Source organism: Pseudomonas sp. NY5710, assembly GCF_013305665.1.
Taxonomy (GTDB): domain Bacteria; phylum Pseudomonadota; class Gammaproteobacteria; order Pseudomonadales; family Pseudomonadaceae; genus Aquipseudomonas; species Aquipseudomonas juntendi.
Genome location: NZ_CP045554.1, coordinates 2,171,477 through 2,632,849, shown reverse-complemented (window position 1 = coordinate 2,632,849; position 461,373 = coordinate 2,171,477). Strand labels below are relative to the sequence as shown.

Genomic DNA, 461,373 nt, shown 5'->3' with positions numbered 1-461,373 from the left:
GCACCCGACCTGGACGCGGTATTCGTCGCGGTGGGCGGCGGCGGGCTGATTGCCGGTATCGGCGCCGCCCTGCGCGTGCTCAAGCCAGGCACCGAGATCATTGGTTGCTGGCCCGAAAATGACCCCGCACTGGCGCGCTCGCTACAGGCGGGTGAGATCATCGAAGTGCAGGCGCGCGAAACCCTTTCCGACGGCACCGCCGGTGGCATCGAGCCAGGTGCTGTCAGCTTCCCGCTGTGCCAGGCGCTGGTCACCGGGACGGTGCTGGTCAGCGAGGACGAAATCCGTGCGGCCATGCGCGATATTGCCCGCCACGAGCGCTGGATCATCGAAGGCGCTGCGGCAGTTGCCGTCGCCGGGATGCAGAAACTGGCCAGGCAGTACCAAGGCAAGCGGGTTGCGGTGGTCCTGTGTGGCCGCAACATTGTCCTGGACAAGTTCCTCGAAGCGGTCGGGTGACAGCTGACGCAGGGCCCGGCATTGCGCCGGGCCCCAACGTCAACCGCTCAGAGCAGGCGCTGCACCTGGGCTGGGGTACGCTGCATCAGCACCTTGCCATGGCGCACCGAGACCAGCGCATGCCCTTGGCTGCGCACCATCTCGTAGTCATCGGGTGCCGACAGCAGCAACAGGTTGGCTGGGCGCCCCACCTCGATGCCATAGTGCTCGCCAAGGTTCAGGGTGCGGGCGCTGTTGTCCGTGATCAGGTCCAGGCAACGCTGCAAGTCTTCGTAGCCGAGCATGTGGCAGATGTGTAGCCCCGCTTCGAGAATGCGCAGGATGTTGCCGTTGCCCAGCGGGTACCACGGGTCCACGATGGAGTCCTGGCCAAAGCACACGTTCATGCCGGCGCGGTCGATTTCGGCTACCCGGGTAACCCCACGGCGCTTGGGGTAGTTGTCGAAGCGCCCTTGCAAGTGGATGCTTTCGGTTGGGCAGGACACGAAGTTGATGCCCGACAGCTTCAACAGGCGGAACAGCTTGTAGCAGTAAGCGTTGTCATACGACCCCATCGCCACGGTATGGCTGGCGGTGACCCGGGCGCCCATGCCACGTACCCGGGCTTCCTCGGCCAGAACTTCAAGAAAACGTGACTGCGGGTCGTCGGTTTCGTCGCAGTGCACGTCTACCAGGCAGCCGCTGCCCTCGGCCAGGTCCATCAGGAATTTTATCGACGACACGCCCTGGTCGCGGGTGTTCTCGAAATGCGGAATGCCCCCCACCACGTCGGCACCAATGGCCACCGCTTCGGTCATCAATGCCCTGCCGTTGGCATACGACTCGATGCCTTCCTGCGGAAACGCGACGATCTGCAGGTCGACCAGCCCGCGGACTTCGTCGCGTACCTCGACCATGGCCTTGAGCGCGGTAAGCGTCGGGTCGGTGACATCGACATGCGTGCGCACATGCTGGATACCGTGGTCCACCAGCATGCCAATGGTTTTCTTCGCGCGGGCCTTGATGTCATCGTGGGTGGTGAACTGCTTGCGCTCGGCCCAGCACTCGATGCCCTCGAACAGCGTACCGCTCATGTTCCACCTCGGCTCACCGGCCGTCAGGGTGGCGTCAAGGTGGATGTGCGGCTCGACAAAGGGCGCTACCACCAGGTTCTGTGCAGCGTCCAGGTCGCCGGGCGCCTGCGCCACTGCATTGGCCTGCGGCACGATTGCGCTGATGCGCTCGCCAGCAAGTTCAATGCGGAACAAGCCGGGTTTGCCGCGCAGCCGGGCGTTGATGATGTTCATGCGGTTACTCCTTGCCGTGGGCTTCGCTCATGCGCCATACCAACATGGCGACCGAAGCATTCATGCGAAAAAGCGGGTCGTCGATCGACTGTCCGCTCAGTTGTTCGATGCGCTGTACGCGCTGATTGACAGTGTTACGGTGCAGGCCCAGGCGCTGGGCGGCTTTGAGGCTGTTGCCATTTTCCATGAGCAAGGCGTCGAGGGTGTGGACCAATGCAGTGGCTTGCTTACGCCCTGGTGCCAGCAGCGGGCCAAGGGTACGGCTGACGAAATCGTCGATCAGCGAGCGGTCGACGATGCCCTGCAGCAAGCGCAGCACCCCCAGCTCATTGAAATTGCAGTAACCACTGGCCGGGCGCAGGTGCCGGGCCACATCCAGTGCCTGGCGCGCTTCGTTCAAGGCCTGGCGGTAGTGTGCACAGTCTTCGGCAAGGCTGGAAAGCCCCATGTACAAGCTCAACTCGCCGGCTACCCCTTGTAATTGCCGGTACAGCGCGGTCAAACGTTCCGGCAGGTCTTGCGTGTCGGCCAGCAACACGACGAACAGGTCACCGGGCAGGTGCGCCGTGACGCTGCCCGGCTGCTGCCGGCACCAGGCTTGCAGTTGGTCCTCCAGGGCCTGGCGGGTGTGCTGCCAGCGCCGCTCGCCGAGTGTCAGCCCCAACCGCTCGAACAGCTCATCGACCCCGGCCAGGCGCAAGGCCAGCAGCCGGCGCGGCTCATCCAGCGCCATTTGCAGGTGCGCAGCGCGCTGCCGGGCAATCGCCAGGCTTGGGTAATCGCCACTGAGCAGTTGGCCGAGGATGTCGTTGCGCGAGCGGCGAACCTGGGTCATCTGCACCAGCGCAGTACCGATCAAGTGGGTGACCACCACCATTTTCAGGGCGTAAGGCTGTTCGATCAGTGGCAAACCCAGCTGCTCGGCACGGGCAATCACCGCAGGCGCAATGTGCTGGATGAAACTGCCGCCGGTGAGTATCACCAGCCCGGCAATGCCGACGGCTTCGCCGTCTTCGACCAGGGCAAGCAGGTTGGCCTCACCCCGTGGGTGGTTGATGCCGGTGACGAACACCAGCTCGCCGCCCATCACCCATTCGGCGATACCTTCGTTTTCTGCCACGTAAGGCCAGCGTACCCGCCGTTGCAGGTTGCGCGCCCCGGCGCGCACGCTCATCTCGTGCAGGCCGGGCAGCTGCAGGATTTCTTCCAGCGCCAGGCTCACGGTTCGACGCCCGCCTGGGCCGCTGCGCGGCGCCCGCCCAGCTCGAGCACGACGATGTAGCACAGCGCCGAGGCGCCGATACCCACCAGCGGTGCCACCCACGGCGAAGCGTAGGCCAGTACGGCGCCAACGGCGTAGGCGAACAGCCCGACCAGGTTGTAACGGGGCAGCGTTGCAGTGCCCAGCGCCGGGTATTTGCCACGGTGGCGGTACCAGAAATCGGCCATGATCACCCCACCCACCGGCGGAATGATCGAACCCAGCAGCACCAGGAACGGGATCAGCATCTCGTACATCCCACCCATGGCCAACACGATACCCACAGCGGCCGCCAACAGGGTCGCCGTGCGCCGCCGCTCGCTGCGCAGCAGGTGGCACGCGGCAGCCGAAACGTTGTAGATGGTCGGCCCCTGGATGGTCCACAGGTTCAGGCACAGCATGACCACTGCGGCAAAGGACAAGCCCTGCAGCATCATCACTTCGACGATATCGGCCTGCTGGTAGACCATGGCGCACCAGGCGCCTGCCACCACCATCAGGCCGTTGCCCAGCAGGAACGCGACCACACTGGCGCTCACCGCTACCCGCCCGCTGCGCGACAGGCGTGTCCAGTTGGTCGCCTGGGTAGCGCCGCTGGCAAAGGTGCCGAACACCATGGTCACTGCCGCGGAAAACGTCATGGTCTCATGCGGTACCACCGCCGCCAGGCCGGCGAACCCACCGGCATCGCGGGTGGCGATGTACATCGACACCAACAGCAGCACGAACATCAGTGGCACCGAAACCCGGGCCAGCACATCCAGCCCCTTGAAACCGAGGATGGCGGTGACGCTGAAGCCCAGGCCGAAGACCACCATCAACGGCAGGCTGAAACCCTCTGCCAGGCCAAGCAACTTGACCAGCACGATCGCCACCGTGGCGGTGCCCCAGGCGTACCAGCCCAGTTCGGCGAAGCCCAGCAGGAAGTCGGACAGCCGGCTGCCTGCCTCCCCGAAACAGAAACGCCCCATCAACACCGTGTTCAGGCCGCTACGCGAGGCAATGAAGGCCAACGCGGCGGCATACAGCGCAAGCAAGCTGTTACCGAGGGTGGCGACCCATAGCATGTCGGCGAAACTGAACGCCATGCCGAGTTTGCCGCCGGCAAACATGGTGCCGGTGAAGAAGGTGAAACTGAACAGGACCATGGTGATCGGCAGCAGGCCCTTGCGGGCTGATGGCGGCGCTTCGCTGAGTGGAAATTCGCTGGGTGAGCTCATTGCACGGGGCTCCAGGTTGTAGTTGGGAGCAGCTGGAGCAAGATGCGGGCCGCTTTTTGCGGCCGCCAAACAGCGAAAAAAACCGGGCATGCAGCCCATTGCTGCATGTGCACAGTGACCAGTAAAGCTGGGTTTTACCCCGGTGAAAGTGTGCGGCACGACTTCTTTTGAGGCATTCATGCACCAAAGCGGTTCCGGGCTGAGTAGTAACCACTCAGCCCGACACCGCACGCAACGTTATGCCGCCCCGTCCAGCCCCATCTGCCAGAAATCCGCTTCCAGGCTGGAGGCCTGGGCGAAAATGGCTGCCAGTTCGGCAAAACGCTGCTCGGTCATGCTGCGTGCTGCCAGCTCGTCGAGGTGCCGGCGAGCTGCCGCAGCCACCCCCTGGTAGGCTGCACCCGCGTACTCGCCAATCCACTCGCGGTATGGGTGGCCGCTCAAGTCGCCAATCTGCTCGGCCAGGGCGCGGCCGATTTCGGCATAGCCGACCACGCAGGGGGCCAGTGCCACCTGCAGCTCCAGCAGGTCCCCGGCAGCGCCGCAGTCCAGCACGTAACGGGTGTAGGCCACGGTGGCCTGATGCTCTGGCGCCGCTTCAATGTCGGCCTGGCTCAACCCCCAGCGCGCGCACAGCCGCAGGTGCAGCTCGGTTTCATCGAGAATGGCCGCCAGCGTGGTCTGTGCGGCACGAATGTCCGCCGGGCGTCGGCTTTTGTAGGCAGCCAGCGCCCAGGCCCGGGCAAACTGGACCAGGAACAGGTAGTCCTGCACCAGGTAGGTACGAAACGCTTGCTCGCTCAACGTGCCCTCGCCCATCTGCTGCACGAAGTCGTGCGTGACATAGCGGGCCCAGGGGCGATTGGCGGCGGTTTTCAGGCGTTCGAAGATATCCATGCTCACTGGCCCTCCGGGTAGATGGCGTCGAAGAAAGCCAGCTCCAGTGCCACGGTGCGTTGGTAGAAGTCACTGGCCAGCGCCGCGGCCTGCGGGCCTACCCGGTCCAGTTCGGCCTGCAGGAAGGCAACGAAGTCCTGGAAGGCCGGGTTGTCATGCAGCGTGATCCATTCGGCATGGACAAAGTTCTCCGGCAAGGGCTTTGGCGCTTTTAGCGCCCAGTCCAGGTACAGGCCTTCGGCAACGTTGAGCACCGCCAGCGCCGCCGCGTAGGAACGGGTGGCGGCCGCTTCGCGCATGATCGCCTTGAAACCGGCGGTGGGTGCGGTATCGGCGGGTTCACGGCGTTGCGCCGGGCTGACATCCAGCGCCTCGAACGCGCGCAGGAAATAGGTGTTCTCGTCGCTGCAGATCATGCCGGCAAAGCGGCCGAAGCGCAGCCGGGCCTCGAAGGTATCGGCAGTGGCGATGGCGGCACCGAGCAAGGTCAGGAAGCTGTCGAGAAAGCGGTGGTCCTGCACCAGGTAGTCGATAATGATCGGCGCCGGCAGGCTGCCGTCGCACAGTTGGGTCACGAAACGGTGGCCAACGGCGGCCGACCAGGTCGGGTCGCTATGGCGGCGCAGGGTCTGGCTGAAGCGTTCGGTCATGGTGCTGTCCTTGTGGGGGGATGGCAGCGAGACCTTGGCACTGGGCATGAACGAGCCTCGCATGTGAGGCCGGCAAAAAGGCAGGTAACGACACGTATCGAGCCCATCCCTTCGCCGGCATGATCCGGATCAGGTTCGAAGGGTCACCGCGCTGCGATGCTCAGCGGTTTCTCAGCCCGTTGCCGGGCTCCCCTTGGTCGCGCTCAGGTATACCGCAGCGTGCCGCTGCTGTACAGCGCGCCCGATCACGCCCGGGACAGCCGGGTGATTTAGGTTTATCGTGTAGCCGTCCTCCACCGCCGCTTGCACCATGACCGATATCGAACGCTACCTGCGCGCCGCCACCCGCGACAACACTCGGCGTAGCTATCAGGCTGCCGTCGAACACTTCGAAAGCCACTGGGGCGGCTTTCTGCCGGCCACCGCCGAGAGCATCGCCCGCTACCTGGCCGAGCATGCCGACCAGCATGCGGTCAGCACCCTGCGCCAACGGCTGGCCGCGCTTAGCCAGTGGCACGTTGCCCAGGGCTTTCCCGACCCCACCAAGGCCCCCCTGGTGCGCCAGGTGCTGCGCGGCATTCGTAGCTTGCACCCCGCCCCGCCCAAGCAGGCAGCGCCGCTGCTGCTGCAGCACCTGCAAACGGCGGTCGCCTGTTTTGAAGAGGAAGCCCGCCAGGCCCGTGAGCGTCACGACCTGGCCGCCTTGCGCCGCGCTCGGCGCGATAGCGCGCTGCTGTTGCTGGGCTTTTGGCGGGGTTTTCGTGGCGATGAGCTGGCGCGCCTGCGCGTGGAGCATGTCCAGGCCGAAGCGGGTGTCGGCATCACCCTGTTCCTGCCACGCAGCAAGGGTGACCGCGAAGCGCTGGGGGTGCAGCACCGCACCCCCGCGCTCAAGGCCCTGTGCCCGGTCACGGCCTACCTGCAATGGCTGGAGGTTGCCGGCATTGCCCACGGGCCGGTGTTTCGCAAGCTCGACCGTTGGGGCAACCTGGGCGACAGTGCGCTCAACAGCAACAGCCTGGTGGGGCTGCTAAGGCGCATGCTGGCACGCGCCGGTGTGCCGGCAGCCTTGTATACCGGCCACTCGCTGCGGCGCGGTTTCGCCACCTGGGCCACCGCCAATGGTTGGGAGTTGAAAGCGTTGATGAGCTATGTGGGCTGGAAAGACGCCAAGTCAGCGCTGCGCTACATCGATGCGGCACAACGCTTCGGCGAACTGGCCGCCCTACCGGCCGGCCATGAGCAGGTACTCATCCCCTGACGGCTGCGCAGCGCCACAGGCGGGCGATGTCACAGGCCCGCGCCTGCAGCAGCTCAACGGCATCGGCACACGCCTGCTCCAGGCTCATTGGCCCACTGCTCAGGGCAAAGGCCGCATCCACGCCGTGCGCATACAACTGCTGGTAGCCCTCACCCAAGGTCCCGGCCAGTACCACCACCGGTACCCCGTGGCGCTTGGCGACCCGGGCCACGCCCATTGGCGTCTTGCCGCGCAAGGTCTGTGCATCGAAGCGGCCCTCGCCCGTCACCACCAGATCAGCACCTTGCACCAGGGCATCGAGCCCGGCCAGTTCCGCCACCACCTCTACCCCGGGGCGGAACTGCGCGCCCATGAATGCCCGCGCGGCGAAACCCATGCCACCGGCGGCGCCACAACCTGGGTAGTCACGCACATCCTCACCCAGCAACTGCGCACAGTGGTCGGCAAAATGCCCCAGCGCCTGGTCCAGCGCCTGCACCTGCTGCGGGTTGGCGCCCTTCTGTGGGCCGAAGATCGCCGATGCACCGTTGGCCCCGCACAGCGGGTTGTCGACGTCGGCAGCGACCTCGAATTGCACCTCGGCCAGCCGCGGGTCGAGGTCGCTCGCGTCAACACGGGCCAGCTTGGCCAGGGCAAGGCCGCCTTCTTCCAGCGTTTGCCCATTGGCATCCAGCAGGCGCAGGCCCAACGCACGCAACATGCCGCTACCGGCGTCGTTGGTGGCACTGCCGCCAATGGCCAGCACCACGCGCTGTGCGCCGGCAGCCAACGCGGCGGCAATCAGCTCGCCGGTACCCCAGGTGCTGCTGCGGCAGGCATCGCGCTGCCCGGTTGGGACCAGCTGCAGGCCACTGGCCTGGGCCATTTCGATGATTGCCGTGCGGCTGTGCGGCAACCAGCCCCAGCCGGCTTCCACGCTCTGCCCCAGCGGCCCGCGCACGGTCTGGCGGCGCAGCTCGCCGTCACTGGCGGCAAGGATCGCGTCCATGGTGCCTTCGCCACCATCGGCCATCGGGCATTCGACCACCTGCACACCCGGGCAACCCTCACGCAAGCCGGCAGCGATGGCGCGCGCAACCCCGGCAGCATCGAGGCTGTCCTTGAACGAGTCGGGGGCAATGACGATCTTCATGGGGATTCTCCTGTCCTGATGGCGGCATGCTGACAGCTGTACGCCCAGGCGGCCTCGGTCAAATGCACAAAACCCCGGGTGGGTTGTTTGGGCGGATGCCTTTGGCCTGTTGCGCCCTATCGCCGGCAAGCCGGCTCCCACAGGAAATGAGTGCTGCCCTCAGGCCTGTATCTGTGGGAGCCGGCTTGCCGGCGATAGGGCCGCAGCAGAGAAATGTTTCAGTCTGCAGGCAACAGCTGCAACCCCAGGTACAAGCTCAGCATGCCTTCCATCCGCAGCGGGTCGACCTCGCTCAGTTCGGCAATCCGCTCCAGGCGGTAGCGCAGGCTGTTGCGGTGGATGCCCAAGGCATCGGCACAGGCCTGGCTCTGGCCGTCATGGGCACACCATGCCCGCAGCGTGGTCAGCAACTGGCCGCTGCTGTCCTTGACGCGTATACGCTGTAACGGCTCCAGCAGTTCATCCAGTGCGTCATCATTGCGGTGGCGCCACAGCAGCGCCGGCAGCCGGTAGCGCTGCAGGCTGAGTAGGCGTTCGCCAGGCAATACCTCACGGCCATAAGCCAGCAAGTCACGCACCCGACGGTAACCCCGGCGCAACTGCTCCAGGCTCTGCGCGGCGCTGCCCAGGGCTAGCCGTTCCACTTCCCAGCCATGCCGTTGCAGGCGTTCCAGCAGGCGCGGCTCATCCAGTGCGACACCCGCCGGGCGGCACCACAGCAACGACTGCCGCGCTGGGCTGACGCACCAGCTGTCTGGGTAACGGCTGATCAACCACGCTGCCAGTGCCTCGGCGGCCGGCCCCGAGGCCAGTTCGAACAAGCACGGCACGCGCGGCAGCTGTGGCTTCAGGCCCAGTTGCCGGGCTTCGTCGAGCAACCGCGGGGAATCACCGCTGCCGCCAAGCAGCAACGCCAGCAGGTCGTCACAGCGCTGCCGCCGCCACTGCTGGTCGGCCTGCAAATGGCGCTGGGCCAGCAGCATTTCGGCGGTCATGCGCACCAGTTCGGCATACGTGCGCACGTGCTGCGGGTCGCCGGTCAGGCCCAGCACGCCCATCAACCTGCCGTCGAGCATCAACGGCAGGTTGACCCCAGGCTGCACGCCCTTCAGGCATTTGGCCGCGTCAGTGTCCAATTCCACGATCCGGCCGTTGGCAAGTACCAACTGGGCGCCTTCATGGCGGGTGTTGATGCGTTCCGGCTCGCCGCTGCCCAGGATCAACCCCTGGCTGTCCATGACATTGACGTTGCACGGCAGAATGGCCATCGCCCGGTCAACGATATCCTGTGCCAGGTCATGGTCGAGTTCGAACATTGCGCGGTCCTTAGGGTGTTAGGCTTTTGGGCTCGGGCACAGCAGCCCGCGCCGGGCACTGTGCAAAAGCACAAAGACAGGCACGCCGCAGTCCCCGAGACTCGTCAGGGCGAGCGCCGGCACAGGCGACGCGGCGATAACCATAACAACAGAGAATCCGATCATGGCACACAGCTCAGCCCCTGACCAAGGCACGGACACCACCCGCAACGCGCTGTACCGGCGCATTACCCTGCGGCTGATTCCGTTCATTTTCATCTGCTACCTGTTCAACTACCTGGACCGCGTCAACGTCGGCTTTGCCAAGCTGCAGATGCTCGACGCGCTGAAGTTCAGCGAAACCGTGTACGGCCTTGGCGCCGGCATCTTCTTCATCGGCTATGTGTTGTGCGGCCTGCCCAGCAACCTGGCGCTCAACCGCTTCGGCCCTCGGCGCTGGATCGCGCTGATGATGATCGCCTGGGGCAGTTTGTCCACTTGCCTGATGTTCGTCACCACACCGACCGAGTTCTACACCTTGCGCCTGCTCACCGGGGCGGCCGAAGCCGGCTTCTTCCCGGGTGTGGTGTTGTACCTTTCGCGCTGGTTCCCGGCAGCCAGACGCGGGCGCATCATGGCCCTGTTCATGTCGGCTATCCCGGTTTCGGGCCTGCTGGGCGGGCCGTTCTCCGGCTGGATCCTCGAACATTTCGCCGCCGGCCAGCATGGCCTGGCCGGCTGGCAATGGATGTTCCTGATCCAGGGCTTGCCGACCGTGGCCCTGGGCGTTCTGGCAGTGTTCCTGCTTAGTGACGGTTACCACAAGGCTGCCTGGTTGAGCGCGGGCGAACGCCAGCTGATCGCCGCAGACCTGGCGGCCGATGCTGCCAGCAAGCCTGCCACTACCGGCGACAGTGTGCTGGCGGTACTGACCAACCCGCTGATCTGGACCTTTGGTTTCGTCTATTTCTGTATCCAGAGCGGTGTCTACGCCATCAACTTCTGGTTGCCGTCGATCATCAAGGGCATGGGCTTCGACAACCCGCTGTTGATCGGCTGGCTCAGCGCCATTCCGTACTTGCTGGCCGGCGTGTTCATGATTCTCTGCGGGCGCTCGGCCGATTTGCGCAACGAACGCCGCTGGCATCTGGTGGTGCCGATGCTCATGGGCGCCATGGGCTTGCTGATCGCAGTCAACTTCGCCGCCAACCCGGCCATTGCCATCCTTGGCCTGTCCATCGCCACCATGGGCGCGCTCACTGGTCTGCCGATGTTCTGGCCGATGCCCACGGCGCTGCTCAGCGCCAGTGCCGCCGTGGCTGGCCTGGCGATCATCAACTCGGTCGGCCAGATGGCCGGCTTCCTCAGCCCGTACCTGGTGGGGTTCATCAAGGACCAGACCGGGTCCACCGATACCGCCCTGTACGCGTTGGCGGCACTGATCGTGCTCGGTAGCCTGGTGGCGCTGCGCGTGACCAGGGCCGGTGCATTGAGTGCTGCCCGGGCCAATTGAGCCCGCTGCCAGATCACGCCAGCATACTGATGCAACGGGGTGTTCTGGTGGCACCGGGCCTGGCCCGGTACCACCGGAACACCGGTCGTCAGCCCAACGCACCCCCTCCCCACCTCAGGCGTCAAATGGTTCCAAAGGCCCCCTTTGGAGAACCCCCCATGACCCAGTACGCCGTGGCTTGCCTGGCACAACTCGACGAGCACCGCCCGTTGCGCGTTCAGGCCGGCAGCGAAGAGATCATCCTCGTCCGCCAAGGCCAGCAGGTGCACGCCTACCAGGCCAATTGCCCGCACGCCGGCGCCCCGCTCGACGAGGGAGTGGTGTGCGCTGGGCTACTGGTCTGCCTGTGGCACAAAGCCGCGTTTGCCGTCGACCACGGCGCAGTCTGCGAACCGCCGGCACTTGCCGACCTGCGCCGCTACCGGGTGTGGCTCAAGGGCGATCAGGTGTGGGTCGATGACCAGCCCCTGGCCGCCGTCGAGCCGCCCAGGCACAGCGACGCCCGCTGCTTTGTGGTGGTGGGCGCCGGGGCCGCAGGCAGCGCGGCGGTGGCCGCCCTGCTCAGGCAAGGTTTTGCCGGCCGGTTGGTGTGGATAGACCAGGAGCGTCAGCCCGCCTATGACCGGACCTCCCTGAGCAAATTCGTGATCGCCGGGCAGATGCCCCCCGACGAAGTACCCGCCTTGCTCGACGCCGATGCCTTGCGCCAGGGCCAACTTGAGCGCAAGCACGGCAAGGTGCGCAGCGTGAACAGCCAGCTCCGCCAAATCACCTTGGCTGACGGCCAGTCGATCGAGTATGACGCGTGCCTGCTCGCCACCGGCTGCAAGCCCGTGCGCCCGCATTTGGCCGGTATCGATCTGCCTGGGGTGTTCACCCTGCGTTCACGCGACGATGCTGAGCGGGTGCTCGATGCGGCCGAGCCCGGCCAGCCGGTGGTCATCGTGGGCGACGGCTTCATCGGCCTGGAGGCCGCTTCGGCCCTGCACGCTTACGGCGCGCGGGTGCATGTGGTTACCCGCCACGAGCTTCCCCTGGCCCGACAGTTGGGTGAACGCATCGGGCGTTGCCTGCGCACGCTGCATGAGGCTCAAGGGGTGGCTTTTCACGGCCCCACCGAGGTCAAGCTGATCGAAGGCCAGGGGCAGGTCGAGGCAGTGGTACTGGCCAATGGCGAGCGCCTGCAAACAGCCTTGGTCGTGCTGGGAACCGGCGTCAGCCCCGCGACGGCGTTTCTGCACGGAGTGCCCCTGGGGGAAGACAAATCGGTGAGGGTCGACGCCGACATGCGTGCTGCCCCTGGCCTGTGGGCGGCAGGGGACATCGCCACATTCCCGCTTACCGGGCGCCCGGTGCGCATCGAGCACTGGCGTCTGGCGCAGCAACAGGCGGTGATCGCAGCGGCCAACATGCTCGGCGAGCAACGCCGCTACGCCGACGTGCCGTTCTTCTGGACCTACCAGCACGGGGTTACCTTCGAGGTGCTGGGGCACGCGCAGGACTGGAACCGCATCGAATTTGTCGGCGAGCCGGAAACAGGTGACTTCATCGCCCTGCAATGTGTGAACGAGCAGGTCGAGGCGGTGATTGCCAGGGGGTATTCCGACGCCATGGCGGTGCTGTCGCAGCGCATGAAACAGCCATTGACCCTGCAACAGGCCCTGACGCTGATCGGCTGAAGGGGCGTGGGTAGGCCCGCCCTCCGATCACAGGCTCAGGACAGCACCTTTATTACTAGCAGATGCACTGGATAAAACAGATAGCCCCAGCGCCCCACTGCCGGCACCCGCCAATCATCATGGCGCAACAGCGCTAAGCCAAGCGCGAGCGCCGAGGCCGCGCTCAGCAGTGTGAGCAAGGTGATCGGTGCCAGCAAATGCGCCTGCAACCAGCTATTGGTCAGGTTGCCGCCCATGGCCAGCAGGCAAGGCAACACCCAGGCCGCGCCGCCCTGCCGGCGCGCCATCAGGCAGGCGCCTGGCAGCAATACCCCGGGCACCCCATACATCAACTGCCCACTGAACAATAAACCTGCCAGCCCGGCCGCCAAACCCAGCAAACGCAGCGAAAGCAATGGGTAATGCACACCCCAGGCCACCAGCAACCCCAATACCAGCGTCGGCATCACGTTCAATGTCTGCGAGCCGCCGTCCAGCCAGCGATATGCAGGTTCCGACAGCACCGCGAACAGCAGCATCAGCCCCAGGTAGCGCACATTGCCCATGGTATTGAAAGCCGCTGCCCGGGCCCGCTGCACATTCACTGCAATGGCCAGGCAAAACAACGGGAACGCCAGCCTGCCCACCACGAACAGGCCATCGGCTGTGGGCCATATGAAGCGCAGGTGATCGGCGATCATGGTCGCCATGGCGGTCCATTTGACCAGGTCCAGCCCCGCCGAGCGCAACCCTCAGCGCTCGCGTTCGACAGGGCTGACGCCCAGGTAGCGCTCGGTCCACAGGGCCAACGGCAGCGGTGGTTGCTGCTCCAGGACACGCCGCCAGATCAGCACCAGGTCGCGCCTGTTGAACATCGACCCGGGCCCGGTGCTTTGGAAAGCTGCTGGCACATCGACCACCCACTGCCCCTGGCTGTCCCGGTGGGCCATGCGGAAACGGAAGCTGTAGTTGCCCGGGATACCCATGCGCAAGTCCGTGACCACCAGCACGTCGCCGACCTGGTCGTAACGCAACCAGTCATCGGTGAACCAGCGCAGACGTTGGTACAGCTCATCGGTGGCCAACACCTGCGCCAAGTGCATATTGCGCGGCAAGCGCTGCATTTCTGGCGCCTGCCGGTCGAAGGCGCTGCTGATGCCTTCGTAGTAGTCGCCCCCCGGGGTTTTCGCCAACACTCGCCAGACCAGGCTGTTGAAGGCAATGGGCACGGCCCGCAGTTCAGTGGTGATGATACCTTGCTGGTCCAGTGCGGCCTGGAAGCGCTGCTCGGCGGCCATGCGCCCGGCAAGGCCGAAGCCGAGGTACGCCGTGCTGAAAACCAGTGCCAGGGTCAGCAGCCGCGTGGCCCTGGCAGTCACCCCGCGCACGGCCGCGTAGATAACGGCGGCCACCAGGGGCAAGGTATACACCGGGTCAATGATGAATACCGCAGCCCAGCTTTGCGGTGTGACTGGCAGAGGCCAGAACAACTGGGTGCCATAGACCGTGAAGGCATCGAGCAATGGGTGGGTGATCAGCACCAGCCAGAACGCCAGGAACAGCCTGTTCAAGGTATAGCCTTTGTCGGGCCAGCACTTGTTGACCAGCCAGGCCAGCAGCAAGGCCAGCCCGGTGAGCACGAACAGCGAGTGGGAGAAGCCGCGGTGGTAAGTCATCTGCGACACCGGGTCGGCGTAGCGGATGATCACGTCGAGGTCCGGCAGCGTGCCCAACGCCGCGCCGTACAACAGCGCGCGGCGGCCTTGCAGGCGGCCCAGCACGGCACCCTGCAGGGCGGCGCCGAGTACAGCTTGGGTAATCGAGTCCAAGGGAGCATTCCTGGCAGGTGGTGACGGGGAAACTACCCTCAACCAGGGCCGCTAGGCAATTCCCCGCCTTGTTGCCAGATGCAACGCCGCAAGACCAGGCGGTTCAGCCGAGGTCACCGCCACCTACCGGCAGGGTCACGCCGGTGATGTATGACGCTTCATCGCTGGCCAGGAACAGAATTGCCCCGACCTGCTCGTCGATGCTGCCGTAGCGGTGCATCAGGCTGCTGTCGAGGGTCTGGTCGACAATTTGCTGGTACCAGCGCCTCTCCTGCTCGGTTTGTTCGGCGGTGTTGCGCGGCACCCGCCGCGGCGGCGCTTCGGTGCCACCCGGCGCGGTGGCGTTGACGCGGATGCCACGGCCAGCGGTTTCGAAGGCCAGGCAAGCAGTCAGCGCATTGACCCCACCCTTGGCCGCACCATACGGCACCCGGTTCACGCCCCGCGTGGCGACCGACGAAACGTTGACAATGACCCCACTGCCGCGTTCGAGCATGTACGGCAGTGCGGCGTGGCAGCACCACAGAGTGGGGAACAGCGAGCGGCGCACTTCGGCTTCTATCTCTTCGGCTGCGTAGTGCTCGAAAGGCTTGGCCCAAATGGTACCGCCCACATTGTTGACCAGTATGTCGAGGCGGCTGAACGTTGCTACTGCGCTGGCCATGACCCGGGCACAGTCGGCGTGCAGCTCAAGGTCGGCGGTCAGGGTCAGCACCCCCTCGCCGGCCAGTTCGTGGACCAGTTCGGAGCGGTCTACCGCCACCACTTGCGCCCCCTCGGCCTTGAGCCGCCAGCACACGCCACGACCAATGCCTTGGGCGGCGCCGGTGACCAGGGCAACCTTGCCTTGGAATCTGTTGTTCATGTTCAAATCTCCGCTTCCCCGCGGTCCCCGTAGGAGCGGGTTTACCCGCGAATGCGTCCGACCAGGCAACGTTGCTGTACCTGCTGGCCTCTTCGCGGGTAAACCCGCTCCTACAGGGGGGCGGTGTCATGCTCGGGATAAAGGTAATCAGGCCGCCGCCGCGAACTTTTCGTAGTAGAAGTTGGCCGGGGTAATGCCCTGCTCACGCACGTACTGGCTGACCGCTTCGACCATCGGCGGTGGCCCGCACAGGTACACATCCACATCGCCATCGTTGAGGTGGCCCGGCTCGATGTGCTGGGTCACGTAGCCCTTGTGCGGGTATTGGCTGTCCGGGTTGGCCACGCAGGCGCTGTAGGTGAAGTTGGGGATGCGTGCAGCCAGTGCTTGCAGGCGGTCGAGCTCGACCAGGTCGAAGTCGTTGGTCACGCCATAGATCAGGTGCAGCGGGTGTTCACTGCCCTGCTCGGCGATCTTTTCCAGCATCGCGGTGAATGGCGCCAGGCCGGTACCGCCGGCCAGCAGCAACAGCGGGCGCCGAATCGGGCGCAGGTAGAAGCTGCCCAGCGGCCCGGTCAGGCTCATGCTGTCGCCGGCCTTGGCCAGGTTGGTCAGGAAGCTGCTCATCAGGCCGCCCGGCACGTTGCGGATCAGGAAGCTGACTTCGCCGTCCTTCTGCAACGAGCTGAACGAGTAGGCGCGGCTCTGCTCGCTGCCCGGCACCTTCAGGTTCACGTACTGCCCTGGCAGGAACGCCAGGCGGCTCAGCGCTTCGCCCTTGATCGACAGGGCAATGGTGCTGGCCGACAATTGGCGCACATCGCTGATGGCCGCCTCGAAACGGGCCTGTTCGGTCTTGCACAGCTGCGACGACGCCGGAATGCGAATCACGCAGTCGCTTTCGGCGCGCATCTGGCAGGTCAGCACGAAGCCTTCGGCGATTTCGTCTTCGCTCAAGGCCTCATCGATGAAATTGTCGCCCAGGTCGTAACGCCCGGATTCGGCCTTGCACTTGCAGGTGCCGCAGGCGCCGTCGCGACAGTCCAAGGGGATGTTGATGCCTTGGCGGTAAGCCGCATCGGCGACGGTTTCGTGGCCGGTGGCCTCGATGAAGCGGGTGACCCCGTCTTCGAAATTCAGTGCGATCTGGTAGCTCATGTTGCACCTCGCGGGCGAGCCGACCCACGGCGCATCGCAAAACGCACCGGGCAGTGCTCGCAAAAACCTGTATCAGATGTGGTAGATGTCGATGACCTGGCGCACGTAGTCGTTCTTCAGCACGACCTTTTTCGCCTTGATCAGCGGCTGCTCACCGCGCAGGTCGAGGGTGTAGAAACTGGTGCCGAAGTAACTGTCGGTGGTCTTGTAGCGGAAGCTCAGCGTGTGCCAGTTGAAGCGCACCTTGCAGCTGCCCTCGCCCTGCTCCACGATCTCGATGTTGCTGATGTTGTGCGAGGTGCGGGTATCAGGCACGGTCGCACTGGAGCGCTCGGTCTTGATGCGGAATATGCGGTCTTCCAGGCCACCACGGTTGCCGTACCAGATCAGCGAAATTTCGCTTTGTGGGTCTTCGGTCAGGCTGTCGTCATCGTCCCAGCTCGGCATCCAGAAGCTGGCGTCGCTGGCGTACAGTTCCAGCCACTGGTCCCACTGGGCATCGTCCAGGTAGCGCGCCTCGCGGTAAAGGAAATCGCGCACCGTTTCATGCAGGCTCATTGCACGGCCTCCACGGGGATCAGTTGTTGTTCGTCCTTGAGGGCGCGGACCATGGTGGCCTGCCAATACTTGTGCTGCAGCACGAACAGGCCTTCGTCCTCGGTGCACACGCCAGACAGTAGCGGCTGCAGTTCGATCTCTTTGGCCGCCGCATCGGCGCCTTCCACCCAGTGCGCCGCACCGCGGGACATGTCGTTCCAGCCAGTGCCGCCGCCATAGCCAGTCTGGCACGAGCGGAACTCTTCCAGGTCGTCCGGGGTGGCCATGCCGCTGACGTTGAAGAAGTCTTCGTACTGGCGGATACGCTTGGCCCGCGCCTCGGCGCTCTCGCCTTTCGGCGCGATGCAATAGATGGTGATTTCGGTCTTGTTCACCGAAATCGGCCGGGCAACGCGGATCTGCGAGCTGAACTGGTCCATCAGGTACACGTTCGGGTACAGGCACAGGTTGCGCGAGTTCTCGATCATCCAGTCGGCCCGGGCCTGGCCGAAGTCGGCCGCCAGTTGCTCACGGCGCTCGTAGGCTGGGCGGTCCTCGGGGTTGGCCCAGCGGGTCCACAGCAGCAGGTGGCCGTGCTCGAAGGAATAGAAGCCACCGCCCTGCTTGGCCCAGGCAGCAGCGCTCATGGTCTTGATCGCGTCACCGGCCTCGCGCTGCTTGCGCTGGTTCTGGGTGGCGGCGTAGTTCCAGTGCACGGAGCTGACGTGGTAACCGTCGGCACCGTTCTCGGCAGTGAGCTTCCAGTTGCCTTCATAAATGTACGAGCTGGCACCGCGCAGCACTTCCAGGCCTTCGGGCGACTGGTCAACGATCATGTCGATGATCTTCGCCGACTCGCCCAGGTGCTCGACCAGCGGCTTGACATCGGCATTCAGGCTACCGAACAGGAAGCCGCGGTACGACTCGAAGCGCGCCACCTTGGTCAGGTCGTGGGAGCCGTCGCAGTTGAAGCTGTCGGGGTAGCCGGCATTGCTCGGGTCTTTTACCTTGAGCAGCTTGCCGCTGTTGTTGAAGGTCCAGCCGTGGAACGGGCAGGTGTAGCTGGAACGGTTGCCGCGCTTGTGCCGGCAGAGCATGGCACCGCGGTGGCTGCAGGCGTTGAGGAAGGCGTTGAGCTCACCGTCCTTGTTGCGCGCGATGAAGATCGGCTGGCGCCCCATGGTCAGGGTGAGGAAGTCGTTGTTCTCGGGGATCTGGCTTTCGTGGGCCAGGTAGATCCAGTTGCCCTCGAAGATGTGTTTCATCTCCAGCTCGAACAGGCGAGGGTCAGTGAACATCTCGCGCTTGCAGCGATAGATGCCCTTTTCACGGTCGTCCTCGAGCATGGCATCGAGGTAGTCGAATCCCAGGGACATGGCCAGGGTCTCCCTTGTTATTGTTTAGACCTGGTCAGGTTAGGGAGACCGCTGGCGGGGGACTATCCGGATTGTGCAGAGTGTTATCCACTTACGCGGATGTGCTTTCCGGTTTCCCCAAGCTTCCAATGTACTTTTGTAGCCTTTGCTGCTTCTGCGGGCAGATTTGTGGAAATTTTAGCCAGGAGATCAGTGGTTCTACGCAACACTCTCATATCGTTTTCATCTAGAAGTTTGTGGTTTCTATGCATGTTAAGATTGTACACTTCCACCATGTTGTACTCCTGCTGAGACCAGTTGTCGGTCGTGTGCAATCGCTCCATTTCTTCTCCCATATCTCCCGCAGTAAAACGACCTGAACGCTCAAAGTCTTTCACGCGTTGAGACCGAACCAGCTCACGATGTTCTTGCATGCGGGATGACATTATTTTATTAACGGCTAGTTGCTTAGCGGATGGAGTGCGAGTGAAAGGATCGGCTAACTGTACCCGTGGTGGTCGCCGACGAAATAAGGACCGAAAATCGTGCCCGCTCGGGTCAATGTTGTTAACAGGATCCCCGCCACAGTAGGCGTAACAATTCAACCCGCCAGCTCCCATCGGGCTCAAGCTGTCCGGGCTATGGAACCTCATCAAAGCCGGATTCAAAGCACGGTATCCATTCCCCAGCAAGTAGTGCCCTGTGGCTGGCTCCTTTCTCTGCCCGCTGAAGCGCAGCACTGATGCGGATTGCTCGCATCCGTCATGCCCATAAACTGTGTACTGCAGTGCACAAGAAGAATTCTGCGTGTTCGACATGGTTACCACCTTTTAGCCGCAATAAAGCAGATGGTGGGTCGCGCATGAAGGACAAGCAACTAGCATAACTATCAGGTGGCAACGCTGACACGCCTCATCCCCGGCGCTTGAACGTCTGCGAAGGCAGCTCGCCAAACTGCTGCCGGTACACATCCGAAAACCGCCCCAGATGCAGAAAGCCATAGTCCAGGGCTAGCTCCGTCACACTGCGCACGGCACAAGTCGGGTCATTCAGGCATGCATGCACCCGCTCCAGCTTGCGCTGGCGAACGTAATGCTTGGGCGTAGTCCCCAGGTGCTGGTCAAACAACGCATACAGCGACCGTAAGCTCATGCACGCCTGCTTTGCCAGCACTTCAGCCGACAGCTCCAGCTTCAGGTTGCGTTCAATGTAATCGAGTATGCGCTCCAGCCCCGCTTGCGGCGCGCTCAGGCTTTCCCGGCGGATATTGGTGCTCATCAGGGTCAGCAGCTTGCTGGCGACGATCTGGCTGTAATGGCCCTGCACCCTGGGCAGTGAATCGCTCACTTCTGCTTCGTGGCAAACCATGGCCAGCAAGTTGACGAAGCCGTCCAGCTCGTCCAGCCGGTAATGATTACGCAAGAAGCGCACCCCCCCGTCGGGCCGGTGCCAGCGTTGTTCGTCGCAGATCGAGTCCAGCAGCCGGGTCGGCACCTTGAGAATAAATTTTTCGCAGTCTTGCGAATAGGTCAAGTCAACCGGGTCGTCAGGGTTGATCAGCAGCAATTCGCCCGGTACCAGGTGCTGCTCACCCTTGTGCCCGCGCCACAGGCAGTTGCCGTTAAGCAGCACCTGCAGGTGGTAGATGGTCTCCAGTGCGGGCGACGTAACCCGCACACTGCCGCCGTAGCTGATGCGGCACAGGTCGAGTTCGGCGAACTTGCGGTGGCTGAGGCTGGCCTGGGGGTGGGTGGTGCGCGACAGGCCGATGCAATGCTGGCCGACATGCTGGTTGACATAATCGGACACAGCATAAGGGTCGGCGTGGTGAAACACGCTACTGCGTTCGCTCAGCAGGCGGTTTTCCATAGGCAAGGCACTCGGCATCGTTATTGTTCTGGTCGCCGCTTCCTACGCCTTTTTGGGGCTGTGGTTGCGGTCGTCACGGTCATTTTATCGGGGCGGTTGCGGGTCGCGGGGGCAGGCGACAACCGATGGATGGGCACACTACAGCAAAAAGGCGGGGGTTGGGCAATGCGACGGAAGCACTGAATGGGCGGATAGCGAACACCACACCCAGGGAATGAGTGCGATTATCGACCAACTCAGTGAGTGCCTGCCTACGTCGTTACTTCTCTTCTGCGGAGATTTACATAGACAGCGCTCCACGGCCGACAGTCTGCTTGCAAACAGAATTCAAGTCCGGATGCCATAGTTATTCCTAATGTTTTCGGCATAAGTTGCAGTCTCGCCCACTTCTATGTCCATAATATTTCGATAGACAGAACGCAGCGCAGACATTGGATCCCTGGAATTACCAGCCGTCGTCATGTAAATCACCAGTCTGGTCCTGAAAAAAGTCGGGTCAGAGACAATGGGGTCTACAGAAATAGATGTGGCCAAACGCTTTGACTCATCAAATATTTGACGTGGATTGAGCATCCCTTTTGCTTTGAAAAAATCGGGCCAACTGAGTGAGGATGGTGGCAAGTTGTCTAAAAAATTTAGAGATAAGTTGAATTCTTTACTGCTGTATCCCGAAAGCCTACCTGCTGTATCGAGAGACGTGGCAGATCGACTGCTTGAAGGGCTCTTCGGGGATGGCGACCAGCTCGGAGGTGAAAGCCTCGCGATCTTCGAAGGCTTCGGACTTCCTGCATTACCTGGCGGGGTGGATAGGTGTCCCGTGCGGTCCACATGGTTGACAGGATCATTTTTACAATAGCCGTATATATGTTCACCGCCTTTACCAAACGGACTGAGGGTATCGGGTGATAAGAAACGCATCAGGCTGGGGCTGTACAAGCGATAACCCAAGCCCAATGGATAGCAACCGGAACAAGGATCGTAGTACTCCCCATTGAACCCGATGGGTGAGAAAGACTTCTCATCCGCTTGAACACCATAAACGGTATACGGTAAAAAAATCATAGACGTATCTCACCTAACATGGCTACCGTACAGATTGCATGCTCTTCGTCCGGTTGACACCTGGTAGAAATATCAGTTTTTGCTAGTCAACGATAACGACAATCCTACAGCACCGCCACATCCTGCCGCCCTGCCCAGCCCTGGCTGCGTGCCCGGTACTGCCGCGGTGCAATGGCGAACAACTCACGAAAGCGCCGGTAGAAATGCGGGAAGCTGACAAACCCGCTGGCCACCGCCACTTCGGTCAACGACTTGTTGGTGTGTTGCAACAGCTGCCGCGCATGGGTCAGGCGCAGCTCCAGGTAATACCGTGGCGGCGTGGCCTGCACATGGCGGCGGAACAGGCGTTCCAGGTGGCGGCGGGATAACCCCGCGTGTTCAGCGATCTCGTCGATACCGATCGGGTCTTCGATATTTGCATGCATCAGCTCAAGTGCCAGGCGCACGCCGTGAGGCATGCCAGGGTCAATGTCCGCCACGCCGGCCGCAGTGTCATTTGCCACCCGCGAACGGTCGCACGCCAGCATCTGTTCCACGGCCCGCCGCAACGGCACCCCACCCGCCTGCTCAAGCATGGCCAGCATCATGTCCAGCGCACTGCTGGCACCCGCGCAGCTCATGCGCCTGCGGCCCAGCACATGGGCGTGGCGGCTGATCCGCACCTTGGGGTAGAGCTCGCTCATCATCGCCCGGCCATCAGGGTGAAAAGCGCAGTCGTGGTCATCGAGCAAACCCGCCTCGGCCAGGAAGTAGGCACCGTTCCACAAGCCGCCCAACTGGCAGCCCTGCTGGTCGGCTTGGCGCAGTTTGGCACGCAACTGGGGGGCAGCTTGCAGGCACACGCGTAAACCGCCGCAGACCAGCAGGCAATCCAGGCCTTGCACCTGCAAATCGGTTAGTTCGGTGTTGACCGGCAAGGCAATGCCCAGGTCGCTCATCACCTGCGGCCCCTCGCCCACCACCTCAACCTGGAACAACGGCGTGGCGCTCATCAGGTTGGCGGTTACCAGGCTGTCCATCGCGGCAGTGAAGGCCATCATCGAGAAATGCTCGCGCAGGACGAATGCCACCCGCTGGCAGGGCATTGGCAATGAAGTGCGAAAGCCGGGCTCCAGGTGGGCCAGGTTGGTGTTCTTGAGGATGCTTTCGAAGTGGCTCATGGCTATTAACTCAACAGCGAGAATCGCATTGGCTGCTTCGCGGGCTTGCCCGCTCCCACAGGCATTGCACAGTGTTCAGAACCTGTGGCGGACCTGTGGGAGCGGGCGAGCCCGCGAAAAAGCCAACGCTGATGGATCAGGTTACTTACCGGCCTGGGCCGCAGCATCACGCGAGGCTTGCAGCCACTGGTCAAACTGCTGACGGTGGGCGGCAACCCATTCCTTGGCATGGCGGGTAATGTCGGCAGGCTTCTTCTCGCCCTGCTGCATCTTCAGGTTCTGGTTGCTCTCGTCGTCGGTGCTGATCTGCACCAGCGACAGAAACTTCAGCGCCGCCGGGTTCTCCTCGGCAAAGTCCTTGTTCAGCACCGCCACCACCTTGTCGATGGCAAAGCCCAGGTTCTTGCCGTGGTAGGTGGTATCGACGTCGTTGTTGCCATCCGGCAGGTCGGTCTTCGGTACTTCCAGCCAGACGACGTCCTTGCCCTCCACCAGTACGCTGGCAATCCACTGTGGCACCCAGGTGAAGTAGAGGATTGGCTTGCCTTCCTTGAAGCGGGCTATGGTGTCGGCCATCAACGCAAAGTACGAGCCCTGGTTCACGGTTACGGTCTTGTCCAGGTCGTAGGCCTTCATGTGGTGGGAGATCACCAGTTCGCAACCCCAGCCCGGGTTGCAACCCGTCATGTCAGCCTTGCCGTCGCCGTCGGTGTCGAACAGTTTGGCGATTTCGGGTTTTTTCAGGTCGGTGATGTACTTGATGTTGTATTGGTCGGCCGTTTTCTTATCGATCAGGTAACCTTGGGCAACACCGGGCAGGATATTGCCGGTCTTGACCATTACGTCATCGCCACCGGCCTGCTGGTAGAACTTGTCGTGCAGTTTTTCCCACAGGTGCACGGTGAAGTCGGCATCGCCGTTGGCCAAGGCCACCATCATCACGCCGTACTCGGTCTCCTTCGGCTCCTGGACCTTGTAGCCCAGCTCGCGCAGGCCCTCCATCGCCACTTCGCCGCGGAAACGCTCTTCGGCAATGGAGGGGAAGATCGGCGTTACCTTCACGCCGTCGCCGGGTTTGTCCGCCGAAGCGTGTGCGGCCAGCGCGGCGGCGGCCAGGGTCAGCGCGGTCGCGCATTTGAGGATGCTGCGGGAGAACTTGGATGGGTGCATCGTCGCTTACCTTTTCTGTTTTTCTTCAAGTGCGGCAGGTCGAACGGTTCAAAAAATTCTTGCGCGCTTCAGGCAGTCTTGCGCCGCCCTTGCGGTTGCGCGGCACCACACAGGCGCAGCACCACGCCTACGGGGCCGGTGTGGTACCAGCGCACGCCAGGCTCGGCATTGCTGCGCGCGCCGATGGCCTGGGTCAGGCGGTCGAGGAAAATCGCCAGCAGCACCAGCCCTACACCGCCGGCCGTAGCCAGGCCCATGTCCAACCGGCCGATACCGCGCAGCACCATCTGCCCCAGGCCACCCACGGAAATCATCGAGGCGATCACTACCATCGACAGCGACAGCATCAGGGTCTGGTTGAGGCCGGCCATGATCGTCGAGGTGGCCAGCGGCAACTGCACGCGGGTCAGCATCTGCCGTGGCATGCAGCCAAAGGCGCGTGCGGCCTCGATCTTGTCCTCCGGTACCTGGCGGATGCCGAGGTTGGTCAAGCGCACCAGTGGCGGCAAGGCGAACACGATGGTCACCAGCACGCCGGGCACATTGCCGATGCCGAACAGCATCACCACCGGTACCAGGTAGACGAATGCCGGCAGCGTCTGCATGGCGTCGAGCACTGGCCGGATGATGCTTTCCAGGCGGTTGCTGCGGGCGCAGACGATGCCCAGCGGAATGCCGATCACCGCGCAGAAAAACACCGAGGTCAGCACCAGCGCCAGGGTGGTCATCGACTCCGACCACACGCCGATCAGGCCGAGCAAGGTCAGGGTGATGAAGCACAACAGCGCCATGCGCTTGCCGGCCAGCTGCCAGCCCAGCAACGACGAGAGGATGATGCCGATGGTGGGCGGGATGCTCTGCAGGGTGAACTCGATGCCATTGAGCACCTGGTCGATCGGCCAGCGAATGGCGCGAAACACCTCACGTGAGTTGTGCACCAGGAAGTTGAGCGTCGCAGTGACCCAGTCGCCCAGCGGGATGGTGGCCGCCTGGAACGGGTCGAGAAGGCTGAATTCGGACATGAGGGCTTACCTCTTGGTGGCTTAGTTGCGGCTCAGGGTCTGTAGCAGCTCGTTCTTCGACAAGGTGCCTTTGAAGGCACCCTGGCGGTCGAGTACCGGCACCGGGTACGGCAGGTTGGCCGCAATGCCCAGCACTTCATGCAGCGGCGTGTCGGTGTACACCGGACGCTGCTCGTGCAGGCTATAGCGGTCACTGGCGGTGGCGCCGGCCGCATCGGTGTCGACCACACCCAGCAACTGCCCGCGGTCGTCAATCAGGTAGCCAAATGGCACACCGGCCTGGAAGCTTGGTGCCTTGCCGTTGACCTTGCACACCACAGCGGGGTCGAACTTGGCGACATCACCGGCCTTGAGCACCCGCGAGCTGTCGAAATGCTTGAAGAAGGTGCGCACGTAATCGTTCGCCGGCTGGTTGATCAGCTCTTGCGGGGTGCCGATCTGCACCACGCGGCCACCTTCCATGATCGCGATGCGGTGACCGATTCGGATGGCCTCTTCGATGTCGTGGGAAATGAAAATGATGGTGCGCTGCTGCTCGGCCTGCAGGCGGATCAGCTCGCCTTGCATTTCGCTGCGGATCAGCGGGTCGAGGGCCGAGAACGCTTCGTCCATCAGCAGGATGGCCGGGTCGTTGGCCAGCGCCCGGGCCAGGCCCACACGCTGCTGCATGCCGCCCGACAGCTGGTGCGGGTAGCTGTGCTCGTGCCCGGCCAGGCCCACCTGGCTCAAGGCCTCACGGGCACGGCGATGGCGTTCGCTTGGCGCTACGCCGGCAATCTCAAGGCCGAAGGCCGTGTTTTCGAGCACGCTCATGTGCGGCATCAGGGCGAAGGACTGGAACACCATGCCCATTTCCTTGCGCCGCACGTCGAGCAGGGCCTTGTCCGAGAGCCCGGTAATTTCCTTGCCGTTGAGGTGGATGCTGCCGGAGGTGGGTTCGATCAGGCGGTTGAACAACCGCACCATGGTCGATTTACCCGAGCCAGACAGGCCCATGATGACGAAGATCTCGCCACGCTTGACGGAAAAGGTTGCATCGAAAACGCCGACGACGTGGCCGGTTTTGCTGAAGATCTCGTTCTTGTCGGCGCCCTTGCGGAGCATCTCCATGGCCATGTCCGGGTTAGGCCCGAACACCTTGAAGACATTGTTTACCGAAAGAATCTCATCGGCATGGCTCATACGACCCTCTTTATTATGCTTATAACCAATCTTTCAACATCGCACTTTCAATAAGGCGGTAGAGATCAGTGCGAGTACGCTTGGCAGTCCGTTCGAATGCGAACGTGAGTCAAAACCGGCACGCAGGAAATCCTGCTTCAAAAAATTATTCGACATCGATGTCTCGAATGTCGCGCCGTGAGCTCAACGTTAGGGCCTGCACCCCTGGCGGTCCAACGACATTTGTTTGCCGCTAACCATTACCTGAGGTTATCGATCGCCGCTGAGCTGCAGCTCCAGGCGCGGTGCGCACTTACCAGGCAACGTGGAACACGCTAGAGTAGAGCGATTGGCCACCCCCCAAGGACCACGCGCCCGCCCCCATGGTCAGACACCTCGAGCCCGATCAGACGCTGATCAAGATGCCCTCCCTGCGCGCCGTGAAGGTCTTCGTGGCTGCCGCCCGGTACCAGAACTTCACCCGTGCCGCCGAGGCGCTGTGTGTCACCCAGGCTGCTGTCAGCCGGCAGATCCGTGAGTTGGAAACCTACCTGGGGGCCGAACTGTTCAACCGGGTCGGCCGTGCAGTGGAGCTGACCGTGGCCGGCTCGATCTTCTTCGATGCGGTGCAGTTGTCATTCGTCAACATTTCCCAGGCCGCCGAGCGTATCCGCAGTAACACCAATACCAAGCACGTGGTCACCTTGTGCTGTTCGCCGGCGTTCGCGGCGTTGTGGATGGGGCCACGAATGCCAAAATTCTTTGCCGAAAACCCGGACATCGACATCAATCTGGTCACCACGCAGAACTTCCTGTCGATGGAGCCGGGGGTGCGGCCTGACATCTACATCACCAAGCTGGGCAAGGTGCAGGCTGGCTACAGCTCGCACCCGCTCAACCATGACGTGATCTACCCGGTGTGCACCCCACAGTACCTGGCCCGGCACCCCGAAGTGCAGACGCTGCAAGGCTTGCGCGATGGCACCCTGCTGAACCTTAGCCCTTATGGGCGTTCGCAGGTGGCCGAACATGTGGACTGGAACGTCTGGCTGGCCTTCCACGACGTTGACCTGAAAAGCCGCGCCAACACCGCACCGCACTTCTTCAACGCCAACGACTACAACCTGCTGGTGCAACTGGCCCTTGGCAACCAGGGCGTAGCGCTGGGCTGGCACCACCTGGTGGCACAACTGGTGGCCCAGGGGCTGCTGGTGCGCCCGGTGCAAGAGGAGTTGGTGCTCAAGGACACCTTCCACTTCCTGGCCTTCAACGAAGACAAGGAACATGAGCCCAGTTGCCTGCGCTTGCGCGACTGGTTGCTCGAAGAGTTCCAGCCGTTGCTGGATTCACTGGGCAGCAGCTGAGCCGCTGTTTCACAGGCGCGCAACGGCCGGCACTGCTCACCCGCTCACTGCGGTAACAGCTTGCAACCAGTCCAGCCCACCATTGAGGCACTTTCCTCACACGCACGCCCCGGCATCTGTTAAAAAGCCCACATGCCCACCCTCTTCCTCTCCCACCTACGCCGCCGCTGGCTGACCTGGTTGTGTGCCACCTTGCTGGTGATCGGCCTGCCCAGCAGTTGCGCGGTGCTTCAGCACAAAGAGCGCGAACTGGTGTTCCGCATCGAACCTGGCCAGGCCAGCTGGTTCCGTGGCCTGCCCAGCGGTGTGCAGGAGCTTGACCTGCGGCCGCGCAGTTTCGCTGCCAACCAGAGCCTGCACGCCTGGTGGTGGCCTGCCAGGCGCGCCAATGCCCCGGCCATCCTCTACCTGCATGGGGTGCGCTGGAACCTGACCGGGCAGTTGTTCCGCATCGAGCAGTTGCATGCCATGGGCTACTCGGTGCTGGCCGTGGACTACCGCGGCTTTGGCCAGAGCCGCGGCGGGCTGCCCTCCGAGGCCACTGTCTATGAGGACGCGCGCATCGCCTGGGAGCGCTTCGCTCAGTTGCAACCCGACGCGGGCAAACGGCTGATCTTCGGCCATTCGCTGGGCGGTGCGGTGGCCGTGGAACTGGCCCGCGCGCTGGCAGCCGAAGCACGCCAGGGCGGTGCCGCGGCCCCGGCGCGTGGGTTGATACTGGAATCGACATTCACCTCGTTGGGCGATGTCGCCGCTGCGGTAGCCAATACGTCACTGCCGGTGCGTTGGTTGCTGTCGCAGAAGTTCGACTCGCTGGGCAAGATCCAGGACATCGGCTTGCCCGTGCTGCTGGTGCACGGGCTGGATGACCGCTTCGTGCCAGCGCGTTTCAGCCAGCAGTTGTTCGATGCCGCCCAGGAACCCAAGACATTGCTGCTGGTGCCCGGGGCGAGCCATAACAACAGCATGAGCCTGGCCGGGCAGCGTTATCGACGGGCAATACAGGCGCTACTCTGAAAGCGTTACTGGCCCCCTTTGTAGGAGCGGCCTTGCGTCGCGACAGGGCTGCGCAGCAGCCCCGGCAATGTGTCGTCATGGCTAGATGCAACAGCCAAAGTCACTGTACAGGCAGGAAGTTCATCAGCAGCAGGCTTTGTGCATAGTTCAATCCGATCCGCCGATACCGCTCATCCAGCAACTCTGCCAGCAAATCCAGGCGCGCCACGATCTTCCCGAACTCCACGGCAAAGCTCAGGTTGCTGCTCTCTTCGGAGATCTCGTTGGAAAACAGCAGCAACACGCCATTGGCATCTTGCCGCTGGCTCAACATCCAGGTGGCCTTCTCGATATTGCGCGCGGCGTTGTTGATGAACAGTGGGTCGATCGTGTCGGTCATGTAGAACTCGGTGCGCCCGCCGTGAGCGGTGATCAGCATGCTGCCGATGGCATAGATGAAGGCGCCGACGCGGTCACCGCGAAACTCCGGGCTCAACGCGTAACTCAAGGCTGCCAGGTCGCGACGGTTGCCCAGCTGCGCCAGCGGCTGGCGGTGTTCGATGGCCTTGCGGATCTGCCGCTCGGCAGTGGCGGCGTCGACGTACCCCGACATCTTCAACTGGTTGGGGTTGCGCAGGTACAGCTTGTTCATCAGCAGGTACAGGCTTTGCAGGTTGTCGCGCATCGACAGCGTGGCCAGGCGGTCGACACTGGTCTGGAACAGTTCGCTGGGCTTGCCGTCGGCAAACTGGTCGAGCATGTCGCGGCCCTGTTCCTGGGTGCAGGCACACAGGCAGGTGAGCACGCCTGCCAGCAGCACGCGGGGAATCAGATGAGGGTAGCTTGCAACCATCGGCACCGGGTCGATATTCGGCGGCCGCATCGGGGATCGATGTGGCCTGGCCAAGCATAGAGCGCGGAAATGGCAAAAAGTGCAGTGTAAAGGCCGCCGCAGGCCCGGCGGCACACCCTCACATGGCGTGGCGCAACTTCTCCACCATCTGCGCGTGCAGCACTGGGTCACCACAGGCCACTACACAGCCACCGTGCTGCGCCGAACTGCCATCCCAGGCGCTGATCACCCCACCCGCCCCTTCGATGATCGGCATCAGCGCCTGTACGTCATAGGGTTGCAAGCTGGCCTCCACGATCACATCGACGAACCCCGACGCCAGCATGCAGTAGGCATAGCAATCGCCGCCGTAGCGCATCAGCCGCGCCTGGCCGGCTACCTCCTCGAAGGCGGCCTTGCGCTTGGCCGTGTCAAACATGTCGGGGGTGGTGCACATCAGCGTGGCCGTAGCCAGGTCGGCGCAGGCACGGGTACGCAAGGGTGTAGCGTTGCGCCAGGCCCCCTCGGGCGTGCCAATGAACCGCTCGCCGGTAAAGGGCTGGTTCATCACCCCCAGTATTGGGCGGGTACCATCGTTCAGCGCAATCAACGTCCCCCACAGTGGCAGGCCGGTGATGAAGGCACGGGTGCCGTCGATGGGGTCGAGCACCCAGGTCAGCGGGCTGCTGCCCACCGCCACCCCAGCCTCTTCGCCAAGAATGCCGTGCTCCGGGTAACGCGCCTGGATCAACGCGCGCATCGCGTCTTCGGCCGCCTTGTCGGCCACCGTCACCGGGTCGTACAGGCGCCCCCCCTTGTCCTCGACGTCCAGGCTGGCACGGAAGTACGGCTTGATCGCCTGTGCAGCGGCGTCGGCCAGTTGCTCGGCGAATATACGCAATTCACCCATCTGTGGGGCACTCAGGGACATTGGCAACAGGCCTCGTGACAGTTATGAAGGTCGGCATCATACCCTACAACCTGCATTGCACCAGCCGTGAGCAAAAGATGCCACTATAATGCCATTAGGCGCCCTTCATTTAACCGTCACTCATTCGTTGTACTAGGATACCGAACAGGTTCGCCCGCAAGCCGAGGATGCGGCTGGCAGACACGCAACGGCACAACCCTTACTGGCCTTCATGGACGATACGATGAATTCAAAACAGCTTTACCCGCAAATTGGCAAAGTCATCGCCAGCACCGGCAGCCATCAGTTTCCGCGCATGCTGCACGACCTGATCCAGGCTCACCTCGCCATCGACGCCATGCAGATCCGCCACCTGCCTGGCCTGCCTTGCGAATCGAGGCTGTTCGATGAAACGGTATTCTCCCCCCAGGCACAGCCAGGCAGCGACTTCAACGACCCTGCCCGCCTGCACCGTATCTGCCATAAAGGCAATGCGCGCATGGAGATCCAGGTGCTGCGTGCCGACTCCACCTACGGTTTTTCGAGCTTCGAGCGCCGCCACCTGGACGCGATTTCCCCCTTGCTGCTGCCCATGCTGGAAAAGCACATCGACGCCTTGCAGCCTGGCCCCGAGCGCCATGCCCGGGAAAACCTCGAACAGCGCTTCGTCGACCGCCTGGCGCAGTCGGGGCTCAAGCTTTCCGAGCGCGAGCGCCAGGTGTGCCTGGGGTTGCTGGCCGGGCATACCGCCCCACAGCAGGCCGAGCGGCTGGCCTTGAAGGTGAATACGGTTGAAAGCTACCTGCGTCGGGCGGCGATCAAGCTGGGCATCAGTGGGCGGCATTCGCTGATGCGCTGGATGTATGCCGAGGGCTGATTAGTGTTTCCGTGTATCGGCCTCTTCGCGGGCAAGCCCGCTCCTACAGGTACATCACAGGTTCTGAAAACTGTGCAAAACCTGTGGGAGCGGGCGTGCCCGCGAAGCGGCAGGCACAGGTCTGCCTCAATCCCGGGCCAACGCCTCGATCGGATCAAGCCGCGCTGCGTTCCTTGCCGGTACAAACCCGAATACCACACCGATCAGCGTCGAGCAGGCAAACGCCATGACGATCGAGGCTGGCGAAAACACCATTTCCCACTGTTTGACGAACAGCTCGAACAGGTACCCCACGCCATACGACAAGCCGATCCCGACCAGGCCGCCAAACAGGCACACCATCACCGCCTCCACAAGGAACTGTTGGCGAATGTCCGACTGGCGTGCCCCCACCGCCATGCGAATGCCGATCTCGCGGGTACGTTCGGTCACCGACACCAGCATGATGTTCATCACCCCGATGCCGCCCACCACAAGCGAAATCACGGCAATCAGTGACAGCAGCAAGGTTAGCGAGCGGCTGGTCTTCTGCACCGTCTGCATGATGCTGTCGAGGTTGTTGGTGAAGAAGTCCTTGGTCCCATGGCGCTGCAGCATCACCCGGGTCACCTCCTCTTCAACGCGCTTGCTGGGCACGCCATCCTTGATGCGCACACTGATGCTGTCCAAGTGCCGCTGGCCCAGGATGCGCCCGGCAGCGGTTTCGTAGGGTACCCAGATGTTCAACTGGTTGCTGGCGACGAACAGGTTCTTGTTTTCGGCCGTTACCCCGATCACCGTGCACGGCAGGTTGCCGACCAAAATCACCTGCCCTAGCGGGTCAACGTGCGGGCCGAACAGGCGCTTGCGGGTGTTGTGGTCGATCACCACCACTTGTGCCTGGCGCCGTGCATCGTCGGCGCTGAACACGATGCCGGCGGCCAACGGTATGTTGCGCACCTGAAAATAATGCTCGCTCACGCCATTGAGCTGCGCGTCCACGTCCAGGTTGCGGTAGCGCACCAGGGTGCTCTGGCCGATCACTGGGGTGGCGCTGTCGACGTAGTACAGCGCGTTGAGCGCTGCCGCGTCGGCAGGTAGCAAGGTTTCGATGGTCTTGGCCCGGCTGTCACCGAAATTGCTGCCGGAGTAGATGTCGATGGTGTTGCTGCCAATGGCCTGGATATCTTTCAGTACATAGCCCTTGGCACCCTCGCCAATGGCCGAGATAGACACCACCGAGGTGATGCCGATGATGATCCCGAGCATGGTCAGCAGGGTGCGCATGCGGTGCGAGATCAGCGCGAGCCACGCCATCTTGAACGCCTCGCGGAACAGCCCCAGGCTGACCCGCAGGCGGCGCCCAACCGCCACCTGGGCCACAGGTGCCGGTTGGGCTTCAGGTTCAGCGATGGCGATGGCAGGTGCGCTGGTACGTCGGTCGCTGACAATCTGCCCATCACTGACCTCGATGATGCGTTCGGCATGCGCCGCCACCTTGGGGTCATGGGTCACCAGGATCACCGTGTGCCCGGCCGCGTGCAGCTCCAGCAGGATGTTCATCACTTCCTTGCCGCTGGCGGTGTCCAGTGCGCCGGTCGGCTCGTCGGCCAGAATCACCTGGCCGCCGTTCATCAGCGCCCGGCAGATACTCACCCGCTGCTGCTGGCCGCCCGACAGTTGGCTGGGGCGGTGCTCCAGGTGGTGCTTCAGGCCCAGCCGGGTCAGCAGCTCGCACGCCCGGGCATGGCGCTGGCCCTGCGGCGAGCCGGCGTACACCGCCGGTATCTCGACGTTGTGCAGGGCATCCAGGTGCGGCAGCAGGTGGTAGCGCTGGAAGATGAAGCCAAAATGGTCACGGCGCAGCGCCGCCAGGGCATCATCGTCCAGCTCCCGGGTTTCCTGCCCTGCAACCTGGTAGCTACCGCTACTGGCGTGGTCGAGGCAGCCAAGGATGTTCATCAGCGTCGATTTGCCCGAGCCTGAGGCGCCGATGATCGCCAGCAGCTCACCGCTGTGAATCTGCAGGTCGATACCCTTCAGCGCCAGGAAAGCTCGATCGCCAGCCTGAAAACTGCGCGTCACCCCCTGCAAGCGCAGCAATGGCTGTGCCGGGTTGCAGGTCACCGCCGTGCCTGCGCCAGGCTGCACATTCATGTTCATGCTCACGCCCCCGTTTCGCCTGACACCGGCTCGCCAATCACCACCCGGTCACCTTCGGCCAGGCCATCCTCGATCTGCACCTTGACGTTGTTGTTGATGCCCGCCTGCACGTTGCGCAACTGGGCGAACCCCTTGGCATCGAGCACCCGCACCGGGAAGCTGCCATCAGCGTTGCGTGTGCCCAGTGCGGCCACGGGCACGGTGAGTACGCCGCGGGCGGTGTCGAGCACGATATGCACCTGCGCAGTCATGGAAATGCGTAGGCGGTGGTCGGAGTTGGGTACTTCGAACAAGGCGTTGTAGAACACCGCGCCAGTCGGCTTGCCACGGCTGCCTTCCTGTTTGTCGCTGCTTTGTGCGTAGTTCTGTGGTGCGGGTTCGGTGCCGCGTAGCTTGGCGTAGTAGCGTTTGTCCTCGCCAAGGATGGTGAAATACACCTCCTGGCCAGGGGCAATGTGGATCACATCGGCTTCCGACACCTGGGCCTTGACCGTCATGGTGTCGAGGTTGGCCAGCTTGAGCAGTACCGGCGCCAACTGGTTGGCGATCACGGTCTGCCCCTCCTGGGTGACGATGCCCACTACATGGCCGGTGATGGGCGCATTGATGCGGGTATAGCCCAGGTTGACCTTGGCCGTGTCGATTTCCACCCGCGCGCTCTGGATCTGCGCATCCAGCGAGCGCACGGCAGCCTGCTGCACTTCGTATTCCGACTCGGCATTCTCGAAGTCCTGGCGCGACACCGACTCGTCAGCCTGCAGTTCGCGGTAGCGCTGGTACACGCGCCGGGTCTGCTTGAGCTGGGCCAGGGCCGAACGCCGTTCGGCCTGCAATTTTTCCTCGTCGACTTCAGCCTGACGCAGGGTATTGCGCAATACCAGCGGGTCGATCTCGGCCAGCCACTGGCCCTGGGTCACCTTGTCGCCGAGCTTGACCTTCAGCGACTTCAACTGCCCCGACACCTGAGCACCCACATCCACCTGCTTGATGCCTTCGAGCGTGCCACTGGCCAGCACCGCGTTCTCGATATCGCCACGCTCGACCGTGGCGGTGATGTATTGCGGTGGCTTGGCCGGGGCCTGAATGGCGTACAGGCTCATGCCTGCAACCAAGGCCACTGCCAGGCCGAAGCCGTACTTGCGCAATCTGGACTTGTTCATGAACACTCACTTTCCCAAGAAATTCACTCGACCCCGGCAGCGCCTGCCCCTCGCCGAAGGCAGGGGGCAAGCTGCCGTGGTCACGGGCTGACCTTGCCGTGCTGCACGGCCTGGCCGTCGTGCCACCAGGCCGCCAGGCTGAACACGTCCGGCACTTTCAAGATGCTGAAGTGGTCGCCCGGCCCCTGCCACAGCGTCAGTTGCGGCATCAGGTGCTGCCAGCCTTCCTGCATGGCAGCGTGCTCGCGGGCGTTGCCCAGCGCGTCCAGTTGCGGGTCATCGACCAATACCAGGCCCACCGGCCCGGTATACGTCAGCGACGGCCGATAGACGGTGCGCAGGGCCGTGGCGAAGGTACGCACTGTGCCCTCCAGCACCGCTGGCGTGGACCGCGCTGGCAACAGCCCGTTGCGCACCATGCCGGCATGCAACTGCCGCAACTGCTCATCAGCCGTGGCCAGGGCAAACGCTGCCGGGTCGATGGCCAAGGTTTTGCCGGTAGACCGTTGCAGCGCTTCAACCAGCTGCTGCAACGCCTCGCCGAAGGTGTACGGCTGGCCGCAGGTTCCTCCGGCGCCCGGCGCCTCGCTGTCGATCAGGGTCAACGAGCGCACCGGCCGGCCCTTGGCCTGTAACCGGGCGGCGATGGCATGCGCAACCCACCCGCCGAACGAATGCCCGACCAGGTTCAACGGCCCGTGCGGGTACACCGCCTCGATCGCCTGCACATGGCTGTCGGCGGCGGCTTCGACGGTACTGTGCGGTAGGCCGGCACCGTCCAGGCCGCGGGCCTGCAAGCCATGCAATGGCCAGTCCGGCCCCAGGGCTTCGGCAAGGCCAATGAAGCTGGTGACGCTATCCCCGGCCCCCGGTACGCAGAACAGCGGCGCGTGCCCTGCGTGCCCGCTCTGGATCGCCACGTGCGCGACCGGGGCCGGTGCCACGGCGTTCGGGCAACCGGCAAGCGCCTCGCTCATCACCTGCCCAAGGGCAGCGACGTGCGGGGCCTGCATCAGGCTGCGGTGGTCGCCCGGCACCGTCAGGGTCTGCAAGCGCTGGCCGGGCAGTGCCTCGCCCCAACCCAGGGTCGGCAGAGGGTCTGGGCCCTGCTCGGCGCGGAACAGGTGTACCGGTATGGGCAACGGCGCCGGGCGGTAATGCGCCAAGGCATAGCCATGGGCCAGTTCACGGCTGAAATAATGCAGCAGTTGCGCATCGCTCATGCTCCCCCACAGGCCATAGAGCAGGCCCTGCGCTCTACAGGTAGCCAGCAACGTGGGGAAGTCCGCCTGCACGGCCTCCAACTGCTGCAAGTGCGCAACTTTACCGGCAGCTGCCGGCCCTTGCGTGCGCCAGAACGCCGAGCAGTTGAGCAATAGCTGACGCTCCAGCGCATGGTGCCCTGCCCAGCGCGCCTTGCCCTGGTCGGCCAGGCGCGGCGCGTAACTGTCGATCAGCCCGACGAATTCGACGCTTTCGTCAGCCCCCAGCAACTGGTTGGCCATTTCAAAGGCGACGATGCCGCCGAACGACCAGCCAGCCAGGCGGTAGGGCCCGTGCGGCTGAACCTGGCGCATCTGCCCGATGTGGTAGCGGGCCAGGCACTCCAATGTACGCGGTTGCGGCTGCTCGGCAGGTACGCCGGGCAAACCGTAGATCGCGAACGCGCCGCCCAGTTGCTGGCCCAGCACGGGGAAGTAGAAATCCAGCCCGGTGAACTCGTGGACCAGGAACAGCGGCGTGCCTGCCGTACCGGCACGTACCGTGACGGCCCCACCCGCTTGCCTGGTGTTGTCGTCCAGCCGTGCTGCCAGCAAGGCGACGCTGGGCTGCTGGAACACATCGTTCAGGGCTGCCTGCAAGCCCGCTTTGTTGAGCCTGTCGAGCAGACGGATAGCCGCCAGGGAATGTCCGCCCAGCTCGAAGAAGTTGTCGTGCCGCCCTACCCGGTCCACGCCCAGCAGCTCGGCCCACAGGGCCGCCAGCAGGTGTTCGGTGTCGCCTTGCGGGGCTTCGAACGGGCGGTCCTGGAGGGGGCCGGGGGCTGGCAGTGCCTTGCGGTCGAGCTTGCCGTTGGGGCTCAGCGGCAGGGTGTCCAGGTGAATCAGTACCGCCGGGACCATGAACGCCGGCAAGCGGCTGAGCAAAGCGGCGCGCAGCACCTCCAGCGTCTGGGGTTGGCCGGTGTAGTAGGCCAGCAATTGCTGTTCGCGTGCGATCACCACCGCTTCCTGGACACCTTCGATACCGGTGAGGCAAGCCTGGATTTCGCCCAGTTCGATACGCAGGCCATGCAGCTTCACCTGGTCGTCGTTGCGGCCGAGGTATTCGATGTTGCCGTCGGGCAGGTGGCGCGCCAGGTCCCCGGTGCGGTACAGGCGTGCGCCGGGTACGAACGGGTCGTCGATGAAGCGCTCGGCGGTGAGTTCGGCGCGGTTGAGGTAGCCCCGGGCCACCTGCACGCCGCCGATGTACAGCTCCCCGGCTACCCCCTGGGGCACCGGTTGCTGCTGGTCGTCGAGGATGTACAGGGTGGTGTTGGCGATGGGTTTGCCGATCGGGGTGTTGTCCGGAGCGCTGGTGCAGTGCCAGGCGCTGACATCCACCGCGGCCTCTGTCGGGCCGTAGAGGTTGTGCAGCTCGACAGTTGGCAGCTGAGCATGGAAGCGCCGCACCAGATTCCCCGGCAACGCCTCACCCGAGCAGATCACGCGTACCAAGGGTAGGCGCGGCCTTGCGTTGTGATCGGGCTGCGGGGCAGCCCCGGCGACAGGGGCTGTCGAGGACAGGAACACGTCCAGCATCGAGGGAACGAAATGCAGGGTGGTGACGTGCTCGCGGGTGATCACCTCGCGTAGGTATTCCGGAGATCGCGGTGCCCACCGGGGCGGGCCATGACCAGCCGTGCACCGGTCTGCAACGGCCAGAGGAATTCCCACACCGACACGTCAAAACTGAACGGGGTTTTCTGCAGCACCACGTCGGCCGCACCCAGGCCGTAAGCGTCCTGCATCCACAGCAGGCGGTTAACGACCCCGGCATGCTCGTTCATCACGCCTTTCGGCAACCCGGTCGAACCGGAGGTATAGATCACGTAGGCCAGGTGCCGGGCATTGAGCCCTGCTACAACCGGGTCAACCACAGGCTGATCCGTCCAGCTCGGCTGGTCCAGATCAATGAGCAGACCCGCTTCCGGCACATGCCGGGTAGCCGCATGCACCAGCACCGCCACCGGCGCGCTGTCGGTCAGCATGTGCCGCACGCGCTCGGCCGGGTAGTCCGGGTCCACCGGCACATAAGCGCCACCGGCCTTGAGAATGGCCAGCAAACCCCACCACCATCGACAGGCCGCGTTCGACGCAGATGGCCACGCGATCGTCCGGTTTTACCCCCAAGCCGATCAAGTGGTGCGCCAGGCGGTTGGCCTGCTGGTTGAGCTGGCCGTAGCTCAGCTCGCCCTCCTCGGCCCTGACCGCCACAGCTTCGGGGGTGCGCCGAACCTGCGCTTCGATCAGGCCGTGCAAGGTCTGCCCGAGGTCGTAGCCGACGGCCGTGTCGTTGAACCCGACCAGCACCCGCTGGCGTTCCTCGGCCTGCAGCACCGGCAAGCGCTGCAAAGCCAGCCCCGGTTCATGCTCCAGGGCCTGCACCATGGCCTGCAACACTTGCTCCATTTGCCCGCAGATGCGCGCAGCGCCAACGCCGGCAGTGGTCATGGCCACCAGGCGGAAACCACCCCCGGTGTCGTCCACGTTCAGGCTCAGCGGGTAGTTGCTGCGCTCCTGGCTTTCCAGGCTTTCCATCCCTGCTGTCGCCTGCTTCTGGCTGGCGGTGGCCTGGCTGCTGTGCCGGTAGTTGAGCATTGCGCTGAACAATGGCTGGGGCGCCGCCACGCCGCTGCAGCGTTGCGCCAATGCCAGCGGGGCGTGCTCGTGGGCCAGCAGCGCGCTGAGGGACTGGTGGGTAGCATGAGCCGCCTCGCGCAGGCTGACGCCGGCCAGGTCGATGCGCAATGGCAAGGTGTTGATGAACATGCCCAGCGCACGCTCGGCGCCTTCGCCGCCTTGCAGGCGGCCTAGCAGCACCGTGCCGAATACCACGCGCGGTTGGCCGCTGGCGGCGCCCAGCAGGCGCGCCCAGGCCAGGTGGAACAGGCTGGCGACGCTGATGCCCAGCTGCCGCGCCTGCACCCGTAGCCGTTGGCCCAGGCTGTCATGCAGCCACAGCTGCGCTTCTTCGATGTCGCGGCCATCGCCTTGGACATCGCTCAGGCCGAACGGCAGGGTCGGCTCGTCGATCGCCGCCAGTTGCTCACGGAAGAACGCTTCGTGCGCGTCCTGGCTGAGGCCAAGGCGTGCCTGGGCCACATAGTTGCGGTAAGGCACGGGGGCGTGGGCAGGTTCGTCGTTGCCCTGCAAGAAGCCGATCAGCTCCTCGGCCACCACTTCCATGGCGGTATGGTCGAGCACGATATGGTGGAACTGCAGGGTCGCCTCGATCGGGCCGTCGGCATCGGTGTACAGCAGGCGCAGCAGCGGGGCCTGGCGCAGGTCCAGAGCCGCAGAGACCGGTCGGCCCGCTGCAGCACCGCTGCCAAGGGTTTGCGGCACAAGCGACGCCACGTCGCGCAGCACCACTTGCACCGGCTGGGGCAAGCCGTCCCAGAGGATGGCGGTACGCAGCACGTCGTGACGCGCGATGACGTTGTCCAGTGCGCGGGCAAAGCGTGCCAGGTGCTCCCGGCTGGCGAAGGCGAAGCGAGATTGCAGCACATACGGGTCGTGGCCCGCAGCACTCAGGTGGTGGTAGAGAATACCTTCCTGCAACGGCGCCAGTGGGTAGATGTCCTGCACGTTGGCCGCACCGCCCGGCACCTGGGCGACGATACGCTCGATCGCGCCCTGCTCCAGGGCCAGCAGCGGCAGCATAGCCGGGGTGATGTGGGTGCAGCCTGCAGGGATCAGGTTCTCCGGCACCTGCACCTCGCGTGCCTGGCCCAGGGTGGCCGCCAGCGCAGCGATGCTCGGTTGGCCAAACAAGGTCCGCACATCGACCAGCAGGCCCTGGCGGCGCAAACGTGCCGTCAGGTTGACCGCCAACAGGGAATGGCCGCCCAACTCGAAGAAGTTGTCGTGCCGCCCCACCCGCTCGACCTGCAGCATCTCGGCCCACACGGCAGCCAGTGCGCTTTCGACTGCGCCTTGCGGTGCCACGTACTCCTGCCTGGCCAGCAGCGCCGGGTCGGGGTCTGGCAAGGCCTTGCGGTCGAGCTTGCCATGCCGGGTCAGCGGCAAATGGTCCATGCGGGTGAACGCCAACGGCACCAGGTGTGGCGGCAAGCTCGCCTGCATCGCCTCACGCAACGCGTCCGGGGCAACCGGCGCGCTGGCGGTGAACCAGGCCAGCAGGCGCTCACCGCGCACCAGTACCACGGCATCGATCACGCCCGGCTGGGCAGCCAGCACGCTTTCGATTTCGCCCAACTCGACCCGCACACCACGGATCTTCACCTGGTCATCGTTGCGGCCCAGGTAGTCCAGGGTGCCATCGGCATTCCAGCGCACCAGGTCACCGCTGCGGTACATGCGCGCATGGGCCTCGCTGCTGAACGGGTCGGCCAGGAAGCGCTCGGCGCTCAGCGCCTCACGCCTGAAGTAACCGCGTGCCACCCCGGCCCCGCCGATGTACAGCTCACCGGCCGCGCCCACCGGCACCGGCTGGCGCTGTTCATCGAGCACATAGACACGGGTGTTGGCGATGGGCTTGCCGATGTGCGGTACGCTGCCAGGCAGCACCCGGCCAGCGCTGGCCACCACCGTTGTTTCGGTCGGGCCATAGTTGTTCACCACGCTGAAGCCTGGGTCGTGTTCGAACGCCCGCAAGCGGTCGCCACCGACCAGCAAGGTCCGCAAGGTCGGGTGCTGGCGCTCCCGGCGCAAGGCCTGTTCGGCGACCGGCGTTGGCAGGAAGCTGACGGCCAGCGGTTGTTCCAGCCACCAGTCGAGCAGTTCGTCCACGTGTTCACTGGCCACTTGCAGCGGCGGCAGGTGCAACACCGCCCCTGCGCACAGCGTCGGCCAGACTTCCCAGGCCAGCGCATCGAAGCCGAACCCGGCCACGCTGCTGGTATGGCTGCCTGCAGTCACGGCAAAGGCCTCGCGGTGCCAGTGCACCAGGTTGGCCAGCGTCGCATGCTCGACCATCACCCCCTTGGGCTGGCCGGTGGAGCCGGAGGTATAGATCACATAGGCCAGTTGCTGGTGATCCAGGCCAGCCACGTGCGGGTTGCCCTGCGCTGCGCCTTGCCAGGCGTCGCTGTCCAGCACGATGCACGGGGCGTCGCCCACCAGGGCCCGGGTCGCAGACTCGACCACCACCCGCGCAGGCGCGCTGTCGGCCAACAGGTAGGCGATCCGCTCGGCCGGGTAGGTCGGGTCGATCGGCACATAGGCAGCGCCGGCCTTCAGCACGGCCAGCAAGCCGATCTGGCGCTCCAGGCTGCGCGGCAGGCACAGGGCAACCCGGTCACCCACCTGCACGCCCTGGGCAATCAGGTAATGGGCCAGGCGGTTGGCGCTACGGTTCAGCTCGCCATAGCTCAGCACCCGGCCAGCCTGCACCAGCGCCGCGGCCTGTGGCGTGCGTGCGGCCTGGGCTTCGACCAGGGCATGCACGGTGTGCCCGGTCGGGTAGTCGCGCCGGGTTGCATTGAAGGTGTCCAGCAACTGCTGGCGTGCCGCCTGGTCGATAATCGGCAGCGTGCTCACCGCAGCGGTTGCGCCCTGCGCCAGTGCCTGGGCCAATTGCGCGAGTGCCTGGCTCATCCAGCGTGCCACCTGCTCGGCGCCTACGCCCTGCTGGGCCAATACGCTCAAGGCAAAACCTTCGCCCAGGTCGTCGACACTGAGGGTCAGCGGGTAGTTGCTGCGCTCCTCCCCTCCCAGCAGGCGCACGCCTTGGCTGCCGGCAGCACGGCCAGCGGCACTGCTATGGCGGTAGTTGAACAAAGCGCTGAATAGCGGCGAAGACGCCGCCACCGCGCTGCAACGCTGGGCCAGGGCCAGCGTGGCATGCTCGTGTTGCAGCAGCGCAGACAGCCGCTGGTGGGTCAGGCGCACCGCCTGCGCTACCGGCGTCGACAGGTCGATGCGCAGCGGCAAGGTATTGATGAACACACCCAGTGCCCGGTCAGCCCCTGCACCGCCTTGCAGGCGGCCCATCAGCACCGTGCCGAAGACCACGTCGCTGCGGTTGGCCAGCCCCCCCAGTACCCGCGCCCAGGCCAGGTGGGCCAGGCTGGCGACACTGACGCCCAGGCGCCGGGCCTGTTCGCGCAGGTTGCGGGCCAAGGTGGCATCCAGCTGCAGTTGGGCCTCTTCGATGGCATGCCCTTCGCCCTGCACATCGGCCAGTCCGAACGGCAGGGTGGGCTCATTCAGGTCACCCAGCATCTCGCGGAAGAATGCCTCATGGCCGGCATCGTCTGCCGCCAACCGCGCCTGGGCCACGTACGTACGGTACGGCACCGGCGCGGGCAGTTGTGCGCCCTGCCCGTCCATCAATGCCTGCATTTCGCCCGCGATGACCTCCATGGCGGTATGGTCCAGGGCCAGGTGGTGGAACTGCAGTATCGCCACCACCCGCTGGTTGCGCGGGTCGGCCGCATACACCAGGCGCAGCAAAGGTGCGCAGGCCAGGTCCAGGCGCTGGTGGCGGGCATCGTAGCGTGCCTGCAAGGCATCGAGCACCGCTTCGCTGCCTAGCCCCTCGACAGCGGTAACCGCCATGCGGGCCTTGCGCCAAACCACTTGTACCGCCTGCTCAAGGCCTTCGCTGAGCACAGCGGTGCGCAGGATGTCGTGGCGGTCGATCACCTGCTGTAGCGCGCCAGCCCAGCGCTGCAGGTCGGCCAGGCTGTCGAACGCCAGGCGTGACTGCAGCAGGTACGGGTCGCCCTGCTCGGCGCTGAGGTGGTGGTAAAGAATGCCTTCCTGCAGCGGTGCCAGCGGGTAGATTTCCTGCACGTTGGCTGCACCACCCGGCACGCTGGCAACGATACGGTCGATGCTGGCCTGATCCAGCTCGATCAAGCTGAGCATCGCCGGGGTGATCACCTGGGCGTCGACCGGTACCCGGTTGGCCGGTACGTCCACCTCGCGCCCGCTGCCCACGGCAGCGGCCAGTGCCGCCAGGGTCGGCTGGGCGAACAGGACACGCACATCGGCAAGCAGGCCAGCCTTGCGCATGCGCTCGACCAGGGTTACCGCCAGCAGCGAATGGCCACCCAGTTCGAAGAAGTGGTCGTGGCGCCCGACCTGCTCGATCTTCAGCACCTCGGCCCAGATGGCGGCCAGGGCAACTTCCACCGCCCCTTGCGGGGCCTCGAAAGCCCGGCTCACCAGGGCGTCGCTGCCCGGAAGCGGCAGTGCATGGCGGTCAAGCTTGCCGTTGGCGGTCAATGGCAGCTCGGCCAGGCACACATAGGCAGCCGGCACCATGTAGTCCGGCAGCAGGCTTTGCAGGCGGCCGTGCAAGTCGGCGACCAGCGGTGCTGCCGCGTGCGCGGTGAAGTAAGCCACCAGGCGTTTGTCGCCCGGGGCGTCTTCACGCAGGATCACGGCGCTGTCACGCACGCCTTCGCACTGGCCGAGACACGCTTCGATTTCCCCGAGTTCGATACGGAACCCGCGCAGCTTGACCTGCTGGTCGGCACGGCCAAGGTAGCGCAGCGTGCCGTCGGCCTGCCAGCTGACCAGGTCGCCGCTGCGGTACATGCGTGCCCCTGCCTGGCCACTGAAAGGGTCATCGAGGAAGCGTTCGGCGGTCAGCGCGGGCTGGCCGAGGTAGCCCAGCGCCACGCCATCGCCACCGATATACAACTCGCCTACGGCGCCCAGCGGGACCGGCTGCCGACGGGCATCGAGCACGTAGCAGCGGCCATTGCCGATGGGCTTGCCGATCGGAATGCTGCCTTGGCCCACAGCCGCTATTTCATGGGTGGTGCTGAAGGTGGTGGCCTCGGTCGGGCCGTAGCCATTGAGCAAGTGCTGCGGCGCACCGTCGCGCAGCACCCGGGCGACCACTGCCGGGTCCAGCACGTCGCCGCCCACCATCAGGTAGCGCAGCTTGGCGAAGGCTGGCAGCAAGGCATCGGCAAACTGGTGGAACAAGCCTGCGGTCAGCCACAGCACGCTCACCTGCTGGGCTACCAATACATCGCGCAAGGCCTCGCGGCACAGCACCTGCGGCTGGTCGATCACCACCACGCAGGCGCCGTTGAGCAGCGGCGCCCATACCTCCAGGGTACTGGCGTCGAATGCAGGGTTGGAGGCGAAGGCCACCCGGTCGTCACGGTTGAACTCGGCAAAGCCGTTGTTGATGGCCAGCCTAACGATCGCCCGGTGAGGAACCAGCACACCTTTCGGCGTGCCCGTCGAGCCCGAGGTGTACATGACGTAGGCCGCGCTTTGCGCGTTCACCGCCAGGGCCGGTGCATGGTGGGGGCAGGCGGACAGGTCGCAGCGATCCAGCTCTACCCGCACGGCCCCGCCGGTTTGCGCCTGGCTGGCGAGCGTCAGCAGTACGCGGGCCTGGCAGTCCTGGATCATGAACGCCTGGCGTTCAACCGGGGCATTGCTGTCCAGCGGCACGAATACCGCGGCGCATTTGCTCACGGCCAATTGCGCGGCGAGCAGGTCGAAGCTGCGCGGCAGCAGCAGTGCCACCCGCTCACCCGGGTTTACGCCCAGGCTGAGCAGGTGGTGAGCCAGGCGGTTGGCATGCTCATCCAGTTGCTGGTAGGACCACTGGCGCTGCCCGTGCACCACGGCGGTCGCCTGTGGCGTGAGGGCGGCGTGGGTACCGACCAGTTGGTGCAGCGCATGCTCGTGCGGGTAGTCTCGGCGGGTGGCGTTGAAGCCTTGCAGCAGCAGTTCGCGTTCGCCGGGCGCCAGTTGGCTGAGCGTATGCAACGGCGTGGCCGGGGCCTGTTGCAAGGCATCGGCCAGTTGCGCCAGGGCGGTCGCCAGCAGGCGGCAAACCTGCCCGCCGTCTACCTGCGACACCGCCTGCACGGTGAGCACCAGGCCTTCGCCCAGGTCATCGATGTTCACCACCAGTGGGTAGTTGCTGCGCTCGTGGGCGGCGATCTGCTCGATGCCCTGCCATGCCTGGCGCAGTTCGACCTTGGCGGGGGCGCTGTGGCGGTAGTTCAGCAGGCTGGTGAACAGCGCCTGGGTCGCCGGCACGCCGCTGCAGCGCTGGGCCAGGGCCAGCGAGGCCTGTTCGTGTGCCAGCAGCCGCGCCAGGCGCTTGTGGGTAAGGCGCACGCCCTCGGCAGTGCCTGCGGCACCGACGCTGACGCGCAGGGGCAAGGTGTTGATGAACATGCCCAGCGCCCGTTCGGCACCTTCGCCGCCCTGCAGGCGGCCCAGCAGCACCGTACCAAACACCACCTCTTCGCGGCCGGACAGCTGCGCCAGTACTTGCGCCCAGGCCTGGTGCATCAGGCTGGCGACGCTCACGCCCAACTGCCGCGCCTGCTCGCGCAAGCGCCCGCACAGCGCGGCATCCACGCTCAGGCGGCTGTCGTGGACGTCACAGGTGTCACCGTGCGCGTCGTGCAGGCCGTAGACCAGGGTGGGCTCGTCGATGTCGCCCAACAGTTCGCGGAACAATGCTTCATCGGCTTGGGGATCGGCGCCCAGGCGCGCCTGGGCCACATAATTGCGGTAAGGCACGCTGGCCTCGGCGAGCGGGCGGCCCTGCAGCACAGCGGTGATTTCCGCCACCAACAGCTCGACGGCGGCGTGGTCAAGGATGATGTGGTGGATCAGCAACGTGGCTTGCAGGCCCGTGTCGGTCTGCTCGGGCAGTAGCCGCACCAGCGGGGCCTGGCCAAGGCCGATACCGGTGCAGCCGGGTGCGCAGTGCATGCTGGCGGCTAGCGACGGCACCGTACGCCAGACCACTTGCACCGGTTCTTCCACGGTTTGCCAGTGAATGCTGGTGCGCAAGATGTCGTGGCGGGCAATGACCTGGTCGAGCGCGGCGGCAAAAGCGTCCAGTTCGGCTTGGCCAGGGAAGGCGAAGCGCGCTTGCAGCACATACGGGTCGGCGCCGTCGCTGGCCAGGTGGTGGTAGAGAATGCCCTGCTGCAACGGCGCCAGGCCGTAGATGTCCTGAATGTTCTGGATACCGCCGGGCACCTGCGCGACCAGGGTGTCGATGGCCGCCTGCGACAGGTCGGCCAGCGGCAGCATGGCCGGGGTGATCGCCGTGGTCCCCGGGACAATACGGTTGGCCGGCACCGCCCTGCGTGTGTCAGCGCCCAGCGCCGCGGCGAGCGCAGCCAGGGTGGGTTGGCCGAACAACACGCGGATATCGGCGTGCAGGCCTTGGGCACGCAGGCGCGCGGTCAGGCTGACGGCCAACAGCGAGTGCCCGCCCAGTTCGAAGAAGTTGTCATGCCGCCCTACCCGCTCTACGCCCAGCAGCTCGGCCCACAGGGCCGCCAGCAGGTGTTCGGTGTCGCCTTGCGGGGCTTCGAACGGGCGGTCCTGGAGGGGGCCGGGGGCTGGCAGAGCCTTGCGGTCGAGCTTGCCGTTGGGGCTCAGCGGCAGGGCGTCGAGGTGCATGAACTGTGCCGGCACCATGAATTCGGGCAGATGGGTGAGCAATGCGCTGCGCAGGGTGTCCACCGGTTGTGCGTCGCCAGTGTAGTAAGCAACCAGGCGCTGGTCGTGGGCCAGCACCACCGCCTCCTTGACGCCCTCGATGGCCGTGAGGCCGGCCTGGATTTCACCCAGTTCGATACGCAGGCCACGCAGTTTGACCTGGTCGTCGTTGCGGCCGAGGTATTCGATGTTGCCGTCGGGCAGGTGGCGCGCCAGGTCACCGGTGCGGTACAGGCGTGCGCCGGGTACGAACGGGTCGTCGATGAAGCGCTCGGCGGTGAGTTCAGCGCGGTTGAGGTAGCCCCGGGCCACCTGCACGCCGCCGATGTACAGCTCCCCGGCTACCCCCTGGGGCACCGGTTGCTGCTGGTCGTCGAGGATGTACAGGGTGGTGTTGGCGATGGGTTTGCCGATCGGGGTGTTGTCCGGGGCGCTGGTGCAGTGCCAGGCGCTGACATCCACCGCGGCCTCTGTCGGGCCGTAGAGGTTGTGCAGCTCGACAGTTGGCAGCTGAGCATGGAAGCGCCGCACCAGATTCCCCGGCAACGCCTCACCCGAGCAGATCACGCGTACCAAGGGTAGGCGCGGCCTTGCGTTGTGATCGGGCTGCGGGGCAGCCCCGGCGACAGGGGCTGTCGAGGACAGGAACACGTCCAGCATCGAGGGAACGAAATGCAGGGTGGTGACGTGCTCGCGGGCGATCACCTCGCGCAGGTATTCGGGGTCACGGTGCCCACCGGGGCGGGCCATCACCAGCCGTGCACCGGTCTGCAACGGCCAGAGGAACTCCCACACCGATACGTCAAAACTGAACGGGGTTTTCTGCAGCACCACGTCGGCCGCACCCAGGCCGTAAGCGTTCTGCATCCACAGCAGGCGGTTAACGACCCCGGCATGCTCGTTCATCACGCCTTTCGGCAACCCGGTCGAACCGGAGGTGTAGATCACGTAGGCCAGGTGCCGGGCATTCAGCCCTGCCACCACAGGGTTCGTCGCCGGCAAAGAAGCCCAGCTCGGCTGGTCCAGATCAATGAGCAGACCCGCTTCCGGCACGTGCCGGGTAGCCGCATGCACCAGCACCGCCACCGGCGCGCTGTCGCTGAGCATGTGCCGCACGCGCTCGGCCGGGTAGTCCGGGTCCACCGGCACATAAGCGCCACCGGCCTTGAGAATGGCCAGCAGCCCCACCACCATCGACAGGCTTCGTTCGACGCAGATGGCCACGCGATCGTCCGGTTTTACCCCCAAATCGATCAAATGGTGCGCCAGGCGGTTGGCCTGCTGGTTGAGCTGGCCGTAGCTCAGCTCGCCCTCCTCGGCCCTGACCGCCACAGCTTCGGGGGTGCGCCGAACCTGCGCTTCGATCAGGCCGTGCAAGGTCTGCCCGAGGTCGTAGGCGACGGCCGTGTCGTTGAACCCGGCCAGCACCCGCTGGCGTTCCTCGGCCTGCAGCACCGGCAAGCGCTGCAACGCCAGCCCCGGTTCATGCTCCAGGGCCTGCACCATGGCCTGCAACACCTGCTCCATTTGCCCGCAGATACGCGCAGCGCCAACGCCGGCAGTGGTCATGGCCACCAGGCGGAAGCCTTCGCCCAGGTCATCCACGTTCAAGCTCAATGGGTAGTTGGTACGCTCCTGTCCCTGCAGCACCTCGATGCCGTCCCAGCCTTGGCGCTGCGCCGTTTCGGGCTCGGCGCCGTGGCGGTAGTTGAGCATGGCGCTGAACAGCGGCAGCGGCGCGGCGACGCCACTGCAACGTTGCGCCAGGGCCAGCGAGGCATGCTCGTGGGCCAGCAGGCCACTGAGCGACTGGTGGGTGGCATGGGCCGCCTCGCGCAGGCTGACGCCGGCGAGGTCGATGCGCAGTGGCAGGGTGTTGATGAACATCCCAAGCGCGCGCTCGGCACCCTCGCCGCCCTGTAGACGCCCCAGCAACACGGTACCGAACACCACGCTGGGCTTGCCACTGGCCACGGCCAGCAAACGCGCCCAGGCCAGGTGGAACAGGCTGGCAACGCTGATGCCCAACTGCCGCGCCTGGTGGCGCAAGCGGCCGGCCAGGTCGGCAGAAAGGGGCAACTTGGCCTCGTGCATGTCGCGGCCATCGCCTTGCACGTCACTCAGGCCGAACGGCAGGGTTGGCTCGTCGATATCCGCCAGTTGCCCGCGGAAGAACGCCTCGTGCCCGGCCTGGCTGATGCCCAGGCGCGCCTGGGCTACGTAGTTGCGGTACGGCACAGGGGCATGGGCCGGGGCCGCAGCGCCCTGCAGGTGGGCACTGAGCTCTTCGCCAACCACGTCGAGCGCCGTGTGGTCGAGCACGATGTGGTGGAACTGCAAGGTGGCCTCGACCGGGCCGTCGGCGTCGGTGTACAGCAGGCGCAGCAGCGGCGCCTGGCTCAGGTCGAATGCAGTGCTGGATGGGCTGTTGTCGCCGCCTGCCTGCGCAACCGGTGCAACGGCCCGCAAGACCACTTGCACCGGTTGCGGCAGGCCCTCCCAAAGAATGGCCGTGCGCAGCACATCGTGCCGGGCGATGACCGCGTCCAGTGCGCTGGCGAACGCCTGCAAGCGTTCGCGGCTGGCGAAGCGCAGCCTGGAGTACAGCACGTAGGGGTCGTGCTCGGCACTCAGGTGATGATAGAGAATCCCCTCCTGCAACGGCGCCAACGGGTAGATGTCCTGCACATTGGCGGCGCCGCCTGGCACCTTGGCGACGATAGCGTCGATGGCGGGCTGGTCAAGGTCGATCAGGCTGAGCAACTGCGGGGTGATCTGCGTGCAACCCGATGGAATTCGGTTTTCCGGCACTTCCACACCTTGCTCGGCCCCGAGCGTGGAGGCCAGTGCGGCAATGGTCGGCTGGCCGAACAAGGTCCGCACATCGACCTGCAAACCTTCCAGGCGCAAGCGCGCGGTCAGGCTGACGGCCAGCAGCGAGTGCCCACCCAGCTCGAAGAAGTTGTCGTGCCGCCCCACCTGCTCAACCCCCAGCAGTTCGCGCCACAACCGCGCCAGCAAGGCCTCGGTGGAGCCCACAGGGGCCTCGTAAGGTCGCCCGTGCAAGGCCGTATCCGCCGCTGGCAGTGCCTTGCGGTCAAGCTTGCCGTTGGGGGTCAGGGGTAGCTGTTCAAGGTGGATGTACTGGGCAGGCACCATGTACTCGGGCAGCCGGGCCAGCAATGCCTGGCGCAGGTCATCGGCCGGCTGTGCCCTACCTGTGTAGTAGGCGACCAGGCGCACGTCGTCCACCGCGAGCACAACCGCTTCGCGCACGTCGGCGAGCTGTGCAAGGCAGGCTTCGATCTCGCCCGGCTCGATGCGCAACCCACGCAGCTTGATCTGCTCGTCGCAACGGCCAAGGAATACCAGGTTGCCGTCCTGGTTCAGGCGCACCAGATCACCACTGCGGTACAGGCGCTCACCTTCGACGAACGGGCTGGCGATGAAGCGCTGCGCCTGCTGCTCAGGCAGCCCCAGGTAACCCCGCGTTACCCCGGCGCCGCCAATGTGCAGCTGCCCGGCCACACCATACGGCACCAGTTGGTCGTCGCTGTCGAGCACGCAGAGCCAGGTATTGTCGATCGCCTGGCCGATGGGCAGGCTGCCTTGAGGGAGCGCGGCGTCTGGCTGCAAGGTCCAGGCGCTGCAGTCCACCGTGGTTTCGGTAGGGCCGTAGACGTTGTGCAGGCGCACCTGCGGCAAGCGCTGGCGCACCTGGGCCGCCAGCGCTGCGCTCAGCTCACCGCCGCCACACACGATGTCGGTCAGGCTGTTGCAATGGCGGCTCTCGGGCTGCTCGATGAACTGTTGCAGCAAGGCCGGCACGAACTGGACCACCGCCACCGCCTGCGCCTGCACCCACTGCACCAGGTAAGCCGGGTCGCGCTGGCCATCCGGGCGCGCCAGCACCAGGCGCAAGCCGCTGCACAGCGGCCAGAACAGCTCCCAGACCGAAGCATCGAAGCTGACCGGGGTCTTGTGCAGCACACCGCCCTCGCCCACGTGTGGGCACAAGCGGCGGCTCCAGTGCACCAGGTTGACCACGTTGCGGTGCTCGACCATCACCCCCTTGGGCACGCCAGTGGAGCCCGAGGTGTAGATCACATAGGCCAGGTGCCGGGCGCCCAGCCCGGGTATGCGCGGGTTGCTGATCGGTTGCTGCTGCCAGCACGGCTGGTCCAGGTCGACCCATGGCAGGTCCAGGGTGCCGGCGATGTCGCGCGTGGCACCGTGTACCAGCACGGCCAGCGGTGCGCTGTCGGCCAGCATATGGCGAATACGCTCGGCTGGGTAACCTGGGTCGACCGGCACATAGGCAGCGCCGGCTTTGAGAATGGCCAGCAGGCCAACCACCATGTTCAACCCACGCTCGACGCAGATCGCCACCCTGGCATCGGGTTGGGCCCCCAGCCCGATCAGGTGGTGGGCCAGGCGGTTGGCCTGTTCGTCGAGCTGGCGGTAACTGATTTGGCCTTCTTCGGCCACCAGCGCAACGGCATCGGGGGTGCGGCGGACCTGGGCTTCGAACAGGTGGTGCAGCGGCTGCTCAAGGTCATGCGGCCGTGGCGCAGGGCGTTGTAGCAGCTGTGCGCGCTCCGCCGGGCTGAGCACGCCGAGCTGTTGCACCGGCGTGCCCGGCGCGTGCTCCAGCGCGTCCAGCAGGCCGACCAGCACCTGTTGCATCTGTTCGCACAGGCGTTGCGCACCGACCTGCGCGGTGACCTGCGCACTGATGCGCAGGCCGTCACCCAGGTCATCGATGTTCATGCTGATCGGGTAGTTGCCATGACCGCGCGGGGGCAATACCTCCACGCCTTCCAGCGCTTGCTCATGTGCCTGCAGCTCGCTGGCCGTGGCGCCATGGCGGTAGTTGAGCATGGCGCTGAACAGCGGTGTGGGCGCGGCCACGCCGCTGCAACGCTGGGCCAACGCCAGCGCCGCGTGCTCATGCACCAGCAGTGCCGCCAGCCGTTGGTGGGCCTGGCGCACCCCTTCGCGCACATCCAGGCCCTGCAGGTCGAGGCGCAGGGGCAAGGTGTTGATGAACATGCCAAGGCCGCGATCGGCGCCGGCCCCACCTTGCAGGCGGCCGAGCAGGACGGTGCCGAACACCACGCTGGACTTGCCACTGGTGCCCGCCACCAGCCGTGCCCAGGCCAGGTGCAACAGGCTTGCAGCGCTGACACCCAGCTGGCGCGCCTGGCTGCGCAGGCGCTGGTACGCAGCCGGTTGCAGGGCCACGCTGGCCTGTTCGAACTGGCTGGCCTGGAGCTGCATGTCGGTCAGCCCATAGGGCAAGGTAGGTTCGTCGATATCGGCCAGTTGCGCGCGGAAGAACGCCTCGTGGTCAGCCTCGCTGACGGCCAGGCGTGCCTGGGCCACGTAGTTGCGGTAAGGCACCGGGGCCTGCGTGGGTTGCAGGCCGTGCAGGTGGTCGCGAATTTCAGCCAGCACCGCTTTCATGGCGGTGTGGTCGAGGGCGATATGGTGGAACAGCAAGGTGGCTTCGATGGGGCCCTCTGCGCCGTGGTAGCGCAGGCGGATCAGCGGGGCCTGGCTCAGGTCAAAGGCCGTGCGGGTGGCCGCGCCTGTGGCAACTGGGGCGACCGTGCGCAGCACGACCTGGACCGGCTGTGCCAGGCTGTCCCAGAGCACGGCGGTGCGCAGCACATCGTACCGGGCGATGACTTTGTCCAGGGCGCCGGCAAAGGCTTGCAGGCGGGCCAGGCTGTCAAAGCGGATCGGCCATTGCAGCAGGTAGGGGTCTTCGCCGGTCGCACTCAGGTGGTGGTAGAGAATACCTTCCTGCAACGGCGCCAATGGGTAGATGTCCTGCACATTGGCGGCGCCGCCAGGTACCGCTGCCACAATGCGCTCCAGCGACGCCTGGTCCAGGGTCAACAACGGCAGCATGTCCGGGGTGAGCTGTGTGCAGCCAAGCGCAATACGGTTTTCCGGCACGATCACTTGCCGGTTCTGGCCTATGGCGGCTGCCAGCGAGGCGACCGTGGGCTGGCCAAACAGCACCCGCACATCGGTTGGCAGGCCCTGTTGGCGCAAGCGCTCGATCAGGCTGACCGCCAACAGCGAGTGGCCACCTAGCTCGAAGAAGTTATCGTGGCGCCCTACCCGGTCGACACCCAGCACATGCGCCCATATGGCCGCCATGGCGATTTCGGTCTCGCCCACAGGGGCTTCGTAGCCGTGCCCGACCAGGTCGGTAGTGTCCGGGTCGGGCAGCGCGCGGCGGTCGAGCTTGCCATGGGGGGTGAGCGGCAGTGTTTCCAGGCGCATCAGCGCCTGCGGCACCATGTACGCCGGCAGGCAGGCTTGCAAGGCCTGGCGCAGGTGGTCGACCGTCACAGCGGCGCTTGCGGTGAACCAGGCCAGCAGGCGTTCGTCGCGGACCAGCACCACCGCATCACGCACGCCCGGCTGGGCAGCCAGCGCGGCCTCGATCTCGCCCAGTTCCACGCGCACACCGCGGACCTTCACCTGGTCGTCATTGCGGCCCAGGTAGTCCAGCGTCCCGTCGGTATTCCACCGCACCAGGTCACCGCTTCGGTACATCCGCGCGCCCGGCAGGCGGCTGAACGGGTCGGCCAGGAAGCGCTGTTGGGTCAGCTCAGGGCGGTTGAAATAGCCCCGTGCAACCTGCGCGCCGCCGATGTACAGCTCGCCAACCACACCGGCAGGCACCGGCTGCCGGCGCTCATCCAGCACATACACCCGGGTATTGGCGATGGGGTAGCCGATGTGCAGCGCCGCACCGGGCTGCAAGGCCCCCGAAGTCGCGACCACGGTGGTTTCGGTGGGGCCGTAGTTGTTGACCACGGCAAAGCCTGGGTCGCGGTCGAACTGGCGCAGGCGGTCGCCACCCACCAGCAGGGTACGCAGGGTCGGGTGCTGTACCGGGCGACGCAATGCCTGCTCGGCCACAGGGGTGGGCAGGAAGCTCACCGCCAAGGGCTGTTGCTGCCACCAGTCCAGCAGTTCCTCCACGTGCTCATTGCCGACAGCTGCCGGCGGCAGGTGCAGGGTGGCCCCAGCGCACAAGGCCGGCCAGACCTCCCAGGCCATGGCGTCGAAACCGAAGCCAGCCACGCTCGAGGTACGGGTACCGGCCTGCACGGCAAATGCCTGGCAGTGCCAATGCACCAGGTTGAGCAGGGTGTGGTGCTCGACCATCACGCCTTTGGGTTGGCCGGTGGAGCCCGAGGTGTAGACCAGATAGGCCAGTTGCTGGGCACCCAGGCCAGGTACTTGTGGGTTGTCGCTGAGGCTGTGGTAAGCCGCTGGCGAATCCAGGTCGAGCCGAGCAATAGCGGTCGGCAGCCCGGTGGTTTGCGTGTCGGCCAGTACCAACCGTGGGGCACTGTCGGCCATCAGGTAGGCGATGCGCTCGGCCGGGTACCCCGGGTCTACCGGCACGTACGCCGCGCCGGCCTTGAGCACCGCCAACAGGCCGACAATGCGTTCGCAGTGGCGCCCAAGGCACAGTGCAACGCGGTCACCACACTGCACGCCCATGGCGATCAGCTGGTGCGCCAGCTGGTTGGCACGCCGGTTCAGCTCGCCGTAACTGATCGTTTCCTCACCCTGGCTTACTGCGCTGGCGTCTGGCGTGCTGGCGGCCTGGGCCTCGATCAACCCATGCACCGTGGTCGCCGGGGGGAAGGCTTGCGCGGTGGCGTTGAAGCGGCCGAGCAACTGCTGACGGGTGTCTTCGTCGAGGATGGACAGGGCGTTCAGTGGGGTGCCCTGGCTGAGCGCCAGGGCCTGGACCAGTTCGGCGACGGCGTTGCACATCCAGGCCGCCACCCGCGCCGCGCCAATGCCAGGCACAGCCAGAACGCTGAACGTGAACCCTTGGCCCAGGTCGTTGACGCTGAGGGTCAAGGGGTAATTGCTGCGCTCTTCGCCACCCAGCAGCCGCACCCCCTCCCATATGCCCTCGCCTTCACGCGGCGCATCGTCGGCACTGTGCCGATAATTAAGCAAGGCGCTGAACAACGGCGCCGAAGCGGGCACGCCGCTGCAGCGCTGGGCCAGGGCCAGCGGTGCGTGCTCATGGGCCAGCAGCGCTGCCAGGCTGCGGTGGGCGGCGCGCACGGCGCTGGCGACTGGCTGCCGCGTGTCGACCCGCAGCGGCAAGGTATTGATGAACATGCCCAGGGCGCGGTCGGCGCCCTCGCCCCCTTGCAGGCGGCCCATCAGCACGGTGCCGAAGACCACGTCGTCGCGGTTGGCCAGCACGCCGAGCACACGGGCCCAGGCCAGGTGCATCAGGCTTGCGGCGCTGACCCCCAGCTGCCGGGCCTGGCTGCGCAGACGCCCGGCCAGCCCCGCGTCCAGGGCTTGCGTGGCACTCTGCACAGCACGGCCGTCGCCCTGCACGTCGGCATGGCCCAACGGCAAGGTCGGCTCCTCGACGTCGGCCAGCATGTCGCGGAAGAACGCTTCATGCCCGCCCTGGTCGCCCAGGCAGGCCTGGGCCACATAGTTTCGGTACGGCACCGCCGGCGGCAGGCTGTGGCCCTGGCCGAACAGCAGCGCACGCATTTCACGGGCCACCACGTCCATGGCGGTATGGTCGAGGGTGAGGTGATGGAACAGCAGCACCGCCACCACTTGCTGGTTGGCCGGGTCGAGGCTGTAGTACAAGCGGGTCAGCGGGGCCTGGCCCAGGTCCATGCGGTGGTGGCGGGCGTCGAAGCGCGCGTGCAACTGGTCGATACGGGCCACGCCGGGCTGCTCGGGCAGGTCATCGACTTCATGAACACCAAGCAGTGCCTCCCGCCATACCACTTGCAGGGGCTGCGGCAGGGCCTGCCAGAGCACGGCCGTGCGCAGGATGTCGTGGCGGTCGATCACCTGTTGCAACGCCCCGGCCCAGGCCAGCAAGCGCTCCACGCTGTCGAATGCCAGGCGCGTCTGCAGCAGGTAGGGGTCGCCTTGCTCCGCGCTCAGGTGGTGGTACAGCACCCCCTGCTGCAGCGGTGCCAGGGGGTAGATTTCCTGCACGTTGGCGGCGCCGCCCGGCACACTGGCAACCACCTGGTCGATGACCGTCTGCTCCAGCTCGACCAGGCTGAGCATGCCCGGGGTGATGCGCTCGGCGCCCGGCGGGACGCGATTGGCGGGCACGGCGATTTCCGCACCGGCCCCCACTACAGCGGCCAACGCCAGCACGGTCGGTTGGGCAAACAGCACCCGTACATCAATGACCATACCTGCGCTACGCAACCGCTCGACCAGCGTAACGGCCAGCAGCGAATGGCCGCCAAGTTCGAAGAAGTTGTCCTGCCGCCCCACCCGTTCGACACCCAGCACCTCGGCCCAGACCTGCGCCATGGCCGTTTCGGTAGCGCCTTGCGGCGCCTCGTACTGCTGGCCGAACAGTTCGCCAGTGGCCGGTTCCGGGAGCGCGCGGCGGTCGAGCTTGCCGTGGCTGGTCAACGGCAGTTCGGCCAGGCGGGTGAACGCCACCGGCAACATGTGTGCAGGCAGGCAGGCGCGCAGCGCCTCGCGCAGGGTATGCGGGTTCAACGGGGTAGTTTCGGTGTACCAGGCCAGCAGCCGTTCGCCGCGGACCAACACCACGGCCGCGCCGACGCCCGGTTGCGCCGCGAGGGCGGCTTCGACTTCACCCAGTTCGACCCGCACGCCGCGGATCTTCACCTGGTCGTCGTTGCGCCCGAGGTAGTCAAGGGTGCCATCGCTGTTCCAGCGCACCAGGTCGCCGCTGCGGTACATGCGGGCATTGGCCTGGGAGCTGAACGGGTCGGCCAGGAAGCGCTCTTCGGTCAATGCTGGGCGGTTGAAGTAGCCACGCGCCACTTGCGCACCGCCGATGTACAGCTCGCCGGCAACGCCCACGGGTACAGGTTGCAGGCCCTGGTCGAGCACATAGAGCCGAGTGTTGGCAGTCGGTCGGCCGATGTGCAGTGCATTACCTGGGCTGAGCAGCCCCGAGGTGGCCACGACGGTAGTCTCGGTCGGGCCGTAGTTGTTGACCACGGCAAAGCCTGGGTCGCGGTCGAACTGGCGCAGGCGGTCACCACCGACCAGCAGGGTGCGCAAGGTCGGGTGCTGATGCTCACGGCGCAAGGCCTGCTCGGCCACCGGCGTAGGCAGGAAGCTGACCGTCAGCGGCTGCTGCAGCCACCAGTCGAGCAGTTCGTCGACATGCTCGTTGCCGATGTGTGCCGGTGGCAGGTGCAAGGTGGCCCCGGCGCTCAGGCTTGGCCACACTTCCCAGGCCATCGCATCGAAACCGAAACCGGCCAGGCTGGAAGCCTGGCTGGCGTTGTCCACGGCAAACGCCTGGCAATGCCAGTGCACCAGGTTGGCCAGGGCATGGTGCTCGACCATCACCCCTTTGGGTTGCCCGGTGGACCCGGAGGTGTACACCAGGTAGGCCAGCTGCTGGGCATCCAGCCCCGGCACCTGGGGGTTGCTGTTGTCGGTGGCATAGGCCTCGGCCTGGTCCAGGTCCAGCCGCGGCACAGCGCCGGGCAAGCCGTTGACGGTGGTTTCCGCCAGCAACAGCAGCGGCGCGCTGTCGTCGAGCAGGTAGGCAATGCGGGCGGCCGGGTAACCCGGGTCAATCGGAACGTAGGCCGCACCGGCCTTGAGCACGCCAAGCATGCCCACCAGCCGCCTGGCGTTGCGCGGCAGGCACAAGGCGACCCGGTCACCCAGTTGCACACCCCGCGCGCGCAACTGGTGGGCCAGCTGGTTGGCCTGGCGATTGAGTTCACCGTAGCTCAGCGCCTGGCCGGCCTGCAGCAGCGCCGGCGCGTCGGGTATATGGGCAGCCTGGGCCTCGACCAGCGCATGTACGGTGCTGCCCTGCGGGTAGTGCCGGGCGCTGTCGTTGAACCGTTGCAGCACCTGCTCGCGCTCCTCGGCCGGCAACACCGCCAGCGCTTGCAACGGCGTGCCCGGTTCCTGTTCCAAGGCCTCCACCAGGCTGGCCAGCACCTGTTCGAACTGCGCGCACAGGCGCGGCGCATGCCATTGGGGCAGGCTCTGCACCGTCAGGCGCAGGTCCTCACCCAGGTCATCGACACTGACGGTCAGCGGATAATCGGTACGTTCTTCGGCGCCGACAATATCGATGCCGGGGGCAACCGGTATGATCTCGGCCGCGTCGCCCGCGTCACTGTGGCGGTAATTGAGCATGCTGTTGAACAGCGGCGCCGGTGCGGCCACGCCGCTGCAACGCTGGGCCAGCGCCAACGATGCCTGCTCATGGCCGAGCAAGGCGCTGAGCCGGCGATGGGTGGCCAGCAGCCCGTCGCGCACGCTGTGCTGGCCCAGGTCGATGCGCAGCGGCAAGGTATTGATGAACATACCCAGCGCCTGCTCGCCGCCAACTCCGGTGGTCATGCGGCCCAGCAACACGCTGCCGAACACCACGGCCTGGCGTGCCGAGAGCTGGCCGATCAACCGGGCGAAACCCAGGTGCAGTACGCTGGCCGGGCTCACCCCCAACTGCCGGGCCTGGGCACGCAGGCGCTGGCTGAGCGCCGGCGCCAGGGTCAGGCGTGCCTGCTGCAGGGGCTGGTCGACCTTGTCCTGCTGGCCGAAGGCGAGCGTGGGCTCATCGATGTCACCCAGCATTTCACCGAAGAAACGTTCATGGGCCTGTTCGTCGAGGGCCTGGCGCGCTGCCGCCAGCACATTGCGAAACGGCATGGGTGGCGGTAGCTGCGCACAGGTGCCGGCAAGGTGGGCCTGCAGTTCGCGGCGCACGATGTCCAGCGCGGTGTGGTCCATGATCACGTGGTGGAACATCAGCAGCGCGACCCATTGCTCGCCCTCGCCCTGGGCATGCACCAGTTGCATCAACGGCGCCTGGCGCAGGTCGAGCCGGTAGTGACGCGGGTCGAAGCGCTGGCACAGGCTGGCCAGTGCGTGGCTGCCGGCCAGCGGCAAGGCCTCGCGGACCAGTGCAGCTTCACGCCAGACCACCTGTACCGGGTTGTCCAGGTACTCCCAGTGCACGGCGGTACGCAGAATGTCGTGCCGCTGGATGACCCATTGCAGCGCCTGGGCAAAGGCCTCCAGGTGCTCCTTGCTGGCAAAATGCAGTTGCACCTGCGACAGGTACGGGTCGCCCTCGCTGGCGGCCAGGTGGTGGTAAAGCATGCCCTGCTGCAACGGTGCCAGCGGGTAGATGTCCTGCACGTTGGCGGCACCGCCCGGCACCTGCTCGACAATGCGGTCGATGGCGGCCTGGTCCAGGGTTACCAGTGGCAGCATGTCGGGGGTGATGCGAAAGGCCGGGCTGAGCCAGTCGTCATCCTGTTCGGCAAGCATCTCCAGCAAGGCCGGCTTGTGCCGTGACAGCGCCTCCCACAAATGATCGTCCAGGGTTTCGTCGTCACCGAGGACGATCAGGTCCTGGTCTTCACGCTGGAGTCGAATTGCACGGGTGGAAAGAGCTGCCATCAGTTCGCTGAAGTGCATCGGTAAGCATCCTGCTTTGCCTGGAAATAAGGTTGGGGGACACGCTAATGGATCGTGACCGGGCGGTCTGACATGGAGAGTGGGGACAATTCGAGCCTGCGCGGTGCATGGCACCGCCCTGGGCTGATGGCAGGAAGGGTGAAGCAGCCCTGCGCGATGCAAGGCTGCGTTCATGGCAAGCGCCGGTCAGAGGCGCCGGCGCTTGCCCAGGCCAGGGATGGTGGTTTGTGGCACCACCACGGCAAGCTGCTCGCGCTGGGTGCTGGCCGCCAGCCCCGCCAATGTCGGCTGGCTGAACAGGGTTCTGGCGTCCACATGCAACCCGGCCTGGCGCATGCGCGCCACCAGGCTGACCGCCAGCAGCGAATGCCCGCCCAACTCGAAGAAGTTGTCGTCGCGGCCCACCTGTTCGATCTTCAGCACCTCGGTCCAGATCGCGGCCAGCGCTGTTTCCAGTTCGCCCTGCGGGGCCTGGTATGCACGGCTGATCACGGCCTCGGCATCCGGCGCCGGCAGCGCGCTGCGGTCCACTTTGCCATTGCGGCTCAGTGGCAACGCCGCCAGGCGCACGAAGGCCTGCGGCACCATGTATTCGGGCATGCGCGCCAGCAGGTGGCTGCGCAGCGCCTCCAGCGCCGGCGCCGGCTGGCCATCGTTGCAGGTGAAGTACACCACCAGGCGCTCTTCTCGCATCAGGACCACCGCCTGTGCCACCGCCGGGTAGGCGGCCAGCAACGCTTCGATTTCCCCCAGTTCGACGCGCAAACCCCGCAACTTGACCTGGAAGTCGTTGCGCCCCACGAAGTCCAGTTCGCCGTCGGCGCGGTAGCGCACCAGGTCACCCGTGCGGTACAGGCGGTCGCCTTCGACGAACGGGCTGGCAATGAAACGCTCGGCCTGCAAGTGCGGCAAACCCAGGTAACCGCGCGCTACGCCGACACCGCCGATGTGCAACTGGCCCACCGCCCCCAGGGGCACCGGCCGGTCGTGCGCGTCCAGCACATACAGCCGGGTGTTGCTGATCGGCCGACCAATCGGCGGCGCCTGCGTGGGCAAGGGTTGCTGCGCTTGCAAGGTCCACGCGGTGCTGTCCACCGTCGCCTCGGTGGGGCCGTAGACATTGTGCAGGCGCACGCCGGGCAAGCGTTGCCGCACACTGTGCACCAGCGCCAGGGTCAGCTCGCCGCCGCCGCAGAAAATATCGGTCAGGCTGGTGCAGCGCTCCACGCCCGGCTGCTCGAGGAACTGATGCAGCAGGGCCGGTACGAACTTCACGACGCTGACCTGCCGGGCCTGAATCAGCTGCACCATGTACGCCGGGTCACGGTGGCCGTCCGGCCGCGCCAGGACCAGGCGCAGGCCGGCAGTCAAGGGCCAGAACAGCTCCCACACCGAGCCATCGAATGTGAACGGCGCACGTTGCAGCAACGCATCCCCAGGGCGCGGCGGGCAGATTTGCGACCCCCAGTGCATCAGGTTGCACAGCCCACGGTGCTCCACCATGACCCCCTTGGGGGTGCCCGTGGACCCCGAGGTGTACATCACATAGGCCAGTTGTGACGGCCCCAGCCCCTCGACCTGTGGGTTATCGGCCGGGTTGGCCTGCCAGCTGTGCGCGTCCAGGTCGAGCCAGCGACAGGCCAGGCCAGCGAACAGGCCCTGGGTAGCGCCGTGCACCAGCACCAGCGTTGGCGTGCAGTCCTGCAACATGAAGCGCAGGCGTTCCTGCGGGTAGCCGGGGTCCAACGGCACATAGGCACCGCCGGCCTTGAGCACGCCAAGCAAAGCGACCATCAGCGAAATGCCGCGCTCCACGCACACAGCCACCCGGCTGTCCGGGCCGACCCCTTGGGCAATCAACTGGTGCGCCAGGCGGTTGGCCTGGGCATTCAGCGTTTGGTAGTCCAGGCTCTCGTCGCCCGCCTGCAGGGCGATGGCCTGTGGCGTGCGCCGAACCTGGGCCTCGAATAACGCAGGCAGGGTCTGCCAGGTTGGGCTGTGCGGGTTTTCGGTGCGGTTCAAGCCCTGCAACAAACGCTGCAACTCGTTGTGTGGCACTGCACACAGGCCCTGCAGGCCCTCACTGCTGCCGCGGGCAAGCGCATCGGCCAGTTGCTGCAGGGCGTTGAGCACGAAGTCCATGACCCGTTGCGCCCCGATCGCACGCGGCGCACGCACGGCCAGTTGCAGCGTATCTGCCTGCTCATCCACGGTCAGCACCAGCCCGTGGCTCTCGACCTCACTGGCCTCGACCAGCGCTACGCCGGGCAGCACCTGGCCGAACGGCAGGCTGCCCTGGCGGTAATTCACCAGGCTGTCGAACAGTGCGCTGCCTGCGGGCAGGCCGCTGCAACGCTGGGCCAGGATCAGCGGCGCATCCTCATGCGCCAGCAAGGCGGCCAGCCCGGCATGGGTTTCACGCAGCGCCTGGCCGGGTGCACGCTGGGCCAGCGGGACACGCAACGGCAGGCTGTTGATGAACATGCCCATTGCGCTGCCGGCACCGGGGCCAGCCATGCTGCGCCCCAGCAGTACGGTGCCCAGCACCACCTCGTCACGCCCGCCGAGGTTGCCCAGCACCTGTGCCCACGCCAGGTGCAGCAGGCTGGCCAGGCTGGCGCCCTGGTGCCGTGCCTGCTGGCGTAACGCGGCAACCTGTTCGCCGGCCAGGCGCTGGTCGCAGCGCTCCAACTGCTGCTCATCGACTGGCGCCCCGCCATAACCGGGGATCGGTGCTTGCGGCTCGATACCGGCCAGTTGCGCGCTGAAGAAGGCGGCGTGACCGGCCTGGCGCTCGGCCTGGTTGCTGGCGGCGACATAGTCGCGGTAAGCCACTGGCGTGGCCAAGCCCTCGCCCTGCCCGGCCATGCAGGCTGCCAGCTCACCCAGCAGCACCTGCAGCGATACCGCATCGTTGACCAGGTGATGGAAGCGCAACAAGCCCAGCCAACGGCCCTGGTCGGTATCCTCGCTGCACACCAGCGCCATCATCGGCGCCCGGCGCAGGTCCAGGGGCTGGCGTTGCGGGTCGAAGTGGCTGCGCAACTGCGCAGCGGGGCCGTGCCACTGCTCGACCGGCAGGCGCGCCTGGCGCCAGACCACCTGCTGCGGGTGCTCCAGGCCTTCCCAGCACAGGCTGGTGCGCAGAATATCGTGGCGCTCGATCACCTGCTGCAGGGCAGCGGCAAAGACTTGCAGTTGTGCATGGCTGGCGAAGGCGAATAACGCTTGCTGTTGGTAGGGGTCGCGGGCGTCGGCAACATGGTGGTAAAGCAGCCCCTGCTGCAGAGGGGCCAGTGGGTAGATTTCCTGCACATTGGCGGCCCCACCGGGCACCGTGGCCACGATGCGATCGATGGCAGCCTGGTCCAGTTCGGTGAGTGCCAGCATGCCCGGGGTAATGCGCTGGCAACTTGGCGGTACCTGGTTGCCCGGCAGTACTGGCTGTTCGACCCGAGTCACGCTGGCAGCCAGGCTGGCCAGGGTCGATTGCCCGAACAGCACCTGCACGTCCGCCTGCCAGCCCTGCTGGCGCATGCGTTCGATCAATTGCACGGCCAACAGTGAATGGCCACCGAGTTCGAAGAAGTGGTCCTGGCGCCCTACCCGTTCAACCTGCAGCAACTCGCCCCACAGCTGCGCCAGCTGTTGTTCGACTGCGCCTTGCGGCGCTTCGTGCTCACGGCGCACCTGGCTGTTTTCGTCGGCGTGCGGCAACGCCCGGCGGTCGAGCTTGCCATTGGCGGTCAGCGGCCAGCGCTCAAGGCGCACGAAGGCCCCCGGCAACAAGGCGACCGGCAGCCGTTCACGCAGGTGCTCATGCAACGCCCGCGGCGTCACCGGCAGGTCGGCGATGAACCAGGCTTGCAGCTGGCCATCGCGCAACATGACCACGCTTTCGCGCACAGCCGCATGGCGGGTGAGCGCGGCCTCGATCTCGGCCAACTCAACCCGCACGCCACGGACCTTGACCTGATCGTCGTTACGCCCAAGGTACTCCAGCGTACCGTCGGCTAGCCAACGCACCAGGTCCCCGGTGCGGTACAGGCGGGCGCCCGGCTCGCGGCTGAAAGGGTCGGCAATGAAGCGTTCGGCTGTCATCTGCGGGCGGTTCAGGTAGCCACGGGCTACCCCCTGGCCGCCCACATACAGCTCGCCCGCCGCACCGGGCGGCAGCAACTGGCGCTGAGCATCGAGCACATAGAGCCGGGTATTGGCCACCGGCCCGCCGATATGCAGCGGCCTGCCCGGCAGTACTTCGCCCGAGGTGGCCACCACCGTGGTTTCCGTGGGGCCGTAGTTGTTGACCACGCGGTAGCGCTGCTCGCGGGCCAGGCGGCGCAGGCGGTCGCCGCCGACCAGCAGGGTGTGCAAGGTGGGGTGCAGCTCGCCCTGGGCGAAGGCGTGCTCGGCCACGGGGGTGGGCAGAAAGCTGACGTCCAGCGGCTGCGCGCGCCACCAGGCGAGCAAGGCGTCGATGTCCTCGGCCCCGTCGCGCACCGGTGCCAGGTGCAAGGTCGCGCCGCTGCACAGCGCCGGCCAGATCTCCCAGGCCATGGCATCGAAGCCGAAACCTGCCAGGCTCGATTGCTGCCGCCCAGGGCCGAGGCCGAAGTTGCTGCAGTGCCAGTCGACCAGGTTGGCCAGCATGCGCTGCTCGACCATCACCCCTTTGGGCAAGCCGGTAGAGCCGGAGGTATAGATGACGTAGGCAAGGTCTGTGGGCGCTTGCGCGGCGAACTCGAACGCCCCGGCGGGCGCTGCGGCCCAGTCGAAGCGGTCCAGTTCGATCTGCGGCAGGGAGTGAGCCGGCAGCCGATCCATCAGCCGGGACAGAGTCAGCAGCACCTCCGGGGCGCTGTCCTGAAGCAGATAGGCAAGCCGCTCACGGGGGTGCGCAGGGTCTATGGGCACATAGGCAGCGCCGGCCTTGAGCACGGCCAGCAACCCCACCAGGGTATCCAGCCCGCGCTGGGCGATCAGCGCAACCCGGCGTTCGGGCCCAACGTCCAGGCCCGCCAAGTGCTGCGCCAGCAGCTCCGCGCGCCGCTCAAGTTCGCCATAGGTCAGCGCCTGGTCATGGAAGCGCGCCGCCACTGCGGCCGGCCGGGCCTTGGCCTGGGCCTGGATGCGCTGTTGAATCAGGCCCGCAGCCGCCACCGGCATTTGCGTGGCATTCCACCGCTCGAGCGCAGCGTGCTCAGGCGCGGTGAGCAGGTCGAAGTCGCCGGCTGTCGCCAGCGGCTGTTGCAGCCCTTGCTCCAGCACGTGCAGCAGGCGCTGCGCCAGGGCCTGGGCTTCATCATCGGTAAACCAGGCGCGGTCATGCACCACGTGCAGCATGGCGGCGTCGCTGTAGCTGTTGCAGCGCAGGTGGACACTCAGTGGCGTGGGTTCGTGGCCGTTGCAGATCATCACCGTATGGCCAGGCGCGTCGGTGATTTGCAGTGCGTTGCTGTCGTCCTCGAACGAGACCATCAACTCGAACAGCTGCGGCCGTTCTTCGCGCAGTGCGCCAAGGCTGCGGTTGAGCTCACTGAGGGCGAAACGCTGATGGCGAAAATCCTGCTTGAGCGCATCGCGGATGCCCTGCACCAGCGTGGCGAACGAGCACTCGCGGGCAAAACCCAGGCGCAGCGCGCTGACTTGGGTGAACAACCCCAGGGTCGCCTTGAAGCGCGCGTTGCTGCGGTTGCGGACCGGCACTCCGACCACCCACTCATCGCGCTGCCAGGTACGTGTCACGCAGACGTGCAAGGCGGCAAGCAGCACGTGCAGCGGCGAGGCTTGCAGGTCGGCAGCGAAGCCGCGCAGGCGGGCCAGCAGTGGGCGGTCGAACGGCTGGCGCTGCGCGCCACTGGGCGTGGCGGTTGCCGCGCTCGCGCGTTCGCGCGGGGCCAGCAGGGCATCGGGCAACTGCTGGTACTTGGCCAGCCAGTAGTCGCGATCGCGGGTTTGGCGCACGGATGCCTGGTACTGGGCGTCGTCCTCGATAAAGGCTGTGTAGGACGCTGCCCCGTGCGGCAGGGGCAGGCCTTGCAGCAACAGGCGGTAATGGTCTGCAAGCTGCTTGAACCACTGGTCCACACCCCAGCCATCGAGGATCAGATGGTGGGCTTGCAGCGCCAGCAGGTAACGCTGTTCGCCAATGCGGATCAAGGTGGCCGCCCATAGCGGGCTGGCGGCATCCAGCTGATAAGGGGTGCGCATTTGCGCCTCTAGCAAGCCTGATGCAGCTGCGAAAGGCTCGCTGGCCTGGCGCAAGTCATGCCGGGCCAGCGTTACCGCCATCTGCGTGGCGAAGTACTGGCGGGCAAGCCCGCCCTGCGTGACCAGCACCGTTCGCAGCCCATCATGCTCAGCCACCAGGTGCTGCAGCGCTTGCTGCAACAGCCCGGCGTCCACGTTGCCTTGCAACTCCACGTACGCCCCGATGTTGTACAGGGGTGAGTCGCCATGGCTGATTTGGTCCAGCCAGATGTCACGCTGGGCAACGGTCAGGGCGAAAGTGTCTGGGGCAGGCATGATTCGGCAGGTCCTTCTGGTTGATCATCCGCGCATTCAAGCACCGCTGCCGGCAGCTGTATGGCCTGCCAAACCCGGACAACCGCAGCGCGCGGGCGGCCCGCTGAAAAACATGTAGGAGATTTGCCATAGCTGACCACCCCCGATGACCTACGGCACCTTCCACGCGCTGCGATCAGGCCGCATTCGCCGTGCTTATGGCGTCAAATACCCGGCAACGCAGCAGTTGCCACGCGCGCCGCGTGCCGGGGCCGCCACCCAAAGCAGCCGATCGATGGCATTTTCTGTCCCGGTTTTCCATTACAGACGCCTGCCCGCCAGCGGGCTTGAATACGCCTACCCCACCTCCCTTCCACGCTGGAGCACTGGCCCGCCAAACCCCCTGCTGCAATACCCTGAACCAAGGACGACAAGGAAATGATGCTGACCGACAGCCGCGACTACCGCCCCGACCCACAGCTTTACCTGCAATTGGGGGAGCTGATCGCCAGCACCGGCGCCGCAGGCTTCGCTGACCAGATGTTGGCCCTGGTGGCAGCCCAGGTGCCTGTTCACCGGCTCGAACTCAGCGAATGGACGCTTGACCCGCAGCGGACGAATGTCAGCCATATCAAGGTGCTCGGCAGTGCTGGGCTGCAACCCGCCGCCGCTGGCGAAAACCAGCACCAACCGCTGCTGCAGCGCATCATGCAGATGAAGGACCCGCTGCTGATCGAGTTCAAGGCCCCGCCTGGCGCTTTGCAGGCGCGCCAGAGTGCCCATCAGTGCCATCTGGTGTCGTGCAATGGCCGCAAGCGGTGGGTGATCAGCTTTCATCGCCTGCCGTGCCAGCGCGCCTTCGCGCTGAGTGAATTGTCCCAGCTCAAGTGTTTGTCCGACACCCTGCTGCCCTTGGTCGAGCACCACGGGCAACTGCTTGAGCAGGGCACCACGCAACCTGCAGGGGCGGCCCAGGGCGAGCTTGAAGCGGGTTCGCTGCGCCAGGCATTCGGTGAACGGCTGGCGCACGAGGCTGTGCGCCTGTCGACCCGAGAACAGGAGGTATGCCTGGGGCTGCTTACCGGCGGTACCGTGCCAGAGATGGCCCAGCGGTTGAATGTAAAGAACAGCTCGGTGGAAACCTACCTCAAGCGTGCCACGGCCAAACTAGGGGTCAGCGGCCGCCACGGCCTGGCGAAATGGATGGCCGGTGCCTGACTGCGAGAACCTGCAATGCCCCGACATGTGTTGACCTTGTTTGCCGTGCTGTTGTGCGGCTGTTCACTCGCCCCTGCTTACCAACGCCCCGCCCATGCGATACCCGCGCAGTTTCCGCAAGGGCCCGCCTATACCGCCGATACGCCGTCGCCACCACCGGTCGAAGACGGGCAGCAGGTATTCCGCGACCCGGTGCTGCGCCAGTTGATCGAGGCCGCCCTGGCCAACAACCGCGACCTGCGCACCGCCGCACTCAACGTCGCGGCCGCGCAGGCACAATACCGCGTGCAGCGCGCCGAACGGCTACCCAAGGTGGCGGCTGATGGCCACGGCCAGCGTCAGTACCTGCCCAGGGGCATGACCGGTACCGGCAAAGGCATGATCAGTTCCAGCTACGCGGCCACGCTGGGGCTGAGCGCCTACGCAATCGACCTGTTCGGCCGGGTGCGCAGCCTCAGCGACCAGGCATTGCTGAACTACCTGGCCAGTGAACAGGCACGGCGCAGTAGCCGCCTGAGCCTGGTGGCGAGCGTTGCCAGTGTGTACCTGACCTGGCAGGCCGACCAGGCGCTGCTGACCCTGGCCAACGAAACCCTGGCCACTGACCTGCGCAGCCTGCGCCTGGCCCGTAACCAGCGCCGGGCGGGCACGCTGTCGGCACTGGATGAGGTCCAGGCGCGCACCCGCGTGGACAGCACCCGGGCGGCAGTGGCGCGTTACCAGCGGCTGGTCGCGCAAGACCTGAACCAGCTGACGCTGCTGGTGGGTGCCCCCGTTGCTGCGAAGGGGGTCGCACAGCCCCTGGCGGCCGAGCAGATTGCCAGGCTGCCGGCAGGTTTACCGTCTGACTTGCTGCAGCGGCGCCCCGACATACGCCAGGCCGAGTACCAGTTGCGCGCCGCCAACGCCAATATCGGTGCTGCGCGGGCGGCGTTCTTTCCCAGCATCAGCCTCACCGCCAATGCCGGCAGCACCAGCCCCCAGCTCAGTGGCCTGTTCGATGCAGGTTCGGGGACCTGGCTCTTCCAACCGCAGATCAACCTGCCAATCTTCACCGCGGGCAGCCTGCGCGCCAGCCTGGATTATGCGCGCCTGCAGAAGGATATCCAGGTGGCGCAGTACCAACGAGCCGTCCAGCGCGCATTCCAGGAAGTTGCAGATGGCCTGGCCGCACGGGCGACCTACCAGCGCCAACTGCAGGCACAACACGACCTGGTCGCAGCCAGCCGACGCTATTACGACCTGGCCGAGCACCGTTACCGCATTGGCGTGGACAGCAGCCTCACCTTCCTGGACGCGCAGCGCGCGTTGTTCAGTGCCCAGCAAGGGCTGATCAACGACCGCCTGGCGCAGTTGCTGGCAGAGGTGAACCTGTTTGCAGCACTGGGTGGCGGGTGGAACGACCAGGATTGAACGCGGGCCCAGGCGTGCAGCGCATCTGGCACATGCGTGCGATTTAAAATTAATGCATTTGATAATGATTCGTAGTAATTTCGTGGCGCAAATTTCTCTCAGCGCCCTACTTCAGGATCGTCCAGTCGATGCGTCGCACGTTCGTTTCGCTTTGTGTGCTTCATGCTGTCTCCCCATTGGCCCTTGCCGAGCCCGAACCGCTCAGTGACCCGGCCCACATCGAACTCCAGGCCCTGAGCATCACTGGCACAGCCGACAGCGAACGGGCTGATGGCCCGGTGCTCGGCTACAAGGCCAACCGTTCCGCCAGTGCCACCCGCACCGACACCGCGCTGCACGAAACACCGCAGTCGGTCAGCGTGGTGCCCAAGGCGGTGCTGCAAGACACCGCTGCCACGCGCCTGCAAGACGGCCTGGACTATGCCGGTGGCGTCGGCCGGGCCAACAACTTCGGTGGCCAGGGCCTTACCACCTTCACCGTGCGCGGCTTTACCACCGGCGAGTTCTACCGTAACGGTTTCCCGATCAACCGTGGTTACCCCAACGCACCGGACGCCAATACCGTCGAGCGGCTGGAGGTGATCCGCGGCCCGGCCAGCAGCCTGTACGGCCGTGGCGACCCCGGCGGCACCTTCAACGTGGTCAGCAAGCAGCCGCTTTCAGAACCCAAGGTCACCCTGGGCAGCCAGTTCGACGACCAGGGCATGCACCGCGCCACCCTCGACGCCGCCGGCCCGCTGAACCAGGACGGCTCGCTGGCCTACCGCCTGAACCTGCTTGGCGAGGGCGGCGACAGTTTCCGTGATGATGTGCAAAGCGAGCGTTATGACGTGGCGCCCGTGCTCAGCTGGCAGGTCAACGACACCACCAAGGTCGTGTTCGAAGGCGACTTCATGCGCAACAACCACCCGCTGGACCGCGGCCTGACCCGCTACGCCACCCAGCGTGGCAGCGCCTCGCGTGACACATATATCTGGGAAAAAGGCAGCGACAACCTGCTGCACAATGACAACAACATGGCGCAGGTGCGTTTCGAGCACCTGCTCAATGACAACTGGACGCTGGCGGGCGGGTTCCAGTTCCTCGATGGCTCACTCAAGGGCAATGCGGTCGAAGCCAACGGCGCGCCGCTGGATGGGCGAACGCTGGAGCGTAACTTCAACTATCGCAAGCTGGAGTGGACCGATCGCGACTGGCAGCTGAACCTGACGGGTTACTTCGACACTGGCGGTTTCAGCCACACCCTGCTGACGGGTGTGGAGTACGAGAACTACGACTACAACTCGATCATCCAGCGGTCCTCTGCGGCGGCGGGCACGTACCCCATCGACATCTACGACCCGGTGCTTGGCCAGCCACGGCCGGCGCTGACCCGCACCACGACCTGGGACAAGGAGAACCTGCAGACCTGGGCCTTCTTCATCCAGGACCAGGTGGCCCTGACCGAGCGTTTGAAGGCTCTGGCAGGCGTACGCTTCGAGCGCTTCGAGCATGACTACGACAACAAGCTGGACAATGCTGGTGATTTCAGCAAAGGCGAAAACGGTGCTACGCCCCGTATCGGCCTGGTCTATGACCTGACCGACACGGTCGCCGTCTACGCCAACACAGCGCGCTCTTTCAAACCCAATACGGGAACCCCGGCCAGCGGCGGGGGCTTCGACCCGGAAAAGGGCAAATCCTACGAACTGGGCGTGAAATGGGAAGCGCTCGACCGCCAGCTGAGTGTCGACGCAGCGGTCTACCACATCGTCAAGGAAAACGTGTTGACCCGCGACCCGGTGGACCCGAACTACAGCGTGGCGGCCGGCGAAGTGCGCAGCCGGGGCCTGGATATCAACGTTGCTGGCAATGTCACCCCCGAGTGGCGCGTCATTGGCGGCTACGCCTATGTGGATGCCGAAGTGACCAAGGACAACCGCCTGCCAACCGGCACGCGACTGGCCAATATCCCGCGCAACAGTTTCAGCCTGCTCAACACCTATGAGTTCCAGGACGGTGTCGCCAAGGGGCTTGGCTTGGGGCTTGGGGTGAAATACGTGGATGACCGCAACGGCCAGACCGAGGCCACCACGTACACCATGGAGCAATACACGGTGGTTGATCTGCTGACCTTCTACCAGGTCAACGACCATATACGCCTGAACCTGGATGTGAAGAACCTGTTCAACAAGGCGTATGACGAAGGCGCATTCAACCTGTATGCCTACCCGGGTGCGCCGCGTACGGTACAGGCTGGCGTCGCGTACACCTTCTGAACGGCTGGGGCTGCATAAGCAGCCCTACCTGTCAGAAACCTTTGCTGTAGAACAGCGAATACGACTCGATGCCGTCGTTGGGCTGCTTGATCCCGGCGTTGGAATAATGGATCGCACGCAGCCCGACCTTCTGCTCCCCTGGCAGTTTCAGGCCAAGGCCGATACGGTCCTCGAAGTTGAACGACGAACCCAGGCGCTGGTCGCCCACATCGGTCTTGGAGAACGCGGCCAGGCCGATGCCCGCTTCGATGTAAGGGGTGTAGGTGAAACCGCTGAATTCATAGGTGAACACCGGGCTGAACGACAGCGAATGGGCGCCACTGGCGTCGCCGCCCTCCCAGTAGGTGTAGCCGGCGTCCCAGTAACCGCTGACATAGCCGATGTCGCTTTGCAGCCACTTCTTGTCCCAGTCGAACGACATGCCAATGCGGTAGGTCATGTCGCCCTGGCTGGTTACGCCCACGGCGCCGGACACCTGCGCGGCCTGGGCCGTGCCAGCGCCGGCAAGTGCCAGCACGGCAACGGCCAGCGATGCTGCAAGACGGGTTTTCATCTACGACTCTCCTGATGGTCTACACGACAAGCGGGGGCTGTAGCCCCTCGATTAAGCGGTGACCGGTTCATCCCGACCGGTCACACGAGGTAATACTTTTCTGATTATTGTCCAGATAATCAGAAAGTTGGAAGTAAATTGCCATTATTGCTCATACACCGTTGCGGTGTGAGGCGCTACCACACCGCGAGCGCCATACAGACGTGCGGACTAGACGTAGATTAGTAGTTGTAAATCAATGGTTTGTGTTCTTTTCTTCAAGCAGTTTCACGAACATGCTCAAGCTGCGTGATACCGTGCCACGTCGCCACACCAGCCAGGTTTTCAGGTAGCGGAAGTCTTCCGACATGGGCCAGGCGCTGACCGTGCTGCAGCCCGGCATGTTGTCGAGCATGCTGCGCGGCAGCATGGCCAGGCCGGCCCCGGCGCTGACGCAGGCGAGCATGCCGTGGTACGACTCCATTTCATGGATCTTGCCGGGAACCGCCTGGTCCTGGACGAACCAGTTTTCGAAGTGATGCCGGTACGAACAGTTGGCCCGGAACGCGTAGATGTTTTCGCCGTTGACGTCCTGGGCGCGGGTCACCGGGGCATGATTGAGCGGTGCGATGACCATCATCTCTTCCTCGAACACCGGTATGCCCTCCAACGTGGGGTGCAACACCGGGCCATCGACGAACGCAGCCACCAGCCGGCCAGACAACACCCCCTCGAGCATGGTCCCTGAAGGGCCGGTGGACAGGTCCAGGTCCACCTTGGGGTAGCGCTGGTTGTAGGCCGCCAGCAAGGCCGGAATACGCACGGCTGCGGTGCTTTCCAGCGAGCCCAGGGCGAAGGTGCCCTGCGGGTCTTCACCGGCCACGGTCAGGCGGGCCTCGTGCACCAGGTCGAGAATGCGCCGGGTGTATTCCAGGAAGTTCCAACCCGCGGGTGACAGGCGCAAACGGCTTTTCTCGCGGATGAACAGTTCCACACCCAAGTCTTCTTCCAGCTGCTTGATGCGCGTGGTCAGGTTGGAAGGCACCCGGTGGATATGCTGCGCAGCAGCGCTGATGCTGCCCTGCTCTGCCACGGCCTTGAAGATCTCCAATTGCACCAGGTCCACAGCCTTTCTCCAAACGTGAATGTTTCGCTCATTATTATTCAGTTTTCATTAAAGCCATAGCCCACTAGTCTGGCTCCACCGTTCAATAACGACGAGAGTGCCCTACCATGAGTGCGATCAGCAGCCTGACCCACGCCATCTCCCTCGACCCGTACACCGGCGAGCAGATCGGCGCCTACCCGTTCGACACCGACGCCGCACTGGAAGCGGCGCTGCAGCGTGCCAAGGCCGGCTACCGCCAGTGGCGCCAAGTGTCGCTGGGTCAGCGCAGCGAGTACCTGCTCGCCTTGGCCAGCACCCTTGAAGCCAAGGCCGAGGCCTTTGCGCAGATGATCAGCCGTGAAATCGGCAAGCCCATCGCCCAGGCCCGCGGCGAAGTCGCCAAGTGCGTTGGCTTGTGCCGCTGGTATGCCGAGCACGGCCCCGCGATGCTGGCCGCCGAGCCTACCCAGGTCGAAAAGGCCCGCATCGAATACCGCCCGCTGGGCCCTATCCTGGCGGTGATGCCTTGGAACTTCCCGGTCTGGCAGGTACTGCGCGGCGCCGTGCCGGCGATCCTGGCCGGCAATACCTACGTGCTCAAGCACGCGCCGAACGTAATGGGCAGCGCCTACCTGCTGGGCGAACTGTTCAAGGATGCCGGCCTGCCGCAAGGCATTTTCGAAGTGCTGAACGTGACCCCGGAGGGTGTCACCCGCGCCATCAATGACCCGCGCATTGCCGCGGTGACCCTGACCGGTAGCGTGCGTGCCGGCATGGCGATCGGTGCCCAGGCCGGTGCCGCACTGAAAAAATGCGTGCTCGAACTCGGCGGTTCCGACCCGTTCATCGTACTGGCTGACGCCGACCTGGACGCCGCCGTCCAGGCTGCCGTCATCGGTCGCTACCAGAACACCGGCCAGGTCTGCGCAGCGGCTAAGCGCATGATCGTGGAAGCAAGCATTGCCGACGCGTTCACCCGCAAGTTCGTCGAGGCAACCCGGCAGCTGAACATGGGCAACCCGCTGCAGGACGACACCTACATCGGCCCCATGGCCCGCTACGACCTGCGCGACGAGCTGGATGGCCAGGTACAGGCGACGCTGGCCGAGGGTGCCACCCTGCTGCTGGGCGGCCACAAGGTTGAAGGCGTTGCCAACTTCTATGCCCCGACCGTGTTCGCCAATGTGACCCCGGACATGACAGCATTCAAGCAAGAGCTGTTCGGCCCGGTGGCGGCGATCATCACGGCCCGTGACGCCGAGCATGCCGTGGAGCTGGCCAACGACAGCGAATTCGGCCTGGCGGCGACCATCTACACCGCCGATTATGCGCTGGCCGAGCGCATGACTGCCGCGTTGGATACCGGTGGCGTGTTCATCAATGGTTACTGCGCATCCGACCCCCGCGTGGCGTTCGGCGGCGTGAAGAAAAGCGGCTTCGGGCGCGAGCTGTCGCACTTTGGTGTGCGGGAGTTCACCAATGCCCAGACCGTGTGGCTGGACCGTAACTGAGTCCAGTGAAGCAGGGGCTGCATTGCAGCCTCTGCCAACCTCAATCGCGCACCTGGTCCTTGACCCAGTCCAGCATCCCCCCCGGCACGATCAGCTCATGCCGCGCCCGTGAACAGGCGGTGTACAAACCTGCCAGCAGGCGCGCCCGTTCATTGCGGTTACCGGCCACCTGGGGCGTGACCATCAGCTCGGGCGACACCATCACCCGAGCAAACTCCATGTTCTTCACATCCCTTACCCGCCCGAGGAACAGCTTTGGCGCCTTGGTCCAGCGGTAACGGCTCTTGGCCTGGGCAAAGTGCTGCGGGGTGTAGCCCTTGCGCAGCAGGTTGGCCACCGCGACGAATGCCTTGTCCTCACCCTTGTCCTGCTCCAGCGCCTGCCAGCTGGCATAGCGGAACAGCATCGGGTGACGAGGCCGGGTGCCATGGCGGTACAGCTCGATGCAATCCTCCACGAACAGTTCGAAGTCCTTGCGCGCGCTTTGCAGCAGCACGAACGGCACGCCCTGGTGCGTCAGGCGCTGGAACCAGCCGAACAGCCCCCACTCGTCATCGACGATCAACGCGGTGGGCTGTTCCGGCACCGTGACCGCATCGAAGAAGCTGACCCGGGTGTAGTGCTCGGCGCTCCCACTGAAGGCCGCCTGGATCGATGCCGGGTGCGCCTGTATAAGCGGGTTGAGCACGTTGTCCATCGCCGGCCCTGCGCGCAGCGAGTGGTCGATGCAGCGCTGGCGGATGAAGCTGCCATGGTGCGCACTGAGGCCGTTCAGGTTCTGCAGTTCGTCACCGAGGGCGATGACCGCTTGCGGGCTGCGGTCGAGTACGGCAAGCATCGGTGCCGACAACTCGTGCGCCTCATCGACGATGACGTGGGTGTAGCGGCTGTCAATCACCAGGCCGGTCAGCGCCAGCAGCTTGACCCGATGGTAGTCGCGTACCGGCAACTGGATTTCCCGCGCTGACGGGCGAATCAGCTCCTGCCAGTACAGCCGTGCCTTTTCCAGCAACACTTCCTGGTCCAGCGGCGATGTGCCCGGACCGGCCCAGGGCAGGTGGTGCAACTGCACCTGCGCGTCGGCACTGTGGCAAAACGCCCGCACCGCGCGGATGCACAAGGCGACCACGTCGCGCGCGGCAAGCGGGCCAATGTCGGGTATGGCCAGCCAGCGCACCACCTGCGCCTCTTGCGGGCGCCACGAGCGCTTGGTGCGGTAAGGGTCGCGCAGGCGCCAGCCGTTGCTGGTGAGGTCGCGGTTCAACAGCTCGTCGGCCAACTGGCCGAAGGTCAGCGCGGTGTAGGCAGCGGCATCCTTGACCCGGGCCTGCAGCGCGCGCAACTGGCCTTCGGTCAAGGCCAGCAACAAGGTGCGCTGCGGCTCCAGCAACCGGGCGAACTGGTGGATCAGAAAGGTCTTGCCGGTACCGGCAAAGCCCTGCACGGCGACCGATTCGTCGATCCCCCCCAGAAATTCTCGCAACAGCCGGTTCTGCTGGTCGCTGAGCATCAGGTCGCTGGCCAGCGCCGGCAGGTGCACCGGGTGCAACGGCGTAGCGCGCTGGCGATAGCGGTCAGCGAACTGGAAATTCCACTGCCCCTCGTCGTCCTGCAGTTCGTCTGCGCTGTACGCCACTTCGCCACTTAGCAGCGCAATACCGTTTTCGCCGAGCATGCCCAGGCCCATGGCGAAGGCTTCACGGTCGAAGTGCTGCGCCACCTGCCCCTGGAACCGCCCAGGCGCGGCACGTTCAACGTCGTTGGCGATCCGCACGATCTCGGCAAAGCGGCGTTCCTGAGCATCGGCCGAGGCAGTCGCCGGCTGGCGAGGCAGGTTTTGCACGAACAACACCGCAGCGGCCTGGAGCAGGCTGGCGCTGCTGAAGAAGTCGGTAAGGGGAACACTGGCGAGGCTGTCAGCCTGGTCACTGGGCAAAGGCAGGTAGAACATCGGCACCTCGGGTGGAAACAGGCTGGCACGATAGCAATTTTCGGCGCCGGCTGCTGCACTTGCGGGCCGGCGGTTCAGCGCTTGACGCGCTTGAGTGTCTCGCTCGGAAATTCCTTGAACAATTGCCGGTAACTCTCTGAAAACCTTCCCAAATGCCAGAACGACCAACGCATCGCCACTTCCGCCACGGTCACGCCACCGCCCCGCAACAGATCGCGCCGCGCCCCATTGAGCCGGCGCAACCGCAACCAGTGCGCGGGCGGCATGCCGGTGTAGGCCTTGAAGGCCTGCTGCAACTGGCGCAGCGACACGCCCGCCACCGCCGCCAGTTCCACCAGGTTCAAGGTTTCTTCCGGGCAGTCAGCCGCCCACTCGCTGACCCGGTGCATGATCGCCCGCTCCTCGTCCCGCCGGCCCATGGCCATGCCCTGCAAGCGCTGGCAGGCATTGTCGAGGATGAACAGGCAGTCCTCCAGCAACTGCTCCGCCAACGCCTGCCCCTGCAACGGGCACCCAGCCTCGCCCAAGCGGGTCAGGGTGGCACTGAGCCAACTGCCGAACAACGCATTCTGGCCACTGCCCAGCGGCACCATGAACAAACCGTCGAGCCTGCGAGGGTCCAGGCCGTGGCTGGCGAGAAACGCCTGGTCGAACACGACGGCCACTTCCTGGTAATTCTCTGGCGTGATCCAGATGTTGCGGCTCTGCTCGTTGAGCAGGTAAAGGCTGTTTTCGCTCTGGTCGAAGCAGAACGCCAGCGACCCGCTCGGCGCCCGGAAGAATTGCTCGACCCGGGTGTTGAGGCGTTCTTCGTAGACCTGCACGCCGTCAAGCCCCAGGCAGCGCAACTGGCCGCTGAAATGGCCCGGCGACATCTGCCGGTACTGCTGCTGCCAACCGGGGGTGATGCGAACCTGCTCGGACACATCCGAAGTGTGGAAAGCTTGGACCTGCAAGGCGTTGGGCGTTGTCACGCTTTGTCCTGGATGCACTCTTTTGGTGCATTGAATACCGAAGAAAGTGGATAGATGGCGGTGTGGCGCCGAGCTCAAGATAGCCTCCAGCGTGTCACCTGGGAAGCGCGACGCTCTTGAAGCCGTGCAACGGCTTTGGCGGGTGCAGCGGCTCCCACATAAAAAAACCAACCAAGAGGTCTGTATGAACGCCCCCTTCGATCAGCTCTCCACCTGGCTGAAAGAACACCGGATCACCGAAGTAGAATGCGTGATCAGCGACCTGACCGGCATCGCCCGCGGCAAGATCGCACCGACTGCCAAGTTTCTTCACGAACGTGGCATGCGCTTGCCCGAGAGCGTGCTGCTGCAAACGGTCACCGGCGACTACGTTGACGACGATATCTATTACAACCTGCTCGATGCGGCTGACATCGACATGGTCTGCCGCCCCGACCCGAGCGCTGTGTACCAGATCCCGTGGGCCATCGAACCTACCGCGATCGTGATCCACGATACCTTCGACAAGCAAGGCAACCCCATCGAGCTGTCGCCGCGCAACGTGTTGAAGAAAGTGCTCAAGCTTTACGCTGACAAGGGCTGGCAACCCATTGTCGCGCCAGAGATGGAGTTCTACCTGACCAAGCGCTGCGAAGACCCGGACCTGCCGCTGCAAGTGCCGCTGGGGCGTTCCGGCCGGGCCGAAAGCGGCCGGCAGTCGTTCTCGATCGATGCCGCCAACGAATTCGACCCGCTGTTCGAGGACGTGTATGACTGGTGTGAAATCCAGGGCCTGGACCTGGACACGCTGATCCACGAAGACGGCCCGGCGCAGATGGAGATCAACTTCCGCCACGGCGACGCGCTGGACCTGGCCGACCAGATCACCGTGTTCAAGCGCACCATGCGTGAGGCTGCGCTCAAGCACAACGTGGCTGCGACGTTCATGGCCAAGCCGATCACCGACGAGCCGGGCAGTGCCATGCACCTGCACCAGAGCGTGATCGACATCGCCACCGGCAAGCCGATCTTCGCCAACGACGACGGCAGCATGAGCCTGTTGTTCCTGCACCACATCGGTGGGTTGCAAAAGTACATCCCCAAGCTGCTGCCGATGTTCGCCCCCAACGTCAATTCATTCCGCCGCTTCCTGCCGGACACCTCGGCCCCGGTCAACGTCGAGTGGGGTGAAGAAAACCGCACCGCCGGCCTGCGCGTCCCCACCTCCAGCCCGGAAGCGATGCGCGTGGAAAACCGCCTGCCCGGCGCGGATGCCAACCCTTACCTGGCGATCGCTGCCAGCCTGCTGTGCGGCTACCTGGGCATGGTCGAGCAGATCGACCCCAGTGCCCCGGTGCAAGGCCGCGCCTACGAGCGGCGCAACCTGCGCCTGCCCATCACCATCGAAGATGCGCTGCAGCACATGGAAGACTGCGAGACCGTGCAGCAGTACCTGGGCAAGCAATTCGTGCAGGGTTACGTGGCGGTCAAAAGGGCCGAGCACGAGAATTACAAGCGCGTGATCAGCTCGTGGGAGCGCGAGTTCCTGATGCTGAGCGTCTGAGCCGCCCAGGGGGCTGTGCAGCCCCCACCACACCTGAACCCGTAGAACAAAACCAACGAGGTGTTCCCATGCGTCATCTGCAAGCCCTGATCCCCGCGGCATTCACCCTGCTGTTCGCCACCACCAGCCACGCGACGCCCACTGTGAGCGTGTACAACTGGACCGACTACATCGGTGACACCACCCTGGCCGACTTCCAGGCCAGCAGCGGCATCAAGGTGGTTTATGACGTGTTCGACTCCAACGAAACCCTCGAAGGCAAGCTGCTGGCGGGGCGCACCGGCTACGACGTGGTAGTGCCCTCCAACCATTTTCTGGCCCGCCAGGCCCAGGCCGGTGCGTTCTTGCCGCTGGACCGCAGCAAACTGCCGAACTGGAAGCACCTGGACCCCAAGCTGCTCAAGCAGCTTGAGCAGAACGACCCCGGCAACCAGTATGCGGTGCCCTACCTGTGGGGCACCAATGGCATCGGCTACAACGTGGAAAAGGTCAAGGCGGCACTGGGCGTGGATCGCATCGATTCCTGGGCGGTGCTGTTCGAGCCCGAGAACCTGAAAAAGCTCAAGCAGTGCGGCGTGGCCTTCATGGACTCGCCCGATGAACTGTTCCCCGCCGTGCTCAACTACCTGGGCATGGACCCGCGCAGCGAAAAGCCGGCCGACTACGCCAAAGCCGAGGCGCGCATGCTTGAGCTGCGCCCGTACATCACCTATTTCCACTCCTCCAAGTATGTTTCCGACCTTGCCAACGGGAATATCTGCGTGGCGTTCGGTTATTCCGGTGACGTGTTCCAGGCGGCCAACCGCGCCGTTGAGGCGAAGAACGGCGTGAAGGTCGCTTACAGCATTCCCAAGGAAGGCAGCAACCTGTGGTTCGACCTGTTGGCCATTCCGAAGGATGCGAACAACCCGGAGCAGGCGCTGGCCTTCATCAACTACCTGCTCGACCCCAAGGTGATCGCCAAGGTCAGCGCCACGGTCGGCTACGCCAACGCCAACCCGGACGCCAAGGCCTACATGGATGCCGCGCTGGTGGACAACCCCGAGATCTACCCCCCGCAGGAGGTACTGGACAAGCTGTACATTTCCAGCACCCCCAGCCCGAAGATCATGCGCGTCATGACCCGCTCCTGGAGCAAGATCAAGTCCAACCGCTGAGCCGAGACCCTCTATGTCATTCAATACCCAACACAGCGCTTCGTACTATGCAGCCACTGCGCGCGATGCGGCCCCCTACCCCAGCCTCGACGCTGACCTGAGCGCTGATGTGTGTGTGGTCGGGGGTGGGCTGACCGGGGTCAATACGGCGCTGGAGCTGGCCGAGCGTGGTCTGTCGGTGGTGCTGCTGGAGGGGCGGTGCATCGGCTGGGGTGCCAGTGGCCGCAACGGCGGCCAGCTGATTCGCGGCATCGGCCATGATGTCAGCGGTTTTGCCCGACATGTCGGCCAGGATGGCGTGCGCTACCTCCAGCAGGCCGGCATCGACTCGGTGGCGCTGGTCGCCGCGCGCATCGCCCGCTACAACATTGCCTGTGACCTGCGCTGGGGCTTTTGCGAACTGGCCAACACGCCCGCGCAGTTCGACGCCTTCAAGGATGAACTGCAAGACCTGGCAGCGCTAGGTTACCGCCACGAAACACGGCTGGTCGCAAGCGGGCAGTTGCATGAGATCGTCGCCAGCGACCGGTACGCCGGCGGCCTGGTGGACATGGGTTCAGGGCACCTGCACCCGCTCGACCTGGTTCAGGGCGAGGCCCGCGCCGCCCATGCCCTGGGCGTGCGCATTTTCGAGCAAAGCCCGGTGCTGCGTATCGAGCATGGGCCCAGCGTTACCGTGCATACGGCCCACGGCAGCGTGCGCGCGGGCCGCCTGGTGCTGGGCTGCAACGCCCACCTGGACGACCTGGAACCGCGGCTGAGTGGCAAGGTGCTGCCGGCCGGCAGTTACGTGGTGGCCACCGAACCGCTGCCCGAAACACTGGCGAGCCGCTTGATCCCGCAGAACATGGCACTGTGCGACCAGAAAGTCGGCCTGGATTACTACCGCCTCACCGCTGATCGCCGCCTGCTGTTCGGCGGCGCCTGCCACTATTCGGGCCGCGACCCCAAGGACATCGCCGGCTATATGCGGCCGAAGGTGCTGAAGGTATTCCCGCAACTGGCCGATGTGCGCATCGACTACCAGTGGGGTGGCATGATCGGCATCACCGCCAACCGCTTCCCCCAGGTCGGGCGCTTGAGCCAACACCCCAACGTGTATTACGCCCAAGGCTATTCCGGGCACGGGCTGAACGTGACTCACTGGACAGCCAAGCTGCTGGCAGAAAGCATCGCCCTGGGCCACAGCCACGGCCTGGATGTGTTCAGTGCAGTGCCGCATCTGACGTTCCCCGGTGGCAAGGCACTGCGCTCGCCACTGCTGGCGCTGGGGATGTTGTGGTACCGGTTACGTGAGGTGTTGGGCTAGCAATGTGTGGGTGTTATTTGCCAAAAGATATGCATCGCCTGTGAGATCGAGCGCCGCCCGCGCGGCGCTCGATCTCACAGGCGCTGCACATCTTGTGTCAAACACGCGTCAGCCCTCATACGATCCCTACGGGAGCTGGGCTTGAACGGCGATGAACTGCAAAGCAGCCCCCTACCCCCCGCAGTAGCTCAACATTCGACGAATGCAACCGCCAGGCCGCCGCGCGAGGTTTCCTTGTAGTTGGCATGCATGTCGGCACCGGTATCACGCAAGGTGCGGATTACCCGGTCGAGCGAAATGAAATGCTCGCCATCGCCCCGCAATGCCATTTGCACCGCATTGATCGCTTTCACGGCAGCGATGGCATTGCGTTCGATGCACGGCACCTGCACCAGGCCACCGACCGGGTCGCAGGTCAGCCCAAGGTTGTGTTCCAGGGCAATTTCGGCAGCATTTTCCAATTGCGCCGGTGTCGCGCCCAGCACCTGGGCCAGGCCGGCGGCCGCCATCGAGCAGGCAGACCCGACCTCCCCCTGGCAGCCGACCTCGGCGCCGGAAATGGAGGCGTTCTTTTTGCACAGGATGCCAACTGCAGCCGCGGCAAGCAGGAAGTCCACGACATCCGCGTCGCAGGCGCCAGGGTTGAACTTCATGTAGTAGTGCAGCACTGCCGGGATGATACCGGCTGCACCGTTGGTAGGCGCGGTGACCATGCGCCCGCCAGCGGCGTTCTCTTCGTTCACCGCCAGGGCGTACAGGTTGACCCACTCCATGGCGCCGAGCGTCGACCCGATCACATTAGGCTTGCCCAGTTCCTGCAAGCTACGGTGCAGCCGCGCCGCACGGCGTTTGACGTGCAAACCACCGGGCAGAATGCCCTCGTTGCGCAGGCCGTTGTCCACGCACTCGCGCATCGCAGCCCAAATGCGCAGCAGGCCGTCGCGCACCTCGGCTTCCGGGCGCCAGGCGCATTCGTTGGCCATCATCAGTTGCGCCACACTCAGGCCGTGGGCCTGGCACAGCTTCAGCAACTGGGCACCACTGCCGAACTCGTAGGGCAGCACGGCAGCGTTCTCTGCAGCCTTGGGCGCATCGACTTCGGCCTGTTCAACGATGAACCCGCCGCCGACGGAATAATAGGTCTGGCACAACAGGCTGTCCTGCCCGTGCAAGGCTTCCACGCGCATGGCGTTGGGGTGGTACGGCAGGTTCTCGTCGAGCAGCAGCATGTCTTGCGCATACTCGAACGCCACGGGGTGGCTGCCGTCCAGCATCAGGCAGTGTTCCTGCAGCACCTGACCGATGCGCGATTCGATGGTGGCCGGGTCGATACGGTCTGGCCACTGCCCCATCAAGCCCAGCAGGCAGGCACGGTCGGTGGCATGACCAACGCCGGTCGCCGACAACGAGCCATACAGGCGTACTTCAACGCGCGTCACCCGGCCCAGCAAGCCGTGCTCGCGCAGGGCCTGGGCAAAGGTCGCAGCCGCGCGCATCGGGCCGACGGTGTGGGAGCTGGACGGGCCGATGCCGATTTTGAAAAGGTCGAAAACACTGATAGCCATACTAATGCCTGACCATGCGCTGAAAGGTAGCCAGTGCACGGTTATCTGGAGAAAATGGGCGCTGCTGCGATTTTGCGCGATACTGACGCTGCGCGGTTAAAATGACCAACGAAACTTTCTAAGCAAGGCTTTAGCAGGACTAAACGATGCGACGCCAACTCAACGGCCAGATGTTTGTTTGGCTGCACGTCTTTGCCTGCGCCGCCAGGCACCTGTCCTTTACCCGCTGTGCAGAGGAACTGCACATCACCCCCGGGGCGGTCAGCCAACAGATGCGCCAGCTGGAAGAGCGCCTGGGTTACCGCCTGTTTCTGCGCCGGGCACGGGGCGTGGAACTGAGCGCCGAAGGCCAGCGCCTGGCGCAGACCGTGACCGACGCCTACGGCAGCATCGAGGCAGAGCTGCTACGCCTGGATGCCGGTGAGATCCGTGGCACATTGCGGGTGCGCTCCATCCCCTCGTTCCTGGCCAAGTGGCTAACGCCGCGCTTGCCACGTTTCCAGCAGCGCTACCCGGACATCGAACTGCGCCTGGTGGCCGAAGACAGTGCCCAGGCCTTGACCCCGGGCGACTTCGACCTGGCCATCGACCTCAACGACGGCAGCTACCCGGGCATGCTCTCCACGCCGCTGCTGGACGAGCAGATCTTTCCCGTATGCGCGCCCTCACTGCTGCGTGGGCGCCCCCCGCTGCACAGGCCGGCCGACCTGGTGCACTACCCGCTGCTGCACGACATCACCGCCTGGCGTGGCAGTTCGGAATATGCCGAATGGGAGTTCTACCTGGACGGGATCGGCGCCAATGGGTTGGACGTACGCCGTGGGCATACCTTCAACCGTAACCACCTGACCATCGAAGCGGCGATTGCCGGTATCGGCGTGGCCATTGCCCGGCGCACGCTACTCAACGATGAACTGGAACGCGGCGCGCTGATCGTGCCGTTTGGCGTACCCATCGCCAACCACAAACGCTATGTGGTGCATTACCCGCCCGGCGGGTTGACCCAGCCGGGCGCGCGGGCGGTACATGACTGGCTGGTGGAAGAAGCACGAGGGTTCCGCGAACTGCACCCGTTGAACACAGCATGAGGCCTGTTCTGCACCTGTGGCATGACAATCAATAGGCCTGTTTACCGGTGAACGCATTCAACGTGCGTACCAGAATCACGAAATCCAGCCACAACGACCAGTTGTTGATGTACTCGATGTCGGAGTCCACCCGCTGGATCATCTGTTCGATGTCCTTGGTCTCGCCACGGAACCCGCGCACCTGGGCCAGGCCGGTCATGCCCGGCTTGATGTTGTGGCGAGCGAAGTAATCCACGATGTCCTGGGAATACAAAGTGTCGTGCTGCAAGGCATGCGGCCGTGGCCCGACCAGCGACATTTCGCCGGTCAGCACATTGAACAGCTGCGGCAGTTCATCGAGGCTGGTACGGCGGATGAAGGCCCCAACCCGAGTCAACCGCGGGTCGTTTTTCTGGGCTTGCTGCACCACACCGCCTTCGGGCTGGTGCACATGCATGCTTCTGAATTTCCAGATACGAAACGCCTCACCCGTCCAGCCGGTACGTTCCTGGCGGAAAAACACCGGGCCGCGGCTGTCGAGCTTGATGGCCAGGGCAACGGCCAGCAATACCGGCGACGCACACAGCAGGATCAGCGCGGCCAGTACCCGGTCCTCGAGGTTTTTCAGGAACAGGCTCATGCCTGTGAGCGGGGTTTCCGACAAGGTCAGCACCGGAATGCCGGCAATTTCCCGCACGCTGTGGTTGATCAGGCGCAACGAGAAGATATCCGGTACCCAGTTCACCGCGATGCACTTGTCGAGCAGCTTGAAGTACACGTCGTTGATCACTTCCGAGCCGCCCAGCGGGGTCACCAGGTAGACCGTGCGGATGCCGTGGCGGGCGACCAGATCGTCAAGCTCGGCAATATGCCCGAGCACCGGCAGGCGCTGCTTGCCCTCGGCGCCCTCGCCTGCTTGCGGTTCAACCTTGTCGACCAGTACACACCCCAGCACCCGCTCGCCAAACCACGGGTTGCTGCTGATTTTCTGGTAAAGGAAGTTGGCCAGGTCACCATTGCCAATGATCAGGGCATTGTCCAGGCGTGCATGTGCGGTGAAGCGTTTTTGCAGCTCACGCACGGCGAAGTGCAGGAACAATTGGGCGAAGTAACCGATGACGAACAGTTGGCCAACCAGCAGCCGGGAGTAGGTTTCGCTCTGTTTGGTCAGGAACGCCATGACCACCAGAAAGCAGAACGTGGCCGACCAGGCCTTGAACAGGCGGAAGGCCTTGATCGAAAGCCCGACGTTGGTGCGGTAGATCGCGTAATGATCATAAATGACCGCCAGTGCGCCGATCAGCAACAGCAGCATGATCACGTAATCGGAGGTGATGTAGCCGAACTGGTCATAGATCAGGTACCAGGCGATACCCGTCACGGCAATGCCGTCGAGGCCGGCCTGGATGGCGTTGCTGACACTGCTTCGGCGCTGGAGTAAGGAGCGACTGCTTCTGGGTTCGAAAACCATTTCAGACCTCATCAATTGGAGCGTGGCAAGTGCCTTACAGCCAACAACCAGTCTTGAATCACAGCCTTGCAGCGCCGCACGCGGCAAAGCGCGCAGCGTCCAAACCATTGATATCAATGTAGCAGCCAGCTGCCACAGGCGGGCCCGGAATACGTGCTGCCACAGCTTTTGGCCGATTCACAGCGAGCGCCTGGCAGCAGCGCTCGCCCGCCGATGCAGCAACGTGCGCAGCAGAAACAGCGGGTTGCCCACCACGTAGCGCATGAACAGGCGCCTGGGCTCACGGCACAGCCGATACAGCCACTCGGCGCCGACCCCCCGCAGCCAGCCGGGGGCGCGGCTGACCTTGCCGCCGAGAAAGTCCAGGATCGCCCCACCACAGACGATCAGGCAGGGGCCGCTGATGCCGGCCAACTGTGCCGCGACCGCTTCCTGCTTGGGCATGCCCATGCCCAGCACGATCAGTTCCGGTTGATGCTCGTGCGCCAGTTGCAAGTAGGTATCGACAGTGGCAAAGCCATCGTGAACCGACACCGGCGCCACGCCGAAGGTGGCTGCGCAGTGCTGCACTGCTTGGTGCAGGTAGGGTTGCCGCGTACCCCAGAAGGCCACCTTACGCCCCCGGTAGGCCGCCAGCAGCCTGGGAATGAAATCGGTACCGTTCATGTTCAGGCCAGGCTCCAGGCCCAGGCGGCGGTAAAGGATCGCCATGCCGGAGCCATCGCGCAGCAGCACATCGGCCGCCGACAGCGCTTGGCAATAAACCCCGTCGCGCACCACCAGGTTCATTGCGTGGGCGTTGACGAACCCCAACACCGTCGCTTTGTCCGGGGTGGTAAGGTGCTCGAGCAGGCGCTGCACGGCGTTTTCGTCGGCGACCACATGCAGCTGCCCGACCAGGCGCGCCCAGCGTTGCTGCCATTGCCGCTGGCTCATCAGTCGTCATCCCGTTTCGAGCGCACCCATTCAACCTGGCGCTTGATCAGAAAACCCAGGTACAGGGGGATTTTCCGGGCTGCGTAGAACGGTGCGTACAACAACACCGAGAACGGGATCAGCTCCCGACAGAAGCGCGCCCAGGCCACCACCACCGCCACGCCGAGCAACCCCAGCCCCAGCAGGGCGAACCCTGCAGGTGCCGCCAGCCCGGTTACCAGGTAAACCAGCCAGGTCAGCAGGTTGAACCCCAGCAGTGCCAACACCAGCAAGGCCAAGGGTGATACCACCAGGTCAAGGGTCATCGCCGCGAGGGCACCATTGCGCTGGGTGATGGCAGCCAGCGCCCGCTTGGGCCCATCGGCCAGCATCAACCCCAGGTGGCCGTGCTCCCAACGCGTACGCTGGCTGTTGAGGCCTTGCGGGCTGAGCGGGAACTGGCTGGTTACCAAGGCTTCGGGGCAGAACAGCGGCGGCTTGCCTTGCTGGCAAAGATCGAGCCCGAGTTTCACATCCTCGACCAGATGGCCGTTGGCCAGGTTGACCTGGCGCAGGTCGTGCCAGCCGAAGGCCATGCCGGCGCCCATCAGCTGGCAAGGCAAGCCCAACCGCGCCCAGCCACGCGGGCGAACCAGGTTTTTCACCCGCCAGGCAAATTCGGCGACCTGCACTTTCAGCCCGGCACCTGCGGGTGCCCGCATCAGGTACAGCGCCTGCACTGGGCGCGCCGTTTCACGGCAACGCCGAGCCAGGATATCGATGGCGCCCTCGTCAACCTGGCAATCGGCATCCACCACGATCACCACCTCAGGGGGCTGGCGCGCCAGATGGCGCACGCCGAAGTCCAGGGCATAGCCTTTGCCGCGCAACTGGGCGTCATACCGCTCCACCACTTCGGCCCCCGCTTCGCGGGCCAACTGCGCCGTGGTGTCGCAACAGTTGTCGGCCACTACCAGCAAGCGGTCACCCTCCAGCAGTTGCGGCACGATGCTCGCCAGGCTGGCCTGAATGATCGAGGCCTCATTGTGGGCCGGCACCAGCACCGCAAGCGTCGGCCGCGCCGTGTTGCACGGTGCCGGCCTGCGTGCGGGCAGGCAAGCCAGCAATACCTGCAGCGAAAACACCAACACCGGCACCAGGACGATGACCGTTAGCAGGCCCAGCAACCACCCTAATACACTTATCATGCGAATGCCTTGAAGTAGCCGGCCAGCCTGGCCGCCTCGGTGTCGATGTCGTGCCGTTGCAATACCCGCTCGTAGGCCGCCTGGCCCATGCGCTGCAACACCTCGGCAGGTTGCGCCAGGCACTCGGCCATGGCCGCTGCCAGCTCGTCCACTGCGCCCGCGGGGAACAGCCAGCCATTCTCGCCGGGCCGCACCAGCTCAGGGATCCCGGCAACAAACGTGGTCAGCACCGGGCGGCGCAAGGCCATGGCCTCCATGATCACCACCGGCAGGCCCTCGGCGAAGCTGGGCAATACCAGAGCGCGGGCAGCGAGGATTTCCTCGCGCACCTGTGCACTGCTGATCCAGCCAGTAATGCGTACGTGCTGCTGCAGGCCGTGGCGGGCAATCAAGGCCTCGATCTGCTCGCGCATTTCACCGTCACCGGCCAGCACCAGCTCAAAGGCCTGCGACTGGGCCGCCAGCTGGCGCGCGGCCTCCAGCAGCAACAACTGGCCTTTCTGCTCACACAGCCGCCCAACGCACACCAGGCGTGGCGCCGCGGGCGCCTCTACCGCAGGCACCGCATGGAACGCGCGCTCCAGCCCGCAATGCACCACCTTGACCTTGGCCCAGTGCTCGTGCGCCACCCAGCGCAACAGTTGGCTGCGCCCATACGAGCTGACCGCCGCGACAAAAGCGGCGCGCCGAACCTTTTCCCCCAGGTGCAGGAACTGTGGCTTGTCGAACTCTTCGGGGCCGTGCACGGTGAAACTGTAGGCCGGCCCGCCCAATATGTTGGCCAGCATGACCACTTCGGTAGAGTTGGTGCCAAAGTGCGCATGCACATGCTGCGCCTGCCCGGCCTGTAGCCACTGCAGCACCTGGCAGGCTTCGGCCAGATACACCAGGTGGTAGGGCCAGGCCCGGTCCGCTCGGCGGCCAAGCCGCAGTGCCAGCCACAGCGCCCGGCCAAAGCGCCGCGGCTGCGCGCGCAACACCTGCCACATGGGCCGCAACAGCTGCTTCAGCCCGCCTTGCAGCACGTAGCGGGTCTTGCCCCGCTCGGCCACGTCCTCGGCATCCTGCACCTCGGCGTCCCAGCCACGCAGTGCCAGGCGCTGCACCTCTATCCCCTGGCGCTCCAATGCCAGGATCTCGCGGCGGATAAAACTATGGCTGACCTTCGGGTACTGATTGATGAAATAAGCAATACGCATATGAACCCAGATCCAAACCCGCTTGATGACCAACCGCCCCAAGCAACCTTTACTTCAGGCTGTCAACTACCGGCGGCCTGCCTACTGCCGATGCACTCACAGCAAATGCATCCCCCTGTGTTCCTTGTAGTCCAAGGTTGGCACCATTGCTTGGCAAAGCTGCTTGCAAACAGTTGAATACATCGTCGAGCAATGCTTGGCGACGGCGATACATCGCCCGTTTCTTTGCCGGAATGTCGGCCTCGGCACGCTGCGCCGGCGCCAATGGCAGGCTGTAGAAATCGGCATGCTCTGAGGCGCTGGCACCATGCTCCTGCCAGATAGCATCGTAGTTGGCCGCCAGTTCCTGGCCCTTGTCACGGCCAAAATAAGCGTGGCGGTGATGCCGGCTGGCATCGTTCACGGCGTACAACCGGGCGACCCCCAAAGTTCTGGCCAGACACTTCAACGCTTCCAGCAGCAAGCTGCGCGGGCGCAACCCCTCGAAGTCCTTGGTCAGGTCGCGGTAGATGGCCAGCGAGGTGTCGCTGTCGATGCCTTTATGGATGCCTTGCACTGCGCCGATGTACAAACCGATGCCGGCCGGCCCCTGGCACAGGGTGAACGCCAGGGACGCCACACGCAACTCACCCTGGAACAGGTTGAGCACCAGCTCGCCTTCGCGCTTGAACCAGATCGGCCTGTCGAGCACCAGGCAGCAGCCCGGCGAATAGCTTCCCAGGTCACACAGGGTAAGGCTGTCGTCCCGGCCCAACAGCAACAGCCCAGGAAAATGCCGGGCCACCAGCTCGAAGTGCGAGGCGACTGCATCAAGGCGTTGCGGCGCTTGCCAGTGCTGGCTGATATAGGGCCATTGCACGACACCGATGCAATCAACGCCCAACTGCTGCACCCCCGGCTGGCCCAGTGCCGCGGTCAGGCGCTGCAGGAAGGTGTTCAGTTGCGGCCAATGCCTGGCCATCTGCAGGCTCAACTTGTACTTGTTGTGCAATGCCCGCAACGAGTAACCGGGTTGCAGGGTAAACACGCTTTTCACGAGGGTGCCGAGCATCATGGGCCTCTCTCACTTGTACTCGATCAAAGCCGCTTTGCCAGCCGCCAGGCGGTGGCGCAGAAACTTCAGCTGGCCGAGCATTTCGGGGAACTTGCCCAGTACCAGAAACACGGCCTGCAGCCAGTTTTCGCGCGGCGACCTGTTGCCCCGCTGCGCCAGGCGCATGGCCTGCAACGGGTAGATCAACAACAACCCCAAGCCCCAGCCGCCCACCAGCAGGCAGGCCAGCACGATCGACACGGGAATGCCCAGGCCCCACACCCAGGCCCGGCGCGACTCGCGCAACCAGTGCCGCTCGGGCGGCTGACCGTGCAGATAGGCGCCCTCGGCGTAGGCGTGCCCGGCACGCAGGCTGCGCCGCCACCATTGGCTGAACCGGGTCATGTTGGCGTCGTGCAAGGTCATCTCGGCATCCAGGCGCCAGATTTTCCAGCCCTTGGCGCGCAAGCGCACGCACAGCTCCGGTTCTTCCCCAGCGATCAGGTCAGGCCGAAAACCGCTCACAGCGGTGAAAGCGTCTACCCGCATCAACGCGTCACCGCCGCAGGCCTTGGCCTCGCCGATCGGGGTGTCCCATTCCAGGTCGCACAACAGGTTGTACACCGAGCGCTGCGCGAAGCGTTCGCGGCGCCGGCCACACACCACCGCCACCGCGGGGTGCGCGGCCAGAAACGTCTGGGCGGTGGCCAGCCAGCGGGCATCCACTTCGCAGTCGCCATCGACGAACTGCACCCACTGCATGGCTGGCAGCAACCGCTGCAACACGGCAAAGCCTTCGTTACGCGCCCTTGCCGCGGTGAACGGGGTGCTCATGTCCAACGCCAGCACCTCGACGCCCAAGGCGGCGGCCAGCTGTTGCGAACCGTCGCTGGAGCCCGAGTCTACATACACGACCTTGTCAGCCCCATGGGCCAGCGAGCGCAGGCAGCGCGCCAAACGCTGGCCCTCGTTGCGGCCAATGACCACCACGCCGATCTGCATCGCCAAGGGCCTCACTCGACCGCCGCCGAGGCGGCCAAGTGCCGGGCCTTGATGACTGCCGGTACACCGACAGCCAGGGAGTTGTCTGGCACATCCACCAGCACCACGGCATTGGCACCAATAATCACGTTGTTGCCGATGCGAATGCTGCCCAGTATTTTGGCGCCCGTACCAATGTCGACGTTGTTGCCGAACACCGGGGCAATGGGCTCGTCGACATTTTTCAGGCCCACCACCACGCCATTGCGGATGCGGCAGTCGTCGCCAAACCGGGCGTAGCCGCTGACCACGATGCCACCGAAATGGTCGATGACGAAATTGCGGCCGATCACCGCCTCGCAGGGCAGTTCCACCCCGGTGATGATCTGCACGAACTTGAACAGCACCTTGTACACCAGAGAGCACAGCTTGCGCAGCAGCGCTGGGCGCACGCCGTAGCGCCAGCGGCCGAAGCGGTACACCAGCAATACCCAGAAGCCTTGGGCGCCCCAGTCGCCACCATGGGCCCGCAGGTCGGCGCGTATATTCTCGAACATGGCGGTAGCTACCTTGTGGGTTGGCTGGCGTAACGGGTCTGCAACAGCAGTGACCAGGTCGCCCGGCAATGACGCCAGCAGGCCTGTATCGCGCCTCGGCCGCGTCGTTTCAACAGCGCTTTGAGTGCCAGCACCAAGTCGCCCACGGTCACCAGCAGCATATGCAACGCTAGCCCGGCCAAGCCATGGTGCTTGCGGAAATACAGCAGCTCGCTCTCGATCTGGTAAGCGGAAATCTGCCGGCTGGCAGCTTCCAATTCGGTGACTGACTTGGAGCTTTCACCCCCGATGTGGACCACCGTGGTATGTGGGTAGAACACCACTTTCCAGCCGGCCTGCTTGACCCGCTTGCAGTGGTCGACTTCCTCGTAATAAAGAAAGTAGCGCGGATCGAACAGGCCTACCTGGTCCAGCACTTCGCGGCGCACAAGGTAGAAGCAACCGGGCAACCAGTCGCATTCGCGGACCGAAGCGTGGTCCCAGTCCATGTCGTCGACCATTTTCAGCCCGGGGAAAAAGCGCCCCAGGCCAGTACGCCCGACGAAGACGTTCAGCGGCGTGGGAAAATAGCGGCAGCTGGGTTGCAGGTCCCCCTCTCGGCCCTCGAGGCGTACCCCCAGCACGCCGCAGTCCGGGTGGGCATCCATGTAGTCGAGGGTTTTTTGCAGGGAATCGGCGGCCACGAACGCATCGGTGTTGAGCAACAATGCATACTTGCCTTGCAGGTGGGCCAGCAACTGGTTGTTGGCACGGCCAAAACCTACGTTGTGCTTGTTGCTGAGCAACACTGCCTCTGGGCAAACCTCAGCCATACGCTGCAGCGAGTCGTCGACGGAGGCATTGTCCACCACCAGGTAACTGGCCAAGTGTTCGCTGCCTGCGCGGCGCAGCGCATCGAACATTGGCTGCAGCAACCCGGCGGTGTTGAAATTGACCACCATCACGTCCACCGGTTTGCTACCCATTATTGCCATCCCCGAAGAAGTACTGGCGCCTCTGCGCCATCAGTTGCGGCTCAACCGTGGGGTCGTAGGCACCGTCGCGCTGTTTGATCAGGTCGATCCACGGGTAGGCTTCGCAACGTGCCTCGACCCGTTTGACCAGCGCCTCGGTGGTGCAGATGAACACGGCCGGGTTGCCGCCGTAGACGGTGCCCGGTGGCACGTCCTTGGTGACCACCGCCCCTGCCGCGACGATGGACTCGGGACCGATGGTCACCCGCGGCATGATGATCGCACCGTGGCCGATGAAGCAGTTGTCCTTGATGTCGATGAAACCGACCGAATCAAGGTGTTTGCCAAACCGGTGTTCGATCAGCAAGACCACCCCGTCGTGGCCGATCAACGTGCAGTCCGACAACCCCACGCTGTTGCCGATACGCACCAGTGACGGGTCGAGGAACTTGCAGCCGGCATTAACGAAGAAGTTGTCGCCCACCGAATGAAAGTTGCCCCAGCGTTTGAGGTAGGCCCCCCACTCCAGCCCCGACGGCCTGCAGAACCGGCGGTAGAACGTGCCTCCGCGCCCGGTTGCATGTGCGTAATGTGCCACTGCCTTGCGTATCCATCCCATCATCCTTCCTGGCCTCGCGATCAATACGGCTGGAATGCCCTGAGGCGATGCGGTCTCGTTCTTCTAGATGCTGACCACTACGCACTCAACCTGTGTGCAACATGGTTCACGCGGCGGCGCCGCTCTGCGCCCTCATCTTCGCGTCAAGGTGGTCGGCCAGCCGCACGGCGAACTGCAACAGCGGCATGGTCGGATTGGAGGCGCCGCCCTTGGCAAAAATACTGCTGCCGGCGACATACAGGTTTTGCGTGCCGAATACCCTGCAGTTGCCGTCCACGACGCCCGTTTGCGCAGACGCGGCCATGCGCGTGGTGCCCATGTGGTGGGCATGGGGCGCCATTTTCAGCGGTATCGAGGTGTCATAGACAAACTCGTTGAGTTTGACGAAGCCCAGGCCCGTGTCGGCGAACTGCTTGGCCAGCTCCGTACCGATGCACTTGATGGTGTGCCGGTCATCAGCACTGAGCACCCAGTTCACGCTGACCTTCGGCACCCCCAGCGCGTCGTGCTCGTCGAGCAGTGAAATGCGGCTGTGCAGGTTGGGAAACTGCTCGATCATGGTACTGATCACGCCGTCACCGGGGCAGCTGAACTTGGCCACGAACTCGATCTTGCTGGAAATTCCCATGTCGCAGGCCAGGTTCTCGAGAAAATGCTTGACCTCGGCAGTGCGGCCATAGGTTTGCACATCGGCCAACAAGGCTGTGGTGACGTTGCCTTTGCCGGCCTGGTATTCAGCGAGGAAGGCATCGGTGGTGTAGTACTGGCGCGGCTCCGGGTCTTGCCCGGACTTGAGGATGAAGGTGCCCATCTCGATGTTCAGGTGCTCCATGAAGCACGCGCCAACCAGGCCTTCCTTGTTGACCACCCCCGCAGCCACCAGGGACTGGCTGTTGAGCAGCTGTCGGGCATTCTCGATGGCCCCCGTGGCCAGAATGAAGTTGCGGGCCACCAACCGCTGGCGATTGCGCTGGTAGTCCGACAGCACCACCGCCGCCAGGTGGCCGGATGCCTGATCGAACTCCAGGTCCACGCAGTTGCAATTGATGAACAGGTCCAGGCCCGGGGTCTGCTCCAGCGCCGTAGCGTATTTCTGGGCGAAGCGGGTCGGGGTGCTGAGCAGAAAACGGTCAGCTTCGAAGTCGCCACCCTCAAGCCCGGTGTTCAGTGCCCGAAAATCTGCCCCGGCGGGCAGGTCGACGATGTCCATGGCCACCGGCAGGTAGGGCTCAATCTCCGCATAGGCAATGGGCCAACCCGGCAACTCACCCGGTGGGGCCACGGCGAAGTCGGAAGCCGTGAAGGGCCGACACCGGCCGGCCCAATGGTTGGACGTGCCGCCCAGGTAACGCAGGCGGGTTTCCTCGGCATACAGCTCGAGGCCGGTCGAGGGGCAGGCGTACAGGGCTTGCGAATGCGGTGTGTACTCACGCCCCCCACCTTCGGCCAGCAACACGTTCCAGCCGGCTGCCGCCAGGCGCAGGCCAAGGGTGATCCCCGCAGGGCCGGCCCCGATGATGCAGAAATCGTAGTTGTCGCGCAGCGTTTTCTGCTGCTCATAGTCCTGGATCATGCTGGCTGGTTCCGGAAATAGCGGGACGGCAGTACCCAGCCGTTGATCACCACGAACCCTGGTTTTTCAACCGGTTTGCCAGCAAACACCGCCGTGGCGCCGAACGCCGCGCTGCCCACGCCCAGCAGCACGCAACTCTGGAGAAAGCCTCTACGACCCAACTGCGCAGTACAAAAAGTGAGCTTCCCCATGATCCTGTGACCTTTCCCCATGAAAGTTACACCCAGCACGCAGCCCTACAGCCAGTTGAAGAAGGCCGTCAGCAACGCCCCGCACAGCGCTCCCACCAGCAGCATCGGTAGCACCACCAGCTCACGTTTGAGGCTGAAGATGCCCAGCTTGCGATTGACATGAACAACCAGTACCAGCGTCGGCACCGTGTGCAGGGCCACCCCCCAGATCGCCCATTGCACCCCCCCCAGCGCCAGCAACAGCGGCAGTAGCCCCCACAGCGAAACCAGGCGGATGATGTTGTCCATGGCCTGGTACTTGGTGAGGCCCAACGCAATCCATACCTGATGAGCCAAGGTATAGCGCAATACGATGAAGGACAGCGAAAGAATTGCCAGCATTTGGCCAGCTTCCTGGTAGCGATCATCGTACATCCAGCCAATCAGCAGCGGGCTGGCAGTCAGGAAGCCCCCGCAAATGAACAGCACCAGCAGGTCGACCAGCAAACGGAAGCGGTAATACAGGGTCTTCAGCCGCGCTTTGTCGTCGGCCCTGGCCGCCTCGCTGAACGCTGGCAGCGCCACGGCGCCGACGATCTTCATCAGCGCCGTCTGAACCGCGCCAAGGATGAGCACGGCAATGGAGTACACCCCCAATTGCGCCGCCGACATGCTGGCGCCAAACCAGATACGGTCACCGTACATGGCCAGTACGCCGACCATCGACGACAACAGGATCCAGCGGCCGAAGACGATCAGTTCGGTGAGTGCCGTACGGTCCCAGCGCAAGTGGTTGCGTGGCCCTTCCAATGCGGTGTGGCCCAGCACAGTCCAGGCCACCGCCGAGACCAGGCCCGCGATGACCAGGGCCCAGATCGAGTGGGTCAGCACGCCCAGTATCAGCATCACCACCAGCCCGGCCAGTTGCGAGGCCAGGTCGACCAGCACCACGCGCTTCTGCTGGAAGGTCCGCACCGCGACATCGATCTTGGTGGATTGGAAGCCCCATATCAGTGCCGACAGGCCGGTAACCGCCAACACCATCGGCAGCACAGGGGCGGCATAGGTGGAGTCTGCCGGCCACACCTCCTGGTACTGCGCCACCCAGGCCGCCAGGGCCAGCAGCAGCGTCAGGGCGAACAGCACGAAGCCGCGGATGATCTGCACGGTCCACGCCGTATTGAGAAAGTCCGGGTCGTCGCCACGGTGGCTCTGGATGATGTTCTGGCGCAGGCCAACATCGGAGAGCAGATGCAGGAGGACCGAAACGGTGGTGGCGATGACCATCACGCCGAACATTTCCGGCAGCAACAGCCGCGCCATGATCAGGTTGCCGCCGAGGCGCATGACCTGTGAAGCCACCTGCGAGACCAGGTTCCACGACCCGGCCCGCATGGCCCGCTTGCGCAGGCTCGCGGAGGCTGACACATCAATCGACGGCATGAATTCATTCTCTGACTGATTGGCTAAAAGTCACTATAGTTTCAATTAGCCACGATGCTAGTGCCCTGGCCCGGAACTCAGCGCTTCGCTGTCTGGCGGCGTCTTGGGAACCCGGCCGGCGTTGCCACTCGCCCGAAGAGAACGTAGTTCCGCGACAGGGCAGCCGCCGTTTGCCCACCGAAGGAAAGGTGCACATAGCCGATGCCTGAACATTTTCGTGCGTTGATCGTCATTCTGTTTCTGGCGAGCGTGGTCTTCGTGTTGGCGCGGCGGCCGGCCACCGACCTGATTCCGCTCGGTGATTACAAGCGCAGGCGCAATTTGTGGTTCCTGCTTACCGTGCTGGCGTTCGTCTCGCACAGCTTCTGGCTGTACCTGGCCGCAGGTGCGGCCATCCTGTTGCTGGCACGGCGCCGCGAGCACAACCCCATGGCGCTGTTCTACATGCTGTTGTTCCTGATCCCGCCGGCCTCGGTGCAAGTGCCAGGGTTCGGCGTGGTCAATTACCTGGTCGACCTGAACCACATTCGGCTGCTGACCCTGTGCGTGCTGCTGCCGGCTGCGCTGGAGCTGCGCCGGCAACCCGACACTGTGCGCTTTGGGCGCACCTGGGCCGACCGGCTGCTGGCCGCCGGGCTGGTGCTGATGAGCGTGCTGTACCTGCGCGAGACCACCCTGACCGATACCTTGCGCCAGGCCCTGTACCTGTATGTCGACGTATTCCTGCCGTACTACGTGGCCAGCCGTGGCCTGCGCCAGCTCAGCGACTTCAAGGACGCGATGTTGGCGTTCGTGCTCACCTCGTTCGTCATGGCCCTGATCGCGGTTGCCGAATACGTGCGCCACTGGTTGCTGTACAGCGCCTTGGTCGACGCCATGGGCGTGCCTTGGAGCATGTCCGGCTACCTGAGCCGTGGCGGCGCCCTGCGCGCCAGTGTCACCACCGGCCAGGCGATTGCCCTGGGCTATGTGATGAGCGTGGCGATCGGCCTGTTCCTGTTCGTGCAGGGTTACGTGCAGCGGCCCTTGCACAGGGCCATGGGCGCCCTGCTGCTGGCGGCCGGCCTGTTCGCGCCGTTGTCCCGTGGGCCGTGGATAGGCGCAGTGGTCATCGTGGTGGTGTTCATCGCGCTGGGCAAAGGTGCGGTCAGGCGCCTGGCGCTGCTAGGGGCGGCCGGCATGCTCGCGTTGCCGTTGCTGACGGTGGTGCCGGGCGGTGACAAGGTGCTGGACCTGCTGCCCTACATCGGCAATATCGAAAAGGAAAACATCACCTATCGCGAGCGGCTGATGGACAACTCGTGGATCGTCATCCAGCGCAATCCGCTGTTCGGCTCGTTCGACTTCCGCAACACCCCGGAAATGCAGGCGATGATCCAGGGTGAAGGCATCATCGACATCGTCAACACCTACATCAACCTGGCGCTGCGCGTGGGGCTGGTCGGGCTTGGCCTGTTCGTGGCGTTCTTTGCCGTGGTGCTGCACGGTATCCGCAAGGCGATGCGCAGTTTCCCGGACAAGGACGACGAACGACGACAGCTTGGCCGCGTGTTGCTGGCAACGCTGATCGGCATCCTGGTGATCATCTTCACCGTCAGCAGTATCACCTTCATCCCCGTGGTGTACTGGTCGATCGCCGGTCTGGGCGTGGCCTACACCCAGATGGTGCGGCGGCTGCATGCCAGCCCCGCGGTGGCACTGGCCGAACCCGACCTCCAACCCAGGTAATGCTCATGAATGCGCTCGCCCTGCGTGGTTTCATCCGCCTTTCGGCCTTCGCCAGCCTGGTCTTGCTGCCATTGCCGGGCTGGGCGTCTGCCTGGCAGGTCAGTGTCGACGAGCACACTGGCTTGCCCACCGTAAGCCGTGGTGGCGGCCCGGTGATGAAAGCCAAGTTCGATTTCTGGGCCGCCAACTGGAGCTGGACCGGCTTCTACACCGACGTCAAGGTCAATGGGCCGTACCACTACACCCTGCTGGGCAAGAACAAGGAACTGGACTTCGACCTGGCCGCGGATATCCGCAAGGAGCAGGCGCAAACCCTGAGCTGGACCTTCGACCTCGATGCACACAGCCGCAAGGCCGGGGTGATGGGGGGCGGCATGGTGTTCCAGTTCGATCCTGCGCAAATCACCGGCGCCATGGGCGCCCCGCAATTGCTGCCAGGCAACCGCGGCTGGTGGTGGGGCAACGCCGAGCAGGGCCGGCGCATCGAAATGCGCTTCGAGCCGCCCTTGGCCAAGGTGTATTTCGAGCGTGGCAACCCATCTGAGCTGCGCGCGTTTCTGTACCAGGACCCGATCACTGCCGGCAAGCAACAGCTCAAGGCCGTGCTCAACCTGACCGGGGACATCGAGCTCGCACCCACTGCCACCGAACGCTTCGGCCTGGCCGACCCGGCCAGCTGGCCAGACGACCAGTTGGACTGGCGCAGCGCGCCGGTAGACTTTTCGTTCCTCAACGCAGCAGAAAAACCCGCTGGCAAGCGTGGCTTCGTCAAGGCGGTCGGCGAGCAACTGGTGTTTGCCGACAACACCGCCGTGCGGTTCTGGGGCACCAACCTGTCGGCCTATGCGTTGTTCAAAAGCCCCGACGAGGAGATCCGCCAGCAGGCCAAACGCTTGTCGGCCCTGGGTTTCAACCTGGTCCGCCTGCATCATCACGATTCACCCTGGGTCAGCCCCAATGTGTTTGGCGACGGTACCCTGGTGCGCGACACCCAGCAGCTCAGCGCCGAATCGCTGCGCAAGCTGGACCTGTGGATCAAAGCACTCAAGGACGAGGGTATCTACATCTGGCTGGACATGCATGTGCAGCGGGCGCTCACTGCCAACGACAATATCGAAGACTTCGACGAACTGGCCAAAGGCGAAGCGCGCATCGACCTGAAGGGCTACGCCTACGTCAACCGCAGTATTCAGCAGGCAATGAAACGCTTCGCCGAGCAGTACCTGACCCACGTCAACCCATACACGGGGCTGGCCTACAAAGATGACCCGGCCATTGCCGCCGTGCTGATCACCAACGAGAACGACCTGACTCAGCACTACGGCAATGCCCTGATGCCGAACAAGGATGTGCCGCGCCACAGCGAACGCTACATGGCGGCCGCCAAGGCCTTCGCCAAACAGTACGACCTGCCCGCCGACCTGACTTGGCGTGCCTGGGAGCATGGGCCATCGAAGCTGTTCCTCAACGAGCTGGAACAGCGCTTCAATGCCGACATGATCACCCACCTGCGCAGCGTGGGCGTAAAAGTGCCGATCGCCACCACCAGCACCTGGGGCGGCAACGGCCTGAGTGCGCTGCCGGCACTGAGCGTTGGCGATGTGATCGACGCCCATAGCTATGGTGACATGGGGCAACTGGAGAAAAACCCGCTGACCAGCGACGGCATGATCGACTGGATCGGCGCCGCCCAGGTGGTCGGCAAGCCATTGACCGTCACCGAGTGGAACGCCGAGCCGTTCCCGCTGCCAGACCGTCACTCGCTGCCACTGTACGTGGCCGCTACCGCCAGCCACCAAGGCTGGGACGCCCTGATGCAATATGCCTACAGCCAACAGGCGTTCAACCCGGGTTGGCGCACGGCAGACAACTGGCACGCCTACAACGACCCTGGCATGCTCGCCACCCTGCCCGCTGCCGCCCTGCTCTATCGCCGAGGCGACGTGAAGCCGGCCACCACCGACTATGTATTCGCCCCGACGGCCGCCACCCTGTACAACCAGGAAATCACCCCGCGCAATTCGCCACTGCTGCGTACTGCCATGGAAAAGGGCCGCTTGCAGATCGCCCTGCCGCAAACGCCGCAACTGCCCTGGCTGAAACCTGCTGCCATTCCAAGCGGCGCGCACGTGCTGCAAGACCCCGGTGAATCGCTGCTGCCGGCGGATGCCAGCGAATCGACCACCGACACGGGCGAGCTCAGGCGTAACTGGCAACAAGGCCTTTACACCATCGACACGCCGCTCACCCAGGCCGCCACCGGCTGGCTAGGGGGGCGTTCGATCAGCCTGGGCGCTGTGCAGGTGCAGGCGACTACGCCCTATGCCAGTGTCGTGGTGCAGAGCCTGGACGACAAGCCGCTGGGGCAGTCGCGGGACCTGCTGGTGTCGCTGGGCACCCGGGCCATGCCCAAGCCCGATGACAAGACACCGTTCAATGTCGAGCCGCTGGAAGGCCGCCTGACCATCCAGGCCCCTGCCGGCCTGAAGCTGTACGCCCGCGATGCACAGGCGCAGTTGAAGGCGCTGCCTGTGGCCTACGACAACGGGCACTACACCCTGACCTTCGACGGCAGCTACATGTCCAACTGGCTGTTCTTGAAATAGGGCACATGGCCATCTACGCTCGATTCACTGCGTCGCTAAAACAGCAGGTCACAGGGGGTGCGCATGAAATGCCTGGTTGTCGGTGGCGCCGGCTACATTGGCTCACACATGGTCAAGCACCTGCAGGGCGCTGGCCATGAGGTGGTGGTGGCGGACCTGATATCACCTGGCCCCGGGGTTCAATGGGCCAAGCTGGACATTGCCGACGAAGCCGCACTGGATGTGTTGTTCGGTGTTGTGCGGTTCGACGCGGTGTTTCACTTTGCCTCGTTCATTCAGGTGGGTGAGTCGGTCAGCGCGCCAGGTAAGTATTACCAGAACAATGTGGCTGCCACCCTTGCGCTGCTGCAGGCCATGGTCAACGCCGGCATCAAGTACCTGGTGTTTTCGTCGAGCGCTGCGGTGTACGGCAACCCGCTGTATGTGCCCATTGACGAAGCGCATGGCAAGCAGCCAATCAACCCCTATGGCTTGAGCAAATGGATGGTCGAGCAGATTCTCGAGGACTTCGACCGTGCCTACGGTTTGAAGTCGGTCTGCCTGCGCTATTTCAACGCTGCCGGCGCCGACCCGGAGGGCCAGTTGGGTGAGCGGCATGAACCGGAAACCCACCTGATCCCGTTGATCCTGCAGGCGGCATCGGGGCGGCGTGAAGCGGTCACGGTATTTGGCCGCGACTACGACACCCCGGACGGCACCTGTATCCGCGATTATGTGCATGTGTCGGACCTGGCCACGGCGCATGCGTTGGCGGTGGACTACCTGCTGGCGGGTGGGGAGCGTACTGCGTTCAATCTGGGCAACGGCCTGGGGTTTTCGGTGCAGCAGGTGATCGATACGGCGCGTGGGGTAACCGGGCGACAGATCGACACGCTGGACGCCCCCCGCCGCGCCGGCGACCCGCCGCGGTTGGTGGCCGATGCCAGCAGAGCGTTGCAAGTGCTGGGCTGGCGGCCGGAGTTCGCCGCGTTGGAGCAGATCGTGCGGCATGCGTGGCAGTGGGAGTTGCAGTATCCCTGGGCCATGCGCCAAGGGCGGCAGCCGTGAACAGCACGGGCCGCGTTCGTCGTTAGCCACAGCGACACCGCCCGTCGTAGGAGCGGGTTCACCCGCGAAGAGGCCGGACCTGCCGGCATGATTTCCTGGCCATACACCATTGCAGCCGCCACCGCATTCGCGGGTAAACCCGCTCCTACACTGGTCGGTGATGGCCGCCTAACCCGGATCGGCACGGCCCGTTGTGGGCGCGGGTTCACCCGCGAAGAGGCCGGACCTGCCGGCAAGATTTCCTGGCCATTCACCATCGCAGCCGCCACCGCATTCGCGGGTAAACCCGCTCCTACACTGGTCGGTGATGGCTACCTAACCCGGATCGGCACGGCCCGTTGTGGGCGCGGGTTCACGCGCGAAGAGGCCGGACCTGCCGGCAAAATTCCCTGGCCATTCACCGTTGCACCCGCCACCGCATTTGCGGGTCGATGGTGGCGAAATATCTCGGATCAACATCGCCCGTCGTAGGAGCGGGTTCACCCGCGAAGAGGCCGTACCTGCCGACAAAATTCCCTGGCCATTCACCATTGCACCCGCCACCGCATTCGCGGGTCGTTGGTGGCGAAATATCTCGGATCAACATCACCCATCGTAGGAGCGGGTTCACCCGCGGCCGGACCTGCCGGCAAAATTCCCTGGCCATTCATCGTTGCACCCGCTACCCCATTTGCGGGTCGATGGTGGCGAAATATCTCGGATCAACATCGCCCGTCGTAGGAGCGGGTTCACCCGCGAAGAGGCCGGACCTGCCGGCAAAATTCCCTGGCCATTCACCGTTGCACCCGCCACCGCATTTGCGGGTCGATGGTGGCGACATATCTCGGATCGGCACCGCCCGTTGTGGGGGCGGGTTCACCCGCGGTACTTTAGCGTCGCCTCAGTAATAGGTACGCGGCTGTTCGTCAGCCTTGTTCAACACCGTACCAATCAGGTTGACCCCTGCCAGGTGATGCAGGCAGTCCTCGATTTCTTTCTTGTTGTTCATGCCATTGGCCACCACCAGCAATACACAATCGAACTTGGGTATGACGGTGATCGCGTCGTCGGAGCTCAGCAACGGCGGCAGGTCGAAAATGCAGATGCGCGACTCGTAGCGGTTGCGCAACTCGCCAATCAGGTTACTCACCTTGGGCGACGACAACACCTCGGTCGACAACGGCACCGGCACTCGGGTCGGCAGCACCACGAAGCGCGGCAAGGTCGGGTTGACCAGGCAGTCCTGCAGTGGCGACTTGTCGTTCAGGAACTCATTCAGCGCATGCTCCATCGGCAGCCCCAATGTGCTTCCCACCTTGGGCCGGCGCAGGTCGAAGTCCACCAGCAAGGCGGTCTTGGTGGTGTGGTGGGCAATACTCATGGCCAGGTTGACCGCCAACACGGTTTTGCCTGCCTCCGGCGTGGGCGAGGTGATGGCCAGGGTGCGCCAGCCGTTCTCGTCCATCAGCCGCAGCACCTGGGTGCGCAACAGGTCGATCGGCCCGTTCATGTTCGAGTTCTTGTTGAACGCCACAATACGGTTGCGCTCCAGGTGGTCTGGATGCAGCGGCACCACCTTGGTGTTGACGTAATCGAACTGCCCCGGCACCTCCGCCAGCGCCGTGCCAGGGGCCGGCGACAGCGGCTGAGGGGTACCCGGTGTGACCTGATGAATAGTGTTGCCAACAGCCGGCTTGGTCCTGTCCATCACTGCATTCCCTATACGAACCGCGACATGACTTTGTACAGCAGCACATCCAGTGGCATGTAGTACACGTGCACCAGCACTATCATGATAGCCGCCAGCGCCAAGGCCGCCACGAGCAAGCGGTTACGCCAGCGTTTGCGCCTGGCCACATCGGCCCGCGTCTCGATATACGGCAGTGCCACCAACACCCGTTTGCCCAGCAGGCTCTCCAGAGCACCAACGCCCCGAACCCGCTGGTTGAGCATTTCCAGCAACATGACCAGCGCGCCGCCACCGGCCGGCGCCAGCACCAGCCCCAGCGCGGCGATCTTCTTGCGGTTAGGCTTGATCGGCTTCTCGGGCAACAGGGGCGGCTCCAGCAGCACAAAGCGCTCGGCTTTGTTTTCCTGCTCCAGGCTTTCGGTGATTTTCGCGCTCATTTCCTTGGCGCGGATTTCTTCGTATTTCTTGCGTGCGTTGTCGTGGTCACGCATCAGTGTGACCAAGCCACGCTCGACCTGCGGCGCCTCCAGGATCTCGGCTTCGTAGCCTTCCATTTTTCGGGTCAGCTCGCGCTTTTGCTCGGCCAGCGAAGCGATGCGTTCCTGGGCGGCGCTCATTTTGGCACGCACCCGGGCAACATCCAGGCTGACCGAAGACGCAGTGCTGGTGCGACCACCACTGGCTTCCAGCGCCTGAATCTTGCGTTTGACCGCCACCACATCGGGGTGGGCTTCCTTGTAACGGGTCAACAGCCGGGCGTACTCTGCCTTGAGGCTTGGCAGGTCCTGGGCCTGGTCGGCAGCGGCAGGGCGCGCGCCATCGGCTGCCTTGGTCGCCAGGCCGGCATTGGCCGCCGACAGTTCGAGCTCCAGGTAACGCAACTCTTCCTGCGCCGCCTTGTAGTCCCGGTCGACCTCACGGAATTCCAGCTCCGAACGCGACAGCATGTTCATGCGCAGCGTCTGGTGCTCGGGCAGTGCATTGGCATGTGCCTGCTTGAAATCGGCCAGCTGGTTTTCCAGGCTGGCCAGCTCAGCGCCCAGCTTGTTGGCTTCCTGGGTGAGAAACTCGGTGGTTTCGTTGGCCCGCTCGGTACGCTGCTTGAGGTTTTCGTTGAGGAACAGCGATACCAGCTCATCGGCGACCTGCTTGGCCACTTGCGGCTGCTTGTGCTCGAACGACACATTGAAGGCCACGGTCGCCTCGCCCCTGCCGCGCACGAACGTGGTAAGGGTCTCGACCACGATGGCGTTGCGCATCTGGTCGATTTTGTCGCTTTCGCCAAGACGCTTGTCGGCGAACAGGTCGTACTTGTCGATGATGCGCAGCAGGTTCTCGCGGGTCATGACACGCTGGCGGATCACCTCGATGCGTTCATCGGCAAAACTGGTGGTGTTGGTTGATACCAGCTCGGGCGAAATCTGCTGTGACTCCACCAGGATAGTGCCGGTCGACTGGTAGATCGGCGGCACCATCAAGGCCACCGCCACGGTCGCGGCCAGAATGACTACGGCACTCACCCCTAGCACCAGGGCTCGGTCCTTGATTATGGCGATGTAATCTCTGAGGGATAGCTCGTAGTCAGACTTCATGGGGCCACCTGCCTGAAGTTCAGATGTCGGGGTACCTGTACGTCAACGTCAAACCCACGATGGTTGCGGTTGCATCCGGTACGTGGTCCTGCTGGCGTTCCTTGTACATCAGCGACAGGCGCAGGTCCCAATACGGCGAGAACTCTCGGCTGGCCCATACGCTGTACGTTTGCAGTGTGTTCGGTGACTGTCCTTTGCTGTCTTGCCAGGCAGCGTCTGCGCCCACCCGGGTCAGCTCGGTAACGGCATAGCTCCACACCCCGCGTACCTGGTCCAGCTCGGCGAAGCCGCCTTCGGCACTGGCCACCGTGCTGCGTTCGGCGGTGAAGCTGGCATCGGCCCGCACACCGGTATAGAGCAACGCCACCCCACCCTCCCCGCGTCGGCCGCCTTCATCGCCCGACACCTGGTTGACACCAATGTGGGCATCGGCACTCAGGCCATCGGCCAGTTGGTACTTGATGCCCACAGCCGGGGTGTAACTGTTGGAAGCGGTGGCGGTCAGGTCCTGCTCGGGCTCGTAGCGCCGCGCGCCGAAGCGGGTATACACATCGGCGCGCTCGCTCCAGGCATAGGTCCAGGTAAAAACGTTGGCCAGTTCGTTGTAACCCGTCAGCGTGCTGACGTCATACCGGGCGCGGCTGTAGGTGGTTTCGTTGCTCAAGGTACTGCGCTCGGTGACCGCCTGGCTCCAGTTGCCGGTCAATGTGTAGAGCTTCTGCGTGCCATCAGTGGTGATCACCCCGGTATCCAGCACAGTGCCCGACAGCGTCGAGCTTTCGTTGTAGCGTGCCACCAGGCCAAAACGCCCGCGCTCGGTGGTGCGCTGCCAGCCCAGGCTGATGTCGGGGTCCTCGCGGTTATCGACTACGTTGGTGTCGGACGAGCGCAACACATTCATGCCCAGCCCCAATCTCAGTTCGTCACGGTCGAAGGTGCCGATCAGGGTGTAATCGGGCGCGATGATCGTGCGCGTGATGCCCTTCTCGCCCGATGTCAGCAACAACGGGTTGCTGTCGTACTCGACGGATGTCGGCACCACCACCGTAGACTGCCAATTTGCCGCCAGGGCCGATTCCGTAAACGGCAAGACCAAGATTGCCGTTGCAATGCTAGTTGTTCTGAGAAGTGGCATTAAATGTTCTTATTGAAGGCAAGATCAAGGAACGACCAGCGTGTCGCCAGCCTGAAGTTGGATGTTGGTGGACATATCGCGCCCAGACACCAGGTCCTTATATCGCACGGGCAAGATCTTTTGGGAAGCGCCTGCGCCACGAACTACCTTGATCTCGCTTTCGTCGGCAAACTTGTCCAGGCCACCCGACATGCTCAGCGCCTGCAACACGGCGGTCGGCCCGGCCATTTGCACCGGCCCCGGCTTGATCACTTTGCCCTGGACATAGACCAGGTTGCCGGCGATGCTCTTGACGACAACGCTGACATTCGGGTCGGGAAGGTATTTTTCAAGTTTGGCAGCCACTTGCTTTTCGACTGCGGTTACATCGAGCCCGGCAACATTGATGCGCCCGGCCAGTGGGAACGTGATACTGCCATCGGGTAGTACGGTCGCTTCCTGGCGCAAGCTGTCTTCCTGCCAGACCGATACCATCACCACATCGCCAGGGCTGAGCAAATAGGTAGAGTTGCTCGTGTCGGCGTAACTGGCATTCGACCACACCGTCAACAAGCAGAACGCGGCAAACAATGAACGCATCATGAGGGTCCCTCCGGCCAAATGGCCCGACAAAGAGCACTGTATGAGAACAACGCACCAACTCTCGCTCCGCTTCGCGACCCACCACTGCCGCGACGGCCTCGACCTTCCTGGAGGCACTTACCTTGACGCTGTGCAGCCTGGGCTGCGGTGCCTGAAACCATGGACCTTCATGGGCTACAGGGAATATAGCAACGGTTGGTGAATTAACAAGCCAGCGGCGAAACCCCACCCCGCGACTTGCGGCAAAGGGTGTTCAGATTTTCCGGCGGTTGGCCACCGCCACAAAACCGACAACAGCGAACGCAAAGAACCAGCCAGCCGTTGAAACAGGAATGATACTGTTCTGGCTTATATACGAATCGGCTGCGCGCGCAGCGCCACTCAAGAGCACCAGCAAGAACATCGATTTGATTATCAGAGTCGTGCGCATACGCCCTTCCTTTAAACAGGAAAATCAATGAGTTATTGGCGAGGTAGTGCGGGGTTTGTGTCGCTGTTGAATTGAGCTTATGGGCACAGTGACATTACGTCAATGATCCGACACCATAATAAAATTTAATGGGCGGCAGGCAGATTCGTCAAAAAAACGACAGACAAGAAGTGCTGAACTCAGCCAGCTGCCGGGTGCCTGCGTTTCACGGATGAGAAAGTGAAAGGTTCAGGCAGGCCGGCACCAGCGCCCTGCCCGGCTCATTCCTCGGCATGGTGAACGACCACCAGCAATTGCGCCGGCTGCGCGCCAACCGAGCGCAGGCGATGCGGGGTTTGCGCGTTGAAATGCAAGGCATCGCCCTGCTCCAGTAGCACCCGCTCGTTCATGAAGTCCACCTCCACCTGGCCCGCGTGCACGAACAGGAACTCTTCGCCCTGGTGCTCCTTGAACGTCGGGTCGCTGAACTCGGAGGGTGGCTGGATCAGGAACGGTACCAGGCTGCGCTGCCCAACCTGGCTGGTCAACGCCGCATAGCCGGGGCCCTGGCCGTCACCCACCAGCGCCTGGCGCTCGCCGTGGCGCACCAGGCTATAGCGGCTCTGGCCGGCCTGCTCTTCGGCAAACAGTTCCTCGACATTCACGTTCAATGCGCGCGCCAGCTTCAGGGCGGCAGCAATCGACGGCGTGTTGAGGCCACGTTCGACCTTGGACAGGTAGCTTTTGGTCATGCTGGTCTTTTCGGCCAGCATTTCCAGGGTCATTCCCAGTTTCTTGCGCAGCAGTTTCAATCGGATAGACATGTGACGCGTGTTTCCCAGGCCAAGGCAGCCCGGGCATGATACGTGGAGCCGCCGCTCATGGCATCACCGGTGGCACATACTGCAGCGTGGTGCCCAGCGCCCAGAGCAATACCAGCACCAGCGGCACGTGCACCAGCAGTTGCACAAAGGAAAAGCCGATCAGGTCGCGTGCCTTGAGCCCCAGCACGCCCAGCAGTGGCAGCATGTAGAACGGGTTGATCAGGTTCGGCAAGGCCTCTGCCGCGTTGTAGATCTGCACCGCCCACCCCAGGTGGTATTGCAGGTCGTTGGCCACCAGCATCACGTAGGGTGCTTCGATGATCCACTTGCCGCCGCCCGACGGAATGAAGAAGCCCAGCACCGCCGAATACACGCCCATCAGCACGGCATAGGTATCGTGGGTGGCGATCTGGGTGAAGAACAACGATATGTGGTGGGCCAAGGTCTGTTCGTCCACGCCCTTCACCTGGGTGAGAATGGCCGCGATCGAACCGTACAGCGGGAACTGGATCAGCACCCCGGTGGTGGTCGGTACCGCGCGCGCCACGGCGTCGAGGAAACTGCGCGGGCGCCAGTGCAACAGGGCACCGAGCATGATGAACAACAGGTTGTAGGTGTTCAGCCCGGAGATGGCGGTAATCGCCGGTTTGGTAGCGAACTCCTGGTACAGCCAGCCGGCAGCCAGGGCGACCAGCAGCAGAATCAGGATGGGGCTGTGCTCCAGCCATTCACCGGGGCGGGTACGCTGGGGTGCCGCCGGTGCAGTGAAGCTGGGGTCTACGCCACACGCTTCGGCGCTGCGTGCGCTGTTCGGCCCCGGTGCCGTGGCGTAGGCGATGACCAGCGAGACGATGACCAGTGCCGCCAGCATTACCCCGGATTGCCACAGAAAGATGGTTTCGGTGAACGGGATAACGCCGGTGATCGACAGGATCGAAGGCGGCAAGCTGGCCGGGTTGGCCTGCAGCTGCGCCGCCGACGAAGACAGGCCCAGTGCCCACACAGCGCCCAGGCCCAGGTAGGCGGCCGCCCCCGCAGCACGGTAATCCATCTTCAGGTCGGTGCGCCGCGCCAGGGCGCGCACCAGCAAACCACCGAACACCAGCGACAGGCCCCAGTTGAGCAAGGAAGCCAGCATCGAGATCAGTGCCACCCAGCACACGGCCGAGCGGCCATTGCCAGGGATGCGCGCCAGGCGGTCGATCAGGCGTGCCGCCGGTGGCGAACTGGCGACCACATAGCCGCCGATGACCACGAAAGCCATCTGCATGGTGAACGGAATCAGGCTCCAGAAACCATCGCCAAAGGCCTTGGCGGTGTCGGTCGGCTTGGCCCCCATGGCCAGCGCGCCGATGCACACCAGCAGCACCGCCAAGGCGGCGAATACCCAGGAGTCGGGGAACCAGCGTTCGGCCCAGTTGGAACAGCGCAAGGCAAAGCGCGCGCTACGGCTGTCTTGAATTTCAGCGGCCACAATGGCATTCCTTTTATTGGTTTTATGAGGTGAAACAGACAACGCAAAAACCCTGTAGGTACAGGTTCACTCGCGACCATGCCGGTAATGTACCGACACACTCAGCGGTGCAACCTGCGCCTACAGGGTTGGGTGGCGTAACGCCTTAGAAAGTCATTTCCTGCACATCATCCGGCACGATCAGTTTGCCGGCAGTCTTCTCGACGATTTCCTCGATGCTCACCCCTGGCGCGGTTTCGCGCAGGATGAACGCACCGTCTTCGATTTCCAGGTAGGCCAGGTCGGTCAGCACCTTGCGGATGCAACCGGCACCGGTCAGCGGCAGGCTGCACTGCGCCAGCAGCTTGGACTCGCCGTCCTTGGATGCGTGGGTCATGGTCACGATGATGTTCTCGGCGCCCGCTACCAGGTCCATGGCGCCGCCCATGCCCTTGACCAGCTTGCCCGGGATCATCCACGAGGCGATATTGCCCTGCACGTCTACCTCGAACGCCCCCAGCACGGTCAGGTCGACATGGCCGCCACGAATCATGGCGAACGACTGCGCCGAGTCGAAGATCGAGGCACCCCGGCGGGCGGTGACGGTTTGCTTGCCGGCGTTGATCATGTCGGGGTCGAGGGTGCTTTCGGTGGGGAATTCGCCCATGCCGAGCAGGCCGTTTTCCGATTGCAGCATCACATCCATGTCGGCGGGTACATAGTTGGCCACCAGGGTCGGAATGCCGATACCCAGGTTGACGTAGTAGCCGTCCTTCAGTTCACGGGCGACGCGTTGCGCCATCTGTTCGCGGGTCAGTGCCATGGTCAGGATCTCTTTGTTGTTCTGGTGGAGGCCGCTCAGGCCTTGACGGTGCGCTTTTCGATACGCTTTTCGAAGGTGCCGACGATCACCCGGTCCACATAGATGCCTGGGGTGTGGATCTCGCTCGGCAGCAGCACACCCGGCTCGACGATTTCTTCCACTTCGACCACGGTGATCTTGCCGGCAGTGGCCGCCAGCGGGTTGAAGTTCTGCGCGGTGTTGCGGTACACCACGTTGCCGTAATGGTCGGCTTTCCAGCCCTTGACGATGGCGAAGTCACCGGTGATGGACTCTTCGAGGATGTACTTGCGGCCCTTGAATTCGCGAACCTCCTTGCCTTCGGCAACCGGGGTGCCGTAGCCGGTGGCGGTGAAGAACGCCGGGATGCCGGCGCCACCAGCGCGCATTTTTTCGGCCAGGGTGCCTTGGGGTGTCAGTTCCACTTCCAGCTCACCGCTGAGCAACTGGCGCTCGAATTCGGCGTTTTCGCCCACGTAGGAGGCGATCATCTTGCGGATCTGCCGGTCTTCCAGCAACACCCCCAGGCCAAACCCGTCCACTCCGCAGTTGTTGGAGACCACGGTCAGGCCCTTGACGCCACGGCGCTTGATTTCGCTGATAAGGTTTTCCGGAATGCCGCACAGGCCAAAACCACCGGCCAGTACCGTCATGTTGTCGGTCAGCCCGTCGAGGGCCTGTTCGTAGGTTGCAACGCGCTTGTCCAGTCCGGCCATGCTGATCCGCCTTTTGTAGTTGTTGAACCGACGAGGCTGTCGGTGAGCGTGTGTAGCCATCTTCACCGCAAGCGACTGATTTGTTAATTTTGTTTTCATCATCGATTGATAAATTTCGCAAAACAAACGATAGGCCCGTCATGAACGTCAAGCAACTGCGCGCCTTTGTCGCCGTGGCCAAGTACCAGAGCTTCGCCCAGGCCGGTGAACACCTGCATGTATCGCAACCGGCCCTGAGCCTGACCATCAAGGCACTGGAAGAGAACCTGGGCGGCGCCCTGCTCAGCCGCACCACCCGCAGCGTCAGCCTGACGGCCGAAGGCGAAGTGCTGCTGCCGCTGGCGCGGCGGCTGCTGGCCGACTGGGACGATACCGAAGAGATGCTGCGGCAACGCTTCACCCTGCAACTGGGCCGGGTCTCGGTGGCGGCGATGCCGTCGTTCGCCGGTAACCTGCTGCCCCATTCGCTCAAGGTCTTCCGCCAACGCTACCCCAAGGTCAACGTCACCGTGCACGATGTGATCAACGAACAGGTGCAGGAACTGGTGCGCCACCGCCGAGTCGAACTGGGCATTGGTTTCGAGCCGGACAATACCGACGGCCTGCACTTCCACCCGCTGTACATGGACCGTTTTGTCGCAGTGGTGCCCGCTGACTCACCCTTGGCGGTGTTGAACCAGGTCAGTTGGGCGCAACTGATGGCCGAAGATTTCGTGGCCCTGCAGCGGCCGTCGGCGGTACGCCTGTTGATGGAGCAGAATGTTGCAGCCCAGCACGGCAAACTGGCCGTGGCGTTCGAAAGCCACCAACTGGCGACCATCGGCCGCATGGTTGCCAGCGGCCTGGGCGTTAGCGCGGTGCCAGCCCTGTGCATCAACCAGATGCAAGAACTGGGAGCACGCTGCGTGCCCCTGGTCGAACCCACGGTCGAGCGGCGCATTGGGGTAATTGCCCTGAGCGAGCACAAACTGTCCACCGCAGCGCAGGCGTTGCTTGAGGTTCTACTGTCCAATACACAGCCCCCGGAGGTGACATGCGTTACGTGAAACTGGCAGGCGCGAGCGTGCCGGCCATTGGCCAAGGCACCTGGTACATGGGCGAAGACCCTGGGCGCAGGGCGGCAGAGGTAGCGGCCTTGCAACAGGGTATCGAGCTGGGCCTGAGCCTGATCGACACCGCCGAAATGTATGCCGAAGGCGGTGCGGAGACCGTGGTTGGCCAGGCCATTGCCGGGCGCCGCGACCAGGTGTTCCTGGTCAGCAAGGTCTACCCGCACAATGCCGGCCGGCAGGGCATGGCAAGCGCCTGCGAGCGCAGCCTGGCACGCCTGGGTACCGAGTGCATCGATCTGTACCTGCTGCACTGGCGGGGCCAGCACCCGCTAGAAGAAACCGTCGACGCCTTCGAGCGTTTGCGCGAGCAGGGCAAGATCAAGCGTTGGGGCGTTTCCAATTTCGATATCGACGACCTGCGCGAATTGAACAACCCTGCCTGCGCCACCAACCAGGTGCTGTACAACCCGACCCAGCGGGGCATCGAATTCGACTTGCTGCCCTGGTGCCAACAACGCGCGCTACCGACCATGGCCTACTGCCCGCTGGCCCAAGCCGGGCGCTTGTTGCAGCACCCGGTGCTGGCAGGAATAGCCGAGCGCCATGGTGCCACGCCGGCTCAGGTCTGCCTGGCCTGGGTTACCCGTGATGATGGCATCATTGCCATTCCCAAAGCCGTGGCGCCCGGGCATGTTCGGCTGAATGCAGCAGCGGGTGCATTGGCCTTGACCCGCGAAGACCTGCGCGCAATCGACCTGGCCTTCCCGGCGCCTACCCGCAAGCAGCGCTTGGCGATGGTGTAGTCCGCCAGGGCATTTTCGTGAATGCGTGGCCGCGCCGCCGCGGGGTAGCCCGCGAAGTTAATGAAAGTCGCGGCTACGCACGTCCAACCCCTGCAACAGCGCGGTCACATCTTCCAGGCGCCGTGCTATCAGGTGGCGCACGCCATTTTGCTGCTCCAGCCGCCCGCTGACCTTGAGCAACTGCGCCCCGACCAGCGCCCGCCTTTGCCGTTCGGCCAGCGCCCGCCATACCACCACGTTGACCATACCGTGTTCGTCCTCGAGGGTGACGAACGTCACCCCGCTGGCGGTCTGCGGCCGCTGCCGCCCTACCACCAGCCCCGTCACGGCGATGTTGTCGCCTTGCTCCAGGCCTTGCAGTTCTGCAGAACTGCGGCAGCCCAGTGCCCGCAGACGCGCACGCAGCAAGGTCAACGGGTGCGGCCCCAACGTGGTACCCAAGGCCTGGTAATCGGCCACCAGGTCCTGCGCCACTGTCGGGGCCGGCAAATGCACCGCCACCTCCGGCTCGGCCTGTACATCGGCAAACAGCGGCAGTTGCGCCTGCACGGCCGCCACCTGCCAGCGCGCCTGATGCCGGTCGCTGGCCAAGGCGCGAAGCGCGCCGGCATCCGCCAGGCAGGCCAGCGCGCGGGTGGCCAGCCCGGCACGCAGGCACAGGTCTTCCACGTCGCGCCATGGCTGCTGCGCCCGGGCCTGCTCCAGGCGCCTGGCATCGGCTTCGGCCAGGCCCCGGACCAAGCGCAAGCCCATGCGCAAGGCCAAGGTGCCCTGGGCATCCGGCTCCAGCGTGCAGTCCCATTCACTGTGGCAGACATCCACCGGCCGTACCTCGATGCCCTGGCGACGCGCCTCCTGCAGCAGTTGGTCAGGGCTGTAGAAACCCATAGGCCAACTGTTGACCAGGGCGCAGGTGAAAATGGCCGGTTCATGGCACTTGAGCCAGCTGCTGGCATAGCACAGCAAGGCAAAGCTGGCGGCATGCGACTCTGGAAAACCATAGCTGCCGAAGCCTTTGATCTGTTCGAAGATGCGCTCGGCGAATGCCAGCTCGTAGCCATTGCGCAACATGCCTTGCAGCAAGCGCTGGCGGTGCGGTTCAAGACCACCGTGGCGTTTCCAGGCGGCCATGCTGCGCCGCAACTGATCGGCCTCGCCTGGTGAATAGTCGGCTGCGACCATGGCCAGCTCCATCACCTGTTCCTGGAACAGCGGCACACCCAAGGTGCGCTCGAACACCTCCTTCAGTTTTGGCGACGGGTAGGTCACCGGCTCTTGCTTGAGCCGCCTGCGCAGGTAGGGGTGCACCATGTCCCCCTGGATTGGCCCCGGGCGCACGATGGCCACCTCGATCACAAGGTCGTAGAAGGTGCTGGGGCGCAGCCGCGGCAACATGGCCATTTGCGCGCGCGACTCGATCTGGAACACCCCCATGGTCTCCGCGCGGCTGATCATGGCGTAGGTGGCGGGGTCTTCGCTGGGGATGGTCGCCAGGCTCAGTTCACGGCCACGGTGCCGCTGCAGCAGGTCGAAGCAACGGCGCAAGGCACTGAGCATGCCCAGCGCCAGCACGTCGACCTTGAGCAGGCCGACCATGTCGAGGTCGTCTTTGTCCCACTGGATGACGGTACGTTCGGCCATGGCGGCGTTTTCCACCGGCACCAGCTGGTCCAGCGGCTGCTGCGAGATGACAAACCCGCCCGGGTGCTGCGACAGGTGCCTGGGGAAGCCGATCAACTCGCCGGCCAGCACCAGTACCCGCCGCAACAACGGGCTGCCAGCTTCGAACCCGGCCTCGGCCAGGCGTTGTTCGTCAGGTATGCGGTCGCTCCAGCGGCCACAGCATTTGGCCAGGGCATCGACCTGGTCCATGGGCAAACCCAGCACACGCGCGACATCGCGCACGGCACCTGCAGCATGGTACGTATTGACCACCGCCGTGAGCGCAGCACGGTGCCGCCCATAACGGCGGAACACGTACTGGATCACTTCTTCACGGCGGTCGTGTTCAAAATCCACGTCGATATCGGGCGGCTCGTTGCGCTCGCGTGATAGAAAACGCTCGAACAGCAGGCGGTGCTGCATGGGATTGAGCTCGGTGATACCCAGCACGAAGCACACCACCGAATTGGCCGCCGAGCCCCGGCCCTGGCAGAGGATACCCTGGCGCCGGGCGAAGGCGACAATGTCGTGCACGGTCAGAAAGTAGCTTTCGTACCCCAGCTCTTCGATCAGCGCCAGCTCCGTGTCCAGCACCTGCCGCACCTTGGCGCTTGGCCCTTGTGGCCAACGCACCGGCAACCCCTGCTCGCACAGTGTTCGCAGCCAACTGGCCGGGGTATGTGCTTCAGGCACCAGTTCGCGTGGATACTGGTAGTGCAGTTGGCCGAGGTCGAACTGGCAACGCTGGGCAATGGCCAGGGTCTCGGCCAGCATCTCGGGCGGGTAGAGTTCTGCCAGTTGTGCCGGGCTGCGCAAGTGCCGTTCGCCATTGGCAAACAGAAAACGCCCGGCTTCGGCCACCTGGCAATGCTGACGAATCGCAGTCATGCAGTCCTGCAACGCCCGGCGGCCGCGCACATGCATATGCACATCGCCACAGGCCACCGCGCGAATACCCAGCTCGGCCGCCAGGGCTTGCTGGCCCTGAAGGTGCCGGGCATCGTCACTGCCACGGTGCAGGTGCACGGCCAACCACAGGCGCTGGGCAAACAGCCCGCGCAACCATTGGCCGGTGGCCGTATCGCCCCTGTCGCCCGCCACCCACAAGGCCAGCAAGCCGTGATGGTGCTGCTGAAGGTCATCCCGAAAAAGCTGGTACTGGCCCTTTTCCGCCCGCCGTCGGGCGCGGGTAATCAGTGCGCACAGGTTCTGGTAGCCCGCCAGGTCGGCAACCAGCAGCACCAGTTTGGGGCCGTCGTGCAACTGCACTTCGCTGCCGACGATCAGCGGCACCTGGTGCACCTTGGCAGCCTGCCAGGCGCGCACGATACCGGCCAGCGTACATTCGTCAGTGATCGCCAGGGCCTGGTAACCCTGCTCTTTGGCCCGCCGGAACAGTTCGTCGGCGCTCGACGCGCCGCGCTGGAAACTGAAATTGGACAGGCAATGCAGCTCGGCATACGGGGCGGGGTTCATGCAAACCAGCCCTGCAACCAAAGCGGGCCGGCCTGACCCAGGTCACGGTAGGCCCAGCCACGCAAGCCGTCGCGGGTTTCGATGCGGTAGTAATCGCGGCGTACATCGCCGCCATCCCACCAGCCCGACTCGATGCGCTCGGCAGGGCTCTGCAGGCGGTAGCCAGCTTCATCCAGCGCCAACGGCGCGGGCAGCAACCAACCAGGGCGGCTGCCCGGGGCAACCGGCATGCCCCCGAGCGCCCCCTGCTCTGCCAGTTGCCAGGCACATTCGGGCCGGTGATCGGCGGCCGCGCTCAGGCCTTGGACGGCCTCATCGCCCAGCCGCGCGCGCAAGCGCTCGCGCAATTGTTCCCAAGGTTGCGCCTGTTGCGCCCGTGGGTCGAACAACGCCTGGTGCTGTGGCACAAAGGCTGGCAGGTCTTCGGCGACCAACCGCAGGTTGCGCACCGGGGCCGGAATACGCAGCGGCTCCAGGCGCCCACGGGCCAGTTCGAACAGCATCGCGGCGTCGCGCTCGGCGGCCAGCAAGCCGACCTTCAGCAGCGTGTCCGGGCCTTCGACATGCTCCAGGTGCAGGCAAAAGCGCTGCACGCCACAATCGCGACCGGCCAGGAATGCGGCCAGGTCGTTGAGCATGCGCCGCAGCGGGAACAACAGCGCCTGGTGCGATTCAACATCGAAGTTCAGCTCCAGCCGGCTCTCGAAACGATCGGGCGGCTGGTAGAAGTCCAACCCCAGGGTGCGCAGGCCGAGCAACTGATCCAGGTGCAGTTGCACCTGGGCGGGAAAGCGTTTGGCCAAGGTGTCGCGCGGCAACGCCAGCACCTGGCCGAGTTGCCGCAAGCCCATGCGGGTAAAGGCTTCGGCAGCCTCTGGCGGCAAGCCGATGCGCTGGATGGGCATGTTCAGCAACGCGTTACGGGTGGCTTCGGCATCGGCGACCACCAGGCCATCGTGGGCATTGGCCAGCATGCGCGCTGCCACCGGGTTGCTGGCCACCACGATGCGCTGGCGCAAGCCCAGTTCAGCCAGTTCCTGGCGCAGGCGTGCTTCCATCACGGGCCATGGGCCGAACAGCTGCAGGCTTGAGCCCACCTCCAGCAACAGCGCACGCGGGTAATGCAGGCTGACCTGGGCACTGAAACGGTAGGCCCAGGCGGCCAGCAGTTGCTGCATGCGCTCGATGCGCCTGGGGTCTGTTTCGATACAGGTGAAACCATCGGCCAGCGCACGTGCAGCGGTCAGGGTTTGCCCGGCCCGCATGCCGAGCGCCGCCGCTGCCGGGTTGACTGCCTGCAGTACCCGCCGCTGGCTGGGCCCGCCAATGATGACCAGGGGGTTGGCTGAGTCTTCGCGCTCGCGCAGGACGGTGTCCAACGCCAGTTGCGGAAGCAGGATGCAGGCCCAGAGCATGTTGCATCAGCCCTGCCACGGGCTGGCAATGGGCAGGGCCGGCGGCATGCCGCCGCGGCTTTTCAGCACCCGCCATTGGGCGGGGCGGGTATCCACGGCGATGCGCAATGCTGCCGGTGACGGGTTGTGGGCGGCCTGCTGCGGCCGGCAGGCAAAGGCCAGCGCCTGGCCGGTTTCCGCCGCCACTTGCAGGCGCCGCAGGGCACGGTCATCGGCACGCTCGGGCCAGCACAGCACTGCCGCGCAACTGCCCGAGCGCAGGCACTGCTCGGCGGCCCACAGGGCGTCAGCGGGTTCGGCGTTTACCTGCACCAGCCAGCGCAGGTCTACCCCCGCGGCCTGCCAGGCCGGCGCATAGGGAATGAAAGGCGGCGCCACCAACACCACGCGGCTGGCGTCTGCGCTCAGGCGTGCCAGGGTTGGCCACAGCAACTGCAATTCGCCACAACCCGGGTACGCCAACAGCAGTTCGCTCAATGCGGCTGCCGGCCAACCGCCTTCCGGCAAACGTTCGTCCAGCACGGCATGGCCGGTTGGCTGCAGGCCCAGCGGTCGCGCCTGGGCCTGCCGGCCGCGCCATACCCGGCGCTGGTCCAACAACCGGTCGAGGTCGACCACCGCGCCCATCAGTCACGCCTCAGCAAGCCACAGAACACGCCTTCGATGAAGAACTCCTGTGTGGGGAGCACATCGATAGGCGCATAGGCTGGGTTACGTGGCAACAACCGGTAGTGCTTGCCCACGCGTTGCAGGCGCTTGATGGTGACTTCGCCGTCGAGCCGGGCTACCACGATCTGGCCATCACGGGCATCGGCCTGTTGCAGGATGCCGACCAGGTCACCGTCGAAGATGCCGTCATCGATCATCGAATCGCCACGCACCTTGAGCAGGTAGTCGGGGGTGCGCCTGAACAGGCTGGGGTCGAGCAGCAACTGCTCGTGGATGCCCAGGTCCGGGCCGATCGGGGCGCCTGCCGCCACTTGGCCGAGCACCGGGACTTCGAGCATCTCTGGCCGGCGCAGGGGGTCGGCCAGGCGAATGCCCCGCGCCTGGTTGGGGGTGACATCGATATAACCCGCCTGACACAGGGCGGTGATGTGTTTGCGCGCGACGCTGCGCGAGGCAAAACCGAAGCGCGTGGCGATGTCCGCCAGGCTCGGCGGCTGCCCGTGGTCGCTGATGCGCTCGCGGATGAAGTCGAAAATGGCGCGGCGTTTGGGGGTAAGGTTGTTCATGGAGCACATTTGTACTCCTTTCGCCGCGTGCTGAACAGACCCCTTCGTCGTCTGCATTGGTTATGATCCCCCGGCTTGTGTTTTTCTGAACGGGATACCCCATGCTCACCGCCCTGCTGTTCGACCTCGACGGAACCCTTACCGACACTGACAGCCTGCACTTGCAGGCTTTTCGCCAACTGCTGCGTGACCATGACGGCCGCGAGCTGAGCCAGGCCCAGTTCGAGGCCCAGGTCAGCGGCAGGGCCAATGGCGAGCTGTTCGCCGAACTGTTTCCCGGCGCCAGTACCGAACAGTGCGCGAGGCTGGCCGACCGCAAGGAAGCCTTGTTCCGGGAGATGTCGCCGGCGTTGCAGCCCATGCCAGGCCTGCTGCGCCTGCTGGAACATGCCCAGGCCCACACCATGAGCATGTGCGTGGTCACCAACGCGCCGCGCCTCAATGCCGAGCACATGCTCGCTGCCATGGGCTTGGCCCAGCGCTTCGAGCATGTGGTCGTGGCCGACGAGCTGGCCCGGCCCAAACCCGACCCGCTGCCCTACCTTACCGGGCTGCAGCGGCTGGGCGCCGCGGCCGGGCAGGCGCTGGCTTTCGAGGACTCCTTGCCGGGGGTGGCTGCAGCCACTGCGGCCGGTATCTTTACCGTCGGCGTAGCCACCACGCAAACACCTGAGCGGTTGCGGGCAGCGGGCGCACAGTTGGTCATCGCTGATTTCAACGATACCCAGTTGTGGGCATTGGTCGAGCAACGCCAGCGCGCTTGATCCTCGACAGCACCATTGAAGCCCTAGCCATCCCAACCAGCGCGCTGCCCAGGCCACCCCATGCTGATCGACGAAGAACTCACCCTGAAAAAGCTGGAAACCTTCCTCGCCTTCATGCGCAGCGGCAACCTCAGCCGCGCTGCCGCCGAATTGTGCACCAGTTCGGTCAGCGTGCACCGTGCCATCCACTCGCTGGAAAGCGCCCTGCGCTGCGCCCTTTTCAAGCACGAAGGCCGGCAGCTGATTCCGCTGGAAAGCGCCTACGTACTGGAAAAGAAAGCCCGCCTGCTGATCCAGGACGCCGAGCAGATGGTGCGCCAGACCCGCGAAGCTGCCGGCTTCTATGCCGAGCGCTTTCGCCTGGGCGCGCTGTACTCGCTAACGGTAAAAACCGTGCCCAAGCTGGTGATGGGGCTTAAGCTGCGGCGCAGCGAACTGAACATCGACCTGACCCTGGGCTCCAACCTCGACCTGCTGCAGCGCCTGAAAAACCATGAACTGGAGGCCATTCTCGTCTCCCTGGACGAGAGCGTGATCGACCCGGCCTGCGAACAACTGCCGCTGTTTTCCGACGACATCTTCCTCTCCGTACCCACCGATTCCCCCTTCGCCGAGCAGGCCGAGGTGGACCTGGCCGACCTCGCCGACTCCACCTTCATCACCCTGACCCAAGGGTTTGCCACACACCGCGATGGCGCCCGGGTCTTCCAGCAAGCCGGCTTCGAGCCAAAGGTGGCCATGCAGGTCAACGACATCTTCACCCTACTGAGCATGGTCAGTTCGGGCGTGGGCTTTGCCCTGCTGCCGGGGCGCATCGCGGCTGTCTACGAAAACCGCGTCAGGCTGATAGCCCTGCAGCCGCAGTACCGTTTGCAGCAGCATATCGGCGTGGTGTTTCTGAAGGCGCGGGAGCGGGAGCCGAACCTGCTGGCCTTGCTGGCGGAATGCCGGATGTACAGCCTGGAGCGCTAGGCAGTTGCACAGGCACCGATGAAGGGCTACCCCAGCTATCCACTTGAGCAGTTGGGGCCGCTCTGCGACCCATCGCAGGCAAGCCAGCTCCCACAGGGATCGCATCAGGGCTGACAGGTGTTTGTCAGAAGATATGCAGCGCCTGTGAGATCGAGCGCCGCCCGCGCGGCGCTTCGCGGGTAAACCCGCTCCTACGTTTGTTTCGGGCCAATTATGCCTGGGGGATTTGCGCGCGAACGCCTTGGCGCCCACCACGATATCGCGTCGTACGAACAAGGCGATCGCGCGCGCCTGTCACAGGCAATACTGGCCCAAAAAAACGTAGGAGCGGGTTTACCCGCGAAGCGCCGCGCGGGCGGCGCTCGATCTCACAGGCGCTGAAGATGCTGCGGCTACCCTTGCCAGAAACCATAGAATCTCCCGCAGGACGGTGCAATGCTTGAAGTGTGCGCTGTACCTGTGGGAGCTGGCTTGCCTGCGATGGGCTGCGCAGCAGCCCCAATCAGTGTGGCATCACCGTCAAGTAAACAGCATCAGGCATCAAGAGCGGCCTTAGGCTGCGATAGCACCACCGCCAGCCTCAGGCCAACGCCCGCTGCACCTCGCCAACCGTGCTCGCCAGGCTGCTCAGGTGCAGGCTCAGTACCCGCTCGACAGGCGCCTGGTCCAATGGCCAGTGCAAGGCGATGCTCCCGGCCAGGCGGCCTTCGGCATGCACGGGCAAGGCAATGGCGCGAATCAGGTGCGGCAGGCGTACCGGGTACTCCCAGTGGCCCTCGGTGCGCTGGCCGAAACCTTTGTGTGCCTCTTTCTCGATATCGCGCAGCAACGCATCGTCCCCCAGCCGCGCATCGGCTGCCAGGCGTTGTACCTCCTCCAGCCCCAGCTCACCCAGGCAGGCACGGCCCATCGCCGAATGGAACAGGCTGGCATGATGGCCGACGATCTGGCAGGTATGCGGGTAACGCTTGCGCAGGGTCTGCGGAATGGCGCTTTCCATGACCTCCAGCCGCTGACCATCGAAACACGACAGGTCCACCACCAACCCGGTACGTTCGCTCAACTCCAGCAGCATCGGCGCGGCGCTTTCCACCAGGCGCCGCTTGAAGCGCAACTGGCGGTCACCGTACAAGCGCCGCGAGCACAGCCGATAGCGCCGGTCGCTGAGGCCGCGATAAACCCAGCCTTGCACCTGCAAGGTAGCAAGCATGCGCGACACCGTGGCCTTGGGCAGTGTGGTCAGGTAATGCAGCTCTTCAAGGCCCAGTGCCTGGTGCTCGCCCAGCAGGTCGACGATGGCCAGCGCCCGCTCCACCGAACGCACGCCGCCACCTTCTGCCGTGATGCCCATGGGGATGACCTCCTGGTTGCCAGATGGTCAGCATAGCCAGCAAAAAGCGCGCCTGGCCAGCACCTCATGGCGCCTGCACGCTGGGCGGCGGGCAACGTTGCACCCAGCCGGTGAGTTGTTCATGGGCATAGGCCAACTGCAACACGGCATGGTCTGCCTGGGCCGGGCCAATGATCTGCAAGCCCATGGGCAAGCCGCCAGGGTTGAAACCGATCGGCACGCTCATGCTCGGCAAGCCGGCCAGGGTCGGCCCGATCACCACTTCCATCCAGCGGTGGTAGGTATCCATGGGCCGCCCGCCTACCACCTGCGGCCATGGCAGGCCTGCATCGAAAGGGAACACCTGGGCCGATGGCAGCAGCAGGAAATCGTAATGCTCGAACAGCTCAGCCATGGCGCGGTACCAGTCACTGCGGTCCAGCGAAGCCTGGTACAGCGCTGCGGCACTCAACTGCAAGCCGCCTTCCACCTCCCACTGTGCTTCGGGCTTGAGCAGTGTGCGCCGGGCCGGGTCGGCATAGGCTGCGCTGAGGTTGCCATGCACCAGGAAGTGGCGGTGCGTGAGCCAGCACTGCCACAAGCGAGCCAGGTCGAATGCCGGTTGGCAGGCCTCGACCCGGCAGCCCAGCTCGGCGAAGTCGGCCAAGGCCGATTCGCACAGGCTCATCACCCCATCATCCATCGGCAAGTAGCCGTTGTAGTCCCCCAGCCAGCCCACCCGTACCCCGCGCAGATCGCGCTGCAAGCCGGCGGCGAAATCGCGCCGGCCTTCGCTCAGCGCCAGCGGTGCCCGCGCATCTGCCCCGGCCTGAACCGACAACAGCCGGGCCACATCGGTCACGCTGCGGCCCATCGGCCCCTCGGTGGCCAACTGCTGCACGAACAATTCCGGCGCCGGGCCGTGGGGCACCCGCCCCTGGGATGGGCGCAGGCCGAACACGTTGTTGAACGCCGCTGGGTTGCGCAACGAGCCCATCATGTCGCTGCCGTCGGCCACCGGCAGCAGGCGCATGGCCAGTGCCGCCGCCGCGCCACCGCTGCTGCCCCCCGCCACCCGTGTCGGGTCGTAGGCATTGGTGGTAGTGCCGAACAAGGTGTTGTAGCTCTGCGACCCCAGGCCGAACTCGGGCACGTTGCTTTTGCCCACGATCAAGGCGCCACTTGCCCGCACCCGCGCCACACTGATCGCGTCGTGCTGGGGAACCTGGTCGGCGAACAGCGGCGAACCCAGTGTGGTACGCAGCCCGGCCGTGGCGGCCAGGTCCTTGATGGCCTGGGGCATGCCATGCATCCAGCCGCGTGAATGGCCGCGGGCCAGTTCGCGGTCACGTTGGTCGGCCTCGGCCAGCAGCGCCGCGGCCGGGCGTAGCGAGACCAGCGCATTGACCCGTGGGTTGCACCGCTCGATGTGCACCAGGTAGGCCTGCATCACCTCGCGACAGGACAGCTGGCGGGCGTGTATGGCCTGGGACAAGGCTTCGGCGCCGAGTGCGACAATGGGGTCTATGACAAGCGGCTTCACGGTTTCACTCCAAGGTTGAAGGCGGCCCGGTTGCGCGCCCGGGGTAGGTCTTTCAGGCAGTAGGTAGCCAACAAGGTCAGCAGGCAGGCAAACAGTACATAGAACGATGGCGCCACCGGGGTTCCCAGCGCCTGGGTCAGCCAGGTCACGATCAACGGGGCAAAGCCACCGAATACCATGACCGCCACGTTATAGGCCACCGACACGCCGGTGGAACGCACCTCGACCGGGAACTGCTCGGCCAGGGCAGTCGGCGCCGGGCCGAAGAAGCCGCCGATGGCCGTGCACAGCAGCAATTGCATGACCAGCAGGCGGTCCAGGGATGGCGCCGCGGCGACCCAGACATACAGCGGGTAGACCATCACGAAGAATGCCAGGGTGAAGGCCATCAGCACCGACCGCCGCCCAAAACGGTCCGACAGCGCCCCGGCCAGTGGAATGACCACCGTCATCAGGCCCACCGCGAGCATCTGCACCAGCAGCACCTGGTCCAACGGCAGGCCCAGGCTTTTGTGGGCAAACGTCGGCATGTTCACCAGCACCACATAGAAGGACACTGTGGCGCCAGAAGCCAGGCCCATGGCCACCAGCAGGCTGCGCCGGTGTTCACGCAGCACCTGCGGCAGGCTGGGCGAGCGACCCTTGGCCTGGCGGCGGGCCTCGATGAACGCCTCGGGCTCTTCCATGTGCTTGCGAATCCACAGCCCTACCGGGCCGATCAACAGGCCCAGCACGAACGGGATACGCCAGCCCCAGCTGTCCAGCGCCGCAGGCGAGCACAGATGGGTCACCAGTGCCACCATCGCCGCACCGCCGAACACCGCCAGGCATTGCCCCACCAGTTGCCAGGAGCCGTACAGGCCCTTGCGGTGGGCCGGGGCACTCTCCACCAGGAATGCCGTGGCGCTGGCGTACTCACCGCCCGTGGCAAAGCCCTGCAGCATGCGCGCCACCACGATCAACAGCGGCGCGGCCATGCCAATGGCCAGGTAGTCGGGGGCAAAGGCGATCATGGCGATCGACACGGTCATCAGGCGGATGATCAGCTGCATCGCCGCCTTGCGCCCCTTGCGGTCGGCGTACATGCCCAGCAACACACCGCCCACCGGGCGCATGAAAAAGCCGACACCGAAGGTGGCCAGGGCCATCAGCAGCGAGGCGTATTCATCGTCGGAGGGGAAGAATTGCCGGGCGATGATGCTGGCCAGAAAGCCATACACGATAAAGTCATACCATTCCAGGGCGTTGCCGATGACGGCAGCCACCACTTGGCGGGTGCGTGACACGCCATTACTCGAAGTCTGCATAGGGGACACTCCACACGGTGATTGGGTGATCGCCCGGGCACGGTCGCACCCGGGTTCCAGCGGCAGTCGGTAAAAACGGCAGGATCAGGCAGGTGCTAGCCAGCGCTCTGCCAGCGCGCCCCAGTAGGCAGCGCCGGTCAGCAGGATGTCGTCGTTGAAGTCGTAGCCGGGGTTGTGCACCATCGGCCCCGCGACGCCGTTGCCGATGAACAGGTAGGCACCCGGGCAGCGTTGCAGCATCCAGGCAAAATCCTCGCTGCCCATTAGCTTGCGGGTGTTGGCATCCACCGCGTCGGCGCCCAGCAACTCCACGGCTACCTGGGTAGCGAAGGCGTTTTCTGCCGGGTGGTTCACCAGCACCGGGTACGCCGGGCGGTGTTCGATGCTGGCGCGGCAGCCGAAGCTTTCAGCCTGATGGGTGATGATCGCCCGCACCCGCTGCAGGGTCTGCGTCCGTACTTCAGCATCCAGCGCCCGCAGGCTCAGGCGCAGCAGTGCCTGTTGCGGGATCACGTTGGCCGCTTCGCCGGCCTGCAGGGCCCCCACCGTCACCACCGCTGCCTCCTGGGCATCGATATTGCGCGCCACCACGGTTTGCAATGCCAGCACCACACTGGCGGCGGCGACCAGCGGGTCAACCGTCAGGTGCGGCATGGAGCCGTGGCCCCCCACCCCATCCAGGGTCACGGTGAGCAGATCTTGCGAAGCCATCATCGGCCCTTCACGCAAGCCCAACTGCCCCGCGGGCAACCCTGGCATGTTGTGCATGCCGAACAATGCATCGCAGGGAAAACGCGTCAGCAAGCCATCGGCCAGCATCGCCTCGGCACCACCCTGCCCCTCTTCTGCCGGCTGGAATATCAGCGTCAGTGTGCCGTCGAACTGCCGGGTGGCGGCCAGGTAGCGGGCGGCACCGAGCAGCATGGTGGTATGCCCATCGTGGCCGCAGGCGTGCATGCAACCCTGGTGCTGGCTGCTGTAGGCGGCACCGGTGGTCTCATGAATGGGCAACGCGTCCATGTCGGCACGCAAGCCCAGGCGGCGCTGGCTGCTGCCATTGCGCAGCACGCCCACCACGCCCGTCTTGCCAATGCCGGTGTACACCTCGTAGCCCCATTGTTCCAGGTGGCGGGCGACCAGCGCTGAGGTGCGGTTTTCTTCGAAGCCCAGTTCCGGGTGGGCGTGAATATCATGGCGGATCGCGTGCAGGTCGCTGGCCACATCGTTCAGCCAGGCCAGGATGTGCTGATGTCGGGACATGTGCAGTCTCCTTGTGCGGGTGGTTTCCCGTTCTTGTTGTTCGCCTTGAGGTCACGACGGGTGAGGCAGGTCGTGCTGGCTGCCAGCTAAACCCGGCCTGCCGTGGCACACAACCGAAACTGGTTTCATGCTGCGGAACAAAAGCCTGGTGCTGGTAGTGCTCCATCCCGAGGCCACGCATAGAAAACCTTCGCTGGCGCATAGGATTACAGACGCGAATGATTCTCGATCAGAGGCTACAATGCCGGCCGTTGCGTGCCCGTGCGGGGTGCGCGTTGCCGATATCGAGGAACGGGCATGGCCAGAACAACGCTGGTGGGGGTTTTCACAGGGCTTGTGGTCGCAGGCGGTATCACGCCGACGAGTGCGAGCGAACGGCTGGTGCTGGAAGACACTGTGGTGGCCAGCGACAAGCTTGAACAAGCCCGCGACCAGTTGCCTGCCAGCCTCTCGGTGATCGACGCCAGGACCCTGCAGGCCACGCCAGTGGACTCGCTGGAACAACTGGTGCGGCGCACCCCGGGGTTCACCTTCCAGCCCTTTGGCCAGTCAGGCACGCAACTGCCAGTGGTGCGCGGCCTGACCTCCAATGCCACGGCCTTCTCCAACTCGCTTCTGATGCTGGTCGACGGCGTGCCGGTGTTGCGCGGCCAAGGCTTCGACAATGACCTGGTGGGCGTCGAGCGCGTGGAGATCCTGCGCGGTCCGCAATCGGCACTGTACGGTCGCAACGCCGAGGCTGGCGTGCTCAGCGTGTTCACGCGCCAGCCGGGCGAGGCCGACTACGCCCGGGTGGAAACCGGGCTGGGCAGCCGTGACAAGCGCCTGGTCAGCGCCGACCTGAGCACCGCGCTGATAGAAGGCACCCTGTATGCAGGCGCCGCCGGCCAATGGACAAGCCAGGACGGCTACCTGGACGATGACTTCGCCGGTGGCAAAGCCGACGACCGCGAGCGCCAGAGCGGCCGCCTGACCCTGCGCTGGACGCCGGACGCGCTCACCGACGCGACCCTGCGCTACAGCACCCTGAAATACCGCGACCAGGCCGCGCAATGGGGCAGCCGCACGGGCCGCGACCGGGCAGTGAATTCCGGGCTGGCCGGGCGTAACCACTCCAGCGGCGACACCTGGTCGCTGGACCTGCGCCGGCAACTGGGCGGCGACCTGGAACTGCGCTCGATCACCGCACGCAGCGTGTTCGACGACCGTCTACGCCAGGACACCGACTTCCAGCCAAGCGACCTCATGCACCTGGCCCGCGACTACCACTTCGAAACCCTGAGCCAGGAACTGCGCCTGAGTGGCAGCCACGGGCAAAGCCGCTGGCTGCTGGGCGCGTATGCCGACCGTGAAGACCACGACCTGGATTACCAGCAGAAACTGCCGATGGGGCTCAGCCGCACCCAGGCCGGCCTGGGTGGCAATACCGCCGCGCTGTTCGGCCAATGGCTGCAGCCGCTGTCCGGGGCCTGGTCGTTGACCTTGGGTGGCCGCTATGAGTACGCACGTGCCTGGATCGACCCGGCAGGCAACCGCAACCAGTCAGACAGTTGGCAGCACTTCACCCCCAAGGTGGCATTGCAGTATGCGCTGGGCGACGATGCCCAGGCCTATGTCAGCTACAGCCAGGGCATGCGTGCGGGCGGCTTCAATGCCTTCGCCAGCAGCGCCGGCAACCCCGCGTACGACCCGGAGCAGGTGCGCAGCGTTGAGGTGGGCCTGAAGGGCCTGACCGCGGACCAGCGCCTGCGCTACTCGGCGGCGCTGTACCGCATGCAGGTGCGTGACATGCAGGTGCAGCAACTGGTGCAGCAGGGGCTGGTGTACATCACCAATGCGGCGGCGGCGACCTCCACCGGCCTGGACCTGGACCTGGAATACCTGCTGGGCGAACGCTGGACCCTCACTGCGGCGCTGAGGCTGAACCGCACCCGCTTCGAGCGGTTCCGCGAACGGAGCAACGACTACGAGGATAACCGCAACCCGTTCGCCCCGGACTTCACCGGCCACCTGGGCCTGCGTTACGACGCCGATGCCGGCTGGTACGTACAGGGCGCGCTGAGTGCGGTGGGCAAGGTGTATCTGGACGCTGCCAATACCTATCGGCGCCCCGGCTACGGCCTGGTGGACCTGAGCGCTGGCTACCGCTTCGGGCAGTACACCGTCAGCACCTATGTCGACAACCTGCTGGACAAGCGCTACGACGCCCAGGGGCTGCTCAATGGCGCTGTGACCGTGTACAGCCCGCCACGCGAGGTGGGGATGAGGATCAGCTTCGAGCTATAGCGGGTGGCGCGCCGCTGCGACCCACGCCATGGCCTGCAGCGGCGCCCTGACCGGGCTCAGCGCTTGCGCCCGAAGATCGACTTTGGTGACCGCCCAAAATAGCGGGTGAACGCCACGGTGAAGTTGTTCGGGTATTTGTACCCCACCTGCCACGCCGCCTGCGCCACCTGTTGCCCGGCCTCCAGCAAGGTCATGGCCTTGCGCATGCGCAACTCCAGCAGCATGCGTGCCGGTGTGGTGTCGAACAGGTAACGGAACCCCTCCTTGAGCTTGTGTTCGTTCATGCCCACCGCCGTGGCCAGGTAATCCACGGTCAACGGCTTGTCCAGTTGCTCGCACAACAGGTTGCGCGCCCGCTCGACACGCTGCACGTCGCTGGTACTCAAGGCCGCGGCGGTGCTGGGCGGCGGCGCCAGCAGGTTGAACTGCTCGGCCAGCAGGCTGAGGGTGTGGATATGCAGGTCCAGCCGGTGGGCCGGGTCCAGACCGCCCGGTTGCAGGTAGCGCACCAGTGCGGCGGCATGGGCTTGGGCGGCCTGGGAGCTGGGCCGGTAATCCAGGCGGTGCAACCGGCCGCTGCCCAGCACTTCAGTGGCCCGTGCCTCGCCCACGTACTTGCACAGCGTCGCGTGGTCGATCACCACGCGCAGTTGCGAAGCGGTTTCATTGGCCTGGTAACGGCGCTCGCCAGGCGTGGCACGGAAGGCGGTGATGGTGGTGTGCCCCGCCTCGAACGCCAGGGTGCTGCCGTCCTGGCCGATGAAGCCGGATTTTCCCTGCAGCCCCACCGTCACCACCATCACGTGGCCGTCATGCGGCCCGCAGGTCTCCTCTACCAGCGGGCGTGTGGGGTGGTAATGCAGGCGCCCCAGCGACAGGCCTTGCTCCAGTTGCAGCAGGTCGGTGTGGCACTGCCCGTAGGCTTCGTCCAGTTGCAGGCGCAGGCGCCCGTCGGCGCTCAGCGAACGGTGCCGGGGCTGGTCCAGGCCCAGGCGGCAGGTGGCGTTGCTCGTGTTCATGAAGACATCCCTGAGGATCTGCGGCCTTCGCACCGCATAGAAACGGCTCCGGCTCGCATATTTTATGTGAATGATTCTTATTTAATATATACCACCCTTTGAGCTGATTCGGCCATGCCCCGTTTCGTTCCTTATCCGTGGGCCCGCAACGGCCACACACGCGACAACTACAGGAAGTTACCGTGACCCGACTTGCACCCCGCCCCCGCAACCTGCACCCCACCGCCACCCACCCCTTGCAAGCCTGTTGGGACCTGCAACTGGGAGGGCTGGCGGCCGACGCCTTGCAGCTGGCGCTGGCACACGGCCTGTTCGATCACCTGCAGCAATACCTCGCCCCCGCCCAGGTGGCGCAGGCCCTGGACTGGCATGCCGAGAGCGCCGACTACTTCCTCGAACTGCTGTGGAGCCTGGACCTGCTCGAACGCCATGCTCAGCACCCAACGCGCTACCGCAATAGCCCGCTGGCCGACCGCCACCTGCGCAGCGACGCGGTCCAGTACTGCGGCGATGCCCTGATGTTCCGCCACCGCGTGCTGCGGGAAACCGGCGCACAACTGGCCGGCTACCTGCGCACGGGCATGCCGCGCCAGGCGCCGAGTACCGCCCAGCTCGACCAGGGGTGGGCCAATGCCGCCCGCTTGCAGATCGCCCAGGAACAACGAGCGGTCACCTGCGACAGCGCCTGTGCCTTGCTGGCCAGCCTGCCGGAGTACCCACGCCTGCGACGCCTGCTCGACCTCGGCGGCGGGCCGGGCCTGGTGGCCATCGCCCTGGCCCGGCAACTGCCGGCGCTCAGCGGCGTGGTGCTCGAATACCCCGAGACGGCACAGGTGGCCGCCGACAATATCGCCGCCGCCGGCCTGGGCGCCCGGCTGAGCGCGCGCGGCGCAGACCTGAACAGCGAAGACATCGGCAGCGGCTACGACCTGATCTGGTGTTCGTCGGTGCTGCACTTCGTCGACGACCTGACGGCCACCTTGCAGCGCCTGCATGCGGCGCTCGCGCCCGATGGCCTGCTGGTGTGCTGCCAGGCTGAAGTGCCCCGGGCCCGTCAGGTCGCGGCCCAGGTGCTGCCCTACTACCTGCACATGCGCCTGCAAGGCCGCCACGTACTGGCCGAGGGCGAGCTGGCGCAACTGCTGCGCGACAGCGGCTGGCGTGGTGTAGAGCAGGTCGATGGCGTGCGCTACCCACTAACGCCGGTAACAGCCGTGATCGCCCGCAAGGCCAAGGAGTGACACCATGACCCGCCCCCCTGTCATCGCCCTACAACTGCTGTTCGGCTGGCTCAACCTGGCCTTGGCCGTGCCGAGCATCTACCTGATGTTCGGCCTGCCGCTGGTCATGCGCCAATACGGCTGGAGCGGGACCGAGATTGGTCTGTTCCAGCTGGCCGGGCTGCCGGCGGTATTCAAGTTCCTCATGGCCGTGCCGGTGCAGCGGGTGCGCCTGGGGCGCTCGCCGTTGCCGCGCTGGCTGGCGTTGCTCGGTGGCGTGCTGATCGTGCTGTACGCGCTGATCGCCCGCGACAACCTCATCGAACAACGCCTGGCGCTGTTCGCCATGACCTTCGCCATCAGCATCGTTGCCACCTGGATGGATATCCCGCTCAATGCCCTGGCGGTGCAATGGCTGCCGCGCCACGAACAGGTGCGTGCCGGCAGCATCCGCGGCGCGGCCTTGTTCGTGGGTGCGATCGTGGGCGGCGGCGCGATGTTGCTGGTGCAGTCGCGCCTGGGCTGGCAGGCGCCGTTCGTGATCATGGGCGCGGCATTGGCACTGGGGGTGCTGGCGCTGCTGCTCGTAGCCAGGCGCCTGCCGAGTGTGCCCACACCGGCAGCCATGGCACCGGGCCTGGTGGCCGATTGGGCCGGCTTTTTCGGCCAGCCGGCGGCACGCCAGTGGACCTGGTTGCTGCTCAGCGCCTTCCCGTTCATCGGGGCGGCCTGGCTGTACCTGAAACCACTGCTGCTCGACCAGGGCATGGCCCTGGAGCAGGTGGCCTGGCTGGTGGGCATTGCCGGGGGCACGCTGGGCGCACTTGCCAGCCTGGTGGGCGGGCGCCTGATTCCGCTGCTGGGCACGGCACGGGCGATTGTCCTGTACCTGCTGGCGGCGCTGCTGGCTTTGCTGGTGCTGGGCCTGGCGGTGTGGCTGCGGCTGGGCCAGCCCTGGCTGATCGCCGGTGCATTACTGCTGGCCTTGGCCATGGGGGCGGTGTCGGCGCTGATGTTCGGCCTGACCCTGTTCTTCAGCCGGCAGCAACGCAGCGCCAGCGACTATGGCCTGCAGTCGAGCCTGTTCGTAGTCACCCGTCTGGCCGCACCGGTGCTCGCCGGCCTGCTGCTCGACCGCCTGGGCTATGGCGGCCTGTTGGCCAGCCTTGGCGCTGGCCTGGCGCTGGCGCTGGTGCTGGCGTGGCGGGTGCGCCACAGCATCGCCCGTAGCACCGACGCCTTGTTGCGCACCCCCGGCGACGCCGCCCCAGGCACCGCTTCCATCACCTTTGAGGGTAAACCATGAAGCCACACCGCTACGGCATCTGCCTGATCAGCCGCGATCCGGCGCTACGGGCCGACGTCAGCGCCGTGCTCGACCGGCTCAACCACTGGCTGGGGCATGAGACCCCGCACGCCAGCCAGCACTGGCCCGACGCCCAGTTGCAGAGCCTGTACCGCCAGGTCGCCGGCCAGGCCGAAGCCTACCTGCGCCAACAGGCCAAGCCAGGTGCGCTGGCCCTGCAACTGCTGGCCTTCGACGACCTTGCCCAGGCCCAGGCGGCGCTGGCCACCGCCTGCCCCTGCGACCACGTGCTGCTGGACACCCGTGACCTGCAAGCGCAACCCGAGCACGACCCCTTGGGCGCCCTGCTCGACACCCAGCCCGAAGCCCGCCGCTCGCCCAGCAGCGCCGTGCTGCTGTGCCATGCGCAGCACCTGCAGCACTGGCTGACCCGCCTGGGCGGCAACCGCCTGCTGCGCGTGCCCCACGAAGACCGGGCGCTGCGCCGCGCCGACCTGCTGCGCCTGTTCGTCGACCACCTGGAGCACGCCTACTGCAACCGCTTGCTGGCACGCACCACCCTGCAATCGGCTGAGCCGGTGAGCCTGGCCCGCGACATCCAGCAGCGCATGACCCAACGCTGGGGCCAGGCCTGGGATTGCCATTTCTTCACCGGCTCCATGGTCGCCGGCCTGCTCGACTCGCTGGGCGAGCTGCTGCGGCCAACCGCCTGCGGTTTCCACAGCGCCTGCAACGAGCACGCCCTGGCGGTCAGCGCCCTGGCCGGCTGGCAGCTGTACCAACGGGCCTACGTGATCGTGATGACCTCGGGCATGCTTGACGAGATGCGCGGCACCCTGGCCAACCTCAAGCGCGCCGGTGCGCCGGGCCTGGTGGTCTGCGCCGACTCCCCGGAGTCGGTCTGGTTCGCCTTCCAGGGCACCCTGGACGCCGACAACGATGGCCATCAGGTCATCGCCGCCCGCGGCCTGTGGCAGCGCTTCGTGCGCCGCCCGGATGAAGCCGCGGCCTGTGTCGAACAGGCCTTCGCTGCCCTTGACCAACGCCCGGCGCCGACTTTCCTGTTCGCCACCCAGGCGGTGCTCGAATCCCGCGCGCAGCTGGAAGGCCCGCCCCCGCCCATGCCCGCCACAGCCATGCAGCAGGCGCTTACGGCACCGGAGTTGGCGGCGCTGGAGCAGTTGCTGGAGGTAATCAACCACACGCCTTCACGCCTGCTCTGGCAATGCGGGCGGCTGGCTGCCGACGAGCGCCAGCGGGTGGTCGAACTGGCGCGCCGCGCTGGCATCGCGCTGGCCGACAGCATTGTCGCGCCCGGTAGCGTATGCGCCTATCAGGACCAGGAGCCGGTGCCCAATTACCTCGGGCCGCTGTCGATGTACGGATTCAGCCGCCGCGTGCACGCGTTTCTCGAAGGCACCGACAACGAGCCGGGCAAACCCTGGCTGATGTTCGTCAAAAGCAAGATCGACCAGTCCGCCACGCCCTATTCGGAAGGTCGCCTGCCGAGGCTGTTCCACATTGCCCAGGTCAACCACCAGCCCGGCCATATCGCGCCGTTTTGCGAGCTGCCAGTGCCGCTGGCCCTGAACAGGGTGCTCGACTACCTGGAGCCGCGCCTGGCCGTACCGGCCGCGCTGCTGCGCACCCGCCGCGAGCGGCTGCAAAGGTTGCAGCGCACCCGCGAGGCGCTGCCCAGCGACCAGATCGAAACCCTGCCGATGACGCCGAATTACTTCTTTCATCGCCTCGGCCAGTTGCTTGGCGAGCTGATCGAGCGCGACGGCTACCGCTACACCGGTGTCTACGACGTGGGCCGTTGCAGCCTGTCGGCCCTGCGTAACCTGCCCCGTACCGACGCCGGCTTCTCCGGTTGGTACGGCCGGGCGCTGATGGGCGATGCACTGATGTCGCTGCCCTACATAGCCCTGAACGACGAACGCCATGTGCTGGCGTTCATTGGCGACGGTGCCCGCGCCCTGGTGCCGGACATCGAGCAGCGCCTGGCGATGAGCCTGGCCAGCAGCGCCGATGCCGGCCAGCGCAACGTCACGGTGATGTACCTGGCCAACGGCGTGCTGTCGATGATCCAGACCTACCTGGACAAACGCTATGCCTGCCACGGCGCCAGCCAGGTCAACGTGCCGCTGGCCGAGGGGCCGCTGTGGGAAGAGCGCGCGTTCGGCCCGCTGCGTGTCTGCCGCGCCCGCCTGCTGCAGTTCTGCCCCGACACCCTGCGCCAGGCGCTGACTGCGCCGGGGCGCCTGAACTTCTTCGACGTATGGCTGGGCCACAACTCCGAGGGCGATGGCTTGAGCCTGGTCTCGGAAACCGCCTGGAGCCGCCTGAACATGGAAAACTGCTGATGAAATTCGGATTCATTGCCCACCCCACCTCCATTGGCCTGCTGCATCAGGTCAAGCTGGTGGACATGCTCGACCGCACCCTGGAAGAACAGGCCTGGGGTTACCAGGCCGAGCGCTGGCAGCAGCGCAACCTGGTGCCGTTCATCGATTTCGGGCGCATCGTCAGCGCCTGTGGCGCCGAGTGCTCGGGAATGCTGCAGTTCATGCCGCTGACCGCCGAGCAGATGCTGCGCCAGCCGCGCGCGATTGCCGAACGGGTGCTGCAGGGCGTGGCCGCGCTCAAGGCCGAAGGCGCCGAACTGGTGGGCCTGGGCGGTTTTACCGCGATCGTCGGCAACCGCGGCGTGGCGACCATGCAGCAGGCTGAGGTGGCCGTTACCACCGGCAACTCGCTGACCGCCTTCGCCGCCTACGCCAACCTGATGGACAGCCTGCGCCTGCTGGGCATCGCTGCAGCGGACGCCGAGGTGGCGGTACTCGGCTACCCCGGGTCGATCGCCCTGGCCGTGGCGCGGTTGCTGGCCGAACAGGGCTGCCGGCTGCGCCTGGTGCACCGGGGCAACGCCCAGCAGGCCCAGGCGCACCTGGAATACCTGCCCAGCCAGTACCACGCCCAGGTCACCCTGCACGACAACCTTGAAGACTGTTACGCCCAGGTGCGCTTCTATGTAGCCGCCACCTCCAGCGGCGGCCTGATCGACCCACGCCGGCTGCTGCCAGGCTCAGTGGTGCTGGATGCCGCCTTGCCCAAGGACGTGATGGACGTGCCCCACCAGCGCCGCGACATCCTGCTGGTGGACGCCGGCCTGGTCTCCGCCAGCCCCGCCGTGCACCTGGGGCTGCGCAGCCTGGGCCTGGAGCCCAAGCGCAGCCTCAATGGCTGCTTGGCCGAAACCATGATCCTGGCGCTGGAGGGCCGCGCCGAGCCATTCTCCCTGGGCCGTGAGTTGCCGGTGCACAAGGTGCTGGAGATCGGCCGCATCGCCGAGCGTCACGGCTTCAGCCCTTCGCCCATGAGCCATGACGGCGAAGTGCTCGCCAGCGAGGCCTTCGACCGCCTGCACCGCCACCACCACCCGCGCCGTGCGCTACGCGCCAGCGACGCCACCGACGAGCCCCTGGCCTTGCGCCGCGAAGTGCTCAACAGCTTCGCCGAGCACATCAACCCGGTGCTGCGCGAGTTCTACCGGTTCAACCACATCGAGCGGGTGTTCAGCCAGGGCCAGGGCTGCTGGCTCACCGACCTGGACGGCCGGCGCTTTCTCGACTTCGTTGCCGGCTACGGCTGCCTCAACACCGGCCACAATCACCCGGCCATCAGCCAGGCCTTGCAAGGCTACCTGCAAGCGCAATTTCCCACCTTCATCCAGTACCTCTCGGCGCCATTGCACGCCAGCCTGCTGGCCCAGCGCCTGGCGGCACTGGCACCCGGTGGGCTGAACCGGGTGTTCTTCAGCAACTCCGGAACCGAGGCGGTGGAGGCGGCACTGAAACTGGCCCTGGCCGCCAGCGACAAGCGCAGCGTGGTCTACTGCGACAACGGCTACCACGGCAAGACCCTGGGCGCACTGTCGGTGACCGGCCGGGCCAAGCACCGCACCCCCTTCGAGCCCCTGCTGCCGCGCTGCGACAGCCTGCCCTTCGGCGACCTGCACGCGTTGCGCAGGCGCCTGGAGCAAGGCGACGTGGCTGCCTTCATCGTCGAGCCGATCCAGGGCGAAGGCGGCGTGATCCTGCCACCGCCTGGCTACCTGGCTGGGGTTCGTGCGCTGTGCGATGAGTTCGACTGCCTGTGGATACTCGACGAGATCCAAACCGGCCTGGGCCGCACCGGCAAGCTGTTCGCTTGTGAGTGGGACAATACCGCGCCGGACATCATGGTGCTTTCCAAGTCGCTGTCCGGCGGCCTGGTGCCAATCGGTGCCACGTTGTCGCGCGACGCCGTGTGGGAACGTGCCTATGGCGATATCGACAGCTTCGCCCTGCACACCTCTACCTTCGGTGGCGGTAACTTCGCTGCCGCCGCAGCCCTGGCGGCGCTGGATGTGCTGGAGCAGGACGGCCTGTGTGCCAATGCAGCCGAAGTGGGAGCGTTTCTGCAGGCCGGCTTGCAGCGCCTGGTGGACCGCTACCCGTTCCTGGTGGCGGTGCGCGGCCGCGGGCTGATGCTGGCGATCGAGTTTCACCAGGACATGCGCGGCGGCGTGCAGGCGTTGGTCAAGGAACTGGCAGGGCGCATACCGGGCCAGGCCATGGCCACCTACCGCATGCTGTCGGGCGCTGCCCGCGCGCACCTGGAGGCCGCCGCCCAGGCATTGGAGCAGAACCTGGAAGACATGTTCGTGCTGCGCTTCATGACCAAGCTGTCCGAGGAACATGGCGTGCTCACTTTCGTTACCGCCAATAACAACCGGGTGATGCGTATCCAGCCGCCGCTGGTGCTCACGCGCGAGGAAGCCGAACGCTTTCTGAGCGCCTTCGCCAGCGTCTGCGAGGACTTGGCCACGTTCCAGTCGTGAACCACGGGGGCTGCCACGCAGCCCCTTTGCGCCCTGCCACCGCCCCGCCGACAAAACCCATAGTTTTACCGCGCTTTGCCATACGAATCGGGCCGCTCGGCGGATTGAACCGGCGGCTCACACAATTGAAAATGGTTCCAGTTCGTATCTACTGAATGGAAGAAAGCGATATGACCTTACCGCCTCTGGTCGAGCCCGCAGCCGAGCTCAGCCGCGAAGAAGTGAACCGCTACAGCCGCCACCTGTTGATTCCCGACATCGGCGTACTCGGCCAGCGCCGCCTGAAGAACGCCAGGGTGCTGGTGATCGGCGCCGGCGGGCTGGGTTCGCCGACCCTGCTGTACCTCGCCGCAGCCGGCATCGGCACCCTGGGCGTGATCGACTTCGACCGGGTCGACGAGTCCAACCTGCAACGCCAGGTGATTCACAGCGTCGACACCCTCGGCGAACTCAAGGCCGAAAGCGCTCGCCAGGCCATCGCCCGCCTCAACCCCCTGGTCAAGGTGCACACCCATACCGAACGCCTGGAAGCGGACATGGCCGTGGAGCTGTTCAGCGGCTACGACCTGATCCTCGACGGCACCGACAACTTCGCCACCCGCTACCTGGTCAACGACGCCTGCATCCTGGCCGACAAGCCCTACGTATGGGGCTCGATCTTCCGCTTCGAAGGCCAGGCGTCGGTGTTCTGGGAGAATGCCCCGGGCAGTCGCGGCCTGAACTACCGCGACCTCTACCCGGAGCCACCGCCCCCGGAGCTGGCGCCTTCCTGCGCCGAAGGTGGCGTGCTGGGCGTACTGTGCGCGGCCATCGCCTCGATCATGGCGACCGAGGCGATCAAGCTGCTGACCGGCATCGGCGAACCACTGCTGGGCCGCCTGATGGTCTACGACGCGTTGCAGATGAGCTACCGCGAGCTGCCCTTGCGCCGTTTGCCGCAGCGCCAGCCGGTCACCGCCCTGGGCGACTACCAGGCGTTGTGCGGGCTGGACCGACCCGCTGCCAGTGATGTTGCGCCCGTGCCGCAGATCAGCGCGGTGCAGCTCAAGTCGCTGCAGGATGCCGGACGCGCGCCGGTGATCATCGACGTGCGCGAGCCGACCGAATGGGACATCGTGCACATCGACGGCGCGGTGCTCATGCCCAAGTCTGCGCAGGTGGCGACGCAAATCGTCGAGCGCTACGGCCACGACACCGATCTGGTGATCACCTGCAAGTCGGGCATGCGCTCCAAAGCCGTGGCCGGCGACCTGCAACGGCTCGGCCACGGCAGGGTGCGTGACCTGCAAGGCGGCGTGCTGGCGTGGGTGCGCGAAGTGGAACCGGCCCTGCCGAGCTATTGAGGGCGCCCGCATGGTTCTGCGCATCACCGCTCAGGCCCTGGAACAGGTAAGGCACCTGGCCCAGGCCGCGCATCCCATCGAGGCCTGTGGGCTGATTGCCGCCGCCAGCGGCGAGCCGCTTGCACACAGGGTGGTACCGATGCGCAACCAGGCCGCCAGCCCCACCTGGTTCAGCTTCGATCCGCGCGAGCAGTTGCAGGTCTGGCGTGAGCTGGATCAGCGCGAGGAAGACTGCCGGGTGATCTACCACTCGCACACCGCCAGCGAAGCCTGGCCAAGCCGCGAGGATATCGCCCTGGCCAGCGACCCCCAGGTGCATTACCTGATCGTCTCGACCTGGGGCGAGGTGCGGCACGCCGCGCGCAGTTTTCGCATCATCGACGGACGGGTGTTCGAAGAGCCCCTGTGCGTCCAGCCCTGACCCTCGCCGGCACCCCCGGCACAACATGTACCACAAGGAGAAAAGCATGTCGGTTTCCGTGATCGTCCCCACCCTGCTGCGCCCACTCACCGACGGCCAGAAGCAGGTCCAGGCCCAGGGCGGTACCGTGCGCCACATCATCGAGCACCTGGACAGCCGCTACCCCGGCATCAAGGCCCGCTTGGTGAAAGACGACCAGGTGCACCGTTTCGTCAACATCTACGTCAACGACGACGACATCCGCTTCGCCGACGGCCTGGCCACGCCTATCCGCCCCGGTGACCAGCTGACCGTACTGCCCGCCGTGGCCGGCGGCTGACCCACCGTTCACCGCTTCGCGGGCCCGCCCGCGAAGCCTGCTCGCCCGTAACCTGTCCGCGAGATCCGCCATGTCCCGTATGCTAGATGACGCCAGCCTCGGCTGGCGCAGCGGCCCCTCCCTGCCCGGCTGGCAGGGCCTGAGCCGCGCCCTGCAACACCACGGCCAGTGCCTTGGCCTGCGTGCCCTCGACGGCCTGGCCGAAGGGGCCGCGCTGCAGTTGGCCCACCCTGATCTGCACCCCGTTCACATGCGGTTCGTTGCACCGCCAGGTTTGCCCCTGGAGAGCACCAGCGAGTTCATACAGCAAGCGGCCTGCGGCCTGATGTCGGTGCACGGCCGTGCCAGCGGGCGCCCGCAAGCACTGGGCGTGGATTACCTGGCCGCCCTCAACGCCGCCCTCGCCTGGCAGGCCAGCCTGGCTGCTGCCGTCGGCCAGCTGCGCGGCGGGCAGTTCACCCAGGTAAGCCTGGACCCGCTGCGCGGCGGCCTGTTGAGTATCGGCCAGTACCTGGCGGGCGCAACCGCACCGGAAGACGCCGAACGGCTGCTGCCGGGGCAGGACGACGCCCTTGCCCGCCCGCCGTTCGTTTCCCTGGAAGGCACGGCCTTCGAACTGGAAACCCTCGACAGCCAGCCCTGGCGCCACTTCTGGCACGCCCTCGGCTTGCCCGACAGCCTGGCCGGCAAAGCCTGGCAGCACTTTCTGCTGCGCTATGCCAAGGCCGTGGCGCCGATGCCGGCCGAATGCCTGGACGCACTGGCGCGCCTGCCGCTGGCGCAGATCCGGCAGCAGGCGCGGGCCAGCGGGGTAGCGCTGGTGGTACTGCGCAGCCCGGCGCAGCGCCAGGCCGATGCCGACTACCCGGCCAGCCTGCACACCCCCTGGCGGCTGACACCCGGCCCGCAGGCACCGCTGCGGCCAGCCCCGCGCCCAGCCGCGCTACCGCTGCAAGGCCTGCGCGTGCTGGAGTCATGCCGCCGTATCCAGGGGCCGCTGGCCGGGCACCTGCTGGCCCTGCTAGGTGCCGAGGTGATCCGCCTGGAGCCGCCAGGCGGCGACCCCCTGCGGCACATGCCGCCCTGCGCCGATGGCTGCTCGGTGCGCTTCGACGCGCTCAATCACCTGAAGACGGTACGCGAAGTGGATATCAAGTCCGCTGCAGGTCGCGCCGAGATCCACGCCCTGTGCGCCGACGCCGACGTGTTCCTGCACAACTGGGCGCCTGGCAAGGCCGCCGAGCTGGGTCTGGATGCCGCCGACCTGCAGCTTGCCCGGCCGGGCCTGGTGCATGCCTACGCCGGTGGCTGGGGCGATGCCCCGGTATCGGCGCCCGGCACCGACTTCACCGTGCAGGCGTGGTCCGGCGTCGCCGAGCGCATCGCCCGCGCCAGTGGCACACGTGGCGGCACGCTGTTCACCGCGCTCGATGTCCTGGGTGGTGTGATCAGCGCGCAAGGCATCTGCGCCGCGCTGCTCGACCGCAGCCTGCACGGGCGCGGCAACCAGGTACACAGCTCGCTGCTGGGCGCCGCCGACCTGCTGCTGGCCACCCCCTGCAACAGCACCCCGCCCAGCCTGCTGCAAGGGGTTTTCGAGACCGGCGACGGCCTGCTCGCGCTGGACTGCCAGACACGCCAGCAGTGGCAAGCGCTGGGGCAACTGCTGGGCGGCACCTGCACCCCCGCAGAGCTGCCCCGGCGCCTGGCCAGCGCCGACGCCCGGCACTGGCAGACGCGCTGCCAGCAGGCTGGCATTGCCGCCAGCCAGGTGCATCAGGACCTGGCGTGCCTGGCCAACGACCCGCGCCTGGCCGACTGCTTCGGTCAGCGCGCCTACCGATCCGTTCAATCACCCTGGAGTTTCACATGAACACTGCCGGCATCATCGACCTGGTACCCCAGGCTGCCCGTCGCCGCTGGCGCGAAGACGGCAGCTACCCTAATCGCGACGTGTTCGACCTGTTCCGCGAACGCGCCCGGGAAACGCCGGCCAAGCCGGCGGTGCTGTCCCCCGAGGGCGACGTGAGCTATGCCGAACTGCTTGGCGCAGCCCTGCGCCTGGCCGGCAGCCTGCGCCAGTCGGGCATCGTTGCCGGCGACGTGGTGGCCTACCAACTGAGCAACAGCTGGCGCTGCTGCGCCATCGACCTGGCCGTGGCGGCCCTAGGCGCCATTGTCGCACCTTTCCCGCCGGGGCGCGGCAAGCTCGACATCCAGGCGCTGGTGTGCCGCTGCGATGCCCGGGCGGTCATCGTACCGGCCACGTATGCCGACATCGACCTGTGCGAGGTCATCGAATCGCTACGCCCCACCCTGCTCTCGTTGCGCGTGCTGATCGTCGACGGCGCACCGCGTGCAGGCTGGTCGACCCTCGACGCCCTGTTCGAGCATGCGCCGATCGACAGCACCAGCCTGCCGCGCGTGTGCCCGGACTCGCCAGTACGCCTGCTGGTGTCTTCCGGTACCGAGTCCGAGCCCAAGCTGGTGGCGTATTCGCACAACGCACTGATCGGTGGCCGGGGGCGCTTCCTGCAGCGCATCAGCGATGACGGCGCCGAATTCCGCGGCCTGTACCTGGTCCCGCTGGGGTCCTCGTTCGGCTCTACCGCCACCTTCGGCGTGCTCAGTTGGCTGGGCGGCTCGCTGGTGGTACTGCCGCGCTTCGAGGTGGGCGAGGCGATCAAGGCCATCGCGCGCCTGCGCCCGACCTTCATCCTTGGCGTGCCGACCATGCTGCAACGCATCGCCGCCGACCCGGCCCTGGCGCAGATCGACACCTCCAGCCTGCGCGGGCTGATCTGCGGCGGTTCGGTGATCGACCAGGCCACCGTGCTGCGCTGCAGCGAAGCGTTCGGCTGTGGTTTCATCAGCCTGTATGGCTCGGCCGACGGGGTGAACTGCCACACCACCCTGGACGACCCGCTGGAAGCGGTGCTGGGCAGCGTGGGCAAGCCCAACCCGGCGGTCTGCGAGATACGTATCGTCGACGACCTGGGCCGCGAAGTGCCCCAGGGCAGCGTGGGTGAAATCACGGCACGCGGGCCGCTGAGCCCGATGCAGTACGTCAATGCGCCTGAGCTGGACGAGCGCTATCGCGACGCCGAGGGTTGGGTGCGCACCGGCGATCTGGGGTTCATCGACGCGGCCGGCTACCTCAAGCTCGCCGGGCGCAAGAAGGACATCATCATCCGCGGCGGCGCCAACATCAGCCCGGTGCAGATCGAAGGCCTGGCCATGGCCCACCCGGACGTGGTGAGCGTGGCCTGCGTGCCGGTGCCCGACCCGGACCTGGGGCAGCGCGTATGCCTGTGCGTGACCCTGCGCGACGGCGCCCCGCGCTTCGCCCTGCAGGACATAACCGGGTTCCTGCGCGAACAGGGGCTGGAAGTGAACAAGCTGCCGGAATACCTGCGCTTTTATCGCCACCTGCCACTGACACCGGCCGGCAAGGTCGACAAGCGTGCCTTGGCCGCCGACGCAGCCGGGCTGGGCGAGCCCGTGCGGCAGGTGGGCTGAGCCATGGCCAACGAGCACGTCACTGAACTGGCGCAACGGGTACGCCACTTCGTCGAGCGGCAGATTTTGCCCCGTGAGGCCGAGCTGGGCCGCTGCGACGCGGCGGCGGCGCGGCTAAGCGCCGAACTGCAGGCGCAGGCCAAGGCCGCCGGGGTATTCGGCAATTTCTACCCCGTGGCCGACGGCGGTCGCCTCGCGCGCCTGATCGACTACCTGGAGGTGGCCGCCGAAGAAGGCCGCAGCGAGTTCGCGCCGGCAATTCTCGGCTGCGACGCCACGCTGGACTGCCACATGCTGGCACGCCACGCCAACCCAAGCCTGCGCGAGCGCGTGTACCTGCCGCTGGTGCGCGGCGAGCAAGTGCCCTGCTATGCCATGTCCGAGCCCGACAGCTGTTCCGGCATCGGCGCCGCCCTCCGACACATGCCGCGCCCGGTACAGGCTGCGGCATAGCCCGGCGCCCAGGCACAAGGCGATCATCAGCAGTGTCCAGCCCGCGGTGAAGCCGCCGGGCTGGCGCAGCAGCACGGCGAACAGCGGTGGGCCCAGTGCGATACCGCCAAAGAACCCCAGCGACAGCAGCCCGGCGCTACTGGCAACTCCGCCGAAGCGCGGTTCGCGCAGCAGCATGCTCATGGCTACCGCGTTGCTGGCGACTAGGCTCAGGCCCATTCCGACCACCGCCGCCCACAGGGGCCAGTGGCGCGCGGGCGTGGCCAGTTGCATCAACACGATCGTCGCCAGGGCGATCAGGAACAGGCCGCCCAGCAACACGGTTTCATCCCTGAAAGCCGCGCCCAACGGCGTGAGCAGCAGCCGTGAAAGCACACCGGTGACGCCGAACGCACTGATCATCAGGCCGATGCTCGCGGGCGTCACACCGAGGCTGCTGGCATGCACGCCAAAAAAGGTGATGAAGGCCGACAGGCACAGCCCGGCGCAGCCCTGGATGGCCATCAGCCGCAGCAGCCAGCCGTTGGGCCGCTGTACGCGTACGGGCGGTCGATGCGCCTGGGGCGCCGGGGCGATCTGCCGAGCGACCAGCAGCGCCAGCAGCAGCGCCAATGGCGCTAAACGCGGGGCGATCATCGAAGCCCTGCTGGCGCCCCTGCCGCGCATCTCGCAGCAGTGCGATGGCCATTTCCCGTTGTACCGCGTAGATCGGGACTCGCCCTGGAAACTGTCGCGCCGCGGCTCCTGGCTGGGCGGCTTCTGGGCCGCGCTTTGGTGGCGGCGCGCCCAGGCCAGTGGCGACGCGGTGGATCTGGCCGAAGCACGGACATGGAGCGCCCGGCTGGCCGCACAGCTTGGCGAACCGAGTGTCAACCGCAGCTTCGTGTTCTGGTACGGCGCCGGCCTTGCTGCCCGCCAGTCGTGCGACGAGCAGGCCCGTGGCCTGGCCACCCAGGCGGCCGCGGCACTGGCCGCGGACTACGATCCGCAGTTGGGCGGTTGGTGGTTGGGCACAGGGCTTGGGGCTGGCGAGCCTGGCGCCAGGACCTTGGACATCGACGCACTGGCCCCGACCCTCGCCCTGCTGCATGCCAGCCCGGACGCCGGCCATTGGGCCCTGGCACGCCAACACCTGCGCCTTTGCCTGAACAGCTTGTCCGAGCCCTCGGGCGCCTGGGCCAATCAGGCCCTGTTGCTGCCAGGCGGTAACTGGCAGCGTACCGCGCCAGGCCAATGGGCACGGGGGCAGGCCTGGGCGATGCTGGGGCTGGCCGAGGCCGTAGGTCGCTATGGTGGTGAATACGCCGAGGCCGCAGGCCGGGCCTGCGAGTACTGGACCCAGCGCTGGGGCGCTGCCGCCGCCAGCGGCCGCCCAGGCGCCGACGAGGCCGACCCCTGCGCCATCGCCATCGCCTCGGTGGCCTTGCTGCGCCTATGGCAATGCCTGCCGGGGCGTAATGCCTGGTGCGAGCTGGCCTGCCGGCAGATAGCCGGGCTGCTGACAACGTCGGTGCGGCACGGCTGCTTCATCGGCCACCGCTATCGCCTTGATGCGCAGCGTACCAGCCTGGTGGAAACGCCCTGCGCGACCTTTTTCCTGGTCGAGGCGCTGCGCGCCCAGGGTCAGGTACTGGCTGGCGACGGCGGCGTGGCGGAGTGGTGAGCGGCGGGCGGATTTCAGGCTCAAGCGGACTTATGGTGGGAGGTTAACCGCGCTGTGAAAGCGGATCTGCGGTTGCTCGGGGATGTCGACCAGCGTGCTGGAGTCATCGCAGATTCATGGTGTGCCTGCGGCGGTGTGCTCGAAGTAGTAGAACGGGACTGTAATACGCGCCGGTTCTGCAGCGACAGCAGCGCGGAGGCCAGGTCCATGATTATCGGGGGATGCATTCGCCCGTCTCGCTTCTTGGCGCCCCCGCCTCACTCGCCGAAAAATGCTTCATAGCGTGGATTGGTTCAAATTTTCCGCCACTTGCAACTCTGGCAGATGGCCACTGCCAGTGCGGCCGTACCGGCACTTGCGGCATGCGGCAAGGCTCGAAGCAGGCCATGATGCTCAATTGCCATTATTGCCGCGCACGCCTGTCATGAGAACAATGAACGCCTGTCAGACCTTTGTACTCATCTTGGTGTCTGAAACGAAATGCTGCGCTCGCCGCCGAAGCGTCGCCTATTTCCATGGACAGTGAAGCGAAAATGGATCTTTTAGCCAACATCCCCAGCTGGGGAGACATCGAACGCAACCTCGAACAGTAATTCAGCGAGCTCAACCAGAGCGTCGATAGCGGCCTGAACAGCGCCCAGGAGGCGTGGGACGGTTTCAGTCGACGGGTCAATAATGGCGCCAACCAGGCTTATGGCTACCTGGGTGGGCAGCGCATCGACAACGTGCGCCAGGCCATGGCCCTGTCCTACCCGATCATCCAGGACAACCTGAAGCGCAAGTGGTCCTCGATCGGTATCGAGCAGATCCTGCCGGTGCTGCTGCAACTGGTCAAAGAAGTGTCGATGATCCTCGGTGGCAGCGTGGCGGTTGGCTCGCTCGCGGGTGGCGTGGCCGGGGCGTTCGCCTTTGGCGTCGGCGCGGCACCAGGCGCGGTGGCCGGCGCCGGTATTGGCCTGCAGGTCGGCAACCTGATCCTCATGGGTCTGGGGCTGTCGGCCATCGCCGAGTATTTTTACCAGGGCCTGCCGGCCTGCCTGTCGACCCTTCAGCAAGGTATGGCCACGGCCTGGTTTGCCGAGGATGGCCTCAAGCCCGCCGGGCTGGACCCAAGCGGTGGCTCGTCGGCGCAGGCTCAGGAGCGCGTCGAGCGCGCGGCACGTCAGCTTGCTCGCGGGCAGGAGCAGTTGGTACTGCTTCTACTGACAGCCATCGTCACCTACCTTACTCGGGGGCAAATGAAGGCCGGCGTCATGAGCAGCATGGAAAGCATTGCCGCCCGGAGCGCTCGGCTGCAGGCTCAGATCTCCAACAAGCAGCTGGCGGCCTGGTTGGCGAAGAATGAGCAGAAGCTGTTGGCGCAGCCGGAGTTGCAAGTTAAAGAATCATCTCCCATCAGCCAGGGCGAGCCAAGGAACTTGCGAGAATTTTATGCGAAGCAGGACCCTGACTTCGTAGCGCACGATCAACAACTAAAAGTAGCGCGGGCCGCCTTCGGACAACTCGATTTCGATGCTGACGTGCTGGCCCAGCATCGACTTCAGCGGCACGCCGGAGTCTTCGCAGAAGCGCCGCCTTCCTCCATGGACGGTGAAGCGGAATGGATCTTTTGACCAACATTCGCAGCTGGGGAGATATCGAACGCAATCTCGAACAAAAATTCAACGAGCTCAACCAGAGCGTCGATAGCGGCTTGAACAGCGCCCATGAGGCCAGGGACGGTTTCAGTCGGCGGGTGAACAATGGCACCACCGCTACCTCGGTGGGTACTCGGTCATCTGGCTCAGGGCCTCGACTTCCGCGAGCAGCCGAGCGAATTCGTCGTACTTGAAGGGGAGGCGATTGCCGTCCGGCAGGACCAGGCTGACCATGTTGCCATCTTCGTCGATGGCGTAGTGTTCGCCACTTGGGAATTACACGATGCGTCGGCGTTGTTCGCCATACGTTAGATATCAGTCGGGCGGCCCAACGACGTGGCACAGGTGCAGTCGGATGCCGCTGAGGAACCTCGTATATCTACTAGTAGACTAACTATTGAGCTGTCGCTCCACCTCATAATCGGCCGCACTCAATATACCCTCTACGAGATTTGAATCAATTTTCCATAGAGATAGCTGTGAGTTTCCTGCATATTGCTGACCATAGGGTATTTCGTAGTAAGACGCATCTACTTTTTCCGTATTCAGCACAGCACACACTGACCGAATCAGTCTTGCACGCTCTTGGTAGTCCCCGTCAAAAATCTCCAATTCTAAAATAGGTTCGTGCGCCAGAACCGCTGATTTCAACTGCAGCAATGGGATACCAAGTACACGATGGAGTTTCATAAGGGCTGAAGCTGAAACCCCAGTTCCCTCAATGACAATTGCAATTACAGACATCAGAATTCCTCAGGATAATTTAGATTGACCGGTTTCCCAAAGTCTTCACATAACCGAACTGACGCTCGATCGCCCGAAACGGATGCTCGACCTTCGCACGTACCTGGGCTTTGGCCTTCTCGATCTTGCGCCTGGCCTTGTACAGCGCACTGCGTTTGCTCAAATGCTTGTAGGTGCTGCGTCGCGCAGCGATCTGCCAGATCACTTATGCCGAAGAAATACTGGTTTCCTTTCTTCGTCTGGTGCATTTCCGGATCGCGTTTGCCTTCCTTGTTCTTGGTCGAACTGGGTGCGTGGATGATTGTGCCCTGGCGCAGCGACAAGCCTTTGTCTCGCAGGTACGCGTTGATGGTTTCCAGAATACCTGCCGCCAACTGGTGCTTCTCCAGCAGGTGCCGGAAGTTCATGATCGTCGTGTCTTCGGGGATCGGGGCGCTGAGCGTCAGTCGAGCGAACCGGCGCATCGAGGTGATCTCGTACAACGCTTCTTCCATGGCCGGGTCACTCAGTGAAAACCAGTTGTGCAGCAGATGAATGCGCAGAATGGTTTCCAATGGATAGGGTTTGCTACCGCCACCTGCCTTTGGGTAATGCGGCTCGATCAACGCGATCAGTCCGCTCCACGGTACGACCTGTTCCATCTCGGCCAGGAAACGCTCACGACGGGTTTGCTTGCGCTTACCGGCATATTCGAAATCGGAGAAGCTCATCTGACTCATGGGCAAGACTTGTTGGCGTGGATGAACGGAGCGCTATTTCAGCACAGGTCAGGCTGCCTATGCTGACTTGATCGGAGAATCCCTAGAGTCATTACCCTAAGAAATATTACTCACTCCGCATGAACAAAGCCATTCAAAGCCTCAACCAGTTGAGGACGAGTCAGGACCTTTTCATCTTTCCGATTGCGAATCAGCGTAAACATTTCAACTTGTGGGGAGAGGATTTCAATCACACCTCCTTTGTAATTTGTAATCTCAATAAACCCATTAACCACACCACTGAGATTGTCTATCTCTGTTAACAGAGTAGGGTATTTCATCAGAACACCAGCCTCATCGGTACCGGCTTCAGTACTAGGATTATCAAAGTACACTCGAATTTTTGGGCACCCCCCCTATCCCAGCGAAACACAGGAATCAAACGCTGAATCATTTCTTTGAATTCACGCTCAGATTCGGTTCCTGAAAACTCACATCGGTGTATCGGAATGCAAAGGTATAAATTTTCTCGCTTACTTTCGAGTCGCCCCTTCAAGCTGCCATGGTACGTGTTAGGTACCACCAAAGCGTGCGTAAAACCATACTTATTTGGAAAAAGCCCGAACAAACATGGTTCATCCTGAGTTAAGGAGTCTGGGGCCTGCCCGGCAACCTTTACAGCGAAATCCCTATCACTCACGCCCTCAGAAATAACTAACAAGTCTTTTTTTTGCGTACTGTGCAGGCAGTATTCATACGTCACTTTTGGAAGTGTGTGCTGAAAAAAATAACAACCCAAGTATTCATCTACACTAGCAAAGGATTGCAGCAGGTCATCTTTAGAAAACATACAAACCTCATCATTTATAATCGGGATCAACGTCCTGCCTGTACCTCACGCCCTCAGCCGCCATTTTCGCGCCATCAGAACTATTGGCAGAGCGCAACCGAATACTCGTGTTATCTGTTTCATTGTAAAAATCATTTCGTGCTGCACGAGTGGAATTGTACCCCTGTTCGTTCTAGTGTTCAACGACAGGCTTGTTGTGCTCGATTGTAATTCGAGGATCATTCCTATGGACAACATCCATATCAGCTGTAAGAACTTCCCCCGCATCTGGACCGTCTTGAATAGTATTAGCATCTAGAACCTTGTGAGATTTTCGGTTGTATTGAACAGGAGCTTCGCTGCTCTTAACAAATCTACCATTTGCACCGCGCAGCGGCGGCCTAGCTTCTGGAGCGTCTATCTTCTTAGGGACTATTTTGACATTTCCAAGATTAGAACCAAAACCTTGGACTTTGATATCATAGCGCGCATCGAAAGCTTTCCCGCCTTTGGCACCAATTCCCCCTCCAAGCAGGGCACCACCAAACGCTGTTAGCTTCTGGCCGTCGGAACCCTCACCGAAGAGCTCTCCTCCAGCCCAGTGCCCGGCCATACCACCCGCAATACCACCAACCAACCCTGCCATGACCAAAACTGGACTTGCCAATACAAAAGCACTGGCCAGCCCCAGCGCCATTATCGCACGCTCAAGCCAAACAGGGACTTCTGGGTCAATTGCATCAGTTGTCGCTGTGCCCCCACCTATACAGACATTGGGAGCACCAGCACTTATTTTTGCATCACAAACTGTTCGGTCTCCTACCCGAGCAGCAGGCTGACCGTTGATATAAACCGTATCACTACCCTGCGCTAATATCTTCACACTCCCTGGATGATCCGAGCACTCGACATTATCCAGATGAGCCCTCGCAGCTGGCTTCCCATTTATATGTACGTTGCTTGAGCCTGATCGTATCTGCCCTGTTTCACTACAAGCGAAAGATAAGCTACCAATCAGTTGACCAATTCCAGCGCCTGTAGCTGCTCCCGCCCCCACCATCGCGGCTAGGGCAACAGCCCCGAGCCCGCCTGTTGCGACAACGGCAATCCCTATGAGTACCGCCCCTGCGCCTATCGCTAAACCAGCAAGCAGCCCACCTAAAGCGCTAGAGTGCTCGATTGGATCGTCTACTCTCGCGGCCGCCGCAGTCATGCTGACTTGACCTGTTCCGCATCCCCCTCGTTCTCAGGCTGATACCGCAGTTGAAGGCTTTCAACCAAAGTATCGAAAGCATTACGCTCATCCGCAGTCATACCTTTGGGATTGTTGCTCGTACCTGTAATTTGCATTAGTAATGGCCGCTTGTATTCATCCTGATACAGAAAAATCAGCTGTACCTGATGAATCGGTTGGCCTTGTTGCCGCCAACGGAACTCTAGGCGTCGGGCCTCCAAGCCAGCCGCCTCCACCGGGGAAACAGGCTCAATCCACTGAACATGGGACAACGTCTTTTTCAACTCACCAAGTAGTTGTTGCGCAAGCGTCTCTAAATTCGCGTCCGGCTCCGCTGACGAACGTCCCACGACAAGCGAAAACGGGCTGGGCCCAAGGTCCGTAAGAGTAAATACGTGAAATGTCTTATCTATTAAATTTTTTGGGCGAATAAAACTTAACTCATTTGTAAGAAAACGTTGCGGCGGCGGAGGCTCTGCATTGCGAGCTGCCTCTTCTAGACGCTCACGCTCAAGGCGTTCTTCGCGCGCACGGCGCTCAGCGACCACTACCCGATCGACCGCCCATTGCCCAGGCACCAGATAAGCCAGGCTTAACGGAAGTTTCCCGTAGGGAGTACCTGAACAAGAAGTTCGCTTGAACGGGTAACTTGGCACAGGACATCAACATACGAGGCAACCAGGAAACTGCTGTCAACTTCTTCAAGTTACAGGGCTATAAGCCTGCCGACTACGAAGGCTACATGAACGGCTTGGACTTCACTCAACCGGTCTTCACGGAAACAATCAACCGGGGCAAGACACTTTGGCAATTCCAGGTGCCCGGCGGCCGGCAAGGCATGTGGTACTCTCCTACCCCAGACGTGGTGCCAGGGCAACTGGGGATCAACCCGCTTGGCCAAATCTACAAAACCGAAACCATCGTGCCCAAGATCGTGAACGTCTACCAGAGCACTGAGAAGGTCACGCTGCTGAGGAGCACCTCGGCACCGGTACTGGATACCTGGTCCGTCCCCTCCCAACCCTATGACGCCATTGGCGGTGCTCGGCAAATGACCTCTTGCCAACGCGAGCTCTTCAAACTGTTAACACCAGGTGCATTATGAAACCCACAACCCCCCTCGGCTATGTACAGAAGGCTATCGATATCACCGCGCAGCGGAACAAGGCCTGTCCCGCTTACCCCATTTATGGGATGCTACTTAATCAACTCGACTATGTGAAAGCCGTGTTCGAAGGGCGCGAGCAAGATAAATCGAAACTCCACCAACTCAGTATCGGTGCCATTGCCTCGAAAGAATTCGAAGAAAATGACCCCGAGTTGGCCAGAGCACTGAAAGACGCCTATTACGTAGCCATCCAGTCGGCTCGTGGCCTCAAAATTCAACTGCCCGATTGATTGCCGACGATCGATCAGGCCAGCCACTGAACATCGAGCGCAGTCACTGACGAAAGCTATAGACCCTACACTCAGCAGGCTGAGCCACGATGGACATTTACGCACTCCGGCAAAAATCGAAAGCGCTGCGTGTCATCATTGACCGGCTGAAGTCACACGACCCGGCCGCCATGAAGTTGAGTGTAGAGCTGAAGCTCTTGTTGAACGCGGCAAAGCAGCAGCGGATCCGCACCCCGATGGAATGGCGCGACATCCCCGGAAGCTATCTGTTCACCGAAGAAGGGCTGCAGCAGTATGCCGATCTCGAGCACGCCTTCGCCGAGTTTCGCATCGAGCTGTCCGGGGGCGAGTCCCCTACCCTGCGCAAGCTCAAGGCGCGCATGGGGGAGAAGCCCTCCCAGGGATGATCGACGGGCAGCCTTGCCATCTTTTCATGAGTTCAATCCATTTGATCAATCAGACGCAGAGCGCCAATCGTGCCTAATCTGAGCGTCTTGACCAGAAAGCACATAATCAACATGCAGAAACTTTCACTGCCGATCATAAGTAAGCGCATCTAAGGATGCTCCGATCAACTTGCCGTGCGGGGCGGTAAGTTGATATTTCCCCATCCCACAGGTTCGACAGGGCGAACAGTGTGGTCAACTGAGCCTTGTTTTTCATCGTATGAGATCCACAAACACCACATACCCTGATATGGCGCTCAAGATAGACACGGAGCATCTATTTGTGGGGGCGAATACCCACGACCTTCCCCGACACTACGTTTTTGATCAGAGCCAATAAATGTGGCGAGACATTCCAGCGGCGCCCTGCATCGGTTACCACCGTCACGGTCTTGCGGTTGAGCTTCATAACCGTTCCCACAATCCGTTCACCGGCAGGGGACTCGGAGCTGACCCGTGCTCCTGAATGGAGTTGCATCATTGATTTATGTGTTTCCAACGTCTCCAGCATCTTCAGACGCTCGATAATTTGATGGTTCAGTTCGACCAACTCATCAGCCGTCAGATGGGTGATATCAACACTCATGATGCTCTCCAATTCCACGGTAATAGTGCTTCATAGTCGGCAACCGACCGCGCATGCGGCAACCGCTCCAGTATGTGGCGCAGCCACATATAGGGCTCCTGGCCGTTGGCCTTCGCGGTCTCGACCAGGCTGTAGATCTGCGCACTGGCAGTCGCACCCTTGGGCGTTTCACTGAACAGCCACGCCTTGCGCCCGATCACAAACGGCTTTATCGCACGTTCTGCCAGGTTATTGTCGATCGGCAAATGGCCTGCCTCGACGTAGCGCTCCAGCCGGCTCCAGGTGTTCGCCAAATAGTGCACCGCCTTACCCAGCACGCTTTGCGGTGTGACTTGGGGCTGCGTCTTGTCCAGCCAGCTTTTCAACTGCCCGAGGATCGGCAGGCTTCTTTCCTGGCGACCGATGAACCGCTGCCCATCGCTGACATCCTTCAATTCACGCTCGATGCCATACAGCTTGTTGATCATCGCTAGCGCCACATCGGCACGACCGCTCTTGCCTTTGGGCTGCACTTTCTGCGCTTCGACGAACTGGCGCCGGGCATGCGCCATGCACGCCAATCGCTCGACACCGGGCTGTATGTCAGGGCGTTGTAACCGCCGTAATCATCAGCCCTCCAGCAGGCGCAATGGCACTTCCTGCGCACGGCTGGTGGTGTAGTCGAACAACACGACTTTTCGATCAGGTGGCCCACTGGCCTGCACCCACATCCAGGACTGGCTGGTCGGGTCACGATCCGGTTCCTTGAGCACCTGCACCCGCGTTTCATCGCAGTGAATCACGGGGCTTTCCAACAACCGCTAACGCATCAGGTTCAATAATGGCTGGAAGTGCTCGCTGCACTGGATCACCCAATGCGCCAGAGTTTGCCGTGGAACCTGGATGCCGTGGCGGGACAGCACACTTTCAAACCTGCGTAGTGGCAAGCCATCGACGTACTTAGTAGTCAGCAGCATGGCCAGCACGCTGGGGCTGGCCATGCTTTTTCGATCAACTGGGTGGGCTTGTCAGCAGTGACTGGAGCGGTCTCGCAACCACGACATCCGTAGACCTTGCGCACATGTTTGAGCACACGGATCTGCATCGGCACGATATCAAGCTGCTCGCTGGTTTCCTCGCCAATCACATGCTTGCGGCAAACCGCATTCGCAGGTTTGCTCGTGCTCGGGCAAGTCGTGGATGATTTCGACACGTGGCAGGTCAGCCGCCAACGGTTTGCGTTTGCCGCGCCGATTGGTCGGCGCAACGACTTCTTCGTCGGCCTCATCAGCGGCAGGCATCCACTGACTTTCGGGCTCGTTGAACAACGCCAGTTGCGGCGTGTTGGGCTTGACCGTCTGCTCGGATTTGCGGTTGAACAGCCGATCACGCAGCAGCTTGATCCGTTCTTTCAGATCGACGATGTGGCCCTTGTCGACCGTGCGCTCAGCCAGCAACTGCGCAAGCAGTTGCCTGAGCACGGCAGGGTCATCAGGAAGGTCATCGGGCGCTGGAATCATGGCCTGGATTATACCGGGTCAGGCGACGAAGCGGGGCGTCAGAACCTGATGCGGGCGATTGCGCCAGAGGTCGAAGCCGTCGATTAACCAGTTAAGTTCCTGGACGGTCAGGACGATGGCTTCGTCGGTGGCGTCGGGGGAAGTTTTGAAACGCTCAGCTTCGAGGCGCTTGAGCCAAAGGCAGAAGCCGTTGCGCTCCCAATACATGACCTTGATGCGGTTACGGGCTTTATTGAGAAAGACGAAAAGCACGGGGTCGAACACGGCGACTTTGATGTCCAGCTCGACCAGGGCGGTGAGGCCGTCGATGGATTTTCGAAAATCCACAGGCTTGGGGTAGAGGTGGACTTTTTCGACTTTGCCGTCGGGGCGCATCATGGTGGGCTGGCTCCAGAAAGAAATCGGAGCGCAGCATCGGGCATCAGGTGGACGCTTGGAATGTGGGGATGATGGATCCCTTACAAAAAACAGCACAGCAAGGTGGATTAAAAACCGCCAATACTGTGGCACTTTATAAATATTGCGAGCCAATAAACCGAGCTTGCCTTAATCCATCCCAAACTAAAAATCAAGCCTACAAATCTTTAAAAATGACTACTGAGACCAGTCAATTTTCAATTGACCTGAGCTCATACTCTTCAGAAAATCAACTTGACTCTCAAACTCAGCCTCAACTAGATCCTCATTTGTTTCGCATTCATTAAAACTCATTAGATAATCCAATCTATTTATGACGTTCTCAGAGCAAGCATAGATATCTTCTTCTCTGCCCGTTAGCACTCCCTTGACGGCAAAAGCTGCCGCCGCAAGATAGTCCGTCAGCCCTTGAGACACATCAATATCTGACTCAGAAACAGCATCAACATCCCAATCCAATACCTCTAAAAAACTAAGATCACTCTGCGATATATCGGCACTACCATCATATGACCATAACCTCCTAGCCAGACTGGCCACCCGATTTTTTGCCTGACCGCCTAATACTTTTTCAAAGAAAGTAATTATGCCGGGGTCGGTCTCAAAATAGTACAGACACCAAGCACTAAATTTTGCACGCTCAGTTGGTGTTAAAACCCTCAGTGCGCCTAGCAAGATTTGCTTTCTCTCCGACGGAAATGTCATTTCTATCTCCTTATTAATCAAAAATTCCGCCAGCGATGTCTACATGAGGCTGACAGCTTGGGCATGAAGCGTTTCTTTGCAGTCCTCCCCATGACACTCCCCATCGCAACACCCCAGCGTCTTCTGGCAGATTTCTTAAAATTATACGCTCAGCATGATTTTCCAATTTTTCGAAATCTTTCACAAAGGCTCTGCCGTTGAAAATATTTTCTTTAGGCACTCCAAGCTCTTGAAGCAACTCGCGCTGCGCGGGTGATAGACGGCCCCCGCTACCAGCCGCAAACAATTGTGGTTTCCCGTTCACGTTTGCCTCCACGATTGAAACGGTGGAATTCCGTATAGCTCTCGCATCCCCCCACCAGCTAAGTCGTGAACTTGCCTAGCCTTCCCACTTAATTCACCACACCACCCCCAAGGATCCATCCAGATGAAAGGATTTGGTGCATATTGATATAAATTGAATCCACCCAAAACACCAATAGGATCTTGACTGTTAAATCTCCCCGGCTCGGGGTCGTAAAAGCGAAATGTGTTGTAGTGAAGGCCTGTTTCGCCATCAAAATACTGCCCGGGGAACCGCAGGTGCTGCTCGACATCATTAATCGCAAGCCTTTCCACCGCCCCCCAGGAGCGATAAATAGCCTGCCAAACGACCTTGCCGTCGCTATTCGTCAGCTCCAGCGGCGTACCAATCTGGTCTGTATGGAAATAGTAGAGCTTCTGCCCTTCCCCTTCCGCCTGGTCAACTCGCGCCAATGGCGCATAGCTACCCGGCTCATACACGTAAAGAGTGCTGTTCCCGGGGGTCTCCTCTCGCAGCATCCGCAGCCCTTGCCAGAGGAAGCGCTTCTGCTCGATTTCACCGTTGATCTCAGCCTGCTTGGCCACTCGCCGCCCCAGGCTGTCATAGCGATACTCGCCTTTACTTTCGAGCTTTCCATTGACCAGTGTCTCAGCACGTACCAGGCGATTTTCGCAGTCGTAACTGAAGCTCTGCAGCTTGCTGTGCCCCGAGCGCTTCTCGATCAGGTTGCCCCATGGGTCGTAGCGGTACTCCTGATCCCGCCCACTGTTTGATCCGGTTGTCCTTGACCTTGTCGAACTGCCGCGCATTGAAGTCCAGGCGGTTGGCTGCCGTTCCGTAGCGGAATTCCTCGCTGCCGATCAAGGAGCCAGTATCACGACTGCGCAACTGGCCGTTGGCTTCGTATTCGTACTTGATCTCACCGCGTAGCTTGTCCAGCGTACGTACCAGTTCACCGGCCGGGTCGTACTGGTAGCGGCGGTGGATCGGGTTGTAGCCGTGCTCGACCAGCAACGACGTGTTGATGCCGGCGTTGTGCACCTGCGAGAGCTTGTCTGCCGGCAAGGTCGAGGCAAACTGCCAGGCTTTGCGCCCCACGGCGTCATAACCGAAGCAACTGGTGAGCTTGCCCTGGGTGCGGTACACCTCGCGGTGCAGGTCATCGCGTTCCATGTCGCTGATCACCTGGCCGTCCAGGTTCAACTGGTGCAAATGACCGCTGCCGTAGTACAGGTGGTTGACCTTGCGGCCATCCGGCAGGGTCAGCGTGGTTAGGTTGCTGAGTGGGTCGTACTCGTAGGCTAGCGTCCCATCGGGGGTGATTTCTTTCGATAGCCGGCCGAGCAGATCGTAGGCGTACTCAAGCTTTTCTTGCGTTATCCCAAGCTGCTTGCCGATCCCGGTTGTAGGTGGCGTTGTTTTCGTTGAACAGCGCGGTCAGGTACTGCGCTTTGTCATGCTAGCAGCGAATCCACTGGCTCTCGGCGTGCTGGCGGCTGTTCACGCGAACTACACTGAACCGTGAGGCTTGAACCTTGCATTTACGTCAAGGAAATCGCTGCTCTTCATAACCATTAGGGAAGACATTTTTTATACTCACCAACTCGCCGGAATCATATTCAAAGCTCACTTCAAAGTCACTAAATGCAGATTCAGTATGCTCTTTTTGCCGAACATGTATTTTTTCTAGGCGTTTATCAGCGTAGACATAATTTGACTCACTGCATCCGTACTGCCCCCAGTTTATATCTTTCACCACCGCTCCCTCTTCAAGCAATGAAATCGAAATATTTCTAAGCTTTCCAGCACTGGTAAAATGGACCCGCTCAATACATCCGCCGCTATAGGAGTAGAATTCCTTATTGATGATGCTTTCAGACTGTCCATAAATCTCCAAAAAGATTACTTTATCATGCTCATCCAAATGATACACATGAGTATTTTTTGTATGAGATGGAATTTTTCTCAAAGCTTTCCCTTTTTTAAATCCGGCGCGCTCGATTTCATATGGACTGACGTTATATAGCGGCCCCTTGCTTATCACTATTCGTCTCGACCTGCATAAAGCCTCAGACAAGAAAGAAGACAGGACCTCCTCAGTTCGCGGTTCAATTTCTAGATATTTTCGTTCAAGATATTTTAAATCATGCATGCTTTTTATCCTGCCTAGAATATTCCACGGGCAATTTCAGAGTTGATCTTGGTCAACTCAGTCAAGAAGTCACTACTGTTATTTATATCGACCAATCGATCAAAGACCTTCTGCTTATAAGCATTGTTGTGAATACTTGCATGATTGGGCAAGGTGCTGCCTGGAGGAAGCTTAACTTTACTATTCGAGGGTAAGAAAATGCCATTTTCCGCAGCATTGATATCTATCCTCAAGCGCTCCATTTTAGTTTGAAGCGCCACCATTCTAACATCGTTCGAGTTAGACATGACAATATGGTGCGCCGAGTTCTTAAACGCGGGCTCGGACTTACCCGCTGCCACCATATTAGCCCTAAGTGCTTTAGCATCAGTCGAGCATGTCAATCCCCAAGGATCAATCCATATCATAGGATTCACTGCGTACTGATATAGATTCAAACTACCCGCTAGCCCGATCGGGTCTTGAGTAATAAAGCGGCCTGATTCAGAATCATAATATCGGTAGGTGTTGTAGTTAAGCCCCGTTTCGCCATCGAAGTACTGACCCTGAAAGCGTAAGTTCTGCGTAACCTCACTAGCAGGCAGTTGCTCTAGCGCCCCCCAAGAACGATACGTGGCCTGCCAAACGATCCTGCCGTCACTGTCCGTCAACTCCAACGGCGTGCCAATCTGGTCAGTATGGAAGTAATAGACCTTCTGCCCTTCCCCTTCAACCTGATCAACCCGCGCCAACGGCGCATAGCTCCCCGGCTCGTACAGGTACAGGATGTTCTGCCCAGGCGTTTCCTCCCGCAGCATCCGCAAGCCTTGCCACAGGAAGCGCTTCTGTTCGACCTCGCCGTTGATTTCAGCCCGCTTGGCCACCCGCCGCCCAAGGCTGTCGTAACGGTACTCGCCTCGGCTTGCCAGCTTGCCATTGACCAACGTCTCCGCCCGCACCAGCCGGTTCTCGCAGTCATAGCTGAAGTGCTGCAGCTTGCTGTGCCCCGAGCGCTTCTCGATCAGGTTGCCCCACGGGTCGTAGCGGTACTCCTGATCCCGCCACTGTTTGATGCGGTTGTCCTTGACCTTGTCGAACTGCCGCGCATTGAAGTCCAACCGGTTGGCTGCCGGGTCATAACGAAACTCTTCGCTGCCCACCAGCGAGCCGGTATCACGGCTGCGCAACTGGCCATTGGCTTCATACTCGTACTTGATCTCGCCACGCAGCTTGTCCAGCGTACGCACCAGTTCACCGGCCGGGTCGTACTGGTAACGGCGGTGGATCGGGTTGTAGGCGTGCTCGACCAGCAAAGAGGTATTGATGCCGGTGTTGTGCACCTGCGAGAGCTTGTCGGCCGGCAAGGTCGAGGCAAACTGCCAGGCCTTGCGCCCCATGGCGTCATAACCGAAGCAACTGGTGAGCTTGCCCTGGGTGCGGTACACCTCGCGGTGCAGGTCATCGCGCTCCATGTCGCTGATGACCTGGCCGTCCAGGTTCAACTGGTGCAGGTGACCGCTGCCGTAGTACAGGTGGTTGACCTTGCGGCCATCTGGCAGAGTCAGCGTGGTCAGGTTGCTGAGCGGGTCGTACTCGTAGGCTAGCGTCCCATCGGGGGTGATTTCTTTCGTTAGCCGGCCTAGCAGATCGTAGGCGTACTCAAGCTTTTCTTCCGTGATTCCATGCTGCTTGGCGATCCCGGTTGGTTGCCGCTCAATGCTCAGCAGCCGGTCGCCGGTGTCGTATTCGAAATCCTGTCGGACATCGCGGTTGGTCGAGGACGTTCTCGATACGCTGCAGCGGTACTTCGGTGTTAGTGTCTGGTACTTCGCCTTAGTAGAGGAACAATTTATCGAGGGTCTGCAGAATGTAGTGGCCGGCCTCGGTGCACACCAGGTAGACCTGCTCGGGCGGGTTGTCGATACATCCAACAATACATGCATTAGAAGAAAACATTGGCTCTATCTATATTGCGAGAGAGCCAACGAGCCCATTAGTTATTAAAGATCAGATCTTTAGCATCTAACACTTGCAATAGGGCTTAAAATTAAAAACACATGACCGCACATCCGAAATTAGATCCGATCATTAAAAAAGCTGACACAGAACGCCATCCGCGAGCTTTCCGAGACCTATGCCGAGCTTATCATTCACCCTCATATAACCCCACATACTTCAAGCCATTATAATTCGCCTTTAGAGGCTTGGAAATATCCGTACCACCATCGGAATACCAAAAAATTGCATTAGCCTTTGTAATACCAAGCCTGAAACACTCCGCCTTTAAATCTTCTATACAACTAGAATCAACCGCAGACTCAATCAAGATTTCATCTAGACTCACCTCCTCCGCTTTCCTTGGTATAATCCCTATGAAATCCTCGTCGTACCATCTCACGCCAATATCTCTGCAAAATCCACAAACCTTGTATGCTGGATCATCCAAATCCACAGAATAGTCCAACTCAAAATACTGCAGATAGTCATCCTCCGAAGAGAAATTTGTACCTATCCAAACATGAACTTTTTCATACCGTTCAATATCATAAGAATCCATTTAGCATGCTCCTAGTTTCATGTGTTTGCCGTGATGTGAATCGATCACACTAAGCGCTTGAGCTTTACTTTGCGCGCCACTCAAATCTTTAATTAAATTATTATGGAACAGCCTTCCCGCTCTACTACCATGGTGCGGACCGTCCGGCACAGGATTACCATGTTTGTCTGTTACACCCACAAAAGTAATATCTTTAGTGGGTACCGTCATTTCTTTAAGTTCCTGAGCGGTAAAGCCAAGTTCTTTTGCCTTCGCCGCTATAGAGACAGGAAACATTTCATGCTTACCTCCCGGGCTCCGAAGAGCAGCTTCTACAGATTTTTTGTTATCAACAATATCTTGAACCGAGGCGCTATTGAACCAGCTATCAAAACCATTTTTTTCCCAAGGCACCCAACCCAAAGGGTCAACCCACATAGTCGGCGCCAGCACATAGACATATAAATTAGCACCGCCTCTGACACCAATTGGATCCTGGGTGATAAATCGCCCAGTTCCTGGGTCGTAAAACCTAAAGGTATTGTAATTTAGGCTCGATTCGCAATCAAAATACTGACCTTGGAATCGTATGTTCTGCTCTACTCCATTGATGGTTAGCTGCTCTATCTCGCCCCAAGAACGATATGTCGCCTGCCAAACGACCTTGCCGTCGCTATCCGTCAGCTCCAGCGGCGTGCCAATTTGGTCTGTATGGAAATAGTAGAGCTTCTGCCCTTCCCCTTCCGCCTGGTCAACCCGCGCCAACGGCGCATAGCTCCCCGGCTCGTACAGGTACAGGATGTTCTGCCCAGGCGTTTCCTCCCGCAGCATCCGCAAGCCTTGCCACAGGAAGCGCTTCTGTTCGACCTCGCCGTTGATTTCAGCCCGCTTGGCCACCCGCCGCCCAAGGCTGTCGTAACGGTACTCGCCTCGGCTTGCCAGCTTGCCATTGACCAACGTCTCCGCCCGCACCAGCCGGTTCTCGCAGTCATAGCTGAAGTGCTGCAGCTTGCTGTGCCCCGAGCGCTTCTCGATCAGGTTGCCCCATGGGTCGTAGCGGTACTCCTGATCCCGCCACTGTTTGATCCGGTTGTCCTTGACCTTGTCGAACTGCCGCGCATTGAAGTCCAGGCGGTTGGCTGCCGGGTCGTAGCGGAATTCCTCGCTGCCGATCAAGGAGCCAGTATCACGACTGCGCAACTGGCCGTTGGCTTCGTATTCGTACTTGATCTCACCGCGTAGCTTGTCGAGGGTACGCACCAGTTCACCGGCCGGGTCGTACTGGTAACGGCGGTGGATCGGGTTGTAGGCGTGCTCGACCAGCAACGACGTATTGATGCCGGCGTTGTGCACCTGCGACAGCTTGTCAGCCGGCAAGGTCGAGGCAAACTGCCAGGCCTTGCGCCCCATGGCGTCATAACCGAAGCAACTGGTGAGCTTGCCCTGGGTGCGGTACACCTCGCGGTGCAGGTCATCGCGCTCCATGTCGCTGATCACCTGGCCGTCCAGGTTCAACTGGTGCAGGTGACCGCTGCCGTAGTACAGGTGATTCACCTTGCGGCCATCCGGAAGGGTCAGCGTGGTCAGGTTACTGAGCGGGTCGTACTCGTAGGCTAGCGTCCCATCGGGGGTGATTTCTTTCGTTAGCCGGCCTAGCAGATCGTAGGCGTACTCAAGCTTTTCTTCCGTGATCCCAAGCTGCTTGCCGATCCCGGTTGGTTGCCGCTCAATGCTCAGCAAGCGGTCACCGTCGTCATAGGTGAATCGCTGTTGTGCGTCGCTATTCAGTTTGGCGATCAGGCGACCAATGGCATCACGCTCGAACAGCGTATGGCGCTCTGGCCGTTCGGCATTCTCGCCATAGCCAATCTCATCCAGTCGTGTGAGATGGCCACCGACGTTGTAGCTGAAACGTCGGGTCAGGTTATCTACCCGCACTTCTTCGCTCAGCCGGTCCGAAGCGTCGTAGCCAAAGCTGTACGTGGCGTTGTTTTCGTTGACCAGCGCGGTCAGGCGAATGGCCTTGTCGTACTCGTAGCGAACCCGCTGGCCCTTGGCATCCTGACGGCTGCTCGGCAGACCACGGGCCGTGCGCATCAGGCGGGTGGTCTGGCCCTTGCCGTCGGTGTGGCTGAGTACCTGGCCGTAGACGTTGTAGGTGAAGGTTTCGGTGGTGCCGTCCGGGTGGCTGATGCGCTGCACTTCGCCATCGGGCTTGCGTTCCAGCGTGGTGGTCTGATTGAGCGCGTCCGTTACCGCGACCAGGTGCTGGCGCTCGTCATAGCGGTACCAGGTGCTCTTGCCCGAGCAGTCCTGATAACGCTCGACTTGGGCCAGGGTGTTCCACCACAGGTACTTGGACTTGTAGGTCGCGTCGATGATGGTGTGCGGCAGGCCGTCATCGCTGTTCAGGTACTCGGTCATCTGGCCGAGGGCATCGATTTCGGCGAGCAGGTTGCCCTTGTCGTCGTAGCGCGCCTGCCAGGTGCTGCCATCCGGGTAGCTGACTTTGGTCACCAGCGTGGTCAGGTGGTGGTACTCGTACTGGATCTTGCGCCCCAGTGGATCGGTTTCTTCCAGCAGGCGGGCGTATTCATCGTACTTGAAGGCGAGCCGGTTGCCGTCTGGCAGGCCCAGGCCGACCATGTTGCCGTGCTCGTCCAGCTCGATGACGTAACGTTCGCCGCCATAATCACGGCTGGCGACCACGCGGTGGTCCGCGTTGTACTGCACTTCCAGCTCGCGGCCGAGCACGTCGGTGGCCCAGCTGGTGCGGCTATCGAGGTCGTAGCGGAAGTGGTAGTGCTCGCCGTCGCTAGTCCAGTGTTCGACCACACGTGGCTTGTCGCCCAGGGTTTGCCAACGGTAGTGGCAGCCCAGCCCCAGCGCGTTGCTGTGGGTCACCATCAGGCCGTCGGCGTAGCTGAAGTTGCGAACGGTGTCGCCGTTGCGGTTGATCACCGCGCTCAGCTGGCCGTGTTCGTCGTAGCGGTACTGTGTAAGCGTTTCCACCGCTTCGTTGTTCACCACACGCTTGATGTCGGTCAGGCGGCCCAGCGGGTGGTCGTAGTGCAGGTGCACGCGCGTGCCGCCGGTGGCGCTGATGTCGGTGAGGGTGCCGTCAGGCGTGCGGGTGAAGTGCAGGAAGTGGCCGAGGACGTTCTCGATACGCTGCAGCGGCACTTCGGTGTTGGTGTCTGGCACTTCACCGAAGTAGAAGAACAGGTTGTCGAGGGTCTGCAGGATGTAGTGGCCGCCCTCGGTGCACACCAGGTACACCTGCTCGTGCGGGTTGTAGATGCGCTGCCCCGGTTGCAGGGTCACGAACGGGACTTCGCGGCCCTGGTTGTCGGTGAGGTAGATGAATGCCCCCTGGCGGCGCAGGCTCTGCTCCCAGGGCAGCACCCAGCCGCGGCCGAGTACGCTGTCGACCGTCAGGTCGCTGGCGTAGAAGCGCGACCACTCGATTGGCATCAGGCCCGGCAGGCTGAAGTCGATTTCATCGGGGATCAGCTTGCGCCCGGTAGTGAGGTCGACCGGGTTGCCGACCAGGCCACCGATGGCTCTGCGCGCCACGGGCTCGACCACATAGCGGCTGGCCACCTCGCCGGCGACGAAGCCGGCCGTGAACTTCAGAGCGCAAGGCATGATGGCTTTCATGCCGGCCTGGGTACCCGCCTTGATCAGCTGGGCGATACCGCCTGCGGCACCGGCGATGGCCATCAGCACATCCACGGTGGTACGCAGCCACTCCGGGACCTCATCGTCAACGGGCAGGTAACGGTAGGTGCCGCCGCCAATGATGACGTTGTCCGAACCACCGGAAATGGTGGCGCCACAGGTCAGCTTGTCGCCCTTGCGCGCGGCGGCGACGCTGTTGATGAAGACGTTGGTCGAGCCTTCGGCAATCTGCACCGGCCCCGGGTGCTTGTCGCAGGCACCGATGCTTTTTTCGACGCGGGCGGCCTTGCGGCTATTGATGAACACGTTGGGTGAGGCAGTGGTTATCGTCCCTGAGGGGGACGAGAACATACTGCCTATCGCCTCTCCGGCGGCGGTCAGCAAGCTGCCCCCGATGCCGGCTGCGAGGCCGGCCAGCAAGGCCACACCGAACCCGCAGGTGAACGTGGCGATGGCCACCGTGGCCACCAGCGCAATCCCAAGGGCAGCCCCGATCAGGAAGCCCCCAAGCGCGCTGGTGTGCGATATCTCGTCGCCAAACCTGGCCGCTTCGAACATGAGGGGTTACTCCTGTTCGCCGGACTCGGCGCTGGTTTCGGACGGCGCACGCGGGGTGAAGCTGGCCAGCAGGTTGTCCCAGTCCTGGTTCTGCTGGGCACTGAAATCAGCCTGTGCAGTGGTGGAGAAGATCAGGGCACGCCCAGGGCTGATGATGAAGGCGGCCTGGCGCTGGTACAGCGGACGGCCCTGGTTCATGTAATAGGCGTCGATCTGGATACCGGGAATGGGTGCGGTAACCGAGAGCGTGACAGCCTTGTTACCCATGCGGGTGTAGCCGCGCAGCTTGGAGGTGAGCAGCTTGACCTGGCGATCGACATAGGCCTGCAGCGCTTCGTCCGGCAGCAGGGTGTCACGCGAGATGGTGATGCTCAAGGGTGCTGGGACACTGGCACCCAGGACAAACATGTTGACCGTGCGGTCCTCGAAACCTGCCGGCAGCGCAATGCCGCCTTCCTGTAACTCGTAATCCATGTGATGAAAATTCCTGATAGCGAAAAAATCGAGGTCAGCCCTGCGCGAAGCCATCGAGCATGCGGTCGAACTCTGCCAACCACTGGCTCAGGCCGGGCTTGCTGGGGTCGATCACGCTGGAGATATCCAGCCATTGCAAAGAATCGCTGCCGGCGATGGGCACCAGTGCGCCGACCAGGCGACCGTGCCGAGGCTCGTGGCCGGCATTGAAGTGAAAGTCCACGACCTTGGCCGGGCTCCCAGCCAGGAGGCAGTCACGTTGGCGAATCACGCGCAGTTGCGGGTTCAATTCACGCAAAGCCTCGACTGCGCTCTGGAACAGTTGCTCCAGCGGCTGCCTGGCGAGTGCATCACGGCGGCGGATGCTGAGGCTGACCGGCTCGCCTTCATGTTCGAGGGTGGTCTGGATGTCGCGAAAACGAAAGCCGAGCGGAAACTGCAAGGCGAAACCTGCAAAGGTGAAAGCGCTGGCTACATCCTGCAACACGGCTGGCACCGGTTCCGGTTCCGGTTCGGCTTCCGGTTCCGGCAAAAGCTCGGGCACATGAGCAGGTTCACTGGCCAGCCGCACGGTCTCCTCTTGCGCTGCGCGCCTGGCGGAAATACGGTCGTAGATCGAAGGCTTGTACATGAACCTTGCCTCAGTCGTTGATCCGCACTGCGGCGCCGGTAATCTGGGTGGTGTCGGTACTGGTGGTCACGATGACCTTGCCTTTGATCTCGATGCCTTCCGGGGTCAACGTGATGCTGCTGTCACCCACCTGGAGGATGATGTGCTGCTTGGCAGCCACCTGTATGAACTGGTTGTCGACCTGCAGGGTGTAGGAGCCTTCAGTCACTTGCACCACGGTGTCTTTCTTGACCGTTTCGGTGTGCGTACCGCCAACCGTAATTGTCCGGTTGTTCCCCACATCATGGGTCTCATCCAGCTCGATCTCGGTATCCATGTTGCGCTCGGCATGCATGATGATCTGCTCGGCGCCGGCCTTGTCCTCGAAGCGGAAGAAGTTGGCGGTACCGCCGTCACCCTTCATCGACCGCGTCAGGAAACCACTTTGGGTCTTGTTCGCCGGCAGCGACCATGGCGGAGTGTTGGTGCTGTTGTACAGGCTGCCCATGATCAGCGGCCGGTCCGGGTTGCCGTCAAGGAACACCACCACCACCTCGTCGCCTACGCGTGGGATCTGGATGCTGCCGAAGCCACCGCTGGCACCGGACTGGGCGACACGTACCCAGCAGGAGCTGTGATCGTTGAACTGCCCCTGGCGATCCCAGTGAAACTGAAGCTTTACCCGGCCCAGTTCGTCGGTGAAGATTTCCTCGCCTGGGGGGCCGACAACGATGGCGGTCTGCGGGCCGTTGATCAAAGGCTTGCGGGTGTTTAACTGCGGGCGGTATGCGATTTTTTTACGCACGCACACGAATCGGTTGACGTAACCGGCCTGGTCGCCAGTCATGTAGTTGTTGCTGCCGCGATGCTCCACGCTCAGCAACAAAAACTTACGGTTCTCGGCGTCACCGGTGTCGTGCAGATAATGCTGGATCAACTCAAAAGTGTAACCCGGCTTCATGGCCCGGCAATTGCTCTCGCCGTAGAAGGTCTTGCCCATCAACTCGAGCGCTTCGATACGGTTCGTACGATGGCTTCGCCATCTTCGTAGCTGCCATGGGTGTACTGGCCCGGGAAATCATAAATCTCGAACCTGTCCACATCGCCCTGTTGATTCAAGCTTTGCATGGTCACAGGTAGGAAGTTGCGCGGTTGGCGATAGTCGAACGTGCGAACGGCAATTTGACCGGATTGCAGCTGCCGCGTTGACTGCCACTGAGTAATGGAATCAGCGGTTTCGGTAACCGACGCGGAGTGGTAGCGAATCTGCGGCTGTTCGGGCAGCGGCAACAAGGTGCTGGAGTCATCGGTGATGACCATCAGGTGGGAGTCGGCCGTGTGCTCGAAGTAGTAGAAAAGCCCTTCGCTCTCAAGCAAGCGCTGCACAAAGTTGAAATCGCTCTCGCGGTACTGGGTAATGTAGCTGTGCGATTTGAGCGACTTGCTTACACGAAATTCGTACTTGGCCAGCGTGCCAAATCCGGCGAACACTTCACTGACAACAGCCTGGACCGATTTTTCTTGAAAAATGCGTGTATCGAAGCGGCAAGTCAGCATCCACAGCCACGGCCCTAGCACGGCTGCATAACGCACATAGCCGCCGTCGCTGCCTTGGGTGCTAAACCGCTGAACATAGCCGTTAATGTAGCGGAAAGAGCCGTTGGATAACTCGATTTCTATCGTGGCCTGGCTGCCAATCAGTGACTTGAGCTTTACATCGCTCTGTTGGCTGAGCAAGGCCAGATCGAATTCATAGAGTTTGGAAAGCTCTTCAGTGCCGGAAAAGTGCTCCAGCAAAAACTCATCGTTGGCTGTTTGTGTCAGGATATTCAGCTTGAACAATCGCCTGTTTTGCGGCGCGAGCATGGAAAGAACGTCAGTTAGCATAATTTACTCCCTGTAACGGTGAACATCAGCGCGCCCGTACGGCGAAAAGCCTGCCCAACCACGAGGCAGCACGCATGCTCTGAATAGTTTCAATATCCATGAATGTGTATTGACGGTTTTCCTTCGCTTCGCGCACTTTCAGCTCTCTGAGTGCACTGATCTTGTCACGATTGTAAAACACCATGAACACGGACATTAGCGCAAAGAAGTAGATCAACCCGGTGGCCGGCACGTCATGGCTTTTCATCAGCGGATAGATCACGCTGCTCAAGCCCGCCGCCAAACCCGCCTGCCACCACTGAACTTTCTGGGGCGGCTCGATGGATTCCACGCGCTGCCCTTTAAAGTGGAGAATATCACTTTTACTGCGCCAGTAATAAGCCATTGCATAGGTCAACAACACCAGCACGACGGGTGCGAGCCCTAACATCAAAGAAGTCGCCGCTCCCAACTTCATTTTTTTGTAGGTAACACCCAGTGTCAGCAGCGATGCGAACATTGGTGCAACTGACATATTGAAGAACATGCGCAAATTCGCGAAACTTACAAAGTGCTCACTGCGGTAAGCACAATTGATGCACCACAGCGTCATAACGATAATGATCAGGATCGCCGGCACCGCCATGAATGGCGGCGCCACTCCGGTCATCATCAGGGCCAATATCACGACCAGCAGCCACACCGACCAGATTTTTTTAAAAAAACGTTCTGTGGTAAACATTTAATCCTTCCCCGTCAAGAAATTACCCAGGGTAGTGCCCAGCCCCGAAAAATCATCACTCATGACAAACTGAACTGCCAAACCCGCACCCAAAGACAAGGCAATCACGACTATAGCCGGCCCTGTTAGCCCGCCGACCAATACACCGACACCAAAGGCCAATGCATTGGTCGGCTGGGTGTAAGCTGACTTCTGGAAGAACTCCGAGACGCTTTTTGCCTCCGTCGCATCTAGGTAAGCCTGGGGGCCGAACGCCAATGCGCCGCCTAATTTGGCACCCGTCAGTACTTTGCCTACGCCACGGCTGCTGTACCCGGCCGAGTCAATATGGGCAGTTGCACGCATCGCCTTGGCGGTATTGAAAGCAGCCACATGCAGGTTACTGCCCCGACCGGGCAGCCTGTACAAACTTGCCTGGCTATTGGCGGGTATTTCGAAGTAGGGGTTTCCGCCCATGCGCACCAGTTTCAGGCGCCCTTTCATGGCCCTGGCGGCAGATACACTGCCCTTCGGCTTCGTCAGCACTCAACTGCGTTTCGGACGACTGTAGTTCAGCAACAAGAAACTCGGCGGCACTCATGTCATCAGCCGAATAAAGGCCGCCTACATCCATCTTGGCGTAGGTTCTGGCTGCTACAACACTTGGCCATGGCAGGTCACCCTGCCCGAGAAGGCCGTCTTGCCCGCCGAGGCCCATGGGGTCGGCTGCGGTACAGGGATAGATTCTGTTCACGATTCTGTTCACGCCTTGTCAAAAATCCTGCTTGCGCGACCTGCGCAGTATCGGCCCACGTCTCAGGCGCTGCGACCTATGCAGGCAAGCAAAGTTCCCAACAACACCTGAATATGCCAACCAGATCACAAATGGATTTGCCGGCCGAGTGTAGAGGGCGCAGGAAACACTGGAATGCGCAACTCTGTCAACTATGAATATCGCTCATCCTTCGCATTAGCCGTTATGAATGAGATGGCATTGCGCCATCTTTTGCCCATACACCAGCATTACCAAGAACGTTCACAGGACACTGTGGTCAATGTTCTACATAGCGCCTACGCTTGGGATACTTGTGACGCTGGGCTTGTGGGCGAAGGGGTACACACCCTGCCAGAAGCTGTTGACTTCAGGATCTGCCTGGCAGGTGTGCTGGATCAATGATGAGCGGTATTGTTTCAAGTCTGATTCCTATACCCGTGACGGCTGGCCTTGCAAGCGCATGAGTGATAAAAATGCCTGCATCCAGGTTGACGGGCGCCAGTAATTCTAATACCCACACCCACGTCGCTACTTGTAGGAAGTCATGACAAATACAGAAATCATCAAACAATTGGAAGCGCTCAAATGAGCCATTTCACTCCAATCTCCATCAAATTCAGGCTGCTCGCCGCCCCCACCCCGCTGACTTGCGTAAGCCATCCGGGCTTCAGCCTCACCCCTGACAGCTACACAGAAAACAACTGAGTTAATAAATCCGCGAGCCTTGAAACATTCCTCGAATCAGGCCATCAATAGCTGTCGTAAGTCAGCTCTTCCATCTCGTGTCACCTTGGGATGCTCCGTCAACTTGCCGCGCGGAGACGGTGAGTTGATATTTCCCCGTCACGCAGGCTATCTATCGAAAAAGCGCTCAATGCGTCATGTTTTCAGAGGCTTTTCGCCCAGATTTCTCTTTTAAGCGCGCAGTTCACCCATACCCATCAGCTGTTTTCGAGCCATCCTCAGGTTCCACAGGGCGATCAGTGTGGTGGCCGGGGCGTTCGCCTTTGGCGTCGGCGCGGCGCCGGGCGCGCTGGCCGGCGCCGGCATTGGCCTGCAGGTCGGCAACCTGATCCTCATGGGCCTGGGGCTGTCCGCCATCGCCGAGTATTTTTATCAGGGCCTGCCTGTCGACCCTTCAGCAAGGCATGACCACGGCCTGGTTCGCCGAGGATGGCCTCAAGCCCGCTGGCCTGGACCCGAGCGGCGGTTCCGCGGCGCAGGCCCAGGAGCGTGTCGAGCGTGCTGCACGCCAGCTTGCTCGCGGGCAGGAGCAGTGGGTGTTGCTGTTACTGACAGCCATCGTCACCTAGCTTACTCGGGGCCAGATGAAGGCCGGCGTCATGAGCAGCATGGAAAGCATTGCCGCCCGGAGCGCTCGGCTGCAGGCCGAGATCTCCAACAAGCAGCTGGCAGCCTGGTTGGCGAAGAATGAGCAGAAACTGTTGGCGCAGCCGGAGTTGCAGCCCAAAGAGGCCACACCGATCTCTCGTGCACAAGCGCAACCGGAGCCATTGCGACCACTACCCGATCGACCACCCATTGCTCAGGCACCGGATAAGCCAGGCTTAACGGAAGTTTCCCGTAGGGAGTACCTGAACAAGAAGTTCGCTCGAACGGGTAACTTGGCACAGGACATCAACATACGAGGCAACCAGGAAACTGCTGTAAACTTCTGCAAGTCACAGGGCTATAAGCCTGCCGACTACGAAGGCTACATGAACGGCTTGGACTTCACTCAACCAGTCTTCACGGAAACAATCAACCGGGGCAAGACACTTTGGCAATTCCAGGTGCCCGGCGGCCGGCAAGGCATGTGGTACTCTCCTACCCCTGACGTGGTGCCAGGGCAACTGGGGATCAACCCGCTTGGCCAGATCTACAAAACGGAAACCATCGTGCCCAAGATCGTGAACGTCTATCAGAGCACTGAGAAGGTCACGCTGCTGAGGAGTACCTCGGCACCGGTACTGGATACCCCTTGTCTCGCAGGTAATTGTTGATGGTTTCCAGAATGCCCGCCGCCAACCGATGCTTCTCCAGCAGGTGCCGGAAATTCATGATCGTTGTGTCTTCGGGGATCGGAGCGCTGAGCGTCAGACGAGCAAACTGGCGCATCGAAGTAATCTCGTACAGCGCCTCTTCCGTGGCTGGATCGCGCAACGAGAACCAGTTCTGCAGCAGGTGAATGCGCAGCATGGTTTCCAGTGGATACGGCTTGCGGCCACCGCCAGCCCTTGGGTAGTGAGGCTCGATCAACGTTACCAACCCGCTCCACGGAACCACCTGCTCCATCTCGGCCAGGAAACGCTCGCGACGGGTTTGCTTGCGCTTACCGGCGTACTCGAAATCGGAAAAGCTCATCTGACTCATGGGATGGCGGGCTTGTAGAGGGCGGTTGGACGGAGGGCTATTTCAGCACAGGTCAGATGGCGTGTGCTGACTTGATCGGAGAATCCCTAGCCGGGAGATACTCTTCGAATCATCACCAGGCCTGAGAGTTTCGCACAAAGCCAATTCCCTTGGACGCGCCTGCTTACGGCAGGCACTGCCTGTATTCAATTTTCTCGCAAAAAACCAAACCTAACAATACTCGTTAGAATCTGAGTTCTCCAAAAAAATTGACATCCATGAGTCCATCACACTCCACAAATCGACTCCATGAGTGGGACTGTCTGGCTTTTCATGCCACCAGATAAAAGCTTCGCCTTTGAATGGGCCATCACCCAAAGCCAAATAATCACCAGCCCCACTAGAAAATACCCCTAACATATCAGGAAGCGTCGGATAATCTTCGTCGCACAAATCCTTGATTGGAACAAAATCTTCCACTCTAGATGGCCCCATAGTACAACCAATATAAAACCCAAACCCATTATGCAATTTTGAATAAAACTGCCTGAAGCTCGCAGGAAGGCTGGGATAACTATCGAGATCTGACCCTTCAACGCCTAGCGGAGCCCCCCCCATATAGAAATACAAATCACCACTCTCGCCATATACATACATGAGATACGGCCTATCACTCACTGCCAAGACAGTTCCTAACACACATTTGTCGAGCCAATCGCTTACCCAAGGCAAAAACTCAGAAAAATCAGCCCACTCCGCAGGAACATGTTTTTTTTCACTATTTAGAAAACCAAAACCAAGCCACTGCTTGGGTAAGTCTACTTCAAGAGGAATATCGTCAGCTGAAAAATACACATCATAACCCTTCAGCTCGCTTATAATACGCAGCTTTAAAGAATCAGACCAAGTCATATTCATACCACCTCAATACCCCAAAAGCAAACCATTGATATATTGCTGTAATTCCGGCTCCAATTTAGCGGCCTTTTCTATCATGGCAGAACGAAACGCCGGATCAACAGGAATACCACCTTTCTTATACAGCTCCCACTCAGCGAAAGATTTTGCTCCTTTTGAAGTATTTGCTACTTCACTCAACCCTTGGAAGTTCGGCTCGTAGTTTAGCACCTTTACCTGATCCTCGAAAGCCAATCGGGAGAAGCCATCCATTTCTGTAATTTTCTTCATGGGCACAATGTGATCCGCATGGAGAGGCTTCGTAACCTCAAGCCCGGGAAGCGCGGGGTCTTTCATGGGAAGAGTAACATCTTGATTCACAGCCTTTCTAATTGCAGCACTGGGAGTCTTACTCCTTAGCTCACCATATAGCTCTGGTGAAATTTTATCAGATTTCGGAGGGAGAACCGGTTTTTTTATCAGCTTGACGTTACCAAGGTTCGAGCCAAATCCCTGAGACTTAAACTCATATCGCGCATCGAAAGCTTTACCACCTTTAGCACCAATACCGCCCCCCAGTAGAGCACCACCAAATGCCAGCAGTTTCTGACCATCAGAACCTTCACCAAAAAGCTCGCCGCCAGCCCAATGCCCAGCCATTCCGCCAGCAATACCACCTGCCAACCCTGCCATCACCAACACTGGACTTGCCAGTACAAAAGCACTAGCCAGCCCCAACGCCATCACCGAACGCTCAAGCCAAATAGGAACTTCCGGGTCAATTGCATCAGTCGTCGCTGTCCCCCCTCCCACACACACATTAGGGGAGCCAGCACTTATTTTTGCATCACAAACTGTCCGGTCACCGACTCGAGCCGCAGGCTGACCATTGATATAAACCGAGTCACTACCCTGGGCTAATGTCTTAGCCCCCCCTGGATGATCCGAACACTCGGCATTATCCAGATGAGCCCTCGCAGCAGGCTTACCATTTATATAAACGTTACTTGAGCCTGATCGTATGCGTCCTGTTTCACTACAAGCGAAAGATAGGCTACCAATCAGTTGACCGATTCCAGCGCCGGTAGCTGCTCCCGCGCCAACCATCGCGGCTAGCGCTACAGCCCCAAGCCCGCCGGTCCCGATAACGGCAATACCTATGAGTACCGCGCCTGCTCCAATTGCTAAGCCAGCAAGCAATCCACCTAAAGCGCTGGAGTGCTCAATTGGATCATCTAATCTCGCAGCAGCCGCCGTCATGCTGATTCGGCCTGTTCAGCATCCCCCTCGTTCGCGGGCAGATAGCGCAGTTGAAGACTTTCAACCAACGAATCGAAAGCACTACGCTCCTCCGCCGTCATGCCTTTGGGACTGTTGCTCGTGCCGGTAATTTGCATGAGCAAAGGCCGCATGTACTCATCCTGATGCAGAAAAATCAGCTGTACTTGATGAACAGGTTGGCCTTGTTGTCGCCAACGAAACTCGACACGTCGGGCCTCCAATCCAGCTACCTCTACCGGGGCAACCGGCTCGATCCACTGAACATGGGATAACGTCTTTTTCAACTCACCAAGCAGTTGTTGCGCAAGCGTCTCCAAGTCCGCATCCGGCTCCACTGACGAACGCCCCACGACGAACGAGAACGGGCTAGGTCCAATGTCCGTCAGCGTAAAGACGTGAAACGTCTTGTCTTTTAAATTTTCTGGACGAATGAAACTCAATTCATTTGTAAGAAAACGCTCTGGTTGAGGGGGCTCTGCATTGCGAACCTCTTCTTCTAGACGCTCACGCTCAAGGGGCTCTTCGCGTTCGCGCCGTTCAGATAATCTGTCGTAGATATTTCTACGCATGGGACTTGTCCTTGTCGCTTATCAAGACTTGTTCAAATTGATTATTTTGCTGCCTGCAACGTCCACGGAGATGCCTGATAGCGTGATCGTGCCATCCGATTTCATTTCCAGCTTGCTGCTTCCGACCTCCAACGTGATGGAAGTTGCAGCCTTAATTTTCACTGCCCCTTGATCAACCGTCACAAAATACGAACCCTCCTCCACCGCAATACTGGTTTCCAGCTTGATCGTTTCGGAATGTTTGCCTTCGACATTGATCGTTCGATTCCCGCCCACCTTGAGACTGTCATCTGCCTCAACCTCAGTATCCAGATTGCGCTCGGCGTGCATGATGATCTGCTCAGCACCAGCCTTGTCTTCGAAGCGGAAGAAGTTGGCATTCGACCCTTTGCCCTTCATCGACCGGGTCAGGAACCCACTCTGGGTCTTGTTCGCCGGCAGCGCCCAAGGCGGGGTGTTGGTGCTGTTGTACAGGCTGCCCATGATCAGCGGGCGGTCCGGGTTGCCGTCGAGGAACACCACCACCACTTCGTCGCCGACGCGTGGGATCTGGATGCTGCCGAAGCCGCCGCTGGCGCCGGATTGGGCGACCCGCACCCAGCACGAACTGTGGTCGTTGTACTTGCCGTTGCGGTCCCAGTGGAACTGGATCTTCACCCGGCCCAGTTCGTCGGTGAAGATCTCCTCCCCCGGCGGGCCGACGATAATCGCAGTCTGCGGGCCGGCAATGGTCGGCTTGGGCGTGCTCAGCTGCGGGCGGAACGGGATCTTCTTGCGCACACAACTGAAGGTGTTGAAGTAGCTGGCCTGCTGGCCGGTAAGGTAGTTGTTGTGGCCTTCGCTTTCCACGCTCATCAGCAGGAACTGGCGGTCTTCTACTGGCCCTTGGTCGTGGATGTAGTGCTGCAGCAGTTCGAAGGTGTAGCCCGGCTTCATGGCCCGGCAGTTGCTGGCGCCTTCAAACTTTTTGCCGCGCAGCTCCAGCGCCTCTATTCGCAGGCGCAGCAGGGTTTCGCCTTCGTCGTAGGTGCCGTGGGTGTACTGGCCTGGAAAGTCGTAGATTTCGAAGGTTTCCACGTCGCCTTGCTTGTTCACGCTGTTCATCGCCACCGGCAGGCGATTGCTGGGCTGGCGGTAGTCGAAGGTCTGCGTGGCCATCTTGCCGGACTGCAGCTGGCGGTTGCCGCTCCACTGGGTGATGGAGTCGGCGGTCTCAGTGACTGAGGCGCTGTGGAAGCGGATCTGCGGTTGCTCGGGAATGTCCACCAGCGTGCTGGAGTCATCGCAGATGATCATCGTGTGGCCTTCGGCAGTGTGCTCGAAGTAGTAGAACATCCCCTCTTCCTCCAGCAGGCGCTGGACGAAGTTGAAGTCGGTCTCGCGGTACTGGGTGATGTAGGTGTAGCGCTTCTGCGGCCGGGTCAGGCGGAACTCGTGACGGGAGAACGCCGGGCACAGGGCGAACACTTCGGTGACCACTTCCTCGACGGTGTTGCCCTGGAAGATCCGCGTGTCGAAGCGGTTCTTGAGCATCGAGAACCACGGGTTGAGGGTGGCGGTGTAGCGCGCCATGCCACCGTCGCTGCCGATGCTGGCAAAGCGCGTGAGGTAACCGGTGATATAGCGCGGGCCGCCTTCGGCAAGCTCGATCTCGATGCTGACGTGCTGGCCCATCATCGACTTCAGCGGCACGCCAGAATCTTCGCAGACCAGCAGCAGTTCGTAGTTGAATGCCCGCGACAAAGCCTCGACGCCCTTGAAGGTTTCCAGCAGCAGTTCCTGCTCGGGGTTGGCGAGGTTGTGGAACTTGAACAGGCGGCGGTTCTGCGGCGACAGCAGCGCGGAGGCCAGGTCCATGATCATGCGAAATCTCCTTGAAAACACGGCCAGCACGCGCTTGCGATGCTCAGCGACAACTCTGTTCATGCGGGGTACGAGGCGCACGCTTCGCGCGTGCGCGTCCCGCGGGTTCATGCGACCGCAAGCACCCGAAAAAGTGCCTTGTCGCGTTGCCATGAACGTGACACTGGTCACATTCGGGCGGGTCAGCGGCCAGAAAGGCCCAAAGAAAACACCGTCAAAAGCTACCCTGTCAACTTGCTGCAAGCCGCGAAAACCGTGGCTCACATGCAATCAAGGCAATGCCATATAGCCATCATTCAGGCAATTTGCTCCATCACCTGCACACCTGCTGTGTCGCGTGAAGCTCCCGCGTGCGCGGCTTTGCGCGGTTCTCAGCGGGGCCAGCGCCAAGCGCTCTGTCAATCGTGCTCCGCAACTGTTGCAGCCATCGCAACCGCCACAAAAAAATGTATCGATTCGTGGCGCAGTTCACATTTGCTCCCCGTACCTTCAACGCTGGCCGTAAAGCAACGCATCCAGTTCATCCACTTGCGGTGCCAGCTCGAACAACTTCCCTGCCAGCGCCTGGATATGTTCCGACCAGGCAACCTTCGCCACCCACTCCGGGGGCATGCCAGAGACGCCGTACAGCGCCCCCGCCAGTTGGCCGGCAGTGGCCGCGACGCTGTCGGCATCATCGGCAAGGTTGGCAGCCAGCAGAATCGCGTCCTTGAAGTTGTCGGTGTTCCAAACTGCCCACAGCGCAGCTTCCAGGGTGTCGATCACATAACCGGAAGAGCGAATCTGGTCGCGGGACTTTTGCTTGTATTCGCCAGCGTTGATGATCATCGGGCGGGGGCGCAACGAACGCACGGCAGGTGCCAGGGTTTCTTCCTTATCGGCGCCATTGAGTGCCAGATGCAGTTGAGCGGCCAACAACTGGCAGCTGTTCACTGCCTCGTCGGCGTTGTGCGTCACGCTGCTCTGGGTGACGCTTTCCCACCAGCTCGCGGACAACGAATGCCGGCGATAGATCGCCGTAGGTGCGAGGCGGATGATCGATCCATTGCCTGCACTGGACGGGTCGTAGTTGCCTTGCCAGGTGATGCCTTCGCGCAGCCAGCCTTCGAGCGCGTTGCGCGTGGCATTGCCAATATCAAAGCAACGGCCATTGGCACTGTTTTCACCCTTGCGGTACCAGCGCACGAGAGCATTCGCATAGGTGGCGTAATCGAACTTGCCCTGGCTCACATAGGTATCTGCCAGGCACAGCGCCATGCTGGTGTCATCGGTCCACTCGCCCGTAGTGAGCTTGAAGGGGCCACCGCCGACCATGTCGCTCACCTGTTCCCGGTCACGCGGCAGGAACTCGAGCGTGGTGCCGACCGCATCGCCAATGGCCAGCCCTAGCAGCGCGCCTTTGGCACGGTCCAGCGCCTGCTCTGGCGTCAAGGTGCAGGCCCTGGACTGCAGCCATTGGGGTTTGACTGCGGGCGCCGCCGGCGCATCCGGCTGCAAGGTGTAGTCCATCCGCTGTTGCAACGGCCGGGAGGGTTCCGGTGACAGGTGCGCATAACGCTGCACGTAATCGGCCAGCAATGCGTTCGAGCTTCTTAGATCGATCATGGGATTTCTTTGAGAATGAATTGGGTAAAGGCGCCATTGTCGACCCTGTCGACAACATCGAAGCGCGTGCCAGGCGCAAACAATACCTCAGCTTCCCTGTGGCCCGAGAGAAAGCTGATATCTCTGCCAGTGATGCCCTGCACCGTCATCTTCACATTGCCGTTGAAAGCAAGGGCCGAGTCTGCAGATGTGCTCATGAACGCCGCATCACTGGTTGGCAGGCCGACCTGCATCCTCGACAGGACATCGGACGGCAATGTGGTGCCGCGGAAGGTGTCACCTAAAGCGTAGGACGGCAGTTTGGCCAGACCGTCGTTCGCATGCGCGACGAAAGCCTCCATCTGCGGGCTGAACGGGGTTTGCCCGCGCAGTGCCGGGTTGATCCACTGATAGCCCTCGTTAGTGGTGTAACCATGCAGCGCGCCGATCTGGTCGTCGGTCAGCAATGCAGAGCGTTTGGGGTCGGTGAAGTCGGCAATACGCCTGCCCGTTGATATCCAGCGGTCTGCGGTCTGATTGCCCACGGCATCGCGCAAGGACATGACCGGCGGCTTAGCCACGGGTTTGGCTGCAGGTGCTGGTTCAGGGCGACGAACCGGCTCTGGCAGCTCAGGTTTCTTGAGGGGCGTCGGGTCTTTGACCTGCAGGTCTGGATGGGCCAGCAGCTTGGCTTCGTTCTTGGCCAGCCAGGCGCCAAACTGCTTGTTGGCGATATCGGCCTGCAGCTTGGCACTGCGGCTGGCGATATTCTCCATGCTGCCCATGATGCCGGCTTTCATCTGCCCACGCAGCAGGTAGGTGACGATGCCCACCAGCAGTAGCAGCACCAGTTGCTCCTGGCCGCGAGCCAGTTGCCGGGCGGCACGCTCGGTGCGCTCCTGGATCACCGCCGCCGAGCCTCCGGTCGGGTCCAGCCCGGCGGGCTTGACACCTTCTTCGGCATTCCAGGCGGTGGCGATGCCTTCCTGGAGCGTACTCAGGCAAGCCGGCAAACCCTTGATGAAATACTCGGCAATGGCCGAAAGCCCCAACGCCAGGAGGATCAGGTTGCCGACTTCCAGGCCGATGCCCGCCCCCGCCACCGCACCCGGAGCTGCGCCAAAACCAAAGGCCAAGGCGCCGATCGCGCCGCCTGCGGCAGAGCCCACGGCGATGCTGCCACCGAGAATCATCGACACTTCCTTCACCAGTTGCAGCAGCACTGGCAGGATCTGTTCGATACCGATGGAGGCCCACTTGCGCTTGAGGTCTTCCTGGAAGATCGGATACGACATCGCCAGCGCCTGCTGCACGTTGTCGATGCGGTGGCCCCCCATGTAGCCATAGGCCTGGCTGGCGCCATCGCTGACGCGTCGACTAAAGCCGTCCCAACTGTCGTGGGCGCTCTGCAACCCGTGGCGGATGCTCTGGTTCGCCGCGCTGAACTTCTGGTCGAGGTTGCGCTCGATGTCACTCCAGCTGGGGACGTTGGCTAAAAGGTCCATTTTCTACATCACAGTCCGTTGAAAATTGGCGCGCCTGCCTTGTACCTCGGCAAGCACGGTGGAGGCCGCCAGTGGAGCAACTGATAGCGCATGGCCGCTACGCAGATGTGTGACCACCGTTCGTGAAATAAATTTCCCGGCGGCAGCATTTTCCTCAGGGAATCGCACGGCGGCAATGATGGCAAATAGTCAGCACCGCTTTGATGCCATTGCCCCTCCCTCACGAAAACAGGCACCCTGTCGCCCAGCACGGAATGCTGAGGCATGCATGAAAAACCATCCCGAACTGCACGTCAGGTCCCCGGTCCTTTTCAGGTTCACGGCCATAGGCCTGTGCCTGTTCATGTTAGCCATGGGCACATTTGCAGCCTACATCCTATGGGTGGATATCGTGCCACTCTATGGCCGCCTTTACCGAAATGCGCCCGTCGTGGAAACGTCGCTCAAAGGCTTTTTCATGATTGGCTTCATTCCCCTGACACCCTGCCTGATCGTCGCCTGCACGATCGCCGCATGGACCGGTCGCAAATTCGACCCACCTGGAAAATCCTGGCTATATCGATTCCAGACGCGCTCACTACAACTGACAGTCCTGCTGATGGTTATCGTCGCCCCGGCAATGATCGCACTGACGATCGCCACGCTTTCGGCGCAAGGCTACTGGTCGTGCCCCAAGCTGCGCATTTCAGGTTCTGGCTGGCAAATGTTCTGGGTGAACGATGAGCGCGTGTGCTTCAAGCCGGACTTCTACATCAACGACCACTGGCCATGCAAAACGATCGGCAGGAAGGACATCTGCATTCAGGTGGATGGCCGCTAGATGCATGTCTCGAAGGCGCAACCCAGCATGAAATTCAATGACACCTACACCAGCCAAGCGCACCGTTTTTCGCTTGGGATAGAACTGGCTTCATGGCAGTTCTACCTGTCGATCCCGGTCAGCAACGCCCTGGTCGATTACGAAGAGTATTACCGCATCGACCAGGCCCGGTACACGGCCTGGCTACAGGATCCATCAGCAGCGCTGCCCATGGTCGTTCGATGCCGCCGCCGCGAACTGGACCATGCCCTGATGATGCAACCTGGCACCCAGCGCGGCACAGCTGAGCCGTGCACTTGGGATCTGACGGAAATCTCCGCGGTACTGGCGCGTGCAGCAACCTTGCTGCTGCGCGATGGCGGTTACTCAAGCTGGGCCAACACGCTCCTGGGCTACCACTCACGGCTGCACAGCGACCCCGAACAGGTTCGCTTGAGCGTGTTCGCAATGCCCTGCGGGATGGGCACGCTCAGCGTTGCCGTCCTGTACGAAAACGGCACGCTGTCGGTCGAGGCCACTGATGAATTACACGCCTTGCTCGGGTGGTTACGGGAGTGGGCAATCGAGGGTCGCATGGTGGGCGCAAAGCCGCTCTGACAACCCTCACGAAACCGCTTCGGCACGCCATATTCCGTCGCATTGCCATCATTGAAACGCGCCGCGACGGAAGTCGAATGCCAATGGCATGACGCAAAAAAATGAGACCCGCTTCACTTTTTGAAAAAAACTTTTTACGGCAATTTTTACCGTTCTCTTAGCACTTCAGCCCCCTGACTTTAGGGGTAAAACCCCCATTTCCCGCACTCGAAACCCACCGTCAATGGCATGGCGCTATCATTGCGCGGCATCGCAAAACAGGGAAAAAATCGCGCCCCTCGCCGGAACTTCTTCCGCAGCGGGGTGCCCTACTCGGCATTGCTGGCAACACGATATTCATGTGCCAGCACTCAAATTGCCGCAGCCGAGAGGCGCGATTTTCAGGTCCTCGCCATTGGCGTTTCAGGACGATCAAGCAGGCTCATGGACGATGTACCGATGACACAGACTTTTGATGTCGAAGCACTGATCAAGCTGCGTAGCCAGACGCGGGCGATCTCCGATGCGCTGAAGGCGCAGGCGGCGGATTACCTTGCCACCGTGGCACCGCTGATCCGTCCGCAAACCCTGTTTGGCGAATACCTGCAAGGCGCCCAGCGCAGCAGCGGGCGCGAAACCCAGGGCCATTTCCAGTCGTTGATCGAACTCTACGAGCGCATCGGCTCGGCCGCGCCGTTCCAGCTGGTCAGCGAGCTGGAAGTGCCGCTGAACCTGATCAGCACCACCCCCGAACTGTTCCCGCTGGAATACGACAAGGTCCTCGAACAGAGCGGCCAGGTCATCCGCATCACCAGCCCGACGCGCTGGGTGGTGGGCTTCCACGCGTTCGACCTGGCGCAGTTTCGCAACGTCATCAAAGACCCCAACCGCAGCAGCGCCGAACTGTACCGCTTCGTGGTGCACTACCTGGTGCTGTTCTACTGCCTGAGCAAGTCGCCTGGCCTTGGCCGGCTGTTCGAAGGCTTGCGCTACGGGCTGAGCTTCGAGCGCCTGAAGGGCTTTGGCGACCTGCCGTTCTGCGTCATCAGTTCGCCGGTACGCTCGGAACTTCCCGACGATTCGGTTATCCGTAGCAGCACGCAAATTGCCGGCAACACCAGCTTCGAAGAGCTGGTGGGGCGCGACAACATCCTGGAAATGAACGACGACATCCGTCAGCGCCTGCTGCTGACGATCGAAGGACTGTAACGCGCAGGGCCCGCTGGCGGGCCGCGCAATGATTCGCAGCGAATTGCTCGCACTGGAGAACACGATGGCGAAGAAGGAAAGCACCCAGCACAAACTCGACCGCGTTCGCGCGCCTCGGGTCCATATCACCTACGACGTGGACATCGGTGATGCCATCGAGAAAAAGGAGCTGCCCTTTGTCGTTGGCGTGCTGGGCGATTTCTCCGGCAACCCGCTGGAGCCGCTGCCCAAGCTCAAGGACCGCAAGTTCGTGTTCATCGACCGCGACAACTTCAACGGCGTGCTCAAGGGCATCAAGCCGCGCCTGACCTACCGCGTCGACAACACCCTGGCCAAGAACGGCACCCAGCTCGGCGTCGAGCTGAACTTCAACAGCCTCGAAGACTTCGAGCCACAGAACGTGGTCAAGCAGGTCGAGCCGCTGCGCAAGCTGCTGGAAGTGCGTAACAAGCTGGCCGATCTGCGCAACAAGATGGGCGGCAACGACAAGCTCGAAGAGCTGCTGATGGACGTGCTGCAGAACACCGAAAAGCTCAAGACCCTGGGCAAGGAATTCGGCCGTGAAGCCGAAGTGAAAGACCCGTCCAGCGACGATCGCGCCTGAGCAGGAGCCCGAACATGACCGACAAGCAAACCGCACCGCAACAGGCCGGCGACCTGGTCGAAGTGGAAAACTTCGCACCGCAGCCATCGCTGCTCGACAGCATCATCTCGCAAAGCCGCGTGGCCCGCTCCGACACCGAGCGCAACCGCACCCGCGACCTGATCGGCGAACTGGTGAACCAGGTGCTCGAGGGCGAGATGACCCCGAGCAAGGACCTGATCGCCGTGCTCGACGCACGCATCGCCGAAATCGATTCGATGCTCTCCGAGCAGATGAACGAGATCATGCACGCCCGTGAATTCCAGCAGCTGGAGGCCTCCTGGCGCGGTCTGAAGTACCAGGTCGACCAGACCGAGACCAGCACCACGCTGAAGATCCACCTGCTCAACGCCTCGAAGAAAGACCTGGTGCGCGACCTCAAGGCCGCCAGCGAATTCGACCAGAGCGCGCTGTTCAAGAAGGTCTACGAAGAAGAGTACGGCACCTTCGGTGGCGCCCCGTTCGGCATGCTGATCGGCGACTACGAGTTCAAGCGCAGCCCCGAAGACATGTACCTGCTCGAAGAAATCTCGCACGTCGCCGCTGCGGCCCACGCGCCGTTCATTTCGGCGGCGTCGCCCGAGCTGTTCGGCTGGGACTCGTTCACCGAGATGTCCGGCCCGCGTGACCTGGCGAAGATCTTCGACACCGTCGAATACGCCAAGTGGAAGTCGTTCCGCGCTTCGGAAGATTCGCGCTACGTCGGCCTCACCCTGCCCCACGTGCTCGGCCGCCTGCCATACGGCCCGGATACCACGCCAGTGGAGGAATTCAACTTCGTCGAGAGCGTTGACGGCCGCGACCACAACAAGTACCTGTGGATGAACGCCGCCTACGCCCTGGGCACCCGCGTCACCGATGCCTTCTCCCGCTACGGCTGGTGCGTGGCGATCCGCGGCGTTGAAGGCGGCGGCCTGGTCGAAGGCCTGCCGACCCACACCTTCAAGACCGACGACGGCGAAATCGCCCTCAAGTGCCCGACCGAAATCGCCATCACCGACCGCCGCGAAAAAGAGCTGTCGGACCTCGGCTTCATCCCGCTGGTGCATTGCAAGGGCACCGACTACGCGGCGTTCTTCGGCACCCAGTCGGCGCAGAAGCAGAAGCAGTACAACACCGACATTGCCAACGCCAACGCACGCCTGTCGGCACAGCTGCAGTACATCTTCGCCACGTCGCGCATCGCCCATTACATGAAGGCGATCATGCGCGACAAAATCGGCAGCTTCGCCTCGCGCATGGACGTGGAGCGCTTCCTCAACCAGTGGCTGGCCAGCTACGTGCTGCTCGACGATACCGCCAGCCAGGAAGCCAAGGCCAAGTTCCCGCTGCGCGAAGCCCGCGCCGAGGTTTTCGAAGTGCCCGGCAAGCCAGGTGTGTACAAAGCCGTGACCTACCTGCGCCCGCACTACCAGCTGGACGAACTGACCGCTTCGCTGCGCCTGGTGGCCGAGTTGCCGCAGGGCGCCCGCGGCTGATCAGCCGCTGTGTACAGGGATGACACATGAGTAACCAAGCCCGGCTGCTGCCCTCGCTGCTCGACCGCCTGCTGGACGACCGCCCTCACCAGTCGGCCGAGCCGGCCGCGCAGCGTACCTGCTCTCTGGCCGAATACAAGGCCAGCATCGTGCGCGACCTTGAAGTGCTGGTTAACACGCGCCAGTCGCTGGTCGCCGAAGAGCTGGAGGGCTTCAGTCAGCTTGAGGGCTCCATCCTTGAATACGGCATGCCTGACTTCATCAGCCGCAGCGTACTCGACCCGCACGATCGCCGCCTGATCCAGCAGCAGCTGGAGCGGGCGATCAGCACCGGCGACCGGCGTTTTCGCCGGGTGCGGGTTCAGCTGTTGGCCCAGCAGAACGGCCACCGCATGTTGACCTTCCGGGTAGACGCTGTATTGCGTCTGCAGGATATCAGCCGCCAGGTGTCATTCGACGCCGTGCTGCAGGTCAACACCCAGGAATACAAAGTACAGAACCTCAACTGATGCTCGACGAACTGCTGCCCTACTACGAAAAGGAACTGTCGCACCTGCGCTTCCTCGGCCAGGAGTTTGCCGCGCAGTACCCGAAAATTGCTTCGCGGCTACTGATCGAGGGCGACAACTGCGAAGACCCGCATACCGAGCGCCTGATCGAGGCGTTTTCGTTCCTTTCCGCGCGGGTGCATAAAAAACTCGATGACGAGTTTCCGGAAATCGTCGAGTCCTTCCTTGAGGTGCTGTACCCGCACTACCTGCGCCCAACTCCGTCGATGTCGATCGCCGAGCTGAGCCTGGGCAAGCACGAGAAGGTGACCGAAGCCTACCGCGTGGCGCGCCATACCGAGATGCATGCCAACGCCGTTGAGGGCGTGGTGTGTAAATTCCGCACTTGCTACCCGGTTGAGTTATGGCCGATTGCGGTGCAGAAGGCCACGTTCGCCGAAATGGAGCGCTCCGCTTTCAACGGCCACAGCGCCGACCTGGTCGCCCGCCTGAGCATCGACCTGGCCGCCACCGGCGACGCCCTGTTCGGGCAAATGCAAATCGACCGCCTCCGCTTCTTCCTCGACGGTGAAGCAACGCTGATGCTGCATTTGTACGAGCTGCTGTTCAACAACCTCGCCAAGGCGACCCTGAGCTTCCACGACCAAGGCCGCAGGCGCGAAATCGTGCTGCCAGCAGGTGCCCTGAGCGCTGTAGGTTATGGGCGTGACGAAGGCCTGGTGGACTATTCCGAACGCTCGTTCCTGGGCTACCGGCTGTTGCACGAGTATTTCACCTTCCCAGACAAGTTCATGTTCTTCGACCTCGGCGGGTTCGCCCGCCCTCTGAATGGTCAGGCCGTGGAACAGGTACAGGTCAATTTCTATTTCAGCGACTACGACCTGGGCGACCGCCTGGCGCGGCTGAGCCAGAACATCGGGCGCAACAACTTCAAGCTCAACTGCACGCCAATCATCAACTTGTTCCGGCAACAGGCCGAGCCGATCAAGCTTACCCATACGCGGCACGAATACCCGGTCACCCCCGACACCCGCCTGCACAATGCCGCAGAAGTGGTGTCGATCGATCGGGTACGGCGCGTGCGCAAACTGGGTGGCATCGACCAGGTCGCCACCTGCCAGGCATTCTTCGAGCCGCGTGGCGAGCAAGACCCGCACACCAGCTTCTGGATCGCCCGCCGGCGCAACCAAGGCGATGCCACAGCGATGAGCATCCGCGTGGTCGACCGCGACCTGGAGCTGATAGACGCCAGCAGCGATACCCTCAGCATCAGCCTTACCTGCAGCAACCGCGATGTGCCGCTGATGCTGCCTTTCGGTGGTGAACGCGGTGATTTCAACATCCCGGCCAACTCGGTGATCAAGGACATCCGCTGCCTGCGCAAGCCCACCGCCACCATGCGTGTGCCACTGGGCAAAGGCCTTATCTGGCGGCTTATTGCGCACCTGTCGCTCAACCACCTGTCGCTGGTAAGCCAGGGCCGCGAAGTACTGCTCGAGTTGCTGTCGCTCTACAACTACCGCAACGTCTCGGCCATTCGTAAACAAATCAACGGCATCAAGGCTATCGCCAGCGAACCGGTGGTTGCGCGTATCGGCCACCCGCGGCCGAACTTCGTGCGCGGTGTGGGTATCACCCTGACGCTGGACGAAAGCCAGTTCACCGGCAGCGGTGTGTTCCTGTTCGGCATGGTGCTGGACCATTTCTTCGGCCAGTACTGTTCGATGAACAGCTTCACCCAACTGACGCTGCGTACCCAACAACGAGAAAAGAGAGTCGTCCAATGGCCAGCACGCACTGGCGATCAGCCCCTGGTCTGATCGATCAGGCCCGAGCCGAGCCGCACCGATTCGAATTTTTTCAATTGGTGCGCCTGCTTCGCCTGCACTACAGCCGCACCGGGCGCATGGACCTGGCAACGCGCCCGCACGAAGACCCGCTGCGTTTTCGCACCCAGCTGTCCCTGGCGTTCCCGGCGAGCGAAGTCAGCGACTTGCATTTCGAACGCGAGGGCAAGGTTTCGCCTGCCGGCCGGCCGTTGTCGGAGGTCCAGGTGACCTTCATGGGCCTGGTAGGGCCGTCTGGTGTGCTGCCACGCCCGTACACCGAGCTGCTGCTGGAGCGGCACGTACAGTATCGCGACGATGCTGCGCATGCGTTCCTCGACATGTTTTCGCACCGCATGACCACGCTGTTCTACGAAGCCTGGCAAAAGTACAAGTTTCATATCGAACACGAGCGCAACGGCACATCGCGCTTCGACGGCTACCTGCTCAACATGGTGGGGTTCGGGCCCATGGCCCAGCGGCTCAAGTTCGAGCAGCAGCCCACGGCGCTGCGCCGCGAGCTGTTCAGCTACTTTGCCGGCCTGCTCAGCCAGAAGCCGCGCAACGCCCTGAACCTGGAGCGCATGCTCGGCTTCTACTTCGCGCTGCCGATCAAAGTCCGCCAGTTCGCCGGGCGCTGGCTGCGCCTGCAGCCGGAACAATGTACTCAGCTGGGGCGGCGCAATGCTCAGCTGGGCCACAGTGCCGTGGCCGGTAACCGGGTCTGGGACTACCAGTCGTGCATCCGCATCGAGCTCGGCCCGCTTGGCCTGGCCGATTACCAACGGTTCCAGCCCGGCACCGCGTGCTACCGCAAGCTGGTCGAGCTGGTGCGCTTCTACCTGGGTGCCGAGCTGGATTTCGAAATTGCCCCGCGGCTCAAGCCCGAGGCTGTACCACCCGCCCAGCTCGGTCGCACAGGCAACCTTGCCCTGGGCTGGCTGGGCTGGCTCAAACGCCCTGGCCGTGACGCGGAGCCATCGCGTTGCGCCGTCTTCCACATTCCTTACGATGGGGTCGCCTTGTGAACCTGAAGTCTTTGTTCGCCAAGCTCAACGAAACCAGCCGCACGGCGACAGAAAGCGCTGCAGCCCTGTGCCTCTCGGAGCAACACTACGACGTGGAAGTCGAGCACCTGCTGTTGCAGCTGCTCGATGCCGGCGACACTGACCTGGCGCCAATCCTGCGCCACTACGATGTGGTCGCCGAGCGCCTGCAGGCGCAACTGGTAACGGCCCTGGGCACATTCAAGAAAGGCAACACCCGCACCCCGGCGCTGTCGCCACATATCACCCGCATGATCGAACAGGCCTGGCTGCTGGCATCGATCGAGTACGGCGTCGCGCAAGTACGCAGTGCCCATCTGCTGCAAGCCCTGCTGGACGATGCCGAACTGCATCGCGTAGTGGTCGCCTCGGCCCCTGAGCTGGAGAAGATCAACCCAGACGACCTTCGCCTGAACCTTGCCGCTCTGGTCGAGGGCAGCGCCGAATCGCGCCACGCCAGCGCCTTGGCTGGCCCAGCGGCACCGGCCCCTGCCACGGGCAAGGCTGGCGGCAAGACCCCGGCGCTGGACCAATACACGGTCAACCTTACCCAAAGTGCCCGCGAAGGCCGCATCGACCCCGTGCTTGGGCGCGAATTCGAGGTGCGGCAGATGGTCGACATTCTCACGCGCCGCCGGCAGAACAACCCGATCCTCACCGGTGAGGCCGGGGTTGGCAAAACAGCCGTAGTCGAAGGGCTGGCCCTGCGCATTGCCCAAGGCGACGTGCCGGCCGTGCTCAAGGATGTGGCACTGCATACCCTCGACCTGGGGTTGCTGCAGGCGGGCGCCGGGGTCAAAGGGGAGTTCGAGAACCGCCTCAAGGCAGTGATCGAAGAGGTCAAGCGCAGCCTGCACCCGATCATCCTGTTCATCGATGAAGCCCACACCCTGATCGGCTCCGGTGGCCAGGCGGGGCAAAATGACGCCGCCAACCTGCTCAAGCCTGCGCTGGCACGTGGCGAGCTGCGCACCATCGCCGCCACCACCTGGGCCGAGTACAAGAAGTACTTCGAAAAGGACGCAGCCCTCGCCCGCCGCTTCCAGGTGGTCAAGGTGGAAGAGCCGGATGAAGACAAAGCCATCCACATGCTGCGCGGCCTGCTAGGCAAAATGCGCGAACACCACAAGGTGGCGGTCATGGACGAAGCGCTGGTGCAGGCAGTGCGCCTGTCCAACCGCTACATCACCGGCCGCCAGCTGCCAGACAAAGCTGTCAGCGTGCTCGACACCGCCTGCGCGCGCATCGCCCTGGCGCAAACCTCGCAGCCTGGCGCACTGGAAGACTGCCGTCGGCAGATCGACAACCTGCAAGCCGAAATCAGCGTGCTGGGCGACGAAGCCGGCAAAGGCCACGATCATGCCCGCCGCCTCGGCGAACTGCAGGCTGCCTTGCAAGCCGCGCAGTTGCAGGAACAGCAACTGAACACCCAGTGGCAACAGGAACTGGCACTGGTCGAACAGCTCAAGGCCCTGAGCGCCGCCAGTGAAGCCGACCCCGCGCAGCTCAATGCCCTGCGCAGCGAACTGGCCCGGGTGCAAGGCGACCAGCCACTGGTGCATGCCTTGGTCGACAGCGGCGCCATCGCCCAGGTCATCAGCGGCTGGACCGGTATCCCGCTGGGCAAGATGCTGCGCGACGAGATCGATACCGTTCAGCGCTTGCCTGAACTGCTGAGCCAGCGCGTATTGGGCCAGGACCATGCCCTGCATGAAATCGGCAAACGCATCAAGATTTCCCGTGCGCGCATGGAAGACCCGAACAAACCGATCGGCGTATTCCTGCTGCTTGGCCCCAGCGGCGTCGGCAAGACCGAAACCGCCCTGGCCCTTGCCGACACCCTGTATGGCGGTGAACGCAACCTGATCACCATCAACATGTCCGAGTACCAGGAAGCGCATACGGTATCCAGCCTCAAAGGCTCACCACCGGGCTATGTCGGCTACGGCGAAGGCGGCGTGCTGACAGAGGCGGTGCGCCGCAAACCGTACAGCGTGGTACTGCTGGACGAGGTGGAAAAGGCTCACCCCGATGTACTTGAACTGTTCTTCCAGGTGTTCGACAAAGGGGTGCTGGACGACGGTGAAGGCCGCGAGATCAATTTCCGCAACACGGTGATCATCCTTACCTCCAACACCGGCACCGAGCACATTATGCACACCTGCCTGAATGCCGAGCAGCAGCCCACCCCCGCAGCCATCATCGAAGGCCTGCGCGGTGAGCTGAACCAGGTATTCAAGCCAGCTTTCCTTGGCCGCCTGAGCATCGTGCCGTTCTACCCGGTGCAGGACCAGGTGTTGGAGCGCATCGTCGCGCTCAAGCTCGAGCGCATCGCCAAGCGCTTCGCGCGCAACCACCAGGCCGAACTGAGCTACGAACCGGCGTTGGTGAAGGCCATCGCCGCACGCTGCACCGAAGTCGATAGCGGTGCGCGCAACATCGACAACATTCTGTCCCAGACCCTGATGCCAGAGCTCGCACAGCGCGTGCTAGAGCGCATGGCCCAGGGCACGCCCATCGAGCGCCTGGTCATCGAGCTGGGCAGCGATGGCGATTTCGCCTATCGCCTGGCCTGACCCGCACCCGGAGGTTTTTGCCGTCATGTACCACAAGCACACTGCCCTCAAACGCTTGACTGCCGTTGCCCTGCTGTTGGCAATGGCCGGCTGCGGGGTTACCGACCGCATCGGCAAGCGCATGGAAGACAGCTGGGCGGCCGACATGCTGGCCGACAGCGAAAAAGTCATTCTGACTTCTGATGGCGGCAACCAGCTCAACCCGGATGCCGACGGCAAACCGCTGTCGGTGGTGATGCGCGTGTACCAGCTGACCGACCTCGAGCGCTTCGCCGCCAGCGATGCCGAAACCCTATGGGCTACCCCGCAGAAAGCCCTGGGCAACACCCTGGTGGAGGCACGCGAGATCACCCTGCTACCGGGCATTGGCCAGATCGACCAATGGCCGCTGGCCAAGAGCGCCCGGTATGTCGGCGTGGCAGCGTTTTTCCGCGACGAGCAGGATGCCCGCTGGAAAGTCGCCTTCGACGCCGACTCGCTGCGCAAGGACGGGATCTGGTTCTCATCGGACGGCCTGCGCGTGCTGGTAGACAAGACCGAGATCCATGCCATGCGCGGTGTGGACGTATTGAACAAGCCGCCGACCGCCGAGCAGCAGGCCGCCGCCGAGCGCGCCAGGCAAGCCGCGCCTGGCTTCACCGACAAGGTGCAGGACGCCGCGCTCGACAAGGCCAGTGATATGGCTGGCAAATCAGCACAGAACGCCGTCGACAATTCCTTCAACTCTTTCGTGGATAGCGTCAAATGAGCAAGCAGAGCCGGGTGATGTGGTCGGAAGGCATGTTCCTGCTGCCCCAGCACTTTCAGTATCAGGACGAGTTTCACCAACATCAGTTGGCCGAAGCGACCCTGCGCAGCACCCCCTTCCATTGGGGTGTACAGGCGCTGCAAGTGGACGAGGACGCCCTGAGCAACGGTTCGCTGCAACTCAAGCGCCTTAAGCTGGTATTCCCCGATGGCAGCCTGTACGACGCGCCGCAGCACGACCCACTGCCGGCCGCGCGTGACCTCAAAGACCTGCTCAAGGCCAACGACCTCAAGGTGTACGCTGCCCTGAAGCTGCCTGAGCCGTTCGGCCTCAACTACGTCGAAGACGGCCAGGAACACAAGGCAGCGCGGCGCTATCGCAAACAGTTCGACACCCTGCCCGACCTCAACGAAGGCGAACTGGAGAACGAGATCACCAGCCTGCGCCTGAACGTCGTGCTGCTGGTCGACGGCGATAGCCTCGATGGCTATAGCTACTGCCCACTGGCCAAGCTGACCCGCAACAGCATGGGCGGTTTCAATCTGGACCCGCATTTCGTCCACCCTACCCTGCACCTGGGTTGCCACGAAACCCTGGCCGGCATTGGCAAGCGCCTGCTCGGCGCCTTGCAGGCCAAAAGCAAGGCACTGTCTGGCCGGCGCCGCGAACGCGCCGACCAGATCGCCGAATTCGGCTCTAGCGACGTCACCTTGTTCTGGCTGCTGAACACCGTCAACCGGGCGCACCCGCAACTGGCCCACCTGCTGGCCCACCCACGCCTGCACCCAGAGCGCCTGTACCTGTTCCTTGCCGACCTTGCCGGTGGCCTGCTGACCTTCACCCTCGACACTCAACTGGCCGACATCCCCGAGTACGACCACCACGACCCCGCCGCATCGCTGGTCAAGCTGGACGAGATGATCAGGGTGATGCTGGACAACGTCGTGCCCAACCAGTGCATCGTCATCAACCTCACCCAGACCAAACCGTCGTATTGGCAAGGGCAGTTGCACGACCCGCGCCTGGTCGAGGCCGACTTCTACGTGTCGGTCCATGCCGACATGCCCGGTGCCAGCTTGCTGGAACTGGTGCCGCGGGCCTTCAAGATCGGCTCGCCCGAAGACATCGAGGTGGTGGTCAACAGTGCCATGCCCGGCGTTACCCTCAACCACGCCGCGCGGCTCCCCAACGCGATCCCGGTGCGCCTGGACAACCAGTACTTCGCCATCGAGCCGCATGGCCAGGTGTATGAGCGAATGATGAACGCCCAGACCATCTGCTTCTACGCGCCCAGCGCCTTTACCAACCTCAAGCTTGAACTGATGGCGGTGCTCAAATGACCGAAGCCGTACTGCAACAGGGCGCTACCATGCCCACCCCTGCCAAACCGTCGCTCAAGGACCTGGTGCAAGACTTCATCAGCATGGCGCTGATCGTGCGCCGTGGCCGCCAGGTCACTTCGGTGCAGGCCTTCGAGGGCAGCGTCGAACGCTTCTTCGCCAACCTGGAACGTGACGCCCGTGCCGCCAACTACAGCGCCGAACAGGTGAAGGACACCCAGTACGCGCTGTGCGCCTTCCTGGATGAAAGCGTGTTGCGCGCTGGCGACAACGCGTTGCGCCAGCACTTCGAGCTGCAACCCTTGCAGTTCCGCTATTTCGGCGTGCACCTGGCGGGTGAAGGCTTTTTCGAAAAGGTCGAGGCTCTGCGGGGCGATGTCAAACAGAACCTCGATGTGCTCGAGGTTTATCACCTGTGCCTGGCGCTTGGCTTCGAGGGCAAGTTCAGCCTTGGCCAGAAAGACCAGCTGCGTTACCTGGCCAACACCCTCGGCCAGGACATCGCCCGCTACCGCAAGGCACCCAAGGCCTTGTCACCGGACTGGGCACTGCCGGACCAGGTGTCGCAGATGCTGCGCCACGAAGTGCCGCTGTGGGTGTACCTGGCGCTGATCGCGCTGGTTTGCGTCGCCGTGTACCTGACCCTTGACTGGTTGCTGGACAAGGACGTCGCCGCCCTCTCCGAACAAATCCGCCAGCTGTTCAATGCCTGAGTGCACCTCAGGTAGCCGAGTCAGGAAGACATGAAAACATTACTGCGCCTCTTGAAAAGTTTCTGGGTTCTGCTGCTACTGCTGTGGCTGGGGAGCCTGTTGGTCTGTTGGCTGGTGTCGCCGCTGCTGCCGTGGCTGCAGCAGCACCTGCCCGAAGCCCTGGCCATCATCAGCGCCTGCTTCCTGCTGGCCGTCGTGCTGCGCCAATACCAGCGTATTCGTGCCGAGCACAACCTGGAGAACCTGCTGCAGATCGAAGTCGACCGCTCGTGGAATGCCACCGGCGAGTTCCGTGACCAGCAGGTACTGCGCGAGCGCCTCAAGCATGCCATCAGCATGCTGCGCACCGACCGCTCCGCCGGCGGCGGTGGCAAGTCGGCGCTGTCCGACCTGCCCTGGTACCTGGTGGTCGGCATGTCGGCGGCAGGCAAGACTTCGCTGCTGACCCACTCCGGCCTGTCAGCCAGTATCGCCACCGCCAACGACAGCGAAAGTGGCACCCAGCACTGCGACTGGTATTTCAGCCCCGACGCGGTGATGATCGACACCGCCGGCCGTTACCTGCGGGACGACCAGTCGGCAAGCGAGTTTTCGGCGTTCCTGCGCATGCTGCGCAAGCAGCGCGGCAAGGCAGCCATCAACGGCCTGGTGCTGGTGGTCAGCCTGCCCGAACTGCTGGCCGCCAACAGCGAAGAGCGTGATGCCCTGGCAGCGCAGCTGGTAGCCCGGGTGGAAGAATACGCCCAGTGCCTCGACACCAACCCACCGCTCTACCTGATGCTCAGCAAGACCGACCAGTTGCCGGGCTTCAGCCAGGCTTTTGATGGCCTGGATCTGCACCAACGCCAGCAACCGCTGGGCATGACCTTCGCGTTGTCGGAAATCCGCAACCAAGGCCTGCAGGCCGTGCTGCAAGCGCGCCTGGGCAACCTGCACAGCCACATTCGCCAGCACGTCGACGCACAAGTGATCGCCTTGGGCGCTGCAGCCGACAGCACGCTGCTGAACTTCCCGCAATACTTCGCCGCGCTGGGCGGTGTGCTCGAGCAGTTCCTCGGGCACTTCACCCACGGCCAGCGCAGCGGCGCACCATTGATGCTGCGAGGCCTGTACTTCACCAGCGCCCTGCAGACCGGGCAACAACTGGGGCACGTGTACGAAGACGCCATCGCCGACGAATTCGCCTTGCAGGCGGCCGAGGATGGCCAGGCCGAACAGGCTGGCACGGCAGCGGGCAACCGCAGCTACTTCATTACCGACACCTTCCGCCGGGTCATTTTCCCCGACCGTGACCTGAGCCTGTATCACTCGCGCCAAGGCCGCCAGGCGGGGCTCAGCCCGCTGCTGCTGGGCCTGGCCGTTGCCGCCGGCGTGCTGCTTGTCAGCTGGCAGGCAGTGTCGTTCGTCAACAACCGCCAATGGCTGGACAATCTGCGCCTGCAGCTGGCGCAGATAGGCCAGGCCGAAGACAGCCAGCAGCAGTTGGCCGCAGGCAAAGGCCTGCAAGTGCTGCGCGAGCAGATGGCCACTGTCGAGTCGCATCGCACACAAGGCGTGCCGCTGCGCCTCAGCGCCGGCCTGTACCACGGTGAGGCGGTTGACCAGGTGACCCGCAGCGCGTATTTGGCGCAATTGCGCAGCCAGGCCCTGGAACCGATCGCCCGTAGCCTGCAAGTGCAAATGCGCGCGTTCAATACCTTCGCCGCGGGTATCAACCAATCACTGGAGTTCACCCCGGCCCCGCCGAAAAAGCGCAACGCCAAGCCATTGGCCCCAGCGGTTGCAGCCAAAGCGCAGGCCGCGCTGGCCAACACCCGCGCAGGCGCCCATGCGGCCAAGGTCAACCTGGCCACAGCCAGCGATGCCGCCGAGCTGTCCGCGACCACCGGTGGCCTGTCGTTGTCCGAAGAGATGCTGGGGCGCCTCGACGAGCAGCAAGTCGCCTCGATCATCGATGCCTACAACACGCTCAAACTGTACCTGCTGCTGACGGCACCCGACGCCCATCCAGACCCGGCCTTCATTGCCGCAAGCCTGCCACAGGCCTGGGCCGCGGCGGCCGGCGAAGGCACCCCCGCCAGCGCCGACGTGATCGGCGCAAACACTCCGCTGTACGTGCAGTTGCTGGAACAGGGCCAGGCGCCCTCACTGCCACGCAACGATCAACTGATCAACGAAACCCGGCAGAACCTCAAGTCGTTCATGATTTCCAGTTCGCTGGTCGATCGCGAATACCTGCGCCTGCAACTCGAATCCAGCCGCCAATTCCCGGCACTGAGCCTCAACGACCTTGTACCTCAACCTGGGCGCGCACTGCTGTACGGGTCGGCCGGGGTACCTGCGATCTATACCCGCCAAGGCTGGGATACGTTCGTCAAGCCTGAACTGATCAAGCTGGTATCGAGCAACTTGCGCAACGAGTCCGACTGGGTACTGGACGGCGACGGCGGCGATGCCCTGGTGCAGAAGGCCAACTTCGTGCGCGAATTCATGAGCCGCTACAAGCGCGACTACACCCAAGCCTGGTACAAGATGGTCAGCAGCGTGGGCGTGCGCCATTTCGCCGACCTGGCATCGGCGACCCAGCAGTTGGGGCTTTTGAGCGACGTTCAGCACTCCCCCGTGAAGAACCTGCTGCAGGCTGTCAACGACAATACCCAGTGGGACCTGCCGGTCAAACGCGAAGCACCCTCGGCCGGCACTGGCCGTGATGACGGTTTCTGGAGCAAGGTTACCGGGCTGTTCGACGCCAACGACAGCCTGCCTGCCAACGTAGCCCCGGCCCTGCCGGCGGTGGACGACGGCAGCCTCGCCAAGCGCTTCGAACCGGTTGCCCGGGTATTCGCCCAGAACAACGCCGAAGGCGCCGACAGCACCATCATGGACCGCTACCTGGCGGCGCTGCGCAAGCTCAAGGTCCGCATGAACAACATCCAGCGGTCGCAGGATGTCGGCAAAAGCAGCAAGCAGTTGATCAGCGAAACCCTGGAAGGCCAGCCAAGCGAAGTCACCACGGTACGCAATTACGTGGAAACCAGCGTCGACACCAGCCAGGACAGCCTCTCGCGTTCGCTGCAAGGCTTGTTCAACCTGCCGATCCAGTACGCCTGGGCGACCTTGCGTGACCCGGCCGGCCAGCAGATCGCCAAAGCCTGGGCGCAGCAGATCGCCAAGCCCTGGCAGCAGGTCATGGCACACCGCTACCCGATTGCCGGTGGTAGCCGCAACGAAGCCTCGGTCAAAGACCTGCAACGTTTCGTAGACCCGGACTCGGGGCTGCTGCCAGCCTTCAAACGCAACGAAATCGGCAACCTCGCCGGCGGCGAAGGCCTGGGCGTGGGTGATGGCAAGGCACCAGCGTTGGTCAACCCTGGCATGCTCAACAGCATCGACCGGGCCAGTTCGGTAGGCCAGGTGATCGCCAGCCTGTCAGACCGCGACAACGGCTTTGAAATCATGCTGGAGCCCTCGGCCAACTTCACCGACATCGTGTTCACCCTCGATGGGCAGGAACAGCACTACCGCAACGGCCGCAGCAGCTGGAGCCGCTTCGCCTGGCCAGGTACCAGCAACGCCCCGGGCGCTCGCCTGGATGTGGTCACGCTCAGTGGCGCACGGGTAACGGTGTTCGACTTCCCCGGGCGTTGGGGCCTGCTGCGCATGAACGAAAGCGCCCGCGTCGACGACCTCGACGGCATCCAGCAGCGCTTCAGCTGGAACACCGCCAATGGCCGTGTGAGCCTGGTGGTGCGCAACTTCGGTGGGGTAAAACTGACCGACCTGAGCCAGGTCAAGGCCCTAAGCGCACTCAACGACAGGAGTGCCCCATGATCGGCTGCTTCGGCAAACTGCCATCGAGCGCAGACTTCGTCAGCCTGCATGGCGCGGCGGAGGAAGTCTGCGAATTCGACAGTTGGCTGCAGACCTCGCTGGCGGCTATGCGCCACCGCGAAGACTGGCAGGCACTGTTCGATGGGTTGCCGATGTGCTTCTTCACGTACCGCGCACGCAATGGCAACTGGCTGCTGGGCGGGCTGTTGAGCTCGCGTGACGCCAGTAACCGGCGCTATCCGTTCTTCATCTACCAACTGCTCAAGGGCAAGGAAGGCATGGCCCTGAGCAACCCATTCACCTTGGGCGAGCTGTTCTGCGCGCAGATAAAACCTTTGCTGCACCAGGCCGTGCAAGGCGCCGACGGCACCCGCCTGTTCGAACAGGTCAAGGCCTTGCGCCCCCTGCAAGCCCAGGACCTGGACCTGTTCCGCCGGGTGCACGCCAAGTTCCTGCGTGACTTCAGTTTCACCGATATCGCGCGTGCACTGCACGGCTCCTGGCCAGGTTTCGACAGCGCCGCCGCTTTGACACGGCTGCGCGCATGCCGGCCGGCGCTGCACAGTGACTTCGAGGGTGGCATTGAGTTGCCCCTCCCCGCTGAGCGCGGCTTGAAAAACCCTACAGCCGATCTGTGGCTGACTTGGCTGTGCCACATGAACGGGCAGCCAGATACGCCAGCCGTGAGCCTGCTGGCAGACGATTTCATGCACCCGCGCCTGTTCTGCTTCCCGTCACGCCACGCCAGCAGTGCCTATCGCCTGCTCTGCGGCTGTGCCGAGGCCCAGCAGCATCTGGCGCTACTGGGCCCTGCGGCATCGGCCCGCGGCCAACACGACTTCGATCTACCCCTTGAACGCGTTATCGAGCAATTCGTCGATGCGCTGGATGCGACGCCCGTATGAACAAGATCAAGTACTACTGCCTGCGTTACCAACCCTATCTGCTGGGGGTGGCGTTTTTCCTGGTGATCTTCCTGGTATGGGCGATCGGCAGCGCGTTGGGCTTTGCTTCGCTGCACAGCCTGTTGGCTGGCATCGGGGTTTTCCTGCTGCTGTCGGCGGGCTACGTCCTGCTGCTGTACCGTGGCGCCGGCCAGCATCACAACCTCGAAGGCTTGCTGCGCGACGACGCCGACCAGGCTGTACTCAATGCCACGCCGGCCGACCGCGAGGAGGTCAGCCTGTTGCGCGAGCGCCTGCTGCAGGGCATCGAGCGCCTGCACAAGAACACGCCACGCGGCACCTCTGCCAAAGACGCCCTGTACGCGCTGCCTTGGTACCTGGTGATCGGCCAGCCCGCCGCTGGCAAGAGCACCATGATCCTGCAGTCCGGCCTCAACTTCCCTTACGCCGAGCGCGAAGGTGCACGCGTCGCAGGGTTGGGTGGCACGCGCAACTGTGACTGGTTTTTCAGCTCTGAAGCGGTACTGCTGGACACTGCCGGGCGCTACATGAACAGCCCGGAAGAGGCCGGCAAATGGCGAGGGTTCCTGCAGTTGCTGCGCCAGCACCGGCAACGCCGCCCGCTCAACGGCTTGATCGTCAGTGTCAGCATCGCCGACGTTGTACACGGCACGGCCGAAGACCAGCAGCGGGTGGCCAAGCGTTTGCGCGAACGCATCCAGGAAAGCTGCGCCTTGCTGGAAGTGCGCCTGCCGATCTACCTGGTATTCACCAAGTGCGACCTGATACCCGGCTTCACCCCCTTCTATCGCCAGCTGGATGAGGCCGCGCGCGGCGAAGTGATGGGCAAGACCTTCGCGCACAAAGGCTACGAACAGGCGGACTGGGGCCAGCGTTTTGGCCAGGCCATGGACGACCTGACCCGCTACTGGCAGCAGGTTGCCAGCCAGCAACTGGTGCAGCAGGACATTCAGGTAACGCGGCAAAACGACGCCGCTTACCGCTTCCCGCTGGAGCTGGCCGCAATCAAGCCACGGCTGCAGGCGTTCGTCGACAGCCTGCTGCGGGCCAACCCCTACCAGAATGCCGAAATGCTGCGTGGCTTCTACTTCACTGCCGCCTTGCAGGCCGATGAAGCGCTGTGGGGCAGCCATGGCCAGCATGTTGCCGAGCGTTTTGCCCTGGAACACGGCGAGGGGGCGGTCAGCGCAGGCAGCCAGCCTGCGCCGCTGTTCATCAACAGCCTGTTCCGCAAGGTCATCATCCCCGACCAGCACCTGGTGGCGCTGTACACCAGCAACCACCGCGAGCGCCGGCGCAAGGCCGCCTGGGTGGCCTGTGCCAGCCTCGCCGGGTTGGTGCTGTGCAGCCTGTGGGGCTGGTCGTACCTGAACAACCGTGCGGTGCTGGGCAGCATCGCGGGCGAGCTGGCCGAGGCCAAGCGCCAGGACCAGGCTGCCGATGGCCAGTACGCCGCCTGGCGCAGCCTGGACCGCCTGCGCTTCTGGGCCGCTCATTACTACCGGCAGCACCGTGAGCAGGGTGTACCGTTCAGCCTGCGTCTGGGCCTGTACCAGGGCCATCAGGTTGAGCCGCTGCTGCGCGACCGTTACTTCACCACTCTGCAGCAGGTGATGCTCAAGCCCACCGCAGACAACCTCACCCGCACGCTCTACCTGCTGACCACGCTCAAGGTCTACCAACGCAATACCCGCGAATTGCAACCGGTGAGCGGCGTGGACAGTGTCGAGGCCGAAGCCCTGCCACATGACAACCGCGCCCAGTCGATCGCCGATTTCGGCAAGGCGACACTGGACACCTACGTGATGCTTTCGCCCGCTCAGCGGGAGAAGGCCGACCCAGCGTTTCTCAAGGCGCACCTGCCCGACTACTGGTACCCGGCCATCGCCCGGCACACCGGCCACAGCCTGTCCGAGGCCAACCAGGGCAAGGGCGACCAGGACTACCTGTACGCCAGCCGGCAGATCACATTCTATGCCGACCAGATCCGCGAAACGGACGTGCCGCGCATTCTCGACAACGCCTTCCTGATTTCTAGCTCGCGCAACTACATCGACAGCCTGCGTGCCCAGTCGCTACGCGCGATCGAGACCATCACGCTGGAATCGGACACCTTGTTCGCCTTTGGCCGGGCGGATTTCCAGAGCCTGAAAAGCGAGGGCCAGAACCAACTCAGTGCCATCGCCAGCAAACTGCTGAACACGCCCAATATCGGCAAGATCGTCATCTCCGGCCACGCCGACCAGCTCGGTGACAGCCAGAGCAACCTGCAGGTATCGAAACAACGGGCGCAAACCATTCGGACTTATCTGGTCGGCAAGGGCGTCCCGGCCGAACTGGTGGTGGCCCAGGGCGAAGGCAGCCGTAAACCGTTGGTCAACTGTGACATGCAACAGGCACGGGCCCAGTTAATCAAGTGCCTGGAGCCCAACCGCCGGGTAGAAATCGAAGTGCGCGGGCTCAACTGAGCGCGCGCCGCACCAACCGGCCACCCGGGCTCACAGGAGGAGCACCGGGTGGCGGCACGCTACCTCTGCCGCCCTGTCGGCGAGGTGAAAAACCAAGGGTCGCATGAGCAACCCTTTACCAGTTGTTAATGGAGAGTTTCACAATGGCATTTGACGCGTATATCCAAATCGACGGCATCCCAGGCGAAGTACTGGACGAAAAGCACAAGGACTGGATCGAAGTGCTGGGCTACGAGTACGGCGCCACCCAGGCGACCTCGGCGACTGCCAGCTCCTCGGGCGGTGCGTCGTCCGAGCGTGTTGCCCTGAGCGACTTCAAGATCCGCAAATCGGTCGACAAGGCATCGGCCAAACTGTTCGAGCACTGCTGCACCGGCAAACACATTGCCAAGCTGAAGCTCAACGTCAACCGCGCCGGTGGTGACAAGGTCACCTACCTGACCATCGACATGGAAGAAGTCGTGGTGTCGTCGGTCAAGTTCGTTGCCGGTGGCAACCAGGCCGGTGAAGACAAGGCGGTCAGCGACCTGCCGATCGAAGAAATCACCTTCAACTTCGCCCGCATCAAAACCACCTACACCCAGCAGAACCGTACCGACGGCCAAGCCGGCGGCAACATCGTAGGTGGCTGGGACCGCACCGCGAACAAAGTCTTCGCCTGATCACCTGCATGCCCAGGGCCGCTTCAGCGGCCCATCCCTCACAGCGTGCCAGCCCAGCCTGGCACGCTGTTCACTAGCCAGAACCTGAGTGCTTTATGCCTGACATTCTCAATGACCTCTCGCTGGCCGCACTGGTCGCCCCCATCGAAGGTGGCAGTGGCGAAGACTTGAGCTTCTCTGCGTTGTTCGACCAGATCAAGGAGGCGCGCCGGGCCGACCCCGACTACCTGACCCAGGGCGACTGGCAAACCGATTTGAAAACCGCCGACTGGGAGCAGGTGATCAACTTGTCTGCCCAGGGCCTCGCCCAACACAGCAAGGACCTGATGCTGGCAGCCTGGCTCAGCGAAGGCCTGGCCCAGCGCGAGCACTTCGAAGGCATCACCTTTGGCCTGGAACTGACCGAACAGTTGCTACAGGCGTTCTGGGAAAACTTGTACCCAACCCTCGAAGAGGGCCTTGACGAGCGGGCGGCCCGGCTGTCCTGGCTCAAGAGCACACTCACCGACATCGCCGGTGGTTTGCCCATCACCCAAGGGCAGAATTTTGGCGTATTGCGTTACGACGAATCACGCCTTGTGGAAAACCTGGCCCTGCGCGACCCCAAGGCCATGCAGACCGCATTGAACGAAGGCAAGATCAACGCCGAGATATTCCAGCGCTCGGTGGCGCTGTCCGACACCGATTACCTGCGCAACAAGGCGCTGCAGATCAACGACAGCCTGCAAGCCTGCAAACGCCTGCAGGCCACTGCGGAGCAACTGTTCGGCCACGAGGCACCGAGCTTTGCCAGCCTCGCCGACATGCTGACCCGGGCCAGCCAGCTGGCTGAAAAACTGCTGAAAGACCGTGGTGTCGAGCTGCAGCCGCCAGCCCCCGTGGTCGCCGAACCCGAAACCAGCGTCGCCCCCGTCGAACAGGCAGGTGAAGCCATGAACACTCCCGCCCAGCCCACTGCACCTGCGCCCATGCGTACCACCCCGCTGACCCGGGACGAAGCCTTCAGCATGCTGGCGGGCATCGCCCAGTTTTTCAAACAGACGGAACCGCAAAGCCCGGTGCCGTATCTGATAGAACGTGCCATCAAGTGGGGCAACATGCCGCTGGAAGGCTGGCTGAGCGATGTGATCAAAGACAGCAATGTGGTGGACAACATTCGCGACGTACTTGGCACCCGCGAACCGAAACCCTGACCCACGTCAGCGACTATGCTGCTACCGTGAGCTTCCCGTACCGCCAAGGAAAGCGCCATGCCGCCACGTTCCACTCCCCCCACCGGTTTCGTTCGTGTCCGTGGTGCCCGCGAGCACAACCTGAAAAACATCGACGTGGATATTCCGCGCGATGCGCTGGTGGTGTTCACCGGGGTGTCCGGCTCGGGGAAATCCTCACTGGCGTTCTCCACCCTGTACGCCGAAGCCCAGCGCCGCTATTTCGAATCGGTGGCACCCTACGCGCGGCGCCTGATCGACCAGGTGGGTGTGCCGGATGTGGATGCCATCGAAGGCTTGCCCCCGGCAGTCGCCTTGCAACAGCAACGGGGCACGCCAAGCGCTCGCTCTTCGGTGGGCAGCGTGACCACTTTGTCCAGCTCCATCCGCATGCTCTATTCACGCGCCGGGCATTATCCGGCAGGCCAGGCCATGCTGTACGCCGAGGACTTTTCGCCGAACACCCCACAGGGTGCGTGCCCGCAGTGCCACGGCCTGGGCCGCGTCTACGAGGTGAGCGAGGCGACCATGGTGCCCGACCCGTCACTGACCATCCGCGAACGCGCGATTGCGGCCTGGCCAATGGCCTGGCAAGGGCAGAACCTGCGCGACATCCTGGTCACGTTGGGGTATGACGTGGACATACCCTGGCGCGACCTGCCCCAGGCCCAGCGCGACTGGATCCTGTTCACTGAAGAAACGCCCACTGCACCGGTCTACGCCGGCCTGACCCCGGCACAAACCCGCCAAGCCCTCAAGCGCAAGCTGGAGCCCAGCTACCAGGGCACTTTCACGGGTGCCCGGCGCTATGTCATGCATACCTTCATGCATTCGCAAAGTGCACAGATGCGCAAGCGCGTCGCCCAGTACATGCGCCCCAGCGCCTGCCCGCTGTGCCACGGCAAACGCCTGAAGCGTGAAGCGCTGGGCGTGACCTTTGCCGGGCTGGACATCGCCGAGCTGTCGCAGTTGCCGCTGCAAGCGCTGGCCGAGGTGCTGCGCAAGGTCGCGGCAGCGGACTACCTGGAGCCAAAGCAAAGCCAACTGACCCTGGAAAAGCGCCTGGCCGCGCAGCGCATCGCCCATGAACTGCTGGAGCGCATCGACACCCTGCTCGAACTGGGCCTGGGCTACCTGGCCCTGGAGCGCAGCACGCCCACCTTGTCATCGGGCGAACTGCAACGCCTGCGCCTGGCCACCCAGATGAATTCGCAGCTTTTCGGCGTGATCTACGTACTCGACGAACCCTCGGCCGGCCTGCACCCGGCCGACAGTGAAGCGCTGTTCCAGGCGCTGCAACGCCTGAAGCAGGCGGGCAACTCGGTGTATGTGGTGGAGCACGACCTGGACACCATGCGCCGGGCCGACTGGCTGGTGGATGTAGGCCCCGCCGCCGGCGAGCACGGGGGCAGCATCCTGTACAGCGGGCCACCGGCGGGCCTGGCCAAGGTCGAGCAGTCCTGCACGCGCGCCTACCTGTTCGGCGCCCAGGCGCAGGCCCCGCGTACGCCACGTCAGCCCCGTGGCTGGCTGAAGCTGGAAGGCATCAGCCGCAACAACCTCGACAACCTCAGCGCAGCATTTGCGCTGGGCTGCTTCACGGCTGTAACGGGTATTTCCGGTTCGGGCAAGTCGAGCCTGGTCAGCCAGGCCCTGCTGGAGCTGGTGGGCGCGCACCTGGGCCATGCCGGGCAAGGCGACGAGCCTGAAGAGCAGAGCCTGGAAGACGAACCGCAACAGACCAGCAGCGGCCACGTCAGCGCCGGCCTCGAGGCTATCAAGCGCCTGGTGCAGGTAGACCAGAAGCCGATCGGGCGCACGCCGCGCTCCAACCTGGCGACCTACACCGGGTTGTTCGACCATGTGCGCAAGCTGTATGCCGCGACCGAACAAGCCAAGGCGCAAGGCTTCGACGCCGGCCGCTTTTCCTTCAACGTGGCCAAGGGCCGCTGCGCCAATTGCGAGGGCGAGGGTTTCGTCAGCGTCGAGTTGCTGTTCATGCCCAGCGTGTATGCACCCTGCCCGACCTGCCACGGTGCGCGCTACAACCCCGAAACCCTGGCGGTCAGCTGGCAAGGCATGAACATTGCGCAAGTGCTGCAACTGACCGTCGACCAGGCCCTGCAGGTGTTTGCCGAACAGCCGCCGGCCCGGCGGTGCCTGCAGGTGCTGCAAGACATCGGCCTGGGTTACCTGCGCCTGGGCCAGCCGGCCACCGAGCTGTCCGGGGGTGAGGCGCAACGCATCAAGCTGGCGACCGAACTGCAACGCATGGCCCGGGGCGCGACGCTGTACGTGCTGGATGAGCCGACCAATGGCCTGCACCCACAAGACATCGACCGGCTGCTGGTGCAACTGAACCGCTTGGTCGAAGCTGGGCACAGCGTGGTGGTGGTGGAACATGACATGCGGGTGGTGGCCCAGAGTGACTGGGTGATCGATATTGGGCCAGGTGCCGGGGCTGCCGGGGGCAAGGTGGTGGTCAGCGGTACACCGCAAGTGGTGGCCAACTGCAAGGAAAGCCGCACGGCGGCGTTTCTGGCCAAGGCATTGTAAGGGCCCGTACCCGCACGTGTGCCTCCGCCAGCATAGATTTCTGACGCACCCGTCAGCCAGCAGGCCCGGCCCTTCCTCGGATAAACCCGCTCCCTTGTGGGAGCGGGCGTGCCCGCGAACACCGGCGCAGCCGGTGCCAGCCACCGCGCTGGGTTAGGTGCCACCCGCGAATACGGTGCTACCGGCAACGCACACTATGTTCAAAACCAAAGCCTGCACCTAGCAGCAACAAGCGCCGCTCAAGTACAGTCTGCCCCATGAACAAATACGCCCCACACGCGTGGCTACCCCACGAAAAGCCCACCCTGCCAGGTTCCCCCTCCACGCCTTTGCATTCGCCAGCCAAACGCCTGGCGTATGGCGTGGTCGGCCTGCTGGTAGCCATTACCGGTGGTTTGGGCAACGCGCTGGTCACCGCCAACCTGGTATTCCTGCAAGGCGCGCTAGGTGCCACCACCGCGGAAATGGCCTGGCTGCCAGCGGCCTACGTGATGACCAACGTGTCCATGAACCTGCTGTTGGTGAAATTCCGCCAGCAATTCGGCTTGCGCGCCTTCACCGAGGTGTTCCTGGTCCTTTACGTTCTGGTCACCTTCGCCCACCTGCTGGTCAACGACCTCAACTCGGCCATCGCCGTACGCGCTGCCCACGGCATGGTGGGCGCCGCGCTCAGCTCACTGGGGCTGTACTACATGATCCAGGCCTTCCCCGCACAATGGCGGTTGAAGGCCATGGTACTGGGCCTGGGCGCTTCGCAGCTGGCATTACCCCTGGCGCGGATCTTTTCCGAAGACTTGCTGCAAATAGCCGAATGGCGCGGGCTGTACCTGTTCGAACTCGGGCTGGCCCTGGCGGCACTGGGATGTGTCCTGCTGCTCAAACTGCCACCCGGCGACCGCTTCAAAACCTTCGAGCCACTGGACTTCCTGACCTTCACCCTGATGGCCAGCGGTACCGCCCTGCTTTGTGCCGTGCTGTCGCTGGGGCGCATAGACTGGTGGCTGGAGGCCCCGTGGCTCGGCGTGGCGCTGGCGGCATCGATTGCGCTGATGCTCAGCGGCCTGGCCATCGAACACAACCGCCGCAACCCGTTGCTGATGACCCGCTGGCTTGGCAGTGGCGCCATCATCCGCCTGGCCCTGTGCGTGGTGCTGATCCGCATGGTCACCTCGGAGCAATCCACAGGGGCGGTAGGCTTTCTGCAGGCCTTGAACATGAGCAGCGAGCAGATGCGCAGCCTGTACTGGATCATGCTGCTGGGTGCCGTGGCGGGCCTGGCCAGCAGTGCCCTGACCATAAACCCCAACCACCTGATCATCCCGCTGTTCGTGTCCTTGCTGGCCATGGCCGTCGGTGCATTCATCGACAGCGGTTCCAGCAACCTCACGCGCCCGGCACAAATGTACTTCAGCCAGTTCCTGCTGGCCTTTGGCAGTACCTTCTTCCTGGGGCCGTCGATGGCCCTGGGCATCAGCCATGTGCGCGCCAACCCCCGTAACCTGGTCAGCTTTTCGGTGCTGTTCGGCATCTGCAACAACGTTGGCGGCCTGGTTGGCGCGGCCTTGCTCGGCACCTTCCAGACCTGGCGGGAGAAGTTCCACTCCAGCCACCTGATGGACCACCTCAGTTATTTGGAACCACTGGTCAATGCCCGCGTACAAAGCGGTGCAGCAGCCTACAGTGGCATCCTCGCCGACCCGGCCCTGCGCACTGAAGCCGGCATGCGCCTGCTGGCCACGGCCGCCAGCCGCGAAGCCAATGTCATGGCCTACAACGATGTGTTCGTCCTGATCGGCAGCATCGCCATACTGACCATGATCTGGATCTGCATACGTAGCGCCTGGCTCTGGTACTCGAAACGCCAGGCCACCACCACCGACTCCACCCCCGGCGTGCCCACCCGATGACCGACGACACCCGTACCACGACCACCACCGCCATCGCCGAAACCCCGGAAGGCGCCACGCCCCCCAGCGAACCGGGTAGCCCGGTAAGCACGCGGCGGGTGCGCTTGCTGTCCTCGATCTGCTTCGCCGCCGTGGCCCTGGCAGGTGTTCTGCTGGTGCTGTATGCCTGGCGCCTGCCGCCCTTCAGCAGTGCCATCGAAAGCACCGAAAATGCCCTGGTGCGCGGGCAGGTCACCCTGATCGGCCCCCAGCTCAGTGGTTACATCGTCGACGTGCCCGTGCACGACTTCCAGTTCGTCAAGGCCGGCGACCTGCTGGTGCAACTGGACGACCGTATCTACAAGCAGCGCCTGGCCCAGGCCCTCGCCCAATTGCAGCAGCAACAGGCAGCCCTGGCCAACAACCTGCAACAGCGCAAGAGCGCCGAAGCCACCATTGCCCAGCGCCAGGCCGCCATTGGCGATGCCCAGGCCCAGACGGCCAAAGCCAAGGCCGACCTGCGCCGTAATCAGGCGCTGGTCAGCGACGGCTCGGTTTCCCGCAGTGAACTGGACGTGACCCGCGCCAACGAGGCAGCTGCCGTCGCCAGCCTGGCCCAGGCCAAGGCCGCGCTGGAAATCGCCCGCCAGGAGCGGGAGACCGTGGTGGTCAACCGGACTGCGCTCGAAGCGGCCGTGGAAAACGCCAAGGCCGCCGTGGCGCTGGCGCGCATCGACCTCGACAACACCCGGGTTACCGCGCCGCGTGACGGCCAACTGGGGCAGATCGGCACGCGCCTGGGTGCTTATGTCAATTCAGGTGCACAGTTGATGGCGCTGGTGCCCGACAGCCTGTGGGTCATCGCCAACATGAAGGAAACCCAGATGGCCAATGTGCGCATCGGCCAACCCGTGAGCTTTACCGTGGACGCGCTGAACCACCTGAAGCTGTACGGGCACGTGCAGCAGATTTCGCCAGCCACCGGTTCGGAGTTCGCCTTGCTGCAGGCCGACAATGCCACCGGCAACTTCGTCAAGATCGCCCAGCGGATACCGGTACGGATCACCGTGGATGCCGACCAGCCACCCGCCCGGCAGTTGCGGCCGGGGATGTCGGTCGTGGTCAGTATCGATACCCGGGTGCAGCCTTAGCTGCCGGGCGCAGTTGCCTGGCTGCCTGCGGCGTCTCGTCGCAGGGCCAGGCCCCTTGGGCAAACCCTCGCAACCCCGTAGAATCGCGCTTCCTTTTCGCCCGTCGCCGTCAACGGTGGCAACCAGCAGCAATGACAGAGTCCGTGCCTGAACACATGCCCACCATGTGAAATAGGCTCAACCCTCCCCGCCCGGCCCCATCCCCTACGGCCCAGCGGTTGAGTCTTGCCCAGGTCGCATCCGTGCAGCTACTCGCCCTTTGCGGGGTCGAGCCGGTGTGCGCGTCCGAAAAGGCGCTCATTCCGCTCATCCAACCAGAGGTACCTATGTCTCCGCGTTTGCTGGCCATGGCGCTGGCGCCCCTGCTCGGGCTGTTCATCATCGCCCTGGGCAACGGCTTCATGTCTTCCCTCACCACCCTGCGCCTGGGCGCCGCCGGTGAGTCTGCCACCACCATTGGCATCGTTTCGTCGACCTACTTCATCGGCCTCACACTGGGCGCCATCTTCAACGACCGGTTGATCCTGCGCATCGGCCACATTCGCGCCTATACCAGCTTCGCCTCGCTGATTGCCGTGACCATCTTGCTGCAGGGCTTGTTCTACGACGTGACCTGGTGGTCGGTGCTGCGCCTGATCAACGGTTGGGCCGCCGTGGGCGTGTTCCTGGTGATCGAAAGCTGGCTGCTGCTGGCCGGCGACGCGAAAATCCGCGGCCGCCTGCTGGCGCTGTACATGATCGCCTTCTATGGCGCCGGGGTCATCGCCCAGGCCGGCCTGGGGGAGATCACCCAGTTGGGCGATACCGCGCCGTTCATGCTGGCCGGCGTGCTGGCCGCGCTGTCGGTGCTGCCCATCGTGATCCTGCCGCGGGTATCGCCCTTGCTGGAGCAGGTCGAACCCCTCAAGCCCCGGCAGTTGCTGGGCGTGGCCCCCTCGGGCCTGGTGGGTTGCTTCGGCTCTGGCGTCGCCATCGCCGGCATCTATGCCCTGCTGCCGCTGTACCTGCAACGCATCGGCCTGGAGGTGGGCGAAGTCGGCAACATGATGGCCTGGGTCATCCTTGGCGCCATGCTGTTGCAGTACCCGGTCGGGCGCTGGTCGGACCGCAAAGACCGCCTGGACGTACTGCTGGCGCTGGCCGCCTTGTGCGTTGTGCTGTCACTGGTCACGGTCTTCCTGCCATCGGACTCGTTCCTGCTGCCGGCCATGCTGTTCCTGTTGGGCGGTGGCGTGTTCACCCTGTACCCGGTCGCCGTCAGCCATGCTGCCGACCGCGCGCCGTCCGATGCGCTGGTGCCGATGATCCAGGGTTTGCTGCTGATCAACTCACTGGGCTCGGCCATGGCACCGGTAGCCATTTCGCCGATGATGACCGAGTTTGGCGAGGCCGGACTTTTCTGGGCGTTTGCCGTGGTCAACCTGGCCATGCTGTGCTTCTTCATGTGGCGCCGTGGCAAGCGCCCGGCGGCAGAGCACCCGGCGCCGTTCGCCGCCTCTACCACGTTCTCGCCCACCGGTGCCGAACTGCGGGTAACCGAAGACCTGATGCATGCCGCGCAAGAGCATCCGCCGCTGGAGCCCGCCGACCCTGCACCGGCTGCCCAGAGCCAGGCCCACTGAGCCAACGGGCTGCCGTAACCCCGGCGGTCCCACCGTGCTGCCTGCCCCGGCCCCGTGCGTGCGTACCCGCGCCTACGGCATGTGGGGTTGGGCAGGCAGCGCCTGCACGGTCAGGTTATCAAGGACCAGCAGGTTATCGTCCTCTTCGGAATCTACGGTCACCCGAATTATCTCAGGTCCATCAATGATGAACTCCTTGGTGCCATAACGCATGGCTCCCGGGCCGTCGGAGGAAAGCTCCTCGTAAACTTCAGCGATCTCGGCCTGCATCCCGCAATAGCTGTTACAGCCCCAGGAAAATCGCACCAGCCGCCGCCCGGCCCCCTCGAGCACTAACTGGATGGTGGCACTCACCGCGAGGTGCTTGCCGGCGATGCGTCCGCCGCTGCCCGGGTGTGCGGTGTCGCTGACGCCACGCTGGCTACCGCTCAACTGGAACTCGACGCCGTCGGCGGTGATCTGGGTGTATGGCCCCACCGCTAACGCCTCGAAGTCGACAGACGGTGTGGGTATAGGTCGTCCTACTGCCTGGTCTTGAGCCTCGTAGGCAAACGCAGCAATGCCTGCCTTGTTTTCGGGAAACGTTACACGCACCACCGGGATCAGCTGTTGGTAATGCTGGTTGTAGCGAATCTGGTCATATTGTGCTTTGGCCAATGCCTGGCGCTCGCCCTGGACGTAAAAGAACGAGTGCACCGGGAGCACCCCGCCCTCACCCTTTGACCACGCGCGTAGCAGCACTTCGTTGTTGATGCTCCAGAGGTCGTCAGCCAAGCCGGCCCGAGCGGCGATTGCCGTGTGGAAGCCTTCAGCGCTGGAACCTTCAAGTGCCCGCATGTCCCACCCGCAAACTCGATAATTGCCGGCTTGTGGGTAACGCTCCAGCCACTGCTGAGCTGTGATTATGCCGAGCGCCTGGCAGGTGTCGGTGGTTGACTCATAACCGGTGATCGGCCCGCAGCCTTGCAAGGTAGGGCGCTGGTTGGTGTTAGCGTTGATCGGGAAGGCGCACAGCACGTGCAGGTCGGCGACTTTGTCTTTTGGGACGGCTTGGTTCGGATACAGGATCAAGCCGTTCTGGTTACCGAATGGCTTGCCGAAATTGCTGTCCTGGCGGAGCCAGGAGAAGGCCACACTGCCTTTTCTAATCTGACTATCGGTGGGGTCCCAGGGCAAGAAGTTCGAGCTGCTGCCAGTGGTGCGCAAAGCGATGCCGCTGCATAAGTAGCCAGGCTTGTCCGGGCCGCCGCAGTCGTCGGTAATGCTCTGGTACCACCGTTTCAGCTCGATGACTGCCAGGCTGCCGCGCTCATCGAGTGAGGCTAGGGTGGAGGACGGTGCAGGCGCTACAGCGGTACAACCGCTGATGAACAGCCATACCAGACACATGATAGTTCGCATGATAATGGACCTCAGCCTTGATCGTGATTGCGGATTGGCCGAGGCATTTATGCATTGGCAAAGGGAGGCAGCTACTGGCAGAAATGACAGGTACCCCCCGATGTATGGGTATCCACCCCCAAACCAGGGCGGGCTAGCCTGCTTCTACCCCACCAACCCTCGCACACAGAAGTACAGGATCGACGGCCCCATCAGGCACCCCAAGCCGGTATGGAACGTGGCGGTCAGCGCCCCATAAGGCACCAGCCGCCGGTCCGTCGCCGCCAACCCGGCGGTCACCCCCGACACAGTCCCCGCCAAACCGCCGAACACCATTGCCGAGCGTGGGTTGTCCAGCGCCAGCAAACGGGCCGATACCGGGGTGAAGACCATCACCAGAATCGCCTTGATCAAACCGGTGGCGATCGACAGGGCCATCACGTCCGAACTGGCACCCAGCGCGGCGCCGGTCACCGGGCCGACGATGTACGTCACGGCGCCGGCACCAATGGTGGTCATGCTCACCGCGTCGCGGTAACCGAAGGCGTACGCCACGCCCGCCCCGACAATGAACGGCAAGACCGTGCCGAGCAGCAGCGCCACCGCGCCGATCATCCCGGCACGGCGAGCCTCGGTGGCCTGCACCTCGAACGCCGTGGCAACGATGGCGAAGTCGCGCAGCATGGCCCCGCCCATCAGGCCGATACCGGAAAACAGCGCCATGTCGGCCAGGCCTTTCTGGCCGCCTGTGAGGGTACCGCCCACCCAGGCCAACACCAGCCCGATGACAATGGCGATGGCCGAGCCGTGCACGCGGCCGAAGGTCAGGTACCTGGACAACAACACCGACAGCCACATGATGCCGCCCACCACCGCGAAGGCAGTGATCAGGCCGTTATGTTCCAGGGCATTATCAATGATCGGCCACATGTTCAGCGCCCCCCTGCAGGGGCAGCATGCCCATTGGCCTGGGGTGGCGCCTCGACCGCGGGTAGCGGTTCGCCGCGGTGGCTACGGCTGATCAGCGCAATGGTCGCACCGCACACCAGCACCGCACCTATCGCAGCCAGCAGCGCCACCGGCCCGCCGTGCAGGGCAGTGACCACGTTCTGTTGCGCCGCCATGGCCACCACGACCGGAATGTACATGGCCCCCCAGAAGCCCACACCGAACTCGCACTCCTTGCTCATGCCACCGTGACGGTGCATGTAAAGGCGTGCGCAGATCAGCAGGATCATGGCGATGCCGACCCCGCCTACATTGGATTTGACGCCCAGCAGTACGCCCAGGAAGTCGCCGACGATAACCCCAGCCAGCGTACAGACCGCCAGCAGTGCCACACCATAGATGATCATTGTTGTTGTCCTCAGGTAGTGTCGAAGTTGCTTGTTGTTGTTCTTCGCCATCGGTAAACCCGCAAGCGCCGCACTGGCTTCATTAACGGGCGTAGCCCGTGCCAGCCGGCGCGCTGCCCGCCATCATCGCCGGTCCGCCACCTCCTGGCGCAGCAGCGCATCCAGGCTGTCCCATCGGGTGCCTTCCACCGCCAGCACCCTGCCCTGTTCGAACACCGGCCTGGCCAGGCCGCTGAGCGTGCTGCCAGGCGGCATTTCCAGGTGCAGGCGCACGCCGCGTTCATAGGCATTGCGCAACGCTGCCCGCCAGTCCACCCGGCGCGCCATGTTGCCGGCCAGATCGTCGCGCAGGCGCTGCGGGTCGACTATCACCCGTGCGCTGCTGCCACTGAGGTAAGTGATACGTGGCCGCTGCAGTTCGACCGCAGCGAAGGCCGCAGCCAGCTCTGCTGCCGGGCCAGCCAGCAACGGGCAATGCGATGGCACGCTCACTGCCAGCCGGCGCGCGATGCCCCTGCCCAGGCTGCGCGCGCGGGCCGCCACCGCCGCCATCGCCGTTTCGCTGCCGGCAATGACGATCTGCTGCTCGCTGTTGAGGTTGGCGACATACACCTCGCCGCCCACCTCGCCCAGCAAGCGCTCGACACTGGCCAGCTCCAGGCCACTGAGCGCAGTCATGCCATAACCGCGCGGATAGGCCCGTTGCATCAGTTCGCCGCGCAGGGCAACCAGGCGCACAGCGTCGGCAAAGCCCAAAGCACCGGCCACCACTGCCGCCGGGTAGGCGCCGACCGACAAGCCCGCCACGCAATCCGGCCCTGGGCTGCGCTGCATCAACCAGCGCGCCCAGGCCACGCCACTGAGCAGCAGGCACAGCTGCACGGCGCGGGTCGACTGCAGGGCGTGCGCGTTGTCCAACGCCAGTGCGGCCTGGCCGAGGGCATCGCTGGCCTCCTCCAGCACCGGCCCGCTGCCTTCGGGCAGGCGCTGCAACATGCCCACCTGCTGGGCACCCTGGCCCGGGAACGCGAACAGAGTGCTCATGCGGCACGCTCCCGTACAGCCCACGGGTCTTCGCACAGGCATGGCCCCATGGGCGACTTGAGCAATACACGCTGGGCGAAACCGGCCCATTCACGCAACGCCACAGCCCCGGCCGGGGTTTCCAGCTGCGCATCGATACGGCATGGCGCGCCGTCCAGCATCGCCAACAGCGTGCGGGCCTGCGCGCGCGCCAGCGGTTGCGGCGTGCGCACCAGTATGTCCAGGTCGCTGTCGGCGTGCAGCACGTCGATACCCGTTGCAATCTGGTAACCCACGCCACCTGTCGGCCCCCAGGCCAGGCCGCAGGCATCGAGCATTGGCGCTACCGAGGCCAGAGCCTGCAATGCTGGCCAGGCGCGCTGTGTTGGCCGGTGCAAGGCTTCGGGGGCCTGCTGGCGTTGAATGTCGCCAACGCGCATCAACGCTGCCAGGCGCTGCGCCCGCCCTTGGCCACGCACGCCCACGGCGACCCAGCCGGCGTCACACACCGCGCGGCGCACGACCACCGGCTGGCCGCCGGCCAACACTTCCCGTGCCCACAGCGGCGCGTCGGCCGGCAGGGCCGAAGTGGGCATACCCCACAGCAGGTCATGGGGGCGTGGCGCGCTCACCTCAGGCACCCTGCCATTGGCGGCGCAGTTGCTCACGCACTTGCCGCGAGGCACTGCGGTGTTCGCCCGCCAGCCGCGACGACAGGTCAGTCGAGCTGCCAATATCCCGGACCGCGTCGGCAAGGCAGGCACGCACCAGGGCAATGTCGGCGCTGCCAGGCGCTTGGGCGTTGGCCACCGTCAACCGACGCCACAGCAGGCCCAGTGAGGCATAGCTGGCCAGGTCATAGGCCATGGGCGGCACCTCGGCGGCCAACGCTTCCAGTTGCTCGACACTGCGCAGGGTAATGCGCGCGGCTGCCGCCTTGCCCATGGCATGCACCATTACCCCGGCGTCGTCCAGGGCGATCAGGCGCTGGGCCTGGTAGCCGTGGGCAAGAAAAGCGCCAGACATGGCCTTGCCGACCAGCAGCCCGATGACCGGGTGGCCGGCCAGCCGGGCCTGGGCATAAGCCTGCACAGCGCCAGCCAAGGCCTGATGGATACCCAAGGCCTCCTCACGGCGACCGTAGGCCTGGCTGGGCACATCGATTACCGCGACAATTGCGCGCTTGTGCCCCTGGCGGTCAGCTTCGACCGCGTCGCTCACGGCCTTGGCCAGGCCCCAACCCTCCAGCAGACCGACTTCGCCCCCGCGGGCCCGGGGGAACGGATTGGCGGGGTCCGGTACCACGGCGATAAAGCGCGCCAGGCGGTTGTCCAGTTCGCCATCGATAACCTGCAACGACGCCGGGTAGCCCGGCAAGGGTTGGCCGCCTGCCAGGCCCGGCAGCCAGTTCAGGGCACGGTTCATTGGGCTTCTCCTTGGTAAAGGGCACGCACGGCGGCAGCGTCCAGTTGCGGGCAGTCGGCGCCCAGCCGGGCCAGGCGCTCGAGGAACCAGGCGTGTTGCCGGGCGCGGTCAGCGCCAGGCGAGTCGAGCAATTGCAGCAGGCAGTCGCGCAGCGCCTGGATGTCATCGGCCACATAGCCATCGACCAGCCCGCTGGCATGGCGCTGTTCGCCGCCGCTCAGGCTCCAGATGAACGGCCGGTCCTTGGCGTCATACTCGGCAATGCCGGCTTCCTGTTCGATGACCTGCGGCCCGTTGAGGCCCAGGCGGGCCTCGCGGGTGACCAGTAAATGGCTGCACAAGCCAGCGGCGATCGACATGCCCCCGAAGCACCCCACGGAACCGGCAATCACCCCGATCACCGGCTGCCAGGCCCGCAGTTCGACGATCGCCGCCTGGATTTCGGCAATCGCTGCCAGGCCAAGGTTGGCTTCCTGCAACCGCACACCGCCGGTTTCCAGCAGCAGCACTGCACACGTGGGGATGCCATTGCGGTTGTCTTCGATGGCCAGCTCCAACGCCCCGGCAATCTTGGCGCCGCCCACCTCGCCCATGCTGCCGCCCTGGAAGCCGCCCTCGATAGCGGCGACCACCGCATTGCGCCCGTTCAGCGTGCCTTTGGTGATGACCACGCCGTCGTCAGCCTGCGGCACGATGCCCTGCAAGGGCAGCCAGGGCGACATCAGCCGGTCGAAGGGGCCGAGCAGTTCGCGGAAACTGCCCGGGTCGAGCACGGCGCGGGCGCGCTGCCGGGCACCCAGTTCTACGAAGCTGCGGCTGCGCAGCAAGCGTGCGGTGTCAGTCATGGGCGATCTCCTCGAAGCCTTGTTCCAGGCGCAGGCGGACCACCCCTGGGGTGGCGCCGAAGTCATGAATGTCGATGTTCACGGCCGGCCAGGCGCGGCCCTCGAACAGGCGCTGGAACAGTTGCGCCCAGCGCGCGGCGCTGCCATCGACCGAAGTCACCACCTGGATCTGCAGGTGGCCGGCGGTGCCGGGTTCGATCAGTACTTCAAGGTCGCCGGAGCTGACACAGCCCACCAGCGTGCGGCCACGCCCCGGTTCGGCGGCGGGGAAATCGAAGGTCAGGGTTTCCATGTCACAGGCTCCCGGCTTTGTCGAGGAACAGGCAGGCGGCCAGTAGATCGGCGGCGCCGCCCGGTGAGGCGTTCAGTTGCAGCAGTTGCTGGTCCAGCGCACGCAAGTGGCGGCGCCCGGCCAGGGTGGCACTGCCCCCGGCACCCAGTACCGCGCGGGCGCCCTGCTGCACGGCGGCCAGTCCGGCAGGGCCGCTGCGCCACAGCACACAGGTATCGCTGAGCACGGCCATGATGGCGAGCAAGGCATCGAGCCGTGCGTTGGCCTCATTGGCACCGTTGGCACGGCTGCATTGCAGGTGGGGCAAGCCGTGGCCGATAACCGCAGGGAAGCCTTGCTGCGCCTGTTCGCGGGCCCCGCTGCTGCCATAGCGCTGGCGCACCTGCAGGCCGTGGCTGTGCTGCTGCGGCATGGCCGGGTCGTCGAACAGGGCGATGCGCCCCGCCCGCGCGGCCACCGTGCTGGCGTCGGCATCGGGGTCAAGGGCCTTGGCGGCGACTAGCAGGCCCAGGGCCCAGATTGCGCCGCGGTGAGTGTTGACCCCATGGGTCGCGGCCAGCATCGCGGCTTCGCCTTCACGGCCGAGCTCGCCCAAGCCGGCTCGCAGGGGTTGGCCGATGGTGCCGATGGTTTGCGCGGCTGCGGCCATGTTGCGCAGGCAGGGCCACAGGGCCAGGGCCGAGGCGTGCATCAGGGCCAAGGTCATGTCGGTGTGAGCGCCGTTGCTGCGGCGGTCGACCAGGCCGGGTTTGGGGGACAGCTCGGCTTCGTCGATCAGGGCTTCCACGGCCAGGTCGGCCAGGTGGTCTGGCAGTAGGATCCGGGTTGTGTGGGCTGGCCTCTTCGCGGGTAAACCCGCGCCCACAGGGACCGTAACGGGTTCAAGGCGCAAGTCGTGTGCTTTCATCACCAGCTCCTGAACCGTGCCGGCGGGTTGTACAGGCCGCCGGACCATTCAACCAGGTCGGCAACGCTGCGCGCTGCCAGCAGCTCGCGGCTGGCGTCGGTGCGGCGGATGCCCAGGTCTTCGGGCAATGCGACCAGGCCTTGCTGGCGCAGGCGCTCAGTGGCCTTCGGGTCATGCCGCAGGCCGATGGCGGTAACCCCGGCAACGGCGGCGATCATCTGCTGGCGTTCTTCCAGGCTGCGGGCCTTGTACAGGTAAGCAATGCCCTCTTCGGTCAACAGGTGGGTAACGTCGTCACCGTAGATCATCACAGGGGCCAGCGGCATGCCGGCCTTTTTCGCCACGGCCACCGCATCCAGGGTTTCCACGAAGGTCGGTTTGCCGCCTTCCTGGTAGGTTTCGACCATCTGCACCACCAGCTTGCGGCCGCGCTCCAGCAGGGTTTGCGGCACGGTCATATCGAGCCAGGCCGGCGTTGCATGGCGCCGGCCCCGGGGGTCGTGGCCCATGTTAGGCGCCCCGCCAAAGCCGGCCAGGCGGCCACGGGTCACTGTCGACGAATGGCCATCGCCGTCTACCTGCAGGGTCGCGCCAATGAACAGGTCCACGGCGTACTGCCCGGCCAGCTGGCACATCATGCGGTTGGAGCGCAGCGAACCGTCACGGCCGGTGAAGAACACATCGGGCCGCTGGGCGATGTAGTCCTCCATGCCCAGCTCGGTGCCAAAGCAATGCACGCTTTGCACCCAGCCGCTTTCGATAGCGGGGATCAGCGTAGGGTGCGGGTTGAGGGTCCAGTTGCGGCAGATCTTGCCCTTGAGCCCCAGCGACTCGCCGTAGGTGGGCAGGATCAGCTCGATGGCAGCGGTATTGAAGCCGATGCCATGGTTCAACGACTGCACCTGGTGTTTTTCGTAAATGCCGCGGATGGCCATCATCGCCATCAGCACATGCACCGGCTTGATATGACGCGGGTCGCGGGTGAACAGCGGTTCGATGTAGAAAGGCTGGTCGGCAACTACCACGAAATCGACCCATGACGCCGGGATATCGACCCGCGGCAGGTCATCCACACGGTCGACCAGCTGGTTGACCTGGGCGATGACGATACCGTCGCTGAATGCGGCCGGCTCCACCAGCGCTGGGGTGTCTTCGGTGCTGGGCCCGGTGTACAGGTTGCCCTCACGGTCGGCCATGAAGCCTGCCACCAAAGTCACGTTGGGGATCAGGTCGACCAGCAGCCGCGAGTACAGCTCGATATAAGTGTGGATCGCGCCGACTTCGAGCAAGCCGTCTTCAAGCAACTGGCCAATGCGCAGGCTTTGTGGCCCGGCGAAGGAGAAATCCAGCTTGCGGGCGATGCCGCGCTCGAACAAGTCCAGGTGCTCTGCACGGCTGACGCTGGGCATGATCATGTGCAGGTCGTGCAGGCGCCCAGGGTCGACCTTGGCCAGCGAACGCGAGAGGAAGTCAGCCTGCTTCTGGTTGTTGCCTTCCAGCACCACCCGGTCGCCGGGGGCCAGCAACAGTTCCAGTGCTTCGACGATACGCTCGCTGGGCAGCACCGCACCGTCGGCAAGGTGGCGGACCTGATCGAGGCGACGTTGCTTCTCGGCACGCCGTCGCGACCATTGCGGCGGTGGATTCTGTGTTGTTGTCATGGTGACTCCACGGGTTCGCTGTCGTGGGGTCACCTTAGGGCGGGGGCCAGCCGGGCATCAATCAAGCTCGGCGCTGGATCGTTACGCTAAGGTTAATGATCGGGGTTCTGGTGGACCAAAACACCAAGAACATCGGCGCCCGCCCACCGAGCCAGCCCGGTAAACCTCAAACCTTGCTAGAGTGGCAACACTGCCAAGCACGCAAAAATGCAGGTTGCCCCTGCAGATTTGTCGATTGTACAAGGCAAATTCGCATGCAAGGATCGCCAGATCCTCCAGCGGAATCCAGACTTCACTTGGAAAATCAATAACAAAGCAGGGAGAAGGCAATGACTGCGCACGCTTACACCTCGGCCACCGACCATGTACTGGCCGAGGTCCGCAACCAGGTCGGCCACCTGACACTGAACCGCCCCGCCGGCCTCAATGCCCTTACCCTGGACATGGTCCGTAGCCTGCGCCACCACCTGGAGCAGTGGGCTCGGGACCCGCACGTACGGGCGGTGGTGCTGCGCGGTGCAGGCCCCAAGGGTTTTTGCGCCGGTGGCGATATCCGTTCGCTGCACGACAGCTTCAAGGCCGGCGATACGCTGCATGAGACCTTTTTCGTCGAGGAGTATGCCCTCGACCTGGCCATCCACCGTTACCGCAAACCGGTGCTGGTGCTGATGGACGGCTTCACCCTCGGCGGTGGCATGGGCCTGGCTCAGGGCTGTGATCTGCGTGTGGTGACCGAGCGCAGCCGCCTGGGCATGCCTGAAGTCGGCATTGGCTATTTTCCCGACGTGGGCGGCAGTTATTTTCTGTCGCGCCTCCCTGGCGAGCTGGGCATCTACCTGGGTGTGAGCGGCGCACAGGTGCAGGCCGCCGATGCGCTGTACTGCGGCCTGGCCGACTGGTACCTGGCCAGCGACCAGCTCGCCGCACTGGATCAGGGCCTGGACCAGCTGAATTTCGGCGACCACCCGCTCAAAGACCTGCAGGGCCTGCTGGCCAGGCTCGGTAGCCAGGTGCTGGAGGATGCCCCGCTGGAAAAACTGCGCCCGGTCATCGACCACTTCTTTGCCCTGCCCGACCTGCCGGCCATCGTCGAGCAATTGCGCGAGGTCAGCATTGGCGACAGCCACGCCTGGGCCATGGCCACCGCCGATCAGCTGGAAAGCCGCTCGCCGCTGGCCATGGCCGTTACGCTGGAGATGCTGCGCCGGGGGCGCCAACGGGACCTGGAGGCATGCTTTGCCATGGAACTGCACCTGGACCGCCAGTGGTTCCAGCATGGCGACATCATCGAAGGCGTACGCGCCCTGATCATCGACAAGGACAAGCAACCGCGCTGGAACCCACCCACACTGGCTGCACTGCAACGCCAGCGGGTCGACCAATTCTTCGAAGGCCTGTGAGCCCGGGAGTACACCGATGCAAGACCTGGAACTGAGCGAAGAACAGATCATGATCCGCGACATGGCGCGCGATTTTGCCCGTGGCGAAATCGCCCCGTACGCCCAGGCCTGGGAAAAGGCCGGCTGGATCGATGACGACGTGGTACGCAAGATGGGCGAACTGGGCCTGCTGGGCATGGTCGTGCCCGAAGCCTTTGGCGGCAGCTACACCGACTACGTTGCCTATGCCCTGGCGGTAGAGGAAATTTCCGCCGGTTGTGGCGCCACCGGGGCGATGATGAGCATTCACAACTCCGTGGGTTGCGGCCCGCTGCTGGCATATGGCACGGCCGACCAACAGCAGCAATGGCTGCCGCGCCTGGCCACGGGTGAAGTGATTGGCTGCTTCTGCCTGACCGAGCCGCAAGCTGGCTCCGAGGCGCATAACCTGCGGACCCGCGCAGAGTTGATAGACGGCCAGTGGGTAATCAATGGCGCCAAGCAGTTCGTCAGCAATGCCCGGCGTGCCGGCCTGGCGATCGTGTTTGCGGTTACCGACCCGGACCTGGGCAAAAAGGGCCTGTCGGCCTTTCTGGTGCCCACCGACAACCCGGGTTTCAAAGTCGACCGCAGCGAACATAAGATGGGCATCCGCGCCTCTGACACCTGCGCGGTCACGTTCGACAACTGCCGGGTGCCGGCCGCCAACCTGCTGGGTGAGCGCGGCAAGGGCCTGGCCATCGCCTTGTCCAACCTCGAGGGTGGCCGGATCGGTATCGCCGCGCAAGCGCTGGGCATCGCCCGTGCGGCGTTCGAAGCAGCGCTGGGTTATTCCCGGGACCGAGTGCAATTCGGCAAGCCAATCAACGAGCACCAGAGCATCGCCAACCTGTTGGCCGACATGCAGGTGCAGGTCAACGCCGCGCGGCTGCTGATCCTGCATGCTGCGCGCCTGCGCAGCGCCGGCAGGCCGTGCCTGTCAGAGGCATCCCAGGCCAAGCTGTTCGCCTCGGAAATGGCCGAACGGGTGTGCTCGATGGCGATCCAGGTACATGGCGGCTACGGCTACCTGGAAGACTACCCGGTAGAGCGTTACTACCGCGATGCGCGGATCACCCAGATCTACGAAGGCTCAAGCGAAATCCAGCGCATGCTGATTGCGCGGGAATTGAAGCACTACACGCTTTAGTAGGTCGACGACCGCACCCTGGCGCCAGGCTCTGCCAGCTAGCGCCAGTAGCGGGCGTCGTCCACCACCTCGGCGTGCCTTTCGAACAGCGCTGGCAACTGCTCCTTGAGGTAGTCGATCCAGGTACGCACCTTGGCATCCAGGTAGTGCCGTGACGGGTAGATCGCATACAGCGCACTCTCGCGCAGCCGATACGGCGCCAACAGGCGGCACAGCCGCCCCTGCCCGATCGCCTGGCTGGCGGTGTAGAACGGCAACAGGCCAATACCCATGCCCAGCTCGCTGGCTACCAGCATGGCATCGGCAACATTGGTGGAGAAACCGTCCTTCGGTACGATCACACACTGGTCGACCCCCTGCGGGAACACCCAGTCGCCTTCGTACAGGGGGTAAGACATGCGCAGGCAACGGTGGCCGTGCAAGTCTTCGGGGCTTTCCGGTACGCCATTGGCTTCCAGGTACGCCGGGGCCGCGCAGGGGATACTGAAGATATTGCCCAGCGGCACGGCGATCAGCTGCGAATCGGGCAACGCGCCGTCAACGGTAATCACCACATCATGCCCTTCGGCCAGCGGGTCGGGGTTGCGCTGTGACAGGGTCAGCTCGATCACCACCTCCGGGCACAACGCGTTGTAACCAGCCACCAGTGGCATCAGCAACAGCCCCAGGCCATGGGGACAGTGCAGGCGCAACCGCCCACGCGGCGTCAGGTGCGCACCACGGGCCTCGCCCACCGCTTCTTCGGTCAGCAGCATGATCTGCCGCGCCCGCTCTAGAAACCGCTCACCGGCCTCGCTCATGCGCAAGCGCCGGGTGGTGCGGTGCAACAGGCGGGTCTGCAACTGGTTTTCCAGCTCCGCCACGATGCGCGAAACCTGTGCCGCAGAGATGTCCAGGGCGTTGGCGGCCGCCGCGAAGCTGCCGCATTCCACCACACGGGCGAAGGTACGCATGGCATGCAGCATGTCCATGAAAGTGAGCTCCTTAGCGGGTGTTATTATTGCGTTAAAGGCAGGAATCTATCACGACTTAGCCCATTTATTGTGTACGGCCTTTGAATACATCATTAGTCATACATTGTAAAAGGAGCCAGTCATGAAACCCTCCCTCGCTGTAATCGCCCTTTCCGCTGCCTTGGCTTCGTGCGCAGCCCTCGCCGCCACGGGCAACGATCAGCCAACCAGTAGCAACTATGCATATGGCATGCACCTGGATGTGGCCAAAGTGATTTCCATCACCCCGCCCAGCAACGTCGGCGACTGCCAGATCGGCACCGCTCACATGGTGTACCTCGACCACCATGACCAGAAGCACGAAATCAGTTACCGCGAGCTGAGCCACTGCTCGCAACAGTAACTCAGGCCAGCAGCTGCGTTATCCAGCCTACCTGCTGGTTGAAGTCGTCTATCTTCGCCTGTGGCACTGCGCCCCGGGCCCGCTGGAAATTGGCCAGGGTGTGCTGTTTCTGGCGCAGCATGCGCTGCCATTTACCCATAAAAGCCGCGCTCTTTTCCTGCATCAGCAACGGCCCGAAGTACAGCTGTTGAGCGGTGTACACCGTCCTGCCCGGCTCGGCAACGATGATTTCGTAGTCGAAACGGTTTTCCCGCAGCAGTTCCTCGTGGACGATCCGGTAGCCATTGCCGGCCAGCCACTGGCGTAGTTCGCGCTCACCGCCGTTGGGCTGCAGTACCAGGCGGGTGACGCCGGCCAGGCGCTGCGGGCCTGCCTGCAAGATGGCGCACATGGTGTCGCCGCCCATGCCGCACAGGCTGACCACCGTGATACGGTCCTGTGGCTCGATGGCGGCCAGGCCATCGGCCAGGCGCACGGCCACAGCGGCCTCCAGGCCGTTGCGGCTCACCGTGCGCTGGGCCGAGGCGAACGGCACCTGCGCCACCTCACCGGCCACCCCGGCCTCGATCACCCCGCGCAACATCAACGCCACCGGCAGGAAGCCATGGTCCGAGCCAATGTCGGCCAGGCGCGCGCCCTGCGGCACATAGGCAGCGACGCGCTCCAGGCGCCGGGACAAAGTCTGTTCGTTCAACGTAAACCTCTGGTCTGGCAATCGGCCGCGATTTTGCCGGTGAACGCCGCGCTTTACAAACGCCGGGGTGCGCTCGACCGGTGCGCTGCGCTCGCGTAGGCTTGCCGTTTTCCTTCCGTTGCAAGGCGAACCACACCATGGCTCAAGCAGACATCATCTATACCCCCGACCCGGACGCCGACTCGATTTCTTCCGACGTCGCCGAGTACAACGGCGTGCTGGTCACCACCCAGATCCCGACCCGTGCCGACGGCAGCCTGGAGCTGGGTGACATCGTCGCGCAAAGCGAGTGCACTCTGCAGGCCTTGAAAGTGGCGCTGGAAAAAGCCGGCAGCGGCATGGACCGCGTGCTGCATCTGACCATCTACCTCACCGACATGGCCGACCGCGCTGCATTCAACGAGGTGTACCAGCGCTTCTTCAGCAAGCCCTGGCCGGTACGTGCCGCCGTTGGGGTGGCCGCCCTGGCGTTCGACGGCATGCGCGTCGAAGTGACGGCGATGGCCGCCAAGCGCTGACCGACCGTCGTTGCCGCCCCCTCGCACCCTGGCTGCACACCTTCGGGCAGCCCACGGGTGCCGCCAGACCGTTTCGCCGCTACAATGCGCGCCTAACCCGTGACAGCCCGAAAATACAACGACATGTCCCTGCCAAAGAACCACCTGGAACTGCTCAGCCCTGCCCGTGACGTGGCCATCGCCCGTGAGGCGATCCTGCACGGCGCTGATGCCATCTACATCGGCGGCCCAAGCTTCGGCGCGCGCCACAATGCCTGCAACGAAGTCAGCGACATTGCCGAACTGGTCGAGTTCGCCCATCGGTACCATGCGCGCGTGTTCACCACCATCAACACCATCCTGCACGACAACGAGCTGGAGCCGGCGCGCAAGCTGATCCACCAGTTGCATGACGCCGGTGTCGATGCACTGATCGTGCAGGACCTGGGGGTGATGGAGCTGGACATCCCGCCGATCGAACTGCACGCCAGCACCCAGACCGACATCCGTACCCTGGAGCGGGCGAAGTTCCTCGACCAGGCCGGTTTCTCGCAACTGGTGCTGGCCCGCGAGCTGAATTTGCAGCAAATTCGCAGCATCGCCGCCGAAACCGACGCGGCCATCGAGTTCTTCATCCATGGTGCACTGTGCGTGGCATTTTCCGGCCAGTGCAACATCTCCCACGCGCAAACCGGGCGCAGCGCCAACCGAGGCGACTGCTCGCAGGCCTGCCGCCTGCCCTATACCCTGAAGGATGACCAGGGCCGCGTGGTCGCGTTCGAGAAACACCTGCTGTCGATGAAAGACAACAACCAGACCGCCAACCTGGCCGACCTGGTCGATGCCGGCGTGCGCTCGTTCAAGATCGAAGGGCGCTACAAGGACATGGGCTATGTGAAGAACATCACGGCCCACTACCGCAAGGAACTGGACGCCATTCTGGAGGGCCGCCCACACTATGCCCGCGCTTCCAGCGGGCGCACCGAGCACTTCTTCCTGCCCGACCCGGACAAGACCTTCCACCGCGGCAGCACCGACTACTTCGTCACCGACCGCAAGGTCGATATCGGCGCGTTCGACTCGCCAACCTTCACCGGCCTGCCGGTGGGCGTGGTGGAAAAGGTCGGCAAGCGCGACCTTCACGTGGTGACCGACGTGCCGTTGACCAACGGCGACGGCCTGAATGTGCTGGTCAAGCGCGAAGTGCTGGGTTTTCGCGCCAATATCGCCGAGCCCCGCGGCGAGTTTGAAGAAGACGGCCAAAAACGCTACCGCTACCGCGTCGAGCCCAATGAAATGCCCGAAGGGCTGCACAAGCTGCGCCCCAACCACCCGTTGTCGCGCAACCTGGACCACAACTGGCAACAGGCCCTGCAGCGCACGTCCTCCGAACGCCGGGTGGGCGTGGAGTGGCACGCGGTGCTGCGCGAGCAACGCCTGCTGCTGACCCTGAGCAGCGAGGAAGGGGTCAGTGTGCAGGTAGCCCTGGAAGGCCCGTTCGGCGTCGCCAACAAGCCCCAGCAGGCACTGGAGCAACTGCACGACCTGCTCGGCCAGCTGGGTACCACCCTGTACCACGCCGACCGTATCGAGCTGGACGCCCCGCAGGCGTACTTCATCCCCAACTCGCAGCTCAAGGCCCTGCGCCGCGAGGCCATCGAGGCGCTGACCGCCGCGCGGGTACAGGCCCACCCACGCGGGGCGCGCAAGGCCGAGACCACGCCGCCGCCGGTATACCCCGAGTCGCACCTGTCGTTCCTGGCCAACGTGTACAACCAGAAGGCTCGCGACTTCTACCACCGCCATGGCGTGCAACTGATCGACGCCGCCTACGAGGCCCATGAAGAGCACGGCGAGGTGCCGGTGATGATCACCAAGCACTGCCTGCGTTTCAGCTTCAACCTGTGCCCCAAGCAGGCCAAGGGTGTCACCGGCGTACGCACCAAGGTCGCGCCCATGCAGCTGATTCAGGGCGACGAGGTACTGACGCTGAAGTTCGACTGCAAGCCGTGCGAGATGCATGTGATCGGCAAGATGAAGAGCCATATCATCGACCTGCCGACACCGGGCAGCGCAGTTGCACAAGTGGTTGGGCACATCAGCCCCGAAGACCTGCTCAAGACCATCCCGCGCGGGCCGCATTGAGGGCTTCGGCCCTGGGTGATGTTCGCCCAGGTGCCGTGGCGTAACGCTCAGCGTATCTGGTGCTTGTGCAACAAGCGGTAGAACGTCGGCCGCGAAACCCCCAGCACCTTGGCAGCCATGCTCAGGTTGTCACTGTGCCGGTTGAGCACATCGCACAAGGCCTGACGCTCGGCGCGGTGCTTGTATTCTTCCAGGGTGCCTAACGGCTGCTGCTCCTGGTCGTGCAACTGCAAGCCCAGGTCCTGCGCCTCGATCTGCCGCCCTTCGGCCAGCACCAGGCCGCGGCGTACGCGGTTGGCCAGCTCACGAACGTTCCCCGGCCAGTCATGGTGGCCCATGGCTGCCAAGGCGTGTTCACTGAAGGAACGGGGCCGGCGCCCGGTTTCCAGGCTGTAGAAATGGGCAAAATGGTTGGCCAGCATGGACAAGTCGCCGTGCCGGTCGCGCAGCGGTGCTGTCACCACCTGCAACACGTTCAGGCGGTAATACAGGTCTTCGCGAAACCGCCCCTGCTCGATGGCCCGTTCCAGGTCCACGTGGGTCGCCGCCAGCACCCGCACATCCACCGGTATTGGCTGGCTGCCGCCTACCCGCTCGATGTGCTTCTCCTGCAGAAAGCGCAGCAGGTTGGCCTGCAGTTCCAGCGGCAAGTCGCCAATTTCGTCCAGGAACAAGGTGCCGCCGTGAGCCGCTTCGATACGCCCGACCTTGCGCTGGTGCGCCCCGGTAAAAGCGCCTTTCTCGTGGCCGAACAACTCGGATTGGATCAAATGCTCAGGGATGGCGCCACAGTTGATGGCGATGAACGGCTGATCGCTGCGCTGCGACTGGCGGTGCAACGTGCGCGCCACCAGCTCCTTGCCAGTGCCGCTTTCACCGCGTATGAGCACAGGTGACTCGGTCGGCGCCAGTTTGCCCAGCAGCTTGCGCAGTTCGCGAATCGGCCGGCTGTCACCGAGCAATTCGTCGTTCGCGTCATCGACCTTGACTGCCCCCTTGCCGCGCAGGCGCGCCATACCGAACGCCCGGCCCAGGGTGACCTGTACCCGCGAAACGTCGAACGGCAAGGTGTGGAAGTCGAAAAACCACTCACACACAAAGTCACCGAAGGCTGGCATGCGCAGTTGGTCGGCGCTCAGCACGGCGATCCACTCGGTGTTGCTGCGCTTGATCATGTCCTTGACCGCGTCCGGGTGCCGCAGGTGCGCGGCCTGCAAGCGCAGCAGGCCCACATCGCAGGGGTGGTCCAGTGCAGCGGCGAGCATGCAGCTGTCGACGTCCCAGCCGGCGTTGCGCAGGCCCGGCAATAGGCGGTGGCAATCGTCGCAGGGGTCGACGATCAGCAAACGGCGTTGCGCGGCAGGCTGTTGCATGACCGATCCTTGGCGCCAAGGTTTGAATTTTTTAAAGTAAAACAGCAAGTTGTGGCGCCCGTTTAACAGTAGCAACGAAGTTGACGGTGCCCAGTACCGTCCGTCTGCCGACGCCTTTTTTTACAAATGCCCACGGGAATTTTCGCACTTTAACGACATCACATGGCGGCGCAGGGAATAACGGAGATTGCCCTGGCAAAAAATTTATTCGCAATGTGTGACTTGCCACCGGACAACGAGCATCAGTACACATAACCCCGCGCTGCACTTCGCGAACCTGAGGCGACTTTGAAGCAACGCGGACTTACTTCGCTGTTTGGGACCATAGAGAGACCGAACCATGAATGCCCCGCTCCGTGTCAACGAAGCACTGCTGATTGCCGACCACGCCTTCGAACCCTTCCAGTGCGTAGCCTGGGATGCCCCTAACGGGACTGGTGAACTCAGCCTGGCAGTGATCGACCGGACCAACACCCGCATTGGCGCCAAGCAGGTGTCTTCGCGCATCTATTCCGACCCCGCGCAGTGGGCCAGCCTGATCGAGGAAGTGCGCGCCGAATTGTGCGAAAAAGGTTACGACCTGCGACCGTGGTCGATGCCGAAATAATACCGGCGTTTATAACAAGTGCGTGCAGCGTCACGCACTTGTGCAACTTTCATCGCGCCGGCCTGACAACTTTGGCACTTGCGACACTGTGCCGCAGCGCCCCTGTTCAATGCGCGAGCTTGAAGTGTTGCAAGTGCTGATAATCCGCCTGCAATTGCTCGGCCAGGCGCTGGGCACGCCCTAGCCGTACCGGCGCCAGTTCCATGTCGACCAACAGCGTGGCACAAGGCATGGGTTGGACCGTGTTGCTGTGCTGCACGCGCCCATCGGTAAACACCAGGCAGCGCAGCACTTCTTGCGGGTGTGCCCGCTGGCGTGCCTGCAGCCAATGCCGGGCCTGCTCCAGGGCTGCGAACAGTGGCGTGCCCCCGCCAGCCCCCAACGCCTGTAGCCATGGCTGCAAGGCCGCCGACGCCTTGAGGCCATGGCGCTGCCACTGCGGCATGCGCCCGCTGGCCGTGAGCAGCGCCAGGCGAGCCCGCTGGCGATAAGCCTGATCGAACAGTGCTGCCAACACCCCCTTGGTCTGCGCCAGGGCCTGGTGGCGGCGGGTTGAAGCCGACGCATCGACGACCACCAACCACAGTTCGGCAGGCCTGGCCTGGCGTTGCTGCCAGCACAGGTCCTGGCGCTGGCGTGGGCGCCCCTTGAGCAAAGTCGCCAGCCAGGCGACCTTACCTGCCAGCGCGTCGCGTGCGCGGCCCCGGCTGGCACCGTGCTGCTTGCCTGCCCCCGCCTTGGCATCCCCCCCTGTGGCGTGTGGCTGGGGGGGGCTCAGGGCTTTTTTGCCCAGTTTGGCACCTCGCGACGGGCGCCACTGGCCACCGGCTGCGCGGGCAATGCACCCCAGTCGCCCTGCCCGCCTTGTTCACCAGGGTTGCTGCCGGCCGGCTGTTCGGCCTGTTGCGGGGGGGCTGGCGGATTGGCCTGTGGCGCCACCCGGCGGCGATGGCGCAAGGCGAATTCGGCCACGGCCTCCACGTCGGTTTCTTCAATGGCTGAAGCACCGCGCCAGGCACAGTGGGCGCGCGCCGCGCGTAGCCAGACCAGGTCGGCGCGCAAGCCATCCACGCCAGCAGCAAAACAGCGCTCGGTGATCCAGGCCAGTGCCTGGTCGTCCAGCGCAATGCCCGCCAGCACATGACGCGCCGCCTGGCAGCGCTCGCGCAACTGCGCCTGCGCCTGCGCCCATTGCGCGCAAAAAGCCTGCGGGTCATGGTCGAAGGCCAGGCGCCGACGGATGATCTGCTGCCGGGCCGCAGGTTCGGGCAAACCTTCCAGGGCCACATTCAGGCCGAACCGGTCGAGCAACTGCGGGCGCAGTTCGCCTTCTTCCGGGTTCATGGTGCCGATCAGCACGAAGCGGGCACTGTGGCGGTGCGAGATGCCGTCGCGCTCCACGCGGTTGGTACCGCTGGCGGCCACGTCAAGTAACAGGTCGACCAGGGTGTCTGGCAGCAGGTTGACTTCATCCACATACAGCACGCCGCCATCTGCCTGGGCCAGCACCCCTGGGGAGAACTGAGCCTTGCCCTGGCCAAGCGCGGCGTCAAGGTCCAGGGTACCGACCAGCCGTTCCTCACTGGCACCCAGCGGCAGGGTCACGAACGGGCCCTCACCCAGCAGGTCGGCCAGGCCACGGGCCAAGGTGCTCTTGGCCATGCCGCGCGGGCCTTCGATCAGCACGCCGCCGATTTTCGGGTCGATGGCCGTCAGGCACAGGGCCAGCTTCAGGTCGTCGGCACCCACCACGGCCGCCAGCGGAAATTGTACGGGTTCACTCATGTCAAGCCTGTTCCTCGCCGTCGAGCAGTTGCTCCTCGAGCGCTTCGCGGTAGTCGCCAGGCGCCTGCCACAGGCCACGTTGCTGGGCCTCCAGCAGGCGCTCGGTAAGGTCACGCAACGCCTCGGGGTTGTGCTCGCGCATGAAGTCGCGGGTGGCTGGGTCGAGCACATAGGCGTCGGCCAGCCCCTGGTAATGATGGTCGTCGATCAGGTGCGTGGTGGCGTCGAAGGCGAACAGGTTGTCCACCGTCGCCGCCATCTCGAAGGCGCCTTTGTAGCCATGTCGCTTGACCCCATCGATCCATTTGGGGTTCAGCGCACGGGCGCGGATCACCCGGTTCAGCTCTTCTTTCAAGGTACGGATGCGCGGCCGGTCCACCTGGCTGTGGTCACCGTGGTAACTGGCCACGCCGGCCCCGCCCAGGGTTTCCGAAGCCGCCAGCATGCCACCCTGGAACTGGTAGTAGTCGTTGGAATCGAGCAGGTCGTGCTCGTGGTTGTCCTGGTTTTGCAACACCGCCTGGACCTTGGCCAGGCGCTGGGCGAACTGGGCGCGGGCTGGGGTGCCGTCATCGCTGCCGCCGTAGGCATAGCCGCCATGGTTGAGGTAGACCTCGGCCAGGTCTTCGCGGCTGTGCCACAAGCGGCCGTCGATGGCATTCTGCACCCCGGCACCGTAGGCGCCGGGTTTGGCCCCGAAGACCCGCCAGCCAGCCTGCCGAGCGGCCTGTTCGGCGCTTGCGCCTTGGGCCTGCAGCGCAGCGCGCTCAGTGCGTACACGGGCAGCCAAGGGGTTGAGGTCGTCGGGCTCGTCCAGCGCGGCCACCGCCTGCACCGCGGCATCGAACAGCCGGATCAGGTTGCCGAAGGCATCGCGGAAGAACCCGGACACCCGCAAGGTCACGTCCACCCGTGGGCGGTCGAGCAAGCTCAGCGGCAAGATCTCGAAGTCATCGACCCGTTGGCTACCGCTGGCCCACACCGGCCGTACGCCCATCAACGCCATGGCCTGGGCGATGTCGTCGCCGCCAGTACGCATGGTAGCGGTACCCCACACTGAAAGACCCAGCTGGCGCAGATGGTCGCCATGGTCCTGCAGGTGGCGTTCAAGGATCAGGTTGGCCGAGGCGAAGCCCAGGCGCCAGGCCGTGGTGGTAGGCAGGTTGCGCACGTCCACGGTGTAGAAGTTACGGCCGGTAGGCAGCACATCGAGGCGGCCACGGCTGGGCGCACCACTGGGCCCGGCCGGCACGAAGCGCCCGGCCAGCGCCGCCAGCAAGCCCTGCATTTCTGCGCTGCCGCAGGCATCCAGGCTCGGCGCCACCTCCATGCACAGGGCTTGCAGCACAGCATGCACGGGGTGCCATGCGGCACTGTCAGGTAGCTGGGCAATGCCGCCCAGCGCCTGCTTGATCAGTTGCAGCGCCAATAGCTCCAGGCGCTCCCGTGTATCGCCACAGGTGCGCCATGCCTCGCAGCTTACCGCTTGCAACGGCTCGGGGCGGGCGCCCTGCCACGGCTGACCGAGTTCGCAATCCAGCGGGTCGAAGCCGGGCACCAGCGCCTTGGCCAAGGTGCGTAGCAGGCTGGCATTGCCGCCTCGGCCATCGCCGCGCTCGACCCTGAGCAACGCCAGCAGCGTATCCAGCCGCAGGCGCCCGGCAGGCGATTGGCCAAACACGTGCAGGCCGTCGCGGATCTGCGACTCCTTGAGGTCGCACAGGTAAGTGTCCAGGCGCGGCAGCCACACGGCAGCATCGTCCAGCTGCCCCTCCAGCTGCAGCTCGCGGTCGATATGGTTGGCCTTGACCAGTTCGAGGATGTCTCGCTGCAACTCGCGCGCCCGCCGAGGGTCGAGCAGTTGCGCTTCATAGAACTCGTCGGCCAGTTGCTCCAGGTGGCGCAACGGCCCGTAAGTCTCGGCACGGGTCAGCGGCGGCATGAGGTGGTCGATGATCACCGCCTGGGTACGGCGCTTGGCCTGGGCGCCCTCACCGGGGTCGTTGACGATGAACGGGTAGATGTTCGGCAGCGGGCCGAGCAAGGCGTCCGGCCAGCACTGCGCCGACAGCCCTACGCCCTTGCCTGGTAGCCATTCGAGGTTGCCGTGCTTGCCGACGTGTATGACCACGTCGGCAGCGAAGGCATGGCGCAGCCAGAAGTGGAATGCCAGGTAACCATGTGGCGGCACCAGGTCGGGGTCATGGTAGACCGCGCTGGGGTCCACCTGGTAGCCACGCGCCGGCTGGATGCCGACAAAGGTCAGCCCAAACCGCAGGCCGGCGACCATCAGCCGGCCACTGCGGAACATCGGGTCCTGCTGGGGCGGCCCCCACCGTTCCAGCACCGCCTGGCGGTTGGCTTCGGGCAGGCGCGCGAACGCCGCCTGGTAGTCGGCCAGGCTCAAGCTCTGGGCGCAAGGGCGCTGGTCGAGGTGGTCGAGGTCGTTGGTCACGCCACCGAGCAACTGCTGGATCAGTTGCGTGCCACTGCCCGGCAGGTCGGCCACCGGGTAGCCTTCGGCTTGCAAGGCCTTGAGGATGTTCAGGGCCGCAGCGGGCGTATCCAGGCCAACGCCGTTGCCAATCCGGCCATCCCGGGTTGGGTAGTTGGCCAGTATCAGGGCGACGCGCTTCTGCCCATTGGGCAGGCGGGCCAGCTCGACCCAGCGGCGCGCCAGCTCGGCGACGAAGTCCATGCGCTCAGGGTGGGCGCGGTAGCACACCACATCCGACTGGCTGCGTTCGCTGCGCCAGGCCATGTCCTTGAAACTGACCGGCCGGGTGATGATGCGCCCGTCCAGTTCGGGCAAGGCAATGTGCATGGCCAGGTCGCGCGCACCCAGGCCTTGTTCGCTGGCTTCCCAGCCGGGCTGGTTGTCCTGTGCGCAAATGGCCTGCAACACCGGGATATCACGGCGGAACGGGCGCAGGTTGGGGCGTTCGGGGCTGGACAGGGCAAAACCGGTGGTGTTGACCAGCACCTCGGCGCCAACCTCGTCCAGCCAGGCTTCGACCTGCTCCAGGCAGGCGCTTTCCTTCAGGCTGGCCACGGCGATCGGCAATGGATTCAGACCGGCCGCCTGCAGGCGCTGGCAGAACACGTCGATGAACGCGGTGTTGGCCGCTTGCAGGTGCGAGCGGTAGAACAGCAGCGGCGCTACCGGGTGATCGGGGTGCCACTGCGGGTACCAGTCTTCCAGCGCCGCGCTGCCCTTTTGCGGGTGGTACACCGCCGTGCGCGGCAACGGCTGCGGCTCGTCCCAGGCATAGTCGCGGCCCAGCCACTGGCTGGCCAGGCAGTTGAACAGGTTGATGGCATTGGCCTTGCCGCCCTGGCGCAGGTAGTGCCAGAGGCGTTCGGCCTGCGCGCCGGTGACGTTGCCCAGACTGGTCAGTTCCGGGTCCGGGCGGTCGTCGCCCGGCACCAGGATCAGCTGCACGCCACGGGCCGCCAGTTCGACCAGTTGTTCTACGCCATAGCGCCAATAACCGACGCCACCGTGCAGCGACACCAGGATGACCTTGGCGTGGCGCAGCACCTCGTCAATGTACAGGTCGACCGAGGCATGGTTCTGCACCTGCATCGGGTTGGCCAGGCGCAGGCTGGGGAAGTCTTCGGGCAATTGCTCGGCGGTGTCGGCGAGCAATGCCAGGTGGGAATCGCCGCTGCAGAGAATCACCAGTTCGGCGGGTGTCTGGCCAAGGTCGGCGATGCTGTCATCCGGCACGAAGCCGCCGGGCTGGGTCCGCAGCAGGTGCATGGGTCAGGCGCCCAGGGCCTGGCGCAGGCGCGCTTCCAGCTGGGCCGCATCAAGGTCCTGGCCGATCAGCACCAGGCGGGTGATGCGCGGCTCGTCGGCGCGCCAGGCACGGTCGAAGTGCTTGTCGAAACGGGTACCCACGCCTTGCACCAGCAGGCGCATCGGCTTGCCCGGGATAGCAGCGAAGCCTTTGGCACGCAGGATGCCGAACTCCACCACCAGCTGGGTCAGGGCGTCGAGCAGCAGGCTTTCGTCGGCTTCCGGCAGGTCGATGGAGATGGAGTCGAAGGCGTCGTGGTCATGATCGTCATGGTCGTCGCCGTCGTGGTGCGCATCGTGATGGGTACGGCGGCCATCGATATGCACTTCGGACTCGGCACCCAGGCCCAGCAGCACTTCCAGCGGCAGCTTGCCGCTGCTGGCTTCAACCACTTTCACTGCGGCGGGCAGTTCTTCGGCAACTTCGGCACGCACCTTGGCCAGGTCTTCGGCGCCGATCAGGTCAGCCTTGTTCAATACCACCAGGTCAGCGCTGGCGAGTTGGTCGGCGAACAGCTCATGCAGGGGCGACTCGTGGTCCAGGTTGGGGTCTAGCTTGCGCTGCGCATCGACCTGGTCCGGGTAGGCGGCAAAGGTGCCGGCAGCCACCGCCGGGCTGTCGACCACGGTGATCACGGCGTCGACGGTGCAGGCGTTGCGGATTTCCGGCCACTGGAAGGCCTGCACCAACGGCTTGGGCAGGGCCAGGCCGCTGGTCTCGATCAGGATGTGGTCCAGGTCGCCACGGCGTGCCACCAGCTCGCGCATCACCGGGAAGAATTCTTCCTGCACGGTGCAGCACAAGCAGCCGTTGGCCAGCTCGTAAACGCGGCCGTTGGCCTCTTCTTCAGTGCAACCGATGCTGCATTGCTTGAGGATTTCGCCATCGATGCCCAGTTCGCCGAACTCGTTGACGATGACCGCGATGCGGCGGCCCTGGGCGTTGTCGAGCATGTGGCGCAGCAACGTGGTCTTGCCCGAGCCGAGAAAGCCGGTAACGATGGTAACGGGGAGCTTGGCCAGTGTTTTCATGTCGCAGTGCCCTTGGCAGTATGGCGCGGGCATGCAGGACGACAGCCACCGGCCAGGCCGGCCGGGCTTGTTCGCCACCGGATCACCCCGCCCGGTTGAAAGTCGAAAACGTGACGAGGCAGGTCTCCTGGCTTGCACCGTTCCAGTTGCCTGCCACGGCAGCAGTCTGGCGGGATGACGCCTTCCCGCGCGTTGGCGCAGTGGCTGTGTCGATCCGTTGTCGGTGCTTACAGTTGCGGGGGCAGCCGCGGCTTGTACCGCGTTCCCGTCTTAGCTTCGGCCTGGCCGAAGAACCTCGAAGTGGCAAGGCTACGCAGTGGTTGGCGGGTGGTCAACCGTTGCGGGTTGGCCGGGCGGCGGTGGGCAGTGCAAATGGGTTAAAGTGGCAGCCCGACCCACGTTCAAGGCCACCTCATGTCTCACGCCCCCTACCCGCCCGGCCCTGTGCAGTGTACCGGTGAACACCGCCTGCCCATGCAAGCCAATGACGAGGTCAACCCGTGAAAGCGCTGAGCAAACGTGAACTGGCCCAGCTGGAGCGCGAGCTGGTGGCGTGCCTGACCGAAGCCTGCGAAACCGCCAAGGCGGAAATTCTCGGGTTCAGTTGGCTAACCCACCGTCTTGACCCGCATGAGTTTCCCGCCAGCCTGCGGATAACCTGGGTGTTCGAGCAGGAGGCGGACAAGTTGGCGGCCCTGGCGGGTGACGCGAAGGGGCGCATGCTGGCATTGACCCGCCTGGCGCTCGAGGAAGCAGGCATAGCGCTGGACCACCCCGCCTGGCATGTGCGCTTCGACAGTGAGCAGGCCTGTCAGGAACGCCACGGCGGCGACTGGGCCAAACGCTTGCAGGGGCGCTGAACGCTCGCGACAAAACCGGTAGGCCTGGGTTTTCTCCCCGGCCTGGCCTTGCCCGCTGGCGGGCTGCTCGACGAAACCTGCGACCGGCCGTTCCCGATCCGCCACGGATGTATTAAGGTGGCGTGGTGCGCATATAACAGCAGCCCGAGCGATCGGGCACTAGCAAGACAATGAGGGTGTCATGAGCAACGAAAGCATTAATTGGGACAAGCTGGGTTTCGACTACATCAAGACCGACAAACGCTACCTGTCCGTATGGCGCAATGGCGAGTGGGACAAGGGCACCCTGACCGAAGACAACGTGCTGCACATCAGTGAAGGCTCCACCGCGCTGCACTATGGCCAGCAATGTTTCGAGGGCCTGAAGGCCTACCGCTGCAAGGATGGCTCCATCAACCTGTTCCGCCCGGACCAGAACGCCGCCCGTATGCAGCGCAGCTGCGTCCGCCTGCTGATGCCGCAGGTGCCGACCGACGTGTTCATCGAGGCGTGCAAGCAAGTGGTCAAGGCCAACGAAAAGTTCGTGCCACCGCACGGTAAGGGCGCCTTGTACCTGCGCCCGTTCGTGATCGGCACCGGCGACAACATTGGCGTGCGCACCGCCCCCGAGTTCATCTTCTCGGTTTTCGCCATTCCGGTTGGCTCGTACTTCAAGGGCGGCATGAAACCGCACAACTTCCAGATCTCCAGCTTCGACCGTGCAGCACCGCAGGGCACCGGTGCCGCCAAGGTCGGCGGCAACTACGCTGCCAGCCTGCAGCCAGGTGCCGAAGCGAAGAAAGCCAACTTCGCCGACGCCATCTACCTCGACCCGCTGACCCACACCAAGATTGAAGAAGTCGGCTCGGCCAACTTCTTCGGCATTACCGCCAACAATGAGTTCGTCACGCCTAAATCGGCCTCGGTGCTGCCAGGCATCACCCGCCTGTCGCTGATGGAGCTGGCGCAATCGCGCCTGGGCCTGACCGTGGTCGAAGGTGACGTGGAAATCAGCAAGCTGGAGCGCTTCGTCGAAGCCGGCGCTTGCGGTACTGCTGCGGTGATCACCCCGATTGGCGGCATCGAGTACAACGGCAAGCTGCACGTGTTCCACGACCTGGAGAAGGTCGGCCCGGTCACGCAGAAGCTCTACAACGAGCTGACCGGCATCCAGAGCGGTGATGTGGAAGCACCGGCTGGCTGGATCGTCAAAGTCGCCTGAAGCGCTTTTGCGTTGTAAAGACGGGGCATGCCATCGCTGGCATGCCCCGTTTTTTTCATGGACCAAGCCATCAGGCAGCGCCTTAAAGGTTTGAGCCTCTGCGCGTCAACGGCCAGGGCGGCGTGCATCAATAGTCACTATCGAGAGGGGCAATTTCTACCACGCGCGCCAACCACATAACCTAGCTCCATCGCCTCGCCACTTACGCCCTTGGCCCTTGGAGCTACCTGATGAACACCCTGGCCCGCTTGCTGACCGCCACTTTTGCCCTGCTTGCCCTCGCCATCAGCAGCGGCTGTGCCAGCCACCCTGAACTGCGCCCGTACAGCGCCGACGAAACCCGCCAATTACAGCTGGAGGCCTTGCAGCGCCGCGGTCTGTCGCTGGACGACTATGAGCAGCAACGCCGGGTGATCCAGCGTGCCGGCAACCTGCCGGTGGTGACCGAGGCAGCCGATGCCGACCGTTCGACCAAAGGCTGAACCCGCCGCTACAAGGTTTTCAGAGGCCGCTCGGGCAGGTATCCTTGAACGCTCTACCGTAAGCCCTCCAGGACGGTGACCATGTTCAGGCCCCTGCTGTTGCTGAGCATTGCCCTGCTGTTCAGCCCCCCTCTGCTGGCCCAGCAGATGAAGCGCCAACTGGGCGATTTCGACTTTACACTCGGCACCACCCCTTCCCGCAGCATGGCCCAAGGGTTGATTTCACCCACAGCGGTCGGCGCGTTTCATGGCGGCATGGATTTCAGCCACCCCAGTGGGCTGTACGTCGGCCAATACGCCCCAAGCATGGGGGTGGCGGCCAACTCGACCCTGCGCCTGGACAGCTACATGGGCTACAAGCACCACTTCGACAGCACCTTGGGCTATGAGGTGGGGTTGATCCACTACAGCCAGCCAAACATCGCCGGCGCCGACAGCGTAGCCCTGTATGGGGGAGTGTCGGTACTTGGCAGCCGGTTCGGCGGCGCACTGCGCGACAACCCCGACAACCGCACCGGTACGCTGTTCGCCGACTTTGGCCAACTGCCATTGTTCGATGTCGACCTCACCGTCAAACTCGCCCATCACCGCCTGGGCACACCCTTCACCATCGGCGATGGCAGCCAGGTGAATGCCTTTTCCGACTGGTCGCTGGAACTGTCGCGCCCTTGGCTAGGCATCGACCTGAACCTGATCTACAGCAACTCGAGCCTCAGTGGCACCAGCTGCGACGCCTATTCAGGCATGAACACCTATTGCGACAGCGTGGTCACCCTCAAGGCCCAGCGCAGCTTCTTCTAGGCTTTTCATACAGGGCCTGGCGGCGCGGTACCAGCGCCAGGGCAATGCCGCCCAGCACCACCACACTGGCGAGCAACAAACGCAGCGATAACGGCTCGCCTATCAGCGCAACCCCGCCCAACCCTGCCAGCACCGGCACACTCAGCTGCAGGGTCGCCGCCTGTTGCGCACTGACCTGGCGCACCACGCTATACCACACGGCGTAACCGGCCCCGGAAGCCAGCACACCGGAGCCCAGGGCGAACAGCAAGCCACCGGCGCTGAGGTGTGGCCCGCCCCCCAGCAACAGCAGCGGTGCCAGCACCACCAGCCAGGGCAGGCTGCGGGTAAAGTTGCCGGCCGTGTCGGCCAGCGGCCTGGGCGACCCTCTGCCGAGCAAGGTGTACGCCCCCCAGGCGATGCCAGACATAACCATCAGCAAGGCCCCGCTGAACGGTGGCGCCGAAGCGCCTGGCAACAACAGCACCAGCAAGCCGGCGAAGGCGATCAGCATCCCCAGCACGCCCCGTGCGCTGATGCGTTCGCCCTTGCACCAGGCAAAGCCGAACATCGTGATCTGCACAGCACCGAACAGCAGCAAGGCGCCCGCCCCGGCGCTCAGTTGCAGGTAGGCCGCTGAAAACAGGAAGGCATACAGGCACAAGGCCAGGCCTGCTCGCCAGGTGCCGCCCATGCCCTCTGCCGGCCGGCGCAAGCGAATCAGCACCAACAGGAACACTGCACCACTGGCCAGGCGCACCACCGTGAACGAGGCTGGGTCGATCGCCCCGTCTTTAAGGGCCAGCCGGCAGAACACCGAGTTGGCGGCAAATGCCACCAGGCTGAACAGCGCTGGCCAGAGCCAGGCCCGAGCCTTGTGTTCGGCAAGCGAGGTAGTGCCAGTGCTCATGGTGAGGTCACCTCTGAGTGAATTTTGTTGTTGTAACGGCACTGTAGTTGGGTCCGGCCCTGCCAGACAAGCAGCGAACCACCCTGGCGAGGTGGGGATAGGCATTGCTGCCGGGGTGGAACAGCCCCTCGGCACCGAACCTTAAGTTAATTCGAGGTCAAGTAGGCCATTTCCTACAAGCAGCTGAGTGATTGAACATCGCGTTCGTTTGCTCAGCCGGCGCATGCCGGTATGGTGCAAGGTACGGCACGGAGGCCTAACCACAATCAAGGACAAAACCATGAGCAAATTTGAATTTCAGTTGGCTTACACCGTCGAAGGGGATGAGGCGGATGCAGCGAAGGCACGTACGTACCTGCGCGAGAAAACCGGCCTGGAGACCGTGCAGCACATCGAGACCACATTGCTTGGCGTGGTCACGCTCGAAGCCACGACGCTTGCTGACCGCCAGAAGGATGCCGAGCGCGTGTTCCACGCATTCATACACGATGCGTTGAAGACGCTGGGCGTGCTGTCCACCGTGAAGTTCTACGGCTGCCTGATGGTGAACGGCCTCGGCCCCGCCATTCGCTTCAGCGTGCTGCCCAAGTGACCGCTGAAAAGTGACCGCTGACGGTATCAGGCGCGCGGGCGCCTGATACCTGTGCCGGTCATTTTTCTTCGAGTACGGACCGGCCTTTGACGGCGCGCGGGCCACGCCAGGCCCAGAACAACAAGCCGGGGATTGGCGCGTAGACCACGAACACCACCCACAACATCTTGCGTTCGGCGCGCCGCTCACTGCCGATGATGTTCCAGATGGCCCAGATTTCCATGAGGATGACCAAGGCTGCGACAATGATCCAGATCGTTCCGACTTCCATAAGCGCTCTCTCTTTGCCGTGTAATGGCTTGGGTTGTTATTGACGCTGAGGGTTCAGATTGTTTTGACCACTCCTGCAGGTAACGCACCTCACTGCTGCGGCGCACGCTCCAGCGCCGCCTTCAATTTCGCGGCATCGGTGAACGCCTGCTGGCTCACCAATCTGCCTTCTTGCAACTGCAACCACTGCACCTGCCCTGGCTGCCCGGGGTACCGGCTGGCTACCCGCCCTTCCCGGTCGAGCAGCACCCTATAGCTGTAACCGCGCATGGCCGGGATGGCGAACAGCTTGCTGATCAACGCGGGCATGCGCTGGATGTCGGCGACGAATACGGCCTTGCGTGCTTCCAGGTAGCCTTTGTGCGCGTTGGCCAGTGCAGCCTTGACCAACTTGGCGCCGTCCATGTCGCGCGCCACCAGTAGTACCTGGGTGTCCGCGCTCAGGGTGTAGGCCTTGTCATACTGGTCAAGCAACGTGAAGGGCGCGAGCGGTTCGCCCGGCTCCATGGCCGTGGCCAGCAATGGCAACAAGCTGAGCAACAAGGCAGCGGCGTATTTCATCGAAAGGTTCCTCAAGGGCCAGGCGTTTGATGCAAACGCCTATGGCAAAGCATAGTGGCAAAGTCTGCAGCCATACAGGTTGCCTGAACACGACCTGTAATACGACACCGCCACCGGGGAGATTGTCTTTCCTCCAGCCACCGGCCACACTCTGCGAGCCAGCCAGCAAGCGGAGTTCAGAGTGCCCACGCCACGCCAGTTCAGCAAGAAGACCAGTACCAGCAACATGCTGCGGCTCAAGGCCAGCAGTGCCGATGCAAAGGCCCCTTATCGAGTCGATTTCGTGCTGCTCGAACACTTCTCCATGGCCAGTTTCACCGTGGCCATGGACGTGCTGGTCACGGCCAACCTGCTGCGTACCGACAGCTTCAGTTTCACCCCGCTGTCGCTGGACGGCGACCGCGTGCTCAGCGACCTGGGGCTGGAACTGGTGGCCACCGAATTGTCGACGCAGGCGTTGCAGTCACCGGACCTGCTGGTCATCTGCGGTGGCTTGCGTACGCCACTCAAATACCCGGTACTCGACCGCTTGCTCAGTGATTGCGCGGCCCATGGCATGGCCTTGGGTGGTTTGTGGAACGGCGCCTGGTTCCTGGGGCGCGCCGGGGTGCTGGATGACTATGGCTGCAGCGTTCACCCCGAGCAGCGTGCCAGTTTGTCCGAGCGCAGCCCGCAAACCCGTATTACGCCGGCCAGCTTCACCCTGGACCGCGACCGGCTCAGTGCCGCCAGCCCGAACGGCGCCATGGAACTGATGCTCGGGCTGGTGAGGCGCTTGTATGGTGACGGCCTGGCCGAAGGCGTGGAGGAAATTCTGTCGTTCTCAGGCGCCCGTTACCGCCAGGTCGGGCCGGGGGCCAAGAAGTCCATGAGCCTGCACCTGCGTACCATCGTCGAACTGATGGAAAACAACCTCGAGGAAACCCTCAGCCTCGACCAGTTGGCCGCCTACAGCGGGCGCTCACGGCGGCAGATCGACCGGCTGTTCCAGGCCCAACTGGGCACATCGCCGCGGCGTTACTACATGGAGCTGCGCATTACCAAAAGCCGCAGGCTGCTGCAGTATTCCGACCTGTCGGTGATGGAAGTGGCGGTGGCTTGCGGCTTTGTCTCGGTGTCACATTTCAGCAAATGCTATGCGGCGTATTTTGGCTACCCGCCCTCGCGTGAGCAGCGGTTGGGCGACTGAGCAGGTTGGCGCAGCGTCAGGGGCGCTGCTCGACCTGGATGTAGCGCAGCACCGCATCACAGATCATCGCCTTGTGCCGCAGCTTGACCTGGTCATCCGACAGGTCTATCTGGAAGATCTCGCCAAAGGTATGCCGGTTGGACACCCGGTAGAAGCAGAAAGAGCTCATCAGCATGTGCAGGTCGATCACCTCGATACCGCTACGGAACACCCCTTCTTCTACCCCGCGGCGCAGCGTATTGCCCAAGGCTTCGAGCACCAGGCTGCTCATTTCGCGAATAGCCGGGGACTGCTTGACGTATTCGCCGTAGTGGATGTTTTCGGTGCAGATAATCCGCACGAAGTCGACATTGCGGTCGTGGTGGTCGAAAGTGAACTCCACCAGCCTGCGGATCGCCTGGTCGGCCGGCAGTGACTCCAGGTCGAGGCTTTGCTCGGTCTTGCGAATATCGCCGTATAGCTTGACCAGGCACTCGCAATACAACTGCTCCTTGCTGCCGAAGTAGTAGTAGATCATGCGCTTGGACGTAGCCGTGCGTTCAGCGATGGCGTCTACGCGAGCCCCGGCCAGCCCTTGCTGAACGAATTCGTGGATGGCGGCCTGGAGGATATCCTCGCGGGTTTTCTCGGGGTTGTTCTTGCGCGTTCTGCGCCCCCCTTCGGTTTCAGGCTGGCCAAGGCCGACTACGGAATCACTCATACCCACTCACAGGCTGTTTATTGGAATGTGGGGGATTATCCGTGAGCACGGCCGTGCAGGGAAGCACGCTGTTGCGGCTAGCGCTGGGCCGTGACCGGCTCTGCTGGCGGCGTCAGGTGCAATACACGGTCGCGTCCGCCCTCGGCCAGCAGGTAACCGCCCTTGCCGTCGGCGATGATGGCCTGGGGCGCCTTGAGAAACGTCAGCACCGTGTGCTGGCTGCCGTCGGCAGCGATACGCAGCAGCCGGGCGCGGTGCGTGTTGTCCTCGCTGATCCACAGGCCACGCTGGTCGCAGTACAGGAACGTGGGGTTGCGCAAACCGTCGACTACCACCGGGTCGCTGCCATCGTCGGCCAGGGCGCGCACGGTGCCCTTGGCTTTTTCGGTGTACAACAGGTCGCCCCGACAGCGTGTCAGCCCTTCGGTTTCTGTCAGGCCGGAACGCAGTACGTCCAGTTGCCCGCTCTGCCAGTCGTAGCGCATGAGGCGGCCGTTACCTTTTCGGTCTTCGATGGCATACAGGTGCTTGCCGTCGTTCCACAGCCCTTGCACGCTGTCGCCATCGAACAAGGGCGTGACCTTGCCATCGCGGGCCAGGCTGACCGGGGCGGCTCCGCCCTCCTGGCTGAATACCCAACCGCCCTGGGCCGCGACCATGCCGTCGGGCTTGGACAGGTTGTCGACAACTACCACCCGGGCACCGTCGGCGGCGATCTTGAGAATGCTGCCGCGGCCGTCGTCCAGCTCGCGGCTGACCAGCAGGCTGCCATCGGCTTGCGGCAGCAGTGACGCGGCCTTGGTCACGTCACGGTGCAGCACACCGACTGTCCAACCTGCCGCGGCCTGCACCGGATAGAAACTTTGCCAGGCGAAAAAGCCCAATGTGGCCACGAACAGGCCAGTGGTGGCGCTGAAGACGATTCGGGTGCTGCGCTTGCGCAGGATAGGCGGCATAGGGGGCTCCTCGGAAATGCCGGGGGATCCTAACAAGTGAATGTGAAAAATATGTCGGAAATATCTGATCGGTAGCCCACGACCTGATGTCAGTCCGTCAATCGGTTGGGGCCGCTTTGCGGACCAATGGGTCCCATCCTCCCCCCCCCTGCGTGCGAACGCGCATTCAGCGATCGAATCCTGGGTATTCCAACATTTAATTTGTGCATGGCGCGCGATCGACCCTATTCTGTCGCCACATCCCCTGCGCCGCACCGGCCGGTGCGGTTCACGGCATGGGGAGAGAACAACAAGTCGAGATTGTCCATGTCGAACCATTCGTACTTCGCCCCCCACGGTGGGCACCCGGCTCAAACCGAGCTGCTGACTGACCGTGCCATGTTCACCGAAGCCTACGCCGTCATCCCCAAAGGCGTGATGCGTGACATCGTCACCAGCCACTTGCCATTCTGGGACAAGATGCGCATGTGGGTCATCGCCCGCCCACTGACCGGTTTTGCAGAGACTTTCTCGCAGTACATCGTCGAAGTGGCCCCGGAAGGCGGCAGCGAACGCCCTGAGCTGGACCCTGATGCCGAAGCCGTGGTGTTCATCGTCGAAGGTGAACTCGACATCACCGTCGAAGGCAAGCACCACACCCTGGTGCCAGGCGGCTATGCGTTCCTGGCGCCAGGCGCCGAGTGGAGCCTGCGCAACAACAGCAAAGCCAATGTCACCTTCCACTGGCTGCGCAAGCACTACCAGAAAGTCGAGGGCCTGGACGCACCTGAGTCGTTCGTGACCCACCGTGACAACGCCACCGTCATTGAAATGCCGGGCACCGAAGGCCGCTGGGTCACTACCCGCTTCGTCGACATGGCCGACATGCGTCACGACATGCATGTGAACATCGTCACCTTCCAGCCCGGCGGCGTGATCCCGTTCGCGGAAACCCACGTGATGGAGCATGGCCTGTACGTGCTGGAAGGCAAGGCGGTGTACCGCCTGAACCAGGACTGGGTCGAAGTGGAAGCCGGCGACTTCATGTGGCTGCGCGCCTTCTGCCCGCAAGCCTGCTACGCAGGTGGCCCAGGCAAGTTCAGCTACCTGCTGTACAAGGACGTAAACCGTCACGTGCACCTGACGCTGAACCCCAAGCGCTGAGGCACCGGGGCGCATGGCGCCCTGCTCCCGACACAAGGCCGCCCCCGCAGGTTTGCGTGAACCTGCAGCGGCGGCCTTGTTTCAGGCGCGCGAGCAAGCGTTTACTGCACGACCCCGCAGGCAACCCGGGCTCCACCGCCACCCAGCTTCTCGGGGTGGTCGCTGTGGTTGTCACCGCCGGCGTGCACCATCAATGCATGGCCTTTGAAATCGGTGGCCTTCAGCCGCGGCGCGAGGACCGGATAGGTGGCCTTGCCATCAGCCCCCACATACAGCGCCGGCAAGTCGCCGCGATGACCGCTGTCATCATAAGGGCCTTTGTGGGCGTTGCTGGAATCCGGGTCCCAGTGCCCGCCCGCAGCGCCCGCTGGTACAGGCTTGCCGCCCTCTTGCGCCGGTGCGCACGAGGCGTTCTGGTGGAGATGGAAGCCGTGCACGCCTGGCGGCAGGTCCTTAAGGGCGGGGGTGAGCAACGTGCCATATTTGTTCTGCTCGATGCTGATAGTGCCAATGGACTTGCCAGGGCCGTCGGGGCCGGCCAGCTTGAGTTCGACCGTTTCGGCCGCCTGGGCCAACCCGGCGCCGGCCAGTAAAGCGACAAATGCAGCTGTTTTCATAGTGCGTCTCCATGGCTTGGGTTGCTGGGCGTATTGCCCACGTTAACGGTGGGACTGCACGGCCCTGCCAGACATTCCATCGCGCCACAGCCTGAAACACTTTCCTCGCTGGGCTAGATGCTGCCCCCGGCCAGCAATTGAGTCATCACCTCGGCCAAGGCCTTGACCATGATGTCGGCGGTCGGCCGGTGCACAATGACGATTTCATAGCTATCGATCTCCGGCAGCCCCTGCCCCTCGCCCAGCACCCGGTGCTCGCCTGTCGCCGCGCGCGGCGGGAGCAAACTGATGCCCATGCCATCGGCCACGGCCGCCTGGATGCCACTGAGGCTGGAACTGGTGAAGCTGATACGCCAGCGCCGGCCCATGCCTTCGATGGCATTGATCATGTCTTCGCGGTACAGGCCGCGGGGCGGAAAGGTCACCAGCGGAATCGGGTCCAGCTCGAAAGCGGGCGCGCGGGCACTGTCGATCCACTGCAGGCGCTCTGGCCAGCATGCCACGCCCTCGCGGGTGTTGCGCCGCTGCTTGAGCAGCACCAGGTCGAGCTCACCGTTGTCGTAGGCCTGGCTGAGGTCGCGGCACAGGCCGCTGGTCACCTCCAGCTTTACCTGCGGGTGCAGGCGGCTGAACGCCGCCAGCGCATTGGTGGTCCGCCCGCCGACGAAGTCTTCCGGCACACCCAGGCGCACGGTGGTGCCGACCATGGCCCCGGCCAAGGCTTCGAGCATCTGGTCGTTCAGCGCCAGCATATGCCGGGCATAGCCCAGCAGGGTCTGCCCGGCGTCGGTTGGCAGCACGTCGCGGTTGCCGCGTACCAGTAACCGGTGGCCAACCATATCCTCCAGGCGGCGAACCTTCTGGCTGATGGTCGACTGGGTGGAATGCAGGCGCGCGGCTGCGGTGGTGAAACTGCCGCAATCGGCCACCACCACCGTGGCGCGCAACAGGTCAAGGTCGAACAGGGCCCTATTCGATTTCACGCTACTGGGCATCTTGGTATTCAACTAATGAATGGCAAGATTGATTTCTACCACGCTACCCCAGGCACTGCAACGCCCTGCTCAGTCGCCGAGGGCGACCCCTTCGCGCCGCGGATCGGCCCCTCCGGCCCAGCCGTCAGCCGTGCGCTGGATGATCTGCATGCCGCTGGTCATGGTCATTGGCGTGACTTCGTGGCCCCAGGCCGCCAACCGGCGGACCAGTGCCGGGCTGGCCAGCCCTGCTTCCACTTCCGTGCCGGCATTGCGGCTGCCGAAGTTGGGCAGGCCCGCAGCCTGCTGCGGATCCAGTTGCCAATCCAGCAGGCCGAGCAGTGCCTTGTTCACGTAACCGATGATCTGTGAGCCCCCCGGTGACCCCAAGCTGGCCACCAGCTCGCCGCCAGCGCGGGAAAACACCAGGGTCGGCGCCATGGCCGACAGCGGCCGCTTGCCGGGTTGTACCCGGTTGGCCACAGGCCGGCCACGCTCCTGCGCGATGAACGAAAAGTCGGTCAGGGTGTTGTTGAGCAGGAAGCCCCTGACCATCACGTGCGCGCCGAACGCGGCCTCGACCGAGGTGGTCATGGCCAGGGCATGACCGCTGTCATCCACTGCGCTCAGGTGCGAGGTAGAAATGCGCAGGGGCGAGCGGTCCGGCGCCAGGGCCAGGTCGACACCAGGCGGCTGGCCTGGGCGCGCACGCTTCATGCTGTGCGCCCCGATCAAGGCGGCGCGGCTGGCCAGGTAGGCCGGGTGGGTGAGCGCCTTGACCGGCACGCGCACGTAATCGCTGTCTGCCAGGTACTGGGCGCGGTCGGCATACGCCAGGCGCTCGGCCTCGGCGACCAGGTGCACGGCCATTGGCACTGCTTCAAGGCCGGCCGGGGATGAAGTGGGCTGCGGCCGCAACCCAGCCAGGTCATGCGCAGGGACGGCACGTTGAGCGGCTTCAAGGATGCCCAGGGTCTGCAACACCGTTACCCCGCCGGAAGACGGCGGCGGCACGCCGCAAATTTGCCAGGCCTTGTAGGGGCCGCATACCGGCTCGCGCTGCCTGGCCTGGTACAGCTGCAAGTCCTGCAGCGACAGGTAACCGGGATTGGCATGGCTGCGCACCTGGGCCACCATGGCCTGGGCAATCTCGCCGCTGTAGAACACATCGGCGCCGTGCGCAGCGATCAGCTCCAGGGTTTGGGCAAGCGCCGGGTTGCGCAGGGTAGCCCCCACTGGCAAGGGCCTGCCCTGTTCATTCAGAAAATAACGCGCCATGGCCGGTGACTGGGCAATGAACGGGTCACCCGCTATCAACGTGTGCAAGCGCGGGGAAACCGCAAAGCCGCTGCGGGCCAAGGCGATGGCCGGTGCAAACAGGTCGCGCCAGGGCAGCTTGCCATAGCGCTGGTGGGCCATCTGCAACGCCCGCAGCACACCCGGCACCCCCACCGAGCGGCCACCGATCTGCGCCTGGCGGAACGGCATCGGCTCACCATCGGCCTGCAGGAACAGGTGTTCCGTGACCCCCGCTGGTGCTGCCTCGCGGCCGTCGAACGCCTGCACGCGCTCGCCATCCCAATACAGGATGAAAGCCCCACCGCCAATGCCACTGGACTGCGGCTCGACCAGGGTCAGCACCATTTGCATGGCGATGGCAGCGTCGATGGCGCTGCCACCGGCCCGCAGTATCGCCCGCCCCGCTTCGCTGGCCAGGGGGTTGGCAGCGGCCACCATATGCCGGCTGGCATGCACCGGCTGCAGGCCAGTGCGGTACCCGGAAGCAAGCTCCGGTGCTACGGGCAGCGCCTGGTCGGCCTTCGCCGCCCCGCTGGCAGCCAGCAGCCACAGGGCCACGAGCAGTGGCTTGGAAAATGTCATCGCGTGCTTCCTGCTTCACCCATTCAGCCCGCCACTGTGGGTCATGGCTTAGCCCCAGTTCAAGCTTTTGCGCGATTTTCCTGGCTCCCGGCCTCGTCAGCGGGAGGCGGCAGCCTCAAACCACCTCTTCGAACGGCAGGCCCACATAGTTTTCGGCAATGTTCAGCAAGCCTGCCGGCGAGGTCAGGAAGTACTCGCGATCAGCCTCTTGCATCTTCTGGTCCCAGGCATCCTTATGGCTGCCGAAGTCGTGCAGCAGTTGGGTCATGAACCAGCTGAACCGCTCGCCCTTCCATACCCGGCGCAGGGCCAGGGGCGAATACTGCTGCAACAGCTCGGTACGCCCCTCGCGGTACACCTTGAGCAGAATCCGGTACAGGTAGTTGACGTCCGAGGCTGCCAGGTTCAACCCCTTGGCCCCGGTTGGCGGAACGATATGCGCGGCATCGCCGACCAGGAACAGGTGGCCATACTGCATGGGTTCCACCACCAGGCTGCGCAGCGGCGCGATGCTCTTTTCCAGGGCCGGGCCTGTGACCAGGTCCGCTGCCACCTCGGCAGGCAAACGCGCTTTCAGTTCGCCCCAGAAGCGCTCGTCGGGCCAGTCCTCGACACGGTCTTGCAGCGGCACTTGCAGGTAGTAACGGCTGCGGGTTTGCGAACGTTGGCTGCACAGCGCGAAACCGCGGGCATGGTGGGCATAGATCAGTTCATGGTTGACCGGCGGTGTGTCCGACAGCAGGCCCAGCCAGCCGAAGGGATATACCCGTTCGTACTGTTTGAGCACGCCCTCGGGAATGCTCTGCCGAGAAACCCCATGGAAGCCGTCACACCCAGCAATGTAATCGCAATCCAGGCGATGGAGCTGACCATCTTTTTCAAAGGTCAGGTAGGGCTTGTCGCCCTTGAGCTCATGCGGCTGAACATTGCTGGCCGAATAGAGGGTGGCTGCCCCGCTGGCTTCACGGGCCTGCATCAGGTCACGGGTCACTTCAGTCTGGCCATAGACCATCACCGTCTTGCCGCCGGTGAGGGCCTTGAGATCCAGGCGCTGGCAGCGCCCGCCCACCAGCAGCTCGACACCTTCGTGCACCAGGCCTTCGCGGTCCATGCGTTCGGCCACACCGGCCTCGCGCAGCAGGTCGACCGTGCCCTGCTCCAGCACCCCGGCGCGTATGCGGCCCAGCACGTACTCGGCGGTCTGGCGCTCGACGATCACCGTGTCGATACCGGCGTTATGCAGCAGTTGACCCAGCAGCAGGCCCGACGGGCCCGCGCCAATGATTGCAACCTGAGTTTTCATTGTTGTTGTCTCTGTTGGAACGATACCGGCCCAGCACTGGCGGTGGCGCGGCATCTGCTGTTAGGGTTTGCCTTTGCATTTTTACGGGCAAAAACCGCAGCTGAGCTGTGCTATTCAATGCAAAACCTGCACTTTTACAAAAAACGTTCGATTAACGGACAGGCCAAAGCTGATGAAATCCACCCTTCCCGGCGTTCCACTGTTCAAGTTGTATGGGGAAAACCAGGCCTGGCCTGGCACCGACCTGCTGCACTGTGAATCAATCCCGGCACGCAGCCGCCTGCACCACTGGGAGATCAAGCCCCACCAACATGCCGAGCTGTTTCAACTGCTGTACGTGCAACGCGGGCAGGCCCAGGTGGAAATCGAGGGCACACGCTTTGCCATAAGCGAAGCCGCGATCCAGGTGGTGCCCCCCCTGACCGTGCATGGCTTTCGCTTCAGTGCCGACATCCAGGGCCACGTGCTCACGTTTGGAGACGCGCTGGTGGCCAACCTTGAGCAGCGCCTGGGCGCACCGCTGGCGGTGTTGTCCAAGCCGGTAAGCTACCCGCTGGGCCGGGACCGCGCGCACCTGCGCAGCCTGATCGAGACCTTGCAGCAGGAATACCAGGGCAACGCCCCCTCGCGCGCGGCCATGCTGGAGGCGTTGGTGACCGCCCTGATGGTGTGGATCAGCCGCCGTCAGCAGCTTGGGCAGGCCCCGCGCACGCGCGATGAACGCGACCGCCAGTTGCTGGGGCAATATTTGCGCCTGGTCGAAGCGCACTACCGCGAGCACTTGTCGATAGAGGCATTCGCCGCACGGCTGAATGTGCAGAGCCTGCAGTTGAACCAGCTGTGCCGGGCGCTGAGCGGGCAGACGGCGTTGCAGGTGGTGCACCAGCGCCTGTTGCTCGAGGCGCGGCGCAGCCTGGTTTACACACGCATGAGCATCGGCCAGTTGTCCGATAGCCTGGGGTTCAGCGACCCCACCTACTTTGCCCGCTGGTTCAAGCGCCTGAGCGGGCAAACGCCCAATGCGTATCGGCGGGCAGTGCAGCCTGAATGATCGGCCTGCCTGGCCCCAGGTCCGCAGGCCATGCCCACGCTCGCGCTTGCTTGACGTTTACGTCAAGCTGGCCTCAGGATACCCGGATACTTCCGCCCGAGCCCCAGCATGAGCACGCAGACCTACAGCATCTCCGACCTGTCCCGCGAACTGGACATCACCACCCGCGCCATCCGCTTCTACGAGGAACAGGGCCTGTTGAGCCCAGAGCGCCGGGGCCTGGAACGTATCTATTCGGCGCGCGACAAGGTCAGCCTGAAGCTCATCCTGCGTGGCAAGCGTATCGGCTTTTCCCTGGCCGAGTGCCGCGAGCTGATTGAGCTGTACGACCCCACCAGCGGCAACCTCAAACAGCTCAACAGCATGCTGGCGAAAATCGCCGAACGCCGCGCCCAGCTGGAACAGCAACTGCTCGACATTCACCAGATGCAACTGGAGCTGGACACGGCCCAAGAACGCTGCGAGCAAGCACTGGCCGCCACCCTCAACAACACCGACAACCGCTGAACGCCACAGGAAAACCACCATGTCCCTGCCCAACCACGTGCGCCTGGTCGAAGTCGGCCCCCGCGACGGCCTGCAGAACGAAGCCCAACCCATCAGCGTCAGCGCCAAGGTGCGCCTGGTAGACGACCTCACCGAAGCGGGCCTGGCCTACATTGAAGTGGGCAGTTTCGTGTCGCCCAAGTGGGTCCCGCAAATGGCCGGCTCGGCCGAAGTGTTTGCCGGCATCCAGCAGCGCCCAGGCGTTACCTATGCAGCGCTGGCACCGAACCTGCGCGGTTTTGAAGACGCACTGGCCGCAGGGGTAAAGGAAGTGGCAGTGTTCGCCGCGGCCACCGAAGCGTTCTCGCAGCGCAACATCAACTGCTCGGTCAGCGACAGCCTCAAGCGCTTCGAACCGATCATGGTAGCTGCCCGCAGCCACGGTGTGCGGGTACGTGGCTATGTCTCGTGCGTGCTGGGCTGCCCCTACGAGGGCAAGGTCAGCGCCGAGCAGGTGGCACCGATTGCCCGCGAGCTGCGCGACATGGGCTGCTACGAGGTATCGCTGGGCGACACCATCGGCACTGGCACCGCCGGCGACACCCGGCGCCTGTTCGAGGTGGTGTCGGCGCAGGTGCCACGCGAGCAATTGGCCGGTCACTTCCATGACACGTATGGCCAGGCCCTGGCCAATGTCTACGCCAGCCTGCTCGAAGGCATCAATGTGTTCGACAGCTCGGTCGCCGGCCTGGGCGGTTGCCCGTATGCCAAGGGCGCCACCGGCAATATCGCCAGCGAGGATGTGCTTTACCTGTTACAGGGGCTGGGCATCGAGACCGGCATCGACCTGGACCGGCTGATTGCCGCTGGGCAGCGCATCAGCGAGGTACTGGGCCGCAGCAACGGGTCACGGGTGGCGCGGGCGCGCACGGCGCAGTGAGTCATGAAGGTGTCACAGAGGTGTGGGTGAGTGTTACCGCTCCCCATTCCGCAGCGAAAAATCGGGTAACAGGGAAACAAATCGACAAAAATTCGGGCCATGCATTTTTGTCAGATTTCCATAACTGCTTGATTTTAAACGATATTCAAAAGTTGGCACGCTGCCTGCTATATCTTTCGTACAACAACAAAAAAAATGCGACACCCAATAAAAACAACAGATAACGGCTCTGACATAACAAGAACAACACGGCAGAGGCGCAGCAAGCAGATTTTTTTGGAGTAGACACGCTTTTCAGGGGCCCGCCCCGCGGTCTGGCACAGAACAACAAAACTACCTCAAGGTAGCGGCAGCCAGGTTCGGATCAGCAATGATGAAAGCAGGTCAGCGCTCAAAAAAATACGTTTGCTCTTGACCCCGCATGGGGGTCGCCCGCAACACCAGGACACGCCGACAAAAACAACAACAGGCCAGTCCCAATAATAAAAAAAGAGCAGGCAACAACGCTTTGAGGGGAGCTACGGCTCCCCTCAGTGCTTCCTGCCCTCCTCCTCCTTCTGTTTATCCTCGTTTTCCCCCTCGAATTTGCCCACCAGCACCGGCATCGTGGCCAGCACCATCAGGGCCAGCACCGTGCTGATCAGCGCCGTGGCTTCGCGGCCCATGCCAGCGGCCGTGCCAATGGCAGCGGTCATCCACAAACCTGCGGCCGTGGTCAGCCCCTTCACATGGCTGGTGTCCTTGCCGTTGCCTTTGAGGATGGTGCCCGCACCCAGAAAACCGATACCGGCGACGATACCCTGTATCACCCGGCTCAGGGCTTGTGCATCGGCCCCGGCCATGCTCGGTGCCAGCACGAACAGCGCGGCCCCCAGCGACACCAGCATGTGCGTGCGTACGCCCGCCGACTTACCCCTGTGTTCACGCTCGAACCCCAGTACTGCACCGAGTACCGCAGCCATCAATAACCGCAAAAGGATGCGCGTAACCTCGCTCGCGTCGGCGACATCGGCGAATTCGGCCTGGATTACCTGCCAGATCAGCTCCATTGCCTGGTTCCCATGCTGAGCATTGTCTTACTCCGCCCGGCGGCTCGCGAGCTTGCATGCGAGCAGCCGGGCCTGCTGTGTATAGACACTGACCTCCAGCCGCCGTGCAAAGTGCCACTGAGCCCGATGCAACGACCCACCCCCCATCGCGGTCCACCCTGTAACCCACCCAGGAGGCCTGACCCATGTCCGTTGAAATCGATGAAGCCACCCGCCGCTGCACCTTGAGTGGCCAAGACCTGCGTATCGAGTGTGCTGGCCCGGATATCGAAATCATTACCGACGAACAGTTGCGCATGTCGGTGGCGCTGCACGGCGGTCAACGCGTGCCCATCACCGAAGCCGAGGCCGACGCCTTGACCGTAGCAGGTGCGGTGGATAGCCGCAGGCACCTGAAGGCCAGCACTCCAGGCTCGGTAATCTAGGGGCCGGCGACTCCTGCGCAGTATCTGATATGGTTTTTGGCGCTAAATCTGAACCTGTGCTGCAAACAGTTTCGGCGCCATAGTGCTCAGGCCTGATCGAGGCCTGATGAGCACCCACCCATGAATGACAGAATCCTTTGCACAGAGATCGACAGCGCCCCGGCCAGCGTCAAACCGCGCCGCACGGACAGCGGCATTCACACCCGCAGCTTCACCGGGCTGTACCGTAACCTGCGCATGGGTTTCGCTGGCGCGCTTTTCTTGCTGTTCTTCGGCACCGCCTGGCTCGACTGGAACGGCCGCCAGGCCGTGCTGTGGGACCTGGCCAACAGCAAGTTCCACATCTTCGGCGCGACCTTCTGGCCCCAGGATTTCATTCTGCTATCGGCGTTGCTGATCATCTGTGCCTTCGGCCTGTTCGCGGTGACCGTGTACGCCGGCCGAGTGTGGTGCGGCTACAGCTGCCCACAAAGTACCTGGACGTGGCTGTTCATGTGGTGCGAGAAAGTCATCGAGGGCGACCGCAATAAGCGCATCAGGCTGGCCGCCGCCCCCTGGAGCCTGAACAAACTGGCCCGGCGCACGGCCAAGCACTGCCTGTGGCTGGCCATTGGCGTGGCCACTGGGCTGACCTTCGTCGGCTATTTCACCCCGATCCGCCCGCTGGCTGCAGAACTGCTGACCTTGCAATTGGGCGGCGTGGCGCTGTTCTGGGTACTGTTCTTCACCGCGGCCACCTACATCAATGCCGGCCTGCTGCGCGAGGCCGTGTGCCTGCACATGTGCCCGTATGCGCGGTTCCAGAGCGTGATGTTCGACAAGGATACCCTGGCGGTTGCTTATGACCCACGGCGTGGCGAGACACGTGGGCCACGTAGAAAAGGCAGCGATGCCCGCACCCAAGGCTTGGGCGACTGTATCGACTGTACCCTGTGTGTGCAGGTCTGCCCCACCGGTATCGACATCCGCGACGGTTTGCAGATGGCCTGCATCGGTTGCGCGGCGTGCATCGACGCCTGTGACGGGGTCATGGACAAAATGGGCTATGCCCGGGGGCTGATCGGCTACAAGTCCGAACACAGCCTGCAAGGCGGCTCCACCCACTGGCTGCGGCCACGCCTGCTGGGCTATGCCACTGCGCTGGTGGTCATGCTGGCAGCGCTGGTGCTGGCCGTGCATCTGCGCCCGATGGTGTCGCTGGATGTGATCAAGGACCGCGGCCTGTTCCGCGAAAACGCCCAGGGCCAGATCGAGAACGTCTACCTGCTCAAGGTCATCAACAAAACCGAGCGCACCCAACACTACGTGCTACGCCTGCAGGATGCCGACGGCTTCACCTTGCAGGGCGACACGGCACTGGTCATCCCCGCAGGCGAAATGAGCGAACTGCCGGTGTCGGTGGCAATGCTCGCCGAGCGGCCGACCAGCAGTTCGCAGACACTCAGTTTCGTCATCAGCGAACGCGATGACCCCGCCGTCCGCAGCGTGGCCCACAGCCGCTTCGTCGCACCGATGAACCGCTGATCCCTTACACTGCAACCACCTTGCCTGCCAGGCTTCGACAGAAGGCCAGAATGAAACGTTACGAACGCTTCGCCGACGATATTGCCGAACTGATCCGCTCCGGGGTGCTCGGCCCCGGCCAGCGGGTGCCCTCGGTGCGCTACGCCAGCCAGACCCACGGGGTCAGCCCGTCCACGGTGTTCCAGGCCTATTACCTGCTGGAACGGCGCGGGCTGATTCGCGCCAGGCCCCGCTCAGGCTATTTCGTCAACGCCCATGCGCCGCGCCAGTTCTGCGAGCCGCAGCCGCTGCAGCCGGTCAGCGAGTCCACCGCTGTCGACGTCAGTGCCCTGGTGTTCTCCATCCTCGACTCGATCAAGGACCCCAACACCGTGGCGTTCGGCTCCGCCTTCCCCAGCCCCGAGCTGTTCCCGCTGCAACGCCTGGCGCGCTCGCTGGCCAGCGCCAGCCGCAGCATGGACCCGCGCATGGTGGTGACCGACCTGTCACCCGGCAACCCGCAACTGCGCCGGCAGATCGCGCTGCGCTACATGGTCGGCGGGCTGATGCTGCCCATGGAGGAACTGCTGATCACCAACGGCGCACTGGAGGCGCTGAACCTGTGCCTGCAGGCGGTCACCCAGCCGGGCGACCTGGTTGCCATCGAGGCGCCGGCGTTCTATGCCTGCCTGCAGGTGCTGGAGCGGCTCAAGCTCAAGGCAGTGGAAATCCCGGTGCACCCGCGCCAGGGCATGGACTTGGAGGTGCTTGCGCAAACCCTGGACAAGCACCCGGTCAAAGCCGTGTGGTGCATGACCAACTTCCAGAACCCGGTCGGCGCCAGCATGCCAGAGGCGAACAAGCAGGCACTGGTACAACTGCTGGCACGGCACCAGGTGCCCCTGATCGAGGACGACGTTTACGCCGAGCTGTACTACGCGCAGCAGGCGCCCAAGCCGGCCAAGGCATTCGACACCCAGGGGCTGGTGATGCACTGCGGCTCGTTCGCCAAGAGCCTGGCCCCTGGCTACCGCATAGGCTGGGTTGCGGCCGGGCGTTACGCGCAGAAAATCGAGCGGCTGAAGTTGATGACCTCCCTGTGTGCCTCGATGCCTGCCCAGGCCGCCATCGCCGACTACCTGCAGCACGGCGGCTACGACCGCCACCTGCGCAAGCTGCGCTACGCACTGGAAGGGCAACAGGCCAACATGCTCGCCGCTATCGCTCGGTATTTCCCGGCCCAGACGCGGGTCAGCCAGCCCTCCGGGGGTTACTTCCTGTGGCTGGAGCTGCCCGAGCAAATGGACGCCCTCAAACTGTTCCACATGGCCCTGGCTCAAGGCATCAGCATCGCACCCGGGCCGATCTTTTCGCCCACCCGACGTTTCGGCAACTGCATTCGCCTGAACTATGGCAGCCCCTGGAACGCCGCCGCCGAACAAGCCATGGAAACCCTGGGGCGGATCATTCGGTCATTTTGAAGGCAAATGGCAATCAGGGTAACTATAGTAGTGCGATCCATTACCGAGGGAGCTCAGCATGGTTCAGGACGATGCCGCTTCTCGCACACAGGCACTTCACGACAAGGTGCTCGAACTGGAGGCCCAGGTTGCTGAACTGCACCTGAAAGCGGCCTGCCAGGATGTCCTGCTCCAGCACATGGACGAAGGGTTTTGTGTACTGCAGCTGCTGGAAGACGATAACGGGCAGGTCCATGACTACCGCTACATCCTCAGCAATGAGGCCTGCCTTCGTCACACTGCCCATGCCAAACAGCTGGGCCAGACCGCCCGTGAACTGATCCCGAACGAAGTCGATACCTGGCTGCCCCGCTTCGCCGAAGTGGCGCGCACCGGCCGTGTGTTGCAATTCGAAGAACGGCTGGCCGCGACCGATCGCTGGTTGAGCCTGTCGGTGCACCGGCTGGAGCCTGCCAGCGATAAACGTGTGGCCGTGATCTTTACCGGCATGCCAGCCGCGCAAGTCAGCGTGCACCGGCTGCAGGCAATCAATCAGCAACTGGCTGAGCGTGTCGACCAGGCAGACGCAAACAACAAACTGCTGGGGGAATTGGTCGACCACAGCCTGGCCAATGTATTTGCTGCCGACTGCAACCTCAGGCTGCTGGCCATCAATCGCACAGCGCAGGAAACGTTCCTGCGCCTGCGCGGGTTTGTCCCCCAGGTCGGCGACCACATTCCGCAGTTGCTGGCGCGCCAGCCCGATATCATGAGCCAGCTGGCACCGGTCTGGCCGCGCATTGTGGCGGGCGAGGCCTTCGTCGACAACATTGCCGTGGGGCCGCCTGAAGCACTACGGCACTACGAAATCCGCTACAACCCGTTGCGTGATAACCGCTTGATGATTCAGGGTGGCTACCTGTTCGCCTACGACATCACCGAGCGCATCAACGAACAGCAGCGCCTGCGCAAGATTGAAGGTGCCCTGGTCCAGTCGCAGAAGATGGAAGCGGTCGGTCAGTTGACCGGCGGTATTGCCCACGACTTCAACAATTTCCTGGGCAGCATCCTGGCTGCCCTGGAAAGCGCCATTCAACGCCAGGATGAACAGCGCTACCCCGAAGCTGCGCGGTGGCTTGGCGCGGCCCGCCAGGACGCCCAGCGGGCCGCGGCGGTGGTACAGCGGCTATTGGCATTTGCCCGCCAACAGGTGCTGACGCCCCAAGCGGTGGATGTGCATCAGCTGCTGGCTGGCATGCGCGAACTGATCATCAACTCGCTGCATGCGGGCATTCATTTCAACGACCAGACCCAGCCCGGTGGGTGGCCGGTACGCGTCGACCTCTCGCAACTGGAGAGCTCCCTGCTCAACCTGTGCATCAATGCCCGCGATGCCATGCCCTCAGGTGGCACGCTGTGCATTGGCAGTGCCAACCAGACATTGACCCACGAGCAGGCCCTCAGCCTGGACCTGCCTTGTGGCGACTATGTCCGGATCAGCGTCAGCGACTCGGGCATCGGCATGCCGGCCAACGTGATGCAGCGGGCATCGGAACCGTTTTTCACCACCAAGCCGCTTGGCCAGGGTTCTGGGCTGGGGCTGTCAATCGTCTACGGCTTCATCCGGCAATCCAGGGGCCAGCTGCAAATCGACAGTGTGCCGGGTAAAGGAACCTGCATCGATATCTACCTGCCCAAGGACGACGCCCAGGTGGCAGCGCCGGGCGCGTTGCAACACCCCCCGCCGCCCATGCCTGCCAGAACGGCCAACCTGATCATGCTGGTGGAGAACCAGGAAACCATGCGCCTGGTCATCAGTGAAATTCTGCAAGAACAAGGCTACGACGTGCATGCATTCGTCGATGGCCAACACGCCGTGGCCGCGCTGCAGGGCGGCCTGCAGCCGGACTTGTTGATCACCGATATCGGCCTGTCTAGGGGGCTGGTTGGTCAACCCCTGGGCAACCGCCTGCCCGAAACCACGCCGGTGGTGTTCATCACCGGCTATACCAGCAAGCAACTCGAGCTGCCCACTGCACACCGTTTCGCGGTCCTGCACAAGCCCTTCGAGCTGGCACAGCTCAGCGACCTGGTCACGCGGATGCTGGCCGGCACGCCGCCCAGGTCGATGAACCTGCCCGTGGCATAAGAGGGAGGCGCAAGCGACAGCCGCCACCCCGTGCCAACCTGCAGAACGGCATCAATGCCCCGCCGACGCCGGCCCCGCCTTGGCGGTGAACGGTGGCTTGGCGAACCACACCAACAGGATCAACCCGGCGAACACCCAGGTCATCAGGGTGAAGTAGTCCACCGTGGACATCATGTAGGCCTGCCCGTTGAGTATCTGCTCAAGCTGCGCATAACTCTGCGGGTTGGCCCCGCCCAGCTGTTCGAGGGTATGCCGCGTGGTCGGGTCGAACTGGCTGATGTTCTCGCTCAGGTAAGCATGATGCTGGTCCGCCCGGCGAATCCAGATCCAGGTGGTCAACGACGCCGCAAAGCTGCCGCCCAAGGTCCGCAGGAAGGTGGCAAGCCCCGAGCCGTCGGCGATCTGCTGCGGCGGCAGGTCGGACAGCAGGATGCTCAAGGTCGGCATGAAGAACAACGCGACCCCGATACCCATGAACAACTGCACCAGTGCCACATGCTGGAAATCCACCTCGCTGGTGAACCCGGCGCGCATGTAGCAGCTGCCGCCGATTGCCAGGAACGCCAGCCCCGCCAGCACGCGCAGGTCGAAACGGTGCGCGTACTTGCCCACGAACGGTGACATGATCACCGGCAGCAAGCCGATCGGCGCCACCGCCAGGCCCGCCCAGGTGGCGGTGTAGCCCATTTGCGTCTGCAACCACTGCGGCAGGATCAGGTTGATACCGAAGAACCCGGCATACCCCCCGACCAGCACCAGGGTGCCCACGCGAAAATTGCGGTGCACGAACAGCCGCAGGTTGACCACCGGGTGGCGGTCGGTCAGCTCCCAGATCACGAACACCGCCAGGAACACCACCGATATCAGGCTGCCGACGATGATGAACGACGACTCGAACCAGTCCAGGTCGTTGCCCTTGTCCAGCACCACCTGCAACGCACCCACGCCGATGATCAGTGTCAGCAGCCCGATGTAGTCCATCGGCTGGCGGCTGGTCACCACCGGCCGGGTGCGCATTTGCTGGCGCACCACTGCAGCAGCGAACAGGCCGATCGGCACGTTGATGAAGAAGATCCATGGCCAGCTGTAGCTGTCGGTGATCCAGCCGCCCAGAATCGGCCCGGCAATCGGCGCCACCACTGTGACCATCGCCAGCAGCGCCAGGGCCATCCCCCGTTTCGCCGGGGGGTAGACGGCAATCAGCAGGGTCTGGGTCATGGGATACAGCGGCCCGGCCACCACGCCCTGCAGCACGCGGAAGCCGACCAGCTCCGGCATGGACTGGGCGATACCACAGAGGAACGAGGCCAGCACGAACAGCAACGTGGCCCAGATGAACAGCTTCACCTCACCAAAACGCCGGCTCAGCCAGCCGGTGAGCGGCAAGGCAATGGCATTGCTCACCGCAAACGACGTGATGACCCAGGTGCCCTGCTCGTAGCTGACGCCCAGGTTGCCGGAGATGGTCGGCAAGGCCACGTTGGCAATGGTGGTGTCGAGCACCTGCATGAACGTGGCCAGCGACAGGCCGATGGTGGTCAGCAGCAGGCTCGGCGGGGTGAACTGCGCTGCGGCGTTATCGCTCATCGCTGCGCCGTCTTGCCAGGGGCGCTGTTTTCGTGGATCAGCTTGGCAATCAGGGTATCGGCTTCGCCCAGCTGGCGGTCATAAACCTCGGTGGTATAGCTGGCCTTCTGCGGCGGTTGCTGGGCAAGGGTCGGGCCGCTCTGGTCGTGCAGGTTGACCTCGACCACGGTGGACAGGCCGATACGCAGCGGGTGGTCCTTGAGTTGCTCGGGGTTCAGGTGAATACGCACGGGCACCCGCTGCACGATCTTGATCCAGTTGCCCGTGGCGTTCTGCGCCGGTAGCAGGGCGAAGGCGCTGCCGGTGCCTGCACCGAGGCTGTCGACCGTACCGCTGTACGTCACCGCGCTGCCGTACAGGTCGGCACTGATCTCTACCGGCTGGCCAATACGCATGTCGCGCAACTGGGTTTCCTTGAAGTTGGCGTCGATCCATACCTGGTCCAGCGGGATCACCGCCATGGTCGCGGTGCCCGGCTGCAGGCGCTGGCCCAGCTGCACGGTCCGCTTGGCAACATACCCGGTGACCGGCGCCACCAAGGTAGTGCGCGCGTGGTCGAGGTAAGCCTGGCGCAGGTCGGCTGCAGCCGCCATGACCTCAGGGTGCGAAGACACCACGGTGTCGTCGACCAGGGCGCTGCTGGTGCTCAGTTGCTGGCGGGCGCTGTTGACCGCGGCTTGGGCCACGCTCAGGTCATCGCGGGCGTGGGACAGCTCTTCGGCAGCGATGGCACCGCTGTCGGCCAGCACCTTGCGCCGGTTGAAGTCCTGCTGCGCCTTGCGCAGTTCGGCCTGGCGGGTCGCCAGCTGGGCCTTGAGCGAGTCGACATTGCTGTACAGCCCGCGCACCTGGCGCACGGTGCGCGCCAAATTGGCTTCGGCCGACTGCAGGGCCACCTGGCTGTCGGCCGGGTCGAACTGCAGCAGCACCTGGCCGGCATGCACCAGGTCGCCGTCATCGGCGCCAATGCTGGTCACAGTGCCGGTGATCAAGGGGGTGATCTCCACCACGTTGCCATTGACGTAGGCATCGTCGGTGCTTTCATACCAGCGGCCGACCAGGCTGTACCAGGCCCAGGTGCCGATGCCGGCAAGCACCAGCAGCAACAGCAGGCCAAGCAGCCAGGCCTTGCGCTTGCGCGACGGCTTGGGCGCTGCGGAGGGTGTCGGGGTGTCTGTGGAAGTGGCCATGACAATACCTTGATAATTCGTGACAGGGTTCAACGGTCGCCGAAGCGGCGAACCGTCAAGGGGTCGCCGGCATTGAGCAGGACCTTGGCCAACAGGCCTTCCAGGGTCTGCAACTCTTCTGGGGCCAGCACGCCGCACAGTTCGTTCATGGCGGCAGCGCCGATTTCCGGCAGGCGGTCGGCCAGGCGCTGGCCGTCGGCCGTCAGCGCCAGGCGCACCTGGCGCCGGTCACCGGCGCAGCGGTTACGCACGATCAGCTCCTTCTGCTCGAGGCGGTCGAGCATGCGGGTCATCGAACCGCTGTCCAGCCCAAGGTAGCGACACAGTTCGGCCGGCGTGTCCACCTGGTACTGGGTGACGATGATCAACACCTTGAACTGAGCGGCGGTGACGCCCTCGGGCTCCAGGTGCCAATCGAGGATGCGGTCCTTGAGGATCGCCGCGCGCCCCAGCAGCATGCCAATGGCGCAGCTCTGGAAATTTTCGGGGGAAAAATGGGCCATCGATAACCGCTCGGGGAGTTGTGTGAAAATATTACTGCCTAGGCAGTGAATGTCAAAGCTTTGATTAGCTCGCTATGTAAAATTTCATCATTCAGCCCGCTTGGTACCCACGGTCGTGGCCCACGCAAAGCCCGGCGCATTGCCGAGGCGCCACCCGCGGTGCTATTGCCGAGCCCGCAGCCCCAACGCTTCGACCGCCCCGCAGGCTATGGCCATGCCCACCAGCTCTGCCAGGCTGGCCGCCTGAAGCCGCTTCATCACCCGGCCGCGGTAAAGGTCGACAGTTTTCACACTGATGCCCAGGCGCTCGGCGATTTCACGGTTGCTCAGCCCCTGGGCCAACGGCACGAACACGTCACGCTCTCGCGGTGTGAGGCTGTCGATCCGCGCCTGCACCTGCGCCAGCGCCTGATCGCCCTGGCGTAACCGCCCCGCGCGCTCCAGTGCGGCCTGCACACTGTCGAGCAGCAACTGATCGTTGTAGGGCTTTTCGATGAAGTCACAGGCGCCTGCCTTGAACGCCCGTACCACGATGGGCACGTCGGCATGCCCACTGACGAACACCACCGGCAGTGCCAGCCCACGCGCGTGCATGGCTTGCTGCACGGCAAGGCCACCGAGCCCCGGCATGCGCACATCCAGAAGCACGCAGGCAGGCCCGTCGTCGACGCACGCCTCCAGAAACGCCTGCCCGGTGGCAAATGGCAGCGCCTGCAGGCCTACCGACTGCAGCAACCAGACGGTCGACTCACGCATCCCTTGGTCGTCATCGACCACATAGACTTTTGCTTGCACTGCAGCTTCCCCTTAGCGCCTGCTGACCACCAGCCGGCAGCACAATACCAGACCACCGTTGGCTCCCGCCCGCGCCCACAGGCTGCCGCCGAAGCCTTCGATCAGGCTGCGGCTCATGCTCAACCCCAGGCCCAGGCCATCCGCCTTGCTGGTGGTGAACGGGGTAAAAATCGCGTCCAGGCGCTCAGGCGCGACCCCTGCGCCCTGGTCGGCGACTTCGACCAGCACGCCGTCGCCATCCCGGGTTGCGCCAAGCAGGATATGCGATGGCCGCTCGCCGTGGTGTTCACGGTTGGCATCTATGGCGTTGCGCAGCAAGTTGAGCAGCACCTGCTCCAACAGCACCCGGTCGGCATAGACCAAAGGCAGCTGCGCGCTGACGCGTAGCTCGATCTGCACCTGGTCACGGGCAGCCTCCCAGGCGCACAGGCGCATGGCTTCGCCTGCCACTTCAGCCACGTCCAACGCCTGCAGACGCCGCGGCCCCTTGCGCAGGAACGCGCGCAGGCGGCGGATCACTTCGGCGGCATGGGTAGCCTGCTCGCTGATACGCTGCAGGCCCTGCCCCACCCGCTCCAGGGCCTGCGGGTCACGCCCCAGGCTGTGCAGGTAACGCTGACTGGCGTTGGCATAGTTGACCACAGCAGCCAGCGGCTGGTTGAGCTCATGGGCAATGCCCGAAGCCAGTTCACCCAGGGTGGCCAGGCGCGCGCTGTGCGCCAGGTTCTCCTGGGCTTCGATTCGCAAGGTGATGTCGCGAGACACGCTGACCACCTCCACAACCGCGCCCGTGTAGGTATCGCGGATCGCCCGGCTGGCGATCTCGAACCAACGGTAGCCACCGCTGGCCTGGCGCACCCGGCAGGTCATGGTGTGGTAGCCGTCCTGGTCCAGTGCAGCGGCGGCCTGGCGCAGCACCTGGCGGCGCTCCCGCGGGTGCAGCAGGCCATGCACCAGCCTGCCACGCAGTTGCTCAGGCCAAAGGCCCAACAGACGGTAGGCGGCCGGTGAGGCATCGAGAAAACGGCCGTCGGGGCTGTGCCGCGAAATCAGGTCAGTGGTGTTTTCGATGATCAACCGGTACAGGCGCCTGGCGCGGCTGGCTTCGCGTGCGCCCTGGCGCTCTTCGCTGGCGTCACGGCAACGGCCCAGCACCTGCTGGCCCTGATCGTCCGGCATGAAGGTCCAGAGCACGGTGCGCGCGCCGACCTGTACCTCCACGTCGCTGATTGCGCGGTGCTGGCGCAGGCAGGCGCGGACCAGCGCCGAACAGTTGGCCGGCAACCAATCAACCAACCTCGGCCCCTCGGCAACCCAGGCCTGCAAGGCCGGGTTTAGCGCCACCACGCTGGCATCGCCGGCCAGCAGCAGGCTCGGTTGTGGGTCCATGGCCAGCAAGCAGGCGGCAAGGTGATCCACGTTGAACGGCTCCTATCTAGTATTTTTACTATATTGCTATAGTCGATATTCCTATTACCATAGCCATTCGCGTAAAACTGCGACAGAGGGAGCGCCCCACCGTGCGCCTCCCTGTGCACCCTGAACAGAGCTAACAATCAGCCATCGGGGGCCAGGCAGCAGCCGCTGCGCCTGCCTCCCTAACAGGACTACCGCATGTCGATCTATGCCCAGGGCCTGCAGCCCGCTGCCGTCAACCATGTCGCCCTCACCCCGCTGAGTTTCATCGAGCGCACCGCCGCCGTATACGGTAACTACCCCGCGGTCATTCACGGTGCCATCCGCCGTAGCTGGCAGGAAACCTACCAACGCTGCCGACGCCTGGCCAGTGCCCTGGTCGGCCGCGGCATTGGCCGTGGCGACACGGTAGCGGTCATGCTGCCGAATATCCCGGCCATGCTCGAAGCGCATTTCGGCGTGCCGATGACCGGTGCCGTACTCAATACCCTGAATGTGCGCCTGGATGCCGAGGCCATTGCCTTCATGCTGCAGCATGGCGAAGCCAAGGTGCTGATCACCGACCGCGAATTCCACACGGTCATCGCGGCCGCCCTGGCCCTGCTCGAACACCCGCCGCTGGTGGTGGATGTGGATGACCCGGAATACGGCGAGGGCCGCGCAGTCAGCACGTTGGACTATGAAGCCCTGCTTGCCGAGGGCGACCCGGCGTTTGCCTGGGACTGGCCGGATGACGAGTGGCAGGCCATTTCGCTGAACTACACCTCCGGCACTACCGGCAACCCCAAGGGCGTGGTCTACCACCACCGTGGCGCGTACCTTAACGCCATTGGCAACCAGATGACCTGGGCCATGGGCCATCGCCCGGTGTACCTGTGGACCTTGCCGATGTTCCACTGCAACGGCTGGTGCTACCCCTGGACCATCACCGCCCTGGCCGGCACCCACGTGTTCCTGCGCCGGGTCGACCCGCAAAAGGTCCTGAACCTGATACGCGAACACCGGGTCAGCCACCTGTGCGGTGCGCCGATCGTGCTCAATGCCCTGGTCAACATGCCCGAGGCAGCCAAGGCTGCCATCGAGCACCCGGTGCAGGCGATGGTCGCCGGCGCAGCGCCCCCGGCCAAGGTCATTGGCGCCGTCGAGCAAATGGGCATCAAGGTGACCCACACCTATGGCCTGACCGAGGTCTACGGCCCGGTGACGGTGTGCGCCTGGCACGAGGAATGGGATGCGCTGACGCTGGAAGAGCGTGCGCGGATCAAGGCCCGCCAGGGGGTGCGCTACCCCACCCTCGACGGGCTGATGGTCGCGGACCCGCAAAGCCTCGAACCCGTGCCGCGCGATGGCAACACCCTGGGCGAGATCTTCATGCGCGGCAATACCGTGATGAAGGGCTACCTGAAAAACCCGGAAGCTACCGCTGAAGCCTTCCGTGGGGGCTGGTTCCATACCGGCGACCTGGCCGTGTGGCATGCCGATGGCTATGTGGAAATCAAGGACCGGCTCAAGGACATCATCATTTCCGGCGGCGAGAACATCTCCACCATCGAAGTCGAGGACGCACTGTACAAGCACCCGGCAGTGCTGGAGGCCGCCGTGGTGGCCCGCCCGGACGAAAAGTGGGGCGAAACCCCGTGCGCCTTCGTCGCCCTCAAGCCCGGCCGCGAAGACACGCGCGAAGCCGACATCAGCAGTTGGTGCCGCGAGCACCTGGCCGGGTTCAAGGTGCCGAAGACAGTGGTGTTCGGTGAACTGCCCAAGACCTCCACCGGCAAGATCCAGAAGTACTTGCTGCGCGACCGCGCCAGATCCCTCTGACCCCATGGGGCCTGTTCGCGGCTTGACCCACCTGCACCCGCTGTTGCGCAAGCGGGATCAGCCGCGAAGGGCCAACCCTGATAAGCATTTCTCAAGAGCCGCCGATGACCACCTACTCTGCCCCCCTGCGCGACATGCGCTTCGTTCTGCACGATGTATTCAACGCCCCGGCCGTGTGGGCGCGCCTGCCAGCCCTGGCCGAGCACATAGACGCCGACACCGCCGACGCCATTCTGGAAGAGGCGGCCAAGGTCAGCAGCCAGCTGATCGCGCCGCTCAGCCGCCAGGGTGACGAGCAAGGGGTGCGCTTCGACGCCGGCAGCGTCACCACGCCCGATGGCTTCCGCGAAGCGTGGAACACCTACCGCGAGGGTGGCTGGGTCGGCCTGGGCGGCAACCCGGCCTATGGCGGCATGGGCATGCCGAAGATGCTGGGGGTGCTGTTCGAAGAAATGCTCTACGCGGCCGACTGCAGCTTCAGTTTGTATTCCGCGCTAAGCGCTGGCAGTTGCCTGGCGATCGATGCGCACGCCAGCGAGGCGCTCAAGGCCACTTACCTGCCGCCCCTCTACCAAGGGCGCTGGGCCGGCACCATGTGCCTGACCGAGCCGCATGCCGGCACCGACCTGGGGTTGATCCGCAGCCGCGCCGAAGCCCAGGCCGACGGCAGCTACCGCATCACCGGCAGCAAGATCTTCATCACCGGCGGCGAGCAGGACCTGACCGAGAACATCATCCACCTGGTGCTGGCCAAGCTGCCCGATGCCCCCGCCGGTGCCAAGGGCATCTCGCTGTTTCTGGTGCCCAAGTACCTGGTTGACGCCGATGGCCGGCTGGGCGAGCGCAATGCTGCCCACTGCGGCTCGATCGAACACAAAATGGGTATCAAGGCGTCGGCTACCTGCGTGATGAATTTTGACGCAGCCACGGGTTATCTGGTGGGCGACCCGAACAAGGGCCTGGCGGCCATGTTCACCATGATGAACTATGAACGCCTGTCGATCGGCATCCAGGGCATCGGCTGTGCCGAGGCGTCGTACCAGGCTGCTGCCCGCTACGCCAACGAACGTCTGCAGAGCCGCGCCGCCGTGGGCCCGCAGCTGCGGGACAAGGTCGCCGACCCGATCATCCACCACGGCGATGTGCGGCGCATGCTGCTGACCATGCGCACCCTCACCGAAGGGGGCCGGGCGTTCGCCGCCTATGTGGGCCAGCAGCTCGACCTGGCGCGCTATGCCGAAGCTGCCAGTGAACGCGAGCAGGCCCAGCGCATGGTGGCGCTGTTGACCCCGGTGGCCAAGGCGTTCTTCACCGACAACGGCCTGGAAAGCTGCGTGCTCGGCCAGCAGGTGTACGGTGGCCACGGCTACATTCGCGAATGGGGCCAGGAGCAACGGGTACGTGATGTGCGCATCGCGCAGATCTATGAAGGCACCAATGGCATCCAGGCCCTCGACTTGCTGGGGCGCAAGGTGCTGGCGGATGGCGGCCAGGCACTGGCCAGCTTCGCCGCCGAGGTACGGGCATTCAGCCTGGACGCCCCGTTACACCGGGCAGCCTTGCAGGCGAGCCTCACGCGGCTGGAGGCCACCAGCGCGTGGCTGCAGGAACGCGCCGCTGAAGACGCGAACCTGGTCAGTGCGGTGGCGGTGGAGTACCTGCAGCTGTTCGGGCTCACCGCGTATGCCTATATGTGGGCACGCATGGCGGCGGCGGCGTTGGCCAAGCAGCCTGAGGACAGCGGGTTTTACGGCGCCAAGCTGGCCTGTGCGGACTTTTTCTTCCAGCGCGTGTTACCACGCGAGTTGGCACTGCAAGCAAGCATTCGCGCAGGCAGTGCCAGCCTGTACGGGCTGGCACCAGCGCAGTTCTGACGGCGCCGGCGCGAAAGGTTCTCAAACGCTCAAAACCGTTGCAATTGCAGCGTAAAACCGGGAGTCATTCGCCATTACCCAGGTGCTCCGGGCCCATGCGCAAGGGTAGAATGCGCAAAACCCGGAGCCGCAATGAACCACGACCGCCTCAAGCCCAACCCTGACGACGCTATCACCGACGCCGCCGCGCATTGGTGCATGCGCTTGCATGCAGACGATTGCACGGCGGCCGAGCGCGAGGCATTCCTGCGTTGGCAGGCGGCCGACCCCAGGCATGCCGATGAATACCGGGCCATGCTGGAAATCTGGCAAACCGCCGACCTGCTGCCGCGCACCGCCACGATCATGGACGTCAACCCAGCGGCCATCGCCGTCAGGCGCCGGCGTAACTGGCGGCCGCTGGCTTCTGCCGCCGCCATCGCCCTGGCCGTGCTGCCATTGGCAGGCTGGCTCGGCTGGGAACAGGGTTGGTTGCCTAATCACTACCAGCACTTCGAGGCGACTGACCGCATGCAAAGCGTGGTCCTGAGCGACGGCAGCCAGGTGCAACTCAACCTGCACAGCGAGCTGACCTTCCTCAATTACAAAGACCAGCGCCAGGTCACCCTCAAGCGTGGCGAGGCGTTCTTCAAGGTCTGGCACGACAGCAGCCACCCGTTCGTCGTACGCGCCGGCCGCGGCCAGACGCGCGTGACCGGCACCCAGTTCAACGTGTGGAAATATCGCGATCAGGTCAAGGTCACCTTGCTGGAAGGTTCGGTGCTGGTCTCCAGCGACGGCAGCGCCGGCGGCTACCGCCTTGGCCCTGGCATGCAGGCCAGCTACCACAAGGGCGACTTCGAACCGCAACTGGAACAGAGCGGCGACGTTGACAATAGCCTGGCCTGGCGCAGCGGCAGGCTGGTGCTCGACAACCTCAGCCTGGAACAGGCACTACCGGTGATCAACCGCTACCTCGACGCGCCGTTGCGGCTGGCCGATGCCAGCACCGGGCGCATCCGCATCAGCGGTGTCTACAATACCCGCGAGGTGGCAGGCCTGGTCAACAACCTGCCCAAGGTGCTGCCGGTGTACCTGACCCGCAGCAAGGACGGCAGCACCGTGCTCAACCGCATTTCGCCGCCGCCTGGCAAAGGCTGACGCCTGCCCCGCCTTACAACGTCATGGCCGCCAGCCAGCCGAACGCCAGCAATGGCAGGTTGTAATGGATAAAGGTAGGGACCACGGTGTCCCAGATGTGGTGGTGCTGGCCATCCACGTTCAGCCCGGAGGTCGGGCCCAGGGTAGAGTCCGACGCCGGCGAGCCGGCGTCACCCAGGGCACCGGCAGTGCCGACGATGCATACCGTGGCCAGCGGATCGAAGCCCAGTTGGACGCACAGTGGCACGAAGATCGCAGCCAGGATCGGCACGGTGGAAAACGACGAACCGATGCCCATGGTCACCAACAGCCCCACCAGCAGCATCAGCAAGGCACCTACGCCCTTGCTGTGGTCGATCCACTGTGCCGAAGCCTGCACCAGGCTGTTCACCTCGCCCGTGGCCTTCATCACTTCGGCAAAGCCCGAGGCGGCGATCATGATGAAGCCGATCATGGCCATCATCTTCATGCCTTCGGTGAACAGGTCGTCGGTGTCGCGCCACTTGACGATGCCCGACAACGAGAAGATCAGAAAGCCGACCATGGCGCCAATGATCATCGAATCGAGCAGCAGTTGCACGATGAACGCGGCGGCAATCGCCAGCCCGGCCACCAGCAGCGTCACTGGGTTGTACTGCACGCCTACCTGCTCCACCTGGGCAATGCGTGCCAGATCGTAGTCGCGTTTCTTGCGGTAGCTGATGAACACCGCCAGCAACAGGCCGACAAGCATGCCGGCAGCCGGGATCGCCATGGCGTGGGTGACATTGACGCCACTCACATCGACACCGGCGCGGGCAACGTTGGCCAACAGGATTTCGTTGAGGAAAATGTTGCCAAAGCCCACCGGCAGGAACATGTAGGGGGTAATCAGACCGAAGGTGATGACGCAGGCGATGAGCCGCCGATCGATGCGCAGGCGGGTCAGTACATACAGCAGCGGCGGCACCAGCAGCGGGATGAAGGCGATGTGAATGGGCAGGATGTTCTGCGACGACACCGCCACCGCCAGCATCAGGCCGATCATCAGCCACTTGAGCTTGCCAGCATTGGCATGGCCCTGGCGGTCGATCATGGCCAGGGCGCGGTCGGCCAGGGCATGGGCCAGGCCGGACTTGGCGATCGCCACGGCAAAAGCGCCCAGCAATGCATAGGACAAGGCCACCGTCGCCCCGCCACCGAGGCCGCCGTTGAAGGCCTTGAGCGTGCCTTCCATACCCAGGCCACCGGTCAGGCCACCGACGAGGGCGCCAATGATCAGGGCGATGACCACGTGCACGCGGGACAGGCTGAGTATCAGCATGATGCCGACCGCGGCGATCACTGCATTCATGGTGGGCTTACCTCTTTACGACAGAAAAAAGCGCGAACTCTGAAGCAGTGGGCGGCAGATGTCAAAAATGCCAGGTTGCGGCGGATGTCACCGGCGACAAATTTAAATTGAATGTTTGAATAAAGAAAAATCCTACAGCGCCGATACGTTGATGTTGGGGCCACTTGCCTGCCCCTACGACCTGCACACCCTGCCCAAAGCCATAACCCTTACTGCATCAAAAAGGGAACCGCCCCATGCCTTTGCGACAACTCTCCATCCAGTGGAAGATCACCCTGCTCGCCGGTCTCTGCCTGGCCAGCATCGTCACCCTGCTCGTCGGCCTGTCGCTGTACCGCATGGACCACAGCTCGGACCTGGTCAAGGCCAGCAGCATGCAGATGTTGACCGAAGCGGCGCAGTCGCGCATCGAGTCGCAAGGTGAAGTGCAGGCGCTGAACATTCGCCGCCAGTTCATGGACGCCTACCAGTACGGTGCCGGTTTCGCCCGCCAGGTGCTGTTCCTGCGCGAACAGGCCGAAAAGCGCTTTCTCGATGCCTTCGACCTGCGCGAGGACATGACGCGCCAGGTCCGCGCCGCCTTGCAGGCCAACCCCGACCTGCTTGGCCTGTCACTGGTGTTCGAGCCCAATGCGCTGGACAACAAGGACAACCTGTTCGCCGACAAACCGGAACTGGGCAGCAACGAGACCGGGCGCTTCGCCCTGTACTGGTCGCAGCCGCGTGCCGGCCAGCTGACGGCCATGGCACTGCCTGAACATGACATGGCCAACACCGAGATCGGCCCCAGTGGCCAGCCGGCCAACACCTGGTGGGTATGCCCGCGCACTACCGGCAAGGTGTGCGTGGTGGAGCCGTACTTCTATGCCATCGACGGCCAGCAAGTGCTGATGACCAGTATCGTTTTCCCGCTGACGGTCAATGGCAAGATCATCGCCACGCTGTCCATCGACATCAACCTCAACAGCCTGCAGGCACTCAGCGAAGAGGCCAGCCGCAACCTGTACGAGGGCCGCACCCGGGTCGGCATTCTCAGCCCGGTCGGCCTGCTGGCCGGCTACAGCGCCGACGCCAGCAAGCTGGCCCAGCGCGTCGACCAGGTCGAGCCGGCCCATGGCGCCGAACTGGTGCGCAGGCTGGCCGCTGGCAAGCTGAGCATCCTGCATGACCAACAGCGCCTGAAAGTGCTGGCAGCGTTCCGGCCAATCCCTGATGCCCAGCCTTGGGGCGTGTTGCTGGATGTGCCGGAAAATGCCCTGACCGGCCCCGCGCAAGCGCTGAAGCAGGAACTGGACACCCTGAACACCAGCGCCACCTTGCTGGAGCTCGGCCTGGGCCTGGCTGCCGCGATCGCCGGCCTGCTGCTGGTATGGCTGATGGCGCGCGGGGTGACCCGGCCGATTCTTGGCGTGGCCGCCATGCTCAAGGATATCGCCAGCGGCGAAGGTGACCTCACCCGGCGCCTGGCCTACCAGAAGCAGGACGAGCTCGGTGAACTGGCCGGCTGGTTCAACCGTTTTCTCGACAAGCTGCAACCGACCATCGCCGAGGTGAAACGCTCGGTGCAGGCCGCCCGTGGTACCGCCGACCAGTCTTCGGCGATCGCGAGCGAAACCAGCGCCGGCATGGAGCAGCAGTACCGCCAGGTCGACCAGGTAGCCACCGCTTCGCACGAAATGAGCGCCACCGCCCAGGATGTGGCACGCAGCGCCGCCCAGGCCGCCCAGGCGGCACGTGATGCCGACCAGGCCACCCGGGAAGGCCTGGCGGTGATCGATCGGACCACCAGCAGCATCGACGCCCTGGCCGCCAACATGAGCGATGCCATGGCCGAGGTCGAGGGCCTGGCACAGAACAGCGAGAAGATCGGTTCGGTGCTGGAAGTGATCCGTTCGATTGCCGAACAGACCAACCTGCTGGCGCTCAACGCCGCCATCGAGGCGGCGCGCGCCGGCGAGGCCGGCCGGGGCTTTGCGGTGGTCGCGGATGAGGTGCGCAACCTCGCCCAACGCACCCAGGAGTCGGTGGAAGAAACCCGCCAGGTGATCGAGGCGCTGCAGAACGGCACCCGCGAAGTGGTCGGCGCCATGGACCAGAGCCACCGCCAGGCGCAGGGCGGTGTCGAGCAGGTCGGCCAGGCGGTGACCGCGCTGCAGCGCATCGGCCAGGCGGTAACGGTGATCACCGACATGAACCTGCAGATTGCCTCGGCCGCCGAGGAACAAAGCGCAGTGGCCGAGGAAATCAACAGCAACGTGGCCACCATACGTGACGTGACCGAATCGCTGTCAGGCCAGGCCAATGAGTCAGCCCGGGTCAGCCAGTCGCTCAATAGCCTGGCCAACCAGCAGCAGGCGCTGATGGACCAGTTCCGCGTCTGAACCGTCGGGGGCGCCAATGGCCCACCGGAGCCGCCCAACCTCGTCGTCTACACTTGCCGCACTGTCGACGACGAGGTGTACATGAAAACAATCCCCGCGCTCCTGGCCGGGCTGCTGCTGACGGTTGGCCTGGCCAGCACCGATAGCGCAGCAGCGGCCGAACAGCCAGCCCCCATTCACTTCGGCGCCATCGGCTGGGAAAGTGGCGCACTCACCACCGAGATATTGCGGCTGATTGTCGAGCGCGGCTACGGCTACCCCACCGACACCCTGCCCGGCAGCACGGTCAGCATGGAGGTGGCGCTGGCACGTAACGACCTGCAGGTCATCGCCGAGGAGTGGGCCGGGCGCAGCCCCGCCTGGGTCAAGGCCGAGCAGGCCGGCCAAGTGTTCGCCCTGGGTGACACGGTAAAAAATGCCGAAGAAGGCTGGTGGGTGCCGGCCTATGTGATCGAGGGCGACCCTGCCCTTGGCATCAAGCCCAGTGCCCCCGAGCTGCGACAAGTCGAGGACCTCACGCGCTACCCGCAGGTGTTTCGCGACCCCGAGTCGCCCGGCAAAGGCCGCTTCCTCAACAGCCCCAGCGGCTGGACCTCCGAAACCGTGAACAGCCAGAAGCTCAAGGCCTACGGTTTGAATGAGCTGTACACCAACTTCCGCAGTGGCTCCGGTGCCGCCATGGATGCTGAAATTACCTCGGCCATCCGCCGTGGCCAGCCCGTGCTGTTTTACTACTGGAACCCTACCCCACTCATGGGCCGTTACAAGCTCGTACGCCTGCAAGAACCACCATTCGATGCCAACGCCTGGGCCACCCTCACCGATGCGAGCAACCCCAACCCGCAAGGCAGCCAGTCGCTACCGGCGAAATTGTCGATCGGGGTGTCCAAGGCTTTTCGCGATGGCTACCCGGACCTTGTGCGCGCCTTCGAGCAGGTCGACTTGCCAATCCAGCGCCTGAACCAGGCGCTGGCGAACATGAGCGAAAAGCGCACCGCACCGCGCGAGGCCGCGCTGGCCTTCCTGCGCGATAACCGCGAAGTATGGAAGGCCTGGCTGCCCGCCGATATCGCGGCCAAGGTCGAGGCCAGCCTGTGAGCGGCGGTTTTCCTCAAGCCTTGCAGTTTTCCATCGCTGACGGCGTCAACCGCGTGGTCGACTGGCTGGTGTTGCACTACGGCGACCACTTGCGCAGCGTGTCCGACCAGTTGCTGCAGGTGCTGGTCGGGCTGGAGAACCTGCTGCGCCTCGTGCCTTGGTGGCTGCTGCTGGCGATGGTCGGCCTGCTGGCCTGGCACGCCAGCCGCAGCCTGCTGCGCAGCGTGGTGCTGGTAGCCCTGCTGGCGCTGATCGGCATGCTCGGGCTGTGGGACAAACTGCTGCAGACCCTGGCCTTGGTGCTGGTGAGTACGGGTTTGTGTGTACTGGTTGGCGTGCCGCTGGGCATCCTGCTGGCCGCCCGGCCACTGGCCAGGCGGTTGTTGCTGCCGGTTCTGGATGTGATGCAGACACTGCCGGCGTTCGTGTACCTGATCCCGGTGCTGATGCTGTTTGGGCTGGGCAAGGTGCCGGCAGTATTCGCCACCCTGATCTACGCCCTGCCACCCTTGGTGCGCCTGACCCAGCTGGGCCTGAGCCAGATCGACCCGTCGTTGCTCAAGGCCGCCCACGGGCTGGGCGCCAGCCGCTGGCAGCGGTTGCGGCGCATAGCCCTGCCGCTGGCGCTGCCCAGCATCATGGCCGGGCTGAACCAGTCGGTGATGATGGCCTTGTCGATGGTGGTGGTCGCGTCGATGATAGGCGCCCGCGGCTTGGGTGAGGATGTGCTGGCCGGTATCCAGACCTTGAACGTGGGCCAGGGTGTGGAAGCCGGGCTGGCGATCGTTGCCCTGGCCATGGTCATCGACCGCATCAGCCAGGCCTACGGGCGCGGTGCACGCTGAACGGCGCGGCGGGGCCGCTTGACCGCGTACCCGCCGGCCCCGGCTCAGCCCAGGAACAGTGTGTAGGCCGGGTTGTCGGTCTCATCCCAGTACTGGTAGCCCATGGCATCCAGCGCCATTGGCAAGCCCGCCAGCTCTTGCGCCGGCACTTCCAGGGCGGCGAGCACCCGGGCCTGGGCCGCGCCATGGTTGCGGTAATGGAACAGGCTGATGTTCCAGTGCTTGCCCAAGCGCTCCAGAAAGCCCAGCAACGCCCCTGGCCGTTCCGGGAACTCGAAGCGCAGCACCCGCTCAGTAGCCCCCGGGGCGGCATGACCGCCCACGGTATGGCGCACATGCAACTTGGCCAACTCGTTGTCGGTCAGGTCCTGTACGCTGTAACCCTGCCCAGCCAGGCTGGCCAGCAGTTGTTTGCGCGGGTCGTGCACCGGGTGGGTCTGCACCCCGACGAACAGGCGCGCCTGCTGGCCGGGGTAGTAGCGGTAGTTGAACTCGGTGATCTGGCGTTTGCCCAGGGCCTGGCAGAATGCCCGGAAGCTGCCGGGTTGTTCCGGGATGGTCACTGCAATGATTGCCTCGCGCTGCTCGCCGAGTTCGGCGCGCTCGGCCACATGGCGCAAACGGTCGAAGTTGACGTTGGCGCCGGAATCGATCGCCACCAGGGTCTGCCCTTGTGCACCGTGCAGCGCCACATACTGCTTGATCCCGGCCACCGCCAATGCCCCGGAAGGCTCGGTGATGGAACGGGTGTCATCGTAGATATCCTTGATCGCCGCGCACAGCTCGTCACTGCTCACCGTCAGCACCTCGTCGACGAAGTGCCGGCACAGCTCGAAACAATGCGCGCCGACCTGCGCCACCGCCACCCCATCGGCAAAGCTGCCCACCTGCGGCAGGACCACCCGCTCCCCCGCTGCCATGGCCGCTTGCAGGCAATTGGAGTCGTCCGGCTCGACGCCAATTACTTTAACCTCGGGGCGCAGGTACTTCACGTAGGCGGCGATACCGGCGATCAGGCCACCGCCGCCCACCGGCACGAAGATGGCGTCCAGCGCACCCGGGTGCTGGCGCAGTATTTCCATGGCCACCGTACCCTGGCCAGCGATGACATCGGGATCATCGAACGGCGGCACGAAGGTGGCGCCGGCCTGGTCGGCCAGTTTCAGGGCATGGGCCAGGGCATGCGGGAAGCTCTCGCCGTGCAACACCACATGGCCACCCCGTGAGCGCACCCCCTCCACCTTCAACGACGGTGTGGTGGTGGGCATGACGATGGTGGCCTTCATGCCCAGGTGCGCAGCGGCCAGGGCCACGCCTTGGGCATGGTTGCCCGCCGACGCCGTGATGACCCCGCGCTCGCGTTGCGCGGTGCCAAGCCGCGAAAGGCGGGTGTAGGCACCGCGGATCTTGAACGAGAAAGTCGGCTGCAGGTCTTCACGCTTGAGCAACACCTGGTTACCCAGGCGGGCAGACAAGGCCGGGGCAGCTTGCAGCGGCGTTTCGATAGCCAGGTCGTACACCGGCGCGGCAAGAATGCGCCGCACATGCTCCGACAGCAGTTGCTGGGGGGTTGCTGGGGTACGGGGGGTGCTGAAGCTGGTCATCGATGACTCCTTGGCGTTTTTACGTTGCCCAGGAGTCAGAGAGAAAAAACCCGCCTCCAGGGCGGGTTCGGTGCACGTACGCGCTAGCCCGCCAAGCTGATAATGGCGGTAATAATAATGGCGTTCACGTGCGGACAGGTGTTCATAGGCCAGGAACTTAGCCTGCCGCGCAGGCCCACGTCAACACTTGGCTTGCTGCGCCGACAGCGGCACATCGAACACTTTGTCGAAGCCCCACTGGAACACGAAGGCGTAGACGAAGAAGAACACGAACAGTGCCAGGTTGGTGAGCAGCGCCGCCCAGAGACTGACGTTCAGCCAGTAGGCCACCAGCGGCAGCAGGATCAGCACCAACCCCCCCTCGAAGCCCAGGGCGTGCAGCAGGCGCCGGGTGAATGTACGTTCACGCTGCTGCTGGCGCGCCTCCCAGCGCTCGAACACCCAGTTGTAACCCATGTTCCAGCTCATGGCGATGCCTGACATCAGCACCGACAGCACCGTGGATTGCGCCATGCCGGCGCCGAACGCCAACTCCAGCGCCGGGGCCACGCAGGCGACGGCGATGGCCTCGTAAAGAATGGCCTGGACGATCTTGCGTGCCTTGCCTTGCATGTTCTGCTCCCTGGCTATAAGAGCTGTAAACCTACAAGAACTGGCCAAGAAGAAAAAGCCTGTACGCGCCTGCCGCCTGCTAACGGGCAGGCAAGCGGATGCGCAACTGCGCACCGCCCAGCGCCGACTGTGCGACAGTCAACGTTCCGCCCTGGCCCTCGATCGCCCGCCGGCTGATCGCCAAGCCCAGGCCAAACCCCCCGGTGTTCCGGTCACGGCTGCGGTCCAGCCGGTAGAACGGCTGGAAGATCCGCTCCCGCTCCGCCACCGGAATGCCGATACCGTCGTCTTCCACCGTCAGCAGGCACGCGCCGTCCTGGTCCAGGCACAAGCGCAGCAACAGGCTCTGGTCACAGTAGCGCATGGCATTGCGCACCAGGTTCTGCACAGCCCGGGCGGTGAGCCGCGGGTCGAGCACAAAGCGGGGTAGCTCGCCTTCGGCGCGAACTTCCCACTGGATGCCGCGGCCATCGAGCTCCTCGGCGAAGCCCCCCAGCACGCTGTCGACCAGTTCCAGCAACGACACCTCGACCCGCTCGCGGGCCTGGTCGGCGTTGTACAGCCGGCTGTACGACAACAATTCCAGCACCAGCTCATCCAGCTCGCGCACATGGCCAACCAGTTCCAGCAAGCGCTTGCGGCTGGCTGGCGGCACTTCGTCGAACAACAGCACCAGGCCGAAGTCGAGCCGGGTCAACGGCGTACGCAGCTCGTGCGACACCGCATTGAGCAGCTCGCGTTGCTGGTTGACGTGCCGCTCAAGGTCGCTGGCCATGGTATCGAACACCCCGGCCAGCTCGCCGATGTTGGAGTGCGGCGAGATGTGCGTACGCTCGGCCATGTGCCCCTGGCCCAGGCGCCGTGCGGTTTCCTTCAGGCGCTCCAGGTCACGCCAGTGCGGCCACACCCACAGCAGCAGGCAGCCGAGCATGGCGGCACCGATCAAGACGGTCACCCCCCAGGACAATACGTTGATGTCGAGCGGGTCCGGTGGCGAATGCAGCTCTACCAGCCACTGCTTGTCCAAAGGGGCCAGCACGGTTTTGTAATAGCCCCACTCGCCAATGCGTACCGCGTGCAGCCCCTGCGCCAGGCGCGCCTGCTCCTGGTCGCTCAGGCCCGCGCGGTCCATGGGCAACAGCTGCAATTGCAGCGGTGCGAAATCACCGGCCAGTTCCTGCGCCACCGTTGGCCACTGCTCGCGCGGCGCCTGGCGGAACTGGCGCACGACCATCGACTGCACACCCTTGGCCTGGTCCAGGTTGTAGGCCATGAACCGGTCATGGAACAGGCCGACGATACTGTCGGGAATAAGCAGCAGCGCACCGGCATAGGCAATGATGATCACCAGGTACAGCCGCACCAGGATCTTGAGCATGGCCGGTCAGCACTCCCACTCGACGCGGCTGAACAGATAGCCCTTGCCCCAGACGGTCTTGATCTTGCGCGCTTCACCGGCGTTGTCGTCGAACTTGCGCCGCAGCTTGGAAATGGCCACGTCCACCGAGCGGTCAGTACCATTGAATTCGATGCCCCGCAGTTGCTGCAGGATGCGGTCGCGGTTCAGCACTTCGCCGGCATTGCGCGCCAGCACCACCAACAGGTTGTACTCGCCGCTGGACAGCTCCACTTCGTCGCCGCGCCAGCTGACCGTGCGTTCGGCCAGGTCGATGCGCAGGCCGCCGATCACGATCAGGTCGTGGTCCAGCCGTGGCTCGTTGACACTGCTGCGGCGCAGCAAGGTACGCACCCGCGCCAGCAGCACACGAGGCTCGCAGGGTTTGCTCACATAGTCGTCGGCACCCATTTCCAGGCCCAGTACCTGGTCGTGGCTGTCGTCACGGGCGGTCAGCATCAGGATCGGCAAGCCTTGCGATTCCTGGCGCAACAGGCGGCAGACCTGCAGGCCATCGAGGCCTGGCAGCATCAGGTCAAGAATGACCAGATCGGGCTTTTGCCGGCGGTACTCGTCCAGCACATGATCGCCGCGGGCGATCACCTGCACATGAAAATCGTTGCGTTGCAGGTAGCTGGCAATCAGCTCGGACAGGGCACTGTCGTCTTCGACCAGGAATAGGTTCGGCATAGGCGGATCTGGTTGTGGGTTGAGTGGGGCTGGGCGGCACGTTAGCAGGCAGGATATAGAACAGCGCGGCAGCATCGGCTTTTTCTTCACACTTTTTCACACTCGCCCTACAGCTGTTAACAGCCGCGCAGCCCGCGCCTGCCGTAGCATACACAGGCTAACCCTCGGAAGATCCGTATGCCTACTACCCTCCCCCGGCGCCTGCCCATTCTGGCGCTGCTGGCGCTGCTGAGCCTGCCATTGGCCGGCTGTGACGGCAGCACCGAGCAAGACCAACAGGCGCCCACCCCGCAAGTACGGGTGGAAACCCTGCAACTGCAGCCCTTGGCCATCAGCAGCGAACTCAGTGGCCGCATCCTGGCCCCGCGTACCGCAGAAGTCCGCGCGCGGGTCGCCGGCGTGGTCCTCAAGCGGGTGTACCGCGAAGGCAGTGACGTCAAGCAAGGCGATGTGCTGTTCCTGATCGACCCGGCGCCGTTCAAAGCCGACCACGACAGTGCCCGCGCAACCTTGGCCAAGGCCGAAGCCACACACTACCAGAGTCGCCTGCAAGAGCAGCGCTACCGCCAGCTGGTCGACGTCAAGGCGGTCAGCCGCCAGGAATACGACAATGCCAAGGCCAGCCTGCTGCAGGCCGATGCCGCCGTAGCCGAAGCCAAGGCAGCACTGGCGCGCGCGCGCCTCAACCTCGGCTATGCCACGGTCACCGCGCCCATCTCCGGCCGCATCGGCCGTGCCCAGGTCACAGAAGGCGCGCTGGTCGGGCAAAACGAGAGCACCCCGCTGGCGACCATTGAGCAACTGGACCCGATCCACGCCGATGTCACCCAGTCCACCCGCGAGCTCAATGCCCTGCGCCGCGCCTTGCGCGCGGGCGAGCTGCAGCAGGTGGGCGACGGTCGGGCCCGGGCGACGCTGATCCAGGACGACGGCAGCGCCTACCCACTGCCGGGCAAATTGCTGTTCTCCGACATCAGCGTCGACCCCAGCACCAACCAGATCACCCTGCGCAGCGAGTTCCCCAACCCGGACCTGGACCTGTTGCCCGGCAGCTATGTGCGCGTGCGCCTCGAGCAGGCCGTGCAACCCAATGGCCTGAGTGTGCCGCAGCGCGCCATCCTGCGTGACAGCGCCGGGGTGCCCAAGGTACTGGTGGTCGACCAGCAGGCACGGGTGAGCGAGCGCGAGGTGGTGCTGGGCAATACCCAGGGCGACCGCTGGATCGTCAGCGCCGGCCTGGCCGCTGGCGAGCGCGTGGTCATCGAGGGCCTGCAGCACGTCAAGGCCGGCGACCAGGTGCAGGTCGCCCCCAGCCCACAAACGCCGCCCATCGCACAGCACAACGGCCAGTGAGGGCCTGACCCATGCCGCAATTCTTCATCGACCGCCCGGTATTCGCCTGGGTGGTCGCGCTGTTCATCCTGCTGGCCGGTGCGCTGGCCATCCCGCAACTGCCGGTGGCCCAATACCCTAACGTGGCACCGCCGCAGGTCGAGATCTACGCCGTGTACCCGGGTGCCTCGGCAGCCACCATGGACGAAAGCGTGGTCAGCCTGATCGAACAGGAGCTCAACAGCGCCGACAACCTGCTGTACTTCGAATCGCAGAGCAGCCTGGGTAGCGCCACCATCACCGCCACCTTCGCCCCGGGCACCCACCCGGACCTGGCCCAGGTCGACGTGCAGAACCGCCTGAAGGTGGTCGAGTCCCGCCTGCCGCGCCCGGTCACCCAGCAGGGCCTGCAGGTCGAGAAGGTGTCCACTGGCTTTCTGCTGCTGGCCACTCTCACCTCCACAGACGGCAAACTCGACGAAACCGCCCTGTCGGACATTCTGGCGCGTAACGTCATGGATGAAATACGCCGCCTCAAAGGCGTCGGCAAGGCCCAGCTGTATGGCTCGGAACGGGCCATGCGCATCTGGATCGACCCGCGCAAGCTGGTCGGTTTCAACCTCACGCCCAACGACGTGGCCGACGCCATCGCCGGCCAGAACGCCCAGGTAGCCCCTGGCAGCATTGGCGACCTGCCCAGCCGCAGCACCCAGGAAATCACCGCCAACGTGGTGGTCCAAGGCCAACTGAGCACGCCGCAAGCGTTCGCCGCCATTGTGCTGCGCGCCAACCCCGACGGCTCCGTGGTCACCCTTGGCGATGTCGCCAGGGTGGAAGTCGGCGCACAGGAATATCAGTACGGCACTCGCTTGAACGGCAAGCCTGCCACGGCCTTCAGCGTGCAGCTGGCACCAGGCGCCAATGCCATGCAAACCGCCACCCTGGTGCGGGCGAAACTGCAGGACCTGGCGCGCTACTTCCCCGAGGGGGTCAGGTACGACATCCCCTACGACACCTCGCCGTTCGTCAAGGTGTCGATCGAGCAGGTCATCAGTACCCTGTTCGAAGCCATGCTGCTGGTGTTCGCGGTGATGTTCCTGTTCCTGCAGAACCTGCGCTGCACGCTGATCCCGACCCTGGTGGTACCGGTGGCACTGATGGGCACCTTCGCCGTGATGCTGGCGCTGGGCTTCTCGATCAACGTGCTGACCCTGTTCGGCATGGTGCTGGCCATCGGCATCCTGGTCGATGACGCCATCGTGGTGGTGGAAAACGTCGAGCGCATCATGGCCGAAGAAGGCTTGCCGCCCCGGCAAGCCACGCGCAAGGCCATGAGCCAGATCAGCGGCGCGATCATCGGCATCACCCTGGTACTGGTGGCGGTGTTCCTGCCCATGGCCTTCATGCAAGGGTCGGTGGGTGTGATCTACCAACAGTTTTCGGTCGCCATGGCGGTATCGATTCTGTTCTCGGCCTTCCTCGCCCTCAGCCTGACCCCGGCACTGTGCGCCACGCTGCTCAAGCCTGTGGCCAAGGGCGAACAGCATGCACGCAAGGGTTTCTTCGGCTGGTTCAACCGCCGTTTCGAGGGCATGAGCAATGGCTACCAGCGCTGGGTCATGCAAGCGCTGCAACGCAGCGGGCGCTACCTGTTGCTGTATGCGCTGCTGCTGGGGGTATTGGGCTATGGCTTGAGCCAGCTGCCCACGGCGTTCCTGCCCACCGAAGACCAGGGCTACACCATAACGGACATCCAGCTGCCGCCGGGCGCCAGCCGCATGCGCACCGAACAGGTGGCCGCCCAGATCGAGGCGCACAACAGTGAAGAACCGGGGGTCGGCAACACCACACTGATCCTGGGTTTCAGCTTCTCGGGCAGTGGGCAGAACGCTGCGCTGGCCTTCACCACCCTCAAGGACTGGTCCGAGCGCGGTGCCCAACACACTGCCCAGTCGATTGCCGAGCGCGCCAACCAGGCCTTCACGCAACTCAAGGATGCGGTGGCCTACGCCGTACTGCCGCCGCCCATCGACGGGCTTGGCGAGTCGACCGGCTTCGAGTTCCGCCTGCAGGACCGGGGTGGCATGGGCCACCGCGCGCTGATGGCGGCGCGTGACCAGCTTCTCGAGCAGGCCGCCAAGAGCAAGGTGCTGAGCAACGTGCGCGAAGCCTCGCTGGCGGAAAGCCCGCAGGTGCAGCTGGAGATCGACCGCCGCCAGGCCAATGCCCTAGGCGTGACGTTTGCCGATATTGGCTCGGTACTCGACGTGGCAGTGGGCTCCAGCTACGTCAACGACTTCCCGAACCAGGGCCGCATGCAGCGCGTGGTGGTGCAGGCCGAAGGCGACCAGCGCAGCCAGGTGCAAGACCTGCTGAACATGCATGTGCGCAACAGCAGCGGCAAGATGGTGCCGCTGGCCGCGTTCGTCCAGGCCAAATGGGTCAGCGGCCCGGTGCAGCTGACGCGCTACAACGGCTACCCGGCAGTGTCGATTTCAGGCGAACCGGCCGCCGGCTACAGCTCGGGCGAAGCCATGGCCGAAATCGAGCGCCTGGTCGCGCAACTGCCCGCCGGTACCGGCCTGGAATGGACCGGTCTGTCACTGCAAGAACGCCTGTCCGGCAGCCAGGCGCCGATGTTGATGGCGCTGTCGCTGCTGGTGGTGTTCCTGTGCCTGGCTGCGCTGTACGAGAGCTGGTCGATACCCACCGCAGTGCTGCTGGTGGTGCCACTCGGCGTGCTGGGTGCGGTACTGGCGGTAACCCTGCGCGGCATGCCCAACGACGTGTTCTTCAAGGTCGGCCTGATCACCTTGATCGGCCTGTCGGCGAAGAACGCCATTCTGATCATCGAGTTCGCCAAGCACCTGGTCGACCAGGGCATGGACGCCGCCGATGCCGCCGTACAGGCCGCCCGCCTGCGCCTGCGGCCGATCGTGATGACATCGCTGGCGTTCATCCTCGGCGTGGTGCCCTTGGCGATCGCCAGCGGTGCCAGCTCGGCGAGCCAACAGGCGATCGGCACCGGGGTTATCGGCGGCATGCTGAGCGCAACGCTGGCGGTGGTATTCGTGCCGGTGTTCTTCGTCAGCGTGATGCGGCTGGCTGGCACGCGCAAAACCGCAACGGCGGGCGAGGCGCTGCACGGCAGCCACTGAATGAGGGTCCCCAGGGACCCTCTGCGTTCACTTGCGGGGGCTGGTCTTGGCCTCGGACTCCCCGCGGAATCTGACGGCATCCTTCGGATCCTTGCCAGCTCGAAACTTGACCGTCATCGCCGCAGGTATGTTCAACGGCTTGCCAGATAGCGGGTCCCTGCCGACCCGCGCTGACCTTCGGACGGTCTCGAACTTGCCGAAACCCACCAAAGTGACAGGCGTGTGTGTGCTCAGCGACGCCTTGATCCCATCGATGAAGGCATCGACGGCCTTTTTGGCCATCGCCTGGCTGAGTACGGCGCGCGCTGCTACCTGTTCAATAAGTTGCGCTTTGTTCAATTGCCTTCTCCTTGGAATCTTGCTTGCCCTCATTGCGAGCGCAAGGCTGCTGCCCTATTCAAGGGAGAAGCAGCGGCGGGCACAACTGGCAAAAATGTCAGTGCCCTGGCCCCGCGTTCACGTCTGCTGGACATCCGCTGTCGTGCGTGTGAGGGTTGCCTGCGTACCTGCCTCGGACTTTAGCCAATGACTGAACAATTGCTCACCTGCTCCGCCCTGATCCTCGCGGGAGGCCGCGGGCAGCGTATGGGCGGCCGTGACAAGGGCCTGATCAGCTGGCAGGGCGAACCACTGGTGGCCGCTATCCACCGCGTGCTACGGCCCCTGACTGACGACCTGGTGATTTCCTGCAACCGCAACCAGCAGGCATACCGGGTGTATGCCGACCAGTTGGTGAGCGATGCCGACCATGACTTCCCCGGGCCGCTGGCGGGGGTGATTGCCGGGCTGAAGGTGGCGCGGCATGCATGGGTGGTGGTGCTGGCCTGCGATGCGCCACTGGTTGACCGCGCATTAATCGAAGACCTGCTGCGGGTTGCTGCGGCCAATGACAGTGCCGCGATGGCGCACCAGGGCGGCTACTGGCAGCCGATGTTCAGCGTACTGCCGCGCCGGTTGCTGCCGATGCTGGAGCAGGCCTGGGCCGAGGGTGAGCGGAGCTTGCAGAAGGCCCTGTTGCGCGCCAAGGTGCAAGCGCTTGAGTGCAGCGAAGACGATCGCCGCTTGAGCAACTTCAACAGCCCCGAGCTGCTGCAAGAACACGCACAATCTCGCTGATCGCCGGCCCGGCGCAGCGGCCCCCATCGCTTGTTGCGCTTACCGCTCGTCGCCCGAACGGCACCCAGCCCAGCTCACCAGGCCAAACGAATGACAGATCATCCGCACGATGGAGATATCCCATGATCCGCATTCGCCCGCTCTCTCTGTGCCTGGCACTGGCGCTGACCCCACTCGCTGGCACCAGCTTCGCCGCCACGGCCACCAACACCGACAGCCACCCACAAACCGACCAGTCAGGTGGCAAGACTGCTGGTGAGGGCAGCAGCGTCAACACCCCTGGCAGCGGCAAAAGCAATGACAGCAGTGACACCGGCAGCAGCACCGGTGCCGCCGATGGCGCCACGGGCGGCTCCAACAGCACCGGCGAGGCCACTGGCTCGGGTGCCGGCGCCAGCGGTGGCACCGCTGAAGATCAGGACAGCCGTTGACAGGGCCGTTTAACCATTCAGTACACAAATAAATGATTGAACACATAGTATTTATCCATTGAATGGCCCAGCCGAACTGCAGTAAGCTCGGGCTCATTCACTGGAGTGCCACATGCCAACACACATCCGCCATCTCGCCAACCACACCGGTCGCCAGCCGCGCCCTGTGCTGGCCGTTGCCGGCTGCGTAGCTCCAGCAAGCTATTACTTCGGGTATTGGTTTAGCCATTAGGCGCCGATACCTGCACGGCGCCCACCTTCGAGGGGCCGCCGAACATGAGAATACTCAAACCCCCGGTCGGCTCCCCGACCGGGGGTTTTGCGTTTCAGGCCTTTGAAAACCATCGATTCACATTGAGGACCGCTTCATGAACTACGCCACCTATTACTACGCCGACACCTACACCTGGCGATTTAGCCAATCCCGCTCGGGCCAGCCAGCCGCCTCCGATCGGTCTTGCACAGGTGGCAATGCAGCAGCCAACAGTAATTCAACGATCTGTCGAACACCTCGATAGGGCCGACCGCGCGGGCCAGCCCCCGCCGTCCGCCCAGGGAAAAATGCCATGCACGCCTCCAGCCTCGCCCTGCCCCTGACCCAGCCGCAAGCGGCCAACACCGCAGTCAGCAAACGCCTTCCCAGTGCGCACCTGCTCAAGCAGCAAATGCCGCTTGCCACTGACCTGGCCCAGCAAGTCCATGCCCACCGCCAGGCTATTCGCAACATCCTCGAAGGCCACGATCAGCGCCTGCTGGTGATCGTCGGCCCTTGCTCGATCCACGACCCGCGGGCCGCGCTGGAATACGCCGACCGCCTGGCCGCCCTCAGCCGCGAAGTCGATGACAAGCTGCTGTTGGTGATGCGCGCCTACGTCGAAAAACCACGTACCACGGTGGGCTGGAAAGGCCTGGCGTATGACCCGCACCTGGATGGCAGCGACGACATGCATGCCGGCATTGCCCTGTCTCGCGGGCTGATGCTGAGCATGATCGAGCGCGGCCTGCCCATCGCCACCGAGCTGCTGCAACCGCTGGCCGCGGGCTACTTCGACGACCTGCTGGCCTGGGCTGCGGTAGGCGCGCGCACCACCGAATCGCAGATCCACCGCGAAATGGTCAGTGGCTTGGCGCTGCCAGTGGGCTTCAAGAACGGCACCGACGGCGGTATTGCCGTAGCCAGCGACGCCATGCGCAGCGCTGCGCACCCGCACCGCCACTTCGGCCTGGACGCGCAAGGCCACCCGGCGATCATCGAAACCCTGGGCAACCCCGACACCCACCTGGTGCTGCGCGGCGGCCACAAGGGGCCTAACTACGATGCCCCTAGCATTGCCCTCGCCCGCCAGGCGCTGGCCAAGGCTGGCTTGCAGCCGCGGATCATGGTCGATTGCAGCCATGCCAACAGTGGCAAGGACCCAGCGCGCCAGCCTGCGGTGTTCAACGAGGTGCTGGCCCAACGCCTGAGCGGCGACCGCTCGCTGGTGGGCGTAATGATCGAAGGCCACCTGTTCGACGGTTGCCAGGCGCTGGGCAAGGGCGCCCTGAAATACGGCGTGTCGATCACCGACGGCTGCCTGGGTTGGGCCTCGACCGAAACACTGTTGCGCGAAGCCGCACAACAACTGTGAGCCGATGGTTGCAAGCCTGGCGAGACATACCCCGGACAAGTGCGCTAGGCTTGCACTTTTTACCCCAAGGAGCAGTACCCATGGCCCGTGCAACCGCCCGTCACATCCTCGTTGCCAGCGAAGACAAGTGCAACGAACTGAAAGCCCAGATCGAAGCCGGTGCCGATTTCGCTGAAATCGCCAAAGCCAACTCCACCTGCCCGTCCAGCCGCCAGGGCGGTGACCTGGGTTCGTTCGGCCCAGGCCAGATGGTCAAGGAATTCGACACCGTGGTCTTCAGCGCACCTGTCAATACCGTGCAAGGCCCGGTAAAGACCCAGTTCGGCTACCACCTGCTGGAAGTCACCAGCCGTCAGGACTAAGCAGCCAACAGCTGTTGATGCCCCCGGTGGCAGCGGGTTCACACGCGAATACGTCAGCTCAGGCAACGAGGCTGCATGCTCGGGCGTATTCGCGGGGTAACCCGCTTTTGCACGGGTTGTGGTGCCTGTTGCTGCTTTGTTTCGCCCCCGATGCCCTGGCCGCCCCCACCCATGCCCTCACGGTGTACGGCGAAGCCCCCCGCTACGGCGCCAGTTTCCAGCATTTCGACTATGTGAACCCCAGTGCCCCCAAGGGCGGCATGCTGCGCCGCTCGGCCATCGAAATTGGCCAGTTCGACCATATCCTGCCGTACATCGACAAAGGCATTGGCGTCAGCCAGGTCGATGGCCTGTTGTTCGCACCCTTGGCCGTGCGCTCATTCGACGAGCCCTACACCGTCTATGGGCTGATCGCCAGGCGCATGGAACGTGGCCCGGAGGACGCCTGGCTGCGTTTCGATATCGACCCACGGGCGACCTTCGCCGACGGCAAGCCGGTACGCGCCGAAGACGTGCGCTTCACCTACGAATTGCTGATGAGCAAAGGCAGCCTGACCTACCGCACCCAGTTCGCCGACGTCAGCGCGGTGACCGTGGAAGGCCCGCGCAGCATCCGCTTCGACTTCAAACCCGGGCACGGCCGTACCCTGGCGCTGGACCTGGCCAGCTTGCCCGTGCTACCCGAACACGACTGGCAGCAACGCGATTTCGCCAACGGGGCCGGCTTCGACAAACCGGTCGGCAGTGGGCCCTACCGCATCGGCCAGATCGACAATGGCCGCAGCATCACCTTCGAGCGTGACCCCACCTGGTGGGCCCGTGACCTGCCGGCCAACCGTGGCCGGTACAATTTCGCCAAACTGCGCATCGAGTACTTCGGCGACACTGAGGTGGCGCGCCAGGTGCTCAAGGGCGGGGGCTACGATTACAACCGCGAGTTCTCCGCAACCGCCTACACCCTGGGTTACAACGGCGCCACACTGGACGACGGCCGCCTGCAGCGGGCCCACCTGGGCCCAGGCAAACCGCAGGTCGCCCAGGGCTTCGTGTTCAACCTGGACCGGCCGCAGTTCAAGGACCGCCGTGTACGTCAGGCACTGGGCATGCTCTGGGACTTCGAGTGGAGCAACCGGCAGATGATGCGCAACCTGTACATCCGCCAGCAGAGCGTGTTCTCCAATACCCCGCTGGCCGCCCGCCAGCTACCCGATGCCGGCGAGCTGAAACTGCTCGAACCGCTGCGTGGCCAGGTGCCGCAGGAAGTCTTCGACCACGTGTTCACGGCGCCGGTCACTGACGGCTCGGGAATCATCCGCGCCCAGCAGTTGCAAGCCCTGGCCCTGCTGCAGCAGGCCGGCTGGCATGCCGATGGCGACCGCCTGGTCAACCGCGAAGGTGAGCCACTGGCGTTCACCTTCCTCAACGGCCAGGCCGGCATGGAGCGCCTGTTGTTGCCCTGGAAGCGCAACCTGGCACAGATCGGCGTTACCCTCAACATCCGTAACGTCGACTCGGCGCAGTACGTCAACCGGCTGATGGCCCGTGACTACGATATGGTCGTGACCGGCTACCCGGTGACGCTTTCACCGGGTGCCGAGCTGTACAACTACTTCGGCTCGGCCGCTGCCCACGACCCCGGTTCGAACAACCTGATGGTGCTGCAGGACCCGGCCGTCGACCACCTGATCGACGGCCTGGTACGCGCTGCCAGCGAGGCCGACATGCTGCGCCACGCGCACGCCCTGGACCGGGTGCTGCAGTGGAATTACTACTGGATCCCCAACTACTACCCGCCAGGCAGCTCCACCGTCTGGTGGAACCGCTTCGGCTTGCCCAAGGTTCAGGCCACCTACGATGAAGGCCTGGACACCTGGTGGGAGATCAGCCCAACCGCGCTGACCAATGAACAGATGGCCATACGCCGGAACGCCGCCCCATGACCCGCTACCTGTTACGCCGCCTGCTGCTGATCATTCCGACCTTGCTGGCGATCCTGCTGGTCAACTTCGTCATCGTACAGGCCGCGCCAGGCGGCCCGGTGGAACAAGCCGTGGCGCGCCTGCAAGGGATAGGCGGTGGCGCCCCCGGTGCGCGCTCGGAGGTTGTGCACGGTGAATCACGCGCCACCCGCGGGCTCGACCCCAAACTGATCGAAGAGATCAAGCGCCAGTACGGCTTCGACAAGTCTGCGCCCGAGCGCCTTTGGCTGATGCTGGGCCAGTATGCCCGGCTGGACTTCGGCAACAGCTTCTTCCGCGGTGCCAAGGTTACCGACCTGATCCTCGACAAACTGCCGGTCACCCTGTCGCTGGGCTTCTGGGCCACGCTGATCACCTACCTGGTGTCCATCCCTCTGGGCATTCGCAAGGCGGTGCGCCACGGTAGCCACTTCGATGCCTGGAGCAGCGCACTGATCGTGGTCGGCTACGCCCTGCCCTCGTTCCTGTTCGCCCTGTTGCTGATCGTGGTGTTTGCCGGCGGCACTTCAATGAACTGGTTTCCGGTGCGTGGCCTGGTTTCCGACAACTTCGACGAGCTGAGCCTGCTCGGCAAGGTGGCCGATTACTTCTGGCACCTGGTACTGCCCGTCTGCGCCTTGGTGATCGGCGGGTTCGCCACCCTCACCTTGCTGACCAAAAATGCCTTCCTCGACGAAATTTCGCGCCAGTACGTAGTCACCGCCCGGGCCAAGGGCCTGAGCGAGCGGCGGGTGCTCTACGGCCATGTATTGCGCAACGCCATGCTGCTGGTGGTGGCCGGGTTGCCACAGGCACTGATCAGCGTGTTCTTCGCCGGCTCGCTGCTGATCGAGGTGATTTTCTCACTGGATGGCCTGGGCCGCATGAGCTACGACGCCGCCGTGTCCCGCGACTACCCCATCGTCTTCGGCACGTTGTTCATCTTCACCTTGGCAGGGCTGCTGATCCGCCTGATCGGCGACCTGGCCTACACCTTGCTGGACCCGCGCATCGACTTCGACACGAGGGCACACTGATGTTGTCGCCTGTGGCGCGCCGGCGCCTGCAACGTTTTCGCCGCAACCGCCTGGGCTGGGTATCGCTGTGGGTATTCGCCGCCGTGCTGTCGCTGAGCCTGGGCGCCGAGCTGGTGGCCAATGACAAGCCGTTGCTGCTGGGCTACCAAGGCGAACTGTACGTACCGGCGCTCAAGCGTTATACCGAGCAGCAATTCGGCGGCCAGTTGCCGTTCCAGCCCGACTACCGCAGCGCCTACGTGCGCAAGCTGATCGAGGACCAGGGCGGCTGGATGCTGTTCGCACCGATCCCGTTCAGCGCCGACACCCCGAACTACGACTTGCAGGTCCCCACGCCCAGCCCACCGAGCAGCAGCAACTGGCTGGGTACCGATGACCAGGGCCGTGATGTGCTGGCCCGTGTGTTGTATGGCACGCGGGTGTCTTTGCTGTTTGCCTTTGCCCTGACCGTGATCAGCGTTGTCATCGGGGTGACGGCAGGCGCCCTGCAGGGCTACCACGGGGGCTGGGTCGACCTGTTCGGCCAGCGTCTGCTGGAGGTATGGTCCGGGCTGCCGGTGTTGTACCTGCTGATCATCCTCAGCGGGTTCGTCGAGCCGGATTTCTGGTGGCTGTTGGGGATCATGGCGCTGTTTTCATGGCTGACCCTGGTCGACGTGGTGCGGGCCGAGTTCCTGCGGGGGCGCAACCTGGAATACGTCAAAGCAGCCCGGGCGCTGGGTTTGCCAGACAGCCAGGTCATGCTGCGGCATATCTTGCCCAATGCCTTGAATGCCACACTGACCTACGTGCCGTTCATGCTCACCGGGGCCATCACCACGCTGACCGCGCTGGACTTCCTCGGTTTCGGCATGCCCGCGGGCAGCGCCTCGCTGGGGGAGTTGGTGACCCAGGGCAAGCAACATCTGGAGGCACCGTGGCTGGGCTTTACCGCGTTCTTTGCCCTGGCGCTGATCTTGTCGTTGCTGGTGTTCATCGGCGATGCCTTGCGGCAGGCGTTTGACCCGAAGGGCTGACGTTTCAGGCGAGGTGCCCGCGCGGGCAAACAACGTATTCAGGACTTTCTCCATGCACGACAGCGACAGCCTCAAGGACTACCCCCACGTTCGGCAACTGGCGATTCGCTCGCTGTTCGAGATCATCGAACAGTCCAGCGAAGGTACAGTGATCGTCGACCGCCAGGCGCGTATCGCCTGGATGAACGAACGCTACGCCCGGCGCTTTGGCCTGGCCGACGCGGCCAGCGCGATTGGCCAGCCCTGCGAAGCAGTGATCCCCGGTAGCCTGATGCGCGAGGTGGTGAGCAATGGCCGGCCTATCCTGCTGGACATGCTGGACACGCCGAACGAGCCGTTGGTGGTCATGCGCCTGCCTATCCACGACGACCAGGGCGCGCTGATCGGCGCCATCGGTTTTGCCCTGTTCGATCAATTGCGCAGCCTGTCGCCGTTGCTCAAGCGTTATTCGAGTATGCAGCAGGAGCTTGCCTCGACCCGCTCGCAACTGCGCGCCCGCCAGGCCAAGTACAGCTTTGCGCAGTTCGTTGGCAGCAGCGCTGCCAGCCTGGAAGCCAAGCGCCGTGCGCGGCGCGGTGCAGGCAGTGACTCACCGGTGCTGTTGCTGGGCGAGACGGGCACGGGCAAGGAGTTGCTGGCGCACGCCATCCACGCCGCCTCGGCCCGCGCGCACAAAGCGTTCGTCAGCATCAACAGCGCCGCCATCCCGGAAACACTGCTGGAGGCCGAGTTCTTCGGCACAGCGCCCGGTGCCTTTACCGGGGCGGACCGCAAAGGCCGCAGCGGCAAGCTGCAACTGGCCGAAGGCGGCACATTGTTCCTCGATGAGATCGGCGACATGCCGCTGGCCTTGCAAAGCAAGCTGCTGCGGGTGCTGCAGGAAAAGGAATACGAGCCGGTGGGGTCGAACCAGATGCTGCGCAGCGACGTGCGCATCATTGCGGCCACGTCCATCGACCTGCAGGCGGCCATGGCCCGCGGCGCATTCCGCGCCGACCTGTACTACCGGCTGAACGTGTTACCGATCGAAGTGCCCCCGCTGCGGCAGCGGCTGGAGGACCTGCCGGCGTTGTGCGAGGCCGTGCTGGCAGAGCTGGGCAGCCAGTACGAGCTGGAAACCGAAGCGCAGCAACTGCTGGCACGCCATGCCTGGCCGGGGAATATCCGTGAACTGCGCAACGTGCTGGAGCGGGCGACCTTGCTGGCCGATCAACCGCGCCTGGGGGTGGCAGACTTGCGTGCAGCGTTGGGGCCGTTGAGTCCGCTGTCGGCGGCACCGGTGCGCCAGACCTACCGCGAGGCGTGCGAGGCATTCGAGCGCTCACTGATCGCCGGGGCGTTGGCGGACCATGCGGGCAACGTGCCGCAGGCGGCAAAGGCGCTGGGGCTGGGGCGCTCTACCCTGTACAAGAAGATGGTGGCGCTTGGTCTCTGAGCAGAGACTTTTGTCTCTTTTTAGAGATAGCGGGACAAGCTCGGTTGTGCAGGCAGGCAGCGTGCAAATCTGGGAGGAGATGGTGCGTGCGCTTGAACAACAAAATCTCAAAACAGAGACTGAAACACTGCAAAAAATAAAAACTCTATGTAAATCAATAAGTTAAAAATTGGCACGATATCCGCTTTCTCCTGCAAACCGATAACAACAAGACTCACCCAGGAGACACCCGATGACCGTGCTCATCGCCCTTGCCGCGCTGGCCCTGCTGATGCTGGCCGCCTACCGCGGCTACAGCGTCATACTGTTCGCCCCTATCGCCGCCCTCGGCGCCGTTCTGCTCACTGACCCGTCCGCCGTTGCCCCCGCCTTCACCGGGGTGTTCATGGAAAAGATGGTGGGCTTCATCAAGCTGTATTTCCCGGTGTTCCTGCTGGGTGCAGTGTTCGGCAAGCTGATCGAGCTGTCCGGCTTTTCCCGCTCGATCGTGGCCGCTGCCATCCGCCTGCTCGGCACCCGCCAGGCCATGCTGGTGATCGTGCTGGTCTGTGCGTTGCTGACCTACGGCGGCGTCTCGCTGTTCGTGGTGGTGTTTGCGGTATACCCGTTTGCGGCCGAGATGTTCCGCCAGAGCAACATCCCCAAACGGCTGATCCCGGCCACCATTGCCTTGGGGGCGTTTTCGTTCACCATGGACGCCCTGCCCGGTACCCCGCAGATCCAGAACATCATCCCCAGCACCTTTTTCAACACCACCGCCTGGGCCGCACCCTGGCTGGGCCTGATCGGCACACTGTTCGTGTTCTGCACCGGCATGGCTTACCTGCAGCGCCAGCGCAACAAAGCCCAGCGTGCCGGTGAAGGGTATGGCACCGACTTGCGCAACGAACCGGAAACCGCTGCCGACCTGAGGTTGCCCAACCCCTGGTTGGCGATATCCCCGTTGATGCTGGTGGGGGTGATGAACCTGCTGTTCACCCACTGGATCCCGCAGTGGTACGGCGCCAGCCACAGCTTGCAACTGCCCGGCATGAGTGCCCCAGTGAACAGCGACGTGGCCAAGCTGACCGCCATCTGGGCGGTACAGGCGGCGTTGCTGGTCGGCATCCTGATGGTGCTGGCATGTGCCTTCGGCGCCATCCGCAGCCGTTTGGCCGAAGGTACCAAAAGTGCTGTCGGCGGCGCCTTGCTAGCAGCCATGAACACCGCTTCGGAGTATGGCTTTGGCGCAGTGATCGCCTCGCTGCCTGGCTTCCTGGTGCTGGCCGATGCCCTGCGCGGCATCCCCAACCCCCTGGTCAATGAAGCCATCACCGTAACCTTGTTGGCCGGCATCACCGGCTCTGCCTCAGGCGGCATGAGCATTGCGCTGGCGGCCATGGGTGACACCTTCATCGCCGCCGCCCATGCCGCCAACATTCCGCTCGAGGTGCTGCACCGGGTAGCGGCCATGGCTAGCGGCGGCATGGACACCCTGCCGCACAACGGCGCGGTGATCACCCTGCTGGCAGTCACCGGCCTGACCCACCGGGAAGCCTACAAGGACATTTTCGGTATTACCTTGATCAAGACCCTGGCAGTGTTCGTGGTGATTGCCACGTTCTACGCCACTGGCATTGTCTAAGGAGCATTGCATGACCCTCAACGGCAAGACTGCACTCGTGACCGGCTCGACCAGCGGCATCGGCCTGGGTATCGCCCAGGTACTGGCCCGGGCCGGTGCCAACATCGTACTCAACGGTTTTGGCGACCCGGCCCCCGCCCTGGCGGAAATTGCCCGGCATGGAGTAAAAGCCATCCATCACCCGGCCGACCTGGCCGAGGTCGCCCAGATCGAGGCATTGTTCGTCGCGGCCGAGCGCGAGTTCGGCGGCGTCGACATCCTGGTCAACAACGCCGGTATCCAGCATGTGGCCCCGGTCGAACGGTTCCCGGTGCAAAGCTGGGACAAGATCATCGCGCTCAACCTGTCGGCGGTCTTCCATGGCACACGCCTGGCGCTGCCGGGCATGCGCGCGCGCAATTGGGGGCGCATCATCAACATTGCCTCTGTGCATGGCCTGGTCGGTTCGACCGGCAAGGCGGCGTACGTGGCCGCCAAGCATGGCGTGGTGGGCCTGACCAAGGTCGTGGGCCTGGAAACCGCCACCAGCCCTGTGACCTGCAACGCCATTTGCCCGGGCTGGGTGCTGACCCCGCTGGTGCAGCAACAGATCGATGACCGTGCCGCCAGCGGTGGCGATGCGCTGCAGGCGCAGCATGACCTGCTGGCGGAAAAGCAACCTTCGCTGGCCTTCGTCACTCCGCAGCACCTGGGCGAGCTTGTGCTGTTCCTGTGCAGCGAGGCTGGTAGCCAGGTGCGTGGCGCTGCCTGGAACGTTGACGGGGGCTGGTTGGCCCAGTGACGCAGGCTCCCGTGTTGGTTGGCACCGGTTTTTGCCGGTGTTTGCCGCTAACGCGGCTGCTCGCTCATGCGCTATCAGCGGTGCGAGAGCACCGCCCACGGGGCTGGGTGAATGGCCACAAACGCGCAGCAATCAGGCATAATGCGCGCTTTTCGCCCCCCCCCCGAAGCACAGGTAATCCATGAAAGCTCAAGCCCGCCATATTCTGGTCAAGACCGCTGACGAAGCCGAAAAGCTCAAGCAGCGTATCGCCAATGGCGAGGCGTTCGACGTGCTGGCGAAAAAGTTCTCGACCTGCCCGTCCGGCAAACGGGGCGGCGACCTGGGTGAAGTCCGCCCAGGGCAAATGGTCGGCGCCATCGACCAGGTCATCTTCAAGAAGCCCCTGCGCGTGGTACACGGCCCGATCAAGAGCAAGTTCGGCTACCACCTGGTGCAAACCTTCTACCGCGACTAACGCACTGGCCCTGTGCCACCTGACATTTTTGCCAGTTGTGCCCAGCACGCACACCTCTATAAAAACCGCGGTAACCCTGCACGCCATGCGTGACCTGCAGGGCCCCCTGGTCAATGGAGGTTTCCCTGATGCGTCTGCGCCTGATGCTGGCTCTTGGCTCACTGCCGTTACTGAGCATTACCCTGCCCGCTGCACATGCCGCGTGCACCTTCACGCCCACCGCCGGTAACGACAATTACAGCTGCGACAGTGGCAGCGCCCCTTCGCTGGTGGATACCAGCGGCGATAACCGCCTGGTGCTGCCAGCATCGGGCAGTGGCGCGATCACCGGCGACGTGACGTTCGGCGCTGGCAAGGACAGTATCGACATGGCTTCCGGCACCATCGGTGGCAACGTCAACCAAGGCGCAGGCATCGACTACTTTTTGATGAAGGCCGGGGTCATCGCCGGTAACCTCAACCAAGGCGATGGCCTGGATATCTTCCGCATGATAGGGGGCTGGATCAAAGGTACGTTCGACAGCGGCGACTTCGCCGAAATGGACGGTGGACGCATCGGCAACGTCAATATGCGCCTGGACGAAAACACCTTCATCATGCGCGGCGGTGTTGTAGACCGGAACGTGATCACCGCCTTCGACAAGGACTATGTCGAAATCTTCGGTGGCAGCATCGGCGGCAACATCAGCGTCAGTGGGGGTGATGACCAGGTACTGGTGCATGGTGGCGAGGTGGGCGGCGATGTGCTGCTCAGCAGCGGCAATGACCGTTTCACCTGGGATGGCGGCCGCATTGGCGGGCGGGTCGATGCCGGGCCAGGTGATGACCTGGCGCTGCTCAAAGGGCTGAACCCCGAGGTGCTGAACATCACCCTCGACGGCGGTGATGGCAACGACAGCCTGACCTTCGACGCCAGCCAGGCCATTGGCGGTGCACACTACGTGAACTGGGAACAGCTGGCGCTCAACAATGCCAGCCAGCTGGCACTGGATGACACACTGGTGCTGGGAGACAGCAACAGCGGCACAGGCAGCATCGCTATCGACACCAGCAGTACCCTCACCTCGCGCCAAGGTGCGATCACCCCGTTCACCACCGGCCAGCGCGTCTCGGTCAACAACTCAGGTACGCTCGACCTGAGCGCAGGTAACGATGCCAAGGGCCGCCTGACCATCGAGGGCGACTACACCGGCAGCAACGGTAGCCTGCGCCTGAACAGTGTGCTGGCCGGCGACGGTGCTGCGTCTGACCGGCTGGTGGTCAGCGGCGGTGCCATTGGCGGCTCTACCCAATTGAGCATCAACAACCTCGATGGCGCCGGCGCCGCCACCACGCAGAACGGCATACAAGTGGTGGAAGCACGTGACGGCGCAACCAGTACTGCGTCGGCCTTCGTCCAGACCCAGACGCTTTCGGCAGGCGCTTATGACTACCGGCTGTTCAAGGGCGGGGTAACGGCAGGCAGCGAGAACAGCTGGTACCTGCGCTCGACCTTGGTGGCAGCACCCGCGGTCGTCGCCGAACCGGAACCCGGCGAGCCCCCAGCGCCTGCCCCGGCCGTAACCCCGCCGGTGGCTGCACCGTCACCCGGCCAGGTCGACCTGCCGGCACCGGTGCAGGGCGAAAGCCTGCCCCTGTATCGCCCGGAAGTGCCGGTGTATGCCGCAGCGCCAAGGGGCGCCGCGATCATAGCTCGCCAGGCCTTGGGCAGCTTCCACCAGCGCCAGGGTGACCAGCAGCTGCTTCAGGGTGAAGGTGGCTTGCCCGCCAGTTGGGGCCAGGCCTATGGCGGTACGCTGCGCCAGCAATGGACCGGCACGGTCAGCCCAAGCCTGGACGGGGACCTGTACGGTTTCAAGGTTGGCCAGGACCTGTACGCCACCGTCAACGACAGTGGCTATCGCCAGCACATGGGCTTTTACGTCAGCCACAGCCGCCTGGAAGCCGACGTCAAAGGCTTCGCCCTGGCCATGCAGGACCGCAGTGTCGGCGACCTGCAACTCGATGGCGACAGCGTGGGCGGCTATTGGACGCTGGTCGGGCCGCAGGGTGGCTACCTGGATGCCGTGCTGCAGTACACCCGCCTGGACGGGCGCGCCCGCTCCGAGCGGGGTGACAAGCTGAACATCGATGGCCATGCCTGGACGGCGTCGCTGGAGGCCGGCTACCCGATCGCCCTGTCCGACCGCTGGACGGTGGAACCGCAAGCCCAGTTGATTGCGCAGAAGGTCAAGCTCGACAGCGCCAGTGACAGTGTCTCGCGCGTCAGCCATGACGCCCAGGTCGAAATGACCGGCCGCCTGGGCGTGCGCCTGGAGGGTGCCTTCAAGGGCAGCAGCGGGCGCCTGTTGCAGCCCTACGCGCAGGTCAACCTGTGGCACGGCGACGGTGGCCGCGACACCCTGACCTTCGACCACACCGACAAGATCAAGACCGACTACCGCTACACCTCGGTGCAAGTGGAAAGCGGCGTGGTGGCGCAGGTCAGCGATGCACTGAGCGTGCACGGTGGCGTGCAGTACACCACCAACCTTGACAGCCGCCAGCAGGAAGCCAGCGGGGTGAACCTGGGCATACGCTGGGCGTTCTAGGGCCCTGTGTTGGCAATACATTCTCTTTTGGCGAGTGGCTTGGCCGTTTGGCCAAGCCACCGGCAAAAGTGATCAGCGTATTAACCGGGTTGAACCCTAGCGACGCGCCGCCAGTAGGCCGAGGCCAGCGCAGCCCAGCAGCGAGGCGCTGACCCGATTGAACAGGCGCCGCGGACCTGGCTGGCTGAACCAGCGCTGCAGGTAGGCACCAAGGCCTGCATAGAGGGCGATCGCTGCCCATTCCAGCACCAGGAACAGCGCTCCCAGCCAGAGGAACTGCTCACTGACCGGCATACGACTGTCGACGGTTACGAACTGCGGCAGGAACGCGGTGAATATAAGGACCGCCTTCGGGTTACCGGCCGCTACGAAGCATTCCTGCCGCGCCAGGTGCCACATGCCCCGCAACTCACCGCCGGTGCTCGCAGCCACGCCCACCGGTGCCCGCCACAGTTGCCAGGCAATGTAGAACAGGTAACCCGCGCCCACCACTTTGATGGCCAGAAACAGGTATTCACTGGTATGCAGCACCACCGCCAGGCCCATGGCCGCCAGCGCGATCATGCCACTGAACGCCAGGATGCGCCCGGCACCGGCCACGCAGGCGGTGCGCAGCCCGTAGCGGCTGGCGTTGTGCAGCGACAGCAGGTTGTTCGGCCCCGGGGCCATGTTCAGGGCGAAGCAGGCGGGGATGAAGAGCAGCAGGCTCGATAAGTCCATTGTTGTTTTCCTTTGGCAGCAGGCGCCTATTTCGGCGGGCCCGGGGCCATTCGGTCAAGTAACAGCCAGCGATAAAAACTGTACAGGTGCCTTGCAGCTGTTACCCTGCCGACAACCCCGAGGAGCGCATAATGCCCCGTACCCACGCCGCACTGTGGCGCGACCCGAACCTGCCGCACGTGGAAAGCCGGCGCGCCTGCCATAGCCGCGCCTGCTACAAAGCCCACAGCCACCCGACATTCTCCATCGGCGCAGTGGATGCTGGCCTCAGCCTGTTCAGCGGAGCTGCCGGCGGGCAGGCGCGGTTGACACCTGGAACCCTGGTGCTGGTCCCGCCCCGGCGCGTACATGCCTGCAACCCCGCACCCGGCTATGCCTGGAGCTACCAGATGCTGCATGTGGATGCCCACTGGCTGTCGCAACTGCGCCTGGAGTCGGAACTGGGTGACGGCGGGGCTGGCGCACCTGCGCGTATCTGCCGGGAGACACTGCTGTACCAACAGTTCTGCGAGCTGAACGGCCTGCTGTTCTCCACCGCCAGCAATGCAGAGAAAGACGCGGCGCTGGTCGCCTTTCTCGGTGACCTGGACTTTGCCGCACAGCCGCCTCTGGCACCGGCACCGGCATTGGCGACGACGGCCTTGAGCGGCTTGATCGCACGGATCGAAGCCCAGGATCCGGCACAGTTGAGCCTGGCAGTACTGGCGCGGGAGGCCGGGCTTGGGCGCTATCAGTTGATTCGGGCGTTTCGTGCAGCCACCGGTTTCACACCCCATGCTTACCTGCTCAACGCCAGGGTCAACCTTGGGCGGCAGCTGCTGGGCAAAGGGCAGGCACTTGCAGAGGTGGCCTACCGGTTGGGGTTTGCCGACCAGAGCCATTTCCAGCGGGTGTTCAAGGCTCATGTGGGGGTGACACCGGGGCAGTTTCGCGGCGATTGAAGGTGCAGGGCCGTAAGACGAGCCTTGGCCCCTGCAATATTCTTCAATACGCCCGGCCGGCCCGGCAGCAGACTGCGGCTTTTCCCGCAGAGCAGCCCGGCCCATGCAAATATTCCTGATCGTCGCCCTCGCCCATTTCCTTGCACTGCTATCGCCAGGCCCGGACTTCTTTCTGGTCGCACGCACGTCGGTCAGCAGCGGCTGGCGTAGCGCCAGCGGCGTTTGCCTGGGGATCGCCCTGGCCAATGGTGCGTTCATCACCGTGGCCTTCACCGGCCTGTCGGTGCTTCAGGAAGGCAGCCCACTGTTCACCGGCCTGCAACTGGTCGGTGCCCTGTACCTGGCGTACATCGGTACGCTGTTCCTGCGCCATGCAGGGCATACCCGCCTGACGGCGGCCGTTGGCGAGCACACTGGGCAAGGGTGGTGGCAGGGTCTGGGCATGGGTTTGCTGTGTGCCCTTCTCAACCCCAAGAACGCACTGTTCTACGCGAGCCTGGCCAGTATGGTCGGCAGCGCCAGTGCCGGCTGGAAAGCCGCTTGCGCGCTGTGGATGTTCGGGGTGGTGCTGCTGTGGGACCTGATGGTTGCCATGGCCATCGGCAACCAACGGGTACTGAGGCGCTTCGCGCGCTGGCTGCCGTGGCTGGAACGCAGCTCCGGGATCATGCTGGTGCTCTTGGGCGCGGCTGTACTGTTACACCTGGCCTGGGGCTGACCAGCTTCAGGCTGCGCATGTCCACCAAGGTGAAGTGGCCGCTGGCCCAGCCGCCGGTGTCCAGGTGCCAGACATTGCCCAGCAGCGTGGCCTGCGGCACCGGCGTGTGGCCCACCAGCAAGGCACGCAGCCCTCGCACCGGCTCGGTATCGCCAGCCCTGAGCCGCCGCCGCGACCACTGGCACACCTGCCTGACTTTGGGGTCATCCAGCAGCTCCAGCCACGTTCTCAATTGCAGCCAATCGGCAGTCGGGCTGTCGGCATGCAGCAGGCCGACCAGGCCTGCCGCACTTTCAACCTCGATCGCAATCGGCAGTTGCTCGAAGCGCTCGACGAAGCGCAGTTGCTCGGCACGCGGCAGGTCGATGAACCAACCGCCGCCGGCTTCGCGATACATGGCCAGGTCCAGCTTCCCACCCCGCACGCGGGTAATGGCCAAGGCCTCATGATTGCCTTGCACGGCATGAAACCAAGGCTTGGCCAGCCACTCCAGAGCCGCTTCGTTGTCTGGCCCGCGGTCGACCAGGTCGCCCACGCTGAACAGGCGGTCCACGGCGGGGTCGAACCCCACCGCATCCAGGCATTGCTGCAGGCGCTGGAAGTGGCCGTGAATATCGCCCACTGCCAGGTCGCGGCCCCGCAGGTTGGCGATCATGCGCCGTAACCGTCCCATCTCACTGTTCCTCTGCTGGCGCTGCTCAGGCAGGGATGAAAGGCTGACGGACCCGCCCTCCCCCGCGCGCATGGCGCCCTTGATGAACAGCATGGCACAACCTGCCCCAACCGCGCAGGTCGTGGGACACTTTCGCCCCTTGTGCTCCCTGAGGGCCCCTTCACTGGTGCAGGCGTCGTGGCCGATAGTATGCTGGCGGCATCAACCTTTACCAGGGAAGGGTTTACATGAAGCTGTGCGCCGTACAACTGGCATCGCTCAAAGGCGAAGTCTCAGCCAACCTGCAGCGCCATCTGGCCTGCATCGAACAGGCTGCAGCGCTTGGCGCCGAACCGGTGGTGTTTCCCGAGTTGTCGCTGACCGGCTATGAGCCCACTGTGGCACGCCAGGCGGCCATGTCGGCGCTGCTGGCAAACTGCATCGGCGAAGGCTTCATCGTCGATACCCGCCAGGCCAATGCCAGCGCCCTGCCGCTGGGCCCGGTATGACCTATTTCGTACTGGCCGTGCTCAGCTATGCCTGCGCCTACTACCTGACCGGCCTGATCATTCGGGGGCAATTGGCCGACGTGGCCGAGCATTTGCGTCACCGGCCCGACGCGCCGACACCCGGCGCCTACCTGCGTGAAGTGCAACAGGCTGCGCGGCGGGCCCACCGGCACTACACCCTGATGGCAGGATCGGGACTGGCGGTACTGGCTTGCCTGATCGCCAGCTGGTTCGGCTGAACCGCTAAAGGTCCAGCGCCAGGCTCTGCCGCCCTTCCAGCGCCAGCAGGTATTGCTTGGCGGCCAGCCCGCCGGCAAACCCGGTCAAGTTGCCTGATGCACCGATGACCCGGTGGCAAGGCGCAATGATCGAGATGGGGTTGCGGCCATTGGCCGCGCCCACGGCACGCACCGCACTGGGGTTGCCGACCTGCCGGGCAATCTCGGCGTAGCTGCGGGTTTCACCGAAGGGTATGGCCAGCAACGCGGCCCACACCTGGCGCTGGAACCCGGTACCGGCAAAATCCAGCGGCAGCTCGAACTGGCGGCGCTTGCCGCTGAAGTACTCACCCAGTTGGCGAGCGGTTTCCAGCAGCACCGGGCACTGGTCGTCCCGGTACAGTGCGCCCAGGCGCACGCGGTTTTCGCGCTCGTTCTCCCACAGCACGGCTGCCAGGCGATCGCAGCGCGCTACCAGGGTAAGCGTGCCGACGGGCGATTGCATGATGGTGAATGCGCTGGACATCAGCGGGCTCCTGCAGATTGCGATGCCGCCACTGTAAGTATCTACCGTCTGTGGCGCATCCGCTTTCTTGCTCGGGTAACTGCCCAGCCGGCACTGATCCGCACCGGACGGGGGACTGAGGCGTTCACACTATCACTTTGTAATTAACCCTAATCGAACTGAATCACGCGTTGTTCTGATGGGTCGAGAATTATGAATGCAGTCAATTCATGAGGTGAACCATGACCATCGTGGCAGAAACGCTCGCCCAGCTCGCCCAGGCACTCAAGGCTCAGGGAGCGCGGCGCATCGCTGACCTTACCTTCATCCGTGCGCCCTATCGCTGCGGCAAGCGCTGGATATGCAGTGTGGTACGCCGAGGGGCCAGGCGCAAATTGATCAAGCAGTCGTGAGCCCGGTTGAAACCTGGCGCGGTCTGAAAGGACCCAGCCGCGCTCGGCGCTGTTTCAGTCCAGGCATTCCTTGGCCGCCTGGCGCAACTTGTCCCCGGACAAGAAACTGCCTTTGTAGAACGTAGCACGGCTGCCTTCGCCTGAATCGATCACCTCCAGTACATCGTCACTGGCCACGGCACTGGATGCCGTCAGCCGATAGCCATGGGCAATCGATTTCTGCGTGGCTTGCGGGGCCACAGCCTGCCATTTAGGCAACACGCAGGCCGCATATTCCTGGGGTGTTTTCGAAGTGAGTTTGCTGGCCGTCGGCTTGCCAGGCGTGGCACAACCGGCGAGGCCGGCGATTAACAATGAACTCATAAAAATACGAAAAGTATGCATTTGCAATTGACTCGTATGGATATGCTGCATTCTAACGAGACCGATACCGACAGACCAATCAACCAAGGTCTTGCCTTGAGAAGCCTGTTGTTCAACGCCAGCGCGTTACAGCGACTATTTGCTTCTAATGACGGAACGAATTGAATCCGCTCCGCTTCTGATGAGCAACAGGCAGCGCAGATTCGGGCTGGCCCTGTTCACTTACCTTGACTCAGTGCTCGCTTCGTTCAGGAGATTGCCATGCTCTGGTGGCTGGAACTACTCACCCAATATGCAACCGCCACTGGCTTGGCTGTCCTCTGTATCCTGGTGTTCTGGGCTTTTGGGCTGGCGTTCGGACGCGCCTATCTGAAGTTGCTTTCTGGCTTGCTAGCCACCATGCTGCTGATGATCGCCGCGTTCCCGCACGGCGTAGACTTCGCCCTGAGGAATCACCTCACTCCGGGTGACGCCAGCGCCCTGCTATTGTTCATCGCCGACGCATCGGGCGTAATCACCGCGGTGCTGCTAGCCTCGTTCTTCTTCGATCCGGAATTGTTGCTGGATGAGGCCTGATCACTCAGGCCCGCCTTGCCTGACCACAGGCGCAACAGCATCAGACAATCAGGCCCCCGCATATGGAAACGCTTCGCACCATCAAGTCAGATCTGGTCAGGACAGCAGAGCACCTGGACCAGCTTAGCCAGGCCATGAGCGGCCATGCGCGATTCATGACGGGCCGCGGCAGTTCGCCAGGCGACATCGATGTTACTGCGCACGTGCTTGCTATTGATGGGGTTGCGGAGCAACTGCGCGCCGTCGCTGCGAGAATGGACGCCGGTGAGCGCGCAGATGAAAGCTTACTGCAGCGCAGGCCTAGCGAAATTTGAGCTTAACCACTTTACTCAGTGCCCAGCCGCTGAAAACGTAGAACGCGTCCAGATAAAAGCGGCCTGCGTAATTGGGCAACGGCGCGTTGTTCAGCAGCACATCAGGATCAGGCGTGGGCGGAAACAGCGCATAAATGCCATTGGGCAGCACTGCTAGTGCCAGCAATAACAGGTAAGTCGAGACTTGCAACAGGGTGGCCCGGCTGCCGAACCGGACCGACCATTTCAAACCGTAATAGGCTACCAGGCCGGCAACCGGCAATACCCAGAAATGCGTCGGGATCCCAATGAACATTTCGGCGACAACGCTTCTTGCTTCCACCCGCTGCTCTCCATTCAAACTGCTTGAATATTGCGTAGTGCTGTATCACCCGTTTTGGATACCGCGCAGACACCCACGAGGAACGCAGCGCCATCATACTACTGAGCATCACGCGGCAAAACTGACAGCTCAGGAGTGACTACGCTGCGGTGGCCGGGGGCTCCCTGTACAACTGGACCATGAAGGTGGTGCCGTAGACGGCATGGGAGGTCATGGAGACTTGCCCGCCGTGGGCGTGAGCGACTTCCTTGACAATGAACAGACCAAGGCCGATGGACCGCAGCCCTTCCTGGCGGTCACTGCCGCGCGTCATTGGCTCGTATAAGGTGGGTATCACTGCTTCGGCGATGGCGGGGCCGTGGTTGTGCACACTGATCAGCACGCTGTCCGCGAAACAGTCAGTGGTCACCGTAATCGGCTGGCGCAAGTCACCGTAGGCAACGCTATTGGCGACCAGGTTGCCTATCATTTGCTGCAGCCTGTCCTGATCCACTTCGAACATGGCTTGCCCGCGGGAAAGATGGCGGATGCTGGCGTGGCAGAAGATGATCCTCAGCTCGCTGACACATTGATCCACCACCCGCAACAGGTCGACTCGCTGACGCTTGACGCTGATACCCTGGCCTAGCCTGACCGAGGCGAAATCCAGCAGGTCAACGATCATGCGCTGCGCGCGTTCGGCCGATGTGTTGATGCTGCTCAACAGGCGCCGGGCCCGCTCGCCTTGCGCATCACGCCCCAGCAGTTCGGTCGCCATCCTGATAGCCGTCATGGGGTTTTTCAGGTCATGGCTGGCAACCGCCACCATCTGCTCGGCCAGCAGCGCACGCCGCTGGGCGTCGGCGTAGGCCAAGGCCAGGTCGTCCTGTGCGCGCTGCAGGGCCCGCTCGGCACTGATTTTTTGCGCCAGCAGCTCCTCGGCCCGCTGCATGGCCTGAAACACCGTGTGCTCGTTGCGATCGCGCTCGCCGGTACTGAACAAGGCCAGCTGAAAACGAACCCCTTCAACGGTTTCCCGGCGCACGGCATTGAGCAGCATGGCCACCACGTGACCATCACGGTGACACAGGCCGACCTTCACCTCTGAAATCGAGCCCTGCAAGTTCAGCAAAGGCCCCCAGTGGGTCAGCTGGAAGGTACGGCCCACGGTGGTCAGCAACTGATCGAAACTGCGCTGTTTCAACTGCTCTACGTCATACCCCAGCCAGTTGCCAAAGGTGGCGTTGCAGCGCAGCAAGGTGCCGTCCGCCTCCATGACGACCAGGCCACAAGGCGCATGCTCGAAGTAAGACGCGTCGAACATCACGGTCGGATCATTCACGGCCTAGCCCCAGGCGCGTGAAAAACTCGTCCATGGCCGCGGCGCAGGCGCTTGAGGCGCTGAGCTGCGGGTAATGGCCCATGTTGTCCACCAGCACAAGCTGGCTGCTGGGCATCACCCTTTCCAGGTACTCGCCCACGGCCACTGGAACTACCGGGTCCGCTCTGCTTTGCAGGATCAGCGTCGGCACATTCAAGCCTTTCACATCCTCGCGGTGGTCGGACAAGAAGATCACGCGGGCGAAATGCCGGGCGATCTCCGCGTTGGTGCGACGGAAACTGCTGACCAACTCTTCCTGCATCGCAGGCTCACCCGACGCGCCCATCAACACAGGCGCCATGGTGCTGGACCAACCCAGGTAATTCTCATCGATCATCGACAGCAGCCCCAGCACGTCCTCCTGGCTGAAGCCGCCGTTGTAACCGTTCGCGTCGATGTAGCAAGGCGACCCACCGATCAGCACCAGCCCCGCGATTCTGCCAGGCCGCCGTCGCTCGGCCAGCACACTGATCATGGCACTGACCGAATGCCCCGCAATAATGACCGGGCCTTGGGCGAATTCATCGATGATTTCGTTCAAGTCATCGGCATAGCCCCATAGGGTCGAGTATTTTTCTCTGTTGTGGGCAGCGAGGTCGGACTGCCCGGCACCGACCAAGTCATAGGTGATGACACGCATGTGTGACGTGAAATGGGGCCACAACGCTTTCCACATTGACTGGTCGCAGCCAAACCCGTGAGACAGAATCAGGGTGGCCGGCCCGACACCCTCGATATGTACATAGTTACGCTGCTGTACAGTCATACATATCCCGATTCGGTCGCCATTGCGCTGATAAAACCAGCCAGTCCATGCTGCCCGAGAGCATACTGGACTGCAGATCAAGCTGCCGGTGGTGGTTGCTGAATGACATTGAGCGCGAAGCCAACCCACTTTCGAAGCCTTAAACCGGCACCATACAGGATGCAGATGGATAGTTCCGAAAAAACAACCGATCTCCCAGCATTTGTGTGCTCTAGCGCTCGGTCAGGTGAACGCCGATAGCAAAAGCTGCCACGACCAGCACTACCTCGACCACGACATAAGCAACCAGGAATTCATCGGAAAACATGACAGGGTCTCTGAGACGCCGCAGCGCACAATGCGCTGCGGGAATGGCTCAGAGCCATCAACGCCGGCAAAAGTTCAGCCACGGTACGGCGCTGCCCAGCAGGGGGCTGGGGGCGGCCGAAACCGTGCACCGTTTTCGGGAAAGGCTCGGCTGCGACAGGCAGGTTTTCAAATCGCATTTGCCCGGTTCGCGCAATAATCTGTGCGCTCTAATCGCCTATTTCCGCGCATACCAATCGAATAGTCTGGCGCCATCACATTCAAGGAGCTTGATGATGGCCGCTATGAAATTGCACTTTCTGTTCGACCCGCTCTGTGGTTGGTGCTATGCCAGCGCCGACACGCTGAGGCACCTGGCAGAGCGCTTCGCCGATGAGCTGGAGATGCACCCGGCGGGGCTTTTCGCAGGGCCAGGTGCACGGCAGATCACAGCTGAGTTTGCCCACTTCGCCCGGGCCAACGACTTGCGAATCGCTTCACTCACCGGCCAGCACTTCAGCGAGTTGTATTTCAAGCAGATTCTCGGTGACCGCTTGCTGCGGTTCGACTCACTGCCGGTCAGCCGCGCACTCACCCTGACCCGAGGGTACGGCAAGGCGCTGGAGCCAAAGCTGTACGCGGCCCTGCAAACAGCGCGCTACGTGGATGGCCTTGATACCTCGTCGCCCGACGTAGTGGCGGCCTGCACTGCCGACTTCCTGGGCCAGGAGGGTTTAACGGCCGATGGGCAGGCACTGCTCACGGCGCTTACCCAGCAAGAGCAACTGGCCAACCAAACCTCGGCCCGCTTCACCGAAGCGCAGGCACTGATGCGCAAAGCGGGCGCAACTGGTGTGCCGCTGTTGCTGATCGAGCTCGACCAGCGCATGCATGCCTTCAGCGGGCCAGACCTCTACAACCAGCCACACCGCCTGATCGCTACGATCGAGCAGCTCAGGCAGGCCGCAGTCTGAAGCCGTCCAGCACGGTGTTTGCCGCCAGGCTGCGCTAGAAGTTGGCGCCCACGCTGAACGCCACATAATCGCGGTCGCCGCGGGTGCCATAATCGCCGTCGAGGTAAGCGGTATAGGCCAGGCTGGCCCAGTACTGGCTAGCCAGGCTGACGTCCACGCCCACGCTGATCGAGCGTGAGCCTTCGTTGAAAGCCGAACTGTCGGCCGGCGAAAAGCCCCTGACATCGTGGGCCCAGGCCAGACCTGGGCGAATGTCCAGACCCTGGATCAGGTTGGGGTAGCTCCAGGTCGCTCGCAGGCGGTATCCCCAGGCAAAGGCGGTGACAAAGCCCTCGTTGTTGCAGTCGCCCGGGCTCTTTGAAATCGCCAGGCACAGGCTGTTGTCAGCCAGCTCGCCGTTACCGTAGGCACCCGAACGGCCATAACGCGGCCCGAACCGCCCTTCCAGCCCGCCGACATAGGTCGCCCCAACCTCGCCCATCAGCAGCAACTGGTTCGCGCCCATGACCTGGCTGAATGCCTGCACCACCGATACCTGAGCCTGGGTCACCTCCTTGCGCCGGTAACCGTCGAACGGGGTGTCGCCCGTCGCCGGGCGCAGGCCGTCGGCGTTGAGCGGGCTGCGGCCAGGGGCATTGAGCAATGACTGCAGCACATCATTGCCGTTGAGCTGCACCGGCATGTTCGGCCGGTAGCTCAGTTCCCCCTGCACGGCGGCGCCGTTGCGCAAGGTGGTGGCGAAGGTCAGACCGTACAGGCGGATGTCCTCGGGGTACTGCGCCTGGTACTGCGAGGTACCCATGCGCAGCGCGCCAGCCAGGGTCTGCCCGTTGCCGGACGCCATGAACGCGCCGCAACTGGCCAGCGCCACGCCGATGTTGCCGCACAGTTCACGGGCAAAGCCCGTATTGGCGTAATAGCGGCTGCTGACCGTGCCCAGGTAGGGCGAGCGGCTGTGGTAATTGGCCGCGAACAGGCCGAACTCGGTATCCAGAGGTTCCACGTACCAGTGCAACGACACCCCCCATTGGCCACCGTCGCGCGCATCCTGGTCGGCGCCTCGCGGCACGCGTACGCCCTCCTCCGTCAGCGTCACACCGAACGGCGCCAGGGCCTGCGACACGGCCGGGTTGGTCAGCGCCTGCCCGCCGACATCCAGGCCCTGGCAGCCTTCGGGCATGAAGTCGTTGCCGGAAAAGAATGTTGCGCAGTTTTCCAGCCGGGTCTGCTCCCAGTCCAACTGATAAAAGGCGTCGAAAGACACCGCCTGGTTGAGGTTCTGCGTGACATACAGCAGGTTGACCGGTGCCAGGGCGTCCTTCACTTCCGCGCCCGGCCGGCGCAGCGCCGCCTGGTTGAAGGGGTTGATCACGTTCAGCCCGCCCTGGATGAACAAGCTTTCCCCCCAGTTGACCACCTGCTTGCCCACACGCAGCGAACCGGGCTCACCCGCAATGTCATAAAGGCCGTAGGCGAAGGCATCAAGCAGCTCCGCCCCTGCGGTTTTCGCCGAGACCAGGCGGTTGCGGTCGTCGATGTCGACAGCCCGCTGGCTGTGGTCGCGCTGCGCAGTGTCGTACCAATAGGTGCCCCGCAGGAATACACCCAGGTTACCGCGACGCAGCTCCAGGTCATGGGTGCCTTTGAACAGCAGCGAAAAAACGTCGCCTGACCGGTAGTTGCGTCGCCCGTCATTGCCATTGGCAGCCTGCAGCTGCTGGGTATCGGGGTTGGCAGTGCTGACGGCGGTGCTCAATGACAGGGCCGAATCGAAACGCCCTTGCAGCGGCCCAACGTCGAATTGCCCCCCCACAACCGGGGTTGCGAGCAGGCAGCACAGGGCCGCCAACGGCGCCTGGCGCCGGCAGGTTGAAAAGATTGCGCTCACTCTTGACCTCTTGTTGTTCTAGTAGTGAGGAAAATGACGGGTTCAGCGCGCTCGCGCCGGCCGCCCAGGCCGGCGCTGTCGGTGACGAGCAGTATCAGGGTGGGCTGACTACGCTCACAAATAGCGTGTTCGGATCACTGCCATGCCGCTTCGTTATGGCCCAAGGGCAACGGCGCGCAACTAAACCGGCAGCAGGCTGGCGAAGGCACTGCGCAATCTGGCGGGAATCGCGACCGGGCGGTTGTTGCGGCGATCGACGAACACATGGGTGAAGCGGCCAGCGGCGCAGGCCTGGGGCTCGCCCTTGACGAACACCGCCAGGGCGTAATGCACCGAACTGTTGCCCAACCGCTCGACGGCAATCCCCACCTCAATGCGTTGCGGGAACGCGACGGCGGCGAAGTAGTCGCAGGCAGACCCTGCCACGTAAGCCACCACCGGGTCGTGGTGAATATCCAGGCCGGCGTGTTCGATCAGCCAGGTGTTCACGGCACTGTCGAAAAAACCGTAATACACCACGTTGTTCACATGCCCATACAGGTCGTTGTCGTGCCAGCGCGTGGTGATTGGCTGGAAGTGGCGGTAGGCGCCACGCCGCGGGCGTTCCCTGGCCATGGTCAGAACGCCGCCTCATAGAGGGCCAAGGCATCGTCGAGCGTGACCTTGCGCGGGTTGTTGACCAACAACCGTTGCTGTTGCAGGGCATCCTCGGCCAGCAATGGCAGGCTGTGCCGCGGCACCCCAACATCCCGCAGCCGGCTGGGCAGGCCGCAGCGTGGCGCCAGTTGCTCCAGCTCATCGATGAACTGGTTGCACAGCTCATGGGGGTCGCCGGGCACCAGCCGCCCGCCCAGCAATGCCGGGGCCAGCGCAGCATAGTCGGCGAACGCTGCCAGCCGGTTGAAGCGCATCACGTGCGGCAGCACCAGTGCATTGGCCAACCCATGCGGCACGTGGTAGCGCGCCCCCAACGGGTAGGCAAGCGCATGCACCGCTGCCACCGGCGCGTTGGCAAATGCCTGCCCGGCCAGGCAGGCACCCAGCAGCATGGCCTGGCGCGCCGCCAGGTTGCCACCGTTGTGGACCGCCTGGTCGAGGTTGCCTGCCAGCAGCGTCAGCGCCTCCCGGGCCAACAAGCTGGACATCGGGTTGCGCTTGAACTGGCTGGTGGTGGCCTCGATGGCATGGACCATGGCATCTATCCCCGTGGCCGCGGTTATCGCCGGTGGCAGGCCCAGGGTGCGCTCGGCGTCGAGCAGCGCCAGGTCAGGCAACAACAGCGGCGAGATCACCGCCAGCTTGGCGGCCTCGCCGGTGGTGATCACGGCGACGGGGGTGACCTCCGAGCCGGTCCCGGCGGTGGTCGGTACCTGAATCAGCGGCAGGCGCTGGCCTTTGGCCTGGTCGATGCCGTAGACCGCCTCCAAGGTCTGCTCGCAGGCCGGGTGTGCCAGCAGCGCAACCAGCTTGGCGACATCCATCGAGCTGCCGCCGCCGAAACCGACGATCAGCTCGGCGCCGATATGCCGCGCCCGGCCCACGGCCGACAGCACACAGGCATGGCTGGGGTCGGCGCTGACCTCGCTGAAGATGGCCACGCTCAGGTGCGCCTGGGTAAACCCTGGCAGCAAGTCATCGAGCATGCCCAGGTTGACGATGCCGGGGTCGGTCACGATCAGCACGCGGCGCACGCCACGGCGTTGGCATAGCTGCGCCAGGCGCCCGGCGGCACCGGTTTCGCATAGCAGGTGGGGGGTGGTGGCAAAACTGAAAGGCTGCATGCTCATGTTCCTTGTTCTTGTGGGTGAACAGCGGGGCCAGGTCAAAAGGCAAAGTGCGCTTCATCCAGGCTCATCAGGCACTGTGCGCCGCCGCGCAAGGCATCGCAGTGGGCAGTGGCGCGCGGCAATACCCGCTGCCAGTAGAAGGCAGCCGCGTGCAACTTGGCCTGGTAGAAGGCGCGGTCCTGACTGCCTGTGGCCAAGGCCGCACTGGCGGTTTCGGCCGCCCGGAGCCACAGTGCGGCCAGCAGCACGTAGCCTGAATAGGCGAGGAAATCCACCGCCACCGCGCCGATTTCCTGGGGGTCGCAGCGGCAGGCATCCAGCACTTCGGCGCTCAGGTTGCGCCATTCCAGCAGGCGCTGGGCGACCGCCTGGGCCATCCCGGCCAGCGCCTCAACGCGGCAGTTGCGTGCCGCTGCAAGTAGCTCATCGATCAGCAGGCGCAGCTGCTCGCCGCCATCGCCCAGCAGCTTGCGGCGAATCAGGTCCAGCGCCTGAATGCCGTTGGTGCCCTCGTACAACTGGGTGATGCGGCTGTCACGCATCAGCTGCTCCATGCCCCATTCACGGATGTAGCCATGCCCGCCGTACAGCTGCACGCCCAGGCTGGCAGTCTCCTGGCCAACATCGGTGAGGAAGGCCTTGACGATCGGAATCAGCAATGCAGCCCGGCGCCCGGCGGCCGCCTGCAACTCGGGTTGCAAGGCACCGTGCTCCAGGTCCAGCGCTTGGGCGGCAAAGACCGCCAGCATGCGGCAGCCCTCGCTGAGGGTTTTCTGGGTCAACAGCATGCGCCGTACATCAGGGTGGCAGATGATCGGGTCGGCACTGCGCTCGGGCGCCACCGGCCCTGCCAGGGCGCGCGACTGCAGACGCTCGCGCGCATAGGCCAAACCACCCTGGAAGGCTGCTTCGGCAATGCCCAGCCCCTGCAGCCCGACCTGGAAGCGCGCGTCGTTCATCATGGTGAACATGCACGCCAGACCCTGGTTGGCCTCCCCCACCAGCCAGCCGCGCGCGCCATCGAAGTTCATCACGCAGGTCGCCGCGCCCTTGATGCCCATCTTGTGCTCCAGTGCGCCGCATTCGAGCGCATTGCGCAGGCCCAACCCACCGCCGGCGGTGCATTCGAACTTGGGCACCAGGAACAGGCTGATGCCACGCACACCGGCCGGCGCATCCGGCAAGCGTGCCAGCACCAGGTGGACGATGTTGTCGGTGAGGTCCTGGTCGCCGCCGCTGATGAAGATCTTGCTGCCGCTGATGCGGTAGCTGCCATCGCCCTGCGGCTCGGCACGGGTACGCAGCAGCGCCAGGTCGGTGCCGGCTTGCGGCTCGGTCAGGCACATGGTGCCGGCCCATTCGCCGCTGACCAGCTTGCCCAGGTAGTCGCGCTTGAGTGCTGCACTGCCATGCCGGTGCACGGCCAGCACGGCGCCCTCGGTCAGGCCGGAATAGATCCGGAACGACAGCGACGCGCCCATCAGCATTTCATGGAAGCAGGCCGCGACCATTTGCGGCAGGCCCTGCCCGCCATGCTCCAGCGGGCCGGTCATGCCACCCCAGCCCTGCTCCACATAGTGCCGGTAGGCTTGGCGAAAGCCCTCGGGCGTGCGCACGCTGCCTTGCTCCAGGCGGCAGCCCTGCTCATCGCCCTGGCGGTTGAGCGGCGCAACCACCTCGCCGGCGAAACGTGCACCCTGCTCAAGTATGCCGTCAATGGTTTCACGGTCCAGTTCAGTGCCCAGGCGGGCACAGTGCGCCGTCACATCGAACAGTTCGTGCAGCACGAAGTGCATGTCACGCAGGGGGGCTCGGTAGTTCATGCGCGGCCCCCTCGGACGTCGGCCAGGCGTTTGCCCTCGGCCACCAGGCGCATCAACAACCCGGCCGGGCGCCAATGCTCGCCGAACAGCCCCTGCAGGCGTTCCAGCCGCGCTAGCAGCAAGCTCAGGCCCTGCTGGTCGGCCCAATGCATTGGCCCGCCGGCCTGGTGCGGGAAACCATAGCCATGCAGGTACACCCGGTCGATGTCAGCGCTGCAACCCGCCACCGTTTCCTCAAGAATTTTCGCGCCTTCGTTGACCAGCGCCAGCAGGCAGCGTTCGCGGATTTCCTCGTCGTCGATCGGGCGCCGGTGCACGCCAAGGTCCTGGGCGACCTTGAGCACCAGCGCGTCGACTTCTGGGTCGTGCCCGGCTTCACGGCTGCCGGGGGCATAACGGTAGTAGCCCTGGCCGCTTTTCTGGCCGAACCGCCCCAGTGCGCACAGGGCATTGTCGACCTGTACCAGCGGTGCATCCATGCCGTGTCCAGCCAGCTGGCGCGCTCGCCACTCCAGGTCGAGGCCGACCACGTCGTACATGCGAAACGGGCCCATGGCCATGCCGAACGTCTGCAGCGCCCCGTCCACCTGCCACGGCGTGGCGCCTTCGAGCAGCAGCTTGCGCGCTTCGGCCACATAGCTGGCGAGCATGCGGTTGCCGATGAAACCCGGGCAGTTGCCGGCCACCACCACTTCCTTGCCCATGCGCTGGCCGAGGTCCTGGGCCGCGTCGAGCACCGCCGGCGACGTGCGCTCCCCGCGCACCACCTCCAGCAGCTTCATCACATGGGCCGGGCTGAAGAAATGCAGCCCCAGCACCTGTTCGGGCCGGCGGGTCACCGCCGCGATGGCGTCGATGTCCAGCGCCGAGGTATTGCTGGCCAGGATGGCATCGGCCTTGAGCGTGCTGTCCAGGGTACGGAAGATCGCCTGTTTGAGCGCCAGGCTCTCGTACACCGCTTCGATCACCAAGTCGGCTGCGGCGAGGTCGTCATAGGCCATGACCGGGTGCACGCGCGCCAGGCAAGCATCAGCTTCGGCCTGATCGATGCGGCCTTTGGCAACCTGTTGTGCCCAGGTTTGCGCGATCATGGCCAGGCCTGCTTCGGTGGCGCTGGGGTCGTTGTCCAGCCACTGCACTGCAAGGCCTGCACCGGCCAGGCTGATGACGATGCCACGGCCCATGGTGCCGGCGCCGATCACCGCCACCTGCTGAACGTTGTAGAGGGTACTCACGGGTGACGCTCCTGATTCGAGGTGTGAAGGCATTGCCCTCACCCTAGTCAGGCGCCTACTATTTTTGAAATTCTCATTTTCCATCCCATGTATTTTTTGCATGAATATTGCCAACTTCGACCTCAACCTGCTGCGCGTGCTGGACATGCTGCTGCGCGAACAGAACGTGTCGCGCGCCGCCGAGCGCCTGGCGTTGACCCAGCCGACGGTCAGCAATGCGCTGGCACGCTTGCGCGACCTGTTGGGCGACCCGCTGCTGGTGCGCGTCGGCCGGCGCATGCGCCCCACCCCGCGCGCGCTGGCCCTGGAAGGCCCGATTCGCGCGGCCTTGCTGCAGATCGAACAGACCCTTGGCGCTGGTGACCGCTTCGACCCCAGGCTTAGCCACCGGCAACTGCGCATCGCCCTGACTGACTTCGCCGAACAGCTGTGCATGCCAAAGTTGCTGGCCACCCTGCAAACCCAGGCCCCGCACTTGCGCGTGGATGTGCTGCACCTGGCGCCCAACCTGCCTGCCGAAGCCCTCGACCGGGGCGAACTCGACCTGGTGCTGGGGCGCTTCGATGACGTGCCCGCCCGCTACGAACGGCGCCACTGGCGCAGCGAAACCCTGCACGTGGCCGTGCGCCAGGGCCACCCCGACGTGCAGGGCACGCTCGACCTTCAGGCGTTTCTCGCCCTGCGCCACTTGTGGGTGCACGGCGGCCAGACCCGTGGCATGGTCGACCAATGGCTGGGGGAACAGGGTCTGGCCCGGCGCATCGTCTACACCACGCCCAATTACCTGCAGGCCGCGCACCTGGCCGCCAGCTCCGACCTGTGCGTGGTGCTGCCTACCGCCTTGGCCCGCCATTTCGCCAGGCTGCTGCCGTTGCAGGTGTTCGAGCTGCCGTTCGCCCTTCAACCGTTCCAACTGGAGCTGGTGTACCTTGCCCATCGTCAGCACGACCCGGCTTTGGCCTGGCTGGTGGCGCGCATCATGGACATCGGTGCTGGCTGAGCCATCGCAATTGGGCATGGGGAGCCATGCAAGAGTGGTATTGGTTCGCCAGCGAGCTCTGTCCTTAGAGTGTTTGCCCTCAGAACAGAACAATAAGGACCACCCCATGCACCTGCGCACCCTGCCCTGCCTGCTGGCCCTGGCGTTGCCCCACGCAACGCTGGCCGTAGAGCCGGCCAAGCAAGCCAGCGAGTTCACCCGCCAAAGCAACCAGCAATGGTTGCAGCGCCTGCCCTTCGACGACCGCAGCGACTTCGACAATGCCCGCCGCGGCCTGCTCGAAGCCGTCGACCAGCCCGTGGTCAATGCCGCCGGCAAAACCGTCTGGGACCTGCAGCGCTACGCCTTCCTGGCAGGCAATGCACCGGCCACGGTCAACCCAAGCCTGTGGCGCATGGCCCAACTGAACACCCTTGCCGGGTTGTACAAGGTCAGCGAGGGCATCTACCAGGTGCGCGGCCTGGACCTGGCCAACATGACCCTGATCGAAGGCGAGCACGGCCTGATCGTGATGGACCCGCTGCTGTCGGTGGAAACCGCCCGGGCCGGGCTGGCCATGTACATGCGCCATCGCCCGCAGCGGCCGGTGGTGGCGGTGATCTACACCCACCCGCACGTCGATCACTTCGGCGGGGTGCGTGGGGTGGTCGACGAGGCGGACGTCAAGGCCGGCAAGGTACAGGTCATCGCCCCGCAAGGTTTCTTCGAACATGCCGTGAGCGAAAATGTGCTGGCCGGCCCGGCAATGAAGCGCCGTGCGCAGTACATGTACGGCGCGCCACTGCCCCGCGGGCCACGCGGCCAGGTGGATGCCGGCCTTGGCAAAGGCGTGCCGGCCAATGCCACGGTCAGCCTGATCGCCCCGACCCGGCTGATCGAACAGCCCTTCGAGACCCTGCGCATCGACGGTGTCGACATCGAGTTCCAGCTCACCCCTGGCACCGAGGCGCCAGCTGAAATGAACCTGTGGTTCCCACAGTTCAAAGCCCTGTGCATGGCCGAGAACGCCACCCACGTGCAGCACAACGTGCTGACCCTGCGCGGTGCCCAAGTGCGCGATGCCAAGGTGTGGGCGCACTACCTCGACCAGTCGCTGGTGCGCTATGGCGAGCAGGCCGAGGTGGTGTTTGCCCAGCACCACTGGCCCACCTGGGGCAGCGCGGCGATACGCGACTACCTGGCCGATCAGCGCGACATGTACGCCTTCATCGACAGCCAGACCCTGCGCCTGATCAACCGCGGCCTGGGCCCTACCGAAATCGCCGCCGAGCTGACCAGCTTGCCGCCCCGGCTGGCCAGCAAATGGTACAGCCGCGACTACTACGGCTCGCTCAGCCATAACGTGCGGGCGGTGTACCAGCGCTATATGGGCTTTTACGACGGCAACCCGGCAACCCTGGACCCTTTGCCGCCTGGCGAAGCCGGTACGCATTACGTAAAGGCCCTGGGTGGCGCCGAGCGGGTGCTGACCCTGGCCCGTGAGGCCTATAGCAGCGGTGATTACCGCTGGGTTGCCGAGCTGACGCGGCACCTGGTGTTCGCTCAGCCCGACAACCGCGCCGCGCGCGAGCTGCAGGCCGACGCCCTGGAGCAACTGGGCTACCAGAGCGAGAACGCCACCTGGCGCAACGCGTACCTGACCGGTGCGCAAGAGCTGCGCAACGGCGTGGCACCTGCCGCCAGCAAAGGCGGCAGCGCGGACGACCTGATACGCGCCCTGACCCCGACGCTGTTCTTCGACTACCTGGGTGTGCGCGTGGATGCCGCCAAGGCCGCCGAGCAGGACCTGACCATCAACTGGCACTTCACCGACCTGAACGACGACTACGCCTTGACCCTGCGTAACGGGGTGCTCACCCACCGCGACCACACCCGCCATGGGCAGGCAGATGTCGAAGTGAACATGAGCAAGGCGACCCTGGACCGCATCGCCCTGAAGCAGACCGGCTTTCTCAAGGAAGCAACCGTGGGTGATATCGCGATCAGGGGGGAGCGCGTCAAGTTCATGCGTTTCATGGCAGGGCTGGACGAGCCTGACGGGCGCTTCAATATCGTCACCCCTTGAATCACCAACAGCGCCGCCCTGAAACGAGCGGCGCTAAACCTGGCGCTTGCAAAGGGTATGAGGGTGCTCGGAAGCGATAAGGGGCCTGTTTCAACGCAACCCTTGGCTGCGCAATGCGCCAGGGGAAAAGTAGGAAGCATGGGTGCGTACGTCGAAGACGTATGGCCTGGGCTGCTCGTTGGTCAGGCCAGACAGCTGGTAGCGGCCAGTGCGCAGGTCATAGATCGCCTCCATGGCATTGACCAGCGCCTGGCCCGTGACGTGGTAGTAACTGTGCGCCTGGGCGGTGCGCCACAGCCGGCCCTCATGGTCGAAGAAATCCGCCTCGAGGATGGCCCAGCTGTCCTCGTCCAGGTAATAGCGGCGGCTGGCGTACAGGTGCTTCGCCCCAGGCTTGAGGGTGCCCAGCACTTCCCACACCCGGTGCAGTTCGTAGCGTGTGGGTTGCGGGTTGACATGGCCAGGCCCGATCAGTGCGGCATAACCGAGCAGCGGCGAAGCCAGGCGGTAGCTGTTATACGGTACGTGCAGGGCCTTCTTGCCCACCAGGGTCCAGTGGTAGAGGTCCGGGGCGCCGTTGAACATGTCGCGGCTGTCGGCGGTGCGCAGGCCGGCCGTACCCGGGGTGATGCTGTCATAGGCCAGCGCCGGGGCGCGACGCACCCGCCGCTGGCTGCTGCTGTACAGCCACGAGAGGCGCGGTTGGGCAACCTGGTCGAGGGTTTCGTGCAGCACCACGGCATCGCCCGCCAAGCGCGACGGCGCGGTCATGCGGTAACTCAGGTAATACAGCACGTTGCCCGCCTGGCCGCCTTCCAGCACGTCGGGGCGGGCGAAGTTCTGCTGCAGGCTGATGGTCGCGAAACGACCATCGCCACGCGGGGTAATGCTGTCCGAGGCCAGGCTGTAACTGCCGTTGCGCGGCCGGGTGAGGTGGTTCCACAGCACCTGCAGGCCGTTGCCCGGCCTGGGGAATGCCACCACGCCGGCGAAGCCCGCCACGCCGTTGCCGTGATTGACCAGGCGCGCGCTGGCGGCATTGTGCCGGGCCCAGTCGCTGACACGTGGCGGCACCGCGACACTGCGATGCGAGGGGTACACCGGCAGGCGAAACGACTTGGGATAACGCTGCATCAAGGCCACCTGCCCCGCCGTCAACTGTTCGCGGTACTGGGTGTAGTTGCTGGCGCTGATCACATACAGCGGCCGCTCATCGGCATAGGGGTCCAGTGGCGTGCCGTTGACCGCCAGCGACACTTGCCCCGCGTGCAGGCCGCCGTTCCAGGCCGGTATGCGGCCGTCACTACTGGGCCCGCGTTCGGCCCCCACCGGCGTCAAGTCTGCGGGCAATGGCGTGGCCGCCATGCACAGGCTCAGCAGGCTGGCGTTGATGCACAGGGCGCTGCGCAGCAGGGCAAATGGTTTCATCGGGCTTGGCCTCTTGTTGTTGTATGGTCCTGGCCGGCTTGCCTTGGCAAGCGCTTTCGGGGTGATACTAGGAGCCGCGCTCCGAACCCCACAAATAACGTGTTCGGATACGTGCCATATCAGTTCGGCATACCCTTGGAACCGCTCCGATGACCTTGAAACAGCTCCGCTATCTGATCGCCATCGTCGACGCCGGCAGCTTCTCTTCGGCTGCACGTCGCGCCTACATTGCCCAGCCGGCGCTGAGCCGGCAGATCAGCCTGCTGGAAAGTGAACTGGAAATGCAGTTGCTCGACCGCCAGCACGATGGCATAGCCCTGACCGATGCCGGGCGCCAGCTCTACGAGGTGGCCCGGCAAGTGGTACAGAAACTGGACTCGGTGAAGGATGAGCTGAAATCCAGCCGCGGCGACCCCAAGGGCCATGTGGCCATCTCCATTCCGGCCACGGCCGCCGACCTGCTGCTGCCGGAAATTCTCAGGCGCGCCGAACAGCGCTTCCCCGGCGTGACGCTGACCGTGTGGGATGGCCTCAGCCGTGAAGGCGGCCAGGCCATCGAGCTGGGCAAGGTGGACTTCGGCGTGGTACCCAATGCCGAAGAACTCGAGCATGTCGAGGCCGAGCCGATCTTCACCGAGGCGCTGTACTGGGTCGGTGCATCAGCCCCTGGCACCCCCGACACCATCAGCCTCGCCGAAGCCGCCGCCACCCGGCTGGTGCTGCCGCCCAGAACACTGCACCTGCGCCGGCGCATCGAGCAAGCGGCGATGCAGGCCGCCGTGCCCCTGGCCGCCGCCTACGAACAGCAATCGGCGCCCGGCATCGCCAGCCTGGTGCGCGCGGGCCTGGCAGCGACCATCAGCAACTGGCCGCCACTGAGCACATTGCTGGAACCCACGGCGGCGCGGCGTATCGTTGAACCGGCCATCAGCCGCACCATTGCCTTGGCGCATTCCCAGCACAAGCCCCTGTCGTTCGCCGCCGGTTGCCTGCGCGACCTGGTGCGCAGCGTGCTGATCGACCTGGTCAACAGCGGCCGCTGGCGAGGCGAACTGATCGGCAAAGAAGCACAGCCGCTGGAGGCCATGCCCGGCGCTCAGCTAGCGGTCTGAGCGCGCGCTTTCCCGCCAGCGGCCACCGGCACGCGCAGGCGCTGCTGGGTCAGCTGCGGGTTCAGCGTGGCCAGCCCCACCAGCCCGGCCACCACCAGCACCGCGCCACATACCAGAAAGCCTTGGGCATACCCCGCCGGGTGTGCGCTGCCTGCGCCTTGAACCAGCAAGCCCGTCACCAGCGGTGCTGCCAGCCCGGCCAACGAGGCAATGCCATTGCCCATGGCGAGGATGCCGCCGCGCTGGGCCGCCGGGGTGAACTCGGCGAGCATCGCCGGGCCCACGGAATACATCACCAGCGCCAGGCCCCCACTGAGCGTCAGCGCGGCAACCCTTGCTACCGTGCTGAGGCCAGGCAGCATCAGCGACGCCGACAACAGGCCAGCCAGTATCAGGCACACTGAAACGAACACGCCGCGGGCCACACGTGACGGCACGCGGCGGCGCATCAGGCGCTGGGAGAACCAGGCCAGCAGCAAGCTCAGCGGCGTGGTCACGACCACGAACATGACGAACAGGCGCCCGGTCTGCAGCGGGTCGATACCCAGGCCAACCTGGAGGTAGCTGGGCACCCAGGTCAGCGTGAGCGCCAACGACCAGTTGGCGGCGAAGTGGCACAGGTAGTTGCCCAGCACGCTGGGGTCCCCCAGCAGCCGGCGGTAGGCAATAGCCGGTTCATCGGCCTTGAGCTGGCTGGCGCGCAGGCGCTCGAGGGTGCCCTCCTGGCCCAGCCGCCACCACAGCAGGCACCACAGCAGGCCGATCAGCGCCAGGATGATGAAATTGGTCCGCCAGCCGTAATGCAGGCTGACCCAGGGGATCATCGCCCCTGCCACCAGCAGCCCCATGGCACTGCCGGCATGCAGCAGGGCCACTGGCAGGTTGCGCCGGTCGTTGGGGAACCACTTGTACAGTGCATGGGTGGCCACCGGCGATGCCGGCCCCTCACCGATGCCCAGCAGCACCCGGCAGGCAACGATGGCCCACAGTGAGGTGGCGAACAGCATGGGCAGCTGGATCAGCGCCCAGAACAGACCCATGCCCAGCAGCAAGGTGCGGGTGGGGCGCCGGTTGGCCATGAAGCCACCGACCACGGCGGAGATCGCGAAGAACCAGTGCAAGGCGCCCCCGATCAGGCCGAACTCGGTAGCCGTCAGGCCCAGTTCGGCGCTCATCGGCACCGCTACCAGGCCGATCACCACCTTGTCGAGAAAGTTGACCAGCATCAGCAGGGCCAGCAGCGCGGCCACTAGCCAGGCGGTACGGGGGTTGGGCAGGGAAGAATCCGCAGTCATGGGGAGTACTCTTGTTATTGTTGTGGGGCGGTGCAAAAAGGCCGCCGCCAGGGCGGCCCATCGGTCAGGCAGGCATCAGCACCCCTTTGGCGATGGTGTTGCGCTGGATCTCGCTGGTGCCGGTGAGGATCCGCATCATCCGCGTGGCGCGGAATATCCACTCCACTGGGTGGCCCTGCAACAGCCCCGCGCCGCCGTGCACCTGCACCGCCTTGTCGGCGATGCGGAACGCCGCCTCGGAGACGAACAATTTGCACATCGGCGCCTGGGTGCGGATATCGCCCCCGGCATCGTTCATCTGGGCCGTGGCGTACACCATGCTGCGCGCAGCGTGCAGCTCGGTGGCCATGTCGGCGATCATGTGGTTGACCGCCTGGAACATGGCGATGGGCTGGCCGAACTGCTTGCGGCTGCGCGCATGCTCGATCGACAGGTTCAGGGCGAGGCCGGCCATCCCCAGCAGGGTCGGGCAATGCAACAGGCGGTTGAGGGTGATGCGCCCCATGGCCAGTTTGAACCCCTGCCCTTCCTCGCCGATCAGGTTGGCCGCCGGCACACGCACCTGGTCGAGCAGGATGTCGCCATGGGCACCGCCACCAGACATCACCGCATAATCGCTGTTGATGCGCACCCCTGGGGCGTCAAGGTCGACGAAGAATGCCGAAATACCCTGGGCGCCCTTGCCTGGCCCGGTCACCGCCAGCAACACGGCCAGGTCGGCGTACGTGGCTCCGGAGATGTACCGCTTGCTGCCGCTGAGCACATAGTGGTCGCCGTCGCGACGTGCCTGGGTGCTGATGGCGGTCGCGTCGGAGCCAGCCTCGGCTTCGGTCAGGGCAAAGCACACGGCCTTTTCAGCACGGCACACCGGCTTGAGAAAGCGCTCGACCTGGTAGGGGCTTGCCACCTTGAACAGGTGGCCGACCCGCGGCGGCCCCGACAGCTCGCCCAACACGTGTGAGGCCAACATGGAACCGGTCAGCACCGTGGCCTCCTTGACCGCGCACAGGTCGGCCACGTTCAGGCCGGCACCGCCCATGCTTTCAGGCAGCATGACGGTGTAAAGGCCCTGCTCGCTGGCGAGCTTCCACACCTGGCGCAGCACCGGTTGCGGATGCGGGCGCGCCCAGTCCAGCTGGGCTTGCTGCTCCAGCGGGCGAACCTGGTCACGGACGAAACCTTCGATTGCTTCGATAATCTGCGCAGCTTTGGCACTGGGTTGGTACATGGTCATGCTCCTGGTCAGATGCGACGTTCGCTGTGTTGCCAGTAGGTGTCCCGGACCAGGCGGCGCACCACCTTGCCATTAGGGTTTTTTGGCAGTTCGCTGACAAAATCGACGCCGCGCGGCTTCTTGAAACCGGCCAGCGCCCGGCCGCAACGCTCGATCAGCTCGTCGGCCTGCAGCTGTGCGCCCGCCTTGAGCACTACCACCGCGCGCACCGCTTCGCCCCACTGCGGGTCCGGCACGCCGACCACCGCCACCTCGAACACCTCGGGGAAGCCGTAAATCACCTGCTCCACCTCGCTGGGGTACACGTTGAACCCGCCGGAAATGATCATTTCCTTCTTGCGGTCGACAATGAACACGTACCCCTGTGCATCGACCGTGGCCAGGTCGCCCGTGAGGTAATAACCGTCGCGCATCACTTCGGCGGTGAGCGCCGGGGCGCGCCAATAGCCCTGCATCACGTCCGGGCCCTTGACCACGATCTCGCCGACTTCACCGGGTGCTACATCCTCGAAGGCTTCGTTGACTACCCGCAGGTCGGTCTCGAAGTAGCACCGCCCGCAAGAGGCCAGGCGCTGGTAATTGCCGTCTTCCACCAAATGGTCCTGCTCGGTCAGCACAGTGACCAGCGAGCAGGTTTCCCCGGCGCCGTAGCCTTGTACGAGGATTGGCCCGAACAGTTCGATGGCCTTTTTCACCAGGGCCGGCGCCATGGGTGCGGCGCCATACATGACCAGCTTCAGGCTGGACAGGTCGAAGTGTTCGACGCCGGGGTAGTTGACCAGGCGGTTGATCATTGCCGGTACCAGGAACAGCCGCGTAACCCGCTCGCGCTGGATGGTTTCCAGCAACAGGCGGTCGTCATACCGATCGAGCAACAGGTTGCAGGCGCCCACCGCCAGTAGCGGCATGATCTGCATGCCGCTGGCATGGGTGATGGGCCCCACGTGGGCCATGACGTCGCCCGGCCCGGAGCGGCGTATGGGGCTGGCAATGCTTTTGCGCACCAGGGCCTTGCGGTTGCCGAACGACAGCATCGCGGCCTTGAGCACGCCCGAGCTGCCAGAGGTGTAATGCAGCACGGCCAGCGCATCGTCGGCCGGGTCCAGCCCCAGCGGTGCCTCGCTGCCGCGCTCCAGCAACGCGCAATAGCCCAGGTCGCCCCCTTGGCCGTCCAGCACGATCAGCTGGCGCAGCAGCGGCAACTCCGCGCGTCGGGCTGCCAGCAACTCGGCAAAGCGCGCGTCGGTGATCAGTGCGACCGTGCAGGAGTCTTCCAGTACCCGCACCACTTCATCCACCGAAAGCCGCGCATTGATCGGCACCTTGACCATCGCCGCCTTGTACAGCGCCACTTCCGCTTCGACCAGTTCCACACGGTTGGCGGCAAGAATCGCCACATGCTCGCCAACGCCCACGCCAAGCGTACCCAGCGCGGACGCCAGGCGGTTGCTGCGCCGTTCCAACTGCGCGTAGGTCAGGCGCGTCTGGCTGTCCGCCACGGCGATGTGGTCCGCCCAGTAGCGGGCACTTCGGGTAATGATCGATCCAAGGTTCACGTTATTGTTCTCGTCGACAGAAAGACATCGACGATGCTAATCAGCTGTGCGCGTGCAGATGAAATACCAGATTCAGATGTGGGCCATACCTTTATTGGCTGGCGTACCGCGAGTGGCCGCCGGCAGCTCGGTGATCGTTCGGGGAAGGCACATTGCGGGGCGCTCAGCTGTAATACTTAAAAGGAGGTGTCAGCGCTGATGAAAAGCTTTGTCAGCAAAAACAACGCCCCGCACAAGTCGGGGCGAGTAAGGCCGGTCAATAGGCTTTCACACAGTCTGACTAGCTCTGCGCCAGACGGGCTGATTTCTCCATGATGCTGCTGCCGGATCCGATTTCACTCGCAGGCCCAGGCAACGGTACCAGACGGAAAATGAATGCAATTCGTGCGAACTGGCCCAACAGTAGATGCTGGGCCAGAAGAGTGAGTTAAAGCAATACAGTGGCCAGCATCCCCAAGGCCCCTAGGATGAAGCCAATGAGCGCTCCCCGCCCTGGGGATTCATGAAAAAGAGACCACACGATCACGGGCTCGAGAAGCAACAACGAGGTGACCGATACTACGGTGACGATCCAGATGTCACCGACTGCAACGTATCCAAGCCAGTATGCCGCCAGTAGGCAAATCCCTGCAAAACACATCAGCACCAAGGGAAAGCTGATAGCGCCCCATGAAGCACTTCCTGATGGCGATCGGAGGCCTCGGTTTGCAGTGCTCCTTTGCGTGAGTGTCTGCAATGGGTCGCAAGCTTCCGGTCGTGGATGACCGCTACCGACCCAATGCAGACACTTGATACCGGCGCCGCTTAGCAACCCATCGGTCATCCAGATACGATGCCGGCATGCACTAGTGCCGCGATAATAAACGGAGACTTTTTCTCCAGATACTCAGCCATCCCACCTGTAGTGCTCGACTCAAGTTGGAGCTTCAGTGCTTCATACTGCTGGCGCATAGAGGCATCGCATCTAAGCAAATCTCTGAACCCCACCATCTGGGTGATCGCAAGGTGGCCACGGACACAAGCGTGGAGCTTGTGCGTGCGAATCCCATCCACATTACGCCGATAGAAATGATGCCCTTCCGACAAGTCGCTTCCTCGCACATATCCCAAGCCCATCAACACCTCGTCCCGCGCCGAGGCGTTGCTATGATCGTGAACCTCGATGAGCACATCGATCTCAGGCTTCGCCGCGAGCCCTGGAACGGAGGTACTTCCAACATGCTGTATGGCGATCAGTTCATCGCCAAAGGCCGAAGCGATGAGTGGCTTGTCTGCCAGAAAGCGGGCGGGCCAAGTGGGGTCATAGGGAGTGATTTTGCTGGTCAGTGCCATTTCCGTTCCTTGGTGGCTAGTACCTGATACTCCGAATGTTCCCTCAATACTTGTGAATTCGCCAGCCACTGATAACGATACCCCGGCCATGCGACAATTCAGTAGATCAAATTCGAATCTGATCGAGTTTGGATAGCTGTCCTGTCTACCGTGTACTTCTGGCCGACTGCCCCCCATGCGGAGGGCAGCAATGGGTCGAGAGCAGCCGCGCACCATTACCCTTAACGAGGTTGTCGTGCGCTGCTCCGTGATTCCGATCAAACCTGATCGAGTATCTGGGCGATCTCCTGCGCAAATGCCTGTGGCTGCTCAAGCATTATCAGATGGCCCACCTCACGCATGATGGTGATACTGGCCGACTGGGCTATCGCCCAGTCAGGCACATCCCATTCGGCCCGGGAGCGCTCTCCGGCCAGCAGATGCACAGGTATAGAAGAAAATACCGCCTTCAAGGCATCGTGGTAATCATCACCTCCGGTCTCGACCAGCACTGATCGGGCCATGGCTTGCACTGTGCTGGAGGGTTGATGAGCCAACCAGGCCATAGCAACCTCAAGGCGTTGCTGGCTAGAAGCAACCCCTGCGCGCTCCATCCAAGCTTTCGAATTTGCACGATAGTCGGCTAGCAGAGCCTCTGTTTCTTGCGCAGACATTTTTGCCACACTATGAAGACCAGAACGCATCTTTCAGTGAAAAATTGCCCTCTACGCTTGTGATGCTGGCTACTTGATCTCGATAACGCCTCGCATAGAGCATGGCTACAACCCCACCCACGGAGTGGCCGACCGGGTGTACTCGCCCACCTGAGGCGTGCTTGCCGATCTCTCGGTGCAGGTGCTCGATCTGAGAAGGGATATTCACGTTGCATGGCGTAACACCACTCAGACGGCCATATCCGAGCAGGTCAGGCACGATGACCGGAAGTGGACACAGGCGCTTATGCAGGGAGCTGTGACCAAGGCAGCCGATGAGGCAGTTGATGAACACGACGGGCGTTTGCTTGAGCATGAATGCACCCGATGGCATGAAGAATGATCGATCTTGCACGCTTGAGTTGAGCTCTCGCCAGATTCTGTTTATTGCATTGACGCATGTACTGACGGTGAGCAAGCAATGAGCTTGCCCGTGAACCCGTTTGAAGACAGCACACCTCAGGTGAGAGCAGAAAGCTACTCAGCCGCCTGCATCAGCTCCAGCGTAATGTTATCTGGCCCGGTCACATACACCACCAGCGTACCCTTGCGTGGGCCTGCGGGAATCGGTTGAGGCGTCCCCCTGGCCTGCCAGCCCGCTTGCTCGATGCGACCAAGTACGGCGTGCATGTCTTGCTCCCTCAGTGCCAGATGCGCTGAGCCAATCGCAGATGCCGTAGGCGGGGTGACACCGTGGCGGGCACCCTGCGAATATTCCAGCAATTCTACTCGGCTGCCATCCGGCCTTTTCACTATCGCCGTTCGCACCTTCGGATCGGCGGTGCCGGTTACATCGAGAATGAATGGTCTTCCCATTCAGACTGGCGTTCGAGCGTGAACCCAAGCCCGATTGTCCAGAAGCGAATGGCTTCTTCCAGTGAGCCGACGGCACAGCCAATATGATCGGCGGCATATACGCTGTGGTTGGAATTCGTCAACTCATCCTTCAAGGGGGTGACGGCCACGTCGGACCTGCATCATCAATGCCGGCCGAACCTCGCAGGTTTGGGGATCAGGTACCGCCCCCGTATAACTGCCGCCACACCTATGCGACAATACGCTCAATGTCTGGTCTCAACCCCGCATTTATCGCCCAACAGCTCGGGCATGGCGTGCAGATGCTCTTATCGACTTATGCGCGCTGGATTGACTCGTCCAACCACTGGTCAGAACTGGAAAAGCGCCAGACTGGTCCCAAATGGGTCCGCAGCTGCGAAGAAGCCACGTAAGTTATTGATAGGTAAGCTCCTTGATCTCCACCGCCAACATCACCATGCAGTTCGGCTCCAAGCCGCTGTTCGAAAACGTTTCTGTCAAATTCAACAACGGCAACCGCTACGGCCTGATCGGCGCCAACGGCTGCGGCAAGTCGACTTTCATGAAGATCCTCGGCGGTGACCTGGAGCCTTCGGGTGGCCAGGTCATGCTCGAACCCAACACCCGCCTGGGCAAGCTGCGCCAGGACCAGTTCGCCTACGAGGAATTCACCGTCATCGACACGGTGATCATGGGCCACGGCCAGCTGTGGAAGGTCAAGGCTGAGCGCGACCGTATCTACTCGCTGCCGGAAATGTCCGAGGAAGACGGCATGGCCGTCGCCGAGCTGGAAACCGAATTTGCCGAAATGGACGGCTACACCGCCGAGTCGCGCGCCGGCGAACTGCTGCTGGGCCTGGGTATTCCGCTGGAGCAGCACTTCGGCCCGATGAGCGAAGTGGCCCCTGGCTGGAAGCTGCGTGTGCTGCTGGCCCAGGCGCTGTTCTCGGACCCGGACGTGCTGCTGCTCGACGAACCGACCAACCACCTGGACATCAACACCATCCGCTGGCTCGAAACGGTCCTCACGGCGCGTAACAGCACCATGATCATCATTTCCCACGACCGCCACTTCCTCAACAGCGTGTGCACCCACATGGCTGACCTGGACTACGGCGAGCTGCGCCTGTTCCCGGGCAACTACGACGAGTACATGACGGCGGCCACCCAGTCGCGCGAGCAATTGCTGGCGGACAACGCCAAGAAGAAAGCACAGATCGCCGAACTGCAAACCTTCGTCAGCCGCTTCTCGGCCAACGCCTCGAAAGCCAAGCAGGCCACTTCGCGTGCCAAGCAGATCGACAAGATCCAGCTGGCCGAGGTGAAACCGTCCAGCCGCGTCAGCCCGTTCATTCGCTTCGAGCAGACCAAAAAGCTGCACCGCCAGGCCGTGGTCGTCGAGAAAATGGCCAAAGCCTTCGATGACAAGGTGCTGTTCAAGAACTTCGACCTTACCGTGGAAGCGGGTGAGCGCGTGGCGATCATCGGCCCCAACGGTATCGGCAAGACCACCCTGCTGCGCACCCTGGTCGGCGAAATGACCCCGGATGCCGGTTCGGTGAAGTGGACCGACAGCGCCGAAGTCGGCTACTACGCGCAAGACCACGCCCACGACTTCGAAGACGACATGACCCTGTTCGACTGGATGGGCCAGTGGACATCCGGCGAGCAAGTGATCCGCGGCACCCTGGGGCGCATGCTGTTCTCCAACGACGAGATCCTCAAGTCGGTGAAGGTGATTTCCGGTGGTGAACAAGGCCGCATGCTGTTCGGCAAGCTGATCCTGCAAAAACCCAACGTGCTGGTGATGGACGAACCGACCAACCACCTGGACATGGAGTCGATCGAAGCACTCAACCTGGCGCTGGAAAACTACCCAGGCACCCTGCTGTTCGTCAGCCACGACCGCGAATTCGTTTCGTCGCTGGCTACCCGCATCATCGAGCTCTCGGCCGATGGCGTGGTGGACTTCAGCGGTACCTACGACGACTACCTGCGTAGCCAGGGTGTGTTGGTCTGATTGAGCCGTGAGGCCTGGCTGCCTTGGGCGGCTGGGCCTTGCGCCACAGTGCGAGGCCTCTCGACGAAAAATTCGTTAGCCTGCTTTCATTTCCTTCGCGCAACGGCCATGATGGGTTCACGCCCAACCGCCCGCCCGCGAACAAGCCCATGACCGCGCAACAACCTGCCCCCCCCAGCGATAGCTTGCACATAACCCTGCAAATCCTGTCGATCGTCTTCTACACCTTCATTGCCTTCCTCTGCATCGGCCTGCCGATCGCGGTACTGCCCAGCCATGTGCACGATCAGCTGGGCTTCGGCGCCGTGATCGCGGGCGTGACCATCGCCTTGCAATACCTGGCCACCCTGCTCAGCCGGCCATTAGCCGGCAAGGTAGCCGATAGCTTGGGCGGCAAGCGGGCAATACGCTATGGCCTGCTGGGTATCGCCGGCTGCGGTGTGCTGACCCTGCTTTCCGCCTGGGCGCTGAACCTGCCAACCCTCAGCCTGGGCCTACTGCTTGCCGGGCGCCTGCTGCTGGGCATAGCCCAGGGGTTGATCGGCGTAGCGACCCTGAGCTGGGGAATCAGCCAGGTCGGCCCTGAGCACACCGCCCGGGTCATTTCATGGAACGGCATCGCCTCTTACGGTGCCATCGCCATCGGCGCGCCCGTGGGTGTGCTGGCCGTGGACGGGCTGGGCTTCAGCGTACTGGGCCCGGCGTTGCTGGGGTTGGCAGCCATTGCCCTGCTGGTGCTGCGCAAACGCCCCGACGTGGCTGTGACGCGCGGTGAGCGCCTGCCCTTCTGGTCGGCGTTCGGCCGGGTGGCGCCGTGTGGTGTTGGCCTGACCCTGGCTTCCATCGGGTACGGCACCCTGACCACCTTTGTCACCCTGTATTACCTTGAGCGTGGCTGGGCCGGAGCAGCCTGGTGCCTGAGCGCGTTTGGCGTGTGCTTCATCATCTCCCGGCTGCTGTTCGTCAACGCGGTAAACCGCTTTGGTGGCTACAACGTCGCGGTCGCCTGCATGGCCACCGAAGTGCTCGGCCTTGGCCTGCTGTGGCTGGCGCCCTCACCGCCGTGGGCGTTGCTGGGCGCCGGGCTGACCGGCTTTGGGCTGTCGCTGGTGTACCCGGCACTGGGCGTCGAAGCCATCAGGCAGGTACCCAGCAGCAGCCGGGGTGCCGGGCTGAGCGCCTACGCGGTGTTCTTCGACATGGCCCTGGCCCTCGCCGGGCCGGTAATGGGGGCGGTTGCCGCGCACCTGGGCTATGCCTCGATCTTCTGCGTGGCCGCCCTGCTGGCACTGGCTGGCGTCGGGCTGACGCTGCTACTGGCGCGGCGTGGCCGTGGCCGCTGACCGCTCGGCCGATTGCGGCGCCCCCAGCGCCTCGCTGAAGAACGCTGCGGTTTCACGTTGCAGTGAGCGATGAATATGCCGACGGTCAACACCTTCGGCATCCTTGCACAGCACCGGCATGCGCTGGTATTGCTCGGCATCGCAATGGGCCATGAACACGAAATGCCCGGCACCGGCCAACAGCCGGTAATCCGGTGTGACTGGCAGCTTGCGGGCCAGCGCTGCGGCGTTGCGGTCCACCGCCACCAACTGGTCACTGTCGCCGCTGTAGATCAGTGCCGGCACCTGCACCCCGGCCAGCGCATGCCGCCCGAACAGCAGGCTGAGCGGCGCCATCAACATCACCGCGCCGACACGCGGGTCGGCCTTGGGGCCAAGCTCACTGCGGTCGGCTATCAATATGCCGTGGGTCTTGCAGGCGTCGGCGTCGCTCGGACGTTCCAGGCAGTACTGGCGCAAACGCTCCAGGTCCGGGTGCGCGCCAGACAAGATCAACGCCGTTTCACCACCCGCCGAGTAGCCGATCACACCCACCTTGCCGTCCGTCAGGTACGGGCCCACCACGCTGTCTGCCCGCGCCGCGGTGATTGCGGCGCTGAGCTGCAACGGCCGGCCATACAGATTGCTCAAGGTGCCCAGGCGGCTGTGGTCGCGGGTGTTGTCCCCGGGGTGGACCACGGCCACCACCACGAACCCTGCGCGCGCCAACGCCGTAGCCAGGTAATGCAACGCCAGCGGGCTGCCGGTATTGCCGTGCGACAGCACCAACAGCGGGAAGCGCCCCATGGCGATGGGGGCCTCTTCGGCCACGTCGAGCGGGTAGCCATCGATACGGCTACTGCGGGCCGGGCCCAGCGCTGGGTAGAACGCCAGCGCCTGCATGGGCCGGTTATCGACCGGGTCGGTCAGAGTCATGTGGTGCAGGCCTGCTGCCCATTGCGCAGCCTCGGCATGGGCCAGCAGGCAGGCGCACAGCGCCAGCGCCAACACGCAACGGGGGAGAGTCATCGGCCAGCGGCTCCTTGCGTGGCAATGCGATAACCCAGCATAAGCCTGGGCCCGCAGGCGCCGCATGAAAACTGGATGAAACCGACGTCATGCCAGGCCTGCACGCGCCGCCTGCATTTGCACCTGGCGGCGAACCCGTGGCATAGATGACGGTCAACGTTTTTATCTGACCGCTTCAGCGCCCTTGAAGGAGTTTCATGCATGAGCAAACCTGACTACGTGCCACCCAAGGTCTGGCGCCGTGACGCTGCATCCGGGGGCCAGTTCGCCAGTATCAACCGCCCCGTCGCCGGCCCTACCCACGACAAGGACCTGCCCAAGGGCAAGCAACCGCTGCAGCTGTATTCGCTGGCCACACCCAACGGCGTGAAAGTCACCATTGCCCTGGAAGAGCTGCTTGAACTCGGCCACGCTGGCGCGGAGTACGATGCCTGGCTGATCCGCATCGGCGAAGGCGACCAGTTTTCCAGCGGCTTCGTCAAGGTCAACCCCAACTCCAAGATCCCCGCGCTGCTCGACTGCAGCCAGAAACCACCGGTGCGTGTATTCGAGTCCGGCTCGATCCTGTTGTACCTGGCAGAAAAGTTCGGCGCCCTGCTGCCGACAGCGCCTGCTGCCCGCACCGAGTGCCTGAACTGGCTGTTCTGGCAGATGGGGGCGGCGCCGTACCTGGGTGGCGGCTTTGGTCATTTCTATGTGTACGCGCCGGAGAAGTTCGAGTACGCCATCAACCGCTTCACCATGGAAGCCAAGCGTCAGCTGGATGTGCTTGACCGGCGGCTGGCCGAAAGCCGCTACCTGGGCGGTGAGGCATACAGCATCGCCGATATTGCCGTGTGGCCCTGGTACGGCCAGCTGGTACTGGGCAACCTGTATGGCGCAGCAGAGTTCCTGGCGGTGCACGAGTACCCGAATGTGCAGCGCTGGGCGCAAGAGATTGCCCAGCGCAAGGCAGTGCAACGCGGCACCCGGGTGAACCGCACCTGGGGCGACGAAGCCAGCCAGGTGCCTGAACGGCATTCGGCTGCGGATCTGGACAACTGATACAACGCGCGCCGAAGGTGGCCCTGTGGTGATACAGGGCCGCCCCTGCCAATGCCTGCCGCGTACTCGGGCATGACAATGCCCACCTGCACAAAACCATTTGCCCCTGCGCAAACCTGCGTCGGCGTAGCCCTTCTTGTACACTTCCCGCAATAGCCCCCACCTGTACATTGTTTGGTGAACGCATGATCGAGGTAACCGAGGTTTCCATTGCCGAGCTGCGCGACGCGCTCGAATCGGGCCGCACGACGGCGGTCGAGCTGGTCAAGGCCTACCTGGCCCGCATTGATGCCTACGACGGCGCCGACACGGCCACCGCCCTGAACGCCGTAGTAGTGCGCAACCCGCAGGCGCTGCAAGAAGCCGAGGCCTCCGATGCCCGCCGCGCCAAAGGCCAGTTGCTGAGCCCGCTGGACGGCATTCCCTACACCGCCAAGGACAGCTACCTGGTCAAAGGCCTGACTGCGGCATCGGGCAGCCCGGCCTTCAAAGACCTGGTGGCCCAGCGCGACGCTTTCACCATCGAGCGCCTGCGCGCCGCCGGGGCCATATGCCTGGGCAAGACCAACATGCCGCCCATGGCCAACGGGGGCATGCAGCGCGGTGTGTATGGCCGCGCCGAAAGCCCGTACAACGCCAATTACCTGACCGCGCCGTTCGCCTCGGGCTCGTCCAACGGCGCCGGCACGGCTACCGCCGCCAGCTTCAGCGCCTTCGGCCTGGCCGAAGAAACCTGGTCCAGTGGCCGCGGCCCCGCCTCGAACAATGGCCTGTGCGCCTACACGCCCTCGCGTGGGGTGATTTCGGTGCGCGGCAACTGGCCGCTGACCCCGACCATGGATGTGGTGGTGCCCTATGCGCGCACCATGGCCGACCTGCTGGAGGTACTCGACGTGGTGGTCGCCGATGACCCCGACAAGCGTGGCGACCTGTGGCGCCTGCAGCCCTGGGTGCCGATCCCTGCGGCCTCGGCGGTGCGCCCGGCGTCGTATCTGGACCTGGCCGCCGATGCCGGCGCCCTGAAGGGCAAGCGCTTCGGCGTGCCGCGCATGTACATCAATGCCGACGACGCAGCCGGCACTTCGCAAAAGCCCGGTATCGGCGGCCCTACCGGCCAGCGCATCCACACCCGCGCGAGCGTTATCGCCCTGTGGCAACAGGCCCGTCAGGCCCTGGAAGCGGCCGGCGCGCAAGTGGAGGAAGTCGATTTCCCGCTGGTGTCCAACTGCGAAGGAGACCGCCCCGGCGCCCCCACGGTGTACAACCGCGGCATCGTCAGCAAGGAATTCCTGCACGACGAGCTGTGGGAGCTGTCGGGCTGGGGTTTCGATGATTTCCTGCGCGCCAATGGCGACCCCAAGCTCAACCGCCTGGCGGATGTCGATGGCCCTCAGATTTTCCCGCATGACCCGGGCACCCTGCCCAACCGCGAGGACGACCTGGCAGCCGGCATGGACGAATACGTCAACATGGCCAAGCGTGGCCTGAAGACCTGGGACCAGATCGAGACCTTGCCCGATGGACTGCGCGGCCTGGAGCGGACCCGCAAGCTGGACCTGGAAGACTGGATGGACGCGCAGGGCCTGGACGCCGTGCTGTTCCCCACCGTGGCCGATGTCGGCCCGGCCGATGCCGACGTCAACCCGGTATCGGCAGACATCGCCTGGAGCAACGGCGTCTGGGTGGCCAATGGCAACCTGGCGATCCGCCACCTTGGCGTACCGACCGTGACCGTACCGATGGGCGTCATGGCCGACATCGGCATGCCGGTGGGCCTGACCTTCGCTGGGCGGGCCTATAGCGACAATGCCCTGCTGACCTTTGCGGCCGCCTTTGAAGCGACCGGTTCGCGCCGCATTGTGCCGCCGCGCACCCCTGCCCTGGGCTGAGCCCGGCACGGCACCGCACTTCAGGCAACCTTCGCCAAAATCAACGATTCGTGTAAATATACACAAATCGTTGATTTTAGCGGTTCATTGCCCATGACACCCACTGCCGAGCGCCAGCTCACCCTCACCGTGCTCAAGGCCGCCATCCAGGCCTTGGGCAGCGTTGCCGCGCGCAACATGGAAATCCTCCTGCACGACCTCGACCACCCCGAGCACTCGGTGGTGGCTATCGTCAATGGCCACCTTTCCGGTCGCAGCATCGGCAGCCCGATCCTTGCCGCCCCGGAACAGGATCAGGGTTTCAAGGCACTGATGCAGGCCTCGGCCGACCAGCAGGGTTGTGAGCCGGTGGTGCTGCCCGACTACCCCACTACGCTCAAAGGCCGCACGCTGCGCAGCGCCACCGCGATCTTCCGCGACAGCAGTGGCCACCCGTTTGCCAGCCTGTGCGTGAACACCGATGTCACCGGCCTGGACGCGGCCATGCAGTTCCTCCAGCACTTCCAGCCCCTGGGCGCTACGCCAACCGCCACCGAGCCTGCCGACATGGCGCTGCTGATGAGCGAGATCATCCAGAGCGCACTGCAGCGCAACGGCCACGGGCGAATGAACAAGCAAGCCAAGCTCGAAGCTGTGCGCGTGATGCAGGAGCGTGGCCTGTTCATCGTCAAGGGCGGCGTCGAGAAGGCGGCCAGCGCGCTCGGCGTGACCCGCTACACCATCTACAACTACCTCGAACAACTGCGCGGAGCCAGCCTATGACCTTGCACATCCCTACACCCCTGATCGAATCACGCCCGCTGTCGCTGGCTGCCGGGCGCAACATCTGGCTCAAGCTTGATGCCCTGCAGCCTTGTGGCTCGTTCAAGCTGCGCGGGGTGGGTCACGCCTGCGAGGTTCACTACGCGCGGGGGGCCAGGCACCTGGTGTCGTCCTCGGGGGGCAATGCCGGCCTGGCGGTGGCCTACGCCGGGCGCAAGCTGGGGGTGCCGGTGACCGTGGTGGTGCCCGAGACCACTACTGAACGGGCCAAGGAACTGCTGCGCCTGGAAAATGCCAAGGTACTGGTGCACGGCAGCTCGTGGCAGGAAGCCAACGAACTGGCACTGACTCTGGTAGGCGCTGGCGATGCCTTCATTCACCCCTTCGACGACCCGCTGCTGTGGGCCGGGCATGCCAGCCTGGTCGACGAAGTGGTTGCAGCCGGCTTCAAGCCCGATGCGGTGGTGCTGTCGGTGGGGGGTGGCGGGCTGCTCAGCGGCGTGGTCGAGGGGCTGCAACGCAATGGCTGGGCGGACGTGCCGGTGCTGGCCGTGGAGACGACCGGCGCTGCCTCGCTGCACGCGGCCATGCAAGCCGGGCACACCGTGGAGTTGCCACGCATTGCCTCGATCGCCGGCTCGCTGGGAGCCAAGCGGGTGGCCGAACAGGCGCTGGCCTGTACGCATCGGCAACCGGTACACAGCCACCTGGTCAGCGACCGTGCCGCGCTGCAGGCTTGCGAGCGCTTTCTGCTAGACCACCGGCTACTGGTGGAGCCCGCCTGTGGCGCCGCGTTGGCGCTGGCCTATGACGCCAGCGCCATGGCGCGTTACCCGAACGTGCTGGTGGTGGTGTGCGGGGGTGCTACTGCCACCTTGGAACAGATACAGGCATGGTTGCGACAGGTCGACTGATACGGGTTGTCATCTGTCTGTTTCCTTTGCCGTGTATCACTGAACCCCACACTGCTGGCGAATCTGGCCGGCAGTGGCAGCCACGCAAAGGAAAAATGCCCTGCGCCCTTTCGATCTGCGGCAAGGGAAGGCACAATGCGTGTCCTTTTTTTGGCCGGCCTGGCCGGGGGCCTCTAAATGATCAAGACGCCGTACTACCTCATCGATAAAACCAAGCTGCTCAGCAACATGGAGAAGATCGCCTACGTGCGCGAACACTCCGGTGCCAAGGCACTGCTCGCCCTCAAGTGCTTTGCCACCTGGTCGGTATTCGACCTGATGCAGCAGTACATGGACGGTACCACCTCGTCGTCCCTGTTCGAGCTCAAGCTCGGCCGCCAGAAGTTCGCCGGCGAAACCCACGCCTACAGCGTGGCCTGGGCCGACGACGAGGTCGAGGAAATGCTCGAGAATTGCGACAAGATCATCTTCAACTCGATCGGCCAGCTGCAACGCTTTGCCGACCAGTCCGAAGGCAAGGTGCGTGGCCTGCGCGTCAACCCGCAGGTCAGCAGCTCCGACTACCTGCTGGCCGACCCGGCCCGGCCGTTCAGCCGCCTGGGCGAATGGGACCCGGCCAAGATCGAGCAGGTGATCGGCCAGATCTCTGGCTTCATGTTCCACAACAACTGCGAGAACGGTGACTTCGGCCTGTTCGACAAGATGCTCACGCACATCGAAGAGCGCTTCGGCCACCTGCTGCACCAGGTCGAGTGGGTCAGCCTGGGCGGTGGCATCCACTTCACCGGTGAAGACTACGCAGTAGACGCCTTCTGCGCGCGCCTCAAGGCCTTCGCGCAAACCTACGGGGTGCAGGTGTACCTGGAGCCTGGCGAAGCCGCCATCACCAACAGCGCCTCGCTGGAAGTGACCGTGCTCGACACCTTGTACAACGGCAAGCACCTGGCCGTGGTCGACAGCTCGATCGAAGCGCACCTGCTCGACCTGCTGATCTACCGCCTGAACGCCAAGATGGCCCCCAACGACGGCGAGCACACCTACATGGTCTGCGGCAAATCGTGCCTGGCCGGTGACATCTTCGGTGAGTACCAGTTCGACCGCCCATTGGCCATTGGCGATCGCCTGTCATTCGTAGACACGGCCGGTTACACCATGGTCAAGAAAAACTGGTTCAACGGTTTGAAAATGCCGTCCATCGCGGTCAAGCAACTCGACGGCAGCGTCGAGGTCGTCCGTGAGTTCGGTTTTGAAGACTACGTTTCCAGCCTGTCGTAAGGCCGGCTTCCCAAGTAAGGAGCAACAGGTAAATTGAAGAAGAACGTTCTTATCATTGGTGCAGGAGGTGTCGCCAAGGTGGTGGCCCACAAGTGCGCGCAGCATAACGACGAACTGGGTCGTATCGCTATCGCGTCACGGAACATCTCCAAATGCCAGGCCATCATCGACAGCGTCAAGGCCAAGGGCAGCCTCAAGGTTCCCGCCGACATCCAGGCCTTCTCGCTCAACGCCCTCGATGTCGAGGCGACCAAGGCGCTGATCCGCGAGACCGAGTCGCAGATCGTGATCAACGTCGGTTCCGCCTTCCTCAACATGTCGGTGCTGCGTGCCTGCATCGATACCGGTGTCGCCTACCTGGACACCGCCATCCACGAAGAGCCGGGCAAGATCTGCGAGACCCCGCCGTGGTATGGCAACTACGAGTGGAAACACCTCGAAGAGTGCCAACAAAAGAACATTACCGCCATTCTCGGGGTCGGCTTTGACCCGGGTGTGGTCAACAGCTACGCAAAACTTGCGCAGCAGCAGTATTTCGACAGCATTGATTCGATCGACATTCTCGACGTCAACGCCGGCTCGCATGGCAAGTACTTCGCCACCAACTTCGACCCGGAAATCAACTTCCGCGAGTTCACCGGGCAAGTGTGGAGCTGGCAGAACAGCCAGTGGACCAGCAACACCATGTTCGAAGTCAAGCGTACCGACGACCTGCCGGTGGTTGGCTCGCAAAACCTGTACCTCACCGGCCATGACGAAGTTCACTCGATTTCGAAGAACCTCAACGTGCCGAACGTGCGCTTCTGGATGAGCTTCGGCGAGCACTACATCAATGTGTTCACGGTGCTGAAAAACCTTGGCCTGCTCAGCGAGCAGCCGGTGAAAACGGCCGAAGGCCTGGAAGTGGTGCCGCTGAAAGTGGTCAAGGCCGTGCTGCCAGACCCGGCCTCGCTGGCCCCGGGCTACACCGGCAAGACCTGCATCGGCGACCTGGTCAAAGGCACCAAGAACGGTCAACCGCGCGAAGTGTTCATCTACAACGTGGCCGACCACGAAGAGGCCTACGCCGAAACCGATAGCCAGGGCATCTCCTACACCGCAGGCGTACCGCCAGTGGCTGCCGCCCTGCTGGTTGCCCGTGGCGAGTGGGATGCCAAACGCATGGTCAACGTCGAGGAGCTGCCAGCCGAGCCGTTCCTCAAGGCGCTGGGCGTGATGGGCCTGCCGACCCGCGTCAAGGATGAAAAAGGTGATCGTCCTTGGGACGCTGAAGCCTAAGCGGTAAGCAAGAAGGGGCGCCACTGTGGCGCCCCTTCTGCTTTGGCTGGCTGCTTGCGCTTCAGTTGGTCTCGGCCGTGAGGCTCGCGCGCTCATCGAGTTTTTCCAGCAACGCCTTGGCCAGGGCCTTGTCCGAGAACGGGTTTTGCCCGGTAATCAACTCGCGATCCACCACCACATTCGGTTGCCAGGCCTTGGCATAACCCATGTGGCCGCCGGCCATCGCCATCGCGTTCGCCGGGTAGAACAACAAGCGCTGGTCCTTGAGCGAACGCTCGAACACCTGCTCCTCCGGGTCAGAGAAGATAGTCATCTTGTAGCCCTGGTACACCCAGTCTCTGGCTGCCGCCCGCTCCCCGCGGGCCAGCGCGGCCTGGTAGCCGACCGTATCCTGCTGCGCCGACAGCAAAGCGATCGGGCCGTGGCAGATAGCCGCTGTGGGTTTGCCTGCCTGGTGGAAATGCCGCAACAAGGTGCCGACGTCCGAGTTATTGGCCAAGTCGATCAAAGGCGCGTGGCCGCCGGGGATGAACAGCCCGGCATAGCGGTCGAGGTCGCCCGCCAGCACTTCTTTCACCGACAGGGTATCGCCGATGTCTGGCAGCCCCTGCACCACCTGTTCAATCCGGCGCATCTCTGTTGCATCACCGGCGAAATACTGTGGGTCGACCGAGCGCGGGTCCACACGCGGGGCATTACCCTTGGGTGTCACCAGCACCAAGCGGTAGCCGGCCTTGAGCAATTGGTCGGCGGGCACCCCGAACTCATTGAGGTAATAGCCGGTGGCGTAGTGTTCGCCGTTCTGCAACGGCAGCTGGTGTTCGCTGGACAGCAGCACCAGTACTTCGCCTTTGGGCGCCGATTGGGCACCACCGGCAAGCAAAGCGCCGGTGACTGCCAGCGCCAGTGTGGTCAGCTTCTTCATGCGTCAACTCCTGATCAGGCAAGCGCCTGCAATACCAAAGTGGCGGAGCGCAAGGTGTAATTGGCAGCTCCGGGTCAGTCATCATTGGGGGAATGCTACCGCTGCAGCTATGATTCGATAATTCTAAAGTGATCATGGCTGCCATTCGAAATATGAATATCGCCAACAAGGATTTGAACCTGCTCTATCTGTTCCATGTGCTTTACCAGGAGCGCAGCGCCACGCTCGCCGCCCAACGCATGGCGCTTAGCCAACCTGCACTCAGCCACAAGCTCAGCAAATTGCGAGACCAGCTTGGCGACCCCCTGTTCGTGCGTGCGCCCAGAGGGCTTACCCCCACACCGCGGGCCCATGAGCTGGCGCCGGAGGTAGAACGCCTGGTAGCGGGCCTGGAAGGCTTCTATGAACGCTGCGAGGGGCAAGACTTTCTCGCCCGCCCTGCCCGCGTACACCTGTACAGCACCGATTATGTGGAGCAGACACTGCTGCCCAGGCTGTTACCGATACTGCGCAGCCAAGCGCCCAACCTGACGCTGGTTACACACAACACCCGGGGCGCGTTACCCCGAGAAGCGCTGGAAAAAGGCACCTGTGACCTGGCTGTCGCCGGCTTCTACACCGACCTGCCCGACACCTTCCACCAGCAGCGGCTGCTCAGGGAGCAGTTCGTAGTGCTTGCCTCGCGCAGCCATCCAGGCCTGGATAGCGGCCTGGACCTGGACACCTTTCTGGCCAGTGACCATCTGCTCACCACCCTGACCGGTGACCTTGATGGGCTGGTTGATCGCGCCCTGCACAGCCAGGGCAAGCAACGCCGGGTGGTGGCTGGCCTGTCCAGCTTCATCGCACCCATGCGCTTGCTGCGGGGTACCGACCTGCTTTTGACCTGCCTGCGCTCGCTGGCCCTCGAAGCTACCGACCGTGACGAGGACCTGCGCATGTTCCCGCTACCGCTGGAGCTGCCGCCGGTGGAGGTGATGCAGATCTGGCATGCGCGTACCCATGCCGACCCCTTGCGGCGCTGGCTTCGCCAGCAGCTGTGGGCCGTGGCCCAGCAATAGGGATGTTTCTGACGAATGTAGTCGGGTATGGCGCACAACCTCTTGCAATCCGTAAGATCTCAAAATACTGTATGAATATTCAGTACAGCGAGACGCCCTCATGCAACTCATCGCCAAACTCGGTATTCTGGCCGACGCTGCCAAGTACGACGCATCCTGCGCCAGCAGCGGCGCGCCCAAGCGCAATTCGCGCGGTGGCGATGGCCTGGGTGCTACCAATGGCATGGGTATTTGTCACAGCTATACGCCCGACGGCCGCTGCGTGTCGCTGCTGAAGGTGCTGCTGACCAATTTTTGCCTGTACGACTGCCAGTACTGTGTCAACCGCCGCTCCAGCAACGTGCCTCGGGCACGTTTCAGCCCGGAAGAGGTAGTGCGCCTGACCTTGGATTTCTATCGGCGCAACTGCATCAGCGGCCTGTTCCTCAGCTCTGGCATCATCCGTTCGGCGGACTACACCATGGAGCAGCTGATCCGGGTGGCCCGGCTGTTGCGCGAAGAACACAACTTCCGCGGCTACATCCACCTGAAGACCATCCCCGACGCCGACCCGCTGCTGATCGAAGAAGCCGGGCGCCTGGCCGACCGGCTCAGCGTCAACATCGAGCTGCCGACCGACGACAGCCTCAAGCGCCTGGCGCCTGAAAAGCAGGCACACACCATTCGCCAGGCCATGGGCGTCATTCACCAAGGGCAGCAGGCCGTAGCCAATGAGCCCAGGGCACCGCGCTTTACCCCGGCGGGGCAAAGTACCCAGGTCATCGTCGGTGCCGACAGCACCGATGACAGCACCTTGTTGCGCAATGCCGAATCGCTTTACCAGGGTTACGGCCTCAAGCGGGTGTACTATTCCGCGTTCAGCCCGATCCCCGACAGCCCGGGCAGCGTGCCGTTGGCCGCCCCCCCACTGTTGCGCGAGCACCGCTTGTACCAGGCTGACTTCCTGCTCCGGGGCTATGGCTACAAGGCGGGTGAGCTGCTGGGTCAGCACGGTAACCTGGCACTGGACATCGACCCCAAGCTGGCCTGGGCGCTGGCCAACCGCGAGGTATTCCCATTGGACGTGAACCGCGCAGAGCCGGCACTGCTGGCACGCATCCCCGGCATTGGCCTGCGCAGCGTGCAGCGCCTGGTGGCGTTGCGCCGGGAACGGCGTATCCGCTATGACGACCTGATTCAGCTGCGCTGCGTACTGGACAAGGCGCGCCCGTTCATCGTCACCAGCGATTACCGCCCGGCACAGGCCGAACTGCGCAGCGGGTTGCTGCGTGCACGCCTGCGCGAACCGCAGGCGCCGGTGCAGATGGGGTTGTGGGGGTGATTGCGCTCGACTGCGACGATCTGTTCGCCACATGGCGTGAACAGGCGCGGGTGTTACTGGGGCATGGCATCGACCCTTCGGAAATCACCTGGAACCAGGGCCCCATGGCGGATTTGCTGGCTGTACCCGCAGCGCTGCCTGCCGGCCCTGGCCCCTTCCGGGCCAAAGTCCCGGCCCAGTTGTTGGGGCAGTTGGAACTAGCCTCTCGCTACCGTGGCGAGCAACGCTGGAACCTGCTGTACGAAGTGCTGTGGCGTGTCGCCCACGGCGACCGCACCGCAATGCTGGCGGGCGACCGCCTAGGCAGTGAGTTGCAACGGCGCATCAAGCAGGTAACGCGCGAAGCCCATCATTTGCATGCTTTTGTGCGCTTCGTGCCGCTGCCCGAAGCGGTGGCTGGGCAGTTGCAACTGGATCTGGTGGCTTACCACGAGCCGGCACATGACGTTCTGCAGAGCGCCAGCGCGCACTTCGCCGACCGCCTGGGCAAGTTGCGCTGGCTGATCGCTACGCCTCAGGATGGCATTCGCTTCGACGGTGCCGGGTTCGACTATCAACGGCGCTGCCCGGCGCAATGGCGGCAGTGGGCGCGCAGTGCCGAGGACCCAGGGGCCGAGCTGTGGCGCACCTATTACCGCCATACGTTCAACCCTGCCCGCCTCAACCCTGATGCCCTGCGCCTGCACATGCCGGGGCGGTTCTGGCGGCACTTGCCGGAAGGCATGCTGATACCCCAGCTCGAGGGCCTGGCACGCCAAGGCAAGCAGCGGGACGGCCAGGCGCTGGAAGTGGCTGCGCAGGCCGGCAAAAAGATCAGCAAGACTGGGCGGTGATGCACGCCAGCCATGCAGTGCGCGCAAATCGCCTCACTCCAGCAACCAGCCTGCATCGCCTTCATCCAGCACGCCGCCATGATCAGTCCTGTCCCCCTTGCGCGCGACAGCAGCCCCCTCGATCAGGAAGTGCTCGGCCCCGCTTTCGATTACCGCACCGCAGGTAGTCCGGTCCCCCACCCTGGCCACTGCGCTGCCGTTGAATGTATACCCAGCACTCCCGCTCTCGACCTGGTTAGCGCCATGCAATGGGCAGAGATGTCGATGACCGACAAGCACAACAGGTTTCATCGCGCTTCGCCTGCGTGCGGTGCGGTACGTGATTCGCGATCAATCGCCACTGGCCAGTAAACCTTCGGCGCCAGGCAGTGCATGTGGCTCAGGCCATCATCATCATTCCAGTCGCGCGCGGGGTGCACGAACTTCGGGAGGGCCTGGGGGCCTTGCTGCATGAACAGTCTGGCGATGGCCCAGTAGGCTTCGCCGTGGTAGAGGTCGTGGCTGAAAAACACGCGGTCAATGACTTCGTTGGTTTCCGGGTTACGGACCGATAGCATGACGTTTTCGATCAGACCGCCGTGGCCGGGTGCGTAGATCCGGTAAACCTCGGCGGTAACGTCATCCCAGTTGTAGGCAACGGGTTTCACGCCCCAATACTTTCGGCTGAAAACAAAGAATCGATTGAACCTGTACTGGTAAAGATAAATTCTTCGGCGCAGTCTATTGAAACGAATAGGCTCGTCTCTTGGAAGCACAAAATCAAGCTTGATGTAGGGCGATAGCACCCACGCCACGAGTAGCGGCGCAAGCAAGATAACAATATTCGTTATCCAGTCCCCCTGCCAATTATCGAAAACCAGCCAATACGTAAATAACGTCATCCCACCACCCGCAACAAGAGCGGCAGAGCCTATCAGCGCACCTAGCCCCCGCAGGCGAATAGTAGCCCTTGGCAACTCCAAATAGACATCATCGTAATAATTGGGCGAGGGGTTAATGTTTTGTGGTTCATGTTTGAACGTTGGCCTTTCTTCGATATCGGGTAAATCATGACTCCAACCCAATTGCCGATGTGCTAACGGCCTGGACTTGACGTTCATACGTTCTCCGCCTGAACACGACATCCAAGGCGTGTGCTTGAAATATTTTTATCTGGCCAATACGCAACCGTCAGCGTGGCCGATTTAATGGTGTGCGCACCAGCGGTCGGCATGAGCGCTATCACACCAGTCAATTCTAATGACGGCGCGCTTGCTGGATGCGCATGCACACTTTCCATCAATGAAACATCGGGGCGATAGTCCGGAAAACGTGGAGCGGCGAAATTTGAAAACTTTTTTGTTTGGGTGAGAAACTCCGGACAATCAGAATTACGGCTGCCGGATGCTACCAACTCTCCACTATGGCAGTCAGGAAACTCACCATCACCTGCGCGATGTACTAGTAACGCCCAATCGTACCCTGAATTGACCTCGTCATACCGGGGCAAACTAATTTGAAATTTTATTTTTTGCTCAACAACCAAGCCGGCCATCCCACCGACTTTGCGCATTGCGATATCGCTGACCAGAACCGACTCGAAATTCACTCCAATTTGAAGTCCAAGCGTTGCAGCATTAAGCTCCGCCATGGCTATATCTGCCCACTCCACCGAATCCCAACGAACGCTAGGAATTTCGCCACCCTTGCCAAACAAACTACGACTGAGCCATAACTCAAGAGGGTTGAGCTCGTTGTTTTCCGCCATCCTTCTATAAGTGTAAGCGGAGAGTGTCAGTACTATGGCAACGCCCAAAGGCCCTGCAATCAAAGGTGACGCGACCGACAGTGCAAACGCTGCAGAGCCACCCAGATAAAGCACGCCTGATAGAGCGTATTGTTTGCTCGACAGAATGCTACCCGACTTGACGGCGCGTTTTGATGCGGCAAACGCTTGGGCAACGTCAAACACCCCAGCCACAGAACTTATCAATGCGCCGAAACTTATGAGGAAACCTCCTACAACGGCGGCCCCCCTCGCCCAGGGCGCTTGCAGATGACGAATGCTCGTTCGCAGAACAAGCCCCACCAATTCGATTTGCCCCCCAAGCACACCCAGTTGCGAACCCTGCAGCGCCAATTTGGCCTCGTACGCCTTGGGCCCAATCTCTGCCTCGGCCTTTTCCTGATTTCTGGTCAGGCTGTCATACTGCAAATACAGCCCACCGATCCCGAGTAGCACCTCCCAACTGCCTGCAGCCCCGCGCAGGCCTGAGAAACCGCCACGCACCAGCTGGCTGGCCTGGTGCGCAGTTATCTTCATCCCGTCAAGCAACTTGCGGGCATTGCTGTCGAGTGTACCTGCCGCGACCGAGATATCCACCATGGCCGCGTGCGCCGCACTGCTCGCCTGAGTCAGCTTGATGCTGGCCGCTTCGACTAACCGGCCATGCACTTGCGCAGCCGTGCCCTCGACCCAGACCGTGACACTGATCACGGTGTTGGTCAGCCGAGGGTCGAGCAGCGCAAGGCTCATCAACCCGTGCTGCAGGATCGGCCGGACCTTGCGCATCGCCTTGAACGAACCGACTTCAAAGTCATCGACACTGCGATACATACGGTCTCTCGCCTCAGCGAGGGAGGCATTTGCGCGGTGCTGCAACTGGCGCAAGTGCGCACTCTGCAAGGCGTAGTACTCGCCCAGCTTCATCTTCACTTCAAGCTCGATCAGTTGCACCCCGTTGTAAAGAAACTGGGTTGCGCTGTTCAGGTGCCGAACAGCGTTGTGGATGCCAGGCCCGAGGCTAGGCGCCAGGCGTTGACTGGCGGCATTCACCGCGCTCTGCGTTTCGGCGATGGCCTGCTTCAAGCTATTTCGCATGCGTAAACCGGCATCGTCGCTGGCGATGACCTTGCTCAACATGCCGAAGAGCTTGTCGCTGTCGTTCCAATTGATTGCCTGGTCGCCTGAAAAACTGGGTAACAGCGCGGCCAGCAAAGCGTTGTCACGCATCAGCAGCGCGCGGTAGGGAGGGCTATCGGGGTTTTGTAGCCAGACCTGCCACTGCCATTCGCTGGTACCAGCCGCAGGCTGACGGGGTTCAAGGCTGGCGATCACGGCCTCTGTGACCCCACCGCCCAAGCACAGCCCCATGGTCTTGGTATAGGCCACACCGGACTCGCGATCACGGCCGTCATAGTCGTGGCGCTCGGCCACCTTGAACATCGGGGTATCGAATAATGCAACGTAGGCCTGCGCGTCCTGATCAATGTAGCGCTGGAACTCGGCATCCTGCGCCTCGTACTCAGCTTGGAAAGCAGCCCGCTGCGGCTCGTGGTAGCGCTCTTCTAGACGGGCATCACTTTCTCGCTGCGCACGCTCGACCAGACGCTGTCGCTCGACTGCCGGGTCCACGAAAATTGGTGGCCCGTCGCCGGTCACCGGCTGCAGCGACGGCACCCCTTGTGCCGCCCACTCCCGGTGCGTGGCGCGGATCACCTGTACGATCTGCGACGTCTGCAACTGGTACGCGCGTAGTGGGTCCTCACGCCAGGCCTGGCGCTTCACTACCCAGCTCAGCCGCTGGTGGTTGTATTCCTGAATGAGACCGACGGTGTCGTCCAGCACCAACGCCAACACACCGTTTGCCAACTGGTGGCGGTCCAATGCATTGACCACATAACCACGCAGGGCAAACCTGCGCAGCCAGCGGCTGTGGAAACCATGCACGCTGTCGAACGGTGCACACGCCTGCTGGCTGTATTCGAACACCTGGTTGTCAACTTGCAACTGGTCGGCCGTCATCGCCAGGCCCAGCAATTGCGGATGGGTACGCGCCTGGGTCAGATCAATCCCTACGAAGCGGTGGCTTGGTGCCACGCCTTGCTTGTAGGCGTTCAGCACACTCACCGGCCAGGCATCACTGGAAAAGGCCAGCCAGGCACTGTTGTATTTGTCGGTGTCGATCGTGACGAAGGCCGCCGGAATATCGTGGTTTTCCTGCGCACATTTTTCCGGCAGTGGCCCAGGTGGGCCGGCTGGAGGCGCATAGGGGTCAAAGCGTCGCAGATGGCCCTGTGCGCTGACGGCGTAGGCTTGCCAGACCTGCTGGTCAAGCAAGACATACAGGTAGCCCATGCGTAACGTGCGCAGGCCAGGCTTGGCGCAGATGTGCAAATGCCCCGCCACGGTAGTGATGCACTCCGGTCGGGTATCCGGGACCAGCGCACGGCGCAGGGGCAGAATGGGCAGCCCCTGGCGCTGACAAGACATGCAGTGGTCATGCGGCAGGCCGGCTTCAGCGACAGCAAGGGCGATGCGTTGACTGATGGTCATGCAAGGCGCTCCGCTTCCGTCAGGGATTGGGTCAGGTGCCGCCAATGCGCCTCGGAGTAGCGGGCAAGCAACGGCGCCAGCGCGCGCTGCTCTTGGCGGGCTGCATCTATCAGGCCGCGCACGGCGGCAAGGGAGGTTAGCTGGGGATGAATGCACAGCTGGTGGAGGGCCAGCACCACGATATCTTCCGGGTCGGTCAAGCCCAAGGCGCGTGCTTCCTGGATATGGTTGCCGGCTCGTACAGCCGCAAACGACGGTATCTGACACTGCAAGGTATTGTTCACGCCTGCTCGTAGAGCGCTCAAGCTTCGCAGCACGCGCTCGACCAATGCTCCATCCGCTTGCATGCGCCAGGCAGACGCGGGGAGCAGACAGCGTTGCCCGCTCTGCCCCTTGAGGTTCAGCAACTGCCCACTGCTATTGAGGAACAACCAGCGGCTGATGGGCCACCACGGTGCACGCTCCCCTTGCTTGAACGTTGCCGCAAGCAGCTCCAGGCGTATCGGCTCGTAGACCGGATAGAAGCTCAGTGCCTGAGCTGTGTCGGGTAACCGGCACAAGCGACTGAGGTGAGCTGCGATGTTGGCCGCTGGCTGTTCACTGAACACCCAGCCGCATAGGTAGCGCCTTGGCTGAAACAGCCCACGCACAGCTGCTCGGGCGGTCAATTCCAATATTGCGCGGCTGGGCAGCGCCCCGGGTATAGCCAGGCATACCAGTACAGGATGCAAGTGCGGCACATGCGCCAGGTCGAACCTGGGTACACGCATCATAGCGCTCTCCCCCAATGCCTCGCGAAGCTGGGCGAGCAAGGCTGAATCGCCTTTGTCCTCGGGGGCAAGGGGGTCCACCAACACATAGCTGTACAGGTCAGGCGCATGCTGCTGTTCGATCACGCTGGCCAGGTCATCAGCCGTCATCAGAGCTTACCCTCACAGGTGCTGGCAGCGTTCGGCGTCAATGTCAGCGACGTAGCGCTGCCTGCCCCCTGCGCAGTCGCCTGGGTTTGCCCCAACAGGTTCAAGGTCTGGCCATTGAGGGTGATACCGCGCCGGTCCAGCACGATGCAGCCACCTGGGGTTTTCAACTCTATGCGCTCACTGGCATGCAGCTGATACACCGTAGTGCGCTGCTGCATGCCATTGCCGACTTCGACCCGTTGAGCACCTTTGACTACCAAGGCGCTGTCCTTGCCGACGAGAACCTGCTGACAGCCCAGGGTCGCTTCACTGCGGTTGTTACCGACCTGGTGCGTCAGGTCATGCTTGATTTCGACCTGGCAGTTCTGCCCGATGAACTGGTTGTGGTTGCCCCCGGTTTCCTGGCGATAGTGGTTACCGATGCTAAGTTGCTGATCATTGCCCACCTGCTCCAGCCGATTGCGCCCGACACGCGTGGTTTCGTCGTTGCCGACCACCGTGTTGTAGTCGCGCTGGGCATGAATGAACACCTCCTCCCTGCCCAGTTCGTCCTCGAAGCGCAGCTCATTGAAGCCATTGCCCTTGTGGGTCTGGCTCTTGATGGTCATGCGGGTTTTGTGCTCCGGCAGGTCATACGGCGGAAGCTGATCACCGCAGTAGGTACGCCCGATGATCATCGGTTGGTCGGGGTCGGCATTGACGTACTGTATGACCACGTCCTGGCCAATGCGCGGGATGGCCATCGAGCCCCAACTGCCGCCTGCCCAGCTTTGCGAAACCCGGACCCAGCAAGAGCTGAACTCATTGCCCTTGCTCTCCCGATCCCAGGGAAAACTGACCTTGACCCGCCCCCACTCGTCACAGTAGATCTCTTCGCCGGGCGGGCCGACCACGGTGGCCATGTGCGGGCCATCGATACGGGGTTTGGCCAGGGGGGCCGGGCGCCATTCGCGGGTGCCCGGCACCAGCATGGCACGCTGCACGTAGCGGGTGCCCTGGTCGGCGCTGGCTGCCTCTTCCTGCAGGCTGGTGAACTGCACGCCTTCATGGTGCACGCTGATCGGCCGCCAATGCACGTTCAGGTCTGCGCGCGGGTGCCCGACCAGCGTGAAGCTCAGCCCTGGTTGCAGGCGCACATCATCGCCCTGCACCTCGGCAACGTGCGCGTCGTGGCGCAGCGCCGCGAGGCGCGTGGCCGTGAACGGTACGCCAACCGCGTCCCGCTTGTAGCGCCCAGGGTAGTCGAAACGCTCGTAGGCCCGCGTTTGATGGGGGGTACTGCTGTCAGCGGCCCGATGCTCCTGGCGGTAGCGCGGGTGGGTGAAGGTGTAGTCCCGCTGCACCTGCCGGGTGCTGCGGACCTGCTCGCTGTAACGCAGGCGCCGCAGGCACGGCACGGCCTGATCACCACCGCTGTTGGCGTGATACAGCACGTGGTCGGGACCAATATCACCCTCATCTACCGCTTGCGGGTCATCGGCCCGGACCGCGCCGCGGCTGATAGTGCCAAACGCCAGCAGCCGATCGGTAATGACCAGGTGGTGCTGTTGTGGCGTGTGCTCGAAGCGGTAGACAAGGCCTTCTTCGGCTGCCAGCCGGGCGATGAAATCGAGGTCGGTTTCACCGGCCTGAACGCAGAATTCGCGGACGTGATGCTCGCCGAGGCTCTTGATTCCAAAGCGGTTGATGCCCTGGCGCTGCAACACCAGTTCAATAATCTGCGGCACAGTCTTGTGCTGGAAGATGCGCCAGTTCGAACGCAGCCTGGCGCGGGCCAGCTGCGGCTCTACCAACGCGTGGTAGTGGGTACGAAACCTGCCGGTTTCGCCTTGGCTGAAACTGCTGACCAGGCCGTGCACATGGCGTAGCGGCTGCTCGCCACGCCAGACCGTGAACAGCCCGGGCTTGTCGAGCAGCAGGCCGAAGTCGACATCTGCGTCGAAACTGATCAGTTCCAAGTGCAGTTGGAACGGCGCGCTGATGGCCTCGTCGAGTTCGAACGAAACCACTTCGAACTCAACCCGGCCGGCCAGGGCCTCGAAGCTGAACCGCAGATCGGACTGGCTAGGCATGCGGACTCCCGGCTACCACCTTGAGACAAGGCTGTCGAGCGACTGCAGCACTCCGGCGCTGCTCAGCGTTCAGGCGAAATCGGTAGCTACAAAAGGCCCTGTGGCCTTCAGGTGGGCGGTGCATGAAGAGGTCCTTGTCTTCCGGCAAACTGAAGACACGAACGCTAGCGGGGAACCGATTCTGCGAGAAGTCCAGCACTTCCCGGCGCAACGTAGGAAATGTCGACTGAGTTTTTGATGACCGGCGCGTGCCGAGAGACCGAGCGCTGCGCGAGGGGCGCTCGATCTCTGCGAGGCTCATAAATGTTCTGGGCCGAAGACGTTCAAACCTTGAACTGCCCGACCAAGGCCGTCATCTCCCCCACCAGGCCCGACAGTGCCTTGCTCGCAGCGCTGGTCTGCTGCGCCCCGGCCGCCGAATGGTTGGACAGTTCACGGATGTTCAGCAGGTTGAGATCCACTTCGCGCGCGACCTGCGCCTGCTCTTCGGCGGCGCTGGCGATGACCAGGTTGCGTTCGTTGATTTCGCCAATCGCGCTGTAGATACCTTCCAGCACCTGCCCCGAGGCCAGGGTCACGTCCAGGGTCGACTGCGCACGGTGGGTGCTGGCCTGCATCGACGCCACTGCCGCTTCGGTGCCGGCCTGCACGCGGCCGATCATTTGCTCGATTTCCTGGGTCGACTGTTGCGTGCGGTAGGCCAGCGTACGCACTTCATCGGCCACCACGGCAAAGCCCCGCCCCGCCTCCCCGGCACGCGCCGCTTCGATGGCGGCGTTCAGCGCCAGCAGGTTGGTTTGCTCGGAGACCGAGCGGATCACTTCCAGCACCTTGCCGATATCACGCACCTGCCCCACCAACTGCTCCAGGTGGGTACTGCTGGTCTGGATCTCGCGGGTCATGGCCTCGGTGCCGTCGATATTGTCGCTGACCTGGCGGCGGCTTTGCGTGGCTAGCTGGTTGGACTCGCTGGTGGTTTGCGAGGTGCTGATCGCATTGCGTGCAACCTCCTCCACGGCGGTGGTCATTTCGGTCACGGCAGTGGCTGCCTGTTCCAGCTCCAACCCTTGTTGGCGCAGGTTGTTGGCGCTTTGCTCGGTTACCGCGTCCAGCGCAGTGGCGGCTTCGTCCAGTTGTCGGGCACAACGCCCGATCTGGCCCAGGGTGTCGCGCTGGCTTTGCTGCATACGCTGCAACTCGTGGAACAGCTGGCCGATCTCGTTACTGCCTTGTGCCTGCACCGGCACGCTCAGGTCGCCCCCGGCAATACGCTGGAAGTGCTGACCGGCCTCACGCAGGGGGTGAAGCACTCGCTGGGCGATGAAGCCCCAGCACAGGGCTGCCAGGGCCAAGGTCAGCGCCAGCAGGCCGAGGCTGAGCAACTGCGCACGGGCCAGGCGGCGATCGGATTCGAGCATGATCTGCTGGCCACGCTGGCCCAATTCGCCAACCAGTTGCTGGCGTAGCGCCTGCAACCGGCCCATGGCGTTACCGGCGTCGACATTGACCTTGAAGTATTGCTCCAGCGAGCGCTGGCGGGTGGCCTCACGCTGCCCGGCCACCGCGGCGGCGTATTCGGCGAAGGTCGCCTGCAACTCGGTCGCCAAAGTGCGCAGGGCCGGCTCGCGGCTGTTTTCGACGAATTCGTCGACCAGCTTCTGGCTTTTTTCGTTCAACTCGAGCGACAGTGCCATGCGCTTGGCAGCACTGTCATCGTGGCCGCCGAGTTGCTCGATGAAGCCCGACGACACGTTGGCGCTGGAACGGATGGCCATCAGCAAGGCATTGTTCAAGCGGTCCGACTGGTGCGCAGTCTGGTCCAGTTCGGTGATCTGCTGGTCACTGCCAACCGCCGCTCGCCAGGCACTGAGGGTGGAAAACAGCAGGGTCAGGCTGAACAGCGACAATACCCAGAACATTCCGGTGCGGATTTTCAAGTTGGCAAGCATGCGGGCAGTACTCCTGGTTGGCACCACTTCTGGTCGATGATTCGACGGTGGGTGTGCTGCTATCGGAGCGGCGCGGCGCCGGCTTGAGGTGCTCAGGTATGCTTGTGGGCGGTAACCGAACAGATGTTGCCTGCATGCGGGGCCTCGCCAAGCAACCCGCGCGGTGCATGGCAGCGCATGCGTTGGCGGGCTCGGCAGGGAAAGCCTGGGTTTGCCAGCCAAGCCGCGATGCGGGTAAAGTCGGGCCCTGGCGCTGGCTGCGCCTGCGGTCCGCGCAAAGGGGTTGCCCGAGCCATGCGATAACCTGTTTCCATACCAGCTCCAGGCTTGTCGGCGGACCGAGCCTCAAAGGAGTTGGCATGCCCACCATCCATGCATCCCGCCACCATGGCCTGCTCGATCTTGCCGCTTTGCGCAAACGCGCCAAGCGTTTGCTCAACGCCCTGAAGCACCACCAGGCCGACGACGCCCGGGAACAGTTGCGCACCCTTGGCCTGCCTGGCCCCCATTATCTCCTTGCCGATACCCAATGGCTGGTGGCCCGCGAAGCCGGCTTCGCCAGCTGGCCCAAGCTCAAGGCGCATGCCGATGCCGTGGCGTTCGCCGCACGCCAGCCTGGCTTCGCTGCCGATGACGAAGCCGCTGTGCAGCATTGGCGCTGCGGTAACGATATTGCCCACAGCTTGCGGGTTGCGGGGTTTGCCGGCGCTTTCCAGATGTTCGACGACCCCATGGTGATGGGGCCGGTGCCGGCCCTGCCGGAAGATCAGTACTGGCCGGTGCGCGGCGCGTACATACAGCAAGCGTTCAACCTCAGCGCCGAGGCTGTCGCCCCGCGCCAGGCTGCACAACAGGCCGCATTGGCCGGTTTGAACGGCGACAGTCAGCTGGTGCTGTGGTGCGAAGCCGACGCTTACGACCAGTTGTTCCTGATCCGCGTGCTCGCCAGCCTGCCCTGTTTGCCGCGACGCCTGGAGCTGATCGAAATCGACCAGGTCCCTGGCGTAGAGCGCTTCATCGGTATCGGCCAACTGGCCCCGGATCTGCTGGCCTGGCTATGGCCACAACGTCGCGCGCTGGGTGAGGATGCACTGACCTTGGCGCGCCAAACCTGGGCTGCCTACACCGCCGCTGAACCCCAAGCCTGGGCCGCCCTCGCTGGCCGCCAGCACCGGCCTATGCCGCTGTTGCGCCGGGCACTGGCGCGCCAGCTGCAAGAACTGCCTGGCGCCAGCGACGGCTTGAGCCTGACCGAACGCCTGCTGCTGCGCGCTCTGGCATCGCATGGGGAGCTGCCAGCCGGACGCGTGTTTACCCAACTGATGCAGCAGGATGAGCCGCTCCCTTATCTGGGCGACATGATGTTCCATGCACTGCTGCAGCCGTTGCTCCATGCACCCCACCCGCTGCTGCGCGAAGGCCCGGGCGACGCCTGGGCCCATCGGCCATTACGGCTGACCGCACTCGCCGAACAGGTGCTGGCCGGCCAGCGCCACTGGCTCGACCAGCACCCTGCCCGGCGTTGGGTAGGCGGGGTGTGCATCGACGCGGCTGACAAGCCTTGGGTGGTTAGCGAGCAAGGCGAGGTCTGGCGACGACAATAGCGAAGCGGCTTGGCTGCAAGGGTGGGCGGGAACCCTTATTCCGCCAGCACCTCCTCCAGCGCCTGCTCCAGCGTGCTGACGGTGCGCTCGATATGCTGCAGTTTTTCCAGCCCGAACAGGCCAATGCGGAAGGTCTGGAAATCTGCCGGCTCATCGCACTGCAGCGGCACCCCAGCGGCGATTTGCAGCCCGTGGTCGGCAAATTTGCTGCCGTTCTTGATGCCGGCGTCATCGGTGTAGCTCACCACTACACCCGGGGCCTGGAAACCGCTGGCGGCCACGCTCTTGATACCTTTGCCGGTCAACAGGGCGCGCACCCGCTTGCCGAGGGCCTGTTGCTCGGCGCGCAGTGTGTCGAAGCCGTAGGCGCGCATCTCGTTCATCACGCCGTTGAACCGTGCCAGTGCATCGCTGGGCATGGTCGCGTGGTAGGCATGCCCGCCCTGCTCATAGGCCTGCATGATCTGCAGCCACTTTTTCAGGTCGCAGGCAAAACTGCTGCTCTGTGTCTGCTCGATGCGTTGCAGGGCCAGGGCACTGAACATCACCAGGGCGCAGCATGGGGAAGCACTCCAGCCCTTCTGCGGCGCGCTGAGCAGCAGGTCGACGGCGCATGTGTGCATATCGACCCACACCGCGCCGGAGGCGATGCAGTCCAGCACGAACAAGCCGCCCACTGCATGCACGGCCTCGCCCACCGCGCGCAGGTAGTCGTCGGGCAGCATGATCCCGGATGACGTTTCGACATGCGGGGCAAAGACCACCTGCGGTTTGTGCGCCGCAATCGCCGCCAGCACTTCATCCAGCGGCGGTGGCGCATAGGCCGCCTGGCGCCCGGTTTCCACCGGCCTGGCTTTCAGCACCGTGGTAGCCGCCGGAATGTTGCCCATCTCAAGAATCTGGCTCCAGCGATAACTGAACCAGCCGTTGCGGATCACCAGGCACTGCTGGCCAGTGGCGAACTGCCGCGCCACCGCTTCCATGCCAAACGTGCCACTGCCCGGCACCACAGCCACGCCCTGGGCGTTGTAGACCTGTTTCAAGGTGGCGGAGATGTTCTTCATCACGCCCTGAAATGCCTGTGACATATGGTTGAGAGAGCGGTCGGTGTACACCACCGAGTACTCGATCAAACCCTCGGGGTCGACACTGGGATAAAGCTTTGACATGGGCAGGCTCCTTTGGCAGAGACGTCATTGCCATCGACCCTGCCTCAAGCCCCGGCAAATGACAAGGTGCGGCCGCGCGGCAGATCACAAAGCCGCTTGGACAAAACATATGGAAATACGTATATTCGGATTTCCATATGTACAGACGCTGCCATGATTACCCCACCTGAAGTGTTCAAATGCCTGGCCGACGAAACCCGTGCTCGCGCCACCCTGCTGATCGCCAGCCTGGGTGAACTTTGCGTTTGCGAGTTGATGTGCGCGCTGAACGACAGCCAGCCGAAGATAAGCCGCCACCTGGCCCAGCTACGCAGCAGTGGCCTGTTGCTGGACCGACGCCAGGGGCAATGGGTGTATTACCGCCTCAACCCGGACCTGCCCACTTGGGTCGCCGCGGTTCTGCAGGCGACGCTACAGGCTAACGAGCAATGGTTGGCACACAACACCCAACGCCTGCAGAACATGGATGGCCGCCCTGTTCGGGGCTCTGCCTGCTGCTGATCAACAACGAGAAAGAACCCTATGCTGGTCGCCATTGCAGTCTTCGTTTTCACCCTTACCCTGGTCATCTGGCAGCCCAAAGGGCTTGGCGTTGGCTGGAGCGCCGCGCTCGGCGCGGTCATCGCCCTTGCCACAGGTGCCGTGTCGCTGCACGACATCCCGGCGGTCTGGGGCATCGTCTGGAACGCCACGTTCACGTTCATCGCCGTCATCATCATCAGCCTGCTGCTGGATGAAGCCGGTTTTTTCGAATGGGCAGCCCTGCATGTGGCGCGCTGGGCCAATGGCAGCGGCTACCGCCTGTTCGCCTTTTGCGTACTCCTCGGCGCTGCCGTGTCGGCATTGTTCGCCAACGACGGTGCGGCGCTGATCCTCACCCCCATCGTCATGTCGATGCTGCTGGCGCTGCGTTTCTCGCCAGCTGCCACGCTGGCTTTCGTCATGGCCGCCGGCTTTATCGCCGATACCGCCAGCCTGCCGCTGGTTGTCTCCAACCTGGTGAACATCGTTTCGGCCGATTACTTCGGGTTGGGTTTCGCCGAGTACGCTTCGGTGATGGTGCCGGTGAACCTGGCCAGCGTCGCCGCGACGCTGGTGGTACTGTCGCTGTACTTTCGCCGTGACATACCGCAGCACTACACCGTTGCAGCGCTGAAAACGCCCGGCGAGGCGATCCAAGACCACGCCACCTTCACGGTCGGAGGGTGGGTGTTGCTGGCGCTGCTGGTGGGCCTGTTCGCCCTCGAACCACTGGGCATTCCGATCAGTGCAGTGGCAGCCGTGTGTGCCGCCATACTGTTCGCGGTCGCCGCGCGCGGGCAGCGCATTGCGACCCGCCGCGTGCTGCGCGAGGCCCCTTGGCAGGTGGTGATTTTCTCGCTCGGCATGTACCTGGTGGTGTACGGGCTGAAAAATGCCGGCCTGACCGACATGCTCACCCAACTGCTCGACCGCCTGGCGCAACAAGGGCTGTGGAGTGCCACCCTGGGCACCGGCGTGATCGCCGCCCTGCTGTCTTCGGTCATGAACAACATGCCCAGCGTGCTGGTCGGCGCGTTGTCGATCCAGGCCAGCGAAGCGCAAGGCCTGGTGCGCGAGGCGATGATCTACGCCAATGTGATTGGCTGCGACCTGGGCCCGAAAATCACCCCTATCGGCAGCCTGGCGACACTGCTCTGGCTGCATGTGCTGGCGCGCAAAGGCGTGCGTATAACCTGGGGTTATTACTTCAAGGTTGGCATTTTGCTGACCCTGCCCGTGCTGTTGATCACCCTTTCGGCTTTGGCACTGCGCCTTAGCCTCTGATAGTCCGCCAACAAGCGGAGGAGCCCCCATGCGAGTTCTGTTCATGTGCACGGCCAACAGCTGCCGCAGCATCCTTTCCGAGGCCGTGTTCAATCACCTGGCGCCTGACGGCTTTGAAGCCGTCAGTTCCGGCAGTTTTCCCAAGGGCCAGGTGTTGCCTCGCAGCCTGACCACCCTGCAGCAGGCCGGCATTTCGACCCAGGACCTGAGCAGCAAGGGTAACGAGGCATTCGAGGGTTGCCCGCCAGACATCGTGGTCACCGTGTGCGACAAGGCCGCCGGCGAAGCCTGCCCGGTGTACTTCGGCCCGGCACTGAAGGCGCACTGGGGGCTGGAGGATCCGTCCGATGTAGAGGGCGATGAAGCGGCCGTCGACGCGGCTTTCAACGCCACGCTGGCGCGCATAACAGCCCGTTGCCAAGCATTCTTCGCCCTGCCCTTCGACACGCTGCAACGCGAACAGCTCCAGCAAGCGCTGGATCACATTGACGCGCTCTAAGCGGGAGGCCAAATAGCCGAGCAATTACCTCATCTTGATCTTTCTCTGTTCGATACGCCCAACAGCCAGGCCCGCCAGCTGATACAAGCAGCACATCGTGGTGCTGGAAAAGCGCGGAACATCTCGCTGCCCGGATAAACCAGCGCGCGCCTTGCCGGTAATGCCCCCCTGCTTTTTAAGCTCTTGCGTACACGTGCTCAACGAATGCCCAGAACATGATCCAGCGACCAACTGCCGGCTCCTCGACCAAGCAGCAACAACAATAGGCCCGCCCAGACCAGATGGCTAGGCCAGGCGTCCGGGTAGACGAACACTTCGATCACCGTGGTCATGCCCAACAGCGCCAAGGCTGATAGCCGGGTGCACAGGCCCAGCACGAGCAGCACGGGAAAAAAGTGCTCCGTGTAGGTCGCCAGATGCGCCGCGATGTACGGTGATAGCAGCGGCAGCATGTACTCGGTACGGAACAGCTCGTAGGTACTTGGGGTGACATCCAGGAGCCCCTCGACCTTGGTCCGCCCTGAGAGAAAGAACGTCGCTGCGATAGCAGCGCGCGCTACCAGGTAAAGAAAGGCGTCGCCGAGCAAGTGCTGCAGGCGTTCGGCCAGTCTATTCCACCGCAGTCTCAAGCCAGAGCGGTTGGCAGGTTTGCGGGCGATGTCCATAAAAGCTTCCTCAAGTGAGACTGACGGGACGAAAAACCCCGGCCCCAAGCAACTGGCCGAGCACAACGTGGAAGTCAAGATCGGGCTGGACAGCAAGCGCTACGGTGGAAGCTCGGTCCAGGTCGCATCCCGCTGCGCAGGCATCGAGAAAAGCGCACCCGCCAGTCCCAAGCTCGTACCAAATGACGCCCTCGGTCTGCCCGACGACCAATGCGCCCTCGCCCTGCCAGGGCAAGGCCTGTGGCACGGGCAAGGCCTCGCGGTTATAACGCCAGATGCTGAATATCGGGAGCTCGCTGAACCAGCACCAGCGCACGCTGGTGCGGGGCTGCAACTGGCAGGTGGCGAGCTTGGCGACGGACACACCGCCGAGGCTGCCTGGGTCCAACTGCGGCTGCACAAGGGCGGTGAAAGCCTCGATCCACATTCTGTCCAGGCGCGCCACGGGGCCAAGGTAGGGTAGTTCGCGCGCGGGCTCAAACCTTTCCAGAAAGTCTGCGAACCCCTCCCCGTAAAAGATCAGCCGGGGATCGTCGGGCGGTGTTTCGCGAGCGTAGATTACGGCCGCTGCACGAAGCCAGTCAGTTCCGACCAGGCGTTCGACGGTGGGGAAGTTGGCGCACAGCGCATCGACGCTGCCCTTGAGCACAGTATTGCGATACACCTCGAAGGCGGCCTGTGCGGTGACACTGCGCATTGCCGGGGGGGTGTGCCCGTAAATGGCTGCGGCGAAGGCGTCCTGGAAGGCTTCGAGTGGCGTTTTCATGAGGCCACCTGCGCCTGGTCGAGAATAACCTGGGCAAGCTCGCGCTCGCCTTGAAGAACGTCGAAGGCTGGCAATTGGTCATCGCGCTCGATCAAAGTGGGCCTAGAGCCAATACGTCGAATCAAATGCTCGTACAGCGCCCACACCGGCGCGGCGACTGGCGCGTCGTGAGAGTCGATCAACAGTTTCCCGCCTTCGTCGACACCGTGTCCTGCCAGGTGTATTTCGAGGATGGCCGCCGCTGGAAAACGGCCAAGATAGTCTCTGGCGTCGAAGCCGAGGTTGTGTGCGCTGACGTACACGTTGTTGATGTCCAGCAGCAAACCGCAACCAGTACGCTGCGACAGTTCCGTGAGGAAGTCTATTTCATCCCAGTCGTGGCCCTGTAGCTGGAGGTAATGGCTTGGGTTCTCGACGGCGATGCGCCGGCCTAGCGCTTCCTGGGTGCGTTGAATATTCTCGGTAATACGCGCCAGGGCAGCGTGGCTGCGCGGGAAAGGCAGGAGGTCCGGAAAGTACTGGCCGCGCCAGCTGGACCACGCCAAGTGCTCGGAAACCAGCGAAGGTTGGACCCGCTCGGTCAGCGCGCGAAAACGTCGAAGGTGCTCGGTATCCGGGGCGACATCGGCCGCCAGAGACAGCGAAACGCCATGCAAAGATAGCGGATGCCGTTCGGCGATTCGCTCCAACCACTCAACGCGAGCACCGCCGACCATATAGTTCTCCGGATGCACTTCGAACCACACACCGTGGGCGGAACAGGCCAAGGCTTGGGCGTAATGTTCGCCCTTGAGCCCGACCCCAGCGCCCAGTTTGGGGAATATGCTCATGGTCGGCGGCCTTGGCTCAGGCTTTGCTCGGGGTCAATGAGCCCGAGCCATTGGGGGTCTTGATGGAGGTGCAGGTGCCTGCCGGAACGCTTTTCCAGTGCATACCGTCGTAGTCCTTCTTGGCGCTGCCCGCACACGTGGTACCAGCGCCGGCCTTGCAATCGTTCTTACCGGCCTGGGCGATGCCGTAGCACTTTTCCATGGCTGTGTCATTGCCGGCCTTGGTGGTCATGTCGGCAGCCAGAACGCTGCCGGCAATGGCGGCCAGAGCGATGGCAGCGGTGGCGAGGTTGAGGGTTTTCATGATGCTTTCTCCGGTAAAGTGAGGATGCTGCGGAACGTTTTCAGCAGCTCATCCACAAGTTCGCCAATACAGGCGAGGCGGTTACAGCCTCGAAAAATTTTTTGAGATTTTTCGCTTTGGTCCTACCGTATTGAACGGATAATTGTTATTTCACAGGCCAAGCACAAAGCGGCTGGCTGGGGATCAGCGGGATACATTCATTGACGGTGTAACCAGGACGGCCAATGCAACGAACTAACAGCCAGGAAGTGCTGATCGCGCGGGAGGCTCAGTTGCAGGCGTTGCTGCTGCGTGGCCTGGAGGGCGACCGCATGGCGTACCGGGCGTTTCTCAGCACGCTCGGCCCGCACCTGCGGGCGTTCCTGCGCCGTAGGCTGAGTCAACACCCTGCCGAGGTCGAGGATCTGCTGCAGGAAGTACTGGTGGCCGTCCACAATGCCCGCCACACCTATCGCGCGGATCAGCCGGTGACTGCTTGGGTACATGCGATTGCGCGCTACAAGCTGGCTGATTATTTCCGCGCCTTCGGGCGTCGAGAGGCCCTGCATGAACCGCTTGGGAATGACGAAACGGAACTTTGCGCCTACGAGGATGGCGAGCCCGCTCAGGCCAGCCGCGACTTGGGCAAGCTGCTGCTGCAGCTCCCTGACAAACAGCGCCTGCCGATCGTTCATGTCAAGCTGACGGGCCTTTCGGTGGAGGAAGCGGCAAGTCTGACCGGGCTTTCAAGCTCGGCAGTGAAAGTGGGCATCCACCGAGGGCTCAAAGCGCTGGCGACCATGATCCGAGGATTGCGAAACGATGAAGACCAATGAATTGATTGATCTGCTGAGTGCAGGTGAGACCGCGGTGGACCGTCACCTCGCTGGCAAGCGTTTCGCCATCGCGTTGCTGGCCGGTGGCTTAGGCGCATCCCTGTTGATGGCGGTTATTTTCGGTGTGCGGCCTGACCTGGCTGAGGTAGCCAGCTCCCCGCTGTTGTGGGCCAAGATCGCCCTGCCCGCGAGCCTTGCCACGCTTGCGTTGTGGCTAAGCAGCCGGCTGGCCCGCCCAGGCGTGCATGGCGGCGTGGCCTGGGGGCTGCTGGTAATGCCTGTGTTGCTGGTGTGGGTAGGCGCAGCAGTGGAACTGGCCAGCGTAGCTCCAGACGCCCGCGCCGAGCTGATTCTAGGCAAAACCTGGCGGACCTGCGCACTGAACATTGCGCTGCTATCGGTGCCGACCTTTGCAGGTGTTGTATGGGCGTTGCGCGGCCTTGCACCAACCCGCCTGCGTGTCACCGGCGCAGTGGGCGGACTGCTGGCGGGAGCTACCGCGACATTGGCCTACTGCCTGCACTGCCCGGAGATGGGCATTCCATTTTGGGGCGTCTGGTATCTGCTCGGCATGATGCTGCCAACCATCATGGGTGCACTGCTCGGACCTAGACTATTGCGCTGGTAGCTTGGCAGTGCAGATTCGGATGATACCGCTTCAGTTCCACGCCCCTGCCACCAACGCTCATGCTTTCGCGGCCGGCCGCAAGCGGAAGCTGACACCCATGCGGTTGAAAGCGTTCATCGCGGCAATGGCCGCGGTGAGCTCGACCAGGTCTTTTTCTGTGAACGCGGCCGACGCGGCCGCGTAGGCCTCGTCCGATACGTGCGTCTCACCGACCCGGGTCACTTCCTCTGCCCAGGCCAGGGCCGAGCGCTCCTGCGCCGAGAACAGGTAGTGCGCTTCATGCCAGACCGGCACCAACAGCAGTTTATCCACCGACATGCCCGTCTTGAGCAGATCACGCGAATGCAGATCAATGCAGTGCGCACAGCCGTTGAGTTGAGACACCCGCAGAAAAACCAGATGAATCAAGGGCGCCGGTAGATCGGTCTGCGTTGTCACGAATTGATGGAGCCCGGTGAGGGCCTTGGCGGCCCCAGGCGATGCGGTAAACCAGTTCAGGCGACTCATGCGTGTTGCCCCTGCGGTAGCGGCTTGGAAGAAGCGGCGAAGAACGCCTGCACTTCAGCCTGTGCAGTTGCCCTGGCCGCTTGCAGAAACTCCGCCCCTCTGGCGGTGCCCTCGAGGGTGAAGTAATTCACCTGCTTGAGGCCAATCGTGGCAAGCACGGCGGACAGGTATGGCCGGAGAAAGTCGGGTTGGCGGGCATTCGGCCCGCTGATGTAGCCCCCGGAGGCTACAGCCACATACACTGGCCGATCCACCACCGCGCCCACCTTCCCTGCCGCGGTGCTCAGGAACGTGATGCCGACCCGTACCACGTGATCGATCCAGGCCTTGAGCGGTGCTGGCACACTGTAGTTATGCATTGGTGTGGCAATCAGCAGCAGGTCGCAGGCCTGCAACTGGCCAATCAGTTCGTCGGAACGGTGCAATGTGCCGTCTTGCGCTACGGCTTGAGGCCCTCCCGGGTTGGCCAGGGCCTGGGCATACCCGGCGTCGACGGGCGCCAGGTCATTGAGGTCGAAATCGGTAACCTGGATACCGCGCCTGCCAGCCTGCACGGCCAAGCCGAGCAAAATGTGCTGGGACAGTTTGAAGCTTTCTGATGCCTGACCGTTCGGGCTGGCGATCAGGCGAAGAATGCGCAAAGGCGCCCTGGGCTGCTCTGACGACGTCATGAAGTTACCTCGATGAGAGACGTGCTGCCGCTCAAGGCGCAGCGAACTGTTTTTGGAAGCGCGTGGCGCTGTTGTGCAGGCCTTCACGGGAATAGAAGTGTTGCGCGCGGGTGTTGGCCAACCCGGTATCGAGCACCAGGCGCGCACACCCCGTGGCCTGGGCCAACCGCTGCAAGGCAGCCAGCAATCGTGCGCCCCACTGCTGGCCACGCTGCGTTTCGGCGGTGACCAGGTCGTCCACATACAGGAACCGCCCGTAGACCAGGTTTTCCTGAAGGCGGTAACCTGCCAGCGCCACAAGCTGGCCTGAGCCGAAGCCCCCGAGCAGCCGATAGCCTTCAGCGCGCATACGCTGGACGCGGCCGATGAAGTCGGCCTCGCCAGCCAGATGCGGGCGCAGTTGCTGCATGACCGGGAACGCGAGATGCAGGTCATTCTCGCCGTCCAGATGGCGCAGGCCCGAATCAGCCAGGTCAGGCTCGCGCAGTACTGAAGGGGTCGGGGTGAACGTCATGGTGGCAAAGCTCATTCGATGAGTGACGGGGCTATGATGAACAACGTTCAACCCATTTGAATGAGCCAAGAAAGGGTATATGAACTAGGCCATGATGACGTTTTCTTCCCGATCCTTCGCACAGCTCGATGAGCGCTCCGCCGCGCCGCTCTACCGGCAACTCTACAACCGTGTGCTCGCCGCGATAGCAGCAGGCACCTTGGCGCCGGGTGACCGCTTGCCATCTGCGCGGGCCATGGCCAAGGAGCTGGGGGTGGCACGTGGCACCGTCGAGCTTGCCTATTCGTTGCTCACCAGTGAGGGCTACCTGCTGGCCCTGAAGCAGAAAGGCACCGTGGTCAACCCTGAGCTGCGCCCGCCCGCAGCCGCGGCGACAGCGCAGCCCCCGGCCAGTGATGGTCCCGAGGACCCGGACGCCCTGCGGCGCCCGCCACAGCTTTTGCCATTTCAACTGGGCTTGCCGGCGATGGATGCCTTCCCGCGCAAGATCTGGGCGCGCCTGGGTGCTCGCTACCTGCGCGGGATGCAGCCGGGTGACCTGGACTACCCGCCGCCCCTCGGGCTGCCAGCACTGCGCAGCGCGATTGCCTCGTACCTGCAGATGTCGCGGGGCATCGCTTGCACGGCCCAGCAGGTGTTCATCACCAGCGGTTGGCGCAGCAGCCTGTCGCTGGTGGCGCAGACGTTGTTGCGCAACGGCGAGCGCGCCTGGGTTGAAGACCCGGGTTATCCCGTCACGCGCCAGGTACTGCGCCAATTCGGGCTTGAACTGGAGGGGGTGGCAGTGGATGCCGAGGGCATGAACGTCGAACAGGCTATCGCCAACGCCAGCGCGGCGCAGGTCGCCATGGTCACACCGGGCCATCAGAGCCCCCTGTCCATGGCCTTGTCGCTGCCGCGACGGCAACTACTGCTGGACTGGGCCGCCAGCACCGGGGCCTGGATCGTGGAGGACGACTACGACAGCGAGTACCGCTATGTCAGCCGCCCGCTCCCGCCGCTTGCCAGCCTGGATCGCAATGGGCGGGTGCTGTATGCGGGCACCTTCAGCAAAATGCTGTTCCCCGGTATCCGCCTGGCCTACCTGGTGGTGCCACTGGCTCAGGTTGCAGCGTTCGAGCGGGTCACCCACGCACTGTTTTCCGGCGGTTCACCCTCGATGACCCAGGCCATGGTGGCGCAGTTCATTGCCGAGGGCCATTTCACCCGTCATATCCAACGCATGCGCCGGCTCTACAACGAACGCCGGGCCTTGACCCTCGGCGCACTGGAGCGGAGCTTGCCCAAAGGTTGGCATGTCGAGCGGTCCCCAGGCGGCATGCATTTGCTGCTGCGCCTGCCGCAGAGGGTAAGCGACACGTTCCTGGCGGAGCAATTGCTGGCCAAGGGGATCGCGGTACAGGCCCTGTCGCGCTGGCATCTGGCGCTTCCCCGCCGTTCAGGGCTGCTGCTGAGCTTCACCAATTGCGCCAGCGCTGCCCAGGGCGAGCAACTCGGCGCATTGATCAGCGAGATCCTCGGTTAGATGCTGTGGGTCAGTTGTTTGAACAGCCATTGCCCATGATGCGGTACTCCATGATATGCCGCTGGCCATTGGAGTCGTCGTAAGTCAGCTGCATCGGCACAACCTCACACACGTTGGGCACCGGCGTAACAGCCACAACGTGCGCGATATCCAGGTGCTGAGCGTAGCGATAGGGTTCGACCGTTGCCGGTACAGTTCGAATGCCTTGGTCATCGGCCATGGCAGCAGCGCCCAGGCTGCTCAGGAACAGAACGTGTAAAAGTTTCATGGTAATCACCTGTACTGAAGGCGCAACAAGGCCTGAGCGCCCAGTCGACGCTCAGTTGTCATGAATGTCGGGGGTTGACCCGGCGCAGGGATGCCCCGGGCTAAGCTGGTTCAGAAGGGCTTGGTAGGCAGGTACTTGCCGTCCAGGGTGATTACCGCTCGGTGGCCACCGTCCGGATCTTCAACCTTCTTGATGTCCAGCTTGAAGTTGATGGCGCTGATGATGCCGTCGCCGAACTTCTCGTGCACCAGCGCTTTGAGGGTGGTGCCATACACCGACATCATTTCGTAGAAGCGGTAGATGGTAGGGTCGCTCGGCACGCCGTCGAAAAAGCTGCCGCGGATCGGCATCGATTGCAGCAGTGCGACCTGTTCAGCATCAAGGTCGAGCTTCTCGCCTACGACCTTGGCGGCGCTTTCAGGCAGCGGATGCTGGCCAAGCAGCGCAGCAGTGACAAAGGCTTCGGACAGACCGGTACCGTCCACGATCTGCGCGAAGGACAGGTCCTTGCGGGCCTTGGCCTGGATGATGAGCTCGGTCAGTTCCTGGCGAGCGGTACGGGTGGCTTGAGTCTGGATCATGGTGAATCTCCTGGGTAGGTAAAGGTGCTGGTGGTTCAGGCAACATGCCTGCCGTGGTGGGAAATGGCGTGGACTTCAGGGTTTTGCGCGAGCGACACGAACGTGCCGGTATTGCCATCAAAGGCGTCGATGCGCCCGGTCTCGATGTCATAGACCCAGCCGTGCAAGGTGACACGGCCCTCTTCCAGCGCCAGGCGAACGGATGGGTGGGTCTGGATATTGGCCAACTGCGCGATAACGTTCTCGCGCACCATGGAAGCGACTTTGCTGGGCCCGTCTGCGTGAGGACGGGCCTCGTTAACCACCTTGGCCGAGTCGGCGTAGCGCAACCAGCCGGCGACGGCGGGCATGTGATCGAGGCATTTGCAGGTGGCGATGGCGGTCATCGCGCCGCAGTCGGAGTGGCCGCAGATCACGATGTCTGCGACGCCAAGCCCGGCCACCGCGTATTCGACCGAGGCCGAAACGCCACCTGGCTCAGGCCCATACGACGGCACGATGTTGCCGGCGTTACGGATGACAAACAGATCGCCCGGCTCGCGTTGGGTGACCAGCTCAGGCACCAGTCGGCTATCAGAGCAGGAAATGAAGAGCGCCTTTGGCGCTTGCTGGTTGGCAAGGTGCTTGAACAGGTTCACCCGCTCAGGAAATGCGTTCTTTTGAAACTTCAGAAAACCGTCGATGATCGCTTTCATGGCTGCTGTCTCAATGTCGCTGTGTGTGAGACAAAGATTAAGCAGCGCATGGCATAAGGTAAAAGTCTCATTTATTATGCAGTGGATCAGATTACCTTATGGATCCAGGCATGCTCGCTCGCCATATTCAGTACTTCCTGGCCGTTGCCGAACACCTCAGTTTCACCAAGGCTGCGGCGGCCCTGCATGTCTCCCAGCCGGCCCTTTCCCAGCAAGTCAGGCAACTGGAGGAAAGCCTGGGAGCCCAGTTGTTTGACCGGTCCGGCCGCACGACGCGTTTGACGGATGCGGGGGATGTCTATCTTCTTTATGCACGCCGTGCTTATCAGGAGCTGCAGGAGGCCAAGAGGGCGATACATGATGTCAGCGACCTGAGCCGCGGCTCATTGCGTGTTGCCGTAACGCCGACGTTCACCACTTATCTGGTCGGGCCGCTGATCGAAGCATTTCACTGCAAGCACCCCAAGATCTTCGTCACCCTCAAAGAGGTCTCTCAGGAGCGTATCGAGGAACTGCTGTTGGCGGGGGAGCTGGATGTCGGGATCGCATTCGATGAAATCCATGCACCGGATATCCAGGCCATCCCCTTGCTGAACGAAACGCTCGCGCTGGTCATGAACAGCAAGCACCCCTTGGCCGGGCGACGCTCCATCACCTCGCAAGGCCTGAGCGCCGAGTCGTTGGTACTGCTCAGCACAGCGTTCGCCACGCGCGAGCAAATCGACCGCTACTGCCGCACCTATGGCATTCGCCCTAAGGTCCAGATGGAAGCCAATGCTTTGGGTGCAGTGATCGAGATCGTTCGCCGGACCAACCTGTCGACGTTGTTGCCTGCCAGAATAGCTTTAGCCCACGACGACCTGGTGGCCATCACGCTGGAGCCGGAGCGCTTGCAGCGGCGAGCAGTCCTGATGCGGCGCAGGGACGCGTTTCTGAGCGCGGCGGTGCGCGCTTTCATTGAATTGGCCAGGGAGGTGTCACGCAATCTGGATGACTGAGGTCGGGCCTGATCGCCTGCGCGCAGCCCGGTATGGCAGGAAGGAAAAACTTGAACAAAAACCTGACCCTTCAAGTGGAAGGATCAGGTGGAAGATCACTTACAGCCCGAGCTCGCTCAGCCCAGGGTGGTCATCCGGACGGCGGCCCAACGGCCAGTGGAACTTGCGCTCGCTTTCCTTGATAGGCATATCGTTAACGCAGGCGAAGCGACGGTGCATCAGGCCATCCGCTTCGAATTCCCAGTTCTCATTACCGTAGGAGCGGAACCAGTTACCGGAATCGTCATGCCACTCGTAGGCGTAACGCACGGCGATACGGTTATCAGTAAACGCCCAGAGCTCTTTGATCAGGCGATAATCCAGCTCTTTTTTCCACTTGCGGGTCAGGAAACCTTTCGCTTCTTCGCGGTTGGTGGCGAACTCAACGCGGTTACGCCATTGGGTATCCAGCGTATAGGCGTGCGAGACTTTTTCCGCGTCGCGGCTGTTCCAGCCATCTTCAGCAAGTCGAACTTTCTCGATGGCTGTTTCACGTGTAAAAGGTGGAAGTGGCGGGCGAGTTTGGGCATTGGACATGGTAATGACTCCAGTCGAGTTGGGCAGCAAAGTGTGATTACAACTTCAGGCATTCAAACGTCAGGCGCAAACTCTTTCAGCAAAAGTTGCGCAACTTCCTTGGCATCATCAGCAGCGTGATAATCCCCCATGACACGCGCCGTGGTGATAGCGCCTTCGATCAGGACAAACAACTGCCGGGCCAAGACCGGCGGTTGCCGAACATTCAATTGCTCAGCCAGTTCAAGCGTGTAGTCCAAGAGTTTCTGCTTGTGCAACTTGGCGATCTGGCGAATGGGATCTTCAGGGTCGCCGACCTCGCCTGCCGTGTTGATGAATGCACAACCGCGAAAACCCTCCGACTCGAACCAGCCTTTCAACACAGTGAACATGTTCAGTATGCGAGCGTATGGCGTGGCTGCTTTATCGCATTCAGTCCTGAACCACTGCATCCAGCGTACGTCGCGGGCCCCCAAGGCCGCAGCGGCAATATCATCTTTGGTAGCGAAGTGGTTGTAGATGCCCTTTCTCGACACGCCTGAAGTTTTCACCAGTAAATCCATACCCGTGGCATGAATCCCGTTTTCGTAGATGAGTTTCTCGGCGGTGGCCAGGATCTGGTCTCTGTGATCTATCGTTGGTCTGCTCATGGGGCGAATGTAGAACGATCGTTCTCTCCGGTCAAGCACCTTTTGGTGATTTATGTTTTCAGGGCTGCGGGGGCAGTGACGCAACGCTCCGGGCAATCCACCCCGCGATTGCAGACATCAGTAATTAGCCTGTAAGGGCGATATCCAACAGCCAGCCCAGGCCGCCGCTGCAGAGTACAACCAGCCACGGCGGCAATTTCCAGAACATCAAGGCAACCAGCGCCACAAGGGCCAGGCCAACGTCATGTGGGGCGCGAATCGCACTCGTCCATACGGGCTGATACAAGGCGGCAAGCAATAACCCCACCACTGCCGCATTGATGCCCAGCAGTGCCGCGTGGGTGCGGCTGTTGCGCAGCAGCCGCTGCCAGAACGGCAAAACACCCACAACCAGCAGAAACGCAGGCGCGAAAATCGCCACCAGGCAGATCAGGCCCCCCAGCCAGCCGCTGGGCGCCTGGTTCATCGAGGCGCCGAGGTAGGCTGCGAAGGTGAAAAGCGGCCCTGGGACGGCTTGAGCCGCGCCATAGCCAGCCAGGAATGCGTCTTTGTCGACCCACCCAGATGGCACGACTTGCGCCTCCAATAGCGGCAGCACCACATGCCCACCACCGAAGACCAGCGAGCCGGAACGGTAGAACGCGTCCAGCATCGACAGCATCTGGCCGGGGAATAACGTTGCCAGCAGCGGCAGCCCCAGCAGCAAGGTCAAGAACAAGGCCAGCCAACATAAGCCTGCGCGACGGCGAATGCTGATGGGCAGTGAATCATGGCATGCCCCCGGCTGGGGCTTGAACAGCAATAGACCGATGAGTGCGGCAACGCCAATGACGCCCACTTGCCCTAAGGCCGAAGGCAGCAGCAGCACGAAACAGGTCGCTGCCGCCATGATGGCCATGCGCGGTGTATCGGTGCACGCATTACGCGCCATACCCCATACCGCCTGTGCGACTACCGCCACCGCCACCACCTTCAAACCGTGCAACACGCCAGTGGGCACCGCATCGCCATAGCAGGCCAGGCCTTGAGCGAAGAGGATCAAGGCAATCGCCGACGGTAGGGTGAAGCCCAGCCAGGCAACCAGTGCACCGCCATAGCCCAAGCGGCTCAGCCCAAGCGCGATGCCGACCTGACTGCTTGCAGGCCCGGGCAGAAACTGGCAAAGGGCGACCAAATCCGCATAACTGCGCGCGCTTAGCCACTGTCGACGCACAACGAATTCATCCCGGAAATAAGCCAAGTGTGCGACGGGGCCGCCAAACGAAGTCAGGCCCAATCGCAAAAAAATCAAGAAAACTGCCCAGTAACTACGGTTGGCCTGGGGGGTATCGCTCATATTCGTTTGATCCATGACTGGTGATTGCGCCAAACGATAATCCAAAATCCGAACGCCACAGCATGAACCTGGCATTGCCACCTGCTGAAGCAGATGCCACTGAACCTTACGGGTCACCGCCCTGCCGGGCAACGGGGATGGCGCCGGGCACTAGACCTCTCAACCGCTCAACGCCTGCGCCAACACTTCCCAGATTCTGTCATCTGCACATTGGGCCACGTTGAAACGCAGGAAATCACCGGCAGCCCCAGCCTGGCTGAATGCATTGCCAGGGGCCAGCACCACGCCTTCACTCAAGCAGGCCTTGGCCAGCGTGGCGGCATCTTTACCGTGGGGCAACTGGCACCACACGTACATGCCTGCCTGGGGCGTTATCCAAGGCTCTATGCCCAGGGCGCGCAGCCTGGCGACCGTTGTGGTCATTGCCTCGGCCAGGCGCTGGCGCACACCCTCCATGTGTTTGCGGTAGCCACTGTCGGTAATGGCCTGGTAAATGATGTCTGCACCAAGGCGGCCACCGCCGAAGGTGGTGGCAATCTTCAGATCGACCAGGCTCTCGATCCATTCACCACGCGCAGCGATGTAGCCGCAGCGAATGGAGGCGGAGATGGTCTTGGAAAAGCTACCGATCTGGATGACCCGCGAAAGCCCGTCGAAGGCCGCCAGGCGAGGTGCCGGCGTGGCCTCGAAATCCGCGAAAATCTCGTCCTCCACGATCACCAGGCTCGAGCTGTCGGCCAACTTCAGCAACCGGTGTGCCGTGACCGGCGACAGGCTGGCGCCGGTCGGGTTGTGAATGCCGGCATTGGTGATGTACAGCCGTGGCGCATGCTCACGCAAGGCAGCACCAAACGCCTCGATGTCCGGGCCTGCCGCCGTGTAAGGCACACTGACGATGTTCACCCTGTGCGCCTTGAGCAGGGCGTGGAAATTGAAATAGCACGGGTCGTCGACCAGCACCGTGTCACCCGGCTGCAGCAGAAAGCGGCAAATCAAGTCAATGGCGTGGGTGCCGGACTCGGTGAGCATGATGTGGTCTGCCGGGGCTTCGATCCCGGTCCCCGCCAAACGCCGCGACAAGAACTGCCTGAGCGGCGGATGCCCCAGCGGTGAGGCGTAGTCGGTGAGCTTCACGGTGTCGGAACGCGCCAGGGTGCGCAACGCCTTGCGCATGCCCGCCTCGTACATCCAGGCGGCAGGCAGCCAGCCACACCCAGGTTTCATCGCGTCGCTGGCAGTTTCCAAGGACTGGCGCGAGATCCACAGCGGGTCCACTTCACGGTCGAGCCTGGGCGCCAGTTCGGTCAGCACCAATGGCGCGACCGGCCCGGCGACGTAAAAGCCAGAGCCCGGGCGAGAATTGAGCAGCCCCTCGGCCATCAATCGTTCATAGGCTTCCAGCACGGTAGACACCGACACCTGCAGGGCCCGCGCCATGGCCCGCACCGAAGGGATTCTGGCACCAGGGGTATAGGTTCGCGAGGCTATCCGCGATTTGATTTCGCCCATCACCGCATCAATCCGCGTTCCGTTCCGGCTCATCCCACCCTCGACTGTACTGGTTTCATAGGCATAACAGTTCGGCTCAACTGTACTGGATTGTACATGGCCTTCCTCGTGCTGTCGGTGCTGTACTGGGGCCTGAATGAACAAAGGGTATGGCCATGGAAAAAGCAACAAGCGGGTGGATCAACGGGTTTATCGGCGTCGCCATCTTTGCCGGCTCGTTACCGGCTACACGGGTGGCTGTGGCGGCTTTCGAGCCCACTTTCCTGACCTGTGCCAGAGCGTCCATCGCCGGCCTGCTGGGTGCCCTCGTACTGATCTTGCTGCGGCAGCCTCGCCCGCAACGCGCTGACTTGCTGCCGTTGGCCGTGACTGCACTGGGCGTGGTGATCGGGTTTCCGCTACTGACGGCATTGGCCCTGCAGCACATCAGTTCTGCCCATTCCATCGTGTTCGTGGGGCTTTTACCCCTGTGCACCGCCGGGTTTGCGGTACTGCGTGGCGGGGAGCGGCCGCGGCCGTTGTTCTGGCTGTTCTCGTTTGCAGGTGCCGGGTTGGTCGCAGGCTACGCATTGCTCAATGGCGCCGAAGCGTCGGCAAGCGGTGACCTGCTGATGTTGGCGGCGGTGCTGGTTTGCGGGTTGGGTTATGCCGAGGGCGCGCGCCTCTCAAGAAGGCTGGGGGGCTGGCAGGTGATCAGCTGGGCCTTGATCGTGGCGCTGCCGCTGATGCTGCTGCTGACCATCACCAACCTGCCAACCGCGGATGTGTTGGCCAGGGCAGGCGCCCCTGCATGGTTCAGCTTCGGCTACGTGTCCCTGTTCAGCATGCTGATCGGCTTCGTGTTCTGGTACCGGGGCCTGGTGCAGGGTGGCATTGCGGCCGTGGGCCAACTGCAATTGTTGCAGCCCTTCATGGGGCTTGGCCTGGCAGCCGTGTTGCTGCATGAACACGTCAGCTGGATGATGCTGGTGGTCACGCTGGGGGCGGTGATGTGTGTGGCCGGGGCAAGGAAATACGCCCACTAGCCGAACCGGCTCAGCGAGGGCCGGCCTGGTCCTTGAGCCATTGCAGCACGGTACCAAGCGCTTTGGGTTGCTGCAGCTTGCGTGGCCATACCAGGTAGAACGACTTGTCGAGCCGCAACGCATGGTCGAACACCTGGCTCAGCCTGCCAGCGGCGATGTCCTCGTTGACAAAGGCCAGGCTGGCCAAGGCAATGCCCTGCCCGCTGATGGCGGCGTCGATAGCCAGCGAGGTCTGGTTGAAGCGCAGATTCCGGGCGCTGGGTTGACCGTGCTGGGGGAACAACTCGGCCAGGAACCTGGGCCAGAAATCGTGGGCGTCGTGCAGCATGACGAACGCTTGCAATTGCGCGAAGCTAGTGGGCGCGTGGCCTCCCTCGAACAGGGCCGGGCTGGCTACAGCGACAATCCGCTGCTCCATCAACCGCTCACAGTTCAGCCCCGCGCCGACGTCCGGGTTGCCATAGCGCACGGCAACATCCACGCTGTCAGTGCCGAAGTGCGACAACCGATCGGTCGCCAACACCCGCAAATCGATGTCTGGGTGGCGCTCGGCAAACGCGCCGAGCCGGGGTATCAGCCATTTCGAGGCAAAGGTCGGGGTCACGCTGACCGTCAGGTGGGCAGCCTGTGGCCGGAGCAGGCGCGTCGCCTCATCGATCATGGCCAGGGCGTTGCGGATGCTGGCACTGTAGCCAAGGCCCGCATCGGTCAGCGCCAGGCCGCGGGGCAGGCGCTCGAACAGGCGCAGGCCAAGGCTCGCTTCCAGCCCGCGTACCTGTTGTGCGACAGCTGCCTGGGTCACGCCCAGCTCCTCGGCCGCCAGCCGGAAGTTCAGGTGGCGGGCGACCACTTCAAAAACACGTAGCGCGTTAAGCGAGGGCAACGCTGGGAAACCGTCTGGCATGGCTGTGGCATGGCTACCGAATCAAGGGGGCGGATGCCTTCTTACACTGGCACCCGGTGGAAACCTGGACGCGGTGAAGGCGCATGGGGCTGATGCTACTCCCCGTGCCCCCGTGAAGATACCTTGGCTCAAGCGCCGAGTGCGGCCAGCACCTCTTGCAGCTTACCCCGGGTCGCCGCCGTGCACGCCTGCATAGGGGCGCGCAACTCATCGCCAATCAGGCACTGCAGCATCAATGCCGCCTTGACCACAGCGGGGTTGGGCTCGGCAAAGGCCATTTTCAGCCATGGCAGCAGTTGGTAGAAAGTACCGCGTGCCGCCGCCCAGTCACCTGCGTCCACCTGGCGCAGCATGCGCACGTAAAGGTCCGCCCGCACATGCGCCGAAGCCGAAATGGCCCCCGCGCCCCCCAGGCACAGGTTGTTGAAGATCTGCAGGTCTTCACCGGCCAGCACCTGGGCGTTGCCGTCCTGGATCAGCGCCAGGGTGGTTTGCAGGTCGCCACTGCAGTCCTTGACCGCAGCAATGCGCGGGTGGCGCACGATACGCAGCAGGGTTTCCTGCTCGATGCGTACGCCGGTACGGTAAGGTATGTCGTAGACGATCACCGGCACGCGGGCCGCATCGGCGACGCTGCGGAAGAAGGCTTCGATACCCGCTTGCGAAGGGCGGATATAGCACGGTGCGGGAACCAGCAGTCCGCCCAGCGGCCGCTGCTGGACCTGCGCCTGGAAGGCCAGCAGTTCATCCAGGTTGTAACCCGACAACCCCATCACCACCCTCCCCGGCTCCACCCAGCCCAGCACGGCATCCAGCACCGCCAGTTGCTCGGCCTTGGACAGCGCCGCAGCCTCGCCCGTAGTACCGCACACCACAAAACCGGCCACGCCCTCTTCGAGCAAATGCTTCACCAGCTTTTCCAGCCCGGCGAAGTCGATTTCATTCGCGCGCATGGGCGTGACGAGGGCGATCCAGATACCACGGAAATTCGACATGCAAAAACTCCTGATGTTGACCGAAAGTCAGCGTCAGCAGGCGAAGAGTGGAGGAAGTCGGGCGGGGTTGCCTGGAGCCTTCTGTCTCGTCAGCCCACCTGACGAGACAGCGCGCCTCGGTCAGATGAGCGGCTGTTTCTTGGATTTCTTGGCAACGGCAACGCACGCACCAGCCTGGGCGAAGCCCGAAGCGAAGATGGCGTGGTTGGTCATGGACATACTGGCAAGCCCGTTGCGTGGAGATGGCTGGATAATGGTAGGGGAAGCAGATACCTGTCAAGCCTGCCGGTTTGATCGAATGTGCGCCGCAGGTGTCTATTGGCAGGCGCATTGCGCCCAGTGCTGTATGGTTACCGGTTACGCAAAATCAGATGCCCGGAGACAAGCATGCTTCGTATTTTTGAGCGCAGGCTCGACCCCTTCCCGCCCGACGAGGTGCCACCGCCGCCCATGGGGCTGTTGCGCTTCATGTGGGCCTGTACGCGCGGCGCCCGTGGTTACATCCTGGTGCTGGCATTGCTCAGTGCCGGGGTATCGGTCTATGAGGCCTGGCTGTTCGCCTTCCTTGGCCAGGTAGTGGACCTGCTGGCCGCCTGGCAGGCGGGCAGCACGGTCAGCCCCGAGGAAAGCCGCGTGCTGTGGGGCATCGGTATCGTGCTGGTGGTCAGCGTCGGGCTGGTGGCCTTGCGCACCATGGTGCAACACCAGGTGCTGGCAATCAATTTGCCGCTACGGTTGCGCTGGGACTTCCATCGGCTGATGCTGCGCCAGAGCTTGTCGTTCTTCTCCGACGAATTTTCTGGCCGGGTCACCACCAAGGTGATGCAGACAGCACTGGCAGTACGCGACGTGTTGTTCACCCTTATCGAGATCCTGCCCGGGATCGGCGTGTACTTCATCGCGATCATCGCCCTGGCCGGTGGTTTTGCCCTGAAACTGATGCTGCCCTTCATTGCCTGGGTGCTGTTGTTCGGCCTGGCCATGCTGTATTTCGTCCCCCGCCTGGGCAAGGTCGGGCAGGAACAGGCCAATGCCCGCTCGTCGATGACTGGGCGGGTTTCCGACGCCTATACCAACATCACCACGGTGAAACTGTTCTCCCACTCAAACCGTGAAGCGCATTTCGCGCGTGCCGCCATGGAGGATTTCAAGCAGACCGGCTTTCGCCAAATGCGCCTGGTCAGCCTGTTCGAAATCGTCAACCAGGCGCTGGTCGTGGCCTTGATCATGGGCGCTGGCGGTTATGCACTGTGGCTGTGGCACCAGGGCCAGGTCGGCGCCGGTGCGGTAGCCGCGATCACCGCCATGGCCCTGCGGATCAACGGCATGTCGCACTGGATCATGTGGGAGATCACTTCGCTGTTCGAGAACATCGGTATTGTACAGGACGGCATGGGCACCCTGACCCGCGGCCCCAAGGTGCAGGATGCAGCGGATGCGACCACGCTGGTGAGCAAAGGTGGCGCAGTCAGTTTTGACCAGGTCAGTTTCAACTACAACGGCGAGCGCCAGGTGCTCAACGACTTGACCCTGCACATACGCCCCGGCGAGAAAGTCGGCCTGGTGGGGCGCTCGGGTGCCGGTAAGTCCACCTTGATCAACCTGTTGCTGCGCTTCTATGACGTGGACCAAGGTGAAATCCGCATCGACGGGCAGAACATTGCCAAGGTCACCCAAGACAGCCTGCGCAGTGCCATCGGCATGGTCACCCAGGACACCTCACTGCTGCACCGCTCGATTCGCGACAACATTGCCTATGGCCGCCCGGATGCGACCGACGCGCAGATTCGTGCCGCCGCCGCCAATGCCCAGGCCGCCGGGTTCATCGACCAGCTCAGCGACCGCCAGGGCAACAGTGGTTACGACACGCTGGTGGGCGAGCGCGGTATCAAGCTGTCTGGGGGTCAGCGCCAGCGCATTGCCATTGCCCGGGTGATGTTGAAGAACGCACCGATCCTGCTGCTGGACGAAGCCACCAGTGCGCTGGACTCGGAAGTGGAAGTGGCGATTCAGGAGAGCCTGGATGAAATGATGCAGGGCAAGACGGTCATCGCCATTGCCCACCGCTTGTCGACGATCGCGGCCATGGACCGGCTGATCGTGATGGACGAGGGGCGCATCATCGAGCAAGGCACGCATGCCGAACTGCTGGCCAAACAAGGGACTTACGCCCGGCTGTGGCAGCACCAGAGTGGCGGCTTCCTGGGCGAAGACCAAGGTATGGCCGACGCTCTGTAGACCCGGCGGCCTGCGGTGCTGGGCTCAACCCAGCACCGGCCGCAACAATGCCTGGGCCTCGTACAATGCCGGTAGATAGCGCAAGCGGATTTCATCCATGCTCAAGCGTGAGGCATGGGTGGTAATGGTCAGCGTCGCCTGCAACTGGCCGGTGCGGTCCAGCAACGGCACACCCAGCACGCGCATGCCGATTTCATATTCCTGGTCGACGATGCAAAACCCTTGCGCCTTCACCCGCTGCAACTCGGCCTGCAGCAGCACAGGGTCAGTCTGCGTATATGGCGTCAAGGCCTGCAGCGCAATGCGCGCAAAGTATTCAGCCTGCGCGCCCTCCCCCAGCCAGGCCAGCCACACCCGCCCCCCGGCCGTGCAATACATCGGCACCCGCGAACCTGGCCGGATCGATAACGACGTCACATGGCTGTAGCGGCTGCGCACCAGGTGAATGATTTCGTCCCCATCGCGGGTGCCCACCGACACATGCTCCTGAGTCTGCCGCGCCACCTGCTCGATGATCGGCCGCAGCATGCGCGGCAATTGCGCCGAGTCGACATAGGCCTGCCCAAGGCGCAAGGCCTTGGGTGTAAGCCAGTACTCACGGCTGTCGGTCTGGGCGAAGCCCTCATGCACCAAGGTCAGCAGAAAACGCCGTGCAGCGCTGGGGGTGAGGCCTGACAGGCGGGCGGCTTGCGGCACACTGAGGCGCGGCTGCTCGGCACTGAACACCTGCATCAGCGCCAGGCCCTTTTGCAGGCCGGCGATAAGGTCGCGGGGATGAATGACGGGGGTGGGCATGCCTTACCTCAGTGCGGGAAGCTAATCGGGCCGATCAATGCGATAAACGGAGCATGGTTGCGATTATCGCATCAACTCACCGCCAAGCGCATTGTTGTCTGCGTTGTACTGCCTCAACCTTGGTGCCACAACAACGCCAATAATGAGGTCAGCATGATTCGTGGTTCCACTGAACTGGTCGCCATCGTCGGTGCCCCCATCGCCCAGGTGAAGTCCCCGGAAAACTTCAACACCTGGTTCGCCAACCACCACCGCGATGTCGCCATGCTGCCCATCGACTTGCACGAGGCAGCGCTGGACAGCTTTGTCGGTGCCCTGCGCGGTTGGCAAAACCTGCGCGGTTGCGTGGTCACCGTGCCGTACAAGCAGGCCTTGGCCAAGCGCCTGGATGCCCTGAGCGAACGCGCTGCGGCCCTGGGCTCGGTCAATGTGGTGCGCCGCGAGCGTGACGGCCGTTTGCTGGGTGACAACGTTGACGGCGCCGGCTTCCTCGGCGCTGCGCGCAAGCACGGCTTCCTGCCTGCGGGCAAGCGTGCACTGGTGATGGGCTGTGGTGGTGTCGGCAGCGCCATCGCCTATGCCTTGGGCGAGGCCGGCATCGCCAGTATTACCCTCAGCGACCCCAGCAGCGAGCGCCTGGGCGCACTGTGCGACCTGCTTGGCACTGCCTTCCCCGGGCTCACGGTCCACACCGCGTTCAATGGGCTCGAAGGCTTCGACCTGCTGGCCAATGCCTCTGCGGTAGGCATGGGCAGCCGTGCCGAGTTGCCGTTGTCCGCCGCCGTGCTGGCCACCTTGCTGCCCGAAACCCTGGTAGCCGACGTGGTCACTGCGCCCGAGATGACTCCGCTGCTCAACCGCGCCCGGCAGGTTGGCTGCAAGATCCAGACAGGGCCGGAAATGGCCTTTGCCCAACTCGGCCATCTGGGCGCCTTCATGGGCGTGACGCCGCTGGAGATCTGAAGCCATGCCAACTCATGAAGCAACACCACACAGCTACGATCTGGTTGTGCTGGGCAGTGGCGCCGGCGGCTTAGCCACCGCTGCTACGGCCGCCTGCCGTGGGCTGAAAGTGCTGGTAGTGGAGAAGGCCGGGCACTTCGGTGGCACTTCGGCCATTTCTGGCGGCGCCGTGTGGCTGTACGGCACCGACCAGGCGCGCGCGGCGGGGGCCGAAGACTCCCCCGAGGCCATGCGCACCTACCTCAGACACGTGATTGGTGACGGCTACGACGCAGCCCTGGCCGACGCCTTCATCGAGCAAGGTCACCAGGCGCTGCGTTGGCTGGAGCAACACACCGAATTGCGCTATACCCTGCGCCCGCACTCGCCGGATTACTACCCGCACGCCCCCGGCGCCACCGAGTTTGGGCGCGCGCTGGAAATGGTCGAATACGACGGCAGGCGACTCGGTGTGCATTTCAAAGCGCTGCAGATGCCACCGCCCGGCATGCTGCTGTTCGGCGGCATGATGGTCAACCGCGTGGACATCCAGCACTTTCTCAGCATACGCCGCTCAGCCCGGTCACTGTGGCACTGCCTGAAGCTGTTGGCCCGCTATGGGCGGGACAGGCTGCAGCACCCGCGCGGCACGCGGCTGACGACCGGTAACGCACTGGTCGCCCGGCTCGCCACCAGCGCTTTCGCCCGTGGCACGCAACTGTGGTTGAACAGCGCAGCCGTGGAGCTTATCACCGAGCGCGGCAGGGTCACCGGCGTGGTAATACAGCGTGACGGGCGCCATGAACGGGTAATGGCCCGAGGCGGCATGGTGTGCGCCATGGGTGGGTTCGCCGCTGGCGCGCTGGCCGCCAGCTACCGCCCAGCGCAAGCGGGCGCGCACCTGAGCATGTCACCGCCGAGCAACGACGGTGCCGCACTGCGCCTTGGCCAGGCAGTGGCCGCCGCGGTTGGCGACGGCCTGGCGGCGAACTTCTTCTGGGCACCGGTTTCCGAACTGCGCCATGCCGACGGTCGCCACGAACGTTTCCCGCACCTGGTGACCGACCGCGCCAAACCGGGCGTGATTGCGGTAGACGCCAGCGGCCGGCGCTTCGTCAACGAATCCGACTCGTACCACCATTTCGTGCAGACCATGTTCGCCAAAGGCATCAGCAGTTGCTGGCTGGTGTGTGATGGCCAGGCGATGCACCGCTATGGCCTGGGCCTGGCGCGGCCCAGCCCCGTGAACAACCAGGCGCTTGTCGATGCCGGCTACCTGTACCGGGCCACCACAGCGCAAGCCCTGGCCCAGGCCATCGGCGTGGACCCGGAGGGGCTTGCCCGCACCCTCGAGCAGTTCAACCGTGATGCCGCCACGGGCACAGACCGTGCATTCGGCAAAGGCGGCAACAGCTACAACCGCTACATGGGCGACCCGCAGCACCAACCCAACCCCTGCCTGGCGCCGCTTACCCGCGCGCCGTTCTACGCCATCCGCCTCCACACCGGCGACCTCGGTTCGGCCTGCGGCCTGGTCACCAACACCGATGCCAATGTACTGAACCGCGACGGTCAGCCCATCGCCGGGTTGTACGCGGTTGGCAACGACATGAACTCACTGATGAAAGGCACCTACCCCGGGCCCGGCATCACCCTGGGCCCGGCCCTGACGTTCGGCTGGCTCGCTGCCAACCACATCGCTGCGCGCCTGCAGGCGCCCACCATCCCCACAGAGACCCCAGCATGTACTACGAACTGAGAACCTACACCCTCGACCCCCTGAAAATGGCCGACTGGCTCGCGCTGTACCAGAGCCACGCGCTGGAGGTGCAGAGCGAACATTTGGGCAACCTGGTGGGCTTTTTCACCAGCGAGTTCGGCGACGTCAACCAGGTGGTGCATATCTGGGGCTATACCAGCCTGGACGAGCGCATGGCGCGCCGAGCGGCCATGGCGGCGGACCCACGCTGGGCGGAGTTCTCGCGGCGCAACCGGGAGCTGGGGGCAGTCGTGCGCCTGCACTCACGGCTGATGCGGCCGACCGGTTTTTCGCCCTTGCAGTAAACCCTGCACACCCCTTCTGACCGCCCTTACGGAACAACGCCATGCAACCTCTGCAATGCGACGTATTGGTCATCGGCGCTGGTGCCGCTGGCCTGGCAGCCGCCGTCACCGCAGCACACCATGGCCAGCAGGTCATCATCGCCGAAAAGGCCACCCACCTGGGTGGCACCAGCGCCTGGTCGGGCGGCTGGCTGTGGATACCCCGCAACCCGCTGGCTGTTGCCGAGGGCATCGTCGAGGCAGGCGACGCCCCGGAGCGCTACCTGCGCGCGCAAGCCCATGTCAGTGAACTGGATGCGCGCCAACAGGCGTTTCTGCACCACGGCCCGGAAATGGTGGCGTTTTTCCAGCGGCACACTGCCGTGCAGTTTCAAAGCGGCAGCCGCATGCCCGACATGCACGCAGGTGACGGCAGTGCGCACGGCGGCCGCTCGCTGTGCGCACTGCCCTACGACGGGCGCCGGCTGGGGCCTTGGCTGCACAAGCTGCGCCCGCCGCTGGACATTGTCAGCCTGGCCGGCATGGGCATTGCCGGGGGCGCCGACATGGCCGCCTTCTTCAACGCCACCCGCTCGCCCAAGGCGGCCATGCATGTCGGCAGGCGGCTGCTGCGCCATGGCCGCGATCTGCTGCTGCACCGTCGCGGCCAGCAGCTGGTCAATGGCAACGCGCTGGTGGCACGCCTGCTGCGCAGTGCGCTCGATCTGGGCGTGACCGTGCTGACCGGCAAAGCGGCCACGCGCCTGCTGGGCTCAGGCCGGGTCGGCGGCGCACAGTTTGCCGACGGCCAGGTGATTCATGCGCGCCGTGGCGTGGTGCTGGCTTGCGGGGGCTTCCCGCATGATCGTCAGCGTATTGCGCAACTGGTGCCGCATGCGCCGCAGGGTCACCAGCATTATTCTGCCGCGCCCCGGGAAAACACCGGGGACGGCCTGCGCCTGGGCGAACAGGCCGGTGGCCAGGTAGATACCTGCGGTGCCCATGCCGGGGCCTGGGCGCCCGTGTCGCAGGTGCCACGCCGCGATGGCAGTCATGGCCACTTTCCACACCTGATCGACCGCGCCAAACCCGGTTTCATTGCTGTACGCAGCGATGGCCGGCGCTTCGCCAACGAGGCCGATTGCTACCACGACTTCATGAATGCATTGTTCGCCGCCACCCCGCAGGGCGAGCCGGCGCAGGCCTGGCTGATCTGCGACCATGCCGCGCAACGGCGCTATGGCATTGGCTGGGCCAAACCCTTTCCGTTCCCCACCCGCATCTACCAACGCTGTGGCTACTTGCACAAGGGCGACAGCCTGGCCCAGCTGGCACAGCGCTGTGGCATCGATGCGGCGCAGTTGCAGTGCACGGTGGCGGCGTTCAACCAGCATGCGGCGCAGGGCCTGGACCCCGTTTACGGCCGCGGCGCGTCAGCCTATAACCGCGCCCAAGGGGAACCCTTGCACGGGCCCAACCCCTCGCTACGGCCCCTGCTGAACGGGCCGTTCTACGCGGTCAGGCTGTTGCCTGGCAGCCTTGGCACTTTTGCCGGCCTGGCAACAGACGCGGCCGCCCGGGTGCTGAACGAGCAGGCGCAGCCCATTCCCGGGCTGTATGCGGTGGGCAACGATATGCACAGCGTGATGGGCGGGCACTACCCGAGCGGCGGTATTACCCTGGGGCCGGGGATGACCTTTGGCTATATCGCTGGCATGGCGTTGAGCAGTTCCGGGGCGGGTTTGCCCGACCTGCTGCATCCCTTGCCAGCGCCATTCAACGCTGTCTAAAGCCGCTATCAGGCGAAGCGGGCGCGCGCCGCATGCAGCTTCTTGTAGCTCTCGATCAACCGCAGGTGCCGGTCAAGGCCTTCGAGCTTCATGCTGGTCGGGGTCAGGCCATGGAAGCGGATGCTACCGTCAACCGAGCCCAGCACCGCGTCCATGCGCGCATTGCCGAACATGCGGCGGAAGTTGGCCTCGTAGTCGCCCAGCTCCAGTTCGTCATCCAGTTGCACCTCCAGCACCACATTCAGCGCCTGGTAAAACAGGCCACGCTCGACGGTGTTGTCGTTGAACTGCAAGAACGCCTCGACCAGCTCCTTGGCCTCCTCGAAGCGCTGTACGGCCAGGCAGATCAGCAGTTTGAGCTCAAGAATGGTCAGTTGGCCCCAGGCAGTGTTCTCGTCGAACTCCACGCCGATCAGCGTGGTGATGGTGGTGTAGTCATCGACATCGCAGTTGTCCAGGCGCTTGAGCAGCAGTTTCAGCGAGCGGCTGTCGAGGCTGTGCAGGTTGAGGATGTCGGCACGGAACGCCAGGGCGCGGTTGGTGTTGTCCCAGATCAGGTCCTCGACCGGGTAGATCTCGGAATAACCTGGCACCAGGATACGGCAGGCTGTGGCGCCCAGGTTGTCGTACACCGCCATGTACACTTCCTTGCCCATGTCTTGCAGAATGCCGAACAGCGTGGCGGCCTCCTGCTGGTTGGAGTCCCCGCCGTGGCCAGAGAAGTCCCACTCGACGAACTCGAAGTCGGCCTTGGCGCTGAAGAAACGCCACGACACCACCCCGCTGGAATCAATGAAGTGTTCGACGAAGTTGTTCGGTTCGGTCAGCGCATGGCTTTCGAAGGTAGGTTGCGGCAGGTCGTTCAGGCCCTCGAAGCTGCGCCCCTGCAGCAGTTCGGTAAGGCTGCGCTCCAGCGCCACTTCCAGGCTTGGGTGGGCGCCGAACGAGGCGAAAACGCCACCGGTGCGCGGGTTCATCAGGGTCACGCACATGACCGGGAACTCACCCCCCAGCGAGGCATCCTTGACCAGTACCGGGAAGCCCTGCGCTTCCAGGCCCTGGATACCCGCAAGGATGGCCGGGTACTTGGCCAGGACTTCGTGCGGCACATCCGGCAGGCACAATTCGCCTTCGAGGATTTCACGCTTCACCGCCCGTTCGAAGATTTCCGACAGGCACTGCACCTGCGCCTCGGCCAGGGTGTTGCCAGCGCTCATGCCGTTGCTGAGGAACAGGTTTTCGATCAGGTTGGACGGGAAGTAGACCACTTGCTGGTCAGACTGGCGCACGAACGGCAGCGAGCAGATCCCGCGCGCCGTGTTGCCCGAGTTGGTGTCGTACAGGTGAGAGCCACGCAGCTCGCCATCGGGGTTGTAGATTTCCAGGCAATGCGCATCGAGAATCTCGGCCGGCAGCGCGTCGCGCGGGCCGGGCTTGAACCACTGCTCGTCGGGGTAATGCACGAACGCGGCATTGGCCAGGTCTTCGCCCCAGAACTGGTCGTTGTAGAAGAAGTTGCAGTTCAGGCGTTCGATGAACTCGCCCAGCGCCGAGGCCAGTGCGGCCTCCTTGGTAGCGCCCTTGCCGTTGGTGAAGCACATGGGCGACTGCGCGTCGCGAACGTGCAGCGACCACACATTGGGGACGATATTGCGCCATGAGGCGATCTCGATCTTCATCCCCAGCCCGGCGAGAATGCCCGACATGTTGGCGATGGTCTGCTCCAGCGGCAGGTCCTTGCCAGGGATGCAGGTGCTGGTATCGGACACCGGCATCAGCAAGCCCTGCGCATCGGCGTCGAGGTTGTCGACCACCTCGATGACGAACTCCGGGCCGGTCTGCACCACTTTCTTCACCGTGCAGCGGTCGATGGAACGCAGGATACCCTGACGGTCCTTTTCGGAAATGTCCTCGGGCAGTTCCACCTGGATCTTGAAGATCTGGTTGTAGCGGTTTTCCGGGTCGACAATGTTGTTCTGCGACAGGCGGATGTTTTCTGTCGGTATGTCGCGGGTCTGGCAGTAAAGCTTGACGAAGTAAGCCGCACACAAGGCCGAAGACGCCAGGAAGTAGTCGAACGGGCCCGGGGCCGAACCATCGCCTTTGTAGCGGATCGGCTGGTCGGCGATCACCGTGAAGTCGTCGAACTTCGCTTCGAGGCGCAGATTGTCGAGAAAGTTAACCTTGATTTCCATGCGGGATTACCGTGATTTAAGCGTGCAAGACGAAATTGGCCGGCATTATCCGGGTTTTTACCGCGTACGTCCTGCCTGGCTGCCCAGTTGCGCATTCCAACGAATTACTTGCCTGATTCTCTGAACCTTCGACCCGCTTCAAACCGGTGGCCGCTGGCCTGTGCTAGCGTTTCCCCACCGGGGAACAATGTATTCCCCACCCGACATGACCCCGCGACAACAACCGATGACTGGCAGGTGAACCATGGAACTACGCATCAACCAGAAGACCTACCAGGTCGAGGCGGACGCCGACACGCCCCTGTTGTGGGTGATCCGCGATGACCTGGGGCTGACCGGCACCAAGTATGGCTGCGGCCTGGCCCAGTGCGGCGCGTGTTCGGTACTGGTCGACGGCAACGTGGTCCGTGCCTGCGTCACCCCGGTGGCCGGCGTGGTCGGCCGCGAGGTCACCACCATCGAAGCGATCGAAGCCGACCCGGTCGGCCAACGGGTGGTCACGGCGTGGGTCGACCACCAGGTGGCTCAGTGCGGCTACTGCCAGTCCGGCCAGGTGATGGCGGCCACCGCGCTGCTCAAGCACACGCCCAAACCCAGCGCCGAGCAGATCGAGGCAGCCATGGTCAACCTGTGTCGCTGCGGCACCTACAACGCCATCCATGCCGCCATGCACGACTTGGCCCAAGGGGAGCAGGCCTGATGAACACACCCGTCGATACCCCTGCCGAACTGCTCGCCCTGCAGCGCGGCGAAACGGTCAACCTGTCACGCCGTCGCTTCCTCGCCGGCACTGCCGTGGGCGCCCTGGTGCTGGGCTTCGGCCTGCCGGTGGGCGTGCCGCGGGTACAAGCCGCGGCCGCGGCCACAGCAGAACGCGGCACCCAAGTGCCGGCGTTTCTGGAAATTCGTCCAGACGGTACGGTGCGCCTGCTCAGCCCGTTCATGGAAGGCGGCCAGGGCCCGTTCACCGCCATGGCCCAGATCGTCGGTGAAGAGCTGGACGTGGACCCCGCGCACTTCGTGGTCGAAAGCGCGCCACCCGGCGAAGCCTATGTGGTGATGGAAAACGGCATGCGGATTACCGGCGGCAGCATGTCGGTACGCATGAGCTACCCCACCATGCGCCGCCTGGGCGCCCTCGCCCGGGCCATGTTGCTGCAGGCTGGCGCCGAAAAACTGGGGGTGCCGGTGGCCGAACTGTCGAGCACCCCGGGTAACGTGGTACATACCACGAGCGGCCGCTCGGTGCCTTACGGCGAACTGGCCGGGCGGGCCATGGACCTGCCGGTACCCGACCCGGCCAGCGTCAAGCTGCGCGACCCTGGCCAGTTCCGCTGGATCGGCAAGCCGGTTCGGCGCCTGGATGCCTACGACAAATCCACCGGCAAAGCCCAATACTGCATCGACATCAAGGTGGACGGCATGCTCCAAGCCGCCGTGCAGCATGCGCCGCGCCTGGGCATGACCGTTGGCAGCCTGCGTAACGAAGGCCAGGTCAAGGCCATGAACGGCGTGCACTCGGTGCATCAGTTGCCAGGGGCGGTAGCGGTGGTCGCTGAACGCTGGTGGCACGCCAAGCGCGCCGTCGAAGCCCTTCAAGTCGACTGGCAAGAGCCCGCCGCCGACAGCACCCTGCGGGCGATGCCGGCTGATTTTTCCAGCGACGGCTGGCGCGAGCACCTGGCCACGGTCGATGGCCCGGCGCGCGATGAAGAAAACGAAGGCGATGTAGCGGGTGCCTTGGCCAATGCCAAGACCCGGGTCGAGGCCAGCTACCACAACCAGTACCTGAACCATGCCCAGCTGGAGCCACCGTCGGCCCTTGCCCGCTTCAATGCCGATGGCACGCTGGATGTCTGGCTGCCCAACCAGGCGCCGGACATGTTCCGCGACGACATCGCCCAACGCACCGGCCTGCAAACCAGCCAGATCAACCTGCACTCGCCACTGTTGGGCGGCTTCTTCGGCCGCCACTTCCTGTACGAATCGGCCAACCCCTACCCGCAGGCCATTGCCCTGGCCAAGGCGGTGGGCCGGCCAGTCAAACTGATCTGGAGCCGCGAAGAAGAGTTTCTGCGTGATGTACTGCGCCCGGTCGCCGTGGTGAAGTTCCGCGCAGGGCTCGATGCCGACGGCCTGCCGGTGGCCATCGAAGCGGTCAGCGCCACCGAAGGCCCTACCGAGGCCCTGGCGGGCAAGCAGGGCGACAAGGTCGACCCCACCGCGCTTGAGGGGCTGTCGGGCAAGGCCTATGCCATCGCCAACAAACGCATTGCCCAGATCTATGTCAAAGGCCCGGCCATGCTCGGCTACTGGCGCTCGGTGGGCAACTCGCTGAACGACTTCTTCTATGAGTCGTTTCTAGACGAACTGGCCGACAAAGGTGGCAAGGACCCGTTCGAACTGCGCTTGCACCTGCTGCGCGACAACCCCAGGCTGACCACCCTGCTGAACGCGGTCGCCGACTTGTCCGGGGGCTGGAAGCGCGGGCCATTCACCGCCGAAGATGGCAGCAAGCGGGCCCGTGGCGTGGCCATGGCCTCGCCCTTCGGCTCGCACGCAGCCGTCATCGCCGAAGTGTCGGTGGAGAACGGACAGGTCAAGGTGCACGATATCTGGCAGGCCATCGACCCCGGCAGTATCGTCAACCCGGCCATCATCGAGCACCAGGTCAATGGGGCGGTGGCGTTGGGCCTGTCGCAGACGCTGGTGGAAGAAGCAGTCTACGTGGATGGCAAGCCGCGCGCGCGCAATTACGACCTGTACCCGATCCTGCCGCCTTCGCGCATGGCACGGGTACATGTACGCATTGTCGAAAGCGGGGCGAAGATGGGCGGCATTGGCGAACCGCCACTGCCCGCAGTCGCACCGGCAGTGGCCAACGCGGTGGCGCAACTGACCGGCCAGCGCGTACGCAGCCTGCCAATGAGCCGCCACACCTTCAGCTGACGCACAAGGATTGCCCCATGACCCATCGTTTCGCAAGAACCGCTGGTTGGCTGGCGCTGCCGTGCCTGATCGCGGCGGGCCTGCTGACCTGGTATGTCACCCGCGAGCCCGCTTCGCCGTTCACCGACGCGCAGGCCGACACCGCCGCCGCAGCGCTGGTCAGCCGTGGCGAATACGTGGCCCGGCTCAGCGACTGCGTCGCCTGCCATAGCCTGCCAGAGGGCCAACCGTTCGCCGGCGGGCTACAAATGGCCACCCCGCTGGGGGCCATTCATGCCACCAACATCACCCCCGATCGCGACACTGGCATCGGCGCCTACAGCCTGGCGGACTTCGACCGCGCCGTGCGCCACGGCGTGGCACCCGGTGGCCGGCGCCTGTACCCGGCCATGCCCTACCCCTCGTACGCCAAACTCAGCGATGACGATGTAAAGGCCCTGTATGCGTTCTTCATGCACGGCGTGCAGCCGGCCAAGCAAGCCAACCTGCCCAGCGATATCCCTTGGCCGCTGAACCTGCGCTGGCCCATTGCGCTGTGGAACGGCCTGTTTGCCCCGACCGCGCCGTACACCGCCCAGGCGGGGCAGGACGCGCAGTGGAACCGAGGTGCCTACATCGTCCAGGGCCCTGGCCACTGCGGCAGTTGCCACACGCCGCGTGGTTTGGCGTTCAACGAAAAGGCCCTGGACGACAGCGGCACAGCGTACCTGGCCGGGGCATTGCTCGATGGTTGGTATGCACCGAGCCTGCGTGCGGACCACAACACGGGGCTGGGGCGCTGGAGCGAAGCTGAAATCGCCCAGTTCCTCAAGACCGGCCGCAACCGCCATGCCGTGGTATTCGGTTCGATGACCGAGGCATTCAACAACTCCACCCAGTTCATGACTGACGACGACCTGGCCGCCATCGCCCATTACCTGAAGTCGCTGCCCGGTGACCCTCAGCGCGATGGCGCGCCCTGGCAGTACCAGGCGGTGTCGGCTGCCGAGCGGCTGGACACCCCCGGGGCGCACACCTACGTGACCCGCTGCGCGTCGTGCCATGGCCTGGACGGCAAGGGCCAGGCGCAGTGGATGCCACCACTGGCCGGGGCTACGTCGGCTTTAGCCAAAGAAGACGCGTCGGCGATCAATATCACCTTGAACGGTTCACAGCGGGTAGTGTCTGCTGGAGTGCCTGATGCTTACCGTATGCCGGCCTTCCGCGAGCAACTGGGGGACAAGGAGGTCGCCGAGGTGCTGACGTTCGTGCGCTCGGCCTGGGGCAACCAGGGCGGCGCGGTCGACGCGCAGGCGGTAAGCAAGTTGCGCGGGCACACCGACCCGGCCAGCAGTAGCCCCATCATCTTGCATATGCGCTGAAGGGGGCATGCCTGAGCCAACCTTCTCGACAGTGTTGTAACGGAGTTTCCATGGAAAGCATCGACCTGCTGGTGCTGCGCACCACCCGCGACTGGCTTGCCGGCGGCCACCGCGCCCTGCTTGCCACGGTCGCCCGTACGTGGGGTTCTTCACCGCGCCCGGTCGGCTCGATGATGGCGCTGCGCAGCGATGGCCGGGTGGTTGGCAGCGTATCCGGTGGCTGTATCGAGGACGACCTCATCCACCGCTACACCAGCGCCTATGGCGGCCCCGGCATGCCCAGCAGCCAGCCGCAGGTGGTGCGCTACGGCGTCAGCGCCGACGAAGCCCACCGTTTCGGCCTGCCCTGCGGTGGCACCCTTGAACTGGTGCTGGAGTTCGCACCCGCGTTGTCGCACCTGGAACAACTGCTGGCCAGCCTGGACAGCGGCAACCTGATGTGTCGCGAACTCGACTTGCACACGGGTGCTGCCAGCCTGGTTGCCACCGCTACCCCACAACTGTTCAGGTTTGATGGCCAGCGCCTGTTCAGTACCCTTGGGCCTGGTTACCGCCTGCTGCTGATCGGTGCCGGCGCCCTGGCCGAGTACCTTGCAACCATGGCCCTGTTCAACGGCTTCAGTGTCTCGTTGTGCGACCCGCGCCCGGAATACACGGCAGGCTGGAGCATCCCCGGCGTTACCCTGCTGCCAGGCATGCCGGACGATGTTGTCCGGGCCTTCAAGGCAGATGTGCGCAGCGCCATCGTTGCCGTCAGCCATGACCCAAAGCTGGACGACCTGGCCTTGCTCGAAGCCTTGCACAGCCCGGCCTTCTACATTGGCGCCATCGGCTCGCGGCGCAACAGCCAGCTGCGCCGTGAGCGGCTGATCGAGCATTTCGGCGAAAGCGAAGCGTCGCTGCAGCGTTTGCATGGGCCGATAGGCATCTATATCGGCAGCAAGACCCCGGCGGAAATTGCCGTCAGCGTGATGGCCGAGCTGCTCGCGGCGAAGAATGACGTCCGTTTGCCTGGCGCGGTCAACGTCAGTAACGCCAAGGAAGCCGAGCAGCTGGCCCGGGCGCTGTAGCACCGGCCAGCGCAGGGCCTGTCATTGCCATTGCTCCATGTTCTGCTTCAACAACTGCTGCGGCAGGGCGCCGCCCACGATCTTGGCCATTTCCCGGGCCAGTGCCGCGCGCAGCTGTGGCTGGTTGCAGGCTGAATTACGCGAAATGGCCAAGTACAACCCTTCACTGGAGACCGGTGGCTGCAGTACCTGCACGGCACCACCAATACCCAGCGTGCGCGCCAGGGCCATGCCTGGGTACTGCTCGTAAACCACGTAGGCACTGCGCTTGTGCACCAGTTTCTCGAACGCCTGGCGAGCAGTGGGTACCGCTTCGAGCGTGAGATGAGCCTGCGCATACTCGTCGAACTGCTGGCCATGGCTGTTGTTCACCAGCGTACCGCCCTTGCGGCCCTTCAGGTCCGCCCATTGCCGGTAGGCAAAGGCGTCACCCTGGCGCACCCAGACCACGCTGGGGGTGGCCAGGAACGGTGGCTCGATGAAGTCCATCTGCTGTTGCCTTGCCTCGGTGCGAAAGTACCCGGCCAGAAGGTCGATCCGCCCAGTGCGCACTTCTTCCTGCGCCCGTGACCACGGCCCCGCGTAAACCACGTCGATCTCCAGCCCGAGCTGCTTGCCCAGGTGCTTGAGCAAATCGGCATTGGCACCCATCAACTGCTGCGGATTGCGTGGATCGCGCCACAGGTAAGGCGGGTATTCCGGGTTACCGGTGGCGGTCAGCCGCCGGCATGTTTCATCGGCTACCGCCGCCAGGGGCAGCAGCATCAGGCACAACAAGGGCAAGGCGTGGCGCAGGCGACGCTTGATCATCAACGACCCTCGGCAGTTGTAACTTCGCCGCCCCGCTGGGTGACCAATGGCTTGAGCAATGCTGGTCAGCTGCATCAGGTGTGGGGCTGTATACAGTCTGGACCATCAGAGGCCGACTAGCGGTCCTTTTATGGGCATAAAAAGTAGTGCGGCCCAACGCCGACAAGCCGGGCTCCCACAGGAGCAGTGCAGACCTCTAGCTGTGCGCGCCCCTGTGGGGGCTGATGGGCTGCCAGTAGGGCTTAACTGGCCTGCCGCTTGGCGGCCTTCTTGGCGATGGCCTTCATGCGCGTGGCCGCCCGCTGCACCGTCGCCATCTTCTCGGGGCGCTTCATGCCCCGCCATTTGCGGATTTCCTCGCGGGTACGGCCGCAGCTCACGCACAACTCACTGTTGAGCTGGCACAGCGAAACGCAGGGGTTGTCGATGTCTTTGGCCATATGCCGTTCAGCCGGGTAATTCAGCCCGCGCGCGCTCGCCGGCATCATTGAACACTTTGCGCACTTCATCGGCCTTGGCCTTGTTACCCGAGTGGGCGGCCAACAGTTCTTCGACTACGCGCAGGCCCTGTTCCAGGGCCGTCGCCAATTGCTCAGCGTCGCAAGCGTCAGCGATATCCCCGAGGTAAGGCGCGATGAGGTAAACGTACCGGTCTTGCAGCTTGAGCGCTTCCAGCGCATCGAGAGCATGCTGGAACCGCTCGGCTGCGGCAGGGCTCATGCTCAGTTTATCGAAATGAATCAGGCTCACACGGTCAGTGGCCATTATTACGAATCTCCGTTTCCTGGTACGGCCGGGCCCGCACGCGACAGCGCTTCTACGGTGCTTGATGTGCGGCCCCGGGTAATGCCCACCAGCGTACCAGAAGCCGAGACAGAAAGGGCCATTGCCCCCAGAACTAAAAGTATCTGCCAAGTCGCGCAAGGGCAGCCCCAGGACGCTATCGGGACAGGCGCCGGCGCCGGCCGCGCAGGATAATCCGCCAGCACTTCACCCCGCCGAGGCCGGCAACGGCCTCGGTAGCCCACACAACTACAAGCCTGTACGAACAGGTAAGCCAAACAGGGGCGTCAGCATTCATGGTAAAGGAACACATCAACGAAACACTCGACCTTGGCGTTACAGACCCCTCGAAAACCGCAGAAGCCCGCCAGGACCGGCGTTTCGAGGGCAAGCTGGACTGGGTAGTCTTCGGTTTCACCAGCATCCTGGCCATCGCTTTCGTGCTCTGGGGCTTCATCAACCAGGCCAGCCTGGCGCGCAGCGCGTCCACTGCGCAATCGTGGGTCATTCTCAATTTTGGCTGGTTTTTCGTACTGACCTCCACCCTGTTCGTGGTGTTCGTGCTGTGGCTGGCCGCCAGCCGCTACGGGCGGGTACCGCTTGGCCGCGATGGCGAACAGCCTGAGTTTCGCACGGTGTCCTGGGTGGCGATGATGTTCAGTGCCGGCATGGGTATCGGCCTGATGTTCTTCGGCGTGGCCGAGCCGCTGTCGCACTACGTGTCACCGCCGCCCGGCTCGGCCAGCGGGCAGACCAGCGAAGCGATGCAGGTTGCCATGGCGACCACCCTGTTCCACTGGACCTTGCACCCTTGGGCCATGTACGCCATCGTCGGCCTGGTCATCGCCTACGGTACCTTCCGCCGGGGCCGCTCACAGTTGATTTCTGCGGCCTTCAGGCCGTTGATCGGCAAGCACGCCAACGGGCCGCTTGGCCGCCTGATCGACATGATGGCAATCTTCGCCACGCTGTTCGGCTCGGCGGCCTCGCTGGGCCTGGGCGCCCTGCAGATCGCCGGCGGGTTGGAATACAACGGCTGGATCGAGAGCCCCGGCAAGCTGTTCTACATCTCCATCATCACCCTGCTGACCATCGCCTTCGTCTCGTCGGCGGTATCGGGCATCGGCAAGGGCATCCAGTGGTTGTCCAACATCAACATGGTGCTAGCCCTGGTGCTGGCGCTGTTCGTGTTCATGGTCGGCCCGACCCTGCTCATGCTGAACCTGCTGCCGACCTCGCTCGGCATCTATATCAAGATGCTGCCGGAAATGATGGCCCGTACCAACGCCAGCGGTGGCGAGCAGATGAACAGCTGGCTGGCCGGCTGGACAGTGTTCTATTGGGCCTGGTGGATTTCCTGGACGCCGTTCGTGGGCATGTTCATTGCCCGCATCAGCCGTGGCCGCACCATCCGCCAGTTCGTTACCGGCGTGCTGCTGGTGCCGAGCCTGGTCAGCCTGGTGTGGTTCACCATCTTCGGCGGCGCGGCCGTCGATGCCCTGCGCGAAGGTGCTTTCCAGCTGGCCAACGGGGCAGTCAACAGCAACCATGCGTTGTACCAGTTGCTGGACAGCTACCCACTGGCCTCGGCGACGTCAGTGCTGGTGATGGTGCTGGTGGGTATCTTCTTCGTCTCCGGCGCCGACGCAGCGTCGTTGGTGATGGGCACCCTGTCGGAGCACGGGACCACCGCGCCTTCGCGGCGCACGGTGATCTTCTGGGGCGCATTGACCGGGACGGTCGCGGCCATCATGTTGGCGATCGGCGACCCACGGGACCCTGGCGAAGCGCTGACCGGGCTACAGAACCTCACGATCGTGGTGGCCCTGCCGTTTGTGGTAGTGATGGTGCTGCTTTGCCTGGCGCTGTACCGCGACCTGCGCAAGGACCCGATGATGCTGCGCCAGCTGCGCGGCAACGAGTTGATCGAAAAAGCCGTGCTGTATGGGGCGGTGAAGCATGGCGAAGAGTTCTATATCGTGGTGCAGGAGAAAAAGGCGTCGGTCAAGACGGCTGAGGCTGCGAGCGAAACCGCAAACACCTGAACCCGCGCAGCGGTAACGGCTACTAAGCGTTATTGGGGCTGCTTTGCAGCCCTTCGCGGGCGCGCCCGCTCCTACACGTTTGGCGCTGAACTCAAGAAATGCGCGATCCCCTGTGGGAGCGGGCGTGCCCGCGAATGGGCGCGGGTGGTGGCCTGGCGTACGCGCAGCGCCAAGTCCTTGGCCGCACCGCTCTGCACCACGTACTTGACCTCGATATCGCGCTCCCAGCGTTTCTGGTCGGTCTACGGGTTGCCCTCGGCACCCCGGCGCACGATTGCGTCATCGGCAGCGCCCGGGCACGGCCTGGGCGCTGCAACATCCTGCAGATATTTCCGACGCCAGGCAGTGAACCTGCCGACAAAAAAAAGGTCATTCGCTGACGGTCAACCCACCGACCGGTTCATCGGCCCAGTCACCGGCCTACTTTTTCCCCGTTGCAGCGAAGACCAACATGCCCGATTCCCGCCCAACCGCCTCCGCCCTCCCTGCCCTGCGCGGCAGCCTGATCGCCGCCCTGCTGGCGCTTGCCGCACCCGTGCATGCCGAAGAACCCGCCAGCGACGCACGCTGGGTCAGCGACAGCCTGAGCACCTATGTGCGTAGCGGGCCGACCGACGGCCATCGCATTGTCGGCACACTCAAATCCGGGCAAAAGCTGACACTGCTTGGCAGCCAGGGCAAGTACAGCCAGGTGCGCGGCCAGAATGGCGACGTGGTGTGGATCCTCAGCGATGACCTGCAGTCTGTTCCCGGCCAGAACGAACGGCTGCCGTTGCTGGATGCGCAGGTGGCAGAGCTCACCGGCCAGTTGAAGACCATCGACGACAGCTGGAAGAACCGCGTGCAAGGCATGCAGGAAACCCTGGATTCGCGCAAGAAGCTGATCGACGAGCTGGAGGCACGCAATAAGGCACTCAACGAGCAATACGACCAGAGCCAGTCGGAGCTGCGCGATACCCAGGCGCGCCTGGGCGATGAGAACAAACAGGTGATGATGCGCTACATGGTCTACGGTGGCAGCATCGCCGGCGCGGGCCTGCTGGCCGGGCTGATCCTGCCGGCGCTGACCCGCGGGCGCAAGAAGAACGACCGCTGGTTCTGAACGGCGTCATGCACCGCGGCGCGGCTACAGGTCTTGGAACTTGGCCAGTTCTTCGCGGCAGAACGCCACGAACAACTGCGCCGGCTTGGTCAGCTGTACACGCTTCAACCAAGCCGCGGCCAACCCCGACAGCGCCACCGGCTCGGTGATGTCCAGCATGACCAGGCGCTGGCCGTCGTAGGTGTAGGGCGAATGCGGCCGGGTGACCAACAGCGAGAAACCGAACCCCTGCCCGACCATGCCGCGCACCATCTCGATCGAGGGCGAACTGAAGACGATGTTCGGCGTGAGGCCCAGTTCGTTGAACAGGCTGACGAAGTAGGTACGGCTGGGCGCCACGTCGAGCAAGATCATCGGCTCCGGGCACAGGTCGCGCAGCGAGACCTGGCCCTGGCTGGCAAAACGATGGTTCTCCGGCAGCAATACGTAAGGCTTTTGCGGCGGCATCAGCGGCTCGGCCTCGATGGTGCCATCGAGGTCGTGATCATAGAGAAACGCCAGGTCGAAGCTGCCTGCCGTCAGGCCCTGGATCAGGTCCTGCTGCTCGCCGTCGCGCAGGCGGATATCCACGCCAGGGTAGCGCTGGCGGAAACCGGCAATCAGCCGTGGCAGGTACAACGGCGCCACGGTTTCGAAACAACCGATATCAATCTGCCCGGCAACGGTGTCATTGTCGGCCAGGGCGTTTTGTTCGAACTCATGGGCCATCTGCAGCAGCGACTTGGCCTTGGCGTAAAAGCGCTTGCCGCTGGGCGTCAACGACACACCCTGAGCATGGTGGCGGATGAACAACTGCACCCCGAAGCTTTCCTCCAGGCCTTTGATGGCCGTGGAGATCGACGGCTGGGCGATGTAAAGCTGGCGCGAAGCCTCCGCCACGCTACCGGCTTCCACCGTAGTGACGAAGTACTTGAGTTGTCGCAGGGTATAGGCAGCCACGCTTACCTCTCTGGCGCCGGCCTGGGCGCACGGAAATTGGGATCATGGCTGACACTTTACCCCCGCAGGCGCCCGGGCGGTGGCTGGCGGATCAAGCATTTGCCTATGGCTTGAGCAGGTTTTCCCTGGGTAGGCTCAAGCGCACTGGTCAAATGGCCCTGAGCGTCTTTACTGATGCTTATCGACCCTAGGCATACGGTGTGCACTCATGAAGATCGTCGTCACCAGCATCCTCGTCGACAATCAAGCCAAAGCCCTTGCTTTCTACCATTACGTACTCGGTTTCGAGCCCAAGCAGGACATCCCCATGGGCGACCACCGCTGGCTGACCCTCACCTCGCCCAACGACCCCAACGGCGTTGAGTTGCTGCTGGAGGCAGATGACCACCCGGCGTCCAAAACCTACAAAGCTGCACTCAAGCAAGCGGGTATCCCCGCCACCTCCTTCGCCGTGCGTGACATTCAGGCAGAGTATGCCCGGCTCTGCGCCGCCGGCGTCCAGTTCACCCAGCCCCCTACCGACAAGGGTGCGGTTACCCTCGCGGTGTTCGATGACACCTGCGGCAACCTGATCCAGATCGCACAGAAGCACTAACCCCATGCCGCTATGGCAATGCGCAACAATAAGGAAAACCGATGCGCCACGAATTCAGCGAAGTGCTCAATGACGGCGTCGACTACTTTCTGCTTGGCGATATCCAGTTGCTTGAACAGTTCAAGCAGCAACAGCAACTGCCCGATGACCTGGCCTACGCCTTCACCCATGGCGACAGCGGCGACCACGCGGTGAGTGAAGGTGTGGTGCTGCCACTGGCCGGGGTCGATAACCTGCCGTACCGCATTCTGTTCACCCTGGACAGCCACACACCGGCGCTGCGCGAAGCTGGCAGCCGCCTGAAGCACCAGCGCAATGGCTATGTGCTGCGCGTCGAGCACGGGGCGCTGATGCTATATACCTGGCGGATGCTTCAGCACTTCACGCCCAAGACGCTGGGTGACTTCTTGGCGCGTTACCAGGTCCCGGGGCGGCCGATCATCGAGCTGGACAATGGCTGGTATGACGTGGAGGTGCTGGCCGGCGCACTGGTGCGCGACGCCTTGTACGAGCCGGCGTTCGAGTTCGTGTTGAAAAAGCGCTGGAGCCGGGGCCGGCCGGCCACCGTGGACACCGGCTACGCGTTCGGGCTGCGTGGCTATTTCGACTGATGGTTGCCCGCCCCAGTGTGCGGCGCCGCCAGGGTTAAACCCCGAGGGGGTGCACCGCTGCCACTGGCGCTATCGGCCCTTTAAGCTCGACCTGGTTGCCATCCGGATCGTAGCAGTACAGCGACGGCCCTTCGCCCTCGGCACCGTAGCGTTTCTCGGCAGGTTCTACCTGCACCCCCGCCGCCTGCAGGTAGGCCAGCAAGGCGGGCTCATCGAATGGCTCGATACGCAGGCAGAAATGATGCAGGTTGCGCCCCTCGGCGCCCGGCGCCGCACCACCGGTTCGCCCCAGTGGCCCGTCCAGCGTAACCAGGTCGATCATCGCCGTGCCCGTGGCCAGGTGCACCATGCCCAGATCCTCACGCACGCGGCTGACCGAACAGCCAAGCAGGTCGGTATAGAACGCCACGCTGCGCGGCAGGTCACTGACCCGCAGTACCAGGTGGTCGATGTGCTGGATGGCGAAGGGTCGCATGGCGGGCTCCGGCTGGCCTGGGGGTGTACCACCATAGCGCAGGCGCCCAGGCCATCACCAGCACCCGCTACTCATTCACCAGGCGTTGCAACATGCCCCCTTCGTGCCGCGCGATGATGCGCAGCAGTTGGTCGACCAGCGCCCGGTCCGGCGCGTCCAGGTGGAAGTGATGACCGCCCGGGTGCCAGGACACCTTCGCATGGTCGGGCAAAGCCGCCTGGCGCTGGCTGAACGCATCGCCGGCAAATGCCCCCTGGCGGCCGAACATCAGGTACAACGGGCAGCGGATCTGGCTGAGCAGGTCGCACGCTTCGCGCTCGGTCAGCGGCATGGGTTCGGGCAGCACCAGCCGCGGGTCGTGGCGCCAGCAATAGCCCTCGCCCAGTTGCAACAGGTCACGCATGGCCAACAAGCGGGCGGCGCCTTCGGACAGCTCGGTGTCCAGCCGCTCGCGGCGTTGCGCCAAGGCGGTGTCGAGGTCATCGAAGCGGGCGTCGCCCGGCTCGCCGAAGCCCGGTAGCTGGCTGCGCTGCACCATGCGTTTGAGCCGATAGGCCCGCGCCAGGTGCTGCACGCGGTCATCCTCGGCGACGGTGAACGGTGCCCCCATGCCGTCGAGGAACGTCATGCTGGCGATGCCGCTGGTCATGGCCGCGAGCAGCGACGCCACGCCCGTACCCATGCCGTGGGCCAGCACATGGAATTGGCTCAGGCCGAGGCTGTCGGCAACCGCCAGCATGTCCTCTGCGTGTTCCCATAGGTAATAGCCACTGTCGTGCCGACGATGGTCGGAACGCCCATGGCCGACCAGGTCGGGGGCAACGACGAAACAGTGTTCGAGCAGCGGTGCCAAGCGGTCGAACGAGGCTGCATTGTCCAGCCAGCCATGAAAGGCCAAGACCGGCATCCCGTCCTCCCGGCCCCAGCAGCGCACCGCGATTTCGATGCCATTGTTGTCCAGCAAGTAGTCCTTGGGTGTCGACGATGAACGCATGGGTAGCTTCCTGACTATGGCCTGGCAAGGCCGCGACACCCCCTACCTTGGCGCGATGCCGGCAGCCGCGTTGGTGCCGGGCCGACACTTGCATAGGCCAGACCGACACCCCTCAGCTGAACGGCACCCCTTGCTCGCCGGCCACAGCGCCCTTCACTGCCCGCGCAGATCCTCGAAGAATGCCTGCCGGCCATCGACCCGTGCAGACGCCCTTGGCGCTACAGCCGCTTCGCCGCTGGCTGCCTCGACGTGCCAATAGCAGTGCTGCACGGCACGGGTCACTGCCACGTAGGCCAGGCGCTGCACTTCTTCCTTCTGCGCGGTATCGAACGGCTGGGCGTCTGCGGCCTTGCCCAACCCGGCCTGGCGGTAGACCTGGTTCTTGTAAGGGGAGCTGGTCAGGTACTGGCAGTCGCCGAGCATGAACACCGCGTCGGCTTGCAGCCCCTTGGCACTGTGGTAGGTCAGCTGGCGCAGCCGGCGTTGCTCGGCCGGCAGCGCCGCCTCGGCTTGCACCACGCTTTGCAGGTGCTCGCTCATCAGTACCCGGTCGCTGCCCTTGCGGTACAGCATCATCACCGTCTCGCCGCGCTGGTAGTGCTCCATCAGTGTCTGGCCCAAGGCTGCCTCATCCCGGTCGAAGACCTTGACCGGCGAGCCTGGCAATTGCGCGGCGGGGCCGCTGGCGCGGGCCTTCTTGCCGGCAATTGCCGGGGTGCCCTTGACCAGGTGCTCGGCGGCATCGATCACCTGTTGCTGGCAACGGTAGTTATCGACCAGCATCACGCGGGTGTTGGCCGGCGCAGCAAAGGCCTTGGTGAATTCCATGAAGTACTTGGGTGAACTGCCGCGCCAGCCATAGATCGACTGCCAGTCGTCGCCCACGCACAGCAGTGACGAATGCTGGGCATGCCGTCCGGTATGCATGGCCGGGCCGCGTCGGCGTATTTCGCGCAAACTCGCACGCAGCCAGCTGACGATCTGTGGCGACACGTCCTGGAACTCGTCGATCATCAGGTGCGCCAATGGCCGCAACAGCGGGTCGGGTAGCAGGCGCAGGTTTTCCGGGTTGTTTTCGCCGAACAGCGCGAACATGCGGTTGTAGCTCATCACCGGTGGCGACAGGCCCAGCAGGTGCGCTTCCAGGGCTTTCCAGTACAAGGCCAGGGCCTCGAAGAACAGCGCGTCGCTGTCACCGCTGGGGAAACTCATCGACGCCACGGCCGTGTTCACCTCAAGGCCAAGGTTCTCGATGAAATTGGCAGCCCCCACGAACGCATCCAGCAGTGGCACCGCCGCCAGCTCGCCCTTGACCTTGTACTCGAAGCCAGGGCCCGCCACGGCATCACCGGCCAGCGACGCTGCCAGGCGCCGGGCCATGGCGTAGTTGTCGAGCCAGATCAGCGGCCGGTCGCAGAACGCCTGCAACAAAGTGCGTTTGACCGCCCACTCACCGCGTACCGCCAGCTTGGCGCCAGGGCGCTGGTACTGCGCGCTTTCCGTCGGGTCGAAGCCGAGCACCACCAACGGCCCGCCCCCCGCCAGGCGCCCATGCACATGAAACCGGCTGCCACGGATCTCGACGGTATCGCGGCACGGTTCGATACCTGTGATCGGCCAGGCGCCGGCAGCGAACCAGAGGTCCTCGATCACATCACACAGCTCTTCGTCGCGCTGCGCAGCCAATTGCGTAACCTGGGCGCGTTTTTGCACCTCGGGGTTGTTCGGGTCCAGGGGTTTGAGCTGCAAGGCTTCGCTTCGCAGCAAGCCGACCAGCTCGGCAAAGCGTGGGCTTTCATGCAGCACGCGGCTGTAGCACTGGTTCAGTTGCTGGCGTTGGGCGTCATTCAAACGCAGGTCGAACGGGTTGCTGTCGGCCTCGGCTTCGCGCCCGGCTGGCATGTCGCTGCCCAGCGTTTCGAAAGCACGCAGCTGGTCAAAACCCGGCAGGCTGCGCACCAGCGGCAGAATGCGTGAATGGAAGGTCCGCACCAGCTCGCGCGCCTGCGCCGGTTGCAGGTTGATCTGCCAAAGGGCGAACACCTGCAACAGGCGCTTGATGAAGTCTTTGCGCGACTCGCGGGTAAAGGTGACCACGGTCATCGCGTCCAGCTCGTAGCCCAGGTAATGGCGCAACAGCAGGATGCGCAGTACCAGCGACGTCGATTTGCCCGCGCCCGCCCCGGCCACCACGCAGGTAGACGGGGTGTCGCTGAAAATCAGCTTCCATTGCGCAGCGCTGGGTTGCGCTTCGGCGGGCAGGCGCAGGGCCACATCGGCCTTGAAGCGTTTTTTCAGTTCAGCCGTCAGCGGCAGGCGCCAGTCGTCGAAGAGGTTGTCGTCGCAGCCAGGCACGGCAGCATCCTCGGGGCGGCTGTCGCGGATCACCAGCACCTGGCGCCCGGCCTCGTAGCCGGCTTCCCGGCCACGCTCGAAACCATCGCGCACACCCTCGGCATGGCCCCTGCGTTGCCCGGTGGCATGGCCCAGGAACCATGAGTCCCGATGCTGCGCCTGCAGGCGGGTCAGGCAGCGCCCCAGCAGGCGCGCCGCCACACGGCGAAACCAGGGCAACTGGGCGGGCGGGGTAAGGTCGGCGGGGGCCTGGGGTAGCTCTTGGGCCACGGTCACTCCTTGCTGAACAGAAACAATGGGCATGTTCGCCGCATCGACCAAAAATGGCCAGCGAATGCTTGCAGATCAGGGGATTAGGCGATGAAGCGGATAAGTACTTGCAGGTTATAGAACCACTAATTCGATTGTTTTAAGCCGATATTTACGCTTATTTTCGATGCTTCTTTGGCGCATCATGGCCTCATCCACTGATTCAAGGAGCGCGACCATGCTGCAACTTCGTTCGTTCGATAGCCTCGGCCATGCCAACCACGGCTGGCTCGACGCCCACCATCATTTTTCCTTTGCCGAGTACTACGACCCAGCGCGCATGCACTGGGGCAACCTGCGGGTCTGGAACGATGACCTGATCGCGGCCGGCAGCGGCTTCCCTCCGCACCCACACCGTGACATGGAAATCATCACTTATGTGCGCGAAGGCGCGATCACCCACCAGGACAGCCTTGGCAATAAAGGCCGGACCGAGGCCGGTGACGTCCAGGTGATGAGTGCCGGTACCGGCATCGTGCACAGCGAGTACAACCTGGAAGACGTCGATACCCGTATCTTCCAGATCTGGATCGTGCCGGAACGCACCGGTGAAGCACCGCAATGGGGTAGCCGACCATTCCCCAAAGGTGAACGTGGCGAAGGCTTCGTGACCCTGGCCAGCGGCCGCGCCGGCGATGAAGACAGCCTGCAGATCCGCACCGATGCACGCCTGGTGGCTGCCACCCTGAAAGCGGGTGAGACCGCCGAATACCGTTTCGACGCCGATCGCCGGGGCTACCTGGTACCCGCCAAGGGCCGGGTGGAAGTCAACGGCCTGCGGGTCGAGGCGCGTGATGGTGTGGCCATCGAGCAGGAGCAGCTTCTGCGCGTGACCGCCATCGAAGACAGCGAGATCGTGCTGGTGGACGTGGCCTGACCTTCACCCGGCAGGCTTGGTGGTCAGCCGGGCTGTCGTTTTCAGCAGCGAGTGCAGTCAATACCGTTTCACAAATCGTTGCGTAGCCGTAGTCTGTGCCGGTACCCGACCACGGAACGTTGACATGCTGCAGTTGCTGCTGACCACCCTGCTCCCGATCATTCTGCTGATTGCCCTGGGTACTTTCCTGCGCCTGCGGGGGTTTCTGGCCGAAACCTTCTGGCCTGGCGCTGAACGCCTTAGCTACTACGTACTGCTGCCAGCGCTGTTCCTGCATGGCCTGGCCACCGCCAACCTGGAGGGTGTGCCGGTGCTGGGCATGGTCGGCGCGCTGATGCTTTCCACCTTGGCGGGCGCGGTGATGCTGGTGCTCTACCAAGGCATGGCAGACCACGAGGGTGCCGATTTCACCTCGGTGTTCCAGGGCGGTATCCGCTTCAACAACTACATTGGTGCCACCCTGGCTGCCGGCCTCTACGGCAGCGCCGGCATAGCCCTGGCCGCGGTTGCCAACGCGGCCATCGTGCCCCTGGTCAACCTGCTCTGCGTGCTGGTGTTCGCCCGCTTCAGCGCCCGCCACAGTTCGCCAGCAACCGTGCTGAAGGCAATCTTCGCCAACCCGCTGATTGTCGGCTGCGCGGGTGGCCTGCTGCTGCGCGTGACCGGGCTGGGCCTGCCGCCGGGTATCGAGCCCACGGTCAAGGCCCTGGGCCAGGCTGCCCTGCCGCTGGGGCTGCTGTGCGTGGGGGCAGCGCTGGGCGGCGCCCGCCTCGGCCAGCAGGCGCGGCCATTAATGGCGGCTTCGGCGTTCAAGTTCCTGGTCATGCCCGTGACCACCTGGGGCCTGTGCCGGCTGCTGGGCCTGGGCGGCCAGGCCGCAGTGGTGGCGGTGCTGTTCCAGGCACTGCCGACAGCCTCGTCCTCCTACGTAATGGCGCGGCAAATGGGCGGCAATGCACCGTTGATGGCCACCATCATCGCCCTGCAAACCGTGGCCGCCGCCGCCACCCTGCCTTTGGTATTAATGCTTACGCTTGGCTAGACTGGCATCAGCCCACCGTTCGGAGTTCGACCATGCGCTTTTCGTGGATGCTGATCGGCCTGACCACCGCCCTGCTTGCCGCCCCCTTGCACGCTGCCGACCCCGCCAAAGCCGCCGTGGCCGAGGGCAAGGCCGAGGCCCTTGAAGAAAAAGTGGTCGAGGCAGCGCCCCCGCCCAAGCCCGCCGAAAAGTTGACCCCGAGCGAAGCGCAGGCCGTGGACCCGGCTGGCAAGGCACCGCTGGATGACAGCCTTACCTGCCTGGCGCGCACCCTTTACTGGGAAGCCAAGGGGGCCGATGCCAAAGACATGGCCGCCGTGGCCAGCGTGGTGCTGAACCGCCTGGGCCAGGATGGCTTTCCGGATACCATCTGTGGTGTGGTCAAGCAGGGCGTTGAAAGCAAAGCCTGCCAGTTTTCCTGGTGGTGCGACGGGCGCCCCGACCAGGTCGAGGAGCCGCAGCGCTACGACGTTGCCAAGGAAATTGCGCGCAAAGCCCTCAACCAGCAGTTGCAGGACTCCACTGGCGGCGCGCTCTACTTCCATGACCGCAGTGTGCATCCAGCCTGGGCCAAGGCTTATCGCCGAACGGCCAAGACCACGCACTTTTTGTTCTACAAACCCAACCAGGCGTTGGCCCGCTGACAAGGCACGTGTTAGCGCACACTGCCCTGTCACCCGACTTGTCGCCGGCTTTTAGGTTTGTTTGCCCAAGCTTCGCACTTTTGCGGCGGGCAATGGTCTACCTCCCTTCGTGTACCGCCGGCACTGTTTGCCGGCGTTTTATTTGCCTTGCACCCGCCTGGGCCAAAAGCCCCGAGCTTGTGTAGGATGAGCAGCGCCTACCACGCCGCTGCCAGTCATAGGGAGATACACATGCGCGTGCTGTCATCCGTTGCCGCCTTGTCGCTTGGCCTGTTGATTTCGACCGGGGCATTGGCCGTTACCGGCGAAGAAGCGCAACTGATCGCGTCGATCAATGCCTACCGCAGCCAGGCCCAACCTTGCGGTGGCGAGGCATCGCTGGAACTGCCACCGCTGAACAGCGATACCCGCCTGGCGCTGTCGCCGGAGGGCACCCGCGATCTGCAGCAGGCCATGACCCGGGCGGCCTACCCTATGGTCAATGTGCAGGCCATCAGCCTGTCGGGGCCGCGCGATGCGCCTGCGGCCATGCATGCCATCGAGGAAAGTTTCTGCCAGGTGGTGCTGGACCCGCAGTTCGTCGACATCGGCGTCAGCCAGGAAGGCCGCGATTGGCGTATCGTGCTGGCCCGGCCACTGCTCAGTGGCCGCCTCGGTGACTGGCAAGCCGAAGGGCAGAAGGTGGTGGAGGAAATCAACGCGGCCCGCAAGGTGGCCCGGCAGTGTGGCGGGCAACCCTTCGCTGCCGCCCCGCCGTTAAGCTGGAACACGGTGCTGGCGGGGGCTGCCGCCAACCACACGCGGGCCATGGCCAACCAGAATTTCTTCGACCACATCGACAAGGATGGCCGCACCCCCGGCGACCGGGCGGAGCTGGCCGGCTACCTGTATCAGCAGATCGGCGAGAACATTGCTGCTGGGCGTGACACTGCGCACAAGGTGGTCGAAGGCTGGCTGGACAGCCCCGGGCACTGTGCCACGTTGATGAACCCCGAGTTCCGCGACCTGGGGGCTGCCTACGCAGTGGACCCGAAGAGCGATGCGGGCATCTACTGGACCGCACTGTTCGGCACACCACAGTGAATTCGAGCCCCCTTGCAACCCTGTCAGGCGCGCTTCAGCCCTGGTGTGTAGCTGCTCGCAGCTCGAGCGCGGTACAGCCAAACCGCGTCCGCAGGCATTTGCCCAGGTAACTGGCATCGCCCAGGCCGACTTCATCGGCAATCTGCGCCAGGCTGTGGGTGGAGTTGAGCAAGCGCCAGCGTGCTTGCTGCAGGCGCATTTCGCGCCACCAGGCCTTGGCACTCAGGCCATGACTGGCATGAAACTGCCGGTCCAGCTGGCGCCGGCTGATGCCCAACGCTGCCGCCAGTTGCTCCACCGCCAGCGGCGCCCCCAGGTGATGGCGCATCAGTGCCTGCGCCTTCTGCACCTGGCGCCCCGGCCCGCTGCCCGGCTCCAGGGAGCGCAAGGCATGGCGGCTGTCGCGGGTTTCATCCACCAGCATGTCGGCCAAGCCCTTGAGTGCCCGCGTGCGACCGCAGGCACGTGACAGCAGCGCGACAGCCAGGTCGATGGCCGCCGTGCCACCGGCGCAGGTAATACGGTTGCCATCGATGCAGTACAGTTGCTCAGGCAGTAGCTGCACATGCGGGAACGCCGCCCGGAATTCGGCTTCGTGGCGCCAGTGCACCACCACCTTGTGCCCACGCAACAAGCCGCACGCCGCCAGCAGGAAAACACCATTGTCGACCCCGACCAATTTGACGCCCGCCTTGCTGGCGCGCTTGAGCAAAGCCTGGTAGCGCGGTGCAAGTGCGGCGGTGGCCATGGCATTGCGCCCGCCGAACAGCACCAGGTAGTCGAAACTGGCCAGCTCGAGGTCGCCGGCCACGGCCTCGACCTGCAGCACTGCACCGCTGCTGGAAGGCACCGGTTCACCACCCAGCCCCGCCACCGTCCAGCTGCAATAACGCTGCTGGCTGTAGTCCTCGTCATCGGCGCTGAAGCGCAACTTGTCGAGGAAGGCGCCAAACGGCAGCAAGGCAAAATCCGGTAGCGGCAAGATCAGCAAGCGAATATCGGGATACACGGTATTCACGTCCAGAAAGTACCATCGAATGTCCGGATATTACCCTGCCAGCGCCACCATTGCGCCCTAGACTGGCGCCCTGTTCATCACATGGCGTTACCCGGCATGAACCTCGACACATGGCTCATCTACCTGCTGGCGAGCATCGGTTTGTCGCTCACCCCAGGCCCTAACAGCCTGCTGGCCTTGACCCACGGCGCCCTGTATGGGGCCCGGCGAACCCTGTTCACCATTGTCGGCGGCGTGTTCGGCTTCAGCGCGCTCATCGCCCTGGCGATGTTCGGGCTTGGTGCATTGCTGCAGGCCTCGGCGTCGGTGCTTGGCGTACTGAAATGGCTAGGGGGTGCCTACCTGGTCTGGCTAGGTGTTCAGCTGTGGCGCAGCCCAGGCCTGCAGTTGGAACTCAATGCGGGCAACGCTGGGCTGAACAACGCAGGGTTGTTTCGCCAAGGGCTGCTGTCGGCCATGGCCAACCCCAAGGTGCTGCTGTTCTACGGCGCGTTCCTGCCACAGTTCATCGACCCACAGCGCGGGCTGCTGTTGCAGTTCGTGGTCATGGCGGCCACCTTCGCCAGCGTCGAGTTTCTGGTCGAATACCTGCTGGCGCGGCTGGCGTACCGAGTTCGGCCCTGGCTGAGCAAAGCAGGCAAAGGCTTCAATCGCTGCTGCGGGAGCTTGTTCGCCCTGATTGGCGTGGCCTTGCCCTTGAGCCGCTAGCCCCTGGCACAGGCAGGCCACTGCCACTGGCGTTGCAGCGCCTATCGAGCCTGGCGTGCCTGGAAAACGAAGACCAGCAGCGCCACCCCCGGCAAGGCGGCGCCCACCAATGCCACCCCTGCCCAACCAAACTGGCTGAACAGCGCACTGGCCACTGCCGAACCCAGCGCCCCGCCAAGGAAGATGCTGGTCATGTACACCGCATTCAAACGCCCACGGCTGGCCGGGTCCAGTGCGTACACTTCACGCTGGCCGATCACCATGTTCATCTGCACCGCAAAATCCAGCAGCACACCCGTCAGGCCCAGGCCGATCACGCTGTAGCCGGGCACCGTCAAACCCAGCAGCAAGGCGGCCGGCGCCAGTAACAGCGCCAGGAACGACCCCGCCCGGGCATGCCCGGCATCGGCCAGGCGGCCGGCAATGGGTGCCGCAACCGCACCCACTGCGCCGACCAACGCGAACAAGGCAATCTGGCTTTGCGACAGGCCATGCCCTGCAGCCAGGGCCAGCGGCACCGCCGTCCAGTAAAGGCTGAATGCGGCGAACATCAAGGCCTGGTACAGCGAGCGCTGGCGCAGCAGCGGGTAATGGCGCAGCAAGGTGAGCAGCGACAGCATCAGCCCTGCGTAACTGGCCTTGTGCTCGGGCCGACGCTGCGGCAGGGTCGACGCCAGCAGCAGGATGATCGCCATCATCACCCCGGCAGCGCCGATGAATACCGCACGCCAGCCGAAGTGGTCGGCCACCAGGCTGGACAACGGCCGGGCCAGCAGGATGCCCAGCAGCAACCCACCCATGATGTTGCCCACTACCCGACCGCGCTGGTGCTCGGGCGCCAGGTGCGCCGCCAGCGGAATCAGCATCTGCACCGCCACTGAACTGAAGCCGATCAGCAGGGCGTAACCCAGGAACAACTGCCCCTGGCCACTGCCACTGGTACCTGCCAACAGCAGGCTGATGCAGGCCAGAACGGCGGTGGCCACCATTAGACGACGGTTTTCCAGCAAGTCGGCCAACGGTACCAGCAACAACAGGCCCAAGGCATAGCCGAGCTGGGTGAGGGAAACGATCAGGCTGGCATGTTCGGTAGACAGCCCCAGGTCCGGGGCTATCAGCCCCACGATGGGTTGGGCGTAGTAGATGTTGGCGACGATAGCGCCGCAGCAGAACGCCAGGAGTACGACCAGGGCCCGGCTCAGGCCGGCAGTGGCCGGTTGCGCTGACGCGACGGAAGGGTTCATGCGAGGTTCCTCGACAAGGTATGGGGGATGACGGCCACCTTACCTGCGGGCAGCGGCGCCGAGAATTGGGCAGCTACGCAACGCGCCTTTGCGTATAGCGCAACGCTAGCGGCCAGTATTCAGCACATTTTCGCAAAACCCGATGAAAGCGCTGACCCGCCGCGAACCCCGGTGGTTGGGCAGGTACAGGGCGTTGATACAGTCGTTGGCGGTGCCAGGGTTGGCTTGCCATTCAGGGAACAGGCGCTGCAGCCGACCGCCTTCAACGTCTTCGCGTACCAGCCAGTCGGCCAGCAATGCAATACCGCTGCCCGCCAGCGCCGTTTCGCGCAACATGTCGGCGTTGGCACTGCGCAGCGGCCCGCTTACGTCCAGCTCCAGGCTTTCCTGGCCACAGGTCAGGCGCCAGGGCCGTGCTTTTTGCCCGTAGCGAAAACGCAGGCAGGCGTGTTCAAGCAGCTGCCGGGGATGCAGGAGCGGCCCGCGCTCGGCCAGGTAGCCCGGGCTGGCGACCAGCCAGCGTTGGAAGCGGCCCAGTGGGCGGCACACCATTTCATCGCTGGGCGCTGGGTCACCCAGGCGGATCGACAGGTCATAACGCCCGTCGAGCAGGTCGTCGATGCGGTCGCTAAGGTCGATGTCCAGCTCCAGCGCCGGGTGGCGCGCCAGAAACGGCCCCAGGTGCGGGGCGATGACCCGCCTGCCGAACTCCACCGGCAAGCACAGGCGCAGCACACCGACCGGTTCCTCACCGCGGTCCGAGATGCTGGCATCGGCCTCGTCCAGCGCCTCGAAGATGCCCCGGGCGCGCTGGTAGTAGCGCGCGCCTGCCTCGGTCAGACTGACCTGGCGCGTCGAACGATTGAGCAAGGTGGCGCCCAGCGCCGACTCAAGGGCATCGACCAGGCGCGTCACCGACGAGGTCGCCACCCCCAGCCGGCGTGCAGCCGCTGAAAAACCCTGGGCATCGACGGTGGCCACGAACATTTTCATCGCCAAAAGTTTGTCCATGTCAGGCCGTCCTCGAAAACTCGCAAAGGTCTTACAAACCGTCAGCCCGGTCAAGAAGCGTGGCGCCGAGCAAACCGGGCCATGGCGGGCGTACGCCCAACCCGCGTAAAGCCTACAACCGACCGTAGCTGGATAATAAAACCTTGCCCGCCATACCCGGTGGTTTCATGCATTTTTCCAGACACGATCTAGAATTTTAGTCACACCGCGTTAAGTTCAGCCCTGCGACAATCAGTCTCACAAAATTATGTACCAACTTGTTAATTAGCAAGCTAAGGGCTTAAACTGCGCGCATTCCACCTGCTGAGATCCCTGGCATGAACGAAACACCGCGCGCCTCTGGCGCCTCTAAAATCATCCTGATTGGCCTGGGCGTGATCATCGCCCTGCTTGGCCTGCTCCTGGCTGCCGGCGGCGTCAAACTCGCCGGCCTGGGCGGTTCCTGGTACTTCCTGATCGGCGGCCTGGCCATGGCCATCGCCGGTGTGCTCATTGCCCGCCGTAAAAAAGTGGGCGCCTGGCTGTACGCGCTGTTCCTGGTTGGCACTGCCCTCTGGGCGCTGGTCGACGCCGGCCTGGTGTTCTGGCCGCTGTTCTCGCGCCTGTTCATGTTCGGTGTCATCGGCATGGTGGTAGCGCTGGTGTACCCACTGCTGGCCCGCGCCAATGGCGCCAGCGCCGGGCGCGGTGCCTACGGCGTTGCCGCGGTGATGGCCGTGGTGCTGGCGGTTGCCGCCGGCAACATGTTCGTCGCCCACCCAAGCGTAGCCCCTACTGGCAAAGGCCCGGGCATGACCGCGGTCGAGGCCGGCAAGGAACAGAAGGACTGGGCCCACTACGGTAATACCGAAGGTGGCAGCCGCTTCGCCGCGCTGGACCAGATCAACCGTGACAACGTGAACAAGCTGAAGGTGGCCTGGACCTACCACACCGGCGACGTCGCCATCAGCGACGGCAACGGTGCCGAAGACCAGCTGACACCCCTGCAGATCGGCAACAAGGTGTTCATCTGCACCCCGCACAACAACCTGATCGCGCTGGATGCCGACACCGGCAAAGAGCTGTGGAAGAACGCCATCAATGCCCAGTCCAAGGTCTGGCAGCGTTGCCGCGGCCTGGCCTATTTCGATGCCACTGCGGCCATCGCCCAGCCGACCCAGCCCAACAGCTCGCCGGTCACCGGCGGTAGCGTGCCGGCCGGCGCCAACTGCCAGCGTCGCCTGCTGACCAACACCATCGATGGCCGCCTGATTGCCGTCGATGCCGACACCGGCGAGTTCTGCCAGGGCTTCGGCAACAACGGCCAGGTCAACCTGATGGCCGGCCTGGGCGATGTGCCTGACTCTTACTACCAGCTGTCCTCGGCACCGCTGATGGCCGGCACCACCGTGGTGGTCGGCGGCCGCGTTGCCGACAACGTCCAGACCGACATGCCAGGCGGCGTGATTCGTGGCTTCGACGTGATCACCGGGGCAATGCGCTGGGCCTTCGACCCGGGCAACCCGGAAGACCGCCAGGCCCCGCAGGGCGACAACACCTACGTGCGCAGCACCCCGAACAGCTGGGCACCGATGTCCTACGACCCGGCGATGAACACCGTGTTCCTGCCGATGGGCTCGTCGTCCACCGACATCTACGGTGTTGAACGCAGCAAGCTGGACCACACCTACGGCGCTTCGGTGCTGGCCCTGGACGCCACCACCGGCAACCAGAAGTGGGTGTACCAGACCGTGCACAACGACCTCTGGGACTTCGACCTGCCGATGCAGCCGAGCTTGATCGACTTCACCAAGGACGACGGCCAGACCGTACCTGCGGTAGTGATCGGTACCAAAGCCGGGCAGATCTACGTGCTCGACCGCGCCACCGGCAAACCGCTGACCCAGGTCGACGAAGTTCCGGTCAAGCCAAGTAACATTCCAAACGAGCCGTACTCGCCAACCCAGCCCAAGTCGGTGGGCATGCCGCAGATCGGCGCGCAGACCCTGACCGAGTCGGACATGTGGGGTGCTACCCCGTATGACCAGCTGCTGTGCCGCATCGACTTCAAGAAGATGCGCTATGACGGCTTGTACACAGCGCCCGGCACCGACCTGTCGCTGAGCTTCCCGGGTTCGCTGGGCGGCATGAACTGGGGCAGCCTTTCCACCGACCCGGTGCACGGTTTCATCTTCGTCAACGACATGCGCCTGGGCCTGTGGATCCAGATGATTCCGTCGCAGAACAAAGGCAATGCAGCGTCCGGCGGCGAAGCCCTGAACACCGGCATGGGTGCAGTACCGCTCAAGGGCACCCCGTATGCGGTGAACAAGAACCGCTTCCTGTCGGTAGCCGGTATTCCATGCCAGGCGCCGCCGTTCGGCACCCTCACCGCGATCGACATGAAGACCCGCCAGGTGGCCTGGCAGGTACCGGTGGGCACCGTTGAAGACACCGGCCCGCTGGGTATCCGCATGCACCTGCCGATCAAGATCGGCCTGCCCACCCTGGGCGGCACCCTGTCGACCCAAGGCGGCCTGGTGTTCATTGCCGGCACCCAGGACTTCTACCTGCGCGCCTACAACAGCGGCAACGGTGACGAAATCTGGAAGGCGCGCCTGCCAGTGGGCAGCCAGGGTGGCCCCATGACCTATGTTTCGCCGAAAACCGGCAAGCAGTACGTGGTCGTGACAGCGGGCGGAGCGCGCCAGTCGACCGACCGCGGCGACTACGTGATCGCTTACGCCTTGCCGTAACACAGCGTCGCCCCGTTCGCGGGTGAACCCGCCGCCACAGGAGGATCACTGCCCTGGCAAATGGTGCAGTCCCTGTGGCAGCGGGTTCACCCGCGAAGAGGCCCGAACAGACAACCCGAGACACAGCAATGCCATCCGTAATTCGCTTCACCCCCACCCTGCTGCTGGCGCTGGCCAGCAGCACCGCACTTGCCAACGACGACCTCCTAACCCGCAGCACCCTCACCGGTGACTGGGGCGGCCTGCGCCACCAGCTGGAACAGGATGGGGTGAAAATCACCGGCGACTACAGCGGTGAAACCGCCTACAACGCGCATGGCGGCCTGCACCGCTCGGCGCGTTACTCGCAGAACGTCAAGCTGGGCGTGCAGTTCGACCTGTCGAAGCTGTACGGCCTGGACAACGGCGGCAAAGTCCAGCTGACCATCAACGACCGTCGCGGCAACAGCGCGTCGGACGATCTGGTCGGCAACCGCCTGCCGATCCAGGAAAACTACGGCGGTCTGTACACCCGCCTGACCGAGCTGAGCTACGAACGCACCCTGTTCACCCCTGCGCTCAACGTCAAGCTGGGCTACATGGCCATGGGCAACGACGTCGGCGGCCTGGACAGCGGCATCCTGTGCAATTTCATGAACGCCGGCTTCTGTGGCCACCCGCTGAACATGTCGGGGGGCAGCGGCTGGACCAACTACCCCAACGCCCACCTCGGCGTGCGCGTGAAGTACGACCTGTCGCCCGCCTGGCAACTGCGTGTGGCAGCGTTCAATGTGGACCCCGAGAGCAATGGCAATTCCAGCCGTGCCTGGCACCTGGGGCCCAAGCACACCACTGGCACCGTGGTCCCGGTGGAGCTGGTGTACAAGCTGCAGGGCGAGCTGCCGGGCGAGTACAAGCTCGGCTACTACTACGACAGCTCCGACGTGAAGCGCATCGGCAGCGACGACGAAGTGTCGGGGCGCGGTGGGCACTACCTGCTGGTCGACCAGGCGCTGTGGAACGATCAGGCCTCGCCAGGCCGCAGCCTGCACGCCTTCGGCCAGTATTCGGCGTCGAGCAAGGCCGCTTCGCCGTTCACCAAGTGGTATGGCGCCGGGGTGGTGCTGTACAAGCCGTTCGAAGGCCGCCCGAGAGATACCGTGGCACTGGGTTACGGCCGCGCCGTACCCAACCCGCGTAGCCGCGATGTGCTGGAAGATGCTGCATTCAACGCCGGCCAGCCGTTCCCCGATATCGACAGCGCCGAGCAGTTGATCGAGCTGAGCTACGGCTACCAGGCCACGCCATGGCTGAACCTGCGCCCGGATGTGCAGTACATCATCGAGCCAGGGGCGTTCACTGGCAAGGACATCGACAACGCGCTGGTGGTGGGCCTGCAGGTAAAAGCAACCTTCTGAGTCGCCGGGGGCCGCACTGCGGCCCATTCGCGAGTGCACCCGCGCCCACAGAGCCCCGGCAGCTCAACCGTCAAGCCTGCCTGAGGTGATCCACCAGCCTGAGCAGCATGGCATCACAGCCCTGCAGCTGTTCGACACTGACGAATTCATCCGGCTTGTGCCCCTGCTCCATGCTCCCGGGCCCGCACACCACGGTCGGGATGCCCGCCTGGTCGAACAGCCCGCCTTCAGTACCAAACGCCACGGTGCCGAATTTATCCGAACCACTGAGCAGCGCCACCACCTGCGCAGCTTCACTGTTCTGCGGTGTAGCCAACCCCGGATAGGCACTCAGCGGCTGCAGGCGAATGGCGCTGTCGGCGTGGACCTTGCGCATGCGCGGCAGCAACTCAGCCTCGGCATAGGCCTGCAGTTGGTCCGCCACCGCCTGTGCCTCGAACCCCGGCAAGGCACGCACCTCGAAATCGAATTCGCACTCGGCCGGCACGATGTTCAGCGCCCTGCCCCCGTTGATCACCCCGGTCTGCACCGTGGAGAACGGTGGGTCGAAACGCTCGTCGTGATGCTGCGGCAAGGCCAGCGCGTCGCCGATATCACCCAGCTTGCCGATAAGCCTGGCGGCATACTCGATGGCATTCACGCCATACGGTGCATAAGCTGAATGGCAAGCAGCGCCATGCACCTGGCAGCGCATCGCCAGTTTGCCCTTGTGCCCCAACACGGGTTTGAGTTCAGTGGGCTCACCGATCAGGCACAGCCGCGGTTTGTGCGGGCGCTGTTCGAGCGCTGCGAGCATCGAACGTACACCCAGGCAGCCGACCTCTTCGTCATACGAAAATGCCAGGTGCACCGGCATGCGCAGCGGTTGGGCGAGAAATGCGGGTACCGCTGCCAGCACTGACGCGATGAAGCCTTTCATGTCGGCTGTGCCACGGCCATACAAGCGGCCATCGTGTTCGCTGAGGACGAACGGTTCGGCCGTCCAGGCCTGGCCGTCTACCGGCACCACGTCGGTATGCCCGGACAGCACCACGCCGCCAACATCCTTGGGGCCGATGGTGGCAAACAGGTTGGCCTTGGTGCCCTCCGGGTTGTGGAACAGCTCGCATTCCACGCCCAACCCGGCCAGGTAATCGCGAATGAAGCCGATCAGCGCCAGGTTGGAATCACGGCTGACCGTGGCAAAGCCGACCAGCCTGGCCAGCAGCGTCCGGCTGGCAAACTCACTCATCGCCCGGCACCCCGCAGCTCGGCGCAGAGGTCGGGTTGAGGGCGCGGGTGACGTAGTCCTGCATTTGTGGGCGGTAGGCTTGCCACAGGCCATCGAGCGCTCCGATGGGGTCGTTGTCGGCCCAGTCGACGCGCAGGTCCACCAGTGGCCAGGTCAGCTCGCCCGCAATTTTCAGCGCCGCCGAGTGCACCGGCCCCGCCTCACCCCCCGCAGCCATCGCCGCGTGCATGGCCGCCAGCAGGCGGTCGGCCAGGTGCCCACCGGCCTGTTTGAAGGCCAGCACCATCGCTTCGATCACCTGGGTGGAAGACAGCAGGTTGCCCGCCGCCGCGCATTGCTCGCCGGCCACGGCATGGTGTGTGCCAAGCGCCTCGCGCCCCGTGAAAAAGGCTACCTGGCCGGTGCTGTCGATCACCGTCACCTGGCGGTACTCGCTCCAGCCATTGGCGCTCAACACCCGGTCCAGCGCTGCGGCGGGTGCCAACTGGCCCTGCTCCATGGCGTCGAGAATCTGCGGGCCCAGCGCCGGCAAGGTGATGTTCTGGGTAGCGACCGCGCCCACGCCGGCACGCACCCACGGGCAACGGGCCCCCACGGCGATGCTCGACGAACTGATGGCGATACCGATCTGGCCGGTTTCCTGGCAGCGACCAATGATGGAGAACGTCATGTCTAGGTTCCTGTTGTGCTGTGCGATACACGGCATTCTGGGTGGAACCTTCGGGCAGGCGAAACCACCTTTTTCCGAGGGGCTAGGCAGGAAAAAACTAGGGTCTGCAAAGGCGCAGGCCCTGTGGGAGCGGGCGAGCCCGCGAACCAGGCGACGCAGTGGCTGGCACCGGCTTTGCCGGTGTTCGCGGGCATGCCCGCTCCCACAGCGAGTGCGCAAGCTTTCAACGTTTCAACAAGGCAGTTGCGTTCACAAGATCCGGGGCCTTCGCCGTTTTATCGGCAAGCCCCAGCTAAATACTATTTTCGCCATTTGCGCAGCGTCCCTAGTCTGGCCCCAGGCAACGGCGGTCCCCAAACCGACCTGACAAAAACCGCCTGAACAAGGGCTCGGACATGACACTGAACAACTTCGAAATCGACACCCTCGTGGTCGGCGCCGGCCAGGCTGGCGTGGCCATGAGCGAACACCTGAGCAAGCTGGGCGTGCCTCACCTGGTGCTGGAGCGCAACCGTATTGCCGAGGCCTGGCGCAGCGGCCGCTGGGATTCGCTGGTGGCCAATGGGCCGGCCTGGCACGACCGCTTCCCGGGGCTGGAATTCAACCTCGATGCCGACGCCTTCGCCGGCAAAGACCAGGTAGCCGACTACTTCGAGCAGTACGTACGCAAGTTCAACCTGCCGGTGCGCACCGGCATCGAAGTGAAGAAAGTACAGCGCAACAGCGACCGCCCTGGCTTCACCATCGAAACCAATGAAGGCGTGATCCGCGCCAACCGCGTGGTGGCGGCGACCGGCCCGTTCCAGAAGCCGGTGATACCGGCGATTGCGCCAAAAGACGCTAACCTGCACCAGATCCACTCGGCCGCCTACTTCAACCCCGAACAACTGCCCGAAGGCGCCGTGCTGGTGGTGGGTGCAGGCTCGTCCGGCGTGCAGATCGCCGAAGAGCTGATGCGTGCCGGCCGCCAGGTGTACCTGTCGGTCGGCGCTCATGATCGCCCGCCACGGGCTTACCGCAACCGCGACTTCTGCTGGTGGCTGGGCGTGTTGGGTGAATGGGACGCAGAAATTGCCAAGCCTGGCCGCGAGCACGTGACCATTGCCGTGAGCGGCGCCCGTGGGGGCCATACGGTCGACTTCCGTGCCCTCGCCCACCAGGGCATGACCCTGGTTGGCCTGACCCGGTCGTTCGAAAACGGCGTGGCGCACTTCCAGGACAACCTGGTCGAGAACATCACGCGGGGCGATGAGAACTACCTGGCCTTGCTGGACGCCGCCGATGCCTATGTGGAGCGCAACGGCCTCGACCTGCCGCAAGAGCCTGAAGCGCGCCGGCGCCTGGCCGACCCGGCCTGCATGCTTGACCCACTGCAGCAGCTGGACCTGGCCAAGGCCGGTGTCCGCAGCATCATCTGGGCCACCGGCTACGGCGTGGACTTCAGCTGGCTGCAGGTGGACACCTTCGACGCCAATGGCAAGCCCCAGCATCAGCGCGGTGTCGCTCGCGAACCAGGTGTGTATTTCCTTGGCCTGCCGTGGCTGTCGCGCCGTGGCTCGTCGTTCATCTGGGGCGTATGGCACGACGCCAAACACGTCGCCGGCCACATTGCCACGCAACGCACCTACAGCGCCTACCGCGACCGCAACCAGCGCGCGGCCGACCGGCAGCAACCCGCCTCATTCAGCAACGTCAGCACCCTCGGAGCCCACTGATGCCTACCCATACCCGCATCCGCATGTTCAACACCAAGGTCACCTACCCCAACCAGACCCTGGACAACGACCTGTGCCAGGCGGTGCGGGCCGGTAACACCATTTATGTGCGCGGCCAGGTCGGCACCGATTTCGAAGGCAGGCTGGTGGGCCTGGGTGACCCGCGGGCGCAGGCCGAACAGGCGATGAAGAACGTCAAGCAACTGCTCGAAGAAGCCGGCTCGGACCTGTCGCATATCGTCAAGACCACCACCTACATCACCGACCCACGTTTCCGCGAGCCGGTGTACAAGGAAGTGGGCAAATGGCTCAAGGGCGTGTTCCCGATTTCCACCGGCCTGGTAGTGGCCGGCCTAGCCCAGGCCGAATGGCTGATGGAGATCGACGTGATCGCCGTGGTGCCGGACCAGGCATGACCGGCAGTTGCCAGGCGCTTGCCCTGTAGGAGCGGCCTTGCGTCGCGATGGGGCGCGAAGCGGCCCCGTTTTTTTGCGGCGAAGCTGAAGTTGCGGCGAAGCTGAAAATTTAGGGCCGCTTCGCGCCCCATCGCGACGCAAGGCCGCTCCTACAGGGGACCGTGCAAGGCTTAGAAGCCGACCGTGGCAGACAGCAGATAGGTGCGTGGGGTCGACAGGGTCAAGCCCGGCTCGCTGTCATCCGAGGCCCCTGCCGAGCTCCAGTAGCGGTCATCCAGCACGTTCTCGACACTGGCACGCAACGTGACCTCGGTCTCATCCACCTTGAACGCGTAGCGCGCCCCCAGGTCATAGCGCTCCCAGCCATCGATCTTCTTGCTGTTGTTCTGGTCCAGGTATTGCGAGCTGGAGTGGATACCGCGTGCTGTCAAGGTCAAGCCGTTGACCCCCGGCACGTCCCACTCGCCTCCCAGATTCACGTTGTACTCCGGCGTGGCCGGGGCGCGGTTGCCGTCGTAGGCGCCATCGACCGTGTCGGTCAGCTCGCTGTCGATGTACATCACCCCACCCAGTACCCGCACACCCTGCACAGGCTCACCGAACACACTCAGCTCGATGCCGCGGTTGTCACGCTTGCCATTGGGACCGAACACCCGCGAAGCCGGGTTGGTTTCGTAGGCCGGCTGGCGAATGCGGAACGCGCTGGCGGTGAAGGCCACCTGGCCAAAGTCATACTTGGCCCCAACCTCGACCTGGCGGCTGGTGAATGGCGGAAATATCTGGTCTTCGTTGACCGAGGTCGACGGGGCGATCTTGCCTTGGCTCAGGCCTTCCATGTAATTGGCGTACAGCGACAACTGCTCGGTGACCTTGAGCAGCACCCCGCCAGAGGGCGAGACCTTTTCTTCGTCATAGGCGGTGTCGCCTTTGACGCCATCACTCCAGTCATCCACTTGCACCCGCTGCCAGCGCGCGCCCAGGGTCAGCAGAAGGCGGTCGTCGAAAAAGCCCAGGGTGTCGGCCAGGGCCACGCCGGAGAAGCGGTTTTCCGTGTAGACCTTCGAATCGAAGCGGGTGGGTGTGCCCGGCGTGGGTGTGGCCACCGGGTGGTAGAGGTTGCTGGGTGCGGCGGCATAACGGGCGCCGCCGTTGGTGAAGTCCATGTAGTAATAGCTGGCGGCCAGGTTCAGTTCGTGGCTGACCGGCCCGGTCTGCAACCACTTGCGCAGGCCAGCCATGGCGGTACGCACAGATTCATCGCGGGTAAAGTCGCGGGGCTGCACACTGAAATCGCCGGCGTCATTGATGATCGACACGTTGTGGCGCAGGAAGTCATGGTTGCTCTTGCGCGCGCCGACCGCACCGTAGGCCAGCAGCGAATCACTGATATCGTATTCGGCATTCAGTGCGCCAAAGGTGTCATTGGTGCGCGCCTTGCTCCAGGCCTGGGCATAGTTGTGGCGCACGTCATCGGCGTCCGGCACCTTGGCGTTGGCGCCGATCAGCACACGCTCCTGCGGCGCATCGGTATCGCGCTCGGTGTGGCCCAGGTCGGCCGACAGGCGCAGGCGCTCGCCGCGAAAATCCAGGCCCAGCACCGCCATCTGGCGATCGACAGACTGGTGGTCCCATGCAGTATCGCCGGCTTGCTTGACGCCGTTGAAGCGCACACCGAACTGGTCACCTTCGCCGAAGCGCCGGCCGATATCCACGGCCCCCCCTACCTGGCTGTCGGAGGCATAGCTGCCGGTGAACGTGGTAATCGGCTTGTCGCCAGCGCGCTTGGGTTGCACGTTGATGCCACCGCCTACGCTGCCCCGGGGCGATATGCCGTTGAGCAACTGGCTGGGGCCTTTGATGATATCGACCCGCTCGGCCATTTCCATGTCGATCGAATAGGTCGGCAAGATCCCGTACAGGCCGTTGTAGGCGACATCGCTGTTGAACAGGCTGAAGCCGCGAATGGTGAATTGTTCGAAGCGCCCGCCGGCGGGGTTGGTGGCGCGTACCGAGGGGTCGCTGGCAATCAGCTCGCCCAGGGTGCGGGCCTGCTGGTTCTTGACCACCTCGCTGGTGTAACTGGTGATGCTGAAGGGGGTTTCCATGAAGTCCCGCGAGCCGAGCAGGCCTTGTGCGCCCTGGCGTGCCACCTGGCCGCCCGCGTAGGGCTGCGATTGGCCAGGGGCGACCAGCCCGCCGACGATACGGGTAGGGGCGATTTCCAGGGCGCTACCGGCCTGGGGGGCCGGCACCAGGGTGAAGGCCCCTTCACCCACCGGGAGCCATTGCAGGCCGCTGCCACGCAGCAATTGGGCAAACCCTTCGTCAACACTGTAGGCGCCAGACAGGCCAGCGCTCTGCCGGCCTTGCACCAGTGCCGGGTCCAGCGAAAGGCTGACGCCCGCCTGGTCGGCGAAGCGGGTCAACGCGGCCCCCAGGCTGGCGGGCGCTACTTGGTATGTGCGGCGCACGGGCTCATCGGCCCAGGCCGGTGAACACAGCAACAGGCTCATGGCGAACAACGGATGCGCGGCGCGCGCCAGTGGGCGCAGGCGGCAAGACTTTACTGCTGGCATTGAACAAGGCTCCCCTTTATTTTCTCCTACCGGTAATGACCGGCGAGTGAAAAAAAGGGGACAGCCTCATGCACGATTTTCTCGCGCAGACAAACTGATCCAGTAACGGGTGCGTGACTGCACCTGCAACGGCAGGCTTGCAGCCAGCAAGGCCAGCACCCGGTCGGTGTCGTCAAGGCGGAAGGTGCCGGTGACGCGCAGCCGCTCCAGCGCGGGCGCCCAGCGCAGCACCCCGGGGCGGTAGCGACGCAGCTCGTGCAACAGTTGGCCCAGCGGCCGGTCGTCCAGCCGCAGCACCCCTTCGCGCCAGCCCAGCCGCCAAGGGTCCAGCCCGCTGACCGGGCCGATGCCAGCGACCTGCAAGCTGGCCTGCTGCCCTGCCAGCAACGTGCGTGACGGGCCGCGGGCCGGCTGAAGCTGGGCCATGCCGTTGAGCACCGACACCCGGCAGGCGTCGCCCAACAGGCGCAAGCACACCTCGGCATCGCCCAGCAGCACCCGGCCCTCGGGCACGTGCATGGTCAGTTGCAGATGCGCGGGCACCTTTACGGCAACCTCCCCGCGCAGCAAGGTCAGGCGCCGTGCACCCAGGTCGAGATCGACCGCGCTGTCGGTATTCAACTGCAGGAACGTCCCGTCGCTCAACAGCACTTGGCGCTGCTCCCCCACGGCGGTTCGCAGGTCGGCAGCCCAGCCTTCCAGGGGCAGCTCACGGCTTGCCAGCCACGCCGCCGGCAGCACCGCCGCCACGCCCAGGGCGCGCTTGAGCAGCGCTCGCCGCCCGGCATCCGGGCGGTCCAGCGTGGCCATTGCCAACGCCCCTGGCAGCCCGGAGAAGCGCGCGCGCAACAAGGTTGCCTTGTGCCATGCCTGCTCATGCAGGCTGCTGCTGGCGCGCCATTGCGCGAGCCTCTGCAGGTCCTTGTCGCTGGCGCCGCCGGAGTCCAGCAACGCCAGCCAACGGGCAGCGGCACGCACGGCATCGCGGGTTTCGGCGCTAGGTTGGGTCATTGCAGGTCGGCCAACAGGCAATGCTCGTAAGCCTGCGCCATGTAACGTTTGACCGAGCGCTCGCACACACCCAGCCGCTTGCCGATTTCGGCATAGCCCAGTCCTTCCAGCTGGCTCCAGAGAAACGCCTTGCGCACCGGCGGCTTCAGGCCGTCGAGCAGTTCATCCAGTGCTTGCAGGGTTTCCAGCACGATCCAGCGCGGCTCGGGCGACGGTACATGCTGTTCAGGCAACTGCGCCAAGGCATCCAGGTAGGCCTGCTCCAGGCTGCGGCGCTGGTGGAAGTTGCTGAGCAGGCGCTTGCCCACGGTAAGCAGGTAGGCGCGTGGCTCGCGGATGTCTGCCAGCGGCTGGGCACTGGCCAGCACCCGCAGGAAGGTATCCTGGCTGAGGTCGGCGGCATCCCAGGCATTGCCCATGCGCCGGCGCAGCCAGCTTTCCAGCCAGCTGCGATGCTCCCGGTACAGGGCAGGCAGGCTAGGCTCTTGTGGCGGCGCGGCGTCGATCATGGGAAGGCCCTGAGGCGGCGTAAATAGGATTAATTCTAATTTACATCGCGCCGCAGTTCCAAGTGCTTTGTTGCCGCTCAGGCGATGGCAGCGTCCACCAGCACCTGCGCTTCCTGCACCAGGCGCTGCAGGTGCGCCTCGTCGATGAAGCTTTCGGCGTAGATCTTGTAGATGTCTTCGGTGCCTGAAGGGCGTGCGGCGAACCAACCGTTGGCAGTCATCACCTTCAGCCCGCCAATCGCCTGGCCATTACCCGGGGCGTGGCTGAGGATCTGCACGATCGGCTCACCCGCCAGCTCGGTGGACTTCACCTGCTCCGGTGCCAGCTTGCTCAGCAGCGCCTTCTGCCGCGCATCGGCCTTGGCCTCGACGCGGGTGGCATAGGGTTTGCCCAGTGCCTCGGTCAGGTCAGCATAGGCCTGGCTCGGGTTGCGCCCGGTACGGGCGGTCATCTCGGCGGCCAGCAGGGCGGGGATCAGGCCGTCCTTGTCGGTGGCCCACACGGAGCCATCGCGGCGCAGGAACGATGCCCCTGCACTTTCTTCGCCACCAAAACCGAGCGTGCCGTCGAACAGGCCTTGGGCGAAGAACTTGAAACCCACCGGCACTTCATACAGCTCGCGGCCCAGGCGCTGGGTAACCCGATCGATCAGGCCGCTGGACACCACGGTCTTGCCCACGGCGGCATCGCTGCGCCATTGCGGGCGATGGCGGTACAGGTAATCGATGGCCACGGCCAGGTAGTTGTTCGGCTGCAGCAGGCCATCGGCCGTGACGATGCCATGGCGATCGTGGTCCGGGTCGCAGGCGAACGCCACGTCGAAGCGGTCGCGCAGGCCGATCAGGCCCTGCATCGCATACGGCGAGGACGGGTCCATGCGGATCTGGCCATCCCAGTCGACGGTCATGAAGCGGAAGGTCGGGTCGACCTCGGTATTCACCACTTCCAGGTCGAGTTGGTAATGCTCGGCGATCGCCGACCAGTAACGCACCCCTGCCCCACCCAGGGGGTCTACGCCCAGGCGCAGCTTGGCAGCACGGATGACGTCGAAGTCGATGACGTTTTCCAGGTCGGCCACATAGTGGCTGACGTAGTCATGGCGCTGGGTGGTGGCCGCCTGCAGGGCCTGGGCATGGTCCATGCGCTTGACGCCGGCCAGGTTGGCCGCCAGCAATTCGTTGGCCTTGGCTTCGATCCACTTGGTCACGTCGCTGTCGGCGGGGCCGCCGTTGGGCGGGTTGTACTTGAAGCCACCGCTTTGCGGCGGGTTGTGCGACGGGGTGATGACGATGCCGTCGGCCAGGCCTTGGGTACGGCCCCGGTTATGGCAGAGGATGGCGTGCGACACGGCCGGGGTTGGCGTGTATTCGTCATCCTTGGACAGCATGACCTGCACGCCGTTGGCGGCCAGCACTTCCAGGGCGCTGGCGGCGGCGGGTGCCGACAGGGCGTGAGTGTCGGCGCCGATGAACAGCGGGCCATCGATGCCCTTTTCCTGGCGGTACAGGCAGATCGCCTGGGTGATGGCCAGGACGTGGTACTCGTTGAAACTCAATTCAAGCGAAGTGCCGCGGTGCCCCGAGGTGCCGAAGGCCACCCGCTGGGCCGCCACGGCGGCGTCTGGGCGGCCGGTGTAGTAGGCGGTGAGCAGCCGGGGAATATCGACCAGCACGCTGGCCGGTGCCGGCTTGCCTGCCAAAGGACTGAGCTTCATGCAAAAACCTCGAGATCAACGGATGTTGGTGTTGGAACGTGCAGTGTACTGAGAGTTGCAAGGCTGTGCGATGGGCGCCAGCAAACAACACCGGCTTTGCGCTAGACCACCCTGCAAGCGCCGGTCTGGCAGGCCGGGGGACCTTCCACCGGGTTGGCCACGACAGGCTAGAGTGATAGCCATATCGACCGAAAAAGAGGCCCCATGGCTTTCCACCGCCTGACCCGTACACACCCCCGCCTGAGCATCGCCGCCGTGGTCGGCCTGCTCGGCGGCTGGCTGATACCCGCTGACGACAGCGTGCAGCACATCCTCGCTGGCTGGAACCTGGGGGTCTGGTTGTATCTGCTGCTGGTGCTGTACCTGAGCTGCAGCGCCAACCCGGCGAAAGTCCGCCAGGTGGCCCGCGTCGAAGACGAAAATGCCGGCCTGGTGCTGCTGACGGTGTGCATTGCCGCCATCGCCAGCCTGGCCGCAGTGACGCTGCAACTGGTGTCCAGCCGGGGCCTGCAAGGCAGCGCGCAGGCCCTGCACTATCTGTACACCGGCCTGACGGTTGCGGGGTCCTGGTTGATGATCGGCTGTGTCTTCAGCCTGCACTATGCGCGGTTGTTCTACACCGGGCGGCAGCATGAGCCACCCCTGCGTTTCGCCGATGGCGAACGCAACCCGGACTACTGGGACTTCCACTACTTCTCGTTCACCATCAGCGTAGCCGTGCAGACCTCCGACGTAGGGGTGGCCGGGCGTGGATTACGCCGGGTAGTGCTGGCGCATTCATTGGTGGGATTCGTGTTCAACACGGCAATCCTGGGATTCACCATCAACATTGCGGCCGGCTTGCTGGGTTGAGCTCGCCGTTCGTCTGAAAGCCAGGGGCCAGGGCCGACAGCGCAACCTGCAGTTAGCCTGCGCCAGGGCGCACATCCAGCAGGCGAAAACGTTTGCACCGAGGCCTTCGGCACTGCGCCGGCGGGGCCGCAGATGTGACCGTTGTCATGCAACAGTACATTTGTCATGTTCGCCGCTGAGAATCGCGCATTGCAGGTGCTATGTTTACTTACCCGGCGGCCGCATCGATGTGGCCACCGGCCCACTACGTCCAGGCACGGACCAGGAGGCTGGCATGAACAAGATGACGTTCCCCAACGCCTGCCAGGTGATGCGCTGGCATTTCCACCCGCTGGGCTTCGAGGCCAGCATGGATGCGCCACGCAGCATGGTCGCGCGGTTGTTCGACCGGGCCACCGGAGAAACCGTGCTGGCGATTGCCGGCATCCCCTGTGCGGCAATCATGGCCGCCGCCGATGTCGAACGCATCATCGAGGCCGTCGAGGCCGAGATGGATGCCTTCGCCCCCGCCTTTACCTTGCGCGACGCCGGTTAACCGGCAGACTTGGCCCCCGGGCCCATCGCTTGCAGCTTGCTCAGAAATTGCTCGGCCGGTACGGGTTGCCCCAACAGGTAGCCCTGTAGCGAGTCACAGCCCAAGCGGGTCAGAAACGCCTGCTGCCGATCGGTTTCTACCCCTTCGGCGACGATGCGCAGCCCCAGTGCCTGGCCTAGCGCGACAATGGCTGAAACGATCGCTGCATCATCGCTGTCCTGTTCCAGTTCACGCACAAAGCCCCGGTCGATCTTCAATTCGTTGGCGGGCAGGCGCTTGAGGTACATCAGGCTGGAATAACCGGTACCGAAATCATCAATGGACAGGTCCACGCCCATGTCGGACAAGCGCTGCAGCACTGTGAGGCTGGCATCGGCGTCATGCATGGCGGTGGTTTCGGTAATTTCCAGGGTCAGGCAGTTGGCTGGCAAGCCATTGTGTTGCAAGGCCCGGGCCACGCTGTCGACCAGCCCGCTATGGCAGAACTGGATAGCCGACAGGTTGACCGCCATGCGCCAGTGATGATGGCCTTGGTCCAGCCAGAGACGCATCTGGCGGCAGGCTTCATTGAGCACCCATTCGCCAATCGGGATGATCAGACCGGTTTTTTCTGCCAGCGCGATGAAGCGGTCTGGCATCAGCAAACCCTGCTGCGGGTGCTCCCAGCGCAACAAGGCTTCGGCACCGATGGGCTGGCAAGCCTGGGCGTCGAACTTGGGCTGGTAGTGCAAGCGGAACTGGCGCTGCGCCACGGCCTGGCGCAAGTCCTGCAGCAGCTGCAACTGCTGGCGGGCGTTGCTGTTCATCGACACGTCGAAGAACCTGTAGCCATTCTTGCCGGCGCTCTTGGCGTGGTACATGGCCGCGTCGGCATTGCGCAGCAGCTCGTGCTGATCCTGGCCATTGCCTGGGTAAAGGACAATCCCCAGGCTCGCCGACAACTGCAGGTCGTGCTCGGCCACCCGGAATGGCCGTGACACCAGGTTGACCTGCTTGACCGCCACGTCCATGGCATCGTCGGGTTCCTGCAACTGCACCAGCAGCACGAACTCATCGCCACCGATCCGTGCCAGGGTGTCCTGGCTGTGCAGGTGGCCGCGCAGGCGGGCGGCCACGGCCTTGAGCAGCAGGTCGCCAATGTGGTGGCCAAACGCATCGTTGACCGGTTTGAAACCGTCCAGGTCGATGAACATCAGGGCAAAACAGCCGCCCTGCTCCGCCACCCTGGCAATCGCCTGCTCGATGCGGTCGGCCAGCAAGGTGCGGTTGGGCAGGTCTGTCAGGGTGTCGTGCAGGGCCAGCTGGGTCAGTTCCTGGTTGGCCAAGGTCAGCGAACGGGCCAGCTCTGCGGTGCGCACCTCCAGGCGCGCGTCCAGCACCGAGGTCAACAAGGCTACCGCCAACACGGACAAGGTGGTGATAAGCACCAGGTAGGCCAGGCCATCGCCTTGCAGGCCACCGCCCGCCAGCGCCCCACAGAAGCTGCCATCCGGGAAGTTCGCCGCTGCCATGCCGGTGTAGTGCATACCCACGATGGCCAAGCCCATGAGCACTGCTGCCAGGCCGCGAATCTGCCGCACATAGGGTGTGTGCGCACGCAGGCGGAAGGCGATCCACAATGCCGCCGCCGAGGCACCGACAGCAATCAGCAGCGAGGCGCCGAACAGTGTCGGGTCATAATCGATGCCTGGCAGCATGCGCATCGCCGCCATGCCGGTGTAGTGCATGCAGGCAATGCCTGCACCCATGATCAGCGCGCCAAACGCCAATTGCAGACCTGGCAGGCTTGGCTGGCTGACCAGCCACAAGGCAAAGCCCGATGAAAGCACGGCGATCAACAGCGAGAACGCGGTCAGGCCCAGGTCATACCCCAGGTCGATGGGCAGGCTGAAGGCGAGCATGCCCACGAAGTGCATGGACCAGACGCCCATCCCCATGGCCAGTGCGCCACCGAACATCCACAAGTGGGCAGCCCGGCCCTTGGCCGTGGCGATGCGGCCGGCCAGGTCAAGGGCGGTATAGGACGCCAGGATCGCCACGCACAGCGAAATCAACACCAGCGAAGAGGAGTAGCTACCGGTCAGCATGGGGGTTTCCAGCACTGGGACGGAAGTCCCGGAAAAAGCTGACGATTGTACTCAAGCTTTGGCGAAACGCACGGGGTTTTTGCGAATGGGAATGGATCCAAAAAAGCCTGTGGCGGGTTTGCTAACGGGGCCGGTGCCGCGGCGGATCGCACCGGCTTTGCGGGTGTGTGCGGCTAACCTTGCAAGGCCCGCGGGCGGTGGCTGCGTTCCTCGGCTTGCGGCGCCGTGGCCGCCTGCAGATGGAAGTCGAAGGCCAGCTCGGCAAAGCGTCCACCCTGCACGCCACGGTCATGGGCTACCGCGGCATCCTCGACAAAGCGCAGCTCGCCAATCAATCCGTCGCGGGTGGCATAGGCGAAGTCATCCCACAGGTACCGGTCGCCAGCAAAATTGATCTGGGTGGTCAGGTGCCGGTGCCCAGGTGCCGAAATGAAGAAGTGCACGTGCGCCGGGCGCTGGCCGTGACGACCGAGCTGGTCCAGGCACTCCTGGGTAGGCCCCTGTGGGTCGCAGCCGTAGCCCGACGGCACGATCGAGCGCGCCCGGTAGCGGCCCTCGGCATCGGTGACGATGCGGCGGCGCAAGTTGTACGCGGACTGGCTCGAATCGAAGTACGAGTAGGTGCCTTGGGTGTTGGCGTGCCACAGGTCGACGGTCGCGCCCGCCAACGGCTGGCCGTCGGCAGCAAAGACCTGGCCGTGCAGGAACATCACCACCCCAGGGTCGGTGCCGTCATCCATGCGCGCCTCCCCTTCTGCCAGCGGGGCACCGGCAACGTACAGCGGCCCTTCGATGGTGCGCGGGGTGCCCCCGCCCAGGCCGGCCTCGGCATCCTTGGCATCCTGCAGCAAGTCGAGGAAGTGCTCGATGCCCAGGCCGGCGGCCAACAGCCCTGCCTCGTTACGGCCGCCCAAGCGGTTGAGGTAGTCGATGGCGTGCCAGAACTCATCCTCGCTGACCTCCAGGTCTTCGATCAGGCGTGCAGTGTCCTGCAGCACACGGCGGATGATCTTCTTGAAACGCGGGTTGCCTTCGGCATGGTCCAGCCCGGCGACCTTGTCGAAGAACGCCTGGATGTCAGCAGTGTGGGAAATGTTCACGGTCATCGTACTCACCTCGTATTGTTCTTGTTCAGCAGCAATCAGCGGTCGTCGCTGTGGATCGACGAGGGGTGCCGGCACAGGCCGTCGACCTCGATGTCCATGTACGGGAACAGCGGCAACTGCATCAGGGTGTCGTGCAGGGCCTCGACGCTAGGCACATCGAACACGCTGTAGTTGGCGTAGTGCCCGGCAATGCGCCACAAATGGCGCCAGGTGCCTTCGCGCTGCAGCCGCTGGGCCAGTGCCTTTTCATCGGCCTTGAGCTGGGCAGCGGTGGCCGGGTTCATGTCGACCGGCAGTTTCACCGTCATCTTCACGTGGAACAGCATGCGGGTTTCTCCTTTCTTGCGTCATCTTCAAAAGCTGGCAGGGGTTTGCCCGGGTGGGCTCCCCGCCGCGGTATGGGCGTGTTCCAGCAGCCTGCAGCTCAGCGCCTGGCGAAGCGCGCCAGGCGCGTTTCGTCCAGGGTCAGCCCCAGCCCGGGGGTGCGCGCAATGTGCAAGTGGAAATCGCGATACTGCGGCGGCTCGTTGACGATTTCCTCGGTCAGCAGCAATGGCCCGAACAATTCGGTACCCCAGGTCAGCTGGCGCAGGGTGAGGAAGGCATGGGCCGAGGCCAGTGTGCCTATCGAGCCTTCCAGCATGGTGCCGCCGTACAGGGCGATGCCGGCAGCCTCGGCGATCTGCGCGGTACGCAGGACGGCCCGCGGCCCACCGTTCTTGGCGGTTTTCAAGGCGAAGATGCTGGCGGCGCCGTCGGCGGCCAGGCTGAAGGCGTCTTCGACGCTTTCGATCGACTCATCGGCCATGATCGGTGCCGGGCTGCGCTGGTTCAGGCGCACCTGGCCACTGCGGTTGATGCGCGAAATAGGCTGTTCGATCAGGTCGATGCCGTTGTCGCCCAGTACCTGGCACGCCCGCAGCGCCTGGGACTCGTCCCAGTACTGGTTGACGTCGACCCGCACGCTGGCGCTGTCGCCCAGTTCGCGCTTGATCGCCACCACATGCCTGAGGTCCTGGTCCACCGGGTTGGCGCCGATCTTCAGCTTGAACATCCGATGGCGGCGTATTTCCAGCATGTGCTGGGCTTCGGCGATATCACGCGCGGTGTCGCCGCTGGCCAGGGTCCAGGCCACCTCCAGGCTGTCGCGTACACGGCCACCCAGCAGTTCGCTGACCGGCAGGCCCAGGCGCTTGCCCTGGGCGTCGAGCAACGCGCTTTCGAGCCCGGACTTGGCAAAAGTGTTGCCTTTGGCCAATTTGTCCAGCTTGAGCATGGCCGCGTTGATGTTGTCTGCCGGCAGGCCGAGCAGCGCCGGGGCCAGGTACGCGTCGATGTTGGCCTTGATGCCCTCCGGGCTTTCGTAGCCATAGGCCAGGCCGCCAATGGTGGTGGCCTCGCCAAGGCCTTCCACGCCATCGCTGCAGCGCACGCGCAATACCACCAGGGTCTGCTGCTGCAGGGTGTGCATCGCCAGCTTGTGCGGGCGAATGGTGGGCAGGTCGACGATGACTGCCTCGATACGTTCAATCAGCGCGCTTGTCATTGTTGCCAGGTCTCGTCAAGTCGGGCGGTCGAAGGCCACCCCGAATGGTGCATGTGCTTGCTTGTGCGAAGATTGCGCGAGACCCTGCGCAGCGTCCAATATCATATGAATCTCTCACCATACCCTGGAGGTCTGATGGAGCTACGCCACCTGCGCTACTTCAAGGTTCTGGCAGAAACCTTGAACTTCACCCGCGCCGCTGAGCTGTTGCACATTGCCCAGCCACCGCTGAGCCGGCAGATCAGCCAGCTCGAAGACGAGCTCGGCACCCTGTTGGTCGCGCGCGAACGCCCGCTGCGGCTGACCGATGCAGGCCGTTTTTTCTATGAGCAAACCTGCACCGTGCTGCAGCAGTTGCAGAGCATCAACGACAACACCCGGCGTATCGGCCAGGGCCAGCGCCAGTGGCTGGGCATCGGTTTTGCCCCCTCCACCCTGTACACCGTGCTGCCCGACTTGATCCGCGAGCTGCGCCAGGACAGCGACCTGGAGCTGGGCCTGAGCGAAATGACCACGCTGCAGCAGGTGCAAGCCCTGAAAAGCGGGCGTATCGACATTGCCTTTGGCCGCATCCGCATCGACGATCCGGCCATTGAGCAGCAGGTACTGTGCGAGGACCCGCTGGTAGCGGTGCTACCCAAGGGCCACCCGCTGTCTGCCAGCCCATTGAGCCTGGCGCAACTGGCGGCGGAGGCGTTCATCCTCTACCCGGCCAACCCCCGGCCCAGTTATGCCGACCATGTGCTGGCGCTGTTTGCCCAGCACGGCATGAGCATCCGGGTCAGCCAGTGGGCCAATGAATTGCAGACAGCGATCGGCCTGGTGGCAGTAGGTGTCGGTATCACCCTGGTACCGGCATCGGTGCAGCAGCAGCACCGCACCGACATTGAATACGTGGGCCTGCTGGACAGCAGCGCGGTCAGCCCGATCATTCTCAGCCGCCGCCAGGGGGATATCAGCCCGATGGTGCAGCGTTGCCTGGCCTTGCTGGCACGGCAGGCTGGCTGAGCCCCACTGCGTGCAGCCCGCCCCCGTATACCCATCGGTATATGGATGTTCCCGTTGATCTGTTTCATGCTCGGCCACGCGAATCGCGAAACGCCCGGGCAACAAACACTTCAACAAAGATCTTCGGGAGTCGAACATGGCGGGACGTCTAAACGGCAAGGTAGCGCTGATCACGGGTGGCGCGGGTGGCTGCGGGCTGGCCGCCTCGCAACTGTTCGCGGCAGAGGGGGCGCGGGTCGGCATTGTCGACCTGCCCGGCAGCGACGGCGCAGCGGTTGCGCGACAACTGCGCGAAGCCGGCCACCAAGCGGTTTTCGCCGCAGCCGATGTGTCGGACGCGCAGCAAGTCAAGGCCGCTGTCGCCACCGTGGAGGCAGCCTTCGGCCACATCACCGTACTGCTGAACCACGCCGGCATCCTTTCGGCTGTCCCCTTCCTCGACACCAGCGAAGAAGAATGGGACCGGATCATGGCCGTGAACGTGAAAAGCATGTTCCTGGTCACCCGTGCGGTGCTGCCGGGCATGCTCGCAGCCGGCGGCGGCAGCATCGTGTGTACCTCCTCCATATCGGCCGTGGTGGGCACGCCAATGGAGGTCCTGTATTGCACCAGCAAGGGCGCCACCCATATGTTCGCCCGGGCCATTGCCGTGGAGTTCCGTGACCGCGGTATCCGCGCCAATGCCATTTGCCCGGGTTTCATTGCCACAGCCCACGGCCTGCGGGAAATCGACATGCTGCGCAAGCACGGTGTGGACGTCAGCGAACAGGCCATCGCGGCCGCCCAAGGGCGCCTGTGCCAACCCGCCGAGGTGGCCAGCGCCGCCTTGTTCCTGGCCAGTGACGACGCCAGTTTCGTCAACGGCGCGCACCTGTTCGCGGATAACGGCTACACCGCGGTCTGACCTCAAGCACGCCAAGCAGGAGAATGACGTGAGCACTTCCTCCAATAACATGCACATCAACGAATTCGGCCTGGACCACGCGCACTGGCGCAACTGGGCCGGTAACCAGTCCTGCATTCGCGCGGCACGCGGGGCGCCGGCCAGCGAAGACGAACTGTGCACGCTGGTCAACCAGGCCAGCCGCAACGGCATGAACGTTCGGGTGGCCGGGTCCGGGCATTCGTTCACCCCGGTAGCGCTGACCAATGGCCTGCACCTGACGCTGGCCAACATGAGCGGCATACGCCATGTCGACCACGCCAGAAAGCGCGTCACCGCCGCAGCCGGCACCACCATCAATGCCTTCGGCAAGGCCCTGCGGGCAGCTGGCCTGTCGATGGTCAACCAGGGCGACATCGACAGCCAGTCGATTGCCGGGGCACTCACCACCGGTACTCACGGCACAGGCCTTACCCTGGGCAACCTGGCCTCGTCGATAGTGGGCATGAAGCTGGTGCAGCCCAACGGCGACATTCTCGTCGTCGATGAAAGCACCCCTGACCTGCTGCAGGCGGGCCGCGTTTCCCTGGGTGTACTGGGCATCGTCAGCGAACTGACCTTGCAGGTGACCGACAGCTTCAACCTGCACGAGCGCATTTGGCGCGAAGACTTCGAGAGCGTGATGGACAGGCACGACGAACTGGCACGCAAGCATCGCCATTTCAGTTTCTTCTGGTGCCCCACCGAGCAGAGCCGGCACTGCTATTGCCTGCCCGACACCGCGGCCACCAGTAGCAGCGGGCGCACCACCGACGTGTGCGAAGTCAAGGTCATGGACATTACGGATCGCCCCGCCTGGGAAAGCGCATTCGAGAAGGTCGCGTACAGCTCGGATGTGTACCCGATCGAGTACCTGCCCAATTTCCATGAACTGGAGTACGCCGTGCCGCTGCGCCACAGCAAGGAAGCCCTGCGGGCAGTGCGCAAGCTGATGCTGGAAGACTTCCCGCAAGCCATCTACCCCATCGAGTACCGGTTCACGGCAGGTGACGGCGCCTGGATGAGCCCGTTCTTCGAACAGGACAGCGTGACCATTTCGGTTTCCGGCGAGCCGGGCACCGATTACTGGGACTACTTGCGCGCGGTGGACCAGATCCTGCGATCGTATGGCGCCCGGCCGCATTGGGGCAAGTTGCATTTCCTGACGGGCGAGGATGTTAGCGCCATCTACCCGCGTGCCGAAGACTTCCGCAAGCTGCGCCGGCAGTTGGACCCGCAGGGCACCTACCTGAGCGAACACCTCAGCCCGCTGTTCAAATAAGCACCCCGCTCCTGGCGCACCTGGCAACGTGCCGGGGCGGGCTTGCACCGCGTACGGGCCGCGCAGCGGCCCACTGCCGGCAACGCGGTGCTATGCCTTGGCCAGATAATCGATGAACAGGCGAAACAGTTCGGCGTTGGTGGAAATGTCCAGCCGCTGGTAGATGTTGTGCTTGTGCACCTTCACCGTCCCCTCCGAGATATTCAACTGCCGGGCAATCGAGGCGTTGCTGTGCCCCTGCAGCAACAGCTTGGCGATCAAACGCTGGGTCTCGGTCAACTGCCCCTGCAGGATTTCCACGAAGGCATCCTCCAGCACGGCGCCTTCCGGCGATGCCCGCAGGCACTCGGCAAAGCGCAGCCGACAGTGCTGGCCGAACAGCGCGGCCAGCAATGGCGCCAGGTCCGCCAGCAGCGCCATTTCCGCCGCGCTGAAGTCCCCACTGCGCTGATGGCGCATCAGCGAATAGACCATGGCCACCTGGGGCTGCAACGGCATGATGAACCCCACCTCTTCCACTGCCGTGCCGTAGCCGGAGGCCACGCAAGGGTGGATATCACGGGAGATGGCGAAACCTGAAGAGAAGAAGCAGTCAGGCGCCAGTTCACTCATGCGCCACAGCCCGGCTGGGTGCTCGTTGACGCAGGCCACATAAAACGGGTCCAGCAAGTAACCGCCGCGCACATAGGCGTTCAGGGTGCGCTCGCTGACGCTGTGGTTGTAGCCGTTATGCACCAGCACGGCCGGCTGGTTGAACTGGAACAGGTACGCGCAGCTCATGTCGAACGCCAGCTTGTCGCCTATCACCTTGTCCAGCGCCGGCCCGAAGTGTTCGCTGCCGATCGCTTCGATCAGCGCAGCCAGCCCGTTCGCTTCGTCTTTTGTCATTGTTCACCACGCTCTCATGCACCAAAGCCTCATGACCTTACCGCCTTGGCCAGCCAAAAGCACAAAATCCGGGGCGCCCTGGACGCTCCGGATCAAATGCACGACGCTTTACGCTCAGGACGGCTCGGGCGCCACCGCGAAGGCGCCTGCGGCGTCGTCCTGGCGCCCCATTTCCTGCGCCTTGGGCACGGCCAGCCAACTGGCCAGCAACATGGCGATCAGGCCGCCACTGAGCTTGCCAATCATCAGTGGCAGGATCAGCGAGGGCTGAAAGTTTGCCGAGAAGGCCATGTGGTCGCCGAAGGTGAAGGCCGCGCACACCGAAAAGGCAATCACCAACACCTTGTCCTTGGGCGGCATCTCGCTGACCAGGCGGAACATGGCGAGGATATTGGCCGAAGCCGCCAGCACACCCGCAGCCCCGACCCCAGACATGCCGAAGCGCGATGCCACGCGCTCGATCGGCCGCGCCAGAAAGCGCTTGAGCAAATGCACCATGGGGAATGCCCCGCACAGCATCAGGCCGACGTAGCCGGCAATCTCCAGGGCGCGGAACTGGTCATCGGCATCGGCGATGATCGGCGCGAAGCCCCAACTGCCGAATACATGGCTGAACAGCCCGGTGAAGTACTGCACGATCGACGCCACCAGTACCAGCACCACGGCGATGTACATGAACTGCCCGAGCTTGAGGAACAGGTACACCATCAGTGCCGGGCAGTAACGCAGCGCCGCCGCCAGGGCAATGCAGAACAGGATCAAGGGCATCAGGTTGCGCAGCAGCATCGCCCAGGAAAAATGCAAGGCCTGGGTGGCGGCACCGGTGGTTGCGATATCCGGGCGCACCCCCAGGTCCAGTCCCTGCATGGCCATGGCGATGATCATGATGCTCAAGGGAATGGCCAGCAGCCCAGCCATGATGCCCAGTGCCATGTACTTGTGATCGACCTTGCGCAGCATGGCCAACCCGACCGGGATGACGAAAATGATCGTCGAACCACTCTGGAACCCGGTGATCAGGCCGAGGATCCAGCCTTCCGGGCTTTGCGCCAAAGCCTTGGCCAACTGGTAGCCGCCCATGTCCGAGGCGATGAAGATAGGCCCCGCGGTGCCAGGGTCGGCGCCCATCAACTGGAACAGCGGCGCGATCACCTGGCTGATGCCGGCTGAAATGTACGGGATCGCGGCCATGATGCCAGCGACCGGGATGAAGATCGGGCCGATGCTGTGCAGCCCGGCGATGAACTCCTGGCCCAGCTCGCCTTCGGGGTTATAGATGGATGCCAATGCACCCAGTACCGCACACACCATGATCACGTAGATGACATAGGTACCGATGCTTTCCATTTGCCGCCTCATTTTTAGAGTTGTGGGGTTGGCAGGTCTGAAAGGTCACAGGGGCATCGTTGTTTTTATGCTGAGCAAGGCGTGCCCCGTCGAGCATTCAAGCTAAGCGGCGGGGGGTGGGCTGTCCATATACCGGGAGGTATATGCCCCTGCAAAAGAGAGTGCCGTGCCCGGTTCGAAATGCTTAATACCCGGTCATTTCCAGGTACCCACGGCCACCGGCACTGCCGCTCAAGCGCACCGGCCCTTCCCAATACGGGAAGCGCGTCTGCATCCACGCCTGCGGCTGAACAGCATCGACCTGCACATCCAACCCGTGCTCAGGCACCTGCACCCGCCAGCGGGTCGGCAGCTGCTTGCCATTGCCCTGTGGGGCCCAGGCCAGCGGCTGCAAGCGGATCTGTGCCGGCAACAGCGCTACCCCCTGGCCCTGCGGGTCGATCCAGGTGCCGGCGCGATACGCCTCCCCGTGCGCTTCGCGCACCTGGAACAGCATCAGCTTGGCGCCGCTGTCCAAGTGCAGCGAGAACCAGTCCCAGCCCGTTTGCCCGGCGGCCAGCGGCTGGCTGCTCCATTCCCGGTCCAGCCAGGCCTGGCCAGTCACCGCGATGCACAGGCCGTCGCGCTCGACCTCGCCGCGCACCCGGTAGAACGGCTGGCTGTAGTAGTAAGAAGCCTGGCCCTTGCCCGACTTTTCGCTGTAGCCCTGCTGGCCGTGCAGCACCAGAGGCCGCTCGCTGCGCAACTGCAGGTCGTAGCGAAAACCTTTGCCAGCGGCCGTCATACGCAGGTTGTCGATACCGCCCGGCCCCTGCAGCAACCAATCGTCGATCCACGCCCGAAACGGCTGGGCCTGCACACCCGCCTGGCCAATCCCGCCACGGGCCAGGGTCTCAGCTGACCGATGGCCGCCGGGGCCGGTCAACGCGGCGTGGCCCATCCACAGGTTCGGGCTCTGCCAATCGCCGGTCTCCGGGCCGGTGCGTAGGGCTGAGCGGAACAGCGTCCACTGCGCGCCCCAGTCACGCCCTTGGGTGTCTTTGAGGTTGGCGGTGACGTACCACCACTCGATGCGGAAACCATCGTGGGCCGCATGGTCCCGGGGGAATTCCAGGCGATGGCCGCGGGTGACCTGGCTGAACCCGCCTGCCGGCTGGCCGAGGCCGGCATAGCTTTGCGGTGCCGGCTGATCACAGCCGCACAACAGGCTGCAGAGCAACAGCCAGGCTTTACGTTTCATCGGCAAACGGCCTCAACAGTTCGCGCGGCTGACGCCGGGCCAGTTGCCAGAGTGGCCAGGCGCTGGCCAACAGGCTGGTGAGCAGGCCCAGCAGGGCCAGTTGCAGCAACTGGGCGGGGAACACATGCAGCGGCAAACGCCAGCCGAATGCCTGAACATTTACCACCGCGACCAGGCACCAGGCCAGCAACAGGCCCAACGGCAGCGCCAACAGCACGGTGAGGCTGCTGAGCAGCAGTGCCTGGCCAAGGCTCAGCCACACCAGCTGGGTACGCCGTACCCCCAGGGCCCATAGCGGCGCAAGCTGGCGCAGACGGGACTGGCCCAAGGTCAGCAGGTTGATGAACAGCGCCACGCCGGCCACGCCCAGGGTCAGGCTGTTGAGCGCGGCGGTGGCGGCGAAGGTGCGGTTGAATACCTCGGTCGACCACCGCTTCAACTGCGCCTGCTCCACGACCCGACTATCGTCGAGGTGAAAGCGCTGTTGCAACGCGGCTTTCAAGGCGGCCCCCTGGGGGTCGAGCAGGTCGACGCTCAAGCCCGTCAACGCAGCATCCGGCCAATGCGCACGCAGCGATTGGGCATTCACCAGCATTTGGCCCTTGGGGTTGCCATAGTCGGCGTACAGGCCAACGACGAGCAAGCCGCGAGACGGGTCCGCGGGCAGTGTCAGGTGGTCCCCCAAGTGCAAACGCAACCGCCGCGCCAGCTGCTCACTGAGCATCACGGCCTGCCCATCGGCCAATAGCTGCCAGGCCCGCGGCTGCTGTTCCAGCAACGGCCACCGGCTGTGATAAACGGGGTGGTCGACAATGCCCTGCACCTGGACCGGCCAGCCTTGCACCTGCGTTTCGACGCGCCAGCCAGGCAGAACTACCCGCACGGCAGGTTGCTGCCCCAACCACTGGGCTACCTGCAGGCCTTGCGCGGTATCGCTTGGGGTCACGTACAGGTCGGCGGACAAGCGCTGGTCCAACCAGCCGACAAAGGTCTTGCGAAAACCCTCGGTCATGCTGCCCACACCCACGCTGGCGGCCAGCGCCAGCAGCAAGGCCATCAGCGCCAGGCTCAAGGCAGGCAATTGCTGGCGGCTGTCGGCGACGAACCACTGGGCCAACGGCCGCTGACAACGGCGCGCCAACCAGGCCAGCAACCTGTCGAGCCAGGCTGGCAACGCTAATGCCGCCCCCAGCAACAGCGCCGCCAGCATACCGAAGGCACTGGGCAGGCTGTCGCCGAACACCCCGCAAGCTGACGCCAGCACCAGCAACAGGCCCGCTACCCCAGCCTGACGCTTCAGCCACGGCCCCTGTGCCAGGCGCCATGCTTGCGGCTGCGCCAACGCCAGCAAGGGCAAGCGTGCGGCGCGCAGGACGCTGCCCAGCCCGGCCAGCAGTGCACCGATCACGCTCACCAGCACGCCCCACAACCACCACTGCGCAGGCAGGTTCAGCGTGCCTGCGACCTGCGCGCCATACAGGCCGCGCAGGCTGGCGGCGACATCGGGCAGCAACCAGGCCGCCACCGCGTAGCCACTGGCAACCCCAGCCAGCCCGCCAAGCACTGCGAACAGCCCCAGCTCCAGGCCCAGGGCACACAGCAGGGTAGCCAGGCTGACACCACAGGCGCGCAGGTTGCGAATCAGCCCGCGCCGCTGTTCCAATGCCAGGCCAATCGCGGCATGGGCGATGAACAGGCCGACGACGAAGGCCAACAGGCCTAGCGCAGTGAGGTTGAGGTGGAAGCTGTCGGTCAGGCGCTGCAAACCGCCATCATCCTGCCGGGGTTGCACGACAAGGTCCGCCGCAATGTCGGCAGGCAAAGGCCCCGGGCTTGCCGCTACCAGCAGGCGTGACAACTGCCGAGGTGCCTGCAGCAAGGCCTGCGCATGGCCGATATCGACCACGATCACCCCGGGGGCCAGCTCAGCTTGCACCAGCAACGGTGGCAGCGGTTGCCCATCGCGGTCGTGGGCCACCTGCCCTGCGGTCATGGCCAACAGGCGCAAGGTGTCTGGGCCGACCCAGGCCTGCCCGGGCACGCCGATGAACGCCTGCAGGTCGAACGCCTGGGGCTGCACCCCGGCGATACTGCTGGCCGCCGGCAGGCTCAATGGCTCGATGCCGATCAGCCGCACACTGCGCCCGGGCTCGCCTGGCAGGCGCAGGCGCCCCTCCAGCACCGGCGACACCGCCCAACCCAGCCTGCGCAGTTGCACGTACAGCGCCTGGTCAAAGCGTTCGCCGTGGCGTGGCAGCAGTTGCGTCTGTAGCGGCCCGGCCAGCACCGCACTGGCCCTGGCGTAGTCGCTGCGTGCCTGGCTGTTCAAGGCCTGCACCCCGGTCCATAGCGCCGTAGCCAGCCACAGCCCGGTGAAGATGCTGAAAAACTGCACGCGGTGGCGCCGCCAGTGGCTGAGCAAAGCCAGCAGTGCCAGCGACAGCAGCCTCATGCGCCCTGCCCGCTGCGCACACGGCCACCCTGCAGGTAGCAACGTTGCTGCAGCCGCGCCGCCAGCCGGGGGCTGTGGGTGACCATCAGCAGGCCACTGCCAGCCTCGCTGACCAGTTGCAGCAACAGGCTCAGCACTTCATCGCTGGTGGCTTCGTCAAGGCTGCCGGTGGGTTCGTCAGCCAATAACCAGGCCGGGCGGCCAGCCAATGCGCGGCCGATGGCCACGCGTTGCTGCTGGCCGCCCGACAGTTGTTCAGGGTAACGCCCGAGCAGGTCAGCCAGGCCCAGGCGTTGAGCCAGGTGGGCGCCCCATTCGGGGTCGTGCCGGTTGGCCAGCCGGGCCTGGAATGCCAGGTTGCTGCCCACATCCAGGCTGCTGATCAGGTTGTACTGCTGGAACACCAGGCCAATTCCCTGCCGCCGCCAGCGTGCCAGAGACGCCTCCGAGCGGCTGTCCAGGGCACTGCCGTCAAGCATGATGCGCCCGCTGTCAGCACGGTCCAGGCCGGCTACCAGGTGCAGCAAGGTGCTCTTGCCACTGCCAGACTCGCCCATCAAGGCCAGGCTGCTGCCGCGCGCCAGGCACAGGTCGACGCCCTGCAACACCGGCAACGGCCCTTGGGGGGTGGTAAATGATTTGTGCAGATTTTCGATGGCCAGCATCAGGGGGCCTTGGGGTATCGGGTGACTATCCATTAATAGCAGGTCACGGACACATAGGAGAGAGCGCCCAACAATGGATCCACACAAGATTCGATAATCGCACAAATAGCGCTATTCATTGCCTAATGCAGATTGACCGCGCACGCACATATGGCTCTAATGGATCCATTAAATAAAAACAAAACCTGGAGAGCCTTCATGTACCCGAAAAACACCTGGTACGTTGCCTGCACCCCTGACGAAATTGCCGACAAGCCCTTGGGCCGACAGATCTGCGGCGAAAAAATCGTGTTTTACCGTGGCCAGCACAACCGCGTAGCCGCTGTCGAGGACTTCTGCCCGCACCGAGGGGCGCCGTTATCCCTGGGCTACGTGGAGGACGGCAACCTGGTCTGCGGCTATCACGGCCTGGTCATGGGCTGCGACGGCAAGACGGTGTCGATGCCTGGCCAGCGCGTTCGCGGCTTTCCGTGCAACAAGGCGTATGCGGTCGTGGAGCGCCATGGCTTCATCTGGGTCTGGCCTGGCGACCAGGCGCAGGCCGACCCAGGGCTTATCCCGCACCTGGAATGGGCAGACAATGAAGAGTGGGCCTACGGCGGAGGGCTGTTCCACATTGGCTGCGACTATCGCCTGATGATCGACAACCTCATGGACCTGACCCACGAAACCTACGTGCATGCCTCCAGCATCGGCCAGAAGGAAATCGACGACGCCCCGCCCGTCACCACCGTCACCGGCGACGAAGTGGTCACCGCCCGGCACATGGAAAACATCATGGCCCCGCCCTTCTGGCGCATGGCACTGCGCGGCAACGGCCTGGCCGACGATGTACCGGTGGACCGCTGGCAAATCTGCCGCTTCACCCCACCCAGCCACGTTTTGATCGAAGTGGGTGTGGCACATGCCGGCAAGGGTGGCTACCACGCTGCAGCGCAGCACAAGGCCGCGAGCATCGTGGTCGACTTCATCACCCCGGAAAGCGACACCTCGATCTGGTACTTCTGGGGCATGACGCGCAATTTTGCCGCGCACGACCAGAACCTGACCGCCGACATCCGCGAGGGCCAGGGCAGGATTTTCAGCGAGGACCTGGAAATGCTCGAGCGCCAGCAACAAAACCTGCTGGCCAACCCTGGGCGCAATCTGCTGAAGCTGAACATCGATGCCGGTGGCGTGCAATCGCGCAAGGTGCTGGAGCGGATCATCGCCAAAGAGCGTGCAGCACAGCCGCAATTGATCGCCACCAGCGCCACCCCTGCCTGAGGAGCCAACGACATGATCGATGCCATCGTGGTATCCCGTAGCGATGAAGCGCAGGGTATCTGCAGTTTCGAACTGGCCTCGGCAGATGGCAGCCTGCTGCCTGCATTCAGCGCCGGGGCCCACATTGACGTGCACCTGCCCGATGGCCTGGTGCGCCAGTATTCGCTGTGCAACCACCCGCATGAGCGCCACCGGTACCTGATCGGCGTACTCCATGACCCGGCTTCGCGGGGCGGCTCACGCAGCCTGCACGAGCAGGTGCAGGTCGGCGCACGGCTGCAAATCAGTGCGCCGCGCAACCTGTTCCCGCTGGCCGATGGGGCGCGGCGCAGCCTGCTGTTTGCCGGCGGCATCGGCATTACCCCGATCCTGTGCATGGCCGAGCAGTTGGCCCACAGTGGCCATGATTTCGAGTTGCATTACTGCGCCCGCTCCAGTGAGCGTGCCGCGTTCGTCGAGCGTATCCGCAACGCGCCCTTTGCCGACCGCTTGTTCATGCATTTTGACCAGCAGCCGGAAACGGCGCTTGACGCTCGCCAGGTGCTGGGCAACCCGCAAGCTGACGTGCACCTGTATGTGTGCGGGCCGGGCGGGTTCATGCAGCATGTGCTGGGCAGCGCCAGGGAGCTGGGCTGGCAGGAGGCCAACCTGCACCGCGAGTATTTCGCAGCCGCACCCGTGGACGCCAGCAACGACGGCAGTTTCTCGGTACAGGTCAACAGCACCGGCCAGGTGTTCGAGGTGCCAGCCGACCAGACCGTGGTACAGGTACTGGAGCAAAACGGCATCGAGATCGCCATGTCGTGCGAGCAAGGTATTTGCGGCACGTGCCTGACCCGCGTACTGCAGGGCACGCCAGACCACCGCGACCTGTTCCTGACCGAAGAGGAACAAGCCCTCAACGATCAGTTCACGCCTTGCTGCTCGCGCGCGAAAACACCGTTACTGGTGCTGGATATCTGAAGCGGCCAGCGCGCTGGGGAGGATCACCTGCATGCCGGTGCCCGAGGCGTTTGCGCCGAAGGTTTCGGCATAGCGCAAGGTTGCGTTGGCATGCTCGCGCATGATCGCTTCGGCGCGGGCACCCTGGCGGTTGACCAGGGCATCGAACACGGCATGGTGCTGCATGTGGGCGAAGTTGAAGCGCCGGTATTCACGGGCCAGGTCGTGGCGGTCTACCGCCAGCGCCGTGACCGAGGCGAATGGCAGGTGGTCGTTGCGCGCCAGCGCCACGGTAATGGCCGGGTTGTGGCTGGCTTCGATGATCACCTGGTGAAAGCGCATGTTCAGATCGTGGTAGGCCTGCAGGTCTTCTTCGGTCACGAAGCCCTTGTCGAACAGCTGGTCGCCCTCTATCAGGCACTGCTGTAGTGCCGCACGGGCCGGCGCGGCCAAGCCGCGCTCGGCAGCCTGGCGGGCGGCCAGGCCTTCGAGCACACCGCGCACCTCGACTGCACCGGCAATGTCATCGGCGCTCACCGAACGCACTTGAAAGCCCCGGCCGCCGAAGCGGACCAGCAGGCCTTCCTGTTCGAGCGTGCGAAAGGCCATGCGCACCGGCATGCGTGAAACGCCGAACAGTTCGGCAGTGGGAACTTCCATCAGACGCTCGCCGGCCGCCAGCTCGCCTGAGGCGATCATCTTGCGCAACGCGACCAGCACCATTTGACCGGGCTTGCTCATCCAGGCAACTTCCAGGGAAACGAGCCGGCATCTTAGCGCAAGCCAGGCTCGAGTAGTCAGTGGCTCAGCGCATCGCTGACCGCCACTGGGGCCGGCCTGGGTGCGCGTAGCAGTAGCAGGCACCCCGCCGCCAGCACGAACACACTGGCAAACACCCCATACAAGTGCAGCGGCTGCCAGCCGCCATCGAGCAGCACACCCGCCACGGTGGGCGACACAATGGCGCCCATACGCCCGATGCCGATGCCCCACCCCACGCCGGTGGCGCGCACCGATGCGTCGTAGACCACCGGCGACAAGGCATACAAGCCGGCCACGCAGCCGTTGGCGAACAGCCCGATCAACAGGCCCAGGGCCAATGCCGCGCTGGCCGAGGCCCCGTTGGCCACGAACAGCACCAGCAGCGCCGCAGTGGTCAGCATGAACAGCGCCAGCACGCGGGTAAGCGGCCAGCGCGAGGCCAGCCCGCCGATCAGCGCCGCGCCGAGGATGCCGCCCACGCTCAACAGAACACCGCCCGTAATGCCTTGCTGCGCGGACAGCCCGGCCGCCACCAGCAGCTTCGGGGTCCAGCTCATGACGAAGTAGAAACCGAACATGACCAGGAAGAACAGCAACCAGATCACCAGCGTGGTCCGGCGCATGGCCGGCGCCAACAGTTGCCGGAAACCGCTGGCACTGCCCGGCACCCTGGCCGCAAGCGCTGGCAGTTGCGCCAGTGCCGGGTGGCCTAGCCTTACCGCCAAGCGATTGACCCGCACCAGGGCGTTGGCTGGCCGGCGTGCCAGCAGAAAGTCCAGCGACTCCGGCAACCACAACCAGACCAGCGGTAACACGCAGACGGTGACGATACCGCCGAACAGAAACACCGACCGCCACCCCCACTGCCCCAGCAGCCACACCGCCAGCAAACCGCCCAGGGTTGCCCCCAGGGCATAGCCGGTGGACTGCAGGCTGACCGCCAGGCCGCGCCAGCGTTTGCTGGCATATTCGCTGGCAATGACGTTGCTGCTGGCCAGGATGCCGCCAATGCCCAGGCCCGTCAGCCCACGCAACAGGGCCAGTTGCATCGGGCTCTGGCTCAACGCCGAGAGCAGCATGCCGACCCCCGACAGCACCAAGCACAGCAGGATCAGCGGGCGCCGCCCGAAGCGGTCAGCCCAGGGTGCGATGAACAGTGAGCCCGCCGCCATGCCGAACAGGCCGGCACTGAGCAGCAAGCCCACCTGCGCCCCGTTGAGGTTCCACTCGGCAGACACCGAGGCAGCGGTAAAGGCCATGACCAGCACGTCGAAGCCGTCGATCATGTTGAGCAGGATGCATATGCCGATGGCCAGGCACTGAAAGCGCCCCATCGGGTCGTTGTCCAGGCACTGCTTGAGGTCGGTATTCATAGCGCCACCTGCCGCTTTGCAGGTGGCACAACGGCAACGCACGCGCAGGCAAAGCGCAAGGAACCCTGACGGTTCCATACCCTGGAAAAGCCATTCATGACTGAACCCTTCTTGTAGTTGTCGGCGCATCAGGCTGGAGGCCTCCAGCCGATGTCAGGCGCTAATCAAACAAATAATGGATCCACAAACAATCCATGGGGCTAACCCAAGCACGGCTCAGGCCGGTGATGACATTCTGATCAGCCAAAAATCAAAATTTAAATCATAATTATCAATACTTTACATATTCATGATTACCGTTAATTCGCGTTCGTTTATCGAACAGATTCAGTACATGGATCCATATCGATCACGGCATTACCGCATAGGCCTGTCATCGCACCCGGCGCTATGAACAAATCTTCATATAGCGCCCCAGCGCCCTGACCATGCGGCGCACAGCGCAAGCCAGGCTACCGCCAGCCACCACCCGGCTTGAGGCTGCCGGGTGGGTTGCGTAGCATCCCCCGCCCGTTCGCGCGCCTGCACATTGGCGCGTAACCCGCATAAAAGAGCCCCGAATGCCGCAACCTATCCCCCTCAAGGACCACGAAAAGGAAAAGCACCTGGTCAACCGCCGGCTTCTGGCCTGCGCCGCCCTGGTCTTCAGCCTGTGTGCCGTGCTGGTGGGTCGGCTCTATGTGCTGCAGGTGCTGCAGCACGACCAGCAGAGTGCCGTGTCGGAAAACAACCGCGTGCATGTGCTGCCCATCGCCCCAGAGCGCGGGCTTATCTACGACCGCAACGGCGTGGTGCTGGCCGACAACAAGCCCAGCTTCGACCTGACCATCACCCGCGAGCGGACCGGCGGCAATTCGGCCAAGGTGCTCGATACCCTGACCCAGGTACTGGGGCTGAACGAGGACGACCGCAAGCAGTTCGACAAGGACCTGCGTCGGGGCCGCAAGCCGTTCGAGCCGGTCACTTTGATAGTGGGGCTGAGCGAAGAGCAGATCGCCCTGTTGGCGGTCAACCAGTTCCGGCTGCCGGGCCTGGAGGTCGAACCACAGTTCATCCGCGAATACCCGCTGGGCGCGCATTTTGCCCATTCGGTTGGTTACGTGGGGCGCATCAACGAGAAGGAAGCCAAGGTGCTCGACAGCACCGAATACCGGGGCACCCAGTCGATTGGCAAGACCGGCATCGAGCGCTTCTACGAAAGCCAGCTGCATGGCCATGTGGGCTATGAGGAAGTCGAGACCAACGCCCAGGGCCGGGTGATGCGCGTGCTCAACCACAAGGCCCCGACACCCGGGCAGGACATCATGCTGACGCTGGACGCCCGCCTGCAAGTCGCTGCAGAAAAGGCCCTGGGCGACCGCCGTGGCTCGGTGGTGGTGCTGGACCCGGCCAATGGTGATGTGCTGGCCATGGTCAGCAACCCCAGCTTCGACCCCAACCTCTTCGTCAAGGGCATCAGCTTCAAGCAGTACGCACAATTGCGCGATTCGATCGACCGCCCACTGTTCAACCGCGTGCTGCGCGGCCTGTACGCGCCCGGCTCGACGGTGAAGCCGGAAGTGGCCATCGCCGGCCTCGACAGCGGCGTGATCACCCCCGGCAGCCGGGTGTTCGACCCGGGCTACTACGAGCTGCCCAACTATGCCCACAAATACCGCAACTGGAACCGCAGCGGTGACGGCTGGGTAGACATGTACACAGCCATCATGCGCTCCAACGACACCTACTTCTACGACCTGGCGCACAAACTGGGCATTGATCGCCTGCACGACTACATGGCGGAGTTCGGTCTGGGCCAGAAGGTGTCGCTGGACATGTTCGAAGAAGCCGCCGGCCTGATGCCTTCGGCCCAATGGAAACGGGCCACCCGGCGCCAGGCCTGGTTCCCTGGCGAAACACTGATCCTTGGCATCGGCCAGGGCTACATGCAGGTCACCCCGTTGCAGCTGGCACAGGCCACCAGCCTGCTGGCCAGCAAGGGCGTGTGGCACCGCCCGCACCTGGCCATGACCGTAGGCGGCGATGCACCGGTCGACCCCCACCCAATGCCCGACATCGTGCTGCATGACAAGCACGCCTGGGACCAGGTCAGCCAGGGTATGCAAATGGTCATGCACGACCCGCGGGGTATCGCCCGTGCGGCCGCGGCCGGTGCGCAGTACCGGATTGCCGGCAAAAGCGGCACCGCACAGGTGGTGGCGATCAAGCAGGGTGAGCGCTACAACCGTGACAAGACACTGGAACGGCACCGCGACAATGCCCTGTTCGTCGGTTTTGCCCCGGCTGACCACCCGGCCGTGGTGGTGGCAGTGATGATCGAGAACGGCGAAGCCGGTGGCCGGGTGGCGGGGCCTGTGGTGCGTGAAGTGATGGACGCCTACCTGCTGGACGAACAGGGGCACCTGAAGCCCGAGTATGCGGGTGCCGTGCCACCGCGCACTACGCCGCATACCTGATGCTGCGCGGGCCTGCTGGCTGAGCGGGCCCGTGCTTCAAGCCCAGAGCAGCCCCGTGCCCTCAGTGCTGCCCACCGGTACGAGGCATCAGCTCGTAGGGGTGCTTCCACCCTGGCATGGCTTGGATGCGTGCCTTCCATGCCTCGATGTGGGTGAATTCGGCCAACGCCATACCGGTGTCCTCCGGCATGAACACATACCCCGCCAGCGACAGGTCGGCGATGGTCAACCGCCCGCCCACCATGAACGGGGCCTTCGCCAGATGGGCATCGACAATGCGGTACGCGGCGGTGGCACGCTCGCGCAAGAACTGCGTCACGTCGGTTTCGCCCGTGTTCTTCAGGCAGAACAGGAAACGCAGCGCCGCGTAATAGCTGGTGAACTTATGGTTGTCGAACAGCATCCAGCGCCAGATTTCGCGCTTTTCGTCCGCGTCGCGGGGGCCGAATTGCCCGGTCTGCTGCGCAAGGTACTCCAGAATCAGCGCAGACTGGGTCAAGGACTTGCCAGCGTGCTCCAGCACCGGCACCTCACCCTGTTCATTGACCTCATCGCGCCAGGCTTGCTCGCGGGTCTGGCCGTTGAAGAAATCGACGAACACCGGCTGCCAGTTCTGGCCAGTCAATTGCAGCATCAGCGCGGCCTTGTAGGCGTTGCCGGATTCGGCGAAGCAATGCAGCTTGTAGTCAGGCATGGGCGAACCTTGCGGTGGCTGTGATGAGCGAATGGCAGAGCAGACCACGCGCACCGCGAGGCGGTCAATGCCCGGTACCACCTGCGGGCATGCATTCTGCCAACGAACAACGGAACTACTTTCACACTGATGCTTTCTTAACCTCTGAGTGGTTTATTCCTTGGGCTTCACCCTTCTGGAGAACACGACATGCGCCACCTACTCATCGCCCCTGCGCTGCTGCTCCTGCTGCCTGCCGGTGCCGCACTGGCCCGCGTCGATGCGGGCGACGTCGCCACCTCGGCCGGTGTTTCCGCTTCGCTGTATTCCACCTTCAAAGATGACAAACGCATCATTCCAGCCCGCGACGAGCTTTCCGCATTCGTTGCCAGTGGGGGTGCGATTCGCGGCGCTTATGTCGAAGCCGCACTGGAACAGGCCCGCAAGGACCACCCAGGGCTACAGGCCGACGACGAAGAGCTGGCCAGGGCCATTCTGTCGCAGGATGACCGCATCGCTGATCGTTGAATCAGACTTGCACCCGCCTCTGCGTGAATCTACCCACGCAGGGGCCGGTGCAGGTTCGGCTCACCCCCAACCATCCATACGCATGGTCGCCCTGACCAGGCGCTGGTCCTCCTGTTCGATCTCCCGCAAACTGTCGCGAATGCCGTTGATGTGCTCGCGCGCCGCGCGCTGGGCCTGTTCCGGCAACTGCTCCATCACCGCGTGATACAAGCGTGCATGCTGGCGATCGATCTGGCGTTTCTGCGCCGGCCGGCAGTACAGGTTGTTGACCGACGCGAACACTGTGCTCAACGTCAGATCGCTCAGCGATTGCAGGGTGTGTACCAGCACCGGGTTGTGCGAGGCCTCGCTGATCGCCCGATGGAACGCGTGGTCGCGGCGGGCATGCTCACGGGCATCGATGGCCTCGGCGGCCTGGTGTGCCGCCAGCATGTCCTCATAACGGCGGCGGATCAGCAAGCGGTCCACGTCGGTGGCGCGCAAAGCTGCCAGCCGGGCAGATTCGGCCTCCAGCAAGGCGCGCACTTCCAGCAAGTCGAACAATGTGCGCGGCTGTGAGCTGAACAGATGCATCAACGGCGTGTGGCCCGCCTGCCCGGTGAGGTCGGCGACAAAGGAGCCGCGCCCGTGCTCGGTGTCGATGATGCCCCGCCCGCGCAGCACCCGCAGCCCCTCACGCAGTGCAGAGCGCGAACACCCCAGCTTCTCGACAAGCCGCCGCTCCGAAGGCAATGCCTGGCCCACCTTGAGCACGCCTTCGACAATCAGCCGCTCGACCCGCTCGGCCACCTGGTCGGCCACCTTCGCCCTGCCCTCATTCGCCATTGCGCACCCTCCTGCTGGTAGGACCACTTGCACACCCGCCTGCAATCTAGCCAAGCCAGGCCACCAACGGCCAGTACCCAGCCGAAAAACTGGTAGGACCAGTGGCGGACCCACTCGACCCAGACTAGCACCGCGCGCAGGCTGCAAGCGTGACCGCTTTGCCAACAACAATAAAAACCGTTGCCGAGTGAGCCAATGACCATTCTCTACAACGAACGCGTCGATGGTGCGCTGCCCAGCATTGACCGCGAGGCGCTGTTGCAGGCATTGCAGGCTGCCCTGCCAGACCTGCAGGTTTTGCACCGCGAAGAAGACCTCAAGCCCTACGAGTGCGACGGCCTGTCGGCCTACCGCACCGTACCGTTGCTGGTCGTTCTGCCCGAACGCCTGGAGCAGGTGCAGACGCTGCTCAAACTGTGTCACCAACGCGGCGTACCGGTAGTGGCGCGTGGCGCCGGCACCGGCCTGTCCGGTGGCGCCCTGCCACTGGCCAAGGGCATTCTGCTGGTCATGGCGCGCTTCAACCGCATCCTGGAGGTCAACCCGCAGGGTCGCTTCGCCCGGGTGCAGCCCGGGGTACGCAACCTGGCCATTTCCCAGGCTGCAGCCCCCCATGGCCTGTACTACGCACCTGACCCCTCTTCGCAAATAGCCTGCTCCATCGGCGGCAACGTGGCTGAAAACGCCGGCGGCGTGCACTGTTTGAAGTACGGCCTGACCGTGCACAACCTGCTCAAGGTCGAAATACTCACCGTCGAGGGTGAACGCCTGACCCTTGGCAGCGATGCCCTCGACTGCCCTGGCTTCAACCTGCTGGCGTTGTTCACCGGCTCCGAAGGCATGCTCGGCATCGTCACCGAAGTGACCGTCAAGCTGCTGCCCAAGCCGCAAGTCGCACGGGTACTGCTGGCGAGCTTCGACAGTGTCGAGGATGCCGGCCGCGCCGTGGCCCAGATCATTGCTGCCGGGATCATCCCCGGCGGCCTGGAGATGATGGACAACCTGGCGATCCGCGCCGCCGAGGACTTCATCCACGCGGGCTACCCGGTGGAGGCGGCGGCCATCCTGCTGTGCGAGCTGGACGGTGTCGAGGCCGATGTGCACGCTGACTGCGAACGGGTCGCGGCCGTGCTGGCGCAAGCCGGCGCCCGCGACGTGCGGCTGGCCTGCGACGAGGCCGAGCGGGTGCGTTTCTGGGCCGGGCGCAAGAATGCCTTCCCGGCCGTGGGGCGCATTTCACCCGACTACTACTGCATGGACGGCACCATCCCACGCCGCGAGCTGCCGCGCGTGCTGAAAGGCATCAGCGACTTGTCCAGCGAATACGGCCTGCGCGTGGCCAATGTGTTCCATGCCGGCGACGGCAACATGCACCCGCTGATCCTGTTCGATGCCAACCTGCCGGGTGAACTGGAGCGCGCCGAGGCCATCGGCGGCAAGATTCTCGAACTGTGCGTGGCCGTGGGCGGCAGCATCACGGGTGAACACGGGGTCGGCCGGGAAAAGATCAACCAGATGTGCGCACAGTTCAACAGCGACGAAATCACCTTGTTCCATGCGGTGAAGGCTGCGTTCGACCCACAAGGCCTGCTCAACCCCGGCAAGAACATCCCCACCTTGCACCGCTGCGCCGAATTCGGCGCGTTGCACGTGCACCACGGGCAACTGCCTTTTCCCGAGCTGGAGCGTTTCTGATGAGCATGGACCACGACGACAGCCAGGCCCTGCTCGAACAGGTAAACCAGGCGCTGAACCAAGGGACGGCACTGCGCATTCAGGGTAGCGGCAGCAAGGCCATGCTCGGCAACCCGGTGGTGGCTGAAGTGCTGGACACCCGCCGCCACCGGGGCATCGTCAGCTATGACCCGACCGAACTGGTGCTGACCGCCCGCGCTGGCACGCCGCTGCGCGAAATCGAGGCAGCGCTGCACCAGGCCGGCCAGATGCTGCCGTGCGAACCGCCCCACCTGGGGCCTGATGCGACGTTAGGCGGCATGGTCGCGGCCGGGTTGTCCGGCCCCAGGCGGCCCTGGGCGGGGTCGGTGCGCGATTACGTACTGGGTACACGCGTGATTACCGGCCACGGCAAGCTGCTGCGCTTTGGCGGCGAGGTCATGAAGAATGTCGCTGGCTACGATGTGTCGCGCCTGATGGCGGGCAGCTTCGGTTGCCTGGGCTTGTTGACCGAGGTTTCGCTGAAGGTGCTGCCACGCCCGCGCCAGTGCCTCAGCCTGCGGCTGCCGATGGGCCGCTACGAGGCGTTGGCCGAACTGGCCGAATGGGGCCAGCAGCCGCTGCCGATCAGTGCCGCCTGCCACCACGGCGATGCCCTGTACCTGCGCCTGGAAGGCGGCGAGGGTTCGGTGCAATCGGCGCGCCTGCGGCTGGGCGGTGAGGCGCTGGACAGCCGGTTCTGGAACGACCTGCGCGAACAGCGCATGGCCTTTTTCAACGGCCCCGCCCCGCTGTGGCGGCTATCGGTACCCATTGCCTGCGGCGAGCTGGCATTGCCCGGCGAGCAATTGATCGACTGGGGCGGGGCCCAGCGCTGGCTCAAGTCTGACGCGGAGGCGCACAACATTCGCGAGGCCGTTGCCAGGGTGGGCGGCCACGCGACCGCCTACACCCCCGGTGCGGCCAGCAGCCCGCCACTGCCCGCTGCGCTGATGCGCTACCACCAGGCGCTCAAGCAACAGCTCGACCCCCAGGGGGTATTCAACCCCGGCCGACTGTACCCGGACCTGTGAGGCCAGACCATGCAAACCAACCTCAGCGAAAGCGCCCGCCGCCTGCCCCGCGCCGACGAAGCCGAAAGCATCCTGCGCGCCTGTGTGCACTGTGGTTTCTGCACCGCCACCTGCCCCACCTACCAGTTGCTGGGTGACGAACTGGATGGCCCGCGCGGCCGTATCTACCTGATCAAGCAGATGCTCGAAGGCGAGCCGGTCAGCGCCAGCACCCAACTGCACCTGGACCGTTGCCTGAGCTGCCGTAACTGCGAGTCCACCTGCCCGTCCGGGGTGCGCTACCACGACCTGCTGGACATTGGCCGCGCCGTGGCCGAGCAGCAGGTGCCGCGACCACTCGGCCAGCGCCTGCTGCGCCAGGGCCTGCGCGCAGTGGTACCACGCCCGGCACTGTTCAAGGCGCTGACCCGCAGCGGCCAGGCCCTGCGAGCGCTGCTACCGGCCACGCTCAAGGGCAAGCTGCCGGCATCGGTGACACCGCCCGGCGAGCGCCCGGCGCCGCGCCATGCACGCCGGTTACTGATGCTCGAAGGCTGCGTGCAGGCGGCGTTCTCGCCCAATACCAACGCCGCTGCCACGCGCCTGCTCGACCGGCTAGGGATCAGTGTGCAGCCGATCCGCCAGGCAGGCTGCTGTGGCGCTGTGGACTACCACCTCAACGCCCAGGCGCAGGGCCTGCAGCGTGCAAGGCGCAACATCGACGCCTGGTGGCCCGCCATCGAGGCGGGTGCCGAAGCCATCGTGCAAACGGCCAGTGGCTGCGGCGCGTTCGTGCGCGACTACGGCCACCTGCTGGCACAAGACCGCCAGTACGCAGCCAAGGCGGCGCGCGTCAGCGCGCTGGCCCGCGACCTGGTGGAGGTGCTGGCTGCAGAGCCCGTCGAGCAGTTGGGCCTGTGCGCTGAACAGCGCCTGGCCTTTCACTGCCCATGCACCCTGCAACATGCCCTGAAACTGGGCGGGGCGGTGGAGGCTTTGCTGACCCGCCTGGGCTTCACCCTGACCGCGGTGCCCGATGGCCACCTGTGTTGCGGGTCGGCGGGCACCTATTCGCTGACCCAGCCGGACCTGGCCCTGCAACTGCGCGACAACCGCCTGAACGCGCTGGAAAGCGGCAAGCCGCACATCATCGCCACGGCCAACATCGGCTGCCAGACCCACCTCGCCGGTGCAGGGCGCACCCCCGTCAGGCACTGGGTGGAAATCGTCGAAGCCGCCTTGCGGCCGGAGAACGCCCATGCATAGCAAACCCGTGATCGGCCTGGCCGAGGTTACCCGTGTACTTGAGGCTGCGCGCCAGCATGCCTTGGCCGAACAGTGGCCTGTGACCATCGTGGTGGTCGACGACGGCGGGCACCCTCTGGCCCTGCAGCGTCTGGATGGCTGTGCGCCAGCCAGTGCCTACATTGCCATGGAAAAGGCCCGCACCTCGGCGCTGGGGCGCAAGGAAACCCGGGACTACGAAGACATGGTCAATCGCGGGCGCACCGCGTTCGTCACCGCACCGCTGCTGACCTGCCTGGAGGGCGGTGTACCGCTGCAGGTGCAGGGCCAGGTGGTGGGTGCCATTGGCGTGTCGGGGGTCAAGCCCGACCAGGACGCACAAGTGGCCAAGGCGGGCGCAGCAGCCTTGTGAAGGCTGCACAGCGGGTTGCCACTCGGGCAGACTCAGAATTCCCCTACAAAATGTTCGGACGCGTCTTACTTGCCGCCTCAGCGTTGAGAAAACAAGATCGGCGCAGCATGACCAGCCAGGGGAAACGCCGCATGCACCCGTACGCACGCTCCATTGCCGAACTGCGCAGCAGCCTGCGCGAAATGCTCGCCCATGACATCAGCAACCCTGATGAAGACCCTCACCTGTCGGGTGTGATGTTCTTCTGCGCTACAGACGAACAGACCCGTTTGCTGATCGAGCGCATCGAGCTGCTGGCCAGCGAGGTGCTTTTCGACCCGAACGGGCGCGCCATTGCCGAGCACATGCGCGCGGCGGCAATCGACGGCGTATGCATCAAGCGCAACCGCAAGGCGGCCACAGACGAAACCCAGATACGCATTGCGCTGGCGGGCAAAGGCTACATCACCATCAGCACCGCCCGGCTCTGACAGCCGTTGCGCAAGGCTCGCGGCCCGGGGCACACGGCGCAGCCAATCCGCTATCCTGTGGGCACCCCTGCTCCGGACCGCTCCATGGAACTGCACATTCGCCTGGATGGCCGCAAAGGCCTCACCGACCAGCTTTACCAGCAATTGCGCGCTGGCATCGACAGTGGCCACCTGGCAGCGGGTACCCAGCTGCCACCCACCCGTCTGCTGGCCGAACAACTGGGTGTGTCGCGCAAGACGGTAGCCGAAGCCTACTCACGCCTGACCTACGACAACCTGCTCAGCGGTGTGGTGGGCCGTGGTACATTCGTGACTCCGCGCCAGCCGCTGCGCAGCAGCGAACCTGCCGCCATCGCCCTGGCCGCCAGTGCATCGCTCGAACGCTGGCAAGCGCGCGCCACGGTGCTCAGCCAACGCCAGGCGCAGGCCCCTTCACGCTACGATTTCATCGGCGGCGTATCGAGCAAGGCCCAATTCCCCTTCGACCAGTGGCGCAGTTGCCTGAACTACGCCCTGCGGCGCAGCCAGCGCCACCCCGAACGGCATTTTACGGCCCAGGGTTTGCCTGAACTACGCCAGGCCATCGCCCACCACATCGCCTACACCCGTGGCGTGCACTGCAGCGCAGCCGACCTGCTCGTGTGCAACGGCGCCCAGCAGGCCCTGGACCTGATCGCCCGCGTGCTGGTCGAGCCAGGTTGCCAGGTGGCCATGGAAGACCCCGGTTACCCACCGGCACGGCAGCTGTTCCTGGCCCTGGGCGCGCAGCTGCAGTCGGTACCGGTCGACGACCAAGGCCTGTGCGTGGAGCACATCGCCGACGGCACCCGGCTGATCTATGTCACGCCATCGCACCAGTTCCCGCTGGGCATGCCGATGAGCGAGGCGCGCCGGTACGCACTGCTGGCGCGGGCTGCGCAGCTGGGGGCGCTGATCATCGAAGACGACTACGACTGTGAATTCCGCTACCACGGGCCCGCTGCGGATGCCTTGCAGCGCCTGGACCGACAGGGGCTGGTGGCCTACGTGGGCACGTTTTCCAAGACCCTTTTGCCTGAGCTACGCCTGGGCTACGCCGTGCTGCCTCCTGCCGTACTGCAAGCCGCCTGCGTGGCCAAGCACCTCAGCGACTGGCACAGCCCCAGCTTGCTGCAGTGGGCCTTGGCGCGCTTCCTTGGCGAGGGCCACCTGCACAAGCACATTCGCCGTTGCCACGAGGTCTACAGCGCACGCCGCGAGCGCATTCTGGCGCGCCTGCATGGCGACCTGGCCCCTTGGTTCAGCGCGGTTCCAGCCAGCGCCGGCTTTCATCTGAGCGCTTTGGCCAGACCAGGGGTCGACGTGGAATTGCTGGCCAACCTGGCGCGCAAGGTCGAGGTCGGCCTATACCCACTGGCGCCGTTCTTCAGCGAGGCGCCTGCGCGGCAGGGCTTGCTGATGGGGTTCGGTGCCATTGAACTGCTGGATATCGACCCCGCACTGGATCGCGTGCGCGACACCCTGCAGCACCTCAACTGACCGGTGCCGCCTTGCCGGTTGCCGGGCGGGCGATGGCGGCCGAGTAACCGCGCGGGTTGAAAAAAGTGGTGACCCACAGCATGGCCAGCACGGTGACCGTCAACAGTGTCCACGACGCCTGGAAGTCACCACTGACATCCCGCAGCCAACCGGTGATGTAGGGCACGACCCCGGTAATGATGAAGCCGATGCCCTGCACAAATGCCGCCAAACTGCCCGCCTCGGCCGGCGTTTGCAAATGCTCCAGGGTCAGCGTAAGGCACTGGCTGAAGCAAGCGCCCAGGCCGAAACCGATCAGCGCCACCCATAGCCCCGGGGCCACGGTGGGGGCCAGTAGCAGGCCGAGAAAGCCGACCAGCTGAATTGCCAGCGCCAGGCACAAACCGGGGCGCCGGTCAGCATAGCGGCGCAGCAACAGCGGCAAGCCGAGCGCACCGGCCACCTGGAAAATGGTCATCAGGCCCACCAGGTCGGCGCCACCCTGGGCGCTGCCGCCGTGTTCGGTGTGGTAGGCCGGCAACCACGCCACCATGCTGGTGTAGCCGCCATTGATCAAGCCGAAGTACAGGGCCAGCAACCAGGCACGGCGCGTGCTGAACCAGTGCCCACTGGATGCCCCTGCCAGCTTCGCTGTGCCATGGCGGGGCCGCAGCACGGCCCAGGCCAGCAACGCCAGCACGGCCGGCACCGCCCACAGGCCCAGGCCGGCCTGCCAGTGGCCGAAGTGCGCACTGATGTGCGGGCCCAGCACTGCCGCCAGGCCACCACCACTCATCAGCGCCGCCGAATACAGGCCCATGGCCGCCGCCAGGCGGCGGGGGAACCAGCGGTTCACCAGCCCCGGCATCATGCCCTGTACCACCGCCACGCCCAGGCCAGCGACTACCGCACTGGCGATCAGTGCCCAGGCACTGTCCAACTGCAGGCGCCACAGGCAAGCCACGGCAATCGCCGCCAGGCCACCCAGCATACCGCCATGCTCGCTGAGCCAGCGCCGTAGCCACGGCTGCAGCAACGGCACCAGGCCCATGCAGAGCACCGGCAATGCGGTCAGCAGGGCTGCCTGCTGGTAGCCCAGGCCGGTACTGGCGCGCATGGGCTCAAGCAAGGGGCCGATACTGGTCAGGATCGGCCGCAAGTTCAGGGCCAGCAACATCACCAGCAACAGATTCAGCGCAGGTCTCATGGTCGTTCGTTTCTCTTCGTGCAAGGTCGACCATTATCCCGGCTTGGCTGGCTACGCAGAAATGAAGAGATTGGATGCCTGTCAGTGGCCAGCTGAATGACATTGGCCTCCTGCGCAAGCGTGCAATTGGCTATCGGGGTGGCCAATCAGCGGCGCTACAGTAGCGCCATCACCCCCCACATCCTCATTGGAGACAGCCATGCACAACCGTATCGAATGGGCCAAGCACGCGCCCGAAGCCTACAAAGCCATGGTCGGCCTGGAACAGGCGCTGGCCAGGTGCGGCCTGGAAAACTCGTTGCTGGAACTGGTACGCCTGCGCGCCTCGCAGATCAACGGCTGCGCCTATTGCGTCAACCTGCATGCCAACGATGCGCGCAAGGCCGGTGAGACCGAGGCACGCCTGCAAACACTGTGCGTGTGGCAGGAAACCGCCTACTTCACCCCGCGTGAACGGGCAGCACTGGCCTGGCTCGAGAGCCTTACCCGCCTGCCTGAACAGGGTGCGCCGCAGGACGAATACGAAGCCCTGCTGCAGCACTTCGAGCCGGCCGAGGTGGTCAACCTGACCTTGGCGATCGCCACCATCAATGCCTGGAACCGCTTCGGGGTGGGCTTCGCCATGGTGCCGGCGGGCTGAGTGTTGGCGCGGTGGCACCCGCGCCAGGGTCGGCACTGGCCAAGATCAGCGCCCGGCCAATCGCGCGCGGTAGCTACCGGGGCTCTGCCCGGTCCATTTCTTGAACGCCCGGTGGAACGCGCTGGGCTCCTGAAAGCCGGCCTGCTCGGCGATCTCGGCAATGCTCAACACGCCTTCGCGCAAGCGCTCGAAAGCCATCGCCCGGCGTACCTCGTCCTTGATCTGCTGGTAGGAGCGCCCCTCGCGCTCCAACTGCCGGCGGAAGGTGCTGGCACTGATACCCTGCTGCTGTGCCAGCGACGCCAACGTTGGCCACTGTCCATAGCCCCGCGCCCGTAAATGCCGGTACACCTCGGCCACCAGGCCGTTCTGGTTGCGAAAGCGGATTACCAGCCCCTGCGGTGCGCTGTGCAGGAAGGTTTTCAGTGCCGCCACGTCCTGGACCACCGGCAGGCGCAGGCAGGCACTGTCGAACTCCACCTCGGTACGCCCGCTGCCCAGGCGCAGGTCCGGCCCCCACAACAGCAGGTCATCCTCCTGGGCTGGGCGTGCCACTGCCAGTTCGGTCCGGTCAATCGCCACCCTGCGCCCGCCCAGCCAGCACAGCAGGCCGACCATCAGCACCAGGTAGGTTTCCTCGGCGTACACCCGCGTCAACGGGTCGGCGATGCTCGACTGCACGCTGATCAGCGCCCGCCCACCGCGCACGGTCAGGCTGCCGCGCAGATCGTGCAGGAACAGGCCAAAGCCTGCCAGGCACTGGCGTAGGGCCTTTTCCAAGTTGGGTTCCAGGATCAGGCCCCGACAGATCAGGGCGAAACTGCCCAACGGCATGCCATGGCTGTCGAGGCGGAAGAACTCATCGTCCAGGCGCCGGATCATTGCCAGCCACAGCTCGGCAAAGGCCCGGGCCGGCACCCGCGCCTGCGGCTGGTCGAGCAGGTGCGGGTCGATGCCCACCGCACGCAAATGCGCGTCACGCTCGGCGGGGCAATCGCGCAGCGCATGCAGCATGGCGTTGAGGAAGTACACGGCGACCGAATCGCTATCGCGCATGGCGGTGTTCGCTGTCTATGCTGAGTGGCAAAAAGTGCCAGGTTGTTTGAACAGTTCCGGCATAGGCTGCAACAGAGCCTTTGCCTAGACTCGGACCCACTTCGGGACCTCGCCGGCCATTCTCGCAGAGCCTGGCCCAGTCCCGCCATGCCTATGCAATCGGAGCCTCTATGAGCAGCGCAGAAATCTACGTCGTCAGTGCCGTCCGTTCAGCCATCGGTGGCTTTGGGGGCTCCCTCAAGGACCTGCCGCTGGCCGACCTGGCCAGCGCCATCACCCGCGCCGCCATCGAGCGCTCGGGGCTGGCCGCCGAACAGGTCGGCCACGTGGTAATGGGCACGGTGATCCCTACCGAACCCCGTGATGCCTACCTGGCGCGGGTTGCGGCCATGAACGCCGGCATCCCCAAGGAAACGCCGGCATTCAATGTCAACCGCCTGTGTGGCTCGGGCCTGCAGGCCATTGTTTCGGCAGCCCAAGGGCTGCTGCTGGGCGACACCGACGTGGCCATTGCCGCTGGCGCCGAGTCCATGAGCCGCGGCCCTTACCTGCTGCCGCAGGCGCGTTGGGGCGCGCGGATGGGTGACTTGCAAGGCATCGACTACACCGTCGGGGTATTGCACGACCCCTTCCAGCACTTCCACATGGGCATCACCGCCGAGAACGTCTCGGCCAGCCAGGGCATTACCCGCGAAATGCAGGACGAGCTGGCCCTGACCAGCCAGCGCCGGGCCGCTCGCGCCATTGCCGAGGGCCGCTTCACCAGCCAGATCGTGCCGTTGGAACTCAAAACCCGCAAAGGCAGCGTGCAATTCAGTGTCGATGAGCATGTGCGCGGTGAGGTCACCGCCGAGCAACTGGCCGGCATGAAACCGGTATTCAAGAAAGACGGCACCGTCACTGCCGGCAACGCCAGTGGCATCAACGACGGCGCTGCTGGCCTGGTGCTGGCCAGCGGTGACGCGGTGCGGCGCCTGGGCCTCAAGCCACTGGCCCGGCTGGTAGGCTACGCACATGCCGGGGTGGAGCCCGAGTTGATGGGCCTGGGGCCGATCCCGGCCACCCGCAAAGTGCTGGAAAAGACCGGCCTGAAGGTGCAAGACCTGGACGTGATCGAGTCCAACGAAGCCTTCGCCGCCCAGGCTTGCGCGGTGGCCCGCGAACTGGGCTTCGACCCGGAAAAGGTCAACCCCAACGGTTCGGGCATTTCCCTGGGCCACCCGGTGGGTGCCACCGGGGCGATCATCGCCACCAAGGCCATCCATGAATTGCAGCGCATTCAGGGCCGCTACGCCCTGGCCACCATGTGCATTGGTGGTGGCCAAGGCATCGCCGTGGTCTTCGAGCGGGTTTGAGGGAACTGAAAGATGAACATTGAACAGATCGCCGTGATCGGCGCCGGCACCATGGGCAACGGCATCGCCCAAGTGTGCGCGGTGGCAGGCTACCAGGTGTTGCTGGTGGACGTGGCCGACGCCGCCTTGGAGCGCGGTGTGGCAACGCTGGGCAAGAACCTCGAGCGCCAGGTCAGCAAAGGGACCCTCGCCGCCGAGCAGGCAGCGGCCGCCAGAACCCGGATCCGCACCAGCACCGACTATGGCCAGCTGGCAACGATGCAGATGGTGATCGAAGCGGCCACCGAGAACCTGCAGCTCAAGCAACGCATCCTGCAGCAGGTGGCAATCAACGTGACCGCCGATTGCCTGATCGCGACCAATACCTCATCGCTGTCGGTGACCCAGTTGGCCGCCAGCATCGAGCACCCTGAACGCTTCATTGGCGTGCACTTTTTCAACCCGGTGCCGATGATGGCGCTGGTCGAGATCATTCGTGGCCTGCAGACCAGCGACAGTACCTACGCCCAGGCATTGCTGGTGACTGAAAAGCTGGGCAAGACGCCGATCACTGCTGGCAACCGGCCGGGCTTCGTGGTCAATCGCATCCTGGTGCCGATGATCAACGAGGCGATATTCGTGCGCCAGGAAGGACTGGCCAGCGCCGAGGACATCGACACCGGCATGCGCCTTGGCTGCAACCAGCCGATCGGCCCGCTGGCGCTGGCCGACCTGATCGGCCTGGACACCTTGCTGGCGATCATGGAGGCCTTCCATGAGGGCTTCAACGACAGCAAGTACCGCCCTGCCCCGCTGCTCAAGGAAATGGTGGCGGCCGGCTGGCTGGGGCGCAAGAGCGGCCGCGGCTTCTTCACCTACTGAGGCTCAAGCGCCATGCCCCCGATCAATGCCGCGATGCGTTGTGCCAATTTCGAAGAGCGACGTGAACAGGCCATGGCGCTGTTTGCCGAAAAAGGTTTTGGCCAGGTCAGCATGCGCGAATTGGCCGCGCATGTCGGGCTGACGGCAGGCTCGCTGTACCACCATTTTCCCAGCAAGCAGGACCTGCTGTTCGACTTGATCGAGGAACTGTACGAGGAGTTGCAGGCCCTGCTGGACCAGGGGCGGCGGGCCATGGCCCGCGGCGCTTCAGCCTTGAACTGCCTGATCACGGCGCATTGGCAGTTGCATGCCGAACGGCCGCTGCAGTTTCGTTTGGCTGAGCGTGACTTCTGTTGCCTGAGCGAGGCCCAGCAGGCGCGCCTGAGGCAATTGCGCGGGCGTTATGAGGCCGGGCTGTTGCGGCTGATCGCGCCGCAGGCGAAGCTGCAGGGGCAAGCCTTCGTGGCCACGGCGCAGGTGGTTGCAACGCTGCTGAACCAATTGCCCGAGGCGCTGCAGGCAGTGCCTGAAGCGCAAGCGCTGGGGCTGATGGAGAGCATGTTGCTGGGCGGGCTGGAGCGGACCTTGCGTTGATCAGCACCGGCCCTGCACCGCGCAACGGCGACAGGGCCTTGATGGGTATCAGCGCAGCAATGCCTGGATCTGCTCGTGTAAGGTATCCAGGTCGAACGGCTTGGCCAGGATCGGTGCCTTGCGGGTGATCGGGCTACCGGACTCTAGGATCTCGGCGGGGTAGCCGCTGATGAAGATCACTTTCAGGTCGGGCCGCAGCTTCACCGCCGGCTCGGCAATTTCCACCCCGGAGATCCCACCCGGCAGGCGGAAGTCGGTCACCATCAGGTCCAGGTGCGGCTTGCTGGCCAGAATGGCGAACGCCTGTTCACCGTCCTCGGCGACCAGCACGTGGTAACCCTCGCCCGCCAGGTAGTCCCGCAGAATCATGCGTATCGCTGGTTCGTCCTCGACCACCAGCACTACGTCTTGTGCATCTTCACTCATGTTAACGCCTTGAAAATTCTTCCAGTTGGCCATCAGACCCCAGGGTTATGCAGAGGTTGCCCACGCCTGGTCGTTTTGTTGTTCCACTGCAGCCAGGGGCAGTTGCAGGGTGAAGGTCGCACCTTTGCCCACCTCGCTTTGCACCACAATCCGCCCGCCGTGGGCTTGCACGATCTGATCGGATATATACAGGCCCAAGCCCAAGCCACCCGTAGCCTGCTGCGTTGCGACGCGCTCGAACTGCTGAAAGATACGTTGCTGGTTGGCCATGTCGATACCAATGCCATGGTCCTGCACTTGCACGCACGCCAGGCCGTCCTGCTCGTACAGCGTTACATGCACCGGTTTGCGGTCACCATAACGCAAGGCGTTGGACAACAGGTTGGCCAGTACTTGTTCAATCCGAAATTCGTCCCACTCCCCCTGCAGTGGCTGGCAATGCTGCAACTCGATGAACGTATCCAGTGCCGTGGCCTGGGCGGTGAAATTCTCTACCAACCGCCGCACCAGCTCACTCAGGTCGAACGGTTTGGGCCGCAGCGACAGCTTGCCGGTACGAATGCGCGAAACATCGAGCATGTCTTCGATCAGGCGGATCAGGCTGTTGATCTGCCGCTCGTCGCGCTCGACCATGGCCTGAAGCTTGTCGGCGCTGAACGCCGCCAGGTTGCCCCGCGCCAGGTGCAGCTTGCGCAGTTGGGTTTCCAGGATCAGCCCGTTGAGCGGCGTACGCACCTCGTGGGACACGATCGACATGAAGTCATCGCGCATGCGCACGGCATGCTCCAGCTCACTGCGCGCCGCCTGCAGCTGGCCCAGCAGCACTTCCTGCTCCTGGCGGCTACGCTCCAGCGCCTGCAACTGGCGGTCAAGCACCTTGCGCTGGCGGTAAAGGTCGACGAACACCGACACCTTGCTCTTCACTGCCGCGGTATCCAGCGGTTTGTGCAGGAAGTCCACGGCGCCACTTTCGTAGCCCTTGAAGGCGTAGTTCATTTCACGCCCGGCTGCGGTGACGAATACGATGGGGATGTGGCGGGTTTTTTCGGTACCGCGCATCAGCTCGGCCAGCTCGAAGCCGTTCATGCCCGGCATCTGCACATCGAGAATGGCCAGCGCGAACTCGTGTTCGAGCAACAGCGACAAGGCGGCTTCGGCAGACTGGGCCTGGTGCACCTCACGGTCCTCGCCCTGTATCAGGGCATCGAGGGCCAAGAGGTTTTCTGGCAGGTCGTCGACGATCAGCAGTTTGGCGATAGTGTTGCTTAGCATGCGCTGGATTCCAGGGCGGCGAGCAACTGCTCGATCCCACTCAAGGTAAGAATATGGTCGGGCTGATGGAGGGCCAGGGCGGCCTCGGGCATCAGCGCCACCTGTGCGTCGCGAGGGTCCTGGACAATGGTCCGGCCGCCGCTGTTCTTGATGTAAGCCAGCCCTTGGGCACCGTCTTCATTGGCACCGGTGAGCAGCACGCCAAGCAGGCCGGCACCGTAGGCATCGGCCGCGGAATAGAACAGGTAGTCGATGGCAGGCCGGGAAAAATGCACCGGTGGCTCCTGGCTCAACGACAGGGTGAAGTCGCGTTCTACCGATAGATGATAGCCAGGCCCGGCCACGTAGATCTGGCCAGGGCGCAGCGGTTGCTTGTCACGTGCCTCACACACGGGGCGAAGCAGACGGCGTTGCAGTACCTCGGCCAGTCGGCTGTGGCGGTCATCCGGCAGGTGCAACACACACACTATCGGAATGGCGAACCCCGACGGCAACCCGCCCAGCACGGTGAACAGCGCGGACACCCCGCCGGCCGACGCGCCGATCACCACCGCTTGTACGCCCTTCATGATTTGCGGAAGATCCGTTCAGGCTTGACCAGCGGCTCGAAACGGTCGCTGTAAGCGGAAAAATCGACCGACTCCTTGCTGCCCAGCACCAGGAAACCGCGATGGCACAGTGATTCATGGAACAGCCCCAGGGCGCGGTCCTGCAGCTCCTTGTTGAAATAGATCAGCACATTGCGGCAAGACACCAACTGCGTCTCGGAGAACACGCTGTCGGTGGCCAGGCTATGGTCGGCGAAGGTCACGTTTTCACGCAGGGTGCTGTCCATGATCGCGTTGCCATAGGCTGCCGTGTAGTACTCGGCGAAATCCCGGCGGCCACCGGCGATGCGGTAGTTCTCGGCGTAGTCGAGCATGTTCTGCATCGAGTAGATGCCCTGCTTGGCTTTATCCAGCGAGTGCGGGTTGATGTCGGTGGCGTAGATGATGGTGCGCTCGAGCAGGCCTTCTTCGCGCAGCAGGATGGCCATCGAATACACCTCCTCGCCCGTACTGCACCCGGCGATCCACACCTTGATCGATGGCCAGGTGCGCAGCAGCGGCACCACCTCGTTGCGCAGCGCCAGGAAGTGGCCCGGGTCACGGAACATCTCGCTGACCGGTATCGTCAGGTACTGCAGCAACTGCATGAACATGCCAGGGTCGTGCAGCACGCGCTCTTGCAAGGCCGATACCGTCTGGCAACCGAACTGGCGCAGCGCATGCAGGATCCGGCGCTTGATCGAAGCGCCGGAATAATTGCGGAAATCATAGCTGTACTTGAGGTAGATGGCCTCGATCAGCAAGCGGATCTCGATGTCGGTGTTACGTTCGCTAGTCAAATTCGCTCCAGTTGCGGCAGCCATACGCGGATCAGCGAGAACAGGCGGTCCAGGTCGATCGGTTTGGCCAGGTAATCGTTGGCACCGGCCTGCAGGCAACGGTGCTGGTCATCTTTCATGGCCTTGGCAGTCACCGCAATGATCGGCAGCTTGCGCCAGCGCGGTTGCTGGCGGATTAGCCGGGTGGCTTCGAAGCCATCCATCTCCGGCATCATCACATCCATCAGTACCAGGTCGATGTCGTCATGCTGCTCCAGGCGCTCGATCGCCTCGCGGCCGTTACGGCCGATCTCGACGATCGCGCCCTTGTGCTCCAGTGCACTGGTCAGGGCGAAGATATTACGCACATCGTCGTCTACCAGCAGCACCTTGCGCCCCTCGAACACTTTGTCGCGGCTGCGCGCCGTTTTCAGCATACGCTGGCGTTCGTTGGACAACTGCGACTCGACCTTGTGCAGGAACAGCGTCACTTCGTCGAGCAGCCGCTCGGGTGAGCGGGCGCCCTTGATGATGATCGAGCGCGAGTACTTGAGCAGGTCGGTTTCTTCTTCGCGGGTCAGGTTGCGGCCGGTATACACGATCACCGGCGGGAAGGCGCGGATATCTTCGGCAGTCATGCGCTTGAGCAGTTCGTTGCCGAGCATGTCTGGCAGCTTGAGGTCGATGATCATGCAGTCGTAGATGTTTTCCCGCAGCAGTGCCAAGGCCTCCTGCGCCATGCCTACGGCGGTGATCTCGACGTCGTCGTCACCGATCAGGCGGGCGATGCTTTCGCGCTGCAGGTCGTCATCTTCCACCAGCAGAATGTGCTTGAGCTTCTGCGTGAGCTTGGCCTCCAGGCGCGCGAATACTTCCTTGAGCTCTTCGCGGCTGGTGGGTTTGACCGCGTAGCCCACTGCCCCCATGTGCATGGCGGCCTCGACACGGTCCTCGACGGAAATGATATGCACCGGAATGTGCCGGGTATCTGCCTGCTCCTTCAGGCGTTGCAGCACGGTCAGGCCGGAATGGTCGGGCAGGCGCATGTCCAGCAGGATCGCATCGGGTATGAACCGGGCTGCCAGCTCGAACCCTTCGTCGGCAGCGTGCGCCACCAGGCAGCTGTAACCCAGTTCGTGGGCCAGGTCGAAGAGAATGCGGGCGAAGTTCGGCTCGTCTTCGATTACCAGGATGCAGCGGTTACTGAAGGGCGCCCGGTCACGGTCGTCGGTGAAGGCCAGCAGCGGCACCTTCGGCGCCTGGGCAGTGGCGAGCTGTGGTACTGGCGGCAGGGTATCGACCGCCGGGCGCAGGCTGAGGGGCTCGACCTCCTGCTCCGGGTTCTCGTAGCGTTCGGGTAATACCAGGCTGAACACACTGCCCTGCCCGGGGCTGCTCTCGACACTGATCTGCCCGCCAAGCAAATGGGCAAGGTCGCGGGAAATCGACAGCCCCAGCCCAGTCCCGCCATACCGGCGGTTGCTGGTGCCATCGACCTGGTGGAACGCACCGAAAATTGCCTGCTGCTGGTCGGCAGCAATGCCAATACCGCTATCGCGCACGGCAAACACGATGCCGCTGTCCGGCTGGTAGCCGATGTTCAGGCTGACCTGGCCGCGCTCGGTGAACTTGATGGCGTTGGACAGCAGGTTCTTGAGGATCTGCTCCAGTCGCTGGCGGTCGGTGAACAGGGTGGCGGGTACCTGAGCCTGGGCGGTGACCTCGAAGGCCAGCCCCTTTTGCCCCGCCAACGGCTCGAACATGTCACGCAGGCCTTCGACCAGGCGCTCCAAGTGGGTGGTTTCAGGTCGCACTTCAAGCTTGCCGGCCTCGACCTTGGCGATATCGAGGATATCGTTGATCAGGTTGAGCAGGTCGTTGCCGGCCGAGTAGATCGACTCGGCGAACTTGACCTGCTCAGCGCTGAGGTTGCCTTCACCGTTCTCGGCCAGCAGCTTGGCCAGAATCAGCGAGCTGTTCAACGGTGTGCGCAGTTCGTGAGACATGTTGGCGAGGAATTCGGACTTGTACTTGCTCGAACGCAGCAACTCATCGGCGCGCGCCTGCAGCTCTTCCTGGGCGTGAATCAGTTCCTCGTTCTTGCGGTCGAGCGCTTCGGTGCGGTCGGACAACTGCTCGTTGGTCTGCTCCAGTTCCGCTTGCTGGGTTTCCAGGTGGGCCTGGGACTCCTTGAGCACGCGGGACTGCTCCTCCAGTTCTTCATTGGCTGTTTTGAGCTCTTCCTGCTGCACCTGCAACTCTTCGTTCAATTGCTGGGTTTCGGCCAGAACTTCCTGCAAGCGCTGCCGGTAACGGGCGCTTTCGATGGACATCCCCAGGTTGCCCTCCACGCGCTGCAGCAGTTCATCGTCCCGCGCCTGCAACGGCCGCAGGAAGCCCAGTTCGAGCACGCCGTTGATCTGCCCGCCGTCGCTGGCCGGCATCAGCAGCGCACTGCGTGGCAAGCCCTTGCCCAGGCCGGAGCTGAGCTGGAAGTAGTCTTGCGGCAGGTCGTCCAGGCGCAGCAGCCGCCCTTCACGCACGGCCTGGGCCAGCAGGCCCTCACCATCACCCAGTACCTGCTCGCGCGCCTGCTGCTCGGCATCCAGACCATAGCAGGCAACCCGTACCAGGCGGCCATGCTCGTCGCGCACGTACAACGCCCCGACCACACTGCCCAGGTAAGAGGCAAAGAACCGCAGAATGTTGTCGCCGAGCATGTTCAGGGTCAGCTGGCCAAGCACTTGTTGAGCCAGCTGGGTCTGGCCGTTGCGCAGCCAGGCCTGGTGCTCCAGGCGCTCGGCAGAACGTTGCTGGGCCTTGAGGTTGTCGTCGTAACTGCTGGACAACGCCAACAGATCGCGGCGCCCCAGGTAGGCCAGCAAGGCGCTGAGGCCAACGATCAGCAGCACGAACGCCGAAATAGAGGTGACGGTGACGGTGCTGACCTTCTCGTTGCGCGCCATGCGCAACTGTTGTTCGGTGGCAATGAGGTCGGCGAATTCCTTGCGAATCTCGTCAGTCAGGCGCTTGCCGCGGCCGTTACCGATCAGCTCCCGGTAGGGGCCGTCATTGCGGCGCAGGGTGATCATGCCGCTGCCGAAGTCATTCCAGGCTTGCTGCAAGGCTATCAGCCGGTCGATACGGTCGACTTGCTGCGGGTTGTCCTCGACCATGCCGCGCAGGCCCTGCAAGCTGCTGAGAATGCGCGGCTTGGCCACCTCATAGGGGTCGAGGAAGCGCTCGTCACCCGTCAGCAGGAAGCCGCGCATGCCGGTTTCCATGTCGATCGACAGCTTCACCGCTTCGTTGGCATTGCCAATGACCCGGTCGGTGTGTTCGACCCATTGCATGGCCGAGAGCAGGTAGTTGATCACCGCAACGAAGGCCACGGCCCCCAGCAGGCCCACACCCAGAGGAAGGCCGATATTGCGGCTCAACAACTTGCGGAAGCTGCGCTGGTCCATCGAGGCTGCTTGAATCATGAGAAAACGCCCGAGCAAGAAAATCCATGAAAAAGAGTGGCGGAACAATCGTTATGGTTATGTGCCGCTGCGCCGTGCCGACAAGCGAAGTCTAACCAGCTTTGACGGCTCTGGCAGGGCATTTAGCCAGTATTTGAAAGTGCTGTGTGCCAATCGTTCCATCTGATTGCAAGTATCGGTATCCTCGGGAACTTCTGCTGTCGCCTTGTGCACAGATCATAGACATTCAATTGCACAGGACCCGAACCATGCACCTTTTGGTAGTCGAAGACGACGAGATCGTACGTATGCTGATGCTCGAAGTGCTCGGCGATTTGGGCTACTCGGTGATCGAGGCGGAAAATGCCACCGCGGCGCTCGAGGTATTGGAAGACCACACCCAGCCGTTGGCGCTGATGATGACGGACGTGGGCCTGCCGGACATGCGCGGCGAGGCGCTGGCAGCCAAGGCACGCGAACTGCGGCCACTGTTGCCGGTGCTGTTCGCCAGTGGCTACGCCGAAAACATTGATGTACCGGAGGGCATGCACATGATCGGCAAGCCGTTCAGCATCGACCAGCTGCGCGACAAGGTGCAGGGGATTCTCGGCACCGCCTGAATTCGGCGGCACCCGCTTACCAAGCGCGCAGGGAGCGCAGGGGCCAAGGAACGGTGCCCGCTACACCTCCCTGCGCAACAGGTAGGTGTCCATGATCCACCCTTTGCGCGCCCTTTCCCGCGCACGCACTTCAAGAATCTGCGCCTTCACCGCCTGCAGCGGCCCGGCGATCAGCCGTTCGTCAGCCGTGCCCAGGTAAGCGCCCCAGTAAATCGTCAAGGCCGGGTCATCAATAGCTGCGAACGCGCACTCCCCATCGAGCATGACCACCACATTG

The 461,373-nt window shown here is 63.7% G+C and carries 383 protein-coding genes, 15 pseudogenes and 2 riboswitches (2 of these 400 only partly in view); of the genes and pseudogenes, 178 read left to right on the top strand and 220 right to left on the bottom strand.

What is annotated here, in order from left to right; translation table 11 throughout:
* On the top strand, nt 1-459 hold the 3' end of the coding sequence (locus GEV39_RS11775) for a threonine/serine dehydratase (protein ID WP_173889144.1). 543 nt of this gene lie to the left of the window's left edge; only the last 459 of its 1,002 coding nucleotides appear in the window; the start codon falls outside the window, past its left edge; it ends in the stop codon at nt 457-459.
* 47 nt (nt 460-506) lie between these two features.
* Here GEV39_RS11775 and codA read toward each other — a convergent pair whose 3' ends face one another.
* The 5 genes from codA to GEV39_RS11750 form a co-directional block, all read right to left on the bottom strand.
* Entirely contained in the window at nt 507-1,745 is a 1,239-nt protein-coding gene (codA, locus tag GEV39_RS11770) for a cytosine deaminase (protein WP_173889142.1), read from the bottom strand.
* A 4-nt stretch (nt 1,746-1,749) separates the two neighbouring features.
* The gene (locus GEV39_RS11765; protein WP_173889140.1) at nt 1,750-2,967 is read right to left on the bottom strand and encodes a PucR family transcriptional regulator; all 1,218 of its coding nucleotides are present in this window, start codon (nt 2,965-2,967) and stop codon (nt 1,750-1,752) included.
* Nucleotides 2,964-4,226 carry a cytosine permease gene (codB, locus tag GEV39_RS11760; RefSeq protein ID WP_173889138.1) on the bottom strand — a complete coding sequence of 421 codons (1,263 nt, stop codon included), beginning with the start codon at nt 4,224-4,226 and terminating at the stop codon, nt 2,964-2,966. The genes GEV39_RS11765 and codB overlap by 4 nt, the downstream gene beginning before the upstream one ends.
* 237 nt (nt 4,227-4,463) lie before the next feature.
* Nucleotides 4,464-5,123, bottom strand: coding sequence for a thiaminase II (gene tenA, locus GEV39_RS11755; RefSeq protein ID WP_173889137.1), 660 nt, complete (start codon nt 5,121-5,123; stop codon nt 4,464-4,466).
* A gap of 2 nt (nt 5,124-5,125) precedes the next feature.
* Nucleotides 5,126-5,773 carry a TenA family protein gene (locus GEV39_RS11750; RefSeq protein ID WP_173889135.1) on the bottom strand — a complete coding sequence of 216 codons (648 nt, stop codon included), beginning with the start codon at nt 5,771-5,773 and terminating at the stop codon, nt 5,126-5,128.
* Nucleotides 5,774-5,862: 89 nt separating this feature from the next.
* Nucleotides 5,863-5,977, bottom strand: a riboswitch (TPP riboswitch).
* Between the two features lie 106 nt (nt 5,978-6,083).
* Here GEV39_RS11750 and GEV39_RS11745 point away from each other — a divergent pair.
* Entirely contained in the window at nt 6,084-7,034 is a 951-nt protein-coding gene (locus tag GEV39_RS11745; protein WP_173889133.1) for a site-specific integrase, read from the top strand.
* Here the strand turns inward: GEV39_RS11745 and GEV39_RS11740 are convergent.
* Together GEV39_RS11740 and GEV39_RS11735 are read right to left on the bottom strand one after the other, a co-directional pair.
* Entirely contained in the window at nt 7,024-8,166 is a 1,143-nt protein-coding gene (locus GEV39_RS11740) for a glycerate kinase (RefSeq protein WP_173889131.1), read from the bottom strand. The two genes, GEV39_RS11745 and GEV39_RS11740, sit on opposite strands and share 11 nt — an antisense overlap.
* Nucleotides 8,167-8,384: 218 nt before the next feature.
* Nucleotides 8,385-9,482, bottom strand: a complete 1,098-nt coding sequence (locus GEV39_RS11735) for a sugar diacid recognition domain-containing protein (protein ID WP_173889129.1) — start codon at nt 9,480-9,482, stop codon at nt 8,385-8,387.
* A gap of 163 nt (nt 9,483-9,645) precedes the next feature.
* Here GEV39_RS11735 and GEV39_RS11730 point away from each other — a divergent pair, with 163 nt between their 5' ends.
* Nucleotides 9,646-10,974, top strand: coding sequence for an MFS transporter (locus tag GEV39_RS11730; protein ID WP_173889127.1), 1,329 nt, complete (start codon nt 9,646-9,648; stop codon nt 10,972-10,974).
* A 158-nt stretch (nt 10,975-11,132) separates the two neighbouring features.
* Nucleotides 11,133-12,653 carry an FAD-dependent oxidoreductase gene (locus tag GEV39_RS11725; RefSeq protein ID WP_173889125.1) on the top strand — a complete coding sequence of 507 codons (1,521 nt, stop codon included), beginning with the start codon at nt 11,133-11,135 and terminating at the stop codon, nt 12,651-12,653.
* Between the two features lie 35 nt (nt 12,654-12,688).
* On the opposite strand, the gene GEV39_RS11720 is transcribed toward GEV39_RS11725, so the two are convergent.
* From GEV39_RS11720 to GEV39_RS11660, 14 genes and pseudogenes are all read right to left on the bottom strand, one after another.
* Nucleotides 12,689-13,381, bottom strand: a complete 693-nt coding sequence (locus GEV39_RS11720; RefSeq protein ID WP_173889123.1) for a TraX family protein — start codon at nt 13,379-13,381, stop codon at nt 12,689-12,691.
* Between the two features lie 3 nt (nt 13,382-13,384).
* Complete coding sequence (locus GEV39_RS11715; protein ID WP_173889121.1) at nt 13,385-14,461, bottom strand: metal-dependent hydrolase; 1,077 nt, start codon at nt 14,459-14,461, stop codon at nt 13,385-13,387.
* A 103-nt stretch (nt 14,462-14,564) separates the two neighbouring features.
* Entirely contained in the window at nt 14,565-15,326 is a 762-nt protein-coding gene (locus GEV39_RS11710) for a 1,6-dihydroxycyclohexa-2,4-diene-1-carboxylate dehydrogenase (protein WP_173889119.1), read from the bottom strand.
* Between the two features lie 147 nt (nt 15,327-15,473).
* Nucleotides 15,474-16,484, bottom strand: coding sequence for a benzoate 1,2-dioxygenase electron transfer component BenC (gene benC / locus GEV39_RS11705; RefSeq protein WP_173889117.1), 1,011 nt, complete (start codon nt 16,482-16,484; stop codon nt 15,474-15,476).
* Nucleotides 16,485-16,556: 72 nt separating this feature from the next.
* Complete coding sequence (benB, locus tag GEV39_RS11700; protein ID WP_054913626.1) at nt 16,557-17,042, bottom strand: benzoate 1,2-dioxygenase small subunit; 486 nt, start codon at nt 17,040-17,042, stop codon at nt 16,557-16,559.
* Nucleotides 17,039-18,397 carry a benzoate 1,2-dioxygenase large subunit gene (gene benA, locus GEV39_RS11695; RefSeq protein WP_173889115.1) on the bottom strand — a complete coding sequence of 453 codons (1,359 nt, stop codon included), beginning with the start codon at nt 18,395-18,397 and terminating at the stop codon, nt 17,039-17,041. Before benA ends, benB begins: the two co-directional genes overlap by 4 nt.
* An 83-nt stretch (nt 18,398-18,480) precedes the next feature.
* On the bottom strand, nt 18,481-18,810 hold the full coding sequence (locus tag GEV39_RS26095) for a hypothetical protein (RefSeq protein ID WP_249414382.1): 330 nt from the start codon (nt 18,808-18,810) through the stop codon (nt 18,481-18,483).
* A gap of 111 nt (nt 18,811-18,921) precedes the next feature.
* Nucleotides 18,922-19,167: pseudogene (locus GEV39_RS26090) on the bottom strand (RHS repeat-associated core domain-containing protein); the annotation flags it as partial.
* 121 nt (nt 19,168-19,288) lie between these two features.
* Nucleotides 19,289-20,245, bottom strand: coding sequence for a benABC operon transcriptional activator BenR (gene benR, locus GEV39_RS11685; RefSeq protein ID WP_173889111.1), 957 nt, complete (start codon nt 20,243-20,245; stop codon nt 19,289-19,291).
* A gap of 327 nt (nt 20,246-20,572) precedes the next feature.
* Nucleotides 20,573-21,307, bottom strand: a complete 735-nt coding sequence (locus GEV39_RS11680) for an RHS repeat-associated core domain-containing protein (protein WP_173889109.1) — start codon at nt 21,305-21,307, stop codon at nt 20,573-20,575.
* A gap of 104 nt (nt 21,308-21,411) precedes the next feature.
* Nucleotides 21,412-22,467 carry a GlxA family transcriptional regulator gene (locus GEV39_RS11675; protein WP_173889107.1) on the bottom strand — a complete coding sequence of 352 codons (1,056 nt, stop codon included), beginning with the start codon at nt 22,465-22,467 and terminating at the stop codon, nt 21,412-21,414.
* 141 nt (nt 22,468-22,608) lie between these two features.
* Complete coding sequence (proX, locus tag GEV39_RS11670; protein ID WP_173889105.1) at nt 22,609-23,637, bottom strand: glycine betaine/L-proline ABC transporter substrate-binding protein ProX; 1,029 nt, start codon at nt 23,635-23,637, stop codon at nt 22,609-22,611.
* 68 nt (nt 23,638-23,705) lie between these two features.
* A complete protein-coding gene (gene proW / locus GEV39_RS11665; protein ID WP_173889103.1) occupies nt 23,706-24,659 on the bottom strand; it encodes a glycine betaine/L-proline ABC transporter permease ProW in 954 nt (317 codons plus the stop codon).
* Nucleotides 24,660-24,680: 21 nt separating this feature from the next.
* Nucleotides 24,681-25,841 (bottom strand): quaternary amine ABC transporter ATP-binding protein, encoded by a 1,161-nt coding sequence (locus tag GEV39_RS11660; RefSeq protein ID WP_173889101.1) that lies wholly within the window; start codon nt 25,839-25,841, stop codon nt 24,681-24,683.
* 362 nt (nt 25,842-26,203) lie between these two features.
* On the opposite strand from GEV39_RS11660, the gene GEV39_RS11655 reads away from it, so the two are divergent.
* The gene (locus GEV39_RS11655) at nt 26,204-27,184 is read left to right on the top strand and encodes a LysR family transcriptional regulator (protein ID WP_054912987.1); all 981 of its coding nucleotides are present in this window, start codon (nt 26,204-26,206) and stop codon (nt 27,182-27,184) included.
* Between the two features lie 132 nt (nt 27,185-27,316).
* Nucleotides 27,317-28,201 carry an alpha/beta hydrolase gene (locus tag GEV39_RS11650; protein ID WP_173889099.1) on the top strand — a complete coding sequence of 295 codons (885 nt, stop codon included), beginning with the start codon at nt 27,317-27,319 and terminating at the stop codon, nt 28,199-28,201.
* A 100-nt stretch (nt 28,202-28,301) separates the two neighbouring features.
* Here the strand turns inward: GEV39_RS11650 and GEV39_RS11645 are convergent, their stop codons facing one another.
* Together GEV39_RS11645 and hisN are read right to left on the bottom strand one after the other, a co-directional pair.
* On the bottom strand, nt 28,302-29,063 hold the full coding sequence (locus GEV39_RS11645) for a hypothetical protein (protein ID WP_457254840.1): 762 nt from the start codon (nt 29,061-29,063) through the stop codon (nt 28,302-28,304).
* 88 nt (nt 29,064-29,151) lie between these two features.
* On the bottom strand, nt 29,152-29,943 hold the full coding sequence (gene hisN / locus GEV39_RS11640) for a histidinol-phosphatase (protein WP_173889097.1): 792 nt from the start codon (nt 29,941-29,943) through the stop codon (nt 29,152-29,154).
* Between the two features lie 223 nt (nt 29,944-30,166).
* Here hisN and GEV39_RS11635 point away from each other — a divergent pair, with 223 nt between their 5' ends.
* A complete protein-coding gene (locus GEV39_RS11635) occupies nt 30,167-30,799 on the top strand; it encodes a helix-turn-helix transcriptional regulator (RefSeq protein WP_173889095.1) in 633 nt (210 codons plus the stop codon).
* Between the two features lie 126 nt (nt 30,800-30,925).
* Here GEV39_RS11635 and GEV39_RS11630 read toward each other — a convergent pair whose 3' ends face one another.
* From GEV39_RS11630 to GEV39_RS11605, 6 genes and pseudogenes are all read right to left on the bottom strand, one after another.
* The gene (locus GEV39_RS11630; RefSeq protein ID WP_173891691.1) at nt 30,926-32,935 is read right to left on the bottom strand and encodes a MacB family efflux pump subunit; all 2,010 of its coding nucleotides are present in this window, start codon (nt 32,933-32,935) and stop codon (nt 30,926-30,928) included.
* 8 nt (nt 32,936-32,943) lie between these two features.
* Nucleotides 32,944-34,101 (bottom strand): macrolide transporter subunit MacA, encoded by a 1,158-nt coding sequence (macA, locus tag GEV39_RS11625; protein ID WP_173889093.1) that lies wholly within the window; start codon nt 34,099-34,101, stop codon nt 32,944-32,946.
* A gap of 80 nt (nt 34,102-34,181) precedes the next feature.
* A complete protein-coding gene (locus tag GEV39_RS26350; RefSeq protein ID WP_502708015.1) occupies nt 34,182-37,040 on the bottom strand; it encodes an alpha/beta fold hydrolase in 2,859 nt (952 codons plus the stop codon).
* A pseudogene (locus GEV39_RS26345) lies at nt 36,947-37,384 on the bottom strand (AMP-binding protein); the annotation flags it as partial. The gene GEV39_RS26350 and the pseudogene GEV39_RS26345, both read right to left, overlap by 94 nt.
* Nucleotides 37,275-58,256 carry a non-ribosomal peptide synthetase gene (locus GEV39_RS11610; protein WP_173889087.1) on the bottom strand — a complete coding sequence of 6,994 codons (20,982 nt, stop codon included), beginning with the start codon at nt 58,254-58,256 and terminating at the stop codon, nt 37,275-37,277. The gene GEV39_RS11610 and the pseudogene GEV39_RS26345, both read right to left, overlap by 110 nt.
* A gap of 186 nt (nt 58,257-58,442) precedes the next feature.
* On the bottom strand, nt 58,443-64,781 hold the full coding sequence (locus GEV39_RS11605; RefSeq protein WP_173889085.1) for a non-ribosomal peptide synthetase: 6,339 nt from the start codon (nt 64,779-64,781) through the stop codon (nt 58,443-58,445).
* 417 nt (nt 64,782-65,198) lie between these two features.
* Here GEV39_RS11605 and GEV39_RS11600 point away from each other — a divergent pair, with 417 nt between their 5' ends.
* The 3 genes from GEV39_RS11600 to GEV39_RS11590 all read left to right on the top strand — a co-directional run bounded on the left by GEV39_RS11600 (nt 65,199) and on the right by GEV39_RS11590 (nt 69,649).
* Complete coding sequence (locus GEV39_RS11600) at nt 65,199-65,978, top strand: helix-turn-helix transcriptional regulator (protein ID WP_173889083.1); 780 nt, start codon at nt 65,199-65,201, stop codon at nt 65,976-65,978.
* Nucleotides 65,979-65,993: 15 nt separating this feature from the next.
* Nucleotides 65,994-67,391 carry an efflux transporter outer membrane subunit gene (locus GEV39_RS11595; protein WP_173889082.1) on the top strand — a complete coding sequence of 466 codons (1,398 nt, stop codon included), beginning with the start codon at nt 65,994-65,996 and terminating at the stop codon, nt 67,389-67,391.
* A gap of 128 nt (nt 67,392-67,519) precedes the next feature.
* Nucleotides 67,520-69,649: a TonB-dependent siderophore receptor gene (locus tag GEV39_RS11590; protein WP_173889080.1), complete on the top strand. Its 2,130-nt coding sequence runs from the start codon at nt 67,520-67,522 to the stop codon at nt 69,647-69,649.
* Between the two features lie 31 nt (nt 69,650-69,680).
* Here GEV39_RS11590 and GEV39_RS11585 read toward each other — a convergent pair whose 3' ends face one another.
* Nucleotides 69,681-70,202, bottom strand: a complete 522-nt coding sequence (locus tag GEV39_RS11585; RefSeq protein WP_054912899.1) for an acyloxyacyl hydrolase — start codon at nt 70,200-70,202, stop codon at nt 69,681-69,683.
* A gap of 235 nt (nt 70,203-70,437) precedes the next feature.
* Nucleotides 70,438-71,307, bottom strand: a complete 870-nt coding sequence (gene ptrR / locus GEV39_RS11580) for a putrescine utilization regulator PtrR (protein WP_173889078.1) — start codon at nt 71,305-71,307, stop codon at nt 70,438-70,440.
* 107 nt (nt 71,308-71,414) lie between these two features.
* Between ptrR and GEV39_RS11575 the strand changes: the two genes are divergently transcribed.
* Nucleotides 71,415-72,800 carry an aldehyde dehydrogenase family protein gene (locus GEV39_RS11575; RefSeq protein WP_173889075.1) on the top strand — a complete coding sequence of 462 codons (1,386 nt, stop codon included), beginning with the start codon at nt 71,415-71,417 and terminating at the stop codon, nt 72,798-72,800.
* Between the two features lie 40 nt (nt 72,801-72,840).
* Here the strand turns inward: GEV39_RS11575 and GEV39_RS11570 are convergent, their stop codons facing one another.
* Entirely contained in the window at nt 72,841-74,751 is a 1,911-nt protein-coding gene (locus GEV39_RS11570; RefSeq protein ID WP_173889073.1) for an AAA family ATPase, read from the bottom strand.
* A 74-nt stretch (nt 74,752-74,825) separates the two neighbouring features.
* Complete coding sequence (locus tag GEV39_RS11565) at nt 74,826-75,725, bottom strand: helix-turn-helix domain-containing protein (RefSeq protein ID WP_029885441.1); 900 nt, start codon at nt 75,723-75,725, stop codon at nt 74,826-74,828.
* 184 nt (nt 75,726-75,909) lie between these two features.
* On the opposite strand from GEV39_RS11565, the gene GEV39_RS11560 reads away from it, so the two are divergent.
* From GEV39_RS11560 to GEV39_RS11550, 3 genes are all read left to right on the top strand, one after another.
* The gene (locus tag GEV39_RS11560; RefSeq protein ID WP_173889071.1) at nt 75,910-77,268 is read left to right on the top strand and encodes a glutamine synthetase family protein; all 1,359 of its coding nucleotides are present in this window, start codon (nt 75,910-75,912) and stop codon (nt 77,266-77,268) included.
* Between the two features lie 68 nt (nt 77,269-77,336).
* On the top strand, nt 77,337-78,425 hold the full coding sequence (locus tag GEV39_RS11555; RefSeq protein WP_173889069.1) for a polyamine ABC transporter substrate-binding protein: 1,089 nt from the start codon (nt 77,337-77,339) through the stop codon (nt 78,423-78,425).
* Nucleotides 78,426-78,438: 13 nt separating this feature from the next.
* A complete protein-coding gene (locus tag GEV39_RS11550; protein WP_173889067.1) occupies nt 78,439-79,734 on the top strand; it encodes an NAD(P)/FAD-dependent oxidoreductase in 1,296 nt (431 codons plus the stop codon).
* Between the two features lie 188 nt (nt 79,735-79,922).
* Here GEV39_RS11550 and GEV39_RS11545 read toward each other — a convergent pair whose 3' ends face one another.
* Complete coding sequence (locus tag GEV39_RS11545) at nt 79,923-81,299, bottom strand: L-serine ammonia-lyase (protein WP_173889065.1); 1,377 nt, start codon at nt 81,297-81,299, stop codon at nt 79,923-79,925.
* Nucleotides 81,300-81,445: 146 nt separating this feature from the next.
* On the opposite strand from GEV39_RS11545, the gene GEV39_RS11540 reads away from it, so the two are divergent.
* Nucleotides 81,446-82,387, top strand: coding sequence for a LysR substrate-binding domain-containing protein (locus tag GEV39_RS11540; RefSeq protein WP_173889063.1), 942 nt, complete (start codon nt 81,446-81,448; stop codon nt 82,385-82,387).
* A 28-nt stretch (nt 82,388-82,415) separates the two neighbouring features.
* Here the strand turns inward: GEV39_RS11540 and GEV39_RS11535 are convergent, their stop codons facing one another.
* The 12 genes from GEV39_RS11535 to GEV39_RS11480 all read right to left on the bottom strand — a co-directional run bounded on the left by GEV39_RS11535 (nt 82,416) and on the right by GEV39_RS11480 (nt 94,488).
* A complete protein-coding gene (locus GEV39_RS11535) occupies nt 82,416-83,837 on the bottom strand; it encodes an undecaprenyl-phosphate glucose phosphotransferase (RefSeq protein ID WP_029885437.1) in 1,422 nt (473 codons plus the stop codon).
* A 177-nt stretch (nt 83,838-84,014) separates the two neighbouring features.
* On the bottom strand, nt 84,015-84,773 hold the full coding sequence (locus GEV39_RS11530) for a WecB/TagA/CpsF family glycosyltransferase (protein ID WP_173889062.1): 759 nt from the start codon (nt 84,771-84,773) through the stop codon (nt 84,015-84,017).
* A complete protein-coding gene (locus GEV39_RS11525; RefSeq protein WP_173889060.1) occupies nt 84,773-85,960 on the bottom strand; it encodes a glycosyltransferase family 2 protein in 1,188 nt (395 codons plus the stop codon). The genes GEV39_RS11530 and GEV39_RS11525 overlap by 1 nt, the downstream gene beginning before the upstream one ends.
* Nucleotides 85,957-87,159, bottom strand: coding sequence for a glycosyltransferase (locus GEV39_RS11520; protein ID WP_173889058.1), 1,203 nt, complete (start codon nt 87,157-87,159; stop codon nt 85,957-85,959). Before GEV39_RS11520 ends, GEV39_RS11525 begins: the two co-directional genes overlap by 4 nt.
* Nucleotides 87,160-87,208: 49 nt before the next feature.
* Nucleotides 87,209-88,213 carry a VirK/YbjX family protein gene (locus GEV39_RS11515; protein WP_173889056.1) on the bottom strand — a complete coding sequence of 335 codons (1,005 nt, stop codon included), beginning with the start codon at nt 88,211-88,213 and terminating at the stop codon, nt 87,209-87,211.
* Between the two features lie 9 nt (nt 88,214-88,222).
* Complete coding sequence (locus GEV39_RS11510; RefSeq protein ID WP_173889054.1) at nt 88,223-89,200, bottom strand: glycosyltransferase family 2 protein; 978 nt, start codon at nt 89,198-89,200, stop codon at nt 88,223-88,225.
* A gap of 5 nt (nt 89,201-89,205) precedes the next feature.
* Entirely contained in the window at nt 89,206-89,730 is a 525-nt protein-coding gene (locus GEV39_RS11505; RefSeq protein ID WP_173889052.1) for a serine O-acetyltransferase, read from the bottom strand.
* A gap of 8 nt (nt 89,731-89,738) precedes the next feature.
* Complete coding sequence (locus tag GEV39_RS11500) at nt 89,739-90,695, bottom strand: glycosyltransferase family 2 protein (protein WP_173889051.1); 957 nt, start codon at nt 90,693-90,695, stop codon at nt 89,739-89,741.
* Nucleotides 90,688-91,305 carry an acyltransferase gene (locus tag GEV39_RS11495; protein WP_009682743.1) on the bottom strand — a complete coding sequence of 206 codons (618 nt, stop codon included), beginning with the start codon at nt 91,303-91,305 and terminating at the stop codon, nt 90,688-90,690. Before GEV39_RS11495 ends, GEV39_RS11500 begins: the two co-directional genes overlap by 8 nt.
* A gap of 103 nt (nt 91,306-91,408) precedes the next feature.
* Nucleotides 91,409-92,875 carry an FAD-dependent oxidoreductase gene (locus GEV39_RS11490; protein WP_173889049.1) on the bottom strand — a complete coding sequence of 489 codons (1,467 nt, stop codon included), beginning with the start codon at nt 92,873-92,875 and terminating at the stop codon, nt 91,409-91,411.
* Nucleotides 92,872-93,066: a hypothetical protein gene (locus GEV39_RS11485; RefSeq protein WP_054913125.1), complete on the bottom strand. Its 195-nt coding sequence runs from the start codon at nt 93,064-93,066 to the stop codon at nt 92,872-92,874. Before GEV39_RS11485 ends, GEV39_RS11490 begins: the two co-directional genes overlap by 4 nt.
* Before the next feature lie 45 nt (nt 93,067-93,111).
* Nucleotides 93,112-94,488, bottom strand: a complete 1,377-nt coding sequence (locus GEV39_RS11480; protein WP_173889047.1) for an oligosaccharide flippase family protein — start codon at nt 94,486-94,488, stop codon at nt 93,112-93,114.
* A 201-nt stretch (nt 94,489-94,689) separates the two neighbouring features.
* Here GEV39_RS11480 and GEV39_RS11475 point away from each other — a divergent pair, with 201 nt between their 5' ends.
* The 3 genes from GEV39_RS11475 to galE all read left to right on the top strand — a co-directional run bounded on the left by GEV39_RS11475 (nt 94,690) and on the right by galE (nt 99,869).
* Nucleotides 94,690-96,216, top strand: a complete 1,527-nt coding sequence (locus tag GEV39_RS11475) for an O-antigen ligase family protein (protein WP_173889045.1) — start codon at nt 94,690-94,692, stop codon at nt 96,214-96,216.
* A 5-nt stretch (nt 96,217-96,221) separates the two neighbouring features.
* Complete coding sequence (locus GEV39_RS11470) at nt 96,222-98,822, top strand: glycoside hydrolase 5 family protein (protein ID WP_173889044.1); 2,601 nt, start codon at nt 96,222-96,224, stop codon at nt 98,820-98,822.
* 63 nt (nt 98,823-98,885) lie between these two features.
* Complete coding sequence (gene galE, locus GEV39_RS11465) at nt 98,886-99,869, top strand: UDP-glucose 4-epimerase GalE (RefSeq protein ID WP_173889042.1); 984 nt, start codon at nt 98,886-98,888, stop codon at nt 99,867-99,869.
* Nucleotides 99,870-100,749: 880 nt separating this feature from the next.
* Here galE and GEV39_RS11460 read toward each other — a convergent pair.
* The 9 genes from GEV39_RS11460 to GEV39_RS11420 all read right to left on the bottom strand — a co-directional run bounded on the left by GEV39_RS11460 (nt 100,750) and on the right by GEV39_RS11420 (nt 109,090).
* Nucleotides 100,750-101,556 carry a CpsD/CapB family tyrosine-protein kinase gene (locus GEV39_RS11460; RefSeq protein WP_009682735.1) on the bottom strand — a complete coding sequence of 269 codons (807 nt, stop codon included), beginning with the start codon at nt 101,554-101,556 and terminating at the stop codon, nt 100,750-100,752.
* 11 nt (nt 101,557-101,567) lie between these two features.
* Nucleotides 101,568-103,130 (bottom strand): GumC family protein, encoded by a 1,563-nt coding sequence (locus tag GEV39_RS11455; protein ID WP_173889040.1) that lies wholly within the window; start codon nt 103,128-103,130, stop codon nt 101,568-101,570.
* A 19-nt stretch (nt 103,131-103,149) separates the two neighbouring features.
* Entirely contained in the window at nt 103,150-104,265 is a 1,116-nt protein-coding gene (locus GEV39_RS11450) for a hypothetical protein (RefSeq protein ID WP_033690383.1), read from the bottom strand.
* Between the two features lie 24 nt (nt 104,266-104,289).
* Nucleotides 104,290-104,847, bottom strand: a complete 558-nt coding sequence (locus GEV39_RS11445) for a polysaccharide biosynthesis/export family protein (protein ID WP_173889038.1) — start codon at nt 104,845-104,847, stop codon at nt 104,290-104,292.
* 253 nt (nt 104,848-105,100) lie between these two features.
* A complete protein-coding gene (gene eppA, locus GEV39_RS11440; protein WP_009682731.1) occupies nt 105,101-105,277 on the bottom strand; it encodes an EPS-associated small membrane protein EppA in 177 nt (58 codons plus the stop codon).
* Between the two features lie 260 nt (nt 105,278-105,537).
* On the bottom strand, nt 105,538-106,080 hold the full coding sequence (locus GEV39_RS11435; protein WP_029885423.1) for a helix-turn-helix domain-containing protein: 543 nt from the start codon (nt 106,078-106,080) through the stop codon (nt 105,538-105,540).
* Between the two features lie 55 nt (nt 106,081-106,135).
* Entirely contained in the window at nt 106,136-107,554 is a 1,419-nt protein-coding gene (locus tag GEV39_RS11430; RefSeq protein ID WP_173889036.1) for a short-chain fatty acid transporter, read from the bottom strand.
* Between the two features lie 145 nt (nt 107,555-107,699).
* Complete coding sequence (locus GEV39_RS11425; protein WP_009682728.1) at nt 107,700-108,356, bottom strand: CoA transferase subunit B; 657 nt, start codon at nt 108,354-108,356, stop codon at nt 107,700-107,702.
* Nucleotides 108,357-108,391: 35 nt separating this feature from the next.
* A complete protein-coding gene (locus GEV39_RS11420) occupies nt 108,392-109,090 on the bottom strand; it encodes a CoA transferase subunit A (RefSeq protein ID WP_054912455.1) in 699 nt (232 codons plus the stop codon).
* A gap of 140 nt (nt 109,091-109,230) precedes the next feature.
* Here GEV39_RS11420 and GEV39_RS11415 point away from each other — a divergent pair, with 140 nt between their 5' ends.
* Nucleotides 109,231-110,136: a LysR family transcriptional regulator gene (locus tag GEV39_RS11415; RefSeq protein ID WP_173889034.1), complete on the top strand. Its 906-nt coding sequence runs from the start codon at nt 109,231-109,233 to the stop codon at nt 110,134-110,136.
* A complete protein-coding gene (locus tag GEV39_RS11410; protein ID WP_173889032.1) occupies nt 110,124-110,945 on the top strand; it encodes an aldo/keto reductase in 822 nt (273 codons plus the stop codon). The genes GEV39_RS11415 and GEV39_RS11410 overlap by 13 nt, the downstream gene beginning before the upstream one ends.
* Nucleotides 110,946-111,002: 57 nt before the next feature.
* Here GEV39_RS11410 and GEV39_RS11405 read toward each other — a convergent pair whose 3' ends face one another.
* From GEV39_RS11405 to lexA, 4 genes are read right to left on the bottom strand one after another with little or no spacing between them, the layout of a single operon-like run.
* On the bottom strand, nt 111,003-114,083 hold the full coding sequence (locus tag GEV39_RS11405) for an error-prone DNA polymerase (RefSeq protein ID WP_173889030.1): 3,081 nt from the start codon (nt 114,081-114,083) through the stop codon (nt 111,003-111,005).
* Nucleotides 114,080-115,498: a Y-family DNA polymerase gene (locus GEV39_RS11400; protein WP_173889028.1), complete on the bottom strand. Its 1,419-nt coding sequence runs from the start codon at nt 115,496-115,498 to the stop codon at nt 114,080-114,082. The genes GEV39_RS11405 and GEV39_RS11400 overlap by 4 nt, the downstream gene beginning before the upstream one ends.
* 6 nt (nt 115,499-115,504) lie before the next feature.
* On the bottom strand, nt 115,505-116,125 hold the full coding sequence (gene imuA / locus GEV39_RS11395) for a translesion DNA synthesis-associated protein ImuA (protein WP_173889026.1): 621 nt from the start codon (nt 116,123-116,125) through the stop codon (nt 115,505-115,507).
* Nucleotides 116,125-116,733: a transcriptional repressor LexA gene (gene lexA, locus GEV39_RS11390; protein WP_009682717.1), complete on the bottom strand. Its 609-nt coding sequence runs from the start codon at nt 116,731-116,733 to the stop codon at nt 116,125-116,127. Before lexA ends, imuA begins: the two co-directional genes overlap by 1 nt.
* Before the next feature lie 101 nt (nt 116,734-116,834).
* Here lexA and GEV39_RS11385 point away from each other — a divergent pair, with 101 nt between their 5' ends.
* Entirely contained in the window at nt 116,835-117,497 is a 663-nt protein-coding gene (locus tag GEV39_RS11385) for an HAD family hydrolase (RefSeq protein WP_173889024.1), read from the top strand.
* Nucleotides 117,498-117,557: 60 nt separating this feature from the next.
* Nucleotides 117,558-118,469, top strand: a complete 912-nt coding sequence (locus GEV39_RS11380; protein WP_173889023.1) for a LysR family transcriptional regulator — start codon at nt 117,558-117,560, stop codon at nt 118,467-118,469.
* Nucleotides 118,470-119,049: 580 nt separating this feature from the next.
* On the opposite strand, the gene GEV39_RS11375 is transcribed toward GEV39_RS11380, so the two are convergent.
* From GEV39_RS11375 to GEV39_RS11360, 4 genes are all read right to left on the bottom strand, one after another.
* A complete protein-coding gene (locus GEV39_RS11375) occupies nt 119,050-119,820 on the bottom strand; it encodes an IclR family transcriptional regulator (protein WP_173889021.1) in 771 nt (256 codons plus the stop codon).
* Nucleotides 119,821-119,884: 64 nt separating this feature from the next.
* A complete protein-coding gene (locus GEV39_RS11370) occupies nt 119,885-121,342 on the bottom strand; it encodes an amidase (protein WP_173889019.1) in 1,458 nt (485 codons plus the stop codon).
* A complete protein-coding gene (locus GEV39_RS11365; RefSeq protein ID WP_173889017.1) occupies nt 121,339-122,649 on the bottom strand; it encodes a citrate-proton symporter in 1,311 nt (436 codons plus the stop codon). Before GEV39_RS11365 ends, GEV39_RS11370 begins: the two co-directional genes overlap by 4 nt.
* 84 nt (nt 122,650-122,733) lie before the next feature.
* Nucleotides 122,734-123,909: a M20 aminoacylase family protein gene (locus tag GEV39_RS11360; protein WP_173889015.1), complete on the bottom strand. Its 1,176-nt coding sequence runs from the start codon at nt 123,907-123,909 to the stop codon at nt 122,734-122,736.
* A 297-nt stretch (nt 123,910-124,206) separates the two neighbouring features.
* Here GEV39_RS11360 and GEV39_RS11355 point away from each other — a divergent pair, with 297 nt between their 5' ends.
* Nucleotides 124,207-126,195 carry a TonB-dependent receptor gene (locus tag GEV39_RS11355; protein WP_173889014.1) on the top strand — a complete coding sequence of 663 codons (1,989 nt, stop codon included), beginning with the start codon at nt 124,207-124,209 and terminating at the stop codon, nt 126,193-126,195.
* Between the two features lie 56 nt (nt 126,196-126,251).
* Here the strand turns inward: GEV39_RS11355 and GEV39_RS11350 are convergent, their stop codons facing one another.
* Nucleotides 126,252-127,214, bottom strand: a complete 963-nt coding sequence (locus GEV39_RS11350; RefSeq protein WP_173889012.1) for a helix-turn-helix domain-containing protein — start codon at nt 127,212-127,214, stop codon at nt 126,252-126,254.
* A 182-nt stretch (nt 127,215-127,396) separates the two neighbouring features.
* Between GEV39_RS11350 and GEV39_RS11345 the strand changes: the two genes are divergently transcribed.
* The 10 genes from GEV39_RS11345 to GEV39_RS11300 all read left to right on the top strand — a co-directional run bounded on the left by GEV39_RS11345 (nt 127,397) and on the right by GEV39_RS11300 (nt 140,680).
* Complete coding sequence (locus tag GEV39_RS11345; protein ID WP_173889010.1) at nt 127,397-128,455, top strand: class I SAM-dependent methyltransferase; 1,059 nt, start codon at nt 127,397-127,399, stop codon at nt 128,453-128,455.
* A 4-nt stretch (nt 128,456-128,459) separates the two neighbouring features.
* Complete coding sequence (locus GEV39_RS11340; RefSeq protein WP_173889008.1) at nt 128,460-129,740, top strand: MFS transporter; 1,281 nt, start codon at nt 128,460-128,462, stop codon at nt 129,738-129,740.
* Nucleotides 129,737-132,106, top strand: coding sequence for a thiamine pyrophosphate-binding protein (locus GEV39_RS11335; protein ID WP_173889006.1), 2,370 nt, complete (start codon nt 129,737-129,739; stop codon nt 132,104-132,106). The genes GEV39_RS11340 and GEV39_RS11335 overlap by 4 nt, the downstream gene beginning before the upstream one ends.
* The gene (gene pigE / locus GEV39_RS11330) at nt 132,106-134,625 is read left to right on the top strand and encodes a prodigiosin MAP biosynthesis aminotransferase PigE (protein ID WP_173889004.1); all 2,520 of its coding nucleotides are present in this window, start codon (nt 132,106-132,108) and stop codon (nt 134,623-134,625) included. Before GEV39_RS11335 ends, pigE begins: the two co-directional genes overlap by 1 nt.
* Before the next feature lie 170 nt (nt 134,626-134,795).
* Entirely contained in the window at nt 134,796-135,968 is a 1,173-nt protein-coding gene (gene moeB / locus GEV39_RS11325) for a molybdopterin-synthase adenylyltransferase MoeB (RefSeq protein ID WP_173889002.1), read from the top strand.
* A 10-nt stretch (nt 135,969-135,978) separates the two neighbouring features.
* On the top strand, nt 135,979-136,389 hold the full coding sequence (locus GEV39_RS11320; RefSeq protein ID WP_173889000.1) for a M67 family metallopeptidase: 411 nt from the start codon (nt 135,979-135,981) through the stop codon (nt 136,387-136,389).
* A 46-nt stretch (nt 136,390-136,435) separates the two neighbouring features.
* Nucleotides 136,436-136,708, top strand: coding sequence for a MoaD/ThiS family protein (locus tag GEV39_RS11315; RefSeq protein ID WP_173888998.1), 273 nt, complete (start codon nt 136,436-136,438; stop codon nt 136,706-136,708).
* Nucleotides 136,709-136,778: 70 nt separating this feature from the next.
* A complete protein-coding gene (locus tag GEV39_RS11310; RefSeq protein ID WP_173888997.1) occupies nt 136,779-138,581 on the top strand; it encodes a CoA transferase in 1,803 nt (600 codons plus the stop codon).
* On the top strand, nt 138,578-140,227 hold the full coding sequence (locus tag GEV39_RS11305; RefSeq protein WP_173888995.1) for a class I adenylate-forming enzyme family protein: 1,650 nt from the start codon (nt 138,578-138,580) through the stop codon (nt 140,225-140,227). Before GEV39_RS11310 ends, GEV39_RS11305 begins: the two co-directional genes overlap by 4 nt.
* 3 nt (nt 140,228-140,230) lie before the next feature.
* Nucleotides 140,231-140,680: an acyl-CoA dehydrogenase family protein gene (locus tag GEV39_RS11300; RefSeq protein ID WP_249414348.1), complete on the top strand. Its 450-nt coding sequence runs from the start codon at nt 140,231-140,233 to the stop codon at nt 140,678-140,680.
* An 18-nt stretch (nt 140,681-140,698) separates the two neighbouring features.
* On the opposite strand, the pseudogene GEV39_RS11295 reads toward GEV39_RS11300, so the two are convergent.
* Nucleotides 140,699-141,184 (bottom strand): annotated as a pseudogene (locus GEV39_RS11295) (MFS transporter); the annotation flags it as partial.
* A 190-nt stretch (nt 141,185-141,374) separates the two neighbouring features.
* Here GEV39_RS11295 and GEV39_RS11290 point away from each other — a divergent pair.
* The 3 genes and pseudogenes from GEV39_RS11290 to GEV39_RS26515 all read left to right on the top strand — a co-directional run bounded on the left by GEV39_RS11290 (nt 141,375) and on the right by GEV39_RS26515 (nt 144,292).
* Nucleotides 141,375-142,343, top strand: a complete 969-nt coding sequence (locus GEV39_RS11290) for a glucuronyl hydrolase (protein WP_249414347.1) — start codon at nt 141,375-141,377, stop codon at nt 142,341-142,343.
* Nucleotides 142,344-142,876: 533 nt separating this feature from the next.
* A pseudogene (locus GEV39_RS11285) lies at nt 142,877-143,752 on the top strand (DUF6861 domain-containing protein); the annotation flags it as partial.
* Nucleotides 143,753-144,085: 333 nt separating this feature from the next.
* Nucleotides 144,086-144,292 (top strand): hypothetical protein, encoded by a 207-nt coding sequence (locus GEV39_RS26515; RefSeq protein WP_457254873.1) that lies wholly within the window; start codon nt 144,086-144,088, stop codon nt 144,290-144,292.
* Nucleotides 144,293-144,370: 78 nt separating this feature from the next.
* On the opposite strand, the gene GEV39_RS11275 is transcribed toward GEV39_RS26515, so the two are convergent.
* From GEV39_RS11275 to GEV39_RS11250, 6 genes and pseudogenes are all read right to left on the bottom strand, one after another.
* Nucleotides 144,371-144,724: a hypothetical protein gene (locus GEV39_RS11275; RefSeq protein ID WP_173888991.1), complete on the bottom strand. Its 354-nt coding sequence runs from the start codon at nt 144,722-144,724 to the stop codon at nt 144,371-144,373.
* Between the two features lie 43 nt (nt 144,725-144,767).
* A pseudogene (locus tag GEV39_RS11270) lies at nt 144,768-145,443 on the bottom strand (IS5 family transposase); the annotation flags it as partial.
* A gap of 110 nt (nt 145,444-145,553) precedes the next feature.
* Nucleotides 145,554-145,763, bottom strand: a complete 210-nt coding sequence (locus GEV39_RS11265) for a hypothetical protein (RefSeq protein ID WP_173888989.1) — start codon at nt 145,761-145,763, stop codon at nt 145,554-145,556.
* Nucleotides 145,763-146,272, bottom strand: coding sequence for a hypothetical protein (locus GEV39_RS11260; RefSeq protein WP_173888987.1), 510 nt, complete (start codon nt 146,270-146,272; stop codon nt 145,763-145,765). The genes GEV39_RS11265 and GEV39_RS11260 overlap by 1 nt, the downstream gene beginning before the upstream one ends.
* Nucleotides 146,273-146,444: 172 nt before the next feature.
* Nucleotides 146,445-147,464, bottom strand: coding sequence for a PAAR domain-containing protein (locus tag GEV39_RS11255; protein ID WP_173888985.1), 1,020 nt, complete (start codon nt 147,462-147,464; stop codon nt 146,445-146,447).
* Nucleotides 147,461-148,063, bottom strand: a complete 603-nt coding sequence (locus GEV39_RS11250) for a DcrB-related protein (protein ID WP_249414346.1) — start codon at nt 148,061-148,063, stop codon at nt 147,461-147,463. Before GEV39_RS11250 ends, GEV39_RS11255 begins: the two co-directional genes overlap by 4 nt.
* Before the next feature lie 71 nt (nt 148,064-148,134).
* Here GEV39_RS11250 and GEV39_RS11245 point away from each other — a divergent pair, with 71 nt between their 5' ends.
* The 3 genes from GEV39_RS11245 to GEV39_RS11235 all read left to right on the top strand — a co-directional run bounded on the left by GEV39_RS11245 (nt 148,135) and on the right by GEV39_RS11235 (nt 149,290).
* Nucleotides 148,135-148,590 (top strand): polymorphic toxin type 46 domain-containing protein, encoded by a 456-nt coding sequence (locus tag GEV39_RS11245; protein ID WP_249414345.1) that lies wholly within the window; start codon nt 148,135-148,137, stop codon nt 148,588-148,590.
* A complete protein-coding gene (locus GEV39_RS11240; RefSeq protein WP_003248391.1) occupies nt 148,587-148,883 on the top strand; it encodes an immunity protein Tsi6 family protein in 297 nt (98 codons plus the stop codon). Before GEV39_RS11245 ends, GEV39_RS11240 begins: the two co-directional genes overlap by 4 nt.
* A gap of 89 nt (nt 148,884-148,972) precedes the next feature.
* Nucleotides 148,973-149,290, top strand: coding sequence for a hypothetical protein (locus tag GEV39_RS11235; protein ID WP_173888983.1), 318 nt, complete (start codon nt 148,973-148,975; stop codon nt 149,288-149,290).
* A gap of 316 nt (nt 149,291-149,606) precedes the next feature.
* On the opposite strand, the gene GEV39_RS11230 is transcribed toward GEV39_RS11235, so the two are convergent.
* From GEV39_RS11230 to GEV39_RS26055, 17 genes and pseudogenes are all read right to left on the bottom strand, one after another.
* The gene (locus tag GEV39_RS11230; protein WP_173888981.1) at nt 149,607-149,915 is read right to left on the bottom strand and encodes a hypothetical protein; all 309 of its coding nucleotides are present in this window, start codon (nt 149,913-149,915) and stop codon (nt 149,607-149,609) included.
* Nucleotides 149,912-150,895 (bottom strand): annotated as a pseudogene (gene tnpC / locus GEV39_RS26070) (IS66 family transposase). The gene GEV39_RS11230 and the pseudogene tnpC overlap by 4 nt, the downstream one beginning before the upstream one ends.
* Complete coding sequence (locus tag GEV39_RS26065) at nt 150,862-150,999, bottom strand: hypothetical protein (RefSeq protein ID WP_249414360.1); 138 nt, start codon at nt 150,997-150,999, stop codon at nt 150,862-150,864. The pseudogene tnpC and the gene GEV39_RS26065 overlap by 34 nt, the downstream one beginning before the upstream one ends.
* A 10-nt stretch (nt 151,000-151,009) precedes the next feature.
* Nucleotides 151,010-151,414, bottom strand: coding sequence for an IS66 family transposase (locus GEV39_RS26060; RefSeq protein ID WP_249414344.1), 405 nt, complete (start codon nt 151,412-151,414; stop codon nt 151,010-151,012).
* Between the two features lie 18 nt (nt 151,415-151,432).
* Entirely contained in the window at nt 151,433-151,792 is a 360-nt protein-coding gene (gene tnpB / locus GEV39_RS11220; protein WP_249414343.1) for an IS66 family insertion sequence element accessory protein TnpB, read from the bottom strand.
* Between the two features lie 216 nt (nt 151,793-152,008).
* Complete coding sequence (locus tag GEV39_RS11215; RefSeq protein WP_173888979.1) at nt 152,009-152,536, bottom strand: hypothetical protein; 528 nt, start codon at nt 152,534-152,536, stop codon at nt 152,009-152,011.
* Between the two features lie 13 nt (nt 152,537-152,549).
* Nucleotides 152,550-152,840 (bottom strand): hypothetical protein, encoded by a 291-nt coding sequence (locus tag GEV39_RS11210; RefSeq protein WP_173888977.1) that lies wholly within the window; start codon nt 152,838-152,840, stop codon nt 152,550-152,552.
* A gap of 104 nt (nt 152,841-152,944) precedes the next feature.
* A pseudogene (locus tag GEV39_RS11205) lies at nt 152,945-154,244 on the bottom strand (RHS repeat-associated core domain-containing protein); the annotation flags it as partial.
* 142 nt (nt 154,245-154,386) lie between these two features.
* The gene (locus tag GEV39_RS11195) at nt 154,387-154,992 is read right to left on the bottom strand and encodes a hypothetical protein (protein ID WP_173888975.1); all 606 of its coding nucleotides are present in this window, start codon (nt 154,990-154,992) and stop codon (nt 154,387-154,389) included.
* A gap of 14 nt (nt 154,993-155,006) precedes the next feature.
* Nucleotides 155,007-156,743: pseudogene (locus GEV39_RS11190) on the bottom strand (AHH domain-containing protein); the annotation flags it as partial.
* A 374-nt stretch (nt 156,744-157,117) separates the two neighbouring features.
* The gene (locus GEV39_RS11185) at nt 157,118-157,528 is read right to left on the bottom strand and encodes an immunity 22 family protein (RefSeq protein WP_173888973.1); all 411 of its coding nucleotides are present in this window, start codon (nt 157,526-157,528) and stop codon (nt 157,118-157,120) included.
* The gene (locus tag GEV39_RS11180) at nt 157,529-161,746 is read right to left on the bottom strand and encodes an RHS repeat-associated core domain-containing protein (protein ID WP_249414342.1); all 4,218 of its coding nucleotides are present in this window, start codon (nt 161,744-161,746) and stop codon (nt 157,529-157,531) included.
* A gap of 6 nt (nt 161,747-161,752) precedes the next feature.
* Nucleotides 161,753-162,220 (bottom strand): DcrB-related protein, encoded by a 468-nt coding sequence (locus GEV39_RS11175; RefSeq protein WP_054914194.1) that lies wholly within the window; start codon nt 162,218-162,220, stop codon nt 161,753-161,755.
* A 34-nt stretch (nt 162,221-162,254) separates the two neighbouring features.
* Nucleotides 162,255-162,851 (bottom strand): hypothetical protein, encoded by a 597-nt coding sequence (locus GEV39_RS11170; protein WP_173888971.1) that lies wholly within the window; start codon nt 162,849-162,851, stop codon nt 162,255-162,257.
* Nucleotides 162,852-162,861: 10 nt separating this feature from the next.
* A pseudogene (locus GEV39_RS11165) lies at nt 162,862-164,717 on the bottom strand (type VI secretion system Vgr family protein).
* A gap of 25 nt (nt 164,718-164,742) precedes the next feature.
* Nucleotides 164,743-165,438, bottom strand: coding sequence for an MFS transporter (locus GEV39_RS11160; RefSeq protein WP_003248399.1), 696 nt, complete (start codon nt 165,436-165,438; stop codon nt 164,743-164,745).
* A complete protein-coding gene (locus GEV39_RS26055; RefSeq protein ID WP_249414341.1) occupies nt 165,439-165,921 on the bottom strand; it encodes a hypothetical protein in 483 nt (160 codons plus the stop codon).
* A gap of 424 nt (nt 165,922-166,345) precedes the next feature.
* On the opposite strand from GEV39_RS26055, the gene GEV39_RS11150 reads away from it, so the two are divergent.
* Complete coding sequence (locus GEV39_RS11150; protein WP_019751687.1) at nt 166,346-166,594, top strand: hypothetical protein; 249 nt, start codon at nt 166,346-166,348, stop codon at nt 166,592-166,594.
* Between the two features lie 586 nt (nt 166,595-167,180).
* Nucleotides 167,181-168,195 (top strand): annotated as a pseudogene (locus GEV39_RS11145) (polymorphic toxin type 46 domain-containing protein); the annotation flags it as partial.
* On the opposite strand, the pseudogene GEV39_RS11140 reads toward GEV39_RS11145, so the two are convergent.
* The 7 genes and pseudogenes from GEV39_RS11140 to GEV39_RS11110 form a co-directional block, all read right to left on the bottom strand.
* Nucleotides 168,170-168,565 (bottom strand): annotated as a pseudogene (locus GEV39_RS11140) (transposase); the annotation flags it as partial. The pseudogenes GEV39_RS11145 and GEV39_RS11140 overlap by 26 nt on opposite strands.
* Nucleotides 168,566-168,775: 210 nt before the next feature.
* Nucleotides 168,776-169,462 carry an SMI1/KNR4 family protein gene (locus tag GEV39_RS11135; RefSeq protein ID WP_218581714.1) on the bottom strand — a complete coding sequence of 229 codons (687 nt, stop codon included), beginning with the start codon at nt 169,460-169,462 and terminating at the stop codon, nt 168,776-168,778.
* Between the two features lie 6 nt (nt 169,463-169,468).
* Complete coding sequence (locus GEV39_RS11130; protein WP_173888969.1) at nt 169,469-170,701, bottom strand: PAAR domain-containing protein; 1,233 nt, start codon at nt 170,699-170,701, stop codon at nt 169,469-169,471.
* Nucleotides 170,698-171,291 (bottom strand): DcrB-related protein, encoded by a 594-nt coding sequence (locus GEV39_RS11125; protein WP_173888968.1) that lies wholly within the window; start codon nt 171,289-171,291, stop codon nt 170,698-170,700. Before GEV39_RS11125 ends, GEV39_RS11130 begins: the two co-directional genes overlap by 4 nt.
* A 21-nt stretch (nt 171,292-171,312) precedes the next feature.
* Nucleotides 171,313-173,154, bottom strand: coding sequence for a type VI secretion system Vgr family protein (locus tag GEV39_RS11120; RefSeq protein ID WP_173888966.1), 1,842 nt, complete (start codon nt 173,152-173,154; stop codon nt 171,313-171,315).
* A gap of 489 nt (nt 173,155-173,643) precedes the next feature.
* On the bottom strand, nt 173,644-174,759 hold the full coding sequence (gene tri1 / locus GEV39_RS11115) for an ADP-ribosylarginine hydrolase Tri1 (RefSeq protein ID WP_173888964.1): 1,116 nt from the start codon (nt 174,757-174,759) through the stop codon (nt 173,644-173,646).
* On the bottom strand, nt 174,756-176,243 hold the full coding sequence (locus tag GEV39_RS11110; protein WP_054904734.1) for a DUF6861 domain-containing protein: 1,488 nt from the start codon (nt 176,241-176,243) through the stop codon (nt 174,756-174,758). The genes tri1 and GEV39_RS11110 overlap by 4 nt, the downstream gene beginning before the upstream one ends.
* A 268-nt stretch (nt 176,244-176,511) precedes the next feature.
* On the opposite strand from GEV39_RS11110, the gene GEV39_RS11105 reads away from it, so the two are divergent.
* The 21 genes from GEV39_RS11105 to GEV39_RS11005 all read left to right on the top strand — a co-directional run bounded on the left by GEV39_RS11105 (nt 176,512) and on the right by GEV39_RS11005 (nt 206,040).
* Nucleotides 176,512-177,063 (top strand): hypothetical protein, encoded by a 552-nt coding sequence (locus GEV39_RS11105; protein WP_173888962.1) that lies wholly within the window; start codon nt 176,512-176,514, stop codon nt 177,061-177,063.
* A gap of 27 nt (nt 177,064-177,090) precedes the next feature.
* Nucleotides 177,091-177,660, top strand: a complete 570-nt coding sequence (locus GEV39_RS11100) for a hypothetical protein (protein ID WP_173888960.1) — start codon at nt 177,091-177,093, stop codon at nt 177,658-177,660.
* 438 nt (nt 177,661-178,098) lie between these two features.
* Nucleotides 178,099-178,848 (top strand): hypothetical protein, encoded by a 750-nt coding sequence (locus GEV39_RS11095; RefSeq protein WP_027917412.1) that lies wholly within the window; start codon nt 178,099-178,101, stop codon nt 178,846-178,848.
* A gap of 64 nt (nt 178,849-178,912) precedes the next feature.
* Nucleotides 178,913-179,452, top strand: a complete 540-nt coding sequence (gene tssB, locus GEV39_RS11090; RefSeq protein ID WP_028697264.1) for a type VI secretion system contractile sheath small subunit — start codon at nt 178,913-178,915, stop codon at nt 179,450-179,452.
* Between the two features lie 14 nt (nt 179,453-179,466).
* A complete protein-coding gene (tssC, locus tag GEV39_RS11085; protein ID WP_060511716.1) occupies nt 179,467-180,969 on the top strand; it encodes a type VI secretion system contractile sheath large subunit in 1,503 nt (500 codons plus the stop codon).
* 26 nt (nt 180,970-180,995) lie between these two features.
* The gene (gene tssE, locus GEV39_RS11080) at nt 180,996-181,478 is read left to right on the top strand and encodes a type VI secretion system baseplate subunit TssE (protein WP_009686742.1); all 483 of its coding nucleotides are present in this window, start codon (nt 180,996-180,998) and stop codon (nt 181,476-181,478) included.
* The gene (gene tssF, locus GEV39_RS11075) at nt 181,478-183,298 is read left to right on the top strand and encodes a type VI secretion system baseplate subunit TssF (protein WP_009686741.1); all 1,821 of its coding nucleotides are present in this window, start codon (nt 181,478-181,480) and stop codon (nt 183,296-183,298) included. Before tssE ends, tssF begins: the two co-directional genes overlap by 1 nt.
* Nucleotides 183,262-184,332, top strand: coding sequence for a type VI secretion system baseplate subunit TssG (tssG, locus tag GEV39_RS11070; protein ID WP_009686740.1), 1,071 nt, complete (start codon nt 183,262-183,264; stop codon nt 184,330-184,332). Before tssF ends, tssG begins: the two co-directional genes overlap by 37 nt.
* Nucleotides 184,329-186,926, top strand: coding sequence for a type VI secretion system ATPase TssH (tssH, locus tag GEV39_RS11065; protein WP_029887850.1), 2,598 nt, complete (start codon nt 184,329-184,331; stop codon nt 186,924-186,926). Before tssG ends, tssH begins: the two co-directional genes overlap by 4 nt.
* 25 nt (nt 186,927-186,951) lie before the next feature.
* Nucleotides 186,952-187,674, top strand: a complete 723-nt coding sequence (tssJ, locus tag GEV39_RS11060) for a type VI secretion system lipoprotein TssJ (RefSeq protein WP_173888959.1) — start codon at nt 186,952-186,954, stop codon at nt 187,672-187,674.
* On the top strand, nt 187,671-189,014 hold the full coding sequence (gene tssK / locus GEV39_RS11055) for a type VI secretion system baseplate subunit TssK (protein ID WP_009686737.1): 1,344 nt from the start codon (nt 187,671-187,673) through the stop codon (nt 189,012-189,014). Before tssJ ends, tssK begins: the two co-directional genes overlap by 4 nt.
* A complete protein-coding gene (icmH, locus tag GEV39_RS11050) occupies nt 189,011-189,727 on the top strand; it encodes a type IVB secretion system protein IcmH/DotU (protein WP_173888957.1) in 717 nt (238 codons plus the stop codon). The genes tssK and icmH overlap by 4 nt, the downstream gene beginning before the upstream one ends.
* Before the next feature lie 30 nt (nt 189,728-189,757).
* Entirely contained in the window at nt 189,758-193,558 is a 3,801-nt protein-coding gene (locus tag GEV39_RS11045; protein ID WP_173888955.1) for a type VI secretion protein IcmF/TssM N-terminal domain-containing protein, read from the top strand.
* On the top strand, nt 193,555-194,463 hold the full coding sequence (gene tagF, locus GEV39_RS11040; RefSeq protein ID WP_173888953.1) for a type VI secretion system-associated protein TagF: 909 nt from the start codon (nt 193,555-193,557) through the stop codon (nt 194,461-194,463). Before GEV39_RS11045 ends, tagF begins: the two co-directional genes overlap by 4 nt.
* Nucleotides 194,460-196,952, top strand: coding sequence for a type VI secretion system membrane subunit TssM (tssM, locus tag GEV39_RS11035; RefSeq protein ID WP_173888951.1), 2,493 nt, complete (start codon nt 194,460-194,462; stop codon nt 196,950-196,952). Before tagF ends, tssM begins: the two co-directional genes overlap by 4 nt.
* 143 nt (nt 196,953-197,095) lie before the next feature.
* The gene (locus GEV39_RS11030; protein ID WP_009686731.1) at nt 197,096-197,614 is read left to right on the top strand and encodes an Hcp family type VI secretion system effector; all 519 of its coding nucleotides are present in this window, start codon (nt 197,096-197,098) and stop codon (nt 197,612-197,614) included.
* A 95-nt stretch (nt 197,615-197,709) separates the two neighbouring features.
* Nucleotides 197,710-198,807 carry a type VI secretion system protein TssA gene (tssA, locus tag GEV39_RS11025; RefSeq protein WP_173888949.1) on the top strand — a complete coding sequence of 366 codons (1,098 nt, stop codon included), beginning with the start codon at nt 197,710-197,712 and terminating at the stop codon, nt 198,805-198,807.
* A gap of 57 nt (nt 198,808-198,864) precedes the next feature.
* The gene (locus GEV39_RS11020) at nt 198,865-201,381 is read left to right on the top strand and encodes an excinuclease ABC subunit UvrA (RefSeq protein WP_173888947.1); all 2,517 of its coding nucleotides are present in this window, start codon (nt 198,865-198,867) and stop codon (nt 201,379-201,381) included.
* Between the two features lie 257 nt (nt 201,382-201,638).
* Nucleotides 201,639-203,288: an MFS transporter gene (locus GEV39_RS11015; protein ID WP_173888945.1), complete on the top strand. Its 1,650-nt coding sequence runs from the start codon at nt 201,639-201,641 to the stop codon at nt 203,286-203,288.
* The gene (locus GEV39_RS11010; RefSeq protein WP_173888944.1) at nt 203,285-204,418 is read left to right on the top strand and encodes an HlyD family secretion protein; all 1,134 of its coding nucleotides are present in this window, start codon (nt 203,285-203,287) and stop codon (nt 204,416-204,418) included. Before GEV39_RS11015 ends, GEV39_RS11010 begins: the two co-directional genes overlap by 4 nt.
* Before the next feature lie 326 nt (nt 204,419-204,744).
* Nucleotides 204,745-206,040 (top strand): MFS transporter, encoded by a 1,296-nt coding sequence (locus GEV39_RS11005; RefSeq protein WP_009686723.1) that lies wholly within the window; start codon nt 204,745-204,747, stop codon nt 206,038-206,040.
* Nucleotides 206,041-206,112: 72 nt separating this feature from the next.
* Here GEV39_RS11005 and GEV39_RS11000 read toward each other — a convergent pair whose 3' ends face one another.
* The 10 genes from GEV39_RS11000 to mdcA all read right to left on the bottom strand — a co-directional run bounded on the left by GEV39_RS11000 (nt 206,113) and on the right by mdcA (nt 214,928).
* Nucleotides 206,113-207,441: a hypothetical protein gene (locus tag GEV39_RS11000; protein WP_173888942.1), complete on the bottom strand. Its 1,329-nt coding sequence runs from the start codon at nt 207,439-207,441 to the stop codon at nt 206,113-206,115.
* A gap of 144 nt (nt 207,442-207,585) precedes the next feature.
* Nucleotides 207,586-208,350, bottom strand: coding sequence for a malonate transporter subunit MadM (gene madM, locus GEV39_RS10995; RefSeq protein WP_009686722.1), 765 nt, complete (start codon nt 208,348-208,350; stop codon nt 207,586-207,588).
* Between the two features lie 2 nt (nt 208,351-208,352).
* Complete coding sequence (madL, locus tag GEV39_RS10990) at nt 208,353-208,775, bottom strand: malonate transporter subunit MadL (RefSeq protein ID WP_009686721.1); 423 nt, start codon at nt 208,773-208,775, stop codon at nt 208,353-208,355.
* 123 nt (nt 208,776-208,898) lie between these two features.
* Nucleotides 208,899-209,819: a malonate decarboxylase subunit epsilon gene (gene mdcH / locus GEV39_RS10985; protein WP_173888940.1), complete on the bottom strand. Its 921-nt coding sequence runs from the start codon at nt 209,817-209,819 to the stop codon at nt 208,899-208,901.
* Nucleotides 209,816-210,430 carry a malonate decarboxylase holo-ACP synthase gene (locus tag GEV39_RS10980; RefSeq protein ID WP_173888938.1) on the bottom strand — a complete coding sequence of 205 codons (615 nt, stop codon included), beginning with the start codon at nt 210,428-210,430 and terminating at the stop codon, nt 209,816-209,818. Before GEV39_RS10980 ends, mdcH begins: the two co-directional genes overlap by 4 nt.
* 1 nt (nt 210,431) lies before the next feature.
* Nucleotides 210,432-211,223 carry a biotin-independent malonate decarboxylase subunit gamma gene (mdcE, locus tag GEV39_RS10975; RefSeq protein ID WP_173888936.1) on the bottom strand — a complete coding sequence of 264 codons (792 nt, stop codon included), beginning with the start codon at nt 211,221-211,223 and terminating at the stop codon, nt 210,432-210,434.
* Nucleotides 211,220-212,068: a biotin-independent malonate decarboxylase subunit beta gene (locus tag GEV39_RS10970; RefSeq protein WP_173888934.1), complete on the bottom strand. Its 849-nt coding sequence runs from the start codon at nt 212,066-212,068 to the stop codon at nt 211,220-211,222. Before GEV39_RS10970 ends, mdcE begins: the two co-directional genes overlap by 4 nt.
* Nucleotides 212,061-212,360: a malonate decarboxylase subunit delta gene (locus GEV39_RS10965; RefSeq protein WP_009686716.1), complete on the bottom strand. Its 300-nt coding sequence runs from the start codon at nt 212,358-212,360 to the stop codon at nt 212,061-212,063. The genes GEV39_RS10970 and GEV39_RS10965 overlap by 8 nt, the downstream gene beginning before the upstream one ends.
* A gap of 1 nt (nt 212,361) precedes the next feature.
* Nucleotides 212,362-213,267 (bottom strand): triphosphoribosyl-dephospho-CoA synthase, encoded by a 906-nt coding sequence (locus tag GEV39_RS10960; RefSeq protein WP_173888933.1) that lies wholly within the window; start codon nt 213,265-213,267, stop codon nt 212,362-212,364.
* On the bottom strand, nt 213,267-214,928 hold the full coding sequence (mdcA, locus tag GEV39_RS10955; protein WP_173888931.1) for a malonate decarboxylase subunit alpha: 1,662 nt from the start codon (nt 214,926-214,928) through the stop codon (nt 213,267-213,269). Before mdcA ends, GEV39_RS10960 begins: the two co-directional genes overlap by 1 nt.
* 329 nt (nt 214,929-215,257) lie before the next feature.
* On the opposite strand from mdcA, the gene GEV39_RS10950 reads away from it, so the two are divergent.
* On the top strand, nt 215,258-216,328 hold the full coding sequence (locus tag GEV39_RS10950) for an enoyl-CoA hydratase/isomerase family protein (protein WP_173888929.1): 1,071 nt from the start codon (nt 215,258-215,260) through the stop codon (nt 216,326-216,328).
* 16 nt (nt 216,329-216,344) lie between these two features.
* Complete coding sequence (locus GEV39_RS10945) at nt 216,345-217,496, top strand: acyl-CoA dehydrogenase family protein (RefSeq protein WP_173888927.1); 1,152 nt, start codon at nt 216,345-216,347, stop codon at nt 217,494-217,496.
* Between the two features lie 38 nt (nt 217,497-217,534).
* Here GEV39_RS10945 and GEV39_RS10940 read toward each other — a convergent pair whose 3' ends face one another.
* Nucleotides 217,535-218,467, bottom strand: coding sequence for a LysR family transcriptional regulator (locus GEV39_RS10940; protein WP_173888925.1), 933 nt, complete (start codon nt 218,465-218,467; stop codon nt 217,535-217,537).
* Between the two features lie 124 nt (nt 218,468-218,591).
* Here GEV39_RS10940 and GEV39_RS10935 point away from each other — a divergent pair, with 124 nt between their 5' ends.
* On the top strand, nt 218,592-218,852 hold the full coding sequence (locus tag GEV39_RS10935) for a DUF2790 domain-containing protein (protein ID WP_173888923.1): 261 nt from the start codon (nt 218,592-218,594) through the stop codon (nt 218,850-218,852).
* A gap of 1 nt (nt 218,853) precedes the next feature.
* Here the strand turns inward: GEV39_RS10935 and GEV39_RS10930 are convergent, their stop codons facing one another.
* Nucleotides 218,854-219,546: a tRNA (adenine(22)-N(1))-methyltransferase gene (locus tag GEV39_RS10930; protein ID WP_173888921.1), complete on the bottom strand. Its 693-nt coding sequence runs from the start codon at nt 219,544-219,546 to the stop codon at nt 218,854-218,856.
* Between the two features lie 137 nt (nt 219,547-219,683).
* Here GEV39_RS10930 and GEV39_RS10925 point away from each other — a divergent pair, with 137 nt between their 5' ends.
* Entirely contained in the window at nt 219,684-220,064 is a 381-nt protein-coding gene (locus GEV39_RS10925) for a RidA family protein (RefSeq protein ID WP_115294026.1), read from the top strand.
* Between the two features lie 123 nt (nt 220,065-220,187).
* Entirely contained in the window at nt 220,188-222,188 is a 2,001-nt protein-coding gene (locus GEV39_RS10920) for a peptidase U32 family protein (RefSeq protein WP_173888919.1), read from the top strand.
* A gap of 47 nt (nt 222,189-222,235) precedes the next feature.
* Here the strand turns inward: GEV39_RS10920 and GEV39_RS10915 are convergent, their stop codons facing one another.
* Entirely contained in the window at nt 222,236-223,561 is a 1,326-nt protein-coding gene (locus tag GEV39_RS10915; protein ID WP_009686704.1) for a sigma-54 dependent transcriptional regulator, read from the bottom strand.
* Between the two features lie 340 nt (nt 223,562-223,901).
* On the opposite strand from GEV39_RS10915, the gene GEV39_RS10910 reads away from it, so the two are divergent.
* A complete protein-coding gene (locus tag GEV39_RS10910; RefSeq protein WP_173888917.1) occupies nt 223,902-224,168 on the top strand; it encodes a hypothetical protein in 267 nt (88 codons plus the stop codon).
* Between the two features lie 106 nt (nt 224,169-224,274).
* Here the strand turns inward: GEV39_RS10910 and GEV39_RS10905 are convergent, their stop codons facing one another.
* The 4 genes from GEV39_RS10905 to cobW form a co-directional block, all read right to left on the bottom strand.
* Entirely contained in the window at nt 224,275-224,853 is a 579-nt protein-coding gene (locus tag GEV39_RS10905) for a vWA domain-containing protein (RefSeq protein ID WP_173891686.1), read from the bottom strand.
* Nucleotides 224,854-224,942: 89 nt separating this feature from the next.
* On the bottom strand, nt 224,943-225,953 hold the full coding sequence (locus GEV39_RS10900) for a magnesium chelatase ATPase subunit I (protein WP_173888915.1): 1,011 nt from the start codon (nt 225,951-225,953) through the stop codon (nt 224,943-224,945).
* Nucleotide 225,954: 1 nt separating this feature from the next.
* Nucleotides 225,955-229,716 carry a cobaltochelatase subunit CobN gene (gene cobN, locus GEV39_RS10895; RefSeq protein WP_173888913.1) on the bottom strand — a complete coding sequence of 1,254 codons (3,762 nt, stop codon included), beginning with the start codon at nt 229,714-229,716 and terminating at the stop codon, nt 225,955-225,957.
* 3 nt (nt 229,717-229,719) lie between these two features.
* The gene (gene cobW / locus GEV39_RS10890; protein WP_173888911.1) at nt 229,720-230,787 is read right to left on the bottom strand and encodes a cobalamin biosynthesis protein CobW; all 1,068 of its coding nucleotides are present in this window, start codon (nt 230,785-230,787) and stop codon (nt 229,720-229,722) included.
* A gap of 100 nt (nt 230,788-230,887) precedes the next feature.
* A riboswitch (cobalamin riboswitch) is annotated at nt 230,888-231,100 on the bottom strand.
* A gap of 187 nt (nt 231,101-231,287) precedes the next feature.
* On the opposite strand from cobW, the gene GEV39_RS10885 reads away from it, so the two are divergent.
* The 4 genes from GEV39_RS10885 to GEV39_RS10870 all read left to right on the top strand — a co-directional run bounded on the left by GEV39_RS10885 (nt 231,288) and on the right by GEV39_RS10870 (nt 234,131).
* Nucleotides 231,288-231,647 (top strand): hypothetical protein, encoded by a 360-nt coding sequence (locus tag GEV39_RS10885; RefSeq protein WP_173888910.1) that lies wholly within the window; start codon nt 231,288-231,290, stop codon nt 231,645-231,647.
* A 181-nt stretch (nt 231,648-231,828) separates the two neighbouring features.
* Nucleotides 231,829-232,848, top strand: a complete 1,020-nt coding sequence (locus GEV39_RS10880) for a branched-chain amino acid aminotransferase (RefSeq protein WP_173888908.1) — start codon at nt 231,829-231,831, stop codon at nt 232,846-232,848.
* A 230-nt stretch (nt 232,849-233,078) separates the two neighbouring features.
* A complete protein-coding gene (locus GEV39_RS10875) occupies nt 233,079-233,330 on the top strand; it encodes a hypothetical protein (RefSeq protein ID WP_173888906.1) in 252 nt (83 codons plus the stop codon).
* A gap of 81 nt (nt 233,331-233,411) precedes the next feature.
* Entirely contained in the window at nt 233,412-234,131 is a 720-nt protein-coding gene (locus tag GEV39_RS10870; RefSeq protein WP_173888904.1) for a TorF family putative porin, read from the top strand.
* Here the strand turns inward: GEV39_RS10870 and GEV39_RS10865 are convergent.
* Entirely contained in the window at nt 234,106-235,020 is a 915-nt protein-coding gene (locus tag GEV39_RS10865) for a DMT family transporter (protein WP_173888902.1), read from the bottom strand. The genes GEV39_RS10870 and GEV39_RS10865 overlap by 26 nt on opposite strands.
* Nucleotides 235,021-235,300: 280 nt before the next feature.
* Here GEV39_RS10865 and GEV39_RS10860 point away from each other — a divergent pair, with 280 nt between their 5' ends.
* Nucleotides 235,301-235,612, top strand: a complete 312-nt coding sequence (locus GEV39_RS10860) for a hypothetical protein (protein WP_173888900.1) — start codon at nt 235,301-235,303, stop codon at nt 235,610-235,612.
* A 58-nt stretch (nt 235,613-235,670) separates the two neighbouring features.
* On the opposite strand, the gene GEV39_RS10855 is transcribed toward GEV39_RS10860, so the two are convergent.
* Entirely contained in the window at nt 235,671-235,883 is a 213-nt protein-coding gene (locus tag GEV39_RS10855; RefSeq protein WP_009686692.1) for a PLDc N-terminal domain-containing protein, read from the bottom strand.
* A gap of 89 nt (nt 235,884-235,972) precedes the next feature.
* Entirely contained in the window at nt 235,973-236,443 is a 471-nt protein-coding gene (locus tag GEV39_RS10850) for an FAD/FMN-containing dehydrogenase (RefSeq protein WP_173888898.1), read from the bottom strand.
* 181 nt (nt 236,444-236,624) lie between these two features.
* Here GEV39_RS10850 and GEV39_RS10845 point away from each other — a divergent pair, with 181 nt between their 5' ends.
* On the top strand, nt 236,625-237,632 hold the full coding sequence (locus tag GEV39_RS10845) for a GlxA family transcriptional regulator (RefSeq protein ID WP_173888896.1): 1,008 nt from the start codon (nt 236,625-236,627) through the stop codon (nt 237,630-237,632).
* Nucleotides 237,633-237,648: 16 nt separating this feature from the next.
* Here the strand turns inward: GEV39_RS10845 and GEV39_RS10840 are convergent, their stop codons facing one another.
* A complete protein-coding gene (locus GEV39_RS10840) occupies nt 237,649-238,332 on the bottom strand; it encodes a TetR/AcrR family transcriptional regulator (protein ID WP_173888893.1) in 684 nt (227 codons plus the stop codon).
* A 77-nt stretch (nt 238,333-238,409) separates the two neighbouring features.
* Complete coding sequence (locus GEV39_RS10835; protein WP_173888891.1) at nt 238,410-239,288, bottom strand: NHL repeat-containing protein; 879 nt, start codon at nt 239,286-239,288, stop codon at nt 238,410-238,412.
* A gap of 306 nt (nt 239,289-239,594) precedes the next feature.
* On the opposite strand from GEV39_RS10835, the gene GEV39_RS10830 reads away from it, so the two are divergent.
* Nucleotides 239,595-240,431, top strand: a complete 837-nt coding sequence (locus tag GEV39_RS10830) for a bifunctional allantoicase/(S)-ureidoglycine aminohydrolase (RefSeq protein ID WP_029886486.1) — start codon at nt 239,595-239,597, stop codon at nt 240,429-240,431.
* Nucleotides 240,432-240,532: 101 nt separating this feature from the next.
* Here GEV39_RS10830 and sodC read toward each other — a convergent pair whose 3' ends face one another.
* The 4 genes from sodC to pobA form a co-directional block, all read right to left on the bottom strand.
* Nucleotides 240,533-241,048: a superoxide dismutase family protein gene (sodC, locus tag GEV39_RS10825; RefSeq protein ID WP_173888890.1), complete on the bottom strand. Its 516-nt coding sequence runs from the start codon at nt 241,046-241,048 to the stop codon at nt 240,533-240,535.
* Nucleotides 241,049-241,161: 113 nt separating this feature from the next.
* Nucleotides 241,162-242,043, bottom strand: a complete 882-nt coding sequence (locus tag GEV39_RS10820; RefSeq protein ID WP_173888888.1) for a LysR substrate-binding domain-containing protein — start codon at nt 242,041-242,043, stop codon at nt 241,162-241,164.
* Nucleotides 242,044-242,112: 69 nt separating this feature from the next.
* Nucleotides 242,113-243,903 (bottom strand): gamma-glutamyltransferase, encoded by a 1,791-nt coding sequence (gene ggt / locus GEV39_RS10815; protein ID WP_173888886.1) that lies wholly within the window; start codon nt 243,901-243,903, stop codon nt 242,113-242,115.
* Nucleotides 243,904-244,018: 115 nt separating this feature from the next.
* Entirely contained in the window at nt 244,019-245,206 is a 1,188-nt protein-coding gene (gene pobA / locus GEV39_RS10810) for a 4-hydroxybenzoate 3-monooxygenase (RefSeq protein WP_173888884.1), read from the bottom strand.
* A gap of 172 nt (nt 245,207-245,378) precedes the next feature.
* On the opposite strand from pobA, the gene GEV39_RS10805 reads away from it, so the two are divergent.
* From GEV39_RS10805 to GEV39_RS10795, 3 genes are all read left to right on the top strand, one after another.
* A complete protein-coding gene (locus GEV39_RS10805) occupies nt 245,379-246,257 on the top strand; it encodes a helix-turn-helix domain-containing protein (protein ID WP_173888882.1) in 879 nt (292 codons plus the stop codon).
* A 108-nt stretch (nt 246,258-246,365) separates the two neighbouring features.
* Nucleotides 246,366-246,764, top strand: coding sequence for a MerR family transcriptional regulator (locus GEV39_RS10800; protein ID WP_009686680.1), 399 nt, complete (start codon nt 246,366-246,368; stop codon nt 246,762-246,764).
* Nucleotides 246,765-246,783: 19 nt separating this feature from the next.
* On the top strand, nt 246,784-247,683 hold the full coding sequence (locus GEV39_RS10795) for a hydroxymethylglutaryl-CoA lyase (protein WP_173888880.1): 900 nt from the start codon (nt 246,784-246,786) through the stop codon (nt 247,681-247,683).
* 530 nt (nt 247,684-248,213) lie between these two features.
* Here the strand turns inward: GEV39_RS10795 and GEV39_RS10790 are convergent.
* Nucleotides 248,214-248,732 (bottom strand): MgtC/SapB family protein, encoded by a 519-nt coding sequence (locus GEV39_RS10790; protein WP_173888878.1) that lies wholly within the window; start codon nt 248,730-248,732, stop codon nt 248,214-248,216.
* 185 nt (nt 248,733-248,917) lie between these two features.
* On the opposite strand from GEV39_RS10790, the gene GEV39_RS10785 reads away from it, so the two are divergent.
* The 4 genes from GEV39_RS10785 (at nt 248,918) to GEV39_RS10770 (ending at nt 254,269) form a co-directional block, all read left to right on the top strand.
* The gene (locus GEV39_RS10785) at nt 248,918-249,157 is read left to right on the top strand and encodes a DUF3203 family protein (protein WP_173888876.1); all 240 of its coding nucleotides are present in this window, start codon (nt 248,918-248,920) and stop codon (nt 249,155-249,157) included.
* Nucleotides 249,158-249,277: 120 nt separating this feature from the next.
* The gene (gene ccoG, locus GEV39_RS10780; protein WP_173888874.1) at nt 249,278-250,681 is read left to right on the top strand and encodes a cytochrome c oxidase accessory protein CcoG; all 1,404 of its coding nucleotides are present in this window, start codon (nt 249,278-249,280) and stop codon (nt 250,679-250,681) included.
* Nucleotides 250,682-250,731: 50 nt separating this feature from the next.
* Nucleotides 250,732-252,141, top strand: coding sequence for a GntR family transcriptional regulator MpaR (gene mapR, locus GEV39_RS10775; RefSeq protein ID WP_173888872.1), 1,410 nt, complete (start codon nt 250,732-250,734; stop codon nt 252,139-252,141).
* 487 nt (nt 252,142-252,628) lie between these two features.
* Nucleotides 252,629-254,269: a PAS domain-containing hybrid sensor histidine kinase/response regulator family protein gene (locus GEV39_RS10770; protein ID WP_457254933.1), complete on the top strand. Its 1,641-nt coding sequence runs from the start codon at nt 252,629-252,631 to the stop codon at nt 254,267-254,269.
* Between the two features lie 51 nt (nt 254,270-254,320).
* Here GEV39_RS10770 and GEV39_RS10765 read toward each other — a convergent pair whose 3' ends face one another.
* The 5 genes from GEV39_RS10765 to GEV39_RS10745 all read right to left on the bottom strand — a co-directional run bounded on the left by GEV39_RS10765 (nt 254,321) and on the right by GEV39_RS10745 (nt 259,733).
* Nucleotides 254,321-255,856: a DHA2 family efflux MFS transporter permease subunit gene (locus GEV39_RS10765; RefSeq protein ID WP_173888868.1), complete on the bottom strand. Its 1,536-nt coding sequence runs from the start codon at nt 255,854-255,856 to the stop codon at nt 254,321-254,323.
* Complete coding sequence (locus GEV39_RS10760) at nt 255,853-257,046, bottom strand: HlyD family secretion protein (RefSeq protein ID WP_173888866.1); 1,194 nt, start codon at nt 257,044-257,046, stop codon at nt 255,853-255,855. Before GEV39_RS10760 ends, GEV39_RS10765 begins: the two co-directional genes overlap by 4 nt.
* A 29-nt stretch (nt 257,047-257,075) precedes the next feature.
* On the bottom strand, nt 257,076-257,549 hold the full coding sequence (locus GEV39_RS10755) for a MarR family winged helix-turn-helix transcriptional regulator (protein WP_173888864.1): 474 nt from the start codon (nt 257,547-257,549) through the stop codon (nt 257,076-257,078).
* Between the two features lie 162 nt (nt 257,550-257,711).
* Nucleotides 257,712-258,344, bottom strand: coding sequence for a response regulator transcription factor (locus tag GEV39_RS10750; protein WP_173888863.1), 633 nt, complete (start codon nt 258,342-258,344; stop codon nt 257,712-257,714).
* Nucleotides 258,345-258,356: 12 nt separating this feature from the next.
* Nucleotides 258,357-259,733 (bottom strand): sensor histidine kinase, encoded by a 1,377-nt coding sequence (locus GEV39_RS10745; RefSeq protein WP_173891685.1) that lies wholly within the window; start codon nt 259,731-259,733, stop codon nt 258,357-258,359.
* 225 nt (nt 259,734-259,958) lie between these two features.
* Between GEV39_RS10745 and GEV39_RS10740 the strand changes: the two genes are divergently transcribed.
* The 3 genes from GEV39_RS10740 to GEV39_RS10730 all read left to right on the top strand — a co-directional run bounded on the left by GEV39_RS10740 (nt 259,959) and on the right by GEV39_RS10730 (nt 264,595).
* The gene (locus tag GEV39_RS10740) at nt 259,959-261,581 is read left to right on the top strand and encodes an acyl-CoA synthetase (RefSeq protein ID WP_173888861.1); all 1,623 of its coding nucleotides are present in this window, start codon (nt 259,959-259,961) and stop codon (nt 261,579-261,581) included.
* Between the two features lie 104 nt (nt 261,582-261,685).
* Entirely contained in the window at nt 261,686-263,455 is a 1,770-nt protein-coding gene (locus tag GEV39_RS10735) for an acyl-CoA dehydrogenase C-terminal domain-containing protein (RefSeq protein ID WP_173888860.1), read from the top strand.
* Between the two features lie 132 nt (nt 263,456-263,587).
* Nucleotides 263,588-264,595 (top strand): FecR family protein, encoded by a 1,008-nt coding sequence (locus tag GEV39_RS10730; RefSeq protein WP_173888858.1) that lies wholly within the window; start codon nt 263,588-263,590, stop codon nt 264,593-264,595.
* A 13-nt stretch (nt 264,596-264,608) separates the two neighbouring features.
* Here the strand turns inward: GEV39_RS10730 and GEV39_RS10725 are convergent, their stop codons facing one another.
* Nucleotides 264,609-265,928, bottom strand: a complete 1,320-nt coding sequence (locus tag GEV39_RS10725; protein WP_173888856.1) for a Na+/H+ antiporter family protein — start codon at nt 265,926-265,928, stop codon at nt 264,609-264,611.
* Between the two features lie 236 nt (nt 265,929-266,164).
* On the opposite strand from GEV39_RS10725, the pseudogene GEV39_RS26510 reads away from it, so the two are divergent.
* The 4 genes and pseudogenes from GEV39_RS26510 to GEV39_RS10710 form a co-directional block, all read left to right on the top strand.
* Nucleotides 266,165-267,451 (top strand): annotated as a pseudogene (locus GEV39_RS26510) (methyl-accepting chemotaxis protein); the annotation flags it as partial.
* A gap of 102 nt (nt 267,452-267,553) precedes the next feature.
* Entirely contained in the window at nt 267,554-268,309 is a 756-nt protein-coding gene (locus GEV39_RS26505) for a methyl-accepting chemotaxis protein (protein WP_370593759.1), read from the top strand.
* 81 nt (nt 268,310-268,390) lie between these two features.
* Nucleotides 268,391-269,407 (top strand): ABC transporter substrate-binding protein, encoded by a 1,017-nt coding sequence (locus GEV39_RS10715; protein ID WP_173888852.1) that lies wholly within the window; start codon nt 268,391-268,393, stop codon nt 269,405-269,407.
* Nucleotides 269,404-270,252 (top strand): ABC transporter permease, encoded by an 849-nt coding sequence (locus tag GEV39_RS10710; RefSeq protein WP_173888850.1) that lies wholly within the window; start codon nt 269,404-269,406, stop codon nt 270,250-270,252. The genes GEV39_RS10715 and GEV39_RS10710 overlap by 4 nt, the downstream gene beginning before the upstream one ends.
* A 44-nt stretch (nt 270,253-270,296) precedes the next feature.
* Here GEV39_RS10710 and ilvA read toward each other — a convergent pair whose 3' ends face one another.
* The 4 genes from ilvA to GEV39_RS10690 all read right to left on the bottom strand — a co-directional run bounded on the left by ilvA (nt 270,297) and on the right by GEV39_RS10690 (nt 274,554).
* Nucleotides 270,297-271,856: a threonine ammonia-lyase, biosynthetic gene (gene ilvA / locus GEV39_RS10705; protein WP_173888848.1), complete on the bottom strand. Its 1,560-nt coding sequence runs from the start codon at nt 271,854-271,856 to the stop codon at nt 270,297-270,299.
* A gap of 180 nt (nt 271,857-272,036) precedes the next feature.
* Nucleotides 272,037-272,468, bottom strand: a complete 432-nt coding sequence (locus GEV39_RS10700; protein WP_173888846.1) for a PACE efflux transporter — start codon at nt 272,466-272,468, stop codon at nt 272,037-272,039.
* A 79-nt stretch (nt 272,469-272,547) separates the two neighbouring features.
* Nucleotides 272,548-273,846 (bottom strand): ATP-binding protein, encoded by a 1,299-nt coding sequence (locus GEV39_RS10695; RefSeq protein ID WP_173888844.1) that lies wholly within the window; start codon nt 273,844-273,846, stop codon nt 272,548-272,550.
* Nucleotides 273,847-273,852: 6 nt separating this feature from the next.
* On the bottom strand, nt 273,853-274,554 hold the full coding sequence (locus GEV39_RS10690; protein ID WP_173888842.1) for a response regulator: 702 nt from the start codon (nt 274,552-274,554) through the stop codon (nt 273,853-273,855).
* A gap of 177 nt (nt 274,555-274,731) precedes the next feature.
* On the opposite strand from GEV39_RS10690, the gene GEV39_RS10685 reads away from it, so the two are divergent.
* Together GEV39_RS10685 and GEV39_RS10680 are read left to right on the top strand one after the other, a co-directional pair.
* A complete protein-coding gene (locus GEV39_RS10685; protein WP_173888840.1) occupies nt 274,732-275,907 on the top strand; it encodes an efflux RND transporter periplasmic adaptor subunit in 1,176 nt (391 codons plus the stop codon).
* Nucleotides 275,908-275,918: 11 nt separating this feature from the next.
* Entirely contained in the window at nt 275,919-279,044 is a 3,126-nt protein-coding gene (locus GEV39_RS10680) for a multidrug efflux RND transporter permease subunit (protein WP_173888838.1), read from the top strand.
* Between the two features lie 27 nt (nt 279,045-279,071).
* On the opposite strand, the gene GEV39_RS10675 is transcribed toward GEV39_RS10680, so the two are convergent.
* Nucleotides 279,072-279,383, bottom strand: coding sequence for an HU family DNA-binding protein (locus GEV39_RS10675; protein WP_173888837.1), 312 nt, complete (start codon nt 279,381-279,383; stop codon nt 279,072-279,074).
* A gap of 186 nt (nt 279,384-279,569) precedes the next feature.
* Between GEV39_RS10675 and mobA the strand changes: the two genes are divergently transcribed.
* From mobA to GEV39_RS10615, 12 genes are all read left to right on the top strand, one after another.
* Nucleotides 279,570-280,160, top strand: a complete 591-nt coding sequence (gene mobA / locus GEV39_RS10670; RefSeq protein WP_173888835.1) for a molybdenum cofactor guanylyltransferase MobA — start codon at nt 279,570-279,572, stop codon at nt 280,158-280,160.
* Between the two features lie 122 nt (nt 280,161-280,282).
* Nucleotides 280,283-280,591 (top strand): hypothetical protein, encoded by a 309-nt coding sequence (locus GEV39_RS10665; RefSeq protein WP_173888833.1) that lies wholly within the window; start codon nt 280,283-280,285, stop codon nt 280,589-280,591.
* A 566-nt stretch (nt 280,592-281,157) separates the two neighbouring features.
* Nucleotides 281,158-282,219, top strand: coding sequence for a 3-deoxy-7-phosphoheptulonate synthase (locus GEV39_RS10660; protein WP_173888831.1), 1,062 nt, complete (start codon nt 281,158-281,160; stop codon nt 282,217-282,219).
* Nucleotides 282,220-282,299: 80 nt separating this feature from the next.
* A complete protein-coding gene (locus GEV39_RS10655; RefSeq protein ID WP_009686645.1) occupies nt 282,300-282,581 on the top strand; it encodes a peptidylprolyl isomerase in 282 nt (93 codons plus the stop codon).
* Nucleotides 282,582-282,592: 11 nt separating this feature from the next.
* The gene (locus GEV39_RS10650; RefSeq protein ID WP_457254935.1) at nt 282,593-284,521 is read left to right on the top strand and encodes an extracellular solute-binding protein; all 1,929 of its coding nucleotides are present in this window, start codon (nt 282,593-282,595) and stop codon (nt 284,519-284,521) included.
* Entirely contained in the window at nt 284,518-285,576 is a 1,059-nt protein-coding gene (locus GEV39_RS10645; RefSeq protein ID WP_173888829.1) for a microcin C ABC transporter permease YejB, read from the top strand. Before GEV39_RS10650 ends, GEV39_RS10645 begins: the two co-directional genes overlap by 4 nt.
* Entirely contained in the window at nt 285,576-286,592 is a 1,017-nt protein-coding gene (locus tag GEV39_RS10640) for an ABC transporter permease (RefSeq protein WP_173888827.1), read from the top strand. The genes GEV39_RS10645 and GEV39_RS10640 overlap by 1 nt, the downstream gene beginning before the upstream one ends.
* A 52-nt stretch (nt 286,593-286,644) precedes the next feature.
* Complete coding sequence (locus tag GEV39_RS10635; RefSeq protein WP_110678397.1) at nt 286,645-288,027, top strand: sigma-54 interaction domain-containing protein; 1,383 nt, start codon at nt 286,645-286,647, stop codon at nt 288,025-288,027.
* Nucleotides 288,028-288,259: 232 nt separating this feature from the next.
* The gene (locus GEV39_RS10630) at nt 288,260-289,651 is read left to right on the top strand and encodes a GntP family permease (protein ID WP_009686639.1); all 1,392 of its coding nucleotides are present in this window, start codon (nt 288,260-288,262) and stop codon (nt 289,649-289,651) included.
* A gap of 10 nt (nt 289,652-289,661) precedes the next feature.
* Nucleotides 289,662-290,432, top strand: coding sequence for a 3-hydroxybutyrate dehydrogenase (gene hbdH, locus GEV39_RS10625; protein ID WP_173888825.1), 771 nt, complete (start codon nt 289,662-289,664; stop codon nt 290,430-290,432).
* A 181-nt stretch (nt 290,433-290,613) separates the two neighbouring features.
* Nucleotides 290,614-290,889 carry a peptidylprolyl isomerase gene (locus tag GEV39_RS10620; protein WP_009686637.1) on the top strand — a complete coding sequence of 92 codons (276 nt, stop codon included), beginning with the start codon at nt 290,614-290,616 and terminating at the stop codon, nt 290,887-290,889.
* Between the two features lie 113 nt (nt 290,890-291,002).
* Nucleotides 291,003-293,480, top strand: a complete 2,478-nt coding sequence (locus GEV39_RS10615; protein WP_173888823.1) for an autotransporter family protein — start codon at nt 291,003-291,005, stop codon at nt 293,478-293,480.
* Nucleotides 293,481-293,576: 96 nt separating this feature from the next.
* Here GEV39_RS10615 and GEV39_RS10610 read toward each other — a convergent pair whose 3' ends face one another.
* Complete coding sequence (locus GEV39_RS10610; protein ID WP_173888821.1) at nt 293,577-294,200, bottom strand: LysE family translocator; 624 nt, start codon at nt 294,198-294,200, stop codon at nt 293,577-293,579.
* 131 nt (nt 294,201-294,331) lie between these two features.
* Here GEV39_RS10610 and GEV39_RS10605 point away from each other — a divergent pair, with 131 nt between their 5' ends.
* Nucleotides 294,332-295,141, top strand: coding sequence for a helix-turn-helix transcriptional regulator (locus GEV39_RS10605; protein WP_173888819.1), 810 nt, complete (start codon nt 294,332-294,334; stop codon nt 295,139-295,141).
* Nucleotides 295,142-295,244: 103 nt separating this feature from the next.
* A complete protein-coding gene (locus GEV39_RS10600; RefSeq protein WP_173888817.1) occupies nt 295,245-295,859 on the top strand; it encodes a LysE family translocator in 615 nt (204 codons plus the stop codon).
* Here the strand turns inward: GEV39_RS10600 and GEV39_RS10595 are convergent.
* Nucleotides 295,807-296,532, bottom strand: a complete 726-nt coding sequence (locus tag GEV39_RS10595; RefSeq protein ID WP_173891683.1) for a metallophosphoesterase — start codon at nt 296,530-296,532, stop codon at nt 295,807-295,809. The genes GEV39_RS10600 and GEV39_RS10595 overlap by 53 nt on opposite strands.
* Nucleotides 296,533-296,759: 227 nt before the next feature.
* Between GEV39_RS10595 and GEV39_RS10590 the strand changes: the two are divergent.
* Nucleotides 296,760-296,930, top strand: a pseudogene (locus tag GEV39_RS10590) (nitrilase-related carbon-nitrogen hydrolase); the annotation flags it as partial.
* Nucleotides 296,931-297,016: 86 nt separating this feature from the next.
* Nucleotides 297,017-297,259, top strand: a complete 243-nt coding sequence (locus GEV39_RS10585; protein ID WP_173888815.1) for a hypothetical protein — start codon at nt 297,017-297,019, stop codon at nt 297,257-297,259.
* A 4-nt stretch (nt 297,260-297,263) separates the two neighbouring features.
* Here GEV39_RS10585 and GEV39_RS10580 read toward each other — a convergent pair whose 3' ends face one another.
* Nucleotides 297,264-297,764 carry a methylated-DNA--[protein]-cysteine S-methyltransferase gene (locus GEV39_RS10580; RefSeq protein ID WP_173888813.1) on the bottom strand — a complete coding sequence of 167 codons (501 nt, stop codon included), beginning with the start codon at nt 297,762-297,764 and terminating at the stop codon, nt 297,264-297,266.
* 221 nt (nt 297,765-297,985) lie between these two features.
* Here GEV39_RS10580 and GEV39_RS10575 point away from each other — a divergent pair, with 221 nt between their 5' ends.
* Nucleotides 297,986-298,156, top strand: coding sequence for a hypothetical protein (locus tag GEV39_RS10575; RefSeq protein WP_173888811.1), 171 nt, complete (start codon nt 297,986-297,988; stop codon nt 298,154-298,156).
* A gap of 54 nt (nt 298,157-298,210) precedes the next feature.
* On the opposite strand, the gene GEV39_RS10570 is transcribed toward GEV39_RS10575, so the two are convergent.
* On the bottom strand, nt 298,211-298,570 hold the full coding sequence (locus GEV39_RS10570) for a hypothetical protein (RefSeq protein WP_173888809.1): 360 nt from the start codon (nt 298,568-298,570) through the stop codon (nt 298,211-298,213).
* A gap of 210 nt (nt 298,571-298,780) precedes the next feature.
* Here GEV39_RS10570 and GEV39_RS10565 point away from each other — a divergent pair, with 210 nt between their 5' ends.
* Both GEV39_RS10565 and GEV39_RS10560 read left to right on the top strand, forming a co-directional pair.
* The gene (locus GEV39_RS10565) at nt 298,781-299,095 is read left to right on the top strand and encodes a hypothetical protein (protein ID WP_173888807.1); all 315 of its coding nucleotides are present in this window, start codon (nt 298,781-298,783) and stop codon (nt 299,093-299,095) included.
* A 62-nt stretch (nt 299,096-299,157) separates the two neighbouring features.
* The gene (locus tag GEV39_RS10560) at nt 299,158-299,409 is read left to right on the top strand and encodes a hypothetical protein (protein ID WP_173888805.1); all 252 of its coding nucleotides are present in this window, start codon (nt 299,158-299,160) and stop codon (nt 299,407-299,409) included.
* On the opposite strand, the gene GEV39_RS10555 is transcribed toward GEV39_RS10560, so the two are convergent.
* From GEV39_RS10555 to GEV39_RS10545, 3 genes are all read right to left on the bottom strand, one after another.
* Nucleotides 299,396-299,704, bottom strand: a complete 309-nt coding sequence (locus GEV39_RS10555) for a hypothetical protein (RefSeq protein WP_009686623.1) — start codon at nt 299,702-299,704, stop codon at nt 299,396-299,398. The two genes, GEV39_RS10560 and GEV39_RS10555, sit on opposite strands and share 14 nt — an antisense overlap.
* A 166-nt stretch (nt 299,705-299,870) precedes the next feature.
* Nucleotides 299,871-301,034, bottom strand: coding sequence for a PAS domain-containing sensor histidine kinase (locus GEV39_RS10550; RefSeq protein WP_173891682.1), 1,164 nt, complete (start codon nt 301,032-301,034; stop codon nt 299,871-299,873).
* A 10-nt stretch (nt 301,035-301,044) separates the two neighbouring features.
* A complete protein-coding gene (locus GEV39_RS10545) occupies nt 301,045-301,857 on the bottom strand; it encodes an alpha/beta fold hydrolase (RefSeq protein WP_173888803.1) in 813 nt (270 codons plus the stop codon).
* Between the two features lie 581 nt (nt 301,858-302,438).
* Here GEV39_RS10545 and GEV39_RS10540 point away from each other — a divergent pair.
* Nucleotides 302,439-303,116: a DsbA family protein gene (locus tag GEV39_RS10540; protein ID WP_173888801.1), complete on the top strand. Its 678-nt coding sequence runs from the start codon at nt 302,439-302,441 to the stop codon at nt 303,114-303,116.
* Nucleotides 303,117-303,150: 34 nt separating this feature from the next.
* Here GEV39_RS10540 and GEV39_RS10535 read toward each other — a convergent pair whose 3' ends face one another.
* From GEV39_RS10535 to GEV39_RS10515, 5 genes are all read right to left on the bottom strand, one after another.
* On the bottom strand, nt 303,151-305,004 hold the full coding sequence (locus GEV39_RS10535) for a DUF1302 domain-containing protein (protein ID WP_173888799.1): 1,854 nt from the start codon (nt 305,002-305,004) through the stop codon (nt 303,151-303,153).
* A gap of 180 nt (nt 305,005-305,184) precedes the next feature.
* Nucleotides 305,185-305,619: an acyl-CoA thioesterase gene (locus GEV39_RS10530; protein WP_173888797.1), complete on the bottom strand. Its 435-nt coding sequence runs from the start codon at nt 305,617-305,619 to the stop codon at nt 305,185-305,187.
* A gap of 2 nt (nt 305,620-305,621) precedes the next feature.
* The gene (locus GEV39_RS10525; RefSeq protein WP_173888796.1) at nt 305,622-306,785 is read right to left on the bottom strand and encodes an iron-containing alcohol dehydrogenase; all 1,164 of its coding nucleotides are present in this window, start codon (nt 306,783-306,785) and stop codon (nt 305,622-305,624) included.
* 41 nt (nt 306,786-306,826) lie between these two features.
* A complete protein-coding gene (locus tag GEV39_RS10520) occupies nt 306,827-308,614 on the bottom strand; it encodes an acyl-CoA dehydrogenase C-terminal domain-containing protein (protein WP_173888794.1) in 1,788 nt (595 codons plus the stop codon).
* Nucleotides 308,611-309,882 carry a 3-hydroxyacyl-CoA dehydrogenase gene (locus GEV39_RS10515; RefSeq protein ID WP_502708014.1) on the bottom strand — a complete coding sequence of 424 codons (1,272 nt, stop codon included), beginning with the start codon at nt 309,880-309,882 and terminating at the stop codon, nt 308,611-308,613. Before GEV39_RS10515 ends, GEV39_RS10520 begins: the two co-directional genes overlap by 4 nt.
* Nucleotides 309,883-309,949: 67 nt before the next feature.
* Between GEV39_RS10515 and GEV39_RS10510 the strand changes: the two genes are divergently transcribed.
* Both GEV39_RS10510 and GEV39_RS10505 read left to right on the top strand, forming a co-directional pair.
* Nucleotides 309,950-310,849 (top strand): LysR family transcriptional regulator, encoded by a 900-nt coding sequence (locus GEV39_RS10510; RefSeq protein WP_173888791.1) that lies wholly within the window; start codon nt 309,950-309,952, stop codon nt 310,847-310,849.
* Nucleotides 310,850-310,955: 106 nt separating this feature from the next.
* The gene (locus GEV39_RS10505; RefSeq protein WP_173888789.1) at nt 310,956-312,914 is read left to right on the top strand and encodes an alkyl/aryl-sulfatase; all 1,959 of its coding nucleotides are present in this window, start codon (nt 310,956-310,958) and stop codon (nt 312,912-312,914) included.
* Nucleotides 312,915-313,004: 90 nt separating this feature from the next.
* Here the strand turns inward: GEV39_RS10505 and GEV39_RS10500 are convergent, their stop codons facing one another.
* A complete protein-coding gene (locus tag GEV39_RS10500) occupies nt 313,005-314,342 on the bottom strand; it encodes a DUF1329 domain-containing protein (protein ID WP_173888787.1) in 1,338 nt (445 codons plus the stop codon).
* Nucleotides 314,343-314,491: 149 nt separating this feature from the next.
* On the opposite strand from GEV39_RS10500, the gene GEV39_RS10495 reads away from it, so the two are divergent.
* A complete protein-coding gene (locus GEV39_RS10495; RefSeq protein WP_173888785.1) occupies nt 314,492-315,454 on the top strand; it encodes a LysR family transcriptional regulator in 963 nt (320 codons plus the stop codon).
* Here the strand turns inward: GEV39_RS10495 and GEV39_RS10490 are convergent.
* From GEV39_RS10490 to GEV39_RS26030, 9 genes are all read right to left on the bottom strand, one after another.
* Nucleotides 315,439-316,749, bottom strand: a complete 1,311-nt coding sequence (locus tag GEV39_RS10490; RefSeq protein WP_173888783.1) for an MFS transporter — start codon at nt 316,747-316,749, stop codon at nt 315,439-315,441. The genes GEV39_RS10495 and GEV39_RS10490 overlap by 16 nt on opposite strands.
* 64 nt (nt 316,750-316,813) lie before the next feature.
* Nucleotides 316,814-317,977 (bottom strand): acyl-CoA dehydrogenase family protein, encoded by a 1,164-nt coding sequence (locus tag GEV39_RS10485; RefSeq protein ID WP_173888781.1) that lies wholly within the window; start codon nt 317,975-317,977, stop codon nt 316,814-316,816.
* A gap of 14 nt (nt 317,978-317,991) precedes the next feature.
* Complete coding sequence (locus GEV39_RS10480; RefSeq protein WP_173888779.1) at nt 317,992-319,539, bottom strand: AMP-binding protein; 1,548 nt, start codon at nt 319,537-319,539, stop codon at nt 317,992-317,994.
* Nucleotides 319,540-319,966: 427 nt separating this feature from the next.
* Entirely contained in the window at nt 319,967-320,275 is a 309-nt protein-coding gene (locus GEV39_RS26050; protein WP_249414358.1) for a hypothetical protein, read from the bottom strand.
* Nucleotides 320,276-320,358: 83 nt separating this feature from the next.
* Entirely contained in the window at nt 320,359-320,871 is a 513-nt protein-coding gene (locus GEV39_RS10475) for a GrpB family protein (RefSeq protein WP_110678344.1), read from the bottom strand.
* 257 nt (nt 320,872-321,128) lie between these two features.
* Nucleotides 321,129-321,524 carry an alpha/beta fold hydrolase gene (locus tag GEV39_RS26045; RefSeq protein ID WP_249414339.1) on the bottom strand — a complete coding sequence of 132 codons (396 nt, stop codon included), beginning with the start codon at nt 321,522-321,524 and terminating at the stop codon, nt 321,129-321,131.
* Between the two features lie 10 nt (nt 321,525-321,534).
* Nucleotides 321,535-321,879: an alpha/beta fold hydrolase gene (locus GEV39_RS26040; protein WP_249414338.1), complete on the bottom strand. Its 345-nt coding sequence runs from the start codon at nt 321,877-321,879 to the stop codon at nt 321,535-321,537.
* Nucleotides 321,880-322,040: 161 nt separating this feature from the next.
* Nucleotides 322,041-322,379 (bottom strand): VOC family protein, encoded by a 339-nt coding sequence (locus GEV39_RS26405; protein WP_349306028.1) that lies wholly within the window; start codon nt 322,377-322,379, stop codon nt 322,041-322,043.
* Complete coding sequence (locus GEV39_RS26030; RefSeq protein WP_249414381.1) at nt 322,352-322,528, bottom strand: VOC family protein; 177 nt, start codon at nt 322,526-322,528, stop codon at nt 322,352-322,354. The genes GEV39_RS26405 and GEV39_RS26030 overlap by 28 nt, the downstream gene beginning before the upstream one ends.
* Here GEV39_RS26030 and GEV39_RS26025 point away from each other — a divergent pair.
* The 3 genes and pseudogenes from GEV39_RS26025 to GEV39_RS10455 form a co-directional block, all read left to right on the top strand.
* Nucleotides 322,518-322,792 (top strand): annotated as a pseudogene (locus GEV39_RS26025) (site-specific integrase); the annotation flags it as partial. The gene GEV39_RS26030 and the pseudogene GEV39_RS26025 sit on opposite strands and share 11 nt — an antisense overlap.
* 20 nt (nt 322,793-322,812) lie before the next feature.
* On the top strand, nt 322,813-324,399 hold the full coding sequence (locus GEV39_RS10460) for an ABC-F family ATPase (RefSeq protein ID WP_029885780.1): 1,587 nt from the start codon (nt 322,813-322,815) through the stop codon (nt 324,397-324,399).
* A gap of 149 nt (nt 324,400-324,548) precedes the next feature.
* Nucleotides 324,549-325,742: an MFS transporter gene (locus GEV39_RS10455; RefSeq protein ID WP_173888777.1), complete on the top strand. Its 1,194-nt coding sequence runs from the start codon at nt 324,549-324,551 to the stop codon at nt 325,740-325,742.
* Here GEV39_RS10455 and GEV39_RS10450 read toward each other — a convergent pair.
* Nucleotides 325,713-326,750, bottom strand: a complete 1,038-nt coding sequence (locus GEV39_RS10450) for an alpha/beta hydrolase family protein (RefSeq protein WP_173888776.1) — start codon at nt 326,748-326,750, stop codon at nt 325,713-325,715. The genes GEV39_RS10455 and GEV39_RS10450 overlap by 30 nt on opposite strands.
* A 201-nt stretch (nt 326,751-326,951) precedes the next feature.
* Between GEV39_RS10450 and yghU the strand changes: the two genes are divergently transcribed.
* From yghU to GEV39_RS10420, 6 genes are all read left to right on the top strand, one after another.
* Entirely contained in the window at nt 326,952-327,794 is an 843-nt protein-coding gene (gene yghU, locus GEV39_RS10445) for a glutathione-dependent disulfide-bond oxidoreductase (RefSeq protein ID WP_173888774.1), read from the top strand.
* 185 nt (nt 327,795-327,979) lie between these two features.
* Nucleotides 327,980-329,683: an amidase gene (locus GEV39_RS10440; protein ID WP_173888772.1), complete on the top strand. Its 1,704-nt coding sequence runs from the start codon at nt 327,980-327,982 to the stop codon at nt 329,681-329,683.
* A 93-nt stretch (nt 329,684-329,776) separates the two neighbouring features.
* Nucleotides 329,777-330,445 (top strand): helix-turn-helix transcriptional regulator, encoded by a 669-nt coding sequence (locus GEV39_RS10435; RefSeq protein WP_457252907.1) that lies wholly within the window; start codon nt 329,777-329,779, stop codon nt 330,443-330,445.
* Nucleotides 330,442-331,359 (top strand): pyridoxal-phosphate dependent enzyme, encoded by a 918-nt coding sequence (locus tag GEV39_RS10430; protein ID WP_173888769.1) that lies wholly within the window; start codon nt 330,442-330,444, stop codon nt 331,357-331,359. Before GEV39_RS10435 ends, GEV39_RS10430 begins: the two co-directional genes overlap by 4 nt.
* A gap of 177 nt (nt 331,360-331,536) precedes the next feature.
* Complete coding sequence (locus tag GEV39_RS10425) at nt 331,537-332,634, top strand: carboxynorspermidine decarboxylase (RefSeq protein ID WP_009686603.1); 1,098 nt, start codon at nt 331,537-331,539, stop codon at nt 332,632-332,634.
* Between the two features lie 33 nt (nt 332,635-332,667).
* The gene (locus GEV39_RS10420; RefSeq protein WP_173888767.1) at nt 332,668-333,912 is read left to right on the top strand and encodes a saccharopine dehydrogenase family protein; all 1,245 of its coding nucleotides are present in this window, start codon (nt 332,668-332,670) and stop codon (nt 333,910-333,912) included.
* Nucleotides 333,913-333,973: 61 nt separating this feature from the next.
* Here GEV39_RS10420 and GEV39_RS10415 read toward each other — a convergent pair whose 3' ends face one another.
* The gene (locus tag GEV39_RS10415) at nt 333,974-334,837 is read right to left on the bottom strand and encodes a type 1 glutamine amidotransferase domain-containing protein (RefSeq protein ID WP_173888765.1); all 864 of its coding nucleotides are present in this window, start codon (nt 334,835-334,837) and stop codon (nt 333,974-333,976) included.
* Nucleotides 334,838-334,989: 152 nt separating this feature from the next.
* Between GEV39_RS10415 and GEV39_RS10410 the strand changes: the two genes are divergently transcribed.
* From GEV39_RS10410 to GEV39_RS10400, 3 genes are all read left to right on the top strand, one after another.
* Nucleotides 334,990-335,898 carry a LysR family transcriptional regulator gene (locus GEV39_RS10410; protein WP_173888762.1) on the top strand — a complete coding sequence of 303 codons (909 nt, stop codon included), beginning with the start codon at nt 334,990-334,992 and terminating at the stop codon, nt 335,896-335,898.
* A 100-nt stretch (nt 335,899-335,998) separates the two neighbouring features.
* Nucleotides 335,999-337,219 (top strand): putative DNA modification/repair radical SAM protein, encoded by a 1,221-nt coding sequence (locus GEV39_RS10405; protein WP_009686599.1) that lies wholly within the window; start codon nt 335,999-336,001, stop codon nt 337,217-337,219.
* A complete protein-coding gene (locus tag GEV39_RS10400) occupies nt 337,210-338,052 on the top strand; it encodes a TIGR03915 family putative DNA repair protein (RefSeq protein WP_173888760.1) in 843 nt (280 codons plus the stop codon). Before GEV39_RS10405 ends, GEV39_RS10400 begins: the two co-directional genes overlap by 10 nt.
* 33 nt (nt 338,053-338,085) lie before the next feature.
* On the opposite strand, the gene GEV39_RS10395 is transcribed toward GEV39_RS10400, so the two are convergent.
* The 6 genes from GEV39_RS10395 to GEV39_RS10370 all read right to left on the bottom strand — a co-directional run bounded on the left by GEV39_RS10395 (nt 338,086) and on the right by GEV39_RS10370 (nt 347,308).
* Nucleotides 338,086-338,343 carry a PAAR domain-containing protein gene (locus GEV39_RS10395; RefSeq protein WP_009686597.1) on the bottom strand — a complete coding sequence of 86 codons (258 nt, stop codon included), beginning with the start codon at nt 338,341-338,343 and terminating at the stop codon, nt 338,086-338,088.
* Nucleotides 338,340-339,152: a DUF6708 domain-containing protein gene (locus tag GEV39_RS10390; RefSeq protein ID WP_349306027.1), complete on the bottom strand. Its 813-nt coding sequence runs from the start codon at nt 339,150-339,152 to the stop codon at nt 338,340-338,342. Before GEV39_RS10390 ends, GEV39_RS10395 begins: the two co-directional genes overlap by 4 nt.
* Nucleotides 339,149-342,367 carry a T6SS effector BTH_I2691 family protein gene (locus GEV39_RS10385; protein ID WP_173888758.1) on the bottom strand — a complete coding sequence of 1,073 codons (3,219 nt, stop codon included), beginning with the start codon at nt 342,365-342,367 and terminating at the stop codon, nt 339,149-339,151. Before GEV39_RS10385 ends, GEV39_RS10390 begins: the two co-directional genes overlap by 4 nt.
* On the bottom strand, nt 342,364-343,287 hold the full coding sequence (locus GEV39_RS10380; RefSeq protein WP_173888756.1) for a hypothetical protein: 924 nt from the start codon (nt 343,285-343,287) through the stop codon (nt 342,364-342,366). Before GEV39_RS10380 ends, GEV39_RS10385 begins: the two co-directional genes overlap by 4 nt.
* Nucleotides 343,287-345,359 carry a type VI secretion system Vgr family protein gene (locus tag GEV39_RS10375; protein ID WP_173888754.1) on the bottom strand — a complete coding sequence of 691 codons (2,073 nt, stop codon included), beginning with the start codon at nt 345,357-345,359 and terminating at the stop codon, nt 343,287-343,289. Before GEV39_RS10375 ends, GEV39_RS10380 begins: the two co-directional genes overlap by 1 nt.
* Nucleotides 345,360-345,682: 323 nt before the next feature.
* Nucleotides 345,683-347,308 (bottom strand): methyl-accepting chemotaxis protein, encoded by a 1,626-nt coding sequence (locus GEV39_RS10370; protein WP_173888752.1) that lies wholly within the window; start codon nt 347,306-347,308, stop codon nt 345,683-345,685.
* 359 nt (nt 347,309-347,667) lie between these two features.
* Here GEV39_RS10370 and GEV39_RS10365 point away from each other — a divergent pair, with 359 nt between their 5' ends.
* The gene (locus GEV39_RS10365) at nt 347,668-348,912 is read left to right on the top strand and encodes a DUF1835 domain-containing protein (protein ID WP_173888750.1); all 1,245 of its coding nucleotides are present in this window, start codon (nt 347,668-347,670) and stop codon (nt 348,910-348,912) included.
* 35 nt (nt 348,913-348,947) lie between these two features.
* On the opposite strand, the gene GEV39_RS10360 is transcribed toward GEV39_RS10365, so the two are convergent.
* Nucleotides 348,948-350,081: a pyridoxal-phosphate-dependent aminotransferase family protein gene (locus tag GEV39_RS10360; RefSeq protein WP_173888748.1), complete on the bottom strand. Its 1,134-nt coding sequence runs from the start codon at nt 350,079-350,081 to the stop codon at nt 348,948-348,950.
* 153 nt (nt 350,082-350,234) lie between these two features.
* Here GEV39_RS10360 and GEV39_RS10355 point away from each other — a divergent pair, with 153 nt between their 5' ends.
* From GEV39_RS10355 to GEV39_RS10345, 3 genes are read left to right on the top strand one after another with little or no spacing between them, the layout of a single operon-like run.
* Nucleotides 350,235-350,582 carry a metalloregulator ArsR/SmtB family transcription factor gene (locus GEV39_RS10355; protein WP_173888746.1) on the top strand — a complete coding sequence of 116 codons (348 nt, stop codon included), beginning with the start codon at nt 350,235-350,237 and terminating at the stop codon, nt 350,580-350,582.
* 21 nt (nt 350,583-350,603) lie between these two features.
* A complete protein-coding gene (locus GEV39_RS10350; protein ID WP_173888745.1) occupies nt 350,604-351,887 on the top strand; it encodes an arsenic transporter in 1,284 nt (427 codons plus the stop codon).
* 28 nt (nt 351,888-351,915) lie between these two features.
* A complete protein-coding gene (locus GEV39_RS10345) occupies nt 351,916-352,386 on the top strand; it encodes an arsenate reductase ArsC (RefSeq protein ID WP_173888743.1) in 471 nt (156 codons plus the stop codon).
* A gap of 197 nt (nt 352,387-352,583) precedes the next feature.
* Here GEV39_RS10345 and GEV39_RS10340 read toward each other — a convergent pair whose 3' ends face one another.
* Genes GEV39_RS10340 through GEV39_RS10325 form a run of 4 tightly spaced genes read right to left on the bottom strand, consistent with a single transcriptional unit; the run spans nt 352,584 to nt 354,951 of the window.
* Nucleotides 352,584-353,051 (bottom strand): DoxX family protein, encoded by a 468-nt coding sequence (locus GEV39_RS10340; protein WP_173888741.1) that lies wholly within the window; start codon nt 353,049-353,051, stop codon nt 352,584-352,586.
* Between the two features lie 10 nt (nt 353,052-353,061).
* Complete coding sequence (locus GEV39_RS10335; protein WP_173888739.1) at nt 353,062-353,817, bottom strand: HvfC/BufC N-terminal domain-containing protein; 756 nt, start codon at nt 353,815-353,817, stop codon at nt 353,062-353,064.
* On the bottom strand, nt 353,814-354,647 hold the full coding sequence (gene bufB, locus GEV39_RS10330) for an MNIO family bufferin maturase (protein ID WP_173888738.1): 834 nt from the start codon (nt 354,645-354,647) through the stop codon (nt 353,814-353,816). The genes GEV39_RS10335 and bufB overlap by 4 nt, the downstream gene beginning before the upstream one ends.
* A 16-nt stretch (nt 354,648-354,663) precedes the next feature.
* Entirely contained in the window at nt 354,664-354,951 is a 288-nt protein-coding gene (locus GEV39_RS10325; protein ID WP_173888736.1) for a BufA1 family periplasmic bufferin-type metallophore, read from the bottom strand.
* A gap of 224 nt (nt 354,952-355,175) precedes the next feature.
* On the opposite strand from GEV39_RS10325, the gene GEV39_RS10320 reads away from it, so the two are divergent.
* Nucleotides 355,176-355,766: a sigma-70 family RNA polymerase sigma factor gene (locus tag GEV39_RS10320; RefSeq protein ID WP_173888734.1), complete on the top strand. Its 591-nt coding sequence runs from the start codon at nt 355,176-355,178 to the stop codon at nt 355,764-355,766.
* Nucleotides 355,753-356,394: a DUF1109 domain-containing protein gene (locus tag GEV39_RS10315; protein WP_173888732.1), complete on the top strand. Its 642-nt coding sequence runs from the start codon at nt 355,753-355,755 to the stop codon at nt 356,392-356,394. The genes GEV39_RS10320 and GEV39_RS10315 overlap by 14 nt, the downstream gene beginning before the upstream one ends.
* Nucleotides 356,395-356,451: 57 nt before the next feature.
* Here the strand turns inward: GEV39_RS10315 and GEV39_RS10310 are convergent, their stop codons facing one another.
* Genes GEV39_RS10310 through GEV39_RS10300 form a run of 3 tightly spaced genes read right to left on the bottom strand, consistent with a single transcriptional unit; the run spans nt 356,452 to nt 358,086 of the window.
* Nucleotides 356,452-356,901, bottom strand: a complete 450-nt coding sequence (locus GEV39_RS10310; protein ID WP_173888729.1) for a carboxymuconolactone decarboxylase family protein — start codon at nt 356,899-356,901, stop codon at nt 356,452-356,454.
* Nucleotides 356,898-357,572 carry an FMN-dependent NADH-azoreductase gene (locus GEV39_RS10305; protein WP_173888727.1) on the bottom strand — a complete coding sequence of 225 codons (675 nt, stop codon included), beginning with the start codon at nt 357,570-357,572 and terminating at the stop codon, nt 356,898-356,900. Before GEV39_RS10305 ends, GEV39_RS10310 begins: the two co-directional genes overlap by 4 nt.
* A 31-nt stretch (nt 357,573-357,603) precedes the next feature.
* Nucleotides 357,604-358,086, bottom strand: coding sequence for a GNAT family N-acetyltransferase (locus tag GEV39_RS10300; RefSeq protein ID WP_173888725.1), 483 nt, complete (start codon nt 358,084-358,086; stop codon nt 357,604-357,606).
* A 94-nt stretch (nt 358,087-358,180) separates the two neighbouring features.
* Between GEV39_RS10300 and pdxR (GEV39_RS10295) the strand changes: the two genes are divergently transcribed.
* Nucleotides 358,181-359,611, top strand: coding sequence for a MocR-like pyridoxine biosynthesis transcription factor PdxR (gene pdxR, locus GEV39_RS10295; RefSeq protein WP_173891680.1), 1,431 nt, complete (start codon nt 358,181-358,183; stop codon nt 359,609-359,611).
* Nucleotides 359,612-359,621: 10 nt separating this feature from the next.
* Here pdxR (GEV39_RS10295) and GEV39_RS10290 read toward each other — a convergent pair whose 3' ends face one another.
* The 3 genes from GEV39_RS10290 to GEV39_RS10280 all read right to left on the bottom strand — a co-directional run bounded on the left by GEV39_RS10290 (nt 359,622) and on the right by GEV39_RS10280 (nt 361,155).
* On the bottom strand, nt 359,622-359,879 hold the full coding sequence (locus GEV39_RS10290) for a DUF2790 domain-containing protein (RefSeq protein WP_173888723.1): 258 nt from the start codon (nt 359,877-359,879) through the stop codon (nt 359,622-359,624).
* A 110-nt stretch (nt 359,880-359,989) separates the two neighbouring features.
* Nucleotides 359,990-360,460, bottom strand: coding sequence for a cyanase (cynS, locus tag GEV39_RS10285; protein ID WP_173888721.1), 471 nt, complete (start codon nt 360,458-360,460; stop codon nt 359,990-359,992).
* 35 nt (nt 360,461-360,495) lie between these two features.
* Nucleotides 360,496-361,155, bottom strand: coding sequence for a carbonic anhydrase (locus GEV39_RS10280; RefSeq protein ID WP_173888719.1), 660 nt, complete (start codon nt 361,153-361,155; stop codon nt 360,496-360,498).
* A gap of 110 nt (nt 361,156-361,265) precedes the next feature.
* Here GEV39_RS10280 and cynR point away from each other — a divergent pair, with 110 nt between their 5' ends.
* A complete protein-coding gene (cynR, locus tag GEV39_RS10275) occupies nt 361,266-362,153 on the top strand; it encodes a transcriptional regulator CynR (protein WP_173888717.1) in 888 nt (295 codons plus the stop codon).
* Nucleotides 362,154-362,252: 99 nt separating this feature from the next.
* Here the strand turns inward: cynR and GEV39_RS10270 are convergent, their stop codons facing one another.
* The 4 genes from GEV39_RS10270 to GEV39_RS10255 form a co-directional block, all read right to left on the bottom strand.
* Nucleotides 362,253-362,729, bottom strand: a complete 477-nt coding sequence (locus GEV39_RS10270) for a nuclear transport factor 2 family protein (RefSeq protein ID WP_110678303.1) — start codon at nt 362,727-362,729, stop codon at nt 362,253-362,255.
* A 53-nt stretch (nt 362,730-362,782) separates the two neighbouring features.
* Entirely contained in the window at nt 362,783-363,358 is a 576-nt protein-coding gene (locus GEV39_RS10265; RefSeq protein ID WP_173888715.1) for a TetR/AcrR family transcriptional regulator, read from the bottom strand.
* Nucleotides 363,359-363,482: 124 nt separating this feature from the next.
* Complete coding sequence (gene chrA, locus GEV39_RS10260) at nt 363,483-364,694, bottom strand: chromate efflux transporter (protein ID WP_173888713.1); 1,212 nt, start codon at nt 364,692-364,694, stop codon at nt 363,483-363,485.
* Nucleotides 364,695-364,853: 159 nt separating this feature from the next.
* Nucleotides 364,854-366,236 (bottom strand): aminotransferase-like domain-containing protein, encoded by a 1,383-nt coding sequence (locus GEV39_RS10255; protein ID WP_173888712.1) that lies wholly within the window; start codon nt 366,234-366,236, stop codon nt 364,854-364,856.
* A gap of 122 nt (nt 366,237-366,358) precedes the next feature.
* Between GEV39_RS10255 and GEV39_RS10250 the strand changes: the two genes are divergently transcribed.
* The gene (locus GEV39_RS10250) at nt 366,359-367,228 is read left to right on the top strand and encodes a DMT family transporter (protein ID WP_173888710.1); all 870 of its coding nucleotides are present in this window, start codon (nt 366,359-366,361) and stop codon (nt 367,226-367,228) included.
* Between the two features lie 10 nt (nt 367,229-367,238).
* Here GEV39_RS10250 and GEV39_RS10245 read toward each other — a convergent pair whose 3' ends face one another.
* Both GEV39_RS10245 and dapA read right to left on the bottom strand, forming a co-directional pair.
* Nucleotides 367,239-368,132 carry a LysR substrate-binding domain-containing protein gene (locus GEV39_RS10245; protein ID WP_173888708.1) on the bottom strand — a complete coding sequence of 298 codons (894 nt, stop codon included), beginning with the start codon at nt 368,130-368,132 and terminating at the stop codon, nt 367,239-367,241.
* A gap of 128 nt (nt 368,133-368,260) precedes the next feature.
* On the bottom strand, nt 368,261-369,127 hold the full coding sequence (gene dapA / locus GEV39_RS10240; RefSeq protein WP_173888706.1) for a 4-hydroxy-tetrahydrodipicolinate synthase: 867 nt from the start codon (nt 369,125-369,127) through the stop codon (nt 368,261-368,263).
* Between the two features lie 387 nt (nt 369,128-369,514).
* Between dapA and GEV39_RS10235 the strand changes: the two genes are divergently transcribed.
* Nucleotides 369,515-371,365, top strand: a complete 1,851-nt coding sequence (locus GEV39_RS10235) for an ABC transporter ATP-binding protein (RefSeq protein ID WP_173888704.1) — start codon at nt 369,515-369,517, stop codon at nt 371,363-371,365.
* 24 nt (nt 371,366-371,389) lie between these two features.
* On the opposite strand, the gene GEV39_RS10230 is transcribed toward GEV39_RS10235, so the two are convergent.
* A complete protein-coding gene (locus GEV39_RS10230) occupies nt 371,390-372,160 on the bottom strand; it encodes an IclR family transcriptional regulator domain-containing protein (RefSeq protein WP_173888702.1) in 771 nt (256 codons plus the stop codon).
* 153 nt (nt 372,161-372,313) lie between these two features.
* Between GEV39_RS10230 and GEV39_RS10225 the strand changes: the two genes are divergently transcribed.
* Genes GEV39_RS10225 through GEV39_RS10210 form a run of 4 tightly spaced genes read left to right on the top strand, consistent with a single transcriptional unit; the run spans nt 372,314 to nt 376,935 of the window.
* Nucleotides 372,314-373,123 carry a shikimate dehydrogenase family protein gene (locus tag GEV39_RS10225; RefSeq protein ID WP_173888700.1) on the top strand — a complete coding sequence of 270 codons (810 nt, stop codon included), beginning with the start codon at nt 372,314-372,316 and terminating at the stop codon, nt 373,121-373,123.
* A gap of 4 nt (nt 373,124-373,127) precedes the next feature.
* The gene (locus tag GEV39_RS10220) at nt 373,128-374,861 is read left to right on the top strand and encodes an FAD-dependent oxidoreductase (protein WP_173888698.1); all 1,734 of its coding nucleotides are present in this window, start codon (nt 373,128-373,130) and stop codon (nt 374,859-374,861) included.
* A complete protein-coding gene (locus GEV39_RS10215; protein WP_173888696.1) occupies nt 374,846-375,166 on the top strand; it encodes an NIPSNAP family protein in 321 nt (106 codons plus the stop codon). The genes GEV39_RS10220 and GEV39_RS10215 overlap by 16 nt, the downstream gene beginning before the upstream one ends.
* Before the next feature lie 41 nt (nt 375,167-375,207).
* Nucleotides 375,208-376,935: an FAD-dependent oxidoreductase gene (locus GEV39_RS10210; protein ID WP_173888694.1), complete on the top strand. Its 1,728-nt coding sequence runs from the start codon at nt 375,208-375,210 to the stop codon at nt 376,933-376,935.
* 8 nt (nt 376,936-376,943) lie between these two features.
* Here GEV39_RS10210 and GEV39_RS10205 read toward each other — a convergent pair whose 3' ends face one another.
* Complete coding sequence (locus GEV39_RS10205; RefSeq protein WP_173888692.1) at nt 376,944-379,130, bottom strand: OsmC domain/YcaO domain-containing protein; 2,187 nt, start codon at nt 379,128-379,130, stop codon at nt 376,944-376,946.
* Between the two features lie 244 nt (nt 379,131-379,374).
* On the opposite strand from GEV39_RS10205, the gene GEV39_RS10200 reads away from it, so the two are divergent.
* From GEV39_RS10200 to GEV39_RS10185, 4 genes are read left to right on the top strand one after another with little or no spacing between them, the layout of a single operon-like run.
* Nucleotides 379,375-379,830 (top strand): (2Fe-2S)-binding protein, encoded by a 456-nt coding sequence (locus GEV39_RS10200; RefSeq protein WP_173888690.1) that lies wholly within the window; start codon nt 379,375-379,377, stop codon nt 379,828-379,830.
* Nucleotides 379,830-382,079 (top strand): xanthine dehydrogenase family protein molybdopterin-binding subunit, encoded by a 2,250-nt coding sequence (locus tag GEV39_RS10195; protein WP_173888688.1) that lies wholly within the window; start codon nt 379,830-379,832, stop codon nt 382,077-382,079. Before GEV39_RS10200 ends, GEV39_RS10195 begins: the two co-directional genes overlap by 1 nt.
* Before the next feature lie 17 nt (nt 382,080-382,096).
* Nucleotides 382,097-383,440, top strand: coding sequence for a c-type cytochrome (locus GEV39_RS10190; RefSeq protein ID WP_173888686.1), 1,344 nt, complete (start codon nt 382,097-382,099; stop codon nt 383,438-383,440).
* A 50-nt stretch (nt 383,441-383,490) separates the two neighbouring features.
* Nucleotides 383,491-384,510 (top strand): XdhC family protein, encoded by a 1,020-nt coding sequence (locus GEV39_RS10185; protein ID WP_173888684.1) that lies wholly within the window; start codon nt 383,491-383,493, stop codon nt 384,508-384,510.
* A gap of 21 nt (nt 384,511-384,531) precedes the next feature.
* Here GEV39_RS10185 and GEV39_RS10180 read toward each other — a convergent pair whose 3' ends face one another.
* The 3 genes from GEV39_RS10180 to GEV39_RS10170 all read right to left on the bottom strand — a co-directional run bounded on the left by GEV39_RS10180 (nt 384,532) and on the right by GEV39_RS10170 (nt 386,085).
* Nucleotides 384,532-385,320, bottom strand: coding sequence for a substrate-binding periplasmic protein (locus GEV39_RS10180; RefSeq protein ID WP_173888682.1), 789 nt, complete (start codon nt 385,318-385,320; stop codon nt 384,532-384,534).
* 242 nt (nt 385,321-385,562) lie between these two features.
* Nucleotides 385,563-385,760, bottom strand: coding sequence for a DUF1289 domain-containing protein (locus GEV39_RS10175; protein ID WP_173888680.1), 198 nt, complete (start codon nt 385,758-385,760; stop codon nt 385,563-385,565).
* A gap of 7 nt (nt 385,761-385,767) precedes the next feature.
* Nucleotides 385,768-386,085, bottom strand: coding sequence for a hypothetical protein (locus GEV39_RS10170; RefSeq protein ID WP_173888678.1), 318 nt, complete (start codon nt 386,083-386,085; stop codon nt 385,768-385,770).
* Nucleotides 386,086-386,399: 314 nt separating this feature from the next.
* Between GEV39_RS10170 and GEV39_RS10165 the strand changes: the two genes are divergently transcribed.
* On the top strand, nt 386,400-388,148 hold the full coding sequence (locus tag GEV39_RS10165; protein ID WP_173888677.1) for a BCCT family transporter: 1,749 nt from the start codon (nt 386,400-386,402) through the stop codon (nt 388,146-388,148).
* Nucleotides 388,149-388,219: 71 nt separating this feature from the next.
* On the opposite strand, the pseudogene GEV39_RS10160 reads toward GEV39_RS10165, so the two are convergent.
* A pseudogene (locus GEV39_RS10160) lies at nt 388,220-388,411 on the bottom strand (OprD family outer membrane porin); the annotation flags it as partial.
* A gap of 188 nt (nt 388,412-388,599) precedes the next feature.
* Between GEV39_RS10160 and GEV39_RS10155 the strand changes: the two are divergent.
* A complete protein-coding gene (locus GEV39_RS10155) occupies nt 388,600-389,250 on the top strand; it encodes a TIGR04211 family SH3 domain-containing protein (RefSeq protein WP_173888675.1) in 651 nt (216 codons plus the stop codon).
* 24 nt (nt 389,251-389,274) lie between these two features.
* On the opposite strand, the gene GEV39_RS10150 is transcribed toward GEV39_RS10155, so the two are convergent.
* Nucleotides 389,275-390,189, bottom strand: coding sequence for a LysR family transcriptional regulator (locus tag GEV39_RS10150; RefSeq protein ID WP_173888674.1), 915 nt, complete (start codon nt 390,187-390,189; stop codon nt 389,275-389,277).
* 208 nt (nt 390,190-390,397) lie between these two features.
* Here GEV39_RS10150 and GEV39_RS10145 point away from each other — a divergent pair, with 208 nt between their 5' ends.
* Together GEV39_RS10145 and GEV39_RS10140 are read left to right on the top strand one after the other, a co-directional pair.
* Entirely contained in the window at nt 390,398-390,784 is a 387-nt protein-coding gene (locus tag GEV39_RS10145; protein ID WP_173888672.1) for a VOC family protein, read from the top strand.
* 41 nt (nt 390,785-390,825) lie between these two features.
* Entirely contained in the window at nt 390,826-391,395 is a 570-nt protein-coding gene (locus tag GEV39_RS10140; RefSeq protein WP_173888670.1) for a hypothetical protein, read from the top strand.
* 34 nt (nt 391,396-391,429) lie between these two features.
* Here GEV39_RS10140 and GEV39_RS10135 read toward each other — a convergent pair whose 3' ends face one another.
* The 3 genes from GEV39_RS10135 to GEV39_RS10125 all read right to left on the bottom strand — a co-directional run bounded on the left by GEV39_RS10135 (nt 391,430) and on the right by GEV39_RS10125 (nt 395,522).
* The gene (locus tag GEV39_RS10135; protein ID WP_173888668.1) at nt 391,430-391,870 is read right to left on the bottom strand and encodes a VOC family protein; all 441 of its coding nucleotides are present in this window, start codon (nt 391,868-391,870) and stop codon (nt 391,430-391,432) included.
* A gap of 67 nt (nt 391,871-391,937) precedes the next feature.
* The gene (locus GEV39_RS10130; RefSeq protein ID WP_173888666.1) at nt 391,938-392,864 is read right to left on the bottom strand and encodes an alpha/beta fold hydrolase; all 927 of its coding nucleotides are present in this window, start codon (nt 392,862-392,864) and stop codon (nt 391,938-391,940) included.
* 153 nt (nt 392,865-393,017) lie between these two features.
* Nucleotides 393,018-395,522: a UvrD-helicase domain-containing protein gene (locus tag GEV39_RS10125; RefSeq protein WP_173888664.1), complete on the bottom strand. Its 2,505-nt coding sequence runs from the start codon at nt 395,520-395,522 to the stop codon at nt 393,018-393,020.
* Nucleotides 395,523-395,706: 184 nt separating this feature from the next.
* On the opposite strand from GEV39_RS10125, the gene GEV39_RS10120 reads away from it, so the two are divergent.
* The 4 genes from GEV39_RS10120 (at nt 395,707) to GEV39_RS10105 (ending at nt 399,174) form a co-directional block, all read left to right on the top strand.
* Nucleotides 395,707-396,405: a pirin family protein gene (locus GEV39_RS10120; RefSeq protein ID WP_054903943.1), complete on the top strand. Its 699-nt coding sequence runs from the start codon at nt 395,707-395,709 to the stop codon at nt 396,403-396,405.
* 124 nt (nt 396,406-396,529) lie between these two features.
* Nucleotides 396,530-397,447, top strand: coding sequence for an AEC family transporter (locus tag GEV39_RS10115; protein WP_173888662.1), 918 nt, complete (start codon nt 396,530-396,532; stop codon nt 397,445-397,447).
* A 32-nt stretch (nt 397,448-397,479) separates the two neighbouring features.
* Nucleotides 397,480-398,091, top strand: coding sequence for a cell wall hydrolase (locus GEV39_RS10110; protein WP_054914184.1), 612 nt, complete (start codon nt 397,480-397,482; stop codon nt 398,089-398,091).
* Nucleotides 398,092-398,322: 231 nt separating this feature from the next.
* Nucleotides 398,323-399,174, top strand: a complete 852-nt coding sequence (locus GEV39_RS10105; protein WP_047149650.1) for a CAP domain-containing protein — start codon at nt 398,323-398,325, stop codon at nt 399,172-399,174.
* A gap of 34 nt (nt 399,175-399,208) precedes the next feature.
* On the opposite strand, the gene GEV39_RS10100 is transcribed toward GEV39_RS10105, so the two are convergent.
* Complete coding sequence (locus GEV39_RS10100; protein ID WP_173891679.1) at nt 399,209-400,183, bottom strand: GlxA family transcriptional regulator; 975 nt, start codon at nt 400,181-400,183, stop codon at nt 399,209-399,211.
* Nucleotides 400,184-400,288: 105 nt separating this feature from the next.
* Here GEV39_RS10100 and GEV39_RS10095 point away from each other — a divergent pair, with 105 nt between their 5' ends.
* On the top strand, nt 400,289-400,900 hold the full coding sequence (locus tag GEV39_RS10095; protein WP_054912745.1) for a LysE family translocator: 612 nt from the start codon (nt 400,289-400,291) through the stop codon (nt 400,898-400,900).
* A 41-nt stretch (nt 400,901-400,941) separates the two neighbouring features.
* On the opposite strand, the gene GEV39_RS10090 is transcribed toward GEV39_RS10095, so the two are convergent.
* Together GEV39_RS10090 and GEV39_RS10085 are read right to left on the bottom strand one after the other, a co-directional pair.
* Nucleotides 400,942-402,144, bottom strand: a complete 1,203-nt coding sequence (locus GEV39_RS10090; RefSeq protein WP_173888660.1) for an MFS transporter — start codon at nt 402,142-402,144, stop codon at nt 400,942-400,944.
* A 105-nt stretch (nt 402,145-402,249) separates the two neighbouring features.
* The gene (locus GEV39_RS10085; protein ID WP_054912743.1) at nt 402,250-403,155 is read right to left on the bottom strand and encodes a LysR family transcriptional regulator; all 906 of its coding nucleotides are present in this window, start codon (nt 403,153-403,155) and stop codon (nt 402,250-402,252) included.
* Between the two features lie 317 nt (nt 403,156-403,472).
* On the opposite strand from GEV39_RS10085, the gene GEV39_RS10080 reads away from it, so the two are divergent.
* Both GEV39_RS10080 and GEV39_RS10075 read left to right on the top strand, forming a co-directional pair.
* Nucleotides 403,473-405,890 (top strand): glucose/quinate/shikimate family membrane-bound PQQ-dependent dehydrogenase, encoded by a 2,418-nt coding sequence (locus tag GEV39_RS10080; RefSeq protein ID WP_173888658.1) that lies wholly within the window; start codon nt 403,473-403,475, stop codon nt 405,888-405,890.
* Between the two features lie 128 nt (nt 405,891-406,018).
* On the top strand, nt 406,019-407,287 hold the full coding sequence (locus tag GEV39_RS10075) for a carbohydrate porin (protein ID WP_009686532.1): 1,269 nt from the start codon (nt 406,019-406,021) through the stop codon (nt 407,285-407,287).
* A 70-nt stretch (nt 407,288-407,357) separates the two neighbouring features.
* Here the strand turns inward: GEV39_RS10075 and argE are convergent, their stop codons facing one another.
* Together argE and GEV39_RS10065 are read right to left on the bottom strand one after the other, a co-directional pair.
* Nucleotides 407,358-408,518: an acetylornithine deacetylase gene (argE, locus tag GEV39_RS10070; RefSeq protein ID WP_173888657.1), complete on the bottom strand. Its 1,161-nt coding sequence runs from the start codon at nt 408,516-408,518 to the stop codon at nt 407,358-407,360.
* Nucleotides 408,511-409,188, bottom strand: a complete 678-nt coding sequence (locus tag GEV39_RS10065) for a DUF1028 domain-containing protein (RefSeq protein ID WP_173888655.1) — start codon at nt 409,186-409,188, stop codon at nt 408,511-408,513. The genes argE and GEV39_RS10065 overlap by 8 nt, the downstream gene beginning before the upstream one ends.
* 395 nt (nt 409,189-409,583) lie before the next feature.
* On the opposite strand from GEV39_RS10065, the gene GEV39_RS10060 reads away from it, so the two are divergent.
* Complete coding sequence (locus GEV39_RS10060; protein WP_173888653.1) at nt 409,584-410,903, top strand: flavin-containing monooxygenase; 1,320 nt, start codon at nt 409,584-409,586, stop codon at nt 410,901-410,903.
* Nucleotides 410,903-411,319: a RidA family protein gene (locus GEV39_RS10055; RefSeq protein ID WP_027593581.1), complete on the top strand. Its 417-nt coding sequence runs from the start codon at nt 410,903-410,905 to the stop codon at nt 411,317-411,319. Before GEV39_RS10060 ends, GEV39_RS10055 begins: the two co-directional genes overlap by 1 nt.
* A gap of 170 nt (nt 411,320-411,489) precedes the next feature.
* On the opposite strand, the gene GEV39_RS10050 is transcribed toward GEV39_RS10055, so the two are convergent.
* The 4 genes from GEV39_RS10050 to pgm all read right to left on the bottom strand — a co-directional run bounded on the left by GEV39_RS10050 (nt 411,490) and on the right by pgm (nt 417,130).
* On the bottom strand, nt 411,490-413,895 hold the full coding sequence (locus GEV39_RS10050) for a TonB-dependent receptor (protein WP_173888651.1): 2,406 nt from the start codon (nt 413,893-413,895) through the stop codon (nt 411,490-411,492).
* Nucleotides 413,896-413,961: 66 nt separating this feature from the next.
* Nucleotides 413,962-414,906 (bottom strand): FecR domain-containing protein, encoded by a 945-nt coding sequence (locus tag GEV39_RS10045; protein ID WP_173888649.1) that lies wholly within the window; start codon nt 414,904-414,906, stop codon nt 413,962-413,964.
* A complete protein-coding gene (locus GEV39_RS10040) occupies nt 414,903-415,415 on the bottom strand; it encodes a sigma-70 family RNA polymerase sigma factor (RefSeq protein WP_173888647.1) in 513 nt (170 codons plus the stop codon). Before GEV39_RS10040 ends, GEV39_RS10045 begins: the two co-directional genes overlap by 4 nt.
* A gap of 77 nt (nt 415,416-415,492) precedes the next feature.
* A complete protein-coding gene (gene pgm / locus GEV39_RS10035) occupies nt 415,493-417,130 on the bottom strand; it encodes a phosphoglucomutase (alpha-D-glucose-1,6-bisphosphate-dependent) (RefSeq protein ID WP_173888645.1) in 1,638 nt (545 codons plus the stop codon).
* A gap of 204 nt (nt 417,131-417,334) precedes the next feature.
* On the opposite strand from pgm, the gene GEV39_RS10030 reads away from it, so the two are divergent.
* Together GEV39_RS10030 and GEV39_RS10025 are read left to right on the top strand one after the other, a co-directional pair.
* Nucleotides 417,335-417,982: a DUF1345 domain-containing protein gene (locus GEV39_RS10030; protein ID WP_173888643.1), complete on the top strand. Its 648-nt coding sequence runs from the start codon at nt 417,335-417,337 to the stop codon at nt 417,980-417,982.
* Nucleotides 417,983-418,256: 274 nt separating this feature from the next.
* Complete coding sequence (locus GEV39_RS10025; protein ID WP_009686520.1) at nt 418,257-418,517, top strand: DUF1652 domain-containing protein; 261 nt, start codon at nt 418,257-418,259, stop codon at nt 418,515-418,517.
* Here GEV39_RS10025 and GEV39_RS10020 read toward each other — a convergent pair.
* From GEV39_RS10020 to GEV39_RS10005, 4 genes are all read right to left on the bottom strand, one after another.
* Nucleotides 418,514-420,604, bottom strand: a complete 2,091-nt coding sequence (locus GEV39_RS10020; RefSeq protein WP_173888641.1) for a putative bifunctional diguanylate cyclase/phosphodiesterase — start codon at nt 420,602-420,604, stop codon at nt 418,514-418,516. The two genes, GEV39_RS10025 and GEV39_RS10020, sit on opposite strands and share 4 nt — an antisense overlap.
* Before the next feature lie 173 nt (nt 420,605-420,777).
* Complete coding sequence (gene catA / locus GEV39_RS10015) at nt 420,778-421,710, bottom strand: catechol 1,2-dioxygenase (RefSeq protein ID WP_173888639.1); 933 nt, start codon at nt 421,708-421,710, stop codon at nt 420,778-420,780.
* A gap of 35 nt (nt 421,711-421,745) precedes the next feature.
* Nucleotides 421,746-422,036 carry a muconolactone Delta-isomerase gene (gene catC, locus GEV39_RS10010; protein ID WP_173888637.1) on the bottom strand — a complete coding sequence of 97 codons (291 nt, stop codon included), beginning with the start codon at nt 422,034-422,036 and terminating at the stop codon, nt 421,746-421,748.
* 98 nt (nt 422,037-422,134) lie between these two features.
* Nucleotides 422,135-423,256 carry a muconate cycloisomerase family protein gene (locus GEV39_RS10005; RefSeq protein WP_173888636.1) on the bottom strand — a complete coding sequence of 374 codons (1,122 nt, stop codon included), beginning with the start codon at nt 423,254-423,256 and terminating at the stop codon, nt 422,135-422,137.
* 135 nt (nt 423,257-423,391) lie between these two features.
* On the opposite strand from GEV39_RS10005, the gene GEV39_RS10000 reads away from it, so the two are divergent.
* From GEV39_RS10000 to GEV39_RS09990, 3 genes are all read left to right on the top strand, one after another.
* Nucleotides 423,392-424,264, top strand: coding sequence for a LysR family transcriptional regulator (locus GEV39_RS10000; RefSeq protein ID WP_009686514.1), 873 nt, complete (start codon nt 423,392-423,394; stop codon nt 424,262-424,264).
* Nucleotides 424,265-424,400: 136 nt separating this feature from the next.
* Complete coding sequence (locus GEV39_RS09995) at nt 424,401-425,168, top strand: SDR family NAD(P)-dependent oxidoreductase (RefSeq protein WP_173888634.1); 768 nt, start codon at nt 424,401-424,403, stop codon at nt 425,166-425,168.
* A gap of 28 nt (nt 425,169-425,196) precedes the next feature.
* Nucleotides 425,197-426,468 (top strand): D-arabinono-1,4-lactone oxidase, encoded by a 1,272-nt coding sequence (locus GEV39_RS09990; RefSeq protein ID WP_009686511.1) that lies wholly within the window; start codon nt 425,197-425,199, stop codon nt 426,466-426,468.
* A gap of 90 nt (nt 426,469-426,558) precedes the next feature.
* Here the strand turns inward: GEV39_RS09990 and GEV39_RS09985 are convergent, their stop codons facing one another.
* The 5 genes from GEV39_RS09985 to GEV39_RS09965 form a co-directional block, all read right to left on the bottom strand.
* Nucleotides 426,559-427,356, bottom strand: a complete 798-nt coding sequence (locus GEV39_RS09985) for a helix-turn-helix domain-containing protein (RefSeq protein WP_009686510.1) — start codon at nt 427,354-427,356, stop codon at nt 426,559-426,561.
* Nucleotides 427,357-427,470: 114 nt separating this feature from the next.
* Nucleotides 427,471-428,703: an ethanolamine utilization protein EutH gene (gene eutH, locus GEV39_RS09980; RefSeq protein ID WP_029887056.1), complete on the bottom strand. Its 1,233-nt coding sequence runs from the start codon at nt 428,701-428,703 to the stop codon at nt 427,471-427,473.
* Between the two features lie 184 nt (nt 428,704-428,887).
* Entirely contained in the window at nt 428,888-429,943 is a 1,056-nt protein-coding gene (locus GEV39_RS09975; protein WP_173888632.1) for a lipocalin-like domain-containing protein, read from the bottom strand.
* The gene (locus tag GEV39_RS09970; RefSeq protein WP_173888630.1) at nt 429,933-432,395 is read right to left on the bottom strand and encodes an FtsX-like permease family protein; all 2,463 of its coding nucleotides are present in this window, start codon (nt 432,393-432,395) and stop codon (nt 429,933-429,935) included. The genes GEV39_RS09975 and GEV39_RS09970 overlap by 11 nt, the downstream gene beginning before the upstream one ends.
* Complete coding sequence (locus GEV39_RS09965; protein ID WP_173888629.1) at nt 432,392-433,060, bottom strand: ABC transporter ATP-binding protein; 669 nt, start codon at nt 433,058-433,060, stop codon at nt 432,392-432,394. Before GEV39_RS09965 ends, GEV39_RS09970 begins: the two co-directional genes overlap by 4 nt.
* A gap of 198 nt (nt 433,061-433,258) precedes the next feature.
* Here GEV39_RS09965 and GEV39_RS09960 point away from each other — a divergent pair, with 198 nt between their 5' ends.
* On the top strand, nt 433,259-434,326 hold the full coding sequence (locus GEV39_RS09960; protein ID WP_173888627.1) for an aromatic ring-hydroxylating dioxygenase subunit alpha: 1,068 nt from the start codon (nt 433,259-433,261) through the stop codon (nt 434,324-434,326).
* A gap of 12 nt (nt 434,327-434,338) precedes the next feature.
* Nucleotides 434,339-435,289: a PDR/VanB family oxidoreductase gene (locus GEV39_RS09955; RefSeq protein ID WP_173888625.1), complete on the top strand. Its 951-nt coding sequence runs from the start codon at nt 434,339-434,341 to the stop codon at nt 435,287-435,289.
* Here GEV39_RS09955 and GEV39_RS09950 read toward each other — a convergent pair.
* Both GEV39_RS09950 and GEV39_RS09945 read right to left on the bottom strand, forming a co-directional pair.
* On the bottom strand, nt 435,269-436,009 hold the full coding sequence (locus GEV39_RS09950) for a GntR family transcriptional regulator (protein WP_009686503.1): 741 nt from the start codon (nt 436,007-436,009) through the stop codon (nt 435,269-435,271). The two genes, GEV39_RS09955 and GEV39_RS09950, sit on opposite strands and share 21 nt — an antisense overlap.
* A 56-nt stretch (nt 436,010-436,065) precedes the next feature.
* On the bottom strand, nt 436,066-437,403 hold the full coding sequence (locus GEV39_RS09945) for an MFS transporter (protein ID WP_173888623.1): 1,338 nt from the start codon (nt 437,401-437,403) through the stop codon (nt 436,066-436,068).
* A 560-nt stretch (nt 437,404-437,963) separates the two neighbouring features.
* Between GEV39_RS09945 and mrdA the strand changes: the two genes are divergently transcribed.
* Entirely contained in the window at nt 437,964-439,859 is a 1,896-nt protein-coding gene (gene mrdA, locus GEV39_RS09940) for a penicillin-binding protein 2 (RefSeq protein ID WP_173888621.1), read from the top strand.
* Between the two features lie 61 nt (nt 439,860-439,920).
* Here mrdA and GEV39_RS09935 read toward each other — a convergent pair whose 3' ends face one another.
* Nucleotides 439,921-440,553 (bottom strand): glutathione S-transferase family protein, encoded by a 633-nt coding sequence (locus GEV39_RS09935; protein WP_009686498.1) that lies wholly within the window; start codon nt 440,551-440,553, stop codon nt 439,921-439,923.
* A 189-nt stretch (nt 440,554-440,742) separates the two neighbouring features.
* Here GEV39_RS09935 and GEV39_RS09930 point away from each other — a divergent pair, with 189 nt between their 5' ends.
* Nucleotides 440,743-441,060: a DUF2388 domain-containing protein gene (locus tag GEV39_RS09930; protein ID WP_009686497.1), complete on the top strand. Its 318-nt coding sequence runs from the start codon at nt 440,743-440,745 to the stop codon at nt 441,058-441,060.
* Nucleotides 441,061-441,120: 60 nt separating this feature from the next.
* Here the strand turns inward: GEV39_RS09930 and glcC are convergent, their stop codons facing one another.
* Nucleotides 441,121-441,885, bottom strand: coding sequence for a transcriptional regulator GlcC (gene glcC / locus GEV39_RS09925; RefSeq protein ID WP_054911744.1), 765 nt, complete (start codon nt 441,883-441,885; stop codon nt 441,121-441,123).
* A 195-nt stretch (nt 441,886-442,080) separates the two neighbouring features.
* Here glcC and glcD point away from each other — a divergent pair, with 195 nt between their 5' ends.
* The 6 genes from glcD (at nt 442,081) to pdxR (GEV39_RS09895) (ending at nt 448,256) form a co-directional block, all read left to right on the top strand.
* Nucleotides 442,081-443,580, top strand: coding sequence for a glycolate oxidase subunit GlcD (glcD, locus tag GEV39_RS09920; RefSeq protein ID WP_173888619.1), 1,500 nt, complete (start codon nt 442,081-442,083; stop codon nt 443,578-443,580).
* Entirely contained in the window at nt 443,580-444,632 is a 1,053-nt protein-coding gene (gene glcE / locus GEV39_RS09915; RefSeq protein WP_173888618.1) for a glycolate oxidase subunit GlcE, read from the top strand. Before glcD ends, glcE begins: the two co-directional genes overlap by 1 nt.
* Nucleotides 444,633-444,641: 9 nt before the next feature.
* The gene (glcF, locus tag GEV39_RS09910) at nt 444,642-445,877 is read left to right on the top strand and encodes a glycolate oxidase subunit GlcF (RefSeq protein ID WP_173888616.1); all 1,236 of its coding nucleotides are present in this window, start codon (nt 444,642-444,644) and stop codon (nt 445,875-445,877) included.
* The gene (locus GEV39_RS09905) at nt 445,870-446,268 is read left to right on the top strand and encodes a GlcG/HbpS family heme-binding protein (protein ID WP_029887045.1); all 399 of its coding nucleotides are present in this window, start codon (nt 445,870-445,872) and stop codon (nt 446,266-446,268) included. The genes glcF and GEV39_RS09905 overlap by 8 nt, the downstream gene beginning before the upstream one ends.
* Before the next feature lie 131 nt (nt 446,269-446,399).
* Nucleotides 446,400-446,738, top strand: coding sequence for a hypothetical protein (locus GEV39_RS09900; protein WP_173888614.1), 339 nt, complete (start codon nt 446,400-446,402; stop codon nt 446,736-446,738).
* 84 nt (nt 446,739-446,822) lie between these two features.
* On the top strand, nt 446,823-448,256 hold the full coding sequence (gene pdxR / locus GEV39_RS09895) for a MocR-like pyridoxine biosynthesis transcription factor PdxR (protein ID WP_173888612.1): 1,434 nt from the start codon (nt 446,823-446,825) through the stop codon (nt 448,254-448,256).
* On the opposite strand, the gene GEV39_RS09890 is transcribed toward pdxR (GEV39_RS09895), so the two are convergent.
* The gene (locus GEV39_RS09890) at nt 448,249-449,442 is read right to left on the bottom strand and encodes a CynX/NimT family MFS transporter (protein ID WP_173888610.1); all 1,194 of its coding nucleotides are present in this window, start codon (nt 449,440-449,442) and stop codon (nt 448,249-448,251) included. The two genes, pdxR (GEV39_RS09895) and GEV39_RS09890, sit on opposite strands and share 8 nt — an antisense overlap.
* 199 nt (nt 449,443-449,641) lie before the next feature.
* Between GEV39_RS09890 and GEV39_RS09885 the strand changes: the two genes are divergently transcribed.
* Nucleotides 449,642-450,082, top strand: coding sequence for a carboxymuconolactone decarboxylase family protein (locus GEV39_RS09885; RefSeq protein WP_173888608.1), 441 nt, complete (start codon nt 449,642-449,644; stop codon nt 450,080-450,082).
* Nucleotides 450,083-450,127: 45 nt separating this feature from the next.
* Here GEV39_RS09885 and GEV39_RS09880 read toward each other — a convergent pair whose 3' ends face one another.
* Nucleotides 450,128-451,138 carry an AraC family transcriptional regulator gene (locus tag GEV39_RS09880; protein ID WP_173888607.1) on the bottom strand — a complete coding sequence of 337 codons (1,011 nt, stop codon included), beginning with the start codon at nt 451,136-451,138 and terminating at the stop codon, nt 450,128-450,130.
* 170 nt (nt 451,139-451,308) lie between these two features.
* Here GEV39_RS09880 and GEV39_RS09875 point away from each other — a divergent pair, with 170 nt between their 5' ends.
* From GEV39_RS09875 to GEV39_RS09865, 3 genes are read left to right on the top strand one after another with little or no spacing between them, the layout of a single operon-like run.
* A complete protein-coding gene (locus GEV39_RS09875; RefSeq protein ID WP_173888605.1) occupies nt 451,309-452,493 on the top strand; it encodes an acetyl-CoA C-acyltransferase family protein in 1,185 nt (394 codons plus the stop codon).
* Nucleotides 452,494-452,505: 12 nt separating this feature from the next.
* Nucleotides 452,506-453,354 carry a 3-hydroxybutyryl-CoA dehydrogenase gene (locus GEV39_RS09870; RefSeq protein WP_173888603.1) on the top strand — a complete coding sequence of 283 codons (849 nt, stop codon included), beginning with the start codon at nt 452,506-452,508 and terminating at the stop codon, nt 453,352-453,354.
* Between the two features lie 12 nt (nt 453,355-453,366).
* The gene (locus GEV39_RS09865) at nt 453,367-453,948 is read left to right on the top strand and encodes a TetR/AcrR family transcriptional regulator (protein WP_173888602.1); all 582 of its coding nucleotides are present in this window, start codon (nt 453,367-453,369) and stop codon (nt 453,946-453,948) included.
* Nucleotides 453,949-453,996: 48 nt separating this feature from the next.
* On the opposite strand, the gene GEV39_RS09860 is transcribed toward GEV39_RS09865, so the two are convergent.
* Genes GEV39_RS09860 through GEV39_RS09840 form a run of 5 tightly spaced genes read right to left on the bottom strand, consistent with a single transcriptional unit; the run spans nt 453,997 to nt 460,497 of the window.
* Complete coding sequence (locus GEV39_RS09860) at nt 453,997-454,374, bottom strand: response regulator (protein ID WP_009686481.1); 378 nt, start codon at nt 454,372-454,374, stop codon at nt 453,997-453,999.
* 45 nt (nt 454,375-454,419) lie between these two features.
* Nucleotides 454,420-455,646, bottom strand: coding sequence for a hybrid sensor histidine kinase/response regulator (locus tag GEV39_RS09855; RefSeq protein ID WP_173888600.1), 1,227 nt, complete (start codon nt 455,644-455,646; stop codon nt 454,420-454,422).
* Complete coding sequence (locus GEV39_RS09850) at nt 455,640-456,215, bottom strand: chemotaxis protein CheB (RefSeq protein WP_173888598.1); 576 nt, start codon at nt 456,213-456,215, stop codon at nt 455,640-455,642. Before GEV39_RS09850 ends, GEV39_RS09855 begins: the two co-directional genes overlap by 7 nt.
* On the bottom strand, nt 456,212-457,033 hold the full coding sequence (locus GEV39_RS09845; RefSeq protein ID WP_173888596.1) for a CheR family methyltransferase: 822 nt from the start codon (nt 457,031-457,033) through the stop codon (nt 456,212-456,214). Before GEV39_RS09845 ends, GEV39_RS09850 begins: the two co-directional genes overlap by 4 nt.
* Nucleotides 457,030-460,497, bottom strand: coding sequence for a response regulator (locus GEV39_RS09840; RefSeq protein WP_173888594.1), 3,468 nt, complete (start codon nt 460,495-460,497; stop codon nt 457,030-457,032). Before GEV39_RS09840 ends, GEV39_RS09845 begins: the two co-directional genes overlap by 4 nt.
* Between GEV39_RS09840 and GEV39_RS09835 the strand changes: the two genes are divergently transcribed.
* Together GEV39_RS09835 and GEV39_RS09830 are read left to right on the top strand one after the other, a co-directional pair.
* Nucleotides 460,496-460,663, top strand: a complete 168-nt coding sequence (locus GEV39_RS09835) for a hypothetical protein (protein WP_156326363.1) — start codon at nt 460,496-460,498, stop codon at nt 460,661-460,663. The two genes, GEV39_RS09840 and GEV39_RS09835, sit on opposite strands and share 2 nt — an antisense overlap.
* An 82-nt stretch (nt 460,664-460,745) precedes the next feature.
* Nucleotides 460,746-461,096 carry a response regulator gene (locus GEV39_RS09830; protein WP_173888592.1) on the top strand — a complete coding sequence of 117 codons (351 nt, stop codon included), beginning with the start codon at nt 460,746-460,748 and terminating at the stop codon, nt 461,094-461,096.
* A gap of 60 nt (nt 461,097-461,156) precedes the next feature.
* Here the strand turns inward: GEV39_RS09830 and cobF are convergent, their stop codons facing one another.
* Nucleotides 461,157-461,373, bottom strand: partial view of a precorrin-6A synthase (deacetylating) gene (gene cobF / locus GEV39_RS09825; protein WP_173888590.1) — the 3' end only. It continues 533 nt past the right edge of the window; only the last 217 of its 750 coding nucleotides appear in the window; its start codon lies off the right edge, out of view; the stop codon is at nt 461,157-461,159.

Bases quoted from the DNA above. Each gene is read 5' to 3' on its own strand.
- codA (WP_173889142.1), bottom strand. From the start codon at position 1,745: ATGAACATCATCAACGCCCGGCTGCGCGGCAAACCCGGCTTGTTCCGC.
- codB (WP_173889138.1), bottom strand. From the start codon at position 4,226: ATGAGCTCACCCAGCGAATTTCCACTCAGCGAAGCGCCGCCATCAGCC.
- tenA (WP_173889137.1), bottom strand. From the start codon at position 5,123: ATGGATATCTTCGAACGCCTGAAAACCGCCGCCAATCGCCCCTGGGCC.
- GEV39_RS11750 (WP_173889135.1), bottom strand. From the start codon at position 5,773: ATGACCGAACGCTTCAGCCAGACCCTGCGCCGCCATAGCGACCCGACC.
- GEV39_RS11745 (WP_173889133.1), top strand. From the start codon at position 6,084: ATGACCGATATCGAACGCTACCTGCGCGCCGCCACCCGCGACAACACT.
- GEV39_RS11740 (WP_173889131.1), bottom strand. From the start codon at position 8,166: ATGAAGATCGTCATTGCCCCCGACTCGTTCAAGGACAGCCTCGATGCT.
- GEV39_RS11735 (WP_173889129.1), bottom strand. From the start codon at position 9,482: ATGTTCGAACTCGACCATGACCTGGCACAGGATATCGTTGACCGGGCG.
- GEV39_RS11730 (WP_173889127.1), top strand. From the start codon at position 9,646: ATGGCACACAGCTCAGCCCCTGACCAAGGCACGGACACCACCCGCAAC.
- GEV39_RS11725 (WP_173889125.1), top strand. From the start codon at position 11,133: ATGACCCAGTACGCCGTGGCTTGCCTGGCACAACTCGACGAGCACCGC.
- GEV39_RS11710 (WP_173889119.1), bottom strand. From the start codon at position 15,326: ATGAACAACAGATTCCAAGGCAAGGTTGCCCTGGTCACCGGCGCCGCC.
- benC (WP_173889117.1), bottom strand. From the start codon at position 16,484: ATGAGCTACCAGATCGCACTGAATTTCGAAGACGGGGTCACCCGCTTC.
- benB (WP_054913626.1), bottom strand. From the start codon at position 17,042: ATGAGCCTGCATGAAACGGTGCGCGATTTCCTTTACCGCGAGGCGCGC.
- benA (WP_173889115.1), bottom strand. From the start codon at position 18,397: ATGTCCCTGGGATTCGACTACCTCGATGCCATGCTCGAGGACGACCGT.
- GEV39_RS26095 (WP_249414382.1), bottom strand. From the start codon at position 18,810: ATGCAAGAACATCGTGAGCTGGTTCGGTCTCAACGCGTGAAAGACTTT.
- benR (WP_173889111.1), bottom strand. From the start codon at position 20,245: ATGGAAAACCGCCTGCTGAGCGAACGCAGTAGCGTGTTTCACCACGCC.
- GEV39_RS11680 (WP_173889109.1), bottom strand. From the start codon at position 21,307: ATGATTTTTTTACCGTATACCGTTTATGGTGTTCAAGCGGATGAGAAG.
- GEV39_RS11675 (WP_173889107.1), bottom strand. From the start codon at position 22,467: ATGAGCCACTTCGAAAGCATCCTCAAGAACACCAACCTGGCCCACCTG.
- proX (WP_173889105.1), bottom strand. From the start codon at position 23,637: ATGCACCCATCCAAGTTCTCCCGCAGCATCCTCAAATGCGCGACCGCG.
- proW (WP_173889103.1), bottom strand. From the start codon at position 24,659: ATGTCCGAATTCAGCCTTCTCGACCCGTTCCAGGCGGCCACCATCCCG.
- GEV39_RS11660 (WP_173889101.1), bottom strand. From the start codon at position 25,841: ATGAGCCATGCCGATGAGATTCTTTCGGTAAACAATGTCTTCAAGGTG.
- GEV39_RS11655 (WP_054912987.1), top strand. From the start codon at position 26,204: ATGGTCAGACACCTCGAGCCCGATCAGACGCTGATCAAGATGCCCTCC.
- GEV39_RS11650 (WP_173889099.1), top strand. From the start codon at position 27,317: ATGCCCACCCTCTTCCTCTCCCACCTACGCCGCCGCTGGCTGACCTGG.
- GEV39_RS11645 (WP_457254840.1), bottom strand. From the start codon at position 29,063: ATGCGGCCGCCGAATATCGACCCGGTGCCGATGGTTGCAAGCTACCCT.
- hisN (WP_173889097.1), bottom strand. From the start codon at position 29,943: ATGTCCCTGAGTGCCCCACAGATGGGTGAATTGCGTATATTCGCCGAG.
- GEV39_RS11635 (WP_173889095.1), top strand. From the start codon at position 30,167: ATGAATTCAAAACAGCTTTACCCGCAAATTGGCAAAGTCATCGCCAGC.
- GEV39_RS11630 (WP_173891691.1), bottom strand. From the start codon at position 32,935: ATGAATGTGCAGCCTGGCGCAGGCACGGCGGTGACCTGCAACCCGGCA.
- macA (WP_173889093.1), bottom strand. From the start codon at position 34,101: ATGAACAAGTCCAGATTGCGCAAGTACGGCTTCGGCCTGGCAGTGGCC.
- GEV39_RS11610 (WP_173889087.1), bottom strand. From the start codon at position 58,256: ATGCACTTCAGCGAACTGATGGCAGCTCTTTCCACCCGTGCAATTCGA.
- GEV39_RS11605 (WP_173889085.1), bottom strand. From the start codon at position 64,781: ATGCCTGCCCCAGACACTTTCGCCCTGACCGTTGCCCAGCGTGACATC.
- GEV39_RS11600 (WP_173889083.1), top strand. From the start codon at position 65,199: ATGATGCTGACCGACAGCCGCGACTACCGCCCCGACCCACAGCTTTAC.
- GEV39_RS11595 (WP_173889082.1), top strand. From the start codon at position 65,994: ATGCCCCGACATGTGTTGACCTTGTTTGCCGTGCTGTTGTGCGGCTGT.
- GEV39_RS11590 (WP_173889080.1), top strand. From the start codon at position 67,520: ATGCGTCGCACGTTCGTTTCGCTTTGTGTGCTTCATGCTGTCTCCCCA.
- GEV39_RS11585 (WP_054912899.1), bottom strand. From the start codon at position 70,202: ATGAAAACCCGTCTTGCAGCATCGCTGGCCGTTGCCGTGCTGGCACTT.
- GEV39_RS11575 (WP_173889075.1), top strand. From the start codon at position 71,415: ATGAGTGCGATCAGCAGCCTGACCCACGCCATCTCCCTCGACCCGTAC.
- GEV39_RS11570 (WP_173889073.1), bottom strand. From the start codon at position 74,751: ATGTTCTACCTGCCTTTGCCCAGTGACCAGGCTGACAGCCTCGCCAGT.
- GEV39_RS11560 (WP_173889071.1), top strand. From the start codon at position 75,910: ATGAACGCCCCCTTCGATCAGCTCTCCACCTGGCTGAAAGAACACCGG.
- GEV39_RS11555 (WP_173889069.1), top strand. From the start codon at position 77,337: ATGCGTCATCTGCAAGCCCTGATCCCCGCGGCATTCACCCTGCTGTTC.
- GEV39_RS11550 (WP_173889067.1), top strand. From the start codon at position 78,439: ATGTCATTCAATACCCAACACAGCGCTTCGTACTATGCAGCCACTGCG.
- GEV39_RS11545 (WP_173889065.1), bottom strand. From the start codon at position 81,299: ATGGCTATCAGTGTTTTCGACCTTTTCAAAATCGGCATCGGCCCGTCC.
- GEV39_RS11540 (WP_173889063.1), top strand. From the start codon at position 81,446: ATGCGACGCCAACTCAACGGCCAGATGTTTGTTTGGCTGCACGTCTTT.
- GEV39_RS11535 (WP_029885437.1), bottom strand. From the start codon at position 83,837: ATGGTTTTCGAACCCAGAAGCAGTCGCTCCTTACTCCAGCGCCGAAGC.
- GEV39_RS11530 (WP_173889062.1), bottom strand. From the start codon at position 84,773: ATGAGCCAGCGGCAATGGCAGCAACGCTGGGCGCGCCTGGTCGGGCAG.
- GEV39_RS11525 (WP_173889060.1), bottom strand. From the start codon at position 85,960: ATGATAAGTGTATTAGGGTGGTTGCTGGGCCTGCTAACGGTCATCGTC.
- GEV39_RS11520 (WP_173889058.1), bottom strand. From the start codon at position 87,159: ATGCGTATTGCTTATTTCATCAATCAGTACCCGAAGGTCAGCCATAGT.
- GEV39_RS11515 (WP_173889056.1), bottom strand. From the start codon at position 88,213: ATGATGCTCGGCACCCTCGTGAAAAGCGTGTTTACCCTGCAACCCGGT.
- GEV39_RS11505 (WP_173889052.1), bottom strand. From the start codon at position 89,730: ATGTTCGAGAATATACGCGCCGACCTGCGGGCCCATGGTGGCGACTGG.
- GEV39_RS11500 (WP_173889051.1), bottom strand. From the start codon at position 90,695: ATGGGTAGCAAACCGGTGGACGTGATGGTGGTCAATTTCAACACCGCC.
- GEV39_RS11495 (WP_009682743.1), bottom strand. From the start codon at position 91,305: ATGATGGGATGGATACGCAAGGCAGTGGCACATTACGCACATGCAACC.
- GEV39_RS11490 (WP_173889049.1), bottom strand. From the start codon at position 92,875: ATGATCCAGGACTATGAGCAGCAGAAAACGCTGCGCGACAACTACGAT.
- GEV39_RS11485 (WP_054913125.1), bottom strand. From the start codon at position 93,066: ATGGGGAAGCTCACTTTTTGTACTGCGCAGTTGGGTCGTAGAGGCTTT.
- GEV39_RS11480 (WP_173889047.1), bottom strand. From the start codon at position 94,488: ATGCCGTCGATTGATGTGTCAGCCTCCGCGAGCCTGCGCAAGCGGGCC.
- GEV39_RS11475 (WP_173889045.1), top strand. From the start codon at position 94,690: ATGCCTGAACATTTTCGTGCGTTGATCGTCATTCTGTTTCTGGCGAGC.
- GEV39_RS11470 (WP_173889044.1), top strand. From the start codon at position 96,222: ATGAATGCGCTCGCCCTGCGTGGTTTCATCCGCCTTTCGGCCTTCGCC.
- galE (WP_173889042.1), top strand. From the start codon at position 98,886: ATGAAATGCCTGGTTGTCGGTGGCGCCGGCTACATTGGCTCACACATG.
- GEV39_RS11460 (WP_009682735.1), bottom strand. From the start codon at position 101,556: ATGGACAGGACCAAGCCGGCTGTTGGCAACACTATTCATCAGGTCACA.
- GEV39_RS11455 (WP_173889040.1), bottom strand. From the start codon at position 103,130: ATGAAGTCTGACTACGAGCTATCCCTCAGAGATTACATCGCCATAATC.
- GEV39_RS11450 (WP_033690383.1), bottom strand. From the start codon at position 104,265: ATGCCACTTCTCAGAACAACTAGCATTGCAACGGCAATCTTGGTCTTG.
- GEV39_RS11445 (WP_173889038.1), bottom strand. From the start codon at position 104,847: ATGATGCGTTCATTGTTTGCCGCGTTCTGCTTGTTGACGGTGTGGTCG.
- eppA (WP_009682731.1), bottom strand. From the start codon at position 105,277: ATGCGCACGACTCTGATAATCAAATCGATGTTCTTGCTGGTGCTCTTG.
- GEV39_RS11435 (WP_029885423.1), bottom strand. From the start codon at position 106,080: ATGTCTATCCGATTGAAACTGCTGCGCAAGAAACTGGGAATGACCCTG.
- GEV39_RS11425 (WP_009682728.1), bottom strand. From the start codon at position 108,356: ATGGCACTGACCCGCGAACAGATGGCGCAACGCGTCGCCCGTGAACTG.
- GEV39_RS11420 (WP_054912455.1), bottom strand. From the start codon at position 109,090: ATGGCCGGACTGGACAAGCGCGTTGCAACCTACGAACAGGCCCTCGAC.
- GEV39_RS11415 (WP_173889034.1), top strand. From the start codon at position 109,231: ATGAACGTCAAGCAACTGCGCGCCTTTGTCGCCGTGGCCAAGTACCAG.
- GEV39_RS11410 (WP_173889032.1), top strand. From the start codon at position 110,124: ATGCGTTACGTGAAACTGGCAGGCGCGAGCGTGCCGGCCATTGGCCAA.
- GEV39_RS11405 (WP_173889030.1), bottom strand. From the start codon at position 114,083: ATGAACCCCGCCCCGTATGCCGAGCTGCATTGCCTGTCCAATTTCAGT.
- GEV39_RS11400 (WP_173889028.1), bottom strand. From the start codon at position 115,498: ATGCTCTGGGCCTGCATCCTGCTTCCGCAACTGGCGTTGGACACCGTC.
- imuA (WP_173889026.1), bottom strand. From the start codon at position 116,125: ATGGGCGCGGTGGTCGACCTCGACCGGTTGTTGGACCAGCGCCGGGTA.
- lexA (WP_009682717.1), bottom strand. From the start codon at position 116,733: ATGAACAACCTTACCCCCAAACGCCGCGCCATTTTCGACTTCATCCGC.
- GEV39_RS11385 (WP_173889024.1), top strand. From the start codon at position 116,835: ATGCTCACCGCCCTGCTGTTCGACCTCGACGGAACCCTTACCGACACT.
- GEV39_RS11380 (WP_173889023.1), top strand. From the start codon at position 117,558: ATGCTGATCGACGAAGAACTCACCCTGAAAAAGCTGGAAACCTTCCTC.
- GEV39_RS11375 (WP_173889021.1), bottom strand. From the start codon at position 119,820: ATGGGCATCACGGCAGAAGGTGGCGGCGTGCGTTCGGTGGAGCGGGCG.
- GEV39_RS11365 (WP_173889017.1), bottom strand. From the start codon at position 122,649: ATGCAGACTTCGAGTAATGGCGTGTCACGCACCCGCCAAGTGGTGGCT.
- GEV39_RS11360 (WP_173889015.1), bottom strand. From the start codon at position 123,909: ATGTCCCGACATCAGCACATCCTGGCCTGGCTGAACGATGTGGCCAGC.
- GEV39_RS11355 (WP_173889014.1), top strand. From the start codon at position 124,207: ATGGCCAGAACAACGCTGGTGGGGGTTTTCACAGGGCTTGTGGTCGCA.
- GEV39_RS11350 (WP_173889012.1), bottom strand. From the start codon at position 127,214: ATGAACACGAGCAACGCCACCTGCCGCCTGGGCCTGGACCAGCCCCGG.
- GEV39_RS11340 (WP_173889008.1), top strand. From the start codon at position 128,460: ATGACCCGCCCCCCTGTCATCGCCCTACAACTGCTGTTCGGCTGGCTC.
- GEV39_RS11335 (WP_173889006.1), top strand. From the start codon at position 129,737: ATGAAGCCACACCGCTACGGCATCTGCCTGATCAGCCGCGATCCGGCG.
- pigE (WP_173889004.1), top strand. From the start codon at position 132,106: ATGAAATTCGGATTCATTGCCCACCCCACCTCCATTGGCCTGCTGCAT.
- moeB (WP_173889002.1), top strand. From the start codon at position 134,796: ATGACCTTACCGCCTCTGGTCGAGCCCGCAGCCGAGCTCAGCCGCGAA.
- GEV39_RS11320 (WP_173889000.1), top strand. From the start codon at position 135,979: ATGGTTCTGCGCATCACCGCTCAGGCCCTGGAACAGGTAAGGCACCTG.
- GEV39_RS11315 (WP_173888998.1), top strand. From the start codon at position 136,436: ATGTCGGTTTCCGTGATCGTCCCCACCCTGCTGCGCCCACTCACCGAC.
- GEV39_RS11310 (WP_173888997.1), top strand. From the start codon at position 136,779: ATGTCCCGTATGCTAGATGACGCCAGCCTCGGCTGGCGCAGCGGCCCC.
- GEV39_RS11305 (WP_173888995.1), top strand. From the start codon at position 138,578: ATGAACACTGCCGGCATCATCGACCTGGTACCCCAGGCTGCCCGTCGC.
- GEV39_RS11300 (WP_249414348.1), top strand. From the start codon at position 140,231: ATGGCCAACGAGCACGTCACTGAACTGGCGCAACGGGTACGCCACTTC.
- GEV39_RS26515 (WP_457254873.1), top strand. From the start codon at position 144,086: ATGGCACCACCGCTACCTCGGTGGGTACTCGGTCATCTGGCTCAGGGC.
- GEV39_RS11275 (WP_173888991.1), bottom strand. From the start codon at position 144,724: ATGTCTGTAATTGCAATTGTCATTGAGGGAACTGGGGTTTCAGCTTCA.
- GEV39_RS11265 (WP_173888989.1), bottom strand. From the start codon at position 145,763: ATGAAATACCCTACTCTGTTAACAGAGATAGACAATCTCAGTGGTGTG.
- GEV39_RS11260 (WP_173888987.1), bottom strand. From the start codon at position 146,272: ATGTTTTCTAAAGATGACCTGCTGCAATCCTTTGCTAGTGTAGATGAA.
- GEV39_RS11255 (WP_173888985.1), bottom strand. From the start codon at position 147,464: ATGACTGCGGCGGCCGCGAGAGTAGACGATCCAATCGAGCACTCTAGC.
- GEV39_RS11240 (WP_003248391.1), top strand. From the start codon at position 148,587: ATGAAACCCACAACCCCCCTCGGCTATGTACAGAAGGCTATCGATATC.
- GEV39_RS11235 (WP_173888983.1), top strand. From the start codon at position 148,973: ATGGACATTTACGCACTCCGGCAAAAATCGAAAGCGCTGCGTGTCATC.
- GEV39_RS11230 (WP_173888981.1), bottom strand. From the start codon at position 149,915: ATGAGTGTTGATATCACCCATCTGACGGCTGATGAGTTGGTCGAACTG.
- GEV39_RS26065 (WP_249414360.1), bottom strand. From the start codon at position 150,999: ATGCAGATCCGTGTGCTCAAACATGTGCGCAAGGTCTACGGATGTCGT.
- GEV39_RS26060 (WP_249414344.1), bottom strand. From the start codon at position 151,414: ATGATTCCAGCGCCCGATGACCTTCCTGATGACCCTGCCGTGCTCAGG.
- tnpB (WP_249414343.1), bottom strand. From the start codon at position 151,792: ATGATGCGCCCCGACGGCAAAGTCGAAAAAGTCCACCTCTACCCCAAG.
- GEV39_RS11215 (WP_173888979.1), bottom strand. From the start codon at position 152,536: ATGACATTTCCGTCGGAGAGAAAGCAAATCTTGCTAGGCGCACTGAGG.
- GEV39_RS11195 (WP_173888975.1), bottom strand. From the start codon at position 154,992: ATGCATGATTTAAAATATCTTGAACGAAAATATCTAGAAATTGAACCG.
- GEV39_RS11185 (WP_173888973.1), bottom strand. From the start codon at position 157,528: ATGGATTCTTATGATATTGAACGGTATGAAAAAGTTCATGTTTGGATA.
- GEV39_RS11180 (WP_249414342.1), bottom strand. From the start codon at position 161,746: ATGTTCGAAGCGGCCAGGTTTGGCGACGAGATATCGCACACCAGCGCG.
- GEV39_RS11175 (WP_054914194.1), bottom strand. From the start codon at position 162,220: ATGGATTACGAGTTACAGGAAGGCGGCATTGCGCTGCCGGCAGGTTTC.
- GEV39_RS11170 (WP_173888971.1), bottom strand. From the start codon at position 162,851: ATGTACAAGCCTTCGATCTACGACCGTATTTCCGCCAGGCGCGCAGCG.
- GEV39_RS11160 (WP_003248399.1), bottom strand. From the start codon at position 165,438: ATGTTTACCACAGAACGTTTTTTTAAAAAAATCTGGTCGGTGTGGCTG.
- GEV39_RS26055 (WP_249414341.1), bottom strand. From the start codon at position 165,921: ATGAAAGGGCGCCTGAAACTGGTGCGCATGGGCGGAAACCCCTACTTC.
- GEV39_RS11150 (WP_019751687.1), top strand. From the start codon at position 166,346: ATGCGCAACTCTGTCAACTATGAATATCGCTCATCCTTCGCATTAGCC.
- GEV39_RS11135 (WP_218581714.1), bottom strand. From the start codon at position 169,462: ATGAATATGACTTGGTCTGATTCTTTAAAGCTGCGTATTATAAGCGAG.
- GEV39_RS11130 (WP_173888969.1), bottom strand. From the start codon at position 170,701: ATGACGGCGGCTGCTGCGAGATTAGATGATCCAATTGAGCACTCCAGC.
- GEV39_RS11125 (WP_173888968.1), bottom strand. From the start codon at position 171,291: ATGCGTAGAAATATCTACGACAGATTATCTGAACGGCGCGAACGCGAA.
- GEV39_RS11120 (WP_173888966.1), bottom strand. From the start codon at position 173,154: ATGATCATGGACCTGGCCTCCGCGCTGCTGTCGCCGCAGAACCGCCGC.
- tri1 (WP_173888964.1), bottom strand. From the start codon at position 174,759: ATGATCGATCTAAGAAGCTCGAACGCATTGCTGGCCGATTACGTGCAG.
- GEV39_RS11110 (WP_054904734.1), bottom strand. From the start codon at position 176,243: ATGGACCTTTTAGCCAACGTCCCCAGCTGGAGTGACATCGAGCGCAAC.
- GEV39_RS11105 (WP_173888962.1), top strand. From the start codon at position 176,512: ATGAAAAACCATCCCGAACTGCACGTCAGGTCCCCGGTCCTTTTCAGG.
- GEV39_RS11100 (WP_173888960.1), top strand. From the start codon at position 177,091: ATGAAATTCAATGACACCTACACCAGCCAAGCGCACCGTTTTTCGCTT.
- GEV39_RS11095 (WP_027917412.1), top strand. From the start codon at position 178,099: ATGACACAGACTTTTGATGTCGAAGCACTGATCAAGCTGCGTAGCCAG.
- tssB (WP_028697264.1), top strand. From the start codon at position 178,913: ATGGCGAAGAAGGAAAGCACCCAGCACAAACTCGACCGCGTTCGCGCG.
- tssC (WP_060511716.1), top strand. From the start codon at position 179,467: ATGACCGACAAGCAAACCGCACCGCAACAGGCCGGCGACCTGGTCGAA.
- tssE (WP_009686742.1), top strand. From the start codon at position 180,996: ATGAGTAACCAAGCCCGGCTGCTGCCCTCGCTGCTCGACCGCCTGCTG.
- tssF (WP_009686741.1), top strand. From the start codon at position 181,478: ATGCTCGACGAACTGCTGCCCTACTACGAAAAGGAACTGTCGCACCTG.
- tssG (WP_009686740.1), top strand. From the start codon at position 183,262: ATGGCCAGCACGCACTGGCGATCAGCCCCTGGTCTGATCGATCAGGCC.
- tssJ (WP_173888959.1), top strand. From the start codon at position 186,952: ATGTACCACAAGCACACTGCCCTCAAACGCTTGACTGCCGTTGCCCTG.
- tssK (WP_009686737.1), top strand. From the start codon at position 187,671: ATGAGCAAGCAGAGCCGGGTGATGTGGTCGGAAGGCATGTTCCTGCTG.
- icmH (WP_173888957.1), top strand. From the start codon at position 189,011: ATGACCGAAGCCGTACTGCAACAGGGCGCTACCATGCCCACCCCTGCC.
- GEV39_RS11045 (WP_173888955.1), top strand. From the start codon at position 189,758: ATGAAAACATTACTGCGCCTCTTGAAAAGTTTCTGGGTTCTGCTGCTA.
- tagF (WP_173888953.1), top strand. From the start codon at position 193,555: ATGATCGGCTGCTTCGGCAAACTGCCATCGAGCGCAGACTTCGTCAGC.
- tssM (WP_173888951.1), top strand. From the start codon at position 194,460: ATGAACAAGATCAAGTACTACTGCCTGCGTTACCAACCCTATCTGCTG.
- GEV39_RS11030 (WP_009686731.1), top strand. From the start codon at position 197,096: ATGGCATTTGACGCGTATATCCAAATCGACGGCATCCCAGGCGAAGTA.
- tssA (WP_173888949.1), top strand. From the start codon at position 197,710: ATGCCTGACATTCTCAATGACCTCTCGCTGGCCGCACTGGTCGCCCCC.
- GEV39_RS11020 (WP_173888947.1), top strand. From the start codon at position 198,865: ATGCCGCCACGTTCCACTCCCCCCACCGGTTTCGTTCGTGTCCGTGGT.
- GEV39_RS11015 (WP_173888945.1), top strand. From the start codon at position 201,639: ATGAACAAATACGCCCCACACGCGTGGCTACCCCACGAAAAGCCCACC.
- GEV39_RS11010 (WP_173888944.1), top strand. From the start codon at position 203,285: ATGACCGACGACACCCGTACCACGACCACCACCGCCATCGCCGAAACC.
- GEV39_RS11005 (WP_009686723.1), top strand. From the start codon at position 204,745: ATGTCTCCGCGTTTGCTGGCCATGGCGCTGGCGCCCCTGCTCGGGCTG.
- GEV39_RS11000 (WP_173888942.1), bottom strand. From the start codon at position 207,441: ATGCGAACTATCATGTGTCTGGTATGGCTGTTCATCAGCGGTTGTACC.
- madM (WP_009686722.1), bottom strand. From the start codon at position 208,350: ATGTGGCCGATCATTGATAATGCCCTGGAACATAACGGCCTGATCACT.
- madL (WP_009686721.1), bottom strand. From the start codon at position 208,775: ATGATCATCTATGGTGTGGCACTGCTGGCGGTCTGTACGCTGGCTGGG.
- mdcH (WP_173888940.1), bottom strand. From the start codon at position 209,819: ATGAGCACTCTGTTCGCGTTCCCGGGCCAGGGTGCCCAGCAGGTGGGC.
- mdcE (WP_173888936.1), bottom strand. From the start codon at position 211,223: ATGAACCGTGCCCTGAACTGGCTGCCGGGCCTGGCAGGCGGCCAACCC.
- GEV39_RS10970 (WP_173888934.1), bottom strand. From the start codon at position 212,068: ATGACTGACACCGCACGCTTGCTGCGCAGCCGCAGCTTCGTAGAACTG.
- GEV39_RS10965 (WP_009686716.1), bottom strand. From the start codon at position 212,360: ATGGAAACCCTGACCTTCGATTTCCCCGCCGCCGAACCGGGGCGTGGC.
- GEV39_RS10960 (WP_173888933.1), bottom strand. From the start codon at position 213,267: ATGAAAGCACACGACTTGCGCCTTGAACCCGTTACGGTCCCTGTGGGC.
- mdcA (WP_173888931.1), bottom strand. From the start codon at position 214,928: ATGACAACAACACAGAATCCACCGCCGCAATGGTCGCGACGGCGTGCC.
- GEV39_RS10950 (WP_173888929.1), top strand. From the start codon at position 215,258: ATGACTGCGCACGCTTACACCTCGGCCACCGACCATGTACTGGCCGAG.
- GEV39_RS10945 (WP_173888927.1), top strand. From the start codon at position 216,345: ATGCAAGACCTGGAACTGAGCGAAGAACAGATCATGATCCGCGACATG.
- GEV39_RS10940 (WP_173888925.1), bottom strand. From the start codon at position 218,467: ATGGACATGCTGCATGCCATGCGTACCTTCGCCCGTGTGGTGGAATGC.
- GEV39_RS10935 (WP_173888923.1), top strand. From the start codon at position 218,592: ATGAAACCCTCCCTCGCTGTAATCGCCCTTTCCGCTGCCTTGGCTTCG.
- GEV39_RS10925 (WP_115294026.1), top strand. From the start codon at position 219,684: ATGGCTCAAGCAGACATCATCTATACCCCCGACCCGGACGCCGACTCG.
- GEV39_RS10920 (WP_173888919.1), top strand. From the start codon at position 220,188: ATGTCCCTGCCAAAGAACCACCTGGAACTGCTCAGCCCTGCCCGTGAC.
- GEV39_RS10915 (WP_009686704.1), bottom strand. From the start codon at position 223,561: ATGCAACAGCCTGCCGCGCAACGCCGTTTGCTGATCGTCGACCCCTGC.
- GEV39_RS10910 (WP_173888917.1), top strand. From the start codon at position 223,902: ATGAATGCCCCGCTCCGTGTCAACGAAGCACTGCTGATTGCCGACCAC.
- GEV39_RS10900 (WP_173888915.1), bottom strand. From the start codon at position 225,953: ATGAGTGAACCCGTACAATTTCCGCTGGCGGCCGTGGTGGGTGCCGAC.
- cobN (WP_173888913.1), bottom strand. From the start codon at position 229,716: ATGCACCTGCTGCGGACCCAGCCCGGCGGCTTCGTGCCGGATGACAGC.
- cobW (WP_173888911.1), bottom strand. From the start codon at position 230,787: ATGAAAACACTGGCCAAGCTCCCCGTTACCATCGTTACCGGCTTTCTC.
- GEV39_RS10880 (WP_173888908.1), top strand. From the start codon at position 231,829: ATGAGCAACGAAAGCATTAATTGGGACAAGCTGGGTTTCGACTACATC.
- GEV39_RS10875 (WP_173888906.1), top strand. From the start codon at position 233,079: ATGAACACCCTGGCCCGCTTGCTGACCGCCACTTTTGCCCTGCTTGCC.
- GEV39_RS10870 (WP_173888904.1), top strand. From the start codon at position 233,412: ATGTTCAGGCCCCTGCTGTTGCTGAGCATTGCCCTGCTGTTCAGCCCC.
- GEV39_RS10865 (WP_173888902.1), bottom strand. From the start codon at position 235,020: ATGAGCACTGGCACTACCTCGCTTGCCGAACACAAGGCTCGGGCCTGG.
- GEV39_RS10860 (WP_173888900.1), top strand. From the start codon at position 235,301: ATGAGCAAATTTGAATTTCAGTTGGCTTACACCGTCGAAGGGGATGAG.
- GEV39_RS10855 (WP_009686692.1), bottom strand. From the start codon at position 235,883: ATGGAAGTCGGAACGATCTGGATCATTGTCGCAGCCTTGGTCATCCTC.
- GEV39_RS10850 (WP_173888898.1), bottom strand. From the start codon at position 236,443: ATGAAATACGCCGCTGCCTTGTTGCTCAGCTTGTTGCCATTGCTGGCC.
- GEV39_RS10840 (WP_173888893.1), bottom strand. From the start codon at position 238,332: ATGAGTGATTCCGTAGTCGGCCTTGGCCAGCCTGAAACCGAAGGGGGG.
- GEV39_RS10835 (WP_173888891.1), bottom strand. From the start codon at position 239,288: ATGCCGCCTATCCTGCGCAAGCGCAGCACCCGAATCGTCTTCAGCGCC.
- GEV39_RS10830 (WP_029886486.1), top strand. From the start codon at position 239,595: ATGTCGAACCATTCGTACTTCGCCCCCCACGGTGGGCACCCGGCTCAA.
- sodC (WP_173888890.1), bottom strand. From the start codon at position 241,048: ATGAAAACAGCTGCATTTGTCGCTTTACTGGCCGGCGCCGGGTTGGCC.
- GEV39_RS10820 (WP_173888888.1), bottom strand. From the start codon at position 242,043: ATGCCCAGTAGCGTGAAATCGAATAGGGCCCTGTTCGACCTTGACCTG.
- ggt (WP_173888886.1), bottom strand. From the start codon at position 243,903: ATGACATTTTCCAAGCCACTGCTCGTGGCCCTGTGGCTGCTGGCTGCC.
- pobA (WP_173888884.1), bottom strand. From the start codon at position 245,206: ATGAAAACTCAGGTTGCAATCATTGGCGCGGGCCCGTCGGGCCTGCTG.
- GEV39_RS10805 (WP_173888882.1), top strand. From the start codon at position 245,379: ATGAAATCCACCCTTCCCGGCGTTCCACTGTTCAAGTTGTATGGGGAA.
- GEV39_RS10800 (WP_009686680.1), top strand. From the start codon at position 246,366: ATGAGCACGCAGACCTACAGCATCTCCGACCTGTCCCGCGAACTGGAC.
- GEV39_RS10795 (WP_173888880.1), top strand. From the start codon at position 246,784: ATGTCCCTGCCCAACCACGTGCGCCTGGTCGAAGTCGGCCCCCGCGAC.
- GEV39_RS10790 (WP_173888878.1), bottom strand. From the start codon at position 248,732: ATGGAGCTGATCTGGCAGGTAATCCAGGCCGAATTCGCCGATGTCGCC.
- GEV39_RS10785 (WP_173888876.1), top strand. From the start codon at position 248,918: ATGTCCGTTGAAATCGATGAAGCCACCCGCCGCTGCACCTTGAGTGGC.
- ccoG (WP_173888874.1), top strand. From the start codon at position 249,278: ATGAATGACAGAATCCTTTGCACAGAGATCGACAGCGCCCCGGCCAGC.
- mapR (WP_173888872.1), top strand. From the start codon at position 250,732: ATGAAACGTTACGAACGCTTCGCCGACGATATTGCCGAACTGATCCGC.
- GEV39_RS10770 (WP_457254933.1), top strand. From the start codon at position 252,629: ATGCCAGCCGCGCAAGTCAGCGTGCACCGGCTGCAGGCAATCAATCAG.
- GEV39_RS10765 (WP_173888868.1), bottom strand. From the start codon at position 255,856: ATGAGCGATAACGCCGCAGCGCAGTTCACCCCGCCGAGCCTGCTGCTG.
- GEV39_RS10760 (WP_173888866.1), bottom strand. From the start codon at position 257,046: ATGGCCACTTCCACAGACACCCCGACACCCTCCGCAGCGCCCAAGCCG.
- GEV39_RS10755 (WP_173888864.1), bottom strand. From the start codon at position 257,549: ATGGCCCATTTTTCCCCCGAAAATTTCCAGAGCTGCGCCATTGGCATG.
- GEV39_RS10745 (WP_173891685.1), bottom strand. From the start codon at position 259,733: ATGGACCCACAACCGAGCCTGCTGCTGGCCGGCGATGCCAGCGTGGTG.
- GEV39_RS10740 (WP_173888861.1), top strand. From the start codon at position 259,959: ATGTCGATCTATGCCCAGGGCCTGCAGCCCGCTGCCGTCAACCATGTC.
- GEV39_RS10735 (WP_173888860.1), top strand. From the start codon at position 261,686: ATGACCACCTACTCTGCCCCCCTGCGCGACATGCGCTTCGTTCTGCAC.
- GEV39_RS10730 (WP_173888858.1), top strand. From the start codon at position 263,588: ATGAACCACGACCGCCTCAAGCCCAACCCTGACGACGCTATCACCGAC.
- GEV39_RS10725 (WP_173888856.1), bottom strand. From the start codon at position 265,928: ATGAATGCAGTGATCGCCGCGGTCGGCATCATGCTGATACTCAGCCTG.
- GEV39_RS26505 (WP_370593759.1), top strand. From the start codon at position 267,554: ATGGAGCAGCAGTACCGCCAGGTCGACCAGGTAGCCACCGCTTCGCAC.
- GEV39_RS10715 (WP_173888852.1), top strand. From the start codon at position 268,391: ATGAAAACAATCCCCGCGCTCCTGGCCGGGCTGCTGCTGACGGTTGGC.
- ilvA (WP_173888848.1), bottom strand. From the start codon at position 271,856: ATGACCAGCTTCAGCACCCCCCGTACCCCAGCAACCCCCCAGCAACTG.
- GEV39_RS10700 (WP_173888846.1), bottom strand. From the start codon at position 272,468: ATGCAAGGCAAGGCACGCAAGATCGTCCAGGCCATTCTTTACGAGGCC.
- GEV39_RS10695 (WP_173888844.1), bottom strand. From the start codon at position 273,846: ATGCTCAAGATCCTGGTGCGGCTGTACCTGGTGATCATCATTGCCTAT.
- GEV39_RS10690 (WP_173888842.1), bottom strand. From the start codon at position 274,554: ATGCCGAACCTATTCCTGGTCGAAGACGACAGTGCCCTGTCCGAGCTG.
- GEV39_RS10685 (WP_173888840.1), top strand. From the start codon at position 274,732: ATGCCTACTACCCTCCCCCGGCGCCTGCCCATTCTGGCGCTGCTGGCG.
- GEV39_RS10680 (WP_173888838.1), top strand. From the start codon at position 275,919: ATGCCGCAATTCTTCATCGACCGCCCGGTATTCGCCTGGGTGGTCGCG.
- mobA (WP_173888835.1), top strand. From the start codon at position 279,570: ATGACTGAACAATTGCTCACCTGCTCCGCCCTGATCCTCGCGGGAGGC.
- GEV39_RS10665 (WP_173888833.1), top strand. From the start codon at position 280,283: ATGATCCGCATTCGCCCGCTCTCTCTGTGCCTGGCACTGGCGCTGACC.
- GEV39_RS10660 (WP_173888831.1), top strand. From the start codon at position 281,158: ATGCACGCCTCCAGCCTCGCCCTGCCCCTGACCCAGCCGCAAGCGGCC.
- GEV39_RS10655 (WP_009686645.1), top strand. From the start codon at position 282,300: ATGGCCCGTGCAACCGCCCGTCACATCCTCGTTGCCAGCGAAGACAAG.
- GEV39_RS10645 (WP_173888829.1), top strand. From the start codon at position 284,518: ATGACCCGCTACCTGTTACGCCGCCTGCTGCTGATCATTCCGACCTTG.
- GEV39_RS10640 (WP_173888827.1), top strand. From the start codon at position 285,576: ATGTTGTCGCCTGTGGCGCGCCGGCGCCTGCAACGTTTTCGCCGCAAC.
- GEV39_RS10635 (WP_110678397.1), top strand. From the start codon at position 286,645: ATGCACGACAGCGACAGCCTCAAGGACTACCCCCACGTTCGGCAACTG.
- GEV39_RS10630 (WP_009686639.1), top strand. From the start codon at position 288,260: ATGACCGTGCTCATCGCCCTTGCCGCGCTGGCCCTGCTGATGCTGGCC.
- hbdH (WP_173888825.1), top strand. From the start codon at position 289,662: ATGACCCTCAACGGCAAGACTGCACTCGTGACCGGCTCGACCAGCGGC.
- GEV39_RS10620 (WP_009686637.1), top strand. From the start codon at position 290,614: ATGAAAGCTCAAGCCCGCCATATTCTGGTCAAGACCGCTGACGAAGCC.
- GEV39_RS10615 (WP_173888823.1), top strand. From the start codon at position 291,003: ATGGAGGTTTCCCTGATGCGTCTGCGCCTGATGCTGGCTCTTGGCTCA.
- GEV39_RS10610 (WP_173888821.1), bottom strand. From the start codon at position 294,200: ATGGACTTATCGAGCCTGCTGCTCTTCATCCCCGCCTGCTTCGCCCTG.
- GEV39_RS10605 (WP_173888819.1), top strand. From the start codon at position 294,332: ATGCCCCGTACCCACGCCGCACTGTGGCGCGACCCGAACCTGCCGCAC.
- GEV39_RS10600 (WP_173888817.1), top strand. From the start codon at position 295,245: ATGCAAATATTCCTGATCGTCGCCCTCGCCCATTTCCTTGCACTGCTA.
- GEV39_RS10595 (WP_173891683.1), bottom strand. From the start codon at position 296,532: ATGGGACGGTTACGGCGCATGATCGCCAACCTGCGGGGCCGCGACCTG.
- GEV39_RS10585 (WP_173888815.1), top strand. From the start codon at position 297,017: ATGACCTATTTCGTACTGGCCGTGCTCAGCTATGCCTGCGCCTACTAC.
- GEV39_RS10580 (WP_173888813.1), bottom strand. From the start codon at position 297,764: ATGTCCAGCGCATTCACCATCATGCAATCGCCCGTCGGCACGCTTACC.
- GEV39_RS10575 (WP_173888811.1), top strand. From the start codon at position 297,986: ATGACCATCGTGGCAGAAACGCTCGCCCAGCTCGCCCAGGCACTCAAG.
- GEV39_RS10570 (WP_173888809.1), bottom strand. From the start codon at position 298,570: ATGCAGCATATCCATACGAGTCAATTGCAAATGCATACTTTTCGTATT.
- GEV39_RS10565 (WP_173888807.1), top strand. From the start codon at position 298,781: ATGCTCTGGTGGCTGGAACTACTCACCCAATATGCAACCGCCACTGGC.
- GEV39_RS10560 (WP_173888805.1), top strand. From the start codon at position 299,158: ATGGAAACGCTTCGCACCATCAAGTCAGATCTGGTCAGGACAGCAGAG.
- GEV39_RS10555 (WP_009686623.1), bottom strand. From the start codon at position 299,704: ATGTTCATTGGGATCCCGACGCATTTCTGGGTATTGCCGGTTGCCGGC.
- GEV39_RS10550 (WP_173891682.1), bottom strand. From the start codon at position 301,034: ATGTTCGACGCGTCTTACTTCGAGCATGCGCCTTGTGGCCTGGTCGTC.
- GEV39_RS10545 (WP_173888803.1), bottom strand. From the start codon at position 301,857: ATGACTGTACAGCAGCGTAACTATGTACATATCGAGGGTGTCGGGCCG.
- GEV39_RS10540 (WP_173888801.1), top strand. From the start codon at position 302,439: ATGGCCGCTATGAAATTGCACTTTCTGTTCGACCCGCTCTGTGGTTGG.
- GEV39_RS10530 (WP_173888797.1), bottom strand. From the start codon at position 305,619: ATGGCCAGGGAACGCCCGCGGCGTGGCGCCTACCGCCACTTCCAGCCA.
- GEV39_RS10525 (WP_173888796.1), bottom strand. From the start codon at position 306,785: ATGCAGCCTTTCAGTTTTGCCACCACCCCCCACCTGCTATGCGAAACC.
- GEV39_RS10520 (WP_173888794.1), bottom strand. From the start codon at position 308,614: ATGAACTACCGAGCCCCCCTGCGTGACATGCACTTCGTGCTGCACGAA.
- GEV39_RS10515 (WP_502708014.1), bottom strand. From the start codon at position 309,882: ATGCCTTCACACCTCGAATCAGGAGCGTCACCCGTGAGTACCCTCTAC.
- GEV39_RS10510 (WP_173888791.1), top strand. From the start codon at position 309,950: ATGAATATTGCCAACTTCGACCTCAACCTGCTGCGCGTGCTGGACATG.
- GEV39_RS10505 (WP_173888789.1), top strand. From the start codon at position 310,956: ATGCACCTGCGCACCCTGCCCTGCCTGCTGGCCCTGGCGTTGCCCCAC.
- GEV39_RS10500 (WP_173888787.1), bottom strand. From the start codon at position 314,342: ATGAAACCATTTGCCCTGCTGCGCAGCGCCCTGTGCATCAACGCCAGC.
- GEV39_RS10495 (WP_173888785.1), top strand. From the start codon at position 314,492: ATGACCTTGAAACAGCTCCGCTATCTGATCGCCATCGTCGACGCCGGC.
- GEV39_RS10490 (WP_173888783.1), bottom strand. From the start codon at position 316,749: ATGACTGCGGATTCTTCCCTGCCCAACCCCCGTACCGCCTGGCTAGTG.
- GEV39_RS10485 (WP_173888781.1), bottom strand. From the start codon at position 317,977: ATGTACCAACCCAGTGCCAAAGCTGCGCAGATTATCGAAGCAATCGAA.
- GEV39_RS10475 (WP_110678344.1), bottom strand. From the start codon at position 320,871: ATGGCACTGACCAGCAAAATCACTCCCTATGACCCCACTTGGCCCGCC.
- GEV39_RS26045 (WP_249414339.1), bottom strand. From the start codon at position 321,524: ATGTCTGCGCAAGAAACAGAGGCTCTGCTAGCCGACTATCGTGCAAAT.
- GEV39_RS26040 (WP_249414338.1), bottom strand. From the start codon at position 321,879: ATGCTCAAGCAAACGCCCGTCGTGTTCATCAACTGCCTCATCGGCTGC.
- GEV39_RS26405 (WP_349306028.1), bottom strand. From the start codon at position 322,379: ATGGGAAGACCATTCATTCTCGATGTAACCGGCACCGCCGATCCGAAG.
- GEV39_RS10455 (WP_173888777.1), top strand. From the start codon at position 324,549: ATGACCGCGCAACAACCTGCCCCCCCCAGCGATAGCTTGCACATAACC.
- GEV39_RS10450 (WP_173888776.1), bottom strand. From the start codon at position 326,750: ATGACTCTCCCCCGTTGCGTGTTGGCGCTGGCGCTGTGCGCCTGCCTG.
- yghU (WP_173888774.1), top strand. From the start codon at position 326,952: ATGAGCAAACCTGACTACGTGCCACCCAAGGTCTGGCGCCGTGACGCT.
- GEV39_RS10440 (WP_173888772.1), top strand. From the start codon at position 327,980: ATGATCGAGGTAACCGAGGTTTCCATTGCCGAGCTGCGCGACGCGCTC.
- GEV39_RS10435 (WP_457252907.1), top strand. From the start codon at position 329,777: ATGACACCCACTGCCGAGCGCCAGCTCACCCTCACCGTGCTCAAGGCC.
- GEV39_RS10430 (WP_173888769.1), top strand. From the start codon at position 330,442: ATGACCTTGCACATCCCTACACCCCTGATCGAATCACGCCCGCTGTCG.
- GEV39_RS10425 (WP_009686603.1), top strand. From the start codon at position 331,537: ATGATCAAGACGCCGTACTACCTCATCGATAAAACCAAGCTGCTCAGC.
- GEV39_RS10415 (WP_173888765.1), bottom strand. From the start codon at position 334,837: ATGAAGAAGCTGACCACACTGGCGCTGGCAGTCACCGGCGCTTTGCTT.
- GEV39_RS10410 (WP_173888762.1), top strand. From the start codon at position 334,990: ATGAATATCGCCAACAAGGATTTGAACCTGCTCTATCTGTTCCATGTG.
- GEV39_RS10405 (WP_009686599.1), top strand. From the start codon at position 335,999: ATGCAACTCATCGCCAAACTCGGTATTCTGGCCGACGCTGCCAAGTAC.
- GEV39_RS10395 (WP_009686597.1), bottom strand. From the start codon at position 338,343: ATGAAACCTGTTGTGCTTGTCGGTCATCGACATCTCTGCCCATTGCAT.
- GEV39_RS10390 (WP_349306027.1), bottom strand. From the start codon at position 339,152: ATGAACGTCAAGTCCAGGCCGTTAGCACATCGGCAATTGGGTTGGAGT.
- GEV39_RS10385 (WP_173888758.1), bottom strand. From the start codon at position 342,367: ATGACCATCAGTCAACGCATCGCCCTTGCTGTCGCTGAAGCCGGCCTG.
- GEV39_RS10380 (WP_173888756.1), bottom strand. From the start codon at position 343,287: ATGACGGCTGATGACCTGGCCAGCGTGATCGAACAGCAGCATGCGCCT.
- GEV39_RS10375 (WP_173888754.1), bottom strand. From the start codon at position 345,359: ATGCCTAGCCAGTCCGATCTGCGGTTCAGCTTCGAGGCCCTGGCCGGC.
- GEV39_RS10370 (WP_173888752.1), bottom strand. From the start codon at position 347,308: ATGCTTGCCAACTTGAAAATCCGCACCGGAATGTTCTGGGTATTGTCG.
- GEV39_RS10365 (WP_173888750.1), top strand. From the start codon at position 347,668: ATGCCCACCATCCATGCATCCCGCCACCATGGCCTGCTCGATCTTGCC.
- GEV39_RS10360 (WP_173888748.1), bottom strand. From the start codon at position 350,081: ATGTCAAAGCTTTATCCCAGTGTCGACCCCGAGGGTTTGATCGAGTAC.
- GEV39_RS10355 (WP_173888746.1), top strand. From the start codon at position 350,235: ATGATTACCCCACCTGAAGTGTTCAAATGCCTGGCCGACGAAACCCGT.
- GEV39_RS10350 (WP_173888745.1), top strand. From the start codon at position 350,604: ATGCTGGTCGCCATTGCAGTCTTCGTTTTCACCCTTACCCTGGTCATC.
- GEV39_RS10345 (WP_173888743.1), top strand. From the start codon at position 351,916: ATGCGAGTTCTGTTCATGTGCACGGCCAACAGCTGCCGCAGCATCCTT.
- GEV39_RS10340 (WP_173888741.1), bottom strand. From the start codon at position 353,051: ATGGACATCGCCCGCAAACCTGCCAACCGCTCTGGCTTGAGACTGCGG.
- GEV39_RS10335 (WP_173888739.1), bottom strand. From the start codon at position 353,817: ATGAAAACGCCACTCGAAGCCTTCCAGGACGCCTTCGCCGCAGCCATT.
- bufB (WP_173888738.1), bottom strand. From the start codon at position 354,647: ATGAGCATATTCCCCAAACTGGGCGCTGGGGTCGGGCTCAAGGGCGAA.
- GEV39_RS10325 (WP_173888736.1), bottom strand. From the start codon at position 354,951: ATGAAAACCCTCAACCTCGCCACCGCTGCCATCGCTCTGGCCGCCATT.
- GEV39_RS10320 (WP_173888734.1), top strand. From the start codon at position 355,176: ATGCAACGAACTAACAGCCAGGAAGTGCTGATCGCGCGGGAGGCTCAG.
- GEV39_RS10315 (WP_173888732.1), top strand. From the start codon at position 355,753: ATGAAGACCAATGAATTGATTGATCTGCTGAGTGCAGGTGAGACCGCG.
- GEV39_RS10310 (WP_173888729.1), bottom strand. From the start codon at position 356,901: ATGAGTCGCCTGAACTGGTTTACCGCATCGCCTGGGGCCGCCAAGGCC.
- GEV39_RS10305 (WP_173888727.1), bottom strand. From the start codon at position 357,572: ATGACGTCGTCAGAGCAGCCCAGGGCGCCTTTGCGCATTCTTCGCCTG.
- GEV39_RS10300 (WP_173888725.1), bottom strand. From the start codon at position 358,086: ATGACGTTCACCCCGACCCCTTCAGTACTGCGCGAGCCTGACCTGGCT.
- pdxR (WP_173891680.1), top strand. From the start codon at position 358,181: ATGACGTTTTCTTCCCGATCCTTCGCACAGCTCGATGAGCGCTCCGCC.
- GEV39_RS10290 (WP_173888723.1), bottom strand. From the start codon at position 359,879: ATGAAACTTTTACACGTTCTGTTCCTGAGCAGCCTGGGCGCTGCTGCC.
- cynS (WP_173888721.1), bottom strand. From the start codon at position 360,460: ATGATCCAGACTCAAGCCACCCGTACCGCTCGCCAGGAACTGACCGAG.
- GEV39_RS10280 (WP_173888719.1), bottom strand. From the start codon at position 361,155: ATGAAAGCGATCATCGACGGTTTTCTGAAGTTTCAAAAGAACGCATTT.
- cynR (WP_173888717.1), top strand. From the start codon at position 361,266: ATGCTCGCTCGCCATATTCAGTACTTCCTGGCCGTTGCCGAACACCTC.
- GEV39_RS10270 (WP_110678303.1), bottom strand. From the start codon at position 362,729: ATGTCCAATGCCCAAACTCGCCCGCCACTTCCACCTTTTACACGTGAA.
- GEV39_RS10265 (WP_173888715.1), bottom strand. From the start codon at position 363,358: ATGAGCAGACCAACGATAGATCACAGAGACCAGATCCTGGCCACCGCC.
- chrA (WP_173888713.1), bottom strand. From the start codon at position 364,694: ATGAGCGATACCCCCCAGGCCAACCGTAGTTACTGGGCAGTTTTCTTG.
- GEV39_RS10255 (WP_173888712.1), bottom strand. From the start codon at position 366,236: ATGAGCCGGAACGGAACGCGGATTGATGCGGTGATGGGCGAAATCAAA.
- GEV39_RS10250 (WP_173888710.1), top strand. From the start codon at position 366,359: ATGGAAAAAGCAACAAGCGGGTGGATCAACGGGTTTATCGGCGTCGCC.
- GEV39_RS10245 (WP_173888708.1), bottom strand. From the start codon at position 368,132: ATGCCAGACGGTTTCCCAGCGTTGCCCTCGCTTAACGCGCTACGTGTT.
- dapA (WP_173888706.1), bottom strand. From the start codon at position 369,127: ATGTCGAATTTCCGTGGTATCTGGATCGCCCTCGTCACGCCCATGCGC.
- GEV39_RS10235 (WP_173888704.1), top strand. From the start codon at position 369,515: ATGCTTCGTATTTTTGAGCGCAGGCTCGACCCCTTCCCGCCCGACGAG.
- GEV39_RS10230 (WP_173888702.1), bottom strand. From the start codon at position 372,160: ATGCCCACCCCCGTCATTCATCCCCGCGACCTTATCGCCGGCCTGCAA.
- GEV39_RS10225 (WP_173888700.1), top strand. From the start codon at position 372,314: ATGATTCGTGGTTCCACTGAACTGGTCGCCATCGTCGGTGCCCCCATC.
- GEV39_RS10220 (WP_173888698.1), top strand. From the start codon at position 373,128: ATGCCAACTCATGAAGCAACACCACACAGCTACGATCTGGTTGTGCTG.
- GEV39_RS10215 (WP_173888696.1), top strand. From the start codon at position 374,846: ATGTACTACGAACTGAGAACCTACACCCTCGACCCCCTGAAAATGGCC.
- GEV39_RS10210 (WP_173888694.1), top strand. From the start codon at position 375,208: ATGCAACCTCTGCAATGCGACGTATTGGTCATCGGCGCTGGTGCCGCT.
- GEV39_RS10205 (WP_173888692.1), bottom strand. From the start codon at position 379,130: ATGGAAATCAAGGTTAACTTTCTCGACAATCTGCGCCTCGAAGCGAAG.
- GEV39_RS10200 (WP_173888690.1), top strand. From the start codon at position 379,375: ATGGAACTACGCATCAACCAGAAGACCTACCAGGTCGAGGCGGACGCC.
- GEV39_RS10195 (WP_173888688.1), top strand. From the start codon at position 379,830: ATGAACACACCCGTCGATACCCCTGCCGAACTGCTCGCCCTGCAGCGC.
- GEV39_RS10190 (WP_173888686.1), top strand. From the start codon at position 382,097: ATGACCCATCGTTTCGCAAGAACCGCTGGTTGGCTGGCGCTGCCGTGC.
- GEV39_RS10185 (WP_173888684.1), top strand. From the start codon at position 383,491: ATGGAAAGCATCGACCTGCTGGTGCTGCGCACCACCCGCGACTGGCTT.
- GEV39_RS10180 (WP_173888682.1), bottom strand. From the start codon at position 385,320: ATGATCAAGCGTCGCCTGCGCCACGCCTTGCCCTTGTTGTGCCTGATG.
- GEV39_RS10175 (WP_173888680.1), bottom strand. From the start codon at position 385,760: ATGGCCAAAGACATCGACAACCCCTGCGTTTCGCTGTGCCAGCTCAAC.
- GEV39_RS10170 (WP_173888678.1), bottom strand. From the start codon at position 386,085: ATGGCCACTGACCGTGTGAGCCTGATTCATTTCGATAAACTGAGCATG.
- GEV39_RS10165 (WP_173888677.1), top strand. From the start codon at position 386,400: ATGGTAAAGGAACACATCAACGAAACACTCGACCTTGGCGTTACAGAC.
- GEV39_RS10155 (WP_173888675.1), top strand. From the start codon at position 388,600: ATGCCCGATTCCCGCCCAACCGCCTCCGCCCTCCCTGCCCTGCGCGGC.
- GEV39_RS10145 (WP_173888672.1), top strand. From the start codon at position 390,398: ATGAAGATCGTCGTCACCAGCATCCTCGTCGACAATCAAGCCAAAGCC.
- GEV39_RS10140 (WP_173888670.1), top strand. From the start codon at position 390,826: ATGCGCCACGAATTCAGCGAAGTGCTCAATGACGGCGTCGACTACTTT.
- GEV39_RS10135 (WP_173888668.1), bottom strand. From the start codon at position 391,870: ATGCGACCCTTCGCCATCCAGCACATCGACCACCTGGTACTGCGGGTC.
- GEV39_RS10130 (WP_173888666.1), bottom strand. From the start codon at position 392,864: ATGCGTTCATCGTCGACACCCAAGGACTACTTGCTGGACAACAATGGC.
- GEV39_RS10125 (WP_173888664.1), bottom strand. From the start codon at position 395,522: ATGCCCATTGTTTCTGTTCAGCAAGGAGTGACCGTGGCCCAAGAGCTA.
- GEV39_RS10120 (WP_054903943.1), top strand. From the start codon at position 395,707: ATGCTGCAACTTCGTTCGTTCGATAGCCTCGGCCATGCCAACCACGGC.
- GEV39_RS10115 (WP_173888662.1), top strand. From the start codon at position 396,530: ATGCTGCAGTTGCTGCTGACCACCCTGCTCCCGATCATTCTGCTGATT.
- GEV39_RS10110 (WP_054914184.1), top strand. From the start codon at position 397,480: ATGCGCTTTTCGTGGATGCTGATCGGCCTGACCACCGCCCTGCTTGCC.
- GEV39_RS10105 (WP_047149650.1), top strand. From the start codon at position 398,323: ATGCGCGTGCTGTCATCCGTTGCCGCCTTGTCGCTTGGCCTGTTGATT.
- GEV39_RS10095 (WP_054912745.1), top strand. From the start codon at position 400,289: ATGAACCTCGACACATGGCTCATCTACCTGCTGGCGAGCATCGGTTTG.
- GEV39_RS10090 (WP_173888660.1), bottom strand. From the start codon at position 402,144: ATGAACCCTTCCGTCGCGTCAGCGCAACCGGCCACTGCCGGCCTGAGC.
- GEV39_RS10085 (WP_054912743.1), bottom strand. From the start codon at position 403,155: ATGGACAAACTTTTGGCGATGAAAATGTTCGTGGCCACCGTCGATGCC.
- GEV39_RS10080 (WP_173888658.1), top strand. From the start codon at position 403,473: ATGAACGAAACACCGCGCGCCTCTGGCGCCTCTAAAATCATCCTGATT.
- GEV39_RS10075 (WP_009686532.1), top strand. From the start codon at position 406,019: ATGCCATCCGTAATTCGCTTCACCCCCACCCTGCTGCTGGCGCTGGCC.
- argE (WP_173888657.1), bottom strand. From the start codon at position 408,518: ATGAGTGAGTTTGCCAGCCGGACGCTGCTGGCCAGGCTGGTCGGCTTT.
- GEV39_RS10065 (WP_173888655.1), bottom strand. From the start codon at position 409,188: ATGACGTTCTCCATCATTGGTCGCTGCCAGGAAACCGGCCAGATCGGT.
- GEV39_RS10060 (WP_173888653.1), top strand. From the start codon at position 409,584: ATGACACTGAACAACTTCGAAATCGACACCCTCGTGGTCGGCGCCGGC.
- GEV39_RS10055 (WP_027593581.1), top strand. From the start codon at position 410,903: ATGCCTACCCATACCCGCATCCGCATGTTCAACACCAAGGTCACCTAC.
- GEV39_RS10050 (WP_173888651.1), bottom strand. From the start codon at position 413,895: ATGCCAGCAGTAAAGTCTTGCCGCCTGCGCCCACTGGCGCGCGCCGCG.
- GEV39_RS10045 (WP_173888649.1), bottom strand. From the start codon at position 414,906: ATGACCCAACCTAGCGCCGAAACCCGCGATGCCGTGCGTGCCGCTGCC.
- GEV39_RS10040 (WP_173888647.1), bottom strand. From the start codon at position 415,415: ATGATCGACGCCGCGCCGCCACAAGAGCCTAGCCTGCCTGCCCTGTAC.
- pgm (WP_173888645.1), bottom strand. From the start codon at position 417,130: ATGAAGCTCAGTCCTTTGGCAGGCAAGCCGGCACCGGCCAGCGTGCTG.
- GEV39_RS10030 (WP_173888643.1), top strand. From the start codon at position 417,335: ATGGCTTTCCACCGCCTGACCCGTACACACCCCCGCCTGAGCATCGCC.
- GEV39_RS10025 (WP_009686520.1), top strand. From the start codon at position 418,257: ATGAACAAGATGACGTTCCCCAACGCCTGCCAGGTGATGCGCTGGCAT.
- GEV39_RS10020 (WP_173888641.1), bottom strand. From the start codon at position 420,604: ATGCTGACCGGTAGCTACTCCTCTTCGCTGGTGTTGATTTCGCTGTGC.
- catA (WP_173888639.1), bottom strand. From the start codon at position 421,710: ATGACCGTGAACATTTCCCACACTGCTGACATCCAGGCGTTCTTCGAC.
- catC (WP_173888637.1), bottom strand. From the start codon at position 422,036: ATGCTGTTCCACGTGAAGATGACGGTGAAACTGCCGGTCGACATGAAC.
- GEV39_RS10005 (WP_173888636.1), bottom strand. From the start codon at position 423,256: ATGACAAGCGCGCTGATTGAACGTATCGAGGCAGTCATCGTCGACCTG.
- GEV39_RS10000 (WP_009686514.1), top strand. From the start codon at position 423,392: ATGGAGCTACGCCACCTGCGCTACTTCAAGGTTCTGGCAGAAACCTTG.
- GEV39_RS09995 (WP_173888634.1), top strand. From the start codon at position 424,401: ATGGCGGGACGTCTAAACGGCAAGGTAGCGCTGATCACGGGTGGCGCG.
- GEV39_RS09985 (WP_009686510.1), bottom strand. From the start codon at position 427,356: ATGACAAAAGACGAAGCGAACGGGCTGGCTGCGCTGATCGAAGCGATC.
- eutH (WP_029887056.1), bottom strand. From the start codon at position 428,703: ATGGAAAGCATCGGTACCTATGTCATCTACGTGATCATGGTGTGTGCG.
- GEV39_RS09975 (WP_173888632.1), bottom strand. From the start codon at position 429,943: ATGAAACGTAAAGCCTGGCTGTTGCTCTGCAGCCTGTTGTGCGGCTGT.
- GEV39_RS09970 (WP_173888630.1), bottom strand. From the start codon at position 432,395: ATGAGGCTGCTGTCGCTGGCACTGCTGGCTTTGCTCAGCCACTGGCGG.
- GEV39_RS09965 (WP_173888629.1), bottom strand. From the start codon at position 433,060: ATGCTGGCCATCGAAAATCTGCACAAATCATTTACCACCCCCCAAGGG.
- GEV39_RS09960 (WP_173888627.1), top strand. From the start codon at position 433,259: ATGTACCCGAAAAACACCTGGTACGTTGCCTGCACCCCTGACGAAATT.
- GEV39_RS09955 (WP_173888625.1), top strand. From the start codon at position 434,339: ATGATCGATGCCATCGTGGTATCCCGTAGCGATGAAGCGCAGGGTATC.
- GEV39_RS09950 (WP_009686503.1), bottom strand. From the start codon at position 436,009: ATGAGCAAGCCCGGTCAAATGGTGCTGGTCGCGTTGCGCAAGATGATC.
- GEV39_RS09945 (WP_173888623.1), bottom strand. From the start codon at position 437,403: ATGAATACCGACCTCAAGCAGTGCCTGGACAACGACCCGATGGGGCGC.
- mrdA (WP_173888621.1), top strand. From the start codon at position 437,964: ATGCCGCAACCTATCCCCCTCAAGGACCACGAAAAGGAAAAGCACCTG.
- GEV39_RS09935 (WP_009686498.1), bottom strand. From the start codon at position 440,553: ATGCCTGACTACAAGCTGCATTGCTTCGCCGAATCCGGCAACGCCTAC.
- GEV39_RS09930 (WP_009686497.1), top strand. From the start codon at position 440,743: ATGCGCCACCTACTCATCGCCCCTGCGCTGCTGCTCCTGCTGCCTGCC.
- glcC (WP_054911744.1), bottom strand. From the start codon at position 441,885: ATGGCGAATGAGGGCAGGGCGAAGGTGGCCGACCAGGTGGCCGAGCGG.
- glcD (WP_173888619.1), top strand. From the start codon at position 442,081: ATGACCATTCTCTACAACGAACGCGTCGATGGTGCGCTGCCCAGCATT.
- glcE (WP_173888618.1), top strand. From the start codon at position 443,580: ATGAGCATGGACCACGACGACAGCCAGGCCCTGCTCGAACAGGTAAAC.
- glcF (WP_173888616.1), top strand. From the start codon at position 444,642: ATGCAAACCAACCTCAGCGAAAGCGCCCGCCGCCTGCCCCGCGCCGAC.
- GEV39_RS09905 (WP_029887045.1), top strand. From the start codon at position 445,870: ATGCATAGCAAACCCGTGATCGGCCTGGCCGAGGTTACCCGTGTACTT.
- GEV39_RS09900 (WP_173888614.1), top strand. From the start codon at position 446,400: ATGCACCCGTACGCACGCTCCATTGCCGAACTGCGCAGCAGCCTGCGC.
- pdxR (WP_173888612.1), top strand. From the start codon at position 446,823: ATGGAACTGCACATTCGCCTGGATGGCCGCAAAGGCCTCACCGACCAG.
- GEV39_RS09890 (WP_173888610.1), bottom strand. From the start codon at position 449,442: ATGAGACCTGCGCTGAATCTGTTGCTGGTGATGTTGCTGGCCCTGAAC.
- GEV39_RS09885 (WP_173888608.1), top strand. From the start codon at position 449,642: ATGCACAACCGTATCGAATGGGCCAAGCACGCGCCCGAAGCCTACAAA.
- GEV39_RS09880 (WP_173888607.1), bottom strand. From the start codon at position 451,138: ATGCGCGATAGCGATTCGGTCGCCGTGTACTTCCTCAACGCCATGCTG.
- GEV39_RS09875 (WP_173888605.1), top strand. From the start codon at position 451,309: ATGAGCAGCGCAGAAATCTACGTCGTCAGTGCCGTCCGTTCAGCCATC.
- GEV39_RS09870 (WP_173888603.1), top strand. From the start codon at position 452,506: ATGAACATTGAACAGATCGCCGTGATCGGCGCCGGCACCATGGGCAAC.
- GEV39_RS09865 (WP_173888602.1), top strand. From the start codon at position 453,367: ATGCCCCCGATCAATGCCGCGATGCGTTGTGCCAATTTCGAAGAGCGA.
- GEV39_RS09860 (WP_009686481.1), bottom strand. From the start codon at position 454,374: ATGAGTGAAGATGCACAAGACGTAGTGCTGGTGGTCGAGGACGAACCA.
- GEV39_RS09855 (WP_173888600.1), bottom strand. From the start codon at position 455,646: ATGCTAAGCAACACTATCGCCAAACTGCTGATCGTCGACGACCTGCCA.
- GEV39_RS09850 (WP_173888598.1), bottom strand. From the start codon at position 456,215: ATGAAGGGCGTACAAGCGGTGGTGATCGGCGCGTCGGCCGGCGGGGTG.
- GEV39_RS09835 (WP_156326363.1), top strand. From the start codon at position 460,496: ATGAGAAAACGCCCGAGCAAGAAAATCCATGAAAAAGAGTGGCGGAAC.
- GEV39_RS09840 (WP_173888594.1), bottom strand. From the start codon at position 460,497: ATGATTCAAGCAGCCTCGATGGACCAGCGCAGCTTCCGCAAGTTGTTG.
- GEV39_RS09830 (WP_173888592.1), top strand. From the start codon at position 460,746: ATGCACCTTTTGGTAGTCGAAGACGACGAGATCGTACGTATGCTGATG.